The 355,000-nt window shown below is 50.8% G+C and carries 312 protein-coding genes, 17 tRNA genes, 1 rRNA gene, 13 pseudogenes and 3 riboswitches; of the genes and pseudogenes, 89 read left to right on the plus strand and 254 right to left on the minus strand.

The genetic code is table 11. The annotated features are described in order from the left end of the window. Positions 1–697 precede the first annotated feature (697 nt). From ET464_RS09165 to ET464_RS09175, 3 genes are all read right to left on the minus strand, one after another. Positions 698–2,344 carry an SGNH/GDSL hydrolase family protein gene (locus ET464_RS09165; protein ID WP_244226758.1) on the minus strand — a complete coding sequence of 549 codons (1,647 nt, stop codon included), beginning with the start codon at positions 2,342–2,344 and terminating at the stop codon, positions 698–700. A gap of 344 nt (positions 2,345–2,688) precedes the next feature. Then, positions 2,689–3,204, minus strand: coding sequence for a hypothetical protein (locus tag ET464_RS09170; RefSeq protein WP_129440225.1), 516 nt, complete (start codon positions 3,202–3,204; stop codon positions 2,689–2,691). Between the two features lie 30 nt (positions 3,205–3,234). Further along, complete coding sequence (locus tag ET464_RS09175; protein WP_129440227.1) at positions 3,235–3,603, minus strand: LSm family protein; 369 nt, start codon at positions 3,601–3,603, stop codon at positions 3,235–3,237. 175 nt (positions 3,604–3,778) lie between these two features. Here ET464_RS09175 and ET464_RS09180 point away from each other — a divergent pair, with 175 nt between their 5' ends. Beyond that, positions 3,779–4,489: a class I SAM-dependent methyltransferase gene (locus ET464_RS09180; RefSeq protein ID WP_129440229.1), complete on the plus strand. Its 711-nt coding sequence runs from the start codon at positions 3,779–3,781 to the stop codon at positions 4,487–4,489. 152 nt (positions 4,490–4,641) lie between these two features. Here the strand turns inward: ET464_RS09180 and ET464_RS09185 are convergent, their stop codons facing one another. Continuing rightward, a complete protein-coding gene (locus ET464_RS09185) occupies positions 4,642–5,013 on the minus strand; it encodes a winged helix-turn-helix transcriptional regulator (RefSeq protein WP_129440231.1) in 372 nt (123 codons plus the stop codon). 133 nt (positions 5,014–5,146) lie between these two features. On the opposite strand from ET464_RS09185, the gene ET464_RS09190 reads away from it, so the two are divergent. Further along, the gene (locus tag ET464_RS09190; protein ID WP_129440233.1) at positions 5,147–6,319 is read left to right on the plus strand and encodes an MFS transporter; all 1,173 of its coding nucleotides are present in this window, start codon (positions 5,147–5,149) and stop codon (positions 6,317–6,319) included. 92 nt (positions 6,320–6,411) lie between these two features. Here ET464_RS09190 and ET464_RS09195 read toward each other — a convergent pair. The 5 genes from ET464_RS09195 to nrdR all read right to left on the minus strand — a co-directional run bounded on the left by ET464_RS09195 (position 6,412) and on the right by nrdR (position 8,214). Beyond that, positions 6,412–6,482, minus strand: a tRNA-Ala gene (locus ET464_RS09195). Positions 6,483–6,565: 83 nt separating this feature from the next. Beyond that, positions 6,566–6,829 (minus strand): hypothetical protein, encoded by a 264-nt coding sequence (locus tag ET464_RS09200; RefSeq protein WP_129440235.1) that lies wholly within the window; start codon positions 6,827–6,829, stop codon positions 6,566–6,568. A 73-nt stretch (positions 6,830–6,902) separates the two neighbouring features. Continuing rightward, on the minus strand, positions 6,903–7,076 hold the full coding sequence (locus tag ET464_RS19800) for a hypothetical protein (protein WP_165279960.1): 174 nt from the start codon (positions 7,074–7,076) through the stop codon (positions 6,903–6,905). A gap of 129 nt (positions 7,077–7,205) precedes the next feature. Next, positions 7,206–7,640 carry an HIT family protein gene (locus ET464_RS09205; protein WP_129440237.1) on the minus strand — a complete coding sequence of 145 codons (435 nt, stop codon included), beginning with the start codon at positions 7,638–7,640 and terminating at the stop codon, positions 7,206–7,208. A 100-nt stretch (positions 7,641–7,740) separates the two neighbouring features. Next, entirely contained in the window at positions 7,741–8,214 is a 474-nt protein-coding gene (nrdR, locus tag ET464_RS09210; RefSeq protein WP_129440239.1) for a transcriptional regulator NrdR, read from the minus strand. A 167-nt stretch (positions 8,215–8,381) separates the two neighbouring features. Here nrdR and ET464_RS09215 point away from each other — a divergent pair, with 167 nt between their 5' ends. Then, positions 8,382–8,591, plus strand: coding sequence for an alpha/beta-type small acid-soluble spore protein (locus ET464_RS09215; RefSeq protein WP_129440241.1), 210 nt, complete (start codon positions 8,382–8,384; stop codon positions 8,589–8,591). Between the two features lie 90 nt (positions 8,592–8,681). Here ET464_RS09215 and ET464_RS09220 read toward each other — a convergent pair whose 3' ends face one another. From ET464_RS09220 to ET464_RS09250, 7 genes are all read right to left on the minus strand, one after another. Continuing rightward, positions 8,682–9,248 (minus strand): lytic transglycosylase domain-containing protein, encoded by a 567-nt coding sequence (locus tag ET464_RS09220; protein WP_129440243.1) that lies wholly within the window; start codon positions 9,246–9,248, stop codon positions 8,682–8,684. Further along, a complete protein-coding gene (gene coaE / locus ET464_RS09225; RefSeq protein ID WP_129440245.1) occupies positions 9,245–9,841 on the minus strand; it encodes a dephospho-CoA kinase in 597 nt (198 codons plus the stop codon). The genes ET464_RS09220 and coaE overlap by 4 nt, the downstream gene beginning before the upstream one ends. A gap of 12 nt (positions 9,842–9,853) precedes the next feature. Next, positions 9,854–10,540 (minus strand): sporulation membrane protein YtaF, encoded by a 687-nt coding sequence (gene ytaF / locus ET464_RS09230; RefSeq protein ID WP_208543912.1) that lies wholly within the window; start codon positions 10,538–10,540, stop codon positions 9,854–9,856. A gap of 195 nt (positions 10,541–10,735) precedes the next feature. Then, positions 10,736–11,602, minus strand: coding sequence for a DNA-formamidopyrimidine glycosylase (gene mutM, locus ET464_RS09235; protein ID WP_129440249.1), 867 nt, complete (start codon positions 11,600–11,602; stop codon positions 10,736–10,738). Positions 11,603–11,661: 59 nt separating this feature from the next. Next, complete coding sequence (gene polA / locus ET464_RS09240) at positions 11,662–14,337, minus strand: DNA polymerase I (RefSeq protein WP_129440251.1); 2,676 nt, start codon at positions 14,335–14,337, stop codon at positions 11,662–11,664. A gap of 224 nt (positions 14,338–14,561) precedes the next feature. Beyond that, positions 14,562–15,779, minus strand: coding sequence for an EAL domain-containing protein (locus ET464_RS09245; RefSeq protein WP_129440254.1), 1,218 nt, complete (start codon positions 15,777–15,779; stop codon positions 14,562–14,564). A gap of 21 nt (positions 15,780–15,800) precedes the next feature. Then, the gene (locus ET464_RS09250) at positions 15,801–17,279 is read right to left on the minus strand and encodes a GGDEF domain-containing protein (protein ID WP_129440256.1); all 1,479 of its coding nucleotides are present in this window, start codon (positions 17,277–17,279) and stop codon (positions 15,801–15,803) included. 285 nt (positions 17,280–17,564) lie between these two features. Between ET464_RS09250 and ET464_RS09255 the strand changes: the two genes are divergently transcribed. Further along, on the plus strand, positions 17,565–19,790 hold the full coding sequence (locus ET464_RS09255) for an S-layer homology domain-containing protein (RefSeq protein ID WP_129440259.1): 2,226 nt from the start codon (positions 17,565–17,567) through the stop codon (positions 19,788–19,790). Between the two features lie 172 nt (positions 19,791–19,962). Here ET464_RS09255 and ET464_RS09260 read toward each other — a convergent pair whose 3' ends face one another. The 7 genes from ET464_RS09260 to ET464_RS09290 all read right to left on the minus strand — a co-directional run bounded on the left by ET464_RS09260 (position 19,963) and on the right by ET464_RS09290 (position 34,605). Beyond that, a complete protein-coding gene (locus ET464_RS09260) occupies positions 19,963–20,766 on the minus strand; it encodes a (2Fe-2S)-binding protein (protein ID WP_129440261.1) in 804 nt (267 codons plus the stop codon). A gap of 188 nt (positions 20,767–20,954) precedes the next feature. Beyond that, on the minus strand, positions 20,955–21,878 hold the full coding sequence (locus tag ET464_RS09265) for a cupredoxin domain-containing protein (RefSeq protein WP_165279961.1): 924 nt from the start codon (positions 21,876–21,878) through the stop codon (positions 20,955–20,957). Between the two features lie 16 nt (positions 21,879–21,894). Beyond that, positions 21,895–22,827 (minus strand): TIGR03943 family putative permease subunit, encoded by a 933-nt coding sequence (locus tag ET464_RS09270; RefSeq protein ID WP_165279962.1) that lies wholly within the window; start codon positions 22,825–22,827, stop codon positions 21,895–21,897. Between the two features lie 17 nt (positions 22,828–22,844). After that, on the minus strand, positions 22,845–23,963 hold the full coding sequence (locus ET464_RS09275) for a permease (protein ID WP_129440267.1): 1,119 nt from the start codon (positions 23,961–23,963) through the stop codon (positions 22,845–22,847). A gap of 12 nt (positions 23,964–23,975) precedes the next feature. Then, complete coding sequence (locus ET464_RS09280) at positions 23,976–25,208, minus strand: HupE/UreJ family protein (RefSeq protein ID WP_129440269.1); 1,233 nt, start codon at positions 25,206–25,208, stop codon at positions 23,976–23,978. A 94-nt stretch (positions 25,209–25,302) separates the two neighbouring features. Then, positions 25,303–32,793 (minus strand): Ig-like domain-containing protein, encoded by a 7,491-nt coding sequence (locus ET464_RS09285; RefSeq protein WP_129440271.1) that lies wholly within the window; start codon positions 32,791–32,793, stop codon positions 25,303–25,305. Positions 32,794–33,192: 399 nt separating this feature from the next. Further along, positions 33,193–34,605, minus strand: coding sequence for an MFS transporter (locus ET464_RS09290; protein ID WP_129440273.1), 1,413 nt, complete (start codon positions 34,603–34,605; stop codon positions 33,193–33,195). 140 nt (positions 34,606–34,745) lie between these two features. Between ET464_RS09290 and ET464_RS09295 the strand changes: the two genes are divergently transcribed. After that, positions 34,746–35,078 (plus strand): ArsR/SmtB family transcription factor, encoded by a 333-nt coding sequence (locus tag ET464_RS09295; RefSeq protein WP_129440275.1) that lies wholly within the window; start codon positions 34,746–34,748, stop codon positions 35,076–35,078. Positions 35,079–35,196: 118 nt separating this feature from the next. On the opposite strand, the gene ET464_RS09300 is transcribed toward ET464_RS09295, so the two are convergent. After that, complete coding sequence (locus ET464_RS09300) at positions 35,197–35,652, minus strand: VOC family protein (RefSeq protein ID WP_129440277.1); 456 nt, start codon at positions 35,650–35,652, stop codon at positions 35,197–35,199. Positions 35,653–35,857: 205 nt separating this feature from the next. Here ET464_RS09300 and ET464_RS09305 point away from each other — a divergent pair, with 205 nt between their 5' ends. Further along, a complete protein-coding gene (locus ET464_RS09305; RefSeq protein WP_129440279.1) occupies positions 35,858–36,691 on the plus strand; it encodes a sugar phosphate isomerase/epimerase family protein in 834 nt (277 codons plus the stop codon). Between the two features lie 94 nt (positions 36,692–36,785). Here the strand turns inward: ET464_RS09305 and ET464_RS09310 are convergent, their stop codons facing one another. From ET464_RS09310 to ET464_RS09345, 8 genes and pseudogenes are all read right to left on the minus strand, one after another. Continuing rightward, on the minus strand, positions 36,786–37,529 hold the full coding sequence (locus ET464_RS09310) for a sulfite exporter TauE/SafE family protein (RefSeq protein WP_129440281.1): 744 nt from the start codon (positions 37,527–37,529) through the stop codon (positions 36,786–36,788). A gap of 138 nt (positions 37,530–37,667) precedes the next feature. Beyond that, on the minus strand, positions 37,668–38,696 hold the full coding sequence (locus ET464_RS09315) for a hypothetical protein (RefSeq protein WP_129440284.1): 1,029 nt from the start codon (positions 38,694–38,696) through the stop codon (positions 37,668–37,670). Between the two features lie 188 nt (positions 38,697–38,884). Beyond that, entirely contained in the window at positions 38,885–39,544 is a 660-nt protein-coding gene (gene phoU / locus ET464_RS09320) for a phosphate signaling complex protein PhoU (RefSeq protein ID WP_129440286.1), read from the minus strand. A gap of 68 nt (positions 39,545–39,612) precedes the next feature. Next, positions 39,613–40,368, minus strand: a complete 756-nt coding sequence (pstB, locus tag ET464_RS09325) for a phosphate ABC transporter ATP-binding protein PstB (protein ID WP_129440288.1) — start codon at positions 40,366–40,368, stop codon at positions 39,613–39,615. A gap of 20 nt (positions 40,369–40,388) precedes the next feature. Further along, positions 40,389–41,147 carry a phosphate ABC transporter ATP-binding protein PstB gene (gene pstB / locus ET464_RS09330; protein WP_129440290.1) on the minus strand — a complete coding sequence of 253 codons (759 nt, stop codon included), beginning with the start codon at positions 41,145–41,147 and terminating at the stop codon, positions 40,389–40,391. Positions 41,148–41,164: 17 nt separating this feature from the next. Further along, a pseudogene (pstA, locus tag ET464_RS09335) lies at positions 41,165–42,051 on the minus strand (phosphate ABC transporter permease PstA). After that, entirely contained in the window at positions 42,048–42,950 is a 903-nt protein-coding gene (gene pstC, locus ET464_RS09340; protein WP_129440292.1) for a phosphate ABC transporter permease subunit PstC, read from the minus strand. Before pstC ends, pstA begins: the two are co-directional and overlap by 4 nt. Positions 42,951–43,039: 89 nt before the next feature. Continuing rightward, a complete protein-coding gene (locus ET464_RS09345; RefSeq protein ID WP_129440294.1) occupies positions 43,040–44,005 on the minus strand; it encodes a phosphate ABC transporter substrate-binding protein in 966 nt (321 codons plus the stop codon). 184 nt (positions 44,006–44,189) lie between these two features. Between ET464_RS09345 and ET464_RS09350 the strand changes: the two genes are divergently transcribed. Then, positions 44,190–45,068, plus strand: coding sequence for a LysR family transcriptional regulator (locus ET464_RS09350; RefSeq protein WP_129440296.1), 879 nt, complete (start codon positions 44,190–44,192; stop codon positions 45,066–45,068). A 124-nt stretch (positions 45,069–45,192) separates the two neighbouring features. Here the strand turns inward: ET464_RS09350 and ET464_RS09355 are convergent, their stop codons facing one another. The 5 genes from ET464_RS09355 to ET464_RS09375 all read right to left on the minus strand — a co-directional run bounded on the left by ET464_RS09355 (position 45,193) and on the right by ET464_RS09375 (position 50,244). Next, positions 45,193–45,996, minus strand: coding sequence for a methyl-accepting chemotaxis protein (locus ET464_RS09355; protein WP_129440298.1), 804 nt, complete (start codon positions 45,994–45,996; stop codon positions 45,193–45,195). A gap of 11 nt (positions 45,997–46,007) precedes the next feature. Then, entirely contained in the window at positions 46,008–46,370 is a 363-nt protein-coding gene (locus ET464_RS09360; RefSeq protein WP_129440300.1) for a CBS domain-containing protein, read from the minus strand. Positions 46,371–46,512: 142 nt separating this feature from the next. Then, complete coding sequence (locus tag ET464_RS09365) at positions 46,513–46,920, minus strand: CBS domain-containing protein (RefSeq protein WP_129440302.1); 408 nt, start codon at positions 46,918–46,920, stop codon at positions 46,513–46,515. Between the two features lie 112 nt (positions 46,921–47,032). Beyond that, complete coding sequence (locus tag ET464_RS09370) at positions 47,033–48,070, minus strand: alpha/beta hydrolase family protein (protein ID WP_129440304.1); 1,038 nt, start codon at positions 48,068–48,070, stop codon at positions 47,033–47,035. An 86-nt stretch (positions 48,071–48,156) separates the two neighbouring features. Beyond that, positions 48,157–50,244, minus strand: a complete 2,088-nt coding sequence (locus ET464_RS09375; RefSeq protein ID WP_129440306.1) for a beta-galactosidase — start codon at positions 50,242–50,244, stop codon at positions 48,157–48,159. A gap of 151 nt (positions 50,245–50,395) precedes the next feature. Here ET464_RS09375 and ET464_RS09380 point away from each other — a divergent pair, with 151 nt between their 5' ends. The 3 genes from ET464_RS09380 (at position 50,396) to ET464_RS09390 (ending at position 53,537) form a co-directional block, all read left to right on the plus strand. Beyond that, the gene (locus ET464_RS09380) at positions 50,396–51,220 is read left to right on the plus strand and encodes an AraC family transcriptional regulator (RefSeq protein ID WP_129440308.1); all 825 of its coding nucleotides are present in this window, start codon (positions 50,396–50,398) and stop codon (positions 51,218–51,220) included. Between the two features lie 216 nt (positions 51,221–51,436). Next, positions 51,437–52,612 carry a M20 family metallopeptidase gene (locus ET464_RS09385; protein WP_129440310.1) on the plus strand — a complete coding sequence of 392 codons (1,176 nt, stop codon included), beginning with the start codon at positions 51,437–51,439 and terminating at the stop codon, positions 52,610–52,612. Positions 52,613–52,670: 58 nt separating this feature from the next. Beyond that, a complete protein-coding gene (locus ET464_RS09390) occupies positions 52,671–53,537 on the plus strand; it encodes a helix-turn-helix domain-containing protein (RefSeq protein WP_129440312.1) in 867 nt (288 codons plus the stop codon). Positions 53,538–53,605: 68 nt separating this feature from the next. Here ET464_RS09390 and ET464_RS09395 read toward each other — a convergent pair whose 3' ends face one another. The 3 genes from ET464_RS09395 to ET464_RS09405 all read right to left on the minus strand — a co-directional run bounded on the left by ET464_RS09395 (position 53,606) and on the right by ET464_RS09405 (position 57,247). Beyond that, positions 53,606–54,337 carry a response regulator transcription factor gene (locus tag ET464_RS09395; protein ID WP_129440315.1) on the minus strand — a complete coding sequence of 244 codons (732 nt, stop codon included), beginning with the start codon at positions 54,335–54,337 and terminating at the stop codon, positions 53,606–53,608. Between the two features lie 107 nt (positions 54,338–54,444). Then, positions 54,445–56,232: a two-component system histidine kinase PnpS gene (pnpS, locus tag ET464_RS09400; protein WP_129444234.1), complete on the minus strand. Its 1,788-nt coding sequence runs from the start codon at positions 56,230–56,232 to the stop codon at positions 54,445–54,447. Between the two features lie 37 nt (positions 56,233–56,269). Further along, entirely contained in the window at positions 56,270–57,247 is a 978-nt protein-coding gene (locus tag ET464_RS09405; RefSeq protein ID WP_129440317.1) for a bile acid:sodium symporter family protein, read from the minus strand. Positions 57,248–57,364: 117 nt separating this feature from the next. On the opposite strand from ET464_RS09405, the gene ET464_RS09410 reads away from it, so the two are divergent. Continuing rightward, positions 57,365–58,504 (plus strand): YfbR-like 5'-deoxynucleotidase, encoded by a 1,140-nt coding sequence (locus ET464_RS09410; protein WP_129440319.1) that lies wholly within the window; start codon positions 57,365–57,367, stop codon positions 58,502–58,504. A 77-nt stretch (positions 58,505–58,581) separates the two neighbouring features. Here the strand turns inward: ET464_RS09410 and ET464_RS09415 are convergent, their stop codons facing one another. From ET464_RS09415 to ET464_RS09460, 10 genes and pseudogenes are all read right to left on the minus strand, one after another. Beyond that, positions 58,582–59,226: an NAD(P)-dependent oxidoreductase gene (locus ET464_RS09415; protein WP_129444236.1), complete on the minus strand. Its 645-nt coding sequence runs from the start codon at positions 59,224–59,226 to the stop codon at positions 58,582–58,584. A gap of 263 nt (positions 59,227–59,489) precedes the next feature. Continuing rightward, positions 59,490–61,177: pseudogene (locus tag ET464_RS09420) on the minus strand (glycoside hydrolase family 3 protein). Positions 61,178–61,193: 16 nt separating this feature from the next. Beyond that, on the minus strand, positions 61,194–62,804 hold the full coding sequence (locus ET464_RS09425) for a response regulator transcription factor (protein WP_129440321.1): 1,611 nt from the start codon (positions 62,802–62,804) through the stop codon (positions 61,194–61,196). Next, the gene (locus tag ET464_RS09430) at positions 62,801–64,633 is read right to left on the minus strand and encodes a cache domain-containing sensor histidine kinase (RefSeq protein ID WP_129440323.1); all 1,833 of its coding nucleotides are present in this window, start codon (positions 64,631–64,633) and stop codon (positions 62,801–62,803) included. Before ET464_RS09430 ends, ET464_RS09425 begins: the two co-directional genes overlap by 4 nt. Before the next feature lie 27 nt (positions 64,634–64,660). After that, positions 64,661–65,962, minus strand: a complete 1,302-nt coding sequence (locus ET464_RS09435; RefSeq protein ID WP_244226726.1) for an ABC transporter substrate-binding protein — start codon at positions 65,960–65,962, stop codon at positions 64,661–64,663. A gap of 224 nt (positions 65,963–66,186) precedes the next feature. After that, positions 66,187–66,381: a hypothetical protein gene (locus ET464_RS09440; RefSeq protein ID WP_129440327.1), complete on the minus strand. Its 195-nt coding sequence runs from the start codon at positions 66,379–66,381 to the stop codon at positions 66,187–66,189. A gap of 12 nt (positions 66,382–66,393) precedes the next feature. Continuing rightward, a complete protein-coding gene (locus ET464_RS09445) occupies positions 66,394–69,288 on the minus strand; it encodes a DEAD/DEAH box helicase (RefSeq protein WP_129440329.1) in 2,895 nt (964 codons plus the stop codon). After that, positions 69,285–70,880 (minus strand): SWIM zinc finger family protein, encoded by a 1,596-nt coding sequence (locus ET464_RS09450; protein WP_129440331.1) that lies wholly within the window; start codon positions 70,878–70,880, stop codon positions 69,285–69,287. Before ET464_RS09450 ends, ET464_RS09445 begins: the two co-directional genes overlap by 4 nt. A 278-nt stretch (positions 70,881–71,158) precedes the next feature. Next, positions 71,159–72,817, minus strand: a complete 1,659-nt coding sequence (locus ET464_RS20585; RefSeq protein ID WP_279630128.1) for a sensor histidine kinase — start codon at positions 72,815–72,817, stop codon at positions 71,159–71,161. Positions 72,818–72,890: 73 nt separating this feature from the next. After that, positions 72,891–73,571 carry a tetratricopeptide repeat protein gene (locus ET464_RS09460; protein ID WP_129440333.1) on the minus strand — a complete coding sequence of 227 codons (681 nt, stop codon included), beginning with the start codon at positions 73,569–73,571 and terminating at the stop codon, positions 72,891–72,893. 252 nt (positions 73,572–73,823) lie between these two features. On the opposite strand from ET464_RS09460, the pseudogene ET464_RS09465 reads away from it, so the two are divergent. Continuing rightward, positions 73,824–75,380 (plus strand): annotated as a pseudogene (locus ET464_RS09465) (catalase); the annotation flags it as partial. Positions 75,381–75,535: 155 nt separating this feature from the next. Here the strand turns inward: ET464_RS09465 and ET464_RS09470 are convergent. Together ET464_RS09470 and ET464_RS09475 are read right to left on the minus strand one after the other, a co-directional pair. Continuing rightward, complete coding sequence (locus ET464_RS09470; protein WP_006040330.1) at positions 75,536–75,760, minus strand: helix-turn-helix domain-containing protein; 225 nt, start codon at positions 75,758–75,760, stop codon at positions 75,536–75,538. A gap of 199 nt (positions 75,761–75,959) precedes the next feature. Beyond that, positions 75,960–76,823 carry a YhcN/YlaJ family sporulation lipoprotein gene (locus ET464_RS09475; RefSeq protein WP_129440337.1) on the minus strand — a complete coding sequence of 288 codons (864 nt, stop codon included), beginning with the start codon at positions 76,821–76,823 and terminating at the stop codon, positions 75,960–75,962. A gap of 140 nt (positions 76,824–76,963) precedes the next feature. On the opposite strand from ET464_RS09475, the gene ET464_RS09480 reads away from it, so the two are divergent. After that, the gene (locus tag ET464_RS09480) at positions 76,964–77,974 is read left to right on the plus strand and encodes a ketoacyl-ACP synthase III (protein ID WP_129440339.1); all 1,011 of its coding nucleotides are present in this window, start codon (positions 76,964–76,966) and stop codon (positions 77,972–77,974) included. Positions 77,975–78,041: 67 nt separating this feature from the next. Here the strand turns inward: ET464_RS09480 and ET464_RS09485 are convergent, their stop codons facing one another. The 10 genes from ET464_RS09485 to ET464_RS09530 form a co-directional block, all read right to left on the minus strand. Further along, on the minus strand, positions 78,042–78,371 hold the full coding sequence (locus ET464_RS09485) for a hypothetical protein (protein WP_129440341.1): 330 nt from the start codon (positions 78,369–78,371) through the stop codon (positions 78,042–78,044). A 15-nt stretch (positions 78,372–78,386) separates the two neighbouring features. Beyond that, positions 78,387–78,689, minus strand: coding sequence for a hypothetical protein (locus tag ET464_RS09490; protein WP_129440343.1), 303 nt, complete (start codon positions 78,687–78,689; stop codon positions 78,387–78,389). A 5-nt stretch (positions 78,690–78,694) separates the two neighbouring features. Continuing rightward, on the minus strand, positions 78,695–79,015 hold the full coding sequence (locus ET464_RS09495; RefSeq protein WP_129440345.1) for an alpha-helical endospore appendage domain-containing protein: 321 nt from the start codon (positions 79,013–79,015) through the stop codon (positions 78,695–78,697). 24 nt (positions 79,016–79,039) lie between these two features. Next, positions 79,040–79,333, minus strand: a complete 294-nt coding sequence (locus tag ET464_RS09500; RefSeq protein ID WP_129440347.1) for a nucleoside-diphosphate sugar epimerase — start codon at positions 79,331–79,333, stop codon at positions 79,040–79,042. Between the two features lie 71 nt (positions 79,334–79,404). Next, on the minus strand, positions 79,405–80,763 hold the full coding sequence (locus ET464_RS09505) for a glycosyltransferase family 2 protein (RefSeq protein WP_129440349.1): 1,359 nt from the start codon (positions 80,761–80,763) through the stop codon (positions 79,405–79,407). Between the two features lie 278 nt (positions 80,764–81,041). After that, positions 81,042–85,568 (minus strand): WIAG-tail domain, encoded by a 4,527-nt coding sequence (locus ET464_RS09510; protein ID WP_129440351.1) that lies wholly within the window; start codon positions 85,566–85,568, stop codon positions 81,042–81,044. 135 nt (positions 85,569–85,703) lie between these two features. Beyond that, positions 85,704–86,711, minus strand: a complete 1,008-nt coding sequence (locus tag ET464_RS09515; RefSeq protein ID WP_129440353.1) for a FecCD family ABC transporter permease — start codon at positions 86,709–86,711, stop codon at positions 85,704–85,706. Then, positions 86,712–87,752, minus strand: a complete 1,041-nt coding sequence (locus ET464_RS09520; protein WP_129440355.1) for a FecCD family ABC transporter permease — start codon at positions 87,750–87,752, stop codon at positions 86,712–86,714. It abuts the gene before it with no gap. Positions 87,753–87,910: 158 nt separating this feature from the next. Then, positions 87,911–89,059, minus strand: a complete 1,149-nt coding sequence (locus ET464_RS09525; protein ID WP_129440357.1) for a glycosyltransferase family 4 protein — start codon at positions 89,057–89,059, stop codon at positions 87,911–87,913. A gap of 110 nt (positions 89,060–89,169) precedes the next feature. After that, positions 89,170–89,478: a hypothetical protein gene (locus ET464_RS09530; protein ID WP_129440359.1), complete on the minus strand. Its 309-nt coding sequence runs from the start codon at positions 89,476–89,478 to the stop codon at positions 89,170–89,172. Between the two features lie 178 nt (positions 89,479–89,656). On the opposite strand from ET464_RS09530, the gene asd reads away from it, so the two are divergent. Continuing rightward, a complete protein-coding gene (asd, locus tag ET464_RS09535) occupies positions 89,657–90,472 on the plus strand; it encodes an archaetidylserine decarboxylase (protein WP_129440361.1) in 816 nt (271 codons plus the stop codon). Between the two features lie 205 nt (positions 90,473–90,677). On the opposite strand, the gene ET464_RS09540 is transcribed toward asd, so the two are convergent. Continuing rightward, positions 90,678–91,463 (minus strand): helix-turn-helix domain-containing protein, encoded by a 786-nt coding sequence (locus ET464_RS09540; RefSeq protein ID WP_129444238.1) that lies wholly within the window; start codon positions 91,461–91,463, stop codon positions 90,678–90,680. Between the two features lie 267 nt (positions 91,464–91,730). Between ET464_RS09540 and ET464_RS09545 the strand changes: the two genes are divergently transcribed. After that, a complete protein-coding gene (locus ET464_RS09545; protein ID WP_129444240.1) occupies positions 91,731–93,026 on the plus strand; it encodes an aminotransferase class I/II-fold pyridoxal phosphate-dependent enzyme in 1,296 nt (431 codons plus the stop codon). Positions 93,027–93,214: 188 nt separating this feature from the next. On the opposite strand, the gene ET464_RS09550 is transcribed toward ET464_RS09545, so the two are convergent. From ET464_RS09550 to ET464_RS09580, 7 genes are all read right to left on the minus strand, one after another. Further along, a complete protein-coding gene (locus tag ET464_RS09550; RefSeq protein ID WP_129440363.1) occupies positions 93,215–93,553 on the minus strand; it encodes an ABC transporter permease in 339 nt (112 codons plus the stop codon). Next, positions 93,502–94,467, minus strand: coding sequence for an ABC transporter permease (locus ET464_RS09555; protein WP_129440365.1), 966 nt, complete (start codon positions 94,465–94,467; stop codon positions 93,502–93,504). The genes ET464_RS09550 and ET464_RS09555 overlap by 52 nt, the downstream gene beginning before the upstream one ends. Beyond that, complete coding sequence (locus ET464_RS09560) at positions 94,464–95,213, minus strand: ABC transporter ATP-binding protein (RefSeq protein WP_129440367.1); 750 nt, start codon at positions 95,211–95,213, stop codon at positions 94,464–94,466. The genes ET464_RS09555 and ET464_RS09560 overlap by 4 nt, the downstream gene beginning before the upstream one ends. Before the next feature lie 189 nt (positions 95,214–95,402). Next, complete coding sequence (locus ET464_RS09565) at positions 95,403–97,040, minus strand: DEAD/DEAH box helicase (RefSeq protein WP_129440369.1); 1,638 nt, start codon at positions 97,038–97,040, stop codon at positions 95,403–95,405. Positions 97,041–97,071: 31 nt separating this feature from the next. Next, positions 97,072–97,848, minus strand: a complete 777-nt coding sequence (locus ET464_RS09570) for an SDR family NAD(P)-dependent oxidoreductase (protein WP_129444242.1) — start codon at positions 97,846–97,848, stop codon at positions 97,072–97,074. Positions 97,849–97,968: 120 nt separating this feature from the next. After that, on the minus strand, positions 97,969–98,427 hold the full coding sequence (locus tag ET464_RS09575; RefSeq protein WP_129440371.1) for a chemotaxis protein CheX: 459 nt from the start codon (positions 98,425–98,427) through the stop codon (positions 97,969–97,971). A gap of 299 nt (positions 98,428–98,726) precedes the next feature. After that, the gene (locus ET464_RS09580) at positions 98,727–99,713 is read right to left on the minus strand and encodes an HRDC domain-containing protein (protein WP_129440373.1); all 987 of its coding nucleotides are present in this window, start codon (positions 99,711–99,713) and stop codon (positions 98,727–98,729) included. Positions 99,714–99,964: 251 nt separating this feature from the next. Between ET464_RS09580 and ET464_RS09585 the strand changes: the two genes are divergently transcribed. Together ET464_RS09585 and ET464_RS09590 are read left to right on the plus strand one after the other, a co-directional pair. After that, positions 99,965–100,261, plus strand: a complete 297-nt coding sequence (locus ET464_RS09585) for a DUF3055 domain-containing protein (RefSeq protein ID WP_208543913.1) — start codon at positions 99,965–99,967, stop codon at positions 100,259–100,261. Between the two features lie 61 nt (positions 100,262–100,322). After that, positions 100,323–100,607 (plus strand): hypothetical protein, encoded by a 285-nt coding sequence (locus tag ET464_RS09590; RefSeq protein ID WP_129440375.1) that lies wholly within the window; start codon positions 100,323–100,325, stop codon positions 100,605–100,607. 71 nt (positions 100,608–100,678) lie between these two features. Here ET464_RS09590 and ET464_RS09595 read toward each other — a convergent pair whose 3' ends face one another. From ET464_RS09595 to ET464_RS09665, 15 genes are all read right to left on the minus strand, one after another. Next, positions 100,679–101,152, minus strand: coding sequence for a GNAT family N-acetyltransferase (locus ET464_RS09595; protein WP_129440378.1), 474 nt, complete (start codon positions 101,150–101,152; stop codon positions 100,679–100,681). Between the two features lie 15 nt (positions 101,153–101,167). After that, entirely contained in the window at positions 101,168–102,034 is an 867-nt protein-coding gene (locus tag ET464_RS09600; RefSeq protein ID WP_129440380.1) for a 5'-3' exonuclease, read from the minus strand. A gap of 62 nt (positions 102,035–102,096) precedes the next feature. Further along, entirely contained in the window at positions 102,097–103,305 is a 1,209-nt protein-coding gene (locus tag ET464_RS09605) for an aminotransferase class I/II-fold pyridoxal phosphate-dependent enzyme (protein WP_129440382.1), read from the minus strand. Between the two features lie 7 nt (positions 103,306–103,312). After that, on the minus strand, positions 103,313–103,678 hold the full coding sequence (locus ET464_RS09610) for an arsenate reductase family protein (RefSeq protein ID WP_129440384.1): 366 nt from the start codon (positions 103,676–103,678) through the stop codon (positions 103,313–103,315). A gap of 156 nt (positions 103,679–103,834) precedes the next feature. After that, positions 103,835–104,779 (minus strand): RluA family pseudouridine synthase, encoded by a 945-nt coding sequence (locus tag ET464_RS09615; protein WP_208543914.1) that lies wholly within the window; start codon positions 104,777–104,779, stop codon positions 103,835–103,837. Beyond that, entirely contained in the window at positions 104,776–105,348 is a 573-nt protein-coding gene (locus ET464_RS09620; RefSeq protein ID WP_129444248.1) for a cob(I)yrinic acid a,c-diamide adenosyltransferase, read from the minus strand. Before ET464_RS09620 ends, ET464_RS09615 begins: the two co-directional genes overlap by 4 nt. 284 nt (positions 105,349–105,632) lie before the next feature. Beyond that, positions 105,633–106,853: an aminotransferase class I/II-fold pyridoxal phosphate-dependent enzyme gene (locus tag ET464_RS09625; RefSeq protein ID WP_129440386.1), complete on the minus strand. Its 1,221-nt coding sequence runs from the start codon at positions 106,851–106,853 to the stop codon at positions 105,633–105,635. Between the two features lie 13 nt (positions 106,854–106,866). Further along, entirely contained in the window at positions 106,867–107,358 is a 492-nt protein-coding gene (locus tag ET464_RS09630) for an Lrp/AsnC family transcriptional regulator (protein WP_129440388.1), read from the minus strand. Between the two features lie 98 nt (positions 107,359–107,456). Next, on the minus strand, positions 107,457–107,867 hold the full coding sequence (locus ET464_RS09635) for a spore coat protein (RefSeq protein WP_129440390.1): 411 nt from the start codon (positions 107,865–107,867) through the stop codon (positions 107,457–107,459). 24 nt (positions 107,868–107,891) lie between these two features. Further along, positions 107,892–108,113: a hypothetical protein gene (locus ET464_RS09640; RefSeq protein WP_129440392.1), complete on the minus strand. Its 222-nt coding sequence runs from the start codon at positions 108,111–108,113 to the stop codon at positions 107,892–107,894. Positions 108,114–108,179: 66 nt separating this feature from the next. Further along, on the minus strand, positions 108,180–109,355 hold the full coding sequence (locus ET464_RS09645; RefSeq protein WP_129440394.1) for a Ger(x)C family spore germination protein: 1,176 nt from the start codon (positions 109,353–109,355) through the stop codon (positions 108,180–108,182). Positions 109,356–109,358: 3 nt separating this feature from the next. Beyond that, complete coding sequence (locus ET464_RS09650; protein ID WP_129440396.1) at positions 109,359–110,816, minus strand: spore germination protein; 1,458 nt, start codon at positions 110,814–110,816, stop codon at positions 109,359–109,361. Further along, on the minus strand, positions 110,816–111,907 hold the full coding sequence (locus tag ET464_RS09655; RefSeq protein WP_165279963.1) for a GerAB/ArcD/ProY family transporter: 1,092 nt from the start codon (positions 111,905–111,907) through the stop codon (positions 110,816–110,818). Before ET464_RS09655 ends, ET464_RS09650 begins: the two co-directional genes overlap by 1 nt. A gap of 79 nt (positions 111,908–111,986) precedes the next feature. Beyond that, a complete protein-coding gene (locus ET464_RS09660; protein WP_129440400.1) occupies positions 111,987–112,667 on the minus strand; it encodes a DUF2642 domain-containing protein in 681 nt (226 codons plus the stop codon). A 57-nt stretch (positions 112,668–112,724) separates the two neighbouring features. Next, the gene (locus ET464_RS09665) at positions 112,725–113,480 is read right to left on the minus strand and encodes a DUF2642 domain-containing protein (protein ID WP_165279964.1); all 756 of its coding nucleotides are present in this window, start codon (positions 113,478–113,480) and stop codon (positions 112,725–112,727) included. A gap of 210 nt (positions 113,481–113,690) precedes the next feature. Here ET464_RS09665 and ET464_RS20005 point away from each other — a divergent pair, with 210 nt between their 5' ends. Both ET464_RS20005 and ET464_RS09675 read left to right on the plus strand, forming a co-directional pair. Next, the gene (locus ET464_RS20005; RefSeq protein WP_208543915.1) at positions 113,691–114,710 is read left to right on the plus strand and encodes a hypothetical protein; all 1,020 of its coding nucleotides are present in this window, start codon (positions 113,691–113,693) and stop codon (positions 114,708–114,710) included. A gap of 142 nt (positions 114,711–114,852) precedes the next feature. Next, positions 114,853–115,923, plus strand: a complete 1,071-nt coding sequence (locus tag ET464_RS09675) for a CotH kinase family protein (RefSeq protein ID WP_129440404.1) — start codon at positions 114,853–114,855, stop codon at positions 115,921–115,923. A 10-nt stretch (positions 115,924–115,933) separates the two neighbouring features. Here ET464_RS09675 and cysK read toward each other — a convergent pair. The 5 genes and pseudogenes from cysK to ET464_RS09700 form a co-directional block, all read right to left on the minus strand. Next, positions 115,934–116,871: pseudogene (gene cysK, locus ET464_RS09680) on the minus strand (cysteine synthase A). Further along, complete coding sequence (locus ET464_RS09685) at positions 116,871–118,142, minus strand: MFS transporter (RefSeq protein WP_244226727.1); 1,272 nt, start codon at positions 118,140–118,142, stop codon at positions 116,871–116,873. Before ET464_RS09685 ends, cysK begins: the two are co-directional and overlap by 1 nt. 102 nt (positions 118,143–118,244) lie before the next feature. After that, positions 118,245–118,760 (minus strand): hypothetical protein, encoded by a 516-nt coding sequence (locus tag ET464_RS09690; RefSeq protein WP_129440408.1) that lies wholly within the window; start codon positions 118,758–118,760, stop codon positions 118,245–118,247. A gap of 177 nt (positions 118,761–118,937) precedes the next feature. Next, positions 118,938–119,360: a DUF350 domain-containing protein gene (locus tag ET464_RS09695; protein WP_129440410.1), complete on the minus strand. Its 423-nt coding sequence runs from the start codon at positions 119,358–119,360 to the stop codon at positions 118,938–118,940. A 44-nt stretch (positions 119,361–119,404) separates the two neighbouring features. Further along, complete coding sequence (locus tag ET464_RS09700) at positions 119,405–121,765, minus strand: endonuclease MutS2 (protein WP_129440412.1); 2,361 nt, start codon at positions 121,763–121,765, stop codon at positions 119,405–119,407. Positions 121,766–121,967: 202 nt separating this feature from the next. Here ET464_RS09700 and ET464_RS09705 point away from each other — a divergent pair, with 202 nt between their 5' ends. Then, on the plus strand, positions 121,968–122,327 hold the full coding sequence (locus tag ET464_RS09705; RefSeq protein WP_129440414.1) for a phage holin family protein: 360 nt from the start codon (positions 121,968–121,970) through the stop codon (positions 122,325–122,327). Positions 122,328–122,458: 131 nt separating this feature from the next. Beyond that, on the plus strand, positions 122,459–122,860 hold the full coding sequence (locus ET464_RS09710; protein WP_165279965.1) for a cupredoxin domain-containing protein: 402 nt from the start codon (positions 122,459–122,461) through the stop codon (positions 122,858–122,860). A 130-nt stretch (positions 122,861–122,990) separates the two neighbouring features. On the opposite strand, the gene zapA is transcribed toward ET464_RS09710, so the two are convergent. From zapA to ET464_RS09735, 4 genes are all read right to left on the minus strand, one after another. Next, on the minus strand, positions 122,991–126,305 hold the full coding sequence (zapA, locus tag ET464_RS09715) for a cell division protein ZapA (protein WP_129440419.1): 3,315 nt from the start codon (positions 126,303–126,305) through the stop codon (positions 122,991–122,993). A gap of 100 nt (positions 126,306–126,405) precedes the next feature. Continuing rightward, entirely contained in the window at positions 126,406–128,850 is a 2,445-nt protein-coding gene (pheT, locus tag ET464_RS09720; RefSeq protein ID WP_129440421.1) for a phenylalanine--tRNA ligase subunit beta, read from the minus strand. Between the two features lie 22 nt (positions 128,851–128,872). After that, positions 128,873–129,904, minus strand: coding sequence for a phenylalanine--tRNA ligase subunit alpha (gene pheS, locus ET464_RS09725; protein ID WP_129440423.1), 1,032 nt, complete (start codon positions 129,902–129,904; stop codon positions 128,873–128,875). A gap of 1,372 nt (positions 129,905–131,276) precedes the next feature. Beyond that, positions 131,277–132,884 (minus strand): CopD family protein, encoded by a 1,608-nt coding sequence (locus ET464_RS09735; RefSeq protein ID WP_129440426.1) that lies wholly within the window; start codon positions 132,882–132,884, stop codon positions 131,277–131,279. Positions 132,885–133,050: 166 nt separating this feature from the next. Here ET464_RS09735 and ET464_RS19805 point away from each other — a divergent pair, with 166 nt between their 5' ends. Next, complete coding sequence (locus ET464_RS19805; RefSeq protein WP_165279966.1) at positions 133,051–133,197, plus strand: hypothetical protein; 147 nt, start codon at positions 133,051–133,053, stop codon at positions 133,195–133,197. 48 nt (positions 133,198–133,245) lie between these two features. On the opposite strand, the gene ET464_RS09740 is transcribed toward ET464_RS19805, so the two are convergent. The 3 genes from ET464_RS09740 to pxpB form a co-directional block, all read right to left on the minus strand. Continuing rightward, positions 133,246–133,644 (minus strand): gamma-glutamylcyclotransferase family protein, encoded by a 399-nt coding sequence (locus ET464_RS09740; protein ID WP_129440428.1) that lies wholly within the window; start codon positions 133,642–133,644, stop codon positions 133,246–133,248. A 5-nt stretch (positions 133,645–133,649) separates the two neighbouring features. Next, complete coding sequence (locus ET464_RS09745; RefSeq protein ID WP_129440430.1) at positions 133,650–134,450, minus strand: LamB/YcsF family protein; 801 nt, start codon at positions 134,448–134,450, stop codon at positions 133,650–133,652. A gap of 75 nt (positions 134,451–134,525) precedes the next feature. Continuing rightward, positions 134,526–136,379 carry a 5-oxoprolinase subunit PxpB gene (gene pxpB, locus ET464_RS20590; protein ID WP_129440432.1) on the minus strand — a complete coding sequence of 618 codons (1,854 nt, stop codon included), beginning with the start codon at positions 136,377–136,379 and terminating at the stop codon, positions 134,526–134,528. Positions 136,380–136,544: 165 nt separating this feature from the next. Here pxpB and ET464_RS09755 point away from each other — a divergent pair, with 165 nt between their 5' ends. Next, positions 136,545–136,847, plus strand: coding sequence for a hypothetical protein (locus ET464_RS09755; protein WP_129440435.1), 303 nt, complete (start codon positions 136,545–136,547; stop codon positions 136,845–136,847). Positions 136,848–136,930: 83 nt separating this feature from the next. Here the strand turns inward: ET464_RS09755 and ET464_RS09760 are convergent, their stop codons facing one another. From ET464_RS09760 to yicI, 5 genes are all read right to left on the minus strand, one after another. Next, entirely contained in the window at positions 136,931–138,679 is a 1,749-nt protein-coding gene (locus ET464_RS09760; RefSeq protein ID WP_129440437.1) for an ABC transporter substrate-binding protein, read from the minus strand. An 87-nt stretch (positions 138,680–138,766) separates the two neighbouring features. Next, entirely contained in the window at positions 138,767–139,666 is a 900-nt protein-coding gene (locus ET464_RS09765; RefSeq protein ID WP_129440439.1) for a carbohydrate ABC transporter permease, read from the minus strand. Between the two features lie 12 nt (positions 139,667–139,678). After that, on the minus strand, positions 139,679–140,638 hold the full coding sequence (locus tag ET464_RS09770; protein WP_129440441.1) for an ABC transporter permease: 960 nt from the start codon (positions 140,636–140,638) through the stop codon (positions 139,679–139,681). Positions 140,639–140,828: 190 nt separating this feature from the next. Then, positions 140,829–142,616, minus strand: a complete 1,788-nt coding sequence (locus tag ET464_RS09775; protein WP_129440443.1) for a sensor histidine kinase — start codon at positions 142,614–142,616, stop codon at positions 140,829–140,831. A 183-nt stretch (positions 142,617–142,799) separates the two neighbouring features. Next, on the minus strand, positions 142,800–145,118 hold the full coding sequence (yicI, locus tag ET464_RS09780; RefSeq protein ID WP_129440445.1) for an alpha-xylosidase: 2,319 nt from the start codon (positions 145,116–145,118) through the stop codon (positions 142,800–142,802). A 134-nt stretch (positions 145,119–145,252) separates the two neighbouring features. Between yicI and ET464_RS09785 the strand changes: the two genes are divergently transcribed. Then, positions 145,253–146,149 carry an AraC family transcriptional regulator gene (locus tag ET464_RS09785; RefSeq protein ID WP_129440447.1) on the plus strand — a complete coding sequence of 299 codons (897 nt, stop codon included), beginning with the start codon at positions 145,253–145,255 and terminating at the stop codon, positions 146,147–146,149. A 134-nt stretch (positions 146,150–146,283) separates the two neighbouring features. On the opposite strand, the gene ET464_RS09790 is transcribed toward ET464_RS09785, so the two are convergent. From ET464_RS09790 to ET464_RS09810, 5 genes are all read right to left on the minus strand, one after another. After that, positions 146,284–147,858: a response regulator transcription factor gene (locus ET464_RS09790; protein ID WP_129440448.1), complete on the minus strand. Its 1,575-nt coding sequence runs from the start codon at positions 147,856–147,858 to the stop codon at positions 146,284–146,286. Positions 147,859–148,149: 291 nt separating this feature from the next. Further along, positions 148,150–149,112, minus strand: a complete 963-nt coding sequence (locus ET464_RS09795; protein ID WP_129440450.1) for an aldolase catalytic domain-containing protein — start codon at positions 149,110–149,112, stop codon at positions 148,150–148,152. Between the two features lie 136 nt (positions 149,113–149,248). Further along, positions 149,249–150,232: a hypothetical protein gene (locus tag ET464_RS09800; RefSeq protein ID WP_129440452.1), complete on the minus strand. Its 984-nt coding sequence runs from the start codon at positions 150,230–150,232 to the stop codon at positions 149,249–149,251. Positions 150,233–150,348: 116 nt separating this feature from the next. Then, entirely contained in the window at positions 150,349–151,104 is a 756-nt protein-coding gene (locus ET464_RS09805; protein ID WP_129440454.1) for a GTP cyclohydrolase II, read from the minus strand. Between the two features lie 27 nt (positions 151,105–151,131). Continuing rightward, complete coding sequence (locus tag ET464_RS09810; RefSeq protein ID WP_129440456.1) at positions 151,132–151,887, minus strand: DODA-type extradiol aromatic ring-opening family dioxygenase; 756 nt, start codon at positions 151,885–151,887, stop codon at positions 151,132–151,134. A gap of 136 nt (positions 151,888–152,023) precedes the next feature. Here ET464_RS09810 and ET464_RS09815 point away from each other — a divergent pair, with 136 nt between their 5' ends. Beyond that, positions 152,024–152,338 (plus strand): winged helix-turn-helix transcriptional regulator, encoded by a 315-nt coding sequence (locus ET464_RS09815; RefSeq protein WP_129440458.1) that lies wholly within the window; start codon positions 152,024–152,026, stop codon positions 152,336–152,338. Positions 152,339–152,432: 94 nt separating this feature from the next. Here the strand turns inward: ET464_RS09815 and ET464_RS09820 are convergent, their stop codons facing one another. The 5 genes from ET464_RS09820 to kdpF all read right to left on the minus strand — a co-directional run bounded on the left by ET464_RS09820 (position 152,433) and on the right by kdpF (position 159,343). Continuing rightward, positions 152,433–154,760: a histidine kinase gene (locus ET464_RS09820; RefSeq protein WP_129440461.1), complete on the minus strand. Its 2,328-nt coding sequence runs from the start codon at positions 154,758–154,760 to the stop codon at positions 152,433–152,435. A gap of 22 nt (positions 154,761–154,782) precedes the next feature. Further along, complete coding sequence (gene kdpC / locus ET464_RS09825) at positions 154,783–155,385, minus strand: potassium-transporting ATPase subunit KdpC (protein ID WP_129440463.1); 603 nt, start codon at positions 155,383–155,385, stop codon at positions 154,783–154,785. Between the two features lie 118 nt (positions 155,386–155,503). Continuing rightward, entirely contained in the window at positions 155,504–157,537 is a 2,034-nt protein-coding gene (gene kdpB / locus ET464_RS09830) for a potassium-transporting ATPase subunit KdpB (protein ID WP_129440465.1), read from the minus strand. 16 nt (positions 157,538–157,553) lie between these two features. After that, entirely contained in the window at positions 157,554–159,233 is a 1,680-nt protein-coding gene (kdpA, locus tag ET464_RS09835) for a potassium-transporting ATPase subunit KdpA (protein WP_129440467.1), read from the minus strand. A gap of 32 nt (positions 159,234–159,265) precedes the next feature. Then, complete coding sequence (gene kdpF / locus ET464_RS20860; RefSeq protein ID WP_129444250.1) at positions 159,266–159,343, minus strand: K(+)-transporting ATPase subunit F; 78 nt, start codon at positions 159,341–159,343, stop codon at positions 159,266–159,268. A gap of 356 nt (positions 159,344–159,699) precedes the next feature. After that, a riboswitch (cyclic di-AMP (ydaO/yuaA leader) is annotated at positions 159,700–159,901 on the minus strand. Between the two features lie 117 nt (positions 159,902–160,018). Then, positions 160,019–160,256: riboswitch (cyclic di-AMP (ydaO/yuaA leader) on the minus strand. A 381-nt stretch (positions 160,257–160,637) separates the two neighbouring features. Further along, positions 160,638–160,802: riboswitch (cyclic di-AMP (ydaO/yuaA leader) on the plus strand. Between the two features lie 5 nt (positions 160,803–160,807). Between kdpF and ET464_RS09845 the strand changes: the two genes are divergently transcribed. Further along, a complete protein-coding gene (locus tag ET464_RS09845) occupies positions 160,808–161,416 on the plus strand; it encodes a hypothetical protein (protein ID WP_129440469.1) in 609 nt (202 codons plus the stop codon). 160 nt (positions 161,417–161,576) lie between these two features. Beyond that, positions 161,577–161,948, plus strand: coding sequence for a hypothetical protein (locus ET464_RS09850; RefSeq protein WP_129440471.1), 372 nt, complete (start codon positions 161,577–161,579; stop codon positions 161,946–161,948). A gap of 89 nt (positions 161,949–162,037) precedes the next feature. Here ET464_RS09850 and ET464_RS09855 read toward each other — a convergent pair whose 3' ends face one another. Then, positions 162,038–163,270 carry a DUF445 domain-containing protein gene (locus ET464_RS09855; protein WP_165279967.1) on the minus strand — a complete coding sequence of 411 codons (1,233 nt, stop codon included), beginning with the start codon at positions 163,268–163,270 and terminating at the stop codon, positions 162,038–162,040. Positions 163,271–163,510: 240 nt separating this feature from the next. Here ET464_RS09855 and ET464_RS09860 point away from each other — a divergent pair, with 240 nt between their 5' ends. Then, positions 163,511–164,143 carry a TetR/AcrR family transcriptional regulator gene (locus ET464_RS09860; protein ID WP_129440475.1) on the plus strand — a complete coding sequence of 211 codons (633 nt, stop codon included), beginning with the start codon at positions 163,511–163,513 and terminating at the stop codon, positions 164,141–164,143. Positions 164,144–164,362: 219 nt separating this feature from the next. Here the strand turns inward: ET464_RS09860 and kduD are convergent, their stop codons facing one another. The 8 genes and pseudogenes from kduD to ET464_RS09900 all read right to left on the minus strand — a co-directional run bounded on the left by kduD (position 164,363) and on the right by ET464_RS09900 (position 172,809). Next, positions 164,363–165,118 carry a 2-dehydro-3-deoxy-D-gluconate 5-dehydrogenase KduD gene (kduD, locus tag ET464_RS09865; protein ID WP_129440477.1) on the minus strand — a complete coding sequence of 252 codons (756 nt, stop codon included), beginning with the start codon at positions 165,116–165,118 and terminating at the stop codon, positions 164,363–164,365. A 131-nt stretch (positions 165,119–165,249) separates the two neighbouring features. Further along, a complete protein-coding gene (locus tag ET464_RS09870) occupies positions 165,250–165,999 on the minus strand; it encodes a DeoR/GlpR family DNA-binding transcription regulator (protein WP_129440479.1) in 750 nt (249 codons plus the stop codon). A 6-nt stretch (positions 166,000–166,005) separates the two neighbouring features. Then, on the minus strand, positions 166,006–166,839 hold the full coding sequence (kduI, locus tag ET464_RS09875; RefSeq protein ID WP_129440481.1) for a 5-dehydro-4-deoxy-D-glucuronate isomerase: 834 nt from the start codon (positions 166,837–166,839) through the stop codon (positions 166,006–166,008). A 313-nt stretch (positions 166,840–167,152) separates the two neighbouring features. Further along, complete coding sequence (locus tag ET464_RS09880) at positions 167,153–167,983, minus strand: alpha/beta hydrolase (protein ID WP_129440483.1); 831 nt, start codon at positions 167,981–167,983, stop codon at positions 167,153–167,155. A gap of 15 nt (positions 167,984–167,998) precedes the next feature. After that, a pseudogene (locus ET464_RS09885) lies at positions 167,999–169,035 on the minus strand (FecCD family ABC transporter permease). Further along, positions 169,028–170,035, minus strand: a complete 1,008-nt coding sequence (locus tag ET464_RS09890) for a FecCD family ABC transporter permease (RefSeq protein ID WP_129440485.1) — start codon at positions 170,033–170,035, stop codon at positions 169,028–169,030. Before ET464_RS09890 ends, ET464_RS09885 begins: the two are co-directional and overlap by 8 nt. Before the next feature lie 13 nt (positions 170,036–170,048). Beyond that, positions 170,049–171,056 carry an ABC transporter substrate-binding protein gene (locus ET464_RS09895; protein ID WP_129440487.1) on the minus strand — a complete coding sequence of 336 codons (1,008 nt, stop codon included), beginning with the start codon at positions 171,054–171,056 and terminating at the stop codon, positions 170,049–170,051. A 97-nt stretch (positions 171,057–171,153) separates the two neighbouring features. Further along, positions 171,154–172,809 carry a helix-turn-helix domain-containing protein gene (locus tag ET464_RS09900; protein WP_129440489.1) on the minus strand — a complete coding sequence of 552 codons (1,656 nt, stop codon included), beginning with the start codon at positions 172,807–172,809 and terminating at the stop codon, positions 171,154–171,156. A gap of 192 nt (positions 172,810–173,001) precedes the next feature. On the opposite strand from ET464_RS09900, the gene ET464_RS09905 reads away from it, so the two are divergent. Continuing rightward, positions 173,002–173,493, plus strand: a complete 492-nt coding sequence (locus tag ET464_RS09905; protein WP_129440491.1) for a pentapeptide repeat-containing protein — start codon at positions 173,002–173,004, stop codon at positions 173,491–173,493. Positions 173,494–173,738: 245 nt separating this feature from the next. On the opposite strand, the gene ET464_RS09910 is transcribed toward ET464_RS09905, so the two are convergent. Then, positions 173,739–175,706, minus strand: a complete 1,968-nt coding sequence (locus ET464_RS09910; protein ID WP_129440493.1) for a glycoside hydrolase family 127 protein — start codon at positions 175,704–175,706, stop codon at positions 173,739–173,741. A 167-nt stretch (positions 175,707–175,873) separates the two neighbouring features. On the opposite strand from ET464_RS09910, the gene ET464_RS09915 reads away from it, so the two are divergent. Together ET464_RS09915 and ET464_RS09920 are read left to right on the plus strand one after the other, a co-directional pair. After that, positions 175,874–176,749 carry a helix-turn-helix domain-containing protein gene (locus ET464_RS09915; RefSeq protein ID WP_129440495.1) on the plus strand — a complete coding sequence of 292 codons (876 nt, stop codon included), beginning with the start codon at positions 175,874–175,876 and terminating at the stop codon, positions 176,747–176,749. 123 nt (positions 176,750–176,872) lie between these two features. Beyond that, the gene (locus ET464_RS09920; protein ID WP_244226483.1) at positions 176,873–178,042 is read left to right on the plus strand and encodes an aspartate aminotransferase family protein; all 1,170 of its coding nucleotides are present in this window, start codon (positions 176,873–176,875) and stop codon (positions 178,040–178,042) included. A gap of 76 nt (positions 178,043–178,118) precedes the next feature. Here the strand turns inward: ET464_RS09920 and ET464_RS09925 are convergent, their stop codons facing one another. From ET464_RS09925 to ET464_RS09935, 3 genes are all read right to left on the minus strand, one after another. Beyond that, the gene (locus tag ET464_RS09925; protein ID WP_129440497.1) at positions 178,119–178,571 is read right to left on the minus strand and encodes an Rrf2 family transcriptional regulator; all 453 of its coding nucleotides are present in this window, start codon (positions 178,569–178,571) and stop codon (positions 178,119–178,121) included. A gap of 74 nt (positions 178,572–178,645) precedes the next feature. Then, on the minus strand, positions 178,646–180,052 hold the full coding sequence (gene uxaC / locus ET464_RS09930; RefSeq protein WP_129440499.1) for a glucuronate isomerase: 1,407 nt from the start codon (positions 180,050–180,052) through the stop codon (positions 178,646–178,648). Positions 180,053–180,120: 68 nt separating this feature from the next. Continuing rightward, the gene (locus ET464_RS09935; RefSeq protein WP_129440501.1) at positions 180,121–181,413 is read right to left on the minus strand and encodes a Gfo/Idh/MocA family protein; all 1,293 of its coding nucleotides are present in this window, start codon (positions 181,411–181,413) and stop codon (positions 180,121–180,123) included. Between the two features lie 161 nt (positions 181,414–181,574). On the opposite strand from ET464_RS09935, the gene ET464_RS09940 reads away from it, so the two are divergent. After that, the gene (locus ET464_RS09940) at positions 181,575–182,408 is read left to right on the plus strand and encodes an AraC family transcriptional regulator (protein ID WP_129440503.1); all 834 of its coding nucleotides are present in this window, start codon (positions 181,575–181,577) and stop codon (positions 182,406–182,408) included. Between the two features lie 184 nt (positions 182,409–182,592). Here ET464_RS09940 and ET464_RS09945 read toward each other — a convergent pair whose 3' ends face one another. The 3 genes and pseudogenes from ET464_RS09945 to ET464_RS09955 form a co-directional block, all read right to left on the minus strand. After that, positions 182,593–183,198 carry a GNAT family N-acetyltransferase gene (locus tag ET464_RS09945; RefSeq protein WP_244226484.1) on the minus strand — a complete coding sequence of 202 codons (606 nt, stop codon included), beginning with the start codon at positions 183,196–183,198 and terminating at the stop codon, positions 182,593–182,595. 105 nt (positions 183,199–183,303) lie between these two features. Further along, positions 183,304–184,406: pseudogene (locus ET464_RS09950) on the minus strand (rhamnogalacturonan acetylesterase). Between the two features lie 180 nt (positions 184,407–184,586). Then, a complete protein-coding gene (locus tag ET464_RS09955) occupies positions 184,587–185,213 on the minus strand; it encodes an FMN-dependent NADH-azoreductase (RefSeq protein WP_129440505.1) in 627 nt (208 codons plus the stop codon). 509 nt (positions 185,214–185,722) lie between these two features. Here ET464_RS09955 and ET464_RS09960 point away from each other — a divergent pair. Both ET464_RS09960 and ET464_RS09965 read left to right on the plus strand, forming a co-directional pair. Further along, positions 185,723–186,510 (plus strand): annotated as a pseudogene (locus ET464_RS09960) (lipoate--protein ligase family protein). Between the two features lie 171 nt (positions 186,511–186,681). Further along, the gene (locus tag ET464_RS09965) at positions 186,682–187,059 is read left to right on the plus strand and encodes a hypothetical protein (protein WP_129440506.1); all 378 of its coding nucleotides are present in this window, start codon (positions 186,682–186,684) and stop codon (positions 187,057–187,059) included. 142 nt (positions 187,060–187,201) lie between these two features. On the opposite strand, the gene ET464_RS09970 is transcribed toward ET464_RS09965, so the two are convergent. After that, positions 187,202–188,110, minus strand: coding sequence for a LysR family transcriptional regulator (locus tag ET464_RS09970; RefSeq protein ID WP_129440508.1), 909 nt, complete (start codon positions 188,108–188,110; stop codon positions 187,202–187,204). A gap of 112 nt (positions 188,111–188,222) precedes the next feature. Here ET464_RS09970 and ET464_RS09975 point away from each other — a divergent pair, with 112 nt between their 5' ends. After that, on the plus strand, positions 188,223–188,645 hold the full coding sequence (locus ET464_RS09975; RefSeq protein WP_244226485.1) for a CidA/LrgA family protein: 423 nt from the start codon (positions 188,223–188,225) through the stop codon (positions 188,643–188,645). Positions 188,646–188,649: 4 nt separating this feature from the next. After that, positions 188,650–189,330: an LrgB family protein gene (locus ET464_RS09980; RefSeq protein WP_129440510.1), complete on the plus strand. Its 681-nt coding sequence runs from the start codon at positions 188,650–188,652 to the stop codon at positions 189,328–189,330. A gap of 116 nt (positions 189,331–189,446) precedes the next feature. Here the strand turns inward: ET464_RS09980 and odhB are convergent, their stop codons facing one another. From odhB to ilvB, 12 genes are all read right to left on the minus strand, one after another. Beyond that, a complete protein-coding gene (gene odhB / locus ET464_RS09985) occupies positions 189,447–190,682 on the minus strand; it encodes a 2-oxoglutarate dehydrogenase complex dihydrolipoyllysine-residue succinyltransferase (protein ID WP_129440512.1) in 1,236 nt (411 codons plus the stop codon). Continuing rightward, on the minus strand, positions 190,675–193,518 hold the full coding sequence (locus tag ET464_RS09990) for a 2-oxoglutarate dehydrogenase E1 component (RefSeq protein ID WP_129440515.1): 2,844 nt from the start codon (positions 193,516–193,518) through the stop codon (positions 190,675–190,677). The genes odhB and ET464_RS09990 overlap by 8 nt, the downstream gene beginning before the upstream one ends. A 419-nt stretch (positions 193,519–193,937) precedes the next feature. After that, positions 193,938–195,407, minus strand: coding sequence for a leucyl aminopeptidase (locus tag ET464_RS09995; protein WP_244226486.1), 1,470 nt, complete (start codon positions 195,405–195,407; stop codon positions 193,938–193,940). Positions 195,408–195,455: 48 nt separating this feature from the next. Continuing rightward, positions 195,456–196,838: an ATP-binding protein gene (locus ET464_RS10000; protein WP_129444258.1), complete on the minus strand. Its 1,383-nt coding sequence runs from the start codon at positions 196,836–196,838 to the stop codon at positions 195,456–195,458. A gap of 186 nt (positions 196,839–197,024) precedes the next feature. Continuing rightward, a complete protein-coding gene (locus ET464_RS10005) occupies positions 197,025–198,389 on the minus strand; it encodes an anti-sigma factor domain-containing protein (protein ID WP_129440517.1) in 1,365 nt (454 codons plus the stop codon). Positions 198,390–198,403: 14 nt separating this feature from the next. Further along, positions 198,404–199,222: an RNA polymerase sigma factor SigI gene (sigI, locus tag ET464_RS10010; RefSeq protein WP_129440519.1), complete on the minus strand. Its 819-nt coding sequence runs from the start codon at positions 199,220–199,222 to the stop codon at positions 198,404–198,406. Positions 199,223–199,372: 150 nt separating this feature from the next. Continuing rightward, complete coding sequence (locus ET464_RS10015) at positions 199,373–199,789, minus strand: hypothetical protein (RefSeq protein ID WP_129440521.1); 417 nt, start codon at positions 199,787–199,789, stop codon at positions 199,373–199,375. A gap of 273 nt (positions 199,790–200,062) precedes the next feature. Then, positions 200,063–200,611: a peroxiredoxin gene (locus tag ET464_RS10020; protein ID WP_129440523.1), complete on the minus strand. Its 549-nt coding sequence runs from the start codon at positions 200,609–200,611 to the stop codon at positions 200,063–200,065. A gap of 134 nt (positions 200,612–200,745) precedes the next feature. Beyond that, positions 200,746–201,825: a 3-isopropylmalate dehydrogenase gene (leuB, locus tag ET464_RS10025; RefSeq protein WP_129440525.1), complete on the minus strand. Its 1,080-nt coding sequence runs from the start codon at positions 201,823–201,825 to the stop codon at positions 200,746–200,748. A gap of 318 nt (positions 201,826–202,143) precedes the next feature. Continuing rightward, the gene (gene ilvC, locus ET464_RS10030; RefSeq protein WP_129440527.1) at positions 202,144–203,136 is read right to left on the minus strand and encodes a ketol-acid reductoisomerase; all 993 of its coding nucleotides are present in this window, start codon (positions 203,134–203,136) and stop codon (positions 202,144–202,146) included. A 180-nt stretch (positions 203,137–203,316) separates the two neighbouring features. Then, entirely contained in the window at positions 203,317–203,802 is a 486-nt protein-coding gene (gene ilvN / locus ET464_RS10035) for an acetolactate synthase small subunit (RefSeq protein ID WP_129440529.1), read from the minus strand. A 1-nt stretch (position 203,803) separates the two neighbouring features. Further along, entirely contained in the window at positions 203,804–205,546 is a 1,743-nt protein-coding gene (ilvB, locus tag ET464_RS10040; protein ID WP_129440531.1) for a biosynthetic-type acetolactate synthase large subunit, read from the minus strand. Between the two features lie 532 nt (positions 205,547–206,078). Here ilvB and ET464_RS10045 point away from each other — a divergent pair. Next, entirely contained in the window at positions 206,079–206,525 is a 447-nt protein-coding gene (locus ET464_RS10045) for a GNAT family N-acetyltransferase (protein ID WP_129440533.1), read from the plus strand. 101 nt (positions 206,526–206,626) lie between these two features. On the opposite strand, the pseudogene ET464_RS10050 reads toward ET464_RS10045, so the two are convergent. Next, positions 206,627–206,971 (minus strand): annotated as a pseudogene (locus ET464_RS10050) (hypothetical protein); the annotation flags it as partial. Between the two features lie 213 nt (positions 206,972–207,184). Here ET464_RS10050 and ET464_RS10055 point away from each other — a divergent pair. The 4 genes from ET464_RS10055 (at position 207,185) to ET464_RS10070 (ending at position 209,827) form a co-directional block, all read left to right on the plus strand. Continuing rightward, positions 207,185–207,856, plus strand: a complete 672-nt coding sequence (locus ET464_RS10055; RefSeq protein ID WP_129440537.1) for a PspA/IM30 family protein — start codon at positions 207,185–207,187, stop codon at positions 207,854–207,856. A gap of 124 nt (positions 207,857–207,980) precedes the next feature. Next, positions 207,981–208,382, plus strand: coding sequence for a DUF350 domain-containing protein (locus ET464_RS10060; protein ID WP_129440539.1), 402 nt, complete (start codon positions 207,981–207,983; stop codon positions 208,380–208,382). Positions 208,383–208,417: 35 nt separating this feature from the next. Continuing rightward, entirely contained in the window at positions 208,418–208,921 is a 504-nt protein-coding gene (locus tag ET464_RS10065) for a DUF4178 domain-containing protein (protein ID WP_129440541.1), read from the plus strand. A 186-nt stretch (positions 208,922–209,107) separates the two neighbouring features. Next, complete coding sequence (locus tag ET464_RS10070) at positions 209,108–209,827, plus strand: DUF4247 domain-containing protein (RefSeq protein WP_425271763.1); 720 nt, start codon at positions 209,108–209,110, stop codon at positions 209,825–209,827. A gap of 96 nt (positions 209,828–209,923) precedes the next feature. Here ET464_RS10070 and rplT read toward each other — a convergent pair whose 3' ends face one another. The 5 genes from rplT to ET464_RS10100 all read right to left on the minus strand — a co-directional run bounded on the left by rplT (position 209,924) and on the right by ET464_RS10100 (position 214,131). Next, complete coding sequence (gene rplT, locus ET464_RS10075; protein WP_129440545.1) at positions 209,924–210,283, minus strand: 50S ribosomal protein L20; 360 nt, start codon at positions 210,281–210,283, stop codon at positions 209,924–209,926. A 42-nt stretch (positions 210,284–210,325) separates the two neighbouring features. Further along, entirely contained in the window at positions 210,326–210,526 is a 201-nt protein-coding gene (rpmI, locus tag ET464_RS10080) for a 50S ribosomal protein L35 (protein ID WP_129440547.1), read from the minus strand. A gap of 23 nt (positions 210,527–210,549) precedes the next feature. Continuing rightward, entirely contained in the window at positions 210,550–211,098 is a 549-nt protein-coding gene (gene infC, locus ET464_RS10085; RefSeq protein WP_129440549.1) for a translation initiation factor IF-3, read from the minus strand. A 241-nt stretch (positions 211,099–211,339) separates the two neighbouring features. After that, entirely contained in the window at positions 211,340–212,578 is a 1,239-nt protein-coding gene (locus tag ET464_RS10090) for a glycosyltransferase family 2 protein (RefSeq protein ID WP_129440551.1), read from the minus strand. A gap of 353 nt (positions 212,579–212,931) precedes the next feature. Next, positions 212,932–214,131 (minus strand): glycosyltransferase family 4 protein, encoded by a 1,200-nt coding sequence (locus tag ET464_RS10100; RefSeq protein WP_244226488.1) that lies wholly within the window; start codon positions 214,129–214,131, stop codon positions 212,932–212,934. Positions 214,132–214,368: 237 nt separating this feature from the next. Here ET464_RS10100 and ET464_RS10105 point away from each other — a divergent pair, with 237 nt between their 5' ends. After that, a complete protein-coding gene (locus ET464_RS10105) occupies positions 214,369–214,923 on the plus strand; it encodes a phosphatase PAP2 family protein (protein WP_129440555.1) in 555 nt (184 codons plus the stop codon). Between the two features lie 6 nt (positions 214,924–214,929). Here the strand turns inward: ET464_RS10105 and trmB are convergent, their stop codons facing one another. Both trmB and ET464_RS10115 read right to left on the minus strand, forming a co-directional pair. Continuing rightward, the gene (trmB, locus tag ET464_RS10110) at positions 214,930–215,697 is read right to left on the minus strand and encodes a tRNA (guanosine(46)-N7)-methyltransferase TrmB (RefSeq protein ID WP_129440557.1); all 768 of its coding nucleotides are present in this window, start codon (positions 215,695–215,697) and stop codon (positions 214,930–214,932) included. A gap of 237 nt (positions 215,698–215,934) precedes the next feature. Next, positions 215,935–216,144: a hypothetical protein gene (locus ET464_RS10115; protein ID WP_129440559.1), complete on the minus strand. Its 210-nt coding sequence runs from the start codon at positions 216,142–216,144 to the stop codon at positions 215,935–215,937. A gap of 279 nt (positions 216,145–216,423) precedes the next feature. Between ET464_RS10115 and mnmL the strand changes: the two genes are divergently transcribed. The 4 genes and pseudogenes from mnmL to ET464_RS10135 all read left to right on the plus strand — a co-directional run bounded on the left by mnmL (position 216,424) and on the right by ET464_RS10135 (position 219,370). Then, a complete protein-coding gene (mnmL, locus tag ET464_RS10120; protein WP_129440561.1) occupies positions 216,424–217,383 on the plus strand; it encodes a tRNA modification radical SAM protein MnmL/YtqA in 960 nt (319 codons plus the stop codon). Between the two features lie 3 nt (positions 217,384–217,386). Next, positions 217,387–217,955 (plus strand): annotated as a pseudogene (mnmM, locus tag ET464_RS10125) (tRNA 5-(aminomethyl)-2-thiouridylate-methyltransferase MnmM). 17 nt (positions 217,956–217,972) lie between these two features. Next, positions 217,973–218,362 (plus strand): VOC family protein, encoded by a 390-nt coding sequence (locus ET464_RS10130; protein ID WP_129440563.1) that lies wholly within the window; start codon positions 217,973–217,975, stop codon positions 218,360–218,362. Between the two features lie 30 nt (positions 218,363–218,392). Beyond that, positions 218,393–219,370: a type I phosphomannose isomerase catalytic subunit gene (locus ET464_RS10135; protein ID WP_129440565.1), complete on the plus strand. Its 978-nt coding sequence runs from the start codon at positions 218,393–218,395 to the stop codon at positions 219,368–219,370. Positions 219,371–219,736: 366 nt separating this feature from the next. Here the strand turns inward: ET464_RS10135 and ET464_RS10140 are convergent, their stop codons facing one another. From ET464_RS10140 to ET464_RS20320, 4 genes are all read right to left on the minus strand, one after another. Continuing rightward, the gene (locus tag ET464_RS10140; protein WP_129440567.1) at positions 219,737–221,545 is read right to left on the minus strand and encodes a B12-binding domain-containing radical SAM protein; all 1,809 of its coding nucleotides are present in this window, start codon (positions 221,543–221,545) and stop codon (positions 219,737–219,739) included. A 120-nt stretch (positions 221,546–221,665) separates the two neighbouring features. Further along, positions 221,666–223,249 (minus strand): stalk domain-containing protein, encoded by a 1,584-nt coding sequence (locus ET464_RS10145; RefSeq protein WP_129440569.1) that lies wholly within the window; start codon positions 223,247–223,249, stop codon positions 221,666–221,668. A gap of 131 nt (positions 223,250–223,380) precedes the next feature. Next, positions 223,381–223,908, minus strand: a complete 528-nt coding sequence (locus tag ET464_RS10150) for an ATP-binding cassette domain-containing protein (RefSeq protein WP_341869779.1) — start codon at positions 223,906–223,908, stop codon at positions 223,381–223,383. After that, on the minus strand, positions 223,884–224,087 hold the full coding sequence (locus ET464_RS20320; protein ID WP_244226795.1) for a hypothetical protein: 204 nt from the start codon (positions 224,085–224,087) through the stop codon (positions 223,884–223,886). The genes ET464_RS10150 and ET464_RS20320 overlap by 25 nt, the downstream gene beginning before the upstream one ends. Before the next feature lie 287 nt (positions 224,088–224,374). On the opposite strand from ET464_RS20320, the gene ET464_RS10155 reads away from it, so the two are divergent. The 4 genes from ET464_RS10155 (at position 224,375) to ET464_RS10170 (ending at position 227,625) form a co-directional block, all read left to right on the plus strand. Next, positions 224,375–225,052, plus strand: a complete 678-nt coding sequence (locus tag ET464_RS10155) for a GntR family transcriptional regulator (RefSeq protein ID WP_129440572.1) — start codon at positions 224,375–224,377, stop codon at positions 225,050–225,052. Positions 225,053–225,067: 15 nt separating this feature from the next. Then, positions 225,068–226,153: a mannonate dehydratase gene (gene uxuA / locus ET464_RS10160; protein ID WP_129440574.1), complete on the plus strand. Its 1,086-nt coding sequence runs from the start codon at positions 225,068–225,070 to the stop codon at positions 226,151–226,153. Further along, complete coding sequence (locus tag ET464_RS10165; protein WP_129440576.1) at positions 226,150–227,004, plus strand: SDR family oxidoreductase; 855 nt, start codon at positions 226,150–226,152, stop codon at positions 227,002–227,004. The genes uxuA and ET464_RS10165 overlap by 4 nt, the downstream gene beginning before the upstream one ends. 171 nt (positions 227,005–227,175) lie before the next feature. Beyond that, positions 227,176–227,625, plus strand: a complete 450-nt coding sequence (locus ET464_RS10170; RefSeq protein WP_129440578.1) for an Rrf2 family transcriptional regulator — start codon at positions 227,176–227,178, stop codon at positions 227,623–227,625. Positions 227,626–227,787: 162 nt separating this feature from the next. On the opposite strand, the gene ET464_RS10175 is transcribed toward ET464_RS10170, so the two are convergent. The 3 genes from ET464_RS10175 to ET464_RS10185 all read right to left on the minus strand — a co-directional run bounded on the left by ET464_RS10175 (position 227,788) and on the right by ET464_RS10185 (position 230,074). Next, positions 227,788–228,636 (minus strand): 1,4-dihydroxy-6-naphtoate synthase, encoded by an 849-nt coding sequence (locus ET464_RS10175; protein ID WP_129440580.1) that lies wholly within the window; start codon positions 228,634–228,636, stop codon positions 227,788–227,790. Between the two features lie 2 nt (positions 228,637–228,638). Further along, on the minus strand, positions 228,639–229,337 hold the full coding sequence (locus ET464_RS10180; RefSeq protein WP_129440582.1) for a futalosine hydrolase: 699 nt from the start codon (positions 229,335–229,337) through the stop codon (positions 228,639–228,641). 227 nt (positions 229,338–229,564) lie between these two features. Then, entirely contained in the window at positions 229,565–230,074 is a 510-nt protein-coding gene (locus ET464_RS10185; RefSeq protein ID WP_129440584.1) for a DinB family protein, read from the minus strand. Positions 230,075–230,212: 138 nt separating this feature from the next. On the opposite strand from ET464_RS10185, the pseudogene ET464_RS10190 reads away from it, so the two are divergent. After that, positions 230,213–231,099, plus strand: a pseudogene (locus ET464_RS10190) (TIGR01777 family oxidoreductase). A 53-nt stretch (positions 231,100–231,152) separates the two neighbouring features. Here ET464_RS10190 and ET464_RS19810 read toward each other — a convergent pair. Then, positions 231,153–231,311 carry a hypothetical protein gene (locus ET464_RS19810; protein WP_165279968.1) on the minus strand — a complete coding sequence of 53 codons (159 nt, stop codon included), beginning with the start codon at positions 231,309–231,311 and terminating at the stop codon, positions 231,153–231,155. Between the two features lie 174 nt (positions 231,312–231,485). On the opposite strand from ET464_RS19810, the gene ET464_RS10195 reads away from it, so the two are divergent. Next, entirely contained in the window at positions 231,486–231,830 is a 345-nt protein-coding gene (locus ET464_RS10195) for a DUF1904 family protein (RefSeq protein ID WP_129440586.1), read from the plus strand. A gap of 219 nt (positions 231,831–232,049) precedes the next feature. Here ET464_RS10195 and ET464_RS10200 read toward each other — a convergent pair whose 3' ends face one another. Beyond that, a complete protein-coding gene (locus ET464_RS10200) occupies positions 232,050–232,619 on the minus strand; it encodes a GNAT family N-acetyltransferase (RefSeq protein ID WP_129440588.1) in 570 nt (189 codons plus the stop codon). Positions 232,620–232,760: 141 nt separating this feature from the next. On the opposite strand from ET464_RS10200, the gene ET464_RS10205 reads away from it, so the two are divergent. Together ET464_RS10205 and ET464_RS10210 are read left to right on the plus strand one after the other, a co-directional pair. Then, the gene (locus tag ET464_RS10205; protein WP_129440590.1) at positions 232,761–234,815 is read left to right on the plus strand and encodes an ATP-dependent helicase; all 2,055 of its coding nucleotides are present in this window, start codon (positions 232,761–232,763) and stop codon (positions 234,813–234,815) included. 96 nt (positions 234,816–234,911) lie between these two features. Continuing rightward, positions 234,912–235,880 (plus strand): aldo/keto reductase, encoded by a 969-nt coding sequence (locus tag ET464_RS10210; RefSeq protein WP_341869688.1) that lies wholly within the window; start codon positions 234,912–234,914, stop codon positions 235,878–235,880. A 109-nt stretch (positions 235,881–235,989) separates the two neighbouring features. Here ET464_RS10210 and ET464_RS10215 read toward each other — a convergent pair whose 3' ends face one another. Both ET464_RS10215 and ET464_RS10220 read right to left on the minus strand, forming a co-directional pair. Beyond that, on the minus strand, positions 235,990–236,541 hold the full coding sequence (locus tag ET464_RS10215; RefSeq protein ID WP_129440592.1) for a hypothetical protein: 552 nt from the start codon (positions 236,539–236,541) through the stop codon (positions 235,990–235,992). A gap of 238 nt (positions 236,542–236,779) precedes the next feature. Continuing rightward, positions 236,780–238,195 (minus strand): S41 family peptidase, encoded by a 1,416-nt coding sequence (locus tag ET464_RS10220; protein ID WP_129440594.1) that lies wholly within the window; start codon positions 238,193–238,195, stop codon positions 236,780–236,782. A gap of 249 nt (positions 238,196–238,444) precedes the next feature. On the opposite strand from ET464_RS10220, the gene ET464_RS10225 reads away from it, so the two are divergent. Both ET464_RS10225 and ET464_RS10230 read left to right on the plus strand, forming a co-directional pair. Continuing rightward, positions 238,445–239,245: a Cof-type HAD-IIB family hydrolase gene (locus ET464_RS10225; RefSeq protein WP_129440596.1), complete on the plus strand. Its 801-nt coding sequence runs from the start codon at positions 238,445–238,447 to the stop codon at positions 239,243–239,245. A 114-nt stretch (positions 239,246–239,359) separates the two neighbouring features. Then, complete coding sequence (locus tag ET464_RS10230; RefSeq protein WP_129440598.1) at positions 239,360–239,782, plus strand: universal stress protein; 423 nt, start codon at positions 239,360–239,362, stop codon at positions 239,780–239,782. 186 nt (positions 239,783–239,968) lie between these two features. Here ET464_RS10230 and ET464_RS10235 read toward each other — a convergent pair whose 3' ends face one another. The 7 genes and pseudogenes from ET464_RS10235 to ET464_RS10260 form a co-directional block, all read right to left on the minus strand. Beyond that, positions 239,969–241,036, minus strand: a complete 1,068-nt coding sequence (locus ET464_RS10235) for a sulfate ABC transporter substrate-binding protein (RefSeq protein WP_425271764.1) — start codon at positions 241,034–241,036, stop codon at positions 239,969–239,971. An 89-nt stretch (positions 241,037–241,125) separates the two neighbouring features. Then, positions 241,126–241,656, minus strand: coding sequence for a TOBE domain-containing protein (locus ET464_RS20865; protein ID WP_425271765.1), 531 nt, complete (start codon positions 241,654–241,656; stop codon positions 241,126–241,128). 108 nt (positions 241,657–241,764) lie between these two features. Then, positions 241,765–242,219: pseudogene (locus tag ET464_RS20870) on the minus strand (sulfate/molybdate ABC transporter ATP-binding protein); the annotation flags it as partial. Next, a complete protein-coding gene (locus ET464_RS10245) occupies positions 242,189–242,986 on the minus strand; it encodes a sulfate ABC transporter permease subunit (RefSeq protein WP_129440602.1) in 798 nt (265 codons plus the stop codon). The gene ET464_RS10245 and the pseudogene ET464_RS20870, both read right to left, overlap by 31 nt. Beyond that, positions 242,983–243,732 carry a sulfate ABC transporter permease subunit CysT gene (gene cysT, locus ET464_RS10250; protein WP_425271766.1) on the minus strand — a complete coding sequence of 250 codons (750 nt, stop codon included), beginning with the start codon at positions 243,730–243,732 and terminating at the stop codon, positions 242,983–242,985. The genes ET464_RS10245 and cysT overlap by 4 nt, the downstream gene beginning before the upstream one ends. Before the next feature lie 263 nt (positions 243,733–243,995). Beyond that, positions 243,996–244,631, minus strand: a complete 636-nt coding sequence (locus tag ET464_RS10255) for a YigZ family protein (RefSeq protein WP_129440606.1) — start codon at positions 244,629–244,631, stop codon at positions 243,996–243,998. 185 nt (positions 244,632–244,816) lie between these two features. Then, a complete protein-coding gene (locus ET464_RS10260) occupies positions 244,817–246,166 on the minus strand; it encodes a glucose-6-phosphate isomerase (RefSeq protein WP_129440608.1) in 1,350 nt (449 codons plus the stop codon). Positions 246,167–246,462: 296 nt separating this feature from the next. On the opposite strand from ET464_RS10260, the gene ET464_RS10265 reads away from it, so the two are divergent. After that, positions 246,463–247,491, plus strand: coding sequence for an NAD(P)-dependent oxidoreductase (locus tag ET464_RS10265; protein ID WP_341869689.1), 1,029 nt, complete (start codon positions 246,463–246,465; stop codon positions 247,489–247,491). Between the two features lie 113 nt (positions 247,492–247,604). Next, positions 247,605–248,885, plus strand: coding sequence for an ArsB/NhaD family transporter (locus tag ET464_RS10270; RefSeq protein WP_129440610.1), 1,281 nt, complete (start codon positions 247,605–247,607; stop codon positions 248,883–248,885). A 243-nt stretch (positions 248,886–249,128) separates the two neighbouring features. Here ET464_RS10270 and ET464_RS10275 read toward each other — a convergent pair. The 7 genes and pseudogenes from ET464_RS10275 to ET464_RS10300 form a co-directional block, all read right to left on the minus strand. After that, positions 249,129–249,350 (minus strand): annotated as a pseudogene (locus tag ET464_RS10275) (amidase); the annotation flags it as partial. Further along, entirely contained in the window at positions 249,326–249,508 is a 183-nt protein-coding gene (locus ET464_RS19815; RefSeq protein WP_165279849.1) for a hypothetical protein, read from the minus strand. The pseudogene ET464_RS10275 and the gene ET464_RS19815, both read right to left, overlap by 25 nt. Positions 249,509–249,536: 28 nt before the next feature. After that, positions 249,537–250,070 (minus strand): GNAT family N-acetyltransferase, encoded by a 534-nt coding sequence (locus ET464_RS10280; protein ID WP_244226489.1) that lies wholly within the window; start codon positions 250,068–250,070, stop codon positions 249,537–249,539. A gap of 242 nt (positions 250,071–250,312) precedes the next feature. Next, positions 250,313–250,630: a pyrimidine/purine nucleoside phosphorylase gene (gene ppnP, locus ET464_RS10285; protein ID WP_129440614.1), complete on the minus strand. Its 318-nt coding sequence runs from the start codon at positions 250,628–250,630 to the stop codon at positions 250,313–250,315. An 89-nt stretch (positions 250,631–250,719) separates the two neighbouring features. Further along, positions 250,720–252,738, minus strand: a complete 2,019-nt coding sequence (gene tkt, locus ET464_RS10290; protein ID WP_129440616.1) for a transketolase — start codon at positions 252,736–252,738, stop codon at positions 250,720–250,722. A gap of 174 nt (positions 252,739–252,912) precedes the next feature. Further along, positions 252,913–253,809, minus strand: coding sequence for a formyltetrahydrofolate deformylase (purU, locus tag ET464_RS10295; protein WP_129440618.1), 897 nt, complete (start codon positions 253,807–253,809; stop codon positions 252,913–252,915). Positions 253,810–253,908: 99 nt separating this feature from the next. Then, positions 253,909–255,039, minus strand: a complete 1,131-nt coding sequence (locus ET464_RS10300) for a deoxyribonuclease IV (protein WP_129440620.1) — start codon at positions 255,037–255,039, stop codon at positions 253,909–253,911. A gap of 100 nt (positions 255,040–255,139) precedes the next feature. On the opposite strand from ET464_RS10300, the gene ET464_RS10305 reads away from it, so the two are divergent. Next, on the plus strand, positions 255,140–255,577 hold the full coding sequence (locus tag ET464_RS10305) for a DUF2621 domain-containing protein (protein ID WP_129440622.1): 438 nt from the start codon (positions 255,140–255,142) through the stop codon (positions 255,575–255,577). A gap of 189 nt (positions 255,578–255,766) precedes the next feature. After that, entirely contained in the window at positions 255,767–256,273 is a 507-nt protein-coding gene (locus ET464_RS10310; RefSeq protein ID WP_129440624.1) for a hypothetical protein, read from the plus strand. A gap of 104 nt (positions 256,274–256,377) precedes the next feature. On the opposite strand, the gene ET464_RS10315 is transcribed toward ET464_RS10310, so the two are convergent. The 10 genes from ET464_RS10315 to ET464_RS10360 all read right to left on the minus strand — a co-directional run bounded on the left by ET464_RS10315 (position 256,378) and on the right by ET464_RS10360 (position 267,146). Continuing rightward, positions 256,378–258,126, minus strand: a complete 1,749-nt coding sequence (locus ET464_RS10315; protein ID WP_165279969.1) for a DUF6382 domain-containing protein — start codon at positions 258,124–258,126, stop codon at positions 256,378–256,380. 25 nt (positions 258,127–258,151) lie between these two features. Then, on the minus strand, positions 258,152–258,652 hold the full coding sequence (locus ET464_RS10320; protein ID WP_165279970.1) for an A24 family peptidase: 501 nt from the start codon (positions 258,650–258,652) through the stop codon (positions 258,152–258,154). A gap of 40 nt (positions 258,653–258,692) precedes the next feature. After that, a complete protein-coding gene (locus ET464_RS10325; protein ID WP_244226762.1) occupies positions 258,693–259,574 on the minus strand; it encodes a hypothetical protein in 882 nt (293 codons plus the stop codon). 103 nt (positions 259,575–259,677) lie between these two features. Then, complete coding sequence (locus ET464_RS10330; RefSeq protein WP_129440633.1) at positions 259,678–262,050, minus strand: TadE/TadG family type IV pilus assembly protein; 2,373 nt, start codon at positions 262,048–262,050, stop codon at positions 259,678–259,680. Between the two features lie 22 nt (positions 262,051–262,072). Further along, a complete protein-coding gene (locus ET464_RS10335; protein ID WP_129440635.1) occupies positions 262,073–262,804 on the minus strand; it encodes a TadE/TadG family type IV pilus assembly protein in 732 nt (243 codons plus the stop codon). Next, positions 262,776–262,949 (minus strand): Flp1 family type IVb pilin, encoded by a 174-nt coding sequence (locus ET464_RS10340; protein WP_129440637.1) that lies wholly within the window; start codon positions 262,947–262,949, stop codon positions 262,776–262,778. Before ET464_RS10340 ends, ET464_RS10335 begins: the two co-directional genes overlap by 29 nt. A gap of 41 nt (positions 262,950–262,990) precedes the next feature. Then, on the minus strand, positions 262,991–263,878 hold the full coding sequence (locus tag ET464_RS10345) for a type II secretion system F family protein (protein WP_129440639.1): 888 nt from the start codon (positions 263,876–263,878) through the stop codon (positions 262,991–262,993). A gap of 13 nt (positions 263,879–263,891) precedes the next feature. Beyond that, a complete protein-coding gene (locus tag ET464_RS10350) occupies positions 263,892–264,800 on the minus strand; it encodes a type II secretion system F family protein (protein ID WP_208543847.1) in 909 nt (302 codons plus the stop codon). Then, positions 264,797–266,044, minus strand: a complete 1,248-nt coding sequence (locus ET464_RS10355; protein ID WP_244226490.1) for a TadA family conjugal transfer-associated ATPase — start codon at positions 266,042–266,044, stop codon at positions 264,797–264,799. Before ET464_RS10355 ends, ET464_RS10350 begins: the two co-directional genes overlap by 4 nt. Next, positions 266,028–267,146 (minus strand): P-loop NTPase family protein, encoded by a 1,119-nt coding sequence (locus ET464_RS10360; protein WP_129440643.1) that lies wholly within the window; start codon positions 267,144–267,146, stop codon positions 266,028–266,030. Before ET464_RS10360 ends, ET464_RS10355 begins: the two co-directional genes overlap by 17 nt. Positions 267,147–267,540: 394 nt before the next feature. Here ET464_RS10360 and ET464_RS10365 point away from each other — a divergent pair, with 394 nt between their 5' ends. Further along, the gene (locus ET464_RS10365) at positions 267,541–267,738 is read left to right on the plus strand and encodes a paeninodin family lasso peptide (RefSeq protein ID WP_129440645.1); all 198 of its coding nucleotides are present in this window, start codon (positions 267,541–267,543) and stop codon (positions 267,736–267,738) included. 119 nt (positions 267,739–267,857) lie between these two features. Here the strand turns inward: ET464_RS10365 and ET464_RS10370 are convergent, their stop codons facing one another. The 4 genes from ET464_RS10370 to ET464_RS10385 are packed head-to-tail and all read right to left on the minus strand — an operon-like array spanning position 267,858 to position 271,386. Beyond that, positions 267,858–269,654 carry an ABC transporter ATP-binding protein gene (locus ET464_RS10370; protein ID WP_129440647.1) on the minus strand — a complete coding sequence of 599 codons (1,797 nt, stop codon included), beginning with the start codon at positions 269,652–269,654 and terminating at the stop codon, positions 267,858–267,860. Between the two features lie 18 nt (positions 269,655–269,672). Continuing rightward, positions 269,673–270,164 carry a lasso peptide biosynthesis B2 protein gene (locus tag ET464_RS10375; RefSeq protein ID WP_129444266.1) on the minus strand — a complete coding sequence of 164 codons (492 nt, stop codon included), beginning with the start codon at positions 270,162–270,164 and terminating at the stop codon, positions 269,673–269,675. A gap of 5 nt (positions 270,165–270,169) precedes the next feature. Further along, positions 270,170–270,463 carry a lasso peptide biosynthesis PqqD family chaperone gene (locus tag ET464_RS10380; RefSeq protein WP_129440650.1) on the minus strand — a complete coding sequence of 98 codons (294 nt, stop codon included), beginning with the start codon at positions 270,461–270,463 and terminating at the stop codon, positions 270,170–270,172. Next, positions 270,463–271,386, minus strand: coding sequence for an aldolase (locus tag ET464_RS10385; protein ID WP_165279972.1), 924 nt, complete (start codon positions 271,384–271,386; stop codon positions 270,463–270,465). Before ET464_RS10385 ends, ET464_RS10380 begins: the two co-directional genes overlap by 1 nt. A gap of 137 nt (positions 271,387–271,523) precedes the next feature. Here ET464_RS10385 and ET464_RS10390 point away from each other — a divergent pair, with 137 nt between their 5' ends. Together ET464_RS10390 and ET464_RS10395 are read left to right on the plus strand one after the other, a co-directional pair. Further along, entirely contained in the window at positions 271,524–272,663 is a 1,140-nt protein-coding gene (locus tag ET464_RS10390) for a Kelch repeat-containing protein (RefSeq protein WP_129440654.1), read from the plus strand. 782 nt (positions 272,664–273,445) lie between these two features. Further along, on the plus strand, positions 273,446–275,626 hold the full coding sequence (locus tag ET464_RS10395) for a pectate lyase family protein (RefSeq protein ID WP_129440656.1): 2,181 nt from the start codon (positions 273,446–273,448) through the stop codon (positions 275,624–275,626). Positions 275,627–275,744: 118 nt separating this feature from the next. Here ET464_RS10395 and ET464_RS10400 read toward each other — a convergent pair whose 3' ends face one another. The 18 genes from ET464_RS10400 to ET464_RS10485 form a co-directional block, all read right to left on the minus strand. Then, on the minus strand, positions 275,745–276,902 hold the full coding sequence (locus tag ET464_RS10400) for a nucleotidyltransferase domain-containing protein (RefSeq protein WP_129440658.1): 1,158 nt from the start codon (positions 276,900–276,902) through the stop codon (positions 275,745–275,747). A 43-nt stretch (positions 276,903–276,945) separates the two neighbouring features. Further along, positions 276,946–278,280 (minus strand): UDP-glucose dehydrogenase family protein, encoded by a 1,335-nt coding sequence (locus ET464_RS10405; RefSeq protein ID WP_129440660.1) that lies wholly within the window; start codon positions 278,278–278,280, stop codon positions 276,946–276,948. After that, the gene (locus ET464_RS10410) at positions 278,277–279,245 is read right to left on the minus strand and encodes a glycosyltransferase (protein ID WP_244226492.1); all 969 of its coding nucleotides are present in this window, start codon (positions 279,243–279,245) and stop codon (positions 278,277–278,279) included. The genes ET464_RS10405 and ET464_RS10410 overlap by 4 nt, the downstream gene beginning before the upstream one ends. 137 nt (positions 279,246–279,382) lie before the next feature. After that, positions 279,383–280,762, minus strand: coding sequence for a sugar phosphate nucleotidyltransferase (locus tag ET464_RS10415; RefSeq protein WP_129440664.1), 1,380 nt, complete (start codon positions 280,760–280,762; stop codon positions 279,383–279,385). A gap of 12 nt (positions 280,763–280,774) precedes the next feature. After that, a complete protein-coding gene (locus ET464_RS10420) occupies positions 280,775–282,262 on the minus strand; it encodes a lipopolysaccharide biosynthesis protein (protein WP_129440666.1) in 1,488 nt (495 codons plus the stop codon). A 101-nt stretch (positions 282,263–282,363) separates the two neighbouring features. Continuing rightward, entirely contained in the window at positions 282,364–283,563 is a 1,200-nt protein-coding gene (locus ET464_RS10425; RefSeq protein WP_129440668.1) for a glycosyltransferase, read from the minus strand. Further along, positions 283,497–284,678, minus strand: a complete 1,182-nt coding sequence (locus ET464_RS10430; RefSeq protein WP_129440670.1) for a hypothetical protein — start codon at positions 284,676–284,678, stop codon at positions 283,497–283,499. Before ET464_RS10430 ends, ET464_RS10425 begins: the two co-directional genes overlap by 67 nt. 42 nt (positions 284,679–284,720) lie before the next feature. Then, positions 284,721–285,821: a glycosyltransferase family 4 protein gene (locus ET464_RS10435; RefSeq protein WP_129440672.1), complete on the minus strand. Its 1,101-nt coding sequence runs from the start codon at positions 285,819–285,821 to the stop codon at positions 284,721–284,723. 18 nt (positions 285,822–285,839) lie between these two features. Then, positions 285,840–286,985, minus strand: coding sequence for a glycosyltransferase family 4 protein (locus ET464_RS10440; protein ID WP_129440674.1), 1,146 nt, complete (start codon positions 286,983–286,985; stop codon positions 285,840–285,842). Positions 286,986–287,002: 17 nt separating this feature from the next. Further along, positions 287,003–287,932: a glycosyltransferase family 2 protein gene (locus ET464_RS10445; protein WP_208543848.1), complete on the minus strand. Its 930-nt coding sequence runs from the start codon at positions 287,930–287,932 to the stop codon at positions 287,003–287,005. A gap of 28 nt (positions 287,933–287,960) precedes the next feature. Continuing rightward, complete coding sequence (locus ET464_RS10450; protein WP_129440676.1) at positions 287,961–288,512, minus strand: acyltransferase; 552 nt, start codon at positions 288,510–288,512, stop codon at positions 287,961–287,963. Positions 288,513–288,531: 19 nt separating this feature from the next. Continuing rightward, on the minus strand, positions 288,532–289,782 hold the full coding sequence (locus tag ET464_RS10455; protein ID WP_129440678.1) for a glycosyltransferase family 4 protein: 1,251 nt from the start codon (positions 289,780–289,782) through the stop codon (positions 288,532–288,534). Between the two features lie 36 nt (positions 289,783–289,818). Further along, entirely contained in the window at positions 289,819–290,952 is a 1,134-nt protein-coding gene (gene gmd / locus ET464_RS10460) for a GDP-mannose 4,6-dehydratase (RefSeq protein WP_129440680.1), read from the minus strand. 28 nt (positions 290,953–290,980) lie between these two features. Beyond that, positions 290,981–291,919, minus strand: a complete 939-nt coding sequence (locus ET464_RS10465) for a GDP-L-fucose synthase family protein (protein ID WP_129440682.1) — start codon at positions 291,917–291,919, stop codon at positions 290,981–290,983. A 20-nt stretch (positions 291,920–291,939) separates the two neighbouring features. Beyond that, positions 291,940–292,632, minus strand: a complete 693-nt coding sequence (locus tag ET464_RS10470) for a sugar transferase (protein WP_129440684.1) — start codon at positions 292,630–292,632, stop codon at positions 291,940–291,942. Between the two features lie 7 nt (positions 292,633–292,639). Next, positions 292,640–293,539, minus strand: a complete 900-nt coding sequence (galU, locus tag ET464_RS10475; RefSeq protein WP_129440686.1) for a UTP--glucose-1-phosphate uridylyltransferase GalU — start codon at positions 293,537–293,539, stop codon at positions 292,640–292,642. 208 nt (positions 293,540–293,747) lie between these two features. Further along, positions 293,748–294,428, minus strand: coding sequence for a CpsD/CapB family tyrosine-protein kinase (locus ET464_RS10480; protein WP_129440688.1), 681 nt, complete (start codon positions 294,426–294,428; stop codon positions 293,748–293,750). Then, the gene (locus tag ET464_RS10485; protein WP_129440690.1) at positions 294,409–295,167 is read right to left on the minus strand and encodes a YveK family protein; all 759 of its coding nucleotides are present in this window, start codon (positions 295,165–295,167) and stop codon (positions 294,409–294,411) included. The genes ET464_RS10480 and ET464_RS10485 overlap by 20 nt, the downstream gene beginning before the upstream one ends. A 355-nt stretch (positions 295,168–295,522) precedes the next feature. On the opposite strand from ET464_RS10485, the gene ET464_RS10490 reads away from it, so the two are divergent. The 14 genes from ET464_RS10490 (at position 295,523) to ET464_RS10555 (ending at position 310,392) form a co-directional block, all read left to right on the plus strand. Further along, positions 295,523–295,942, plus strand: a complete 420-nt coding sequence (locus ET464_RS10490; protein ID WP_165279973.1) for a VanZ family protein — start codon at positions 295,523–295,525, stop codon at positions 295,940–295,942. Positions 295,943–296,076: 134 nt separating this feature from the next. Next, positions 296,077–296,709, plus strand: a complete 633-nt coding sequence (locus ET464_RS10495; RefSeq protein ID WP_244226493.1) for a helix-turn-helix transcriptional regulator — start codon at positions 296,077–296,079, stop codon at positions 296,707–296,709. Continuing rightward, positions 296,706–297,527 (plus strand): pyruvate, water dikinase regulatory protein, encoded by an 822-nt coding sequence (locus ET464_RS10500; protein ID WP_244226494.1) that lies wholly within the window; start codon positions 296,706–296,708, stop codon positions 297,525–297,527. Before ET464_RS10495 ends, ET464_RS10500 begins: the two co-directional genes overlap by 4 nt. Before the next feature lie 166 nt (positions 297,528–297,693). After that, a complete protein-coding gene (gene glpX / locus ET464_RS10505) occupies positions 297,694–298,662 on the plus strand; it encodes a class II fructose-bisphosphatase (RefSeq protein WP_129440694.1) in 969 nt (322 codons plus the stop codon). Positions 298,663–298,717: 55 nt separating this feature from the next. Next, the gene (ndk, locus tag ET464_RS10510; RefSeq protein ID WP_129440696.1) at positions 298,718–299,116 is read left to right on the plus strand and encodes a nucleoside-diphosphate kinase; all 399 of its coding nucleotides are present in this window, start codon (positions 298,718–298,720) and stop codon (positions 299,114–299,116) included. Positions 299,117–299,267: 151 nt separating this feature from the next. Next, positions 299,268–300,224, plus strand: coding sequence for a carbohydrate ABC transporter permease (locus ET464_RS10515; protein ID WP_208543849.1), 957 nt, complete (start codon positions 299,268–299,270; stop codon positions 300,222–300,224). Between the two features lie 2 nt (positions 300,225–300,226). Next, a complete protein-coding gene (locus ET464_RS10520; RefSeq protein WP_425271768.1) occupies positions 300,227–301,048 on the plus strand; it encodes a carbohydrate ABC transporter permease in 822 nt (273 codons plus the stop codon). Positions 301,049–301,115: 67 nt separating this feature from the next. Further along, complete coding sequence (locus tag ET464_RS10525; protein ID WP_244226495.1) at positions 301,116–302,534, plus strand: ABC transporter substrate-binding protein; 1,419 nt, start codon at positions 301,116–301,118, stop codon at positions 302,532–302,534. Positions 302,535–302,664: 130 nt separating this feature from the next. Beyond that, the gene (locus tag ET464_RS10530; RefSeq protein ID WP_129440702.1) at positions 302,665–303,363 is read left to right on the plus strand and encodes a hypothetical protein; all 699 of its coding nucleotides are present in this window, start codon (positions 302,665–302,667) and stop codon (positions 303,361–303,363) included. 1,257 nt (positions 303,364–304,620) lie between these two features. Then, positions 304,621–306,534, plus strand: coding sequence for an asparagine synthase-related protein (locus ET464_RS10535; protein ID WP_129440704.1), 1,914 nt, complete (start codon positions 304,621–304,623; stop codon positions 306,532–306,534). Between the two features lie 16 nt (positions 306,535–306,550). After that, a complete protein-coding gene (locus tag ET464_RS10540) occupies positions 306,551–306,682 on the plus strand; it encodes a paeninodin family lasso peptide (protein ID WP_129440706.1) in 132 nt (43 codons plus the stop codon). A gap of 83 nt (positions 306,683–306,765) precedes the next feature. Further along, positions 306,766–307,692, plus strand: a complete 927-nt coding sequence (locus tag ET464_RS10545) for a phosphoenolpyruvate carboxykinase (ATP) (protein WP_244226496.1) — start codon at positions 306,766–306,768, stop codon at positions 307,690–307,692. 35 nt (positions 307,693–307,727) lie between these two features. Beyond that, entirely contained in the window at positions 307,728–309,560 is a 1,833-nt protein-coding gene (locus ET464_RS10550) for an ABC transporter ATP-binding protein (protein WP_129440709.1), read from the plus strand. Positions 309,561–309,591: 31 nt separating this feature from the next. Continuing rightward, a complete protein-coding gene (locus ET464_RS10555) occupies positions 309,592–310,392 on the plus strand; it encodes a methyltransferase domain-containing protein (protein WP_129440711.1) in 801 nt (266 codons plus the stop codon). A gap of 134 nt (positions 310,393–310,526) precedes the next feature. Here the strand turns inward: ET464_RS10555 and ET464_RS10560 are convergent, their stop codons facing one another. Further along, positions 310,527–312,308 carry a M3 family oligoendopeptidase gene (locus ET464_RS10560; RefSeq protein ID WP_129440713.1) on the minus strand — a complete coding sequence of 594 codons (1,782 nt, stop codon included), beginning with the start codon at positions 312,306–312,308 and terminating at the stop codon, positions 310,527–310,529. Between the two features lie 185 nt (positions 312,309–312,493). On the opposite strand from ET464_RS10560, the gene ET464_RS10565 reads away from it, so the two are divergent. Both ET464_RS10565 and ET464_RS10570 read left to right on the plus strand, forming a co-directional pair. After that, entirely contained in the window at positions 312,494–312,661 is a 168-nt protein-coding gene (locus ET464_RS10565; RefSeq protein WP_129440715.1) for a YycC family protein, read from the plus strand. Beyond that, positions 312,658–312,897: a hypothetical protein gene (locus ET464_RS10570; protein ID WP_129440717.1), complete on the plus strand. Its 240-nt coding sequence runs from the start codon at positions 312,658–312,660 to the stop codon at positions 312,895–312,897. The genes ET464_RS10565 and ET464_RS10570 overlap by 4 nt, the downstream gene beginning before the upstream one ends. 143 nt (positions 312,898–313,040) lie before the next feature. On the opposite strand, the gene ET464_RS10575 is transcribed toward ET464_RS10570, so the two are convergent. Together ET464_RS10575 and ET464_RS10580 are read right to left on the minus strand one after the other, a co-directional pair. Then, on the minus strand, positions 313,041–313,730 hold the full coding sequence (locus ET464_RS10575; RefSeq protein ID WP_129440719.1) for a DUF2225 domain-containing protein: 690 nt from the start codon (positions 313,728–313,730) through the stop codon (positions 313,041–313,043). Between the two features lie 6 nt (positions 313,731–313,736). Further along, positions 313,737–314,123, minus strand: coding sequence for a globin domain-containing protein (locus ET464_RS10580; RefSeq protein WP_129440721.1), 387 nt, complete (start codon positions 314,121–314,123; stop codon positions 313,737–313,739). Between the two features lie 398 nt (positions 314,124–314,521). On the opposite strand from ET464_RS10580, the gene ylbJ reads away from it, so the two are divergent. Together ylbJ and ET464_RS10590 are read left to right on the plus strand one after the other, a co-directional pair. After that, complete coding sequence (gene ylbJ / locus ET464_RS10585) at positions 314,522–315,601, plus strand: sporulation integral membrane protein YlbJ (protein ID WP_129440723.1); 1,080 nt, start codon at positions 314,522–314,524, stop codon at positions 315,599–315,601. Positions 315,602–315,668: 67 nt separating this feature from the next. Further along, positions 315,669–316,457, plus strand: a complete 789-nt coding sequence (locus tag ET464_RS10590; protein ID WP_129440725.1) for an NAD kinase — start codon at positions 315,669–315,671, stop codon at positions 316,455–316,457. A 113-nt stretch (positions 316,458–316,570) separates the two neighbouring features. Here the strand turns inward: ET464_RS10590 and ET464_RS10595 are convergent, their stop codons facing one another. Then, entirely contained in the window at positions 316,571–317,512 is a 942-nt protein-coding gene (locus ET464_RS10595; protein ID WP_129440727.1) for a YutD-like domain-containing protein, read from the minus strand. 38 nt (positions 317,513–317,550) lie between these two features. Continuing rightward, positions 317,551–318,456: a lipoyl synthase gene (gene lipA / locus ET464_RS10600; protein WP_129440729.1), complete on the minus strand. Its 906-nt coding sequence runs from the start codon at positions 318,454–318,456 to the stop codon at positions 317,551–317,553. Positions 318,457–318,642: 186 nt separating this feature from the next. Between lipA and ET464_RS10605 the strand changes: the two are divergent. Further along, positions 318,643–319,688, plus strand: a pseudogene (locus tag ET464_RS10605) (M23 family metallopeptidase). A gap of 111 nt (positions 319,689–319,799) precedes the next feature. On the opposite strand, the gene yunB reads toward ET464_RS10605, so the two are convergent. Next, positions 319,800–321,149, minus strand: coding sequence for a sporulation protein YunB (gene yunB / locus ET464_RS10610; protein ID WP_244226497.1), 1,350 nt, complete (start codon positions 321,147–321,149; stop codon positions 319,800–319,802). A gap of 179 nt (positions 321,150–321,328) precedes the next feature. On the opposite strand from yunB, the gene ET464_RS10615 reads away from it, so the two are divergent. Continuing rightward, positions 321,329–322,315, plus strand: coding sequence for a Gfo/Idh/MocA family protein (locus ET464_RS10615; RefSeq protein ID WP_129440731.1), 987 nt, complete (start codon positions 321,329–321,331; stop codon positions 322,313–322,315). Between the two features lie 331 nt (positions 322,316–322,646). On the opposite strand, the gene ET464_RS10620 is transcribed toward ET464_RS10615, so the two are convergent. From ET464_RS10620 to ET464_RS10630, 3 genes are all read right to left on the minus strand, one after another. Continuing rightward, complete coding sequence (locus tag ET464_RS10620) at positions 322,647–323,129, minus strand: nucleoside deaminase (protein ID WP_129440733.1); 483 nt, start codon at positions 323,127–323,129, stop codon at positions 322,647–322,649. A 168-nt stretch (positions 323,130–323,297) separates the two neighbouring features. After that, positions 323,298–324,194 (minus strand): fumarylacetoacetate hydrolase family protein, encoded by an 897-nt coding sequence (locus ET464_RS10625; protein ID WP_129440735.1) that lies wholly within the window; start codon positions 324,192–324,194, stop codon positions 323,298–323,300. A 170-nt stretch (positions 324,195–324,364) separates the two neighbouring features. Next, the gene (locus ET464_RS10630) at positions 324,365–325,078 is read right to left on the minus strand and encodes a M23 family metallopeptidase (protein WP_129440737.1); all 714 of its coding nucleotides are present in this window, start codon (positions 325,076–325,078) and stop codon (positions 324,365–324,367) included. A 196-nt stretch (positions 325,079–325,274) separates the two neighbouring features. Between ET464_RS10630 and ET464_RS10635 the strand changes: the two genes are divergently transcribed. Continuing rightward, positions 325,275–325,973 (plus strand): hypothetical protein, encoded by a 699-nt coding sequence (locus ET464_RS10635; protein WP_129440739.1) that lies wholly within the window; start codon positions 325,275–325,277, stop codon positions 325,971–325,973. A gap of 91 nt (positions 325,974–326,064) precedes the next feature. On the opposite strand, the gene ET464_RS10640 is transcribed toward ET464_RS10635, so the two are convergent. Then, on the minus strand, positions 326,065–326,469 hold the full coding sequence (locus tag ET464_RS10640; RefSeq protein WP_129440741.1) for an NUDIX hydrolase: 405 nt from the start codon (positions 326,467–326,469) through the stop codon (positions 326,065–326,067). 130 nt (positions 326,470–326,599) lie between these two features. Between ET464_RS10640 and ET464_RS10645 the strand changes: the two genes are divergently transcribed. Beyond that, on the plus strand, positions 326,600–327,034 hold the full coding sequence (locus tag ET464_RS10645) for a DUF2663 family protein (protein ID WP_129440743.1): 435 nt from the start codon (positions 326,600–326,602) through the stop codon (positions 327,032–327,034). A gap of 132 nt (positions 327,035–327,166) precedes the next feature. On the opposite strand, the gene ET464_RS10650 is transcribed toward ET464_RS10645, so the two are convergent. The 5 genes from ET464_RS10650 to ET464_RS10670 all read right to left on the minus strand — a co-directional run bounded on the left by ET464_RS10650 (position 327,167) and on the right by ET464_RS10670 (position 332,871). After that, the gene (locus ET464_RS10650; protein ID WP_425271722.1) at positions 327,167–328,777 is read right to left on the minus strand and encodes an extracellular solute-binding protein; all 1,611 of its coding nucleotides are present in this window, start codon (positions 328,775–328,777) and stop codon (positions 327,167–327,169) included. A 78-nt stretch (positions 328,778–328,855) separates the two neighbouring features. Beyond that, positions 328,856–329,716: a carbohydrate ABC transporter permease gene (locus tag ET464_RS10655; RefSeq protein ID WP_129440745.1), complete on the minus strand. Its 861-nt coding sequence runs from the start codon at positions 329,714–329,716 to the stop codon at positions 328,856–328,858. Positions 329,717–329,729: 13 nt separating this feature from the next. Then, entirely contained in the window at positions 329,730–330,698 is a 969-nt protein-coding gene (locus tag ET464_RS10660) for an ABC transporter permease (RefSeq protein WP_244226499.1), read from the minus strand. Between the two features lie 703 nt (positions 330,699–331,401). Then, on the minus strand, positions 331,402–332,196 hold the full coding sequence (locus ET464_RS10665) for a TrmH family RNA methyltransferase (protein ID WP_129440747.1): 795 nt from the start codon (positions 332,194–332,196) through the stop codon (positions 331,402–331,404). 9 nt (positions 332,197–332,205) lie between these two features. Next, the gene (locus ET464_RS10670) at positions 332,206–332,871 is read right to left on the minus strand and encodes a potassium channel family protein (protein ID WP_129440750.1); all 666 of its coding nucleotides are present in this window, start codon (positions 332,869–332,871) and stop codon (positions 332,206–332,208) included. A 179-nt stretch (positions 332,872–333,050) separates the two neighbouring features. Between ET464_RS10670 and sspI the strand changes: the two genes are divergently transcribed. After that, positions 333,051–333,266 (plus strand): small acid-soluble spore protein SspI, encoded by a 216-nt coding sequence (gene sspI / locus ET464_RS10675; RefSeq protein ID WP_208543850.1) that lies wholly within the window; start codon positions 333,051–333,053, stop codon positions 333,264–333,266. Positions 333,267–333,365: 99 nt separating this feature from the next. Here the strand turns inward: sspI and ET464_RS10680 are convergent, their stop codons facing one another. From ET464_RS10680 to ET464_RS10700, 5 genes are all read right to left on the minus strand, one after another. Next, positions 333,366–333,746 (minus strand): GNAT family protein, encoded by a 381-nt coding sequence (locus ET464_RS10680; RefSeq protein ID WP_129440752.1) that lies wholly within the window; start codon positions 333,744–333,746, stop codon positions 333,366–333,368. 12 nt (positions 333,747–333,758) lie between these two features. Continuing rightward, complete coding sequence (locus tag ET464_RS10685; RefSeq protein ID WP_129440754.1) at positions 333,759–334,859, minus strand: Gfo/Idh/MocA family protein; 1,101 nt, start codon at positions 334,857–334,859, stop codon at positions 333,759–333,761. A 68-nt stretch (positions 334,860–334,927) separates the two neighbouring features. Then, on the minus strand, positions 334,928–335,656 hold the full coding sequence (locus ET464_RS10690) for a ThuA domain-containing protein (protein ID WP_129440757.1): 729 nt from the start codon (positions 335,654–335,656) through the stop codon (positions 334,928–334,930). A gap of 49 nt (positions 335,657–335,705) precedes the next feature. Continuing rightward, positions 335,706–336,866: a Gfo/Idh/MocA family protein gene (locus ET464_RS10695; RefSeq protein ID WP_129440759.1), complete on the minus strand. Its 1,161-nt coding sequence runs from the start codon at positions 336,864–336,866 to the stop codon at positions 335,706–335,708. A gap of 33 nt (positions 336,867–336,899) precedes the next feature. Continuing rightward, positions 336,900–337,907 (minus strand): LacI family DNA-binding transcriptional regulator, encoded by a 1,008-nt coding sequence (locus ET464_RS10700; RefSeq protein ID WP_129440761.1) that lies wholly within the window; start codon positions 337,905–337,907, stop codon positions 336,900–336,902. A 172-nt stretch (positions 337,908–338,079) separates the two neighbouring features. Here ET464_RS10700 and ET464_RS10705 point away from each other — a divergent pair, with 172 nt between their 5' ends. Then, complete coding sequence (locus ET464_RS10705) at positions 338,080–338,424, plus strand: TM2 domain-containing protein (RefSeq protein WP_129440763.1); 345 nt, start codon at positions 338,080–338,082, stop codon at positions 338,422–338,424. Between the two features lie 158 nt (positions 338,425–338,582). Here ET464_RS10705 and ET464_RS10710 read toward each other — a convergent pair whose 3' ends face one another. The 3 genes from ET464_RS10710 to ET464_RS10720 all read right to left on the minus strand — a co-directional run bounded on the left by ET464_RS10710 (position 338,583) and on the right by ET464_RS10720 (position 342,803). After that, on the minus strand, positions 338,583–340,169 hold the full coding sequence (locus ET464_RS10710) for a peptide chain release factor 3 (RefSeq protein WP_129440765.1): 1,587 nt from the start codon (positions 340,167–340,169) through the stop codon (positions 338,583–338,585). A gap of 139 nt (positions 340,170–340,308) precedes the next feature. Then, a complete protein-coding gene (zwf, locus tag ET464_RS10715) occupies positions 340,309–341,868 on the minus strand; it encodes a glucose-6-phosphate dehydrogenase (RefSeq protein WP_244226500.1) in 1,560 nt (519 codons plus the stop codon). A gap of 128 nt (positions 341,869–341,996) precedes the next feature. Beyond that, complete coding sequence (locus tag ET464_RS10720) at positions 341,997–342,803, minus strand: YwmB family TATA-box binding protein (protein WP_129440767.1); 807 nt, start codon at positions 342,801–342,803, stop codon at positions 341,997–341,999. 116 nt (positions 342,804–342,919) lie between these two features. Here ET464_RS10720 and ET464_RS10725 point away from each other — a divergent pair, with 116 nt between their 5' ends. Further along, positions 342,920–343,561: an LSm family protein gene (locus ET464_RS10725; protein ID WP_129440769.1), complete on the plus strand. Its 642-nt coding sequence runs from the start codon at positions 342,920–342,922 to the stop codon at positions 343,559–343,561. 64 nt (positions 343,562–343,625) lie between these two features. Here the strand turns inward: ET464_RS10725 and ET464_RS10730 are convergent, their stop codons facing one another. The 7 genes from ET464_RS10730 to ET464_RS10760 form a co-directional block, all read right to left on the minus strand. Beyond that, complete coding sequence (locus ET464_RS10730; RefSeq protein ID WP_129444286.1) at positions 343,626–344,234, minus strand: LuxR C-terminal-related transcriptional regulator; 609 nt, start codon at positions 344,232–344,234, stop codon at positions 343,626–343,628. 89 nt (positions 344,235–344,323) lie between these two features. Then, complete coding sequence (locus tag ET464_RS10735; RefSeq protein ID WP_208543851.1) at positions 344,324–345,322, minus strand: sensor histidine kinase; 999 nt, start codon at positions 345,320–345,322, stop codon at positions 344,324–344,326. A 125-nt stretch (positions 345,323–345,447) separates the two neighbouring features. Then, positions 345,448–346,143, minus strand: coding sequence for a PspA/IM30 family protein (locus ET464_RS10740; protein WP_129440773.1), 696 nt, complete (start codon positions 346,141–346,143; stop codon positions 345,448–345,450). A gap of 2 nt (positions 346,144–346,145) precedes the next feature. Then, positions 346,146–346,607: a PspC domain-containing protein gene (locus ET464_RS10745; RefSeq protein WP_244226763.1), complete on the minus strand. Its 462-nt coding sequence runs from the start codon at positions 346,605–346,607 to the stop codon at positions 346,146–346,148. Between the two features lie 29 nt (positions 346,608–346,636). Beyond that, positions 346,637–347,320: a PspA/IM30 family protein gene (locus tag ET464_RS10750; RefSeq protein ID WP_129440777.1), complete on the minus strand. Its 684-nt coding sequence runs from the start codon at positions 347,318–347,320 to the stop codon at positions 346,637–346,639. 35 nt (positions 347,321–347,355) lie between these two features. Then, entirely contained in the window at positions 347,356–347,658 is a 303-nt protein-coding gene (locus ET464_RS10755; RefSeq protein ID WP_129440779.1) for a LiaF transmembrane domain-containing protein, read from the minus strand. A 460-nt stretch (positions 347,659–348,118) separates the two neighbouring features. Continuing rightward, a complete protein-coding gene (locus ET464_RS10760; RefSeq protein WP_129440781.1) occupies positions 348,119–348,562 on the minus strand; it encodes a carboxymuconolactone decarboxylase family protein in 444 nt (147 codons plus the stop codon). Between the two features lie 226 nt (positions 348,563–348,788). On the opposite strand from ET464_RS10760, the gene ET464_RS10765 reads away from it, so the two are divergent. Next, positions 348,789–349,286: an Rrf2 family transcriptional regulator gene (locus ET464_RS10765; protein WP_129440783.1), complete on the plus strand. Its 498-nt coding sequence runs from the start codon at positions 348,789–348,791 to the stop codon at positions 349,284–349,286. Between the two features lie 225 nt (positions 349,287–349,511). Here ET464_RS10765 and ET464_RS10770 read toward each other — a convergent pair whose 3' ends face one another. From ET464_RS10770 to ET464_RS10855, 18 genes are all read right to left on the minus strand, one after another. Next, positions 349,512–350,084, minus strand: coding sequence for a phosphoglycerate mutase family protein (locus ET464_RS10770; RefSeq protein ID WP_129440785.1), 573 nt, complete (start codon positions 350,082–350,084; stop codon positions 349,512–349,514). A 318-nt stretch (positions 350,085–350,402) separates the two neighbouring features. Further along, positions 350,403–350,481: transfer RNA gene (locus ET464_RS10775), tRNA-Leu, on the minus strand. 10 nt (positions 350,482–350,491) lie between these two features. Beyond that, positions 350,492–350,568: transfer RNA gene (locus ET464_RS10780), tRNA-Arg, on the minus strand. A gap of 15 nt (positions 350,569–350,583) precedes the next feature. Beyond that, a tRNA-Cys gene (locus ET464_RS10785) sits at positions 350,584–350,657 on the minus strand. Positions 350,658–350,666: 9 nt separating this feature from the next. Next, positions 350,667–350,741, minus strand: a tRNA-Gly gene (locus ET464_RS10790). Positions 350,742–350,744: 3 nt separating this feature from the next. Beyond that, positions 350,745–350,819 (minus strand) — tRNA-Gln (locus ET464_RS10795). 28 nt (positions 350,820–350,847) lie between these two features. Beyond that, positions 350,848–350,923: transfer RNA gene (locus ET464_RS10800), tRNA-His, on the minus strand. Between the two features lie 29 nt (positions 350,924–350,952). Beyond that, positions 350,953–351,026, minus strand: a tRNA-Trp gene (locus tag ET464_RS10805). A 7-nt stretch (positions 351,027–351,033) separates the two neighbouring features. After that, positions 351,034–351,118 (minus strand) — tRNA-Tyr (locus ET464_RS10810). Between the two features lie 3 nt (positions 351,119–351,121). After that, a tRNA-Thr gene (locus ET464_RS10815) sits at positions 351,122–351,197 on the minus strand. A gap of 17 nt (positions 351,198–351,214) precedes the next feature. Next, a tRNA-Phe gene (locus ET464_RS10820) sits at positions 351,215–351,287 on the minus strand. A 13-nt stretch (positions 351,288–351,300) separates the two neighbouring features. Beyond that, positions 351,301–351,377: transfer RNA gene (locus ET464_RS10825), tRNA-Asp, on the minus strand. A gap of 35 nt (positions 351,378–351,412) precedes the next feature. Beyond that, positions 351,413–351,489: transfer RNA gene (locus tag ET464_RS10830), tRNA-Met, on the minus strand. Positions 351,490–351,498: 9 nt separating this feature from the next. Continuing rightward, a tRNA-Val gene (locus ET464_RS10835) sits at positions 351,499–351,574 on the minus strand. 69 nt (positions 351,575–351,643) lie between these two features. Further along, positions 351,644–351,718: transfer RNA gene (locus ET464_RS10840), tRNA-Glu, on the minus strand. A gap of 3 nt (positions 351,719–351,721) precedes the next feature. Then, a tRNA-Ser gene (locus ET464_RS10845) sits at positions 351,722–351,812 on the minus strand. Between the two features lie 3 nt (positions 351,813–351,815). Next, positions 351,816–351,891: transfer RNA gene (locus tag ET464_RS10850), tRNA-Asn, on the minus strand. Positions 351,892–351,963: 72 nt separating this feature from the next. Beyond that, a 23S ribosomal RNA gene (locus tag ET464_RS10855) occupies positions 351,964–354,896 on the minus strand. Positions 354,897–355,000: the final 104 nt, after the last annotated feature.

Genomic DNA, 355,000 nt, shown 5'->3' on the forward strand with positions numbered 1-355,000 from the left:
GTGTTTGCGACAGGAATTAGAGTATATCATGTTTCATTTTTGAGTGTCAACCATTATTTTTTTCACTCTCGCAAATTACGAGAGGATTTATGAATGATAACTTCTCATAACCGGCTGCCGTTTCAGCAACGGAAATTATCTTATCATCCTGGGATCGGAGAGTCAATAGTTTTTTCAAAAAAATCATAGAAGGCTGAAATCAATGTTCGTTTTGCCCCACTGTTAGCCATGAACTTCGCTGCACAAAACGTATCTATTCATGCTCATTTGCAGAACATTGACGCCGGCCATTCGCCCGCCTCTTATCACATGAATCAGACGGTTTCCTTCTTAAATAAGGCAAGCCTGCCTCTTAGTACTTACTCTCAGCCAATAGACTCTCCTGGTGGGAACCGTTTCAAATCATCCGAAGAGACGCCCTGCATATGAAAGGTATACAGCTCCATTACGAGTTCTGCCAGGCTGCTTTGATTTTGACTTCAAAGCAGCCTGTGAGTACAAATTCCTATTACTTGCTTTTTTTATGCCAACATCCTCAGCAGTACCGTCACTGCCTTTGGTTTTGTCGTTTTATCGGCAGGAACAGATACGTTTAACTGCATACCAACGCCCGCTTGCACACGTGTTGCCTCGTTCTTCAGCCGCCTTCAGCAGGCGATGCGTCGGCTGATTGGTCTATGAGGCAAACAGTCTGATGTTACGACACGTAACCAAATCCCAGAATGGTAAAGTGTTTGTCCTCATGACCGGATGCCATCCTGATTTCCACCGTATGCTCCGTTGCAGCTTGCTCGTTAAACAAAATTACAGCATTGCAGTGCGTCCAGTTATGGATGTGCGGATCCGCCGTCAGCTTTTGCAGTCCATCTACCCAAATATCCGCACTTCCAAATTCGATGTTACCGGAGTCCTTAAAGATCAGGATGAGGCGCTTGCACCGGATTGTCATTTTGAAGCTGCCCCTCCCGGATTCCCCCTTATGCATCCAGTTATTCGGGAATTGCGGCGTTCCATACGGATGATCATCCATTTCAACGCTTTGCAGATCGGCATCCGTTCCATTGAAGCTGCCAGGATCTATGCTGGCAATATCGTCTATCTTGCTGCGATCCAGCAAACACGTATGGATGAAGTCATTGCCGATCATCGCCGGCTTATCTGTTACGATGTCACTCAAATCCGGTGCGGAACGCTCGGTTTCAGCAAACAAGAAGCCAAGACAATCCGCCATAACCTGATGCCCGGCATTGGTTGGATGATATGTATCGTAGAAAAACTGCCTTTTGGAAATAATGTTTCCTTCTGTCTTGGTTAACCGAAACTGCTCTACTACTGCGTCCTTTACACTGACCATCGGAAGATCGTAGTGTTCTCCTACTGGAGCAAGCCGGTCCTGAAGATTCCAGTCATTCAAAAACACGCTGAACAATAATATTACGGCAGGTTTATTGGCAGAGGTGAGCGCTTTTAATGTCAGGCTCTCGTAACAGTTGCCTTTTGTTTCGTCTCCTTCGTCATTGACTGCAAATTCAACAATCACAATATCCGGATTCACATCCCCGTTCCTGAGAATATCCCGATCGTAACGGACGATCCCCAGCTCCGACGGTGTTCCGCCCACTCCTGCTTTAATCAGATGAATATGGCCGCCGTCGTCTTTGCCGAACATTTGCTTAAAGATGGCATACGACCGATAAGCATAACATTCCGTATGGATCGGCTTGGCTCCCGCTCCTTGCGTGATCGAGCCGCCGATGTAGGCGATCGTGACATCCTCACCCCGCTTTGCTTTGTCGATCGCCGCTTTCAATCTCTTGTTGTTGCCTTTGTTTAATAGAGACTTGGCGATCATCTCCCGGTAGGATTCCGATCTGAAATCAACCGGCGGCTCAACCTGAAACTCGGGCACTTGATACCCTTCATTCAGGTAAAAAATAATGCTTACTGTCGCCAGTGTGCCTTCACGCTCGAATTCGAAAGCGAACTTGCCGGGTACATCGTCATCCGGCGACCAATCGTATTCCTCCAACGTCAAAATCGTTTCCGAACCGTCGGTCTCACACGGAATTCTAAGCCGCGTACCTGTTTCGTATTTGCTCGTTACTCCCCAATTTTCAAGCACAAAAAAAACGCCTGCCGATTCTTGTTCATTTGACTTGACGGAAATTCCAATACTGTGAACCAGGCGTCGAAACCCGCTGCAGCTCTTCAGATGTTCAAGAATGGCCTCATCCGTAATACCGCCCGCAAATCTAGCTTTGTCTATGAGCCGCCCTTCCAAATATATCTCTTGCGAGAACTTTCCGTCGGGGCGAGCAGTTGCTTCGATAATCGTATCAAACATAATAAAAAAACCGCTTCGTTTTTCAACCGGATCTTTTGGGGCAACCGGACCTCCGTTGACGAATTCATTCAACTTCAGGTCTGTTGATTTATTGTCAGTCAGTGGGATCAGCCCTCTCATTAGGAATGCTGCAATAATAGCATGCTTTAAAGCTTCTTTCGACTTTTTTTTGCGGGAATCCCGGCTTGATGGTCTGTCTGAAATCGTTCCTTTCCAAGCGAACTTACCCGAGGAGGACTTGTAACGTGAACACCGAAGCTTACGCAAAACATTAACGCCAGGAGACCAGCCCCTGGCGTTAATTGTCGCTACTGTTCTTGTTCAGGCACACCTGATGCCAATCGTCAAATTTTGAACATTCCCATTAAAGGCATAATCGTCTTCACCATGTTCATGCCGACCTGTAAGGTTGGCATGAACTGTTTAAATGATCCGAATCCCCCGCCCGGCTGCCCTCCGCCTGCCGGACCAGAAGCAATGGATGGGCCTTCAGCTGCCGCAGAGTCCCCCGCCCCTCCCGCTCCGGCCGGTTCAGGCTGACCGGAAAACATCGGTTTAAATAAGTTTGTTGCCATGGAACCAAACGAATTGAGCGCTCCGATTCCCCCTATCAAGGAATCCAGTATTCCCGACACTTGAACTTCCGGTGTCTTGGAACGGTTGGACAAACTTATTCTCCCGCAATGTCGGGATTCAGCAAGACTCAGCTTATGATCATGAATCGCTTTAACCGTTCCGACATAGCAGTTCCCATCGCCTAATACCACGCAAACAGGCTGCCCGATCAGACGATTAGCTTCTTTGACCGCATGTAATCTTCCTTTAGGCTCTCTTTTTTTAGGAGCTTTCCTGGATGCCATGGGATCCCTCTTTTCACAGTTTGTACGCACTTAAATGAAGAAGAAAGGCAATATAAACAGTGATGCTATGATTGCAAATGAACAAAAGAAACAACCGCCGCCGTAACCGCCGCCAAAACCTCCATCGTAACCGCCGTAGCCTCTGTAGCCGCCGCCATAATAACCGGACAGTTTGGCTTTATGGCTGGAGCGAGCTTGTTTAGTGGAATACTTACCGTTCCGAACGGACGACAAAGATAAAGGCTTTTTGTCAAAAACACAGTTCTCAAACATTAACTTCCCGTCTCTTACCCCCTTTATTGTTCCGATAAAATGCCTTCCGTCATGCGTGAACGCACTAACCCTCCGTCCGATGTACGGATAAACCGTCTTACGGCAAACCGGATAAACTTCCTGCATACTTCATTCCTCCTAACCTGCTATATGCTAGACTATGAAACTATCGGCGATAAGGTTTGTATGATTGTCTAAGCCATAACATGAAAATAATTGCGGGAGCTCCCAAAAAACAGCGAAGAATGGGTGCAGTCATGAAGGAGGTGGTGCATAACATATCGGAAGAGGTGAGGAAGAGTTGGATTACCATACATTGTTGGCCCGGCTCGGTGAAGGAAGCGCACATCCGGGAGGTTTCCAAGCGACAAAACGATTCATCAGACAAATCGGCTTTCCGCGCGGCACCAAAGTCCTGGAGGCAGGATGCGGAACGGGGCGGACAGCCTGTTATTTAGCCAGCTTAGGCTGCAAGGTGACAGCCATAGACCGGAACGAACATATGATTCAAAAAGCGGTGCATCGTGCGAAGCAAAACGGAGCACGCGTACGTTTCCTGCAAGCGGATGCCGCTTCCATGCCTTTTCCGGATGAGACGTTTGATGTTATTTTTACGGAATCGGTTACGGCCTTTACGCAAGGAAACTCCGCTATACGCGAATACTTGCGAGTGTTGAAGCCAAAGGGCGTCCTGTACGACCGCGAGCTGGCATTTGCCAAACCATTAACCACGGCGCAAAAGAAGGAGCTACAGTCTTTTTACGGGCTACATCATCTGCGAACCGTCCCGGCATGGTTAAGGCTGATGCGAAAATCAGGGTTTCACCAATGCTCCGCGTCCAGATTTTCAAAGCTGAAAAAAACGGCCAATGACAACGATCCATTCCGGGTGATCGACCACGAGCTGTTTGCAAAACCAGATGCAGTAGCCATGATGATGAACAATGAACGCCTGATGAGCAAATACTCCCGTGTGATGGGCAGCGTTGTCATTACGGCTCGGAAAACCTGATCATAATATATAAAGCTGTTATTAAAACAAAAAACACCTTCAAAAGAACTCCCTCTCATTTCACGATGCAGAAGGAGCGTGTTCTTTTGAAGGTGTTTTGATATGCGCTCTCGCGCATTAATTGACTCTATGCCCATAAAGTTATCGGCCTTTTACTCCTCTCGAACGCCATTTCCCCATCGGATCGCCCAATTCTCCATCTCCTTAAGCGCTGCTTGAAAGTCCCTCCCTTTATCCGTCAAGGAATATTCGACGGTCACAGGTACGGTTGGAAACACTTCGCGATGAACGATACCATTGCTTTCCAATTGCCGTAGCACATTCGTCAATGACTGCGTTCGCACGACAGCAACATCCCGCAGCAATTGCTGGAATCTTCGTGGTCCTTTGTGCAGTTCAGCCATAACAAGAAAGGACCATTTTGCACCCAATATTTCCAGGACCGAGCAAATGTGAGAATATCCCGATTCATTAGGGTGCTTTTCCTCAGCCGGGAGCTGCTGTTCATTCGTTAAATTATCCATATAGCCACCTCTACTTACTAATTTGTAAGTTAGTCTGTTTTTTTGGATTACATCCATTTCATTTGCTCTCTTACATAAATAAAGCATCTTAAATATAATGCAATCAATAGACCTGAAGGGATTTGATAATTGGATGAAAACAAATGCATTTGCGATCTATATTCTCGCTATTGGTGTGTTCTTTACCGCTACATCCGAATTAGTGGTATCAGGAATTTTACCTCTAATCGCCAAAGATGTAAATATTACCTTAGCCGTTGCCGGCCAGCTTATTACCGCCTATTCCTTGTCCTTTGCAGTAGCCACTCCGCTACTCATCGTGCTGACAAGCCGCGCAAACCGGAAGCTAGTGCTCGTTGGTTCGCTTGTATTTTTTATCGCTGGAAGTGCATTATCCGCGTATAGCCCAAACCTCGAGACGTTATTGGCTGCGCGTGTAGTGCTTGGAGCAAGCTCAGGCATGTTCCTCGTTGTTTCATTAGGCATTGCCGCAAAACTCGTGCCAGCCGATAAACTTGGCCGTTCTATCGGAACTATTATTTTAGGCTTCAGCAGCTCGATGGTACTGGGCGTGCCGCTTGGCATCGCCATAGCCGACTGGTGGAATTGGCGGGTTATCTTCATCCTGTTAGGTGCACTTAGCGTCCTAGCCGGTGTAGCCATTGTACGCCTCTTGCCTGATGTGGAAGGCGATGATCCGGTTCCAATCTCGCGTCAATTGAAACAAGCGGGCCATGCGGTTATTCTTTTTGCCTTATTCATTTCATTGTTTCGTGAAGGAGGAAACTCTGTTTTTTTAACCTACATCTCGCCTTATATGCAGCAATTGCTAGGCTTCGAAACAGCGGATATTGCTTTCATGATGCTCGCTCTCGGCGTAATTGGCGCTTTTGCCTCCCGGCTAGGAGGCAGCATAGTGGACCGCTGGGGAGCTTCACGCGCGCTGGGCGTTTTCATCTCCATTCATCTGCTGGCTTTAGCCCTTCTGCCTTTCCTATCATTCTCTACCCCGCTCGCGGTCGGGCTGATCGTCATCATGTTTATCGCGTTATTCGCTTCCGGTCCAGCCGTACAGAGCTATATGATTCAGCAGGCGCCTAAATCGGCCAACTTCGTTCTAAGCTTGAACACCTCTGTCATCCATCTGGGCATTGCAGGCGGTGCGGGTGCAGGCGGATATTTGGTGAGCGGAACAGCTACACTGCAGTACCATCCTTGGCTTGCTGCCGGGCTTGTTGCACTCGGTTTAATAGCCGCGCAAATCAGCTTTGCGCTGGGCCGGAAGAACGTCAGAAATACCGAGTAACCGATGCGGGTATGGGCAGCCTTCAGGGATGTTACGTCCTGATTCATACAAAAAAATCCCCGGAACCTTAATCGGTCCCGAGGATTGTTGGATGGAGCTAGGCGGAATCGAACCGCCGACTGATCGCTGCCAGCGACCTGTTTTCCCCCTAAACTATAGCCCCATATCATTATGTAAATAGTAGTGACAAGAATTAATATATAACATTCTTCCAGCAAATTCAAGCCTTTGTTGTGAGATTTACTGCTATGCTACTATCTTGAATGCAGTCAAGATAATCAAGTAAGCGACAGGAGTCATGATTAGGATGAATATCCCAACCCATAAAGGGATTTCTTTGCTTAACATTCTAAACATGGTGAATTTACGACTGAGTGAATATAAGGCTATAAACAAAACAACGAAACCGGCAGCGGTTCTCACCCAAGACTGATCAATAAAGTGATTGAACAAGCCATATGCAAGAAATAAAATAAAGTAAATGGCGAGAAACCTGATCTGCAGCTTCATCTCTATTCTCCTTTATAAGGGAAGAGGCAGCCTGCTGCCGTTCTTCCCTTCCTTTTCATACAGCTGTCGGTGCCTAGTCGTCCCAGCCGCGCGCGACGATCTTCTTTTTCCTGCGGAACAGCCGCCGCAGTTTCGGTTCCTCCTGCTTTTCCTCCAAAATCCGCTTTATTCCATGAATCAGCAGTCTGGATCTCATGTCGTCGTTGTGGCTGATTTTGCGCATTTCGTTGAAAAAGTCTTTGTCCACGGTTGTCTCATCTTCCTTAATTCCATAATGGTTGTTGCCTTATTCTACTACCGAACATACGTTCTTGTCAAAAAAGAAAGAGCCGCAGCCGGCTCTTTCCGCTTTATTGAACTGAACCGGCTTTGCCAGCTAACCTAATGCCATCCTCAGCTTCTCTCTCGTTTGTCTTAACCGGGTTTCAGCGCCGTCCGGATGAAGCGGATCGCTCCAGGAAAAGCCGTCCCCTTCATAACGGGGGATTACGTGCATGTGATAGTGGCCAAGGTCATTGAACTTGCCGCCGTTCTGGCATATGGTGATACCGTCCGGCCGGAAGATCCGTTTTAGCGCAACGGATAACTTTTGAGATGCATTCATGATGGCATTTGCAGCTTCTGCATCGAGGTCTTCCACATCCCAATAATGTTTTTTTGGCAAAATTAATGTGTGGCCATCGTGAAAAGGAGCAGTGTCGAGCACGCAAGCAATCCATTCGTTGTCGAATACGGTATTTACACCAGGCTCAATGCCGTTTGCGATCCGGCACCCCAAGCAATTCAAATGCTCCAAGCTCTCTTCCCCCATACAGCCCCTCCGTTCTTCTTGCCATTGTATTAGTTTCCGTTCAAGCGCCAACGGAAACAAAATCCTTGCCGCACGAAAAAGCAGCAAGGATTCATTCCGTTTACTTATCGCCTCTGGCCGGTTCTTTGGACAAGAGGCTGTTTAATTCCTTCATAAACATATCGATGTCTTTGAATTGGCGGTATACCGAAGCAAATCGCACATAAGCAACTTCGTCCACCGGGTACAGCTGGCTCATCACAATTTCGCCGATGTCGCGGCTTTCCACTTCGGCGAGAGCCGTCGTGCGGAGCTCTTTCTCAACTTCCGATACGATCACTTCCAGCCGCTCAACCGACACCGGCCGTTTCTCGCATGCGCGGATAAGCCCGCGCAATATTTTGTCGCGGCTGAACTCCTCGCGGCTGCCGTCTTTCTTAATGACGATAAGAGGCGTCTCTTCCACCATTTCAAACGTTGTGAAACGCCGGCTGCATTGCTCGCACTCGCGGCGGCGGCGGATCGATTTGTTTTCGTTAGCGGGGCGGGAATCCAGCACCTTCGTTCCGGCATAATCACAATATGGACATTTCATTGTATCATTCGACCCTCCGTTTTCGTTATGCAGGCATGATGGAAGCCAGCGTTATCACCTGTACAAATCCAAAATCAACTGCCCCTATACATTTCCAGTACTAACCTGTAATGATTTAAAAAATATCGAGCATAATACAGTTACCAACCGCAAGGAGGTGAAAAACAATGGCACAAGGCAGCAGCAACCAACTGGTTGTACCACAAGCTACAGCAGCTCTGGACCAACTGAAATTCGAAGTTGCACAAGAGCTTGGTATTGCAATCCCGCAAGATGGTTACTACGGGAACATTACCACTCGTGATGCAGGTTCCATCGGCGGTAACATTACTCGCCGTCTGGTACAAATCGCAGAGCAATCCCTTGCTGGTAAATAACAGTCGCTATGTATAAAGGATACTTTGGCAGGCCCGTCCTGAAGCGGCGGGGCTGCCAAAGCCCGTTGTTCACCATTGCCAATAATAAAATCAAAGATCCGGATATAAATCCTTGTACTTATTATAATAATAAATAACGCGTTGTACATAATGGCGTGTCTCTCCAAACGGAATTTGATCAGCCGTTTCGAGTTTTCCGTCCCATTCCCCCGAATCAATCCACTTCTTCACATTTCCCGGCCCTGCATTATAAGCAGCTACAGCAGCAATCGAATTATCATTAAACTGCTTGTGCAGCGATTGCAAATACCATGTTCCGACTTGAATGCTGACATCCGGCCTTTCCAATAACATTTCATTCGTTACATTCTGAAACCCTGCCTGCTTTGTAATCCATTCCGCCGTATCCGGCATTAATTGCATCAAACCTAAAGCGCCTTTATGCGACACCTTATTAAGCGAATAATTGGTTTCCGTACGGATAATGGCAGCAACGAGATGAGGTTCCATATGATAAGCTCTGGAGCTGGCGCGAATATCGTCTTGGTATTTGATCGGATACATCCAGCGCCCCATTTCGTCCGAGCTGAAAAAAAGAAAAGCAATAAAACTTAAAACAAGCAGCAGAAATACACGTTTGCGCAATAATACTTTCATGACAGCACCTGGCTTGTCCAGAAAAGCTCCAGCTGGCGCCTGGTATCCTCCAGGCTGCCGCTATTGTCAATGACCCAATCGGCACGGCGCTTTTTCTCTTCGATGTCCATCTGCAGACGGATGCGCCGCTGCGCTTCTTCCTTTGGCATCGCGTTGCGCGCCATCAACCGTTCAAGCTGAAGCTGTTCCGGCACATAGGCAACCATAATGCCGTCATACAACGCCTCTTGCCCCGTCTCATAAAGAAGCGGCACATCGGCCACAGCCAGCCCCCCGGGATTTTGCGCCAAATAACTATGTATACGTTCCTGCATCCGTTTCCGGATAGCCGGGTGAGTAATACTTTCCAGCTTGGCAAGCAGCGCGCGGTCTTGAAATACAATAGATCCGAGCGCTTGCCGGTTTAAGGATCCGTCCTCTTGCAGCACAGCTTGTCCGAATAAGGAGGCGATAGCCTCCAATGCCGGTTCGCCGGGAAGAACGACTTCTCTTGCAACCTGGTCAGCGTCCACCAAATAAGCCCCTTGCTCCACCAGCATGCGGGCAATGGTGCTTTTGCCTGTGGCGATTCCGCCGGTAAGTCCGATCTTCATCCGCATTCACCTCTAGTTCAACAGCTTTAACATTCCAATGATGATGAGCATTATTCCCGGCAGCAGAGACAAAGCCTGCATTCCTTTCCATTTGGAAAAATGAAAGCCGAACCCCATGCCCCCCAGCAAAAAAAACGCGCTGGCAGCCGCAATCGCAAGCGCCGTAATAAACGGCGGCAGCCCAAGCATCGCTGCGCCGAATCCGGCGCCAAAGGCGTCCAGCGACAGCGCAAAACCAAGCATCAGCGCTTCCGATGCGGAGATTGTCCCCGACCGGTCTACGTCTGCAGCCTGCGGCGTCCGTAAAATTTGAATCACAAGGCCAAGCCGCTTCAGCTCAACCATCATGACCAAAACAGGATGTGCCGCACGTTCCGCTGCTCTCGTTTCTACAGGAAGGTCATCTTCCGCATCTTTGCCGCTTTGTTTGCGCCGGATCGACTGAATAAGCGCCCAGCCCCCGATCACAAACAACAGGCAGGCACCGATATCCTTGGCCGCAACCGGCGACAAAAAACCGGAAATATAAGTACCGGCCTGCATCGACAGCCAAATAATAATACCGGAGCAGCATGCAATAATAAACACCGATAGCAGCGGAATACGTATCCGCCTTAACCCGTACGTAATTCCAACGCCAAATCCATCGATACTGACGGCAAAAGCAAGCAGCAGCAGCGAGGTTGTATGCGCCAGCACCGCCATCCCTCCCCCAAAAAGCAAACGTCCCCTTGTCTGAACCGGGCACGTGCCTATTTGCTAACAACACATCATATGCGGGGATGGCCGTCCTGTGCACATCAGCCAAGCCTCCTGGAATCCGGAAGCTTGGCTGATGGAACACCGGAAGGCGTCGTTTTGCGCGTTGCGCTGCTGCCTAATCGGTATTTATCGTCACGTTGCACGTTTGCTTTTATTTGCGGCACGCGCCGCCTTCAGCGGCTGGCAATGCGGGCAAGTATGGGTGCCGCGTCCGCCGACAACAGATTTGTGAATCGGCCGTCCGCAGCTTGGGCAAGGCTCGTCTTTTCGTCCGTAAACGAGCAGTTGATGCTGGAACATCCCCATTTCGCCTTGGCCGTTTACGTAAGATTTAACAGAAGAGCCTCCAGCGGCAACCGCCCGCTCCAGCGTGGCGCGAATCGACTCATGCAGCCGCTCCCACTCCGCCTTGGCCAGCGAATCAGCCGTCCGCTCAGGGTGAATGCCGGCTTGGAACAACGCCTCATCCACATAAATATTGCCAAGCCCCACAATGTATTCCTGATTAAGCAGCAGCGGCTTGATTTTGGAGGTGCGGTGCGCCAGCTTCCCGCGCAGCGCCTCCAGCGTAAATTCAGGCTCCAGCGGCTCGATGCCCAGCTTGTTTAACGGAGGAAGCTCCAGCTCCTCGCCCGGCATAAACAAATGCATCGTGCCAAATTGGCGAACGTCTTTATATCGTAATTCGGTATCGTCGTCAAAATGAAAAATGACATGCGTATGCAGCTCCGCCGGCTCATCGGCGGCGTAAACGCCGTACCTGCCCTCCATCCGCAGATGGGATACAAGCACCAGCCCGTCCAGCAGTATACGCAAAAACTTGCCGCGCCGTTCGACCGATTGAATCGTATGGCCGGCTAACGCATCCGCAAATTGCTCCGGCTCAGCCGGACGCTGAATGATGCGGGGAAGCTTCACCGTTACCGAACGGATGCGTTTTCCTGTGATCAGTTCATTTAAAGTTCGTTTAACCGTTTCAACTTCCGGCAATTCGGGCATATTTCTTCACCTCAACCACCATTATACCCGATTTGTGCCCCAAATGCGTTAATTTGGCGTTATTTGGCCTCATACCAATTCACACCGTAATTGACGTCCGCCCGTAACGGCACGTCCAGTTCGATCGCAGACTCCATCACCTGCGGCACAAGCTGCTTCATCAGCTCCAGCTCTTCCTCCGGCACTTCGAATACCAGTTCGTCATGCACCTGAAGCAGCATGCGGCTTTTCAGCTTGCGTTCTTTCAGTGTCTCGTCCATCCGCACCATCGCCAGCTTAATAATGTCCGCGGCCGTCCCTTGAATCGGCGTATTCATCGCCGTACGCTCGGCAAACGAACGAAGGTTAAAGTTGGAAGCTTTAATATCCGGCAAATAACGGCGGCGCTCCAGCAGCGTGGTCACATAACCGTCCCTGCGGGCTTGCATTTTAATATCTTCCATATATTTCTTCACGCCTTGGAATACGTCAAAATATTGTTCGATAAACTGAGCCGCTTCCTTGCGTGTAATGTTCAGGTTTTGTGACAGCCCGAAATCGCTGATGCCGTATACGATGCCGAAGTTGACGGCCTTCGCCGATCTGCGCATATTGGAGTCTACCTCTTCGGCTGAAACGCCAAACACGTCCATTGCGGTTTTCGTATGAATATCCATATCGCGGATAAAAGCTTCCTTCAGCCGTTCGTCGCCTGAAATATGCGCCAGCACACGCAGCTCGATCTGCGAATAGTCCGCCGCCAGAATGTACCAGCCCGGCTCGGACGGCACAAATGCTTTGCGGATTTTGCGTCCTTCCTCCAGCCGGATCGGAATGTTCTGCAGGTTCGGGAACTGGCTGCTCAGCCGCCCGGTAGCCGCGATCGTCTGGCGGAAATAGGTATGCACCTTGCCCGTTTCGGTCCGAATTTCCTTCAGCAGCCCTTCCACATAAGTAGACTGGAGCTTGGCCAGCTGGCGGAAATGCAAAATAAGCGGCACGATCTCATGATACGGCTCTAGCTTCTCCAGCACATCCGCATCGGTGGAATAGCCGGTTTTGGTTTTTTTAATAACCGGCAGCCCCAGCTTATCAAACAAAATTTCACCAAGCTGCTTAGGCGAATTGATGTTGAATTCGGTGCCAGCCAGCTCATAAATGCGGGACACCGCTTCGGATATGCCCCGCTCCAGCTCGCCGCCCAGCGACTGAAGTTCTCCCTTCGCGACCGCGATGCCTTGCAGCTCCATCGCTGCAAGAACACGGGATAGCGGAAGCTCCAGCTCATAGATAAGCTTGTTCATGCCGGTAGCGTCCAGTTCGGCGCGCTGCAGCTGGACGATGCGGCGGACGGCGTCCGCTTTAACCGCCAAATGCCGGAGCAGCGTCTCTTCATCCGGCACTTTAAACTTGGCGCCTTTGCCGTAAACCGCCTCATCCGCCTGCACAGCGGGAAGCCCGTAACGCGCGGCAACGCCGGAAAGCGTCTGGCTTCCGTCTGTCGGGTCCAGCAAATAAGCAGCCAGCTGGACGTCGAACTTGACGCCGCGCAGCGGAATGCCGCGCCATGCGAGAGCCAGATCGGCTTTATGCGTGTCAAAGCCGTATTTGGGCTTGTTTTCGTCGGCCAGCCAGGCGCGCAGCGGCTCCGCGAACGGCGCTTCCAGCGTGCCGGCTGCCAGCGCATAGACGGCGCCGCCTACCGCGGCGGAGATGCCCAGCATATCGGCCGTATGCGGGTTTTCGCCCGCGGCTTCAATGTATAAGCCATGCTCTTCTTCGCTGGCCAGCGCATCAAGAAGCGCCTTCAGCTGACCGGCATCCTGTTCGCCGGCAATCAGCACCGTGTGCAGCTCGGCAGCCGGCTGCGCGCCTTCCGCTTCCCCTGCTCCGGCGCCGCTTAAATCCAGCCGTTCGAGCAGCGATTTGAATTCCAGCTTGCGGAACGCTTCCGACAGCCGGGCAGCATCATAACCGCTGTAGCGGATGTCCTCTGCAGTTTGCGTAAGCGGCACTTCGCGGAAGATCGTCGCCAGCTTTTTGCTCATCACGGCGTCATCCTTATGCTGCTCCACCTTTTCCTTCATTTTGCCTTTCAGCTCATGGGTATGTTCCAGCACCCCCTCCACTGAGCCGTATTCGTGCAGCAGCTTAAGCGCCGTCTTTTCGCCAACGCCCGGAATGCCCGGAATATTATCCGACGCATCGCCCATAAGCCCTTTCAAATCAATAAACTGCTGCGGCGTAAGGCCGTACCGTTCCGTCATCTCGGCCGGGGAATAACGCTCTACTTCACTTACGCCTTTGCGGGTTACCGCAACCGTAACCTTCGGAGATACAAGCTGAAGCATATCCTTGTCGCCGGTTACGACAAGCGCGTCCACGCCCTGCTCGTCGGCCAGACGCGTCAGCGTGCCGATAATATCGTCCGCCTCGTAGCCGGACAGTTCGAACTGCGCAATGCCAAACGATTGCAGCAGCTCCTTCATGACCGGGAACTGCTCCGACAGCTCCGGCGGCGTCTTGGCACGCCCGCCTTTGTATTCGCTGTAGCCTTCATGCCGGAACGTGATTTTGCTTGCATCAAACGCGACAAGCACATGGGTCGGCTTCTCCTCCTCAAGCAGCTTCAGGAGCATCGTTGTGAAGCCGTAAACAGCATTGGTATGTAAACCCGAAGAATTGGTGAGCGGCGGCATCGCATAAAACGCACGGTTGGCGATACTGTTGCCGTCGATCAATATCCATTTATCCATTTATTTGGGGCACCTCGCCTCTTTTGCATACTAACGCTATCATACCATAAAGGAGCATGCCATTTCTTGGCGGGCAGCGGCGATTGGCAGACCGGGATTGCAACGCCATGCAAAGGGCCTCCGTTATCATCCTGCAAGCGCAATAAAATAGCTGCCGAACCCGTTAAGCAGCGGATCGCGGCAGCTGTGTGATTTCATTATAAATAGAAAAGAAGCGGAAAAGGTTACTCCATAGCTGCCGGCCTGCCCAGCAAATAACCTTGGCCAAACGGAATGCCCATCTCCTGTACTTTGCGCAGCTCTTCTTCCCGTTCGATGCCTTCGGCAATGAGCGCGATGCCCATCTTTTTCGCCAGCTCCTGCAGCGTAAACAACGTATGCTCCTTCAGCTCATCCAGATGAATATTGCGGATGATCGAGCGGTCGACCTTAATATAGTCGGGACGAAGCTCTACGATAGACTGCAAAGAAGAATAGCCCGCGCCGACATCGTCGATGGCAATCCGGTAGCCTTGTCTGCGGTAATGGTCGAGCGCTTTTTTGACGGCTGAAAAATCATTTATCGAACTCCGCTCCGTAATTTCGAATACAACGTTGCTGGGGGTAAGCCCATGCTGTTCCAAAATGGCCAGCGTTCTTCCCGGCAGCAGATCGGGCTCCTCCATAATTTGCGCAAGCAGATTAATAAACAGCTTTTGGCCGCCGCCTAACCGGTCTCCCAGCCCAATTGCTTTTTCCCGGGCCAGACGGTCGAGTGCATAACCGATACCCTCTTCCTCAGCAAATGTAAATAAATCAAGCGGACCGTCAAACCACTGGGTATCCGGGCAACGGGTCAACGCCTCGTAACCAAATATGCCGCCTTCTTTCAAGGAGCGGATCGGCTGGTATACCGAGCGGATGGATTGCTCCGCCAGCATTTGATCCAGCGCTTTTCTGCGCAGGCTCCTTTCAAGGGAACCTCGCTTTTGTCCTTGAATGATTGCTTGCTTCAGCGCCATATATACTTGATCTTCTCCGTCGCCCGTTTCATCCAATGTGCCGATAACCGCCGCGCCGCCATGCAATACGAATCCCGCGCCGCCAGCACCGCCCGGCCACTCAGACGCAGGCACAAGATTCGTGAAAGCATGCTGCCATTGATTGCGGAGCTGCAGTGTCAATTCAAACAGACGCCGCTCCGTCTGCTCCAAATCATGATGCGGAAGCGCCACAAACAGAAATAAATCATGATGCAGCCAATATACGCGTACACGAAGCTGCGCAAGTTCCGGGCAGCCGTCAATCGAGTTTTCGGCATAGTTTTGCCAGCTCTCGAATACGTTGGTCCACGCCGGATAATCGCTGCCTTCCGCCTGCTGCCAGGCAAAATACAAAATGCCCAGCCGTTCTCCGGCCGGTCCCTGCTGCTCTCTGTTGATGATTGACCTTAGATGCTCCACCTTCGCTCGACCCTTTCCTTCTTACGTCCCTTGCCTAATATCGCCGGCAATAACAGCGCTGCCTTGGATCGCTTTCGCCTTTTTTTTCAGATCGGCAGACAAGCGGGAAACCTGTTCCATGGTGATTTGTCCGCGTCCGCCGCATTTCAGCAGCGCAAGCGAAATCGACAGCCCGGACTGTCCGGCCGGCCGCCCTTCTCTGTCCGTTACAGCTTGCGCTTCCGCATCTTCATAAAAAAATGGGATCCCGTTGTCAAACTCCCGGATTAACGATTCACAGAAGCTCTCGGCTTCTGCGGTACTTAAAACCGCAATAAAATCGTCGCCGCCGACATGCCCGATAAAATCGCCCGGCATGCCGTAATCCGTGACCGCAGACTGCAGCAGCTCTGCCATGTAACGAATCACTTCGTCTCCCCGGGCAAAGCCATAACAATCGTTGTACCATTTAAAATAATCAATGTCCGCATACACGATCGAAAACGGCTCTCCGCTGCCCAGCTTTTTTTGCAGCTGTGACTGGATGCTCCAGTTACCCGGCAGGCCGGTAAGCGGATTGGCCGTCCGCGCCGCTTCCGTTCGGAGCGCCGTTATGCATTCCAGAATGGAGCGGATGGAAGCCGCACCCAGCAGCGGACCGCCAGCTCCTTGCGTAATGATGACGATGTCGTACATTTTGGCGTCATCCCTCGCCATCGCCAGCTGGGCAGCCTGTTCCACCGGCAGCTCTGCATCCACGATAAGCGGGCTTGCGTCCATCACCCGTGAAATTTCACGATTGGAATAAAGCGGCAGCCCGTACAAGCCGGATAGCAGCTGGTGCAGCTTTTCTTTCATCAAAAGGCCGACCGGCCGCATGCCGCTGACAATGATAGCTCCCTGCTCCGCGTTATGCGCTTGAAAAAAACCGGCCAGCTCATGAACCTTCTGGTTTGCTTGAAAAATCGGATAGGCTGCCGCCAAACGGCCGATGCCAAACGGCGAATCCGGATCCAGCGGAGGCTTACGAAAGGCTAGTCCCGGTTCGGAGCTTGCCGCCGTTTCTGCGTTCCGCCATACTTTGGCTTCTGCTTCGCGAATCCCTTTAAAAACGGCCGTCTCCGCCGATTCATCTCTTTTTGGATGCCGGATGGCAATCACCCCGGAACTAAAGGCTGAATCGAATGGAGAACCGGATTGATCATCCGGTTTGGACTCGCCAGGCCCGTTCCAGTCGCTTTCCGCTGCCTGCTTATAGAACATTTTTGCGCTGGATAACACTTGCTCGAGCTGCTTCTCCGGTTCCTTTGTCCCGCAAGCGAGAAAGAAATAACCGCAATCGTCCAAATGATGGCACCAGAACAGCTGCGGATGCTGCCTCGACCAGCGACGCAAAATCGTCCACCCGCGGGCATAATTGCCGCGCAGCTGAACAAACAGCACGCCGACACAGCGGCCCTGCCGCCATCTGGCTTGAACTTCTCGTATTAATTTTTGATTCAGCAAGCCGAAATTGCTCACAGCAATCGCCTCTGCATAAGGACTTGTACTCCATTAAGGACAATCGTACCTGTTAAATGTGATGGGAGTTTCATAAATAAGTAAAATTCAAGTAAACAATGAGACTAAGGTCATGGGAGGTACAAAAGCTGGCTTTGTCGAAAAACGTTAATTTCATGTAAATATTTCTTACACTTAACTTAAATTTAAGAGCACATATCTACCAAATTGTTTACATCAATCCTACTCTATCATATAGTTAAAAGTGTCAAATGCATTTCCAATATAAGGAGGCGTCAAAAAAAGATGTTACAAGCTTACATGCAGCATACTTTCAAAACCTTCCTGGCATCGGCAGTCATCGTATCCGGACTAATTCCCGCTGTTTATTCCGCGCAAACGGCACATGCCGCAGAAGCGGACGACTTTTCCCTCCGCATTCTTCACACCAACGATACCCACGCTCATCTGGATAATATCGCCCGCCGTATGACCGCCATCGCTGCGGCCAAAAACGACAGTACCCTGCTGCTGGATGCAGGCGACGTATTTTCCGGGACATTGTACTTTAACCAATACAACGGCCTTGCCGACCTTTGGTTTATGAACAAAGCCGGCTACGATGCCATGACGTTCGGCAACCATGAGTTCGACAAAGGCCCTGCTGTGCTTGCCGCTTTTATGAAAGAAGCCAAGTTTCCTTTCGTCAGCGCCAATATTGATTTTTCAAAGGATTCGAGCCTTGGAGGCGCGTACCACACAGCCATTGCCGACAAACCGACAAACGGGCAAATTTATCCTGCAATTATTAAAGAGGTGAATGGAGAGAAGGTTGGCATTTTCGGCCTGACGACGCCGGACACGGCTGTGTTATCCTCGCCTGGCGACAACATTACGTTTAAAGATTATGAAGCAAGCGCGGAAGCGACCGTTAAATCTCTTGAAGAAAAAGGTATCAACAAAATTATTGCGTTATCCCATCTGGGGTACACCGTTGACGAAGAGCTGGCCGATTCCGTACCAGGCATTGATGTTATTGTAGGCGGCCATTCGCATACGAAGCTCGATGCTCCGGAAGTACATAACGCCGACACGGAGCCTACCCTTATTGTGCAGACCGGCGAATACGGGCAATATTTGGGGCAATTGGACGTCAAATTCGACGATAACGGCGTGCTGACAAGCTGGGACGGCAAGCTGACTTCCATCGACGAGACCGATGCGGCAGGCAAATATGTCATTGCCGACAATAAAGAAGCGGCAGACAAGCTGGCTGAGCTGGCCAAACCGCTGGAAACACTGAAACAGACGGTCATCGGGAAGACCACGGTCGTGCTTGACGGGGAACGGGGTTCGGTCCGGAAGCAGGAAACAAATCTCGGTGACTTTACAGCTGACGGCATGCTGGCCAAAGTAAAAAGCATCGTGCATGAAACCGGCGTAAAAGGTTATGTGACCATTCAAAACGGTGGCGGCATCCGCGCTTCGCTGCCAGCCGGCGACATTACGCTTGGAGGCCTGCTGACCGTTATGCCGTTCGGCAACAATTTGACCGCGCTGAAGATGACCGGCGCCGAAATTACAGCAGCCCTTGAGAACGGCGTAAGCGGTGTGGAAACCGGCGAAGGACGGTTCCCGCAAGTTGCAGGCATGCGTTTCGCCTATGACTCCACGAAGCCCGGCGAAAAAATCGATTCCGTCACTGGCACCGTGACGCAAAACGGCAGCCGCATCCAAAAGGTCGAAATCAAAAACGAAGACGGCACTTATTCGCCAATTGATCCACAAGCGTATTACATCGTAGCTACCAACTCGTATATGGCTACAGGCGGCGACTTTTACCGTTCGATGAAGCAGGCCCACGATGACGGGCGTTTCTATGAATTAAATCTGGTTGATTATGAAGTATTCAAAGACTACTTGGCATCGGCCGGCACCGTCAGCCAGCAGATCGAAGGCCGGATTACCGATCTGAAGGGCGCTTCGCTGCCCGGTCAAACGGCGGCATTCTCAGACATCCAAGGACACTGGGCTGCCGATGCAATTACAAAAGCAGCAGCGCTTGGGCTGGTTACCGGCTACACCGACGGCACCTTCAAGCCGGATAACACCATTACACGCGCCGAATTTGCCGTTATTGCAAGCCGCGGCTTGAAGCTTGGCGACACTTCCAGCGGATTCCCGTTCAAGGATGGCGAAGACATTCCAAGCTGGTCGAGAATCGCCGTCGGACAGCTGTTCTTGCTTGGCATCATCCAAGGTTATGAAGACAATACATTCCGTCCGTCCAATCCGGTGACACGGGAAGAGATGACCGTTATGGCCGCCCGCGGTTTGCAGCTTCAGATTGATCCGGCGGCCGTACCGAGCTTTACCGATGCCGGCAGCATTCATCAGTGGGCGAAACCTTACGTAGCCGCCGCTGAAAAAGCCGGTCTTCTTGACGGTATCGCAAACGGCAAGTTCAACGGCTCCGGTTACGCAACACGCGCTGAAGTGGTTACGCTGCTGCTTGCCGGCGCTGGCTTGTAAGCTCGAGCTCGAACGCACCGTTTGGATTCGTGATACACTACAAATCGAATTCCAAACAGCCTATTAAACGTAAAGAAGCTTCCGGCCCGCTTACAGCGCGGATCAGAAGCTTCTTTTTTAGTTGGGCTGCGCTGCAGCAGCCTTTTTGCGCGCCTCCCAAGCAGCGCACACGTTATGGCGCAACAGCAGCAGCGGCAAGCAGCTGCTTGCTTCGCTCTTCCCGTTCGGCCGGCGTCATACGCGGGCACGTATAACATTTGCTCCCGTTCTCCCGGCGGTCATACATACAGCAGGATGACTGCAGCATCCATTTCTCTTCGGGATTCAGCGGGTTCTCCACATACCGCGGAATATGCCGGAACGGGTTGCGCCTGACGTGAAACAGCTCCGGTTCAAGCCGCTCCGACAGTACCCGGCTGTACTGCTCCAGCTTGTGAAGCATAGGCTCGCGCGGCACCAGCTGCTTGGCGAAATTTTTTAAAATCGTCAATTGGCCGCCGAATTGCTGCCAGATCGCTTCCGCCTTAAGGCCGGCGCCTTTTGCGACAGCTTCAACGGCAGGCGTAACCGTCCCGGCGAAATAAGCGCTCCATTTGTCCGCAAGAAACTGCTCCGGATCCCCCGCCGGAATCGGTTCGGTATGCAAAGCTTTTATTTTATAGCCAAGATGGGCATGATCGCCATGAATCTCCACTTGGTAGATTAAATGCTCCAGCGACAAATCGATAAACCGGTCGTATTGGACGGCAAACCAAAGCTGGATCAGGCTGAGCTTGCAAAGCGACGTTCCGATAAATGAAGCCGGGAGCGCATGCGAAAGCGCCTGAACCGCATTGCCGCTTTCTCGCAATGCCGCCTCCAGTGCGGCAGACTCCAGCAGCTGCGCTGCCTCCATTTGAAAGCTCGGGTCATCAGCGCCTTCCGGCGACACATGTAAATACGTTCTAACGATCGTAAAATCAAACGGTGTTTCCATCCCTTTCCCCCGTCCTCCCTGTCCTTGACTGTTATATTTTATGATAACGATTCTCAGTTATGCCGTCAATGAACAAGGAACAGCGGCATTTGAGCTGTTTCAATACATGACAGCAAAACTAAAAAACAGCCCTGGCACATATCCGTGGGCTGTTTTTTAGTTTTGCTGCTGCAAGATAAACAGCATCTTTACAGCTTGGCTGCCGGCTTGACCACGAAGGTGCCCGCCTTGCCTTTACCGTCGATCTCGATCGTATAGTTGCCGGGCTGCGGATTGTTGAGCAGAAAAATATTTTCACCCGGCTTCACATCGGCACTGAAGTTCAAGTCACTGGATACGATCTTCAGTCCATTCCCCGCGCTCCCCTTGACATTAAATACGATTTTGATCATGGCATTCGCTTCAAATTCAGTTACCTTCGGCGCAAAACCTGCCCCGATGACATCAATTGTGGCGACCTGCATGTTGTTCTCGTCATCCATCACCGCAACCTGCATTTGCGGCAGCCCGATTTCACCCAGCTGCAGCTTGTCCTGAAGTACGATGATACTCGTGAATAGCACGACTGCACAAGCGGCCAGAACATAGCTGCTCCGGTATGAAGGTTTGCGAACTTGCAAAACTGCGGTACGGCGGCCGGATGTATTGCTGGCCATGCGGGCGCGCGGCTTGCCAGCCGGTGCGGTGCCGGTTGCAGTAGAAGCCCCGTCCGCTGTTCGTTGAATCAGAAAGGCAAGCATTACGAATAGCAGCGCCGTGATGAGAACAACCGTGCCGGAACTAAAGAACAAGCTGCCAAGCACAGTGCCGATTAATCCGGCGATTAGCCCTGCCAAGCCGCCGTTCACAGATGAATGCTGGCCGTACGCCAAGCCGCCCGAGGCGCCGGCAACCGCTCCGAAAAGAGCAGCGAGCGACAGCAGCCCGATGAACGGCATGTCGAAGGACTGCGCCAGTACAGCGCCGAAGGCAAGCCCGGCTGCGATCGCAGACAGAACAGCGCTTCGCAGGCCAACCCGTTTCAGCCGAACGGATCTTTTTTGAAATCCAATGAAGTTGAAATAGAGCTCTATCAGCCCAATCATCATCAGGCTCCCGGCGTTAAACAGCATGTTATTCATCTCCGTCTCATTTCAATTTCTTGCCAAAGTCCCAATCCGGATAGATGTACGGAATGTCCGGCGAGTCCGCCGGTTCCGCGCTTTGGATCATCAACTTGATGACTTTCTGTCCATGATAGGTCGTGCTTGCAATCGTACCCGTTAAGGTCAACCAAGTGTCGTTAGCGTAACTTGCCGCGTTATCTGCTTCCGCAATAATTCCATAAGGCGATATATCTGCGATACAGTGCGTCATCGCCATCCGGCCGATAATCAGCTGATTAGCCGCCAGTTCGTTTTCCCGATACACAAATCCCCGAATTTGAAGCGTTTTGCCTTGAAAATTGTCAACAAACGTGTTCATCGCCTGCAGTTTCTCGATGAACCACTCGTCGGACATCACAATTTCGTCTTGCTTGTAAAGCAGCATGCCGAGCTTGGCGTAATCCCGGTTATACGTATCCGAGCGGAACAATTCCTTCAAATCGGAATTTTCAGCTGGGTCCACCTGCGCCAAATCAGCCGGCATCCCGCCTCCGGTAAAAACGCCCAGGTTCATGCCTTTGTTGTGAGCCAATGAACCCGCAAACGCTTCGTTTGGCAGCAAAAGGCCGAGCAGCACCGGCAAAATAAACAAGCCGTAGATTAACCCATTCTTGACAGGGCTGCCAGTCGGCTCATGGCTGTGACCATGGCCTTCATCATGTCCATGGTCGTGCTCCGAACGGCATGCGCACGCGGCGGCGGGAACTTTGAACGAACGGAAGAGCAGATACAACTGGCCGAGCATGAACAGCGCCATGCAAACGGCCGCAAGGTCAACGTATTTCACAAGCTGGGGTGCGATAAAAAGCAAAATTTGCCCCGTGGCCGACAAATAAACGATATAAGCTGTCAAACCTAGCAAAATCGCCAATCGTATCAGATTGTGAAGCAATGGAGCGATCCCGCTCTTCTTCATGTCGATTTTTCCTTTCATTACAAAATGAATTGCCCGAGCACCCAAGTACCGGCGTAAACCATTACGATGACTAACGAGCCGTAAAGCAACACGAACCGCGGCTTGAACACCGCCGACATCATTAGCACCCCTTTCAGATTCAGCATCGGACCAAGTACCATAAACGCAATAAGCGCGCCGGACGAGAACGTAGCGGTGAAAGACTGTGCAACAAACGCATCCGATGTGGAACAAAGCGACAGTAGGAAACCTAGCCCCATCATGATGAGGTTTGACCCAGCCGGGCCGTGGCCGAGCGTTTCCAAATTATCGCGAGTGACGAAGGCTTGAAGCACCCCGACCAGCAAAGCGCCGATCAGCAAATATTTCCCCATGGAAAAAAACTCGCCGATGGAATGGCTCATAGCATCTGTCAGCTTGCTTATGCCTCGGACAGCCAACCCGCGGGGAGGAGCTGATTCATTGGAGTGGCTGTCAGCGTCGTTATGGTTATGTGCATGATCATGTGCATGGCTGTGTACGTGGTCATGAGCGTGGTCATGAGCGTGGCCATGGCCTTTCCCTTCGCCTTCAATCGGTTTTAACTGGTCCGTTTTTACGAAACGGTGAATGATTAAGCCTACGGCAATCGCCGTCAAAAACGCCAGTCCCATCCGCGACCAGACAATCTCCGGCTTGTTCCGGAACGCTGTAAGCGTGGACCAGAAAACGATCGGGTTCAATATCGGGCCAACTACGAGGAACGTCGTTGCCGTGTAAAGCGGCATTCCCTTTGAAATAAGCCTGCGGATCGCAGGCACCATGCCACATTCGCAAATCGGAAAGATGATGCCGATAAAGCTGGCTGCAACGATACCGAAAAATGGATTGCGCGGAATAAGACGCCGAATCATCCGTTCCGGAACGAATACCTCGAGTATCGCTGAAACAATGACGCCGATGAGCATGAAAGGCAGCGCTTCGATGACAACGCTAATGAACATCATTTTGGCAATTTGCAGCTTCTGGTTATGCAAAATGACTCCAGGCGACACTTTCGAAAGCAGGTACAGCCCGACAATCATCGCGATAGAAACAGCAGCAAGAAGGTTGCTGCTCCCGCGCCGCTGCTTGGCGGCTGTTGTGGTCGTTTGCATAATTCGATCCCCCTAGGCGAATACGCGTTCCGCAAGCCAGACGGCGCCAAGCGCAAGCGCGGCTGCGGAACCCGTCATAACCGCGCGTCTTGCATACTGCCATTTATGAAGCAGGTACAATACCGGAAGCAAAACGGCGACCAGCAATATTTGGACGGCTTCAATGCCGAGGTTAAAGCTGATCAAATCTCCTGCAAGCTCGGTTTTTGGCAGGTCCATCGCCTTCAGCAAATCTGCGAAGCCCATGCCATGGATCAAGCCAAATAAGAACGTCAGCACCCAACGGTAGCTGACCTCTCTGCGGACCAAATTATCGATGGCCACGTAGCAAATGCTAAGCGCGATGGCAGGCTCGACTAACCGCGGCGAGACGTTGATGATGCCAAGCACTGTCAATGTCAGCGTAATGCTATGTGCAACAGTAAACGCCGTAATCATAGCGGCGTACTGTTTAAATGATTGTCTTGCGATAAGCAGCGAAAACAGGAACAACAGATGGTCATAACCGCCTAAAATATGATGAATGCCAAGCTCGAAAAACGAAAACCAGCCTGACGTTGAATCCCCTTCGCTTTCGCCCGCTCCGGACGCTGTGACAGGCTGGTCTGCAGTGTTCTTTTGCCCGTCCGCGCCTGTATTGGCAGGCTGCTTGTTTTCGGAGGACAGCCCGCTTGCATCAGACGGCAGATCCGCATATTCATTTTCTGTCATCTGCATCGCCCAGAGGCGGTTGTCCCCCGACAACGCCGCGGTGCTCTTCTGCTTCCCATAGTTGATCGTCAGTAAATCCACGTAATTGGACGAGGTCTTGCTTTGCTTGTACAGCTGGTCCGTCATGGCGATAGGCTGTCCCGAACCGACAGGCGGGTACGAAGCTTTCAAGATGACTTTCGTCGCGTCTCCTTGCCGGTCAAGCACGCAGCTAATAACTTTCGTCCATGGCGTCACAGCTCCGCCGATCTTAAGCGCGATGTTTTGCTGCAGCAGTGCGGTCAACGGCTCCTTGATGGCATCAAACTCCTCCTGCTCCAGCATGCCGTTGGAATTGGCGTCCCCGCCAACCAGTTCAATAACCGACAGTTCGTCCAATGAATACGTCATTTCAGTGCTTGAACGGGTCAGGTCGAGCGTTGTATACCCGGCGCTGTAAGCATGGGCGTCCGCTTTCCAAGAGAACGCCTGCACCGTAAAGAAAACCACAATCAAAAAACCGGCCAGAAACCGCATGGCGCCTAAAAATCGCATTCTCTCATTCTCCTCCTTCTAAAAGACAACAGGGATGCCGCTCAAATGAGCGGCATCCTCCCGTTGCCTGATGCTGATCTACGGTGTAATGCAATTAATGGTGAAGCAGGTTGTACACAATTTGAGCCGATTCAGCACGGGTCGTGATGCCTTTCGGATCAAAATTGCCTTCGCCGCGCCCTTGCACGAGATGCAGCTCTGCAGCCGATTTGATAAACGCAATTGCCCATGGCGCGATATTCGCTTCGTCCTTGAACACTGCTTCATCGGAGCCAGCCGAGGTTGCACCGCCGGCATGCGCATAAGCGCGCATCAACATAACAGTCATTTCCTCGCGTGTAATTGACGCGTTCGGATCAAACATCGTACTGGTTTTGCCTTGAACGATGCCAGCCTGAACCGCAATGGCAACGTCCTCCGCAAACCAGTCGTTCGTTTTCACATCTGCGAAGGAGGCTTGGCCTTTCTCCGTCAAATGCAATGCGCGAACCAGTTGCGCAACGAATTCCGCACGCGTGACGTTGCGTTTTGGTTCGAATGTATTTGTGCTCGTACCGTTAACAATATGCTTTGCAGTCAGTTCGCGAATCACGTCCGCCGCCCAGTAATCCGCCGGTACATCCCCAAACCTCTTGTCATATTCGAGAACCGCGTACTGGCTGAAATGGCTGATTTGCGCCGTCATGTAGCCGTCCTTGTATGTGCCGCCAATGTATTCCAATGTGCCGTTATCAGCGATGTAATACACGCCGGAAAGCGCCGGATTCACGCCGGAGCCAACTTTCAGCTTGATCAAGATCGGTTCGCTGAAAGTCGAGAGTTCCGCTGTCTTGCCGCCCGCTGCCGTAATGGACAGACGGAACGAATAGATGTCTCCCGCAGGCTTCAGCTCTGCGCCAGAGAAGGCTTCGCCCTTGGCAATCACCTGCGCCGCCTCTCCGCTTGCCAACGGAATCAACTGCAACGTTATCGTACTCTTCGACTGTGCGTCTGCCGGCAGTTTGCCAATCAGCTGCTGCAGCAGTTCCCCCGGAATCGTAAGCGAGAGATCTCCTGCATTCAGCAGAAGGCTTTCGCCTTTGAACGTGTTCGCGAGATCAGCGGCTAGCTTGACTTCCTGTGTACCAGCCGGAATAGCGGCGGACTTAATGCCGCTTCCGATATCCGTCAGGCTGCCAGTCGTAAGCGTGTAAGTTTTGTCTGGTACTGAAGGCGCCGTACCATGCTGGTTATTATCGCTGCCCGATTTAGCCTGCACCGTTACGGTCGCACTAGCTGTGAAGCCGCCGTCGTCCGTCGTTACGGTAATCTTCGCCGTGCCTGGCGCGACTGCCGTTACATGACCGGAAGCGTCTACCGTAGCAACCGACTCTGCATCCGAGCTCCATGTTACGTTTTTGTTTGTGGCATTTGCAGGCGCTACCGTTGCCGTCAGGACATACGGATCGTCACCCAACGTCATGGTAAATTCCGATTTGTCTAGCCCGACTCCTGTTACCGCTGTCGTCTCTCCCTGATTCACCGACAATTCGTGGGTGTCCCGCACGCGGATCCGGTTGCCGAGCGAATATTTGCCGCTGAGGCCTACAGCCTTCAGCGTGTCCCCGACCTTCATGTCCGGTACCGGTACGCCGCTTTGATTAATGATATAACCATCTACGAACACGGTTACGTCGCCTGATCCGTCGTTGATGATATAAGTGCTGCTATCTTTGATTTCTTTGACGATGCCTTCTACTTGAACCAACTGGCCTTGGTAAGCGTCAGATACCGAGTCAGCCGTGGACACCAGCTTCGGAGCGACAGGAGATCCGGATTTCAGCACGACGATGCTGTTCGCAAACCGGTCGAATACCAGCTCCTTGTCGTTCTCAAATGTACTGATATGGCCATAGACGCGTACCGTATCGCCAAGCTTCAGCGAACCCGCCGGCACTTCACTGAAAGCGACGACGCCGCCGGTTGCATCCTGGATATATGCCGAATCATAAAATGCCGTCGTCGTCACTTGGCCTTCGACCATGACGCTTGTTCCTTCCGGCTGCTGACGTGCCTCATTTATCGGCATAACCTTCGGTTCTAGGTGTGCCAGCCAGTTGACAACGTTGACAGAGAACGGAATGTTGTTCGTCGGTCCATCGTTCTGCGTCATTTGCTTGTCGTTGAAAATGTTCATACCCGACAACACAATACGGCCATTGCCGATCTGTTCGGCCGCAACGAGCGGAATAACTGAACCGCCGGTAACATCCGTCAGCGCCGGACCATCCTTGCCTTTCGACGTTTGCACGTTGTATGCGTACGTATCCGCCTTTACTTGCGGACTGTCCTGGAACGTGGTCTCGTTGCCGCGCGCCAGAATCGTTACGTTATCGCTATCCGTCAACGCCTTCTTGCCGCCGCTGCCGTCATTGGCAGCCAAACTCGAGCCGCTGTAGAAATCGAGCAGCGGAATGAAGTCCGTCAACCCGCCGTTGACAGGCTGATTATGCAGGCGCACAGAGAAATTCGATGTCAGCGGCGTCGACCAGAAATTACCTTCCTTTGTTTCATCAAATACACCATCGTTATTCACGAGCATGCTAGAGCCGATACCGGCAAGCAAGCTGTTCAAATTTTGCGGAGTGCCGTTATAGTTGCTCTTCTCGCTCATCAAGAGCGCTCCTCCGCCATCGACGTAGTTCTTCAGCACGTCGATTTCGCCTGCCGTGTACTGCGTGCTCGGATGTGTGACGACGAGTACGCCTACATCGGCGAGAAGTGAAGCGGTCAAAGCCGTTTTGTTCTCGACGACTGTGTAGCCTTGCTGCTTCAATGTCAGCGTCAGGGACGTCAGGTTATCCTTATACGATCCCGTATCGCTTGAAGTGTTTTCATTGTTGTGCGTCGCATCGATCATAACTTTTATGCCAAGCGGCGCTTTGACGCTGAGCGCTTGCTCGAATTTGTTTTCGCCCAAATCGTTGCCGTCCCCGGCTTCCAGGACGACGATCAGCTTATGGTCGCCCGCGGTCGGGTTCGCCCAGCTAACGCTGGCGGTCGCGCTCTGATTGGATGCAAGAGACTCAATCGTCGCGTCGCCGATCAGATGCTGCGCGTCGATGCTGTCGTAGTAAAAATGCGCCGTCAAATTCGTCAGGCTAATCGTGCCGAGATTGGACAAACCAGCCTTCAACGTCGCCGGCACGCCAGCGATGGCTGCGCCTTCAGCGACAGACAAATCGTTGACCTTCACTGACAACGGATCTTGAGGAGACCAAATCGGCGCAGAATACGTGCGGTCTCCATCCTTCTGTGTCACACGGATAACGAACCATTGTTGGCCGCCGACCACATTGACGACCGGCTTCCAGTTGAACGACGTGCTGTCGCTGGACGGCGTGTATGTGTCGATAACACGGCCGCCGTTCGTAACCAGCTCCACCTTCGCGATGTTGTCGTTCGAAGGCGTAGTAATGAAGCTGTACTCCGGATCGCTTGCACTTTCGGACACTGCATCGCTGCCCGTTACGTCGAAGTTCAGCGTCTTCGAATCGACGGTAGCGCCCATGTAGTAACCGTTAGCCAGGACGTCGAGCTGTGCGTTCGGGTCCTCGCTGAAATACACGTGCATGTTGCGCATCGCGTCAAGGAGTGAATCCTGCGTCAGGTCCTTGGCAACGATGATCGTGCGCTTCTTCGTTTGGCCCCAAGTGCCATCGTGGTTGTCTTCGCCATAGGTTGGCGCAACATGCCATCCAAGGTCCAGCGCGCTGAAAAACTTGTCTTCCGCGTTCACATACGAATAGTTGCCTGAGCCATTGCCGACTTCCAGCATCGTAAACAGCTTGTCGACGTTTTTGTCGTATGGAATAAAGTTGTCGAACGCGTTTGCGCCCATAGCCGGATGGTTAAACTGCGCCACGATATTATCGTAGGTCAACGTCCATGCGTAATAGTTTTGCAAGCTTTGGTACGTACCGCCATTCTGTACGCGGTCAATGAAATTGGTCGTACCGAACACATTTGAATGGCCCCAGGTCGTCGAGGTCATCTCAAAAGCCGGGAAGACGACGAAGCTGCCATCTTTGGTGTATTCGTTGGCCAGATCCTTGGTCAACTGCCAATCCGAGCCGCCCGTCCGTTCCGGCATGCCGTTATGGTCGACAGTGTCCTGACCAACCAAGTTCGAGTCAATGTCATGCGAATGGTCAGAAAACGCGAAGTAATCGTAGCCATGCGCCTTAGCTGCCTTCAGCGCATCTTCCGGCGCTCCTTGCGCGTCATGCGAAATGTTCGTATGGTTATGCGTCGTCCCCCGGTAATGATTGCCTCCGGTGAAACGCTCCAATATTTCAAACGTCCACGTATGCGTTGATGCATTGCCCAGATTGTCCTTGCCGCTCACTTGCACGGTGTGCGTGCCGATCGGCAAATCGTCATCCGCAGTCAGTGCCAGCTTGATTTGTGTCTCGGACAACTCAGCCTTAGCCGTGAAGTCTTTACCGTCAATGCTGATGCCAAGCGTTGTTGCGTCAACGCCGTTCGGATCGTCGACATTAACGGACACGACCGGGTGAAAGCTTTCAACCTGATCGTTCTGTGCCGGCTGCTCGTCCGAGTAAGCTGGTCCGTCCGTATCCGACACGACAGGCACCAGATGCGGGGCTGCGGCACTGCCGGACGACTGGTTCGGCTGGCCGGACGTTTCCGCTTCAATGTAATAATATACATTTGTTGCCGTCACGTTTTCTTTCGGAATCCTGGCATTGTAGTTCAGGTTGTCAGTCGTAACCATCGGAATCGGAGCGAAACTCGCGTCGCCCTCGTTCTTATAGTAAAGCGTCACGGAGTCCGCGTATTTAGCCTTCACGGTGAACGGAATGTCCAATCCGATGTACGCTTTTACCAACGGTGTATGGCTGAACTGCATATCGCCTTTAATATCTGCAGTGTTTCTTGGTACAAGATAGTAGCCGCTCGTATAAGGAGCACCCCATTTTGTCTGTTCGACAACACCTGTGAAGCCAAACGTGTCGCCCAGAGAAACCGCAGTATTGATGTCGATGCCTGAGTTTGCAGCGATCTTCACGATGGCTACATTGCCATCATCGTCAGCTATCGAGATGTTGTAATCCGGACCGTTCTTCGGAATGTTCGTTACTTTGCCGCGAACCGTAACCAAAGTTCCTTCCAGTTGCTCGGCCTTCGCGTAGTCGCCCAGATCGGCAATCGACGTAGTTGCGGCTGCAACCAGAGTATCCATTCCTTCGTCCGTAACCGATGATGGCACGAACTGCATAGAACCTGCCGCGAAGACGGCTTTGCCTTCGAGTTTCACCTTATGGCCGGGTTGAATCGTATCCGCTGGAGCCTGCGCGCTAACGACATGGATGCCGCCTGTGGCATCTTGCACGTAGTAACTCGTGTTCTCCGTACCAATCGCATTGTTAGCGGATGTTACAACGCCTTCGATCGTCGTCGCATAGCCGACGTTCAACGGAACGCCATTCGTATCCGTTCCCTCAATATCTGCAATTGCCGATGTTGCTGCAGGTGCCGCATCGACATGCGCATAGAAACTCTCCGGCTGCGTGCCGTCTTTAAACGTCACATAAACCGCTTGGCTGCCCTGCACATCGTTTAACGTCAGGCTGAAGGAGCCGTCAGCCGATGCTGCCGCTTGGCCGACCTGCTTTACGGTGCCGTCCGCCACAACATATGCGCTCACTGCCGCAGATGCGGGAACGGAGCCGGCTGCGCCCAAGAGAGACGAGCTGCTTGCCGAGAATGTAATTTTCGAGGCATCCGGCGTTGTCATCGTCTTGGAATTATGCAGAACGATTTCTTTTGGATCAGTCTGCACATCTGGCGAATTCAGAACAAAATCATTTGCGGTGTCGCGATTAAAGTAGCCGTTGCCAAGACCAAACGCATGCCGAGGATCTGAGCCGCTGTCCGTCTTGCGCACGATAGCCCCGCCTTTGATAAGGCTATTATAGAAAGGCGCACCCCAATGATCGGTTGGCAGCTTGAACGCAGTGTTCGATCCGTCGCCAAACGCCACGATGTCGATGGCGCGCGGATCGTCTTGTCCGGTTAAGCCTGTCGTGGAGTAAGCGAGGGTGATGATGCCGCCCGCGCTTGCACTCGGGCTAAGCGCCGTACCGGCCGCTTGGTCGGCTGCAATTGGCAGCGGACCGCCCGTCGCGGCTGTGCTGCCGGAGACGAGATAATAACCATGCGCCTTGATCGTGCCGCTCAGCTTGTAGCCCGAGCCAATGCTCGTGCCGGTTTGGGACGTATAAACCAGCGACCATTTATTATTAAATGAAATATCTTCGTTCGTGCGGTTGTACAACTCAAAATATTTCGTGTTGTAAAACGCGCCACCATTACCGCCGTTTGCATACAGCTGGCTGATAACGACATCGCCTGCCGTATAGGTTGCCGGCGTTGACACCGTTACTGATGCGCTTGCCGTATAGCTCCCGTCTGCGGTCGTCGCCGTGATGATTGCCGATCCGGCGGCGACCGCAGTTACGTTGCCAGTCCCGTCAACCGTCGCGACAGCGGTATTGTTGGATGCCCATTGCACCGCCTTATTCGTCGCGTTTGTTGGTTCAACCTTTGCTGTCAACTGGCCTGTCTGGCCGACGTCAAGCGACAGATTGTTATTATCCAGGTTCACGCCCGTTACGGCGATTGGCGTATCGTCAACCGTCAATTGAGCCGTATCCTGGAAGCCGCCGTCAGCTGTCGTGACCGTGATCGTTGCCGTACCAACAGCGTTAGCCGTCACGGTGCCGTTATTGACGCTTGCGACTGTCTCGTCGCTGGAGGTCCAAACTACCGCTTTGTTCGTGGCATTGCTAGGCTGGATGGACGCAGTCAGCTTCTCCGTTCCGCCAGGCTGTAGCGTGAGCTCCGATTCGTTCAGCGATACGCCCGCCACGGCCACCGGCGTTGTTGTGCCGACCGGCGTACCGCTGACCGTAATGTTGCCGATACGGCTTGTCCCGGCCGTTCCAATGGCAGTTCCGTTTACTGCCGTAGAATTGTCGGCGACTCTCCACCGTATGTAGACGTTCGGCGAATCGTTAACGTCCGCAGGCAGCACGTGATTGCTGATGACACCCGTCGTGGGATCATTGGCCACAACGTACGTAGTGCCATCGGATTTCCAAGATTCATTGTCCGTGCTGTATTCCAGTACGAACGTCTGCGGTCCCGTGTTGGAGCTTTGCTGCACGGAAGACAACGTTATATTGTCGTATCCTTCCGTGCTCAATTTAACCAGCCAATACGAGACGCCTTTTACCCAACCCGTCGTCGTAACCGATTTCGGGTTCGTTCCTGCAACCCCGATGGCTCCGGCGCCTATCGGCGCGATTACCGTTGAAGGGTTGTTTTTATTGGCTTCGATACCGTCGTTCGCATAATACGTCGTTGTATCGGAGTCACTAAAATTACTCCATTGCGCCAGCAGCTCCGGCGCCCCGTCTGCGCGTGCTGTCCCCGACTGCGGAATCAATATGCCAGCCAGCAGCACAAAAGTCAGCGCAAGACCAATCCACTTTCGGTTAATTCTTATAAATGACTGCATGTACGAGACTCACTCTCCCTGTTATGTGTAGCTCAATGCTTTCCGACGATCCAACCCTCGACCTAATCTATCAATGATCATTTAGCTAATTTCAGCTAATCCACCCCTCTGCTGGAATCCCGTCCACCCGCCCTTTTGACCGATATGTTCGACAAATTTTGTGAAAAATCGACTTTTGTCGTATAAAGTATAAACCAGCATTTCTGCAGACGCCTCTTAAGAAATTGTAAAGCTCCAGAGCCATACTACTGGATGTCCGGTCTAGCGGGGGATGTATCATCCGAAAAGGCAAAAATAAAAAATGGCGGTTAGCAGAAATCTGCACCGCCATTTTTATGGGCTGTATTTGCTCTATTACCAGTCATCCGCAGAACGTGCGGCGCAAATGTTATAACTTCATTAATCCAAGACGGCAGGTTTAGACTCGGAGCCGCTTTCTCTTTTTTGGCGAAAAGCCTCCATCACCGCATACAACAGCGCGCAAGCAACGGCGATAGCCGCTACCGCTGCCATCCCCCAGAAAATGCCGGCATATACTTTACCCGGGGACACCGTTTGGAACGACGTCAATACACTGCCGGTTACCGCTACGCTGAATGCCCCGCTAAAAAATTGCAGCAGCTGGAACAAGCCCATGCCCGCGCCAACCGACGGCTGCGGCAGGATACGGGAAAGCTCGTTCGAAACGCCGGTCGTCAGCGAGGAGAAGCCGGTGCTAAGCAGCATGTAGGCAACCATGACCGCATACATGGACCAGTCGGCCAGGATGGCGAAGAGCAGTGCGGCAGCAACCAGTATCCAGGGCGCGTAGCGGAAAAGCAGCCGGTTGCCGTGCAAATCAATAATACCGCCGATTTTTCTGGAAATGAGCATCGACACAAGCGCGCCTGGAAAAATGATCAACCCCGCTTCGCCGGGCGTCAAGCCGTATGAACGGGCAAGAAGCTGCGGAAGCAGAAACAGCGAGCAGAAGCTGCACATATAAGCGGCAATGCCTAAAAAGCTTAATGTCATATAACGTTTGTTGCCAAACAGGTCAGGCTGTACGAACGGATTGCCCGCGCTGCGGATGCGCAGCCAAAATAATAGAATCGATATGCCGCCTGCTATAAGCGCCAGCCAGCTGCGGTTCGTCATATAGAGCAGCAGCCCCGTTGTGCCAATACCAAGGCATACCGCTCCCGATATGTCGAAGGACACTGTTTTGGACTTTTCGCGAGGCAGCAGTCTCAGGAAAAACGGGATAACTGCAAGGCTCGCAGCCGACACGATAAACAGTTCATGCCAGCCTAAGTATTCGGTTATCGCCCCGCCGATTACAGGGCCGAGGCCAAGCCCCAGCGAACTTGCCGACATAATGACGGACATCGCTTTGCCTCGCCGCTCCGTCGGTATAAACCGGGTAACCAGCATAATGCCAAGCGCCGGAATGGAAGCCGCGCCGGAAGCTTGAATGAGCCGGGCGACCAGGAGCAGCGCGAAATTCCCGCTAAACAAACCAAGCAGAGAAGCCAGCCCAAACGAAAGCAGACCAGTAATAAGCAGTGTCCGGATGGGCAAATAATCGGACAGCCGGCTGTACGTAATGGATGAGATGGCAAATACGATGGAATAGCCGGTAACGATCCACGAAGCCGTCGTTGTGGATAAACCAAATTGCTCCGTGACTGTCGGCAATGCCAAGTTAAACATCATCGTATTCATGACAACCAGAATAACCGTCACGCCAAGCAGCAGCGTGACGATGTTTTCCTTCATGCGAAACTCCGTTTGCTGCCTATCCGCAGCTTGCGTGGTCCGCTTTTTTTTCATATCGGTTTCCTCCTTCAGCTTTCTCTGTTTTGAACAAGTTCTATTGTTCTATAATCATCGAACAATAGAAATATAGCATGGAATATGATACAATTCAATTAAAACTTTAGCAGCCCGTTTTAACATAAGGAGGGTTTCCTATGAAACCGCTATACCATCCCGCTACCGAAGATATTCAGCTTACTTCGGTTCTATATGCGTTAAGCGATCCTGTCCGGCTTAGTATCGTCAAGCAAGTTATGGCGTTTGGCGAGCAGGCTTGCGGCGATATAAGCATCCCCGTTGCCAAATCAACGATGTCGCATCATTCCAAGACCCTTCGCGAAGCCGGAATTATACAGACCAGAGTAATGGGAACACAGCGCTTGCTGTCCATCCGGCATGAAGACCTGGAAGCCCGCTTTCCGGGATTGCTGGAAGCCGTTATGAGCAATGCCCCTTCCGTTGAAGAGATAAGCTCCGGCAACGACTAAACATACAGCGCCGGATTAACCCAATCCGACAATAAATATAACCAAACAAAGAGGAAGGCCCGCGTTGGCCTTCCTCTTTGTTTGGTTATTCGTCGGCGGCTGAATATTATCCCATCCGTTATTTATCGTTTTCGAGCAGCTCGACCAGCACTTTCAGCTCCTTGAATGTATCCATATAAGCATAACGGCCGCCGGTATACTCCCCTTTTTGCTGCAGAGGGAATCCGTTTGTCTCCAGAAGCGTTACCTTCTCCTTCATGCCTTCAATGAAAAAAGCGATATGATGCGGCCCTTCGCCATGCTCGTCCAAATAATTGCGCCAGGTGCTGGGATGAAGATCCGGCTCTATCAGCTCCAGCTGCAGCGATCCCATATCAATAAATGCGAGCTTCGCCCGCGCTTCGCTAGGCTCTCCGTTGTATTCGGTTTGCGCTTTGTCAGCTGCATCGGTCCACCTCGCTTCAGGTTTCGGAACCCCAAAAAAGTCCGCATACGCCTGGCTCACCTTATCAATATCATGCACCAGTATACCGATTTGCGTAATGACGTTATTGCCCAATAATCCTGCCATAATGGAAAATCATCCTTTCGGCTTCATATAATGGCCAATCTAATCTGTCGTACTGCAGCTTTTTTTATAACTTGACCTCAATTACGATAACGGTTTCATCATACCGATAGAGGAAAATATCGTCAATCGCTTTTTCCGTATGGTATACTCATCGCGTATCCATTTTTTTGCATTCTGAACCTATCGACGATAAAAGGAAGGGATGTATATGCGGCTTGGCGGACAAGTATTTCTAGAGGATAAAAATCCGGACAGCTGGGCGGAAGCGCTGGTCCTGGCAGGCTTTCGGGCTACCACCTGCCCCGTAAACGGGCAAGATGAGCTTGCAGATGCAGACCGCTATATGGCAGCTGCCCGCAAACACGATATTGTCATTGCCGAAGTTGGCGCCTGGAGCAATCCGATCAGCCCCAACGAGGAAGCAAGAAGCAAAGCGGTCGCTTATTGCATCGAGCGGCTGGAGCTGGCCGAACGGCTCAGCGCGCAATGCTGCGTCAACATCGCTGGCTCCCGCAGCGAGCAATGGGACGGCCCGCATCCGGACAATTTCAGCACCGATACGTTTGAGCTGATTGTTGATACGGTAAGGACCATTATTGATGCTGTAAAACCGGAGCGGACCGTATTTGCGCTGGAGATGATGCCGTGGGTATTCCCCGATTCGGCCGACAGCTACCTGGCTTTAATTAAAGCGATTGACCGGAAAGGATTTGGCGTCCATTTTGATCCCGTTAACATCGTAAGCAGCCCAAGGGTGTATTATCGGAACGGGGAGATGATCCGCGACTTTTTTGCCAAGCTGGGACCGTATATCCGCAACTGCCATGCGAAGGACATTTTGCTGCGCGGGCAATTAACCGTTCATTTGGATGAAGTGATTCCGGGTCTTGGCGCGCTGGATTACCGGACGTTCCTGACCGAGCTGAACAAGCTGCATCCGGACACCGCTCTTATTATCGAACATCTGTCGACGAACGAAGATTACACGCAAGCTGCAAGCTACATACGCGGCGTCGCCGCCGAACTGGACATAACCTTATAACCGCATCACTATACAAAGGGACTGCCGAAAGCCGGAGACGGCTTAGGGACAGTCCCTTTGTATTCCGCCTGAGACAATGCGGTCTGCAGGCAAGCTACTCCAAAATTAAATAAATAGCGCCGATTGCCGCAAGCGCAAGCACGATGCGCTGGAACAGCTTTTGCGGAATATGCGGCAGCACTTTAAATCCGGCAAGCGCGCCGATGGCCACGACTGGTATCATCCAGGCGTTTAACGTTAATGAATGCGGCGTAATCAGCCCCAAATAAACGGTAAACGGCACCTTGATCAGATTGATAATAAAAAAGAAATACGCATTCGTGCCCACAAAGGTTGTTTTATTAATCCCCTTCGACAGCAAATAAACCGACATGATGCTGCCCGCCGCATTGCCGATCATCGTTGTAAAACCGGCAAGAATGCCCAAGCTTCCGTTGACAGCCCGCGATTTGGAAAATGAGAAATTCATTGCTTTTTCCAAACGGCCCTGAAACAGGAAAAGAACAATAAGCACCAGCACGAGTGCGCCGATCAGAACAGACAGCTGGCCGTTGCTGATTTCCCCAAGCACAAAATAGCCGGCAACAATACCTGCCAGCACCCACGGCAGGAGAACAACGAGATACTTCCACACGACCGTCTTCCGGTAATACAGAATCGCGATAATATCCCCTGTAATCAAAATCGGCGTCAATAGGCCAACCGATTCGCGGGCGGGAAAAATGCTGGCCAGCATGGCCGCGACAAAAATGCCCAGCGTCGGCATGCCGGTTTTCGAAAATCCGACAAGCAGCGCGCCAATGGCGGTAACGACAATTTGCAGTACGGTATAGTCCATAACTTCACCTTTCAGATGCGAATGTCATAATGGCCCTTTTCACACTGTACGGCAACGCTTCCAATCTGTAAATATAAACCTGCTGTTTTTATGCAATCAAATCCGACATCCGCGCGAAAATCCCCGCACCGCAATCGTTTATAAAATGGCTTTCAGACCAGCCGTTAAAACAGCTGTCAAATGCAGCGCTTTTTTCTTCTCCAGCATACGGTTTATTACCATTTCGCGCTCGGCTTGCTGCTTGAAATCCAAAAACAGCTGCTGTGCCTGCTCCAGCAGCAGCACCGATGAATTGGATTGCTGCAAATAGCGGATATAATTGACCGTTTTGCTTACTTGAAGCCCAATGACTTCAAGCGCGAGGCTGTTCAGCAGGCTGCCGCAAGCTCCGCTCGCCACTGCTTCCTCGATGCCGCTCCCGCCAATCAGCGCGGCCGGCCCTTCCTCCTCGCCCAATCGGCCAACCGCAATCGAACCGCCGGCAAGCATTACAATGCCTGAAGCCGCCGCTGCCGTACCGGATCGTCCAAGCACGCCGCCGATAGCCTGGGCAACTCCCGGCATAGCCAGCGCAGCAGCCGTCTCGCTTTCGCTTATAAAGGCATATATGCCTTTTTCTAGCAAGCTTGAACCGTCCAGCTTCATTTCTTTTAATAAATCGGCTGTTCCTTCAACGATTTTTTTGCCGTGTTTCTCTAGTCCGCATATGCGGGATATTTCCTCCACCGATTCCTTAGGATCTTTCTCCTCGCCGGCTCCTTCAATTTTGTCAAAAGGCTGATAAAGCGGCGTTAGAATTGCCTCCTGCACAATAAGAAACAATTGGGCTTGTTCCTCCGGCGTGCGCAAATATTCCACAATCAGATCTTCAGCCGATTTCGGTTTCAGCGATTCGCTCATCGGCTCCATATACCGGAACGACCAGCTGTCCCGCCATGCTTGTTTGCGGAGCAACCTTTCCTGCACCTTGGAGAATGCCTGATCTTTATGCATTTTGTTCAGCGAGTTAAAAAGCCCGCTTTTTTGCGACAGCTCATTTTGCTTCGCCTGCAGCTGGATCAGCTCTTGATGCTCTGAAGTAATATCCATTTCCATTCTGCGGTAAATCAATTTGAGAAGAAGCGCAAGCCCTTCTTCGTCCAGCAGGAACACATTTGCTGCTCTCATTGTCCGTCTCCTTGTTATCCATTGCCGGCTTGTATCCAGCGGCAGTCTTTGCCTTATCATACCATTTTCTGCATTCCAATGACGAACGGCCAGCAAAAAAATGCCCCTCGCGGACATCGGAAGCAGTTCATTCGCCGATGTGCCGCGAGGGGCGCTTTGTACAGGCAGCGGCCGGAACAGCCGCCGCCTTACAGATTCAAATCCGGGCGTTTGCCGGTCACAAGATAAACAACGCTTTCGCCAATATTGGTCGCATGGTCGGCAATCCGCTCAATAGAGCGGCCAACAAACAGCAGATGGATCGATTGGGAAATGCTTGCAGGCGTTTCCGTCATCAATGCAACAAGCTCGATTAAAATTTGCTTGTAAAGCGCATCAATTGTATCGTCTTCCTTTGCCATTTTGTACGCGAGGCCGATATCTTCGCGGATGTACGACTGAATCGACTCGTATATCATCGTTTGGCAAATTTCCGCCATGCGGGGCAGATCAATCAGCGGTTTGATCAGCCGCTCGCCTTGGATGCGGATAACCGCTTTGGCGATGTCCACGGACAAATCGCCCATCCGCTCAAGATCGCTTGCCATTTTGAACGCTATCAGAATCCGGCGCAAATCTTTGGCTACCGGCTGCTGAGTCGCAATAATTTTAGCGCCAACCTGGGAAATGCGCTCTTCGATCTGATTGAGCTCCATATCTTTTTTAATAATCGTTTCGGCACTGGCCTTATCGAGCATTTGCAGCGCCTTCATCGATTCGCCAAGCACGTTCTCGACGCGCTCGCCCATCTCCACCAGCATCTGCTTCAGCTGCTCCAAGCCTTCGTCCAGTTCTTTTCTAATTACCATGCCCCTTCACTCCCTTTACCCGGTTATGCCGGTATAGATCTGTTGTTTGAGCGTGTTGCCGGTTCTTGTCAGCCAAATCTGCCCGTAATATACTGCTCGGTTCTGGAATCTACCGGATTCGAGAACAGCTCTTCCGTCTGGCCCGCTTCCACAACCTCGCCGTTTAAGAAGAAGACGGTTTGATCGGACACACGAGCCGCCTGGTGCATGTTGTGCGTGACCATCACAATTGTATATTTCTCCTTCAGCTCTTGAACCAGTTCTTCAATCTTCAGGGTGGAGATTGGATCAAGCGCGGAAGTCGATTCGTCCATCAGCAGCACTTCGGGCTGCACGGCAAGCGCTCTTGCAATGCAAAGCCGCTGCTGCTGGCCGCCCGAGAGCCCCATAGCAGACTTATGCAGCAGGTCCTTCACTTCATTCCATAAAGATGCGCCGATCAAGCTTTGTTCGACAAGCTCGTCTAACCTTTTTTTATCTTTGATTTTATGAAGGCGCGGTCCGTAAGCGACATTATCATAGATAGAGCTGAGAAACGGATTAGGCTGCTGGAACACCATGCCTACCCGTTTGCGGAGCGTTTCCACCTGCATTTGAGGCGAATACACATCTTCGCCGGAAATTTGAAGCGAACCTTCGATCCGGACACCTGGAATAAAATCATTCATCCGGTTGATCGTGCGCAGAAACGTTGATTTGCCGCAGCCGGACGGGCCGATAAGCGCCGTGACAGCATGCTCCGGAATTTCGAGATTCAGCTTTTTCAGCGCGTGAAAATCGCTGTAATACAGCTGGAGATCGGTTACGCTAATTTTGGTTGGCATTGTTTGTTGTCCTCCTTTCCTTAGCCGAATCGGCCGGAAATGTAATCATCGGTCGCCTTTTCTTTCGGCTCGGTAAATATTTTTTGCGTATCGTCATGCTCAATCAGCTTGCCCATATAGAAAAAGGCTGTTTTATCCGAAATACGCGCTGCCTGATGCATGTTATGCGTCACGATGACGATGCAGTAATCACGCTTCAGCTCCGAAATCAGTTCCTCAATTTTGGATGTGGATACCGGATCAAGCGCCGAAGCCGGTTCGTCCATCAAAATGATGCGGGGCTGAACGGCAATCGAACGCGCGATGCAAAGCCGCTGCTGCTGACCGCCGGAAAGCGCCAGCGCGGACTGCTTCAGCCGGTCTTTCGTTTCGTCCCACAACGCTGCTTTACGCAGGCTTTGCTCCACAATTTCGTCCAGCTTCTTTTTATTTTTTATGCCATGATAACGCGGTCCAAACGCGATATTTTCATAGATCGATTTGTGGAACGGGTTAGGCCTTTGCCATACCATTCCGATTTGCTGGCGGAGCAGCACAACGTCTACTCCCGGCTCCAGTATATTGCGGTCCCCGATCCAAGCTTCCCCTTGAATCCGGGCGTCGGCAATGAGATCGTTCATCCGGTTCAGGCTGCGCAGAAACGTTGATTTGCCGCAGCCGGACGGGCCGATAAGCGCTGTTACCTGTTTTTCTTCAAAATCAAGCGAAACCGATTTAACGGCTTCTTTTTCGCCATAAAATACACTTAAGTTTTTAACCGATAATGCCAGATCCCCCATGTCGGTCCAGCTCCTTTCTACTTCGACGCCGTCATTTTGCGGTATAACAGGCGGCCTATAAACCGTGCAGCAAGGTTGAACAACAATACAACAATAATCAGCACCGCCGAAGCGCCTGCGGCAATATCTTTCGTATCCGGCGCAATGCCTTCACTGTTTACTTTCCAAATATGGACAGCCAGCGTTTCGGCCGGCCGCATCGGGTTCAGCGGCGAGAACGGGCTGAGCGGGTTCCAGTCATGGAAGTCCAGGCGCGGCGAGCTCATACCCGCCGTAAACAGCAGCGCAGCCGCTTCGCCAAATACGCGGCCCGAAGCCAGGATGGTGCCGGTCAATATATTCGGAATCGCAATCGGCATCATGACCGATGTGATCGTTTTCCAGCGGGATAAACCAAGCGCAAGGCTTGCTTCCTTTTGCTCGCGGGGCACGCCCTTTAACGCCTGCTCGGTAATGCGGACCATCAGCGGCAAATTAAATACCGTCAGCGCCAGCGCGCCGGACAGCAGCGAGAAACCGAAATGGAAATAGTTCACAATGACTAGCAAGCCGAACAAACCGACCACGATCGAAGGAAACGAAGACAACACTTCAACAACGAGACGGACAAAATTCGTGAAACGGCCGGCTTTGGCATATTCACTCATATAAATGCCGGCGCCGATGCCAAGCGGCAGCGTAATAATCAAAGTTAATACAAGCAGGAACACCGAGTTGAACAGCTGCGGCCCAATCCCCCGCCTGCTTTAATCGTTTGCGGCGGAGACGTCAGGAAATGCCAGCTGATATGCCCGACTCCCCGGAATAAAATAAACCCTAAAAGCCCGATCAAAATTAATACGATAAGACCGGTTACGGCAATAATAACGGCAGTTGCAATCCGGTCCGCTAATTTGGCGCTCATACTTTCGCTCTCCTTTCCAGCCATCTTACAATGAATACGAATATAAAGGTCATCGCCATTAAAATAAGAGCAAGCGACCAAAGCGCGTCATTATGCGTCGAGCCGGTAACCGTATTGCCCATGCTGAGTGTAATCGCGCTCGTTAACGTAGACGCCGATTCAAACAGCGAGCTTGGAATATGCGGCGCGTTGCCGATAACCATCTGTACGGCAAGTGCTTCGCCAAACGCGCGTGAAATGCCCAGTACGACACCTGTCATAAGCGAAGGAAGGGTTGTCGGGAGCACAGTGCGCCAAATCGTTTGCCAGCGCGTTGCGCCAAGCGCGTATGAACCTTCTTTTAAACCGCCCGGCAATGCAGCCAGCGCATCGGTAGCGATCGTTGTAATCGTCGGTAAAATCATAATGGCAAGAACAATGGAACCTGCAAGAATGCCAAGCCCTTGTCCAGGAAATACATCGCGAAAGAATGGTACGATAATGGTCAAGCCCACAAAACCATATACGACGGAAGGGATGCCGGCGAGTAGTTCAATAACGGGCTGCAGCCATTTACGGCCAATCTTTGGCGAAATTTCGGTCATAAACAAAGAAGCGCAAATCGCAAGCGGAGCTGCGAATATAGCAGCGAGAATGGAGGTGCTGAACGATCCGAAAATAAACGGCAGCGCTCCAAACAGCGGCGGCTCGCCTTCCGGTCTCCAGTCCAGGCCGCTCAAAAAGGACCACAAATTAATTTTGTCGGATATAAATGTGCTTGCACCGCGGGATGCAACGAAATAAACCATTGAAAAAATGGTTACGATAAGCAGGGCAATGCACAAAAAGGTGTACACCTTGCCCACCCATTCTTCAACGATATGCTGTTTGGCGAATTGCCGTTTATCATCACGCACCATAAGGGAACCTCTCTTTCACATGGGAAAGAGGCGGGTTAATTTCCGCCTCTTTCTCGGATCAATATCTGCTTTCGACTTGATGTTTATTATTATTTGTTCGTTACGTTGCCAGCCGCATCGCGTTGAATTTTCATCGCTGTTGCAGGGATGTAGCCCAGCTCCGTTACGTCGCCGTTTTGTACTTCATCCGATACCATGTAATCAAGGAAGGCTTTAACAACCGGAGTTGGTTCACCTTTCGTGTACATGTGCTCGTAAGCCCATACTGGGTATTTGCCAGTTGTTACGTTGTCAACCGTAGGTTCTACACCTTCGTATTTAACGGTTTTAACTGTGTTGTCCAGGTAAGACAGTGCAAGGTAGCCGATAGCGCCTGGCGTTTCGCTTACAAGTTTCTTAACAGTACCCGAAGCGTCCTCTTGAATCGAACCTTTCAGGTCTTCCGTTTTTTGGCCCAGTGCATAGTTTTCAAACGTTGCACGAGTACCGGAGCTCGAAGGACGGTTTACGATAACGATTGCTTGATCTTTACCGCCAAGGTCTTTCCAGTTCGTGATTTTACCAGTGAAGATATCAATCAGTTGCTGTTTCGTCAGGTTGTCAACGCCTACTTCAGGGTGAACAACTGCAGCCATTGCTACAACGCCTACGATATGGTCAACCAGTTCAGATGCTTTGGAAGCATCGGCATCTTTAAATTTCTCTTCAGCGAAAATATCGGAGTTGCCGATATCGGATTGACCTTCCGAAACTTGCGTCAGGCCTGTGCCGCTGCCGCCGGCTTGTACTTGAACGGAAATTTGTTTATATTCGTCTTTTGCCATAAATTTTTGTGCAACTTGGTCAACAAGCGGTTGAAGTGCAGAAGAACCAGTAGCCAGGACCGAACCGGACAGTGCTTCAGGTGTTGGTGTAGCTTCAGGCGTGCTCGAAGCGGATGCTTCAGGCGTGTTTGCCGCAGCTCCATTGTTTGTGTTGTTGTTACTGTTGTTGCCGCAAGCAGCCAGGATAACAGTAAGAACCAACGTCATAACTAACAACATACTCTTTTTCATTTCTTTGGTTTCCCCTTCCGATAACTCATTGTTTGGTGTTTACATGGACTATTGTAGAAGTCTGTCATTCGAATGATATTTTCCGAGTGTAAACGAAATGATAAAATTTCATAGAATAGTTGTATTGAAATGTATAAAGTCATAGAATAGTTCTATACAATTACGAAAGGAATCTTCATTCGTTATGACGATATTAAAAATAAGGTTAATTGTGCTCATAGAGAGGCTGAAGAAAGTGACTGCAGTCGCGCAGGAATTGGGAATGAAGCAGCCGACCGTAAGCTTTCATATGAAAAAGATGGAGGAAGAATGGGGCGTTCCGCTGTTTGAATCCAAAACGGGCAAGGTGCTGCTGACCGAAGCCGGGCGGATGCTTCATCATTATGCGCAGCAAATTGATAAAATCTATACCGAAGCCGAATCCCGCATGCTTCAGCTGCGGGACGGCGGCAGCCAGACCGTTAAGATTGGCTGTACGGCCCTGACCAGCGCATTAGTTCTAACGTCCCGGTGGTTTAAAGAAAATCAAGCTTTGCAGAAATTTGTAAACCAGTTTGTAACGGACAGCAGCGAGCGGCTTGCAGCGAGGCTCGAAGACGGCGAGCTTGATTTGGTCGTCACCGCGGAACCGCCGGCGGATGCCCGGTTTCAGAAAGAGCTTCTTAAGGAGTCGCCTTTACAGGTTTGGTTAGCGCATGATCATCCTTTTGCCCGGATGAATGAGCTGACTATTATCCAATTAAGAAATATGAAGTATGCAGCTTTGGATGAACCTGCAATTGGCAGACAACTGCTTGCTCGCGATGCTGTCGATTACGCGGAGCTGCCGGCCGGCATCCTAGTAAGCCAGCCTTTTCTTGTCGGTCAGGCTGTCCAGGGAGGCGGCGTCTTCTCCATCATGCCGTCCATGCTTGACAGCCCGTTATCCGGACCGGACAATGAGAAGCTTGCCGGCATCCCGCTTGCAGGCAAGCCGGCTGTGCTGCAAATCTATGCCGTCTGGCCCAAGGCGCACTGGAATCCGAAGCTGTTGATGCAGGTTGCCCAGTCTTTAGCGGTATAGAATAGAACTTCAATAGGGCTTAAGCGGGATCAAAAATCCGATCAAAAGCCCGCTATCAAAAAAGCAGCTGATTCCCGGCAAACCCGAGGGAAACAGCTGCTTATGAATGATTAGTGTTTTTTGCTTACCTATTGCCGTTTGTTTTTCGCACTTGCGACAGCCCTGCGAGCCTGCTTACCTGCTCCGCTGCATTCGCCGTATGGTTATAAGCCCGCTCGGACAAGCTGGCAATGGACTCCACGCTTGCCCGGGTTGCTCCGGCTGCTTCAAACAGCGAGCCAAAGACCGCCTCCGCTTGCTTGACATATTGTCTGCTTGCTTCCGACTCATGGCGTCCTTCCCGTGCCAAATCCGACGTTTGCTCAATTGCTTGCGTGATAGAACCGGTTTGTTTCGTAATTTGCTCGGCAGCCCGCTTCGTCTCCGCCGCCAGCTTCATCACTTCTTCCGCAACAACCGCAAATCCCCGGCCGTATTCGCCTGCCCTTGCCGCTTCAATGGAAGCGTTAATCGCCAGCAGACTGCATTGTTCCGCGAGCTGCTTAATGGCAGCAGACATCGACCGTATGGAACCCGCTTCGCTTTGCAGCGAAACCATCGCCTGCTCTTGCTGCGCTGAAAACACGGATAACCGCTGAAAAGCCTCGGTCACTTTGCCAAGCTCTCCTTTACCTTGCAGTGTGAGCTCGGACATATCGGCCGACACCTTGTTGCCGTGCTGTGCCGAAATTCTTACATCATTAACAGCATCACGAATGTTCTCCAGCTCTTTGGTTACATCCAAAGTTGTCGCAAGCTGCGCTTCAACCGCTTCATTCTGAAGTTCTCGCGACATTTGCAGCAAATCGGCAATGGTAAGCACCCCGTCTGCCCTGCCATCCTTCGTTAAAATGACGCAATCGTACATTTTTCTGCCGCTGCGGTTCATGGCCAGCTCTATCAGCTGGCCGGGGGGACATGGATATCCACAATAAGCGGTGAAGCGTCCATTAACGTACTGGCGGGTTTCTCATAGAACAGCTCAACGCCATAACGCTTACTGATATTCATATAGAAGCGGTTACGCATCAGCAGCCCCTTCGGCTGCATTCCATCGCTGCATACAACGATACACTCGCTGTCTTCATGCTGGCTGAACATTTTTTGAACGTCACCGCATAATTGGTTGGGAGTTGTAAACGGCACCTTTCGGATAAATTGTTCCAGACTTACTTTCTTTTTTCCTTCCGGCATGCTTGTCCGTACTGGGGCTGTCGATTTTTGTTCCCGTAAGTTCTCCCGCTCGCGCTCCAAAACAATCATCGTCTCTACGCCTCCTATCACTCTCTGTACCTATACATTAGGACCTTAGAATTAATTGGAATAACGAAATAGATTAACACAATGTAAAAATAATAAAAAAACTGTCCGAAGACAGTTATTTTTAAACAATGGGGAATTGTTCTTACAAATTAAACAAGGCGGCGAGCTGTTTGGATGGAATGACCCCGGCTACTGCTCCGTTCTGCATAATAATGATGCTGTCGAAACGGTTCATGACCGGCCTCCGGATCGCCTGATCCAGCAGCTCCGGCAGCTGCGTCTCCACATCTACGATTAACGGCTTCAGCATAAAGCTGGTTACGGGCTCTTGGCACAGCCGGTCAAAACCAACAGGATCTCTCAGCAGAGCGGTAAAACGAGTTTTCATCACAACGCCAACCGGAGTTCCGTTGTGGCCCAACACGACGGCGCTGTCCGCGTCCTCATTTTGTTTCATGAGCATATGCAGCGCTTCGCTGCCGGTCGCTGTAGAAACAATCGAAGGCGCCGGCTGCACATAACTATACAGCCCTTGTTCGATAACCATCATCCCACTCACCCTTTCTCCTTAAGCCTGCAAGCCCAGTGTAAAGGCAAACCGTTAACCAAAATAACGCGATTGATTATCGGAATGTAAAAATAATGGAAGCCGGCAGCCCGCTTTAACGGCTTAGACGGAAGCAGGTTTCGGCCAGCCAGTCATAAGACAATGTGCCGTTTACTTCATGGCCGCCGGAGAACAGCTCCGAACGGAACTGCCCGGACGCGCCTTCGCTGCTGTAGATATGCTGCACATGCCGGACAGCCTGCCGGAATCCTTCCTTCGGAAAAATCGGGTCATGCTCGCCGGATTGCAGGAACAACGGCCGGGGAGCAAGGAGGCCCAGCAGCTCCGGCAGTTCCGCGTGAAGCAGTATCCCGGGAATATAGTTATCAATGCAGTGGCGGACAGCCATAATACTGTCTTGGAACGTATTGGGAAACCCGGTTAAAACCGCGGCATGAAGCCGCTCGTCTACAATAGCTGCCGCACTGGCGATAACCGCCCCGCCGGAAAAGCCCATTACACCCGCTCCGCCGGAAGCCGTCTCCGGGCGGGACAGCAAATAATCAAGCGCCTTCCGCGCTTCCCATACACGCAGGCCGGCAAGCGTTTTGCCATACATCAGCATATGTTTGGCCAGCGTATCGCAGGAGTTGTTTGGCCTAACTCCGCTTTCCGCTTGCATATCCGATGCCAGCAGCCGTTCGCCAAACCCGATCACATCCGGCGCAATGACCGCCATGCCGCGCTTGACCAGCTCGATCGCAAAGTTATTGTGCCCTCCCGGATTTTGCACGTTGGAGCTGCCATCCGGCAGCATTCCTGTAATTTGCCTGCTTCCGTAACCATGGCCATGAATGGCGAGCACCCCGGGTGCCGGCCGCTCAAGGCCGTCCGGGATAAGCACATAAGCCGCAAACGCCAACCCCGGCGCAGCGGACAGTTCGACGCGCTCCCTCCGGTATCCGTCACATTGCACTTGTTCCAGCAGCACCGGCTGATGGGAATCATTGGGCTCAAATTCGCCCAGCATGCTGCGGAAAGCCTGCTTTAGCCGCTCTCTCCGGTCGGCATCCGGCAGTTGGCCGTACCGCTGCTTCCGTTCCTGTTCCGCCGCCTCATATAACCGCTGTAAAAATACGTCTCCCTGCCACATCGGCTGCTAAACCTCCCTGTCGGCGCTATAAACAGCAGCGCGCCAAATGCTGAACACATTCGGCGCGCTGTTTGTGGATGCCTTCTTTATTCTTCCGCTGATTTGCGTTTCAAAATCCGGATGCCATACAACGGCAAATGTAATTCCGTGTTCGGGCCCAACGTTTCACCCGTCAGCATATCCGAATAGCTGGCGGTATCCAGCGTAATTTGCTGCCCGCCGCCGCTGAAGTTTTGTACAAATACATAATCGTGCACGCCGTCTGTCCGCAGCTGCGCCGTGACGCCAGACGGCAGATCGGTCTCGATTACGCGTTTAATGCCGGCCTGCCGGATCAGCCTGCTGTAGAAATCATCGTAAAACGGCTCCTTATACCGTGCCGCGATGTAATAAGCCTGCCCGCTGCCAAGCCTGTTGACGGTGAGCGCCGGGCGGCCGGCATAAAAGTCGGAGCCGTATTCAGCCAGCGCTTCCGCGCCTTCCAAATGAATCAAATCGCACAGCTCATGCAGCTCGTAGCAGCCTTCCAGTTGAAGCGCATTGCCTGCCTTCATAACTGCCGTATTCGTTTCATCATCATAAAGGGAGTCAATCTCCTCCGACCAGATGCCCAGCGTTTGGCGCAGCGGACCCGGGAAGCCGTTCAGGAAGCATAAATCATGGTCATCTGCAATTCCGCTCCAATAGGTGCCGACAAAAGTGCCGCCGCCTTTGACGAATGCTTCAATCCGCTCGCCGACGCCCGGCCGCACCATGTACAGCATAGGTGCAATAAGCAGCTTATAGCCGTCAAAGGAACAGTCCGAATCGATCACGTCCACCGGTACGCCTAGTTCCCACAAAGCCCGATAATGTTTGCGGACCGTCTCCTCATAATGAATGCCGGCGTTGCGCGGGCCTTGCGCATCTTTAATTGCCCAGCGGTTCTCCCAGTCATAAATCAGGGCGGTCTCCGGACTTACGCTTGTGCCGGCAACGTCAGCAAGCTTCGCCAGCGACTGGCCGACTTCTGTGACGTCGCGGAATACGCGGGTATGCTCATGCCCGACATGGTCTACAACGGCGCCGTGCAGCTTCTCGCTGGAGCCCCGGCTTTTGCGCCATTGAAAATATTGTACGGTATCCGCGCCGTGGGCAACCGCCTGCAGTGAAGCCAGCATATGCATACCCGGCTTTTTCAACTTGCTGATCGGCTGCCAATTGGTCATGCTTGGCGTACTTTCCATCAGCATGAACGGCTTGCCGCCCTTCAGCGAGCGGAAAACATCATGATTCAGCGCGATAAAAGCCGCAAGCTCCGCATTATCCTTATATTCATGCCAGGAAGGATAAGCGTCCCATGAGACGACATCAAGCTCGTCTTTAAATTTCCAGTAATTTAACGGCTCAAAGTCCAGCATGAAATTGGTTGTAACCGGCAAGCTCGCATCCAACTGACGGATAGCCTTGACTTCATGCTTAAAGAAATCAACCGTTTGATCCGTAACAAAACGTTTCCAGTCCAGGTTCATGCCGTGGACAGCGTTCTCCCCCCGGTAAGTCGGCGGCTCGATCTGGCTCCAATCCGTGTAGGTATGGCTCCAGAATGTCGTCCACCAGGCGTCGTTTAACGCTTCAAGCGTGCCATAGCGGCTGCGCACCCAGCCGCGGAATGCTTCCTGGCAATAATCGCAGTAGCATTCCCCTCCGTATTCGTTGGAAATATGCCAGCCGATGACGGCAGGATGGCTGCTGTAACGCTCAGCGAGCTTGGCGTTAATGAGGGCAACTTTCTCCCGGTACACCGGCGAAGAGAAGCAGTGATTGTGGCGTGCGCCGTGCAAATTGCGGATGCCGTTCGGGCCGACGCGCAGCACCTCCGGATATTTGGCGGACATCCACGCCGGGCGTGCGCCGCTTGGGGTGGCAAGCATTGCGTATATGCCGTTTGCCGCAAAACGGTCCAGCACTTGATCCAGCCAGCCGAACGTAAAGACGCCTTCTTCCGGCTCCAGCGATACCCAGGCAAAAATGCCTACAGACATCAAGTTGCTGCCGGACAGCTTCATTAACCGGATATCTTCCTCCAGCACGTCGGGATATTTCTGCCATTGATCGGGATTATAATCCGCGCCATGCAGCAATTGCGGTATTTTCGGGATGATCGGCGGGAATTTGGTAGTCCTGGTTGTCATTCCGGTAACCTCCAACTTGTTATTAGATATGGGGAAAAGCCATGTACTCTATCACGATATTCAAATTATATAACCGCATAAAAACAATTGAAATAACACAATATTCATGTACGATATAAGAATATGAACATATATTCAGGAGGGAAATGACGTGGATACGATCGCATTCCCCGCCTTAGCGGAAGCCGACCGCCGGCTGCCTCTCTATTTGACCATCTGCGGCCATTGGAATAACCAAGAGGCCATTATACGGGAGCAGGGATTCACCGATTATCAGTGGCTGCAATGCGTCTCCGGAACAGGCGAACTGTTCATCGGCGATGCCAGGCATATCGTTAAAGCCGGACAGGGTTTCTTGCTGCTGCCCGAAGTGCCGCACCGGTACTGGCCTATGGAAGAGCCTTGGGATGTCCATTTTATAAGCTTTAACGGCATGATAGCCGAAACGCTGCTCCGGCAGGCCGGCATGATGGAATCCGGCGTATATACGACGGAAAACAGCGAAACCATCGTTTCGCATATGCGGAATATGTACGCCATGTCCCAATCGGACCGCAGCTATTTGGCTATCGAGTGCTCTAAGCTTGTTTATATGTTTTTGCTGGACTTAATGAAAGCTGCAGAGGCTGGCGCGCAGTCGGAGCTGACTTACTCCAGGCTGCAGCCCGTCTTTGCCTATATCGAAGCCAATATGGATAAGCCCGTTGCCATTAAGGAACTGGCGGCCTGCATCGGCGTGACCCCCCAATATTTATGCCTGCTGTTTAAAAAGTCGGTGAATATGCGGCCTATGGTTTATGTCAACCGGGAACGGATCAACCGCAGCAAAGAGCTGATGTTTTATGAAAGCCGCATCCCTCTGCACGAGATTGCGAGACGGGTCGGCTTCGACAGCGCCAGTTATTTCAGCTCCGTATTCAAAAAACAGGAGGGCATAACGCCGGAGCAATTTAAAAAGCTTCACGGCATGCGCTGACCGCATCGCAGTAAGCTTCCGAGCGGCACGGCATCGCCGCCTGCCAAGAGCGGAACCCGCTGCTGGGCGTAATGCGGCCGCACATCTCAAGATACGAAGCGGACGTTCAGCCATTTCCTGGACAAATGGATGCAAATACAGCTTGCTTCAAGCCGCAACTTGCGCGAATATAAGAGAAGAGCCTAATTAAGGCTGAATTTATGGAGGCTTATTGCAATGTCTTTAAAAGAAAAAGTAAAGGATGCCATTAACGGGCAGTCCGAAACGTTTAAAGCGATTTCCCGTTATATCGGACAGCATCCGGAGTTAGGCCATCAAGAATTTGAAGCGGCGAAAACGCTTACCGCCGAGCTGGAGCGGCAAGGCTTTACCGTAGAACGCGGCACGCTCGGAATGGAAACCGCTTTTATCGGCACTTATACAACAGCCAAACCCGGCCCGGTTGCCGCGTTTCTCTGCGAATACGACGCGCTGCAGGACCTTGGCCACGCTTGCGGCCATCATCTGATCTGCTCGATGAGCCTGGCGGCGGCGGTCGGCCTAAAATCCGTGATCGACGAGCTTGGCGGCACGATCCGCGTATACGGGACACCGGCGGAAGAAACCGCCGGCGCCAAAGTCACAATGGCGGCCGCAGGATTATTTGACGACTGCGACTTTGCCTTAATGGCCCATCCTTATTATACATTTGAACGATCCGGCGAATCGCTTGCCATGGATGCGATACGGTTTGAATTTCACGGCAAAGCGGCGCATGCCGCTGCCAGCCCTTATGAAGGCGCAAACGCGCTGGACGGCGTGCTGCAGCTGTTCAACGCCGTGAATGCGCTGCGCCAGCAGACACGCAGCGATACGCGTATCCACGGCATTATTGATAACGGCGGCAAAGCGCCTAATATTATTCCGGATTATGCATCCGCCAAATTTTATATCCGGTCGGCCAGCCGGGCGTATACAAACGAGCTGACCGCCAAAGTGATCCGCTGCGCGGAAGGGGCTGCGCTTCAGACCGGCACAAGGCTGGAGGCCGCTCCGTATGAATTGTCGTACGATGAGCTGCTGACGAACGAAACATTATCCGGCTTGTTTACAAGCAACTTGCTGACGAATGGAATAGAGCCGTCCGAGATCGAAACCGGAAAGGACCACGGCTCGCTGGATCTTGCCAACGTATCCGTCCGTTGTCCGGCCATTCACCCTTATGTGAAAATCACCCAGGAGCGCTATTTGCTCCATACGCCGGAATTCCGCGACGCCGCCATGACAGAGCAAGCGCTGGACCGGATGATATTCGCCGCCCATATGCTGGCGGCTACCGCCTATGACGTCATAGCCGATCCGGAATTGCTGGCGGCAGTCAAGGCCGAATTTGCGGCAAAAAACAACCGATAAGAACTAAGAACATGCTGGTGGAGCACTTTTTTCACCTCAAGCGGGAGGTATGACCGTCATGGAAGCTGTAAACGAAAAAGTCGCCTACGAAAATCCGCTGTTGTCACTGCGCATTTTCCAGCCAAAACGCGATTCGGCAGGTTTGACCAAATGGCATTATCACCGCCAGCTGGAGCTGCTGTACATCATTGACGGCGAGCTTGATATTGATATCGAAGAAGAAAATCATCATCTGACAGCCGGGGATGTCATTATCGTTGGCGCTTCCCAGCTGCACCGCGACCGGAGTTACGGTTATCTCGATTATATTGTTTTGCAGTTTGACATCGAGCAATTTTTTGACCACAGCACGATCCCGTACATGCGGTATTTTTCCGAAACGAAAAACCCGCTCAGCAAAGCCAACTATATCTTCCGCGAAAATGCACCGGTCAAAAAAGCTGCCGGGGAGTGCATCCGGACGATACTGGAAGAAGCTTCGCGGAAAGATACCGGCTATGAGCTTGCTGTCAGCATGCTCATTAAGCAAATTTTGCTGCTGCTGCTGCGCAACGATTCGCAGAAAATGCTGGTCGAGCAGGACGAATTCGACCGGATCCGGCTAGGTCCCGTGCTTGATTACGTCGAGCAGCATTTGACCGGCCGCATTCAAGTGGAGGAAGTATGCCGGATCGCCAACATGAGTTATTTTTATTTCGTTAAATTTTTTAAAAAAGCGATTGGCTTATCGTTTACCGAATATGTAAACTACCGGAAAATCAAATGGGCGGAGCGGATTTTGCTGACAAAAGATTTAAGCATCTCCGAGGTTGGCGAAAAAATCGGCATGCCGAATATGGCTCATTTTTATAAAATGTTCAAAAAATATAATGATTGCTCTCCTAAACAGTTCCAGCGCAAAATGCTCTCATGGAACCGGCAGTAGCCCAGCAATAAAAAAAGGAACGGACCCTTGCCGGAAGCAAGCTTGTCCATTCCTTTTTTTTCAGAAAATCATTTGCCCATCGGCTGGCCGGAGACCGGTTTCCTTGGCATAATCAGCTTATAGCCGACGCCGCGGATCGATTCAATTTGCACCGACTCCTGGCCAAGCTCAAGCTTCTTGCGCAGCGAACTGACATGCACGTCAACGGTCCGCTGCCCTCCGATATAATCAAATCCCCATACGACATTCATCAGATCATCTCTTGTAATCACCATGCCCGGACGCTGTACCAAATAAAGCAGCACTTCAAATTCCTTTGGACGCAGCGGCACCAGCTCACCGGCAAGAATAACTTCATATTTCTCCGGATAGATGGACAATTCGCCGGCTGTAATGACTTTCTCGTTCGTCTCCACCGGCTTCATATCTTCCTGCTGTGTACGGCGAAGTACCGCAGACACCCGGGCGAGCAGCTCGGCAACGCCAAACGGCTTCGTAATATAATCATCCGCACCATGCTTCAAGCCTTGAACAACTTCTTCTTCCGCATTGCGGGCCGTTAAAATAATGACCGGTGTCCGGTTGCCGCTTTGGCGAAGCCGGTTCAATACCTCAAAGCCGTTCATGCCTGGCAGCATTATGTCAAGGATAATCAGATCAAATGGATGCTGCAGCGCGGACTGCAAACCTTCTCCGCCATGATCGATTACTGTCGTTTCATAACCTTCTTGCGACAAATTATAAGACAAAAGCCGCGCCAACGTTGGTTCGTCCTCAATAACGAGTACTTTATGCGACATGCAGACACTCCCAATTTCGCGAATATCGAATCGAATCGAATCTTCATTCGCTTGGATTCCAAGCCCAAACCTATTTTATCATGTTTTTGTAAACAGATGATACGAAATTAAAAAATTGATTCTTGAAGCACAGGCAGCACAATCGTAAACGTAGATCCTTCTCCAAGCTCGCTTGCAACGGATATTGTTCCTTTATGCAGTTCCACCAGATGCTTGACGATGGAAAGCCCCAGCCCCGTTCCGCCTGAGCTGCGGGAGCGCGCTTTATCAACCCGGTAAAACCGTTCGAAAATGCGCGGCAGGTCTTTTTTCGGAATGCCAATCCCGGTATCGCTGATGGCAATGGAGATGTGGTCTTCATCCAGACTTTCTACGCGGACAAATACTTTGCCGCCTTCCGGCGTATAGCTGATGCCGTTGGCCAGCAGATTCATCAAAATTTGGCGCAGCCTGTCCTCATCCGCTTCCACGTACAGCCCTTCTTCCAGCGATACGTTCAGCTGTATCAATTTTTTGGCAGCTTGCGATTCAATGACTTTGACCGTCTTATTAATAAACGACTCCATCTCAATCGGTGAGAAGACAAGCGGAACACGCCGTGATTCCACTTTGGACAATTCCAGAATGTCGCTAATTAACCGGTTCAGTCGGTCGCTTTCATCAAAAATAATTTGCAGGAAGGAGCGTGCTGTCTCTTCGTCCTTCACCCCGCCGCTCAGCAGCGTTTCCGCAAACCCTTTGACAGCGGCGATTGGCGTCTTCAGCTCGTGGGATACGTTGGCGACAAATTCGCTGCGCACTCTCTCCAGCCTGCGGACAGCCGTTACATCCTGCAGCACGAGCAGCACGCCGGCAAATTCGCTTGTATCCGGATGAACCGGCACCAGATTCAGCTCCAGCAGTCGTTCCTCCGGGAAATAAAAGGTTATTTCATCGCGTACCAGCTTGCCGGTCTGCAGGCATTCCTGAATCATTTGGGCAAGCTCATACTGCTGTTTCGCTTCCGTATAGTGCCTTCCGACAAGCTCTTTGGCGGAAAAACCCAGCACTTCTTCGGCGCGGCGGTTCATCAGCAGGAATCGTCCGGATGTATCAATCATTACAATTCCGTTGATCATATTGTCAAGAACCGTCTCCAGCTGCGTTTCATTGCGCTGGATACGCGACATCTGCACCTGCAGGCTTTCCGCCATCGCATTAATAGCGTGGCCCAGCTCGCCGATTTCATCCTGCTTTTGCACTTTGACGCGGGCACGGTAATCCATTCTCGTAATCCGTTTCGCCACGTTCGTAATTTGCTCAAGCGGGTACGTCAAGCTTTTGGCAATTCGGAAGCTGATCAGCGCGGCGATCACGCAAAGCAGCAGCAGCCAGCCGATCAGAGCCGCCCACAGCTGCGTAATCCCCTGCTCCACATCCTTCAAGCTCATCGAAAGCCGGACGATCATGGAGTCCGGATCGGAAGGGTTCACAGGTACGGCTACATACAAATAATTTTGCCGAAGTGTAGCACTATTCCGGATGGCCCGGCCCGTCCCTTTGCTTCGCGCGTCTATAAATTCTTTGCGGCTGGAGTGGTTCTCCATTGATTTCGGATCGGAGACGGAGTCGCCGAGCACGGTGCCGTCGCCGGCAATAAAGGTTACCCTTGCGCCGGCTTTATCCTGCAGCTGCTTTGCTTCTTGCGTATAGTAATCAAACAGCTCCTCTCTGGAATTGCTTGATGGCCATTCCATACTCGCAATAATCAGCTTCATTTCACGAACCATGCTGTTTTCAAGCGCTTCAATATGGCTGTCCCGGAATGTTTTCACCATAATCAGCCCGGCTGCGCTGACTGAAAGCGCAATAATAACAATCATGATTATTGTGAGCCGATTGCGAAAACTGCTCATCATCCTTTATCCCACTCCTTATCCATGCATGCATTCTTTATCCTACATGGCGGGCGCCCGTTTCGCCAGAACTGGTATTGTTAAGTTTTTGTAAAACGAGATTGAAAACAGTCGCCAGCGGCTGCTGGACAAGGATGGACAAAATGACCGGCACGGCTGCCAGCGGCGGAAAATAACCGATGGCGAGCACAATGCCAAGCGATATGTTGCGCATCCCTGTCGCATAGGAAACCGTTGCCTGCATTTCGCGGCTGCCCAGCCAGTAGGTGCCGATATAACCAAGCGCGTAGCAAAGGGCAACCAGCCCGACGACTACGCTCACAACAAGCGCCATATCCCCTTTCATCTGCTGGACATAGGGCTGGATGGCGGCGGCATTCAGCATGACGACAGCTGCAAAGCAAAGCTTCGAAACCGAAGAGGCATACGGCTGGACCTTAGCCTGTATTCGGCCTCTTGTCAGCTGATGCAGCAGTACGCCGGCAAATGTAGGCAGCACAATAATAAGCAGCAAATCAAGCATAAGCGGCCCTAGACGGACGGCCACTGCCTGATGGAACAGAAGCCGTATGCCGGCCGGCACCACAAGCGGGCTTAAAGCCGAATCGAGGATGACCATCGCCAGCATAAGCGGCACATTGCCGCCGCTAAGCCCTGTCCACATCACTGAAGAAACGCCAAGCGGAATGATCGTAAATAACACCAGCCCGATTACATAAGGCGAATGCTGGCCGAATAAAGCTGCGCCAATCCCGTAAGCGATGGCGGGAGCAACCAGATGCGCAAGCATAATCGTCCACACGATAATGCCCGGTTTCCGGAGTACGGAACCTAAGTGCCCGAAACCGCAGCCCAGCGCCATCGCAAACGTAATATACGCAAATAAATACGATACGGAGGAGGTATAAGGCTGGAGGCCCTTCGCCAGCAAAAATCCGATCACCAGCGCCAGCGGGGTGATGACAATCGTATATCGTTCAAAGCCGGCGTTAAACCGGAGGCATAGCCGCTTCATGTTCACTCCCCCTTCATCTGCTGTATCCCGCAGCTAGGCAGCAGCCTTCTATCCGTTTTATAATAGCATAGAGTTCCCTATCGTCACATATCGACAAAGAAAGGCTGTGACACGCGGATGAAAAACGGCAAGTTTACCAATACCATCATTCGAATGCAATTCGTGCCGAGGTGGAGCGAGCATGCCCCGCGGTTCGAGGATAACGCCGCAAGCCACAGCTTTCGCTGCGCAGCCATTGCCATCTTGGCCGGACTTGCTGAAGAGAAGCTGTTTGGGCGCCCTGTCGACAAGCTGAAGCTGCTGACCCGGTCGCTTTGGGCCGATCTTAGCCATACGATGACAGGTTCCATTAAGCATGTCACCAAGAAAGAAATCCATGTCACCGAACATATTCGCGCGCTGGAGCATGAGCTGAGCAAAGAAATAGTGTCCTGCTTGTCCAAATCGCTCCGGGCTTTTGCTTATGACGCCATCGTGAATGCGCAGGATGATACCGATACCGGAAGGCTTGTGGAAGCGATTGATACGTTTGACGCATTTTTATTTTGCCACCGGGAAGCGTCTTACGGGTCCAACCCTTTTTTCCGCAGCAAAGTACAGGAGTTACGCGACAAAATTGCCGGATACGAACAGCCGTCCATCGGATGGCTGCTTGCCGAATTTGAAAAAGGCGAAGGCGTACGCGATTTTCTCGGCTATATTATGAATCTCGATACGGTGCAGCGCTGGAACGGAAGCTATAACCTCGTTCCCGATAACGACGCCACCCATTCTTTCCGCGTTGCTTCACTGGCATTATTCAACGGCCTTTTGGAACGCGAACGGTTTGGACTCGCCCATATCGATCTGTACCGGCTGGTGAGCAAATCCGTCCTGCACGACCTGCCCGAGATTGTATCCGGCGACGTCGTCTCGCATTTTAAACATCGAAACCCGGTAATGAAACATGCTTTCGAGCAGTATGAACGGGAAACGGCCGAAGCGATGATTGCCAAGCTGCCGGAGCCGTTCGGCGAAGCGCTTGCCGACATGATGGCCAACCCCAAGTCCGCCGATTATGAAGGCGAGATGCTGGACATTGCGGACAAGCTGGACGCGTTAATTAAAGCCGGGCTTGAAATGCGCAACAATCCGCATTACGCCGAAACGTATTACGATCAGCTGACGACCATCCAGCACCGCTTCGAGAATCCTTGCGTCATCTTTTTTCTGGCCTATATTTTGCATGATTTAACGTATTCCAACTTTAACAAATAATAAAAGAGACGGCTTCGCTCCAACTGGACGAATTCCGTCTCTTTCTTTATAGGCTTGTTCAACTTGAGGTGCAGCGTTTATTTCGTTTCCCCGACCACGGTAAACCGTTCGCCGACATGGTTGGCTTGTTCGATTTCATCGACAATAGCGATGGCATAATCGGCATAGCTGATATAGCTTTCGCCTTTGCCGTTGACGATCAGCTGGTCTTTGCCCTTCTGATAAGAGCCCGTTCTGCCTCCCTCTGCATCAAAAAAAGCAGCCGGGCTGACGAATGTCCAGCGGATTCCGGATGATTGCTTCAAATCCTGCAAATTTTGCGCTTGGCTGAGCGCTGTAGCTTTAAACATATCCGGAAATTCCGGCGTATCGACAAGGCGCAATGTTTGCGCTTCGTCCACATACAGGCTGCCGGCGCCGCCAACTACAATCAGTCTAGTATCCGGAGCGCCTTTAAATGCTTGGATCAGCGACAAGCCGGCTTCGATATGCTGTCCTTCTCCTCCGCCAAGCGGGGCGGCAAACGCGTTAACAACAACGTCAAACGGCTTCACATCGTCCGCTTTCAAATCAAAAATACTTTTCTCTACCACTTGAACGCCCGGCTGCTGCACTTTGGCCGCACTTCGCACAATTGCGGTTACTTCATGGCCGCGCTCAAGCGCTTCTTTCACAATAGCTTGTCCTGCTTTACCCGTTGCTCCAATAACTGCTACTTTCATCATATTTTCCTCCTTGTTGTCCTGCCTGAGACAAGCATTCCCTATCTGCTAAGCGCCAAATCACAGCGGGTACGGGCAGATACAGCTGCACGGACATCTGCATCTGTTCCCAGCGTATACGTTGCCTGCAGCTCAACCTGTAATCATTATAGTTACAGGTAAATGAACAGTCAACTATAAAAAAAGATTTGGCGGCAAAAGGAGCCCCGCTGCTGCCTACTTTGGGGGGGTCATCCTTCTACCATGCCAAATCTCATCTGCCATTATGGCGCCGCATTCCAGCCAAGCGGAAACGCCGGCGCCAGCTCCAGCGGCAGGCGGCCGGATGGAGCAAGCTCGCCGGTGAGCACCTTGGCGAGCGACTGTAAAGCAAGCGGCCGGCATTCATAAACAGCCAAATACGCTTGTGCAGCCGGATACAGGTTGAGGTCATGCGGATTGCGGACCGATACTGCAATCGTCCGGTCGCCAGCCGCCGCAATGACCTGCTGCGCTATGCTTCGTTCAGTCTCATGCTTTGCGGCATCATAGGTTGCCACAATAATCTGCTCGAACGAATCCAGCCCTTCAAGCGGGTCCGCTTCGCTCATCGACCGCTCCGTCAACCGTTCCAGCCGGCCGGATAAGCAGCCGCCCAGCGTGCCGTCTCCCGCCAGCATTTCATCCGCTACCGATACCGGCACGATGTCCGGCCATAACACAAGCGTATTCGCATCCTTGCGGAGCGGCAGAAGCCCGCCTTCGTTTTTCACCAGCGTAACGGAAGCTTCGCTCCACTTCGCCGCTATCGCCCGGTTGCCGGGCGTGCCGATCCGCTTCTCCACCTGCTCCCACGGCTTCAGCGGCTTCTCCAGCTCCAGCTTCTGCTTCAGCCGCATCACGCGGTTTAATGCTTCTTCCACCCGCGAGGCCGGCAGCTCTCCGGTTTCCACCGCTTGCGCTACCGCTTCAAGCGCCGCTACCTGCTTCTCGTAGGTATGGCTGACCAGCACCATGTCGGCACCTGCCTGCAGCGCCATGACCGCGCCGCGCCCCGGCCCATACAGCTTGTCGATGGCATCCATCTCCAGGCAGTCCGTTACAACTACGCCGTCATACCCAAGCTCCTCGCGCAGCAAGCCGGTAATGACCGGCTTCGACAGCGTTGAAGGAACCCCGCTTGGATCAAGCGCAGGCAAGCCGACATGCGCCGTCATAATCGCATCGGTCCCCGCCTGAATCGCCGCCCGGAACGGCTTCAGCTCGATCATATCGAGGCGCTTGCGTTCGTGCAGCAGCACCGGCAAGGCATGATGGGAATCCACATCGGTATCGCCATGTCCCGGGAAATGTTTGACCGTTGCCGCCACGCCCGCAGCCTGGTAACCTCGTACAGCAGCCGTGCCCAGCTCAGCGACAACCGCTGCGCTGTCGCTGTACGAACGGACGTTAATGACCGGATTGGCGGGATTGTTGTTCACATCCAGGCATGGCGCATAGTTCATTGTAATGCCAAGCAAACGAAGCTCTTCTCCGCAAATAAGCGCCGTTTCGTAAGCGGCATCCGCCGAGCCCGTTGCGCCAATCGCCATATTGCCGGGCATCAGCGTTACCCCGTCCGTCAGCCTCGCCACCATGCCCCCTCCTGGTCAACCGCAGTCAGAAGAGGCGGCCGTCCGGCTTTTTCGGCAACTGCCTTCAAAGCGCCGGAAAGCTGGTGAACCTGCTCCGCATTACGGATATTTCTTGAGAAATATATCGTTCCGCCAATGCCGTATTGCTCAATCAAAGTACAAATTTCGCTGCTTGCTTCGTGGCCGTGAAACCCAAACACAAATAACTGCCCTATCTTTTCCCTGATCGTCCAGCTGTCCAGGCTTTGGTTATACGCCTTCATCCGCTTTGCTCCTCTTCTCCCTGAAGTGATATTCCCCTCGTTCATGCCGTACCCTGCAGCATCGTGCCTTATCATGCCGTTCTAACGTTCGTCAGGACCCCGACTCCAAATGCTTGCTGCGATAATCGCTTGGATTATCGCCCGTATATTTCATAAACACCTTCGTGAAATACCGCCGTTCGGCATACCCGACCTCTTTGGCAATTTGCGTAATGCTTGTTTGCGTTTCAGCAAGCAGCCTTTTCGCTTTTTCCATACGTTCGCGTGTTACATATTCAATAAATGTAACGCCAAACGTCTGTTTGAACAGCAAGCTGAAGTAGGAAGCGCTGAGCCCGACAAAAGAAGCCGCCTCCTCGACGCTGATGTCCCTGTACAAATTGCGTTCCAAAAAAATGCGCGCCTCGCCCATCACCCGCTCGGACTGCTTCTTTTTATCCTGCGACCGCTCGCCAACCGCCGACTGCAGCTGCCGGATAACGGCCAGCAAATCTTTGACGCCAAAACGGTGGTCCAGCTTCACCCACAAGCTGTCTTCCTGTTCTTTCGGCAGCGCGCCCATCTCTTTCATTTCGCGCACCAGATTTAATACGAAATAGTGAAGCATCGGCATAATCCGGCCTTGCGAAAGCTCGCTCATATTGTTCAGATGGCCCATCAAATGGGTTAACTCCCGGTCAACGCCGGCCGCATCCCCGCGCTTTAAAGCGTCGGTCACAAGCTCCGAAATATCCCATATCGCCTGGCCAGCTCCGGATAGTTTGGACTCGTCGGGCGAGTAGACCGTGACTTGTTCCAGCTTCGGCGACAACATCATGCCAAGCTGAATTTGCTTATAAGCGGCAGCAAGCTGATTGGCTCCAATTTCATCTCGGTAAACGCCCGCATAGAGCGACAGCTTCACATGGGCGCTGACCGCCGCCAGCAGCTGTTCCGCCCATTGTATGGCTCCGCAGCTGCCCAGCCCTTCCTCGCATGCTATAAGGACGCACCACTCTCCATCCCGCATTTGAATGACAGATCCGGTCTCCAGGCCGTTTGACTTCAGCTTGTCGCGCAGCACATTGCAGACGGCAAAATTCCACAGCTTGCGTTCCTTGTCGCCCCAATTGCGCCAGTCTTTCGCCGCTTCCGAGCCAACGTCCACATCCAGCACGATTAACGCATAGGGGCGGAGCAGGCGCTGCTGCTCATCCCCGGCATACAGCCAGCTGCTGGCGGTTAAATCCGAATAATCCATCAAAATGTCGTATAACAGCTTTTCGTTGATCAGATCAAACATTTTGTTCAACTTGTGCTGTTCCTCCTGCTGCTGCTTCAGCAAAGCGCGCCGGGAGGACATAATGCGTGCAATGACCCCGGTCAGCTCATCATACGGTATCGGCTTCAGCATATAATCCTTGACGCCGTATTGGATCGCCTTCCGCGTATAGGCAAAATCCTGATACCCCGACAGCATAATGACTTCGCAGCCGATTTCCTGCTCCCGGATGCGGCGGACAAGCTCCAGTCCATCCATCATCGGCATCCGGATATCGCACAACACAAGGTCGATCGGCTCCGCTTCCAACTTCTCGAGCGCCTCCAGCCCGTTTTTGGCCGTTCCCGCCACCGTCAGGCCAAGCAAATCCCAAGGAACCACCTTTTCCAGGTTGCGGGTAATATGCGGCTCATCGTCTACCAGCAGCACCTTTCCGTTCATGACTGATCACCTCTGTTTTTCGGAATGATACAACGAATAGTCGTCCCCCAGCCTTCCTGGCTGCAAATCATCATGCCGTATGCTGCGCCGTAATGAATACGCAGCCGGTCTGCGACGTTGCGCAAGCCAAGCCCTCTTCGTTCGCCCAGCTCAGCTGCATCCATCTGCCTGCTGCTGCGGATGCCGCTTCCCGGCGCAACGCTTTGGCTTAATTTCAGAAGCGCGGCTTCGCTCATGCCCGTGCCGTTATCCGTAACTGTAAACACAAGATGGCTCGCTGCCGCCTCCACCTTAATATGAATAATTCCCGTCCCGTATTCGATCCCTTCAAAGCCGTGCTGAATGCTGTTCTCGACAAGCGGCTGCAGCGTCAGCTTCAATATCGTATATTCAAGCGCTTCTTCCGGCACATCCAGTTCGTATACAAACAAATCTTCAAACCGGTATTTCTGAATTTCCAGGTAGCTGCGGACATGCTCGATTTCCTGCTGCACCGACAGCTCCTCGGACTGATGCAGGCTCATGCGCAGCAAATTGCTGAGCCGCCGCACCATCAGCATAATTTTGGCGCCGTCGTTTTGCGCGGCAAGCGCATTGATCGACTCCAGCGTATTAAACAGAAAATGCGGCTTGATCTGCGCCTGCATCAACATCATTTCCGCGTGCTGCTTGCGCGCCTGCTCGCTCCGCACCTCCGTCAGCAGCGAGCCGATCCGCTCGACCATGCTGTTGAAGCTGCTGGCCAGCAGCACCGTCTCATCTTTGCCTTGCGCGCTTACCCGGATGTCGAGCAGGCCCTGCTCGACAAGCTTCATTTTGCGGACGACACGGATGATCGACCTGGCTACCCGGTTTACAAAAAAGACGTTGAACAATATAGCGGACAACACGCAAAGCAGCGTAATCATGCCGATCCACTGCATAAACCGTTCGCTTTCGTTCGTTAAGGAATCCCACGATTTCACCGACACCAATATCCAGCCGTTCAAGTTCAGCTTATAAGCGGAAACCAGGCTGTCTTCCCCCCTGAACCGCATGCGCGCGCTCGAATAACTGCCGGTCTCCTCCAGCGTTGCGCTAGTAATGTCGCTAATGCTGCGCCCTTCCAGCTCGCGGTTACTGTCCAGCAGAATGAGCCCCTGCTGATTCAAAATAAAATATTGATCCTGCGGCAAATGCTGTACGGACGGATTTAAAAAGGTTTTCAGCATGGAATACACCTCTTCCGTCTTGTACTGCGTAATCATAACGCCCAAATCATTAAACGTTGTCATATCTTTAACGAGGCGCATCTGCGTAAACAAAGGCGGCTCCACCCCTGTCAGCTCCTGCTGCTCGTAAGGGCCGATCCACAGCGGCCGGCCGCCAAGCTTCATCATGTCCGCATAAGAGGACTGCTTTTGCAGCAGATCAAACGAGATGGGCCGGAACGTCGTCGGGTCGTTCCGGAACGCTTGGAACATTGTGCCGTCCATCGCGTACAACACCACATAGCTGACTGCAGGATGCTGGAACAGTATCCTCTTCATTTCTTTTTCCGCCTGGTTGATTGCAATGAGCGCGCTTGCGTCATCCTTCGATACCGCTGCGCTGTACTTCAGCGTATCCTGCACCTCGGAGCTCGTCAGGTTGCCGTCCGAAAGCTGATCCAGCTCTTTGAAAAAATAACCGATATTGCCGGCTACCGCCTTAAGCGATATTTCCGTTTGTTCACTATATTTTTTCTCCATCAGCTTCTCGGAATTTAAAAAAGAAACGATGCCTAACCCAAACATCGGGATGACGACCAGGCCAATAAAAGCGAGCATAAGCTTTGGTCTTAAGTTCATCCGGTATGCTCCCTTCCTGCCTGCCCGTTAATGGCTTGCATTCGCTTTGTCCTGCGACTTCTGGATTTCCTGCGCCACCGCCTCCGGCGTGTTTACTTTGCCGATCAGTTCCTGCAGGCCGATGTTGATATCGGAACCGACAGCCGGCGTGACAATAGAGTCATACGCTTTCCAGGACGAAGTAGCCGAGCTCATCACCTGCAAAATTTCCGCTGTCAGCGGGTCAATGCCGCTTAAATCGGAAAGCTTCATCGAAGGCAGCACCTGCGCCTTCACGAGTGTTTCCTTCTGCACAGCCTCCGTGTAAAAGTTGGCGATAAATGTTTTGGCCGCTTCAATCTGGTCGGGGTCCATATTGGCGGAAAACCCGAATCCGTTGGAATAAGAAGCGTTTATCGACGTTTGGTCGCCTTTGCCGCCGGGAATGGAAGGAAATGCAAAATAACCGATTTTCCCCTGCATGCTGCCCGCCTCTTCGCCGGTGAACCGGCTGGCGTCCCAGGTCCCGGTAAAGACCATAGCCGCTTTGCCGGAAAGCAGCTGCGCCCCTTGATCCGTATAAGGCAGCCCGAGGGCGCCTTTCGTAAAATAATCGTTATTGACCAGCTCGGCATAATTTTTAAAGCCTCGGATAAAATCCGGGTCCGTCCATTTCGTCTCGCCGGTCACCACTTTATTAAGTGCATCAATGCCAACATTCCGCTCCATAATCGTATTCCACAACATGCCGTTAACCCAGCCGTCTTTGGCTGCAAGGCCAAACGGCGTATACCCGGCTGCTTTGATCCGGTCCGCCGCCGCAAGCAGCTCGTTCCATGTTTTTGGAATCGCAATCTGCAGTTCATTAAATATATCTTTATTGTAAAAAATCGCTTCGCTGTATCCGCCGTACGGCAAGCCGTACACTTTGCCGTCAATGGTGAATTCATCCAAGCTCGCAAATTTGTCCCGGATGCCGAGCTCGTCAATAATAGGCGTTAAATCAAGCATACGCCCGGCCTTTACATACAGGTTTAAATCGGACCCGCCAAACACTTCGAATATATCGGGCGGATTGCCCGCGATCATTTCCGCCTTCAGCTTCTGGTCGCGGTTGACGATTTCATCAATGCCCTCCAGCTGGAACGTTAAGCCCGGGTTTTCATCCTCCGTTTTTTTAACGACATTCTCTAATATTTGCAGCCTTGTTTTTGTCGTTTCTTTAATTTGCGTATGCCGCAGCGACAAGGTAACTTGTTTGTTCATGCCTGCCTTCCGGGTGTTGTCCGGCGCCTGCTCGTTCATGCAGGCCGTTAACGGAATCATCATGGCTAAGAGTACCGCAGCCAAACCTAAAGCTCCCTTTTGCATCATACGCCCCCTTTGTCCAACCTTAATAACCTCCGAGCACTCGCTATATTTCTTCTATTATAGTATCGGATAAGACGGAAGTGGAGGTTAAAATTACGTTCACAGAGGGGGATTATTCTCTTGGAGCATCTGAATAAAAAAAAGCAGACTGCCTGGCCGTCATGGGCCAAGCAGTCTGCTTTCTTCATATTTCTTCGCTCCTCTTAGCGAGGCATGCTGCGGATATGCTCGCGGATCGCTTCATAGAACTGCAACCATTCCCGGCTTTCCTGCCCGGTGGAACCTATGCCGGACGGGCTGGGACCGGGCGTCGTTTCCCCGTTTGTCCCGGTCTCCTCCTGTGCCGGCCGCTGCTGGCCGTCAGGCAGCCCGTTACGCTGCCAGCGCAATCGTTCCATAATGCTCAACACCTATCCTTTCAGCCAGTCTTTGCGCAGCGAGAACAGCTCCTTCAGCTCATCAGTCGACAGTTCGGTTATCCACTGCTCCGATTGGCTGACGATCTGTTCGTTTAGCGACTGCTTCCGGTCTATCATTTCATCAATTTTTTCTTCCAGCGTGCCAAGCGTAATAAACTTGTGCACCTGCACCTTTTTCGTCTGCCCGATCCGGAACGCCCGGTCGGTCGCCTGATTTTCCACGGCAGGATTCCACCACCGGTCGAAATGGAACACATGGTTCGCGGCCGTTAAGTTCAGGCCGGTTCCGCCCGCCTTCAGCGATAGCACAAAAGCCGGGCAGACGATGCCGGAATCCTGAAAGCCTTCGATCATTTCATCCCGTTTCTGCTTCGGCACGCCGCCGTGCAAATAAGGAATCGGCGAGCCAAGCTTCTGCTCCAGCAGGCGCTGAATTTGGCTGCCCATTTCTACAAATTGGGTAAAGATGAGGCACCGTTCCCCTTCAGCTGCAATTTCCTCGACCATTTCCACAAGCCGGGTCATTTTGCCGGAACGTTCTTCTTCCCAAAGCTTCTCCCCTTCCTGGGAAGCAAGCAGCGCCGGATGGTCGCACAGCTGCTTCAGCCGCGTCAGCGATGCAAGAATCAGTCCCCGGCGCTGCATGGCGCCTAACGTATCAAGCTTCTCCAGCAGGTCGGATACAATATTCTCGTAAATAGCGCCTTGCTCGGCCGTCAGCGAAATAAACGTTTTGGACTCGTATTTGTCAGGCAGTGACAGCTGGATAGCCGGGTCCTTTTTCACCCGACGCAGCATAAACGGCCGCACCCAGCGCTGGAGCGACTTGATCTGCTCCTCGTCACGCGATTTTTCGATCGGATTCACAACAGCTTTGCGGAATTCATTCATGCTGCCCAAATAGCCGGGATTAATAAAATCATAAATGGACCACAGCTCGGTAAGCCGGTTTTCCATCGGGGTGCCGGTTAAAGCGATCCGATGGTAGGCAGGCATCGAACGGATTGCCGCCGACTGCTTCGTATATACGTTTTTAATATTTTGCGCTTCATCCAGGCATAACGCATTCCACTCCACAGCCGATAAATCATCTTCATCGAGCTGCGCCAGCGAATACGACGTAATGACCAGATCCTTATCTCCGATTTCTTGGCGGAAATCCGGCCCTTTGCTTCTTTTAGGCCCATAATGAACATGAACATTCAAGAACGGTGCAAACCGCTCCAGCTCCTTTTGCCAGTTGCCGATGACCGAGGTCGGGCATATAAGGAGCGACGGCCCGTGCCGCTGATTTTCCTGTTCCTTCACATAAGCCAAATAGGTTATGAACTGAATGGTTTTGCCAAGGCCCATATCATCGGCCAAAACGCCGCCAAGCCCAAACCGGCGCAAAAACAAAAGCCAGCTGACACCCTGGAGCTGGTACGGCCGCAATTCGCCGTGCAGATGCTCCGGCTTGTCGATGAGCGGAATTTCCGACGATTGCTGAAGCTGCGACAGCCACGCTGTCAAATGCTCGTTCAGCTCAACTTCCGCCCGCACGATCCTCTCATCCGGCTCGTCTTCATCCAGCGAAAAACCTCCGTGCAAATGCATCTCCAGCACATCGCGGAAGGTCAGTCCCTTTTTTTTGCCGACCCGCTTCATCAGCAGCTTGATCTGCTCGATATCCTGCGGGTCCAAATGAACCCACTCGCCGCCAATGTTGGCCAGCCGCCGGTTCTCCTCTGCAAGCCGCATAAAGTCCGCCTCCGTCAAATCGACGTTGCCGACCGCAAGCTTCCAGTCGAATTGGACAATTTGATTTAAGCCAAACATCGGTTCCGCCGCTGAACCAACCGACGATTTCATCTTGGCCTTCAGCCTCAGCTTGCGTGAACGGACCGCTTCCCACCAGCCGGGCAGCAATACGGGGCTCCCGCCTTCAAGCAGCTTGATGCTGAAAGTCTCCATGAACTGCCATGCTTCATGATCCGATAAAATCAGCTTTAAATGAGCCGGGTCCAGTTTATCCTCCCATTCCGGCAGCGCAGCAAGCCATTTGGCCTGCTCCTTGGCCATCTTGGCGGGCAGCAGCGGCAGCCATTCCTCCGGAATAGCGCCCGCTTCCGCATATCGCCAGCCGGCTGCTTCCTGCGCGTCCCTGCGCAGCGGCAGCCATTCGCCGCCTTCACGGCTTTGCAAGGCTGGGCGAAGCCGCCAGCCCCGCTCCTCATTAGGCTCAACAAGCTGGAGCGCTACCCGGAAAGGCAAATTATCTTTGCGGATGCCGATCGCAACAAGCCAATCTTCCTCATCGGCGGACTTATGCCGGACAACCGATTCGCCTTGGGCGGCTTCGATCTGCCGGTAGGCGTCCTGCGCCGGGCGGCTTTCATGGATCGCCGCTTCGACCGCATAAGTCAGCCACTCATTGATCGCCGCCGCTTCCGAACGTGAAGCTTGCAGCATATTTTGCCACACCTGCTGCAGCCTGATCTCCTGTTCGGGAAACGCCAGCTTCCATGCTCTCGCCGAGTCCGACCAGCGCCCCCAATCCGGTATATACCAGCCGTTCAGCAGCGCATGCCTAATCATGCTTGCCGCCGCCTGCAGCCGTTTAGCCTCCTCCGTCCATTCCAGCCGAAGCAGCCGGACCGGCTTAGGGGCAGCCAAATAATCGAGCGCCAGCAGCGGAGGGACCAGAAGCCCGTTTCGCCCGTCAATCGCGGTCTCCTCTACATCCGCTCCGTACCATGACGGCTTATGCCAAGCAAATAGTACCTGCTTCAGCCTTGCCGCCGCTTCCGGCCTTCGTGCTTCCTGCAGCACGATGCTTTGCTTGCCGCTGTGCCAATAACCGTCTATGACCGGCGGTTCAGCTCCAGCACCGATAAATGCTCTCATGGTATAAATTTTCCTTTCCTCAGTTCTTCCTGCAGCGCGCGCAGCCGTCCAAACCTGTGAATAAGGTTATCTAAATATCGCTGCCAGACATCGGACAGCTTCTCCGCTTTATATAATCGCTCCAGCTTTTTCAGCTGCTTCACCGCCAGCTTGTAGCCTTGCCTGTTCCGGGCGGCGATCCAGTCTTCCGCCGCTTGATGGTACAGCGGAATCATAATCGCAGGAGCTGCTTTCATCACATCTTTGACATCCTGGGCGTCCATATCGTCCGGGTGGATGCCCATAAGCAGCTGAAGATCCGCCCATTCCTCGTACTTATGCACCGACAGCCAATGCTCGGAAAGCTCTATATACGAATACGGCAGCAGATCGGTCATATAGCGCGTCCAGACCGGGTTCGAAGGCTGATCCACATCCGCCGCCCGGCATAACGTGACGAAGGATGCTATCGTACGCGAGTTGCGGGAGCTGCGGATGCGCTCGTAAATAAACGCCATCCATTGCCCGAACAATTCCCAATCTTGTTCATCCAGCCGTTGTGAAGCGCATGGATATACAATAGATTGGATTTTGTCAAATTCCGTCTGATCCAAATAAGCGAGCGCCTTGCTGTCTTCCTTCACGAAAAAAGACATCATCGCGAGCGCTGTCCGGATAAACGACAGATTGACTTCCGCTGCTCCCAGCGCAGCCGTCTGCTCCAGCGCATGCTGCTCCCTGTCGCGCCAGCCCGGCTGCTGCGACATTTTTTCGCATATCGCCATATATAAATAAGTCCACTCGAATAACGTCCGTTCCGTGCCCAGCGCGCGTTTCTTCACATATTCCTTCAAAAATTGAATCCATTCCAGCTCGTCGTGCCCCATACTTTCAGGAGACAGCTCAAGAGCCAGGGCATAATAATGTTCCACCCACGGCTCAGCCATTCTTGCAAACGACATTTCATGGTAATAACGGCTGAACGAATCCACCGAGTTAATGGCCCGTTCCGCCTGATCTAGCACAAAGGCGACCGCAAGCATCCAGTGAATCCGCTGCAGCGGCCGTTCCCAATCTCTGGCGCTTCCTTTCAGCGATTGAAGCACGGGCTGAAGCGCATGTAAGGAATGATGGCATTTGCGCCATTCCTCCCCATGCTCCTGCTTCATCCATTCCAGCCACTGATCCGGATGGGCTTCTTGCGGCCTGCCGGCCGGACTTAATCCGCTCCGCTGCGGCTGAGCCTTATGCCGTCCGGCTGCCTCAGCCCCGCCGTTTCTCAGCCGGCTGTATGCATGCTTCGCTTCGTCCTCTCCAAACGCGTTCCGCGTATAAGCAAAATAAACCGCCGCCATATGTTCACAAGGATTGTCCTGGGGGCAGGTGCAAGTACTGTATTTGAACTGGCCGGCATCAAGCCCCACCATATACATTTCGCCTGCGCCATGGACGCTTGCAAATAAAGTATCTCCATCGATAAGCTTCAAGCTCAGCACACGATCATTCATGAAATAATCCCAGCCGCGGATGACAATCTCATCGCTTATTTGTTCTCCGATCGAAGCTTCCAGCCGCCCCTGCAACGATTCATCAAGTCTGAGCAAGATGTTCACCTACCGTTCTTCCAGCATTCCAATTATTATAACACAAATTATTTCGCGGAAGATGACACGAACAGCCTCTGCTGCACAATAATGGCCGTGCGCTTTACTTCCCGGAACTAGCGGCAGGCTGTTCAGCAACAACGAAAAAGCGGCGCCAGGATTCCCTCCTGAGCGCCGCTGCGGCTGAACCTGTAATTATGATTGCGGAATACGGACGATAAATTGCAGCGTATCCGGCGAACTTGCCTCCACCTGGATTTGCCCTTTATATTTGTGCGCAATGGATTTCACGATAGACAGCCCCAAACCTTGGTGCCCCCTTGCTTGGTCGAATACCCGGGATTAAAGATCGGCTGGCCGGCCACTTGATCCGCCTGCATGCAGATGTTGCTGATCCGGATTTCCAGCCAGCCGTCCTCCTGATTGCTGGCAAGCGTAATCAGCCGCTGCTCCTCCGGAAACTTCAGCACCTCGTCAAAAGCATTGTCGATCAGGTTGCCGATCATCCGGTTCAAATCCAGCGTGCGTATCCCCATGCCAAGCTTCGTCAGCCCTCCGAGCTTGCAATCAAGCTGAATATGGAACGCTTCCGCCTGCGATAATTTGGATCGGATAAGCGCGGCGATAGCCGGGTTGCCGATATTGATAATATCGTTCATCGCCCTGATTTCGCCCGTAAGCTCTTTTGCATAAGCAAGCAGTTCTTCCGACTTGCGCAATTCCGCAAGCGCGTAGATCGTTTGTACATGATTCAGAAAATCATGCCGCTGTCCCCGTATCGCCTGGAACATTTGATTAATTTCATCCGCATACGTCATTTGCGTCACTTGTACGGCTTTATCCTGCGACAGGCGGTAATAACGCATAAAAAACACCGCTATTACAATACTCAAGCCGGTTACGGCAATAATGATGAGGCCCAAGCTCATAAACTGCTTGTCCAGCTTATTTTGAATGACATGCTTGTCGGAGACAAGCGACAGCACATATCCATCCAGCTGCTGGCCTTGATCATCGACCATATTCAGCTGCTTCCCGTCAATCGACACGGGGATAAACATTTTGAACAGCTGCTCGCCGTCTTTCTTTTTATCGACGCGCACCGTTTGACCGGTATGGTACGCCTTCAGGATGTTCTGGGCGTCATCGTCAAACCTGTAGTTATACGAGCCGTATACGATCGGCTTTTGCACGATATGCTCCAGCGTTTTGCCGTCAGAAGTGATCGTATCGAAGCTTCCTTTGTCAAACGTTTTGGGATTAATAACCGACACTTCCAGCAGCGAGTCATTTTGCTCAATGGTTTGTTCGATAATCCGGCTGACGCCTGTTTTATCTTCGTAATCTTTAAGCCTTTTGTAGCCGACATAAGGATCGATTATATAGTTGGTTGTACCGTCGTAATAGTATCCCCACTTATAAATATGGTCGATATCGGTCGTAGCCGTTTCATAAGGGCCAGTCCAGAAAAAAGGCAGCGTCTGGCCCAGCCAGTTGACCGAAACCGCCTTCTCGTCGAACAGCTGGTTAAATATCGTAAACCATGGCGCCATGCTTTTGGTGCCGTGGCCGATTTCATTCGGATCAGATGATTTGTAGAAAATAATATCGTCGCCGGTCCGCTTCATTAATGTTATATGGTCGATGCCCAGCTTGCTGCTAAGCTCGCTGAGCTGTTTGTTGGTTACTTTTTCCACATCGGGATCAAGCGCATATTGCGCCGCAATTGAATCCGCCCGAAGTTCCCGGCCGATCTGGTCTTCATACTCCGCCGAACCCAACCGGGACAGCTCAAGCGAAATCTCGATCTGCTTTGCAACGGAAGTCATTTCTTGCTCCAGCGACTCTTCGAGAGAATGTTTGGTCAGAAAATAATAGGCGATATTATTTAATAAAATAACGATAACAATAACACTGATCGCCACGAGCCAACTATTGCGCTGCATGATGTACATCTTGCTCCTCTAGACATGTAATGGATTTATGGTGTAAGCGGGTTGGCCCTTGCCATGATTTCCGTCAAGAACGGAACGTTTTACGCAGCCACAGCCGGAGAAACCAGGCGCGCTCCGTTCTTCTTTTGTATCGCGGCAACAAACTGTACGTCCGCAAGCCTTCATCGACAGCAGCTTTCGCGTCGCCTTCTTGGCCCAGGCTGCGGTACAGATCAGCCAGCCTCAAATAAGATTCGCATGAGGAAGACTGAATCTCCTGAAACCGGCGCAAATCTTGCAAAGCTTTGGACGTATCGCTTTTGGCATTAAAGGAAGCTAACCGCAAATAGGGCGCTCCGTATTTGACGCGGGGATTAATCTGCAGAGCAGCGCGGATAGCGGCTTCTCCTTTGTCCGGCGCTCCGGTTTCCAAATAACAATAACCCAAGTCGTCCAGGTATTCGGCAGATTCGCTCATCGTTTCCTGCAGCGGCACAAGCAGTTCTCCCGCCGCCTTGAATTGTTTCCGTTCCATGAGCAATCTGGCCAGCTCCAGCTTGGAGGATACATCGCTTGGCGACAATTGAATCCGTTTCTTCAGATTGCTGATCCGCTGCAAACGGCGGACAGGTTTGACAATGCTGGGCGTCAAGCCGACGAATCGGCGGTCGAGCAAATAAAGAATAACAAGGATAATGATAATTGCAATTACCGGGCTGCCAGTCAGCCAGGAAAGCAGCACAAACCCAAGAAACAGCTTGCCCATCGTCTACCCCTTTCTGTCTCCGTCCGCTTTTCGTTCATCATACCATAGACTCATGTTTAGCTCTATAAACGAGCGGATAAAAAAATAAAAGGAAATAGTTGTATAAACAAAACGGTTCTCAGCAAATAATAACAGCAGAAAATATGTACACTCCAATAATAGGAATGGACTGAACAAAAGAAAAAGGAGAGAAACAGCATGACAAATTCAAAAGATTTGCCAACTGGTGCAAAAGGCCCGCTTGCACCCGGCGAAACGGAGCTTTCGCTTACGAACCGCCAGGGGCATCCGATTACCGATAACCAAAACCTGCGCACTGTCGGCAACCGCGGACCGGCCACACTGGAAAATTACCATTTTATCGAAAAAATATCCCATTTTGACCGGGAAAGGGTTCCCGAGCGTGTCGTGCATGGGCGCGGCGCAGGCGCCCACGGCTACTTTGAAGCGTACGGCAAGGTCGGCAACGAGCCGATCGCGAAATATACGCGGGCGAAGCTGTTTCAGGAAGCCGGCAAACAAACGCCTGTATTTGTACGTTTTTCTACCGTTATTCACGGCGGCCATTCGCCGGAAACGCTGCGCGACCCGCGCGGATTCGCCACTAAATTTTATACGGAAGACGGCAACTGGGATCTGGTCGGCAACAACTTAAAAATATTCTTTATCCGCGATGCGATGAAATTCCCGGACATGGTGCATGCCTTTAAGCCGGATCCGGTGACCAATATTCAGGATATGGAACGTTTTTTGGATTTTATCGCCAATACGCCTGAATCGACCCATATGATCACATTCCTGTTCTCGCCGTGGGGCATTCCAGCCAACTACCGGCAGATGCAAGGCTCCGGCGTCAATACATACAAATGGGTGAACGCGGAAGGCAAAGCGGTGCTTGTCAAATATCACTGGGAACCGCTGCAGGGCATTCGCAATTTGACCCAGCAGGAAGCCGAAGAAATTTGCGGCAAAAACTTCAACCATGCTACACAGGACTTATACGAAGCGATCGAACGCGGAGACTATCCGGCTTGGGAACTGAATGTGCAAATCATGAGCGATGACGATCATCCGGAGCTCGATTTCGACCCGCTGGACGATACGAAGCTGTGGCCGGAAGATCAATTCCCGTTTCTGCCGGTCGGCAAAATGGTGCTGAACAAAAATCCGGAAAATTATTTTGCAGAAGTGGAACAAGCCGCATTCGGCACCGGGGTGCTCGTAGACGGGCTGGACTTCTCCGACGATAAAATGCTGCAAGGCCGCACGTTCTCCTATTCGGATACCCAACGTTACCGGGTAGGAAGCAACTACTTGCAGCTGCCGATCAATGCGCCGAAGAAGCACACTGCAACGAATCAGCGCGACGGGCAAATGGCGTTTTATGTAGATATCGCGCCCGGGCAAAATCCGCATATCAACTATGAACCGTCATCGCTTGGCGGCCTGCAGGAAACGAAGCGGGACGGAGCGCCTTATGAGCCGTCTTATAACGACAAGCTGGTACGAGCCAAAATCGACCGGACAAACGATTTCAAACAAGCCGGGGAAACATTCCGCAAGTTCAGTGAAGCGGAACGCGAGGAGCTGGTCCGCAATCTCGGGGATAACCTCGCGATTTGCAGCCAGGTCATCCGCGACAAGCTGCTTGATCATTTGACGCAAGCCGATCCGGAGTATGGACGGCGGGTAGCGGAAGCGATCAAAACAGCCGAAGCCGCCAAAAAATCCGCGCATCTCGGAACACCTGCCGCGAGAGAAGGCATGGAAGCAGCAGAAGAGCTTGGACAGCGGACAGACGGCTATTGATCTGATCCGTAACCGCCCAAAAAACAGAGGCAGCATCCGCGGGATGCTGCCTTATTGTGCTCTATGGGTAATATCCATCTAGACGGATTGCGTCACCCTTATCTGACCGGAAGGCAAACGTGCAAGAGAGCCTAAGAAGGCGCGAGGCGTATCTGTTAGATTTGTAATTCCCCAAGCTTAATCAGTTCAACAACCGCTTGTGAACGACCCTTAACATTCAATTTCTGCATAACGTTGGAAATATGATTACGTACGGTCTTCTCGCTGATAAACAATTGCTGCGCAATATCTCTAGTTGTTTTGTCCTGCACTAAGAGCTCGAATACCTCACGTTCACGATGCGTCAATAAAAATTTGCTCTTATGGTCGCTGCCTTTCAATGCGTCACCCCTCCTTGCCCGGGTTTTTATAGTTATACAAGGTCAAGGGATACAGTCAAAATATAGTATGAGCGGAGAAACGGAGAGGTGCTGTCACATAGCAAAATGGGCGCGGTTTCATCATTTTTCATTTCGAAAGCAGGCATAATAAAAAACCGGCCAGCATATGCGAATGCGCATAGCAGCCGGTTAAGCTGTCTTAATCGTATATAAGCGGCGTCTTTCCTTGTACGGAACGGTTGTTAACGACGCCTTGCCTCGTCGGTACCGGAAAAACCCGTTCGGCCATTGCGTTAAATTCGGCGATATAGCCTTGAATCGATTGGCCGGAACGCTGATCTTCCGCATAGGCAGCCAGCCGGTGCACGAAATCTGCTTTGGAAGAAATATACACTTGGTTTACGCTGGGCTTCATCCGTTTCACCTCTGCGGCGATGCCGCTTTTTTGCTGCTCCGTTAAACCTTGCTCCCCGATTGCCGTCTGTCCGGCGGCATCAGGCGAAGAAGCGGGACGCGGGTCGTAAATGCCGTTGTTGCGGGCATCATACATACCGTTCGTACGGAGGCGGTAATTGCTCGAATCCTGTGCCCCGGGCAAGCTCAGCATACGGTCCGGGTTCATGTAGCTCGCCTTCGTTCTGCCTGCCGGCGCCGATTGGGATTTATAAGCACCCTTTGGCGATACGGCAACGTATGCGTGATTGTCCGTCAAAAGCACGTTTACCATGCTGAAGCCAAATTTATTTTCGATTGCTTTCGCCATTACATCGTTCATTTCAATCCGGTAATTGTCATGTTTGCCAACAATATTATTGTTATTCAAACGGCGCCCGCCGACGCGGTTTTGCTCATTCAGCTGATCATTGGCGAACCGCTTCGCCCATATCGTATTGCCGTTAGCGTCATAGCGGACGCTGTTGGGGCGGACATCTTCCAGCTCCCGGTTGCCCAGATGGCCTTGATTGGAGGCGCAGCCGGACAGCATGCCGCCAAGTAAAAGAAAAGCGGAAAAGAATGCAATCGTTTTTTTCATGAGGCCTTTTTCACGCTCCTTTATCATCATTCAGGCTTTCGCCCGATATTAGCGTGAACAGAAGAAGGCGGTTCTATTCGGCACTTGACAAGATGAAGCCGGCGTTTTAAATTAATATCAAGTAATAGTACCTGGTACTAATTTTAAATGACGAAAGGCGAGTGAACAGGATGACAACAACAGTTCCCGGTTCCGCTTTCCGCTCCAATGCCATCATCAGCGCCATTGGCAGCTATACGCCAAGCCGCGTCCTGACAAACCGCGATTTGGAGTCGATCGTAGACACAAGCGATGAATGGATCGTACGCGTAACCGGCATGAGAGAAAGACATATCGCCGCGGATAATGAATATACAAGCGACATGATATTTGCCGCCGTTCGCAACATGATAAGCCGTTACCCGGTCAAACTGGACGATGTGGATTATATACTGGTTGCAACGTCAACCCCCGATACCTTTTTCCCGAGCATGGCCGCCCGGGTGCAGGCCGAGTTCCAGATCGGCCCATGCGGCAGTGCCGACATTCAAGCCGCGTGCGCCGGGCTGACAACCGCTATGCAGCTTGCCAACGGGCTGCTGCTGTCCGGCATTTTCCGGAAAATTCTTGTTATAGGCGCCGACGCATTGTCCAAAATAACCGATTATACGGACCGTACGACTTGCGTGCTGTTTGGCGACGGAGCCGGCGCGCTGTTAATGGAAGCTTCGCCGGACGGGCAAGGGGATGTGCTTGCCGCATACGCCGAAACGGACGGAACAGGCGGCAAACATTTGTACCGCAGCAGCTTGACCGATCAAATTGGCGGACATCCGATTACGGCAAACGGCAAAATCGTGCAAAACGGCCGCGAGGTTTACCGCTGGGCAACCGGCAAAGTTTCGGAAAGCATCCAGCGCTTTATGGCGGATAACGGATTCGCAAGCGAACATATTGACTGGTTTATTCCGCATAGCGCCAACATGCGCATTATCGACCTGCTTTGCGAAAAAACCGGCATTCCAAAAGAGCGGACCTTATCCAGCGTGGAATTTAACGGCAATACTTCCGCCGCCTCGATTATGCTGGCGCTTGACGAAGGCGTACGGAACGGGAGCGTCAAAGCCGGCCAGAAGCTGCTGCTTTACGGATTTGGCGGCGGCTTAACCCAAGCGGGCGTTATCGTAAACTGGTCGATTTAAGATAGCCATACACAGCAAAAAAAACGGGCAGCGGTCACAGGGGCTGTCGCAGCGGCCCCTAATCCGATTACAGCTGCTCGTTTTTATACCCTTCCAGATGGCCTTGCTCAAAACCGGCTGCAAAGCCGGCATTGTACCCTTTATTGTAATGAGGAGTTCCATTCTCTGACTTTGTTTTCGTTCCCTTCCGTTTTTCCGTATCCGGCACTCCGGAAGTCTCCTGATCGAAATCGGCTTCCGTATGAACTATCCGTTCCCTTGCTTTTGTGCGGGGCCGTTTCTTTAATTTGAATCTGTTCCGTTTGGATAAACGTTTCGATATCCGTTTGGAACGGCCGGATGACCGTTTCCTCTGCCGTTTCGGCTTTTTCTTTTTCGTTTTGCTTCCGCTTTTCATCGACAAGACCTCCATTTAAGAAAGCTTGCGAGGTTGAGCCCGGACAAGCGGATTCAGCCAAGGCTTGCCGGGGTTACCGGACATTCGTACGCTGCGTCGCAGCCTGGCGCCTGTTACGGCTTCAGCGATCGTCTGCTGCAGTCCCGTCAGCAAATCAATATTCGCTCCGATATGCCGGGCTGTTTCACCCGAATATTGCGCTACATCGGCTACACTGTCCAGGATGCGGGCCAGGGCATGCTGGCTTTTGGCAAGCGATGCAAGAAGTTCGGCTTTGGCTTGCCGTTCATCCAACAACAACTCATTGCGGCCGCCCATCTTGGTTAACCTCTTCTGCCGCCGCCGTAGTAGCCGGAACTTTCATTCTCGTCGTCGTCCGATTGCATCACAGCCCGCAGCATCGCCACCATACCTTGGCTGTATTTCGTAACGCCTTCTATTAACTCTACGATCTGGTCATGCACCTGCAAAGACTGTTTCAGCTGCTGCTCCTCATCTTCAAATGAGTCCGGAGAGTAATGCCCGCAAATCCAGTTTCTCGCTTTTTCCGATTCATAAGCTTTGGCTTCCAATATAATTGCCATATTGCGCTGCATGCTTACAGAAGCTTTCAGCATCTGCATATAAGCTGTTTCACGGCTCACCGGGCAACCTCCTTTCGTACGCTGCTATTCTTCGTCGTCTTCGCCAGCCGGCTTCATCTCTTTCATTAAATATTGCATATGGACAGCTAATGTTTCCTGCAGTTCAGCCATGCTCGCCAAATAAGAGACAACGCTTTGCGTCAGCATCTGCGCAGAATCCATCAGCCCGTCTTCGCCAAGATCCGGTCCTTCGTCGGGCAAATCCAGCACAATTTCCGCCATTCTGATTACAACATCCCGTTCAGCTTCAAGCATGCGAGCCAGTTGAAGGTGGCTGTGCGACATATGCTCAATCAGTTCGGTTACTTGCTGCTGCATGGGTTCACCCCCTTCATGCTGTTAGTAGCATATGCGCCGTTATTCAGCCTGATACTTGTATGAATATTCGGTTATAACGATTGGCGCAGTGACGCCGGCGCAATAATCGGATAGCCGTCCGGCAGCGTCTCCATCGTTTGCGGCACCCAGGACACATGCGTTCTCCCATACAAGAGCCAGGCTTCCGATGCTGCCCGCGACAGCACTTTTCTTTTTTGGCCGTCCTCGAAATAATAACAGCTGCCGTCCGGGCTGTAACTGACCGTTCCCGGCTGCGGGCAGGCGGCGTTCCCCTCCATTTGGCTCCGCGGATCCCGCATGATGGAGGCGTTGATGGAAGGGCCGCGCTGCCAGCGTTTAATCTCTATGTTCGAAAGCTGTACCACCGGATACGGCCAGTTACCTTCGATGAGATGCCGTTTGCCGCCCTCAATCCAGTAGATGGAAGAACCGGTTCCTTTTACAGCAATGCCTTGCGGATAAAAAACCGTTTCTCCGGCCGGTTTGCCCTCCAGCGCCGCATTGGCAGCTTCAGCATCGCTTCGGAGAGCCGGACCGTTCCCGCTCCACTTGTCCTGGAACCAAAGCCGGTTTACCTGCTCCGTTTGATCGGATTCCAGGCTATCAGCGCCATCGCCCCCGTCCCCGTTGTACACAACGTAAGCATCCTCGGCGATAAGCAGGCGCCAGCCCTGCAAAACAACACGGTAACAATAATCTTCCATCGCGAACCGGCCAGCTGTAAATCTCTCATCCCAATATCCCGTATTTTCCCAAAGCGCTCTATGAAAAAGAATGCAAAAGCTGTCCAAACTGTCTGTTTCCGCCCATTTATTGCTTGGAACAAACAGGTTTGGCGTAGAGTAGGTGGTTTCATCCGGCGCTTCAACAGCAAGAAGTTTCCGCTGCCGCCCGCTGCCTCCGTTCGACATAGGCCCAACTATGCCCGCCTGCCCGCAGCCGCTTAATCCGTAAAGCAGCTGGTCCAGCCAATACTCCGTTGCTTGCGCACAGCTGTCCATAATAAGCAGCGTTGTGCCTTTGGCCATCATTAGTCCTCTATTAATAGCTGCCGCGCGGCTGTTATCCCCATGCTCCATGATGAAATAACGGATTTGCCCGGTCATTTGCTTGAGCAGTTTATCCGTATCGTCGGTAGAACCGCGGTCCACTACGATAATCTCATAGGGCAGATCGGTATGTTCAGCTATACTTTGCATGCAAGCTTTTAATTTCTCCGCCTGGTTGAGAGAAGGAATGATGATGCTCGTGCCGTCAAAATAAATAGAATAGCTGCCGGCACCCGCTTCTTGCCCCTGCCTGTAGCCGTCCTCATAGCCCATTTGATAGTCTAATGCTTTTTGTTGATTAGTCCGGGGCGCTTTCCGCCTCTTCCTGAGACGCCGGACTGGCCGTTTTTTACGCCTCATCCAACTCTCTCCTATCACCTGTCATTTGAAGTAGCAGTACAGTATATGTAAGCCGCCCGCCGCCCGCAAAGGACAGTTGTACAGGGGGAAGAAACGCCCCTCCGGGAGGAAGCGGCATAACGCATGATCCGTATAGGCGGATATAAGGCTGCTTTTCGGCATCCATGTTTCACGCGGCACGCGCCTGCTTCTCTGCTGCGTCACGGCAAAAAGCCGCTGCTGCTGAAATGGAACTTCCAGCAAAGCAGCGGCTTCGGGAACGAACAACCGGGGCCTTGTTAAACCCCCAGCGCAATCCAGTTCAAATAACCTTGCAGATGATAGCTGTGGTTCAAGTTGGTTTTGACTACAAAAAGCACAGCTTTATCCGATTGCTTCGACTTGATGGTCACATAACAAAACGGATGGTCGGATACGGCGGTAAGCACATATTTATTGCTGTTGAATGGCCTTTGGAAGGAAATAACCACTTCCAGGAATTCATCATGCTCGGTAAAATGATACGGCGCCAGCCCGAATTGCTGGAATACGGCATCCCCTTGCGCCGTTGATACGACCGGCGTAAACGCAAGTTTGCCGTACGTGATGCTGCCTTCCGAAATATGGCTGCTTTGCACCGATTCATCCGTCAGATGAATGCTGTCGACGGAGGATGCGGCAAGATGGATGCCCAGAACCGCGCCTGCTTGAATGTGGCCGCTTGCTACAGACGCCTCCGACAAGTGCTCCGGCCTGACGGCCCCTCCTTGCAGCTGCTCGCTCGCTACGCTGGCAGGAGCCAGTTTGCCGGCTGTTACGCAGCCATCGGCCAGATGGGCTGCGGCGACACTGCCGCCGGCCAGCTTATCGCCCGTAACAGCGCCATTCGCCAGCTTATCGCCTTCAACCGCTCCATCCGCCAGCTTCCCGGCGGTGACGGCTGCATCCGCCAGCGCGTATTCGGTTACGCTGCTTTCGGCCAGCTTCGCTGCCGTGACGCTGGCATCGCCCAGCTGGTCAGCCGTTACCGTTCCATCGGCCAAATGCAGCGTGTATACGCTGCCGGCTGACAGCTTCCCGCCCGTTACCGCTCCGTCCGCAAGCGCCGCTTCCGTTACGGCTCCTGCCGCCAGCGCTTCTTCCGTTACGCTCGACGCCGTCAAATGACGGGAGCTTACGCTGCCGGTTGACAGCTTCCCGCCCGTTACCGCCCCGTCCGCAAGCGCCGCTTCCGTTACGGCTCCTGCCGCCAGCGCTTCTTCCGTTACGCTCGATGCCGTCAAATGGCGGGAGCTTACGCTGCCGGTTGACAGCTTCCCGCCCGTTACCGCCCCGTCCGCAAGCGCCGCTTCTGTTACGGCTCCTGCCGCCAGCGCTTCTTCCGTTACGCTCGACGCCGTCAAATGGCGGGAGCTTACGCTGCCGAATGACAATTTCTCGCCCGTTACCGCTCCGTCCGCCAGCTTCTCGGCATTCACCGAACGATAAGCCAATGCGGCTTCTACTACGCTGGAATCCGCCAAATGATAAAAGTCGATGCTGCCGTGCCCCAACTTGGCGCTTGTGACCGCCCCGTCCGCCAGCGCCGCTTCCGTCACGCTTCCTTCCGCTAGTTTGGCCGCCGTAATGCTGGCGTCGTCCAGCTTGTCGGCTGTTACAGCCGCGGTGCCCAAATGCTCTGTTTGCACGCTGCCGTAAGCCAGTTTATCGCCTGTCACCGCTCCATCGGACAACTTCTCCGTGACCACGGCGTTTGCCGCGAGCGCGGCTTCCGTTACACTGGAATTCGCCAAGTGGCGGGAGTTTATGCTGCCTGCCGCAAGCTTGCCGCCCGTTACCGCTTCATCGGACAGCTTCTCCGTAACCACGGCGTTTGCTGCGAGTGCGGCTGCCGCCACGCTGGAATCCGCCAAATGATAAAAGTCGATGCTGCCGTGCGCTACCTTGGCGCTTGTGACCGCCCCATCCGACAGCGCCGCTTCCGTCACGCTTCCTTCCGCTAGTTTGGCCGCCGTCACGCTTCCTTCCGCAAGCTTGGGCTCCGTAACAGCTTCATCCGACAGCTGGCTGCTGCTGACGCTTTGGTCCGCCAGCTGGCTGTTCACAATGCTTTGCTCCGCCAGCTTGCTGCCCGGTATGCCGCCATCGGGTATCCGGTCTACTAGCCGGGTATCTTCTGCAAAATGGTTTAACGTAAGCGTTCCTTTCCGGATATGGTAACCCTGCACCGAATCCGGCTTCAAATGTTTGGCCGCTATCGTTTCCAGCTGCATATGCTCGCCTTTCACGCTGTCCGGCGCCAGCTTGGCGGCCGTTACAGCGCCGGCTTGCAGATGCGCTTCGCCAATGGCGCCGCCCGCTACTGCTTCGGAGCCCACTGCGCCGGCTTTGAGGTGGCCGGCCGCAACGCTGCGAAGCGACAATTTCTCATCCGTAATTGAACCGGCGGCGATATGCCTCTCTTGCACAGCATATTCACCCAGATGGACGCCTAATACGGATTGCTGCGCCAAATGACGGCCGCTTACCGCTTCATTGCCGATATGCTTCGGCTGTACCGCATCCGGGGCCAGCTTGACAGATGTAATCGCCTCGTCCTGCACAGCCGCGGAATCAACCGCAGACGGCTTCAGATGACGGCTTTCAACCGCTCCATCCTGCAGATGGCTTTGCCCGATCGCCTGCGGCTGGATATGGCCGCCTGCTACTGCAGCCGAGGCCAGCTGTCCGGATCCGACTGCTCCCGGCGCTATTTTATCGCTTGTTACGCTGCCTTTCCCCATCTTGGCAGCCGTTACGCTCAGATCGGACAGTTTATCCGTCGAGACCGATTCCGGCGAAAGCTTCAGCGATGTAACTGCGTAATCAGCCAAATGATGCGATAAAATATTACCCGCTGCAATATGACGGTCCCATACCGCACCGAATGCAAGCTTCTGGCTGCTGACGGCGCCGTCTTGAACTTTGCTTGCACTTACGCTGCTATCCTCCAGATGGCCTTCGCCTATCGATTTCGGCGCAATATGGCCGCCGGCAACCGATTCCGGCGCAATGGCTGCTCCCGTTACCGCTTTAGGCGATATATGATGGCTGCGTACCGCTTCGGGAGCGATATGGCGAAACATCACCGCTTCGTCCTGCACATGCCTCGCTCCAACCGCTCCGTCCGCCAGCTTGCTGTCCGTTACAGCCCCGTTCGCCAGCTTGACTTCCGTTACGGACGTATCCGCCAGTTGCTCCGTATCGACCGAAAGGGCAGCCAAATGTTCATGCTGCACGGCGTTAGGCGCAAGCTTCTCATAGGTAACAATTGCCGCCTTCAAATGCGCTTCGTCAACCGCGCCAGACTGCAGCTGGTTACCGGATATGGCTTGAGGCGCAATATGCCGGTTATGCACTTGGCTGTCGCCAAGCTTATCGGAGCTAATGCTTCCGCTGCCCAGATGGCGGTTTTGTACCGCTCCGTCGGACAACTTTGCCGCCGTTACGCTTTGGTCGGCTATTTTCGACGAGGTTACGGCTTGATCGACCAGCTTGATCGTAGAGATGGATTGGTCGGACAGCTTCGTTCCCGTAATAGACTGAGGAGAGAGATGGCTGCTTATAATTTGCTCGTCTGCGATATGCCAGCTCCGAATCGCTCCGCCTTGAATATGTTCGGCCGAAATCACTTCTTTTTCCAGATGAGACCCGCCGACCGATTCCTGCTGAAGCTCCCTTGCCCCGATGGATTCCGCTGCCAGATGGCTGCCCGTCAGTTCGCCCGGGGCCAAATGCTTTCCCGTCAGCACACCTTCGCCAATATGCTCTGCCTGCAGCAAACCCGGTTTTAAATGAGCGGAATCAATGGCTTCAAAAGCGATTTTATGTTCATCTACAGCGCCGTCCCGCAGCTTGTCGTTCGTAACGGAACCGTCGGCCAGTTTTAGAGCGCTAATGCTCTCATTGGCCAAATTTTCCGTCCGGATCGCGCCGATACGGATTTTATCCGATGTGACCGCCTGATCGGCCAGCAGCTCCGTCGCAATTAAAAACGGTTTTAAATGGCGGGTTTCAATACTGCCGTCAGCAATTTTATGCGGCCCAATCGTCCGGTCCGCCAGTTTCTCCGACGTAATGCTGTTATCCTGAAGCTTATGGCTGCCGATCGAATAATCCAAAATTTTGGCGCCGGTAATGGAGTTGTTGGTCAAATGTTCCGATTTGATGGTTTCTTCTGCAATTTTGGAAGCGGTGACCGCTCCGTCCGCCAAGTGGATGTTTTGCACCGCCGCATCAGCCAGCGCTTCTGCGCCCACCGCGCCGGGCGACAGCTTGTCGCCCGTTACAGCAAAAGGCGCGAATTTGCTCGTTGTAATCGAGCCGTCCACGATATCATCGGCGTAAATAAAAGGCGCCGGGCCTGCTTCTTCGCGGCGTTCCTCCGCCAGCTGCACCCTGTCATCGTAAGATTCCACAATCTCCTCTTCAGCCGGCAATTCAAATTGATCCAAGATCTCCTCTTGCTCGTCATACGCCAATAATGACTGCAGCGCATCCTCCGGCAACGTTTCGCCGTCATAGGCTGCTGCATCAGAAACTTCGATTGCTTCTTCCTCCAAATCATTTACGCTTGCCGTGCTGCTTACCGTCACCTTTGTTTCCTCGTATGGTGCAGACTGCTGCTGGCGGAAAGCCGACGGCGCCGCAGACGGGGTTACCGTTTTGTGGACCGATTTTTTCCGGGACAGCTCATCAATCCAGTTTAACTCGGAAGTATTCGGATTATCGACGTAAAAAAGCGGTCTTCGAGCTTTTGAGCCTCTTGCCTTTTTGCTCTTTGCCATAGCCCTCTCCTTCTTCCCTCATGGAATGTCTTAGGCAATATATGCAATGACCTATGGGCTGGCTACTCGATTGGCATGCATGCAAAAAGACTTCCGCAGGTGCCCGGTAATGGGCTCGGAAGTCTCTGTGCCATATTATTTAGCTTTGGAAAGCAGATATAAGAAATAAGGAGCGCCGATTACCGCTACAATAATGCCGGTAGGAATTTCCGATATCGTGCGGGACACCGTATCGGCAACCATCACAATGAGTCCGCCGCATAAAGCCGAAGCCGGAAGCAGCTGCTGATGGTTGGGGCCGACGAGGCGGCGCGCCAGATGGGGGCCGATCAAGCCGATAAAGCTGATCCCGCCGCCAACGGCGGTACAAGCCCCGGCAAGCCCCACAGCTGCGCCAAGCAGCAGCAAGCGGTCCCGTCCGACCGGCGAACCAAGGCCGGTTGCCAGCTGATCGCCTAAATGAAGCACATTTAGCGCGCGGGATTTATAAACGGTGTACGGGATCAGAATTACGATCCATGGCAGCAGCGCCGCCACATACGTCCAGCTCGTTCCGTTAATGCTCCCTGCAATCCATATTTGAATTTTTTGATATTGATCCGGATTAATCCGCAGCGTCAGCACCAGTATAGCCGCATTAATGGCTTGGGCAATCGCCACGCCGGCCAGTATCATCCGTGTCGGAATAACGCCTTGGTGGCGCTTGTAGGAGAAAGCGTAAATAATAACCGCTGCCGCCATTGAACCAAGAAATGCAAAAATCGGCATAATCAGAACGGAACCTGACCGATCCATCTGAATGAAGCTGATGTATAAAACAACCATCAGGCTTGCGCCGGAGTTAATGCCCAGCAAACCCGGATCAGCCAGCGGGTTGCGCGACAAGCTTTGCAGAATGCAGCCCGAGATGGCGAATCCCATGCCGATCAGTACGGAAGTGACGATACGAGGCAGGCGAAAGTCAAACAATATCATGGATTGTTTGTCGGTTCCCATGCCAAACAGCGTTTGCAGCACATCGAGCGGCGAAAGCCGTATATAACCGGTGTTCATGCTGACCAAAAAAGTAATGATGATAAGAACAGCCAGGACGGTTATGACAAAAGCTGCCCGTCTGCGTCTTAAGGCTTCAATCGCTGCCATTTATGCTTCCCCCTTTTGCTTGCGCGCGATATAAAGGAGGAACGGCACGCCGATAATGGCGATTAAAGCGCCTACCGGCGATTCGGACGGAGGATTGACCAGCCTTGCGGCAATATCGGCCAACATCATAAACACGCCGCCCACTATAGCCGAGCATGGAATAATCCATCTGTAATCCACCCCGACCCAAAAACGGGACAGGTGGGGAATAAGCAGCCCGACAAAAGCGATCGGTCCCGCGATGGATACGCCTGCTCCTGCCAGTATAAGCACAAACAGCAGCCCAACCGCTTTAACCCACCCTGTTTTTTGTCCGAGGGACACTGCAACTTCTTCGCCAAGGCTGAGCAGCGTTATCGAACGTGAAATAATAATCGACCCGACTATTGCGGCAATCATCCAGGGGCCAACCGCGGCAAGCTGCTTCCAGTTCGTTCCGGCTACGCCGCCGGCCTGCCAGAAGGCTACGTCCTGGCCGATTTTGTATGCAATTTGAATCCCTTCGCTGACAGCCATAAACAATGCGCTTACAGCCGCGCCGGCCAGCGTCAGCCGGATTGGCGTCAAACCGCCTTTCGCCAGCGAACCGATCCCGTACACAATTCCGGCGCCAGCGGCGGCACCGACAAAACACATGGCCATAATAAACATATAGGACATGCCCGGCGCCATCGCGATGCAAATGGCGAGAGCCAGCCCCGCTCCCGCGTTAAGCCCAAGCAAACCGGAATCGGCAAGCGGGTTGCGCGTCATGCCCTGCATGATGGCGCCCGCTACGGCAAGACCCGCGCCGACAAGGGCGGCCGCAGCGGAGCGGGGAATGCGAAGCTCCTGTATAATGACGTGCTGCGTATTGTTTGTGTCGTAATGGAAGATGGCCTGCCATACGGTCGAAAGCTTAATATCAGCCGCGCCGACAGATACGGACAGCCCAAAGATAAGGATTAGAGCGGCAGCGCCCAGCAGTAAAACCAAAGAGGCTGTAACCGGCCGCGTCTTCCCCTTCATCTCCTTGCGAATTTGACGTTCTGAGGTCACCATGTATGTACTACCTTTCCGCATGCATCTTATTTTATGATAACGATTCTCATTACCGATATTATCATTTAGAAGCTTTTTGTTCAACGCTTTTTTACCCTATAAAAAAAACCGTCCCTTTCAGAACGGCTGTTGCTGGCCGAAAGACAGGTGCTGCGCCATTATTCATGCAGCACATTCAGCCACTGCTCAGCAGTATGGCGCCATGTAAATTTCTGCTCTACAAGCTGGCGGCTGTTGCGGCCCATATCTTCACGTAACGCAGTATCTCTTAACAGCATGTCGAGCCGCTCCAGCAATTCCATTTCGAGCAGATCCGGGTTAATGAGAAAGCCTGTATGCCCGTCTACAATAATTTCCTTCATGCCCCCGGCCGATGTCGCCACAACCGGAATGCCGCATGCCATCGCCTCGACATTGACAAGCCCAAACGCTTCACGCTGGCCGGACGGTACAACCGCGATATCGGAGGACAGAAACCAATCCGCTACTTCCGGATGCGGCACATAGGGGACAAACCGGACCGTGCCGTGGCATCTGCGTGCCAGACGCTCCAGCGACAGCGAATACTCGGTTTTCCGGAACGAGCCGTAAAACGGGCTGCCCACAATGACCACCAGCAGCTCGGGATGCCGCATCGCCAGCTGCGGAACGATATGGAGCAAATGATGAACCCCTTTTAACGGAATGAGCCGCCCGATAAAAATAACGACTTTCCGCCCGTACAGCCCTTTAAGCAGGCGCTGCTCCTCCCTCCGCCATGCGCCCTCCGGCGAGAAACGGGAAATAAACCGTCCCGTATCCACGCCCGGGTATACGACACGCAGGCGCCGCGCCGCTTCCGGCACCCTTTTCTCAACTTCGCCGCGTATAAATTCGCTGTTGACGATAATTTTGTCCGAAGCGAGCAAGCTTTTCCGTAACGCCTTCCGGGAAATATACCTCGGCCCGATAAACGTCGTGGAATGCAAATTAAGCCATAGCCTTTTGCCGGGATGAGCCGCCTTCAGCCTCGTCACCATAACCGGCCTGTTCTCCACCTGAATAATTTGCGGCGCGAATCTGCGGATCGCTTGGCCGACAAGCCTTGTGTAAACCGCTTTATTGCTGGCGGGATAACGCTCGCAAATAACGTTTGCCACTTTCCCTTTTTTGGAGAGATTCCGGCTTGCCCTGCCGTAGATGCGCGGTTCGATTACCGGGGATAGAAGCGGCACAAATTTCTCTACCACTCTTTCAACCGAGCTGCTTTTTGAAGAAGGAATCGGGAATGAACCGGGTGTAACAAACGCCACTTTTGTGGGAGACATGCTTTATCCCCTTCCGACATGTTATGCTCAGGCGACTTCAATAAACCGTATTGCAGTAACATACGCAAGGAGAGGGCTGCTTGAACCCGGCACATGCCGCATAGCGGCGTTTAACTTACTCCGGTCCGGCTTCTGGAGCCGGCAGCATAAATAAATGCGGCAGCAATCGAATACAATGCAAGATATGCCCCGCTTGCCATAAATAACGGATTAAGCAACACGATATGAACTTCGGTTAAAAAAACAGTGCCGTGCAGCAATGTACGCGCAACCGAACCGGATACGGACATGATAAACAGAAACAGGGCCGCGGCTGCGGCATAATCGCACCACTCTTTTGCCCGGGCATCGCGAAGCCACCACATGACCATCGCTCCGGACCCGGCTGCAAGCACAATGGCGGTTACTAACGTAATCATTTATCTATCACCTCATTTGTCAGTGTAGGTTAATTTGTTTCAGGCTAAACTTGGTTCCGTCCGCCCTGCTGGAAGCCGGTCCTATTGATTTGGCAGGCAGGATGTGGCACACTGACTTGAGGTGCGCTCGAGCAAGCAGCGCAGGGCAACATGCAGGAAAGGACGTGGCGATGCGGGCATGAACCGTTGGATATTCCGCTCAATGACGGAGCTTAGCTCACGCAAATGGATTTCGAGGCTTACCGGCCGTTTCGCACAGTCGAAGCAAAGCCGTGCTTTCTTGCCCCGTTTCGTCAAAATCTATGGCATTAACGTGGAAGAGGCCGAAAAGCCGCTGGAACAATATGAAACGCTCAACGAATTTTTTACCCGGCGCTTAAAAGATGGCGCGCGTCCCGTCGCCGGTTTGCCCGATGCGGTAGCCAGCCCGGTGGACGCTCTTGTGACCGGCATCGGCCCGATTCATAACGGCTCGTTATTAAATATTAAAGGACAAGACTATACGATTGATGAACTGCTGAAATATTCTCCCCGCGCCGAAAACTACCGGAACGGCTATTATATCGTCTTGTATTTAAGCCCGACGGATTATCACCGTATCCATTCTCCGGTTGACGGACGGATCGTCGAGAACGAGCGCATCCCCGGCAAGGTATATCCGGTGAACGATTCCGGGATGCGCCATATGAAGCAGGTTTTATGCCGCAACGAAAGGCTGATCACTTATATCCGCCATCGCAGCGGAGAGCTTGCCGTTGTCAAGGTCGGCGCGATGAATGTGAGCAGCATCAAATACGCCGAACCGGTCAGGGAGCAGGTGCGCAAAGGGGATGAGCTTGCCTATTTCGAATTTGGCTCAACCGTTGTGCTGCTTGCCGAACAAGGCACGTTTACGCCAAGAGCGGATCTGAAGCACGGGACCAAGGTCAAAATGGGGGAGCTGCTGGGCATGCTTACAGCCCCTTCCGTTTCCTCCTTGGCCTCGGCGGATTAGACGGCAGAGCAGTTATACTGCTTTGCTTTGAGGTCGCCTTGAACAGGATGCGGCAAAAAGAAATAGAGGTGCAGGAAGCTGATCCTGCACCTCTATTTCTTTTGTTTCCATGAGGCAACCAACTGCATGAGCCAAACAGAGCAAGGAATGTTATGGAGAAGCGGTGATCGGAACCATATTTTTTGCTCCGAGCGAGCCATTTCCATTAACGTGTTTCCGAAGGGCTTTTTCCCGTGTATTGCTTGAACTGGCGGCTGAAAAAAAAGATATCCCGGTAGCCCAGCGCATCGGCGACTTCCGTCACATTCATCCCGCCATACGTGAGCAAATGCTGCGCTCTGTCAATTCTGGTCCGGATCATATAAGATTGAACCGACATGCCGATGATCTCTTTAAACTTCATGGAAAAATACCGCGGCGACAGCTGCGCCCGCGCTGCCAAATCTTCAACCCGATGCGCCTTGCCGGGATTTTGCTTAATATAATTGGCGATTTCGTGTATAGCCTCCGACAGCTGATTACTGCCTTTTTTCTCCACCGGCGTCTGCCGGTCCTCCCGCAGCAAATGAATCATCAGCTGCTTCAGTACAAGCTGCGCTTCTTCATCGGCGGCGAAAGTCGGCACCAGAAACAATCGGACGTAGCGGGCCAGCATAGATTCAAAATCAATCGTATCCTGCAAAATCCGGTACCGGTTCGGAATATCTGCCGCTTCCTGTTTCGTATCAAAATGGATATAAGTCAGCACAAGAGGCCGCTGCGGATTATGGGTGGCAGTAGGGTGATCTCCCGGACGGAACAGGAAGCAGCTCCCTTTGCCAATCGCATAAGTTTGCCCGTTTAACTCAACCTCGCCTTCCCCGCTCCATACATAAAACAAATCATAGTTAACAAGCGGCTTGTCCCGCTTCGCCCATTTCCACATTGGTTCACATACGATTTTTGCCGAAAAGGGCAGCAGTACATAGTCATCCGGCTGTAAATGAAGCATGGCGAACCAACCTTTCTGAACAAATTGTTTGCGGTCCATGCCGCGCCGCTCGCTTCGGCATGGACATTCCTGTGTGGCAATCATACAATAGCATGAATCGCCAAGCAATGAAGCATTGTACAATTCTCGGAAAATTTTAATCGGCATGGTGTATGGCTTATAAAAAATGTTATAATAGCACCCGATAAGCCGAATCGGAATCGTAAATATCGTTTTCGGTCCCCATTGTAAGCAGTCATGACTTTTTTGGAAGGATGGAACATGTCCATGAACCCACTTGCCCAGCAGTTGAACGAGACACTTAAACAAGAAAATCCGCATGTGCACGAAATGCTTTCCGGACTAGGCAAACAAATCTATTTTCCTAAAGAAGGCATCTTGAGCCAATCGGCTGAAGCAAAAACAAAAGCAAAAAAGTTTAATGCCACAATCGGTATCGCAACCGAAGGCGGACAGCCGATGCACCTGAAAGTCATCCAGGACAACCTGAACGCCTACAACCCTAAAGACTTGTACGAGTATGCCCCGCCGGCAGGCAAGCCGGAGTTGCGCACGGTTTGGCGCGCAAAAATGATTAAAGAAAACCCTGAGCTTGAAGGCAAAAGCTTCGGGAACCCTATTGTCACGAACGCCTTGACACACGGCCTCAGCATCGTTGCCGATTTATTCGCAGATGCCGGAGACGCGGTTGTCATTCCAAATAAAAACTGGGAAAACTATGAGCTTACGTTCGGCATCCGCCGCGGCGCACAAATCGTAGAATACCCTCTCTATAATGAACAAATGCAGTTTAACAGCGAAGGGCTGCGCCAGGCGCTGCTTGCGCAAAAAGAAAAAGGCAAAGCGATCGTTGTCCTGAATTTCCCGAACAACCCGACCGGATATACGCCAGGACCGCAGGAAGGCAACCAGATTGTCGCGGCAATCCGTGAAGCAGCGGAAGCCGGCATCAATGTGGTGGCCGTTACCGATGATGCTTATTTCGGATTGTTTTTCGAAGATTCGCTGCACGAGTCGCTGTTCGGCAAGCTTTCCGACATCCATCCTCGCGTCCTTGCCGTTAAAGTGGACGGCGCTACAAAAGAAGAATATGTATGGGGCTTCCGCGTAGGCTTCCTCACTTACGCATCGGACTCGGATAAAGTATTAAACGTGCTGGAGCAAAAAACAATGGGCATTATCCGCGCCACCATTTCGAGCGGTCCGCATCCGTCCCAGACGTTTGTGCTCGAAGCGCTGAAATCGCCGGAATTCGAAGCTCAGAAAGCAGAGAAGTTCGACATTATGAAACGCCGTGCCAATCGCGTGAAGCAGCTGCTCGACAGCGGCAAATACGGTGATTCGCTTCCGTATTATCCGTTTAACTCCGGTTACTTCATGTGCCTCAAACTGTCCGGCGTAACGGCTGAACAGGTCCGCAACCATCTGCTGGATGAATACGGCATCGGTACAATCGCGCTTGGCGAAACGGACCTCCGTGTCGCGTTCTCCTGCATTGAAGAAGAACATCTGGAAGAATTGTACGACAGCATTTATAAAGCGGTTCAAACGCTGTCGAAATAAGATTAAACAAGCCGCCTTGTCCAGCTGGACAGGGCGGCTTGTTTGTTTGCCCGCCGCTCACTGCTCACTGCTCACTGCTCACTGCTCACTGCTCACTGCTCACTGCTCACTGCTCACTGCTCACTGCAAAAGCAGCCTTTGCAATGAGCGGCGGGCAGCGAACCGTCTCCGGCGCTTATTCAAAACGCTTATTCGTCTTCTTCGGCTTCACGCTTCAGCTTCCGTTGGACATTGCCCGGCCGGAGCAGCCCGATATAAGCAGCTGCCGCAATAAACGCAGCTGCCGCCGGAACGGCAAGCCCGTGTACTAGCAAAGGAATGCCAGCCGGCAGCCAGAGCAAACATGCACAGATGAAAAAAACAGCCCGGTCAACCCGAATAAGGCTGATTTGCCGCTTCGAGTCGGGCAGCGGATACACATGCCGCCAGACGGAATGGCGGTGGACGCTGCGAATAGAACCAAGCTGCAAGCCGATTAGCAGCACAAACAGGACATAAAACGCCATTGCCCCCAGCCGTCCAGCCATGCGGCGTCCGCCAGCCAATAGACAACAAGCCCAAACAGCACCAGCATCCGCATCAATATTCCGGTCGTCTCCGTACGGATGGCCGACAGCGCGTACAAGTAAACAAAAGTATTGTCATGCCGGTATCGGATCGTCCGGATGATCCATGCCAAATAAGGCCGGGAATAAGCTTTGGACGGCATCGTCGGCACATCGGCAAACAAGCTGAAGAAACGATAATACCGGCTTCGTGTTGCCGATTCTTCGGCAATCAGCCTTTCCCACGGCATTTGGTGGCGTTCCGGCAGCTTGTACAGCAGCGCAAACAACGCCAGCACCAGCAGTGTAAACAAGACGGATTGCCAAGCCGGGCAACTCAGAAGCACAGCAATGACAACGGCGGCAGCAGCCCAGCGGCCTAAACGGAGCGCATGCCGCATGCCCGGCCATGTTAGCTGCCTTTCGCGCCAGGCTCCGAATGTATTCGCCGCACGCAAAACGGCTGCCAGCGCAATGACTTCCCAGATTGCCGCTTTCCCCGGCCCTTGCCGGTAAATCGGCATATAAATCAGCAGAACAGCGGCGGCAAGCAACCCCGTCATCCATATCGAACGACGGAACGAACGGGCCAAATAAAGTTTCATATGCCCTTCGCGCGGCAGCAGGAATACAACGTCCGCACCGGCCAGCCATGTCCGCAGCGGACTCCAGGCAAGCACAAGCGTAAGCGCCGCTGTGCCGGCGGCAGTGACCGGAAAGCTGTCCGGCACATCGCGGATCAGCTTGAAATAGCTGATGGCTGAGCTAATGACAATTAAGGATAAAAACAATAAAAAGCCGCTTTGTCCAACATACCGGATATAAGGTGAAATTTCTTCCCGGAAGGCAGTTGCCCGTTTGGACCATAACTGCTCCAGCGAATCGCCGCCCTTCATCGGTGATCCCCCATGACAAGCTGATAGAACGCATCCTCCAGCGTCCCCCTCTGATCGTCCATGCCCGCGGCTTGCCGGATATGTTCCAGCGTGCCTTGCGCAACGATGCGGCCTTGATGCAATACGATATACCTGTCGCAATACGCCTCTACAGTCGCCAATATATGCGAACTCATCAGGATAGCCGACCCCCGCTCCTTCACTTCGACAAGCCGCTCCAGCAGCGAGCGGATGCCCAGCGGATCCAGGCCAAGAAACGGCTCGTCAATAATATAAAGCGGCGGTTCAGCCAAAAGGGCGTTCATAATCATCACTTTTTGCTTCATCCCTTTGGATAGATGGGAAGCAAACGCTTTGCGTTTCGGCGCCATTTGGAACTCCTGAAGCAGTCGTTCTTTCCTTGCCTTGTAAACTTCGCCGGCAACGTTATATGCCTGTCCGGTCAGGTGCAAATGCTCCTCCACCGTCAGCTCATCAAACAGCACCGGCGATTCCGGCACATAAGCAAATGCCGAGCGGTATCGTTCGGCATCCTGCTCCAGCTGGACGCCCGACACTTTCACTTCGCCTTGCTGCGGCTTCATCAAGCCCAGCACATGCTTAATGGTTGTGCTTTTACCTGCGCCGTTCAGACCGATCAGCCCGATCATTTCACCCGCATTCACTTCAAACGTTATATCGTGCAGCACAGGGCGTTTAGGGCTGTATCCTCCTTGCAAACCCGTTACCTGCAATATCGGTTCCATCGCATTCACCTACAATTTCCATAATAATCCGCACTATTCTAGCATACCGAAACTAGCCGCCAATTTCAAAACAATAAGAAGAGTAAAGACGACGGCTGAAGCAAAAAAAAGCGGCGGAGCAGGCCAGCTGCTGCCTGTTCCGCCGCTTCTTGCCGCCGGCGCTCTTGCAAGCCGGCGGTGCACATTCCGTTATAGTTTTGAATCGCCGCTTTCCCGCTTCGCCTTCAGCCATTTTGGCGCGCCTTTGTCCTTACGGTTTTTATGGCGCTCTGCTTTCGCTTTAGCCGGCTGCGCCTGGCTTCGTGATTGGGAAGCTGCTCCCGGTTTCGGCTGGGAGCGTACGCCCGCAATCGCCGCCGTCTCGCCGGTTTCGGCCGGCCGCTGGCGGCGATGCGCTTCGCCGGCTGCGCTTCTCTCCCGCGGAGCTGTTCCGGCTGCCTTCCAATCGGCCTCTTTACGCACGCGTCCGACGCGGCTGTCCCGTGCATCAGCAGTTTCAAACCTGCCTTCACGGCTGGCGGCGGCTGGTTCCCGCCTTTGGCCGGCGGCATTTGCACCGCCGCTCCGCCCTTCGCGGTTTTCGCCGCCGGCGTAGTTACCGCCGCGCCGGCTGTCACGTTCCGCCTGTGTCCGCGGCGCATTCGCGCTATGGACACCGCCTTTCGCCGGCGATCCCCCGCTGCGCGCCGCTTCCGGGCTCGTCAGTTTACCTTTGTACATCGTTTTTTCCGGCAGTTCAATCTTTAACGCTTTGCTGAATTTGTCCATAATAAACCGTTCCTGGAACGTCACGATCGAAACGACCGTCCCCGGTTTGCCCATCCGGCCTGTCCGGCCAGCGCGATGCACGTAATGGTCGGCGTCCGCCGCCGGATCAATTTGAATAACGAGCGGCAAATTGTCAATGTCGATGCCGCGTGCCGCAACGTCGGTTGCGAGCAGAAGCTGGCATCTGCCGTCGCGGAACCGCGCCAGCGTAGCCGCACGCCGCTGCTTATCCGCATCGCCGTATAACGTCTCAACCGTAAAGCCTTCATAGCTGAGCTTGGATTCCCAGTTGGATATATTATTCGTATCGTTCAAGAACAACAGCGCCGACTTCGGCTCCAGCATCCGGACGAGCCTGCGGACGATGTCTGTTTTGTCCCTGCGGTCGCTGATCAAATAATAATGCTCGATTGTTGGGGAAACAAGATGCTGCGGTTCAATATGAATCCGTACTGCATCTTTCATCCATCTGCCTTCGATCCCCACCATCTGCGGCGGGTACGTTGCGCTGAAAAACGCAAGCTGGCGGTTTGGAGCGGTCGCCCACAAAATTTGTTCAACCTCTTTGACCGAACCAAGCGAAAACACCTGGTCCGCTTCATCAATAATTACGACGCTGGCCTGCGAAAGCTTCAGCTTCCGCATCTGAATCAGCTCATGGATGCGTCCCGGCGTGCCGACCACTAGCTGCGGATGTTTTTTCAGCCGTTCCACCTGCCGTTTCAGGGCAGCCCCGCCAATTAGGCCTTGCGACCGCACGCCCAGCGGCTCGCCGTACGCTTCGGCCACACGTACGATTTGCATCGCCAGCTCTTGCGTTGGCGACAGCACAACCGCCTGCACGGCGGCAGAAGCGGCATTTATTTTTTGCAGCAGCGGCAGCAAATAGGCAAGCGTTTTGCCTGTACCGGTCTGGGACCGCGCCGACAAGCTTTTACCTTCCAATAATAACGGGATTGCTTCAGCCTGAACCTGCGTCGGCTCTTCGATCCCGTTCTCCTTCAGCTTCGCAAGCAGCGAATCCGCTACGCCTAGCTGTTTCCATACTGATGATGTCATTTTTACGTTTCCATTCCTTCCAAAAAATCATCTATTTCCGGTTAAACAGTCCGCCAAGCAGCCTGTCCGCCGTCCGGGGCATCAGCTGGTACAGCTTCATGCCCGCCGCGGCTGCTTTGGGCAGGTTAACCTCGTCCCGGTGGCGCTCCATAACGCGGACAATCGCGTCTGCGACAACCTCGGGCTTCATGATGAACCAGCTAATATTTTTAACATACGTCCCTTCCGGGTCGGCTTGTTCAAAAAAAGGCGTGTCAATCGGGCCGGGATTAACGGATGCCACTTTCACGCCGCTTCCTTTCAGCTCCATCCGCAGCGCATTCGTAAAACCAAGCACCGCATGCTTAGAGGCCGAATAGGCGGTCGATTTGGGCGTCGCCAGCTTTCCCGCCATAGATGCCACATTCACGATCTGGCCGCCCTTCTGCTCCAGCATATAAGGGAGCACCAGCTTGGTCAGCCGGACCATGCCCATATAGTTTGTATTCATCATATCTTCAAAGCTTTGGGTCGAAGCTTCCATAAAAGATTCAAAATATCCAAATCCGGCATTGTTCAGCAAAATATCGATACGCCCGTACCGGGCTGCAACCGCCTGAACCGTCTGCTCGACCTGTGCCATATCGGTTACATCCATCGTATATACAGCTTTTTCCCCCGTAATTGCAGCAGCAGCCTGCTCCAGCTTTTGTTTGCTGCGGCCGGTCAGCACCGGTACCGCGCCGCGGGCAGCCAGGCGCTGGGCCGTCAAGGCGCCGATTCCGCTTGATGCGCCGGAGATTAGAACAATTTTATTTTTTACCAACAGCTCATCACCTCGCTTAAGTTTACTTGATCGGGACGGAAGAAGCAAAGTGCAAATCACTGCCTTACGATGCGTTCGGCGGGCTAAAAAAAAGAAGCCCCCGGAGGAGCTTCGCCTTAAGCCTTATGCGATGATGACCTGAATATCCAAATTACCGATGCCGTCGATAATAAGCGGCACGGTCAGCGCCTGCTTCGCTTCAAAGCCGGCGGACTGGGCGGAATGGATGACCTTAGGCGGCGTTATATCGACGCGAATTCCCTGGTTGAACAAAATGGTGCTGGCATTGCCGCTAATCATATTGCCAAGTTCCGATATGGCGCTTTTGCTCATCTCATCGATCTCCGAAATGGCGAACCCGCCCATCATGGCTGACACCATCTTGAGCGCTACCTCCTCGCTAAGTCCGAATACGATATCCCCGTTCATTTGTCCGTTCATTCCAATTTGAATCCAGATATAGTTCTCTACGAACTTGACATCCTTTAATGACAACTGCCCGGTCAGCGGCCGTACCTGTACGAGCTGCTCGATGACAATTTTTGCGGACTCTAGAAACGGATTAATATATTCTGCCTTCATAAAGTAGGAAACGCTCCTTTTCGACAAAATTCGCCTCGCCCTATATTTGGTATTCATTATACTAGAATGATTAGGACAAGTATATCATTTTCATCCGGTTTGAATCTTTAGTCCTATTCTTTTTAGATTATAAATCCGATATTTTTGTGTAAATTTCAAGCAGATCCTGTATAATTTTCGGAACATAAAATTGTCAACCAGTCCTTGCGGCTTATTTAATCTGCTCGTTATGCATAACAACATTCGACAAAAAGAGCGCCTGCCGCCATTTCGGGCTGCAAACGCTCCTCCCATTACCGTTATACGGCAACGCTGCTGCTGTTTTTGCGGAACTTCATCCGAAGCAGCCTAAGCTTCTCGTAAAGCAGATCAACCGATTTTTCCTGCTCCAGCCTTTCCCCGTATACTTCGTGAAGGACCGGCTTCAAGTAACGGTCGCCCAGTTTTTCGAAAGCATCCCATATGAGCTGCTGCTCCACCTCTGGCATGTCGGCAAGCTCCTCTTCGATCAGTCCGGCAAAATCATACCCTTCCGCATCCAGCTGTTCAAGCCGGTCGACAATTTGCCGCCTCGTCAGCTCCAGCTCGGTCTGGAATGCATCCAGTCTGCCCCCCTGCTGCGCCAGCTGCAGCATCTTTTTTTTCTCATGCTGGCGTTCAAGCTCCTGCTTGTACTTCATTTCCTTCTGCTTGTACATCCACTGCATATACAGCTGCTGATCCAGCCTGTCCGATACCCAGTCCAGCGGAAAATCCGTCTCTCTTCTTGCTTCTCCTGTTATCGCCAGCACTTCATCGCCATATTCGGAATGCTTGCTGTCTCCCCAGCCCGGTATTTGCAGCAGCTCCTCTTTCGTCTGCGGAACATATGCGCTGATCATCCACAACATCCGGTTTGAGGCGATCAAATACGCCGATTTCTTCAAGGCGGCCGATTTGGCCCTCCGCCAGTCGCGCAGCTGCTCGAACAGCTCTTTATCGGCGTGCAGCTCGCCATAGCATTGCAGCATCCCTGCGAAGCTGGCTCCTGCCGGTTTGGCTTCGAGCATCCCATCGATTACCGGGACATAGCCTTCTCTCATCCGGCCGGCAACGCCGTAACGGAACGCGGCCAGCATTTCTTCCCAGGATGGTCCTTCAAACCACGTATCCGGATTTCCTTCAGCGCCTTCCCCCATCCATAGGACTGCCCATACTCCCTCTTTCGCACAGATGGACAACTGGGCTGATGCAACTCCCCCTGCAGCTGTTTTTTTCTCAAACGTATTCAGAAAAACAATTTGCATGTACTGTCGCTCCTCCTTATTCAATCGAAATGCCGGACACAAAAAAAAGGAAGCACCTCTCCTGCTATGCAAGAGAGGTGCTTCCTCTACGTCCGGAATATTTTACCTAATTCTACCATGAGCCGCACTTTTGTACAAGCCGTTAATTCGATATAATAGGGGAGCTTCAAGCATGGCTCCACTAAAACTAAGCTTATGCTTCCGATGTGGTTTTATCGGAGCGTAGCTCCAATAAAACTTAGGAGGAATTTATGATGCTGCCTGAATACGATTTTATGTCCGATAGTACCGAGGAAACCTCTACCCGGTTTACCACTTTTATTACGCCGGGGCTTAAACGTTTTGATCTGGCGATTACATCAACGGAACGGTTTTACGGCAAAAAGCTGGTCACTGACCTGCAGTCCGGCAAAACGGCCATTATCGGTCCTGACGATTTAGAACAGGAAGGTTATCTGGAACATACCTTCAAACTGACAGAGGAGGAAGCCGGCGAGCTGGCAGGATTTTTATATTTGGTTGTCGGAACGGTGAATTTTACCGATTAATTGGAAATACTACTTGGGTAAATCCGCATCAAACATACCCCAAGGAGGAATTTAACAAGCGATGAACCGTTTTGATGATGACAAAAAGCCCGGTTATTCCGATTTTTCTGATGTTGAATCCCAGCGCCATGACCTCATCCCCGAAGAGTTTCCGGAGGGCTCATACGGCTCGGCTATGACCAGCAGCTCATTAGGAAAAAGCACGCCATGGCAGGCTGGTCAGCATCGGGTCAGCGCTTACGGCTATGAGAATAAACGCCAACACAACGATCAAAACCGAAGCCGGCATTATCCCGGCGACGATGAGTATACAAACGGCATTCCCGAAGTGCTGGACGAGCCCTAACCAGACCCTCAGCCCAATAAAAAAGAGACCCGCTGCCGCTTTTTAAAGCGTGTAAGCAGGCCTCTTTTTTTTCAAGTGAATGAAATAGGCTTCTCAAAGCATAAGCTGGATTCGCTGTCCGCATACGGGCCGAACCGCGGAATCGGCTTATAGCCGTATTTGGCATACAGCTGAATGGATTCCGGCTGCGGCGCTCCTGTTTCGAGGCGCATAACCGTAAAGCCAAGCCGGAGCGCCTCGCCTTCCAGAAACGCCAATATACGCGAAGCGACGCCGCGGTTGCGGCATGCCGGGTCCACGTATAGCCGCTTTAATTCCGCATAGCCTTGCTTCCGGTACGGGCGAATACCGCCGCAGCCAACCGCCCGCCCCTCCGCATACGCCACAACAAACACCATTTGCTTCACGTCCGGATCGTTAAAATCAACGCCAAATATTTCATCTGCATCGCCATAACGCGCAAGCAGATCCGCGTCCAACTTCTCGATCAGCGCGTGCAAATCCGGATGCTCGGTCTCTACAACAAGCAGTTCCACAGGCTTCATCCTTGCCCCGCCTCTCTAACCGATCAGCTTCGCCAGGCTTCCAAACTCGAGCTCTTCGAATTTGCTCAGCACATTGCCCATATTGTACGACCACGGGCAGCCGGCCAGCTCCATTTCGACCGGCGCATCGCAGCGGATACGGGCCAAGTCGCGGGAGAGGTGAAGCATATCCAGGTCGGCTTCGATTTTGGCGCGGACGCTTTTGGACAGCTTGTCCAGATTGTCCAGCAAACCTTCGATCGAACCATGCTCCTGAATAAGCTTATGGGCTGTTTTTTCACCGATGCCCTTAACGCCTGGATAATTGTCGCTTGTGTCGCCCATCAGCCCTTTGACGTCTATAATTTGCGGCGGCGTAAGCTGGCGTTCCTCCAGCAGGCTGGCCGGCGTATAGACCATATAATTGCCAATGCCTTTTTTCATAATGGCGACGGACACTTGGTCGTCCACGAGCTGCAGCATATCATGATCGCCGGTCACAATAAACACTTCCGCATTGGGCTTATGAGCTGCCGCCAAAGTGCCGATGCAATCGTCCGCTTCATAACCTGCATAACCGACGTTAGGCACATTAAAGCTTTCGACTACTTCCTTCACCAGATCAAACTGCGGTATCAAATCATCAGGCGCGTCCGGCCGGTTGGATTTGTATAACGTGTATTGCTCCGTGCGGAACGTCTTGCTCCCCATATCCCAGCAGCAAATGACATGCGTGGGCTTAAACGTATTGACCGCATCCATAAAATATCGGACAAAGCCGTGTACCGCGTTAACCGGCAGTCCGCTGCTCGTCCGGCGGATGCTGCCGCCGTATGCGGTAGCGTAATAAGCGCGGAACAGAATCGCCATTCCGTCCACCAGCAGTAATCGATTGTCTTTCATTGCATTCTCTCCCCTATAACGGCAAACTTGCGTTTCTCCCCGCTGTTCAATGAATCTATTGTTTACCTTCTGCTGCGTATAAAAGCGCCGATCCGCTGTGCCGCCTCAAGCAGCCTTGCTTCCTCTTCAACCAGCGCAATCCGCACAAACCCTTCGCCTTCCCGGCCAAATGCTTCGCCCGGCACGACCGCGACGCCCGCTTGCTGCAGCAGCTCCTGCGCAAACCGGCGCGACGTCCACGCGCCTCCGCCGTCCGCCGCTAGCTCTGGCAGCGCCGCCCATGCAAACATCGTCGCATTCGGCAGCGCCATGCTCCAGCCTTCCTGGCGCAATGCACCGATGAGCCGGTTGCGCCGCTGTTCATACAGTTCTCCCGCCTTCGGCAGCGTGCCGGACATCGCCTCGTCCAAAGCGGCAATGCCCGCTTCTTGAACCGGCAGAAAGACGCCGTAGTCGATATGGCCTTTCAGCTCCCGCAGCGCGCCAACCGCATCCCGGTTGCCCCCCAGAAAGCCGATCCGGCAGCCGGCCATATTGAAGCTTTTGGACAAGGAGTGAAACTCCACCGCATAATCTATCGCTCCGGGAATCGCAAGCAGGCTCGGCGGCTCGAAGCCGTCGAACGCCATCTCGGAGTAAGCCAAATCATGAACAATAAGCACCTGATGCTGTTTAGCTTTATGCAGTACCCGTTCATAAAAGTCCAGGTCCGCAACGGCGGACAACGGATTGTTCGGGTAATTGAGCACAATAAATGCCGCGCGTTCCCATACATCGTCACATATGCCGTCCAAATCCGGCAAATAGCCGTTTTCCGCACGAAGCGGCATCAGCACCGGCTCCACGCCCGCAAGCGCCAGCGAACCGGCATAGATCGGATACCCCGGGTCCGGCAGGAGCGCCGTGTCGCCCGGATTGCATAACGCCATCGCCAAATGCGCAAGTCCGTCTTGAGAACCCATCAGCGTTACCAGCTCCGCATCCGGATCTAGGCTAACACCAAAACGGTACGCCATCCATTCCGCCGCTTTCACGCGGAACGCTTCCGTCCCGTGCGAACCGGGATACCGGTAAGCGCCGGCCTGCAGCGCGGCTTCGCTTAACGCTTGCCTGACGGCCGGCGTTGGCGGCCGGTCCGGGCTGCCAATGCCCAAGTCGATGACATCGCTGCCGGCGAACGCGGCAGCGCGCTTCCATTCCGCCAGCTCGGCAAAAATCGGCGAACCGAGCTGTCCCAAACGGTCCGCTCTCCATTTGCGCGCAGCAACCATCCTCCGCTCACCCTCTCCAAGCTTGTTCGTATTGCTCTTCCTTGTAGCCTACCGTTACGTTCTTCCCGTCGGTGACGATCGGGCGTTTAATAAGCATGCCGTTCGAAGCAAGCAAAGCGTATTGCTCGTCTTCGCTCATCGAAGCCAGCTTGTCCTTCAGCCCAAGCTCTTTATATTTCTCTCCTGATGTGTTGAAAAACTTTTTCAACGGCAAGCCGCTGTTCGCCACGATCGCCTTCAGTTCCTCCGCCGTTGGCGTATCCTCCACGATGTGGCGAAGCTGAAGCGTACGGCCTTTCGCCTCCAGCGATTTAACGGCCGTACGGCAAGTGCCGCATTTTGGATATTGAATTACGGTTAACGTTTCGCTCATGATGAATTGTTCCTCCAATTGGATATACAGTGAAAAGCCAAAATTGTTGTATGCAAAAAAATTTCGCGCCGCTTTGTGACGGGGGCAGCCGATCCTGGCCCCCGCTTCGGCTTGCCGGCTGCACCGCTATTGTCCGTCCAACTATTGTTCGGCCGCTTATTGGCCGGCCAGCATTTGCTCCAGCCGGACAAGCTCCGGCGGCAGCGGCGCCGTCCATTCCATCCACTTGCCGGTCATCGGATGCGTAAGCCCCAGCTTCTCGGCGTGAAGCGCCTGCCGGCCTGCTGCTGCTTCCCACTCGGCCTCGCCATCTTCGCCCGGTCCATACATTTTATCGCCGATAAGCGGGCAGCCGATATGCCGCATATGAACGCGGATTTGATGCGTGCGGCCTGTCTCCAGGCGCAGCCGCACCATCGAAGCAGCTCCGCCCCGGTAAACGGCTTCCGTCTCGTAATGGGTAACGGACGGGTAGCCGTCCGGCTTCACAATGCGGATATGCGGGGAATCCGGATTGCGGTCAATTGGCGCATCCACCGTTCCCGCCGCAGGAGACGGCGCTCCGTACACCAAAGCGAGATAACGCTTCTGGATTTGATCCGCCTGCAGCTGCTCCGACAGCTGCTGATGGATGTAAGGATTTTTGGCGATGGCGACCAGCCCTGACGTTTCTTCATCCAGCCGGTGTACCGGACGGAACCGGACCTGCTCCCCTTTCATCTGCCAATGGTAAACAACCCCGTTAGCCAGCGTCCCTGTATAATGGCCATGCGTCGGATGCACAATCAGTCCGGCAGGCTTGTTGGCGATTAACAAATATTCGTCTTCGAATATAATATCGACCGGGATCGGCTCAGCCAAAATATCGGCGGAGGTCTCCTTCTCCATCCGTACCGCCAGCACATCGCCCGATTGCACTTTGTCATTCGTATACACGCGGCGCCCGTTCAGCGTAATGCCATGTTCCGTCAGCTTAACGCGGCTCAGCAGCTTGCGCGAGACGCCAAGCCTTCGCTCCAGCACCGTACGGACCATCATGCCCTGTTCCCGCTCCGTAATGTGTACCGTTAATGGTTCATAATAGCGGTTCAGTTCTGTCATTGTTTCTTTTTGCCGAATACTTCGGCACTCCGTTCATATTCAATATCGGTTACGCCAAGCCGTGTGTTGGCAAGTCTGGCCGCCGCAAAAAAGAAATCCGACAGCCGGTTCAAGTAAGCCATCACTTCGCCGCTCACTTCATGCTCGGCAGCCAGCGTCACCACGCGCCGTTCCGCCCGTCTGCACACGGTGCGGCATACATGCAGCAAAGCGGCGGGCGCGCTTCCGCCCGGCAGTATAAAACGGGTAATTTCCGGCGCTTCCTCCGTATATTGATCCATCAGCTGCTCCAGCCGCTCAGCCGGCTCGCCCGTCATTTTGAGCGGTGCGCCGGGAGCTGCATAAGCCAGATCGGAGCCGCAGTCAAACAGCTCATGCATAATGGCATGCAGAACAGCCGTAAGTTCCGCCAGCTCGGCATATTTGCCCGTTTCAGCCGCCGCCTGCCCTACGAAGCTGTTCAGCTCATCAATGGTGCCGTAAGCTTCTATGCGCAAATCGTCTTTACGCACTCTCCCTCCGATCAGGGAAGTCTGCCCTTTATCACCGGATCTTGTATACAGCTTCATCTTCCGCTCCATTCCTTTCCGTTCATGCTCCGTCTCATTTACCGTTTCGGCCGTTCATTCCAGCCTCCACTCACTCTTTTCACTATACCATAAATACATCTGACGGACCGTTGGGAGATTATACGTGTTATCCTCCGGTCCGCCGGCAACCGGTGCGAACAATCCGCTGGGAAACCCGATCATCAAGCGGATGATCCCGCGAAACCCACAAGAAATTTATTGATGGCGCCGTACAAAAAAAGGCTGCTCCTCCCGGCTTTACCAAGGGGAAACAGCCTAACTGCTTACATTTGTTTCATGCTTTGAACGAACCGTCCGATTCTCTCCAGCGCTTCCGTCAGCTGCGGTACCGACGTTGCGTAGGAGCAGCGCAGATGCCCTTCGCCGCCTAAACCAAACACATCGCCCGGCACAGCGGCTACAGCCGCTTCCTCCAGCAGCCGCTGGGCAAACTGTTCGGATGTAAGTCCGGTCGAATGAATGGATGGGAACGCATAAAACGCCCCTTGCGGCTCGTGGCATTCCAGCCCGATATCGCGGAATCCTTTGACAACCAGCCTACGCCGCTGATTGTACGATTCGATCATCCGGTCCTTCTCCTCCAGCCCATGCTCGGACAATGCTTCAAGTCCGGCATATTGCGCCATAATCGGTGCGCACATCACCGTATATTGATGCACCTTCAGCATGGCGCCAATCAGGTCCGGATGGCCGCATGCATAACCAAGCCGCCAGCCGGTCATCGCAAACGCTTTGGAGAAGCCGCTTACTACGATCGTACGGTCTCTCATGCCCGGCATCGATGCGAAGCTGACATGCTTGGTGCCGTACGTCAATTCAGCGTAGATTTCGTCGGATATGACAATCAGATCGTTTTCCTCTACGATCTTCGTGATCGGAAGCCAGTCTTCATAGGTCATAATGCCGCCGGTCGGGTTGCTTGGATAACATAAAATAAGTACTTTGGAGCGAGGCGTAATCGAAGCGCGAAGCTCGTCGGCGCAAAGCTTGAACTGATCTTTCGCAAACGTCTCGATGCCAACCGCTTTTCCGCCGCTTAACGTCGTAATCGGCGAATAAGATATATAGCAGGGTTCAGGGATGAGAATTTCGTCTCCCGGCGATATAAGCACCCGCAGCGCCAAATCGATCGCTTCGCTTCCGCCGACAGTGACGAGCACTTCCTTCGCTGGATCATACTTCAGCTGGAAGGAATCGTCCAAATAACGGGTGATCGCTTCCCGCAGTTCAGGCATGCCGGCATTGGATGTGTATTGCGTTTTGCCCGATTCCAGCGAATAAACCGCCGCTTCGCGCACATGCCAAGGCGTTACAAAGTCAGGTTCCCCCACACCAAGCGTGATGACATCCTTACGGGAGCTTACCAAATCGAAAAAGCGCCGGATTCCCGACGGTTTAATGCCGTTTGCCAGCGGCGATAAATAGGCAGACATCGAGTCTCGCCGGGCAGGGACGGCTTCATGCATTTCCTCGTTTTTAATCATTGCCCTCACCTTTTTACGGCGATATCATCAATCGATGGTCGCCTTCGTTCTCCTCGAATATAATTCCGTCTTGCTTGTATTTTTTTAGAATAAAGAAGGTTTTGGTCGACAGCACCGCATCAATCGGAGACAATTTGTTAGATACAAATGCGGCTACTTCTTTCAAATTTTTCCCTTCCACTTCTACCAGCAGATCATAGTCGCCCGACATCAAATAAACGGACTTCACTTCGGGATACAGGTAAATGCGTTCCGCGATTCCTTCAAACCCGCGCCCGCGTTCCGGCGTAATTTGCACTTCGATCAGCGCGGTTACTTTCTCATCGTCCACTTTGCTCCAATTAACAACGGTGGCGTATTTGACGATGATATGGTCGTTCTCCAAATCGTGGATGGCCTGCTTAACCGCTTCAACCGGCTCGCCAAGCATCGTAGCAATTAATTCAGCGTCTCTTCTTGCATCTTCTTTAAGCAGATCCAACACTTTCAGCTGCAGTTCGTTCATCGCCTAACTCCTCTCAGCTTGCTGCGATTATAAAATTTATATTACAACGAATGTACGTTTCCTGCAAAGGAAATTGAAAAAAGACCCCGGGCGGGGTCTTACATATAATACGGCTGGTTTGGCTGAGCGTGCGCATTCGTCTGGCCGTTATAAAATGCCTGGTTCGGCAGGTTCGCCTGGTTTTGCTGGCCAGCCGTTGTCGCCTGCTGCAAAAACTGGTTCGTTTGCTGCAAATCCTGCTGATATTGTTTATATTGCTTGTCCAGTTCCTGTCTGAGCGCAGGCGACGAAGTGCTGTACATATTTTGCTGCTGCATCGCCTGGTACAAGTCGCCTTGCATCTTCAGCGTGCTGTTCAGCAAATTCGTAAACATGGAGCGAACCTGCTGACAAGAAGCTTCCGTTGCCGCTGTCGCATATTCGCGGACAACCCTCTTCAAATCGGACAAAACCGCGTAAGCCATGTCCTTCTCCGGCATATTAGGCTGCGCATGCTGTTGTTGATACATCAAGATCTCTCCTTTATCGCGGAATTATTGCGGCTGGGTAGGCGCTATCGACTGGTGCTGCTGGATCGACGACATCAGCGTTTGATAATGCTGCTGATGGGTATGAATCATTTGCGTATGAAGCTGTTTCAACGCCTGATTGGACGATGTGGAAACAAATGCTGCACATTGCTTCATGAGCAAATCCTCGTTGGACATCGAGTCCGCGATATACTCCAGCTCTTTGGCGGTTAGCGGCTGTAACATAGGAAGTTCCTCCTTGGACCAAAATTATAATTTTTCACACCAGCGTTATCATTCGCTTTAATGGCTTTATTTATGTGCAAGCAGTTCATATTTGCCGGGGCTCGACAGCAATACATCCACCTCTACGCGCAGCTCGTCCGCTGGCGGAAGCCAGTTGTCCTGCCGGTTCATCGCTTTCCACTTCCGGTTATGAAACCGGTATAAGTGCAGCTCCAGCAAAAAGGGATCCGCTTTACGTTGTTTGGCAAACGTGTATGTTTTTAAAATTTCCTCTTTAATTTTTTGCTCGGCGCCATGAACAATTTCGTTTTTGGTCATGTTTTTTTCCATTTCAACCACATGGCTTTTGGCGTGCAGCTTGATTGTAAATACAGGTTTATCCCCATGCCACTCTGCACTCAGGCCGGGTTTGGTGGAATCGATAACGATCGTAACGCCTTTCGTTTTGCCGCCGCCGCCCTCCGTATCGCTCACCTTCAAGAAATCTTTCTTAAAATCCGGCTGCATCCAGTGCAGCCCTTGAATTTGCTCGTTGCTCATGTAAGTAATATTTTGTTCATCCTTAAACACAAATACGCCGTCAACTTCCGGCATCGCAACCTTCTTTTTGTTTTCCGTCCAATACTTTGTAGTTAAAGACAAGCTGGGCATCAGATTGGTCATCGCTTGTTCCTTATAGGCTTGCAGGAAAGTGTGCATTCGAACCGGTTCAAAAAAACTGTCCTGCTTGTATACCTGAATAGGGGAATATAAAATGCTGTCCAGCGGCGAAACATTCCGCATCAAATCCGCTTGAAACAGCTCTATCATATTGTCCTTTGTCCCATAAATCCATGTCGTTCCGCGTGTCGCCCGCTGCCGGTTGATGCCGTCAAAAATCGAGGACAAGTAAGGAAGCGCTCTTTCATGAATGACAATGGATTTAAGATGTTCGAGGCTTACAATATATTGTGATACTTTGGACAAATTCGCGATGGCAAGCAACACCGATTCGCCGTGTGCCTCTCCCACGCGGGAAGTGCTTGACGGCCCTTCATCGGTTTGGGCAGAGCTGTCTTGTTTCGCTACAGCTGCCGGAGAAATGATATTGGCGTAAAGCCGGTATTCGCCGTCCTTATAATCAATGCCGAGGCTGGATATATAGGTCATATCCTGCAGGTCGACCTGATTCCAGCAGCCGGCCATAACGAGAAGCAAACTTGCCGCCGCTGACTTTAAGGCTGCAACCCATTTTTTGCCCATACTTTATCTCCTTCGCAACCGTTTATACCACGGATTCTGTAACAGCCCAGGCACAAGCTTCTTGAACGAAAAAGGCGCCAGCGGGCTCATATAGGAGTAGCCAAACGATTTCAGCGAACATAAATAAACAAGAGTCGCTAAGCTTCCGACAAAAAAGCCAAACAATCCTAACACCGAAGACAACAGCAAGATGAGCAGGCGAACAATCGAAACGCTGCCGTTTATCGTCTGATTAACTAAAGTAAACGAAGATACCGCTGTAATTGCAGCAACTACCAGCATGGTAGGTGAAGTTAAGCCGGCCCGGATGGCGGCATCGCCCACAATTAAGCCGCCTACAACCGTAACGGTCTGCCCGACAGCTCTCGGCAGCCGGACGCCCGCTTCGCGAAACAGCTCAAACATGAATAACATCATAAACATTTCCGCCGATGCGGACAAAGGCAGCCCTTGTCTGGAAAGAGCGACGGTCGACAGCAGCGTAAACGGCAGCTGATCCGTATTATAGGCTGATAAGCTGACCCAAAAGCCGGGCAGGCACATCGAGACCCCCACCCCGATCAGCCGCAGGAAGCGTTCCAGCGATACATAATAAAACGGCAAATGCGCATCCTCGGGCGATTTGATTACGCGGAACAAACTTGTCGGCGCCATAATAACGCTTGGAGAGCCATCCACAACAATGGCGATCCTCCCGTTCAGCAGCGATTGCACCGTGTAATCCGGCCTGCCCGTATAGTCCATTAACGGGAACAGACTGTTTTTCCGGTCCGATAACAGTTCCTCCAGCTCGCTTGAATTTTGCAAGGCATTAATGTTTAACCGGTCAAGCCGGTTTTTCGCAAGTTGAATCAGTCCGGGATCCGCTTTGCCGCTCAAATACAATAACGCCACCCGAGTCATTGATTCATAGCCGATTGTGCGAAATTCGCAGTGCAAATCCGTCGATTTCAGCCTGCCCCGGATTAACGCTAAATTAATTGAAATTTTCTCAACGAAACCGTCCCTCGGCCCCCGAAGAGAAAGCTCCATTGTAGATTCTTCCGGCTGGCGGCTGGGCTGGTCGGCAGCGTCAAACATAAACAGCAGATCTTCTTCCAGCACAATCAGAACATTGCCTGAAAAAATAGAAGCAAACATTTGCTTCTCTTCTTCGTAGCTGGTCGGATCGATCTGCGTAATCAGCTTCGATTCGAACCGTTCCTCCACTTTATGGCTTGGAGCCAGCTCCTTGCGGCTTCGCTTCGACCACCATTCCGCCAGCTTTTCCATTTGGGGCAGCAAAAAATCTTGCACGGATCGCGGATCGACCATGCCCATGCAAAAAATAAGTTCATACGTCATCGGTTTTGCATCGCCGGCCATCATCGACTGAATAATGATGTCGTCACTTTCCGACAACATCGTTTTAATCGACTTGACGCGCGCCGCGCCACGCGGATAGAACATGGGACCGCCCATTACACCCCGGCTCCTTTCTTTTGTTTAATGAAAGTAAACGCCCACAATAGAAAAACGATCGCAATAACCAGAATCCAAATATACGCGAAATATTGATCTAACAGCCGTTTAAAAGCAAACATGTGCCGAAAGGTAAAATAGGCAGATACCGACAGCCCCGCGCATATGACCGTAAGCGTTGCTGTTTTGTACCGAGAAGCCCGGAACGGAGCAAATTCGGACAGCAGGTAAAGAGGGATCGAAATGCGGATAAGCGCTCCGGACATCCACTGGAATACGGCGAAGAAATCGACATGCTCCAAATATTTGCCGATCACGACAAGCCGCCACTGCGAAAATGCCGGAAACCTGAGCTTGTCCGCTTCGACGGGGCCAAACTCCGCAATCGTTCCCGTCGTTGGACCAAATGTTAAAATCGCGAGAAAAAAAGAAAGCAGCAGCAGCTGCCATCTGCGGATCGGCTTCGACAAGTGCTGCTGAATGAGCAGCAGCGAATAAATTTCCGCAAAGCTGCTTACGCTGTAGGCCGTACCGCGTATAACCGGCCAATAGCCGTGTTCCATAATCGGCAGCAGAAATAAATAATCCTTTTGCGGCATATTAACCGACATAACAAAATCACCGAGCACAAATACAATCGGCAGTAAAATACATGCCGTGTAGGCGATCGCCTGAATGCCGTTCCAGGCGGCAAAGCCGCATAACGCAACCATTACAACCGATACGACTATAACCGGCGTATCCGGCAAATAAGTGGATGCCGTCCACTCTGCAGTTTCAACAAGCGTGGTGTAAGCGATAAAGAGCTGGATGCCGAGCAGCAGCCAAACCATGCCGTATGCCAAGCCGGATGGAATCCGCTGCTTCAGCCAAACATCGATGCGGATCCCCGCCATGCTCCGGGTCACTTTGTAAAAAAGCAGCACGGACCAAATCATCATGATCACCATGGCAATCGGGACGCTTAGCCAAGCATCCCGTTTAGCCGCATCCAGCAGCAGCGGAAGCACGATTACATGATTCGCAAGGCCAACCGACAACAACATGATCATATAAAAAGATAAAATGCCGAATTTGTTTGTTGTATTCATCGCTGTCCACCTTCCTTTTTCCAGTTTTCCCCGCGGCATGAAAACTAATGCAACAAAAAAAAGCGATGGCTATCGCTTTTTAAGGAATATGAAGCGTCTGGATATGGTCGATGTGGACAAATATCGAAGCGCCGTTGGCATTCACCAGCTCCGCCATGTTGTCCTGCACGTTTTTCAGCAAGCCGATTTTGTTCGGATTGACGCCGAGATCCAATATAACGAATTCGCCGACCAGCTTGCGAAGCTGGCCTTCAAATGTGCGCGCAAGCGTAATCGTCGACGGCCTGAGCGGAAATTGCTCCGGAGACAGCTGGTAAGGGGTAATGTTGGGATGATAGGGAACCAAATATTTTAAATGCTGAAGCGATATGATCACCGTATGATACACAGGAGAGTAAAAAACAAAAAAGTCATTCATGACTGATGTCAAGTAACCATGGATGCTCTGGCTGCCCGTAACGTATATTTCCGAAAACATCCCTTTAGCGCTTAACAATATTTTGCGGTAGGATACCGGGTCCTGAAGCTGCTCTAACGGCCTTCCTTTCAACTCCTCCGGAATAGGGAACAGCTCGCGCGGCTCCTCCTGCAAGAAACGGAGCTGCTGTAGATGAATAATGGGCACATAAACATATTTCACGCCATCTTGGATAACAAAAATATCTTGGCCGATATCGATCAGCTTGCCTTGAACGGGGGCTGCATGGTCCGAAATGAGCAGTTCTACCCATTTGTCCTGCAGCGGGTGTTTTTTTTCCATGTCGATCGCAACTCCTTCCGTTTGGAAGCATGGTGCATGGCTAACGATAGCTGGCCGTTATTTCTTTTTTAATTTGCGGGCGGACGGTTTCTTCTTAGCTCCGTTCAGCAAAAGCGATTCCGGAACGCCGTAACGGTTCGGGCGAAACTCCGGTTCAGGAATCGTGCCCAATGCCCATTCCAGCTCGTTATTCGATCCGATTGTTTCGCCGCGGCTTCTGCCGGATCTGCCCGCATTGCCGGCAGCAACCGGAGCAATTTCAGCCGGAACAATGTTTGCAGGGTTTGAACGGTTTCCATTGGAGCCGCTGCCAAGACGGTCACGGTCATTTAACGGCCTGATCGTTTTTATTTTATCAATATATACGGACACCAATTTATGGCAGTCAACAACGGTAGCGGTATTATCGCATACATCGGTTATATATCCTTTTACTTTGTCATTTCGGCCAAACGTAATTTTGACGAATTCATTCTCCAGCTGCCTGACCAGATCATGAAAGTTTGCAGCACGAATGAATCGTGGTGTCCGGCTTCCTCTGCTCCGGTTTGCCCCGTTTTCTGCTACGCTTTCGACTTGATTGGCATTCACATATACGATTCCGTCTCTTGTCCGCAATACGATATAATCGCGGCAAACAGCGATCAGCCTGCCTTCGACCTTCTCATCGCCGACCAGATTAATACATACGAAATTCCCGATCATACGCTTCAAGCCGTTTCGGCGGTTTCTTGACGGATTTTGACGCGTTGGATCAATTGGCCCTCTTCCTGCAAACGGTCCGGCAAACGGCCCCGGAAAACATCTACTCATTCCTGTTCCCTCCATGATCATTTGAATTTACAGGTTCTAATCGCCTTAACCGGCAGCCGCCCCGGCGAGTTATCTGTTCTATATTTATATGAACCTCTATGAAACTTGTACTAGATTATTAACTATTTATCGGAGAATGAGCAGCTAACCCGTTTCCATTAATAGAGTCTCCTCATACGCTGTATTAAATCTATTAAAGGAGGAGATATAATGTCTCTTACTAGAAAAACTAGAATCAAGAGCTGGTTCGAAGAAGATTCGAAGAGCGGCTGGAAAAAAGACGGCGGCAAAGATGGTGGCAAAGATGGTGGCAAGGACGGCGGTAAAGACGGCGGTAAGGATGGCGGTAAGGATGGCGGCAAAAACGAGCATAAATCGTTTTCGCATAAATCGTTTACAAACAAGTCATCTACCCACAAGTCGGCAACGCATAAATCGGCAGTCCATAAGTCGAAAAAGAACAAAGAAGTAGATTTCAAAGAGCAGGAATTTAAGAAAGAAAACAAAAAGAAGGAAGACTTCAAAAAAGAATTCTACAAAAAAGAGTATTTTAAAGAAGAATACTGCAAAGTAGAAGATCATGAAAAAGAAGATTCCAAAAAAGAAAAAAGCGAGAAAAAGGAACACAAAAGCTTTAGCAACAAAAGCTTCAGCAACAAGAGCTTTGATAACAAAAGCTTCGACCACAAAAGCTTTACGCACAAAAGCGTAACGAAAAAATCCAAAGGCAAAGAAGACCATGGCAAAGATCACGAAAAAGATCATGGCAAAGACCATGAAAAAGACCATGGCAAAAAAGATTCCTACGGCGGCGGATATGATTCGAAGAGCTACGGCAGCGGTTATGACTCCAAAAGCTACGGCGGCGGCAAAGATTCCAAGAGCTATGGCGGCGGCAAAGATTCCAGAAGCTATGGCCGCGCGGAATACAGCGGTTACGACGGCAGCAGCCGCAGCTATGGCAACAGCTACGGCGTAAAGGACGATAACAGCTGGGAGAAAAAAGAAGAAAAATCTTACGGCAAGAAAGAGCCTAAGAGCTGCGGCAAGAAGGAAGAAAAATCTTGCGGCTGTAAAAAGGAAAAATCTTGCGGTAAAAAAGAACACAAATCTTGCGGCTGCAAGAAAGAAGAAAAAAAATCTTGCGGCAAAAAAGAGCACAAATCCTACGGCAAGAAACAGCACTGCTGTGAGGTCCGTTTTGACTGCTGCCATCGCTGGCTGTACTAACCGGAGCCGATAACGGGATTGAATGCCGGTTCATCCCGGCTTTCGCCGTGTCAAACAGCCCCTTAACCGAATACGGTAAATAAGCATAAAAGCCTATCGTCCCATAACGATAGGCTTGAATTCTGTTAAGGGGATGGTCACATTGTCCACAGAGGGCCTGCCGATACGCAGCATCCAAATCCATTCCTCTGATTTACACGAAGTTCAGCAGGATACATGGAATAACATATTCAAACCGGCAAAGCTTATTTATGGCGGAAAAGTTTATCCCGTTAAAATTGGTATCCGTGGCGGGCATACCCGTAATTATGAAAAAAAATCGTATGATATTAAAATGGAAGGCGGCCGGACGCTGCATTGGAACGCGGAATACGACGACCCGTCCATGATCCGCAACGCCCTCTCCTTCCATTTCTTTAACCAGATCGGTGTACCTTCGCCGCGCACGAACCATATATGGCTTATCATTAACGGCGAACCGCAAGGCGTATATTTGGAAATCGAATCGGTGGATCGTTATTTTTTTGCCAAACGGGGAATCGGCTATACCTCTCTGCTTTACGCAGTGAATGACAGTGCGGATTTCGGCGTCATTGATCCTGAAACGAAAGCAAAAAAACGCTCTCTGCTGGATGGCTATGAAGTCATTCGCGGGCCAAAAGGAACAAGAACCAGATTAGCCAGCTTCGTCAAAAATTTAAACCGGCTGTCGGGCAAGGACCTTGCTGTCCATACCGCGCGCCGGCTTGATGTCGATCAATATTTATTATGGCTGGCCGGTGCCGTATTAACCGGCAATTATGACGGTTTCGACCAGAACTACGCCATATATGAACACAAGGATACCGGCAAATACCGCATTATCCCTTGGGATTATGAAGGAACCTGGGGACGTAACTGCTATGGCAAACCTTGCGGGAGCGACCTTGTTCAAGTGCAAGGCTACAACCGCTTGACCGCCAAGCTGTTCTCCTTTCCTTCCATCCGCAAAAAATATAGCGAATTACTGCAAAAACTGCTTGAGAAATCGTTTACGATCGACCGGATCGATCCGATTATAAGCGCTTTGTACAAAAAACTTTCTCCTGCCATCCATGCTGACCATACACGCAAGCACAGCTATGAGACGTTTCAATCCGAACCTTCTTTTATCCGCAATTACATTCGGGAGCGGAGAGCCATCGTGCGGAGAGAGCTGCGCAAATGGTCTTAACGGCACGGGGCTAATCGAATATCCCCATGCTCAAATAACGTTCGCCGCTGTCCGGCGCAATGCAAACGACGCGTTTGCCTTCTCCCAGTCTGCGCGCCACCTGCATGGCAGCCCATACGGAAGCACCCGCGGACGGACCTAACAGCAGTCCTTCAAGGCGGGCTAGCAGCCGGACCGTTTCAAGCGCATCTTCGTCGGCTACTTGAATAATTTCATCATACACCGATGTATTTAATATTTCGGGAACAAAACCCGGGCTGGTACCTACGAGCTTATGCGGTCCGGGTTTTCCCCCGATAATACAGGAGAGCCTTTAGGCTCTACTACGGCAATGTACAAGCCCGGCAGCTTCGCTTTTAACGTTTCGCCCGTACCGGTAATGGTGCCGCCTGTTCCTGAAGAAGCCACAAAAGCATCGAGTCTGCCGTCCATTTGCGCCATAATTTCCAGTGCAGTGGAGTGACGGTGCGCGTCCGGATTTGCCGGATTCTCAAATTGGTTTGGGATAAAGCTGCCCGGAATCGCTTCCTGCAGCTCTTTGGCTTTGCGGATCGCACCCGGCATCCGCTCGGCTGCCGGCGTAAGGACTACTTCCGCACCATATGCTTTCATAATTTTGATCCGTTCGATGGACATATTGTCCGGCATTACAATAATAAGCCGATACCCTTTGGCCGCTGCGTTCATGGCAAGGCCGATGCCGGTATTGCCGCTTGTCGGCTCGATGATGGCGGCGCCGGGCTGAATCAATCCTTTTTTCTCCGCATCGGCAAACATCGAATACGCAGCCCGGTCTTTCACGCTGCCGCTTGGGTTAAACCGCTCCACCTTCACATATACATCGGCGCTGTTTTCGCCGATAATCCGGTTCAGCTTTACAACAGGGGTATCGCCAATTAATTCCGTTATATTCGATACAATACGAGGCAACGTCAGCTCACTCTCCATTACTGTAAAATGCGGGGATGCTCGGGCAGCAGCGGCCTCATCAGCCACCAGGCAAGCACAGGCACAGTGCCAACCCCAAATAAAAGCCACACCATCGTTTGCGGCGTATGATAAACCGATAATACAATCAAATAGACAATGACCCCAATCGAGCGGCCAACCGTTAACGCCAGTTCGCGAAGAACAATATATTCCTCACGCTGCTTTGCGCTTTCTTCGGACAAGCCAATCATGTCGAAAACCCGTGTTGTCATCGGAATCATATACAGCGGCAAAAACAGCGCAGTCCCTATGCCAAACAAAAGCATAATGCCGTAATTCACTTTCCAGAACAGCGGCAATATAAAAGCCGAGACCATCACAGTGCCGATCAGCATGCCGATCCCCCGGTTCGCAGGCTTCAACGCTCGGCCGGCAATCCAGTTGCTGAGCAATGCAACAAGCGATGTGATAAGCGCGAAGCTGCCCAGCTTGCTTTCATTTTGCGTAGCGGTATAGACGGTCAAGCCGATCAAAAACATAAATACGCCTTCGCGCACACCTTGCGCGGTAATGGCAAAAAACAGCCTGCGCCAAAGCGGCGATTGCAGCAGCATCGTATAGGTGTGCTTCCAGTCGTATCGGCCTGCCGATTCTCTTTTTTTCAGCCAAAAGCTAAAGACAGCCCCGATCGCAAAAATAACAAGCGAAATGGTGAAAATAAGCGTATAGCCCCGCTCGCCGCCAAATGATGTAATCAGCAAGCCGGAAATCCAAGGCGCCAGCATGCCGGCGGCAGCCCCCATTAATCCGGCGTAACCGTTATAACGGTCGCGATTGCTTGGCTCTGTAATTTCAAAATAAACGACATTATAGGCAATCCAATAAAATCCGAGCCCTACGCCGTTTAATACGCCAAGAGGCAAAGCATACTGCTTTGCCTCTTGGCCAAACAACAGCACTAAAAAATAAAATGCCCCCGACAACACGATCCCGAGCCGGAGGCTGTTCATCTTGTTATGCTCCTTCACCCATTTGCCGGCCAGCCAAAATGTAAGCCCGCTTGTCACATAGCCGGTAATGGCAAAAAGGCCGATAAGGGAATAGGACTGGCTCGCTTTCCATAAGTACACCGGGACGAAGGTTCCGGATAAGGCCGTGCCGATTCCGAACAAAGCTTGTACCACGAGTAATAGTACGGCTTGGGAATCTAACCCGCCGCTTGCGTTTCGGATCTGTACAGATGACCGAAAGGTACGCCCGCCGGCTGCGGAAGCTTTCTGACCATTCAAAACGATTCCTCCTGTCAGTAGCGAATTCGTTCTGTTAGGCTACCCAGCGCCAAAAAGGATTACACTTCCAAATGAAGGTGAAGTTCCCGCTTCCCGCCGCCCTTATTCTGCAGCAGAAGACAATCTTCTCACCATTTCATCGCGGTCGGCTTGGCTTAACACCGAGGTTGTCCGATAACAAGCCGGGCAGACGTACCATACGGTTTCAAATGCAGCTTTCACCAGCGAATTACCGATAGACGAGTGTTTTGTCGGCACAAATCCGGCCGGCATCGCCTGAACGCCAAGCTCTGCCATATATTCTTTGCATTCCGGACATTCCGGCGCTTCTTCCTGGCTGTCCACAATCACTTTCAGTGCTTGATCCACTTTATACCAAACGCTGTTTGTGTCCACTTCGTCCAGCTCCGCAAAATCAACCGGCTCCTCCGGTCCGCCTTCCCAATCGGAATCGTCCTGATCGTCCTCTTCATCTTCGCGTTCAATTCCGATTTGAACCGTACGGTAACCGCTTAGTTCATTGTCGCAATGCGGACAATATGGTTCCGGTCCCAATTCTTCATCCCATACAATTTCGGTTTGGCACCATGGGCATATCGTTGTTTCGTTGCCGCTCATCTGTTCATCCTCCTAACAGCTGCCGGCTGTTGCTATGGCAGCAGCCGCGCATCATGTTGTTTGTACAATGTAAATGCAGCCCGCCGCGATAAAAAGCACCGCTACGGCGAGCAATATTCCCCACAAATATTTCATCGCATAGTCTCCCTTATGAAACGTTACGGAAATCAGCCGGTTCTATAAAATGACGGTTGATCCGATGACATAAGATAATGAGATGGAAATCATCATCGCAATAAAGCCGACAGCGCGATTATCCGCCGCGATTTCATCGTCAATGCGAAAAACAGGCGTTAAAAACTCAAACAAAAAATAAGCCGCCAGTAAAAGGGCAAACCCGTAGCCGCCCCATACAAGGCTTTCATAGACCGAATCTTTAGCCGTCACCGAAAAATGGAAGATGTTGCATATACCGAATATTTTACCGGAAGTTGCCATCGCAACCGAGAGGTTGCCTTTTTTTATTTCCGACCAGGTTTTATAGCGGGTAACAAGCTCAAACAAAGATAAAAACACAATAAGTGAAAGCACGGCAACGGATACATAAACAAGGGACGCTGCATACGGCTTATTCAACAGCAGATCCACTTCTTTTCCCATGCGTATTCTCCCCTTAAGCGTTAGTTGTCATCGTATGGCACGCTTTATTTGAGCTCCACGACGGTAACGCCGGCCCCGCCTTCCCCGTATGCGCCTAACCGGTATTTTTTAATATGGCTGTGACGGCGCAAGTATTCCTGTACGCCGCTCCGCAGCACGCCGGTTCCGATCCCATGAATAATATATACCTGGCCCATACCGGCCAGAAAGGATTCATCCAGGAAACGGTCGACTTCAATCAGCGCTTCTTCCAAATTCGCTCCCCGCAAATCCAGCTCCATCCGGACTTGGTCGTCACGGGTACGTTTAACGCTGGCCGCCTGCTTCAGCGGTTTGGCAACAATCGACGCCGCCGCTTTAACAAGCTCCAGATCATCCACCGAAACTTTCATCTTCATAATGCCAAGCTGAACTGTCGCTTCTTTGCCCGAAATATCGACCACATGGCCTTTTTGGTTCAAGCTGTATACCATCACTTCATCGCCGGGGCCAATCGTTTCCCGCTTCGCTTTGGCAGCAGGTTTTTTGGCTTTTTTCTGCTCCGGAACGGCTTCCTCCAGCCTCCGTTTCGCTTCGATCAGCTTATGCTCCTTGACGGAAGCCCCTTCCTCCAGCGCAAGCTTTCGCAAGTCGGCAATAATCGTCTCGGCTTCTTTTTTCGCTTTGGCTACCGCTTCGCGGGCTTCCTCGCGGGCTTTCTCCAGCAGCTTGTCGCGCTGCTCTTCGAATTTTTGCAGCTCGGCTTCATGCTGCTGCTGCTTCGCTTGCAGCTCCCGGCGGAGCTGTTCTGCCGTTCTCCGCTCCGATTCCGCGCTGATGCGGTCTTCTTCGAGGGAAGCGATCATGCTCTCCACGCGCTGATCCTCTTCGCTGACCTCGCCGCGCGCGTGGTCGATAATGCTGCGCGATAGGCCCAGCCGTTCCGCAATCGCAAAGGCGTTGCTTCGGCCGGGAACGCCAACCAGCAAACGGTACGTAGGGCTCAGCGTAGCAATGTCAAACTCCATGCTGGCGTTTATAATGCCTTTGCGGTCATATGCATAAGCTTTCAGTTCGCTGTAGTGGGTCGTCGCAATGATACGGCAGCCCAGCTTATGAATATGCTCCAGAATGGCAATCGCCAGCGCCGAGCCTTCAGCCGGGTCGGTGCCGGCGCCAAGCTCGTCAAGCAGCACAAGGCTTTTGGCCGTCATCGCATTCAGTATGCGGATAATGTTCGTCATATGGCTCGAGAATGTACTTAAGCTTTGCTCAATGCTTTGCTCATCGCCGATATCGGCGTATATCGCGTCAAACACGCATAGCTGACTGCCTTCTTCGGCAGGTACAAAAAGCCCGGACATCGCCATCAGGCTGAGCAAGCCGATCGTTTTTAACGATACCGTTTTGCCGCCCGTATTCGGGCCGGTTACGATAATAGCCGTAAAGTCGTTGCCAAGCTCTACGTCAATCGGCACAACCTTCTCCGCTGCTATCAGCGGATGGCGGCCGCGCTTCAGCTTCAGGAATCCGCGGTCGTTCATCCGCGGCATCGAAGCTTTCATTTCATGGCCAAGCCTTGCTTTGGCGTATGCAAAATCAAGCCGGGCAAGAAGGTCCAGATTATAGCCCAAGTCCTCGGTATAATCCGCCACTTTCGCCGTCAGCATTTGCAATATTTTTTCGATTTCCCGCAGTTCAGCCGCTTTCAGCTCCCGGAGCTTGTTATTCATGGCTACGATCGCTTCCGGCTCGATAAACAGCGTAGCGCCGGAACCGGACTGATCATGCACAATCCCGCCAAAATTCGAGCGGTATTCCTGCTTGACCGGAATGACATAACGATCACCGCGGAGCGTAATGATTGCATCTTGCAGCATCTTTTGCACGGAAGAGGAACGAATCATCTGCTCCAGCTTCTCGCGGATCCGCGACTCGCCGCTGCGCAGCTCGTGGCGGATCGAGGCCAGCTCGGCGCTCGCGCTGTCCATCACTTCCGCCTGTTCGTCGATGCAGGCAAAAATATCATCCTCCAGCGCTTTATGCTCGGCCAGCTGCTCGGCGATTCCGTTCAATAAGGGAATCGACTCATCTTCATGAATAACCGCGATATGCCGCTTCACGCGGCGCGAAGCGCGGGAGGTCAGTGCAATATCGAGCAGCTCTTCCGGATTCAGCGTGCCTCCGATTCTTGCCCGCTGCAAAGCGGGAGCAATATCCGCCACACCGCCAAACGGAGCGCTCCCTTTTAGACGGTCCGCTGTATAAGCTTCGTCGGTTGCTTGCAGCATCAGCTTAACCGTCTCCAGATCGGATACAGGCGCCAGCTTGGCCGCTTCCCGTTTGCCTAAATCGGTTGAAGCGCGTTCCGTCAATTTATGTATAATTTTGTGAAATTCAAGTGTCGCTAAAATTTTGCCATCCAAAACGTGAACACCCCTCTCGCCCTATTATTATAGCCGAACCGTGCCGTTCATGCACGCTGCCGCCGTCTCTCGGACACATGTTTTTCAACAAGTTGGTGACAATAATTCCGAATCCACTGCAGCACTATTGCGAGCCGGCGATAGCTGCGGTTTTTCATTGCCGGATCAAAATGGTACCCATTAAGACAGGAGGTTTATGAATATGAGGTTTTTAGGTCATGTTGTCCGGTTTATCGTTGCTGCGATCGTATTGATGATCGTCGGGTTTATCGTTCCGCAATTCAGTGTCGGCGGCTTCTGGAGCGCTTTGCTCTTAGCCCTTGTCATTGCAGCGTTTGGATGGATTATCGAAGGTATATTCGGTAAAAAAGTTACGCCCTTTGGCCGCGGCATCGTTGGTTTTATCGCCAGCGCCATCGTCATCTGGGTAGCCCAGTTTATTGTATCCGGAGTAACGGTTACATGGCTTGGCGCCATTCTGGCCGCCCTCGTGATCGGGATTATCGACTTGTTTATCCCGGTCAGCACGCCGTTTGAAGCAGGACGGAGCAGCGAAAGATAAAAGCGGCTTACATGTTTCAACAAATTGCAACAGTTGCTGTGTTATTTTTCCAAGCACAAGAGGTAAAATAATGAAGGATAAGCTTGCCAATGGATTTGGGGGACAAGCTTGGAAAGGAGATGATAATCAACATGAAAAAATGGTTTTTATTTGGCGCTATTTTTGCGCTTGTGCTTGTACTTGCTGCTTGCGGCGGCAATAAAAGCAACAACGAAGCAAACAACGGCGCGGCAAATAACGGCGCCTCCAATAATGCAGGTTCCGGAGCAGCTTCAACCAACGTCGCAGTCAAAGCTAAAAACTGGCAGTTTGATCAGAAGGAATATCATATTCCAAAAGGCACGGATGTGGCGATTTCGCTGGAATCTACAGAAGGTGTACACGGTATCGAAATTAAAGGCACCGATTACACCGTCAAAAACGGATCGACAACAACCGTCAACATCGCCGATGCAGGCGAATACGAAATGGCTTGCAATGTGCCTTGCGGCACCGGCCATTCGCAAATGAAAACGAAGCTGATCGTGAAGTAGCCCGGCAAATGCCGGCTGCCCCATCGGGAAAGCCTGTGAAAACAGGAGCTGCCGGCAAGCCGGCTGCCCTTTTATACACAAATAACAAAAAGGGGACCGGCTGGTCCCCTTTCTGTTATTTTGCTGCTGTTCAGCTCTGTTCAATCAGTTCGATCCATTCGTTAAATTCGGTTTGCAGCTTGGCGTATTCCTGCTCAAGCTTCTGATGAATACGCACAAGCTGGCTATGTTCGGCACGCAGCTCTTCCAGGCGCCGCATCACTTCTTCCCTCTCGGATTGAAGTTCTTCGGTGCGCTCATCCAGCCGTTCCGTCTGCTGCGCCGCAGCCGCCGCTTCAGCCAGCGCTTTCTCCAGCTCGCTTTGCAGCATAATCTCCGCTTCGATACGCTGCTGTTCCTGCGCGGCCGAGGCTGCTTTCATCTCCTGCTCAAGCCGCTCGGCAAGCTGGTGAGCCTGCTGCAGCTTTTCGCTCAAATCGCTTTCCCTTGCCGCAGCCGCTTCAAGCTGCTGCAGCGCGATTCGTTCCCTCGCAGCGGTCAGCTCCAGCTGTTCGGTCAACATGCTTTCCCGCTCCTTGAACCGTTCAAGCTCGCTTTCCGTTCCGGCAAGCCGGCTGCTCCATTCCGCCAGGCTAGCGCGAAGGCTTGAAATCTCGCCCTCCAGCGTCCGGCGATCCGCTTCGAATTGGCGGCGGTCTGCCTCAAATTGCTGCTGCAGTTTACGCTGCTGTTCCTCATATTCCTGGAACATCAGCTGCTGCAATTCATCTTGTTCCCGGTGCAAAGCCGCCAGCCTCGCGTCATGCTCCTGCAGAAGCTGATCATACCGCTGCTGCAGTTCGCTGCAGCGGTTCGACCATTGCTGCACCAGCTCGTGTTCCTGCTCTTCATATTGCTTCTCAAGCAAAGCGCGCTGCTCGGCATGCCGCTGCACAAGGGCCGCCTGGCGTTCGGCATGCTCGCGAACAAGCTGTTCTTTATGGCCGCCAAACGACTCCGCCAGCTTGTCCAGCTCCGCCTGAAGGTTCGCTTCATGCTGTTTATCGCGAAGCGCCAGTTCAGCCTCGTACTGCTGCTGCAGTTTAGCCGCTACTTCCTCATGCTCCTGCATCAATTCTCCTACAAACAGCTCATGCTCCGCTTTTAAAGCAAACAGCTCCGATTCATAACCGGCTTTCAGCTGAGCGGTTTGCTGCTCCGCTGCCTCGGTCAGCTGCTGCTCGCGCCGTTTCGCCTCTGCGGCAAGCTCAGCTATGTATGCCGCATGTTCTTCCTGCAGTGCCGCAAGCTTCGCTTCATGCGACTGCACGAGGTTGTCCATACGCGTCTCATATTCAAAAGCCAGCTGCTCGGATGCCGCTTCCTGCGCTTCCTTCAGCTCGTCAACGGCCTGCTTATGTCCCGCCGTCAATGCAGCGATCGAGGCGCGGAGAGAATGCTCCTGCTCCGCCGCTGCCGCCAGCTGCTCATCGGCCAAAGCAATCCGGCCTTCCAGCGCAAGCTTTTGCTGCTCAAACTGTTGATTCAGGTTCGCAAGCTCCGCCTGATGCGTCTCGGCTTGCGAAGCGGCAAACCGGCTGTGCTCCGCTTTCACTCGTGCCAGCTGTTCTTCAAACTTGGCTTGCTGCAGCTTGCTGCGCTCCAGCCATTTGAGCTGCTCGCTCTCCTGCTCCTGCATCAGAGCAAGCTGCTCCTCCTCATGTTTGCCGTTCAGCTCCGCTACCTGAGCGGCATGCTTCTGCACAAGCTCCGCTTCCCGTTCCGCCTGATCAAGCCGCAGCCTGTCCAGCGCTTCGTTATGTTCCGTATCCAGCACCGCAAGATGCGCTTCCTGTTCGGCTGCCAGCAGCTCCAGCTGCTCCTTATGCCGCTTGACGGCTTCTTCCAATTGGAGCTGCAGCTCCAGCAGCTGCTCTTCATATTGCTGAACCGTATCTGCCAGCTTACGCCGGGCAGCTGCAAGCTGCTCCTTATTTTGTTGCGCGGCTTCGTCAAACGCTTGTTGAAGCGCAAGAAGCCGTACCTCGTATTGTTCGGCCGATTCATCAAGCTGAAGCTTCAGCGCTGCGAGCTGCGCTTCGTGCTCCCGGGCTACAACCGCAGCCTGTTCTTCATGCTCCAGCTTCATGAACGCAACCCGGTCTTCGTATTGCTGTGCAGCCGCAGCAAGCTTCGCTTCTTCCTCTTGAGCAATAGCGGCAAGCTTCGCTTCCTGTTCCTGCCGGGCAGCTGCAAGCTGCTCCTCATGCTCCCGCGTAAGCTTCGCCGTATGGGCATTATGCTCCAGCTCCAGCTGGCGCAGCCGCTCCTCGTAACCCGTGCGAAGCTTCGCTTTCTCTTCTTCCAAAATCCGGCGCTGTTCCTCTGCCGTATGCCCAAGCGCTTCCAGTTCAAGCTCTATCTCCAGCCGCTTCTCTTCAGCCGCTTCCATTGCCTGCTTCATCGCTTCTTCGAAACGTTCGCGTTCGCCCGACAGCTGCAGCTCCAGCAGCTCCACATGCCGCTTCGCCTCCGCGTTTGCTTCTTGCAGCCGGGCCAGTTCATCCCTGGCTTCCGCCAGCATGCCGGCATGCGCTTCGCCGTCCTGCTCCAACTGCGCAATGGCCGAACGCAGCGACTCTTCCTGTTCGGCCGCCGCAATCAGCTGCTCGTCTGCCATGGCGATGCGGCCCTCAAGCGCAAGCTTCTCCTGCTCGAATTCGCTTTGCAGCTTGGCCAGCTTCACTTCAATATGGCGCTTCTCTTCCAGCCATTCGCTGCGCCGCTCATCAAATTCGGACAGCATGTGCTGTTCGACCTGCGCTTTCTCCGCCTGCCAGGCGAGTTCACGCTCCGCCGCCTGCTGCCGGAACGCCTGCTCGGCTGCTTCCGCTTGCGCCTGCCAAGCCTGCTCGCGCTGCTCCAGCTCGCTGTTCCAGGCGAGACGCTGCTCTTCCGCTTTCGCCGCATGTTCCTGCTCCGCTTGCGCCAGCAGCTCCGAATACGCTTCCTGCTCGGCAGACAACGCTTCCGCAGCCGCAGCCGCCTGTTCTGCCAGCTTGCGTTCGGCATCGGTCTGCGCGGCTTTCAGCTGTTCCTCCGCTTCCGCCTGCAGCCGCCTCAGTTCCTGAAGCGATTGCTCGCGCAGCTGCTCCAGCTCGTTCAGCAGCCGCTCATTGCTTTGTTTCTCATGATCCAGCTCATGAGACAACGCAATCCGCTTTGCTTCCTCTTCCTGCAGCGTATCGTTTTCCCGGCGCAGCCGGTACATCTCTTCCGCCAGCTGGACAGCGGCAAGCACCGCCAGCTTCGGCATATCAAGTCTCGGGTAGCTCTTTGCCAGCTTCTGCATGCTGTCGTCAACCGCCGAAGCAACCCGCTTCATATAATCTGCGTTATTATGGCCTTTTAACTTATATTGCCCGCCGTATATATCAACCGTAACAACAACTTGATCAGCATCCATAAAGGGCTATCCTCCTCTAATCTAGTCGCGTTTCTAAGGTGTAAAAAGCCGCATCGACGCTCACTGGGAACTATTCGATGCGGCTTTGGAGGTTTCCTGCCTATTTACGCAATTCGGCTGCAAAAGATTGTTCCAGTGCAGCAACGACCTTGCCGTGAAGCTCCGTTACTTCTTCGTCTGTCAATGTACGTTCCGCATGGCGGTATACAAGCGAAATCGCCACGCTTTTTTTGCCTGCACCAAGCTTCTCGCCGGTATAAACGTCGAACACCTGCGCCTGTTCCAGCAGCTCGCCTGCCACGTTCCAGGCGGTTTCCGTCAAGCTAGCTGCCGGAACGCCGTTATCCAATACAACGGCAATGTCGCGCTGGGACGCCGGGAAGCGTGGGAGCTCCTTGTACACGATCGTGGATTCCGCCGCTTCATATACGGCATCCAGCGTAATTTCAAACACATACGTATCGGCCAAATCCGCGCTGCGCTGCAGCTCCGGATGCAGTTGTCCGATATAGCCGATGGTGCGCGGGCTTTCGCCATCCGCTAAAATAACTGCTGCCGTGCGGCCCGGATGGAATCCTTCCGGCTGTGCAGCTTCATAGCTGATTTTGCCGCTTAGTCCAAGCGCCTCGAATACCGTTTCCAGCACGCCTTTGGCGTCGTAGAAATTGACAGGCGCCGCTTTGCGGTTCCACTGCGCTTCCACGCGGTTACCGGCCAGCAGGCCGGCGAGGCGGTGAAGCTCCTTCGGCTGGCGGGTCAGCTGCTCTTCGTCACTGTGGAACACGCTGCCGATTTCAAAAATCGACACCGATTCGATTTTACGGTTGCGGTTGTACGCCGCCGTCTCCAGCATTTGTGCCGCCAGGGATGTGCGGAGCACGCTGCGGTCTTCGCTCATCGGCATAGCGAGCTTGACCGGTTTGCTGCCTTCGCCAGCTAATACCGGGAACAAAGCCGCTTTATCCGGCGATGTAAACGAGTAACCAACAATCTCGTGCAAGCCTGCGTCCGTCAGCCGTTTGCGAAGCTCGCGGCGGATCGCCTGCGGTTTCGTAAGCGCTCCGGGAACGATGTCGCCGTGGATCGCCGTTGCCTTGATGTTGTCGTAGCCGTACAGGCGCGCAACCTCTTCGATCAGATCCACATCAAGCGTAATGTCGCCGCGGCGGGTTGGCACTTCAACCGTAAATTCGCCTTCCGCATTCGCTGCGCAATCAAAGCTTAACCGTTCAAAAATCGTACGGACTTCAAGAGCGGACAGCTCCGTGCCGAGGTAGCGGTTGATTTTGTCCAGCGTTACGCGCACTTGCTTCGCTTTGCCTTCTTCATATACGGCGCTGACGATGCCTTCCGTTACAAGGCCGCCGGCCAGCTCGGCGATAAGCGCCGCAGCGCGGTCGAGTGCCGGAATGACGCGGCCCGGGTCAACCTCTTTCTCGAAGCGGATGCTTGCTTCCGAACGAAGGCCCAGCTGGCGCGACGTTTTGCGGACAGTGCCGCCGTCGAACTTAGCCGATTCCAAAATAATATTAACGGTGCCGTCCGTCACTTCGGAGTTAGCTCCGCCCATAACGCCTGCAAGCGCAATCGGCTTGCTGCCGTCCGTAATGACCAGCATATGCGGCTCCAGCTTACGCTCCTGGCCGTCCAGCGTCTCCAGTATCTCGCCCGCTTCCGCAAGGCGAACTTCAATGCGGCCGTCCTTGATCAGATCGGCGTCAAAAGCATGCAGCGGCTGGCCGTATTCATGCAATACAAAGTTCGTCACGTCCACCACGTTGTTGATCGGACGGATTCCTGCCGCGATCAGGCGGTTTTGCAGCCAAAGCGGCGAACGGCCGATTGTGACGTCCTTGATGTAGCGCGCGTGGTATTGCGGTGCAAGCTCCGGCACGCGGACTTTTACTGTAACATGGCTGTCTGCACGGTCGGACGCATGGTTAACCCCTGCTTCCGGCAAACGGACTTGACGGCCGATCAAGGCGCCAACCTCGTACGCAACGCCAAGCATGCTAAGCGCATCGGAACGGTTTGGCGTCAGGTCCAGCTCCAGCACCTCGTCGTTCAGGCCAAGCACTTCAACGATCGGCGTGCCAAGCGGCAGCGTTTCCGGCAGCACGAGAATACCTTCCTGCTGCTCCTTCGGCAGCAGCTTGTCGTTAATGCCAAGCTCCTTCGCCGAGCAGATCATGCCTTGCGACTCCACGCCGCGCAGCTTGGCGCGTTTAATGTGCAGACCGCCCGGCAGCTTGGCGCCAACGGTAGCAACCGGCACCTTCTGGCCGGCATCGACGTTTTTGGCGCCGCAAACGATTTGCAGCTCCTCGCCTGTGCCGACGTCTACTTTGCAGACGTTCAGCTTGTCGGCGTCCGGATGTTTTTCGCGGGATTTGACATAACCGACTACAACGCCGGTAACCCCTTTGTCGCGGGGCTCTACGCCGTCAACCTCGATGCCTCCGCGCGTAATTTTTTCCGCCAGCTCTTCAGCCGCAAAACCGGACAAATCGATATATTCATTTAACCATTGATAGGATACTTTCATGGAATTATGCTCCCCTTCCCCGTTACATTCTCGCGAATTGGTTCAAAAACCGGATATCGTTCGTATAGAAATGGCGGATGTCGTCGATGCCGTATTTCAGCAAAGCGATCCGGTCAATCCCCATCCCAAACGCAAAGCCGCTCACTTCGTTTGGATCGTAGCCGCCCATCTCCAGCACGCGCGGATGCACCATGCCGCAGCCGAGAATTTCGAGCCAGCCGGTCTGCTTGCACATGCGGCAGCCGTGGCCGCTGCATTTTACGCAAGTAACGTCAACCTCGGCGCTAGGCTCCGTGAACGGGAAAAAGCTTGGGCGAAGGCGGATTTCCGTCTGTGCGCCAAACATTTGCTTCGCGAATTGGAGCAGCGTGCCTTTCAAATCGCTCATGCGGATGTTTTTATCAATGACAAGCCCTTCCACCTGCACGAATTGGAACGAGTGAGTCGCATCGTCGTCGTCGCGGCGGTATACTTTGCCCGGGCAAATAACTTTGACCGGCTTGCCGTTCATTTGCTTCATCGTCCGGACCTGAACCGGGGACGTATGGGTACGCATCAGAATGTCATCCGTTACGTAAAAGGAATCCTGCATGTCGCGGGCCGGATGGTTTTTCGGCAGATTAAGCGCTTCGAAGTTATAGAAGTCGGTTTCCACTTCCGGGCCTTCGGCAATCGTATAACCCATGCCTGTAAAAATGTCTTCAATCTCCTGCGCAACCTTGTTCAGCGGATGAATCGCCCCCGCCGTCTGGCGTACGCCCGGCAGCGTCACGTCAATCGTCTCCTCGCGCAGACGGCCTTCCGTCTCCGCTTGCTGGAACGCTTCCTGCTTGGCGTCGATAACGCCTTCGATTGCGGCACGCACATCGTTGGCCACTTGCCCGATAATCGGGCGTTCTTCGGCGCTTAAGCCGCCCATGCCGCGCAAAATTTCAGTTAATGCGCCTTTTTTACCCAAATATTTGACTCGCAAATCCCCAAGCTGCTGCGGGCTTTGCACGTTTTCCAGCTCCTGCAGCGCTTCCGTGCGCAAAGCTTCCAAACGTTCCTTCATTGTTCTTCGCCTCCGGCAATTAATGTTGTAGACATACAAAAAAGGCCTTTTCTCCCCGAAAGGGACGAAAAGACCGTGGTACCACCCTTGTTCGAATTGCCTGTCCGGCATCAGCTGCATGCTGGACGATGCTTTGGCCATGCTGAGCAAGTGAATGCCACACACCATGGTCATGCTGGTCATGTGAATCCCAGACCTACAATACCAGGCATGCGATGCTACACATGTAATGCCGGGCTTGCGAATGCTAGGCACATGGCCATGCCGTTCAAGGACGGCAAGCTGCAATTCCTCTAATCCCGTTAACGGCGGGAAACCGGATCATCCCTACTGCCGGCCGCGAGGCTCGGTTCAGGCGTCTGCTCCGGAGTGAATTTCGGCAAGCGTTGTTCCCCGCGGACCCGCTCTCAATCAACGGCGGTTCCTCCCTGTGCGCAAGCGCTCCCTACTTGTCTCCATCTTCGCTTTATAAGCAGTATAACCAAACAAACACTATTGCTTATTATATGCGTTTGCGCTTGCTGTTGCAACCGTAGGCTGGCGCGGGCTGCGCCGCAGGTGGCGCGGTGCGCTGGGCGCGGCGGCTGGGCCGCACGTAGCGCGGTGCGCTGGGCGCGGCGGCTGGGCCGCACGTAGCGCGGTGCGCTGGGCGCGGCGGCTGTGCCGCAGGTGGCGCGCGGTGCGCTGGGCGCGGCGGCTGTGCCGCAGGTGGTGCGCGGTGCGCTGGGCGCGGCGGCTGCGCCGCAGGTGGCGCGCGGTGCGCTGGGCGCGGCGGCTGTGCTGCACGTAGCGCGGTGCGCTGGGCGCGGCGGCTGTGCACGAACGAGCTGCTGCCCCGAGGGTGAGCAACTTTGTTGCTTTTTGCGTCACCAGACAGCCGCTGGCCCTCAACTGCATATTTGCAGTTGTTTTTTTCAAAATGAGGGCATTAGCAGGCAACAAATGCATATTTGCAGTTAATTTCTCGAATATAGGCCAAATATGGCAAAAACGAGCCTAAACAAATGCATATTTGCAGTTAATCCTTAAAATCAGCCTTTTTCGCGCAAAATTAACTGCATATTTGCAGTTTGCGTTACAAAGTGCAACCGATCGAGCGCTCAGCAACTACTATAATCTAGTAAAAAATTAGAGCAGCTACGACTCCGCCTAGTGTTGCTGAACCAGATGTTTTCTCACTAGTTGTTACGATACCGAATGTTTAGCTATGAACTCACTTGTAGTTACTGTGTGAATGTTCAACTGCCAACCTTACTAGTTGTTTCTGTGCGTATGTTCAACTGCGAAGCTTACTAGTTATTTCTGTGCGAATGTTCTACTTCGAACCTTCCCTAGTTGTTACTGAACCGTATTAGCAGCCCCCTAAAGGATTCTAATAGTTGCGGAATGGAATATCTTTCACCGTTACCTCGCCCGCCGGACTGGTAATTTCGATCTCCGCCACCCAGTTGCCGGGATCGGCTATCGAAAAGCGCTCCGACTCGTACGATGTCCGCGTAAAACCTTCAAACGACTCGTAGCTTTTGTCGTCGAACGGAGCCAGCGGTATATTCATCGTTTTGCCAGGCTTGCTGTCAGCCGAACGGATAATCAACTTGACGGACGCAGGAGCGCCCAGCGCTTCCGGAAGCCATACTTTTAATGTAGCTTTATTATCGCCCACCGTATTAGGCGTCAGGTTAAACGTATAATGCATCGTTTCGCCCATCTGGTGAAACGCCACCGCTTCGCCGGTCGGAACCGGCGTCATATACGTAAACAAGCCTACAATAATAATAATTGCGCCCATCAGCGACGTATCTGCCGCAAGAAGCGCCTTCCTCGGCATTTGCCGCTTGCGCGCTCTGCTGCGCAGCAAAGCCCCGACCACAAGCACCGCCAGCACCAGCACAGTTTTAGCCGTCAGCAGCCTGCCCCAATTCGTATAGAACAAAGAGGACCATCCAGGCAGCAAAATAATTGAAATGCCAACTCCCGTTACGACAAGCGCTGCCATAGCGGCAGTCGCCGTACCGGTAAAGGTTTCGGCAAACCGCCCGGCTTCCTTTCGCTCCTTGGCCCACAAACCAGCAAGCAGCAGCAAGCCGCCTACCCATAAAGCAGCGCAGATCAAATGGACAAAATCAAGCACGACGGCTAACGTCTGCGGCGATGCAGCAAGCGCGTGGCCGTTCCAGCTCTCGGCCCCTGTGAGCAGAAGCCCCCACACCGCCTTGACCGGGTCCGGCAGCTTAAACGCAGCAAAACCAAGCAGCGCCAGCACCAGTACTGCAAGCCAGGACTGGCCGACTTTCGTCTCCGTAAACAGCCGGAGCCATTCGGCCCCGCCGCCTTCCTGCCCTTCCATCAGCTTGGCCGAATTGATAAATACAAACATAAGCGCCGCCAGCACAAAGGACTGCAGGCTTGTATACGCCCATCTGCCCAGCACATCGCGCTGCACCTTATTATCCTTTTTGATGCCTGAAAACCAGAACATCAAACCGGCTGCCGTCAATAAAGCGGCATAATATATAATCCGGATTGCATAAAACAGCAGATCGCCAAAGTTCCACTGGGCGGAGTCGGCCGCTTCGTGATGCTCATGGCCCACCTGCTTATGAGGATCATAATCTTCATTGTCTGCAAGCAGTACACCCTCTTGCGCCCGAACGGCCTCCTGTCCGCCAAGCAGCACGCCCTCTTGCGCTAGAGCGGTCTCCTGTCCGCCAAGCAGTACACCCTCTTGCGCCCGAACGGCCTCCTGTCCGCCAAGCAGTACACCCTCTTGCGCCCGAACGGCCTCCTGTCCGGCAAGACGGCTGCCGTCAGCCGTAGGCGCAGCCGGCACACCCGAAGAAGACACTGACAATACTGACGGTACGGATGATGCGGATGAATAAACCGGAAACATAAAGGCGCTGACGCCGAGTATTAACAATAAAACAAGCGCGGCAGCAGCTTTACCGCGTATAAACGATCGCTGCCCGTATAATTTCATTCCTCTCACTTCCTGTCTCTTGAAGTCCTATACAAGTGTACAAGAGTTGAAAGAAAAGGACAAACTAGCGGACGGACGGCCTGGGAGAGCGTATATCGGGTACCTTTCCTGCCGAAGCTGACAGTAGCCTGCTTTACATTTTTCCGAATACGAAGGAGAAGTAGCCATGTTTAACGATCAGTATAAATTTGCGGAGCTCGAAAATGACCCGGAAGTGGTCGAATCCATTCGGGAGCTGGAGGATAAGTTGTCCGCCCGGCACGGAACCCCGATTACGCTCATTGCTTTCGAAAAAGATACCGGAACCGAATAAAGCTTGCGGACCGGCGCCGGCCGGCAAAGAAAAGGAAAAAGCCGATAGTTAATCGGCTTTTTCCATCTTGCGTTTATAGTGATCCGGCCAGTATCCGGTCCGGATTGTCGGGCATCCCCGGTCGGATTCCCAAATGTACACCCATCCGCCGATATGCTTCCTGACGGCATCTCTTACCCATACGCGCAAATAATCGTTAGATTCCTCGTAGCCGTAAAACTCCTCCAGCTTATCCATTGCCGCAAGTCCTGCTCTGCCGACCTTGATCCACTGCCCTTTCACAAGCGTTGTTGTGCCGTCCCGCACAACTGCCGGATAGCCGCCAAAGTCGACAAGCCGGCCTTCAATTGCCCCGATTTCCGCTTCAATGACATGCGGTTTTACAATATGATGGTTGGATTGCCCCGGCAGCAGCGTGCCGTACAAAAACACCCTTGCTTCGTTCACGGCTTCTATTCCCCCTTCGATTGCAAAAATTGAGGCGGAGCTAACAGGATGCCTTCAGCTTCAAGCGCCAGTTTAATATGCCGGGCAAAAACCGCCGCATGCGGGCCGTCTCCGTGCAGGCAGATCGTATCGGCTTGCACCGCTGCACGCCCGCCGCCGGCCGTATACGCAAAACCGTCGGCGGCAAGCGATACAGCCTGTTTGGCAGCCTGCTCCGGATCTGTGAGCGTTGCCCCCGGCTTCGACCGCGGCGCCAGGCTGCCGTCCGCTTCGTACGCCCGGTCGGCAAACACCTCGGATACGGCCGCCATGCCAAGCCTGCTTGCTGCGTCAAGGAGCAGGCTGCCGGATTGCCCGTACATCATCAGCTGAGCGTCAATCGCGAGCGACGCTTTCACAACAGCCTCTGCAATGGCTTCATCGGCACCAGCCATATGATACAAAGCGCCATGCGGCTTTACATGCCGCAGCCGTCCTCCTTCCGCCTTCACAATAGCTTGCAGGGCGCCGAGCTGATAAAGCGTAAAGTCGTACACTTCCTGCGGCGTAACCGCCATAGCCCGGCGGCCGAAGCCAAGCCGGTCCGGCAATCCCGGGTGAGCGCCGATCGCTGCGCCTGCGGCTGCCGCTTTGGCGGCTGTTTCCCGCATCGTATGAGGATCGCCGGCATGAAAACCGCAGGCGATATTGACGCTGGTCACCACAGCCAGCAGCTCATCTTCCTGCCCAAACCGGTACAAACTGTAGCCTTCTCCGAAATCGCAGTTCAAATCAACGGTTAACGCGTTTGATGGAATCTTCCTCATCGTAATCGCAATCTCCTAAACAGCTTGTTTTAGTAAGCTTATTAATAAATTCCATTCCTCATGCTATTTACGCCGTCAATACGCAGCAGTCGTCCGCAGAAGCTTGCTCCGCACCGCCAGCTCCAGCGCCCGCAGCTGCCGTTCATGCTGCAGGTCCAGCTGCTGCGCTTCCTCCGCCGAAATTTCTTTCAGCCGTACCGTATCCCCCGGTTTCACCTGAGCGAGCAGGGGCATATCGGCGGAAGCGATATGCGCAATGACCGGATAGCCGCCGGTTGTTTGGCAGTCGGCGGCCAGCACAATCGGCCGGCCGCCGGGCGGAAGCTGCACGGCGCCGGGAATAACCCCGCGCGACAGCGGCTCCGCTCCCGGCGCGTCTGCTATCGGGAGGCCAGCGAGGCGGACCCCCATCCGGTCCGATGCGGGAGCGGCGATGTACCGCTCCCGGAACAAGGCGGCGGCTTCGCTGAGCCGCCCCTCTGCCGGCATCGCGCGCAACTCGATGCCGTCTTCGCCGCTGCCGCCGGCATACGCTCCCGGCGGCGCATACCAAGGCGCGGCCGCCCAGCCATGCGGGCGGCCGGCCGGTGTAGCGCTGGCGGCGCGCCGCTGCTCCAGCGCAGCCACCATGGCGGTTGCCCGGGACGACAGGGCAACCCCGCCTCCGGCGGCGCCGCAAGGCAAAACGTCGCCAGCCGCAAGCCGCCGGCCGGCCAAACCGCCGAAGCCGGCGCGCGTATCGGTGCTGCGGCTGCCCATAACCGCAGGCACGCCAAAACCGCCGGCTGCCGCAAGATATGCGCGGCAGCCGCTTACGGCGGAGCCGAAACGCAGCGTGACGCCGCGCTTTAGCAGCACAGGGCGCCACATCGGCAGCTCCTCGCCGTCTGCCTGCGGTTCCATATCCGCCCCGCATATCGCCACAAGCAAATCTTGCCGGACTGCCAGCTCAGGGCCAACAAGCTCCATCTCCAGCACGGCGGCTCCGCGGCTGTTGCCGACCAGACTGTTCGCTATGCGCATTGCATAGGAATCCATAGCCCCACCGCCTGTTACGCCGATATGCCGGAAGCCAGCCCTGCCCTGATCTTGTATAGCTGCGGACAATCCCGGCCTAATAACTTCAAGCCCGATCCGGCCGTCATGCTGATCGGAATCCGCCGCAGAAGCAGCCAATCCGGCTGTGCGGCGCTGCAAAGCTTCCCGCTCCTCTTGCTGCAGCAAGAGGCCGTATTCCTGCCTGGAAACCGGCACGAACTTCACATGATCCCCTATCCGAATGAAGGCCGGTTCTTCACGGTTCGCATCAAACAGCTGAAGCGGCGTTCTTCCGATCAACTGCCAGCCGCCCGGCGATTGCAGCGGATAAATGCAGCTTTGCCCGGCCGCAACAGCGACGGAGCCTGCCGGCACCGCCATGCGAGGCTCCTGCTTGCGCGGCAGGTCCAGTTCCGCAGGAAGTCCGGCCAAATAAGGAAATCCCGGCATAAATCCGATCATAGCCGCTGTAAATTCAGCTTGTGCATGGGCTGCGGCATATTGCTGTTCGGTCAAGCCTGCCTGCTCGGCAGCAACCGCCAAATCCGGCCCGTATTCCCCGCCATAACAAACCGGGATATGGACTGTACGGTTTTCTGCGGCCTGATATTCGGCAGTATCCGAAGCAGCCAGACAGGCCAGCAGCTTCTCCGATACATAGCGGAAAGCAGACTGCCGGCTGCTGGCTTCCGCCGCTCCTCGCGCCAGCTCGGGCAGCATCGCAGGGCAGTAGACGGCGGTTATCGTCTCATAGGCAGGAATAATGTCCGTCAGCCACGGCTCGTTCAGCCGGCTCAGCAGCCGGGCAGCAGCCGCTATCGCCGTACGACTGTCCGTACCCGCTGCTGTTATCGTTACCGCCCTGTCCCCAAACGGCGTAATCCGATACATAAGCCGCTCTCCTTCCTTACATTTTGTTCCAATAGCTTTATATTAGTAGATATTCGTTCCTCTTCCAAGGCAGCCGTCATTTTTGATACAATCGTACAATGATCCATCGTGTTAATCCGCTTATTGCGGCAAACATCGGAAGCAGGCAGGAGGCAGGCATAAACAATGGAAACCTTCATCATTACAGCAATTGAAATTCAGTTTGCCGGCCAAACAAGGCGGCTCGCTTTTACATCAGCCGAGCTGGTTATCGTAACAGATTACGGATCGGCGTTATGGTATTTGGATGTAAATCATATAGAGGATACGGAGCTGCTTCAATGGTTTGCCGACAGCGAGAACATTCTTGTTCATGTCACAGCAGGGTCCGGCAGCGGAGCTATATTTGAAGGAACGGGATATTTTCATCCCAACGTAAAGCATCAAGGCGCAGCCATCCGCGGCGAAGGCGAGCTGTTAAGCCGCTAATTTGTTCCCGCAGCAGCTTCAGCTGCCCAAAGCGAAACAAGGCATCCGTCCTTTCGGGAACGGCTGCCTTGTTTCGCTTTTTATTATTGAATGTCTTTGCCTGTAAACAGCGACACTCTGTTTTTAACCAGCTGCGTATACTCCGCTTCCATCTTCGCCGCGCCGGCTTTATCCAGCTCGGCCAGGAAGCTGTCATACACTTTGTCGAAGTCGCCCGGTTTCGCAAGCACCGCTTCCGGAATACGTTTGCGGACGATGTCCTGCGTTTTCTGATAAATTACTTGATAATCGCCGTCGGTTGGAACCTGCATGTTGTACAGCGCGCCCCACTCTTTGACCGGCAGATCGGTTTCGCTAGGGAACAAATCTTTCCACGTTGTCGCATTGTAGCCTTTCAGCGCTTCTTTCTCTGCATCCGAGTAGCTGGCTTGAATTTGCTCAGGGAAGTTCGTCGTGTAATAGTTGCCGCTTGGATCTTTGACACCGTCGCCGTAATGAGCGGTGAATACGCCGTACAGGCCGATGCCGGTCGACTTGGTGAAGTTGGCGTTGTCGTTTGTTTTTTTGTCTTGAATATCCGCCGGAATTACGCGTTTGCCGTCTTGTACGTTGTACTGTTTGCCTTCGATCCCCCAGTTGATGAGCACTTGGCCTTCGTCCGATGCAAGCCAGTCGAGGAATTTGATGGCGCGGACCGGATCTTTTGTGTTTTTCGTAATGCTGATGCCGTAGCCGTCTACGCCAACCGACTGCATTTCATGGTCTTGGTACTGGTCATTAAGCGTCACCGGGAAATGGCCGTACGTGTAATCGTTTTTGCCGGCCGCTTTCAGCGCGTTCTCGGCATTGCCGTATTCCCATTCCTGCGAGATCAAGCCAAGCACGCGGCCGCTGGCGATTTTCGCCTGGTATTGGTCATCCTTTTGCACGAACGTATCTTTGTCCAGCAGTCCTTCGTTGTACATTTTGTTCAGCCAGCGGAAATAATCCTTTTCTTCCGGGCGCTTGTAGTGCAGCTTCGCTTCGTAAGTAGACGGGTCTACATAATATTCGCCGTCGTCCGGCGCGCCTGTCGACAGAAACGCCGGGTTTGTCACCGTAATCATAATTTTCCAGTCATCCGCATTCAGCGTCAGCGGAATGGTCGGCTGGCCGTCTGTCGTCGGATGCTTGGCTACATATTCCTTCAGCACATTTTCGTAATCATCCAACGTTTTAATTTGCGGATACCCCAGTTCTTTCAATACGCGCAGTTGGACTTCAAAGCCGCCGCCCGCATCGAATACTTGCTGGTTAACGCCGACGTTGGTCGGAATGGAATAGATTGCCGGGTTATCTTTGCTGTATTTCAGGCGGTTCATATTGTCGCCGAAAATCTTTTTAATGTTTGGCGCGTATTTATCAATAAGATCGGTCAAATCAATAATGGCATCGGCATCGACCAGCTTGCCGAGCTCGCCTTTTGCATAAATCAGGTCCGGATATTGGCCGCTTGCCGCCATCAGCGCGATTTTGCTTTGACCGCCGCCGCTGCCTACGTCAAACTCGGCATTAAGCGTTACGCCGGTTTTTTCAGTAATCATTTTGCCTACTTCATCCTGCATATTGTTCCAGTTCGGGCTGGTGTCAGCGCCAAAAAACGAGAACGTAACCGGCGATGTATCGGCGGCGGTATTAGCCGGATCCGTGCTTGCGCTGCCTCCGTTATTGCTGGGAGCCGTATTGCTGCTGTTATTTTTATTCTCATTGTTATTGCCGCCGCTGCATGCGCTGAGCAGCAGCATCCCGGTCAACGTGAGTACGGCAAACGGCTGGAATTTCCCCCATCTCATGTTCTCATCCCCTTTAACAATATATAAAAAGCTGTATTGTACAACAGGCAGTCTGCCTGGTTATACCAATGCTATCGTGCTGTACCATTAAGCTTTAACGGCTCCGAGCGTCATGCCCCCTACAAAATACCGCTGCAGAAACGGATAGACGACAAGGATCGGAACGGTAACGACGATCGTAATCGCCATCTTGATCGACTCCGGCGAAACTTGCGCCATCTGGTTGGCCAAATCGTTGGCGTTCGCCATGGCGCTGCCCTGCTGCGTGCTGTCCAATATTTTCATCAGCTCGTATTGGAGCGTCGTCAAATCGGGTTTATTGCCATTGTACAAATACGTATCAAACCAGGAGTTCCACTGCCCAACCGCCAGGAACAAGGCGATGGTCGCCAGCACCGGCTTGCAGAGCGGCAGGATAACGCGGTAATACACTTGAAAATCGTTGGCGCCGTCCAGCTTGGCCGATTCCTGCAGCGCGTACGGCAAGCCGTCGATAAATGAACGGATGACAAATACGTTAAAGGCGCTTACAATACCCGGCAGCACATAGATGCCAAACGTGCCGATCAGATGCAGGTCGCGCATCAGAATATAGACCGGAACCATGCCGCCGGAGAAATACATCGTTAACGCCAGAAAAGTGGAAATAAATTTGCGGCTTCTAAAATCCGGGCGGCTTAACGTATACGCCAGCATCGAGGAGCTGATCAGACCAAGCACGGTGCCGATTAGCGTCCGGTAAACGGATATTTTAAACCCTTGAATCAAGGAGGTGTAACCAAATATCGTATTGTAGTTGTCCAGCGTAAACTGCCTTGGCCATATATAAATGCCGCCGCGTACCGTATCCGTAGAATCGTTAAGCGATATGGCCAGCACGTTCAGAAACGGATAAAGCGTCACGACGAGCACAAGGCCGAGCAGCGTATAATTGACAATGTTGAAAACCCGCTCGCTTCTGGTAAGGTTAAAAGCTTTGCCTGCCATATGTCCTCCCCCTTACATGATGCTTTCTTTCGCGAATTTTTTGAACAAGCCGTTCGCTGTAAACAGCAGGATAATACTGATGACGGAGTTGAACATGCTGATAGCCGTCCCGTAAGAGAAATGGGCGATTTTAATGCCGTAGTTTAAGGCGTATAGGTCAAGCACCTGCGAGTAGTCGGACACGAGGCTGTTGCCGAGCAGCATTTGCTTCTCGAACCCGATGCTGAGCAGATGGCCGATGGACATAATGAACAACACCATGATAGTGGAACGGATGCCCGGCATCGTAATGTTCCACATTTGCCGGAAACGCCCGGCGCCGTCTACCCGCGCCGCTTCATACAGCTCCTTGTCGATGCCGGTGATCGCCGCCAAATAGATGATGGCGTTCCAGCCGGTTTCCTTCCACACATCCGAGCCGGTGACAATTCCCCAGAACCATTTGCCTTTGGCCATAAACTGGACAGGCTCATCCAGAATGTGCAGCCAGACAAGCAGCTGATTGACGATTCCGTCCAACGAAAGCATGCTGCTAATAATGCCGGCTACAACAACCCACGATACGAAGTGGGGCAAATACGAAACCGTCTGGGTAATCCGTTTGAAGCCCATATTTTTTACTTCATTCAGCAATATCGCAAACACAATCGGAAACAAAAATCCGACAACCAGGCCCATCAGGCTCATCGCCAGCGTATTGCGCAATACAAGATAAAACTGGTCGTCCTGGAACAGCCTGCTGAATTGGTCAAGCCCTACCCATTCCTGCTCGCCAAACGATCTGGACGGCTTATAGTTCTGAAATGCCATCGTCCAGCCCCATAACGGCAAGTAGTTAAAAACAAACAGCCAAATGACAAAAGGAATGGACATCAAATACAAATATTTTTGCCGGATAACACTGCGCCAGAAGCCCGTTTTTTTACGCGGTTTAACGGTAACGCTTTCATTATTCGTTGTCAGCGCTTCCATAGGGACGATCCCCCTTTCTGCTATACCTTTATGATAGCTTGTCGTCCGCTCTGCGAACTACCCGACTTATTGGATATAAAACCATGTAAAAATTAGAGATGAACAGCAAAAAAAGCGCACTCCGGATGCCTCTTAAGCACCTGTTGTGCGCCTTTAGACCTGATTTCAAATTACGGTTCATGCCGCATGTTCAAATAGCCGTTAACAATTCCAGCGGAACATAGAACCGCATCGTTGTGCCTTCGCCGTACACACTTTCAATCTGAAGCCCGCTGGCTTCGCCATACGTCAGCACAAGCCTTTGATGCACGTTGCGCAGCCCGATCCGGTTGTTGTCCTCTTCCGGGCCGGAAATGAACAACAGCACTTCCTGCAGCTTCTCTTCGGACATGCCGGAGCCGTTATCCTCTACGCAGACATGCAGGCTGCCGTCCGCCACAATCAGCTTCACTTGAATCGTGACAACGCCGTCTTTGTTTTCCAGCCCGTGAACGACGGCGTTCTCCACAAGCGGCTGAATAATGAGAGGCGGAATATGAAGGCTGCCCAGTCCCGGATCGATCTGAAGTTCAAATTCCAGCCGGTCCTCATAACGGAAACGCTGGATTTCCAAATATGAAGAAACCATCTCCATCTCATTTTTAATGGTGACGTGTTCCCTGCCGATCTCCAAATTTTTGCGCATCAGCTTGCCGAGCAGCCGGACAATGTTGGCCAGCTCCTTCTCGCCTTTCAAATACGCATTCATCCGAATCGACTCCAGCGCATTAAACAAAAAATGCGGGTTAATTTGGCTTGCCATCATTTTCAGCTTAATTTCCCTTTGCGCGATTTCCATCCGGTTGTTTTGCTCCGTCGCTTCCACTACCTGCTTCATCAGCATGCTGATGCTTTCAACCATATAGTTGAACTGCCTGGACAGCTGGCCGATTTCATCGCTTCCGTCAATTTGGGAGACGACATTCAAGTTGCCAAGCGCAAGCTTATTGAATTTGCGGCTGAGCAGCAGCAGCCGTTTGCTGGTCATAAAGGAGACGGTATAGACGAATATAAGCGCGATGAGCAGTACAAGCAGTATGATTCCCATCCCGAGCAGCCCGACCTTATTGGCATCGCTTACGATGCTTTTCGTATTAAACAAGGAAATGACGTTCAGCTCATCCAAACTTGACTCTGTCTGCACCGAATCCACAACGACGTAGGATTCCTTCCCGTTAATGACCTTTTTGTACGTCCCTTTCTCCAGCTTGCCGAAGCTGTTGCCCAGTCCAAGCTGCTGCATCGTTTGACCGACCATATCCGCGTTTTTGGCCGCTACTACATAACCGTTCTGATCCGTAATCATCGTTTCGAACGGCTCCTGTGTCAGCATCCGGTTCAGCTCGTCCTGATTCATCATAACGAGCAGCACTCCGCTTGTATGATAGTCACTGAATAAAACTTGCCGCACAAGCGACAGCCGCTTCACCGGCGCATCCGGCTCCCCTTCGACATACATCCATTTGACGCTCCGGGTGCCCATTGCCTCCTGATACCAAGAAGACGCTTTCACATCAGGCGTTGCCGGAATAATTTCCAAATTATTCACTAAGGTCGGGTTATCGAAATAAATGCGGACCCCGGAAATTTCTTTGTACTGCACCTTGTATGTCCGGAAATCGGTGAAGCTGAGGTAGGACTTCGTCAGCTCCAGCGCGTCCGGATACGACGTGTTGACAGTCTGCGCCATCTTCTCGTTCAGCAGCAGCGAATCGGATATTTTGAGCGGCACCTTCAGCATTGTCTCTGTCTGGATTCTCAGCTTCTCGACGTTATTGCTCGCCTGCTCGACCGCCCGCTCCAGCGTCTGCTGCCGAAAATAATACGTAATGATGCTGCCTACGATCATAATAGGGATCAGAACAATCAATATATAAGATACAATCAGCTTATGCTTTAGCTTTAAATTGTTCGTTTTTTTCAGCAGTCTGTTCAGCAAGCGTTGACGCCCCTTTCGCCCGATCAAGCGCTTTCTTCTCTACTTATCTATCATACCTTATATTTGCGCTAGAGTGCTGAAACTTCTGCTCATGCCTAAAACCCTGATTTTCCCAAGCAAGCGGAAAATCAGGGTTTGGGTTCATCATGGCGGAGCTGGGGCTGGAGCTGCAAAAGTTCACCGTTATTTCAGCTTGATTACAATGGTGCGCGTTCCTTCAAAAGCATCCGCCCGGATCGTTCCGCCGTCAAGCGCCGCGCCTTCGGCGGAGGCGATTTCGCCCATGCTGTGCAGCGTAATGCTGAACGGCTTGCCTTCGCCGGCGGCGGTCACCACAATTACGGAACCTTCGCGGGACGCTTGAACCGTTAATGCGGTGCCGCCTTTCACAGTCGGCACAGAGCGTGCAGCCGAAGCGCCGTCCTCCAGCGCGTAAATGGCAAGCTGCACGCCGTCCGCGTAATCGTAGTCCGGACGGTTCTCATTGGCGCCAAGCGGAACGATCGTATTGGGACGGACAAACAGCGGCAAGTTCAAATAACCGTACGTTTCTTTGCGCCATTTGCCGCCTTCCGCCGTTTCGCCGGTGAGCAGATGCGTCCAGCGGCCTTCCGGCAAGTAGTATGAGACTTCCCCGGACTCGCTGAATACCGGTGCGACAAGCAAGCCGTCGCCCAGCATATATTGGCGGTCCAGCAGCTCGCAAGCCGGATCCTGCGGAAACTCCAGCAGCATGGCGCGCATAACCGGAACGCCAAGCCGTGCCGCCTCTACCGCCGCGCCAAACAGATACGGCATCAGGCGCGCCTTCAGCTTCGTAAATGTGCGTGTCACTTCGACAGACTCCTCGTCATACGCCCACGGAACGCGGTACGAAGTGCTGCCGTGCAGCCGGCTGTGGCTGGACAACAAGCCGAATTGCAGCCAGCGTTTAAAGACATGGGCCGGAGCCGTATTTTCGAACCCGCCGATATCGTGGCTCCAGAAGCCGAATCCGCCAAGGCCCAGCGACAAGCCGCCGCGCAAGCTTTCGGCCATCGAGCCGTAGTCCGCATAGCAGTCACCGCCCCAATGGACGGGGAACTGCTGGCCGCCAGTTGTTGCGGAGCGAGCGAACACGGCCGCTTCGCCTTCGCCAAGCTTTTCTTTTAATGTATCAAACACAACCTTGTTATATAGGAAGGCGTAATAATTGTGCATTTTCGCCGGGTCGGAGCCGTCATGGTAAACGACATCGACCGGAATCCGCTCGCCGAAGTCGGTTTTGAAGCTGTCGACACCCATATCGACAAGCTCCTTCAAGTAACCGGCATACCATTCGCAGGCGGCCGGGTTCGTAAAGTCCACAAGCGCCATGCCCGGCTGCCACAAATTCCATTGCCATACGCCGCCGTCACGCTTCTTGACGAGGTATCCCCGCTCCTTGCCTTCCGCAAACAAACGGGAGCGCTGCCCGATATACGGGTTAATCCATACGCAAATTTTAAGCCCTTTCTCCTTCAGGCGTTTCAGCATGCCGACCGGGTCCGGGAAAACCCGCTCATCCCACTTGAAGTCGGTCCAATGAAATTCCTTCATCCAGAAACAGTCAAAATGGAACACATGCAGCGGCAAATCCCGTTCCGCCATGCCGTCAACAAAGGAGTTCACCGTCGCCTCATCATAGTTGGTCGTAAACGATGTGGACAGCCACAAGCCAAACGACCATGCCGGCGGAAGGGCAGGCTTGCCGGTCAAATTCGTATATTTGTTCAGCACTTCTTTAGGTTCGGGGCCGTCGATGACAAAATATTCGACAGATTGTCCCGGCACGCTGAACTGAATTTTTTTCACTTTCTCGGACGCGACTTCAAAGGATACGCCGCCCGGATCGTTAACGAATACGCCGTACCCTTTGTTTGTTACATAAAACGGAATGTTTTTGTACGCCTGCTCCGAGCTTGTGCCGCCATCCTGATTCCAAATATCCACCACCTGACCGTTTTTGGCAAAAGCGGTGAACCGTTCGCCAAGCCCGTACACCCATTCGCCTACGCCAAGATCAAGCTCTTCCCGCATATAATCGCTGCCGCCCGTATCCGTAATATGAGCCGGCGATCGAAAGCCGCTGCCCGTCAGGCGCTCATCGCCCCTGTAGAAAGCAAATGACCACGCGTTTCCTTTGCTAATGCGGACAGACAAGCTGCCGCTTGTCAGAACCGCTTCCTCCTCCGTCTCCGTTATGGAGACGTAACTTCCGTCACCCGCACGAAGCTCAAAACCCGGTCCGTTGTCCGTTAATCCGTCAAAATGTATCAGCTTGACGCCAATCACGCCGGGAGCCGGCGAATGAAACATAAACGTAAGCAGCGTTGTATTAATCATGGCACCGCGCCCCGGCAGCGGTGTCGTTGAGACGTAGGCGGTTAACGTATCATTTGCCCGCTTTATTTCATGCGCCTGGACCGCCGGATTTATCGTAAAACCTTCGCGGATAAGCCAATTGCCGTCCGTAAATTTCATCGTGAGCACTCTCCCTTGTTCCGTATACTTCCATCTGTAAGCGGTTACCGTTATAATGACATGATAATGACGTATAACATTCAAATCTAACAGAATCGAACAAATTTATAGCACAATATTGACGGAGGCATCCTATGGATTCCATCTCTAAGCAAATGCTGAAGGAAAACCGCATTCATGGCGAGCAGCTGCAGCCCTTCGGCACCTACTGGTTCGATTACGGACCAGGCGAACATGTTGTCGACTGCCACTGGCATGAAGAAGCCGAATTTTTTTGTGTGCTCGATGGCAGCGTCCTGTTTCAGGTGGACGAGCAATTTTTTGAAGTGAAAGCCGGCGAAGCTGTCTTTATCGACGGCGGCGATATCCATGCCGGGCATGCCTTGGGCAGTGAAGGCTGCCGTTTTTTCGCGTTTGTATTTGGCACGCATCTGCTGGCCAGCGCCCATTACGATGCGATTCAGGAGCAGACTGTGCTGCCCTTTCAGGAACGGAAAGCGTCGTTCCCGAGGCTGATCCGTCCCGGCAGCGCTGCGGAAGACAGCCTGCTTGCCCATCTGCAGGCCATAATGGACAGCTGTGCCCGGCGGCAGCCGGGTTATGAAGCCGCAGCAAAAGGCCATCTGCTGCTGATGCTGCACGAGCTTGCCGCCAGCGGTCTTGCCCAGGACCGCCGTGTCAGCAGCGGCTCCGCCTCCCGCATGGAGCGGCTTAAAAAAGTGCTGCTGTATATTCAGCAGCATTACGACAAGCCCATCCGGCTGCACGAGCTGGCCGGGCAAATCCCGATGAGCGAAGGGCAGTTTTGCCGCTTTTTCAAATCCATGACCGGCCAGACTCCCGTCGACTACATGAACAGCTACCGCATCCGCCAAGCGGCAAACCTGCTGCTGCAGACCGACCGCAAAATATCCGACATCGCGTTAGAGGTTGGATTCGACAACATCAGCTATTTCATTCGCGTATTCCGCAAAATGATGAAATGCCCGCCATCCGCTTTCCGGCGCGGAGCGGAGCCGGCCGCGGACTAGAATGCCTGCTTCCGCAGCAGGCTGTTACAGGGCTGCAGCCTCCCGCTTTCCCCGTTATCGCCATCATACCTTGCCTGAACACGATGATATACCCAAACAATTAGCGCTTTTTTCATACATGAATTCGATGGCAGCTACTCATTTGATTTCGGCTGGCGCTGTTCTCCCTTCCGGTAGGAGGACGGCGAAATACCGACATATTTTTTAAACTTCCCGTGAAAATAGTCCACATGGGTATACCCGACTTTCTCCGCCACTTGATACACCTTCATGCCTTGCTGCAAATACTGCTTGGCATGCTCGATGCGGACTTTATCCAAATACGTATTGAAGTACTCGCCGGTCGTATTTTTAAACATTTTGCCAAGATAAGCCGGATTGTAGTTAAAAACAGCCGCCAGCGTTTCCAGCTTTACATTGTCGCTGAAATTGCGATGGATGATATCGAGAATTGCTTTCATATCATGCTCCTGCGTACGTTCAGCCAGCGGCTCTGATACGGACGCCAGCAGGCCGATAACATGCCGGCACAAAAGGCGCATTGTCTGCTGCTGGTAAATAAGCGCAATCGAATCGGTGCTGCTCTTCAAGCAGCCGTTTAGTTCCCCATGATGTGCCGCCAGCCTGCTGAGCAGGCTGGCCGTCAGCTCGGCAAAAAAACGTTTTACATCCTGCTCCGGCGCCCTTGAGGCTGCAAAGAACTCTCCCGCCTGCAGAACCAGCTCTTCAAGCATCGGCCGGTTAGCCATCTCTAACGCATAATATAAACGATCCTCCATTCGTTCCGGGTGTTCTGCTATGCCTTGCTGCGCATATACGGCCTGCTTATCCGTCTCCTCGCTTAAAATGTCGTCCTCTCCGGCAAAAAACCGCTGCTGCAGCAGCTCGCCTGCTCGTTCCCCCGAACGCCAAATCGCAGACGGCTTGCGGACAAGCGGACCGGCCGCCGCCATAAGGCTCAAGCCGGTTCCCGCAAGCAGCTTGTTAAGCTCCAGCCCAAGTTCCTTGCGCATTTGTTCGCCTACGACCGTTTTTTTCAGCAAAATGCCGGTGTCGCCCTGCTGATTAAAGCTAATCCCGAGCTCATTCCGCTCAACATAATGGTCGATCCGTTTGACGGCTTCCGTTATGTCAGTCGCTTCAGTCTTATAGCCGTCCGCCCGGTACAGCTCATAACGCAGCACCTGATATTCCTGCCAATCCAGCCCCAGCTGTTTGGCTTTTGCTGCAAGCTGTCCGGCTTCATCTTCAGTAGACTGCTCTAATAGGGATAACACAAGCTGATCCCGTGTCCATCTCCCGGCAACGGTGCTCCAACTGGCAATATCGCGTTCCTTCGCGCATTCTTTTTTTATATGTTTCAAATAGCCGATCATCTCATCTTCATCAACCGGTTTAAGCAAGTAGCCGTCTGCCCGGCTGGCAATCGCCTTTTTGGCATATTCAAAATCAGCGTAACCGCTAAGAATAAGAACATGAAGCCTCTCATCCAGCTGCCTCAGCTGTTGGATCAGCGTCAGCCCATCCATGCCGGGCATACGGATATCAGCCACAACCAGGTCGGGTTTTACCTCGTGATACAGCTGGAGGGCTTCATAACCGTTTGAGGCCGTTGCCAAAACAGCGTACCCGCATTCTTCCCAGGGAATTAACGCTTTTAATCCTTCACGTACTTTAGGCTCATCGTCAACAATCATCACGTTAATCATAGGTTGCACGCCTCCTCTGCGAATGTAAGCGTTCTCTTTTTTGAATATGCTGATTGGCCAGAATCCGCTTCGAACATCGCTTGCTTTATTCGAATTATACCGGATTGGGTCAGCAGAAGCTTATATAATCTCATTTCGATATAACACGATTTTAACCTGCAAACCTTTATTAACCAAACCGATTACGCAGCTCCCTGCCAGCCGGTTCACGCAAAAAAAGCAAGCCGGAGCCAATAACCTGCCTGCGCCAGCTTGCTTTTGTTTAATATAAGGATATATCCGGCAAAAAAATTATTTGCCGTGTGCAATTTCCGGCGTGGTCAGACGGTCGTAGAAGTCGACCGCTTTATCTTTGTCCGGCGTATTGCGGAGCGCCATCGCCGAGCGCGGATGCTCGTCGAACATGCCCGTAATCATATAAGGAATAATGTAACCCCACTCTTCTTTTTCACGAAGCGGAATCATATAGTTTTCGATCATTTCGAGTACAGGGCGAACGCTGTATTTGCTGTTCGGCAGGTGTGCGACAAGCAGCTCCGTATTGCAATTGCCTGCTGCGCGTCCCATGCCGTAAACAGAGGCATCAAGCAGTTCTACGCCTTTTTCCGCTGCAATGAGCGTGTTGGCGAATGCCAGCTGCATGTTGTTATGCGTATGAACGCCAAGTCGTTTGTTCGGGAGATGTTCTTTGAACTTGTCCACCAAATAACTCATATCCGACGGCTTCAGGCTGCCGTAAGAGTCCACAATGTAGACTACATCCACAGCGCTTTCGCGAATCAGCTCAAAAGCTTCGATCAGCTGGTTTTCCATTACGTTGGACAAAGCCATAATATTCAATGTCGTTTCATAACCGCGGTCATGGAACAGCTGGATCAGCTCCAGCGCTTTATCTACGTCCTGAATATAGCAGGCAACGCGAATGAGATCCAGCATGCTTTCGCTGCGCGGCAAAATATCATTTTCGTCCACGCGGCCGATATCTACTAATGCGGAAAGTTTCGTTTTGCCTTTGTTTGGAATGATTTTGCGGAGAAAATCATCGTTCAAGAAACGCCAAGGGCCGGCACTGTCGGCGCCTTTCAGCAATTTCGGAGAGTTTTTGTAGCCGATTTCCATATAATCAACGCCGGCTTCATTCAGTCTATCATACAAAGACTGTACAAATTCGACACTAAAGTCCCAATTATTCACAAGTCCGCCGTCACGGATCGTGCAGTCAACAATTTTGCAATGGCTCGTTTTTGAATTCATCACTCTGCTCCTTTAAATCGCGATAGTGTGCTCCTTCTATCATACTTGAAAAAAGAAAGGAACGCAAAGCCTTTTGAACCAAAAAAAAGCGCCGGCTCTTTTGCATAAAAAGAGCGGCGCCTTTGTTGCCGGCTATTCAGAATGAAGGGAGCATCGAGTCGATTTCCGCCAAAAAACTGTCGCGAAAACTTTTAACCTGCGGAATGTCCGTCTGCTCACCGTTCCTTTGATCGTATACTTTCCAGTCGGAAGACTCCAGCACTTTGACAAATTGCGATGCGATGTGCGCTGTCAACGTACCTTTGTACCGGCTTTCCGTCCGCTCATAACTTGCTTTCACTTCGCTGGTCAATTGGAAGGTATCGGGATTAAATACCGGTGTATTAGTTAAGCCTAAAATATACATAGACATGTCGTTTTTATACAGCTGCTGAACCGAAGCGCGCTCTGGCGACACCGGAAATTGTTTAATAAAATGCTCGGCTTCGACCGCACGGTCCGCCAGCTCATCCCATGGAATCACAAGCCCGGCATCCATCGCAGCCGGCTCATTTGATTCCTGTGCCTGAATCGCGATAAAAGCGTTTAAATCATCGGACAGCTTTTTGCGGTACGTTTTTTGCATTTCATAATCGACAATCGGGTAGATCATGCCTTCCACCATTACAAGCCGGTAGCCTCCGGACAGCTTGGTCGCTACAAGCTGCTTCACCTTGTCATCCGGTATTGTTGCAATATTGGCTGAAGTAATCGGCCATTCCGCTTTCATGAGTACATCCTGTATTTTATCGTTCAAAAAAGCTTCTTGGCTTTTTTGCAAATCCTTTTCATAATAAGCGTTTAGCTCGCGGAGCATCGTATCGGCCGTCTGCCGGTTTGCCTGAACCATATTTTCGTTTAAAAAAGATACGATGCTGGCCGCTTCTTTCGCATTTTTTACGATCAGTTCATATTTAGCAAGCAGGTCCTGCTGCTGCTTTTGCGCCGGATCCGCGCTCTCCAGCGCAGCTTTCGCATGGCGGCGCTCGCCGCTTTCTTTGCTGCAGCCTATCGTCAAAGCCAGCATGCATAAAACAAGCACTAACAAAGCTGCTTTCGTATGGCTTGTCAGTACTGACATTTGGTTCCGCATGTCCGAAGTGTTCACCGTCCTGCCCGAATGGTTCATCGTTCCAACGTCTTATTCCATTAGACGCAGGCTCCATTTAATTAGTTGCGGGCTATTTGGATTAGCTTTTACTGCAGCGCGGTTTGATATTCCGATCTGAAGTGACCCGATTTGTTTACCTTTGTCGACAAATATTTTTCATTATGAACGGATGCTTCTCCCCAAAGCGGTATGCGCTTGTTGATGTCCATGCCCGCTTTTTTGAGAGCTTCGACTTTACGCGGATTGTTCGTAATGATGGACACCGGCTTGCCGCGCAATTCCTTCAGCACAACAATCGCATCTGCATAGCTGCGGGTATCATCCTGGAACCCAAGCGCCAAATTAGCGTCAACGGTATCCATGCCGTCCTCCTGCAAAAGGTAAGCCATTGCTTTGCTGAACAAGCCGATCCCCCGGCCTTCATGGTTCGCCAAATAAAACAGCGCTCCCGTGCCGTTTGCTTTAATCATCCGCATCGACTGCTTCAGCTGAAATCCGCAGTCGCATCGTTTGCTGCCAAAAATATCGCCGGTATGGCATATGCTGTGCATCCGGATCATCGCATCTTCCGCATGCTGAAAATCGCCGTAAACGAGCACACTCGACTGCTGCTGATCCGCATATTTTGATGCCGGCAAATGGTTCAGCAGCTGCTCGACCGTTGGCGTTTCCTTCTTATCGGTCCGAATCCAGCTGTACCAGTTAAAAAATACCGTTTCTCCGTCCAAATCAACCGGGAGGCGGATTGGCCCTACAAGAAACAGATGGCTGCCGTCCTCTCCGCCTTCTTGTATAAGCTTGATCCGTTCGCCAAGCCGATTCATGATTTCATTATTTATCATATCGCAAGCACCTTCTTCATTTGATGATCAAAATCTGAGGCATAAATAGCTGAGAGAGCCAAACTGATACCCTCTGAAGATAACTTCCGGCTTCTGCCCGCTTCCAAGCGCCACATAAAGCGGCACAAAATGCTCTGCACGCGGGACGGCCCGTTGTGCATTTGGCGCCAAGCTATCGTATGCGAAAAGGGATTCGAGATCGCCTTGCTGCAGCTTTTCAATAAGCCAGTCGTCGAATTGGACAGCCCACGGCTCGGCTTCGGACGCGTTCCAGTTCACGGCGCGCAAGTTATGCACCGTCACGCCGCTCCCGATAACAAGAACATTAAGGTCGGACAAGCTGCGAAGCGCTTTGCCGATTTCATAATGGTCTTTGGCGCTGCGGTACGGATTAACGGAAACTTGAACGACAGGAATGTCCGCTTGAGGAAACAAATGCTTCAGCAGGGTCCATGACCCGTGGTCAAGTCCGCGATTCTCATCGAATTGATACGGAATGCCTTGCTCTTTAAGCAGGCTTCCAACCTTTTCGGCATAGGATTTGGAACCTCGTGCCGGATATTTTACTTGAAACAGCTCATCCGGGAAACCATAGAAATCATAAATGGTTTCATATACTCCGTCGGTATGCGTAATGGTCACATCATCCGTTTCCCAATGCGCCGTAAAAATGACAATCGCATCGGGCTTCAGCGAAGCGCCCGTTTGCTGTAAAAAACGGCTGTAATCATTTTCTTCTATGGCAAGCATTGGCGATCCATGAGCTAAAAATAAAGGAGACATCCGCTCCACCTCTCTATACTTACTTTTAGTAACTAATTATAGTATCACAATATACATACGTCAAGTTACGACCATACATAAAGTGTGATTGTATAATTTCGATATTATTTATATAATACAGAAAGAGGTGAGGAGAATGGATCAACTATGCCCGCGGTTTCAGAAAGGGATGGACCTTATTAGCAAACGTTGGACCGGACTGATCATTCACCAGCTGTTAAACGGCCCTCAACGTTTCTGCACAGTGCAATCGGCTTTGCCGATAAGCGGCAGATTGCTGTCGGAACGATTCAAGGAGCTTGAGCTGGAAGGGATTGTCCACCGGCATGTTTACCCCGAGGTGCCCGTCCGCATCGAATATTCGCTGACAGAAAAAGGCCTCGCGCTGGAACCGGTCATTCGGGAGATCGAGCAATGGTCGAAAGATTGGATTTCTGCCGTACAAATATAACGAAACCGGGTTCTCTATCCAATGAGAAGCCCGGTTTTTATTTTACCACATTGTTCCGTATAAAAACGGCAATGCGCCTTAACGCCGCAGCTAATTATTTATCGCCGCAGCGGCTGCCGGGCACATCGGTCGTCCAAGCCGAGGCGATCAGCACATCCATATGCCTTGCCAGCCGCAGCAGGTCTTGCGCAACATTCCGCTTCCAGGGCGGAAATTTTCCGCGTCCAGCAGCCGATCTTCCTACAATTAATTGTGTCGCCTGAACCTGATCGGCCACCCGGACAAGCTGCCCGGCAAGCGGAACAGCCGGACTTGCGGCTACCGTCTTGTATATGCCGCCTAAACGATGAGTGAGGCTTGCCATAGACTTGGCGCGAATTCTCGCTTCCTCGCTCCGCAGATTATGATCTTCAATATGCACCACATGCCATTCCGCTTTTAACCGATGGGCGATACGAAATCCGCGCCGGATAAGTTTATCTCCGCCGGGATGCAGGCTGACGCCAACTACAATAACCTCCCGCCTCCTCAGCGGGCCGCGCAGCGAGCTGCTCCGGTCCCACGCTTCCAGCCGCTCGTCGACCTCATCCGCCAGTTCACGCAGCGCCAATTCACGAAGTCCAATTAGATTCGTTGTTGTAAAAAAAGCGGATAACGCCTGTTCGATTTTGTCCTTTGCATAAACTTTTCCTTCTTTCAGCCGCTGACGCAGCATTTGCGGCGAGACATCAATCAGCTCTACCTCGTCTGCAAGCTCCAATAGAAAGTCAGGCACCGTCTCCCGCACACGTACGCCTGTCAGCCGCTCGACCGAATCGTTTAAGCTTTCCAAATGCTGCACGTTCATTGTTGCGACAACGGAAATTCCGTTATCGAGCAGTCTGATCACATCTTCGTACCGTTTGCGGAAACGGCTTCCCGGCACATTCGTATGGGCAAGCTCATCCACCAGCACTAGCTCGGGGCTGCGCGCAAGGATAGCGTCCGTATCCATTTCGGACAGCTCGATCCCCCGGTAAATATGCACCTTGCGCGGAATTGTTTCCAGCGCGCCGATTTGCGCTTCCGTCTCTTGACGCCCATGCGTCTCCAGCAGGCCGATGACCACCTCTTCCCCTTTGCGCAGCATCCCATTGCCTTCCCGCAGCATCGTATACGTTTTGCCGACGCCCGGCGCTGCGCCAATATACACTTTCAGGCTGCCGCGGTTTACCCGGCTCAGCCGCTCGGCCATCACTTCCGGCGTCGTCCGGCGAAACACTTCCTGCACCGGCTTATGCTGCTTCGCCGGCAGTATACGTTCCCCTTCCTGCTCCGCACGGTCCGCCATCAAAAACAAATCCATATCGGGCGCGCGGCTAAGCAAGCTGCCAGCCAAATCTCCTTTCAGGAGCTGCTTTATACGCGGCTCCTTGGAGTGGCCCATGACGATGCGGCTTATATGATGCGCCGCCGCATACCGGAGAAGCGCCGCCGGTATCGAACGTTTGCTGCGAACCGGCATCTCTTCGAATGCAGCGCCAACCTTTTCAGTCAGCTTTATAATAGAACGCTTGAAAGCAAGCTGCTCCTTGCGAAGCGGCTTGCGGGGATAAACGAAGGCAAGCACGGCCAAATCCCCGTTTAAGCGGCGGGCAATCTGCTGCCCTCTTCGAATATATATGGAGCCGTTCCAATCATATTGGGCGCATACGGCAATTCGTTCCGCTGTGCCTGCTGACGGGGCAAGTCCAAGCTGTTCCCGATGTTTGGCCAGCTCCTCCGCGACTCCTTCCGCTACAAGCCTTAAAGCGAGCTCGCGCAGCACGTTCAGTCCGCCTGCAGATATCGCCGGAGGCTGGCTGCCTGTACCGCCTTCTTCCAGCCGCTTCAAAATCGTCTCCGGCGAAACATCTATAAGACGAACTTCATCCGCCAGCTCCAGCGTGCCCAAAGGCACCGTGACTTCCGGCCGGACTCCCGTCCGGTGAAAAGCAGCCTCCGCAACGCCTTCCAGCTCGTAGGCGTTTAAGGTTGTCATAATGCTGATCCCCTGCTGCAGAAGCGCTTCTACCTCTTCGAACCGGGTGCGCTGCACCGCCCCCGGCCGATTGCGATGGGCCAGGCCGTCCACCAGCACAACCTCGGCATTACGATGCAGCAGCGCATCGACATCCATATCGCATTCGAGTTCCTCATTCGGCCATCGGATGCCGGGCACGATCTCCAGTCCTTCCAGTTGCTGCTGCAATTGCGGCTTGCTCAGCGCAGCTATGGAGCCAACTACAACGTCAACACCTTGCTCCATCAGCTGCTTGCCTTCCAGCAGCAGATGGAACGTTTTGCCGGAGCCGCTGGCGGCGCCAACGATAATTTTCAGCCTTCCCCGCTGGAGCCGGGCAATGGAATCGAGTATTTGCTCGGGCGTTTTTCTCCGGTTCATAGATTTGGCGCCTCCTTGTCCGTTACCCTCCCATACGTTCTTTAAGCGCAATATTAAGCTCCAACACGTTAACTCTCGGTTCGCCAAACAATCCCAAATCCCGGCCTTCGGTATGCGCGTCAACCATTGCGCCCAGCTCTCCTTCCGCGATACCGGTCTGTTTGCTGATCCGCGGAATTTGCACCATGGCCGCTTCCGGTGAAATATGCGGATCAAGCCCGGAGCCGGAGTTTGTTATAAGCAGCAGCGGCACTTCGGATACCGGTACTTCGGGGTTATTCTCCTTCCAATCCTCGATGGATGCTTTCAAACGGTCTGCCAGCGCCGGGTTGGACGGCCCGTAGTTGTTGGATCCGGACGCTTCCGCTTGATAGCCGATGCTGCTTACCCGGCCGTGGAAATACTGCTGCCCGGCGAAATTTTGCCCGATCAGCTCCGAACCGATCGTCTCGCCGGCGCTGTTCTTAATAAGGCTGCCGTTTGCCTGGTGAGGGAACAGCAGCTGCGCCGCTCCCGTGCTTACAAGCGGATAAATGATTCCGCATAAGACTATGAAAACAAAGCTGATGCGTATGGTCACTTGGACCCAGCCCCAAACCGAATACCTTTCACTAGCAGATTTCATTGCTTAACGCTTCCTTTCCGCTTTCCGTATTTACAAATCCATCATCCAATCATCATCCCCGTAAGGATGCCGCCCTCAAACCGCTTGCGGCCCATTCGTCCGTCGTTCAATGCATTCGTCATATCCATACATGAACAACCAAGTCGATCAGCTTAATTCCGATAAACGGAGCGGCCAGCCCGCCGAGGCCATAAATAAGCAGGTTGCGGCTGAGCAGCTTGTTGCCGCTCATCGGCTTGTAGGCAACACCTTTCATCGCCAGCGGAATCAGCAGCGGAATAATAATCGCATTAAACACAAGCGCCGATAAAACAGCCGACAGCGGCGAGCCGAGCTTCATGACGTTCAGCGTATCCATCTGCGGAATCGCGGCCATAAACATCGCCGGGATGATGGCAAAATATTTGGCCACATCGTTAGCAATGCTGAACGTCGTGAGCGCGCCGCGGGTCATTAGCAGCTGTTTGCCGATGGCGACAACTTCGATGATTTTGGACGGATCGGAGTCCAGATCAATCATGTTGGCCGCTTCTTTGGCCGCCGCCGTGCCGCTGTTCATCGCAAGTCCCACGTCGGCTTGCGCCAGCGCCGGAGCGTCGTTTGTGCCGTCGCCGGTCATCGCGACCAGCTTGCCTGCCGCCTGTTCCCTGCGGATGACGGCGATTTTGTCCTCCGGCTTGCTTTCGGCGATATAATCGTCGACCCCCGCTTCTCTGGCAATGGTCGCCGCCGTAAGCGGATTGTCGCCCGTACACATGATTGTGCGGATACCCATCCGGCGAAGCTGATCGAACCGTTCCTTCATGCCCGGCTTAACCGTATCCTTCAAATAAATGAGGCCATAAATTTTTTTGTCGACCGCCACGGCCAGCGGAGTTCCGCCTTCCGCCGCAATTGCGCTGGCATTCGCGTCCAAACCCTCAGGCACGTCCCCGCCTTGCGCCTGCACCCATTGGCGCACCGCATCGACGGCGCCTTTGCGCACCTTCCGCCCGTCCGTCAGATCAATGCCGCTCATTCGGGTTTCAGCTTGAAACGGAATAAACTCCCCGCCCTCTGCAATCGCCGCATCATAAGAAATGCCGTGTTTCTTCATGTAGTCCAGCACGGAACGCCCTTCCGGCGTATCGTCTTTCACCGAGCCGATTGCCGCCCAGACGGGCAGCAGCTCCCTGCTGCAAGAACCAACCGGAATAAAATCGCTTGCCATCCGGTTGCCAAACGTAATCGTGCCCGTTTTATCCAAAATCATCGTGTTAATGTCGCCGGCCGCTTCCACTGCTTTCCCCGACATCGCCAGTACGTTGAAACGGGTCACCCGATCCATGCCCGCAATGCCGATGGCGGACAGCAGCCCGCCGATGGTCGTCGGAATAAGGCAGACCAGAAGGGAGATCAATACGGGAATTTCCAGATCAATGTCCAAATAACCGGCGATTGGTCCAAGCGTGACGACCACGATCAGGAAAATAAGCGTCAAGCTCGTCAGCAGCGTATTCAGCGCGATTTCGTTCGGGGTCTTCTGCCGTTTCGCCCCTTCCACCAGCGATATCATCCGGTCGATAAACGATTCGCCCGGATCCGCCGTTATCCGCACCTTGATCCGGTCGCTGACAACTCGTGTTCCGCCGGTTACAGAGCTGAAATCGCCGCCCGCTTCTTTCATGACCGGAGCCGATTCCCCGGTAATCGCCGATTCGTCCACCGAAGCGACGCCTTCGACGACTTCGCCGTCGCCGGGGATCATCTCGCCTTGCTCTACGACAATCAAATCGCCTTTCCTCAGCTCGGTGGACAGGACTGTCTTGATGCCCGTCTCCGTCACTTTATTTGCCTTCATTTCGGTTTTCGTCCGTTTCAGCGTATCCGCCTGCGCTTTGCCCCTGCCTTCGGCCAGCGCTTCCGCGAAGTTCGCGAACAGCACGGTGAAGAGCAGGATGAAAAATACCGCTGCATTAAATCCCCTGCTTCCCGGCGCGTCAAACGCGGCCGGGAACAAAACCATCAGCAGCACCAGTACGGTGCCGATCTCTACGACAAACATGACGGGATTTTTCATCATCGCAACCGGGTTCAGCTTAATCAAGCTATCCTTTAAGGCTGCTCCGACCAGTTCGGGCGTAAGCAGCTTCTTTTTTCGTGAATCGTTCATCTTCTATCACCATCCGTTATCGCATTGTCAAATGTTCGGCAACAGGCCCAAGCGCAATCGCCGGCAAAAAGGTCAAAGCCCCAATCAGGATAACCGTGCCGGCCAGCAGTCCGGTAAACAGCGCGTTATTGGTCCGGAATGTCCCAAGCGTTTCCGGTACCGGCTGCTTGCGCACAAGCGAACCTGCGACGGCGAGCATCGCAATCATGGAAATGTATCTGCCGAACAGCATGACAAGGCCGGTGCTGACGTTCCAGAAGGCCGTATTGTCAGCCAACCCTTCGAAACCCGAGCCGTTGTTGGCGGCCGACGACGTATATTCGTACAGCACCTGGCTAATGCCGTGGAAGCCCGGGTTCGTAATCGCCGAACTGCCGGCGTCTATCGCCATGGCTAGCGCCGTCGGCACCAGAATAATAAACGGATGCGCTAGTATCGCGACGGCGATCAGCTTCATTTCCTTTGGCTCGATTTTGCGCCCGAGAAATTCCGGCGTGCGCCCGACCATGAGGCCGCAAATAAATACGGCCAGTATGGCGTACATCAGCATGTTGACCAGGCCAACCCCTTTGCCGCCAAACACGACGTTCAGCATCATTTCGGCCATCGGCACCATGCCGCCAAGCGGCGTCAGCGTATCGTGCATATTATCGACCGATCCGGTCGTCGCCGCCGTCGTCACAGCCGTAAACAAAGCGGACTGCGCAATGCCGAACCGCGTCTCCTTGCCTTCCATGCTACCTTGGGAGGCATCTGCGCCAAGCGAATGAATAAGCGGTGTTCCGGCTTTTTCCGAAGCATAGGCAGTTGCCAAGAACACTAAGAACAAGCACATCATCGCCGAGAAAATGACCCAGCCCTGCTTTTTGTTTTTGGCGAACAAGCCAAACGTATAAGGAAGAGCAGCCGGCAGCGCCCACATCGACACAATCTCGATGACATTCGTCAGCGGATTCGGGTTCTCGAACGGATGGGCGGAGTTCGCTCCCATAAAACCGCCGCCGTTTGTGCCTAGATGCTTGATCGATTCCAGCGAAGCGACCGGACCGATCGCGATATGCTGCACGGCGCCTTCCAGCGTCGTCACCGATAACGTCGGGTCAAGCGTCTGCGGCACTTGCAGCGCCACAAGCACAAGCGTAATGACGAACGCAAACGGCAGGAAAATGCGGGTGTGCGCTTTGACAAAATCCTCGAAAAAGTTGCCGATCGTTTGTCCTTTGCTCGTAAGGCCGCGCACGAAAGCGATCGCTACCGAAAAGCCGGTTGCGGCGGACGTAAACATCATCATCATGATGACCGCCATCTGCGAGAAATAGGTAAGCCCCGTTTCGCCGCTGTAATGCTGCAGGTTCGTATTCGTAATAAAGCTGATGACCGTATTAAACGCCAGCGACTGCTCCATATTGCCGATTCCGTTCGGATTAAACGGAAGCCCGGTCTGCACCCGCAGGATGATATAGCTGACCGCGACAAGCACCACGTTCGTGAGCAGGAAACTAAGCGTGTAGGTTTTCCAGGTCATGCCGTTCCTTTTTTTCAGCCCGATCCATTTATAGAGCAGCCTCTCTACAGGTCCGAATATCCGGTCCGTCCAGTTCGGCTCGTTCGAGAACACATGGTACACATAGGTGCCAAGCGGTTTAACGAGCAGGATCACAACCGCCACAACAACCGCCATCTGCAAAATTTCCATTCCATAACCCCCTAAGGAATAACTGCGCCCGATCAGAATTTATCCGGATGGAGCAGCGCGTACACCAAATACAAAAATACAAATACCGTAACAACCGCTGCCAGAATCACGTTTCATCCCCGCTTTCCTGATCGTCTATCGTCTTGCCGCACCAGACTGCAAACAAAACGTACAGCCCAAAGCATAAGGCCAGCGTCAAAACCATACATAAGTCCGTCATGTTCAACCTCCAAATAAACCTGCGTAATGGCACAATAAACCGCGGTCCATTGCGCTGAATGGTAAATCCGTTCCAATAAAATGTGCTTATAAGCCCCATTTTCCTGAAAAAAGGCAACAAAAAAGAAGCCTTAGGAGCAGAGAAGCAGCTCCCTCGGCTTCGGCTTTACGGCAGCGCAAGCGAAGCTTCGCCTATGCGGCAAAAGCTTGGCTGCGCCGCTATATCAAGCAGCAGCACGATATCGAGTGTCTCTCCCGGACACGCTTACGAGGTTAGCTGTCGGATTCGGGCGCGGAAGTCGCCCTACGCGCTGCTTCATTGAAGCCGCGCGACTCACCCCATGGGCGGATTGGCTGCGCCGGCTCTTGAATAGCCAGCCGGCAGCCTGTTCCCGCCCGTTTGGTTCCCCCGCTTTTGCCATTCCGGCAAAATTCAGCGACTGGGTACTGCGAATAGCACCCATATGGTTTTAAACCGTCATGCACAATAGCATAGCGCCATGCCGGCGCAAAAAAGCCGCAGAGGCACAGTGACCTCTGCGGCCAAAATAAGCCACAGCTCATCATCCCTCTCTCGAACAACGCTTACGAGGTTAGCTGTCGGATTCGGGCGGTGAGAGTCGCCCTACTTCAAGCATGCTCCATGGTGCCTGCTTGAAGATTCACCCCTTGCCGCGCGCCAAACCGACTCTCACATCGGATTGCCTGCACAGCGGACCGCAGCAGGGCAAATTGCGGCTTGCCCCGTCATGCGGATGGTTCCCCCGTTTTCCGTTTGCGACGGAAACTCAGCGATTGGAAATCATTTGAACTTGCATGAACTGAATCTTACTCCCGGCACAAGCTGCTGTAAAGAGAATAGAGAGGCGATTTAGGCAGAAATTGGTGAGGTTTGAGTATATGTAAACCGCTTTCTTTTTTAAAAATCTTTAAAATGCTCAAAATATCTCGCGGATACTTCATTTCCCGAAAATTGCACATAGATTCTTTTCGTTGCCGCAGCCCATTTTCCCCTATAACAGTCATAGCTGCGGGCAAAAACGAGTATTTATAAAAGATAAAGGAAAATGCTGCGGCCATTCAGGGAAAAAGGACAAAATCGTGTAAAGGATATGCCGCATCGGCCAGCGAAATATTTACAAAGCGGGTTTTCAGGTTTACTATAAACCTCATACCCAGTTACGGTACATTTTTGCGCTGAATTTTTTGGAGACAAAAAAGCGGGGGACCCAATCGGCATGCGGAAATGAAGTATGCCATCCGGGGTGAATCGTTGGCCGCGCGCCATCGTAGGGCTTCTCTCTAGCCCGAATCCGACAGCTAACCTCGTAAGCGAACGAAGGAGAGAATGCTCTATGTTTCAATCTGCGGAAATGTTAACAGACCGCCTCGCCAATCATTTGGCGATCGAAGTCCCTCACGCGTCCGAAATCCAAATCAAGCGGATCGAACTGTTCGTCATCCCGGCCATCAGTATTGATGCGCCCGGATACCGCGTCTGTATGCGGATCACTGCCGCTTTGGGTTACGGATGGAGCGAAACGTTTATCGAAAAGAAAGAAAAGCCATCCGATTGGGTGCATTGGAGCAGCTGCCTCGTCCACTATATTAACACGGGGAACGATTATAACCGTGAAGACAACACGCTCGACAGCCGCCTCCGGCATATGTTTGTTACTGCAGTAGATCAGATCAGCAGCCACCGGCTGCAGACAGCTGCTGCAGATAGCGCCGAAAGCGTAGAGAGGGCGGTCGGCGCCGGGAGCACAGCCAGCTTGGCGGAAGAGCAGCTAGAGCAGGGGCAAAATACCGGACAGGCGGCAGAGATAAGCTCCGCAGCCGCTGCGGAACGTGAAGCGGATGCGGAGAACCAGGCGGCTGCAGCCGTTGAAAGCGGAAGCGAGCCTTTTACGGAAGATGTGACGCTTTTAGCGCGCTCGGAATGCTATATTTCGCTGTTTTAGATGCGGGGCATCTGCTGCCCGGCAATCAATCGCTGTTTCATTGGCTTCATGCCTCTTAAACAGCGATTTTTGCATGCTCCGGCACATAACTTTGGCATCCGGCGGGAAAAATGGATTCAGCATGACTATGCCGGATTCGAGGGAATGGAGGACATTCAAAGTGGCGGAAAAAAACATCCTCGCTTTTTTTAAAAGCCCCGAGCAAGCGGAACTTGCCCATGCCGAGCTTAAAAAACTGAAGCTGGTGGACAGCTCGATCGACCGGATCGACGGTTATTCCGGCGGAATCGACCGGATTGAAAATCCGTTAACCGGCGATTTTCCAGGCTTGGCGAATATTACGCTGGGCAATCAATACCCGCAAATCGACGCAGCCGTGCTGGAAGCTTCCGATGTGAGCGCAAGCGGGCTCAGCTCTTCTTCTCCGCTGGGCGATACGACAGGCCGGGATATTGTGCTGACCGCCGTTATAGAAGAGGAAGATTTCGAGCAGGCGGTGCGAGTCGTAGAAGATTACGGGGCGCTGATTTAATGCCTCCCGGCAGCCGCGCTGCAAAACCAAACAAGCCTCCTTTTGCCCTTACGGGTGTAGGAGGCTTGTTTGGTTTTGCAGTTAACCCGTTAAATAAACGACAATACGATCCCGACCAAAAATCCGCAAATCGCTCCGTTCACCCGGATCCACTGCAGATCGCCGCCGATTTTTTCCTCCAGCATATTCACCAGCGACTGATCGTCCAGCTTGTCGAGGTTTTCACGGACAAGCAGCCCAAGCCTGTAGTGGTTAACTTCAATCTGATGCGCGGCAAATTCAAGAATATGATGCTCCCAGCGGACGACTGCCTCGTGATGCGCCTTCGCAAGCTCTACGGCATAACGCAAGCCCTGCACAACAATACGCCCGCCATTGGACCGCTGCTCGTCCAGCTTGGCCAGCAGCATCGCTTTGCCATCCGCTGCCCGTTCCTCCAAAAAACGCAGCATTGCCGGGCTTTCCGCTTTGCTGCGCAGCCATTCCTGCAGACGCACGATCAGTTCATCGTTACCGGCGAGCTTTTGCAGTTCACCGCGGACCGATGCCAGCAGCTTCGTACGCATCGCACTTCCTTCACGGCTTAAATCGCGTATCGTGGAGAGCAGGATGCCTTGCAGCATGGAGCCCAGCTTCTCTTCGCTCATAAAACCGATAAAAGCCTGCAGGGCAAAACCCATGAAACCGCCGACGCGCAGCTCGTCCAGCTTTTGCATCGCCAGCTTGCCCATCATATCTTCCGTTTCGCGCTTTAACGCCCAAGCCTTCAGCCGGCCCAGCGCATGATCAAGAGCTTTTTCATCCCAGCCTTCGTCGGCTGCGGACTGCACCAGCTTCGCTGCCAAAGGCTGCAGCTCCATGCGCCCGGCGTAATGGGCGGCCGCCTGCTGCAGCCAGACAGCGGCTTTATCCTCGGGTATACGGCGGACCGCCTGCTCCGCAGCTTCAATGACAGCAAGCCGAACGGAACGTTGTTTCGCGAAACGGACCGCCCCGGAACCAAGCCAGTCGGTCAGGCGAAGCTTTTTCAGCTTTTCGGTAATGCTTTTTTTGTTCAGCAGCTCGTTTTCCATTGCCGATATAAGCGAATTGACGATTTTGTTCCGGTTTTTAAGCAGCAGCGACGTATGCGGAATCGGGATGCCCATCGGATGCCGGAACAGCGCCGTTACCGCAAACCAGTCTGCCAGTCCGCCGACAAGGCCGGCCTCAAAGCCGGTATGGAGCATATTCACCCACCAGCTGTCCGTCAGCCACCTTGTTGCGAGAAAACCGGCAGCCATCACGATGAGCGAAATTATCGCAATTTTTTTTGATTTCAATGGTTTTCCTCCAAGCGATGCATTCGATTTCGGTTGATATGCCATAATTATACCAAAATTTTCAGCTGTAATTCGTAAATAACCGAAATCGGCAGCTTTTCCATGATAGGGGGCCAGCATTCCGGTGCAGAAGGCGGCTTCATTCCGTTATAATGGAAAAAAACGCTGCAAGCCGGGCGAGGGGCTAAACCGACGTCCGGTTCACTCGTAAATGAAACAAATGAGGTGGAAACAACAGTTATGGCATTAATCGGAGTGAGGGAAAAGAAAAAAAATGCGCGGTACAAAAGCATCGTGCTGCAAGCCGAGCGGCTATTTCTCGAAAACGGGCTGGACCATGTCCAGATGCAGGATATCGCTGATGCCGAAAGAATCGGCATTGCCACCCTGTTCCGCTATTTTCCGAAAAAAGACAAGCTGATTGTAGCGGTAGCCGTTGCCAATCTGGAGCGGCATATCGGCAAATACAAGGAGCTTGCCGGCGCAAGCAAACCCGCCTATGAGCGGCTGGAGAACGTACTGGATTATTTGACGCGGGAAGACCATCTGCAAAGCGGGGTAAAATTCCGCGAAGCTTTCGAAAGCTACGCTTCTTTCGCCAAAAATCCGCTGACGGATATCCAGGATTACATCGAAACCCAAAAAGAAATTACGGGCATCTTCATGGAGATTGTGGAAGCCGGAATAACCGACGGCTCGATCCGGGCGGACATTCCGGTCAAAGAAACGGTCATTACGATCATTAATGCCTACGGCACCTTCTGCAACAACATCGCCCTCAAGTCGCCGATTTCCTATTTGGAAGAAGATATCGCAACCCCCAACCAACAGCGCATTTTGAAACAAATGCTGTTATCCTATATCCGGCCCTAATCCAGATGTCGATTTTGACCGGTCCGTATAGCCGCTGCCGCTGCTTTTCTTAAACAAAGGATGACGAATTTCCAATTTCCGCAAGGCACGTGCAACATAAGGGTTCCAGCCTATGCAATGCAAAAAAAACACCTGCGTTTTGCACGCAGGTGTTTTACACATATTCTCGCAGACGTTTCACGAATGCCTCTGCTCGAAAGTTTCACTAAGCCAAATCATCTAACGGTTCATCCAGCCGCCGTCCACGCATAATACGTGGCCGCTCATGTAGTCGGATGCCGAAGAGGCAAGGAATACTGCCGCGCCCGCAAGGTCTTGGCCGGTTCCCCAGCGTCCCGCTGGGATACGGTCCAAAATTTGCTGGCTGCGGACCGGATCGTCACGCAGCGCTTCCGTGTTGTCCGTCGCCATATAACCCGGAGCGATAGCGTTCACCTGGACGCCCTTGGACGCCCATTCATTGCCCATTTCCTTGGTCAGGCCGGCTACCGCATGTTTGCTTGCCGTATAACCCGGCACATTAATGCCGCCCTGGAACGACAGCATGGAGGCGATGTTGATGATTTTGCCCGAGCCTTGAGCAATCATCCGTTTGCCTGCTTCCTGGCTCAATACAAAAACGGAATTGAGGTTGACGTTCAGCACATCCTCCCAATCCTTGTAGCTGTGCTCGGCAGCCGGCGTGCGGCGGATAATTCCCGCATTGTTCACAAGGATGTCGATGCGGCCAAAAGCCTCCACCGCCTGCTCAATAATGCCAGGCAGCTTGTTCAGCTCGGCTACGTTCGCTTGAATCGTAATCGCTTTCCGGCCTAACTCCCGCACTTTGGCGGCTGTCGAATCCGCCGGTGTACTGTTCGTTACGAGCACCAGGTCCGCCCCCGCTTCCGCCAGGCCAACTGCTATTGCTTCGCCAAGGCCCCGGCCTGCGCCGGTTACAACGGCTACTTTACCCGTCAAGTCAAAATACCCCACTGCCGTTCCTCCCTTATCCTATTCAATCCTTCATCGCCGCTGCCGGTGTAAATGGATGCTAATCGCCGCTTCACGCGCCGATTATCGCCAGCTGCCGCTTATTGCTCCCGTGATGGCGATCTGCCGCAACGCTAAGCCCGCAAAATACGAACGCCGGCGCTTTCATATTTGTCCACAACCGCCTGGTCGATCGCTTGGTCCGTAATAATGCAGTCTACATCTTCAAGGCTGGCGAACGTAATAAGCGCCCCGCGGTCAAACTTGCTGTGATCGGCAAGGCAATAAACTTCCTTGGCGCATTCCAGGTAAACCCTTTTTAAAGCTGCCAGCTCTTCGGTAAAAATCGTCAGCCCGTATTCCGGGTGAATGCCGGTCGCCGACAAAAACAGCTTATGGACGTTCAGCTTCCGGATCCAGTCATGCGAATCCGTTCCGATCAGCAGATTATGATGGCGGTAACCGCCCGGCACAACAAGCCGGATCTGCTCCTTCGCCGTCAGCTCCCGGATAATAAGCAAATCGTTCGTCAGCACGGTCAGCGGCATGTTGCGCAGCCGGCGGGCGATTTCGAGCGTCGTGCTGCCGGCATCAAGCGCAATAATATCGTTGGGCTCGATGTGGGCGAGCGCCATTTCGGCAATCGCCGCTTTCTCCTTCTGGTGCTTGACGTTGGGCAGCTGGAGCGGAAGCAGCTCGCCCTCCGACTCCAGAACCGCCCCGCCGTGTATACGGCGAAGCAGCCCTTTTTCCTCCAGCTTCTCCAGATCCTCGCGCACCGTCTTTTCCGTTACTTTAAACCGCTCGCTGAGCTCGGACACCTTCACGCTGCCCTTCCGCTCCAGCTCTTCTACAATATGGCGATGGCGATCCGCTGCAAGCATTCGTCTTTATTTCACATCTTTCATCGGAATAAAGTCTTGATCGGCAAACGTATAGTTTTCGCCTGCCATCGCCCAGCAGAACGTATAGTTGCTTGTGCCCGCGCCCGAATGAATCGACCATGGCGGGGAAATAATCGCTTCCTCGTTAGCCACAACGAGATGGCGTGTTTCCGAAGGTTCGCCCATCATGTGGAACACGCGTGCGTCATCGTTCAAATCAAAATACAGATAAGCTTCCATGCGGCGGTCATGCACGTGGGTAGGCATTGTATTCCAGATGCTGCCCGGCTTCAGGCTTGTAACGCCCAGCATCAGCTGGCAGCTTTGGATGCCGCCTTCATGGATATATTTGTTCAGGACGCGTTCGTTTGATGTTTCAAGCGAGCCAAGATGCGTCGGATTGGCTTCCTGCTCCGTCATTTTGCGGGTCGGATATTCAGCGTGCGCCAGCGCGGAAACCAAATAAATTTTCGCAGGATTGTCGTTGTTTTTGCTGGCGATTTGTACATTTTGCTTGCCTTTGCCGACATACAGCACTTCCAGTTTGCTCAGCTCGTACACTTCGCCGTCAACCGTAATGACCGCTTCTCCGCCGCCGATATGCAGCAGGCCAACTTCACGGCGCTCCAGAAAATATTCCGTTTTGAGCGTATCTTTATCTTCCAGCGTAAGCGTCTCGCCAGCCGGGAAAGCGCCGCCGATAACCAGCCGGTCGTAATGGGTGTATACCATATTGATCTGGTTAGGAACAAACAAATGTTGTACGAGAAACTCTTTGCGCAGGCGCGCCGTATCGTATTGCTTAATATCCGTTGGATTTGTCGTATGACGTACTTCCATGAAGAAAGCCTCCTTATAATCGCACCGTGATTTTGTTTGTTTTTGTTCGTTTTCATAATATCACACTTTTTCGAACATAAAAAGAGTTTTTTTAAACAATAAAAAAGCTGGCCGGACACGATCGTCCGGCCAGCGTAACTGGCAGAGCAAAACAAACCAAAATGAACGTTCTGCGCAGCAGTCGGCTATGGGAGCGTTCATAGGCTTAAACGCTCCCCGTGCACGATGCGCCGCGTGCAGCCCCGGCGCGCATCGCACAGGCTAGTCCGCATGCAGCCCGTCGCACGGCGGGTTGCATGCAGCCGCTCCCGCCTTAGGCGTTCGCCTGGAGCGGAAACACAAACCGCAGCATACGGCTGATAAGCGGATGAATGACGGAAACATGCGTCTCCCCTTCAAACAGATGATAGTCCACTTCAAGCTCTCCGCCGGCTTCTCCGGCCAGCAGCTCATTCGCGCGGAACGCTCCTTCGAGTATCGCCGCCTTCTCCCCGGCGCCCGCTGCGATCATCAGCTTCGCCTGCAAGCCTTGTTCCCGCAAGCTTCGGCGCAAGTCCGGCATCCGCTGCAGCAGCTCGTAATCGTTCCACCAGACGGAAGGGCTGCCCGCAACATAATGGCTGAACGACTGCGGCTTCTCCGCCAGTGCGTACAGCGTAAACAAGCCGCCTAGCGAATGGCCGAACAAAGCCTGCCTGCGGAAGTCCATCGGGTAACGGCGCGCCAGCTCCGGCTTCAGCTCGCACTCGATAAAAGCCAGGAACGCTTCCGCTCCTCCCCCTTCCGGCCAAGGCGTGCCGTCCGGGCGCAGCCCGGCCTGCCGGCCTTTTAACGTATAGTCATAGAAACGCCGGTTCACGACAAACGGCTCATCGGATTCATAACCGATTCCCACAATCATGCCGGGAACAAGCCCTTGCTGCGGATGGCGCGACTGCAGCCGCATCGCTTCGGCCAGCGAGCCGAAGCAGGAGTTGCCGTCCAATGCAAATAACGCCGGATACCCGGCTTCCGGCGCGGCCGTCTGCGGTTTATATACGAGAATGCGGTAGCTTAAGCCGGACTGCGCATGCAGCATAAACGTTTCGGTCAGCGGAACGCCGTACCGGCTGGAAACTTCAATGTCGCGTATTGGATGGTCCATACATGCCGCCTCCTGTTAACGTGATTTTCTGAGCAAAAAAATAAAATAAGGGACGCCGATAATCGAAACCACGATGCCCGCGGCAAGCTGTACCGGCGCAAATACCGTCTTGCCGATAAAATCGCCGGATACTACCATTGCCGAGCCAATGATGCCGCTGACGGGAAGCACATGCCGGTGCTTGAACCCGGCCAGCCTTTTCGCCATATGCGGCGCTATAAGCCCAACAAACCCCATGCTGCCGGCTACGGCTACACTGGCAGCAACCAGGCCGACGCTGCATACGAGCAGCACTTTCTTTTCCTTCTCAACCGCCGCGCCAAGGCTTTGCGCGCTGTCCTCCCCAGCTGCATCACATCGAGCACGGAGGAGCGCAGCCAAATCAGCACAGGCAGCACAACCACCCAGGGCAGCATCGAAGCGACAAACGCCCAGTTCGCGCCATAGATGCTGCCTGCCAGCCATACCGCCGCCGCTTCATAATCCTTTGGATTCATCTTCAGCGAAAGGTACAGCGTAAGCGCGCCGAAGCCCGAGGCCGTCGCAATTCCGACCAGAATAAGCCGCTGCGGGTCAAGCTTTCCTTGTTCGCGGGCAAAATAATAAATACACGCTACGGCAACTATGCCGCCGGCGACGCCAAACATCGGCCTTGCCATCACAGCCGTAAAGCCGGTCCCTGCCAACTGATCCTGGAACAAAAACATAAACAGCACAACGGCAAGGCCTGCTCCCGCATGGATGCCCAGAATGCCGGGATCGGCGAGCCCGTTGCGGGTAACGCCTTGCACAACCGCTCCGGCAATGCCAAGCGCATAGCCGACCAGCAAGCCAAGCACGATTCGCGGCAGCCGGAAATCAAACACGACCAGATCATAATCCGGATTCGGATCGATCCGGAGAAGCGTCTTGGCGATATCCGCCACCGACATGTCGAACGCGCCGTTCGTCAGGCTGATGTAAAAGGCAGCCAGCAAAAATACGCCACCAGCCGCATAAATGACCCACAGCCTGCGCGGGGAACGGGTGGAATGCGAGGAATGGTCAGCCATGTTTGCCGCCTCCTCTCGTCTTGATTAAATACAGGAAAAAAGGCACTCCAAACATAGCCGTTACGACGCCGACCGGCGTTTCAAACGGGCTGTTAATGAACCGGGCGAGCAAATCGCATAAAGCAAGGAACAAGCCGCCCATGACGGCCGATAAAGGAATAATGATACGATAATCGACTCCGGCCGCCATTCTGGCGATATGCGGAATAATAAGCCCGATAAACGCGATTTTGCCGGCAAGCGCCACCGATACCCCCGTCAAAATGACAACTGCAAGCATAACCAGCGCTTTGACGACGGCTGTCCGCTGTCCAAGCCCGGACGAAATATCATCGCCCAGCGACAGCACCGTTACCGATTTGGACAAATAAAAAGCGAGCCCGAGCCCTACGGCCGCAAACGGCAGCGACAGCTTCAGCAGCTCCGGATCCATCTGGTGCAGCCTGGCGTTATACCAGAAGCTGATGGATTGCGACATCTGAAAATAAGCGGCGATGGCCGCCGATGTACCGCTCAGGAAGGTGCCGATCACCGTCCCCAAAATGGCTAGCTTAACAGGCGACAGCCCTTGCGGAATGAGGCTGGCAATGCCAAACACAAGCGCCGTCCCGATGGCAGAGCCGATCATGGATACGGCAATAAGACTGACGGAATGGGTGCCAGGGAATAAAGCGACTGCCGTCGTCACCGCAAACACCGATCCGTCGGACACTCCCATAATGGAAGGGGACGCCAAATAGTTCCGCGTCATGCCCTGCATCAGCGCTCCCGACACCGCCAGAAAAGCGCCGATCAGCATAGCTCCGACAACACGCGGCAGCCGCGAAGAGCGGATAATTTGATGATCCACGCTGCCGGGATCGAAATGAAACACGGCGTCCCATACCGTCCCGGCTGTAATTGATTTTGCGCCGTACATGACGGACAGGATCACAAGCAATACAGCCAAAACCGGCGCCATCACGAAGATGACAGCCGGTATGAAACGTTTGCGGCGCATAATCAACAACACCTTACTTGGCAATATGTTCGGCAAAAGCCTGCAGGAACGCTACTTTGCTGTAAGCCGTGCCGCCTTGTGCAAGCGGGTCGACCAGGTTAACCAGCATCTGTCCGTTTTTCACAGCATTCGTTGCTTTCAGAATCGGATTACGTTCCAGCTCCTTCTCCGCGTTAGGAGCATCCTTGTTCTCATCCGGCGAGAATTGGACAATAAGCACATCCGGGTTCAGCTCCGCCAGCTTCTCCACCGAAATGGCCTCTTGCGCTTTAGCCGCTTTCACCGGTTCCGGAACAGCCAGCCCCAAGTCCTGGTACAGGAGCGGGTTAAAGAAAGTGGATGCCGAATATACGAACACTTGGCCTTGGCGAATACGGACGGCGAGGACGGATTTTCCGCTCATATCGCCCAGCTGACCTTTGACTTCATCCAGCTTCGTTTTATAATCAGCAATTTGTTTAGCTGCTTCATCCTGCTTGCCGCTCAGCTCGCCAAGCAGCGTCAGATTGGCTTCCCAATCGGTCGATACGTGGGAATACGGAAGGGTTGGCGCGATTTTTTCCAGCTTCTCGAGCACTTCCGCCGGGAACTTCGTCGACGCTAAAATTACATCCGGCTTCAACTGCAAAATTTTCTCGAAATCCGGTTCGGTTTTTTCGCCAACCGATTCCGCTTTGTCCACGATGCTGCTGAACATAGCCGGGAATTCGCCGCCGACGGAAATTGCGCCAACCGGGTGGACATTAAGCAAAATGGAATCTTCCATCGCTTCCAGCGCGCCGGTAATGACGATGCGGTCCGTTTGGGACGGTACTACATACGATTTGCCTAAGTATTGGATCGTTTTGGTTTCACCTTCGGTCTGCCCGGCCGCATCTGCGCTTGCTGTCGGCGTTGCTTCCGGGGCTGCCGTTTCAGCTGCCGCCGTTTGCTGCGGCGCTTCGTTTTGGTTATTGGATCCGCATGCCGCCAGTACAAGCACTAGCAGCGCAAGCCCTAATCCTAAAGCGATTTTTTTCATAAACTGTGTTTCTCCCCTTGTTTTTATTTGATAACGATTCTCATTATTGATGATAATCGTGAATCGAAAGCTTCGCCATAGATAAAAACCGGATCGTTCATGGACAATTTCCGGAAAAAAGCTGCACCGCTTCGCCAAGCATCCGCTCCAGGGCGATCGGGGAGTATTCCCGCCAAGGGCTGGATGACACCTGCATCAGCTTCCCGTTGCGCACAACATCCAGCGACAGCCAGCCGGGCGACATGCGCAGCTTCCGCCAGTATTCAAGCGACTCCGTGTCCTGACGGACAAGCAAAATGATCCGGTCGGCGCCGGTCAGGGACAGCTGGTCGACGGTAAGCGGCGTATGGTATAAGCCGGAAAAAGCGGCGCCGCATGGCCTGCGGATGCCCAGGCCGTTATAGAGAATGTCCTCCACCCCCTGGCTGCAGGACGCGTACAATTGATCGCCGACAATACAAACAAACAACACGGACTCATCCTTCAGCTCGCCGGCCGTTTGGTCCTTGGCCAAAGCCAGTCCCCGTTCGAAAGCGGTGATCCACCGTTCCGCTTCCGGCCGCTCATCCAGCCAGTCCGCCGCGGAGCGCAGCGTATTTTTCCAGCAGCCCCGGTGCACCTCCGGCAATTCAAAATAAGGCGCAATCGCCTGCAGCCGCTCCTTCTCCCAATCTTCCAGTCCCGGCGGGCACATGATCAGCTCTGGTTTCGCTTCCTCCAGCATGTCCATATTGGCCGCTTTGCGGTAATTTTGGCGGAAGCCGTCAAGATGAAACGGAATGTCCGCAGCAAAATGATCGTAATAATAGTCGGCCCATTTCGGATGCAGAGGCGCGGCATAAGGGATAACATGCAGCGGCAGCAAGTAGCCGATCAGGACGGATGGGCCGTACACGGCGATTTTCCGCTTGCGCCTGTTCATGAATTGGGTAGGCGACAAGCCGTGTTCTTTTTTAAACTTGCGGCTGAAATAAAATTCATCCTCATACCCGACCTCATGCGCAATATCGCGCAGCTTCCGCCCGGAATGGAGCATCAGCCGTTTCGCTTTCGCCATCCGGATTTGCGCCATATGCTCATGGGCGCTGACACCGTACGTTTTTTTGAACAGCTCGGCAAAATATTTGGGGCTTACCGCCGCAATCGCGGCCAGCCGTTCCATCGTCAGCGCTTCGGAACTGTGCTGCTCCATATACGCCTTCGCTTGCTCCAGCCCCTCCCGCGTATCCGCCGCTCCGCCGGATGCGGCGAGCAGCTCAAGCAGCAGCTGCTGCAGCCCGATCTGCGCCTGCATCCGCTTCAGCGGCTGGCCGCTGCCCCAGCCGGCGTGCATGGAACGGCACGCGTCGGCCAGCCTGCTCCCGGAATCAAACGATTTAGCCCCTTCCTTGAGTAGTCCTTCCTGCCCGGAATCGCCATCCAGCTGAGTGAATGCGCCGGATTGCTCCCGGTACAAATCAAAGCGGATAATTGCAGCGGACATGTCTGCGGACACCACGCCAAACGTATGGCCGGGCCAGCAGATATATGCGGTTCCCGGCAGCATCGGATAGTTTTTTTTGCCGATTTTCAGCTGCCCTTCCCCGCTTAACAGTGCAATAAGCGTAAAATGATAGGTCAGCTGCTGCCCTTGCTGCAAACTTCCGCCGCCTGCAGCCAGCATTTCGACATCGCGCAGCCGGACGATCCATTCCTCCGGCCGGCTTTTATATTCAATGCCGCTATTCGGCATGTATGGAGCATGGTCATCCATTATGGCACCTCCCAAATATGATAATGGTTATCATTATCATATTTAGTATACCAAAAATGAAGCAGCCCCGGAACCGGATTTTTTACGGCATATCTGTTTTTTGATGAGAAGCGGACGAATTGTAAAAAGGATGCCGCCTCTATATATCGAAGTTAATGAGGGAAGTCAATTTTTCTCAAAGGAGATCGTGGAATGAACTTGGAGGCGCGCCCGTTGAATTTGCACATGGCAGATATATCAGGCTCTAAATGGCAGGATGTGAAAGCGGAGGAACTCGCTATTGATAATGTCAGCTTGGCCAATACCAAAGTCAATAACGTCAACATGAGCGGAATGGTTATGGATGATATTCATATGGGCGGTGTCAAAATCTCGAACGCCAATCTGTCGGGATTAAAGATTCAGCACGCCAATTTAAGCCATGCCGTCTTTGATCACATCCATCTGTTCGGAACAGCCTTTCATCATATCGTTCTTCCTAAAGAAGGAGACGCCGGCTATAATCCGGAAGGGCAATACAAACCGGTCAGCTTCCAGAACAGCCATCTTTCCCATGCGCAGTTCAACCATTGTGATCTATCCCATGCTGAAATAACGGATTGCGACATTACCGGTTTAAAAATAAACGGTTTCCTGGTTTCGGATCTAATCCAAATTGCTAAGAAGCGAGACGCCGTTGAATAATGGAGCCGGGAAATTGGCATCGGCCAAAATGCCGATGATGAACAATCCCTCCGTCATGGATAATGGCGGAGGGATTGCCGAATCGCCATGCGCACTCGCGGGCGCGAAGTCCCAGAGGACGTATTGTATTCCATCTCCCGCGCTTGTACAGCACGGCCAGCGCATATCCGCGCCTGCCGCTTTCAGGCAAGGCAGCCCTTTGCCTCGCCGTGAGGCGCAAAGGCCGCTAAGCCTAAACGGGCATGTTAGCTTTCCCGCACCCAAACTGCCATTTCTCCTTCTCCCCTGTTCGCCCATGCGAAATAAGGTATAAACAGGAGCGGCTGAAGTCTGGTTCCCGGAGCCGCTGAAGCGCTGTACAGCGCTGTGCCCCAATCCTCCGCCTTCAGCCTTTCGCCTTCGGCTTCGATGACCACTACACCGTCCAGCAGATCCTCCGCTTTACGCCACGACAGCTCCGCTTCCTTCGGCAGCGATAGTTCATGCAGATGCTCGCCGTTGTCGGCTTGCTCGAGACAGTACACAAGCGGTCCGCGCTGCAGCGCTGTTTTGCCCGCATTGCTCCGCACCAGCGGATGGCTGTGCATGCGCATCACCGGCATTTCCAGCGCCAGCTCTACCGTATCGCCGGCTTGCCATGTGCGCTCCAATACCGCGTAGCCGTTTACGGTTCCCGCCTTGTATGTCTGGCCGTTGACGGTAATCGACGCAGACGGGCTCCATACCGGCAGCCTGAAGGCCAGCTTGAATACCGCTGTTTGCTCCGGCTGCACTTCAAACCGGACATACCCGCTCCACGGCAGCTCCGATTGCTGCTTCAGCACAACCGTTGTGCCGCCAAGCTCCACTTCCGCTTCGCCGCCGATGTACAGATGGGCGTACACCGTATCGTTGTCCGCCGTATACAAATAGCTGCCGAGCGAAGCAAGCAGCCTTGCCACATTAGGCGGGCAGCAGGCGCAGCCGAACCATTCCTGACGGACCGGCTTCACATGGCCGTAGTTTTTGTTGCCGCCGTTGCATGCTTTTGGATCTGCCTCAAGCGGATTAACATAAAAGAAATGTTTGCCGTCGCGGGCCATGCCGCCGACCACCGTGTTATATAACGCCCGCTCCAGCACATCCGCGTATTTGGCATGAGGCTCCAGCCGCAGCATTCGCTGCGCGGCAAACACAAGGCCGATCGATGCGCAAGTTTCCGCATAGACGGTATCGTTCGGCAAATCATAATCGAAGGAAAATGCTTCGCCATGCGCCATCGAGCCGATTCCGCCCGTTATGTACATTTGGCGTTCCGTCATGTTGTCCCACAGCCTGCGGCATGCCGCAAACAATCCGGTATCGCCGGTCTCGGCCGCAACGTCAATCATGCCCGACAGCATGTAGACGAAGCGGACCGCATGCCCGATTGCATGCTCCTGCTCGCGGACCGGCTGATGCGCCTGGAAATAAGCCGTGTCGATTTTTTTCGGATGGACAAAACCCCAATGACTTTCATAGTTGCGGCTTTGCGTCTCCTGAACAAGGAAATTCGGCTCCGTCCCGCGTGCGTGAATAAAAAATTGGCTTAAATTCAAATAGTTCCGGCTGCCGGTCGTTTCGTACAGCTTCACCAGCGCCAGCTCGATTTCCTGATGTCCGTCATAACCTTGCAGCTTGCCCGGCTCATTACCAAATACCTCATTGATATAATCTGCAAAACGGATTACAACGTCCAGCAGCTTCCGCTTGCCCGTAGCTTTATAATAAGCTACGCCGGCTTCAATCATATGCCCTGCACAATAAAGCTCGTGGCAGTCCATCAGGTTCGTCCACTGCTCGCCCGGTTTTTTTATTGTAAAATAGGTGTTCAAATAGCCGTTTGCATGCTGCGCCCGCGCGATAATATCAATCATTTCATCGGCAACGGCTTCCAGCTCCGGATCGGGGCTGGTAGCAAGCAAATAGCCGGTTGCTTCCAGCCATTTGGCCAAATCGCTGTCCTGGAACACAAAGCCGTAAAATTCCCCTTGCTCGAGACCGGCGGCAATTTTAAAGTTGCGTACCGCTCCGCTTGGCTCCGCGCCTTCCACCCGGTCGTTAAGCGCCTCCCACTGATAAGGAACAACGGTATGCCGCACCAGATTGCAATAATAATTCCAGAATGGATCGTTTACGTTTACTTTTGTCAAAGGAAGTATTCTTGACCGTTCCATCGATGCTGCCTCCGCCATTGCCAAACACCTCTTTAATTATTGGATTTCACCTTAGCTCCTTATTGTATGGTATATTTTTCTTATGAAAAATAAGTAAACCAAACCTAAAAATTATAATATTTCACACTCCGAGTGATGATCGGATGCGTACTTCACTATCCGTTGGCAGGAGGTGTTAGTCCCGGGTGAACAAACCTGAAACGATTCTTGCTTTTGCCGCTCCGCCGGTCCCTTATTTTATCGAATGCGGCATAGCGGTCTACGATCCGGGCGATCAGCATCCAAGCCGGAAGCAGCTTGGCTTGTTTGATTTTATTGTGATCGAGCGCGGCTCCTTGCATATTGGGGAAGAAAATAAACAGTGGACGTTACAAGCCGGCCAGTCGCTTGTGCTTCGCCCCGATTTGTACCATTATTCGGTGAAGCCGTGCGAAGAGGCATGCAGCTTTTATTGGGTGCATTTTCACACAGCCGGCAAGTGGCAGGAAGGGAGCGGCGAAAGCTTTTGCTGGAACCAGGACGAGCATCTGCGCAAGTTTATGTCGCCGCCGTATTATCTTCACCTGCCCAAATATTGGAGCATGCCTTATCCGAATGAAACGTACCGGCTGATGGAACGACTGGTCAGAGCTTCCGGCGAACGGCAGTCCAGCGCCTTTTGGAGCCGTCAGCAGACGTTCGAGGAACTGCTCCGCATGATGGACCTGCGCCAGTTGGAGCAATACGCGCCTCCCGCCATCGTAGTGGCGGAAAAAACGGAAGCGTATTTAAGAAACCATTATCAATCCGGGGTGACAAGCCAGTCGTTATCGGAGGCGCTGCATTATCATTACAATTACATTACCCGATGCATGAAGCAGGTGTACGGCATGACGCCGGGCGAATATTTGACGCATTACCGGCTGGAGCAGGCGAAGCTGCTGCTGCTCAAAACCGAATGGCCGATTGCGGAGATCGGCCGGTTCGTAGGCTTCGAGAACATTCCTTATTTTACAAATAGCTTTACAGCCAAAAACGGCATGTCGCCCCGCCAGTTTCGCCAGTCTTACTCCATGCAATAATAAAACAAGCCTCAGCCAAAATAAGCTGAGGTTTTTTATGCAAGGTATTGTATTTTTATTTGTATTTATGTATATTTATTCACATGTACTTGAATCAATCCTTTTGAGGAGGCTGATGGGGCATTGAACTCGATTTTATTTACGGCGAATCGTCCGGATATCGTGATGGAGCGGGGCGAAGGCATGTATCTATGGGATACGGAGGGCAAACGTTATCTGGATTTTGTCGGCGGGTGGGCCGTCAACAGCCTGGGGCACTCTCCCGCTGTGCTGCACGAAGCGCTTAGCCGCCAGTCCTCGCTGCTCGTTCATGCGAGTCCTTCATTTTATAATAAACCGATGCTGGAATTCAGCCGGCTGCTTACCGATATATCCTGCTTCGACAAAGTATTTTTTACCAGCACCGGCTCGGAAGCGAACGAAAGCGCCGTGAAGCTGGCGCGCAAATACGGCGCGCTGAAGCTGGACGGCGCTTACGAAATTATTACGATGACAGGCAGCTTTCACGGGCGCACGCTGGCGATGATGTCCGCAACGGGAAAGCCGCATTGGAAACAGCTGTTTGAGCCTAAGGTGCCCGGCTTCCGCCATGTGCCGCTTAACGACATTGATGCGCTGTTTGCAGCCATTCATTCCGGCACCTGCGCAATCATGCTTGAACTGGTGCAAGGCGAAGGAGGCGTGCATGAAGCAAACGAAAGCTACCTGTACGCCATCCGCAAAGCATGCGATATGTACGGGTTGCTGCTCATTGCCGACGAGGTGCAGACCGGCCTTGGCCGTACCGGCTCCATGTTTGCCTACGAGCGCTATGGGATCGAGCCGGATATTATGACACTGGGCAAAGGCATCGGCGGCGGATTCCCATTATCCGCAATGCTGGCCAAACAAGAGCTGGATTTATTCGATGCCGGCGATCAAGGCGGCACCTATACCGGACAGCCGCTTGGCATGGCAGCAGGCCTTGCCGTCGTGCAGGAGATCATCACACGCAACCTGCCTGAACATGCCGCCAAACAAGGCGAATACTTGACCGGACAGCTCCGTTCCCTTGCGGTGAAGCACCAGCTGCACCACATCCGGGGCAAGGGACTGCTCCTAGCATTCGACTTGCCTTCCGGGCTGAGCAGCGACAAGCTGGTTGCGTTATGCCGGGATAACGGCCTGCTTATTAATGCGCCGCAGCCGTCTTCGATCCGGCTAATGCCGCCGCTTGTCGTAACCGCAGCCGAAATCGACGAGATGATCGGTATGCTGGATCATGCTTTAACCGCGTTAAGCGTACACGCCTGAAAATTGGCCGCACTGCCATTTTACCGGAAACAAGCAAAAAAGCCGTGCCGGACATTTGAGTCCAAGCGCGGCTTTTCTACTTTACAGATGCGTCAAAAACTAGCTTATTCATAATATCCGACAATTTAAATTGCTTAAGCAAGTCATAAGTACGCTGCTCGGTCAGAGCAATAATGGCTTCCAGCTGCTGATCAATCTGATGTGACGCCGATGCGCACTGAGCCGACTGCTCCGTGCCAGGGCATTCCTCGGTGCATTCCTGCCGGACTGCCATATAAATATCGGCAAGAGTAAGCCGGTCGGGATCAGCTTTCAAAAAATAGCCGCCATCTCTGCCTTCGCGTGCTTCAACGATCCCTTCTCCTGCAAGCTGCGCGAGTACTCTGCGCAAAAAGGTCGGGTGCGAATTCACCTGTTTGGCAATCGCGCCGCTCGTCATCAAGCAGCCGCAATGCGCAAGCAAAATAAGCGTATGCACGGCTATCGCAAAGCGAGGCGGGCCTATCGGATTATTGCGGTTCGAACCCATATGCTAATCCCTCCTGCCTAAAGTTTAGCCAAAATTGCTTATTGAAGCAAGGAGGGGAAGCTCTTTCCTTTTCATTAAAATCCAAAATATTCCTTTGCATTGCGATATGAAATGTTCTGCACGAGGCCGCCCAGCCATTCCAGATCGTCCGGCAGCTCGCCTTTCTCCACCCATTCGCCTAGCATATTGCATAAGATCCGGCGGAAATATTCATGCCGCGTATACGACAGGAAGCTGCGCGAATCGGTCAGCATGCCGACAAAACGGCTCAACAGCCCGATATTGGCCAGCGACTTCAGCTGTTTTTCCATGCCGTCTTTCGTATCGTTAAACCACCAAGCCGACCCAAGCTGCATTTTGCCCGGAATGCCGCCGCCCTGGAAACTGCCGATAATAGAAGCCAGAATGTCGTTATCGTTTGGATTCAGCGAATATAAAATCGTACGCGGCAGCCCACCCTCCGTCTCCAGCGCATCCAGCAGCTTCACAAGAGGAAAAGCTACCGGGCTGTCGCCGATCGAATCATAACCGGTGTCCGGCCCTAGCTTGCCGAACATTCGGGAATTGTTGTTGCGCGAAGCGTTAATATGGAACTGCATCGTCCAGCCGCGTTCGGCATACCGTTTGCCCAGATAGATCAGCGTATATGTTTTATGCTGTTTTTCCTCCTCCGGTGTCACCGCCTCACCGGCCAGTGCCTTGGCGAATACGGCTGCCGCCTGCTCTATTGTCACATCAGCATAAGGCACGTAATCCAGCGCATGATCGGATACTCTGCATCCCGCTTCGTGGAAGAAAGCGATCCGCTTTTCCAAGGCGGCCAGGAAGCCGTCATAATTGCCGATCCGGCTGCCTGCAGCTTCGCCCAGCTTGCCGACCCATTCCAGGAAACCGGGGCGGCTGATCTCCAGCCCTTTGTCGGGACGGAAGGACGGCAGCACCTTAACCTTAAAATCCGGCAGTTCTTTTATCTTCAAATGGTATTCCAGCGAATCCGCCGGATCATCCGTTGTGCAAATGACTTCGACGTTGGATTTCACTATCAAATCACGCGCTTTAAAAGCTCCCGTCTGCAGCTGCCCGTTTACTTTCTCCCAAATAACCGGGGCATTGGATTCATTAATAATCTCATCCACGCCAAAAAAACGCTTCAGCTCCAGATGCGACCAATGGTACAGCGGGTTGCCCGCCGTTTGCGGAACGGTCCGCGCCCAGGCTGTAAACCGGTCATAATCGGTTACGCCTTCGCCGCCGGTTACATATTTCTCTTCAACGCCGTTTGCCCGAAGGGCACGCCATTTGTAATGGTCGCCATACAGCCAGGCAGCGGTCAAATTGGCAAAACCCGTATTCTCATAAATTTGCTGCGGGCTCAAGTGGCAGTGGTAATCAATTATGGGCATATCCTTGGCGTATTGCTCGTACAGCTTGACAGCGGTTTCATTCGTAAGCAAAAAAAACTCATCCAAAAACGGTTTCATGAAAGGCACGCTCCTTCATCCGAAAAAAGCTGGCTGTGGGCGCTTGGAGCGGTCCGCAGCCGCGATAGTTAATGGAATCGGACCAGATCGGCGATTTGGACCTGCTGCCCGGTTCTGATCGAACGGTTAGCGGCAATGCCGGTCAGAATGGATCTGGCGCCGTCGATATGATTCGCCGCCCGGTTAAACGGATCTTCCACAGGCGTGCCGAACAAATCGTTTAACAGCACGGGATCGCCGCCGCCATGGCCGCCTTCGCCTTCTTCTACTTCTGCTTCATACGGCTCGCCAAACATCGGGAATACTGTAATCGTTTTGGCTTTTAACGCCCCTTCTTCCGCTTTGCTGCCGCCGGAATTGACATAGGACTGCTCGATAATCGTCATTTCGATGCGGCCTTTTGTGCCGTTAAATGCAATCCGGTAGCCTTCCCATGGCAAATAGGCGTTTAACGAGTAGGTCAAAATCGCATTGTTTTTGTAGCGGACAAGCACGCCCATCGTATCTTCGATGCTGATGCCGTCGCCGAATACGCTTTGATCGCGGCGGTAACCGTCAGCCGGTTCCGCATCCAAGTACATCGCCTTCAGATGCGGGTTGCTGTCGAGCGGCAGCGCAAACGGGTCGCCTTCGGCATTCGGGTTGCCGGTCGCACGGTCGTAGAATGAAGTAATCCCGCGCTGTTCCGCATTCTCGCGGCCGTAAAACAGCAGATCGCCGTAAGCAAACACGGATTCCGGCTGAGACCCGATCCAGAAGTTGACCAGATCAAAATGATGCGTAGATTTATGGACGAGCAGACCGCCGCTGTTCCGCTTGTCACGATGCCATCGGCGGAAATAGTCGGCGCCGTGCTGCGTATTAAGCAGCCATTCAAAGTGAACCGAGGTCACTTTGCCGATGACGCCGCTTGCGATCAGCTCTCTTGCTTTCGTATGATGCGGCGCGTAGCGGTAGTTGAATGTGACGCGGACATTTTTGCCGGTGCGCTCTACAGTGTCGAGAATATCCTGGCATTTTTTCTCGTCGATCGTCATCGGTTTCTCGGTAATCACGTCGCAGCCAAGCTCCATGGCGCGGATGATATACGTATGATGCGTGCGGTCTACGCTGGTGACGATGACGACATCCGGCTTTTCCGTTTCGATCATCGTGTCGAACTGGTCGGATTTATACGTGCGAACAGCAGGATAGTTGTATTTGTCCGTCAACAGCTTGTTGGCGTATTCCATCCGGATTTCGTTCATATCGCAAAAGGCAAGAAGCTCGGACGTTTCTTTGAAATCGGTTGCAATTGCGGAATAAAAAAACTCCGCCCTCCCGCCTGTACCTACAAGAACATACTTTTTCTTAGCGCTCATCGTATCCATCCTTTATCGTTTGCTAGATTGATCTTGGCTTCATCTTAACGCATTTTAATGCTATAATTCTCGTCAAATCATGCTTTTCTCGCCTGAAATGCCGCATATCTTGCGCAAATAAAGCAACTTGCAAAAGGGAGAAACGATATGGATAATCCACCTTGCTGTACCGGTTCGGCGATATTGACAAGCTGTACGTCGAATATGTAAAAAGAGCTTCTCCGTATACGATGGAAGCCGATCATTACCATCCGTATTATGAGATGTATTACATGCTGTCGGGGCAGCGCATTTATTTTGTAGGCGACCGTTCATATCCGGTGGAGCAAGGAGATCTGGTGTTTATAGCGCCTGATGAGCTGCACCAGACGATGCATGCCGGCGAACCGGAGCACGATCGGCTTATTATGCATTTCGGGCCGTGGTATTTAAGCCGGTTTGCTCCAGCCGAGCAGGAGCTCCTGCTCAGTCCGTTTCGGCAGGCCAGCAAAGTGATCCGGCTGCCGCGGCAGGAACATTGGCAGATCGACCAGCTGCTGCGCCGGCTGCTTGCGGAAATCCGCGACAAACCGCCGGGCTACGAGCTTACGCCCGGACTGGCCGTTACCGAACTGCTTCTTGGGGTAGCGCGTTATTTGCAGCAGCACGAGCCGGTACCGATCTACCATGACACGCCGCTCCATGCCAAAATATCGGAAATCGTCCGGCATATTAACGCCCATTTTGCCGAGCCGATTACGCTGGCCGCCTTGTCGGAGCAGTTCTACATCAGCCCGTATTACTTAAGCCGCAAATTCAAAGAAATAACCGGCTTCCCGTTTACGGACTATATCCTATTGACGCGAGTCAAGGAGGCGCAGCGGCTGCTGCGGGAAACGGACCGTAACATTTCGGACATCGCTGCCGAAGTCGGCTTCGACAACTTTTCCCATTTCGGCAAAACCTTTAAGCGGATCGCCAAGCTGTCGCCGCGCGACTACCGCAAACGGACGTAAAGGAAAGAGGCCGCACCTGCATGAAGACATGCGGGCGCGGCCTCTCGTGGTGTTGTAAGCTGCTGGATGCACGCCGGCGCGGCCGCCTTAGCCGATTGAGCTGCCGTTGCGATGCGCGCCTCTGCCAGATGTGCTTGTGCTGACGCACGCAGACGGGGCCTCAATTCACTGCGGCTTGCAGCCGCTAGTTGTAGGTTTTGTCGAGCAGCGCCAGCAGGCGTTCCTTTACATCCGGCCATTCCTGATCCAGGATGCTGTAGATTACAACATCATGCACCGAGCCGTCCGGCTTGTTCCGCGCCCTGCGCAGGACGCCTTCCCGAACACCGCCAATCCGCTCAACCGCACGCATCGAACGTTCGTTGAAATGGCTGACCGAAAACTGTACGCGCTGTACACGAAGCTGTTCGAAGCAGTACTGCAGCAGCAGCCATTTGCATTCGGTATTCACAGAAGTACGCCATACCTTCGGAGACAGCCAGGAGTAACCGATCTCCGCATGGTTATGATATAAATCGATAGCGGCAATGCGGGTTGTGCCCACAACTTGTCCGGTAGATTTGCTTACAACGGCAAACGGCAGCTGCGTACCGGCCGCCTGGCTTGCCAGCGCCTCGTCAACAAGCTTCGCCGCCTGCTCCTCGGACGTTATTTTGCGCCATGTATACTGCCATATCGCCTCATTGCGAAGCACTTCCATCAAAGCCGGCTTATGTTCCGTCTCAAGCGGCACCAGGTCGATGGTCCTGCCGGATAATACTTGCTGTGCTGTTTCAATTGCGCCCATCATCCTATCACGCCGCCTTTTTATTAATAATGAATTCTCCTCTATCATAGCTGATTTCGGCGGCAGGAATCATAGATTTTGTGTAAACGAATTTGGATTATCCTCAGGTCAGATCCGGACAGACAGATAAAGCGGCTCCAGCGGCAGTTCCCGTATCCCCTCCGCAACCAGCTGGGCGATCCGGATCGCCCCAAGTTCCTGGAAATGCGTATCGTCCTGAGCTCCTTCCGGAAAATGGACAAATTCGCCCGGATACGCCCACATGAACAGCGACTTGGATGTCTCATCCCCAGCTGTTCGTACAGTTCTGCACTTTTGCCTGCCAGATCAATGAGCGGCACGTCCTTCTCCAGCGCCAGCTCCTTCATCGCAATACTATAATCGCCATGCGTATCCATCACATGGCCTTGGTCGTTAAACTTGCGCCGCTGCACAGGCGTAAGGAGGACGGGGATTGCTCCTCTCGCCCGCGCTTCTTCGATATATCTATTTAGATGCTCCTTATATGTCGTAAATGGAAGCGTAGCGCGTTCTTCGTCCTTCTTTTCGTCGTTATGCCCAAACTGGATAAACAAATAGTCGCCGGGTTTCATCCGCTCCAGAATCGGCTGCAGCCGGCCTTCGCCGATAAAGCTTTTGGAGCTGCGGCCGGATTTTGCCTCATTGGCGACAGCAACGTCGGCATTCAAGTAGAGCGGCAGCATTTGACCCCAGCCGGCATAAGGGAATACGTCCTGATCGCAGACGGTCGAATCGCCGGCCAAAAATAAGGTGGAAGCTTGCGGCGCTTCCTTTATTTCAATCGCATTTACACGGGGAGCCTTGCCGGAAAATGTTAACCGCAGCTTGCCGTCATTTACATGAACCGCAAAGCTGCGGACGATGTATTGTCCTGCCGGCGCTTCCGCTTCATAAACCGCCAACCGGCCCGGGCCGGTTCGAATCGTGGTGGAAGCCGGCGCGATCGCATCTCCCATCGTTACCGCCGCCGTATAGTTGCCATTAGGAACGTTAACGATAAACGATGCATGAACCGGAATGCAAAACGATCGGCGCAGCTTGTCCGCATGCTGGCGCTCACGGGCATTAACCGTCCCGCTGCCGTCAAAGCCGTATCCTGTCTGTTCCGTATAATAGGTATCCGGCTGTACCTTTACAAAGCCCTGTTCGGGTTCCCCTAATCCAAAATCAAATTTCAAAGGGCTGTTCATCACAGCTTGCCGCCTCCTTCTGGACATCTGTTCGCGTTATATCCAAATGCTTATTCTCATTGTGAGACGCAATCAGCCGCCTGCCTATTCAAAAATACGGGGATGTTGTTTAAAAAACAGACAAAAAAAGCTCCGCCGTTTGTTTTAAACGGCGGAGCTTTTATCAGTAGAAGAAATGGATTAGAACTTGGAAGCAACTTCAGCAGCGCGTTTCAGGCCGTCTGCAATAATTTGTTGCGAACGGGATTGATCCGCGTTGTGTCCTTCAATAACAACTTCTTCGGTTTGGGTAATGCCCCAGAAGCCGATTGTTGCTTGAACCAGTTTGAGGGCGTGTTCGATCGAATCCATAGGAGGAACCGAATATACGCCGCCGCGTGCAGTAAGCAATGCGACTTTTTTGTTGCCGGCAAGACCAACTGGGCCTTCAGCCGTGTATTTGAACGTTTTGCCTGCTTGGGACAGATAAGACAAGTAAGTGATCAGCGGAGCAGGAACAGTGAAGTTCCAGAGCGGGAACGCCAGAACAACTTTTTCTGCTGCCAGGAATTGATCCAGGTACCCGTTCGCAAGATCAGCTGCTTGTTTCTCTTCCGCTGTCAGATCCCAGCCTTGGCTTTGTTTGTACAAAGCTGTAATCGTTGTGTTGCCGTAGTAAGGAAGGTTCAGTGCGAACAAATCCAATTCCGTTACTTCGTCTTGAGGATGAGCTTCTTTGTACGTTTTCAGGAACTCTTCGTACAATTTTACGCTGACCGCTTGATCAGCAGGACGGTCGTTTGCTTTAACGAATAATACTTTTGCCACAATTATTCCCTCCGCTAACTATATGATGGTTTGAGCTGAATTTAACTGAGTAACATAATTCACAGTTAATCCCAAAAAAAGTTACAGTGTTAACTGCAATTGCTCTTGTCACATTATAGACTGGCATTCGCCTAAAATGCAAGTCTATTTTTTCAAATGACAACATACGTTTTGGCGGCTGGACGATGAAACAGGGCGGGATACCGGTTATCATTGTTGCTCATACCAATGCGCACAATTATCCTCGAGCTTATTGTGCGACCTTGCCGGGGACATTAAACAGCAGGAGTGTCGTTAAATGTTGTTAGATAAGCTGCTATTGCCCGGGCAATGAAAATGATGAGAAAAACACGAAAACGATTGGCCATGCGATGAAGCGCCGGCCTAGTTCATAACAACGTTCAGATGTTATAATGGGAAAGATAACCGTATGTTAACACGGCCACAAGGAAAGGATATATCCGAATATGAACAGGAATGAATCGGCGGCAGCTGTTTATTTTCCCGAAATGCTGCTCCTTGACCGGACCGAATCGCCTTACCAGGGAGATCCGCTTGAGCCGTTTGCGCTTGACGAGCTGTTATGCCGTGAAACCGGCCAAGGCGGCCCGGCTATATGCCATTTATGGCGACATCCCGCTGCATTTATTATGGGGCTTCGCGACAGCAGGCTTCCTTTTGCGGCAGAAAGCGCGCAGCGGCTTGAAGCTGCAGGCTGGCATACAGCTGTTCGCAATTCGGGGGAGCGGCGGTGCCGCTGGACCCGGGAGTCGTCAATATTTCACTTATTATGCCCAAACAGGATAAAACCGATTACCGCAACGATTTTGAGCGGATGTACCAGTTAATCAACGAATCGCTGGCACAGACGAAGAAAACCGTTCTGAAAGGTGAAGTAACCGGATCTTATTGTCCCGGTGATTATGATTTAAGCATAAGCGGATATAAGTTTTGCGGCATCGCGCAAAGAAGGCAAACCAATGCTTTCATCATTCAAGCATTTATTATTGCAGAAGGCTCCGGCAGCCAGCGCGCCAAGCTTGTCCGTTCTTTCTATGATGAAGCGGCCGTTGGAGCCGAAAGCGGCGCTTACCCGCTTGTGGAGACGGACAGCATGGCCAGTCTGGAGGAGCTTGCAGGAATAGGCTGGCCTGATTTGGTCCAAGCCGTTCGGGAAACAGTACGCGCAGGGCAGACGCCGGAAGGGATGGCGCAGGCGGCAAGCCGGCTTGTTATGCCCGATGAACAAGCTGTACGGCAAATGATTGCGGAGTTGCGTAAAAGATATACATTTTGACTATAATAGAGCTGGAGAACCAGTTGACACCGTTAACTGTATCCATTAATATTACAGTACATAACGAATGACCCCATTCGTTCTTCTTTTCAATCAAATGTATAGATTTTTGTTACAGTTCAACTGCACTGTGGAATAATCGATACGAATACAGTAAGGCGGTGGATGAATATGAACAGCTACGAAATCGGCGATTGGGTACATGGAAGATCGGCAGAAGGAGAATGGATATCCGGTTTTTTGGAAGCATCGGATGCCGGGCAGCATATCGCTAAAGTGCGGGTCGTGCAATCGGATAATGAACGAGCGGTCGGCAAGCTGGCTGCTGTACGCTACAACTGGATTAAAGCGTTGCCTGTGTATGAGGATTTAAACGCAGTTCAGCTGCACAGCCTGATTGACATCGCTTTGGCTGCCAAAGACGAAGCTTGGTTTTATGAGCTGGCGGGCCGTTTAGAAAACACGTCCGGCCAGTCCGGCGAACGCCGCAGCACAGAACCTGCCCCTTTTATCCTTAACCGGCTTGGCACTTATCGCAGCCAGATGTAAGCCTCACAACTCCGATTTTATATTTCTATAATGTTGTACTAAGCTTCCATTAAGGTTTGGCCCCTATAATCAGATTCAACCCCAATGTTATATATAGCAATGCCTTGGACCCGCAGAGATGCGGGTCACTTTTTTTATGGCATTATAAATCGCCCGTCTCCCCGCTGCTGCGGCTGAATTTCTGCTCAATAAATGCAATCCAAGCCCGCGAAGCATGCGACAAATAACCTTCTTTGCGCCAAGCCATTGCCGGCTGCCACGGAATAACCGGCCTTGCAAGCGGCACGGCCTTCACCTTCCCCGGATCAAAAGAACGGCATATCGTCTCCGGCAGCATTGTAATGCCCAGATTAGCCGCAGCCATCTCGCGTAGAAAATCCCACTGCGAGCTTTCATAAACAATACGCGGCATAAAACCTGCTTGCTCACAAGCAGCAATAATCCGGTCATGCAGCGCAAATCCGCTTGCAAACAGCAGAAATGGCTCCTCTGCAAGCTCCTCCAATGCAAGTTGTTCTTTGGCAGCCAGCCGATGGCCGGGGTGCATAGCCACCATCACTTGTTCCTGCACAAGCGGAATAACATGATAACTGTCCGGGTCAACCGGAAGAAGCACCACGCCAACATCAAGGCTTCCTTCACCAAGCCATTCCTCAATTTTTTTGGCGCCTTCCTCCACCATTTGAACGGCAATGCCGGGATAACGTTCCTGGAACTGCTTCATGACGACGGGAAAAAAGTTCGCTCCGGTCATCGGCGGCAAGCCGATGCGAATGCTTCCTTTGCGCAAAGAGCTTAAATCATGCAGCTCTGTCATCAGATCGTCAAACAGCTGTAAAATCGGCTGGGCATACCGGACAATCGTTTCGCCGGTATCCGTAAGTTTGACTTGTTTGCTGTCGCGGTTGAATACTTCCAGGCTCAGTTCGTTTTCAAGCCCTTTAATCATTTTGCTGATGGACGGCTGCGTAATGTGCAGCGCCTGCGCTGCCTTCGTAAAGCTATTATGCCGCATAATTTCCGTTATATATTGCAAATGACGTATCTCCACAAACAGACCTCCATCTATAACCGAACGGAATGTAAACCATACTGTAAATTCATTTTACCTATGAAAAAGAATGCTGTACACTTGAATTCGAAAAGAAAGGAGCCGTCCGCTCATGAAATCAGTCATCCTGCCTTGGCCCATTAGGCAATTGCGTCTGCTTACGCTAACCGTTCTGCAAGTTGCCGCGATTTTTATTCTTTCAAAAATCGCGGACGCCATTGTGTTATGGCTCCATTTGCCCGTCCCGGGAAGCATCGTCGGAATCGGACTATTGTTTGCTCTGCTAAAGCTTCGGATTATCCGCTTATCCTGGATTGATCTGGGGGCCAAATGGTTAATTGCCGAAATGCTGCTTTTTTTTATTCCGTCCACGGTTGGCATCGTTAATTATGAAAGCTTAATTCAAACCAGCGGCCTGCGGCTTGCTTTTATTATTGTAGCAAGTACGATGGCTGTCATGTTATGTACCGGCTTTGCTGCCCAATGGATCAGCCGCAAACGGCCGGTTACGGATCCTGAAGGAAAGAAGGCTTAACCCGATGTTTGCATCTGTATTTTGGCTATTGTTTACGATCATCGTGTACGGGGCAGCGAAGAAGATATACCGCAAATATCCGAAAATATACTTAACTCCGCTGCTGATCACACCCATTATCGTTATTGCCTCCATCAAAAGCTGCGGCGTATCGTTTGCAACGTATAACAGCGGTTCGCATCTGCTCACCGATATGGTTGAACCGGCAACCATCGCGCTTGCGGTGACTTTATACAAACACCTCGATATTTTGCGCAAATACGCGCTGGTCATTAGCGTCAGCGTCACATGCGGCGCATTGGCTGCATTCATAACGTCAGCCGGCTTTACCGAGCTGCTGGGTCTTAACAGCGAGCTTGTAGAAAGCCTCGCTCCGCGTTCGGCCACAACGCCAATTGCGCTTTCCATCTCCCATATGATTGGCGGTCTGCCGACGATTACAGCCGTTTCAACGCTTGTAACCGGCATTACCGGCATGATCATCGGCCCGCTGGTAATCAAATGGTGCCGGTTCCGCAGCCCGGTAGCCCGCGGCGTTTTATTCGGAACAAGCGCGCATTCGGCCGGCATCAGCAAAGCGTTTGAGTACAGTCAGGCTACAGGCTCCGTTGCCGGCATCGCCATGATGCTTACCGCATTCGTAACGTTATGTGCAGCTCCGCTCCTTATCAGCCTGTTTACCTGAACGGATACCGTTTCTTCTGAACGCTGGCCATGCTGCCAGCTCACCGCCAAACAATAAAGGCTCGTGAAAGGATATGTCCCCTTTCACGAGCCTTATTTAATGCAAGATATCAACAATTAGCCTTCAAGCAGCAGCGATTCCGGATCTTCCAGCATTTCCTTTACGGTTACGAGGAAACGAACCGCTTCTGCGCCGTCGACGATTCGGTGATCATACGACAAGGCGATGTACATCATCGGACGGTTTTCCATCCGTTCTTGGTCGATGGCAACCGGACGCCACTGAATTTTGTGCATGCCCAAAATACCAACCTGAGGCGCATTCAAAATCGGCGTCGACAGAAGCGAACCAAATGTACCGCCGTTCGTAATCGTAAAGCTGCCGCCGCTCAAGTCGGACAAAGCAAGCGAGTTCGAACGCGCTTTTTTCGCCAGATCGCTGATCGAACGCTCGATCTCCGCAAAGCTTAAGCGGTCTGCGTCACGAACGACCGGTACTACAAGGCCTTCTTTGGCGGATACGGCAATACCGATATCATAAAATTTCTTAACGAGCAAATCTTCGCCGTCAATTTCTGCATTCAGCAGCGGGAACTGCTTCAAAGCGCCAACGACAGCTTTCGTGAAGAAGGACATAAAACCTAGTCCTACTTCATGTTTTTCCGTAAATGATTGTTTGCGGCGTTTGCGGATATCCATAATCGCTGTCATGTCCACTTCGTTAAACGTCGTCAGCATCGCAGCTGTATGCTGTGCTTCTACGAGGCGTTTCGCGATGGTTGCACGGCGGCGGGACATTTTTTGGCGGTCAACCGGCTTGCCTCCCGTGGGTGCCGGCGCTGCTGGAGCAGGGGCCGGAGCTTTAGGCGCTGCAGGAGCTGGTGCTTGTCCAGCTGCACGTACGTCGCTTGCCAGCACAGTGCCGGCTGTGTTTTTGAGCTGCGCCAGATCGATGCCTTGCTCGCGTGCCGCTTTGCGGGCAGCCGGAGAAGCAATCACATCGGGGCTGCTTGCAGCCGGTACGGACGGCGCAGGAGCAGCTGCCGGCGCAGACGGCTGAGCCGCCGCCGGTACGGCAGGCGTTTCTGCAGGAGCGGCTGCCGGAGCCGCTCCGCCTGCAGATGCACCGATCGTGCCGATGACTTCGCCAACATTAACGTTGTCGCCTTCTTGTTTTAAAATGCTGGCGATTACGCCGCTTTCTTCCGAGCTGATTTCAATATTGACTTTATCCGTTTCCAGTTCCAGCAGAACGTCGCCTTGGTTTACCGAGTCACCCGGTTTAACAAGCCATTTGGAAATCGAACCTTCTGTAATCGACTCTCCCAGGCTTGGTACGATAATATCAGACATTTGCTTTAACCCCCTTGACGTATGCTTCACCGTTTAATGCTGTGTTAATGATCCATTTTTGTTCAACGCTATGCTCGTCAGCCGAACCTACTGCCGGACTGGAACGATCCGGACGGCCGATATAACGGACAGCCGCTTTTTTAGGCGCAAGCTCGCGCAGGCGCGGTTCCATATACGTCCAGGCGCCCATATTTTTAGGCTCTTCTTGTACCCATACAATTTCTTCCACATTTTTGTAACGGTCGAATACCGCTTTTATTTCATTTTGCGGCAGCGGATAAAGCTGTTCGACGCGGATGATGTGCAGCCATTCCGTTCCTTCTGCCGGCAGCGCTTCTTCCAGATCAAGCGCAATCCGTCCTGAGCACAAAACGATACGTTTCACTTCTTTTTCCTCTGCGCCGAGTCCAGGCTGAGCCACGATCGGCTGGAATGACGAGCCTTCGCCAAACGCCGCTGCCGGCGAAGCCGCACGCGGGTTGCGGAGCAAGCTTTTTGGCGTCATCAGAATAAGCGGACGAGCGTGTTCGGTGCCTAGCTGAGCCGCCTGTCTTCTGAGCAGGTGGAAATATTGCGCTGAGCTCGACAGGTTAGCGACAGTCCAGTTATTCTCTGCGCACATTTGCAAATACCGTTCCAGACGAGCGCTGGAGTGCTCCGGCCCTTGGCCTTCAAACCCATGCGGCAGCAATACGACAAGGTTCGATTTTTGTCCCCATTTCGATTCGCCTGCAGCAATAAACTGGTCGAAAATGCTTTGCGCCATGTTGGCAAAGTCGCCGAACTGCGCTTCCCACATCACAAGTGTTTCAGGCGAAAATACGTTATAGCCGTATTCAAATCCCAAAACGGCCGTTTCCGTGAGCGGGCTGTTATGGATCGCAAACGAAGCTTTCGCTTGCGGAATAGCATGCAGCGGCGAAAATTTCTCGCCAGTAATTTGATCGTTCAAGATCACATGGCGGTGAGAGAATGTGCCGCGTTCCGAATCTTGGCCGGTTAAGCGGATTGGCGTGCCGTCTGCCAGAATCGTTGCAAAAGCAAGCGTCTCGCCAAGGCCCCAGTCAACCTTCTCGCCTTCGTTCAGCATCGTGCCGCGGCGCTGCAAAATACGGGCCAGCTTCGGATATTCCGTAAATCCTTCCGGACGGTTCAGCAGCGCCTGATTGATTTCATTCAGGCGTTCAAGCGGTACGCCTGTGACAGCCTGCAGCTCCGAAATCATGCGCGGAACATGCGTGTGATGCCCTTGCGCCGCTTCTTCGCGCATTTGCTCGTAAGCCTGCTGAAGCTGATTTGCCGATTGCCGTTTCATTTCGGCTACCTGCTGTTCCGTAACCGCCTTTTGGCTAACCAGCGTGTTGGCATAAAGAGCCGCAACGGTAGGATGCTTGCGGACTTTGCTGTAAACAAGCGGCTGCGTGCCTTCAGGGTCATCCCCTTCGTTATGGCCGTGACGACGGTAGCCGATCATGTCGATGACAAAATCTTTTTTGAATTGCTTCCGGTATTCATAGGCAATCCGAATAGCTTGGATGCACGCATCCGGGTCATCCGCGTTAACGTGGATAATCGGAATATCGAAACCTTTTGCCACATCGCTGGAATACATGGTGGAACGGGAATCCTCGGAATTGGTCGTAAAGCCGATCCGGTTATTCGTAATAATATGAATCGTCCCGCCGTTCGTATAGCCGCGCAGATTGTTGAAGTTGAGCGTTTCCGTTACAACGCCTTCGCCAGGGAAAGCTGCGTCGCCGTGGACGGTAATCGCAATCGCTTTGCTGACATCCTGCTTTGGAAAACCAGGCTGCGAGCGGTCTTCCTGCGCTGCGCGCGTAAAGCCCTCTACAACCGGATCCACCACTTCCAGGTGGCTTGGGTTGTTGGCGAGCGTGATGGTTGCTTTGGTCTCGCCGCTATCCGTTATGTTATACACTGCGCCTTGATGGTATTTCACGTCGCCGGACATCCCGAAGTTGGCGTCCAGTTCGCTTGGATCTGTTATATCAAGAGGCGGATGATAAAATTCGCCTAGTATTTTGGCGTATGGCTTTTTCAGCACATGCGCAAGCACGCTGAGCCGCCCGCGGTGAGCCATGCCGACCAGTATGTTTTCGGCCCCGTCCTGAATGGATAAACGGATAATCTCGTCCATGGCCGGAACGAGCATATCCACGCCTTCGATAGAGAAGCGTTTTTGGCCGGCAAACGTTTTATGCAAGTAGTTCTCAAACTGCTCGACTTGAATAAGGCGGTCCAGCACTTCAGTCCGTTCTGCCGCAGTTAACACTTGAGATTCGGCGGAAGTTTCAGCATGTTGATTAAGCCAATGAAGCTCCGATTCATCTTGAATATGTGAAAATTCATATGCAGTCTTGTTCGTATAAATTTCCGTAAGCCGCTCGACGGCTTGCAGGCCGTTCGTAATGTTAAGCGGCGCATTCTCCCAAATAAGCGATGCAGGCATAGCCGCCAGATCCTGTTTGGTTAAGCCGTAAGTAGCCGGATCGATTTTGGCAGTCGTGCGCTTCTCATCCAAAGGATAAATATCCGCCGCCAAATGTCCGTATCTGCGAATATTTAATACCAAATGATGCGCTTCCATTACTTTTTTCAGCGCTGCCGGATCATTTGGCACGGAAGGCGCTTTGGAGCCTGCTGCAGCATTCGCAAAATCTGCCGGAGGAGCGCCCCATGTCGCAAAAAGCTCACGGAATGTCGAATTGACTGAATCCGGATCTGCTAGATATTGTTCATATTGCTCTTGCACATAGCCAAGATTGGGACCATAATAGCTGCTCCAAGGGGAATCGTGCCAATCATCGGTGTTCATTGCTGAAGACCTCCACTCTCATCTTGAGAAACTTGTTAGACCATCTTTATTGTAATGAAAACGTTACCTTGCTTCAACTTCCATTATTCTTGTTCTTCAGTTGTAGTAACTTCTTCTGCTAATTCACTAAGGGTAAACATTCGTTTTGCTCTCGTTTCTTTGCGTTTTCTCCGTTTCTAACCCTTTTAAGGAAAAAAATAATCTCAATTTGAGAATGAAACTATCTGAAGGCAGCATAATAGCTATTTCGCTCTTGAATTACTCATTTAATCAATATCAATTTCAGATTGAATGTATATCGACTCAGCATCAAATGAAAACCCCTTCACAGATAGTATATCCATGAAAGGGTTATTGGTTATCATAATCATAGAATAGTTTTTAATTTTTCAGCAGCAGCTCAGCGAGGGTGCGAACCATCACGCCGGTAGCCCTTTTGGCTCCCAGCCGCGTCCTTTTTCGACAAAAGCCGTACCTGCAATATCAAGGTGAACCCACGGCAGCCCTTCGGCAAATTCTCCGATAAATAAACCGCCCATAATCGCTCCTGCATAACGCCAGCCGCTGTTGCGCAGATCAGCCGCCGAGCTCTTCAGCTCTTTGCGGTATTCCGGATACGCCGGAAATGCCCAAATGCGCTCACCGGCTGCTTGGCCTGCTTCGATCACCGCCTGCTGCAGCTTCTCATCATTCGCGACGGTGCCGGAAACATGATCCCCTAGTGTGCTTACAACCGCGCCGGTTAACGTTGCAACATCCACGATGCGGTTAGCTCCCCGGCGGATTGCGGTCGTCAGACCGTCTGCCAGCACAATGCGCCCTTCTGCGTCGGTGTTCGTTACCTCAACCGTCAAGCCGTTCATCATGCGAATAATATCGCCCGGCTTGTACGCACGGTGGGAAGGCATATTCTCAGCCGCCGGAATAACGGCGATGACGTTAATCTCCGGCTTCAGCTCTCCGATAATTTGCATGGCTCCCAGTACCGCAGCAGCGCCGCCCATATCGGAAATCATTTCTTCCATACCCGGTCCCCGCTTCAGGGAGATTCCCCCGGTATCAAACGTAACCCCTTTACCGACCAATCCCCATACGTCGCTTCTGTCCGGCGCGCCTTCGTAATGAATGACGATCATCCGCGGTTCGTTCACGCTGCCGCGGCCGACGGCCAGCAAGCCGCCCATCCCCTGATCAGCCGCGCTCCATTCATCAACAACTTCGATATCAAAATCATAATCGCGTGCCAAATCTTCGGCATAAGATGCCAGCCTCTCCGGTGTCAGCTCATTGCCCGGCATATTGGTCAAGTCACGGGCGTAGCATACCCCTTGCGCGAATATACCGCCGCGCTGCAAGCCAGAGGTCCACGCCCGGACAGTCTCCTCGTCCGCTTCAGGCAACAGGAACAGCTGCACAGAGGCAAGCTCATGCCGGAACGCTTCTTCCCGCTTCAACGGCAGCCAGTCGTGCAGCGCAAGCGTCAGCCCTTCCGCCAAAGCTTGGCCAGCCGCCCTTCCGTCAAACTGCGCTGCCAATTCGCGGCTAAGCTCTACTTTTGCTGTGCGCGCTTTGATCCGCTTTAACGCCTTCGCAGCGGCTGCAGCCGCCAGGCGGAGCTGGCCGGCATCGCCTTGGCCCGAGAGGCCGGCAAATAAAATATAGCTTGCGGGCATAAGCCCGTAAGTCGGATATACTTCCGTCTGCCCCGTTTCGCCTTTAAACAGCTCGCCCGCCGCTGCCAGCTGAAGCGCTTGAGCGATCTGCGCCGGAAGGCCTGCTCCCGCAGGCTGCTGCAGCTCTTGCGCGCTCACAAAGCGGACAACTGCGTCGCTTTGCTGATTGCCCGTTTGTGCAGCGCCATATGTAAATTGAATAGTCAATTGTTCCATCCTCTCTCTTTGCAAACATCAAAATCAACACTTCAAAATATTACGCTTTTACTCGGCCAAAGGCAAATAAATGATAAATGAAGTGCCTGCATCGATTTCGCTGTTTACGCGCACGGTGCCGTTATGGTTGCGGATAATCCGGTAGCTGACGGACAACCCGAGCCCCGTGCCGGACTGCTTCGTTGTAAAAAAAGGATCAAACAGCCGGTTAAGCGTCGAGCGGTCCATCCCCTTCCCGTTATCCCTGATCGTCAATTCCACATAACGGCCGTCTTCCCGGGTAATCAAATCAATAAGCCCCCGCCGCTCGCCGCGCACTTCCTCAATGGCATCAAGCGCGTTTTTGACAATGTTCAGGATGACCTGTTTCATTTGTTTCACATCGACGGAAACTTTAAGCTCCTTCTCGGAACTGTACGACTCCAGATTGATTTGGCAATTGCGCATTAAAGCTTCGCTTTCAGTCAGCAAAGCAACTTCCTTAATCAGCTCGTTGATCGGGATAATTTGTTTCATTGGAGCCGAAGGTTTGGAGGAGTTGAGAAATTCGTAGATGATGTCGTTTGCGCGGTCAATTTCCGCCAGGATGATACGGAAATATTCCTCTTTGCCCACTTGAAATAAATAAGGCTTCAACAGCTGAATAAATCCCCGTATGGAGGTGAGAGGGTTGCGGATTTCATGGGCAATACCTGCTGATATGCGTCCCAATATCGCCAGTTTGTCATTTTGAAGCGCGGTTTGCTCGATCTTTTTATATTCCGATACATCTTTGACGCTAATGAGCAGGTCGCCTTCGAGTTCATCCCCGTACGTCACGGTAACCAGCAGATGGCGCCCTTCCCTGTCCTGGATCTCATAATAAGTGTTGTGCCTTTGATGAATTTCTTTGTACAGCTTTAATATAAGCCGCCGTTTCGAACGATCCAGCTTCTTATGGGATAATATTTCGGTAAAATTGCAGCCGATTAGCGTCCGTCGCGGCACATCAAGCAGCCTGGCCATCTGCAAATTGACAAAAGACAATATACCGTCGCTGTCAAACAGCGCGATGCCGCTGTCCATATGCTGCAGTATATTTTCATATTTGCTTTTGACCATTTCAAAAGACCGGTTGGAACGGTACAGCATTTCCCTCATTTCGGAAAACTTCTGGTCCATCTGCTCGCCCGGCTCCCGGTGAAGGCGGTGCGCAACCATAACTTCAATTAAAAAATAAACGGAACGGTTATACAGCTTCAGCGCTTCTTCCGTTTCCACATTGGCAATAAGCGTCCGCATACACTCTTCATGCAGCGCAATCAGATCCTCCGGATCAGCACCTTGCAATTGTTTGCCAATCATTCTGGCCTGCTGTAAGGAGGATTCCTTGCCGTGTCGGATATAACCGGCAAGCGCAGGAAAATAATAATTCTTTTGAATCGCCTGCATCATTTAGACCTCCGGTAAGCATTATAAATATTTCCAATGATTTACTTAATCATAGTAATAATATTTAACAAGTGTCAACCAGAGATAATGTCGAATTACTATGTTTTTATTCCTATTTTGACATATTTCTAAAAGGGCTTTAAGACTAAACCCCTACTTTTCATATATTGCACTAGACCATATTTATTACGAGGCATGCGAAAATAATGGATTCGTTCTCCAGATTTTACTTGTCTCATTCCATTTCGATCCGATTTGATTTTTTTCGCCAGCAGGTTTTTCGCTATAAGGACGCTGCTGACTTTGAACCGTATTTTTGCCGGCTTGCTTTCCTCTTTGGCCAAATTTGCCGGATTCCGTATTGGGCTTCAGCTTCTTGATGCCCGGCCTTAAGTGTTCCGTTTCGTTCCGGCCTTTCTTAGGTTTGTCTTCTTTCTGGCTCCGGTCCGGCTTTACAGGGGCCGTAACTTTTATCCTTCCCGGGCTGTCCGGCTTAACCGATTCGCTCCATTGCCAAGAATGCGAAGATTGCGCCTTGTCTGAGTATCCTTTATCCGTATAAGCCGGTGCTGGCTCCGCCGGGCTTGCCGGCTTGCGCGGCACTGCAAGTACCGGGGCTGAAGCCTGCGGCATGGAAGGTCGAGAATGCGCTGCGGGCTTTTGCGTCATCGCAGGCTTTTGCGAAGGAGCGGGTGCAGCGGAAGGTTTGGGATCGGCGTTATCGCCGGATGCTTGCGCCGTCTTCGCCTTTCTTTCCTTTTCAACCAGCTGTTTAAGCCCGTTTTTGCTCGCTTGCGACGAATCTTTGGCCACGATAGCGGGAACGCCCCCGATTTCTTTCGTAACCTGATCAATCGATTCGTGCTTCAGCTGCTCCATGCCGATATCGTATCCTTCTTCTTTCGCCATCAAATAAACGGCCATTTTCCCTGAGGAAATGCCATTCTGTGCGGCTTCTTCCCGCAGCTCCTTCGGCGCGCTGAGCAACGTTACATCGGCGGAAGCATTCGCCGGCAGCTTGGCAAGCGAATCGGAAACCATCCGGTTAACGATAGAGGTAATGTCATTCTCCAGCTTATCGGATCGGTTGTCGCCGTCACGCAGCAACACACTTGTAATGACAATATCTTTTCGTTCAGTTTTAATATAATTTAAGGCAACAATATGATTCATCAAATCGGATACAACCTGGCCGACAGGGTCCCCTTCAAACGAAATGCCTTCAATCACTTTTTGGCCGTCATCGTTAAACGCTTTTAGTTCTCTTACCTTTTGCTGGTCATCTACGCCAAGCTCAATGCTCGGGTTCACATCGACGCTCAAATAAGCGACTACCGGATGCGGGCGCTGTACAAACAAGATCAAAGGGATTAAAAACAGCAGCACTGCTGCCGCTGCGCCGGTATACCAATACCGGTAGCGTACCGCCGTGTTTGCCGCCGCAGGGATGAATGCCACCTCTTCGCCAATCTGAGGCAAGCCTTCACGAACGGCCTTGATGAACTGGCCATCGGCAGTCATGATAACCATATGCCGTTTTCCGATTTCCATTACGACTCCCCGACTCAACCTTCCAACCCCTCTCTCCGGTCTTGCTGCTTACCGCCACCAGCCTGTAAATAATCCTGTAAAAAAGGATACGTTCCTGTCAAAGCGCAAACAACAGCTATAATATATTTCCGGTTCCGTTCAATGGTTTTGCGGGATACCCCGCTTAGCTCCGTAAGCTCCTTGACCGGAAGCTTCCGGGTTGCCTGCAGCTGTTCCAGCAGCCTGTTATTTCGGATAAGCGTCTTCGATATCCCGATCAGCATTTGCCGCGAATCGGCGTGCTTGGGCGAGTTTTCAGCAAGCTCCAAAAATGTAATGCCGTATTGCTGAAGCACTTCATTGTACTCCGCAATTTCCAGCCGTCTCGCATGCGAAACCTGGGCTTTCTCATAATGCTGCAGCGCCCGCCTTGTTTCAAGCGGATTGTAGAGCTGCTGCTCCTCATCCTCTTGCTCGTAAGCGCTGTATGCAACTACAGACGAATGTTTTTGCTCCTTGCGGACATAGTCAATCAGCCTTCTGCGGATAACCGTTTCCGCGAATCCTAAAAAAGACTTGCCGGCATGGGGCGAGTACTGGTTAATTGCCTCATTAAATGCGACCAGCGCAATGCTGAATTCATCATCGGTTTGCGGATTGACATAACGTTTGCAGAACCGGCTTGTTGCTTTTAATATAAAAGGCTTATAGTCTTCGATAAACCGTTCCCGAAGAAGCTCATCGCCTTGTAAAATGCTATGTACTTGTTGCTCAGGAGCTGCATTATGTTCCGTTTCGGGCTTTTTTTCAGCCGTTGCCTTCTGAAAAAGCCGCTTGAACAATACCAGCAACAATCGCTCCACCTCTTTTTCATACATTTCGGTCTATGAAAAAGGCTTATGGGGGTATAGTGAACCTCAACAAAAAAGAAAACGCCCCCCTTCCGGAGGCGTTAAAAAGCTCCAATCACACACGCAACAACAGACCGCTGTCTGCAGGCAACGTTACACTTTCGTTCGTTTCTGCCTTAACTTGTTGCGCCTGCTGTTGAGCATCCCCAGCCTTTTTTTCAGATCTTGTTCCCACTCGGTATCTTGTATTTGTTTGGCAAATGTAAGCAGGTCAAGCGATATATCAATCTGGCTTTCAACCACGTCCATCGGGTCTTCGTCTTCATGATTTACGCAGTTTTCAAATAACGTCAAATACTCTTTTTCTACATAATCCTGGAAATCCACTTCGGAAGCGCCATCGCCATTTGCGTATTCTGCTAATATTTCATATTCGGTCTCAATCAGGTAATGAACTTCAACACGATGGCAAACCGGACAAAACATAATCGGAACATTGTGAATGTGTGTCCGAATGTGCTTCAAAGTCCCTTTTGTTCCAATCATACTGGCTCCACAGCAAAAACTCATCGGGCGATCCCTCCCCAAGTTAAGCTAATGCCAATCATAACCTGCTCTTGTTTCAACATGATCTTTTACATTTTATTCGTCTTCAGCGAGCGCAATTCCTTCAAGAAAAATCATCCAATTTATAAAAAGTGTCTTATGAACCGTTTCTATGGTCCTACTATGAGCGACTCATTGCCCTACATTCAGACAAAAAACGAAAGGCGGCAGCAAAAAAACGGCTGTTCCGCAAGGTCGCTTGACCTGCGGAACAGCCGTTTTTCAAAAATCGTATGTTTATTTCGCAACCAGATGTTGTTGACCTGGTTTCCAGTTCATTGGGCACAGACCGCCGGATTGCAGAGCTTGCAATACGCGGAGCGTTTCGTCAACGCTGCGGCCTACGTCGTTATGGTTAACGACTTGGTATTTGATTTCGCCTTCTGGATCGATGATGAACAGGCCGCGCAGTGCAACGCCTTCTTCTTCGATCAGAACGCCGTAATCGCTAGCGACTTTTTTAGTCAAGTCAGAAGCAAGCGGGAAGTTCAGTTGGCCAAGGCCGTTGTCGTTCACCGGCGTGTTGATCCATGCGCGGTGGCTATGTTTGCTATCTACGCTGACACCCAAAATTTCAGTGTTGAGTTTTTTGAACTCGTCAGCTGCAAGGCTAAGAGCCGTAATTTCCGTCGGGCACACGAAAGTGAAATCGAGCGGGTAGAAGAACAGAACCAGCCATTTACCTTTGTAATCCGAGAGAGATGCTGTACCAAAATCTTGACCGTTACCCGTTGCTGTTTCCATTGTGAAATCTGGAGCCGGGCGGCCTACCAAACGTTCTGCCATATTCGAATGTCCTCCTTGACGCTTTCGCGATAATGATAATGATTGTCAACTAATGACCTCGAAAATAAATGTACCATTATGCGATAATAAAGTCAATATTGCATTGAATATCTTTTTATAATAATTATAAATAATTATTTTTTCATTGCCGCAACGATCAGATCGCCCATTGCTGCCGTTCCCACTGCTTTGGATTTATCTACGGCAATGTCGCCCGTGCGGTGTCCGGCATCCAATACATGCTTCACGGCATCTTCAATGGCTTGCGCCGCCTCATGGTAACCAAACGTCAGACGGAACATAAGCGCTACGGACAAAATCGTAGCGATCGGGTTCGCGATGCCTTGGCCGGCAATGTCCGGCGCAGAGCCGTGTACCGGCTCGTACAGGCCAAAGCTGCCTTCACCCAGCGATGCGGACGACAACATGCCGATCGAACCGGTCAGCATAGCTGCTTCATCACTCAGAATGTCGCCGAACATATTTTCCGTTACGATAACGTCAAAGCTGGACGGACGGCGGAGCAGCTGCATTGCGCAGTTGTCTACGAGCACATGCTCGACTTCCACTTCCGGATACTCCGGCGCAATCCGGTTTACCACTTCACGCCACAGGCGGGATGTTTCCAGCACGTTGGCTTTATCTACAGAAGCGAGCTTCTTGCGGCGCGTGCCGGCGATTTCGAACGCTTGGCGGACGATGCGCTCCACTTCCTGTACATTATATACGCAAGTGTCTACGGCCTCCTGGCCGTTAGCGCCTTCGCGGCGGAACTTCTCGCCGAAATAGATGCCGCCTGTCAGTTCACGGACTACGATCAGATCCGTGCCTTCCAGCACTTCAGGCTTCAGCGTCGAAGCTTCCTTCAAGCAGTCGAATACCGTCGCAGGGCGGATATTCGAGAACAAGCCCAGCGCTTTGCGAATGCCAAGCAGGCCGGTTTCCGGACGAAGCTCCTTCGGATTGCTGTCCCATTTTGGACCGCCTACGGCACCAAGCAGCACAGCGTCGGCTTTTTGGCACAATTCAAGCGTTTCCTGCGGAAGCGGCGTGCCTTTCTCGTCGATGGCAATACCGCCAAACAAACCTTGCTCCGTTTCAAATTGGTAGCCAAACAGCTCTTCCGTTTTTTTCAGCACTTTAAGGGCTTCACCTACGACTTCGGGACCGATGCCGTCGCCCGGGATAACTGCGATTTTTTTCACTTCTGCCATTGTATACACTCCTCAACGTTAATGGGGGTAGCCCATTCTATTATTCTCAATCTATTATCATTTGTATCATACTTCGGCCGTTTAAACAAAGATATGAAAGCTATCGACTCTATAGGCACAGCCTATCATCAGGGCAATAAAAGAAACAGGCCACTTCGCCGGACGGCGCGCCTGCCAATCGGTTTACCGCAGGTTCGGCCGCTTAAATAAAAACATCCCGGACTGCAGCCCCTCTTCCCTTCCCTCACGGGATCGGTAAGGAGGACCTGCAGACCGGGATGATCTCAGGGCTAACGCCTTATTTTTTACAGACAGCTATTACTTCTTGATCCAGTGCATCAGCTCGCGCAGCTGTTTGCCCACTTGCTCGATTGGATGAGCAGCTTCGTTGCGGCGGGTAGCCGTCAGCATAGCGCGGTTCGATTGGTTTTCAAGGATGAAGTCGCGTGCGAAACGGCCGGATTGGATGTCTTCCAGAACGCGTTTCATTTCTTTTTTCGTTTCGTCCGTTACAACGCGAGGACCGGTTACATAGTCGCCGTATTCCGCTGTGTTGGAGATGGAGTCGCGCATTGTAGCGAGACCGCCTTCGTACATCAGGTCAACGATCAGTTTCAGCTCGTGCAAGCACTCGAAGTAAGCCATTTCAGGCGCATAGCCTGCTTCAACCAGCGTTTCGAAGCCCGCTTTAACGAGAGCCGTCGTACCGCCGCAAAGAACAGCTTGTTCGCCGAACAAGTCGGTTTCGGTTTCTTCTTTAAATGTCGTTTCGATAACCCCTGCACGCGTACAGCCGATACCTTTTGCATACGCAAGGCCGATTGCTTTTGCATTGCCGGTAGCGTCCTGCTCGATGGCGATCAGGCCTGGCACGCCAAAGCCTTCTTCGTACGTACGACGAACCATGTGGCCCGGCGATTTAGGCGCAACGAGGAATACGTCCGTATCTTTGTTCGGCACGATTTGGCCGTAGTGAATGTTGAAACCGTGGGAGAACATGAGAGCCGCGCCTTTTTTCAGGTTTGGTTCGATTTCTTCGCTGTAAACTTTGGCTTGTGTTTCATCTGGCATCAAAATTTGTACAACGTCAGCGATTTTAGTCGCTTCTGCAACGGACAGTACTTCGAAGCCGTCTTGTTTTGCTTTGTCAGCGGATTTGCCGGCACGGATACCAATTACGACTTTCAGGCCGCTGTCGCGAAGGTTTTGCGCTTGGGCATGGCCTTGGCTGCCATAACCGATTACTGCGATGGTTTTGCCTTGAAGAACGTTCAACTCTGCATCTTTTTCGTAGTACAACGTAACTGCCATGATATGATTGCCTCCTTTTAATTAACCCTTTTGAGCGGGTGTTTAAGTGGAGAACGTAGCCTAAAGAAACTTTTGGGCGGTCCCCTCTTAAACTCCCGCTCAAAGCGGGCGTACAGCCAAATTGGTTAGTTTGTTCTAATTTAGTTATGTTTGGAATAAAAGCAGCAAAGCCTTAACGCATTAACGCGCATTGCCGCGGGTAAGCGCCGTTACGCCGGTTCTCGACAATTCTTTAATGCCGTATGGTTTCATCAGCTCGATCATCGCGTCAATTTTGTCCGTATCGCCAACGACTTGAACCATCAGCGAATGCGTACCGATATCAACTACCGATGCGCGGAACGTTTCGACCACGCCAAAAATTTCAGGGCGGACATTCGGCTCCGCGCTTACTTTCAAAAGAGCCAGCTCGCGCGCAACCATCGGGCTTGCGCTCAAGTCTACTACTTTAATTACATCAATCAGCTTGTACAGCTGCTTCGTAATTTGTTCCAGCATTTGATCGGTACCCGTCGTGACGATAACCATCCGGGACAGGCCCTGCTCTTCGCTTGCGCCTACCGTAATGCTTTCGATATTAAAGCCGCGGCGTCCGAACAAGCCGGAAACGCGCTGCAGAACGCCGGGCTGGTCATTAACCAGAACTGCAATCGTATGTTTTTTCATATTACGCATCCCCCATGATCATTTCATCCAGCGTGCTGCCTTGAGCCACCATTGGATAAACGTTCTCGTGCTTGCGTACGACAAACTCTACGACAACAGGACCGTCATGGTCGAGCGCTTCTTTCCACACTTTGCGTGCTTCTTCTTTATTCGATGCACGCAAACCCTTTACGCCGTACGCTTCCGCTAGCTTAACGAAGTCCGGGCTGCCGGAAAGATCGATATGGCTGTAGCGGTTATCATAAATCAATTCCTGCCACTGGCGAACCATACCCAATACTTGGTTGTTGATTATTACAACTTTGACTGGTATTTTGTTTATTGCGCAAATGGCGAGTTCTTGCGCGCACATTTGCATGCCGCCGTCGCCGTTAATGGATACGACCGTCCGGCCCGGGTTGGCCATTTGAGCGCCGATCGACGATGGGAAGCCGAAGCCCATTGTTCCAAGACCGCCCGAAGTGACCCACGAGCGCGGCTTGTTGAAGTTGTAATATTGCGCCGCCCACATTTGATGCTGGCCTACGTCCGTTGTCACGATGGCATCGCCGCCAGTCGTTTCATGGATGTGCTGGATGACCCACTGCGGTTTCAGCTCCGTTTCGGAATCTTCGTACGTGAACGGATATTGTGCTTTGGACACTTGCAGCTCCGCACGCCACTCATCCGCATTTGCCGCCCATGCAGCCGATTGGTTCGCCGCTTCAAGCACCGTCTTCACGTCTCCGACAATCGGAATGTCGGTTGGGACGTTTTTGCCGATTTCAGCAGGGTCGATATCGATATGGACGATTTTGGCGTTTGGCGCAAAGCCGTCAAGCTTGCCGGTTACGCGGTCATCAAAGCGTGCGCCGATACAAATGAGCAGATCGGATGCTTGAATCGCTTTGTTCGCCGTGTACGTGCCGTGCATGCCCGGCATGCCCAGCCACAGCTCGTGGCCGCTTGGGAAACCGCCAAGGCCCAGCAGGGTTGTCGTAATCGGAATGCCCGTTGTCGTTACGAATTTGAACAGTTCTTCGTGTCCGCCGGAATAAACCACGCCGCCGCCTGCCAGAATGAGAGGGCGTTTCGCCTCTGCAATCGCTTTTTGCATTTTGTCGATCTGCAGTTTGTTAGGCGCAACCGTCGGATTATAACCGCGCAGGTTCACTTCCGTTACCGGTTTGAACAGCGTCTTGGCCGCCGATACGTCTTTCGGAATATCAATCAGAACCGGGCCTTTGCGTCCCGTATTGGCGATATGGAATGCTTCATGGATGACACGAGGCAAATCCTCAACGTCGCGAACCAGGTAGCTGTGTTTCGTAATCGGCATCGTAATGCCGGTAATGTCCGCTTCCTGGAAAGCATCGCTGCCGATCAGGCTGGATACGACGTTGCCTGTAATGACAACAAGCGGAACGGAATCCATATAAGCTGTTGCAATGCCTGTCACGAGATTCGTCGCTCCCGGACCGGAAGTTGCGATACATACGCCAACTTTGCCGCTGGAACGGGCATAGCCGTCAGCTGCGTGAATGGCGCCTTGTTCATGCCTTGTGAGTATATGATGGAAATCGGAGAAACCGTGCATCGCGTCGTAAATGTACAACACTGCGCCGCCCGGGTAACCGAATACGCACTCCACATCTTCCAGCACCAAACTACGGAGCAAAATTTCAGAACCCGTAATAACTTCGGGTTTCATCATTTTTTCTCTTAACTCTTCTTTTGACTTCAGTGTTGCACCTTGCGTGACCATCAGTCATCCTCCTTTCGTATAAACCAAAAAAACCTTCCGCCCGTCGATGCCTGAAGCATCGAGGGACGAAAGGTTTATCTTCCGTGGTACCACCCAACTTTGCTGCACATCTTGCGATGTACAACCTCCGCAGGTAAAAACGTGTGCGCACAACCGTTTCTACCTTTAGCACAATAACGCGTGCCCTGCGATTTCCCCTAATACGCGCAAATATGCGCTTTTCAGGAAAACAGCTCCGAGGTGAGCTCGTAGAAAAGGGATAATGGCGACGGTCTCAGCAAATCCGTCCGCTCTCTGAGCAAAAGAGCCCTTAACACTTCGTCCTCATCATAGCCGATGAAAGTATGGATAAGATTTTTTATTATTATATGCCCCAGCAGACGGTTAGTCAAGGACTTATACAAGCCAATCTTGCGAAATCCGGCGTACATCTTTTACCAGCAGGTCATAAGCTATTGTAGCCATTTTGCGCGAGCTCTTATTCACGCTTCCATCAACATTCGGGAAATATCCCAAAAGGAGCGCCTGCCAGATGATACGAATCCGGAATGCCAAGCTGGATGACCGAAGCTTGTTCAAGCTGATCCGGACAGAGCTTATTCCTCTGTCCTATACGGTAACCGACAGCGCCGAAGCCATTCGCGAGCTGCCGAAAAGGTTCCAAAGCGGCGTCACTTACGTGGCCTCTGCCGGAACTATGTCCCCTGCGTTTGGCTTTGTCCATTTTGAAGTGATGGACCACATTTTGTTTGTCGATATGCTGGCCGTAGCTCCGGAATACCGCAGCTATGGCTGGGGCCGGCGCCTGATGGCGGCCTGTGAAGCGCATGGGCTGTCACATGGCTGCAAGACAGCGCGGCTGTTCGTCGATGACATTAACAACAAAGCGCAGCAATTTTATGCCCGTCTTGGCTATGCACGGAGCCACTACTACCCCGATCTGCATTGTTATGAAATGATCAAGCCGCTTCCTCGTTAATAGAAGCCGCCGTTTGGATATCCTTTGCCAAAGCCGTTTCCATAGCCGTTGCTGTAGCCTTTCGGGCTGTAGCCGTAACCGCCGCCATAACCTTTGGGTCCGTAGCCGCCGCCTGGGCCATACCCACCTCCATAGCCTCCGCCATACCCGCTCGGGCCGTACCCGCCACCGCCGCAGCCTCCTCCGCAGCCGCCGCCAAATCCACCTCCGAAACCTCCAAAGAAAAATGGCAGCGTGCCGATGGCAAGCAAATCAAATAAGACAAGCGGCAGCAAAAACGCCCGTGTCTGCACCGTTTTGCCGTCTCTCGGAGGAAGCGGTGAAATATACAAATGGTCGCCCCGTATTTCTACAAGCTTGCCCGTTACAACCGACCGGTCTTTGCGGACTGCATATATTTCTTTACCAACCAGCTTTATTGCCTGCTCTCTAGAAACCTTGCTCATGAGAACTCCTCCTTTCCCGTTGTTCTTCAGTTTATTCCCATCTACAATCTTTGGACTGTTCGTTCGTCCACGCAGGAAAAATTGGATGGGGCAATGAATAGATATAGAGCGATGTGTGCCGCAGCCGGCATAAAATTTATTGAAACGGGATGCGCCTTTTGTCGTATATCATCTCATCGGTGCCAAAATTAAAAACCTCGGGAGGATAACCATATGTCCATATTCAAACGTTTACGCGACCTCACTTTATCCAACGTGTATGCCCTGATCGAAAAAGCGGAAGACCCCATCAAGCTGACGGACCAGTATATCCGCGACATGCAAGAAGATTTGGAGGATGCGGAGAAAGCAGTAGCAGCTCAAATCGCGCTTGAGAAAAAATTCAAACAGCTGTATGAGGAACAAACACAGCTGGTCGAAAAACGCACGGAGCAGGCGCATATCGCAGCGCAGGCGCAAAACATCGACTTGGCGCGCAGAGCGCTGGAAGAAAAAAATGCTGCCGAAAGCAAAGCGGCCGAATATAAAGCAAGCTTTGACCAAAACAAAGCGCTTGCCGATAATCTTCGCGAAAAGCTGGATGAAATGCGCAAGCAGCTGACCGAAATGAAAAACAAACGCGAAACGATTGCCGCCCGCTACAATGCAGCGAAAGCGCAGGAGCAAATTAACAAGTCGATGGCCGGCTTCAGCACCGACAGCGCGGCATCCGGCTTGAAGCGCATGGAAGAAAAAATGCTGCAAATGGAAGCTCGCGCCGAGGCCAGCAACGAGCTGAATGCTTCCAAGGGCAAATCGCTGGATGAAGAATTTGCGAACTTGAACAAAAACAAAGCCGTTGAAGATGAGCTTGCGGCTCTTTTGAAGCAATACGAGCAAAAATAACGGCTTACGCTGCGCTGTATACAGCGTGATGGTCCGCCGGAGCGCAGATCGGCCAGATCGTGCACCGGCGGATTTGCTTTGAGAAGCAGTAACGGCTCCATTATAAACATGCAGGAGGGTTCCTATGGATTGGATCGAAATTGCACGCATTCCGGTATGGGCCGTGTTCGGATCAGTGCTTCTGCTCGTACTGATGCTGCTGGATTCATTAACTACCAAATACAAGGATTTACAGGAAATACGCGACGGCAATACGGCGGTCACGGTACGGTTTGTCATGAAGCTTGCGGCGCAAGCGTATATTTTAGGACAATCCATTCATAAGTCGGGAGATATCGGGGAAGCGCTTATTATTTCCGTCGTGTCATTTGTTATCCTGATGCTGATGGAATGGCTGTTCCGTTTCGGGCTGTCTGCAGCCAGCCGGATCAAGCTGGAGGATGGCATCCATGAAGGCAAAATCAACTACGCTTTGTTCGCCGGCTCCATCCATCTGGCGGGTGCGCTGATCATCGGCGCGGTATAACCCGGAGCAGAAGCTGAAATAAGGAGATTACGCTTATGAGCTTATTTAAACGTGTAAAAAACTTGATCGCCAAACCCGAACCGATCAAAGAGGAAAAAAGCATTTTGTCATTAACGGCAGGCGACGTATGCGAAGTATCGCTTGTGACGTACCAGGTAACCGGCAGAACGCAAAACCGGAGCCGCAATGCCGTGCTGCTTACGCTGCAGGACGGCACGGACATTAAATATTTGGCGGTGGAGGAACGCGAGCGCACCGTCTACGAGCTATACGAACCCATCGACGGCCGGCTCGACTCGGTGGAGGAAGTGCCAACCATCCTGGAACTGGATGACAGAAGTTACCACTTGGAAGAACAGTATTCCGGTTTTATTGTATGTACAGGCAAAACCCCGTTTAAGCAGGGCGGCGAGCAGTATGTCTGGTCTTATCAGTCCGATGACATGAAGCTGGTCCGCATCGAATGGCAGGACGGCCGGTTTATGCTGTATGCGGGCGAGAAGGTGCTGCCGGCCGACGTCCGCGTGCTGCGCGGCTGATGCCATTGCGCTGCTGACGTCCGCATGCTCTGCGCGGCTGATGCCAATGCGCTGCCGGGCCGGTACACGGCGTCTACCGCTGTCATAGCAGCTTTTTAACGAACTCCGCACCAAGGAGGGATCGATTTGAACAATCGCTGGCTACATGCCATTAAAATTGTTATTATACTCAGCTTTATCGTACCGATGCTGGCGGCATGCGGAATCGGCGATTCCATCAAGGAAAACTATCCGCTTGTATCCGCAAGCGGCTCCGGCAGCCAGACCTCTTATGTGTACCGTGCAGCCGGAGAGACCGTGCCGCAGGTCGCTGCCAAGCTTGCCGATCAGAAGCATCCCGAGCAGCAGTCGGAACAAAGCGGCGACCGGATGTTTCTCGTCTACCCGGACGAAATCATTAACCTGCAAAAATCGCCCGATAACCCGGCAGACACGCTAATTGAGGTTGATTCCAAGTCATACGTTCAGCATAATTATAATCCGTCTTTCCTGGAAGGTTATTTGCTGGCCAGCGTAATCGGCAGCTTGTTCGACCACGGCAAGTACAGCGGCGGCGATTACCGCGGCTACTCCAGCAAAGATACTTATCAGCCGCAGACGAAATACCGGACGCCTACCGAACAGGATAAAAAAGCCGCACCGCCGGTTACAGTAAACAAAACAGGCTCCATCTTCAAGCGGTCCAAAACGGCGGATTCCACAGCCGTCGGAAGCGGCTCTTCCGACTCCGGATCTACATCATCAAAAGTCGGCAAAATATTGCGTAACGACAAAAGCAGCTCCAGCCTCGGATCGGGATCAAGCAGCAAGTCCAGCAGCAAATCAAGCGGCGGCGTGCTCAAAAAGAAAAGCTATTCGGCGCCCAAAGTAAAAATGGGCCGAAGCAAAATAACAAGACGACGGTGATGTCAGCATCCACCGTCGTCTTTCTTTTTCCCCCGCAGCGGACATAAAAAAGAAGGTTGTCCGGCTCTTGTCGAGCAGACAACCTTCCGTCACGCACTAGGCGTTGATGTTTTGTTTTGCTACGCCAGCCAGGGAGTTGAACGCGCCAATGTCGTTCACTGCCAGGTCAGCCAGCATTTTGCGGTTTACTTGTACGCCAGCCAGTTTCAGGCCGTACATGAATTTGCTGTAGGACAGGCCGTTTTGGCGAGCTGCAGCGTTGATACGAACGATCCACAGTTTGCGGAAGTCGCGTTTAACTTGGCGACGGTCGCGGTATGCGTACAGAAGCGATTTGTTAACTTGCTCTTTTGCTGTTTTAAATAAACGGTGTTTGGAACCGAAATAACCTTTTGCGAGCTTCAGAATTCTTTTGCGACGACGAGTGCGGACAAAACCGCCTTTAACTCTTGCCATGAGTGGAAACCTCCTGTGGGTTGAATTTATTCGATATTGCTATTATTTCAGGTTGGAAAGGCCTTGTTTCAGACGACGTACGTCGCCTGGTGCCATGAGCGGATGCTCAGCCAGACCGCGTTTTTGACGTCCGGATTTGTGGGAAAGCAAGTGGTTTCTGAACGCTTTGTAGCGTTTCACTTTACCCGTACCAGTAATTTTGAAACGGTCTTTCAAACTGCTGTGTGTTTTCATCTTAGGCATGTGAATTATCCTCCTTAAGGGTTTTAGCTGCTGCTCTTCGGTGCCAGAATCATGATCATTGCGCGGCCTTCCAGCTTTGGAGCACGCTCAATGACGCACAAATCGGCAACTTCTTGAGAAAGGCGTTCCAGCACGCGCTGACCGATCGCTGCATGCGCAATTTCACGGCCGCGGAAGCGGACAGAAGCTTTCACTTTGTCGCCTTCGCCAAGAAACTTCACGACGTTGCGATATTTCGTTTGATAATCGTGTTCGTCGATATTGGCGCGGAACCAAACTTCCTTCACGTCAACAACTTTCTGATTCTTGCGTGCTTCCTTCTCTTTCTTCTGCTGCTCGTAACGGAATTTTCCATAGTCCATTATCCGACATACAGGCGGTTTGGCCGCAGGAGCGACGTTCACCAGATCCAGATTCAAGTCCGCAGCGAGCTGCAAAGCTTCTCGAACCGGTTTGATGCCGATCTGTTCGCCGTCCGCTCCAACTACACGTACTTCTCTAGCCCGAATCTCATCGTTAATTTGATGTTCTCTGCTAATGATTTGCCACCTCCATATTAAATGCCTGACCATACACTGAAAAATAAAAAAATGCGGACTCAGCGAGCCCGCATCTCATAACCGTTCATTAGCGCCGCTCTCCAGTCCGTTTCATGCCGGAGGAAGAACAGCATCATCGATTAATGTCGCAAAACCAGCCGGTTGCTCCGGAAGGTGAGAAGCGGGCGCTTCTTCTTGCAGCGTCAGTTGTCATTTGGAATACTCAGTGAATATATCATAGCCAAGTATGCCGTGTCAAACTCTTTTTGCAGGATTACAGCTGCTTGCTTTGCACATCCTCCAGGCGAATGACGCGCGTATGCTGCGTATGGCTCCATGTTTTGTTGTTTTGCGTAAAAAACGCATGGACCGTAACCGGCCACCACGACAGCAGGAACAGCGGGAACGTAATGAGCCGGAAGTATTGCTTCCACTCGACGCGCTCCAGCATCATCGCAAGCGGCGTCTGCATCAGCACGTATGCCATATACGGAATGGTCAGCCAGATCGGCAGCAAGCCGTATACCGAAGTCAGATGCGGTTCGCCCGGCAAAATCATATCGCCGTAATAAACAACGCCGATAAAGAAGCCGGCCAGGAAGTTGTAGCCGTTGAAGATATACAGGGCGGCATCGATTTTCACCATGCTCCGCTCTTTAATCCCCTGCCACAGCACCGGCAGCAAATATTTGCGCGTCACGTCAAAATGCCCCTGCATCCAGCGAAGGCGCTGCCTTGCGGACGCGCGGAACGTAATCGGCTTCTCGTCGTACACTTTGGCATCGAAATTGAATTTCGGGTAAATGCCGCGCTGAATGCAGCGGACCGTAAATTCCAAGTCCTCGACGAGGCTTGTAGCGCCCCAGCCCATTTCTTTCAGCAAAGCGGCGTCAAAGCACATGCCGGTGCCGCCCAAAAAGTTGGAGAGGCCCAAATTGTAGCGCGGCAGCTGCCACAGCCGGTTGCAGAACCAGTAGTTGATGGCGTTGGCCGAGCTGACCCACGAGTCGTTTGGATTTTTTGTATCCAAATAACCTTGGATCACTTTCGCTCCGTTGCACAAGTCATTGTTCATGTAATCGAGGAAGTCTGTCGCCACCAAGTTGTCCGCGTCGAAAATAACAACGCCGTCATAGCTGCGTTTCATCTTCCAAAGTTCCTTCAGCATCCATTCCACCGCGTAACCTTTACCGCGCAGATTCGGATTGGTGCGTTCGCAGGCGTATACGCCCTCGTAGCTCTTCACTACGCTGACGGTGCCGTCTGTGCAGTTGTCGCAAATGACAAAGATGTCGAACAGCTCGCGCGGGTATTTCAGCTTCAGCAGGTTTTCGATCAATGCGCCGACAACCTGCTCCTCATTATGTGCCGCAATGAGCAGCGCAAACGATTTTTTAGGCGCGTGCGTAATGGTTTCCTTTTTGCGGCGCCAGCCGAAAAAGGACAGAAACAGCTGGTACAAGCCCAGTAAAGCAAAAGCGATTTGAAGCACTAGCATAATGGTGTTAAACATGGTTTGGTGTTGCCCCCTTGAGACCCCTTTTTTAATGTTGCCGATTCTGGTCCCGCTCCATGAAAAGCGGGCCGTCCGGCTTTCTCTTTGTTATCTCTTTTTTTATTTTTGGCATCTCTGCCCCACAGAGTGCCGAGATATTTACTGATTTTCCATTTGTTCTGCTTTTTTGTCAAAAGCGAAATCCAGTCCCTAACGGCTCAAACCATCCGGAAACCGGCAAAGAGCTGCAACAAAAAAGCGCATTGCCTCCATTTCCACCGCCTTTCCCTTATTTTCATTGGATTACAGCTCTTTTAGAACTTATGTCCTTACCAAACGACAAAACCGCCCAAAAGGTTTCTTAAATTATTCTAATTTGCGATATGTCCAAGCGGCGGACGGCTGGTTTCGGACAATTCTATACAGTATTCGAACAATTGCGCAAATATGGCGTCCCAGGACTGATTAACGCTGTATGTTTTTCCTTCTTTGGCAAAAGAATCTGCCAGTTCTCTGTCCGCATACAGCCGTTCGAGAGCATCGGCAAAATCAGAAGAATGGCCGGCCTCACATAAAAAACCAGTTTTTCCGTGCTGCACCGTATCTGTGACGCCGCCTTTATTGGCGCAAATAACAGGCGTGCCGCAAGCCATTGCCTCCAGCACAACGTTGCCGAATGTTTCCGTCGGCGAAGGAAACAGCAGCACATCCGCCGCTGCATAATACTGCTGCAGCGCCTCCTGCTGCTGAAAGCCGGCAAAACGGGCTTCGATCCCTTCCTTCCGGGCCAGTTCCTTGATAGCCGGAGCAGACGGGCCGTCACCGGCCAGCACAAGCACGGCCTTGCCTGTTATGCGCTGACGGAACTGATTAAACGCCTGAACGGCTACATCCACTTGTTTTTCAGGCGCCATACGTCCTGCATATAAAACGACGTAGGCGTCTTTGTCGATGCCAAGCTGCTCCTTCCATTGTCCGACATCTGCCTGGTCATGAAAACGGCTTGTATCAATGCCTCTGCTCCAGATCGACAATCGGTCCGCCTGCCAGCCGCGCTCAATCAGCTCGTTTCTGACCGAATGCGTCGGCACGAAGATTTGGCTGCAATCTTGATGGAACCAGTTCATATACCTCCATAATAGTTTTTCCATCCATTGCAAATTGTAAAACGGCAAATATCGGTCGAAATTGGTATGATAAGAAGCCATAAGGGGAAGATTCAGCTTTTTGGCATAATGGATGCCGCATAAGCCAAGATTGAAAGGAGTGGCTACATGAACCATCGTAGGCTGAAAGTCTTGCAGCGCTTTGCGGATATACCGCGGATTCGGCAAAGCCATGCGGCATTCCGGATACATAAAAAAAGGAAGGCTGGCAAAGCGGGAAACCGAATTGGAGTTTTTGTAAGGCAAAGCGCCGGGCTGGGGACGGACGGCAATTTCGGTTGAAGGGGCAAACACTTTGCAGGCGACGCCTTGTTTTTCGAGGTACGCAATCCATCTTGCCAACGTGCGGGCCACACCATTGATCTCGGGTTCATAAGTATCCGTAAACAACGCAAGTCGCATCATCGTACCGCCTCCGTATTAGGATTCCGGAGCAAGCCCCTTACCGGGTATAACGAATCCATATCGGGACCTGAAACGGATAAACCTTGATTTCAGGTTATTGTATCCCCTCATTGTTAATGTCAAATAAATATAAAGTGGAGATATTGTTAATTTGCGGCACTAACGCTTCCCTTAACATCCGGAGAACAAAAGCATGGTAGAATCCTATTGTAGAAATCAATAAGAGGGGGCAGCTGAGTGAGGAAGACAATCGGGTGGCTGAGAACGAGAGAACAGCAATTGCTTCTTTGGGCCAATCGAAGGCCTGCGTATAAGCGCAATGAATGGGTTGGCAGATGGCTTAGTCTAATTACGCATACCGGCGGCGCTACCTTTACGCTTGCAACCGCATTGCTTGCGGCATGGCTAGCTCCTTCGCCATGGAACATAACCGGCTGGAAATGCCTGCTGGCCGTAATCATCAGCCACATTCCCGTCGCCATCGTCAAACGAAAATTCCGGCGGCTCCGCCCTTATCAAGCATTGCCCGAAGTAAACACAGGCAAAAAACCGCTGAAGGACTCCTCTTTCCCTTCCGGGCATACTACAGCTATTTTTGCCTGGCTTATTCCGATTGTATTCATGAATATGTTCCTGGTCGTTATTGTACCGCTTGCGCTGCTGGTCGGCGTTTCCGTAGGCTGGTCCCGCATGTATTTGGGACTGCATTATCCTTCCGACGTTGCCGCAGGGGCCATGCTGGGCGCCACAACGGCCATCGCCGTCGAATACTTGTGGATGCCGTTTATTTAAAGCGCCTTAATCATCAAGGCCGGCTTCTTCCCCTTCACGGCTTGCTTCTTCCGCAGCTTTGCTGGCAGCGGCAGCCGCATGTTTTGCTTCACGGTAACGGGCAAGCGCCTTCTCGCCGATAATGACTTCGCAGCGATGAATATTTTGCCCTTTTTCCATAAACTTGCCTTCGTATTCTGTAAACACGAGATCTTCGCGCGGCCCGTCCTTGTGCAAATTCAGCGAAATATTGGCCATTTGCAGTTCCAGCTCGGCAAAGCTGTTAAGCGAAAACTCAAACAGCGACTGCGAATCGGTCTTAAAGTGAATTTCACCGTTTTCGTTCAAAATTTCGATATATTTTTTCAAAAAACGGGGATGCGTCAGCCGTCTTCTCGCGTGTTTGCTTTTAGGCCACGGATCGCTGAAGTTCAAATGAATCCGTTCCAGCTCTCCCGGCGCAAACATTTCTTCGATTTTCTCAATATTAGCACGCAGCAGCGCAAGGTTAGGCGGCGATTCTACGCCTTTGCCGCTCCACGCGTTTCTTGCTTTTTCGCTGGCGCGCCGGATCAGCTCGTCGTACATGTCGACGCCGATAAAATTAATGTGCGGATTGCGCACGCTCATTTCACTGATAAAGCGGCCTTTGCCCATGCCAAGCTCCACATAGATCGGATGGTTGTTGCCGAAAAATTGATGCCACTTCCCCCGGTGCGGCGCAGCATCCAGCACAACCAGCTCGGGCTGCTGCTCCAAGCTTTCCAATATTCCTTTTCTGCCTCTTAAACGCATAACGGATAATCCTCCACCTATTCAATTGCAAGACGCCCTATTCGAGGAAGCAGGTTCGCCTTGCACAAACTAGTCCTATTTTGCCCAAGATTACGCCCGTTGTAAAGACGGCGGGAACGCGGGCCTGCTCCCTTCTTCATGATGAAGCAGGCCCGCCGCGCGTTTCTGCCGGCAAAAAATAAAGGAGGCCGCCGAATGGCGCCTCCTGACGTTGCGGTTTAAAGCTCTCGGGTATGTTTATACCAGCTGCTGGTAAGCAATCGGCGCTTCATCCGCGCGCTCGATGTCGAATTTCTCTTCAATCGCTTCATTCAGCTTTTTGCGGGCCGAAACTTCAATGGTATGGTTCCCATGGAAACGTATTCCTGCAAGCGCCATTAATTCCTTTACCGTAAGCTCAACTGTAACCGTTTCTTCACCATGCGGAATTTTAGCCGTTAAACTCATCTTCATCACCTCATCGATTTATTAACATTATTTCCAGTTAATCGACGTTCTATGACGGGAAGTTCGAAGTAGACATGTAAGGTTTTTTTATTGATTTGTCGCACTTTTAATTTAACACATCATGTAAGGTTTAGCAAGCCTAAATTACCAGAAAAATAAACTTTTTCCCAGTTGTATAAGTTGGTATAAATTCAAATGAGATGCAACTCATCATGGCAATTCCGGTTCCTTTTCGCTAAAATAGGGTTGTTAAAGGCGACGATTCAGAAGGAGAACAAGATGCAAGAAACACCCGTTACCGGCTCTGAGCCGATGCTTTGGATGGACAAGCGGTTCCATACCTGGAATTACGAAATGCGGCAGCAATTCGGGGAAAAGGTGTTCAAAGTCACCCTCGATGCCGGCTTTACCTGCCCGAATCGCGACAATACGATCGCGAAAGGCGGCTGCACGTTTTGCAGTGCAAGAGGATCGGGCGACTTTGCCGGAAGCCGGCGCGACGATCTTGTCACCCAGTTTGCGAAAATACGCGACCGGCAGCATCTCAAATGGCCGGATGCCAAATATATCGGTTACTTTCAAGCGTATACCAATACGTATGCGCCTCTCGAAACGCTCCGCGAATATTATGAGGTTATTTTGCAGCAGCCGGGGGTTGTCGGGCTTTCCATTGCGACCAGGCCGGACTGCTTGCCGGATGATGTCGTGGATTATTTAGCGGAGCTGAACGAACGGACGTATTTATGGGTGGAGATGGGTTTGCAGTCTGTTCACGAATCCACCTCGCTGCTGATCAACCGGGCGCATGATACAGCCTGCTATGAGGATGCGGTCCGCCGGCTGCGCGAACGCGGAATCCGGGTATGCGCGCATATTATTTACGGCCTGCCGCAGGAAACCCACGGCATGATGCTGGCAACCGGGCGGGCAGTTGCACGGATGGATGTGCAGGGCATTAAAATCCATTTGCTCCATCTGATGCGCAAAACGCCGATGGTCAAGCAATACGAAGCCGGCTTGCTGCGATTTCTGGAGCAGGATGAATATATCAAGCTTGTTGCCGATACGCTTGAATTTCTACCGCCGGAAATGATTGTGCACCGGCTGACGGGAGACGCTCCGCGCGATCTGCTGATCGGCCCGATGTGGAGCACAAACAAATGGGCGGTCCTGAACGGTATCGACGCCGAGCTGAAACGGCGCGGCACGTGGCAGGGCAAGCTTTGGACACAGGAGTAGAATATGGGATTTATATCCGTTATAAGCATGGCCCACCGCTGGATTGCGGAAAGGGCAACTACAGGAGATAGAGTGATTGACGCTACTGCAGGAGGCGGTGTAGATACGTGCGAGCTGGCCAGGCTGGTAGGCGCCAAAGGCACGGTCTACGCTTTCGATATTCAGCAGGAAGCTTTGAATAAAACCGCCGCCAGGCTGACTGTGCTGGAAGCGCAGCCTCGTGTAAAGCTGGTGCTGGGCAGCCATGAAGAGATGGCGGCCCAAATAGATGAAGCCGACCGCGGCAAAATCGCAGCGGTTATGTTCAATCTCGGCTATTTTCCGGGGGCGACACTTCGATCATAACCAGGCCGGATTCCACTACAGCAGCATTGAACGCCGCATTGTCCGTACTTCGGCCGGGCGGCATTATAACATGCGTGGTGTATCCCGGCCATCCCGGCGGCGAAGCAGAGGCCGCCGCCGTAGAAGCATGGGCCGCTGGCTTGCCTGTGGATCTGGCGCAGGCCGTCATCTACCGTCAGCTTCAGCGTACGGCATCTCCTTATTTGGTTGCCGTTACGAAAAAATAAAAGAGGAGTGAAAGCAAATGGCAGTGAAAAAAATCGAGCATCTTGGCATTATGGTATCCGATATTGAACGTTCCGTCGCTTTTTATACGGAGGTGCTTGGCTTAAAGCATGTAAAGACGATGCTGCATAACGACGGAGTCATTCGTCTGGCGTTCCTCGCCTTTCCTGAAGCGGGAGAGACCATTCTGGAGCTGGTAGAAGGCTACAACGGGCCGGTCGCCGCAGAAGGACGGGTTCACCATGCCGCTTTTACGGTCGACGATCTGGATGCCGAGCTGGCGCGGATCAAATCATTAGATGTCAATCTGCGGGATACCGAAATTACGACACTGCCGGATGGAGCGCGTTACTTTTTCTTTTACGGTCCTGACGGTGAACTGTTGGAATTGTTTGAGCCAGTCGTTTAACCAATTTGCATCCATGGGAGAGATGAAATCATGACTGTACAACCTTATCCGCTGCAATTCAAACCGGAAATGAAAGAACGTGTATGGGGCGGCCGCGCGCTGGAAAAGTTTGACCTTGAGCTGCCGGAAGGGGCCATCGGCGAAGGCTGGATGATCGGCGACCACCCGAACGGCACGACGAAAGTAACGAACGGCGAACTGGCCGGAAAAGGGCTGGATTACATCCGTGAACAATATGGGCGCGAATGGTTCGGCAGCAATGGCTTCTCCGAGAAAAACGGGCGTTTCCCGCTGCTTATCAAGCTGCTCGACTGCAACGATGATCTGTCGATTCAAGTTCACCCGACGGACGATTATGACCGGCTCCCTGCCGGCGAGCTCGGCAAAACCGAAATGTGGTACATCTTGGATGCCAAGCCGGACGCCAAAATCATTTACGGTTTGCGCGATAAGGTCGACCGGTCGGCGATGGAGACGGCCATCCGGGAAGGCCGCATCATGGATACGCTGCAAGAAGTGCCGGTCAAAGCCGGCGATGCCTTCTATATCCCCGCAGGAACCGTTCATGCGCTTTGCGCAGGCGTGGTCGTTGCAGAAATTCAGCAAAACTCGGATACGACTTACCGGCTGTACGACTACAACCGCCCGGGTCTGGACGGCAAGCTGCGAGAGCTGCACATCGAGGATTCGCTGAATGTGATTGCTTACGATGGTGCCGGCGCAACCCGCATGACATCGACGGAGACGGCTCCGGGCGAATGGCTTACCATCGCCTCCTCGCCGTATTTTGTTGTGGAAAAAGGCGTTGTAGCCGCGCCTTGGAAGCTGGAGACTTCGCCGGAAAGCTTCGCTATTCTGGTCATCGCCGAAGGAAGCGGCACCATCGCTTGGGAAGGCGGCGAAAAACCGGTGAAAAACGGCGAATGCTACTTGCTGCCGGCTAACCTTGGCGCTTATAAGCTGGACGGCCAAATGACCGTGCTTCGCAGCGTAGTGCCCGGCCGCTAAATCTCCTGAGAGACGGGTTAGCCAGCTTCGCGATGCCGGGTTCGCAGCATGCGCGAGATTAGCTGAGCATAGCGGCGCTGGCCTATGCGGGATAGGCATGATTAGCCAGCTTGGCAATACACAGAATGCCGGAACAAACAAAAAAAACCATCGCAGCTGGAAAAGGTGTGGCGCGGGGATTGCCCCGCTCCCTCTTCATCCAGCTTCGGTGGTTTTTTTTCGCTGCGCTGTATCGGTTGCGCTTGCGCTCCACTATAGCGTCCTCGTGCTGCGCTGTGGCGTCCTTACGCTGCGCTGTGGCGTCCTTACGCTGCTGCGCGCTATATCATTCCCGCTTGCACGTACAGCGCGGGCAAAAAGAGCTGTTTACAGCGAGGCCGCCTGGCGGTCCAGCTGCAATGTAAACATTTTAGGCGCAGGCCGTTTGTTGCCTGCTCCCTCAAGCGCGTACAGCGTAAGCAGCAGCGTTCCGTTCGTTTTATCAATAGTCCCGCTGTCCAAGTACCGCTTCAAATCAAACGGCAGCTTTTCCAGAACGGCGTGTTTCTGCAGCTCCCGCTCCGCAAGGCCAAGCCCGGCAAATTCCGCCGATATGTCCTCCGGCCGTTCGGCAAGGCGCTTCAGCCAGCTGTTCCAGTCGCTTTTGTCCATGACGGCGTCCCACCATGTTTTCCGCGGCTTGTAGTGATGCCCGCTGTAATAGTCGAGCTTCATTAAACCAAACGCAATGTCCGGATCAAGCCGGCCTTCGGACAGCCGGGCTCCTTCCTCCGTCAAAAACGACCATAAGCGTGTATACAAGTCTTCAAGCTGATGGCCGATTTTTTGCCAGCCGCGCCGTTCCCAGAAGTCGCCAAACGCCTGGAAGAAATCAAACGGCGATGCAAATACGCGGTCAACCAAATAGAGCAGCGTATGATCCATCCGGTGCGCGTTCCAATACTTCTCCAGCACATCCTCGACCCGCTTAATCCTCACGATGTCAGCGAACGGCATCAAGTCGTTGCCCAGCATTTCATACGGAGCGCGGTCCATATACACGTAGCCGAATTTGTCCGCGTCGTTCCGCAGCCCGGTACCGCGCAGCATCTTCAGGAAGCCAAGCTGCAGCTCTTCCGGACGGAGGGCGAACACATCGTTAAACGTTTTGCGGAACGTGTCATAGTCTTCATGCGGAAGGCCGGCAATGAGGTCCAAATGCTGGTCGATTTTGCCGGAGTCCTTCACCTTGGTTACGGTACGGACAAGCTTCGTCCAGTTCTGGCGGCGCTGCACGGCCAGGTTCGTAATATCATTCGTCGACTGAACGCCGATCTCAAAGCGGAAAATGCCCGCCGGCGCGTGCTCAGCCAAATAATCAAGCACCTCAGGCCGCATAATGTCCGCTGTAATTTCAAACTGGAATACGCAGCCGTTATGATTTTCGATCAGAAACTTAAACATTTCGAGCGCATAATCCCGTTTAATGTTGAACGTCCGGTCTACAAATTTGATCAGCTTGGCGCCTTGCTCAATCAGGTACAAAATGTCCGCTTTCGTCCGCTCCATATCGAAGTAGCGTACGCCAACTTCAATGCTGGAGAGGCAAAACTGGCAGCTGAACGGACAGCCGCGGCTCGTCTCGAAATAGACGATGCGGTTCCCCAGATTAGGCAAATCCTCATCAAACCGGTGCGGTGACGGCAGCGTGGCGAGGTCCAGCTTCGGGCGTCCGGGATTCAGCAATATTTCCTTGTATCCTTCACGCTGCTTCCGGTAGGCGATGCCAAATACCATATGGTATTTGCGGGTGCCTTCGATCTCTTTCAGCAGATGGTTAAACGTCTCTTCCCCTTCGCCCACCACGATAAAATCAACCTCGGGTATCCGTTCCATCCAATGTTCGGTGTCATAGCTGACTTCAGGACCGCCCAAAATAATATGCACCTCAGGCATAATTTTGCGAAGCATATTAATGACGGTTATCGTCTCTTCGATGTTCCAAATATAACAGGAGAAGCCAATTACGTCGGGTTTCCGCTCAAACAGATCCGAAACGATGTTCATCGCCGGGTCTTTAATCGTATACTCGGCAATATCAATATCAAATTCGTGAGCGCTGTACGCCTTCAAGCAGCGGAGCGCAAGCGATGTATGAATATATTTGGCATTCAGTGTGGAAAGAACAACTTTCATTTCAATTAACCCTCTCATTGGTACAGGATGTTACTTATTTTAGCGGACTTGAATGAAAAAAAGAAGAGGAAGCGGCCGGCGGCATCCCGCGCAGTCGTTCCTCTTCATCCTGCATCTCTGTTAGTCTTTTAACTGGATCAGCATTTGATCCTTCAGCTGCATATCCAAGATCGGCAACCGGACGCGCCATTTGCCGTCCCCGGTTTTGGTTACGTCCGAAGCGTCAAACCCGCGCGGCTCAAAGCCGAAAGTGCGGTCATAATACAGCTGGAACTGTATCGTTTCATTCGGAAGCAGCTTGTGCAGGTCGTATCCCATTGTAACCGCCCACAACCTCAAATCCGGCTTGATGGAATCAAAATAATACGAATAGTAGAGCGGGTCGATATTCGCATTAATGACAATCCAGTTTTTCGAGTCCCGTTTGACGCTCCAGTCTGTCATCTGAATAACCTGATTCATCGAAGTCAGCGCACTGTAGTTATCTTTCATATACTTCTGGATCGTGTCCATCGAAGCGCCTGTTAACGTGCCCGGACCGGAATCCGGCAAGAATCCGACATCCGCCGCAGGGCTAGCCGGCAGCTCCTGCATCAGCAGCGCGGCATGTATCGCCGATACGGCATAATTCAAATTCGCCTGCGATTCCAGGCCGGAAGATGTAATGCCGATAAGCTGGCCGTATTCGTTAAACAAAGCGCCGCCGGAGCTGCCATGATCGATAGGCGCATTCGTCTGGATCATGCTGACCATTCCGTCTCTTGTAACGTTGCTGATTAATCCTTCGCTAACCGTATTTTGAACGCCAAGCGGGCTGCCGATAGCGTATACTTTTCCGCCCTTCACCGCCTGGAAGCTCGTTGTAACCGGAACAGGATCAATATAATAATTGCTGAGCGATTCTTTCGTTTGAATGATTGCCAAGTCGGTGTTGTCGTCATAAGCCGCCACGCCTTGCACCGTCAGCGTGTCCCCATAAATCGTATCAATTGTCGCCGAAGTAGCGCCGTTCACAACATGATAATTCGTCAGGATGTAATGGTCGCCAACAACAATGCCGCTGCCGATGCCCGTGCCGTCGCTATACACCGTATTGACCATTACGATACTGCCGTCATATTGATCCACGATTTGTTCAGCCGTCATTTTGGCGGAGTCGGATACGGCTTGATTCTGATCATTTTGCCATTCTGCATATTCCTTTTCCCAAATGGCCGATTCGCTTGTAATTTGTACGGTTTGAGTCTGGTTCACCCATTTCACTTCTGCATGAAGAGACTCCGCGATGAAACGCGCCGGCACAAAAGCGGTGCCGTTTTTTTCAATTGGCGCTGCGCTCAGGTTTACCGTTTTGCCATTCACAACCGCCTTGTTGACGCCGATGGACAAGGTGATGGTCGTATCGTAGTTGTTGCCGATAATCGTTTTCGTCGTCGGCTCCCATGTGACCGAGGCGCCAAGCGCTTCAAAAATAGCCCGCATCGGCACATAAGTAACGCCATTTTGCGTAAATGCCCCCGGATTTAAAGAAAGCGCCTTTCCATCTACTTCGACCTTTACGTTAGCTGCTGCTGCGGAGGCGGATAAGGTGATTTGCGGTGAAACCGCTGCTGCGGAGGCCGCCCCCTGCCCAACCGGAGTAAGAAGCAAAGCTGCTGCAATTGCAGGAGCCAGCAAGGCTGGCGCTATCATTTTATTTTTCACAAAGCAACCTCCAGAATATGGATATCAGTAGTTTAATAGTATCGTAGCATTGCATGGGTGGGATTGTCTATGAAATTTGGTTACCTCATTTGAATAGTAGAATAGACTCTATAATAATCGAGCCAAGCGCTTTAAAACTTTACTAGAGTATAAGCTTCTATTATGAATAAGGCATGAATAAAAAAAGGCCTGCCAACGGAAAGCAGCTTGGGATTGCAGGCAAGCGCCATTGCAATGACAACGCGCTGACGCATCCCTCCGGACAATGAATGGGGATACTGCTTCATGACCGCTTCGGCACGGGCGATGCCGGCTTTTCTCAGCATTTCGGCCGCTTGGGCTTTTGCCGATTTGCCTTTTAATCCCGTATGCAGCTTAATGGCTTCCACCAGCTGGCTGCCGATCGTAAATACCGGATTAAGCGAAGTCATCGGTTCCTGAAATACCATAGATATATCTTTGCCGCGTATTTTCCTCATCTCGGATTCCGGTTTTTGCAGCAGGTTTTCCCCATTAAATCGAATGCTGCCCTGTTTGATGACGCCGCTGGCGCCAAGCAGCCGCATAATGGAAAGCGAGGTTACGCTTTTGCCGCTGCCCGATTCACCAACTAAACAAACTACTTCACTTGGTTTTATAGCAAAACGAATGCTTTCAATTGCCGTTGCCTCGCTTCGTCCGTAACGCGGAAGCCGGCGCTGCGCAGCAACGCGATTTGCGACTGTGCGGCAAAATGCTCCTGGAAAGCAAGCTCTGGCTTCTCCCAAATGCTTTTGGCAAGCGCTTCATAGACCGGCTTCTGCTCATCCAGCCAGTGAACAAGCCATCTTTTGCTCATAGTGCTCCCCCGTCCCTGTACAGTTGTACCAATTAACCGCAGTCTATTTCATATAATTCTCATCTATTTAATTGGTATTAGACCAAACAAATCTACCATCTAAGCCTATTTGCAGTAAATATTATCCATAAAAGAAAAATTCAATATCGCGATGGATAAATTCAATCCGACATTCGCAAAAGAACTACCATACTACCATACAAGTGTGGTAGTATGAAAACGATCGCAATCGTTATACAGCATCATATCCGTCATCATGTCATATTCCGCTGCAAGGAGGTGGATCAATGGATTTAACCAAGAAGATACAGCCGGTTTCAACCCGGGACGTTGTTTATCATTCGATTCGGGAGCAGATCCTTCGGCTGGAGCTTCTTCCCGGAACGGGACTGTCGGAGAAGGAAATATCGGTCCAGTTTAATGTAAGCCGGACGCCGGTCAGAGAAAGCTTCGTCCGTTTGTCTCAGGAAGGGCTGCTTGAAGTATATCCGCAGCGCGGCACGTTTGTTTCGCTTATTGATACCGAGCTTGTTGAAGAAGCCCGGTTCATGCGCGAGCAGCTGGAGCGTGCGGTTATCCGCTTGGCATGCGCCAGCTTCCCCGCTTCGCGGCTGGCTGATTTGAAAGCGAATCTGCTGCTGCAGAAGGCCGGAATTGAGGAATTGGACCATAACCGCATGTTTGAGCTGGATGAAGCGTATCACCGCACTCTTTTTGAAGGGTGCAATAAAAGCAATACATGGGCGGTACTGGGGCAAATTAACGCTCATTTGAACCGCAGCCGGATGCTCCGCCTTACGACGGATCATCATTGGGAGCATCTGTACGAGCAGCATACCCAAATGGTTCAAGCAATTGAAAACCAGGATGCCGCCCGCGCGGATCAGCTGATGAGCGAGCATATGAGCCTTAGCATCCATGACCAGCAGCTGCTCAAGGAGAAATACCCAGCTTATTTCAAATAACGGAGGGATTTCAGCATGAAAATGGTATTCCGTTGGTTTGGCGAAGGGAACGATACCGTCTCCCTGGATCAAATCAGGCAAATTCCCGGGGTGGAAGGCATCGTCTGGTCGCTTCATGACGTTCCTGCCGGCGAAGAATGGCCGATGGACAAAATTATTCAGGTCAAAGAACAGGCCGACAAAGCCGGCTTGCATCTGAAGGTTGTCGAAAGCGTAAACATTCACGAGGACATCAAGCTTGGCCTGCCAAGCCGCGACCTGTATATCGACAACTACAAAAAAACGATCGCCAAGCTGGCGCAGGTTGGCGTCAAGGTGATCTGCTACAACTTTATGCCGGTGTTCGACTGGCTGCGCACCGATCTGCACAAAGAGCTGGAAGACGGCTCCACGGCGTTATTTTATGAAAGCAGCCGGATCGAGAACATCGACCCGCTTGAGCTGGTAAACAAAATCAACGAAAACTCCAGCTTGACGATGCCGGGCTGGGAACCGGAAAGACTCCAGCATCTGACCAAGCTGTTCGAGCAATATAAAGGCGTAACCGAAGAAAATCTGTGGGATAATGTGACCTACTTCCTGAACGAAATTATTCCGGTTGCAGCCGAACATGATATCAAAATGGCCATCCACCCGGATGATCCGCCTTGGCCGATCTTTGGCCTGCCGCGCATTATGACGAGCCAGGACAACATCCGCCGCTTCCTGAACATCGTGGACAGCCCGTACAACGGCATCACGCTGTGCAGCGGCTCGCTTGGCGCAAATCCGGCTAACGATATCGTCGGCATGATCCACGAATTCGCAGATAAAATTCCGTTTGCGCATATCCGCAACGTACGCCGGTACGAGAACGGCGATTTTATCGAAACGTCGCACCGCACGCAGGACGGCAGCGTCGATATTACCGGCATCGTCCAGGCTTACCACGAAGAAGGTTTCGACGGGTTCGCCCGTCCGGACCACGGGCGCCATCTGTGGGGAGAGCAATGCCGTCCGGGCTACGGCCTGTACGACCGCGCTCTCGGCATTATGTACTTGTGGGGATTATGGGACGCATTCCAGCGTCAGGCTGAAGGCAAGGAGGCCGCAAAAGCATGAAACCAAGCACTCTTCATTCATCCCTTAAAGGCAAAGTAGCGGTTGTAACCGGCGGCGCCGGCGTATTGTGCCGGGAAATGGCTATTGAACTGGCCCGCCAAGGCGCACGCGTAGCAGTGCTGAACCGCACTGCTGCACGCGGCCAGGAAGTTGCGGCTGAAATTGTGGCCGCCGGCGGCGAAGCGATTGCTGTAGGCTGCGATGTGACTTCCGTTGAAAGCGTAAAAGCGGCTGCCGCAGAAGTGGCAAGCAAGCTTGGCCCTTGCGATATTCTGATCAACGGCGCCGGCGGCAACCATCCGAGCGCCATTACGACGAACGAAACGTACAAGGCGGAAGATGTTGCAAACCCGGATGTCGTATCCTTTTTTGACTTGGAAGTATCCGGCTTCCGCAACGTGTTTGACCTGAACATGGTCGGAACGCTTATCCCGACGCAGGAGTTTGCGAAGCAAATGGTCGGCCGCGAAGGGACAACGATCATTAATATCTCGTCCATGAGCGCGCCGTCGCCGATGACCAAAGTGCCTGCTTACAGCGCGGCTAAAGCGGCAATCGTCAACTTCACGCAGTGGATGGCCGTTCATATGGCCGATGCAGGCATCCGCGTAAATGCGATTGCTCCGGGCTTTTTCCTGACGAAGCAAAACGAACGGCTGCTGACGAACGAAGACGGCTCGCTGACCCCGCGTTCGCAGAAGATTATGACCCATACGCCGATGCGCCGCTTCGGCAAGCCGGAAGATTTGCTCGGCACGCTGCTCTGGCTGGCCGATGAAGAAATGTCCGGTTTCGTCACCGGCACGACCGTTCCGGTGGACGGCGGATTTATGGCTTACTCCGGCGTGTAAACGTACAGGCGGAATAAACGAGAGCACTAAACACCAGGCTGCCGGCACATCGCGGGCAGCCTGGTGTTTTTTTGGATACGCTGCTCCGCTCGAATACCCACTTGTCCGTTTATTTGCTACAATAGCAGTAATAACAAGCAAAGCAAACGCAATTGGATGGTGGGAATAGCCATGAGCATTAATACCAAGCTTTCGGTTGGCATTCATATATTAGCTTTATTGGATACGAATAAGGAAAACGTCAATACGTCGGAATATATGGCGAGCAGCATCAATACGAACCCGGCTGTTGTCCGCAAAATTACCGGCCTGCTCCGCAATGCCGGAATGGTCGAAGCGCGTCCGGGGGTAGCCGGCGCCAAGCTCGCGAAGCCGATTGCCGGCATTACGCTGCTCGATGTATACCGGGCGGTCAATCCCGAACACGGTACGGATCTGTTCTCCATGCATAACAATCCGAATCCTGACTGCCTGATCGGCCGCCATGTCCAAACCTCTCTTGAATCCCATTTTGCCGCCGCTCAGCGTGCGCTGGAACTTGAACTGGAGAAGGTGACGGTCGGCGATATCGTCCATGACATAATGGCGATGGAACATGACGGAAGCTTGTCTGGAAGTTGAGTCGGAGTTATATCAAAATAAAAAAAAGGCAGCCGGTTGCTGAACGCCGCCCCTCCCCAATCACCAACGATGGGGGCGCTTCGTTCAGCCGCCGGCTGCCTTTTTTTGCAATACATGCCCTTTCATAACGGGCTGCGGCACTATACAGGCTGGCGGTTCCTTCTAGCTTCTCAGCGCAGCCAGATCAAAGGACGGCACAAGCCCTTCCGCCGCAGCGCGTCCAAGCAGCGCTTCAATGGCCGCATAGCCGTCTTTGCCCAAATCGGCAGAAAAGTCGTTGACGTACAGATTAATATGCGCCTGAGCTACCTCAGGAGACATTTCCTGCGCATGGCTCAGCACATACTCGCGGGAGGCTTCCGGATGTTTCCACGCATATTCCACCGAATTGCGGATCCATCCCGTCAGCGCCTCGCGGTCAATATCCGCCGTTCGCCGCACAATGATCGCGCCCAGCGGGATCGGCAGCCCAGTGTCGGATTCCCACCAGTTGCCCATATCGGCCATCAGAGCAAGGCCGTAGTTCTGGTACGTAAACCGCGCTTCGTGGATAACAAGCCCGGCATCCATCCGGCCGTCGCGGACCGCCGGCATAATTTCATCAAAAGGCATAACGACAATTTCGCCTGCGCCGCCGGGAATGTTTTGCGCCGCCCATAACCGGAACAGCAAATAAGCGGTTGAGCGCTCGCTTGGAACGGCAATCCGCTTGCCGGCCAGCGATGCCGGATCGCCTTGCCCTTCGATGCCGCTTCGGGTGAGCACAAGCGGGCCGCAGCCCCGGCCTAAAGCGCCGCCGCATGGAAGCAAAGCGTAATCGTCCAGCACCCATGGCAGCGCAGCGTACGAAATTTTCATCACTTCCGGCCCTTCTTTGGCTGCCGCAAGATGGTTGGTAATGTCGATATCGGCAAACGTAACGTCAAACTCCGGCGCACCGGGCACAAGCCCATGCGTCAAGGCATGGAAAATAAAAGTGTCGTTTGGACACGGGGAAAAGGCAATATTCATCGTTAAAGCACCTCCGTTAAAATGGCAAAAGCTTGTTCAAGCGCGTTCAGCGCATCTTTTATGCGCCACGCGGCTTTATCGCGCGGGCCAACGGCGTTGGAAACGGCCCGCACCTCCATGGCCGGCAGCCCGGCTTGCTGTGCTGCCGCCGCAACGCCGTAGCCTTCCATGCCTTCGGCAGCAGCGCCGGGAACAAGCGCCGCATGCCGAAGGGCTGTCTCGGCCGTGCCGGTCGCCGTCGCGACCGTAAGCACCGGACCGGCCTTCGCCGGCATACCAGCCGCCTGCAAAGCAGCTGCGGCACGGGCGGCAAGCGCCGCGGGAACCGGCACGCGGCAGCTGCCGAAGCCCAGCTCGTCCAGCGGCAAAAAGCCGTCCGGCGACTCTGCGCCAAGATCGGCCGCGACGATGTCTGTCGCCACTACAATGTCGCCGATGGCGGCTTGTCCGGCAAAACCGCCGGCAATGCCTGCAGAGATGACCAGGCCGCAGTTGTCCGCAGCGGCAAGCGCAAATGCGGTATTGGCCGCCGCCAGCGCCATGCCGACGCCGGCCAGCCGCACCTCGAAGCGGCTGTTGCCCTGCAGGCCGCGCAGCACGGCCTCGCGTTCCGCTTCGACGGAAACCATAACAAGCACGTTGCCGTTTAGTTCCGAATAACTTTCCGATTGGCTGATCAGCCCATGTGGTTTCAAGTCCATTAGCCTCTGTCTCCTATCCTGACCGCATATCCGGCAGCGGGCCGTTTATGCCTTGCCTAAAAAAACCTCAAATAATAGAGTACCGCTATGCTGCCGCCGTGTAAAGCGAAGCGGCTCCCGCTTCACGCTTGCTGCCGGGCGGCCGAATGAATAGAAGCGCCTTGCGGAACCTGTTCAACCAGCGTTCCGCAAGGCGCTTCTATTCATTCGCAAGAAACTTTTTCCATCTATTGCTCGTATATATAAAAAACATAGTCCGTCGATACGCCGGCATGACCTTGCTGCCGGATCATTGCCGCAACGTTGCCCCGGTGGTAAGTGCCATGGTTCACGACATGCTGGACAAGCTCCGACAGCCTCGTCTCCAAAGCCCCGTATTGCGGATGCGTAACCGTAATGGGCTTGTCCAAATCGCTGCCGCCCAAAAAATCTTCGTACAATCCGGCACCATGTTTGAAACGTTCTTCCATCTCCTCAAAACCGGCAGAAACCGCCTCTTCCCTCAGCCTCTGCACATAGGCGACCACTTCCGGGAACGGTGTATTTTTCATTACTTCCAGCCACATCAAATCGGTTGTATACATATGCTTCATCACCGTTTCAATCGTCGGAAAAATGCTGGTAAGCTCCTGCGTGTACACCTCATGCGGCAGCTCGCGCAGCCTTCCGAACAACTTGTCGTTCGCCCATACATGATAGCTGTACAGTTTAAGGGCAGGGTGCTGTGCTTTGTCCATATTCCAGCCTCCATTCGAATAAAATGCTATTTTATACCATTTTACCACAATTATAGAGATGCTGCTCCTCTATGATTGCATAGTACTGCCGCAAATATTTTAACTGGAGGTTCAAATGAATAGAAAGAGGGAGCAAACATGAAAAATGGAAAAATCGTTTTAGCCGGCGGAACCGGATTTGTTGGTGTTTATTTGCAGGAGAAGTTCAGGGCGCATGGCTATGAGGTTGTGCTAATATCCAGGCAGCCCGGACATATCAATTGGGACCAAAAAGACGGAATGATCAAAGCGGTGAACGGCGCGGATATGCTGATCAATCTGGCCGGCAAATCTGTAAACTGCCGTTATTCGGCGGCAAACAAGCAAGAAATTATGGATTCGCGCACATGGACTACTACGGCGCTAGGCGAAGCGGCTGCCGCCTGCGATAATCCGCCTCCGCTATGGCTGAATGCAAGCACGGCGACCATATACCGGCATGCCGAAGACCGGCCGATGACGGAAAAAGACGGCGAGATAGGCACTGGTTTTTCGGTTGATGTCGCCAAAGCATGGGAGCAGTCGTTTTTTGATTTTGATTTGCCTCATACAAGGCAAGTGTCGCTGCGTATTGCGATTGTGCTCGGGAGGGCGGCGTTCTGACGCCATACCGCCGTCTGGTGAAGGCGGGGCTTGGCGGGCCGCAAGGAAGCGGCAAGCAAATGTTCAGCTGGATCCATATCGAGGATGTATACCGGATCATCCGGTTTATTCAACAAAATGACTCTTTAAGCGGCGCAATTAACTGCGCGGCGCCCAATCCCGTTCCAAACCGGGAGCTGATGCGGCTGCTGCGGAAACATTTGAACCGGCGCTGGGGGCTGCCGGCAGCAGCATGGATGCTGGAAGCAGGCGCCTGGGCGATTGGGACCGAAACCGAGCTTATTTTGAAAAGCAGATGGGTACTGCCGGATAAACTGCTGCAGGAGCAGTTTGAATTTCAATATGGGCAGCTGGATGACGCACTGAAACAGCTGCTGCGTTAACCGGGCTTAACCGATAGCCGGTTATAGGCCTTGGCGGCACTCCTGCCGGGCAGCTAATGCCTGCCGTTCACCAGCTCGTTACGGATCATTTGCTCCAGCTTATCCACCAGCCTGTCATGTTCCGGCGGCAAGGTTTTAGCTCCAAACATTGAACGGCGCTGGTTTTTTTTGAGCAGCTCAAGCATATATTGCTTTTCCTTCAACGTAAACATGAAGTGGTCGCCTCCGCTTTCCGTTATAGGTTACAGGAGATATGCTTATAGCATACCACTTGACAGGTGCCAGCGGCAGCCTGTTTGCAAAAAAACAGCAAAGCGAAACTTTTGAACCTGGTTATAGTATTAAAGTGAAGCAGATTAGATCAGCTCAAAAAGGAGACAACGTTAATGCCTCACCTATTGTTTAAAGGAATTGCCGCCGACAAGCTGCACGCCGTATGCGAACCGATGGCGGAAGAGCTTGCCGCTCTGTGCCAATGCGGCACAGATAATTTTACGATGGAAATTGCCAATTGTACGGTCGTGTTTGGCGCACCGGAACAAGAAACCGCCTATTTGTTTGTTGAAGTGGCCTGGTTTGAACGGGGGAGCGATACCAGGAACGCCTTTGCTGAAACGGTAACCCGCCATTTGCTGAAGCTGGGCGAAGCCGATATTGAGGTGGCGTTCCGCACGTACCGGGAAGACAGCTATTATATAAACGGCTTGCCGTATGGCGACCCGGAAGCTTAAGCTTGCAGCAGCCGCTTATAATGAACAAAATGCAGCCAGATTCGCCTGAATCGCTTGACGCGATTAGGAGTGGAATCTGCTGCATTTTTCATTAGGAGAGACCGCCGGAGCAACATTCGTTCGATTTTATCCAGTCTTATCCGGAACCTTCTTCTCCATTGCCGCTTCAATCTTCTTCAGTCTTCAATCTCTAAAGCATGCCTGCGCATCCCATGCGCATCAAGCCGGCAGCACGAACTTGACCATGCGGCCGAAACGCTTGCCGCTGACCACAATCTCGCCTTCCGGCTTATAGCCTAGCCGCGTGTATAACGCTCGCGCTTTGGCATTATCCGGCTCTACGATAAGCGTCGCGCGCGAGTAACCAAGCAGGGCGGCTTTATTCTCAAACGCCGCTATAAGCGCCGATGCGATGCCCTGGCCCCGGTATGCGGCATCTACTGCAATAGCGTCCAAATAATAATCGCCTTCCGCCGCTTCCTGCGTGATGGCGTATTCCTTGGCTCCCGTCCGCCGCATCGCCCGCTCTGCCAGCGGCTTGTCCAGCTCGGCTGCTTCGTCGCCGGAATAGCTGAGCAGCATGCCTGCGATCTGCCCTTCCCGTTTATCAACCAGCACATGCCGGTAGCTGATCCGGTTTCCTTCCTCGGCAAACAGCTGCTCCAGCGCAGCAAGCGCTTCGTCATCGTGTTCAGCGCCGGTCAAAGACCGGGCAATTGCGCTGCCGATCGCCTCATACATTAAGGCGATAACGGCTTTGGCATCTTTCTTTTCCGCTTGTACAATCATGGTGAAACCCCTCCGTTTACGGCAGAAACCTTTATTTCCTTTTATTTTATTCAAGACGTTTCTATTTATCATGGTATAATGATTGTTGGTCTTTTTCCAGCACATATACCCATACTAGCGATTTCAAACAGGTGATAGTTAATGAAACATTATTATAGAACGCCGATTGGCGTGCGCAAGGAACCGCTGCTGGCGGCTCCCAGGGCTTCAGCCCAAACAAGCGTGGAGCTTGTGAGCAGCCGTGAGCGGGACGCCGATTTTTTCCGTGCTTTGGAAGCCGGCGGCATGAAACTGAATAAAAGCCAGATCGAAGCGGTACGCCACTTGGACGGGCCGCTTCTTACGCTCGCTGGCGCAGGCTCCGGCAAAACATCCGTCCTTGCAAGCCGGACCGCCTACTTGCTCGCCCATGCCAAGGTTGATCCGGAGCGGCTGCTGCTTGTCACTTTCTCGAAAAAAGCCGCCGACGAAATGCAGGCGAGAATCGGCCGCATGCCGATGATCGGCCCTTCCGCGGCCAAACGGATCGAAGCCCGTACGTTCCATTCGTTTTGCCTGCTGCTCCTTCGCCGGAGCGGCTTTAAACAGGCTATTCTGGGCGACGATGCCCGTAAGCTGTTTATATTTAAGCGGCTGCTCCGCGAGCGGGGGCTGGAAGAGAAATTCCAGCCGGAAACCTTAATTGCGCTGCTTTCGTCTTATAAAATGCAATTGGCGGATCTTGAAGCTTTGCCGGATAAATCCAGCGATGACTACAACGTCAAGGCGATATTGCTGAAATACGAGGAATGGAAATCGGAGCAGCAGCTGATGGATTACGATGACATGCTGCTGGAAGCATACCGGCTGTTACAGCGCGAGGACAAACTGCTGCAATCGCTGCAAAACCGGTACCGCTATATTATGGTGGACGAATTTCAGGATACTAACCGGGTGCAATACGAGCTCATTACGATGCTGGCAGAGCGCCACCGCAACTTCATGGCTGTAGGCGACGACGACCAGACGATCTATTCGTTTAACGGTGCAAGAGGCGAATATATATTAAATTTCGAGCACCGCTACCCGGAAGCCAAACAGGTCGTGCTGGATGTCAATTACCGCTCGGGCGGCGGCATTATTGCGCTTGGCAACGCTGTGATCAAGCTGAACCGGAAGCGGAGGGAAAAGACGCTGCTGGCAGCCAAGACAGCCGGGCCGCTGCCGCTGTTTGCCCGGCCTAAGTCTGCTGATGATGAAGCGGAGCTGATCGTGAATGAAATCGTCAGGCTGCAGCAGGAAGGCAAACGCGCATACGGCGATTTCGCCGTATTGTACCGCTGTGCCAGCGGGAGCCGCGCGCTGTTCGATCAGCTGGTCATCCGGCAGGTGCCGTTTATCGACTATGGCAGCCGCGATTCGTTTTACGAATACGGCGTTATTAAACCGCTGATCGCCCACTTGCGGCTGTCAGTGAACCGCCGCGATTTTGACGCCATGGCCGAGATGGCTCCGACGCTGTATGTCAACCGCGACCAGGCGATGGCTTTTATCCGGGAGCAGGAGAAACTTAAAGCCAAAAAATATCCGCTTATTCATCTGACGCGTTATCCGCTTTTGAAATCGTTCCATCAGGACAAAATCAAAGAACGGATCAAGCTGATCCGCTCTTTGGAAACGATGAAGCCTAAGGAAGCGGTACGCCTGCTGCGGAGCGGTTTCTACGATCAGTATTTGGATATGGGCAAATCGATAGCGCAGCAGACCGAGCATAAAGAAACATTAAAAGAAATGCTTGATGAGCTGGAAGCGGCGGCGGCCCGCTTCGAACGGGTGGACGCTTTTCTTGCCTTTATCGACGAAATCGGCGAGCGGCATGAGCAGATGAAAACCCGCTTGAAGCAAGGCGGCTCACATCATGCCGTATCGCTCATGACCATTCATAAAGCGAAAGGGCTGGAATTTCCGGTAGTATTTCTAGCCGGTGCATCAGAAGGCATTTTACCGCACAGCTCGGCATTATCCGCCGCCAAAAACCGTGACCGCGCCGTCCACCAGGAGGCGAATGACGCGGTTGAAGAAGAGCGGCGCCTTGCCTATGTCGCCGTCACCCGTGCCATGGAGGAGCTGTACATCAGCTCGCCCGCCTATTACCGCGGCAAAACGGCGGAGGTCTCTTCCTTTTTCACAGCTGCTTTTACAGGAAACAATAGGTAATTGCGATGCAAAATCTGTTACAATAGTCGTACGCCGATATTGATAAATATAGACAAGCCTCTTCGTATCATGATTCGATTAAAGGAGGAATATTAGTTGGTAACACGTCCATTTGGACCTACAAATATGCTGCTGTCTCCTCTTGGCCTTGGGACTTGGCAGTTTAGCAGCGGCAAAGGGCTGATCGGCAAATATTGGTCGCCGCTGGAAGAAGAGCTTGTGCAGCAAATCATCAAGCTGAGCCTTGAAGGCGGCGTCAACTGGTTTGATACTGCCGAAGCTTACGGAGGCGGCGAATCCGAGCGGGTGCTTGCAGCCGCTTTAAACAAGCTGGAGCCGCTAAGCGCCGGAGCCAGCATTGCAACCAAATGGTGGCCGCTCCTGCGCAGCGCATCCCATATACCGAAAACCATCGACATCCGCCTGCAAAAGCTGCAGGGGCGTCCAATCGACTTGTACCAGATCCATCAGCCGTTCTCCTTCTCGAAAGTATCCAGCGAGATGAAGCAGATGGCGAAGCTGGCGGAAGCAGGTAAAATAAGCCACATCGGCGTAAGCAATTTTTCCGCAAAGCAAATGTACGAGGCGGACCGCACGCTGCGCCAATTCGGGCTCCGGCTCGCTTCCAATCAGGTGAAATATAACCTGCTGGACCGGCGGATTGAACGGAACGGTGTGCTGCAGGCAGCCCGGGAACTTGGCTGCGCCATCATTGCCTACAGTCCGCTTGAACAAGGGCTGCTGACCGGCAAGTTTCATAAAAACGCCGAGCTGCTGTCCGAGCTGTCCCCGCTGCGGAAACGGGCAGGCGGCATCAAGCCGTCTGTGCTGAAAAGAACGCAGCCGCTCATCGACCAGCTGGAACAGCTGGCTGATTTGTATGATGTATCGCCAACGCAAATCGCGCTGAACTGGCTTATCCATTCGCAAGGCGATACGGTGTTTGCTATCCCTGGCGCCTCCAAGCCCCATCATGCCCGCGAAATCGCCGAGGCGATGAACTTCCGGCTGACCGAAGACGAGCTGCTGGAGTTAAGCGATATTTCCGCACTGCTGGCCAAATAAGAAATCCGTATCCTATCGTTGATTATGAGTAACGCAAAGAAGCTTCTAAACGCCTTGTGCGGTTTAGAAGCTTCTTTATTAAATTTCCCGTTCCGTATTGCTTTTGTCCTTATGACGTCAAGCCGTCCGATTCCTTCACTTCAAAATAAGCTTGATCACCTTTCAGATGGAAGTCTAATCCAAGGCTGTCTATCCGGATGTAAGCCTGATCCTGATAACCAAACAACTCCACTCCCGCATGGTAAGCAAAAGCGCATTCCTTCGTAAATGGCTTCATTCCCGGAAAAGAAAAGGTGTATTCCCGCCCGTCCTGCTTTACATATTGGACAAACGGGCGCACCCGAATGTAGTTTTCATTATTCAGCCGGACGATAGAATATTCGCCGGCGCCGAAACCGCGGGCGGACTGCAGCGTCAAGCTATTCGAATAAAGGCTGAATTTGGGCGCCCGGGAAATCAGCATCTGCACCTGGTTCATCTTCAGCGGCATGCCGGACTGGTGCACATACAGCCATTGCGCTGATTCCGCTATCGAACCAAGGGATACGAGAACAAATCCGGCGAGGCTTAGCAGCAAGTAAGTCAAATTCCCCGAAAAACTTAATAAAACGCCTAATGCGATACAAGCATAACCCACGTAACGCTGCACAACAAAAAACATAATGACAACCCCTATCCAAGTAAAATATTGGGTATTCGTTAATTATATCCCATCCGGATAGATGTGCCTATTGTTTTCTGAAGCGGCTGCGCGCAGCCGGCTTGGCCATCAAATAAAGCGTTCCGCCGCGAAATGCGAAGGAACGCCTTATTTTAAACTTATAGCCGGGCTGCAGCTTGGATCCGGCAGCGCAGCCCAGCCATACCCGCATACGTTGCGGATCTGCTGTATACGACCGCTACTTCTCCAGCTCTTTTAGGCCTTGCTGCAGCTGGGTGTCTTCCTGTTTAAGCTTCTGCTGCATCGTATCCATTAACGTATGAGCAGTGGCGCTGTCATAGACGCCGGTTCGGTCAAGGCCTTCCGCCGCCTGGAACGCACGAAGCGCATCCGCCGTCTGTCCGCTGAAATAACCGGCATCGCCAACCGGCGAATAACCTAGCAAGCTGAGCAGCGTCTGGATGGTTTTCACATCATCGCCGTACGCCCCCTGCTTCAAGTCCGTACCCGAAATATACGGCAAATAAGCGTAATCCGGCAGCTTCACCGTTTCATCCGGCTCAATGCCCTTTTTATGAATCCATTCGCCGTTAGGCGATTTCCACTGTGCTTCCGTCAAACTGAGCACCGATCCGTCCTTGAATTGGCGGAATTGCTGCACGATGCCTTTGCCAAATGTCTTCTCGCCGATCACTTTTGCTCCGGCAGATTCCTTTAGCGCCGCCGTCAGCACTTCGCTGGCGCTGGCCGACTGTCCGTTCACAAGCACTACAATCGGAACCGTCCACGGCTGTTTTTGATTCGACTTGTACGTATAAACCTTCTTCTCGTCCTTGTAGACAACTTGAACAATTTCTTTGCCCTTCGGCACCAGCTTGTTCGCAATATCAATTGTCGGAGTAAGCAAGCCGCCCGGATTCGAGCGCAGATCCAGCAGCAGACCTTTCAGCGGCTGGTCCTTTTGCAGCTCATCAATAGCTTGATTAAATTCATCAGCGGTTTTATCGGCAAATTTGGAAATCGTCACATGCCCGATGCCGCCCGGCAGCATCTCGGAGGTGACCGTCACAACAGGAATCGTATCCCGGGTAAGCTCGATTTCGACCGGCTTCTCCGCCTTCGGCCGTTGAAGCGTCAGCTTCACCTTAGTCCCTTTTTCGCCGCGCAGCATGTCGGTCAGCTGCTGCAGCGTTTTGCCTTCCACCGGGGTGTTGTCTACGGCGGTGATGACATCGTACGGCAGCACGCCGCCCTTCTCCGCCGGTGTATCTTTCACTACCTTTTGAATAACAAACTTCGTTCCTTCTTGACTTACCTCGGCGCCAACGCCGCTAAAATCCGGCTTATAACCTTGCGTATAAGCTTCTCCAAGCTCTCCGGACATATATTTGGAATAAGGATCGCCCAGCGAAGCCAGCATCCCTTCGGAAGCGCCGTTAATTAAATCTTCCGCTTTAGCCCCGTCCAAATAATCGTTCATCACCTGATGATAGGAAGCCGTGAAATTTTGAAAAGCGGGCTCCTTCAGCATGGGATACTTATACGTCATTAACAGCCAGCACAAAATAAACCCGATGATCACGCAAACAGCCGCACCGATAACGGCAAGCGCGGTCCGGTTTTGCCTGGCTTTTTCTTTTATCATACCGTTCATGGTTTCATCTCCCATATGTAATAAATGCAATAAATGACGAGCCCTATGCGTTATTATAGCTCAAATGCGTGTTCAGCCGCTAATTTTGGGAAGATGCCTGTATGCAGCCCGCGCTCCGCTCTCCACGCTGCGAATGGCGCTTCCTAACAGCGCACGATATATGCCAATGATTTCCTCCTTCAGCTTGAACGGGCTTATGAATTCCGCTACAATTGGCCTAGCTGAACGATGAGGGAGAGGACAACAAGCATGTACAAACTGATCGCCATTGATGTAGATGATACGCTGCTTCGCGATGACTTATCCGTATCTGAGCAGCAAAAGCAGGCGCTCGCGGGTGCCATTCAACGAGGCGTCACCGTTACGCTTGCAACCGGGCGCATGTTTGCATCCGCACAAAAAATTGCGCGGCAAATCGAACTGAACGTCCCGATCATTACGTACCAGGGAGCGCTTGTGAAAACGCTGCTCGACGGCAAAGTGCTTTATGAACGTTACGTGCCGCAGGATGCGGCGAAGGAGCTGTTTGCATTTACCGAGCAGCGCGGGCTTCATTTGCAACTGTATACGGATGATATTTTGTATGCCAAAGAACACAATGACAAAATCAAAAAATATTCCACATTAACGAATATCCCTTATGTGGTAGAACCGGATTACAATAAGCTGATCGAGCTGCCGACACCTAAAATGCTCATAATCGATGAGCCTTCCTATTTGGATGAGCTTGCGGTAGAGCTGAAGGCACTGATCGGCGACCGGACGCATATTACGAAATCCAAGCCGCACTATCTCGAGATTATGCACAAGGAAGGCACTAAAGGGCATGCCCTTCGTTTTCTGGCGGCGCATATCGGCTGTACCTTGGAGGAAACTATCGCAATCGGCGACGCCTGGAACGACCATGAAATGATTGAAGCGGCAGGGCTTGGCGTCGCCATGGGCAATGCCATTCCCGCGCTGAAAGAAATCGCGGATTATGTGACCTTAACCAACAACGAAGACGGCGTCCGCCATGTCATTGAAAAGTTTGTGCTTAACCAGAAATAACACCTACAGGAACCGGGAGCCGCGTTAACCAATTTATGAAGGCGGTTCGGTTTCCGTCCAAAATGTTGTATAATACATATATGTACAACATTCCATGTACAGGAGGACGACCTGATGAACAAATTTTTGCTGGCAACAGACGGCTCTGACGATTCCAAAAAAGCGGTGGTATCCGCTCGCAAGATGCTGGAAGCGTTCCCGAAAGCTACACTGACTGCCGTTTATGTAACCGATAACTTAACTACGCTGCCTCCCGGCATGATTATTCCGCAAGAAATGGACGAAGCTGAAAAAAACTATGTCTCCGAACTGGAGAAAAAGCTGTTTGCTGAATTAAAAGGTTTGGAAGACCGCGTTACCTTCCTGAACGCGAAAGGCAATCCTGTGCAAACGATATGCCGCATCGCGGATAAGGAAAAAGCCGACCTGATCATTATCGGTTCCCATGGCCGCGGCGCCATTAACCGTCTGCTTATTGGCAGCGTAAGCCATGGCGTGCTGCATCATACGGCTATTCCTGTCCTGGTTGCCCGTTAATATTCGTTAAGAGCGTAATCAGTATGCAGTGAAATAAAAAAAGCTGTTCCGGCATTGAATGGCCGTGCAGAGCATAAAGCTCTCGCCATTCGAGCTGGAACAGCTTTTTTCCTTCACCGTTTTCAGTCAAAGCTTCAGCCAAAGCCTATGCTCTCCGCATCGCCGGCGGACTGTGTGTGACAGCCTTCAAATGCCGGCCAGCACCTGGTACCAAACGCCTTTTTTGCTATAGAGCAAATCTCTGACAGCCGGCCAGCCACCAAGATACGAAATATCGTACAGATCGGCCGGATCTTTGAACTTGCCGGCGGTTTCCTTCGCCACCTGTTCGTTGACCGGGCGGAAGCCGTAGTCGGCCAGCACGCGCTGCGCTTCTTCGCTTTGCAAGTAGGCGAGAAACGCTTCAGCCACTTTGCGTGTGCCATGCTTGTCGACATTGGCGTCAATGACAGCAGCCGGATTTTCGATCAGCATCGAGGAGCTTGGCACAACAATGTCGTAACTCACGCCTTGCTTAATCCGGGCAAGCAGCTCATTCTCGTAAGTGACGATAACGTCTCCCACGCCGTATTCGAAGGCCGCCATCGAAGCTCTTCCGCTTTTGTCCATCGACTCGACGTTGGCGTTAACGGATTTCAGGAATGCTTTCGCATACGCCGTGTCTTTACGGCCGGTTTCCGCTTCGGACTGCTTCAGTCCCGCGCCGTATATCGCATTAATGTCCCATTGCGCGCCGCCTGAGGTTTGCGGGTTCGGATACAGCACTTTGACGCCTTTGCGCGCCAGGTCGTTCCAGTCGCGGATATGAAGCGGATTGCCGGGACGGGTACCTAATACAACAATGGAGCGGGTAATCATCCCGTTATAAGGCCCTACTTTCCAGTCATGCGTAATTAAACCGGCATCGCTTATTTTATCCAAATCGCCTTCCATCGCCAGCATCGTAACATCCGCTTCAAAACCGCCTACAATCGCTCTGGCCTGAGTAGTTGACGCATCATAGGACTGCTGAAACTCCACCTTCTGTCCGGTCTCCTGCAGCCATTTGCGCTGAAAAGCCGGCAACAATACGCCAAATGCATCCTTCATAACCGAATACGCTCCGATTACAAGCTTCACATCGCCGCTTTGCGCGGTAGATCCGGTTCCGGCGCTCCCGTTCTGCTGCTTGTCCCCGGAACAGCCTGCTGCTGCAAACAGCAGAACCGCGGAAAGCAGGAGGACCGCTGTTCTCCGGCTTGTAAACCGATTCAATTTCAACTATGTGCACCTCCGGATATACGCCCGTTGGCAAGCAGACTCGGCCTGCTTGCCAACGGGCGCCATAAACAGCACTGCAGCTGTTAAATATAAATAGGCATCGGATCTTCTTTCAGCCGATTTTCTTCCACCCAGCTTTTATGATCATTAAACAGATAAGCGCGATGCAGCAAAATGCTGACCGGTTCGTTCGGATGCAGCACTTCGCTTTCCAGCGAACGATATGTCATCAGCTTGACACCGTTTGCCTCCAGTTCCACCAGCCACTCGCTGCCGCGGAAGTGGACATGCTTCACAATGCCGTCCATGGCTGCGGAAGCCAGCCGGATTTCGCCCGGTTTGCCGACCTCGATATATTCCGGGCGGACAAGTGCTTTAATGCCGTCGCCGGCCGTGTGCTCGAAACCTCTCAGCTTCGCAACGTCCTCCACGATGGCGGATTCGCCGATAAAGCTCGCCACAAAAGGCGTCTCCGGGTTTTTGTAAATATCCCACGGCGTCCCCTTTTGCTCCAACTGGCCTTTGCTGATAATCATAATTTCATCTGCTACTTCAATTGCTTCGTCCTGGTCATGTGTGACGAAGATCGACGTAATGCCAACCCGTTCAATCATTTCCTTAAGCCAGGTCCGCAGCTCGGTGCGGATTTTGGCGTCAATCGCCGCAAACGGCTCGTCGAGCAGCAGCAGCTGCGGCTCCGGCGCAAGCGCCCTGGCGAAAGCGACACGCTGCCGCTGGCCGCCGGACAGCTGATGGGCATAACGGTGCTCGAAACCTTTGAGGCCCGTTAATTCCACAAGCGACATGACCCGCTCGCGGATTTGCTCTTTCGATTTCTTCTTCACCTTCAGCCCGAAAGCGATATTATCGTAAACGGTCATATGCTTGAACAACGCGTAGTTTTGAAACACAAACCCGATTCCCCGCTCCTGCGGGGCAAGTCGTTCACGCGCCGCCCGTGAAACAATATATCGCCGGATGTAGGCGTCTCCAGCCCTGCGAGCATACGCAGTATGGACGTTTTGCCGCCTCCGCTTGGGCCAAGCAGGCCAATCAGATGGCCTTTTTCAATTTGAAAGCTGACGTCACGCACCGCGTGAAAGTCGCCGAAGCTTTTGTTCAAATTCCGGACCTCAATATGCATGGCTAGTGCACTTCCTTTCGTTTTTTTGCCCATTCCATGACGAGCAGCAGTCCTACGGAAAATGCCGCAAGCACTAACGCCACTACGTTGGCGGCCACGACATTAAAGTTCTCTACATCCTGATAAACCAGCGTCGTAGCAGTTTGCGTTTTGTTGATAATATTGCCGGATACGACCAGCACGGCGCCAAATTCGCCAAGCGTCCGGGCCACTGTAAGCACAACGCCGTAAATGACGCCCCAGCGGATCGACGGCCAGGTCACTTTCCAGAACGTATACCACGGATAAGCTCCCAGCATCGTAGACGCTTCCTCCTGCTGGGACCCGATTTCTTGCAATACCGGCATCACCTCGCGCACCATGAGCGGGAAGGTTACGAACAAGGTCGCGATGACCATGCCGGGAAGCGCATAAACAATCGGGATGCCCGCTTGGTTCAGAAGCGAACCGGCTGCAGTGTCCGGACCAAGCAGCAGCACAATCATCAAACCGCCGATCACCGGCGAGACCGCATAGGGCAAATCGACGATACTGTTAAGCAGTCTTTTCCAACGGGAGGAGAGCCAGGCGGCGCGGACGAGATAAACAGCCAGCATCACGCCGAACAATGTATTAATAACGGTTACGATCACCACAATAATGCCGGTCATCATTAAAGCATGCAGCGCTTCCGGGCGCGCCAGCCCGTTTATAAAACCATCCCAGCCTTCCGACCAGGAGCTTGTGAATATTTTAAGGAGAGGAATAATAAGAAGCAGCAAAAAGACGATATACGTTAAGGCAATCCACAGCTTTCTCATTGGCCGCTCCTCCTTGCCTGCAGAAGGTTAACGGTCCATAAAATAAGAAATGAAAACGTCAGCAGCAATACGGATACGGCTGCCGCGCCTTGCGGATTGTCGCTTTCAATCTGGCCATAAATATAAACGGAAGCGATAAGGGTTTTGCCGGGGATATTGCCGGCTACAAGCACCACCGCGCCAAATTCGGCAAGCGCCCGGGAAAAAGCAAGCATAGCGCCGCTTATAATACCCGGCAGCATGGAAGGCAGTACAATGCGGACAAACGTAAGCGCTTTGGTTGCGCCCATCGTGTAGGCCGCTTCCTCCTCCGAACGGTCAAGCTCCTCCAGCAGCGGCTGGACGCCGCGAATGACAAACGGGAAAGTGACAAACACCATCGCAATCACAATAGCCGGTTCATGAAATACAATCTCCAGCCCCATCTTGCCAAACCAGCTGCGCGGACCAAGCAGAAGAAGAATCATTAAGCCGCCGACGGCTGTCGGCAAAGCAAACGGCAAATCAACGAGGCTGTTCAGCAGGCTTCTGCCGGGAAAACGGTAGCGGATAAGCACCCAGCCAATCATCGTGCCAAGCAGGATGTTAACGACCGTTGAAATAACCGCCAGTTTAACTGTGAGCAGAACGGATTTCCAAGCAAGAGGGTCGGCAATGCTTTCCCAGAAAGGGTTCCAGCCTGCCGAGAAAGATTGTGTATAAATGCCAATAATAGGACAAACGATAAGGATGATAAAATACAGCATGACTGCGCCGCGGAACCCAAAATGCCATTTGCGGCTGCGAAACAATGCGTTCACTTGTGACTTAACCTCCAGACCGTCGGCTCGAGCCGTGGGGCAAACCGTATCAACTGTATAATTCCTATTATATTACTAGGTATTTTTAATTTAACAGATGCATGGTGCACCCGTCAATCCTAAAATTAGTAACGTATGGAAGCCTTATTTCCACATATTGGAATGCGAAAAAACGCCCGCAGGCTGTATGGCCTGCGGGCGTTCCCCTGCTATTCCCCTTCAATATAATAGACGCTATCGCCTTTGCTCAGAACAGCTTGGCCTTGCGTCAGATCGGTCATCCACGCGATAAAAGCATCCGCTTCCGGCTCTTCAGGCAGGCACCGGACGATAACCCTGTCGGTAAAATCCGTTCCGCCTACCCGTACGGCACGGCCGTGCAGCTCATTTTCCAGCTTGCCGTACCACGTATAATCGACGTCCACGTACACCTCTCGGTGCAGCACACGCACAATTTCGCCAGCCGCTTCAATGCCGGCTACCGCACCGTCCGTATACGCGCGCACTAAGCCGCCTGCGCCAAGCATAATGCCGCCGAAATAACGGGTAACGACAACGGCGACGTTCTTAAGCCCTTTGTTTTTGATCACTTCCAGGATCGGTTTGCCCGCCGTGCCGCTTGGCTCGCCGTCGTCGGACGCTTTCTGGAACTGGTCGCGCTCGCCAACAAGATAAGCCGAGCAGTTATGGGTGGCGCTCCGGTGCTGCCGTTTGATTTCCTCGATAAAAGCGATCGCTTCCTCTTCGGTTTCAACCGGCTTCGCATGCCCGATAAAACGGGATTTTTTAATAACAACTTCTTCCGTTCCCTCTTGCCTGATCGTGCGGTAGCGGACCAGATTCATCAGCTTTCCTCTCCCATAAGTTCATACTTATGCCACAATCCAAACTTTCTGCCGTGACCGGCCTTTGGCAATGATAGCGTGTGGCATAGGTGTCATTATTATAAAAAAAGCGGCGCTCGGCGGGAAGCCGGCCGATGGACCGTTCCTGCCAAAGCGCCGCTGCTTATGCATAAGCTGTCGGCTTATTACAGACGAGCTTCCAGCTCGGCTTTTTCTTTCTCGAAGCCTGGTTTGCCCAGAAGCGCAAACATGTTCGTTTTGTATGCTTCAACGCCCGGTTGGTCGAACGGATTCACGCCCGACAGGTAACCGCTGATGCCGCAAGCTTTCTCGAAGAAGTATACAAGGTAGCCGAACGTGTAAGGCGTCATGTCGGCAATGTTTACGATAAAGTTAGGTACTTGACCGTCCGTATGCGCAAGCAATGTGCCTTGGAACGCTTTTTTGTTGACGAAGTCCATCGTTTTGCCAGTCAGGAAGTTCAAGCCGTCCAGGTTGTCTTCGTCATGGCCAATCGTAATATGCTCGGCAACCTCACCCACTTGGATAACCGTTTCGAAGATGTTGCGGTTGCCCTCTTGGATGAATTGGCCCATCGAGTGAAGGTCAGTCGAGAAATCGACGGAAGCCGGATAGATGCCTTTATAGTCTTTGCCTTCGCTTTCGCCAAACAGCTGTTTCCACCATTCGGACACGAAGTGCAGGTTTGGTTCGTAGTTCACGAGAATTTCCGTTACTTTACCTTTGCGGTACAGCGCGTTGCGGGCTGCAGCGTATTGGTAAGCTTCGTTCTCGGCAACGTTAGGGTTGCTGTAAGCATCACGAGCGTCAGCAGCGCCTTTCATCATTGCTTCGATGTCGATGCCAGCCGTTGCGATAGGCAGAAGGCCTACAGCTGTCAGCACCGAGTAGCGGCCGCCTACGTCATCCGGAATGACGAAGGACTCGTAGCCTTCTTCCGTTGCAAGCTTTTTCAAAGCGCCTTTTGCTTTGTCTGTCGTTGCGTAGATGCGTTTGCGTGCTTCTTCTTTGCCGTATTTTTGCTCCAGCGCTTCGCGGAACACGCGGAATGCGATAGCAGGCTCCGTCGTTGTGCCGGATTTGGAGATAACGTTGATCGACCAGTCGCGGCCTTCCAGCACTTGCAGCAGGTGCGTTACGTACGTGGAGCTGATGTTGTTGCCTGCGAAAAATACTTGAGGCGTTTTGCGTTCTTCTTTTGGCAAAACGTTGTAGAACGAATGCGACAGCATTTCGATAGCAGCGCGCGCGCCAAGGTAAGAGCCGCCGATGCCGATTACAACCAGCACTTCGGAGTCGCCTTGGATTTTGGCAGCAGCCTTCTGAATGCGTGCGAATTCTTCTTTATCGTAGTTAACCGGAAGGTCGATCCAGCCGAGGTAGTCGGATCCTGCTCCCGTTCCTTTATGTAACATTTCATGCGCAGCCTTGATTGGTTCAGCGAAATAGTCGATTTCATGCTGGCCAACAAAAGAGAGCGCTTTGCTGTAGTCGAATTGAACTGTTTTGCTCATTGGGTAATTAACCTCCATTTGGCATATATTGTAGTATGGGCACCTATCCTCTGTTTTAGCGCTTCAATAAGAATATCGAATTTGAACATTAAAAACAAGTTTTTACACGATGAAATATCGATGAAGAAACTTTATAATAAAGATAAACATCCTTTATGGCATTAAAGCACGTAAAGCTTTTTGCGAATGGCTGCTATTGCCCCGCAGGGAGACTGCACAGTTACCTGCATCTTGATCGGGGAATACATAGAACTTGTACAGGCATGTTTGGGATGAATAAGGGAGGCAAATTTGCGATGAAAAAAATCGGATTTATCGGGCTTGGCGTTATGGGTTACGGCATGGCGGCCAATCTGATTCAAAAACAATTTGACGTTACCGTCTATAACCGCACCGCAGGCAAAGCGGACGAGCTGGTGAAGCTTGGCGCCAAAGAAGCGGCTTCCGCGGCCGATGCCGGGCGCGATGCGGATGTAATTATTACGATGATCAGCAACGACGATGCGATCCGTGAAGTCTATTACGGCGGCAAAGGCGTACTGGAAGCGGTGCGGCCCGGCGTGATCGTCATCGACAGCAGCACGATTTCGCCGTCTCTGGCGCGCGAGCTCGCGAACAGCGTCGAACAGCGCGGCGGGAAGTTTCTGGACGCACCGGTTACGGGCAGCAAGCCGGCAGCCGATGCCGGTACGCTCGTGTTTATGGTTGGCGGCGATTCGGATACGCTGGGCGGCGCCATGGATGTGCTGAACGCGATGGGCACCAAAATCATTCCGATGGGCCTGAACGGTACCGGAGCTGTAGCGAAGCTGGCACATAATACGATCGTGGGCATCAACATTGCAGCCTTGTCCGAAGGCCTCGCCATCGCAACAAGCGGCGGCCTGGACGGGCAGGCGTTCCTCGAGCTGGTCAAAGCAGGCAGCGCCGGCAGCAAGCAGGCGGAGCTGAAGGGCGACAAGCTGCTTACGGGCAACTACGATGTCCAGTTCTCGCTGGCGCTTATGCTGAAGGACCTGAAGCTGTCTTCCGTGCTGTCGGACAACATGAACGTACCTACGCCAATGCTGGAAGCGGCCAAAAGCTTGTTTGTCATCGGCGAAACGATGGGCTCTCCGGCCTTGATATGTGCAGCGTCGGCCAAACGTACGAGCAGTGGACCGGCCGCAAGTTCAGCGAAAGCACGCAAGCGGCGAAAAAATAGCCGCCGTGCCGGCGTACAGCCGGCTGCAGCGCAAGCCCGGAGGCAGTTGGTTGCCGACGAGCTGCAGTCTTGCAGCGAGGCCCCGCCGCAACTTTACAACACCGCCTGCGGACGATTATAATAGCTATAACTTTATACGCACGTTTCATTGGAGGAGCCTGTCATCGACGGGCTCCTTCTCTTTTTTTTCGGCTATACTTTACAATTGGGAACGTTCAGGAGGGAACAAGGCTAATGGAACAGCAGGCTTATTATGCCATCGCTATATTTCTGGTTGTATACGCGCTGATCATCTCTGAGAAAATTCACCGCACGATTGTGGCTATGCTAGGCGGCACACTCGTTATCGCACTTGGCATCGTGGATCAGGCCGAAGCCATCCGCCATATTGATTTTAATACGTTGGGGCTTCTTATCGGCATGATGATAATCGTGAATATTACAGCGGATACCGGCGTATTTGCTTACGCGGCGTTATGGGCCGCCAAAAAAGCAAAAGGCGATCCTGTCCGCATCCTGATTGCGCTCATGCTGATAACAGCTGTCGCTTCCGCATTTCTGGACAATGTCACGACCGTCCTGCTAATTGTCCCTGTTACATTCAGCATTGCCAGGCAGCTAAACGTCAGTCCTGTGCCCTATTTGTTTACGCAAATTATGGCGTCCAATATCGGCGGCACGGCTACGCTGATCGGCGACCCGCCCAACATTATGATCGGCAGCGCCGTCAAAGAGCTGACGTTTATGGCGTTCATTAACAATTTGGCGCCGATTGCGACAGTTATTTTGCTCGTGCATATCCCGCTGTTTTTGCTGCTGTTCCGCAAGCAGCTGCGAACAGCACCGGAGCATAAGGAAAAGTTAATGCAGCTTGAACTGACGGGAATGATCACGGACCGGAAACGGCTGGCTCTATCGGGTTCTATCCTGCTGTTCACAATGGCTGGTTTTGTGCTGCATTCGTTTTTGCATCTCGAGTCCGCCACCGTAGCGCTTGCAGGCGCCTTTATCCTGCTTCTGCTGACTGGCGAACGCACCATGGAGCATGCCCTTACCCGTGTGGAATGGGGGACGATCTTTTTTTTCACCGGGCTGTTTGTACTGGTGTCCAGCTTGGAGCAGACAGGTGTAATTGAGCGTCTCGCCTCCGAGGCGATCGGCTGGACCGGCGGCGATCCGGTTGCAACTTCGATGCTTATTTTGTGGATGAGCGCTATCGCCTCCGCATTTCTGGACAACATCCCTTTTGTCGCGACGATGATTCCGATGATTCAGGAAATGGGCCAAATGGGGGTAATTCATCTGGAGCCGCTGTGGTGGTCGCTGTCGCTTGGCGCTTGCCTCGGCGGCAACGGCACCTTGATTGGCGCCAGCGCCAATCTGATTACGGCGGGGCTGGCCGCGAAGGAAGGTCACCCGATCAAATTCGCCGCCTATATAAAAATTGCCTTTCCGCTTATGCTGCTGTCTATCGCCATTTGCAGCATTTATATTTATTTGCGTTATTTGATGTAAAAGAAACAAGGGTGATTTGCTGCGGCAGCCGGCATCGCCGGATAGCAGACGCGAAAGAAAGGTGCAGCGCAATCATCTGCAGGCTTACGCACAAGAGGGCTGTCCGATTGAATCGGACAGCCCTCTTGTGCTGCTGGTGCTGCTAAAGCCTCTGCTGCTCTGTTGTCTGCTGCTGCATGCCGCTGCGGATGGTTGCCAGTGCCTGTTCAAAGTCAAAGTCAGGCGCCAGGCGAAGCTTGGTCGCTTGGTCGCCTGCTCGTAGCCGCAAGCCAGCTTCAGCAGCACCGGCTCGCTGAATGCCGAGCCAATAAACGTAATGCCCTGCGGTCCTTTCATCGCATAACCGCCAGGCGCAATGACGCCTTCCTCGGCGTAACCGCCGGGGACCGTAATGGACGGGTAGCCGGCACGCGCCGCAACATCGTTCAAATTCTCATCACCTAAGCGGAGCAGCGCATCCAGCCGGTAACGAGAAATCGCTGCGCTTCCGCGATCGCTAGCGTATCCGGGTTTAATTCGATGACAGAGCGGATCAGGTTGTCGTATTGGCCGACGCGCTCCAAATTCCAAGCTGTCAGCTGCTCCGACGACAATATCCGCTTCTCCATCGCATCCTGCGGCACTTATCTAATCCCTTCACCGCTTCGGCTATCAGCCTTTATCTTCCTTCAAAAGGCCGTAATACGCTACGTCCTCGTACACGCCCCATTTCTTAATATGCTGCCGGAATGTGCCTTCATGCCGCATCCCGATTTTGGCCATTACATGTGTGGAAGCCGGATTTTTGGTCATGGCTGCCGCCCAAACGCGGTTCAGCTTCAGCTCGTCAAACGCATAACGGACAACCCGTTCCGCCGCCTCTGTCATATAGCCTTTATTCCAATACGGCTTGCCAAGCCAATAAGCAAGCTCTGCACGGTTATGCGTCTTGTCGATATGCAAACCGACTAAGCCCATAAACGACCCGGAGCTTTTGTCCAATATGCCAAAGGAATATCCGCCGCCCTTGCGCGCAACCTCCATCCGGTACTGGATAAAAGAATCCGCCGCCCCTTTCGGGTATGGATGAGGAATCGTAAGCGTTGTGCTCGCGATATCGTGATCATTAATAAGCACCTCCATCTGTTCCCCGTCGCCCGGCTGCAATAGACGGAGCAGCAGTCTGCTTGTCTCGAGCTTAATCACACGCATCCCTCCGCAATCCCATTTTTCCCCTCTACAAAAACTACTCCATCCCCGTTCCATTTCCTGCTTTTAACATAGCTGAAGACTCCTCGGTCTTTCCCGGGGACCGGCTAACATCCCGGCACGCAGGTTCTCCGCTGCAAACCAAATACGCGGAATCAAAATTCCCAAAAATAAAAAAAGCCTTTGGCTTACCGGGCTATACAGCCGGTCTGGCCAAAGGCTTTCGCCTTGCGGAATTCTTATTCGTAAATATAAGAGCAGCAGTAATCGGTTACTTCCGCTACTTGCAGTTTAAATTTCGTGTTAGCCGGAACCGTAAACTCGCCTTCGCCTTGGATATGGCGCCATTCCGTTTCATCTGGCAGCAGCACTTTCAGATCGCCGGCCAAAATTTCCATAATTTCAATCGAGTCCGTACCAAACTCATAGTCGCCAGGCAGCATAATGCCAAGCGTTTTTTTCGTGCCGTCCGGGAAAATAATAACGCGGCTCGTAACTTTGCCGTCAAAATAAACATTTGCTTTTTTTACTGCCGTAACATTTTCGAATTGGGACATGATCGGATAGCTCCTCGTGTATGAAGTATGATGGGATATATGCAGCGGAACGCCGCTGCCGTAACGCGGCGCTCCGGTTGATGCTAAAGCTACAGCAAAGCTTTCACTTTGCTTACAACATTGTCTACCGTAAAACCGTATTCTTTTATGACGCGGTCGCCGGGAGCCGAAGCGCCAAACGTTTCGATGCCAAGAACGTCGCCTTGGTCGCCGACAAAACGGTGCCAGCCGAACGGATGCGCCATTTCGACTGCAAGGCGGGCTTTAACCTCAGGCAGCAGGACGGAATCTTTATACGCTTTATCCTGCTTGTCGAATAAATCCCAGCTCGGCATGCTGATGACACGAACCTGAATACCTTCTTCAGCAAGCGCTTTTTGAGCGGCTACCGCCAGTTGAACTTCGGAGCCGGTTGCCAGGATTTGCGCCTGCGGCTTGCCGCCGGCAGCGTCCGATACGACATAAGCGCCGCGGCGAACGCCTTCCCGCGCGCCGCTCACCGTGCCTTCCAGAATCGGCAGGTTTTGGCGAGTCAGCACAAGCGCAACCGGATTTTTTTTATTTTCCACGGCATAAGCCATAGCAGCGGACGTCTCATTGCCGTCAGCCGGACGAATAACCGTAAGTCCTGGAATGATGCGGATCGAAGCAAGCTGTTCGATCGGCTCGTGCGTCGGGCCGTCTTCGCCAACCGCAATGCTGTCATGGGTCAGCACATAAACGACGGGCAGCTTCTGAATAGCTGCAAGGCGAACAGCCGGACGCAGGTAGTCGGTGAATACAAAAAACGTTCCGCCGAATACTTTAATGCCGCTGTGCAGCGCAATGCCGTTCATAGCGGCAGCCATGCCGAATTCCCGTACGCCGAAATAAATGTTGCGGCCAGCGTAGCTGCCCGGCTTGAATTGCGCTTCCCCTTTCAAATGCGTCATGGTCGAGCTTTCCAAGTCGGCAGAGCCGCCCGCCAGCTGAGGCACGTTTTTCACAAGGCCGTTCAGCGCGTTGCCCGACGCAACGCGGGTCGATACCGCCTTGTCGCCAACTGCGTATTTCGGCAAATCTGCATCCCAGCCTTCCGGCAGGTCGCCGGCAATAGCCAGCTCAAACTGCTTGGCCAGCTCAGGGTTCGCTTGTTTATACTCAGCAAACAGCCGGTTCCACGCTTCATTGGCTTGCTCGCCTGCTTTTTTCACTTCGGCAAAATGCGCGCGCACTTCATCCGGCACGTAGAAAGGCTGATCAACCGGCCAGCCGTAAAATTGTTTGGTCAGCTTCGCTTCATCAGCGCCAAGCGGCGATCCGTGCGGGCCAGCATGGCCGCCTTTGCCGCCTTTATTCGGGCTGCCATAGCCGATAACCGTTTTTACTTCGATCAGCGTCGGCTTGTTTTTTTCCGCTTGCGCGTCAGCAACCGCCTTGGCGATCGCATCCAGATCGTTGCCGTCCTGAACGCGAAGCACTTGCCAGCCGTAACCTTCAAAACGGCGTTGTACGGTCTCGGAGAACGAAAGGTTTAATTCGCCGTCCAGGGAAATATCGTTGGAATCGTACAGCACAACCAGCTTGCCGAGCTGCAAGTGGCCGGCGAGCGAAGCAGACTCGTGGGAAATGCCTTCCATCAGGTCGCCGTCGCCGCAAATCGCGTACGTGTAATGGTCAATCAGATTTAAGCCGTTTTGGTTATATGTAGCGGAAAGATGCGCTTCCGCCATTGCCATGCCGACCGCCATGCCGATGCCTTGTCCAAGCGGTCCGGTTGTTGCGTCTACGCCGGCGGTATGGCCAAACTCCGGGTGTCCCGGCGTCAAAGAGCCCCATTGGCGGAAGTTTTGCAGTTCTTCAAGCGGCAGATCATAACCGGACAGATGCAGCAGGCTGTACAGCAGCATTGAACCGTGGCCGGCCGACAATACGAACCGGTCGCGGTTAATCCAGGTCGGATTAGACGGGTTATGCCTCATGTTTTTCGCAAAAAGCTGGTAGCCCATTGGCGCAGAGCCCATAGGCATGCCTGGGTGGCCCGAGTTTGCTTTTTCAATTGCGTCGATTGCGAGAGTACGGATTGTGTCAATCGACAACTGGTCGATTGATTTTTGAGTCACTGTCATTTGCCATTTCCTCCTAAATAATCCAATTAGTTAATCTCTCTTATCTTTTTAAAAACGCGCAAAGTTCTAAGCACATGGCTTTTTGTATTGTACCATTGTCCCTTTTTATTTTCCAATCCTAGGAAAAACGCCAGCCCCGCGTTGTTCTCCCCGCCTTATTCTGCCGCTTTTGGCCTAATTAAACACAACTGTTTTGTTCTGATGCACAATGATCCGGTCTTCAATATGCCATTTCACGGCACGGGCCAATACGACACGCTCAATTGTACGGCCAATCCGCTTCAGTTCGGTCACATTGTCGCGATGAGTTACCCGCTGCACGTCCTGCTCGATAATCGGTCCGCCGTCAAGCTCCTCCGTTACATAATGGGCGGTCGCCCCGATAATTTTCACGCCGCGCTGGTATGCCTGCTTATAAGGGTTGCCACCGATAAATGCCGGAAGGAAAGAATGGTGGATGTTGATGATGCGGTTCGGAAACTGCTCAATAAACTTCGGCGAAATGATTTGCATATAGCGCGCCAGCACGATCAGGTCTGCTTTGCCCATAACAATCTCCAACTGCTTGCGCTCTGCTTCGCCTTTCGTCTCAGCCGTTACCGGGATGTGGTGATACGGAATGCCAAACGATTCCACCTGCCCGCGCATATCCTCATGGTTGCTGACCACCATGGCGATTTCCGCGTCCAGATCTCCCGCTTTCCACTGCCACAGCAGCTCGGACAAACAATGATCCTCTTTGGATACAAAAATCGCAATGCGTTTTTTGCGGCTTGCGCGGAATATATTCCATTTCATCTCGAAACGGTCCGCCACTCTGGCGAAATCCTCCACAAGCACCGGAAGCTCCTGCTCCAGGTCGGTCAAATCAAATTCAAAGCGGATAAAAAACATTCCGCCCTCCGGGTCCATCGTATATTGATCGGACTGGACGATGTTAGCGCCGTGCTCATACAAAAACTGCGACACTGCAGCCACAATGCCCGGACGGTCCGGGCAGGAGATGAGCATGCGGGCGCGGCCGGCCTTGTCCAAAGCCGGCTGGGTTGTCATATCGGATGAAGATGGCATGTTCGTTTAACTTCCTTCCTTCTATATAAATGCGTACCTAAAATCCCGATAAAAGAAATGATGCAAAAAGAAAGCAAGCATACCGCTTGCAAACGCCCGTTAGGCGTTCACAAGCAGTTCCTTGCCGGCAAACCACGCGGTAATCCGATGGTTCAGCTGCTCTTCGGTCATATCCGATGGAAGCGCGCCGCTGCCCTCCAGCAAATCGTACAATCGTTCCATCGGCTCGCGAGGGTCGGCTTTTTTCGCTTTGGCGTCATTTTTCAGCAGCTCCCAGGTGGAGAGCACAAACATGCGCGGATCAATATCCTGCTTGCCGAAGAAATGATGCAGCCGCTCTACATGGTCAAAGAAATCGCCGCCGAAACGCTCCATAGCGTCACCGCGCAAAAGCGCAATTTCAGCTTCGTACATCGGGCGTTCTTTTTTGTCCACTTTGCCGATCCAAGGCGTTTCGAGAATAAAAGGTCGGCCTTTCAGCGCGTCATGGTGAACGATATTGCGCACCGTTTCAAAGCCTAGATAACCTGCCCCAATCGGAGCATGGCGGTCCTTGCCGGCGCCTTGCGGATTTTTGGAATCGTTAATATGGACAACAGCGACGCGGTCCAGACCGACAATGCGGTCGAATTGCTCCAGCACTCCGTCCAGATCGCCGGTCAGATTGTAACCCGCATCATGCATATGGCAGGTGTCCATACATACCGTCAAACGCTCATTATATTTAACCTTGTCAATAATGGAAGCCAGTTCTTCGAAGCTGCGTCCAATTTCCGTGCCTTTGCCAGCCATCGTCTCCAGCGCAATGTTCACGTTCGTATCTTTGGTGCCTTCCAGCACCTCATTTAAGCCTTCCGCGATTCGGCCGATGCCATATTCCGCATCTTTGTCGGTATAAGCGCCCGGATGGAGGACAATATTGTTAACGCCGATATAATCCGTGCGGCGGATTTCCTCCTGAAGAAACCGGACGGCCAGTTCAAACGTATCGTCCTTATACGAACCGAGATTAATAATGTAAGGAGCATGCACGACAATTTCACCGATGCCTGCTGCTTCCATCGCTGCTTTGCCTTCTTCAATATATAACGTTTCAATCGGCTTGCGTCTCGTATTTTGCGGCGCGCCGGTATAGATCATAAAACTGCTTGAGCCGTAAGACACAGCTTCCTTGGTTGCCGTCAGCAACCCCTTGTCCGAAAATGATACATGGGAACCGATTTTTATCATGCGTTAAACGCCCCTTTCGGTTAATCAAACCTTATTTTACAAGGAATGTCGAAATAAATCTAGGAATACGGTATAATTCATGTCGAGGTGAATGAAGACGATGAAATCAGCTCCTGACTGGTTTATGTTTTTCATTATTTTTTGGGCGATCGTAATGGTTGGCGCTATGGCAATCGGCGGATTTTTTATGTTCCGCAAGTTTCTGAAAGTGCTCCCGAAGCAGGACGGCAAGTCCAAGCTCGACTGGCAAAATTACTGGGTAGAGCGCAGCCGCAGTTTATGGACGGAGGAATCCAAGCAATTTCTGGACATGCTGGTATCCCCTGTGCCCGGCCCTTTCCGCGACATCGCCAAACATTCCATCGCAGCCAAAATCGGCGAGGTTGCCATCGAATCCGGGGCAAACGAAGTGACCGAGTCGCATTGCATCGAAGGATACATCCGTGCAACCCCTGCGCGCGATTATAAAAGTCTCGTAAGCTTTCTTAACCGCAACGGCATCGACTACACGCCCTATAAACATCTGCTGAACAAATAGTTTTGATCTCCGATTCTCTTACACCAAGACTCCCGCATCATAGATTCTATTTTCCTGTTTATATCAAAGGGTTGACCTACATATAACTTCTCATACGTACCGAGTTTCAAATCTTGCAACGAAAGGTATATAAGAAAAACTGAAACTTTTAACAGTCGTTTGCGTTAAAAACAGCAGGAGGGGACGAAAATGAACATACTGAAACAAAACAAAAAAGCCCGCACGATTGGTGCAAGCGCCATCCTTATAACAGTGATGCTTGTATCAGCGGCCTGCAGCGATGGCAGCAGCAATAACAACAACGCACAAGGTTCGCCAAGCGCCGAACCAACGCCGGTTGTAAGCGTGGAGCCAACCGCAACGGACTCGGGCAACGGAATTAGCGACCCCGAACCGGCTTCGCCTGACAATGGAACTGCAACTAATACCGAGACGAGTGCACCCGCAACGGATGTAGGCAAAGCGCCGGCAGACGCAACGCCCATTCAGGCTGAAGGCACATTCGTAGGTCTGGCAGATACGCATACCGTTGAAATTGATTCCGCACAGGGTGCACAATCCTATCAATTCGAAGATTCCCTGTCGGATCAAGTGAATGCAATTGATGATGATGCAAAAGTGAAATTTGAATATGTCGAGAAAAAAACCGATAACGTCGTTCAGCTGTGGCTGACGAAAATTGAAGCCAGCAAATAACAAGGCAGCAGCCTCAGCATAACGCCCGGCTCCATCATCTTAAACGATCATGGAGCCGGGCGTTTTCTATTTTTCCAGCCAGCGATGCCGACTCATTCCTGCCATCACTTCATAAAGTATTTAGGGCCGTTAAGTCCTGCCGGCTGAATGATGTCCCCTCTTGCAAACGGATACTGTTTATACGGAATCATCACTTCGCCGTTCAGCCAGGTGCCGTTCCTGGAACCAAGGTCCTTTGCCGAATAGGTGAATGGCTCATCCCCGGGTTCGATTTCAAAATGGAGCCGGGAGATGCCGCTTGCGGTATCCGTGTAATGAACCTGCTTGTCCGACCTGCCGACCATAAACAGCTCGCCGTCCCAAGCCAGCTTTTGCTCGCTGCCGTTCCATTCCCGGTATAGGGCGAATCCCGAATCGGTCTGTTTACCCGTGCCATTCTCCTGTTTAGCTGCTCCCAAATATTCCGTTGCATCATGCCATTTTAATCCGCTTGTCCCCGGCTCGGCCGCCGCAGCAGCTTCCTCAGCCGCGATACGGAACGGGTCTTCATATTGATGCCAAGCCTGCGAGACGTCTCCTGAACGAAGCGGCATGTCAGTTATGGGCTGATCATTACTCCTGGCTGCAGCCCCGCTTGCAGATAACCCGGCCAAAGCAGATTTTTCTGCGGATTGGCCGTAGGTCCAGCGGGGAGCCTGGCCGGGAGTGTAGGACATTTCAGAGGAAGCGGATGAAAGAAACGGTTCCTCATCCGGCAAAAGCAGCCGCGGCTTGATTTCATCATGATCATGGGCCGCGTACAGCTCCCGGTGCGCTGCGGAATCCCCCTCGTTTGGCTTTCGCCAAATAAAGAGCAATCCCGCTGCTGCCAGCAGCGTCAGCCCGCAGCAGATGAATAACCCGCTTTGGCTTTGTGACCCGAGGTACATATACCTCCAAATTAGCGCATCCGTTAAAACAACAGCCGCCGAAAGCATCCATTTAATGCGGTTAGGATTGGCCGGCTTCGCTTCGTCATTCATTTCCCAGCCCATCGGTTCATCTTCCAAAACGTCTTCATGCGGACTATCCGCATCGCCATATTCCAAAAGTGATAAAGGTTCCTGCACCTGCACCACGTCGTGCTCTTTGAACGAAACGTCCTGCACCGGCGCGCCTTTGGCGCTCGCAATATGGATCTTATCCGTATCGTTCCAGGCATCTTGCGCCGCCCGGCTCGCAGCAGATGCCGCCGCCCGGCCGGAGGCATTACGCAGCTGCCTTACATTCATCCGGACCGGCAAGCTTTCCCCGATAAGCTCGAGCAGAGCTGCTCGCAGCTCTTGGCAGGACAAACTGCGGGTATTCAAATGCTGCAGCAGCTTCTGAAAGCCGGCTCCGTCCATTTCGTCGATATAAGCGCTCCAGCCTACAAGCAATGACATTAAATCCCCGTAACCTTCCGTTCCGGCAGTGGCCTTCAAGGGCAAATAAGCAAGCTTGATGTCAGTCAGCTGCTCGCCTGCAAATAAATAGGCGTGCGACAGCAAGCAGCCTTCCGGACGCAGCATATAGTGCCTGCATTCATCGAGCGCTTCCACAACCGCCAGCAGCAGCTCATAAAACTGCTGCATCGTAATCGGCTGCAGCTGAAGCTTATGACGAAGCAGCTTGCGGCCTTCCAGGTTATAACGAAACGTAAAAATACCGTTCACCTCAAGCCAGTCTACGTCCAGCAAACGCGGCATTTTATATTGCTGCAGCATATGCAGCTCCACTTCTTCCAGATGCTCGCGCCGGAAGCCCCCTTCCCGCTCTATGAGCATCTCATGCCCGCGGGCCATTGAAAAATCAACAACCAGTTTGTTCAACATCAGCCCCTCCTTTCTATCGTATGGATTAAACATATAGCCATGCCGTTAAAGCACCCGGCAGAACGGCGAGCATAAATGGAAATGTCCGTCCTCCGCTTGCCCAGGCCATCCAGCCTTGGCGGCTCATATTCATGCCGGGGACAACAAGCGCTATCGCTCCTGTAACCATCCGCTTTGCTAACGGCTTATTTACTATAACGAATACAATTCCGATAAGCCCCGCATACAAAATCGAATATAACAACACCTGAAGGACTGGAATAACGCCAACCCATACACCCAGCGCTCCAAATAGTTTTACATCCCCTGCCCCTATCCCCCGGAACAAATATAACAGCAGCAGCGGACCTGCTCCGCTTGCCATCCCTTCAAACGCCGACAGGCCGCCTGCCCATCCGCCTGCAGCGAGATGATATAGTAAACCTGCCCCGCTAAAAAACAAATTAAGCCAGTTAGGAATAATCTGTTTCCGCAGATCCGTGATGAATGCGGCAGCCAGCAATATCGCTGCGGCAACTGTCGCCATTCGCAATCCTCTCCTTTGCTCCGGTATGATGGAGCCTGCTTTAATCATTCTTTTTTTTGTCTACAACGAAATTCATCGAAGCCTCTATTCCTGAAGCTGATTCGGCAGTCATTTCCCACACTCCCGCCGTAGTGTTGCCGCCTACAAGCCATGTCCAGCTTACGTAGCCGTCATGGTCAGCCGCTGCTTGTCCTAAATGCTTGGCTATGCTATTTCCGCTTTTATAAGTCACAGTTAAAGAAGCTGAAGCCCCCGGATTCGTGAGCGCAACGACGGTAGCCCGCTGTCCCGGATATACCGGTGATGGCTGTATTGATATAATGCGGATCGGCACAGCCTCCCCATCCGCCGGATCAACCCGTTTGGCAGGCAGCGCATCGCTTACCCATACCCGCTCCGCAGCTTGTTCACGAAAAATCAGCGGCGTGTTCATAAACGGAAACCGGAAGGGTAACACATACTCGGCCGTTATGGACACATAAGGCTGCTGTTTGTTCTTCAGATCGGGAAGCGTAAGGCGATACAGTTTCATACGGGCGGGGTCAAGGACCGTCGAATTCGCATACTTGCGAAGCAACGGCTCAACAATGGTGCGTCCGAGCTCCGTTGCCGCCAGATCTTCTACGGGCGACCAATCCCCCTGGACAACCGCCGAAGCGATCGTTCCAGCCGGATCCGGCAGCCATTCCGCCGCTTGACCGGCAATCGAACTCCATCCGGAAAGTTTGCCATCCGGCAGCGCCGTTGACCCTATCCCGGAAGGAAGCTTGCCGCTGATCTGCTGAAATGCCAAATCCGCCGGATGAATATAAGCTGCGATTTGCCGGGCGGTCTGTGACGCAGCCGATTGAACTCCAAGCTGTACAGCGCATACCCGAATCAGCACGATAAAAAAGACCATAACCAGCAGCAGCAGAGGCATCACCAAAGCCGCCTCCACAACAATGCTGCCTCGTTCATTCGGCCGGCGGTTTATGCCGCCATGGCTTAGCTTACGGCAAGAGCAACTGCCCGCTGATTGCCGATTACTCATAAGACCATCCAATCGTTTTGGTTGTTTCATAGCGGTTATCGTTCACCTTCCCGTCCAGCAGGCCGGCTGTACCCAGCAGCCGCATAACGCCGGGCAAAAACCATAGTGAAACCGATGCGGTTGTCTCTCCGGTAAGCGCAGCCGGCACGGAGGCCAGTTCCGCTCCGGTATTATGCTCAATAACCGCCGACATCCGGGACACTTGCTTGTCTCCACCCGCTCCATGAAGCATTAAAAACAATCGTAAATAATCCAAATAAGACACCTGTGCTTGCACATACTTCGATAACGGGGCTGAACCATGCTCCACAAAGGAATGAATATCCTCTGCTGTTTTTTCCACTCCGTAAAGCAAAGAACAGGATAAAATGAGAAGCGGATGGCCTGCGGTTTTGCATACCGACAGCCCCTCCATCGTCCGGACTGCATAACGGACAGCAAACAGCTCGCTGTAAGCGGCAGCGATATTGGCAGCCGGGTTCACCATGCCATAAATGATGTATTCCAGCTCCTGATTGCTTAAAGTGACGCCCTGCGCAAGCTCTGCCGTATCCCCGTTTGCAACAGCTGCTTTTATATTTTGCGGACTAAAAGAAGTAAAGCGGCCGGCTGCATACTCACTGAAATAGACGGTATCCCTCGCCTTCACAAGCATGTCGCCCACCCCGCCAAATATGCCATTCATAAGCGAAAAAGACGCATCGGCCTCTTCGTCCGCGCTTTGCGTGTTATCCGCGTGCTGTCTGTTATCCGTATCCGATGTTTCTGCAGCCGGCGGGCTTTCGTTTAACCCGGCAGCTGCGGCGGATTGTTCTTCAGCTTTCTGATTGGAATCCGCATCGCCGGATGGAAGACTTGCACGAAGCATCTCGTTAAACCGCAGATTACTTTGATATAATGCCTGAACCTCCTGAAACGTCCGTACATTTTCGTCATTTTGCGGAAGTACGGTTAACGTATGAAGGAAAGCACGGGACTGCTTCCATAATGAGGAGAGCTGCGCTTGCTGCTGCTTCAGCTGTTCAGATACGCCTTGATCCGAAAGTTTGCTTTTGCGTTGATCAAGCTTGGAACCCGCTTTAACATATTGAACGTCATATTGTTCATAAGCGACTCGCATATTTAAGGCGCCTTCCAGCAATAGATCGTTTGGGACAGCGGGATGCGCCAGCCCGTCGGACAAATTGGCGCTGAAGCCGCCGATCTCCATATCCAATGAAGCATAGGCTGCCGCCTGCTCCGACAGTTCATTGCGGTATTCCTCGAACCAGCTCGCAGGCAAAATAACCTCGTCCCCCATGCTGCGAATTTCCTGCATATCGGATAGCTGCCCGGAAGGAACTGCAGAACCCGCTAACTGAGAGGAAGAACCATCAGCAGCGGCTGCCTGCTTATAGCCTGAAATGTCGGCTGATTGCTCCGCCTGATCGTAAATCTGCTGCATCTGCCCGTTTAGACGCTCCGCGTCCGCTAATGCTTGAACCGCTTCAACCTGCAATTCCGCATGCTGCTTCATAACCGCATCGCTTTCCGGCTTCAGCCGGGAAAGCAGCTTGTCCGCTTGTTTGCGGTAAGATGCCAGATTGTCCGAGACGACAGTATCCGGCGCATCCTTCTGCGATTCAAGCGCTAGCGCTTGTTCTGCAAAACCTTTATAGTTTCGGGCAATCCCAATGGCTGTATCCGGAGCGCCATCCTGCAGCTTGCCTATATCGGCCGGCACAAGTTTGCCAAGCTTGCTGTCCGAAAATGCTTTTGCTGCCGCCTGCTGTAATCCGAGCACCCGGTCCAGCTTCTCTTGCCTTGCTTCATAAAGCTTTTTCAGCTGCTCCAGCATCCCTACGGTAACGGTTGCTTCTTTCATCGCATCCGACAAAGGCATAAAGGTTTTTGCCAGCTCCAGCGTAAAATCTACCGGGGCTTTATATTTCATTTCTTCCAGCACTTGCCGCCGGAATACCGTATGATCACCCAGAGTAGAAGCCGGGTTCATTTGTGTGCGCTCCAAGACAGGCCGCACCATCCGAAGGACCGGCGACCTGCTTGCATACGAGCCGGATGCCAGATTATTGTCTACCGTCTGCCTGTAAATCGCATCACTGCTTGTACCCCCGCGGCCAAACAAGCCATATCTCTCATATAGTGCCTCGTCATAAGCGGATAAGACCGAACGGACGCCTGCGCGGGCGGCGTTCTCCGTCATTGTATTCAGAAGCGCAATCCGGGCGTAATCTATAAACACGGAAACAAAAAGCAACAAAGCGGACAAAACAACCACAGCAAATATCGTGACAACCCCGTTCCGTTGAAACAAAAGCTCCTTTATTGCCTTTCCTTTTGCGCTCAGGAAGCTTGAATCTATCAACTTATCCCCTCCTACAAGCCAATCAGGAAGCCGGAGCCTCTTGCCTCTTGCCGGTATAGGCTGCCAACACTGCGCCTGCATCCTTTTTGGTAAATAAACCTTTGCTCCACTTTGTCCCGTAATAACGGGCTATATCTACACTGCGAATAAATTCTACCGGATCTACGACATTGGCAGAGGCTGCCGCCTCTGGCTCCTGCTTGCCGAGCATAGTTTCAAGGATGGGCATCGTCACCGGCAGCAAAAGCTTCACCTGCACTTCCCGATGCATGATGCCCCGGTTGTAAAATGCTTGTCCCTGAAACAGGGGCTGCATATCCTCCAGCCATTGGGATGCCTGGCCAAGCTTCCGCAGCGCAAGCGAAGCGTTGTCCTCCGGCTGCGCTTTATTGGCGTCAGAAGACGGAATCGTCAGCGAGTACGGCGCGCTTTCGGATTTCAATCCAAATACGGATTCAAGCATGCCGTCATCACCAACGCGCCAATAAAGGCTGTCATAACTCCCCGCAGGGGCGATCCCGGTAGCCGCCTCGCGATGGCTGTTATCCCAGCCGAATGCGGCGCGTTCCGCCGTCATGGCAGCCGTATCGTACAAAATGATTTTCTGGTAGGCGTATACGCCCAGCAATATAAAACTTAAGACAAGCAGCAGCAAAAGCGGCATTACAACCGCTGATTCGAGCGTAAAGCTTCCCCGTTCGCTGCCTGCCAGATGTTTCAGCCGGTTAATCAAAGATACTGTCCGCTTGATCATCCGCTTTCCCCATCAGTTTTTTGACCAGCTTAATAATCCAATCCTTAAATAATAAGGCGATAATAATGACCACCGCGATAATTAGAATCACTTCCAGCGTCCCTAGCCCGGACTCCGACCGCCAAAACTTCCCCAGCTTTTTCATGATCTTCTCTCCCCGCTACTCAATAATAAAAATGTAAAAGTTCACATCATCATGACCGCCGGAGCAGCCACCAGCACCATTAATGAAAGTAAAATGCCAACCAGCGGAAAAACAAGCTTCGAAGAGGCTTCTTCGCCGCGCGAACGGGCAACAGCCTTCCTCTTCTCCCACAGGCCGTATGATAATTCGCGCAGCGCAAGCGTAAAATGTTCGCCGCCCCTGCGGTAATTCAGCAGCAGCACCGTTGTAAATACCGAAACTTCCTGTACAGCGCAGCTGCGGTTGAAACGTTCAATCGCCGTGCTAAAGGAATCCCCGTTCTGAAGCGCCAACACGACGGTGCGCCATTCCCGGTACAGCGGATGCTGTTCCGCATCTTTGCCATCAAGACAGCGTGCCATAGCCCGCAGCGTCGTTTCCCCTGCGCTGACGAGCAGCAGCAGCTTGCTGATCGTCTCCGGCAGCTCCAGCAATATTTCCTGCTTGCGCCGCTCGACTAGCCGCCCCGCCTCCATAAAAGGCCGAACCGCCAGCAGCAATCCTGCGATAAACCCAATCAATATCAGCAGCAGCTCACTTGTAATAACACTTAAAAACGTGCAGGCTGTAACAGCCGCATAAGCGTAAGCAACTGCTTCCGCAACCTGAAGTTTGGTCCGTTCAAGCGTCCAGCTTCTGCCTTTTAGCACCAGCAGCTTCGTATGGCAGCTTCCAAGCTGAAGCTGGAAGCGATCATAAAGCGCCCATCTTTCCATCGCTTCATGAAACGGCTGAACGAGCAGCAGCTCTTTAAAAGCGTGCCTGCTTCCCGAACGGCCAGCAGCCTTGTTCCGCGCGGCACTGTTTAATTGGCGGATAGCAGCCTGTAAAGCACGCCGGCCGCACAAGACCAGCCATAACACCGTCAGCAATAGCGGGAATACAATCATTCGCGACAGCCCTTTACACCCGAATGTTCATCATTTTGCCGATTAACCAAAACAGAAACAGAAGAAACGCAAGTATAAGCGTCAGCAGCAAATACCCCGCGCCGCTGTAGAGCGGAGCCATATAGTCCGGAGCAGCGACTCCCAAAAAACCAAGAAAGACAAAAGGAACCGCCATCATAATGCGGGCTTCCAGCCTTTTTTGCGCAACCATAACCGCAATCTCCTGCAGGACGTCCAGTTTTTCGCCTATCGTTTGCGAGGTTCTTTTCATAACTTCAATCAGATCGCCGCCAGAGCGCTTACACGCTGCAAACACATCGGCAAATTGCTTCAAATCATCAATTCCGGCCCGTCCGGCCAGACTTTGCAAAGCCTGCTCCAGCGGCTCCGCATTGTCCAGCCGGTTGCGAATCACTTGAAATTCCACAATCAGCTCCGTACGGGGATCCGGATACAACAGCTTTAAATCTTGCAGGGCGGCCACAAAAGCGTTCTCAACGGATCTCCCCGCAGCAAGCGAAGAGGTGATCGAATACAATGCCTCCTTGAATTGCAGCTGAAGCCGGTTTTTCCGTTTTTTTAGAAGCGACTGCCTGTACAGCCTTGGCGCTGCAAAGCCGGCCACACTCAGTACAAGCGCAATCAGCACATTATGATAAAACAAATATGCCGCCGCAGCCGCTATTCCGCAGCCGGCCAGCAACGACTGAGCCATCTGCCTGCGTGTCAAGCGGTATTGGTTATAATCAACCAGCTCCCGGTGCCGGTCTTGGCCTGTTTGCTGCTCTAAAACTTCGCCGAACCAATACAGCTTTAATTGGGATAGGCGGCTGGTACACTGAGTATTGGATGGAGGACGGCCACTGCCCCCGCCGCGGATCGCCCGAAGCTTCCCCGAAACCGGCTGTTCCCCGCGGCTCATGACGCTGTACTTCCTTTCATGCTGCGGTAAAGACCCGCCATCTGAAGTTTCTCTGTATGCTGCAGCCCATCGCCGATCGGCTGCAGACTGCCGATAAGACGCCCGTCCCGTTCCCCTTCCTCCTCGAAACGATAGAGCGTGTTTAATTGGATTTCCCCCTGAACTACGCCCAGCACTTCACATATTTCCGTAACCCGCCTGGAACCGTCGCGCAGCCTGCTCAAATGAACCAAAATATCCAAAGCGGATGCGATCTGCTGGCGTATAACCGGAATCGGCATGTCCGCCGCGCTCAGCGTCATGGTCTCCAGCCTTGCGAGCATATCCTTGGCGCCATTCGCATGCCCTGTGGACATACTGCCGCTATGGCCGGTATTCATAGCCTGCAGCATATCGAGCGCCTCTCCTCCCCGCACTTCGCCAACAATAATGCGGCTTGGGCGCATCCGGAGCGAAGCTCGAATCAATTCACGAATCGTAATTTCTCCTTTCCCTTCCGTGTTGGCATTCCTTGTCTCCAGCGAAACCAGGTTTGGTACCGTTCGAATCTGCAGCTCGGCCGAATCCTCGATCGTAATGATGCGCTCGTCCGAAGGAATATACTGCGAAAGCGCATTAAGGAAAGTCGTTTTGCCCGTACCTGTCCCGCCGCTAATAAACAGGTTATATTGGGCTGCTATAAGACTGCACAGAAGCTCGGCCGCTTCCTCTGTCAGTGTCCCGAGCTCTACAAGCTGATGAACCGTAAGCGGTTTGTCCGGGAATTTACGGATCGTAACTGCCGGCCCTCTTAACGCAATCGGAGGCAAAACGACATGTACACGTGAACCATCCTTCAGCCTGGCGTCCACAATAGGAGCCGATTCATTCACTGCGCGGTTTACGCCCGCCACAATCGTCTGGATCAAATCCTCCAGCCGCTCCTTGCTTTCGAACACCATCGGCAGCTTGGACAGCTTCCCGTTGCGTTCAATAAATATTTCCTCATGATGATTAATCATAATTTCCGTGACGGTAGCGTCCTCCATAAGCGGCTGCAAAATATCGAGTCCCCGGAACGAATGATACAAACGTTTTACAAGCTTGACCTTATCGCCTGCCGTTATCGGATTGCGTTCAGACCATTGAAATACATTTTTTTCAACAAGCCGGATCAAACCATCGTCGGATAATGCACCGCTGAAATCAATCTGCTGCCGGATGCGCTCCCTCAGCTCCAGCACCGTCTCATCGCTGAGCAGCAACCTCCATCCCTCCTTTCGCCCATGCTGTAAACAGCTTCTCCACCGCTGCCCGGTACAGCGGGCTTTCCAGCGATTGCGCCGCACAAGCATGCCGCCACTGCCGGATATCCGGCAGCTCGGCAGACAGTCTGCAGGATGGGGGCAAAACAAGCGGATGCCTGACATCCGCCTGGCTGTTCACCCATTCGATTTTGGGCTTTATCCGCTGAAACCGTTCGGGCCATTGCTGCTCTGCGTAGTGAAGCGCCAGTTCATTTTTGCTATGTGTAATTCCGTCTGTATTCGTAAGCCATGCGACCCGGCTGCTCAACTCCAAAAGCGCCAGCTTGCTATCGTCCATACGTTCATCCGCTTCAATGACAATATAGTCATAACCGGCTTTCGCAATGGTTTCGACCAGAGACGAAATATGGGAAGCGCCAAGCGTCGTCCGGTCCTCCTGATTGCTCCAAGAGTCCATGTAGGCTGTTCTCCAGTAAGGATGGCGTACCGCATGTTTTACCAGCCATTCCGCAGCTTTCTCCGCATTCGCCTGCACTTCATACAGCAACTGTGACAGTCCTCCCGCGGCTTCCCCGCCTCCGGAAACAGGCTGCAGCTGAACAGCGGAACCGTTCCACTGCTCCAAATTCAAATAAAAAGGCTGCCGGTTATGAACAGCTGCTGCTTGCGCCAAATGAAGGGCAAACGTCGTTTTCCCCGTCCGTCCGGCTGCAGAGCATACTGTTACAACCGTCTGGCCGCCCGCTGAATCCGTTCGTGCCAGCCCCTCCGATTCCAGCATGGCGGCAAAACCTCTGAGCAAATCAGGGAGCGGCTGATACTGCAGCAGCTGCGGCATCCGCTCTTCCGTGCGTAGATTCGCAACTAAAGACGCTGACGGAACATTTGCCGGCAAATAAGGTTTTGCAGCTTCCAGCAGCGGCGGCTGTGCAGCCAATAAATCAAGCGGATAACCGCTTTGCAGATGTCGGATAAGGGCGTCCGGCTGCGTAAATACAAGCAGCTGCCATTTCTCGGCAAACGGGCTTAAGCGCACATACTCGACAAGCCGGCGTGCATATTCCGCTTCTCTGACCGCAACCGCAATTTGATAGCGCATTAGTCAACTGGCACCTCCTCTGGTCATATACGAACACACAAACGCAAAAAAAGCACCGCCAAGGATACAGCTTTAAGCTGCATGCCTTAACGGTGCTTCCGTTCGTGGTAAGATTTGAGACAAATTTACCATGTGTTGGATGGGATTGTCAATAGATTTACAGAAGACACGACGAATCGTCAACGGGGTGCCAGAATTTGTTCAACTTTTTGAATTTTTCATGAAGCAGCATAGTTACATTTTGTATCATCTGTGATAATATGATTATAGCAACTCCAATAGATTCCTGCCTTAGAACTAATATCTTCCCTCCTGTATAGACATAAGTACTATTTTTCCCCTGAGGTAGTTTCTATTTTGGAAGCGCTTCATCCACTATTAAGGAGATGGGAACATGCACAAAAAGGAATGGCTGTCACCCGAACTGGAAGTCCTTGATGTAAGATCCACTATGTTTGGATTTGGCGGATTTGATCCCTTTGGCAAAGGACATGGTAATGATCACGGCGGCGGTAAAGGCCATGACAAACCCGGTCATAAACCTGGAAAACATCCTGGTGGAAATCCATGGAATACGGATGATCCATCTTAATTTATCCCGAAAAAGAAAGCGCTTCCGTTCATTGGGAAGCGCTTTCTTTATTTCTAAAAATTAGAAACGGTCAAACGAAGGAAGTCCTGGACCCTCTTCGTTTGACCGCCTTTTTGTCTCTAAGCCCCCGTTTGATAATTAAGCAGCTGCTTGAAAACTCCTTTACTTTCTTGGGCAAGCTGCTCATACCCGCCTTGCTGAATAATTTCGCCCTTCTCCAAAACAATAACTTGATCAGCGTGGCGAATCGTAGAAAGCCGGTGAGCAATTACGATAATCGTCATTTGACCTTTAAGGCCGTCTAAAGCCGCTTGAATCCGGCGTTCATTTTCGCTGTCCAATGCGCTGGTTGCTTCATCCAGTACCAGAATAGCCGGCTTCTTCAAGATTGCTCTTGCCAGCACGATACGTTGGCGTTCCCCGCCCGACAAGCGGATGCCGCGATCCCCAATTACCGTATCCAGCCCATCCGGAAGATTGCGGACAAACTCCTCGGAAGCCGAAAACCGCAGCGCCTCCCACAACTCGCGGTCAGTGGCGTATGGGTCAACCAGCTTTAAATTTTCTCTGATGCTGTCATGAAATAGAAACGGATCTTGCGGGACATAACCAATTGCGCTGCGTAAAGCAAGCAGCTGCTGTTCTTCTAGCAGTGAACCTCCGGCATAATAAACCTGGCCGCTTTCGGGATGAATAAGCCCCATTAGAAGATCAACCAGCGTGCTTTTGCCAGCTCCCGATTTTCCAACGATGGCGGTCATCTTTTTAGCAGGTATATAAAGATTGATAGCTTTCAGCGCATAATGGGAATCGTTCGAATTATACCGGTAGTACACATTCGTGCATTGAATTGCTCCCGGTTCTGGGCGGCCGGAACTTCCCCCGTGTGAATGACCCGGTTCTTTCTGCTCTGCATAATCAGCTTGAAGTTCTCTGACGGTGCGGAATGCAGAGAAGCTGGCATATAATTGTTCAAAATTGTTTTGAATGCCAACGAATCTTGGCCATAAGCGGGAAAGGATTAATACGGTAACAATTAATTGTTCCGGAGAAGTATAAAAAACATTTAAAGCTAAATAAACAAAACCGGCAATCAATACTAATGACGCTAATTTATAAATAAGCTGTGATGTCGTGTTCATCTTGATCATCTGAATTGCATTATTTTCCATATTGCGACTAATTTGGTTAAACCAATAAATATGCGGCTGTTCTAATTGATTGCTTTTAATATCCTTTATACCGCTGAAATGATCATAAATTCCGGCATAATATTTTTGCGAAAGTTCTGTTGTTTTTTCACCAAGCCGCTTGGATTGATGCATAAATTTTCTTGAAAATAAGGCAAGCAAACCGCCAAACAGAAGGACAACAGCTGTTAGCAAAGGGGAAATCCAGCATGCCAGCCCAATCTGAATCGCTGTAAACGCAAAGGATAAGACCATTTGAATCGATAAACCAACGGCATACGTCACACGTTCCATTTCATCTGCAAGCACTTGATTAAAATCCGATTTTCGTCTTGACAGATAAAATTCCCATTTGGCAGAAAGCAGCCCCCGGTAAAGCTCATTGCGAAGCGTTCGAATATAAGCCTGCATCATGCTTGCATTCATTACGGTCTGCTGTTTCTGCAGGATCGCTTGTCCTCCCACCACAACGACGTAGATAGCAAGAATGACAGGCAAGTGAACGGGAAAATGCAAAGACTGCATATATGCCAGCATGGATGATACGACCGGTATCTGGTTAACGCTCTGCATCCCAATAACTTGAATTGAACCTAATAGTGGAATAATGAAATAAATGCCAATTCCATCCAAACAGCTGATTATAAACGTCATTACCAGCGTAAAAAACAGCTTAAATCCGGAAACTTGGTAAAATCGCCGGACGAAATAAAGTAGATCCTTCATGGGATCGCTTCTCCTTCATCATTCTGAAGCACGCTGCATGTTTCTGGAAGCCGCCTTCTTCCCGCCGGCCGCCTTGCCGAAACAAGCGACTACTGCATACCGTTCCAATTGCTCGTTGCCTGTTACATAATAGCTCCCGCTTCTAAGCCAAGCATGTGCAATCATAGTTCCCTTGTCGTCGCGACCGCTTCCCATATAAAGCGTAGAGGAAATTCCTCTTCGCTCCAGCATCTTTTGAGCTGCAACCGCTTTCACCATACATTGGCTTTCCCACCACGTATAACGGCTCATCGTATACAAAACCTTGGTTATCTTCCTGAGCACTATTTCCTGTTCCGCTCCTGCGCGGTCAAATGAGGTCTCTGTCATACGTTCTCCCAGTGAGGAAGAAGCTTTAGCAAAAGGAACCATTTTAAATACCCGGCCCCAAGCCAAGTAGAAAAAAGCCTCTATAAACAGCAGCTTCAGATCAAAAGGATAGCGGTTGAATCTGCGCAATCTTCGCAACATCTTGCTCATCCTGCTTGAACTTGAACAAGCCCTTCTCCAAGAAGCTGCTGTAAAAATACCGATACTTGCTGCCTGCATTCTTCAAATCCAATCTCATATTCGGCAACCAGATGAGTGACTATCGTCTCTATCGTACTTGGGACCGCAACAAGCTCCCATATCCGTCCACCGACCGCTCCCAAGTTATAATACTTGCCGTTATCTATGCTAAGCATCACTTTCTCTCCGTTCATATCACTGGCAAGAAACCCTTGGGATTGTACAATAATTTCTTGTTCTGAAAACGATAATGTGCTCATTACAAAATAACCTCCTCTTTTTGGATTTCGTTTACGATTTGTTGAACCAATTCAAACGCTGTAAAACCTTCGGCCGGGCGTATCAGCCGATAAACGGGTACTGCAGCCGCAAGGCGAGCGATTTGTCCGAAATGCCATTGCTGCAGCTGCAGCATATGGATAAGCTGAATGCGGTAAGTATGCACATTTAAAATATGCAGCCCTTCCATCTGGCTATAAGCAAGCAGCGCAGGCTGCGAATCCTCTGTTTTGGATAACTCGAATATTCCTGCTAAAGGAAGCGGACTCGAGCAAAAATTGTCTCTGATTGGAATAGCAAACTTATTCGCTCTCTGGTAGATCGAGCTATAGCCGTTAGCCTCTCGTCCAAAATGATCAAGACTTGCTTGCCACAGCTTCTGCTGCGGATAGGACGGATGTACGACCGGAACGTCATCGGCAGCGTCCATACGGACGGCAATTACATCGTCCGTCAATAATGGGTAACCCCTAGCAATAAAAGCAGCCGCTAATGTCGACTTTCCTGCCCCAGATTCGCCAACGACGGCATAGGCTTTCCCGTTTATTGTGACAACGCTGCCATGCAGCGGAATAATCCTCCTCTGCATAAGGAGAATTCCTATACAGGTACCCAGCAGGAACAAGCGAATTTTGGCTTCATCTGCTCCGATAACCGGAGAAACCGTAATTCGGCTTCCCGATGAGATGCAATAAACTGCCGCTTCCGGCACATAGAAGTAGAAGTCCGTATCTTCAAGTGAATAGTAACCGCCTGCAAATCGGTCGAGTGAAACTTCCTTGCCGTATTGAATTATTACATCGAATTTTTCGATGCCAGTCTGCTCTTCCGCTTCCTGCAGTTTGATATCGCTTGTTACAAGCAAACCAAACAATTTATATGTAAATGCCGCTATGTTTGTCACCCCTTTTTATTTATGATACAATATGTAACAATAATAACATATTCGACACGTTTTGTATACAAAACGTTGCAGCATTTTTTCTAATTCAGGCTCCTGTTCGATGGTCGTTTTCATCCTAAATTGGAGGGATACCAGGTATGCTTGTTAACAAATCGCTTATTGTTTTGTCTGGGATCACACTCTTGTTATCGGCTTGCTCACAGCCGTCCCAAATTTCTCCCGTGTATGATACAGCAGCAGCCGTAACTGAAGTTTCCCCTTTACCAACCAGCCTCGTCCCTGTAAAATCTAAGCCTTTGCCGTCTGCTTCTTCCTCCCTAAAAGACGTAACGAATCATGTCGAAATGCTAGGTAGCCCCTTCAGCAACAAACCTTTATATGCAAGAAACGTATGGGACATGCAGTTATTTGATCATCAGATCTATTTCGGGTATGGCAACAGCAGCAACAGTGATCCCGCTCCGAATGCCGGCCCAATCCCTATCGTTTATTACGATTTGGAACACCGCACCTTTAATGCCAATTCCGGCATTATAAGCACAAGTACAAACGCGACTAACGGCAAAAAAACAATCAAAAAAGCAGCGGATGAAGAGCAAATTGATACATTCAAAATATTGAATGGCACGCTTTATTTTCCGGGGAACGATGCAAGAGGAGAAGGATGGGATTACGGAAATTTCTATCGCTTAGAGAAAGACGGCTGGCATAAGTACCGAAACCTTCCCGGGGCTGTCCACGTTTTCGACATGGCTTATTACGAAGGGAGCCTCTTTGCCGCAATTGGTTCCGATAAAGCGGAAGTTCTGCGATCGGATGATCAAGGCTTAACCTGGAAAAGTGCTGGGAGTATTCCTCATATGGCTAGAGCTTTTACATTGATACCGTTTCAGGGAAAACTGTATGCTTCTGGGGGGATACCCGTTTCGTCCCGTTCTTCCGCTGATATTACCTTGCTCTCGATAAATGAGCACAAACAAGTATCCTTTATCACAGTACCATTGTCCACATTAATGCCTCAGATCCAGCCTGCAAATGTACAAGGCAATTTAAGAATAGCAAAGCCTGTGGAATGGAAAGGCAAGCTGCTTTATATTTACGGAGAAGTTCAAAACGATATTCAACTGAAACCAAGAGGACTAGCTTTGGCAACAGAAGCTTTTAAGAATGTAAAGCCAATCAAACTGCCGGATCCCGATACTGTTCCGAGAGATATTGTGGCCCGCGATCAGCTAATTTACCTACTAGCTTCCAATAAGCAAAAGGATGGTTCCTAGAACCCGAACTGACCCTCGTAATTTCATTGACCATCATATGATTAAAGTCCGATTTACGCCTGCTTAGGAAAAATCTCCAATTGGAGTTTAGCAATCCGGAATACGTCTCGATACGGAGTGACCGGACATATTGCTGCAAGATCTTCGTATTCATAACAGTCTGGCTGCGCTGCATGAATGCCTGGCCGCCAACGATAAGAACATATATAGTCAGCACCAAAGGGAGATTTAATGTAATACCATGCGATTCCAAGTAAGAAGTAGCTGAGGCAATCTGCGGTACACTGCTTATGTTCATTTGGAATATGCCAATAACACTCAGCAGCGGAACGATTAAATAAATGCCGATCCCGTCCAATAAGCTTATGAAAAAAGATTGGAGCATGTTGAAATAAAGCTTAACCCCGTTACCCGCCTCATTTTGGAAATAAAAAAAAGGATGTCTATCATGGTAATGGCTCCTTTATATAATTGCTTTGAATTGATACATTTAGTAACAATATTATCACCAAAGATACAAAAAGTATAGCAATAGTTACTATTGTTGTTAAAAGAAGAGTCAAATCCGAAATACTTTATTTATTCGCAACCATTAAAATGAATAAAAAGAAGACAATTTTAAATTTAATAAATTCTAAGTTATTTTAATTAACTATTAAGTTAATGACTATAATCCCACTTAAAAATATTTTCTATAATAAAATACGCTTTTTGGATTTAGTCTTATTTTTGGTAACACTCATTGTGTTCATAGAATATAGTAAGAAATAGGAGGTGGGAAAATGGATAAAACTCAAGCAATGGGGCTATCAGCACTGGGAAAATCAAACGAATTAAATGTACAAGAGATTACTGAGTCACTGAGAAAAGTCGATGATGAAATGATACAGAGAGGTTTTAATATTAGATGGTTCGGCGCTGACCCAACTGGTGCACAAAGTTCCGTAAAAGCGGTCACTGATGCACAAAATGGAACTACAGATACAATCTATGTTCCTAAAGGTGTGTATTTAATTGATCAAGATTTTATTTTTTTAAGTTCCAAAAGATATGTATTTGACCGTGATTCACGTTTTAAAATTGCTAATGGTAAAACGCTAACAGTTAATAGTGCAATAAGTGCCTATGAAAGTGATTGGATATTTGATATCACGCTAGGTGGAACAATCACAGGTACTCCTCAAGTAAGAGAAATATATCCTCAATGGTTTGGTGCAAAAGGGAATTGGAACGGAACTACTGGTGCGGACGACACTAGTGCAATCCAAGCAGCTTTGGACTTAGCAAACTCAATGAAAGCATTTGTTCATTTTCCTGTTGGGATATATCAAATTTCCAGAACATTATATCTCGGAGCAAATGTATATATTTCAGGGTATATATCAGGTTTTTCCACGAATGGCTCATGGGACACCATTTCATTTGCCTCACTCATATTTACTAACTCTGATCCCAACTCTTATCTATTCACTGGTAAAAATGGTATTACTGGGGGTCAGATGATAGTTAGGAATATTGGAATTTTCACAGGTTTATCATACAATACCGGAAATAAAAAAAACATCTTACTCTATAAATACGATTGCCAAAGACACTCATTGTTCGAGGGTGTACAAATTGGTTTATTTGACTATGTGTTTTACCAAGGGTCATTTAGCATGGCATCAAGAATTCAGTACTGTGAGATTAGAAATATTGGCCGTGCTATATTCAACGGCGGCAACATTGTTGATGCGTATTTTTATAATAATTACTTTCACGGACACGGTACAACCTACACTGATACGAGTGGAAAAGAACAAACTGTATCCTGTGACTTTATTCAAAATCCTTCAACATTGGCTATGTGTCAATTTTTGAATAACTGGTTTGAGTTTTTTGACTACGGGTTTAAGGTTAATTCTATGGAACAGTGTACTTTTGTCGGTAATATTTTTGACTATATATATAGAGCATTTGATAAAGTAGGAATCGCTTGCACTTTATCAGGAAATGTCTTCAACCACTGTAACAAAGAGTCTATGGTAAATCATAATTGGTGGAAAAGTACCAATGGATTAACTGATAATGATTGGCGAACTATTATTGTAGGAGGTCATTCTGGCATATCGATTGTTGGAAATGTTGCTGGTGCTGTTGATACATTTATTGATATTATTGGTGGTAATGGTGCTATTAAAGATATGTACTCTTCTGGAAATATGATCAGAACTGATAATACACTTAGTGCTATAGATCCAAATCGGATTATTAGAGTTAGTGTAGGAATCACCAGTTGGCTTCAAGAGGGCCATATGACAAATATGAAATTAGAAGAATTAAATGACACTTTTCATTCTGTGCCACCACAAACAGGATTGTTTCCAGGCAGGCGTGTAATTGTTAATGGCAAATCATTGACTATGAATACAAGTTTTAAATGGGTAGATAAAGATGGAAATCAATATGGATATAATACAAAAAATTTAATTCCTAAATTTAATGATCCTGCTTGGAATATAACTGATCACAGATGGGTAATAGTAGATACGAATGGTTATAAACTGAAAGTTAATGGATATACAACTAGTGGATGGCCAGAGATCATACTTACAATTCCGACTGCTGAGGGGAAGAAGTATCGGTTTAATACAAAAACATCTTATTTCGCAAGTGATAATTCCCACAGAAATATAATTGAAATTTACTTGTGCAGAGATAATAATAGAGTTATAACTTATTATTATAATCAAAATAATGGAAGTTATGAATTCTCAATCCCAAATGGAATTAATAAAATACAAATCGCGTTAAGGTGCAATACAACTACTGAATCCTCACTTACTTTTTTCTTTGACACATTGTTTTTGAGTGAATATTCTAATCTTAATTACGGGACTATTCTAATATCTGAAAAAGGGGACAAATTTCTAAAGTATATTGATGCTTTAACTAACACTGAAATTACTGAACCATATGTATAAAGCTTCTTTAACAAATTGTAAGATTATGACCAAATATATACTCTTTTTTATAAATTACTAACAAAAAACTAATGAGCTGGTTTCTCTTAACCAGCTCTTATTACATTTTAATTTTTGGTTAAATTACTTCACGTTTCATTCGTCTCCAAAACCATAAAAGCGGCCTTAACGGATAATAAAGAAAATGAAGTTTTTGGGGCAGTGGGAGCATTAAATAGTCTTTATAACTGGGATAGATGCTATCAAGTGCAAACCAAATTTTTTGTTTAACCGATAACAATATGCAATTATATTTCTTGTGTGCGTCCAGTATATTTTTATCTGATATTGTTGATATATCTATCTTTTTATTGATAAAGAAAAGGGAACTATTAGCCAATTTGTATGATCGGTGGTCGTTAATCAGAAAAAATAATTGTTGAGGGACTTTTGTTGAATATAATTCAGAACACAAGAGAAGAGCCTGCCCTCCTAAATACTCACTTCCATATTCTAGATAAACTAACTTTAATTTTTCTGCATCTACCATTTCATTACTAATCATTTGATCTATATCTTGTAGCCATCTTAGCCGAAACCAACCATGTCTGGCTCCGTGTATTATTAGATATATAAATAAATCTTCTTGACTTAAGTAATTGATGGGATTTCCAGATAAAGAAAATGTTATACGGCGCTTCCACAGTAGTTTAAAACTAATACCTCGCACTCGAGAACTCATCTGCCAATGTAGTTCAATCCGAGTCTGAGTTAAAGGGTGATAATAAGAAATGTGATGTTTTTTTCTCAACATCCATCTCTTCGTTATTCTCTCATCATTGGATACATACCCTAAGCTCAATAAAACCTCTTCCGCTTCAAACAAATGCTCGGGATTAACAAGTATATCCAAATCTTTCGAGGTACGAAGCGATATATCTCCATATAACATAGACGCTAGAATAGGTCCTTTTAACAAAATGGAATCTATTTGATGATCAGAAAAAGACCGATTTATTTTCTCTAAATCGGAACTTAATTTCAGCATATTGAACCCATTCTCAAAATATGACGCTTGAAGTTTTGCCATAACTGCAGGAGGAACAGCAGGATTGTCAAGCTCTTTTAGTTTCACATATAGAACCGGGTATACTCGGTGATGAAATGCCAAGTTTATAAACTCATCCCAATCAATATTAAAAAATTGATTATGGTCAACTAATTTTGAACTAATAATCTTCAATAGGAGAGATAATTCTTTCGTTATATTTTGAGTCTCAGTTAAATTGTTTGCCATTCGATATCCTCCATTGCTTTTCTGTACGTCTAGACATTTAGGATCAAGCTATTATTGGACTTTGAGCTTTAGTCCCCTGGCTCATGCTTGGACGACCAACCGAATAATAAACAAACGGAGTTCCATTTAATTCTTCTTCCTGAAAAATATTACGTCCATCTATTAGATTGGGGGACTTAAGCCAAGTCTGAATATCAGGTAATGGTGTTGATTTAAATTCCTCCCACTCAGTAAGAATACATAATGCATCAGCATCGTGAGCGGCTTCCATGCTACTGCTGCAATACTGAATGCGCGGATCGTCAAGTCGGTTACGGAAGTTATCCGCAGCTATGGGATCATATGCTTTCACATTTGCCCCCAGCTCTAAAATGGCCGAGATAATTTCAAATGCCGGAGCATCACGAACATCATCCGTCTCTGGCTTAAATGCTAGCCCCCATATACCAATCGTACATCCTTCCAAATCCCCAAGTATCTCCTTAAGCTTACGAATTACGTTAAAACGCTGATCATTATTAACATCAACAACTGACTTAAGCAATTTAAAATCATAGTCCATTTGACCAGCAATTTGAATTAACGCCTGCGTATCCTTTGGAAAACAAGATCCACCATACCCAATACCGGCTTTTAGGAATGCTGAACCGATACGGTGATCCATTCCCATACCAAGCGCTACTTTCTCGACATTTGCGCCCACCTTTTCACAAATATTAGCGATCTCATTAATAAAAGAAATTTTGGTGGCAAGGAATGCATTCGATGCATACTTAATCATTTCCGAGCTGCGGATATCTGTAATAATGATTTGGTCCGTTAATGGGCTGTGCAAATCCCATAAAACTGCAGCAGCTCTCTCGCTTTCGGTTCCTATAATAATACGGTCCGGATTTAACGTATCTATTACAGCCGACCCTTCCCTTAGAAACTCAGGAACGGAAGCAATATCAAAAGAATACGTTGAATATTGGGAGATTATTGAGCCTACTTTTTCATTTGTTCCAACAGGAACCGTACTTTTGGTGACGATTACTTTATAGCCGTTTATTGCTTCCCCGATCTGCCTTGCTGCTTTCTGAATATATGAAAGGTTAGCTTCACCATTCGGCATCGAAGGAGTACCGACTGCTATTATAACGACATCTGTCTGCTTTACAGCCTCATTCAAATCTGTTGTAAAGGTAAGACGATTTAATTCTTTATTACGGTCAATTAACTCTTTTAGCCCTGGTTCATAAATTGGCACAATGCCATCATTCAGCAAATTGATCTTTTCTCTTGATATATCCACACAGGTAACCTCGTTACCCAGTTCCGCAAAACATACGCCAGAGACAAGCCCTACATATCCCGTGCCGATTACGGAGAGTTTCATTCCACCCACTCCTTAATGATTTTCTCTATGTAAGCAGATATACCGCTTAAATTCATTTCATTATCCAGTTGCATAGTTGTACCTGGATTCACCTGAATATCATTCAGTCTGCTTATTCCTTTTAATGAAAACCAATCTATTCGGCAAAACGGATACTCTCTTCTGTATAATGCATCTACTGTATTGTAATCTTCCGAAAATTGTTTTCTATCCACCAGCACCAGTGGTTTGCTTGCTACTACCGCTTCGCTTACTGTACCCCAGCCAGGTTTACTAATAACCAAATCAGAAGCTGCAACATAATTTTGGGTTTCCAAATATGTATTAGGTATTCTTATTACATTTGAGCCTTCTATGTTCATATTCGAAGAAACAACAAATAGACATGAGGAGTCATTCCAAATCATCATGTCTTTAAAGTCTGTAATGGTAACCCCCAAACCAACTGCAAATAAGATAATCGTTTTATAACTTGTAGGATCCAACTCTGCCCTTAATCGATCAACCTCTGCCCAGTTTGGCTTACGGCTAAAAAAATTAGCTCGTAATTGGCCAAATCGCCCCCAGTTAGGCTCGTTTACTCCAACACCTTCGTACTGTATGAAGTAGTCCATTTTTTCGTAAGCATCATACAACGGCTGCAGCATTTCATTCGAAAAAAGTTCTGCATAAGCGGAATACCATGTGAAGTTTGATAACCCAATAGTTGGAATCCCTAGTTCGTGAGCTGCTGCAATAGGAATGGCAGAAATATCTGACATCACTGCTGCTGGTCTGACAGAGGACAAGTATCTCATTTCTTCTGAAACTTGTAGAGGTAACTCATCAAGTGTAGTTCGCAGTGTATGATTCATTGTTTCTAAATCAAGTTCAAACGTTACCGTATTTACGATGTAACCAAATTCCAACACACAATTTCGAAATATAATTCGTTCGTTACCATACTCCAATAACGATTCCCTCAAAAAAGGCAGCACCTTATTGGAGCAAACGATCATTTGATAAGAGGTATTCCGATTTAATAGCTCGCGGATAACGGATATGCTTCTGGATGCATGACCATACCCATAGTCCGAGATATAGAAACAAATTGTTGTATACATTATCCATTGCCTTTAGTGACTTTCATACAGCGTTCGGACACGTCATGCCATGATGTGAACAATTCCATAACCTGTCCCGTATCCTTTCCGCTTTGAACAATGATCATTTCGAGATCACTCACTGCTCGAATTGTGTGCAACGTCTTTGTTGGGATGTGCAGCACATTACCTTCCCCTACGACCATATAGTTGCCATTTTGTATAAATTCACCCTGGCCTCTTACAATCGTCCATACCTCTTCATGGTCCAAATGCATTCGATAACTCAGGTTGTGGCCTTCTTTAACAGCCACTCTTTTTGTTATAACAGTTCTCTCATCATTGTATTTTTGATTATCTAATATTCTGATCGTTCCCCATTCTTTTTCTTCATACATTGGGCCTTGATCATAATTGATATAATCTTTTATTCGAGGACTTGTGCTTTTATCCGTAACAAGAATACCATCTGGACTCACCGCTACCACTACATTGGATAACCCAAGGATGGTAACTGGAAGCTCAAGTTCATTTATTAGATGAGTATTAATGCAATCATCACTAATAATCCCTTTTCCGATTTGCTTCTGCTTCATTTCTTCCGTCAACGTATTCCAAGTACCAAGATCCTTCCAATAGCCATCATAAGGGACAACAACAATATTATCCGTCTTCTCTACGACTTCATAATCAAAGCTTATTTTAGGTAGTGTATGGTACTGCTCAGATAACTGTTCATATTGAATAGGGAATCCATTCTTCAGCAAAATTTCAATAAGGTATCCTAATTTAAAAGAGAATACGCCACAGTTCCAAAAAGCATTCTGTTCGATTAAGCCAACAGCTGCTTCTTCGGAGGGCTTCTCCTGAAAGTGACTGACTTTTAGCGCTCCATTATTTTCGAAATAACGCTGATCCGGAATGATGTAGCCATACTTGCCGGAAGGATATGTTGGTTTAACACCAATAAGGGCTAAGTCCGCACCAGTAGTCTGTATGATCTTTTCTAAGCTTTTTACGGTATAAAAAAAGTGGCCCTCTACATAAGGGTCCACTGGTAATATAGCTATGACTTCTTCCAAACTCACTTTGGCAACAGAATATAAATATGCAGCCGTTAACGCTATTGCAGGAAACGTATCTCTACGATCCGGTTCAATGATAAGAGGTACTGTAGATCCAATTTGGCTGTGCATCATCTCAATTTGTGATTTCCCGGTAGCTATATAACTGGATTCGGCTAACCCAAATTTGTCGATTTGCCCCCAAACTCGCTGTACCATTGAAACGAGCTCCCGGTCATCGTTTTCGAGTACTTTCAAAAATTGCTTTGACCTCGCATCATTTGATAATGGCCAGAGACGCTTTCCTGAACCGCCTGATAACAGAACTAGTTTCATCCATACCTACCCCTATAAATAATTTTTTTGACTTTTTCTCAACCGGAAATTGGCGTATTTATTTCGATAACGGTTTGGAACCATTGGCATAAGAAACTTTAACTGTTTCGTCATTACCAAGCCAACAATAAAGGTAACTAAACAAGCAAAGAACTTATAGCCCAACGAAGCAAATACATTATTTTCGGGGATATTTTTAATTAGTAACATAACAACACACATCAGCAAAACTATAAATACTTCTGGGGTATTTTTCTGTAGAAATCCTATTACAGATTTATTGAAGCCCTTCCCTACTAAATAATAATATTCTATAAAGTATTTAATAATAAAACTAATGCTCACACACCAGGACAATGTCATAATGTCTTTACTTAATACCCCGATAAAAATCATTACAAGTTGAATAGGTACAAAGCGCGTGACGCTCTTAAACATTAAACTTGTCATCCCTAAACTCCTGTAGATACTGCCGCAACTTGAAGAGGTCATCTGAAACCAAATTGAAACCCCAAGTGCGGCCATACATGGTACTGTTGATTCCCAATTGGGACCATATATTATATTGATCAATTCATGAGCTGAGAAATAACAAAACACCGAAATAAAGATCCCCATTAAAGATAACAATTTATATACCTTTAAATACTTATCAAATATGTATTCTTTATTATCTTGATGGTCTGACAATATTGGATGCAAAATTGGTGAAATAACATGAGTTAAGTTCATAACAGGATAGAGCATCAGGTTGTATGCTCTACTGTAAAATCCTAATGCTGCACTGCTCATAAATTTTCCTGTTAGAAGACTATCTGTATTTCGAGCAAAGTAGTTTATGATATTGAAGCCAAAATCATAAGCAGAAAAACCAAGTATTTTTTTTACACTTGAGAATTTAAACTTCAATTTGAATTTTAGTTTCGTGCTCCAGATATTTAAGAGGTATGTTACGGAGGATAATACCAAAGATTGAACAACTAAGGCATAATATTTATAACCATAATAAGCTAAAATTATCGCTACTACATAGCTTAGAACCGAAATAACAATCGTTCTGATCCCGGCAAGCTTAAATCGTTTTTGTTTCATTAATATCGCATTAGGTATGATATTAATCGTGGAAAATAGTACTGATATAGATAACAAACTACCGACAGGTATAAACACATCATTGTTATAAAACCAAGAAATCGGATATGACAATAAAATAAATATTCCCATTAAAGCAATACCTGCATAAATGGTCATTGAATAAATATTATCGATGTCATCAGACTTCAATTGTTTATTTTGTATAACTCCCGCCCCTAAACCCATATCTGAGAGCAAGACAAAAAAACTCGTAAATACAAGTATAATGGCAATAATGCCGTAGTCATTTGCAGTAAGAAGACGTGCCAGAATAGCATTAGCAATGATTTGCAAAATGATATTTGTATATCTGGCAGTTATATTGATGAAAGCAGCAGCCTTTAATGAAATCTCATTTTCTTTCATGAATTCACCTTTGAATTTTATTTATTAACTTTCATCACTATTCTCTTTATTAGAAAAAAGAAATTAAAAACATCATATTTCATAAATACAATTCCAATTACTTACTCTAAAATAAATTTCATCTTCATTTCCCATGAAAGATTATTGCAAGCAAATAGGCGCATTACATTAGAATAATCTTGTGACTGGTTTAACTTATCATAAAATTCAATAATGCTTACAATATCAATGGCAGATTCATCAGCAGGTACTTTTTTTCTATAAATGAATTCGCTTGGAAAATCACTATCTTTTAGAGCAGTTACAAAAGGAATTCCTCTCGCACAATATTCACGGATTTTTATAGAAGTGTCAGCATAAACACCTACTCTATGGAATCCAAGGTTTCCAACAGCAATGTCCATTTGATCAAACAAATCGTCTAATTTTTCTCCTACTAATACCCCGTGAAATGTAACATACTTACCTAAATTATGTTTTTCAACTAAGTCTTTCAACGGTTGCAGGTTACCATTACCTACCATATGAAGACTTACTGTTCTATAATTATTATTATTTTTATAGTAATTATTCAATCCTTCAATAAGTCGATCATAGCCATGCCAATAATCAAATGTAGCAACGCAAACCAAATTAAAATTCTGATGATCTGCATTTCGTTTCATCCTTATATTCTTGCTGTTCACACCATTTGTTGTAAATATATATCCTTTTTTATTTAATCCTTCTTCAGCAGCTATGGCAACATTTCCTGTTAAATAAGTGCTTATATATTTATGCATAAAATTATTAAAGCTTAGTTCTTTTTCTTTATTTTTTGAATATGTAGGTATCTCCCAATATATTTTATGATTTGATTTAGAAATAAATTTTATGAATTTAACAACATCCAATGTTATTGGTTGTATATTTCTAATGTAAACTGAATCAGCTGACCTATAAATAATTTGTTTTTGAGCAAAGTTTAAAAACTCTTTTAATCTGATAAAACTGGAGATTTTCTTAAAAATTCTTTTGTGATTTTCATTATACAAAGCAAATTTTGTATACTTTTGTGATATGATCTCTACCAGAACTTCATTAATTACTTCATATAATACAACTGAATCGTTTCTTGAAATTACCAAGAATGATTTAATTCCTATATTATCAATGGCAATGCACTGTTGTTTTATTTTATTTAATATTCCAATAATATCTGATTCTTCTCTCAGAAAACAAATATAAATATTTTTCATACTAAGACCTCTTTTTCCATCCTTATTTTTATACTTGTTAATATTAAGGTCCACACTACCCATGAAATTAGTACTCCTGGAATAAACATTACATTCTCGGCCCCTGAATAAAATAATAAAACCCACAACAATATCATAGATCCAGTAATTTTTTGTTTCATTAAAAAAACAAAAATAATAAAAATATTACAAATAAATATTATAATTCCTATTAATCCAAATTGTATAACGTTAGTGACATACCAATTATCTGAAAACGTAAGACCATCAATAACATATCTTAATTTGGATACATTTATTGGAGCTATCCCAAAAATCAATCCATTATTCTGAGATAATATATCGATGTTTTGAACTATACTCGAGCTTCTTCCGCTGGTACTATTAAAAAAATCATTATAATTGAATTGCAATAAATATATAAAAATTATTGGAGATATAATTGAAAAGAGGATAGCTACACGCAATCTAATATTTACATATGATATTATTCGTGAATATAAAGCCAATATAAAGAAAAGAAGAGTACTCAATACAGCAGTTCTGGATCCAGTTGCTAAAAGAAAAACTAGCATAATTATAATTATTGCCGGATACACAGCTTTAAACTTTAAGTTCAATTTATAACCAAATGAGAGTAAAATTATTTCTAAAAACAAATACATACCTGCGGTATTGGGATGGGAGTAACCAAAACTAGGTCTATTTTCTCTTATACGATTAAGAATCCAGAGATAGTCTTCAACTTGAATCTCAAAAATATGAGTTGCCAAATTATATAACAGCAAAATACTATTCCCTATTAAGATCATATTAAAAACATTCTTAAAGTTATACATATTAACATAAGAAACTAAAATATATATAGCAGCTATAAAAATCAAAAACAATATTATATAAAAAAGATTACCTATGGGGTCGTATTTAAAAATTGTTAACCCCAATATAGGGGATATCGTAAAAGCACTAGCAAATAAAAAGAATATTATTTTCAGATTCATATTAGAGTATATTTTTTTCTTACTTAAAAGAAAAATAAATATAATAATAATAAATGGTAAGTATTGAAAAAATGTTAAAATGCCTCTCATGTTAACAAACTGATTGCTAAAGGGGATTAAAGCGATAGAAAACAATAACAAGTTATCAGTTGTTAATACATTTTTATTGTTTTTCATAGTTTTCTCCATAGTATTTCTAAATATTAAAATATTTATAAATTAGTAATTAATCCTGTAACTCTCAAATATCTTGTAATGTGATTCAGCCATTTTTTCAATAGTATATTTATTAGCTATTTCAATACATTTTGAACTATCTGTATAATTTTCATCACTCAGAACCTTAATAATTCCTTTGCTTAGTCCTTGTACATCATTAACTTCAATTATTTCACCAACAAGTTCTTTAATTAATTCAGTTCCAGCAACACACCTATTTGTAGTTATTACTGGAAGTCCGTATGCTAAAGCTTCGTTAACTACTAAACCCCAAATATCTTCTCTAGTAGGTAACACAAAAACATCCGCTGCCTTGTAATAATCGGATAGTTCTAACTTATTTAAAAAATCAATGAAATAAACATTCGTAAGCTTCATATCAGTTCGCATTTGAATGTATTCAGATGTTGGCTTACCACCAACAATGTAAACACCAACATTTTTTTCAAAGTCCTTACTAGCATTTAATAAAACATCATAGCCTTTACGATAAATAAATTGTCCAACTGAAAGGACCATTTTTTCTTCTTTTATTCCTAGTTTTTTTCTAATTTCAGTTTTTTCCTCAATTGAAACTGGTTTTTTTAGAACATTGGATTCTTTAATTGATGTGAAAGGGTAGACATAGATCTTTTCAGAACATGCTCCGTAATACTTCAGATAATCATTAGTAAGTTTCCCTGTACTAAGCCATCCTTCAGCAGAACTTATAAAATACTGCTTTATCTTATGTTTGATTTTCGATTCTTCTTGTTTTATTCCACCATCAATGTTTAAGAGAAATGGAATATTTCTAAGTTTCATATATTGAATGGCCAACATCCCAGATGGAGTATGGTATGCTCCTATTACAATTAGATCATACTTTTTTAATGATAAATATTTTATTACTTGCAAACTCAGTGCGTCGGCATCTCCAACCTTGATCCCTTTCATAAAGATACCTTTAAAGTTGGTGAATTCATCTGAATACCATTTTTTATCTCTACTTTTATCTTCATTACTTTCAAACAGAACTGTCAATTCACATTTTTTCCCTAATTCATTAAAAAAATCAACTCTGTATGGCGAAGGAATATTTGTAGTAAATAATACTTTCATAGTTTCACCTTTTATATTTTAATGAAAAACATTAAATATTTTTCTATATCCAGTATTATTTGATGCTTTAATACTTTTATCTTTTACATAATTAAATGCTTTAAATGAAACAATTTGATATTGCATTTGTTCCATTTCCGCATAATTTTCTATTACTTCAATAAATTTAGTTACTTCATTTACCGAAAATATATGGCCAAAGCCGTTTTCTTCAAAACATTCCCAGGGTGTTTGATCAGAAATAACTGCTGCACACCCCGCAGAGAGAGCTTCCTGTATAACATGTCCGTAGTTTTCTCCTAAAGTCGGAAATAAAAAAACGTGATGTTTTTTCAAGGAGGCTACAACTAGCTCCGATTCAACATCACCTTCGTATCGCCATTCAATATTTGCTGGTAGCTTATTTAGTTCTTCCAGACACATATTCCAATATTCCGGAACATGTACGGGTCCATAAATAGTAAATTCAATTTGACTTTTCACATGTTGTAAAATTTTAATTGCACCTAATAAATTTTTCTTAGGTGCAATTCTTGAAATCCAAACTACTTTTAATTTTCCAACTTCTTTGGGTTTAATAATGATTTCATTGTCAACTTTTCTCGGGAGATCCTCTGCTATAAAATAATTATTTCTTATTTTTATTTGTTGGTTAATTTCTTGAACTTCCATTTGTGTTGTTGCTGACCAGTATATATTTTTAAACATTCCTGTTAGATTAAAAATGGTAGTAAATAGCTTTTTTTTTCTGTATTTTAATTTGAACTCCATTGGAGAGAACAATCCCATTGCTGCCACTACTACTGGCTTTTTAATCATACCTAAACGTTTTAACAGTAATGTGTTAATTGCATAGTCATTAAAGCATCCGCAAACATAAACAAGATCCGCTTGATTGGTCAATGTCCTTATTATCTTGTAACCAAATCCTTTGGGTGGAACATAATAAACTTGGGCATTCCCTATATGATTCCAATCATTAACTTTAATATTGGGATATGCTTGTGTATCTCCATGATCTCTGTCGCAAGTTAGAATTCTAAAGTTATACTCTTCACCAAGATAATCAACAAGGTTCTGAATAGACCGGACAGGTCCGCCATCTTTATAGCCTGGTAAGTACCTGCCCATAATAATCAAGATATCTTTCTTGCCGTTTGTCATTGTTTTTCTCCTGCCTTTTATTCACTTGCTATACTTTTCAGTTCACCTTGAGGGTTCATCTTGCGGTCAAACTTTTCACATTCATACATTTTGGCATCGACCAAGAATCTGTACCAATAGGCTTGTAAGAAATGAAATATACGACCTTCTGGTCCATCCAGAAACCCTAGCTTAATATAGTATCTGTAAAAAAAATACAAATGCGCTCTAAAAAATTTGGGCAATCTATAGTATCCCTTATTTTTTACTTTACGTTTCCTCTTGGCTTGTTTTGTGGATTGTCCGTTTTCGATTAAATTTTCTTTCGTAGAGAAGTAGTTATCGACTGTCGTTTGGTAATCCAGGACTTCACGATTGCTATACCAATTATGCTTGTTAGTCCACCACTCTAAATTTTTCGTATTATTATCAATCAAATCACACTTAAAATTTATGAGCTTGCCTTCCGACAAAATCATATGCTCATCCATAATCTTTTGTTCACACATTGCCTTGCCGGTACGGAATATCCGAAGAAGCAATTCAGGATATCGACCTCCGTGCTTAATCCAACGTCCCATAAAATAGACCCTTCTACGAAGGACGACACCATTAATATCTTGCTTTAAACCAGGCAGCTCCATATTAATTTCTTCAACGAGGTCTTCCATCAATTCTTCGTCCGCATCCATTCGCATAGCCCATTCTGTTGTGATATTCGTGTTGGCTAAACCCCAATTTAGCTGAGTTGCATAATCAACCCATTTATTCTCATAAAAGTCAAGTCTACTGCCACTAGCCTGTAGTTCAGAATCAAGAATTCTACATAGCTGTTCGGTTCCATCTGTACTGTAGCTATCAATAATTACAAACCGTTTCGCAATTCCACGGAAGGATTCAATACATTTTCTTAAATTTTTTTCCTCATTTTTCGTAAGAATTACTACAGTAAGATCTACCATGGTCATTTCCTTTCCATAACGAAACAAAATGTGATTATAATCTTTTTATGACTTTTGCCGGGTTTCCAGCAATAACACAATTATCCTCGAAGACTCCACTTACAACTGCCCCTGCCCCAACTACACAACCTTCTCCCAAAATTGTTCCCTTCAATATTAAAGAATTGCAACCAATGAAGCAGTTCTTCCCTATAACGATCGGCCTTGCAGCAATTTTTTCTTTAATATCTGTATTTCTTGCTTCAACTTCTATTGGATGAAAATCATTATCCATTATTTTGGAATTACCGCCTATTAGCGTATTCTCCCCAATAGTTATAGAAGTTCTGGCATAAATGGTTGCACCCGAGATACCTACATTATTCCCTATTGCAATCTTCGAATCATGTGTTCTAGTCACGATAATCGTTCGCTGATACAGGCCAACTAAATTCGACAGAAATGAGGAATTAATGGTTACATTATCCCCAATTAACAGTTCCGCACCTTGCTTATTAAAGACGACTGGCACACCATTTAATTTTAAGTTTTCACCATATTGCACTCTCGTTGCTTTCATTAAAAGTTTAAACCAATTGCTATTCATAGTAATGACCTCTACTTTGTTAAATACTAATCTCTTGTATATATTTATTAATGGATACATCTTTAGTTAAGTTGTCAACCAAAAAGGATCTGGCTCGTCTACTCATTTCAGTTCGAATATCAGTGTCTTTTTCATACAAGAATCGTTCGATAATAGCTTCAACTGCCTTATAATTTCCTGGTTCAGTTACATAGCCGGAATTTGTTTCTTCAATTATTATTCTCGCTTCCGAGCCTTCCTCTAGTACCCCCAATATTGGTTTTCCTGCAGCCAGAATGCCATATAATTTACTTGGAACTGACACTCCTTTAATCCCTTTTGCATTAATACACCAGTGAACGTCCCCGGCATTTAAGCTGTAGTTTAACTCTGTTTTTTTTTGGTATGGAATAAATCTCACATTTGTAAGGTTGAAATCGCTTTTGTATTTAATCAAATTGTTCAAGACTGATCCTTCTCCAACAAAAGCAAAAACGACATCCTCTCTATCTTTGAATTTCTGAATAACATGCATTAAGTTCTCAAGATCGTAGTAGAGACCGATATTACCGGAATACATAAAGATAAATTTATCTTCCAGGTCATAGTTTTTCTTAAAAGCTCGTACTTCTTCATGATCAGACGGCAAAGGATAAATCTCCTTCTCATCAATCCAGTTATTAATAAAGGAATGATTAGGAACTGCTAATCCTTTAAAGCGTTCCTTTATCGTCTCAACCATATCACGCCCAACCACGATGACCTTATCTGCATTTTTGCAACTGAATTTGTCAAACCACATCATTGCATTTAGTATTAACTTGTTATTGCTATAACCAATGGCCATTGTCTGCTCGGGATTGAAGTCTTGAATATTGTAAATATATTTTGCCCTCTTCATCCATTTGCCCCAAACTCCAAGTAGACCACCTAGAACCGGCGGTTGTGAAATGGAATAGACATAATCCATATTTTTAACCTTAAATGTTGCGAGCATTGCACCAGCAAAATAAGCTGTAATATTTTTAATTCTGCTTATTTTATTGCTTTTAGTGAATTCAGGGACACGAACTCGAATAATGTTGACACCATTTATTTGTTCTTTGAAGAATAACCGTTTTTTATATTCAGCAGGAATCGTTCCGGTGTAAGATGGCACCACACAGATCACAGTAATTTCAAATGAGCCAACCATGCCTTCAGCTAATTCTTTTAATATTTGGCCAGTAGAAGCAACATCCGGATGATAATAATGTGCATAAATTAATAACTTTTGTTTTCGAAAACTCATCACCAAACCCCATCCTTCAGATCAAACAAATTTAGCTTAAGCTAATACACGACTGTTGTTTGCATTCAAATGATTCATTCCTACTGCCCCATCAAACATTTTTTTACTTACTGTTTCTTGACTAACCTTATTCATGTCATAATTCACCATGACACTTACTAGTTGTTCAAAAGAAGTCTTGGTAGGATTCCATCCAAGCAACGTTTTGGCTTTTGTCGGATTGCCTAACAGTTGTTCTACTTCAGCCGGTCTAAATAACTGCGGGTCAATCTCAACAATTACTTCACCTGTTTTTACGCTTATTCCCTTTTCGTTGATTCCTTCGCCCACCCACTTCAAATCGATATTAACTTGTTTGAATGCTAGTTCTACAAATTCACGTACAGAGTGCATTTCTCCCGTTGCAATAACGAAATCTTCCGGTTCTTCATGTTGAAGAATAAGCCACATGCACTCGACATAATCCTTGGCATACCCCCAGTCACGTAAAGAATCAAGATTTCCTAATTTCAATTTGTTTTGTTTGCCTTGTGCAATTCTTGCAGCAGCAAGTGTAATCTTACGCGTGACAAATGTTTCGCCGCGGCGCTCAGACTCGTGGTTAAACAAGATTCCGTTAACTGCAAACATGTTATAAGATTCACGATAGTTTTTAGTGATCCAATACCCATAAATTTTCGCGGCACCATAAGGGGAACGAGGATAAAATGGTGTATTCTCTGTTTGTGGAACTTCTTGAACTTTGCCATATAGCTCGGACGTAGAAGCCTGATATACACGAGTTTTGTCTGAAAGCCCTAATATTCTTACAGCTTCAAGAATATTTAAAGTACCTTTTCCGTCTACGTCTAATGTGTATCCAGGCATATCAAACGAAACTCGCACATGAGACTGCGCTGCCAAGTTATAGATTTCATCCGGTTGGATTTCGCTAATCAAGCGAGTAATATTCTGAGCATCAGTTACATCTCCATAATGCAAATGAAAATTGCGATTGTTTTCTAATGCATTTGATTCTTCTTCAGTGAGCAGATCCTCAAGACGCTCCTGATTGTAGGAAGAACTTCGACGTATTATCCCGTGTACCTCATACCCTTTTTCTAGTAGAAATTCTGCCAAGTAAGATCCATCTTGTCCCGTTACACCAGTAACAATTGCACGTTTCGTCATTAGATCGCTTCCTCCACACTCAAAATTGTTATTGTCTGACTAAATAATCCTTTTGAAACGTATCGTATACGGCTCTTATTCCCTCTTCGAGCGGAATTGAAGCTTTCCAGCCGAGTTCATTAATCCTTGTCACATCAACAAGTTTTCGCGGCGTGCCATCTGGTATAGAAGAATTGAATACGACTTCTCCCTCATAACCAACAACATCTTTGATTAGGTAAGCCAGTTCTTTAATTGAGATATCTTCACCAACACCAATATTTACAATTTCGTTTCCCTCAAAATTGTTCATTAAAAATAAGCAAGCGTCTGCCAAGTCATCAGCATGAAGAAACTCCCGACGCGGTAAGCCTGTTCCCCATACCTCAACTTGAATTGCGTGATTAACTTTCGCTTCATGAAATTTACGAATAAGAGCAGGAAGAACATGTGAAGTTTTAAGATCAAAGTTATCATTTGGGCCATACATATTCGTTGGCATTACTGAGATATAGTTAGTTCCATACTGTCTGTTATAAGATTGGCACATAGTTATTCCTGCAATTTTTGCAATTGCATAGGGCTGATTCGTAGGCTCAAGCTCCCCAGTCAATAGGTACTCTTCTTTCATTGGCTGAGGTGCAAATTTTGGATAAATACAGGTTGATCCTAAGAATAGAAGCTTTTTTACTCCAAAACGGTAAGCTGCATCTATTACATTCGTTTGAATAAGCAAATTATCCCTTATAAAATCAGCCGGATATTCACTGTTTGCAACAATCCCCCCAACCTTTGCAGCAGCAAGAAATACGTAATCGATTTTTTCTTGTTCAAAAAAATGAAAAACTGAATTGCGATCTTGAAGATCCAATTCAGTTCTTGAACGCAAAACCGTATTCGAGTAACCATTTTTATGTAATGCTCTCGTTATCGCAGAGCCAACCAACCCTCGATGACCAGCCACATAGATCGTGGAATTAATATCCATATTTATTCAACTCCTCATAACTAGTATGCATCTTGGGACCCTCTTAAAGCCCTCGCAGTCTTTATCAAGATCTTTATATCCATCCCAATATTGCGTTTATGAATATATTCCAAATCAAGTTCAACCATCTCTTTAAAGCCCAGACGATTTCGACCGCTGACTTGCCAGAGACCGGTGCAACCAGGCAAAATACTTAAACGTTTTTTATCATATGCTGTATATTCTTCTACTTCACGCGGCAGAGGGGGACGTGGTCCTACTAACGACATGTCCCCACGAATTACATTCCAAAGCTGAGGCAGCTCATCGATGCTGGTACGCCGTATGAATCCTCCTATTCGAGTTATTCGAGGATCGTCTTTGATTTTAAACATAGCCCCTTTAATCTCGTTTCTATCCAGCAAATTTTCCAGTAATTCTTCTGCGTTCGTTACCATGGATCGGAATTTGTACATTCGAAAAGGTTTTTCGTCCTTACCTACACGAGTCTGATAAAAGAATACAGAACCTTTCGGATCCTCTAACTTAATCAAAATAGAGACAATAATAAATAGAGGTGACAAAAAAGCTAAACCAATAAAAGCTAGTGTAAAATCCATCATTCGTTTCACCACTAAATATTTTTCTGTAGTTCTAGTTTTTCCATCAGCAAAAGTGGTATAATTCCCCTCTATAACGGCTTCAGTATCATTTCGCTGCGGCGTAGGAGACATGTACTATTCACCTCATTAAGGTATTTATTTTACCTAGGTGTTCACGCTCTACAATTGTTTCCAATTTAGCTAATAGAGGTACACTAAGTTCTGGGTTTTGAAGAGCGAATTCAAGTGTTGTCATAATAAATCCAAGTTTTTCTCCCACATCATAACGAGTACCCTGGAAGTCGAATGCATAAACTCCTTGAATTTCATTCAATTTCTGAATTGCATCGGTAAGCTGAATTTCTCCTCCAGCACCAGCTTCTTGTTGTTCAAGGAATGTAAATATATCAGGCGTCAAAATATATCTGCCCATAATGGCAAGATTAGATGGAGATTGCCCTGGTGCAGGTTTTTCAACAAAAGTTTCAACTTCGTATAATCGACCAAGTTTTTTTACCGGAGCAACAATTCCGTACCGATGTGTTTCATTATCAAGTACAGTCTGTACGCCTATTACCGACTTCTGCACTTGCTCATATTGTTCTGCCAATTGCCGAATGCACGGTGTATCTGCTTGAACAATGTCATCTCCGAGCAAAACAGCAAATGGCTCATTTCCAATAAAGTTTCTGGCGCACCAGACAGCATGACCGAGTCCTTTAGCTTCTTTTTGTCTAATGTAGTGAATATCAACGTTTGAAGAACGTTGTACTTCATCAAGCAGATCAAATTTTCCTTTGCTGAACAAATTATTTTCAAGCTCAAAAGCATGATCAAAATGATCTTCAATGGCACGCTTACCCTTACCGGTAACAATAATAATGTCTTCTATTCCTGATTCTATTGCTTCTTCAACAATATATTGAATTGTTGGTTTATCTACGATAGGGAGCATTTCTTTGGGCATCGCCTTCGTAGCGGGCAAAAACCTTGTGCCAAGACCAGCTGCAGGAATGATCGCTTTTTTTACTTTTTTCATTTTTACAACCCCTACCCTTCGATTTTTTTTTAAAAATTCCAGCTATATTCATTTGTATAAAACGAATATAGCTGGAATTTTTAAATGGGGCATTTAACCCCGCCTCTCGTCACGCCTTCGACAATTATGTCTAAGGTTTGTTTAACCCACAGCGTGACCGAGTGCCTCCAATGATAAAGGTTTAGTAGGCATTACCTTTGAAGCAGTTTTATCCGTAATATTTCATATAGAATATATCTTGATCATCCTTACTTGTTTGATTAAGTACAAAGCCAATCATAGATGCGTTCACGTGTTCTAATTGTTTGATTGCTTTGTTCAGATGCTGTTTCTTCACTCTGCCCGCACCAGCAACTAGGATGACACCGTCGCATAAAGTACTAATGATTGACCCATCAATCACAGCCAATATTGGGGGCGTATCAATTAATACAATTTCGTATTTATCTCGCAGTTGAGTTAAGAATTCTCGCATATTCTCAGAAGACAATAATTCAGAAGGGTTCTCAGGGATAGGTCCGGAAGGAAGAATAGACAAGTTGTCTATGATAGTATCTTGGATTGCTGATTCAATTGAAGATGGATGGGATAATATTGTGCTCAACCCAAGTCGGTTAGTTTTTTCAAAAACTTGATGAAGAGAGGGCTTTCTCATGTCGGCATCGATTAACAAAACCTTTTTTCCCTCTTGAGCATAAGTAACTGCAAGGTTGCTGACTGTTGTGGTTTTGCCTTCACCGGCCACTGATGACGTAACCATTATGATTTGTAACGAATGCTCTAATGAACTGTATTGAATATTTGTTCTTAAAGTTCTATACACTTCGGAAATCGGTGATTTGGGATTAACAGTTACAATTAAACTGCTGTCATTGATTGAGCGTCGCATATGAAGTGTCACCTACTTGTTTGTTGTTATTTACAACCATTTTGCGCGAGGCTTTTAAATCATCTTTAGAAATCTTCCCTACAACAGCTAGAACCGGGAGCTGGAGCAGCTCTCCAACTTCGTTCTCCGTCTTCAAAGTATCGTCCAGATAATCAATGAAAAAAACAATTCCGATTGCAATCATAAGTGAGATAATAAAACTGATTATAATATTCATAATTGGATTAAAATTAATTGGTGAAGGATTTGCCTCAGGATCCGCCTTTGTTAATATCGTTATGTTGTCAATACTCATAATATTTGGAATTTGATCTTTAAACACTTCAGCTACTGCGTTCACAATATCAGCTGCTTTTTTATAAGAATAATCCTGATAAGATAAATTCATAACCTGAGAGTTACTAGCTGCAGTCACCGATATTTTAGCTGCAATTTCCCCAGGGCTAGCATTTAAATCAGGATACTTCTCCACTACTTTGTCCATAATAGCCTCTGACTTAATAATTTCTTTGTAAGAATTAATTAAATAAAAACTAGTCTGAATGTTGCCTACATTAACAGAAGTCACTTGATCATTAGTCCCATTGGATTGATTGACAATAATTTTTGAGTTAGCAAAATATATAGGTGTTGTTAAAACAGTGCTTTTAATTGCTGCAGCAGTAACCCCTGCAAAGACAATCAATGCGATAAGCCACCACTTCTTAGCCATAATCTTAAAATATTGTTTCAGTTCCATAGCCCTAAAAACCCCCGCTCAATTCTAATATGATAGGTAGTTAAACCTATATTCCAATATAACGTCCGACAAAAATAAACAAGATTACAGGATATGTCACAATCAAATGATACAATATGTATTGTTTACATCCACTACTTTAAGATACAGAATGTAACATGTCAACCCTTATTTCAATTGTTTTCAATTGTTTGACACAAAATGTATCAATTCATTCAATGGTAACGTTTGCAATAGATCAACAGCTCGCCATCCATTCCCCTTTCGTCTATACCCTTAACTTGCATATATTTGGTTTCAGGGGTTATAGTTTTCTACTATATAATAGAAGCGTTTTCACAAAAGGAGGATCCACGTGCGCATCACACTTACAATCATCTGGGCAATCGCCCTGTTCATCTTCACTTGCTCCTTCAATTTCCACCAACTAATCACGGAGCACTACATTCATTTCGTCCACAACTCTCATCCCGATTGGTCGGAACTGTTCAAGCTGGACTTTGAGTTTGACGATTCGGAATGGGTTACGCGCAAAATCGGCCATTTTGTCGGATTCGGATTGCTTGGGGTACTGGCGTCGAACTTTGGCAAATATAAGTCTGCTTTCTTGTATTCTGTAATGTACGCAGCTTTAACGGAGGTGCTGCAGTTGTTTTTCTTCCGTGGCGGACGGATATATGACATCATAAATGATTCCGCAGGCATCCTGTTTGCTTATGTAGTGTGTCGTATTGTTTTCGGGACAAGCCAGAGACATAAAAGAAAGGTCAAATAATACGGTTTTTTCTATATATTGTGTACTATTTTTCAATATGCTATATTATTAATCGGAATCGATAGACAATATGATATTCATGTCATTCTATTGGCGCTTAGGAGGAGTAGCTTATCCAACTTACGACAAGGCAATTGGAACTGCTTGATCTGGTTAAAAAGCATGCGCCGGTTACCGGCGATCAATTGGCTGAGCATCTAGGCGTTAGCCGCCCGACACTCAGGTCTGATTTGTCACTGCTTGTCATGCTGGGCATGCTGGATGCTAAGCCGAAGGTTGGTTATTTCCTCGGAAATGTACTGGATACGGGGAACAGGTCCGCGCGGCTTTTTCAATCGATTACGGTTCGAGAAGTGATGGGGATTCCTGTAAATATTCCAGATAAGCTGTCCGTTCATGACGCGGTTATTACATTGTTTACCGAAAATGCCGACACGCTCCTCATTGTGAATGATCACAAACGGTTTGTGGGTATCGTTACACCTAAGGATTTGCTGAAAATCACTCTCGGCAATTCATCTGCCGCTGCGATTCCGATCAGCCTGGTAATGACCCGTTATCCCAATATTGTAACGGTTCTGCCGGATGACTCTGTATTAAGCGCTATACATAAAATGCTCCTTCACCAGGTGGATTGTTTGCCGGTTATTAACCCGAATCCAGATGTTATGCAGCTGCCGGAAGTTGCCGGTTGGCTGTCCAAATCCAACATCGTCCGCTTGATGTCTGACGCATCGGCAGCGGAACAGGGGGAAGCTTGCCTATGATGCCACTACAGGATCAGGAGCAGCAGTACATCTATGTATGCTCTGATGCGGTTGGGGAAACCGCTGAAGCTGTCGCCAAAGCAACGCTTCGGCAATTCTCATCCTCAACATCGGTAAAGGTGAAGCGGTACGGCCATATTAAGACCGAAGATGAAATTGCGGAAATTGTGAAAGAAGCAGCCGCTCATGGCGGTTTCATCAGCTACACGCTTGTCCTGCCTGAACTTCGTGAAGCGATGCGGCTGGAAGCTGTGCGGCAGGGCGTTCCTGCTGTAGATGTCATGGGGCCGATGATGGAAGCTTTCATTGATACGTTCGGCAGCTTCCCGAAACGGACGCCCGGCTTGCTGCATTCCATCGATGCCGATTACATCCGCCGGATGGAGGCCATTGAGTTCGCTGTCCGTTATGATGACGGTAAAGATGCGCGGGGCTTCACGCAAGCGGAAGTTGTGCTGATTGGCGTATCCCGCACATCGAAAACGCCGTTAAGCATCTTCTTGTCCCATAAAGGCATACGGACCGCTAATCTTCCGCTGATGCCGGAGGTGAAAGTTCCACCGGAGCTGACAACCGGTCCGGGAAGGCTTATCGTTGGTCTGACGATGAATCCCGAACAGCTTCTCGGCATTCGAACGGAGCGGTTAAAAGCGCTTGGCCTTCCGGCTCCAAGCCATTATGCGTCGCTCGAACGCATTATGGAGGAAATGAACTATGCATCCGAAATCATGGAATCGCTTGGCTGTCCTGTTATTGATGTAACGAACCGGGCTATTGAGGAAACGGCCGGTATTATAATGAATTGGCTTTATCGCTAGTGGACAGGTATGGAATTTGTTCAAATGGCAACAACGAAAGTAGATGCCCGTTTATAAGCAGCACTGATAATGCGAGCGAAGCTTTCGACTATAGCTTGCTGAGGCAGGCCTAGGGCTCAGAAAGCCCGGTCAAGCCGACGCTTTTATATGAGAGGGTGTATAGCAAATGGAACGCGAACTTTCACTTGAGCTTATTCGGGTAACCGAGCTGGCCGCTTTGGCTTCTGCCCCATGGATGGGACGCGGCGACAAGAACGCCGCCGATGGTGCGGCTACAGAGGCCATGCGCCGAATGTTCGACACCGTATCGATTCAAGGAACGGTAGTCATTGGCGAAGGGGAAATGGATGAAGCGCCTATGCTCTACATCGGTGAGCAGGTTGGCAGCATGAATGGACCTGAAGTAGATGTAGCCGTAGATCCGCTGGAAGGCACAGAACTTGTAACTAAAGGCTTGAACAACGCGCTTGCTGTACTGGCCGTTGCACCAAAAGGACAGCTTCTCCATGCTCCCGATATGTATATGGAAAAGCTGGCGGTTGGCCCGGCTCTGGCAGGCAAATTAAGCCTTGATGACCCCATCCACACAACAGTGGAGAAAGCCGCTCTTGCGCTTGGCAAACCGGTTTCGGATTTGACCGTTATGCTTCTGGACCGCGAACGGCATGAACAGATGATTACGGAACTCCGCAGAATGGGTGTGCGCATCAAGTTCCTGTCCAATGGTGATGTAGCCGGAGCGATGGCGCCGGCATTCCCGGAAACCGGCATCGATCTGTATGTCGGATCGGGCGGCGCTCCTGAAGGCGTGCTTGCTGCAGCTGCTCTTAAATGTTTAGGCGGTGAACTTCAAGGCCGCTTGCTGCCAGAAAATGAAGAACAATATGAACGGTGCTTGTCGATGGGCCTTACCGACCCAAGGAAACTGCTTCATGTGGATGACATGGTTGGCACCAGCGACGTCATGTTTGCCGCAACAGGTGTAACACCTGGGGAATTCCTTGGCGGCGTCCGTTATTTCCCGGATCAGCGTGCAGAAACTCATTCCATGGTTATGCGTGCTCAAACCCGGACCGTTCGCTACATTAGAACATTGCACTATTTGCCTAACAAACCGCTGCTTCGCGATAAATAAAAGGAAACCGAAGCGCGGAAATTTACATTCACCTATTTAGGAGGACACAGTATACATGTCACGTACGTTTGTTATGGTTAAACCGGATGGAGTAGAACGCGGCCTGATTGGAGAAATCGTTGCCCGTTTTGAATGCAAAGGATTCAAAATTAAAGAAGCTAAGCTGATGCAAATTGAGCGTTCCTTGGCTGAAACGCACTATGGCGAGCATAAAGAGCGCCCTTTCTTCGGTGATTTGGTCGACTTCATTACTTCCGGTCCGGTATTTGCCATGGTACTGGAAGGGAAGGACGCAGTGAAGAATGCCCGCTCCCTGATCGGCAAAACCAATCCGGCAGATGCCGAGCCAGGAACGATTCGCGGCGATCTTGCGATGGACGTGTCCTCCAACATTATTCACGGATCGGATTCCGATGAAAGCGCAGAGCGTGAAATCAAATTGTTTTTCCAGTAAAAGCAGCATCCTTCAGCAGGCCGTTCCCGGCCTGCTTTTTATTTTGCCCCGAATTTTCTCTTTTTTACAGTTTCTTCAATTCCCACTGACATGCCTCTAACATTCTATCTTTACCCTAACAATAGATTTTCGTTAAGAGAGGATGGAAGCTATGGCTATAACCAGGCAAGAGGTTAACTTGCAATCCGCGCCGCAAAGACCCGCAATCAAAGAGCATATTCCTGCCTCCTTTCGCCGCCGGTGGAAGGATCACGTGCTGGGTTACTTTTTTTTAGCCCCTTCGCTTGTGTTGTTTGGCATCTTTTTATTTTATCCGCTTGTGCAGTCGGTTTACTTAAGCTTTCACTTAACCGATCCGAGAGGAAGAATCGCAGCTTTTGTCGGTCTGGACAACTACTCCCACTTATTGTCGTCTTCCGTATTCTGGAACAGCCTTAAGGTTACGGTCTATTACGCTTTATATACGGTTCCGGCCGGCATAATGATCGGTATCGTAACGGCCGGGCTTGTCCATACAAAACTTCGCGGCATGCGGCTGTTCCAGTTTCTGTTTTCGGTACCGGTCGCCATGTCGGTGAGCACCTCGTCTGTGATATGGATGATCTTGTTCCATCCTACAATGGGCATGCTGAATTACTTCCTGAACAAGCTAGGCTTCTCTTCGGTCCAGTGGCTGACGGACGATGCTTGGGCGCTTGTTTCTATCGCAATTATGACCGTCTGGATGAACTCCGGCCTTCATTTCATCATTTTGCTGAGCGGATTGCAGAGCATTCCGGAAGACATCATAGAAAGCGCTAAAATCGACGGCTCAGGCCCAGTTCGCACGTTCATTCGCATAGTGCTTCCGCTGCTGTCGCCTACGATTTTTTTTCTGATCGTACTTTCGGTTATGAGCGCATTCCAGTCATTTGGACAAATTCATATTTTGACCAAAGGCGGGCCGGCGGGAGCTACAGACGTATTCGTATATTCCATCTACCGCGAAGCGTTTATGAATTACCAGTTCGGTACCGGCAGTGCGCTTTCGCTCGTGCTGTTCGCCATTATTTTGCTGCTGACCGCCATTCAATTCCTGTTTCTTGAAAAGAAGGTGCATTATCAATGATCATTCAGCGTCTGATTCGTCCTGCTGTTGTTTATGTGCTGCTGACTGCAGCAGCCATCCTGGTCGTTTACCCGGTGCTGTACGCTATTCTTCAAACGTTTATGACAACGGAAGAAGCAAGCGCTTATCCGCCTAAGCTGTTTCCATCCAGCCTCTATCTGGGAGGAGTCCGCAAAGTAATGGAACTTGTTCCGATCGGTTCCTTTATCGGGAACAGTTTTGTTGTCTCGGCCGCTATTATGACCGGACAAGTGATCATTGCAAGCCTTGCAGCTTATGCGTTTGTATACATCCGGTTTATCGGCAGCAAATTCTGGTTTGCCTTGTTTTTATCCACGATGATGGTTCCGTGGGAAGTGACAATCATCCCTAACTATTTAACGGTCAAAGCTTGGGGATGGCTTGACACCTATAGCGCGCTTATCGTCCCGTTTCTCGCATCGGCTTTTGGCGTCTTTTTGCTCCGCCAATACTTTTTGCAGCTGCCGCGCGAGCTGTATGAGGCCGCCCGAATGGACGGCTGCTCGCACGGAAGGCATTTTGCCGGGATTGTATTGCCCTTGTCCCGCCCGATTATCGCTACGCTCGCTGTTTATTCTTTCCTGCAAGCCTGGAACACGTATTTATGGCCGCTGCTGGTAACTAACAGCGATGGCATGCGAACGGTGCAAATTGGCGTCAGCATGCTGCAATTCGAGGAAGTAACCGCATGGAACCTCGTTTTGTGCGGCATCACGCTCATGCTGCTGCCCTCTCTGCTCATTCTTGTTTTTGGCTTAAAACAGCTTGTTCGAGGGATTGCCGCAGGCGCTGTCAAAGGCTGATGCCTGCTTCATTCATGTGGACTTGCGCCAACAGGCGCTTCCAAATATAAATAAGGGAGAGAACACAATGGGTAACAAAAAAGTGCTGATTCCGCTCGCAACGGCAGCCATTATGGTCGTTTTGGCAGCTTGCAGCAATTCGGCGAATACAACAACGGGAAGCGGCTCTACGAATACGAAGGATGCTGCGACAACCGAGCCGACAGCACAAACCGCAGCAGGCGGCAGTACATCTGCAACTGGCACCAACACGCCAATTAAAGTCACCTGGTGGCATTCCATGGGAGGCGAAGTCGGCAAAGCGGCGACGGAACTCGTCAAGCAATTTAACGAAACGCATCCTGATATTCAAGTGGAAGAAGTGTATCAAGGGGCTTATGACGAAAGCTTAAACAAAATGAAAGCGTCCATGGATTCCAAAAGCGGTCCGTCGCTTATTCAGGTTTACGAGATTGGTTCCCGTTATATGATCGACTCCGGGGCCATTACGCCGGTACAAAATTTTATTGATGCGGAAGGTTACGACCTGTCGCAAATCGAAAAAAACATTGCCGGCTACTATACGTTTGACGGCAAGCTGTATTCGATGCCTTTTAACACGTCCAATCCGATCCTCTATTACAATAAAAACCTGTTCAAAGAAGCGGGTCTTGATCCGGAGAAACCGCCGGCTACATTCGATGAAGTAAAGCAGGACGCTTTGGCTATTACGAACAAAACCGGCAAATCCGGCGCATCCTTTGCGATCTACGGCTGGTTCATGGAGCAGCTGCTGGCGAACCAAGGCAAAGAATTCGTGAACAATGGCAACGGCCGCACCGGTACTGCTACGGAATCGCTGGTTAACAGCGATGCGGCAGTAAATACGCTGAAATGGTGGAAGGACCTGATCGACAGCAAAGCCGCCATCAACCTCGGACGCAAAACCGATGATACGAAAAAAGCTTTCCTTGCCGGACAAATCGGCATGACGCTGGATTCCACCGCATCCCTGCGCGGTATTGTGGACGGAGCCGGCAGCAACTTCGAAGTCGGAACCGCCTTCCTGCCGAAGGCTTCCGCATCGGATCAAGGCGGCGTTGTCGTTGGCGGCGCCAGCTTGTGGATCTTGAACAATAAGCCGGAAGCCGAGCAAAAAGCGGCATGGGAGTTCATCAAATTCCTGGCGCAGCCGGAATCGCAAGCTTACTGGCACATCAGCACAGGTTACTTCCCGATTACAACCAAAGCCTATGAACAGCAAAGCGTCATCGACAATATGGCCAAATACCCTCAATTCAAAACAGCGGTTGACCAGCTCCATGCTACTAATCTGACGACCGCAACCCAAGGCGCCGTAATCGGTGTCTTCCCTGAAGCCCGCCAGCTCGTCGAAAGCGCAGTAGAAGAAACGTTTAACGGCAAAGACGCTAAAGCTGCTCTAGACTCGGCAGCAAAAGCGATCACGGAGAAGATCGGGAACTATAACAAGACGGTTAAGAAGTAATTAAGATTTGAAGGTTTAAGTTGCTAAAAGAAGCCTGTCCTAAAGGACAGGCTTCTTTTAATGCTGTGAACTTATCTCTGATGGGTTGAATTTTTATGCTAGTGTAGACTACGGCAAAACAATAAAACATATGGAATCCACTTTTAGCTTTAGTGAAATGGAAGGTATCACCTCTGGAATAAATGATAATATTGTAATGATACTCCAAGGTGGTGCATTTGATTTAGGCACAATGCTGCATTTACTAATAAGCAGAAATAGTCTCACACTATCTAAAAGATTAAATAATAGTGATTTTATAATAATTCCTATAGCAAAAGTATCAAAAGAAGTTTATAATTTAAAGGCGGATGGTTCACCATACAGTACATTAATGGAATTAAACGGCAACAAGTTGATCATAATAGATGCAACTGGAGATATTCATACTGTTATAGATGATGATATCCTAACAATAAATCCATCTAGGGCTACTTTTCAAATTGGCCCTCTTTCCAATGCTCAGTATATAGGAAAATTCCATAATGTGGCAGTAGGAGAAAAAGGAATCGATTATGATATGACAACAAAAAATGGAGTAACTAAGACAGATTTAATCCCCCTTATAAATAATGTTGCTAATAACATTAACCAAATTGATATAATAAGTACTCAGGCAATACATGCTCCGAATTGGATCAACATTTCTCAACCTCCATACAATTCCTCTCCTAATTCAGATATTACCACTATTCTACAGAACGCAATAAATAGTTTAACCAGAGGTACGGTTTTTGTGCCTGATGGAGATTATTTAATTAACCAGACTATAAAACTAAAACTAAAATAAGTATAGTTTGTGGCAGTAATACGGTTTTTAAACCAACAGAAATAGCCAATAATTTCAATATGTTTGAATTCCCCACCTATCAAGTTCGTAACGATAAAACTACATTTAAAGGCATAAGAGTTAATGGATTGAATAAAAATGTAGTAGGAATGAAGATTTTCAATGCGATCAATTTATATTTTTACGATTGTACAGTAGAAAATTGTCAAGATACAGGAATTGAACTTGAATCAGTCGCAGTTTAATCAGTTCTATAATTTGATATTATTCAATAACAACATTGGAATATATATAAATGCAGGTACAAGTGAACAATCCTTCACAGGCGGCAATTCAAATACATTTTACAGTTTAACAATGGCAAGTAATGTTGTTGGGGCACTATTACATCATGTATCAGGAAATTATTTTTTTCTTCTATACCATTAGCCAACAAAGTATGTTCTTTTTCCTTTTTCGACTGTTTAACGAACTACATTATTGGAGGCTGCCCAGAGTCAATCGGCACAGAATACCCGAATCCTTCCATTTTTTTAAAAGAAAAAACAATAAAAAAATCTACGATATATAGGGTTTAGTACAAGCTATTAAATTCAATACTTCTCTGACTGTTGGTACAGATAAAGCTGCAATTTACGCAGCCAATGTTTTTCCTAATGGCATTGCTAAAATTTTTACAGGTGTTGCAGTAAATTTAAAATCTAATATTGACACATCCGTAAGAGTAGAATTGGGTGAACCTTCTGCTTCTGCAATGGAGGTAGAACTTAAAGCCGGTGAATGGAAACGAGTATGTTTAATGTCTAAAAAAACAACTAACTATAATGTATTTTTCTGTCCCCTTGATAATGTCGGGGCTGAATTGATGGTATGTAGATTCTGTTCCATTAACACTAATAATGACCATTTGCTCTTGAAATTACTGGACGGTTATTTCAGCGATGAAGGATCATGAAAATTGTTAGTGTGCATCATTAGTGCCAGAAACAGTCTGAACGATTCACTCGTAGAAACCTTCTTCTGTCTTCTGGCGTTACTTATTTTAGTATTTGTTACCTTTAAGTATCGTTTTTTCTAAACTCTTATTTGTGTTTCTTATTTTTCGACACAAATCTCTTAAAATAGTGGATTTTCAGCAATATAATACGACAGAAATAATCAAATCATTTATGTATAATGAGGATGAAATAGATACGAAATGTAGCAAGTATGTACTACAACTTCTTTCCATCTAATGATAAGCGAGGGAGCCAAACGTTGAGTGCTATATCAGGTATACTTTGCAAGAACGGTGCGGATGTCCCAGAAGAAAATGTCGCCTTAATAATGAATGCAATGAGAATTATCCCAGCCGATAACACCGCCAAATGGCATAATAACCCTATATTTCTAGGCTGCCACACTCAATGGATTACCCTTCAATCTATTCATGAAATCTTGCCCTATTATGATAATGTCCGCAGGCTTGCCATTACCTCTGATGCCATTATTGATAATCGAAGCGAACTTTTTGAGAAGCTCCAAGTGCCTCTTTTTATAAGAGATACTATGACAGACAGTGAACTACTGCTGCTAGCTTACGAGCACTGGGGAAGTATGATGGTGCCTCATTTAGTCGGTGATTTTGCCTTTATGATTTGGGATGAAAACAGGCAACACCTATTCGGTGCCAGAGACTTCAGCGGTGCAAGAACACTTTATTACCATCAAGATCATAATTTTTTTTCCTTTTGCACCCTCATAAAACCTTTACTTGAGCTTCCATATGTTGAAAAAAAGTTGAATGAGCAATGGTTGGCAGAATATCTTTCTGTAAAAAGTTGGATAGATCAGCCAAATCAGTCCAATTCAGTATATCAAAACATTATGCAACTTCCTCCATCCCATACCATTACGGTATCTTTTGATCAAATACATATCCAGAAGTATGACAGTTTGGCAAATATTAAACCTTTAAAGTTAAGCTCATCTGAGGAATATGAAGAAGCTTTTCGAGAAGTTTTTCAAAATGCTGTAACTGCAAGGTTTAGAACAAATCGTGCTATAGGCTCTCATTTAAGCGGAGGCCTCGATTCAGGTTCAGTTGCAAGCTTTGCAGCTCACGCATTACAAAAGGAACAGCGTCAGTTGCACACCTTCAGTTATGTGCCTACTGACTCATTCGTTGACTGGACCGCCAAACACCGAATTGCTGACGAAAGACCACTCATCCTTGAAACTATACGTTATGCAGGAAATATGAACGCTCATTTTCTTGACTTCAGTGACTCCAACCCCTATTCAGAAATCGACGTACTTCTTAATGTATTGGAAAGTCCATATAAATTTTTTGAAAACTCATTTTGGCTTAAGGGAATATATGAAGAAGCAAATAAGCTTAATATAGGTGTTCTTCTAAATGGGTTCAGAGGAAACCACAGTATCTCCTGGGGATCGGCTCGGCCTTATTACGCTAAACTTTTACGCCATCTCAAATGGTACAAATTCGCTAAAGAAGTGAAATTTTATAGTCATAATACAGGCATTTCACGCACTCGCTTATACAAAGCAATAGGAAAACAAGCATTTCCATTCTTTCATTTCAATACATCGGCCAGTCCCGAGTTTCCTCCGCTAATAAATGAAGAATTCGCTAAGTCAAAAGGACTGTCTGCAGTAGATTCTTTAGAGATAGCTTGGCCAAATGACATGGAAAAAGCAAGGCATCAACACTTCAAACATGTTCATACATGGAGTTCTACTGGCATGAGTTCTTGTAAACTGTCATTGCAATATTCATTGCGCACACATGATCCAACAAATGATTTGAGAGTCATTCGCTTTTGCCTCTCGTTGCCTATGGAGCAATACATTCAACAAGGAATGGATCGTGCACTTGTCAGACGCTCGACAAAAAATGTACTACCCGATTCTATACGCTTAAATCAACGCACAAGAGGAATCCAGGCAGCTGATTCCTTACACCGCATGACAAAAGAATGGAAAACGTTTATTTCAGAACTTGATCAGATGAGCTTGGATCCACGAATGAATCAATATTTAAATATGGCTGTCATCAAAAATGAAATTAACAAAGCCAGGAACGGTTTATCTTCTGATCAGGCTTACAGCATTACAATCAAACTTCTGATGAGAAGTTTGATTGTCTACCGATTTGCAAATCAATTTTGAAGGGAGGTGAAAAAATATGAAAAAAACATGGGATGTTCCAGTGTTAGAAATCCTTGATGTTCGTAAAACTTTGTCCGGCAAAGGCCATGAAATTCCGGATGCAGTGCAACCGGATGATGATGACACTATCTTTCACACACCAAGCTGATGCACTTTATACTTACCAAGGAGCCCTTATACGCTAATTATGGTATAAGGCTCCTATTTTTATGACGGAACGGAGGATCTTCATTGTCCCAATCAATATCTCAAACTCTGTTTTATCAAGCATTTGGCCAAACCATTCAAAGTGATATTTTGCTACCGGAGTTAATAATGGCAGATAGCCCTATTAGTGATATCGATGTGACCATCAGATATGAAAATCTTTCCAGAAAGCTTAATGAATTTATTCAAAATCGTACCAGCTATCAGATCAAAAAAGGATACTTTGCATTTTATGTTCCTGAAGTAGCTTGTTTTGTTATTGAAAATGGCGATATGATCTCCGTTTATCCTGACAAACAAGAGAACCTGGATCGAATCAGACTATACGTTTTGGGAACTTGCATGGGGGCTATCTTGCACCAAAAACAAATAGTAGCTCTTCACGGAAGCGCCATCGTGATACAAGACAAAGCCTACGCCTTCGTTGGTGATTCAGGTCAAGGGAAATCAACGCTTGCATCTGCATTCATTCAACAAGGCTACAAGCTGCTCACAGATGATGTCATTGCCATTAAAATGATCAATGACAACCCGATGGTCATGCCTGCCTATCCCCAACAAAAATTGTGGCAGGAAAGCCTTGCTGCTTTCGGAATGAATCCCGAAAGGTATTCACCGTTATTTGATAGAGAAACCAAGTATGCGGTCCCTGTATCATCCAATTTTATAAACACTCCTGTTCCATTAGCTGGTGTATTCGAACTAACAAAACTGGATTGTGAACTTCCCAAGCTCATATCTTATTCAACACTTGAAGGAATGCATCTCTTGTACCGCCATACCTTCCGTAATTTGTTATTATCAGCTGAAGATTTAAAAGACTGGCATTTCGATGCATCTGTTCATATGGTTAGCCACCTTGGCCTGTATCGGCTGGAGCGGCCAATACATACGTTTACCGCCAATCAGCTAGCTTCGCTTGTAAAGTCAGTTGCCGTTGCCTACCGTTAACTCAATTAGAGATCTCTATGGGGGAAAGTTAAGTTATGAAATTCATCCTGCATTACGTGAGACAGTTTTCGGCATTTACTGGTTATAGATTATACCTCAATCTTTTAGCTATGGTTGCAATCAGCCTGCTCGACGGCATTGGCTCTTTAATGCTCATTCCAATGCTTAGCGTAAGCGGGCTTATTGGTGTCGACATCTCCGTTAATCAGATGACCCGCCTCTTATCTTTCCTGAATCGTTTCCCTGTCACTATCAGTTTAGTTATCCTATTGGGAATCTATATTACCGTTTCACTTGGACAAAATGTTCTGCAGCGCTTATCTTCCCTGCAAAACGTTCATATCCATCAAAAATTCATCACCCATTTGCGATTTAGGATACACCGGGCATTGATTCTTGCAAATTGGAGATTTTACTTGCAACGCCGAAACTCTGATATTATCAATACATTAACAAACGAGCTGCCGCGGGTCAGCAGCGGCGTCTATTTATTTTTCCAGACTATTACAACACTTTTATTCACATTAGTCCAAATTGGATTGGCTTTTTGGCTGCAACCTTTCATTACTTTAATTGTTTTGATCTGCGGAGTTGCACTTGCCATGTTCGCCAGAAGGTACTCCAGAAAAGCTTATTCATTAGGTAAAGAAACCGTTAACACTTACGAAGCGTATCAAGCGGGGATTACAGATATATTTAATGGAATTAAGGAAATAAAAACCAATAACCTTGGACATTCACGTTTGCAGCGAGTTCATGATCTCTCTCAAAAGCAACAAAGAGAACAGGAATCTTTTAATAACGTCCGTACCAAATCGCAGCTTGTTTACAAGATGTCATCCGTTCTTCTTATCGCAGGGTTGTTGTACCTTTCGGTTGTGTTATTCCATGCTCAACCTGGTCAATTGTTGCTTATTATCGTCATATTCTCAAGACTTTGGCCCCGCTTTATAACTATGCAAAATAATATGGAACAAATTTTTTCTAATATTCCTGCTTTCCAGAAAACCATAGAGCTTGAGAAAGAAGCTTTAAAGGAATCGAAAGCGAATACTTTCTCGACAGAATTAACGAATAATACGGATCCGCTCGAACTGCATCACGGCATTACCTGCCAGGATGTAAGTTTCCGTTATGATCAAGCCAATTCAGCGTACGCTTTAAAAAATATGAACCTCGAAATTCCAGCCAATCGGATGACAGCGATTGTCGGCCGGTCAGGGGCAGGCAAAAGCACTTTAATTGATCTTATTATGGGGTTGATTGAACCATCGGAAGGAAGCATACGGGTGGATGGAAAACCGCTTCAGAACGAAACGTTGGAACGCTTCCGCCACTCCATCAGCTATGTCCCGCAAGACCCTTATTTGTTCCATGGAACGATCCGGGACAACATGCTTTTATTTGTCCCCGAAGCGACAGATGAGCAAATTTGGGAGTCTTTAGAGTTATCATACGGAGCAGCATTTGTACGCAAGCTCCCTTCCGGTTTGGATACGGTTATTGGAGACAGGGGCATTAAGTTGTCCGGCGGAGAAAGGCAGCGGATCGTTTTAGGCCGAGCTTTGCTCCGAAAACCGTCCATTCTCATATTGGATGAAGCTACCAGCGCATTGGATAATGAAAATGAAGCCAATATTCAAGAGGTTCTTCACCAGCTCAAAGGGCGTGTTACCATTCTGGTTATTGCCCACCGCTTCACTACAATACGCAATGCGGATCAAGTTATCGTTCTAGAACAAGGACAAATTGCTCAAGCCGGAGAATACCAACAGCTGGCAAAAGACACAAAAGGAATTTTTAAAGTATTGCTAGGAGAAGACCATGCAAGCCGTGAACGGCTTCAGCCATCCGCATTCCAGATGTAGCCCGATTATCCGATGAAAGGGAGGATTAACGATGAGCGGGAGGACAGCATCGCATTGGTTCGATAACATCAAGGAAGAGATCAAGGATCAGCGCACATCCAGGCAAAATAACCTCCGGTTTGCGGCCGCCATTTTGCCGGCAGCTTGGAACGCTGTCCGATTGGCACGCCGCGTAATGCTAGACCATAATTATCGATCCATCCTCCGGCTTCAGCTATTTAATCACGAGGAGGTTCATCAGACTTCTTCCACTACCTTCATGAACCGTTACCCTGCTATATTTACCGCAGCCAAAAATTATTTTGCAGGCAAACCAAACTTAAATCTGCTGTCGTATGGCTGTTCTACCGGAGAAGAGGTGCTGACGCTGCGCCAATACTTTCCGAATGCACGCATTATAGGTGCTGAAATCAATAAACGAAGCCTTCATATATGCCGTTCACTGCCAGTGGATGACCAAATCGCCTTTATAAAATCTACTTCAGAAGAGCTGGCGAAACACGGTCCCTATGATGCGATATTCTGCATGGCTGTTTTACAAAGAAAGCCTCACGATATAACGGACAAAGGGATAACGGATTTGAGCGGTATTTATCCATTTGAGAAATTTGAGCGGCAGGTGAACGAACTAAACCAGCTTGTAATGCCCAGCGGGCTGCTTATCATCCATTTTACGCAGTATTCCTTTTTGGACACGGCAGCTGCTTCCTATTATAAAGTGATGGAAGGCTACTCCCAGCATAAATACCCTTCACATGTGTTTGACAAAAACAGCAAGCTTGCTCTTAATAAGCTCCCTTATCCTTCGATTTTCATAAAAACAAATACATAATCATCCGAATTCTATGGATGTAAGCAGCATATGCTCAATAGAAATAATGAAACGCCTAACAACAAGACAAAACCAGCCCTGCGCGCATAGACGCACAGGGCTGGTTTTGTTTCGCTACTACTTGTTGGTCACTCTTATTGCTCCGTCAGCTCCAGAAACAGCTTCACGTCGGACACGGCAAGCTGAACCGCTTCACGCCAGAAGTCCGGCTCTTCGAGGTTGACGCCAAGATGCTTCTTCGCCAGTTCCTCTACCGTCATGCTGCCCGTATCCCGCAGCAGCGCCACATATTTCTCCGCGAAGGAAGGGCCTTCCTGCTGCGCTCTTGCATAAATGCCTGTGCTGAACAGGTAGCCGAACGTGTATGGGAAGTTGTAGAACGGCACATCCGTCAAGTAGAAGTGCAGCTTCGACGCCCAGAAATGCGGGTGCGTGCTGCCGAGCGAGCCGGCGTATGCTTCACGCTGCGCCTCTTCCATCAGTTCGTTCAGCTCTTCCGCCGTTACCATGCCCTGCTTCCGTTTTGCATAAAACGCTTTTTCAAAAATAAAGCGGGCATGGATGTTCAGGAAAAACGCTACCGCATTCTGCAGCTTCGTTTCAAGCAAACCAAGCTTCTCTTCATCCGACTTCGCCGCTTTCATCGCCGAATCGGTTACGATGAGCTCCGCCAGCGTCGATGCAGTCTCCGCCACGTTCATCGCGTACTCCTGCGACAGCGCAGGCATATCGTTCATGACATGCTGGTGGTAGCCATGGCCCAGCTCATGGGCAAGCGTCGAGACGTTATCCATCGTTCCGGAATACGTCATAAAAATACGCGTCTGCCCGCTCAGCGGCAGCGATGTGCAGAAGCCTCCGGGGCGTTTGCCGGGACGGTCTTCCGCTTCAATCCAGCCTTCCTTCAGCGCCATATCCGCAAAATCCGCCATATCCGGGCTGAACGAGCGGAACTGCTCCACGATAAACTCGCAAGCTTCCTCGTACGGAATTGTACGAGCATCCGCGCCAAGCGGCGCCGTTACATCATGCCATTCCAGCTTCTCGACGCCAAGCAGCTTCGCTTTGCGCTCCAGATAGCGGACGACCTCCGGCTTGCCTTCCGTAATCGCGTCCCACATCGCGTTCAGCGTCGCTTCGCTCATCCGGTTGATGTGCAGCGGCTCCTTCAGGATTTCCTCCCAGCCGCGGTTCTCATATACGCCAAGGCGGAAGCCTGCGAGACGGTTCAGCGTATCCGAGCACAGGTCAGCCTGCTCGCCCCATACGCGTTCCCATTCCGCAAAAGCCGTCTCGCGGACCGCACGATCGCCGTCTGACAGGCGGTTGAACATTTGGCCGGCGGAGAGTGTTTTTTCCGTGCCGTCTGTGCCTTTGTCTGTGAATTTGGCACGGGAAACGATTGTATTGTACATTTCGCCCCAGCCGTGATAGCCGTTAACGGCTAGGTCGCCGATCAGCGCTTCCTGTTCCGGAGCGAGCTTTTCCTTCGCCAGCTCGCGACGCTCGCGCAGGTTGAAAGCGACTTGCGCAGCCGCTCCGCTGGACAGCCACGCTTCGAACGCGCTGTCATCCATGCTGCGCAGGATGCTGTCAAAGCGGGTAAGCACGCCGTCAAACTTGGCAGATGCTGTTTTGACACGATCGCTTAAGGCTGCGGCTTTGGCGTCTTTCATGTTTTGCGCAAGCAGGCACGATACAAACGAGTCCGACTCGCGAATGCGCAGCAGAATGGACTGCATCAGCTCGGCGATAGCCGTCAGCTGCTCCGGCTGGCCGCCTTCACCGGCTGCGACAAGCTGATCCAGTTTGACAACGTCTTGTTCGATGCCTTGCAGCTCAGCTGCAAATGCAGGCGACGAAGATCCGCCTTCATAAATAACGTCCAGATTCCAAGTTAATGGATATGTACTCATGACTACATCTTCCTTTCGAAAAATCGGATTGGGGTTAATCGTCAGCCTTCCTTTGTCCGCTGCTTTAACGCGGCAGACGGCTAATCAGCCTTCTAAATAAAGAGAACCGATCAGGGAATTTGCAGTTTGCGCGTTTCCTGTCGGCGGTGTATAACTTAAGTATACCAGATTGGAGGAAGATCGACATGTCCATGCCTTTGCAAATATCGCCCGAGACGGCCATTAAGCTTTCCAAAGAGCTTAACGTGCCGATTGAGCATCTCATGCATATGCCTAAACACATCCTGCTTCAAAAACTTGCCGAACTTGCGAAAAAAGATCAGCCGCCCGCGGACGGAGCGACAGAGTCATGATCCCTTTCGAGCGGACTTGGCCGTACGATATCATCATGAATGATATTTACGCCCCAAGCTGCCCTTTTTGCGGACAAGACAATGTGCTTCTCCCGATCCGCCCGGAAGAAATCGAAGACATTCATCACGGCAAAAAAAAGCTGCTCGTCTTTCCGTGCTGCCACAGCCGGATCACCGTAGTTGATATGGACAGCGACTACATCTTGGCCGCACAGCGGCTGCGGGCCAAAGTGTAAAATCAGCTTGTAACAATGAAGCGCACCTCCTGGCATAGACACTGGAAATATCCGATGCCGTTTCCAGGAGGTGCGCTTCGTTATGCCGAACAAGTCTTAGGCTTGCAATTCTCCGCATGGGTAAGCTTATCCGCGCCCCGGCATCAGCCGTTCGATAAAGCGCCTTCTTCATGCATCTCCTCGCGGATAAGCTGCCACTGCTCGCGGCAAGCCCGAATCATCGCTGAATCCACAATCCGCTCGTCATGAATGACGCGGGTAAACCACCTTACCGCTTCGTTCCGCTCGCCGACCCGGCGGTTCAATTCCCCGATCAAATACATCAGGCGTGCATCGCTTGACGTATGCTCCCCTTCTTCGTAGACCTGAACGTAAGCGTCCAGCGCAAAACGCAAAAACTTCCGTTCCTGCTCCTCTTGCCCCGTCTCGCGGTAAAGCCAGGCCAAATGATGCAGGATGCCCGCAATAAGCCGGTCGCTTTCCCCGACCGCTTGGCAGGTCATCAGCGCCAGCTTGTAGCTGTCAAGCGCTTGAGCGTTATTGCGCTCCCCGCCGTAATCGCGGCTTGTCCATCGTTTGCCGACCTCGTTGTAGTAAGCTTCTTTCTGCCTGTTCGACAGCTGCGCCATGCTATTCTCCGTTGAGGCGTAACCGCAGATTGGACAAACACGCACCACATAATAATCCGGATTAGCCCCTTCCCGGTAATGCCCGCAAAAATCCGTGTCGGTACGGAGCGCACGCTTAAAGCTTTGTCTTACTCGTGATGTTGAAAAGGTTGACCCACAGCAGGGACAATTTACTTGAATGCGATACAGCGGTTCGAGCTCCATATACGACTACTCCTCGTCTGGTGTATTGACGAAATGGTGCGCCGGCCCTGACAGCCTGTGCAGCACGATTTCCCGCAGCTCCTCGCTCATTCCGATGTCCTGCAGCGCCTGATCCATACAGCTCAGCCATGCTTCTGCCCGCTCCACCGTGATAGGAAAAGGCAAATGCCGGCCGCGCATCATCGGATGGCCGTACTGATCGGAATAAAGCGAAGGGCCGCCAAAAAACTGTGACAAAAACAAATATTGCTTCTCCATGACCGGTGTAATATCAGCCGGAAATAACGGTCCAAGCAGCGGGTGAGCTTGTACATGCGGATAAAAAGCTTCCACCATCCGGCGCACGGTCGCCCCGCCGCCAATGGCTTCATAAAGCGTTATATGATTATTCATCGGTCAAATCCTCTCCAGTATTTAAGGCTTAGGCAAATAGAATGAAAAATAAAGCCGGCATTTACTCAAATTATACGAAAAAAAGCCCGCCTCCGAAAGCGGAGCGGGCAATTGGAACGATATATCGGGTCAACAATCATAATCCTCTTCTCCAGGCGCAGCAATAGCTTCCCGAATGACAAAGACGAATGCACAGACAAGAACCCCTGTAATTATACCCATCACATTCATCACCCCGAGCTTTCCGATAAGGTAATTCCATTGTACCATACATTTCACAGCAATCCAGCTATTTTTGCAAGCGTTTTCTTCTTTTTTTGAGCAGCTGGTCCGGTGATGTTTGTCCTATCTCAAGCATATATAAGTAGAAACCATGATGATAGGGAGACGCCTGTTCCATGATCAAAAAAAACGCCAGCTTCCAAGCTTACGCCGCAATCGCTGCGGCAGGCATGTTTATCGTCGTCTTAATGTTCCTATTTCCGAATGATACGTTGGAATCCGCCTTGCGCGGGCTTGATATTTGGTGGAAGGTGCTGTTTCCCGCTTTGTTTCCTTTTTTTGTCATATCTGAATTTATGCTTGGATTTGGCGTTGTGCATTTTTTCGGCAAGCTGCTGGATCCGCTCATGCGCCCGCTGTTTCGTCTGCCCGGCATCGGCGGTTTTGTCGTTGCGATGGGATATGTATCGGGTTATCCGGTTGGCGCCAAGCTGACCGCGCAGCTATGGGAGCAAAAGCTCGTGAACCGTGCGGAAGGCGAACGGCTTGTCGCTTTTACGACTACCTCCGATCCGATCTTTCTGATCGGGGCTGTCTCGGTCGGCTTTTTTCATAATGCGGCACTGGCGCCGGTACTTGCTGCGGCGCATTACGGCGGCGCATTAATCATCGGTCTGTTCATGCGGTTTCATGACCGGAAAGCCCCGCTTACCCCGGATTCCTCGCTGGATGCGCGCCATCGCAGCCGCGGCTACCGGCCGTCCCGCCTGCGTGAAGCGTTCCGTGCGATGCATGCGGCCAGGCTTGCCGACGGCCGTTTCTTCGGCAAACTGCTGCAGGACGCCATTCAATCCGCGCTGCGGCTGATGATCGTTGTAGGCGGGCTTGTTGTTTTTTTCTCCGCGTTAATGGAGCTGCTCACCCATGCCGGCATTATCGCAGCGCTTGCCGACGGGCTGCGCAATCTGTTCCGAGCAATCGGGCTTCCGGGCGCCTTATCCGACGCGATGATTTACGGCGGCTTTGAAGTGACGCTTGGCGCACGGGCAGCCGGTACAGCCGGCACGGGACTGATGCATCAAGCCGCTATAGCGGCCTGGGTGCTGTCATGGGCCGGACTGTCCGTTCACGCCCAGGTGGCGAGCTTGCTCAGCCGTACCGATATACGATACAAACCGCTTTTCATAGCGCGTCTGCTGCACTCGTTTATCGCGATGGCGCTTGTCTATGCGCTATGGGGCTGGCTCGCTCCGTAACCATTGAATTTGGCTCCTTCTTTCGATATGATTAAGCTATCCACGAAAGACCGGAAGGAGCTTGTTCTTGAAATATACTGTTATTGACCGCGGAGATTCCCTCTCCAAGGAGCTTGCCGGGCGTTTCCATGCCCTTGCCGCCGAGCGGAAATTTATCCGCAGCGACAAAGAACCGGAAATCGTTATTTCTATCGGCGGAGACGGCACTCTGCTGCAAGCTTTCCACAAACATATCGACCGGCATGAGCAGGTTGCTTTTGTTGGTATCCATACAGGCCATCTTGGTTTTTTTGCAGACTGGAAAAAAGACGAGCTTGATACGCTTGTGCAAATTATGGCCGAAGAAAAGCCAAACATCGTCCGTTACCCGCTCGCGGAAATCGAAGTGGAAACATCCACCGGCATTACCAAATATATTGCCGTGAATGAAGCCACCATCAAAGGCGTAGACGGAACGGTCGTTTCCCAGATCAACATTAATGACGAGCTGTTCGAGATGTTTCGGGGCGACGGCATTGTCATTTCCACGCCTTCCGGCAGCACGGCGTACAATAAATCGGTAGGCGGGGCAATTGTCCACCCTTATATCGAAGCTTTGCAAATTGCCGAGATCGCGTCGATTAACAACCGGGTGTTCCGGACGCTGGGCTCATCGGTGCTGCTTCCTAAGCATCATCACTGTGAAATTTTTTCCAGAAAAGAACAACGTCTTGTATTAACCATCGATCACCTGAACATTCTGATCAAAGACTTGCGCTCCGTTCGCTGCCGGGTATCCAACCAAAAAATCAGCTTCGCCCGCTACCGTCCGTTTCCGTTCTGGAACCGTGTGCGCGAAGCGTTCCTTGATGTATAACACCCGCGGCCGCATCATTAGGTGCGGCGCGGCATACAAAACAGGCCGTTCCAGGTGACATATCACCTGAAACGGCCTGTTTTGTTGTTCATGCATCAGAGGCACTGAGCGCCCTATTCGGTTTTTACCGGATTGCGGTTATGTTCGCTTGCAGCTGCAACATCATTTTTGGCTGCCAGCCTGACCGGCTTTTTATGGCGATGGTTAGGCTTAAATTTGCGCTGCGAATGTTCACCGGCCTGTTCGCCATCCTGCACATGGCGCGGACTGCGGTCGCGGTCTCGTCCGCCTCCTTGCTGGCGTCCCTGGCGATTACGTTCAGCCTGCTGCTCCGTTTTGTCGCTGCGCTGGCGCTCCGGCTTGTCTTTCCGGTCCGTACGCTGCTGCCGGTCCGGCTTGTTCGGCCGCTCACCCGGCTTGTAGCCGCGGTCGGATTTGTCCGTCCGCTGCGATTTATCCGGATGGCGTTCTCCTCGGTCCGGACGGTCCCCTCTGGCAGGCTTTCCGGATTTGTCCGGACGTTCAGCCCGCTCCGGCTCCGGCTTCTCTTCAATTCCAGCCCGGTTATACCTTGTCGGAATAGGCCGTTCCGGCGTAACGGCATCCATAACCGGCCTGTCCGGAACCTTTGCCGGCTCCGCCGCTGCGGCGGCGGACTCGTCCTTGTACGCATCCAGCACTTCCGTGCTTGCCCGGCCGGCTTGCTCGTCGGAAACAAGCGTAAGCTCCTTCGGCGCTGCAGAAGCGGCAATTTCTTCCGTCTCCTCTTCAGGGAGCCGGCTTGCAGCCACTTTCTCCAGCACAAAATAAGCGCAGCCAAAATTGCAATATTCATTGATGTAGTCTGTCATAAATGAATACGCGCAGTCTTTGGTTGCTTTCGCATGCCCGTCTTTCAAAAAACCTTTCAGCCGCAGCTGATTGTAGCCCCAGTCGCCGACGATATAGTCGTACCGGTCCAGCACATCGCTGTAGCGGTCGCGGAACGCGTCGGGATTCCAGCCGTTTTTATGTTCATGAATGATCTCATATACTTTGCCACCAATATGAATCAACGATCGATTCCTCCACTTCTGGGAGCTGCCGTGTGCAGTTAAGCGCGGCTTTCATCCAGCTCGCGTTCGCTTGCGGCTGCAGCCGAATCCGTCTGCTCATGAGCATGATAGGAGCTGCGGACGAGAGGGCCGGATTCCACATGGCGGAAACCGCGGCGCAGTCCTTCTTCCTTGAGCTTGGCGAATTCATCCGGATGCACGTAACGTACAAGCGGAAGATGGTTCGCAGATGGCTGCAAATATTGTCCCAATGTTAGTATATTGCAATCAACAGCGCGCAAATCGTCCATTGCCTGCAAAATTTCGTCCCATTCCTCGCCTACGCCAAGCATAATGCTTGATTTGGTCGGAATTTTCGGAGCCAGTTCTTTTGCTTTCTTCAGCAGCTCCAGGGAACGGCTGTATTTGGCTTTGGCGCGAACGCGGTCAGACAAACGTTCTACTGTCTCTATATTATGGTTTAAAATATCCGGCTTGGCGTCCATGACCACCTTCAAGGCGTCCCAGTTGCCCATAAAATCCGGAATCAGCACTTCCACGCGGCAGAATGGCATCCGCTTGCGTATCGCATGGATCGTCGCGGCAAAAATCGAAGCTCCGCCGTCGGCGAGATCATCGCGCGCAACCGATGTAACCACGCAGTGGCGCAATCCCATCTGCTCGGCTGCTTCCGCTACACGTTCCGGCTCCTGCAAATCGAGTTCGGTCGGGAGCCCGGTTTTGACCGCACAAAACCGGCATGCACGCGTACAAATATCGCCAAGAATCATAAACGTTGCCGTACGGTTCGCCCAGCATTCGTATATGTTCGGGCAGCGCGCTTCTTCGCAAACGCTGTGGAGCGTCTTGGAGCGCATCATATCTTTTATTTCAGCATAATTGCCGCCTGTCGTTAGTTTAATTCGAAGCCAGTCCGGCTTTTGCACTTTTTCACGTTGTTTCATGAGGGCAAAACCTTCTTTCAGCTATATGTAACCCCTATCTTTGAGCCATTATATCACGTTTCCATAAAAAAAGGGGAATGATGCGAAATATGGAGACGCCGCTGGTGAAATTCCCATTTTCGGATAAAATCGAATCATTTGCAGAACCTACCTAAAAACGATGAGCAATCGAAAGGGTGACAACGATTGAAACGATTGTTAAGCATAGCTGTTGCTGCGTCACTTTTGGCCGCATGTCTCCCTGCTCCGGCCAGAGCAGCTTACGAGGAGCCGGCTCAAGCCAAACAAGCTGTCCGCAAAGGCGCGGCTTCGGCAGGCGACAGCATGCGGGAGCGGATGGCGTTATATGAAAAAATAAGCGTCATTACCGGCGTCCCTTGGCAGCGGCTGGCCGCGATTGATCAATATGAACGGTCCATCTCCAAAGCAAGGCCTGGCGACAGGCCGCCGCTGGGCGAATATGTAGGCGTATTCGTGGAGGAAGAGCAATGGGTCGGCGCTTTGAACCCGAACACGACCGACCAGTCGCCGCTGTCGATCCAATGGTTTAACGGCATTGGCAAAGACGGGGACGGCAACGGCCTGGTCGAACGGACAAGCGATGCCGACCTGTTGTATTCCATCGTCAGCAAAATTACGCAATACGGCGTATCGGATGATGATTTTGCCATCGGTTTATGGGAATATTACCACAATGGGCGGGCTGTGAAACGCATTACGCAATTTACTCAAATTTATTCGGCGTTCAATCAGCTGGACTTGTTCGAGCATGCGTTTCCCGTTCCGGTTGGCAGCGACTACTCCTACCGGAGCACATGGGGAACGGGGCGCAGCTGGGAGGCTACCGGATCCATGAGGGCACGGATATATTCGCCAACTACGGCGTACCGGTCCGCAGCACGAGCTACGGCATTATTGAAGTAAAAGGATGGAACCCGTATGGCGGATGGCGGCTCGGCATCCGTGACTTGAATAACTATTATCATTATTACGCCCATCTGCAAGGGTATGATAAATCAATCCGAATCGGCGATGTCGTAAAGCCGGGCCAAGTCGTCGGCTGGGTAGGCAGCTCCGGCTACGGCAAGCCGGGCACGCAGGGCAAATTCCCCCCGCATCTCCACTATGGCGTATACCGCGACCGCGGACTGGTGGAATGGTCGTTTGACCCTTATCCGTTGCTGCGGTCCTGGGAAGTAGCGGAGCGGAAACGGCAGCGCGCCAAAAAATAAACAACAAGGCAGCGGGAGCACCGCTGCCTTGTTTGCTGCCGCCCGTTGCCGCGCCTGACGCCTATTCGCCGGGCTTGCGAAGCAGCTTCTCTCGCTTGTCGCTACCGCGGGTCATGGTTCGACCGGCACGTGCAGCGCAGCAACGCACAGGTGCAGCGAACGCTGCGAAAATTTCACGCTTCGGTATTCGCCTGCCCGGCTTACATTAATGTCCGCCTTCAAGTCCCGGATCTCCAATAATATTGCCCCCGTAAATCCTTGAACCGAACTGCCCGCCTGCCCGGCCGGCGAAGATCCGCTTCCCGCTCCATTGCCGGCTGGCGGACTGCCCGTTCCGCCGGCGGAATTGGATGTTCCGCTTGTTTTGCCGCTGCCCGCAGCTCCTTGCCCGCTCCCTGATTTGGGTGTAATCGTAATGCTGTTCTCCGATTCGGAAGTCATCGGCAGCGAAATATTCGGCGCTTGCGGCGCATTATCGCCAACCGGATTTCCTTTATTGTCATAATAATACATCGGCACATCCCCAACAACGAGCAAATAAGACACCGGAATGTCCGTTTCAATCGTCTGCGGCTCTGTATCAAACGGGATAATGATCGAAATTTCCGTCTTGACCTTAATGTACACTTCAACAAGCGTATTGTTGATGCCGATGCTGCTTTCCCTGGTGTTCAGCTCCACCTGCGTGGCGCCAACCGGCTCGATTTTGACCGGGATGCGCGGGCCGTACGAGGCCAGCATTGCGCTTCCAAGCGCCAGGCCTACAGGTACGGATTCTTTGATTTCTCCGATATGGTACAGCGTGGAGGACACGGTAGAGATCGTCTCTGCCGTTATTTTCATATGCTCGCTGTAATTAAGCATAAAGCCGGACACTTTGCCGTCATTGCTTGTTTTCCAGTCGATAAGCTTATCCAGCGTGGCATGGGAGGCTACCTGTTCGGTAATCGCCTGATTGATCGCTTGTGTAGCTACTTGATTCATCCGCACCTTGGCTACGTTCATAATCGGCCCGCGCAAATGCCGGTCTACGTAAATAAACGATTGGACCGCAAGCAGCAGCACTAGTAACAAAGAGATCATCCATAAGATCCCTCTTCGTTTCTTCGGCGGCAAGGAACGTGTTCCCCAGCTGCCTCTGCGCCCTCCGCTGCCCCACGGTTTGGAGCGGTTTGCAGCCGGAGCGGCACGAAAGCCGGAAGAAAAAAGCGGCTTGCCCCCGCCCAGTTTCATGGCCGGTTTGCGCGGCCATAAATGAACTTGGACGGGACGGGCGCTTTTAAACCCGCTCCGGCTGCCGCGCGGCCCGAGCTTCATCCCGCTTTTCCGGGGCAGCAGCTTCCCGCTCCAGGAAGGAAGCGGATGGCTTCCGCCTGTCCGGGTTCCCCACTGCATCGTTTTTGTTTTTTGGAAAGGCCATTCAAATCCGCGCCAGTACCTTCTTTTTCCCCATCTCGCCATTATGAATAGTCCCCCTTCTCGTCCGGGCGTTAATACATGCTTATGCAATCGTCCATCGAAAAAGAAGGCGCGGCCTGCCAGCTTGGTCCGCCGATAAAACCATCCAAATGTGGTATAGTTAGAAGAGAACAACAATAGAATTGCTGCCGGAGAGGCTTAGCATAAAGGAGAGAATCTGCTTGGTTAGATTTGGCGTTATCGGAACAAACAAAATTACAGAGCAGCTGCTCGAAGCAGCGAAGCACAACAAACAGTTTAAGCTGACGGCCGTTTTCTCGCGTACGGAGGAACGGGCAAAAGCTTTTGCCGATACATATGGGGCGGAGCATACCTTTACCGATGTGAAGGAGATGGCGGAAAGCGATGTAATAGATGCCGTATATATCGCCAGCCCGACCTCGCTGCATAAGGAATATGCCGTTATTTGCATGAATGGCGGCAAACATGTGTTATGCGAAAAACCGATCGCATCCAACACGCGGGAGCTTCAAGATATGATCGACGCTGCACAGCGGAACAACGTCCTGCTGATGGAAGCGATGAAATCGACGCTGACGCCCGCTTTTGAAATCATCCGCGCTAATTTGGACAAGCTGGGCGTCATCCGCCGCTATACAGGCAGCTACTGCCAATATTCGTCGCGTTATGACGCGTACAAGCAAGGAACGGTGCTGAATGCGTTTAATCCGGCGTTTTCGAACGGGGCGCTGATGGATCTCGGCGTATATTGCATTTACCCGCTGATCGCTTGCTTCGGCGAGCCAAACACGGTAAAAGCGTCCGCTGTCATGCTGGAGTCGGGCGTGGACGGGGAAGGAAGCATTCTGCTCGGCTACAATCAGATGGAGGCAGTCATTGCCTATTCCAAAATAACATCGTCGAAGCTGCCGTCTGAAATTCAAGGCGAAAACGGCACCATGCTCATCGACAGCATCAGCGAGCCGGGACACATCCGGATCGAATACCGCGACGGGCGGACCGAAATATTGTCCGAACCGGACAGCCGGCCCGTTATGCTGCATGAGCTGAGCCATTTTGTCGAGCTGGTACAATCGGGGAAAACCGAATCGCCCGTGAACAGCTTCACGCATTCCATGGCGACGCTTGCGGTAATGGACGCCGCCCGCAAACAAATCGGGCTTGTCTACCCGGCAGACCGGGCGTAACCGAGCTAGACCGGGCGGATGACAGCCCGTTAACGCCCGGAGTGCCCGTGAAGCTTCCACGGGCACAGCACCGGATGCCGCGTTTGCTGCGGTGTAACAACAAAAAGAGGCCAACGCCGGTTGTGTACAAGCGTTGGCCTCTTTTTGTTGTCTGCAGCGCCATTTCGCGGCGCCGTGTCTTCCGCCCAGCGCGCAGCGCAGGCTGCCCAGCCTGGGCGCGGCAGGGGCGCTGAGCCTGGCAGGGGCGCAGCAGCCTGGAGCCGCAGCAAGCCTTGTGCAGGCGATACTGGCCGGCTTTACCGCTTTCGCGCCCCCGCAGCGCCTGTTCATGTCACCGCCAATAGCCGTCATGGACGCTGACGGCCTCCGCCTCCAGCTCCGGAAACGGGCCAAGCACCTCGATCGGCTTTTGTCCGCGGGCGAAAATTTCCCGGCATGGCAAATCAAAGGTCGGGTTTTGCGGATGGTCTCCGGTTAAGCGAAGCAGCGCATGCTCCGAAGCCGCATAGACAACCCGGCCGACATTGCCCCAATAAATAGCGCCCGAGCACATGGCGCAAGGTTCAAACGTCGTATACAGCGTACATTCCCACAGCTCCGCCGGCGTAAACAGGCGTGATGCCTTCTCCATCAAAGCGGTCTCGGCATGGCCGGTACACCGGTGCTCGGTCAATTCGACATTGCCTTGTTCCAGCACAATTAAGCCTTCGGCGTTTACAAGCACTGCACCAAACGGCGTATTGCCGCTTTCCCTCGCCAAACGCGATACTTCAATGCTTCTTCTTAAATAATAGAGATGATCCCGCTTCTCCATTCCCGTTCCTCCCATCGCCAGTCCCGTTCAGAGCGCATCCGCACTCCGCTTACCGTTACCATCTAACCGCCGATCCGGGCAAGCCGCAAGATAGGAGGAGGAAATTTTGTTACCGCCGACAAAGAGAATGCGCAGGATTGGCGGCTGTGCATAAACCTGACTTGAAACTTACCGTTCGCTGCTTTCGGCAACTATCCGGTTCGTCAGAGCGCCCAGCTTCTCAATCTCCACCGTCACCACATCGCCCGGCTGCAAATATACCTGCTGCTCTTTCGGATACCCCAGCACGACACCTTCCGGCGTACCGGTCAAAATAATATCTCCCGGCGACAATGTCATACATTGCGAAATGTAGCTGATGATTTGCTTGCAGTCAAAAATCATATCGCTAGTGTTGGACTGCTGGCGCACCTCGCCGTTCACCGTGCACGAAATGGCAAGTTTGTTCGGATCTCCTACTTCATCTTTCGTCACAACGTAAGGGCCAACGGGTGCAAATCCGTCACATGACTTGCCGGCCAGCCATTGCACGGACCGGCCTTGCAAATCACGCGCCGACAGGTCGTTGGAAGCGCAATAGCCGAAAACATAATCAAGCGCATCGTCTTCGCTTACATATTTGGCCGTACGGCCGATAATAATGGCAAGCTCCGCTTCATAGTCGACTTTGCGGCTGCTGCGCGGCAGCGCAACATCTTCCCCGTGAGCAGCCAGCGCATTGTTAAATTTGTTGAACAGGATCGGATATTTAGGGATCGGTGAATGGGTTTCTTCCGCATGCTTCAAGTAGTTGAGCCCGATGCATATAATTTTGCCCGGATCGGGAATAACCGGAGCCAGCGCTGCCTGCTCCTCGCCGATAACAAACTGCGGATTGCCGCCGTATTCCGCTTGAAGCCGGCGCAGCATGTCAACCGCCTGCTCTCCGCCTTCCGCTGCTTCACGCACCGACAAAGGTGCATGAACGCCTGCAGCCGCTGCAGCCGCTCCTACATCAAGCAGCCCATGCTCCATATGTATGCCAAGATGATATTCGCTTCCTTGTTTAAATGTAGCCAGCTTCATCCTTGATCTCTCCCTTTTTTGTCCAAATCGGTCCATTTCAGTATATACGAATTATGCGGCGGTCAACAATTCCGGCGCTTCCGGACACAGCAAGCGGCTGCAAGGGAGCGGGAACATCCCTTGCAGCCGCTGTGGACATGCCTCGGTTGACGGTAATCCCGGATCAGCGCTTAGAACAGCCCTGCCCGGTGCATCACCGTAATGAGCCGGTAGAAGTCCTCTGATCCGCCTTCCGGCGTATCGACGATTCCGGCTTGCGCCGCGGCATTCACCGCATCAGCTGCCCAAGCGGGAATTGCCGCCAGCTTATGTTTCGCCTCGATTGCTGCAAGCCGCTGCTCCAATTGCTCTGCTTTGGCCTGAAGCGCCTGCATCAGCTGTTTGTCCTCCGCTGCCATTGCCTTCTCCTCCTCCGGGTTTAACAAGCCGTGCCGCGCATTATAACGGTTCAAATAGTCGGTTGGGTTAACGACGCCCGCTTCGGTTGCGGTATACCCGAACAAAGGCGCAGACGCCTTGCGGACCTCATAATGAAGATGTGGCCCCGTGCTTTGCCCTGTGCTGCCCTGCCGCCCGATCAATTGCCCGCGTGCAACCGTCTGGCCGACAGTTACGGAAGTAGCGGACAGATGAGCATAACAATGTAAATAACCGTCTATATCCTTAATCGCTACGGTAATCCCGTAACCGCCCAAACCGCTGCCCGCTGCGCCTTCCTTTGCATGCAAAACCGTGCCGTCTGTAAACGCATACAGCGGGCTGTCGGCAGGGCTTGCTTCAAGATCGATGCCGCGGTGGAAACTTAAGCCGCCCGCAATCGGATGGATGCGCATGCCGAAAGGGCTTGTTACTTTAAAATGGCTGTCGTACGGCCATGTTGCCATTTCAACACCTCTTCCCGTTGAATCTAGTTCTATCTAGCCGTTCTATTGCTACTCTATTCAAAGAAAAGAAAAATGGATTGGATGGCTGACGGGCTGCCCTCTTTTAAAAAAACGCCAAACAAGCCGCTGCCTATACTGTGCGGAATCCAATATACGGTATAAAATAGAAACGATTCTATCAGATTGGGAGATGGCCATGAGGAAACTCGCTTCATCCGTTATTGCGCTGCTGCTCGGCATTCTGTTTTACCGGGTCGCAAACTTCCGCTTCTCCGAAGAAGAAGTGCGGCTGTATGAGCAGCTGTATGCACAAGCTTTACATAGCAAAGAGGGCATCCAGATGCCCGCATCGGTTTCAAAAGCCCGCTTCCTGCAGTACATCGCCTATACGAAGCCGGTTGTGCTGCACGGCACGAACCGCCCGGATATCGCAACGTTTGAGCCGCGCCGGCAAACGCTTTATAACGGTACCTATACGGAAGCGGTATTTGCCGCCAAAGACGGCATCTTTGTGTTATTTTACGCCGTATTGGACCGCAGCAAGGTTTTGTACAACATGCGGAACGCTTGTTTCCATACCGGAACCCGCCGCTATTATTATTTTTCGTTAACCTTGGAGACGGTACGGAACTATCCATGGACAAACGGAACGGTTTATGTGCTGCCGCAGGAGCCGTTTACATTCGCAGCCGCCGGTAAGCTGGCAGCTTTTGAGGAATGGGTGAGTTCGTCCCCCGTGGAGCCGCTCGCCAAAATAAACGTCGAGCCCGCCGATTTTGTATTCCGGAACCGGGTGGCAGCTCATCCGCATGCCGAGCATCCTGTTGTCAGTTGGCTGCTGTACAAGCGCAGAGTGAAACGAATGAAGCTGCCCGTCGGGGACGATCTGGTCTAACCGGATGGACCGGCCTTCGTGCAGGGCAACAGAACGGTTCGGCTTCCATGTACGGACGATGCCTCTTGGCAGTGCCAAAAGGCATCGTTCATTATCGCTGCAGCCGCTGCTGCTCGTGCAGCTTATCCATCACGATCCGGCCTGCTTCGGACATCCGCTCCCGGCCGCTGTAACCAAGCCAGCCCAGTTCCTCGATTTCCGCCGCAGCGGTTAACGTCCCTTCAAAGTCTGCTGAATAACAGGTCATCTTCACCATAACACCTTCCGGTTTCCCGTGAGCTTGCGCTTCAATTGTAATCTCCTGCTTGATCGTCTCCGGTATAATGCGCACCGTCAGTTCTTCCTCTACTTCGCGGGCAAGCGCTTCTTCATCCGTTTCCCCTTGTTCCCTTTTGCCGCCAGGAATATAAAACAGTTCCTTTCCTTTGGAACGAACCGCCAATATTTTGCCGTCCTTCACATAAATCCATGCGAGCTTATCAATGGCTGCATTCATTTGGCATCCCCTTGTTTGTATTGGAGTGGAATTAAATATAAATTGACGAATGGCCTATTCCTTAGGTATGTCCATAGGTTCTATCACATAACATGGAATTGGATATTTAGTTTCTAAGGAGTGATCATACATGTCTTGGCGTGACCACGTTTCCGACGATGCGAAATTCATGATAGACGCACTTGTTGAACGAAAAACGAAACTTGACCGTTTAAGAGCGATTGCAACGATAACGGTCATCCTATTTTCGGTTTCTTTTTTTCCGTTGGCAACTTCATTTTATAAACATACGAAAACAAGCAAGGAGGATATCCTCAACTTATTTGAAGGCTTATTCAGCCATTTTTTTAATTTTATTCTGATTCTCGCTTCGATTACAAGCTTGCTCTGCCTTCATTATTTATCACAAGAAATAAGCACGGCCAAAAAGAAATACGATACCCTCCGGTTTGAAGCCATCGACCGGTTTTACACCTCATGGCATAAAACGAACGGTTCGGCTTTGAGGGATGAAATCTCCTTGTATTTAAAAGAAAAAGGAATTAATTTCGTGCATAAAGCCTGATCCTCTCTCCCGTTAAGGGCAACCGTACGGCGGTATGCTTTCGATGGGGTGAAAGGATTCCCGTAAAAACAAAACGGCCGTTGTCCGGTGGAATACCGGACAACGGCCGCCGCATTAATAGGCAACTCTTCCTTATTGGCCATTTTGAGTTTTGTAATTTTTAATATACTCGTCCTCAACCGCCTGGCCGCCCTGAACCATATACTGTTGAACCAGTGATTTGTACAAGCTGTCCACCTCGGCCGGCTTGGCAACAATTAGTTTTGCGAGCATTTGGGCCGATAGATTTTTAAGCTCTGCATTGCTTTTGGCGTCAGCTGCATTCGGGATGGAATAGAAATAAGTTGCATAATAGTCCGTCATGCCCACCTTCAAAGCATTTTCCGCATCCTTTTCGTAACCTGGATATCCCGCAGAGATCGCTTCGCTATTTTTCTGCTGGTCGCCCAATTCAATCCCGTTGGATAAAATATCATAGTCAAGGTTGTTCGCAACCGTCATCATCTTATCGCCTTCATTCGTTGTTCCTGTCTGTTTAGGAATACCATTAACCATGTTGTAATCCACGCCTTCTTCACCATTTTGGAGGAAGAGGGTTACCTTCGGGTCTGCCATCCAGTTGAGGTATTGGATAGCAAGGTCAACATTTTTGCTTGATTTAGGTATAATGATGTACATCCCATTTGGGCTGTACCCGTTTTTAGGATGCTTCCCTGCATCATTTTGCCATGGATCAATCGGAATAAGCTCCGCGCCTGGAACGTTCTTCACAAGGTTGGCATATGTGCCTGGCGCCGTTCTGTACGGGCCGTCCCAGTTCGTCTGGAATGCTCCGACTTTCCCGTTGGAAATATCCGCATCCAGCATTTTTCCATCTTTATCCGTTGCAAAGTTCGGGCTGATCAAATCTGCATTATACATCTTGTTCATATATGCAACCGCCTTATCAAACCCCGGCAAACTCCAGTTCGTCAGCCAGATCGCCTGCGGCTGGAGGGTAGCAAACTGCTCTTCCGTAAGGTTAGACGGTTTAAAAGCTTCCGGTATATAGCTTAAGCCCGGGTTTAATGGCTGCAAGGAATAACCGTAAGGAATAACCCCGCTTACATTGCCTGGATTTTTCTCTTTGAATGCCACCATGGTGTTATAAAATTCATCCGGCGTCGTAGGAACGGGAAGCCCCAGCTTATCCAGCCAGTCTTTACGGATAAACGTATTGGAACCAGCGAGAACAGTCCGCTTGCCCGGCACAGCATATTGCTTGCCATTAAATTTGCCGTACTTTAACACATCATCGCCAAGATATTGGGTCAACACGGGACCATACTGCTTGAGAGCTGAATCAAGATCCGCCAAACCGCCTTGCTGTACATAATTGTAAACAACGCCTTGATTGTAGGTGAAAGAAATGTCAGGTGCCTGACCGGCTGCCATCAATACATTCAATTTGTCTACTTCCTCGGCTCTAGGCACAGATACATATTTTACAGTTACATTAAACTGCTTGCCGAAATTATCGTTGACATATTTCGTCCAGAAGTTATTGTTCAAATCCGGCTGTCCGGGCTTGCCTCTGTCGAATACTTCAACCGTTAATGTCCGATGTTCTTTTGGAGTGCCTGCTGTACCGTTTTGTGTACTGCTTGATGAATTACTCTGACAGGCGGCCAGTGCAGACGCAAATGTTAGCGCTACCAAAGAAACAAAGATAGACCTCTGTATCTTTACCTTCAAAGAAATCACTCCTTTTTAATAGGTGCCTATTTATTTATATAAATTCGCAAAGCAGATGAATGAAATCATCCCTTTTACGTATCTATATCAACCTTTAACGGCGCCGATCATAATGCCGGATACAAAATATTTCTGAAGCCACGGATACACGAGAAGAATGGGGACCGTACCGAACATGATACTAGCCGCTTTCAACGCCTCTGAAGGCAGATTGACATTGACATTCTCGCCAGACAGCTGCTGCGAAATATTGATGACGTTATACAATTTGAGCTGGATTGTATACAGGTTCTGGTCTGTAATGTAGAACAGGGCATCCTGAAAATAATTCCATCTGAATACGGCGTACAATAAGCTGACTGTGGCAAGCGCCGGCTTGGAGAGGGGCAGCACAATTTTGAGCAAAATTTGAAGTTCGTTGCACCCGTCCAAATGCGCGGCTTCTTCCAGGCTGTCAGGCAAGCTCTGAAAAAACGATTTCAATATGATCATATAATACACGCTCATCATACCCGGCAAAATCAGTGCAAATGGCGTGTTCAATAAATTCAGATTTTTAATATTCAAATAATCCGGAATTAATCCGCCGCTAAAATACATGGTAAACAGCATGATGAGCAATATCGCATTCCGGCCTTTAAGCCTTTTTTTCGTCAGCGGGTATGCCGCCAAAATGGTAACGATCAAAGCCAGGAGCACAAAGCCAGCCGTCAGAATCACTGTATAAAACAAGGAATACAGCATACTGGCATCCCCGAATACCACCTTATACGCTTCGATATTAAAGTCGATCGGATAGACGGTTACCGCCTGGGATATAATCGCCCTATTCGAGCTTAGTGATTGTGAAAGAATATAGAGAAAAGGGACCAGGCATACTATAACCGAAATTAAAACAATAAACGCTGCTATATAATCTGTAATTTTATTTTTTATCTCATATGACATTGCCGGTTCCTCCCTACCATATTCCATTTTCGCCTAATTTTCGGCTTATAAAATTGGAACCTACCAGGAATATCAAGCAAATAACAGACTGGAACAAGCCGACGGCTGCAGCAACGGAAAAGTTGGCCGATTGAATACCTACGCGATATACATAGGTACTGATAACGTCGCCAAAATCCATAACCAGGTTATTTTGAATATTAAACGGACGGTCGAAGTTAATCGCCATTATGTTCCCGATCTGCAGGATCAGCAAAATGACAATCGTTGGCCGTATGCCCGGCAGCGTAACATGCCATATTTTCGCGAATCTTCCTGCGCCATCCGCGTCCGCGGCCTCATACAGCTGCTTATCAATCCCCGTCATCGCTGCCAGATACAGAATCGTCCCCCAACCAGCATTTTGCCATACCCCGATTAAAGAATAAGTGGCAACCCATGCATATTTGTTCGTAAGGAACGGTAACGGCTCGCCACCCAAATGGCTGATGACGGAATTTAACATGCCTGTTGGAGAAAGCAGCTGGGCCACAATTCCGCCGATAATAACCCAGGAAAGGAAATGGGGCAAATACAGGATGGTTTGACTTATTTTTTTAAACTTATTCCATACCAGTTCATTGATCAAAACCGCTAATAGAATCGGGGCTGGAAAGCCCACAATCAAATCCAAACCGTTAAGCATTAACGTGTTGCGGACAACCTGAAAAAACTGCGGCGATGAAAAAATTTGCTTAAAGGTAGCAAAGTCATTCCATGGGCTCATGTTGGCGCCTTGAAAAATGTTATAGTCCTTAAAAGCAATTTGAATGCCATACATAGGCGCATATTTAAATGTCAATATGTAGATAATCGGGATAACCAGCATGAGATAAAGGATATAATCATGCTTGATATAGTAGAATAAACTTTTTTTCTTCTTCAGCAGCTTGCCGACGCTTTCCTTATTATCCAGAACAACACTGCCATCCATTGCTTTCATAAACTACAACCTCCATTTCTGCGGCTCTTCGCTAAGGACAAGTTGTTGTTGGTCAATGAAGTTTGCAACGATTGAAATATCGCCTGATTGTATGCGCTTTCATAATTGAAGTAATCCCTCGCTTTGCAGCGGAGCTCTCGGGTCGTATTCAGAATTAAGAATTTGGGTGCGGATTTTTTAAAAAAAAGATGGAAAAATTCGAAGTAACGGTGCTCTCGATGCAGCGTTATGGTTCGTAAGAGGATTCATGCAGCACGGTGTTTTCATGAAGGATCAAATTGGGAGTCGAATTGGAAGCTGTTCAAGCGGATTGGGGCGCGCCACTCGCCGCCGACCGTAATGTAGGTAACGAAATCATTACAGCTGTTATGCCAGGCCTCGGCATGCACATAGACATCACCCTCTCGTATTACGATTAGTTAATCCACTGAATAAACTAAATTGCCGTGACTACGGTCGATTTTAGGAAAGCGGGTCGTTTCAACATATATTGTAGTCTAGATTCCAACAAATGTAAACCCTTTCATAGACCTAATTATGCTGAAATCGGGGCGTTTTATGGTTACAAAAGACTAGCCTGCTATCCCGCATTTGCGGCTTAGGCAAAAAAAGAACGGATACCGGTTTCGTTCTCACCGGATATCCGTTTCGATTTTTGCAGCATCTCGTTCATCTATGCTGCCGCGTTGATGGCGCCTGCTGTTTAGCGATAATGCCGCTGCCGCAGCGCTTCATACAACAGGACGCTGGCTGCCATCGCAACATTAAGCGATTCGGCTTTGCCTTTCATCGGGATAATAACCGTCTCATTGACCATAGCAAGAACAGCCGGGGACAACCCGTCCGCTTCGCTGCCAAACAGCATCCACGAAGGCTGTCTCCAGTCGTAGGAGTAACAAGTATGCTGCGCCTGCAGGCTGGTGCCGACCAGCCTCATGCCGCGTTCCTGCGCTTCCGGTAGCAGCTTGGATAGATCCGCCTCGATGATCGGCAAATGAAATAAAGACCCCATCGTTGATCGTACCGTTTTCGGATTATATAAATCTACACAGCCTTTGCCCAGCACAACTGCATCTGCGCCAGCCGCATCCGCCGCTCTGATAATAGTTCCTGCGTTGCCCGGGTCCCGCACGCCGTCGAGCACCACAACCAGGCTGTCCTGCCGGAACAGCGCCGACGTGTCATTGTTTCGTTTGCCGACAACCGCAAATACCGGCGGAGCCGAGTCCGTCCCCGTACATTTGGCCATGACGGCCGTAGATGCCGCCGCCCATTCTTGCGCGCCGGCGCCGTCCATATACGGCTCCAGCTCCGAAGGAACTCCCCGCTCCATGTCGTACACGACGACATGGACAGCCGCGCCGGCGTCAAACGCTTCTTTAATCAGATGGATGCCTTCAATAATAAACCGTCCCGACCGGTCACGGTGTTTTTTGTCCAGCAAAGCCGCCCATTGCTTAACCCGCTCGTTATGGACGGATGTAATTGTTATATTCATTGTTATCCGTTAACCTTCCGCATATGCAATTTCTAATTGGGATAAGTCCTTATTTCTTCCGACGATGACAAGCACATTATTTTCTGCAATCAAATCATCGGCGTTAGGGGCAATATTCATGGACGAGCCTGTTTTGATCGCCATCACATTGCATTTGTATACAGCCCGCACATCAAGCTGCTTCAGGCTTTTTCCGATCATTTGCGCCGGTGCCTTCAATTCTATAATGCTGTATTCGTCGGACAGCTCAATGTAATCCATAATATTGGGGGATACTAAATTGTGGGCCACACGAGACCCCATATCCCGCTCCGGATGAATGACTTTGTCGGCGCCGATTTTGCCCAGCACCTTGCCGTGCAGCTCGTTTTGCGCTTTCGCAATAATAACAGGCACGCCCAAATCCTTCATAATCAGCGTAGTCAGAATGCTTGCTTGAATGTCTTGGCCGATGGCAACTACCACAACATCGAAGTTCCGGATGCCAAGCGAACGCATCGCATCCTCATCTGTAGAATCAGCTGTTACGGCATGGGTGACAAAATCCGCCACTTCCCGGACCCGGTCTTCGTCAGCATCAATCGCCAGCACTTCATAATCCATCTCTGCCAAAACTTTTGCGACACTGGAGCCAAAACGGCCAATCCCGATTACCGCAAATTGTTTTTTCGCCACGTTTGCTGCTCCTCTCCAACTTCACCGTTTTTTACGTATTCCCCATTATATCATACCCGCTTATCCGGCATGAAACACGATGGCAGCGGGCATAGTAAGTCACAGCGGCGCCGGTTGCCGCGGTTCAGTTTCGTTTGGCCTTAAACTTCAAAACTTGCCATCATGACACAGGAGGTCCGATGATGCAGCTCGATTTGCGGCAAGCCATTACGAAGATTGTCCAAGACAAATCCAGCGATGAGCTGAACGACATGATTACTCAATCGATCAACAGCGATGAGCACGCATTGCCCGGTCTAGGCGTATTGTTCGAAATGATCTGGCAGGAATCGTCCCATCCGGAAAAAGACAGTTTGGTGCAGGCATTGTATTCGCATCTTCATGCCGGCAGCTGACAGCTTCAAAAAAAAACCGAGGCTCCATCAGAGCCTCGGTTTTCCTTTATGCCTTTTTCCTCAATGTCAGCAAATGGATGCCGCCATCGGAGATCGTTTTCACTTCGGCCGGCTTAAATCCAAACCGTTTGTACAGCCGGACGGCCGGCTCATTCGCTTGGCCGGTGGATACTGCAAAGCTTGCGGAAGCCGCATACATATCCAATACAAAAGCAAGCAGCTTCGAACCGGGTGGACGACAAGCCGGCATATTTCCGTAACACCGTCATGTTGCAGAACCGCGATTACACCGGCTAAACGCCCTTGCTCCCAATATCCCCAGAACAGTTCCTCGCTTGCCTGAAGGTGCTCGATCGTTTCATGCAAGGCGGGAATGCCATAGAAGCCAATCCGCTCAGCTTCTGTACGATAAGCCGGGATTTGCACCTCCATAACTTTCTCCGCCGTGTCCAGCCGTTGAATGTCCAGCTGCGTCAGCATTCCGCGCTGCCCTTAGTCAAGGCCAAACGGAGCAAGGCCAAGCGGCAGCGAAGCCGGTCTTTCGCAGCTGCTTGTCATCTTGTAATGCTCGCCTTTTTCAGCGGCAACATGAATGCCAACCATTGCTTCCAGCACATGATAGCCAAGCTCGCCGCTTGCGCGGTGCTTGCGGCCGGTTTGAATCGCTTTGGCCATATCGGCTGCGCCCATGCCGCGTCCGTTCTCCGTATTCGGGAACGCCAGCGGAATGTCCGACCATTCCTGCGAGCCGGCTCTTCTTACTTTTACCGTGCCGCCGAAATTGTTAGGATCCGGAACCATCATCGAGCCTTGGCTGCCGTACACTTCAATCCAAGGAAGCTGGGAGCCGCCCTTGACGTCAAAGCTTGTTACAATCGTGCCGATTGGCCCGTTTGCAAATTCAAGCACGCCGGCCACGTGGGTTGGCACTTCCACTTCGATTTTTTGGCCGGCTTTTGGTTTGCTTGTAATGGTGCGCTCAGGGTAGGAGATGCGCGTCGAACCTGTCACGCGGGCAATCGGCCCAAGCATTGCAACAAGCGCCGTAATATAATAAGGTCCCATATCAAACATTGGGCCGCCGCCGTGCTGATAATAAAATTCCGGAGACGGATGCCACGACTCATGGCCGCCCGACATCATAAATGCCGTTGCCCCGATTGGCGTGCCAATCCAGCCGTCTTCAATAACTTTAATAGCCGTCTGCAAACCGCCGCCGAGGAACGTGTCCGGCGCGCTGCCGACAAGCAGCCCTTTTTTCGCAGCCAGTTCCATCACTTTACGGCCGTCTTCCAGCGTAACCGAAAACGGCTTCTCCACGTATACATGTTTGCCAGCTTCCAGTGCCTGCAAGCATACTGCAGCATGGGCTTGCGGGATGGTCAAGTTAATGACCATATCAATAGCCGGGTCCGCAAGCATCTCTTCAACCGAACAGCCGCGAATGCCGAATTCTTCCCCTTTCGCCTTAGCGCGCTCTACATCCAAATCCGCACAAGCCACTACTTCGGCCGCTTCAAAAGACGAACCATTTTTCAAATAAACGGTGCTAATATTCCCTGTCCCAATAATGCCGATTTTAATTTTTTCCATTTGGCTTAAACGCTCCCCTCGTCTGCCTTGCCCCATTAAATGTAGTAAATGATGCGATGGATTAAACTTTACAGCTGATTGTCCTGCATGCTGGTATAGGCAGGCTGTTTATTGGCTTTTCCTGCTTGCTCCGCTTTGGTTTTGCCTTCCGCGCACCAGAGGAAACCGCGGCGCATCAGCTCCGTAACGGATGGAATTTCGATGATGTCCGCATGATGGCCAAGCGAGTTGTAGTACACGCGGCCTTGTCCCCATCGTTTTGTCCATACAACCGGCATATCAACGGCTTTGTTCGTGGAATGCGGCCCGTCTACGACCGGGAACCGGGTTGTTGCCAACACTTCGATAGCCGGGTCGACATGCAAGTAATATTGCTCGGATTTCACTGTAAAATCTTCAATATCTTCCGTAAGCGTGCTGGAGCTGTGTTTAATATTCACGACATATTCCACGCCGTCGTTGCCCGGGTGCGCAACCCATTGGCCGCCCGTCATAAACTGCCAGTCCACATTCTCGCGGAACGAATCACACATGCCGCCGTGGCAGCCTGCAAGACCAACGCCGCTTTGAACCGCTTCGCTGATATTGTTGACATATTGGCCTTCAATGCGGCCCATCGTCCATACCGGAACGATCAGGTCAAGCTGCTTCAGCTTCTCCACATCGGCGAAAGAATCCAGCGTATCGGATACTTCCACCTCGAAACCTTCCTTCACCAACGTTTGGCGGAACAGCTCGCTTACCTCTTTCGGCTCATGCCCGTCCCAGCCGCCTTGTACGATTAACGCTTTTTTCATGTTGAAGTCTCCTTTATTTGATGTCGTCGATATAATTTTCAGCTTGCCGTTACAGCTCAGAGATCGAAACCCAGCGGCGCTCGGCAATTGACTGATCCACCGCTTCCAGCACTTCCTGGCATTTCACGCCGTCATGGAAGTTTGGAGAAGGCTGGCGGTCTTCCTCAAACGCTTTCATCAGCTCAAGCACTTCATGCGTGAACGTATGCTCATAGCCAATCGTATGGCCGGCCGGCCACCAGGCATCCATATACGCATGGGCTGCATCTGTCGCGAGTACACGGCGGAACCCTTGCACATCCTCTGCATCATCCGCAAAATAAACTTCCAGCTCGTTCATGCGCTCAAAATCAAATTTGATGCTGCCTTTGCTGCCGTTAATTTCAAAAGCGTTCGTACAGCGGTGTCCGCCGGCAAACCGGGTAGCTTCAAATGTACCGATTGCGCCGTTTGCGAATTTAGCAAGGAACAACGTCGCATCATCTACCGTAACCGGGCCGCGTTCGCCGGACGAACCGCCTTTCGCGCTGAGGCCTGTCATCGCGCTTGGCAGCGGGCGTTCCTTCACGAACGTTTCGCTCATGCCGATCACTTCGGCAAACTCGCCAACGAGGAAACGCGCAAGGTCAATCGAATGCGCCCCAAGGTCGCCGAGTGAACCGGAGCCGGCGATTTCTTTTTGCAGGCGCCATACAAGCGGGAATTCGGGATCCATAATCCAATCTTGCAGGAACACCGCACGGATATGATGGATTTTGCCGATGCGTCCATCCGCAATCAGCTTTTTGGCCAGCTGAACAGCCGGTGCAAAACGGTAATTGAAGCCAACCATATGTTTAACGCCTGCCTGTTCAGCGGCATCCAGCATTTCGCGGGCATCGGCCAGCGACAATGCAAGCGGCTTCTCGCAAAACAAATGCTTGCCCGCCTCAGCTGCGGCAATGGCGATATTTTTATGAGCATCGCTTGGCGCGTTAATATCAATCAGATCAATGTCGTCTCGGGCAATCAGCTGCTTCCAGTCCGTTTCGGCTGTTTCCCAGCCGAATTGGGCACGGGCCGCTTCCAGCGCTTCCGGATCGCGTCCGCAGATTGCTTTCATTACCGGCTTTACAGATGCCGGAAAAAACATCGGCAATGCCCGGTATGCGTTGCTGTGCGCTTTACCCATAAATTTGTAGCCTACCATGCCAACTCGAATATTGCTCATTTGTCCATTACCGCCTCTCTTATCCTTTATTTATTAAAATAGGGAAGACGCCCGCTTCACCAAACGTACCGGGAGCACTTCGCTTTGCGGCTGAACGATGGATTCATTCAGCAGCAACTCGGCGGCCCGTTGTCCCATTTCATAGAAGGGAACCGCTACGGTTGATAGCTGAGGGTGAACAATACGGGATCCGTCCGAATCGTCGTATCCGATGATCGCGATTTGTTTCCCTGTTTCAATCCCACATGCACGCAATCCATTCATGAGGCCGATACCCATCCGGTCATTAGCCGTAAACACAGCATCGACCTCACCTTGCTTGTATCGTTCCGCTATAGCTGCAGCGGCAGCGTAACCGCTTCTGCTGCTGTAATTGCCGGTAAACAGAAGCTCTGGCGACAGTTCCAATCCTGCTTCCGCAAGCGCTTTCTTGTATCCTTCAAACCGGTCCAGGCTGTTCGTATACAGCTCCGGCCCGTTAATGAAAGCAATTTGCTTGCAGCCGTTTTCGATCAGATGGCGGACTGCTTCATAGCTGCCTGTTTTATGGTCGGCGTCTACCGACAAATACCCTTCCTCGTCAAAACGCTGGTTGACCAGGCAAAACGGGTACTTCTCCCGGGCAAGCTCCGCAAGGGAGTTCCGTTCCTCCTCCGTAGACTGGGAGCCCAGCACAATGCAGGCGTCAATCTTGCGCATCCGGAACAGCTGGGCATAATCCAGCCCCTCATCCCGGAAAATAAGCAAAAGATCGTATCCAAGCCGCTTGGCTGCCTCGCCGATTCCGCTTAAAATCTCGGAAAAATAATAGGTCGAGAACAAATGCACCTTGGGTACAAAAGGCAAAATGACGCCAATGTTGCCGCTTTTGCGTCTGGCGAACTGCCTTGCAATCGCGCTTGGCACATAACCAAGCTGCTCGGCCGCGGCCAGCACCTTACGGCGTGTTTCCTCTTTCATCGGGCCTACGCCGTTTAATACGCGGGACACCGTCGCTTCCGAGACGCCCGCAAGCTCCGCTACTTCTTTTCTGCTGCTCATATCGGGTGTCTCCTTACTTCAAAATCATTTAATTGCACCTAATGTACACGCGTACATTATTGCATGTAAGCACTTTCTCTGTCAATGTACTTTTTTTGATGCAACTTGATATTGTGATTTTTTCCTGGCCTCGGTAGAATAACAGGATATACTAGAAAAGGAGCTTTTATGCATGAGTTATAACTTGGGGATTAAAAGCCAGCTGGACGCAAGAGAATTGCTGCTGCTGGAGCAAGAAGTGAAATCGCGCGGCAAAAATATGATACTCGCTTATGTGCTTTGGTATTTCCTGGGTATGATTGGCGGGCATCGCTTTTATTTGGGCAAGATCGGCACTGCTGTCGCACAGCTGATTTTGACGCTTACCGTTGCAGGAATTATTGTTACGGCTATATGGTGGATTGTGGACGCCTTTCTCGTTTTCCAAATCGTGCGCGACAAAAACAATGAAGTAGAAACGGAAGTGCTGGATGAAATAGTAGCCCATCGCAAGCCGTTTCCTCCGGGAACCTTTTAATCCCCGGGGCGAATACCAAATTTGCTTGAGCAAGCACTCGAAGCTATCAATCCCCGCCTCAGTAAAGCGGAAACAATAAAACCGGGCCTCCGTCATGACTGCCCCTGTCGCATGGACAGGAACCGTCTGTTCTCGGAGAACCCGGTTTTTGTATTCCATTACGGCTGCGTCTCTAGGAATTTGGCCGTCGGATTTTTTTCCATTGCAGTGCGCATCGCATATTCGTTCTCGAAGAGCGCCACATAATTGCCTTTTTTATCTTTGACAAGCGTAGAGTTAATACGGAATTTGGTCGGATCCAGGTTCTCGTCTACAATCCATCTTGCAGCTTGGAACGTCATCCGGTGAAGCTGGATTTCGACGCCGTATTCGGCGCGCATCCGGTGTTCGAATACTTCGAATTGCAGATGGCCCACGACGCCAAGGATCGTCTCGTCAAAGTTGCCGATGGAATGGAAAATTTGAATGGTGCCTTCTTCCGTCAGCTGATCGAGCCCTTTTTGATATTGCTTATGCTTCAGCGCGTTTTTAACGGTTACCTTTGCAAAAATTTCCGGCGGGAACGTTGGCAGTTCATCAAATACGACCTCGCCGCCTTGCGAAAGCGAATCGCCAATCCGGAAAATGCCCGGGTCGAACAATCCGATAATATCGCCCGGATAAGCCGTCTCTACAATATCGCGGTCCTGTGCCAGAAACTGCTGCGGCTGCGACAGCTTGATGTCTTTGCCGGCGCGAACGTGGCGGACGCTCATGCCCCGTTCGAAACGTCCCGAGCAAATGCGCAGGAAAGCGATGCGGTCGCGGTGGGCCGGGTTCATATTTGCTTGAATTTTGAACACGTAGCCCGTAAACTTCTCATTCGTTGGCTCTACCGGACCTTCCGTGCTGTTGCGCGGCCCTGGTTTCGGCGCAAGCTGCAGGAAGTTTTCCAGGAACGTCTGTACGCCGAAGTTATTGACCGCACTGCCAAAAAAGACAGGCGTCAGCTCGCCGGAACGAACTTTGTCAAAATCAAACGGGTCGCCGGCGACATCCAGCAGCTCCAGGTCTTGAACGAGCTGATCATGCAAATACTCGCCTGCCATGTCGCGGATAACCGTGTCATTATAATCGTCTACCGGACGCACTTGAATGGTAGAGTGGTCGTCGCCCTGGAACAACTCTACCTGGTTTTTCATCCGGTCATAGACGCCGCACAGATCGCGGCCCATGCCGATCGGCCAGTTCATCGGCACCGAACGGATGCCCAGCACCTGCTCCAGCTCTTCCATCAGCTCAAACGGGTTTTTCCCTTCACGGTCAAGCTTATTAATGAACGTAAAAATCGGAATGCCGCGTTTGCGGCAAACCTGGAACAGCTTGATCGTTTGGGCTTCGACGCCTTTCGCCACGTCAATCAGCATGACGGCGCTGTCCGCCGCTGTAAGCGTACGGTACGTATCTTCACTGAAGTCTTGGTGACCGGGCGTATCCAGAATGTTGACGCGGTGGCCATTGTAATCAAACTGCATAACACTGGACGTAACGGAGATGCCGCGCTGCTTTTCGATCTCCATCCAGTCCGATGTGGCATGGCGGCTTGCTTTTCTAGCTTTTACGCTGCCCGCCAGACGAATCGCTCCCCCAAACAAAAGCAGTTTTTCCGTCAATGTCGTTTTCCCTGCGTCAGGGTGGGAAATAATCGCAAACGTGCGCCGTTTGTCGACTTCCTTTTGAATCTCATTGTGTAATGTTTGGCTCATACTTGCCTTCCCTTCATTGCCCGCTCCAGCAGTTTCCCCATGCGGACATGCTTACTCTTATTTACAACAGCGTGCCGGCCCCACCTGTTGGCGGGCCGGCTCGTGGAATGCCGCGCTAAAGTCACGCGGCCGTATATCCTTACTTAGCGCTGCTTGTTACCCATATCACCTTATCTTCTTCTTGGCCATTGACCGGCCACCAGTGGAAGCCGTCACGCGCCAGCAATTCATCTGCCGCTTCCGGTCCCCACGAGCCTGCCGGATATAATTTCAAATCATCGGTATTTTCTTTCCAAGCCGCTGCAATGCGGTCTACGAACTCCCATGCCTGGGCAACCTCGTCCCAACGGGTAAAATACGTCGAATCGCCGCGTGCCGCGTCATGGATAAGGCGTTCGTACGCTTCCGGCGTATTCAGCCCGATTTGGCAGCTTTGGCAAAATTCCATCGCCACCGGCTGGACCGAATTGTCCGCTCCCGGCGTTTTGGCATTTATTTTAATATAAATGCCTTCCATCGGGTTGACCCGGATGACAAGCAGGTTTGGCGCAAGATCGTGGCGCTGCGCGAACAGCACGTTTTGCGGCATCGACTTGAATTCGATGACGACCTCCGTTGTTTTGACAGGGAGGCGTTTGCCCGTCCGGATATAAAAAGGCACGCCCGCCCAGCGGAAATTATCGACAGCGACTTTAGCCGCTAAATAAGTTTCGGTCGCGGATTCCGGATTAACGGAATCCTCTGCGCGATAAGCCGGCAGCTCTTCATTCTGCTGCTTGCCGGCCGCATATTGGCCGCGGATAACGTTCTTTTTTACTTCTTCGCTTGTCGCATAAGGGCGGAGCGAACGAAGCACCTTCACTTTCTCGTCGCGGATATGCTCGCCGATCAAGCTGCTTGGCGGCTCCATCGCGATCATCGTCAGCATTTGCAGCATATGGTTCTGCGTCATGTCGCGCAAAGCGCCCGACTTGTCATAATAACCGCCGCGCTCCTCTACACCAACCGTTTCCGACAGTGTAATTTGCACGTTAGCGATATAGTTGTTATTCCAAAGCGGTTCAAAAAAAGCATTGGCGAAACGAATCACCTGAATATTTTGAACCATTTCTTTGCCCAAGTAATGGTCAATCCGGTAAATCTCTTCTTCCTTAAACACTTGGCTAAGCTGGTTGTTCAGCTCTTGTGCGGAAGGCAGATCGTAGCCAAACGGCTTCTCGATAATGACGCGCCTCCAGCCCGTTGATTCCAGGAGGCCGCCGTCGCGCAAATTAAACGACACCGGGCCAAACAAGGATGGCGCAAGCGCCAAATAGAACAAGCGGTTGCCCGGAATATTGAACCTTGCGTCAAGCTCGCTCGTCAGCCGGTTTAAATCCCGGAAGGCTTCCACGTTATTAATATCAAGCGGCATATATTCAAAGTGCTCGGCAAATCGGTTCCATAACTCTACATCGTCAACTTTATAGCGGCAAAATTCAGTAATCGACTCGTATACATCTTCGCGAAATTGCTCTTTTGTACGAGATCTTCTTGCAAGCCCGATAACGGCAAAATTGTCCGAAAGCTTGCCTTCCTTATATAAACTGAATAGGGCGGGAAACAGTTTGCGTTTCGCCAAATCGCCCGTCGCTCCAAACAAATAGTAGACAGCCCCTTGCGCAGGTAACATTTCCGAATTATTGATGGTATGGTTCATCCTCATTCGTCCCCTATTTATTAATGGTTTTTTGTTGAACGATATCTTATGTAGTGTAGCATAATCACCCTTATTTCGCCATTGTTCCCATCATAAAAAAACGTAATGGATAGCGAAACAAAATGTGATTATAAAGGGCCGGTCAAGCTGTAGTCACCCGTAATCAACGGACTGCCCGCGGTTAAAAACCAGTCTTTGCTGTCGGTCTGCTGATGAATGGCAAGCTGCAGATTGGCGTCCTTTCCTTTGCCCACTTTTACAGAAGAATGCAGTTTGGGCGACCAGTAGGATACACTGGACGTCCCGTCGTCCTCATAACGTTCGACCGGCTTTGCTCCAGCCGCTTTTGCCAGTTTTTCCGCACTTTCCCGGCCTGCGGCAACCCCTTTCGCCGAAAGGGAAGCTTTATAAGATGCTCCCTCTTCCTTCAGCCAAGCCTTTATTTTTTGCTCGATTGCAAGGATGCTGCTGACAGCGGCTTTTCCTTCGTCGGGCTGAAACAACAGCAGGAACCGGCTTCCAGCCGGCTGCTGCTCTTGCTTAGGAAGCTCATGCATCGTAAGCGTACCGCCAAACTCGTCAATGCTGATGGTAATGTAATCACCTTCATCGGCAATTAGCTTTCCCTGATTTTGTTCATTATTAGCCGTAAATTGTTTTACTGTTTCTTCCAGAGTAAGCTGCCCCGCCGGGTTGCCTATATCCCAGCGAATGGTCCACTCCGCAGCTGCTGACCCGCCTTTATAACTGCTGTCCGCCCATCGCCACAGCTGGTTCGTATCATTAGCCAAATCATCCTGGTGAAAAGACGCACTCCGGCCGCTCTCGGCGTCACTTTGCGAAACCGCCCATATTCCGCCTAAAAGTAGTGCAAAAAAAGCGATCACAATCGCCAACCGCCCGCTTTTTCCTGCGGCTTGTACTTGCTCTTTCATAAGTATTCGCTCCTTTACGTTTCTTTCCTATTCCCTCTAGGTGTATAACCATACGCAGCAGCCTGTAGGTGAATACACTATCGGAGGTTAAAGAGACAGGGAGGTGTGTGATCCATATGCTTGAGCAACTATTTCCATTAGATGAGCACTATATACAACGATTTATCGGCTTGCCGGTTCATGTGACCATGATGGACGGTTCGCGTTATCGGGGAATTTTAACATCATGCTGGGACGGAATCGTCGGCTTAAACGGGGGTACTGCACAAAATTCGGGGCGTGACGCTTATCTCCTTCATGTTCAGCCTAAAAAATTGAAAAAAAAGAAAACCGCCGTACAGCATAAAAAACGCGGCAAAAATAAGCCGCTTGTGGCAACGCAGGCTTTCCCGTTTGATCCTGCCGATTATGAACCTTTGTATTCCGATTCCGGCAGAAGAGAACGTACAGGCGCAAACAGCGGCAGAACCGGTTCCATTCTGGACCGGACGGGCGCCAATAATGACAGAACCGGTGCAGCCAGCGGCAGGTCCAGATTTTCCGGCGGGGCTTACAACCGGACATCCAATGATTACAGCAGTCACCGAAGCTTCAGCCGCGGATTGAGCAGAGGCACTAGCGGGAACTTTAACGGCAGCTTCACCCGGAACCGCGGATCGTTTACAAGAGGGGCTGACTTTAACAGAAGGCGGCCGTTTTTCCCTGAGCCTGTTGCGCTCGAAATGGAAGATATCGGGTTCCTGCTCGTTATCATCTGACGTTCCGGGCAGAGAAAAAGCTCCTTCTTTTTTTGCGTGTTTGCAAAATAGCAGGAGCTTATTTTTATTCCGCCAATCCATGTTTATGAGCATAGATCGCTGCTTGGGTACGGTCCTCGACCCGCAGCTTATTGAAAATATTGGTCACATGGAACTTGACCGTCTTGACGCCAATGTACAAGCCGTCCGCAATTTCCTGATTCGACATCCCTTGTGCAAGCAGCTTAAGAACATCCATTTCGCGTTCTGTCAGCTCATCATGCAATGAAGCTTGTTCAGCCGCTTTCGGCTGTCTCAGCCGGCTCATCATTTTAGCTGCAACCTGCGACTCCAGCACCGACTGCCCGCGAGCCGCCGCGCGGATCGCTTGCGCAATTTCAGCCGCTCGGGATGTTTTTAACAGGTAGCTGAACGCCCCGGCCTCAATGACCGGATACATCTTGCTGTCATCCAAAAAGCTCGTTAACACAATTACCTTGCAGTCCGGCAGCAGCTCCAGCAGCTTGGCCGTTGTTTCGACGCCATCCATTCCTTCCATGACGAGATCCATCAGCACCACATCGGGCTTATAAGCTTGTGCAAGCCGGATGCCTTCATAACCGTTGCTCGCCTCGCCTACAACTTCAATGCCATCTTCCGTATCCAATACAGCCGCTAGCCCGATACGAACCATCTCATGGTCGTCAACTAACAGCACTTTAATAAGCTGATCGGAATATCCGTTTTCCTTCCGGTCACTCACGTACTAACCTCCCCCTGTCCCTATGAATGATCGCTGCCTTCCAGCGGCAAACGAATATCAATCGTTGTTCCTTCACCCGGATTGGTGGACAGCTTCATGCTGCCTCCAAGTTCGATTACGCGCTCTTCCATCGTTAATAAGCCATATGAAGTTTGTTTTTTGTCTTCTACATCAAAACCAACGCCATTATCCCGAAGAATCATATGAAGGTCATGTCCGGCACGCTTCAAATCAATATCCATCCGGTCCGCTTTAGCATGGCGAAGCGTATTTGACAAGGCCTCCTGGACAATGCGGAACAAATGATCCTCCGCTTCCGGATGCAGAACAATCGTATCATCCACCTGCAAGGCGATATCCATATTGATTTTTTGCTTCAGTTCTTCCACTAATGCAGTAAGCGCCTGCGATAAGTTTTTGCCGTCCAAATGAACAGGCCGCAAATGGAGCAAAAGCGCCCGCATTTCAGATTGCGCCACCGCTGCCATCTCCTCAATCAAATGCACCTGGCGGCGTGCGCGCTCCCAGTCCTTCTCAATTGTTCTGCTAACTGCCGTTGCGGTCATGGAAATGGCAAATAGCTGCTGGCTTACCGCATCGTGAAGCTCCCGGGCAAGCCTTTGCCGCTCTTCAATAACAGCGGAGAACTTCACCTTCTCCTTCCAAATCTCATCCACCGGCTCTTCTTCAAAAGCCGTCTCTTCCGCCGGCTCAGCCGTTTCATCAAGCGTTACACGATATATCCGCTTGCGCTGCTGCTCCGTAAGCCGCTTCAGCGACTCCCGCAGCTTGGAATTTTGCAGCCGGCTGAATACTGCTGTTAATGCAAGCCCCGCTCCGATCACCGTTAGAACAACAATACCGGCTTTCCCTTGCAGCGTGCCAAGGCTTATGTACCCAATCGCCTGCAGAACGATGATCACTAACCCTACAATGATCAGCAGCCATATTACCGTTTCGGTTATATTAGGGCGCCGCGCTTCCTTATTCTGCCCGTTTGGCTGGCTGTTGTTCGCCACCTCGCCCAACTCCCTTTTAATTCCATATTAACATGGAATATGGAATATCTGCACCTAGTAATTAGGCCGCAAAAGAGCAGACCGGGTTCTCCGGTCCGCTCCATTGCTGCTATTATTCTAGGCTATTACTCAGCCGTTACATTGCTGTTCAGCTTGTTTTTGAGCGCTTGCAGCTGCTCATCCACTTGCAATTGCTTTTGAACATCCGCTTGGCTGTAACCGCCGCTTACAGGTGCACCTTTGTACTGGTAAGGGGTGCGAAGAACATCGGCTTCCGCTTCAAGCTGAATAATTTTTTCTTCCATACGGCTGAAGCCCCGTGCAGCCGAGCTGCTATCAATCGTATGGTTTGAAGTGAGCGACGACATTTGTTTTTGCGCTTTAGCAATTTGAGCCCGTGAAGCCAGCTCATTACGCTTATTGCGCAGCTGATAAAACTCATCCTTCATCGCATGCAGCTGCTGCATCAAATCTTCCGCTTGCGCTTGCGCGCTTGCATGGAACTCCGTATACTCCGCCAATTTTTGGTCGAAATAAAGTTTCTCCTCCAGCAATTTGCGGGCCAGCTCTTCCTGCCCGGAGCGAAGCGCTGTTTCCGCCTTGGATTCACGGTCGGCTGCACTGCGGACTGCTTCCTCCAGACGTTGTTTCAGACGGCGTTCATTTGCCATTTGCTTCGCAACCGTTACCTCAGCCTGGTGGATTTCCAATTCCATATCACGCAAATATTGATTCAGCATCATTACCGGATCTTCGATTTTATCCAACAATTCATTAACGCTTGCCTTTGTCATATCTTTCATTCTTTTGAAAATACCCATTTTTAAAACTCTCCCTTCTCGTATTTAGCCAATTTTGCTTTTAACTCTTCAATTTCTCTGCGGAGCGCCTTCTTCTCCAAATCGTCCATCATGTTGTCGAACTGATCGGAGCTGAATTGGCCCGCATCCTGCGGAGGGTTTTTATACGCGCCGCCGTAGCTGCGATGAGAACCGCTGCCGGAACCGCCGCCAAAGCTGCCGTTTCCGCCAAAGCCGCCGCCAAAGTTTTGCGGTCCGCCTTTACGAAAACCGCCATGTTGATGGCCGTAGCCGTCATAATAGTCATCGTAACCGCCTGGCCCAAAACCTGAATAAGGATCTTTTGGAATCACGATTCCGGCCAAGATATATACCAAAATGAGAGCCCCGCTGCTAATCAAAGCCAGGACGATCATCAGAAGCCGCACCAGCGTAACATCTACATTCAACATATCCGATAAGCCGCCGCATATCCCGAAAAACATCTTTTTTCGGCGAGAACGATACAGTTTCCTCAAGATTTCCAACCTTCCTTCTCAAGCCTGCGCTTAAGCTGCTCCATTTCCCGCTCAATTGCCGATTGCACGGTATTGCCGAGCTCGGATATAAACTCCTGGCCCATTCGCCGTACATCACGCAAGCTTCTTGCTTCATGCTCCATATCGGTAATACGGTCATCAATTTTTCTAAACATGGAGTTTGGCGCAGAGCCAAATTCGCCTTGATTGCCGTAGCGGGAGTTCAGACGCTGCTGAAGTCTGAGAGATTCCATGCGCGCTGCGTAAAATTCCCTTTTGTCATACACCATCTGGTATTCGCTGCGCATCTCGCGAAGCTGTTCCTCCAGCTCCAGCGTATCCTGCCTGCTTTGATCGTACAGCTCGCGGTATTGATTTGCGCGTTCCTCGCTGCTTACTTTCTCTTGCAGCGCGATTCGAGCCATTTGCTCTTCACCGGCTTTTAGGGCTGTTACCGCTTGCTGCTCTCTTTTTTCCCGCTGCTGCTCCGCCTGCAGCCATTGCGCTTTCAGATACTGGCTATGTGTTGTGTATTGCTGGTACAGGCGTTCTGCTTGAATAATTTCTTCCCTGGTCGACCATAAAAACTGATCAATCAGTTTTACCGGATCCTCTGCTTTTTCCAAACGTTCATTTAATGTGGCGACTGTTATATCGCGTACACGCCGCATAATACTCATATACTGGCATCCTCCTATCCTATATAGTGGTCAGATTAGCGCCCGCGCTTACCTCTAAACATCGATAAGCCCCAAACAATCAGCCCGATGGCAACAAGCAGTGTAATAAGGCCCGACAGCTTTCCTAACAGAATAAAAGCGCCGATGACGACTAACACAACTGCAAGGCCTCTTCTGTTATAGCGCCATGCGACAACCCCAAATGCGATAAATATAAATGGTACGAGGAACCCGATGATGCCGCGGATTATCCCACCAAGATGTATTCCTACAAAGTCCAAAAGGATAATGGCACCGATGATTACGAGTACTGTGCTAAGTAACTTTTTACTATTCATTCTCAATGTTCACCGCCTTTCGTATTTAGAGATACTTATGTGCACCAGATTTCGGTTATTGCTAACCTTTTGCTTATGTTCTTATTTTAGTGCGAATACCGTTTTTTCAAAACGGACCTACGGCGGTTTCTGAACTAGACCTAAGTCGGGGCACCTCCGGACTTCAAGATGGAGCGGCAAAAGCATGCTTCGGTACCCTCGCTGCATCAGCCGGCTCTTCGAGAGGCTTGTGTTCCCTGGCCTGTAAAAAACAAATAAGACTTTTACCTAATTTGCATTAAGTAAAAGTCTTATTTAAGCCATATGCCGATGGGGCGTCCTGAACCCCAAACCTTCCTTCACGATTGTGAGGTACGCACATCCGCTATCTGCTATCCGTTATCCGGGAGTATGCAGGATCTCAATGAAAACTGTCAATGAAAGCTGTCAATAAAAATGGTCATCGCTTAATCTTGTTGCGTTACTTCTGTCCAGGAAACATTCCCGTTGAGATAGCAATTCGATTCCACGCATTGATAGTATTGATCGCCATAATGATCGCCATATATTCCGCTTCATCCACATGAGCCCGAACCCGTTCGTAAAGTTCTTGCGGGACGCCTTGCTCGGAAATCCGGGTCACTGCTTCCGTAAGCTCGAGTACCGCTCGTTCTTTGTCGGAATAGAAAGGCGCTTCGCGCCAGGCATTCAACAAATAAATCCGCTGTTCCGTCTCGCCCATTTCACGCGCTGCTTGCGTGTGCATATTGATGCAAAACGCACATCCGTTAATTTGTGAGGCTCTGATCTTAATGAGTTCATTGAGCTTTGCGTCCAATCCGCTCGTCTGGATAAAACCTTCCAGCTTCAGCATCGTTTGCAGAGCGCCAGGACTTGCCTCAACATAATTGAATCTTGTTTCCATCGTAATCTCCTCCGTAAATAGATAATTTGCCTTGCGAATATAATTGTAGACAATGTTTATCGACGATTTGTGTTGTCTACAATATAAACCTTTCATTCGAGGTTGTCAACCGACAATCCAGCGCAATTTTGCTTGATAAATCCTCCAATCCCCTCGTTTGACAAGGATTATAAATCCACCTAAGATGTTTAATATCAGCCTCTACGGCTAGAAAGCAGGTGTTTGCATGCAGTATAGTATCGGTGTTGAATATGCACTGCATTGCTTAGTATATTTGATCGATATTCCGCCCGATGCTGCCATCGGTATCAAAGAGCTTTCCACCTTTCAAGGCATTTCGGAAACCTATCTGTCGAAGGTTTTTGGCAAATTGACAAAAGCCGGTATCGTCAGTTCTGTCCCAGGAGTTAAAGGCGGTTATAAACTGGCCAAGCCTCCTGCGGATATTTCCTTCTGGGATGTCGTGGAAGCCGTTGAAGGTGTGGCTCCTATCTTCCAATGTAAAAATATTAAAAATAACAGCTGTCTCTGCCAGGACGAACAGTTCGCGGCAACCACCCGAGCTACACCATGCGTCATCAACCTGGCAATGCTTGAGGCGGAGGAAAGCATGCGTAATACGTTGCGCAGCAAGTCCTTGAATTGGTTGAACGAAGAGCTCAATCGCGTATTACCACCCAAAGCGCGCCAAGAAACACGCGAATTTTTCGCCGGCGGCAATTAAAGACGGTTTTAGACCATAATCTCTGAACTCCTCAGCCAACTGCAGCCTAAGCCTATGTATCTGGTGGGATCGCTTTATGATCCAAAAGCAACTTAAACAGCCTTAGCTCGATATTTCATGAGAGCTAAGGCTGTTTAAGTTGCTCTTCTTCAGTTACATTCTTAAGCTATTTCGTAAATATTGCTGCTATCAACTATAAAGAAAATAACCGTCTTGTGGAAACGGTTAATTGTGCTTGTTATTTGTAGTTAGCTTATATACCCCTGCTTCGCCAAGGAAATCTTCTCTTGTCAAACCCTTTTCTCCCAGCAAAATACGATAATTCGTTATCGTACCGTCATGTGAGATAATAAACACTTTTTTATATTTATCGCCTATCCAATCCAATAACTTTTTAGCGTACTCTTCAAACAGACTCTGCTCAATCCTGTTAATTCCTTCACTCCAACAATCCAACTCCAGTTCGAGCGTTTCTAAGTTCTTATAAAAATTTGCAAGCTCAGTCTTTGAATAGATATTGTCACATAGCAAACCGGGGAGTTCGGGATTTTGAGGGAACATTCTCGGACCGACAAGCGGCGTAACGATAAAGTTCAAATCATCCTTCAACATGATTGCGGTCTCAATTGTCCGCTTCGTTGGACTAACCAGCACCAAGTCGTCTGAAGACAGTTGGTCTCGCAAACGAGTAACCTGAATTTTCCCGTATTCCGTCAGTCCAGGGTGTATGGTATTTAAGCGATTTGGATAATCGTTGAGAAGTTCTCCATGACCGTGCCGAATAAAAATGATTTCCATCGCAATAACTCCTTAAAATCAAGATAAAAACAAAATTCCACAGAAATATTACATTATCCTCCATTTATCTTATCAACATGCAGTTGGCTATATACTTCCTAGCTAAGCCGCGGAAGCTGCCCATCCGCTTTAGAATTTTGAACCCTGTACAAAAGAACGGAATAAAGAGGAGCAAAGGTTTGCACCTGCATAAAGCCGGCCTATCCAACAGCAGGCTGACGGCAATCGAGGAAGAAACGAATTCAGAGGAGATGGATAAAAATAAAAAACAGATTGGCAAAGTTACTTTCAAGTAACTTTGCCAATCTGTTTTTTTGATGCCGGTGAGAGGACTCGAACCTCCACGGTTTCCCTCACGATTTTGAGTCGCGCGCGTCTGCCATTCCGCCACACCGGCTTATGAAACATGGCGTGCCCTAAGAGATTCGAACTCCTGACCTTTTGATTCGTAGTCAAACGCTCTATCCAGCTGAGCTAAGGGCACATATAAAGATTGTAATGGAGGCGCCACCCAGATTCGAACTGGGGGTAAAGCTTTTGCAGAGCTTTGCCTTACCGCTTGGCTATGGCGCCAGATTAAGATGGAGCGGACGACGAGATTCGAACTCGCGACCCTCGCCTTGGCAAGGCGATGCTCTACCACTGAGCCACGTCCGCAAATGGCTGGGGATCAAGGATTCGAACCTTGGAGTGACGGAGTCAAAGTCCGTTGCCTTACCGCTTGGCTAATCCCCAACGTCGTTGAATGGTTTTAGAGTATTAATGGGGCGATCGATGGGACTTGAACCCACGAATGCCGGAGCCACAATCCGGTGCGTTAACCCCTTCGCCACGACCGCCATGTTACTCAAAGCTATTCAATATTTTCTGGCAGGGGCAGCAGGAATTGAACCCACACCAACGGTTTTGGAGACCGTTGTTCTACCTTTAAACTATGCCCCTATATAACTGGTGGAGGATGATGGATTCGAACCACCGAACTCAGAGAGAGCAGATTTACAGTCTGCCGTGTTTAGCCACTTCACTAATCCTCCACGTGGTGCCGTCGAGAGGACTTGAACCCCCAACCTACTGATTACAAGTCAGTTGCTCTACCAATTGAGCTACAACGGCATATTTATTTATAAAAGTGGCTCGGGACGGAATCGAACCGCCGACACGAGGATTTTCAGTCCTCTGCTCTACCGACTGAGCTACCGAGCCTTATGTGTTATAATGGCGGAGCTGACGGGATTCGAACCCGCGGTCTCCTGCGTGACAGGCAGGCATGTTAGGCCTCTACACCACAGCTCCACATCATATTCTCGGATCATTCCGAAGGTAAAGTTTGGTTGCGGGGGCAGGATTTGAACCTGCGGCCTTCGGGTTATGAGCCCGACGAGCTACCGGGCTGCTCCACCCCGCGTCAGTTAAATGGTGGAGGGTGAGGGGATCGAACCCCCGACCCTCTGCTTGTAAGGCAGATGCTCTCCCAGCTGAGCTAACCCTCCACGTCATAGGCGACTTTCATAATATATCATATATCTGGTCGCTTTGCAACACTTTTTTTAAAAAACCTTTGGTGACCCGTAGGGGATTCGAACCCCTGTTACCTCCGTGAAAGGGAGGTGTCTTAACCCCTTGACCAACGGGCCTTATGGCAGAGAGGAAGGGATTCGAACCCTCGAGACCCGGTTAGAGCCTACACGATTTCCAATCGTGCTCCTTCGACCACTCGGACACCTCTCTATATGGCTCCCCGAACAGGACTCGAACCTGTGACAACTCGATTAACAGTCGAGTGCTCTACCAACTGAGCTATCAGGGAACATTTCAAACCAAGGTTTTGCGCCTTGAAAACTGGATGCGAAAGGTGATGCAATGAATCTTTAGCTTGATTTAGGATAAGCCCTCGACCGATTAGTATTCGTCAGCTGCACGCATTGCTGCGCTTCCACCCCGAACCTATCCACCTCGTCGTCTACAAGGGGTCTTACATACTGGGAAATCTCATCTTGAGGGGGCTTCACGCTTAGATGCTTTCAGCGCTTATCCCGTCCGTACATAGCTACCCAGCGGTGCTCCTGGCGGAACAACTGGTACACCAGCGGTACGTCCATCCCGGTCCTCTCGTACTAAGGACAGCTCCTCTCAAATTTCCTACGCCCACGACAGATAGGGACCGAACTGTCTCACGACGTTCTGAACCCAGCTCGCGTACCGCTTTAATGGGCGAACAGCCCAACCCTTGGGACCTACTTCAGCCCCAGGATGCGATGAGCCGACATCGAGGTGCCAAACCTCCCCGTCGATGTGGACTCTTGGGGGAGATAAGCCTGTTATCCCCAGGGTAGCTTTTATCCGTTGAGCGATGGCCCTTCCATGCGGTACCACCGGATCACTAAGCCCGACTTTCGTCCCTGCTCGACTTGTTGGTCTCGCAGTCAAGCTCCCTTATGCCTTTGCACTCTCCGAATGATTTCCAACCATTCTGAGGGAACCTTTGGGCGCCTCCGTTACTTTTTAGGAGGCGACCGCCCCAGTCAAACTGCCCGCCTGACACGGTCCCCCTACCGGATTCACGGTAGCGGGTTAGAACTCCGATACGATCAGGGTGGTATCCCAACGTCGCCTCCACACAAGCTGGCGCTCATGCTTCCCAGGCTCCCACCTATCCTGTACAGATCGTACCAAAGTCCAATATCAAGCTGCAGTAAAGCTCCATGGGGTCTTTCCGTCTTGTCGCGGGTAACCTGCATCTTCACAGGTATTAAAATTTCACCGGATCTCTCGTTGAGACAGCGCCCAAGTCGTTACGCCATTCGTGCGGGTCAGAATTTACCTGACAAGGAATTTCGCTACCTTAGGACCGTTATAGTTACGGCCGCCGTTTACTGGGGCTTCGGTTCACAGCTTCGGGTTACCCCTAACCGCTCCCCTTAACCTTCCAGCACCGGGCAGGCGTCAGCCCGTATACTTCGCCTTGCGGCTTCGCACAGACCTGTGTTTTTGCTAAACAGTCGCTTGGGCCTTTTCACTGCGGCCCCTCGGGCTATTCACCCTACCGAGGCACCCCTTCTCCCGAAGTTACGGGGTCATTTTGCCGAGTTCCTTAACGAGAGTTACTCCGCGCGCCTTAGCATGCTCTGCTCGCCTACCTGTGTCGGTTTGCGGTACGGGCACCTTCACCTGGCTAGAGGCTTTTCTCGGCAGCCGGAGATCATGACCTTCGGTACTCTAAATTTCCCTCCCCATCACAGCCTAGCCTTTCGATGTGCGGATTTGCCTACACATCAGCCTCACTGCTTGGACGGACTATTCCATCAGTCCGCGTCACTACCCTTCTGCGTCACCCCATTGCTCATAACGGTTTACGGTGGTACAGGAATTTCAACCTGTTGTCCTTCCACTACGCCTTTCGGCCTCGCGTTAGGTCCCGACTTACCCTGAGCGGACGAGCCTTCCTCAGGAAACCTTAGGCTTTCGGCGGACAAGATTCTCACTTGTCTTTTCGTTACTCATACCGGCATTCTCACTTGTATACTGTCCACCAGTCCTTACGGTCTGACTTCAACCTATATACAACGCTCCCCTACCCCTAACACTTCTTAAAAGTGTAAGCCATAGCTTCGGTGGTGTGTTTAGCCCCGTTACATTTTCGGCGCAGAGTCACTCGACCAGTGAGCTATTACGCACTCTTTAAATGATGGCTGCTTCTAAGCCAACATCCTGGTTGTCTTTGCAACTCCACATCCTTTCCCACTTAACACACACTTGGGGACCTTAGCTGATGATCTGGGCTGTTTCCCTTTTGACAATGGATCTTAGCACTCACTGTCTGACTCCCGGTAAACATATCTATGGCATTCGGAGTTTGACTAGACTTGGTAACCCTTGGCGGGCCCCGCATCCAATCAGTGCTCTACCTCCATGATACTCTATACCGAGGCTAGCCCTAAAGCTATTTCGGGGAGAACCAGCTATCTCCGAGTTCGATTGGAATTTCTCCGCTACCCCACCTCATCCCCGAATTTTTCAACATTCGTGGGTTCGGGCCTCCAGTGCGTGTTACCGCACCTTCACCCTGGACAGGGGTAGATCACACGGTTTCGGGTCTACGACCACATACTCATTCGCCCTATTCAGACTCGCTTTCGCTGCGGCTCCACCTCTTCGGCTTAACCTTGCATGGGATCGTAACTCGCCGGTTCATTCTACAAAAGGCACGCCATCACCCCTTAAACGGGCTCTGACTTCTTGTAAGCGCACGGTTTCAGGTTCTTTTTCACTCCGCTCCCGCGGTGCTTTTCACCTTTCCCTCACGGTACTGCTTCACTATCGGTCACTAGGGAGTATTTAGCCTTGGCAGATGGTCCTGCCGGATTCCCACGGGGTTCCTCGTGTCCCGCGGTACTCAGGATCCGTCTCGGAGGGTGCTGACTTTCGGTTACAGGGCTTTTACCTCATCTTGCGGGCCTTTCCAGACCTCTTCGCCTACCCAACACCTTTGTAACTCCATGTGAGACGTCCTACAACCCCAAGAAGCAAGCTCCTTGGTTTGGGCTGTTCCGCTTTCGCTCGCCGCTACTGACGGAATCACTTTTGTTTTCTCTTCCTCAGGGTACTTAGATGTTTCAGTTCCCCTGGTTTGCCTCCCTCTGACCTATGTATTCAGTCAGCGGTGACTGCCCATTACGACAGCCGGGTTTCCCCATTCGGACACCCCCGGATCAAAGCTTGCTTACAGCTCCCCGAGGCAGTTTCGTTGTTCGCCACGTCCTTCTTCGGCTCCTAGTGCCTAGGCATCCTCCGTGCGCTCTTATTAGCTTAACCTTGCATTTTTCCGAAGGAAAAGTGCATTGTTTGCGTTTTTCGTTCGAAAAGACGCTTCCGAAGAAGTTCTTCATCTATGAAAGACGCGATTTATTACAGCTAAA

Origin of the sequence: Paenibacillus protaetiae (genome assembly GCF_004135365.1) — a bacterium.
GTDB lineage: Bacteria > Bacillota > Bacilli > Paenibacillales > Paenibacillaceae > Paenibacillus_AP > Paenibacillus_AP protaetiae.

Excerpts from the sequence above, each read along its gene's own strand:
- lipA (WP_129440729.1), bottom strand. The coding sequence starts at position 318,456 with ATGAAACAACGTGAAAAAGTGCAAAAGCCGGACTGGCTTCGAATTAAA.
- ET464_RS09870 (WP_129440479.1), bottom strand. The coding sequence starts at position 165,999 with ATGCTTGCAGCGGATCGCCATCGCCATATTGTAGAAGAGCTGGAGCGG.
- ET464_RS10530 (WP_129440702.1), top strand. The coding sequence starts at position 302,665 with ATGGAATCCACTTTTAGCTTTAGTGAAATGGAAGGTATCACCTCTGGA.
- rplT (WP_129440545.1), bottom strand. The coding sequence starts at position 210,283 with ATGGCAAGAGTTAAAGGCGGTTTTGTCCGCACTCGTCGTCGCAAAAGA.
- ET464_RS20865 (WP_425271765.1), bottom strand. The coding sequence starts at position 241,656 with ATGATTGAACGGGTTGGCATTACGTCGATCTTCGTCACACATGACCAG.
- ET464_RS09755 (WP_129440435.1), top strand. The coding sequence starts at position 136,545 with ATGGAAACCTTCATCATTACAGCAATTGAAATTCAGTTTGCCGGCCAA.
- ylbJ (WP_129440723.1), top strand. The coding sequence starts at position 314,522 with ATGATCAAAAAAAACGCCAGCTTCCAAGCTTACGCCGCAATCGCTGCG.
- ET464_RS10300 (WP_129440620.1), bottom strand. The coding sequence starts at position 255,039 with ATGATAAAAATCGGTTCCCATGTATCATTTTCGGACAAGGGGTTGCTG.
- ET464_RS10770 (WP_129440785.1), bottom strand. The coding sequence starts at position 350,084 with ATGGAAATCATTTTTATTCGGCACGGTCATGGAGAACTTCTCAACGAT.
- ET464_RS09795 (WP_129440450.1), bottom strand. The coding sequence starts at position 149,112 with ATGAATTCAAAAACGAGCCATTGCAAAATTGTTGACTGCACGATCCGT.
- ET464_RS10200 (WP_129440588.1), bottom strand. The coding sequence starts at position 232,619 with ATGATTGTACAAGCGGAAAAGAAAGATGCCAAAGCCGTTATCGCCTTA.
- ET464_RS10695 (WP_129440759.1), bottom strand. The coding sequence starts at position 336,866 with ATGAGCAATATTCGAGTTGGCATGGTAGGCTACAAATTTATGGGTAAA.
- ET464_RS09405 (WP_129440317.1), bottom strand. The coding sequence starts at position 57,247 with ATGAAGCGGCTATGCCTCCGGTTTAACGCCGGCTTTGAACGATATACG.
- ET464_RS10560 (WP_129440713.1), bottom strand. The coding sequence starts at position 312,308 with ATGAGTACATATCCATTAACTTGGAATCTGGACGTTATTTATGAAGGC.
- ET464_RS09440 (WP_129440327.1), bottom strand. The coding sequence starts at position 66,381 with ATGGAACGATTGCGCTGGCAGCGTAACGGGCTGCCTGACGGCCAGCAG.
- ET464_RS10645 (WP_129440743.1), top strand. The coding sequence starts at position 326,600 with ATGTCTTGGCGTGACCACGTTTCCGACGATGCGAAATTCATGATAGAC.
- ET464_RS10020 (WP_129440523.1), bottom strand. The coding sequence starts at position 200,611 with ATGGCAGAACGTTTGGTAGGCCGCCCGGCTCCAGATTTCACAATGGAA.
- pheS (WP_129440423.1), bottom strand. The coding sequence starts at position 129,904 with ATGAAGGAACGTTTGGAAGCTTTGCGCACGGAAGCGCTGCAGGAGCTG.
- ET464_RS19810 (WP_165279968.1), bottom strand. The coding sequence starts at position 231,311 with ATGTTTACGTTGAAGGAAAAGCAATATATGCTTGAGCTGCTCAAAAAA.
- ET464_RS09445 (WP_129440329.1), bottom strand. The coding sequence starts at position 69,288 with ATGAGAGCATTTATCGGTGCTGGAGCTGAACCGCCGGTCATAGACGGT.
- kdpA (WP_129440467.1), bottom strand. The coding sequence starts at position 159,233 with ATGGAAATTTTGCAGATGGCGGTTGTTGTGGCGGTTGTGATCCTGCTC.
- ilvB (WP_129440531.1), bottom strand. The coding sequence starts at position 205,546 with ATGGTCACGCAAGGTGCAACACTGAAGTCAAAAGAAGAGTTAAGAGAA.
- ET464_RS10345 (WP_129440639.1), bottom strand. The coding sequence starts at position 263,878 with ATGATTGTATTCCCGCTATTGCTGACGGTGTTATGGCTGGTCTTGTGC.
- ET464_RS10750 (WP_129440777.1), bottom strand. The coding sequence starts at position 347,320 with ATGAGTATTATGCGGCGTGTACGCGATATAACAGTCGCCACATTAAAT.
- ET464_RS10185 (WP_129440584.1), bottom strand. The coding sequence starts at position 230,074 with ATGGACAAAGCACAGCACCCTGCCCTTAAACTGTACAGCTATCATGTA.
- ET464_RS09790 (WP_129440448.1), bottom strand. The coding sequence starts at position 147,858 with ATGATTAACGTGATGATTGTTGACGATGAGCCTAAAGTACGTGAAGGA.
- ET464_RS09305 (WP_129440279.1), top strand. The coding sequence starts at position 35,858 with ATGCGGCTTGGCGGACAAGTATTTCTAGAGGATAAAAATCCGGACAGC.
- ET464_RS10575 (WP_129440719.1), bottom strand. The coding sequence starts at position 313,730 with ATGGAGCTCGAACCGCTGTATCGCATTCAAGTAAATTGTCCCTGCTGT.
- ET464_RS09560 (WP_129440367.1), bottom strand. The coding sequence starts at position 95,213 with ATGGAACCGATATTGCAGGTAACGGGTTTGCAAGGAGGATACAGCCCT.
- ET464_RS10470 (WP_129440684.1), bottom strand. The coding sequence starts at position 292,632 with ATGTCTCCTACGCCGCAGCGAAATGATACTGAAGCCGTTATAGAGGGG.
- ET464_RS09430 (WP_129440323.1), bottom strand. The coding sequence starts at position 64,633 with ATGAACTTAAGACCAAAGCTTATGCTCGCTTTTATTGGCCTGGTCGTC.
- ET464_RS09785 (WP_129440447.1), top strand. The coding sequence starts at position 145,253 with ATGGATTCCATCTCTAAGCAAATGCTGAAGGAAAACCGCATTCATGGC.
- ET464_RS10205 (WP_129440590.1), top strand. The coding sequence starts at position 232,761 with ATGAAACATTATTATAGAACGCCGATTGGCGTGCGCAAGGAACCGCTG.
- ET464_RS10170 (WP_129440578.1), top strand. The coding sequence starts at position 227,176 with ATGAGCATTAATACCAAGCTTTCGGTTGGCATTCATATATTAGCTTTA.
- ET464_RS09905 (WP_129440491.1), top strand. The coding sequence starts at position 173,002 with ATGAACTTGGAGGCGCGCCCGTTGAATTTGCACATGGCAGATATATCA.
- ET464_RS10630 (WP_129440737.1), bottom strand. The coding sequence starts at position 325,078 with ATGGCAACATGGCCGTACGACAGCCATTTTAAAGTAACAAGCCCTTTC.
- nrdR (WP_129440239.1), bottom strand. The coding sequence starts at position 8,214 with ATGAAATGTCCATATTGTGATTATGCCGGAACGAAGGTGCTGGATTCC.
- ET464_RS09270 (WP_165279962.1), bottom strand. The coding sequence starts at position 22,827 with ATGAAGAAGAGCGGGATCGCTCCATTGCTTCACAATCTGATACGATTG.
- ET464_RS10555 (WP_129440711.1), top strand. The coding sequence starts at position 309,592 with ATGAGCGGGAGGACAGCATCGCATTGGTTCGATAACATCAAGGAAGAG.
- ET464_RS09605 (WP_129440382.1), bottom strand. The coding sequence starts at position 103,305 with ATGGTTGCTGCGCGCAAATGGAGAGCGGACCGTTTGGGACAGCTCGGT.
- ET464_RS10705 (WP_129440763.1), top strand. The coding sequence starts at position 338,080 with ATGAGTTATAACTTGGGGATTAAAAGCCAGCTGGACGCAAGAGAATTG.
- ET464_RS09880 (WP_129440483.1), bottom strand. The coding sequence starts at position 167,983 with ATGGACCATCCAATACGCGACATTGAAGTTTCCAGCCGGTACGGCGTT.
- ET464_RS10215 (WP_129440592.1), bottom strand. The coding sequence starts at position 236,541 with ATGTTTTTTGTTGTGCAGCGTTACGTGGGTTATGCTTGTATCGCATTA.
- ET464_RS09665 (WP_165279964.1), bottom strand. The coding sequence starts at position 113,480 with ATGAGTAGATGTTTTCCGGGGCCGTTTGCCGGACCGTTTGCAGGAAGA.
- ET464_RS09760 (WP_129440437.1), bottom strand. The coding sequence starts at position 138,679 with ATGAGATGGGGGAAATTCCAGCCGTTTGCCGTACTCACGTTGACCGGG.
- ET464_RS09650 (WP_129440396.1), bottom strand. The coding sequence starts at position 110,816 with ATGGGCGGTCCCATGTTCTATCCGCGTGGCGCGGCGCGCGTCAAGTCG.
- ET464_RS10060 (WP_129440539.1), top strand. The coding sequence starts at position 207,981 with ATGGATTGGATCGAAATTGCACGCATTCCGGTATGGGCCGTGTTCGGA.
- sspI (WP_208543850.1), top strand. The coding sequence starts at position 333,051 with ATGATGCAGCTCGATTTGCGGCAAGCCATTACGAAGATTGTCCAAGAC.
- ET464_RS10230 (WP_129440598.1), top strand. The coding sequence starts at position 239,360 with ATGAACAAATTTTTGCTGGCAACAGACGGCTCTGACGATTCCAAAAAA.
- ET464_RS10015 (WP_129440521.1), bottom strand. The coding sequence starts at position 199,789 with ATGAGTTTTTGCTGTGGAGCCAGTATGATTGGAACAAAAGGGACTTTG.
- ET464_RS10380 (WP_129440650.1), bottom strand. The coding sequence starts at position 270,463 with ATGAGCACATTATCGTTTTCAGAACAAGAAATTATTGTACAATCCCAA.
- pstB (WP_129440288.1), bottom strand. The coding sequence starts at position 40,368 with ATGCCAACCAAAATTAGCGTAACCGATCTCCAGCTGTATTACAGCGAT.
- ET464_RS10255 (WP_129440606.1), bottom strand. The coding sequence starts at position 244,631 with ATGAATCTGGTCCGCTACCGCACGATCAGGCAAGAGGGAACGGAAGAA.
- ET464_RS10480 (WP_129440688.1), bottom strand. The coding sequence starts at position 294,428 with ATGCGACGCTCAATCAATGACAGCAGTTTAATTGTAACTGTTAATCCC.
- ET464_RS10140 (WP_129440567.1), bottom strand. The coding sequence starts at position 221,545 with ATGAAAGTTGTTCTTTCCACACTGAATGCCAAATATATTCATACATCG.
- ET464_RS10310 (WP_129440624.1), top strand. The coding sequence starts at position 255,767 with ATGAACATACTGAAACAAAACAAAAAAGCCCGCACGATTGGTGCAAGC.
- ET464_RS10245 (WP_129440602.1), bottom strand. The coding sequence starts at position 242,986 with ATGAGAAAGCTGTGGATTGCCTTAACGTATATCGTCTTTTTGCTGCTT.
- ET464_RS10700 (WP_129440761.1), bottom strand. The coding sequence starts at position 337,907 with ATGAGCAGCAGAAAAGAAGTAGCGGAGCTTGCGGGCGTCTCGGAAGCG.
- ET464_RS09980 (WP_129440510.1), top strand. The coding sequence starts at position 188,650 with ATGTTTGCATCTGTATTTTGGCTATTGTTTACGATCATCGTGTACGGG.
- ET464_RS09315 (WP_129440284.1), bottom strand. The coding sequence starts at position 38,696 with ATGAGAGCAGCAAATGTGTTCCTGCTGGACGAAGAAGGGCTTGCGCTT.
- ET464_RS09360 (WP_129440300.1), bottom strand. The coding sequence starts at position 46,370 with ATGATTGTTTTGGAGCGCGAGCGGGAGAACTTACGGGAACAAAAATCG.
- ET464_RS09390 (WP_129440312.1), top strand. The coding sequence starts at position 52,671 with ATGGAAGCTGTAAACGAAAAAGTCGCCTACGAAAATCCGCTGTTGTCA.
- ET464_RS10270 (WP_129440610.1), top strand. The coding sequence starts at position 247,605 with ATGGAACAGCAGGCTTATTATGCCATCGCTATATTTCTGGTTGTATAC.
- mutM (WP_129440249.1), bottom strand. The coding sequence starts at position 11,602 with ATGCCCGAATTGCCGGAAGTTGAAACGGTTAAACGAACTTTAAATGAA.
- ET464_RS09395 (WP_129440315.1), bottom strand. The coding sequence starts at position 54,337 with ATGTCGCATAAAGTACTCGTTATTGAGGACGAACCAACGTTGGCGCGG.
- ET464_RS10415 (WP_129440664.1), bottom strand. The coding sequence starts at position 280,762 with ATGAAACTAGTTCTGTTATCAGGCGGTTCAGGAAAGCGTCTCTGGCCA.
- trmB (WP_129440557.1), bottom strand. The coding sequence starts at position 215,697 with ATGCGTTTAAGAGGCAGAAAAGGAATATTGGAAAGCTTGGAGCAGCAG.
- ET464_RS10515 (WP_208543849.1), top strand. The coding sequence starts at position 299,268 with ATGGCTATAACCAGGCAAGAGGTTAACTTGCAATCCGCGCCGCAAAGA.
- pxpB (WP_129440432.1), bottom strand. The coding sequence starts at position 136,379 with ATGTATCGGATTACGCCGTTTGGGGACAGGGCGGTAACGATAACAGCA.
- ET464_RS09520 (WP_129440355.1), bottom strand. The coding sequence starts at position 87,752 with ATGGTGACCTCAGAACGTCAAATTCGCAAGGAGATGAAGGGGAAGACG.
- ET464_RS10620 (WP_129440733.1), bottom strand. The coding sequence starts at position 323,129 with ATGGAGAAGCGGGATCATCTCTATTATTTAAGAAGAAGCATTGAAGTA.
- ET464_RS09190 (WP_129440233.1), top strand. The coding sequence starts at position 5,147 with ATGAAAACAAATGCATTTGCGATCTATATTCTCGCTATTGGTGTGTTC.
- yicI (WP_129440445.1), bottom strand. The coding sequence starts at position 145,118 with ATGAAATTTACGGACGGCAATTGGCTTATCCGCGAAGGTTTTACGATA.
- ET464_RS10465 (WP_129440682.1), bottom strand. The coding sequence starts at position 291,919 with ATGGATATTAATTCCACGATCTATGTGGCTGGTCATCGAGGGTTGGTT.
- ET464_RS09485 (WP_129440341.1), bottom strand. The coding sequence starts at position 78,371 with ATGAAAAGCGGAAGCAAAACGAAAAAGAAAAAGCCGAAACGGCAGAGG.
- ET464_RS10395 (WP_129440656.1), top strand. The coding sequence starts at position 273,446 with ATGGATAAAACTCAAGCAATGGGGCTATCAGCACTGGGAAAATCAAAC.
- ET464_RS10350 (WP_208543847.1), bottom strand. The coding sequence starts at position 264,800 with ATGAGCCGCGGGGAACAGCCGGTTTCGGGGAAGCTTCGGGCGATCCGC.
- ET464_RS10135 (WP_129440565.1), top strand. The coding sequence starts at position 218,393 with ATGACTGTACAACCTTATCCGCTGCAATTCAAACCGGAAATGAAAGAA.
- ET464_RS09845 (WP_129440469.1), top strand. The coding sequence starts at position 160,808 with ATGTTTCAATCTGCGGAAATGTTAACAGACCGCCTCGCCAATCATTTG.
- pstB (WP_129440290.1), bottom strand. The coding sequence starts at position 41,147 with ATGGGGGATCTGGCATTATCGGTTAAAAACTTAAGTGTATTTTATGGC.
- ET464_RS09640 (WP_129440392.1), bottom strand. The coding sequence starts at position 108,113 with ATGTTACAGCCGCTAACCGCCAAAGAGCTGGAGTATATCGCGGACTCG.
- ET464_RS10370 (WP_129440647.1), bottom strand. The coding sequence starts at position 269,654 with ATGAAGGATCTACTTTATTTCGTCCGGCGATTTTACCAAGTTTCCGGA.
- ET464_RS09375 (WP_129440306.1), bottom strand. The coding sequence starts at position 50,244 with ATGACAACCAGGACTACCAAATTCCCGCCGATCATCCCGAAAATACCG.
- ET464_RS10635 (WP_129440739.1), top strand. The coding sequence starts at position 325,275 with ATGAGGAAACTCGCTTCATCCGTTATTGCGCTGCTGCTCGGCATTCTG.
- ET464_RS09765 (WP_129440439.1), bottom strand. The coding sequence starts at position 139,666 with ATGGCAGGCAAAGCTTTTAACCTTACCAGAAGCGAGCGGGTTTTCAAC.
- ET464_RS09460 (WP_129440333.1), bottom strand. The coding sequence starts at position 73,571 with ATGGGCAAGCTGTTTCTTGGGTTTGTGCTGCTTTCCTGGCTGACTGGC.
- pnpS (WP_129444234.1), bottom strand. The coding sequence starts at position 56,232 with ATGAGCAGTTTTCGCAATCGGCTCACAATAATCATGATTGTTATTATT.
- ET464_RS10685 (WP_129440754.1), bottom strand. The coding sequence starts at position 334,859 with ATGGAAAAAATTAAAATCGGCATTATTGGGACAGGGAATATTAGCACC.
- ET464_RS09415 (WP_129444236.1), bottom strand. The coding sequence starts at position 59,226 with ATGAAAGTAGCAGTTATTGGAGCAACGGGTAAAGCAGGACAAGCTATT.
- ET464_RS09385 (WP_129440310.1), top strand. The coding sequence starts at position 51,437 with ATGTCTTTAAAAGAAAAAGTAAAGGATGCCATTAACGGGCAGTCCGAA.
- ET464_RS09175 (WP_129440227.1), bottom strand. The coding sequence starts at position 3,603 with ATGCAGGAAGTTTATCCGGTTTGCCGTAAGACGGTTTATCCGTACATC.
- ET464_RS09290 (WP_129440273.1), bottom strand. The coding sequence starts at position 34,605 with ATGAAAAAAAAGCGGACCACGCAAGCTGCGGATAGGCAGCAAACGGAG.
- ET464_RS10525 (WP_244226495.1), top strand. The coding sequence starts at position 301,116 with ATGGGTAACAAAAAAGTGCTGATTCCGCTCGCAACGGCAGCCATTATG.
- ET464_RS09200 (WP_129440235.1), bottom strand. The coding sequence starts at position 6,829 with ATGAAGCTGCAGATCAGGTTTCTCGCCATTTACTTTATTTTATTTCTT.
- ET464_RS09705 (WP_129440414.1), top strand. The coding sequence starts at position 121,968 with ATGAGGTTTTTAGGTCATGTTGTCCGGTTTATCGTTGCTGCGATCGTA.
- mnmL (WP_129440561.1), top strand. The coding sequence starts at position 216,424 with ATGCAAGAAACACCCGTTACCGGCTCTGAGCCGATGCTTTGGATGGAC.
- ET464_RS09800 (WP_129440452.1), bottom strand. The coding sequence starts at position 150,232 with ATGTCAGTACTGACAAGCCATACGAAAGCAGCTTTGTTAGTGCTTGTT.
- phoU (WP_129440286.1), bottom strand. The coding sequence starts at position 39,544 with ATGGTAATTAGAAAAGAACTGGACGAAGGCTTGGAGCAGCTGAAGCAG.
- ET464_RS09275 (WP_129440267.1), bottom strand. The coding sequence starts at position 23,963 with ATGCAAACGACCACAACAGCCGCCAAGCAGCGGCGCGGGAGCAGCAAC.
- ET464_RS10450 (WP_129440676.1), bottom strand. The coding sequence starts at position 288,512 with ATGAATAGCAATTGGTTTAAACTTTTAATGAAAGCAACGAGAGTGCAA.
- ET464_RS10540 (WP_129440706.1), top strand. The coding sequence starts at position 306,551 with ATGAAAAAAACATGGGATGTTCCAGTGTTAGAAATCCTTGATGTTCGT.
- ET464_RS09220 (WP_129440243.1), bottom strand. The coding sequence starts at position 9,248 with ATGAAAGTATTATTGCGCAAACGTGTATTTCTGCTGCTTGTTTTAAGT.
- ET464_RS10045 (WP_129440533.1), top strand. The coding sequence starts at position 206,079 with ATGATACGAATCCGGAATGCCAAGCTGGATGACCGAAGCTTGTTCAAG.
- ET464_RS10740 (WP_129440773.1), bottom strand. The coding sequence starts at position 346,143 with ATGGGTATTTTCAAAAGAATGAAAGATATGACAAAGGCAAGCGTTAAT.
- ET464_RS10710 (WP_129440765.1), bottom strand. The coding sequence starts at position 340,169 with ATGAGCCAAACATTACACAATGAGATTCAAAAGGAAGTCGACAAACGG.
- ET464_RS10455 (WP_129440678.1), bottom strand. The coding sequence starts at position 289,782 with ATGAGTTTTCGAAAACAAAAGTTATTAATTTATGCACATTATTATCAT.
- ET464_RS10070 (WP_425271763.1), top strand. The coding sequence starts at position 209,108 with ATGCTGGCGGCATGCGGAATCGGCGATTCCATCAAGGAAAACTATCCG.
- ET464_RS10625 (WP_129440735.1), bottom strand. The coding sequence starts at position 324,194 with ATGAAGCTGGCTACATTTAAACAAGGAAGCGAATATCATCTTGGCATA.
- ET464_RS09565 (WP_129440369.1), bottom strand. The coding sequence starts at position 97,040 with ATGACATCATCAGTATGGAAACAGCTAGGCGTAGCGGATTCGCTGCTT.
- ET464_RS09185 (WP_129440231.1), bottom strand. The coding sequence starts at position 5,013 with ATGGATAATTTAACGAATGAACAGCAGCTCCCGGCTGAGGAAAAGCAC.
- ET464_RS09925 (WP_129440497.1), bottom strand. The coding sequence starts at position 178,571 with ATGGGTTCGAACCGCAATAATCCGATAGGCCCGCCTCGCTTTGCGATA.
- ET464_RS09770 (WP_129440441.1), bottom strand. The coding sequence starts at position 140,638 with ATGGAAGCGCTGACAACGAATAATGAAAGCGTTACCGTTAAACCGCGT.
- ET464_RS09620 (WP_129444248.1), bottom strand. The coding sequence starts at position 105,348 with ATGAAGCTGTATACAAGATCCGGTGATAAAGGGCAGACTTCCCTGATC.
- ET464_RS09995 (WP_244226486.1), bottom strand. The coding sequence starts at position 195,407 with ATGGAACAATTGACTATTCAATTTACATATGGCGCTGCACAAACGGGC.
- ET464_RS10220 (WP_129440594.1), bottom strand. The coding sequence starts at position 238,195 with ATGAACGGTATGATAAAAGAAAAAGCCAGGCAAAACCGGACCGCGCTT.
- ET464_RS09660 (WP_129440400.1), bottom strand. The coding sequence starts at position 112,667 with ATGGAAAAAAAACACCCGCTGCAGGACAAATGGGTAGAACTGCTCATT.
- ET464_RS10315 (WP_165279969.1), bottom strand. The coding sequence starts at position 258,126 with ATGTTGAACAAACTGGTTGTTGATTTTTCAATGGCCCGCGGGCATGAG.
- ET464_RS09425 (WP_129440321.1), bottom strand. The coding sequence starts at position 62,804 with ATGAACGGAAAGGTGCTGCTGGTAGACGATGAGCCGCATATTACCCGC.
- ET464_RS10365 (WP_129440645.1), top strand. The coding sequence starts at position 267,541 with ATGCACAAAAAGGAATGGCTGTCACCCGAACTGGAAGTCCTTGATGTA.
- ET464_RS09645 (WP_129440394.1), bottom strand. The coding sequence starts at position 109,355 with ATGGGCAAAAAATGGGTTGCAGCCTTAAAGTCAGCGGCGGCAAGTTTG.
- ET464_RS09555 (WP_129440365.1), bottom strand. The coding sequence starts at position 94,467 with ATGAAGGGCGGCGATTCGCTGGAGCAGTTATGGTCCAAACGGGCAACT.
- ET464_RS10055 (WP_129440537.1), top strand. The coding sequence starts at position 207,185 with ATGTCCATATTCAAACGTTTACGCGACCTCACTTTATCCAACGTGTAT.
- kdpB (WP_129440465.1), bottom strand. The coding sequence starts at position 157,537 with ATGAACGATTCACGAAAAAAGAAGCTGCTTACGCCCGAACTGGTCGGA.
- ET464_RS10760 (WP_129440781.1), bottom strand. The coding sequence starts at position 348,562 with ATGGAAACAAGATTCAATTATGTTGAGGCAAGTCCTGGCGCTCTGCAA.
- ET464_RS09965 (WP_129440506.1), top strand. The coding sequence starts at position 186,682 with ATGAACAGCTACGAAATCGGCGATTGGGTACATGGAAGATCGGCAGAA.
- ET464_RS10665 (WP_129440747.1), bottom strand. The coding sequence starts at position 332,196 with ATGAATATAACAATTACATCCGTCCATAACGAGCGGGTTAAGCAATGG.
- ET464_RS10155 (WP_129440572.1), top strand. The coding sequence starts at position 224,375 with ATGGATTTAACCAAGAAGATACAGCCGGTTTCAACCCGGGACGTTGTT.
- ET464_RS10360 (WP_129440643.1), bottom strand. The coding sequence starts at position 267,146 with ATGCGCTATCAAATTGCGGTTGCGGTCAGAGAAGCGGAATATGCACGC.
- ET464_RS09215 (WP_129440241.1), top strand. The coding sequence starts at position 8,382 with ATGGCACAAGGCAGCAGCAACCAACTGGTTGTACCACAAGCTACAGCA.
- pheT (WP_129440421.1), bottom strand. The coding sequence starts at position 128,850 with ATGAAAGTATCCTATCAATGGTTAAATGAATATATCGATTTGTCCGGT.
- ET464_RS10485 (WP_129440690.1), bottom strand. The coding sequence starts at position 295,167 with ATGGAACTGAAACAATATTTTAAGATTATGGCTAAGAAGTGGTGGCTT.
- ET464_RS09910 (WP_129440493.1), bottom strand. The coding sequence starts at position 175,706 with ATGGCGGAGGCAGCATCGATGGAACGGTCAAGAATACTTCCTTTGACA.
- ET464_RS09745 (WP_129440430.1), bottom strand. The coding sequence starts at position 134,450 with ATGAGGAAGATTCCATCAAACGCGTTAACCGTTGATTTGAACTGCGAT.
- ET464_RS10660 (WP_244226499.1), bottom strand. The coding sequence starts at position 330,698 with ATGAAAGCAATGGATGGCAGTGTTGTTCTGGATAATAAGGAAAGCGTC.
- ET464_RS09860 (WP_129440475.1), top strand. The coding sequence starts at position 163,511 with ATGGCATTAATCGGAGTGAGGGAAAAGAAAAAAAATGCGCGGTACAAA.
- ppnP (WP_129440614.1), bottom strand. The coding sequence starts at position 250,630 with ATGTCCCAATTCGAAAATGTTACGGCAGTAAAAAAAGCAAATGTTTAT.
- polA (WP_129440251.1), bottom strand. The coding sequence starts at position 14,337 with ATGGATAAATGGATATTGATCGACGGCAACAGTATCGCCAACCGTGCG.
- ET464_RS09615 (WP_208543914.1), bottom strand. The coding sequence starts at position 104,779 with ATGACAGAACTGAACCGCTATTATGAACCATTAACGGTACACATTACG.
- ET464_RS10320 (WP_165279970.1), bottom strand. The coding sequence starts at position 258,652 with ATGGCGACAGTTGCCGCAGCGATATTGCTGGCTGCCGCATTCATCACG.
- ET464_RS10730 (WP_129444286.1), bottom strand. The coding sequence starts at position 344,234 with ATGGTTCGTATCGGGCTAGCGGCTGTATTGGATACGGAAGATGGCATT.
- ET464_RS09585 (WP_208543913.1), top strand. The coding sequence starts at position 99,965 with ATGATGCTGCCTGAATACGATTTTATGTCCGATAGTACCGAGGAAACC.
- galU (WP_129440686.1), bottom strand. The coding sequence starts at position 293,539 with ATGAAAAAAGTAAAAAAAGCGATCATTCCTGCAGCTGGTCTTGGCACA.
- ET464_RS10550 (WP_129440709.1), top strand. The coding sequence starts at position 307,728 with ATGAAATTCATCCTGCATTACGTGAGACAGTTTTCGGCATTTACTGGT.
- ET464_RS09625 (WP_129440386.1), bottom strand. The coding sequence starts at position 106,853 with ATGATTAAAAACGAGGAAATGCATGAAGCCGTCCCTGCCCGGCGAGAC.
- ET464_RS09600 (WP_129440380.1), bottom strand. The coding sequence starts at position 102,034 with ATGAAAGACAATCGATTACTGCTGGTGGACGGAATGGCGATTCTGTTC.
- ET464_RS09280 (WP_129440269.1), bottom strand. The coding sequence starts at position 25,208 with ATGCGATTTTTAGGCGCCATGCGGTTTCTGGCCGGTTTTTTGATTGTG.
- ET464_RS10655 (WP_129440745.1), bottom strand. The coding sequence starts at position 329,716 with ATGTCATATGAGATAAAAAATAAAATTACAGATTATATAGCAGCGTTT.
- asd (WP_129440361.1), top strand. The coding sequence starts at position 89,657 with ATGAACCGTTGGATATTCCGCTCAATGACGGAGCTTAGCTCACGCAAA.
- ET464_RS09630 (WP_129440388.1), bottom strand. The coding sequence starts at position 107,358 with ATGAACGAACTGCAGCTGAAAGTGTTGGATCTGCTTAAAGAAGATGCA.
- ET464_RS10335 (WP_129440635.1), bottom strand. The coding sequence starts at position 262,804 with ATGATCAAGCGGACAGTATCTTTGATTAACCGGCTGAAACATCTGGCA.
- ET464_RS10165 (WP_129440576.1), top strand. The coding sequence starts at position 226,150 with ATGAAACCAAGCACTCTTCATTCATCCCTTAAAGGCAAAGTAGCGGTT.
- ET464_RS10765 (WP_129440783.1), top strand. The coding sequence starts at position 348,789 with ATGCAGTATAGTATCGGTGTTGAATATGCACTGCATTGCTTAGTATAT.
- ET464_RS10755 (WP_129440779.1), bottom strand. The coding sequence starts at position 347,658 with ATGAATAGTAAAAAGTTACTTAGCACAGTACTCGTAATCATCGGTGCC.
- yunB (WP_244226497.1), bottom strand. The coding sequence starts at position 321,149 with ATGGCGAGATGGGGAAAAAGAAGGTACTGGCGCGGATTTGAATGGCCT.
- ET464_RS09310 (WP_129440281.1), bottom strand. The coding sequence starts at position 37,529 with ATGGACTATACCGTACTGCAAATTGTCGTTACCGCCATTGGCGCGCTG.
- ET464_RS09890 (WP_129440485.1), bottom strand. The coding sequence starts at position 170,035 with ATGCGCCGCAAACGTTTCATACCGGCTGTCATCTTCGTGATGGCGCCG.
- ET464_RS09530 (WP_129440359.1), bottom strand. The coding sequence starts at position 89,478 with ATGATTACGTTAGTAACCGCCATTGTGCTTGCAGCCGGGTCCGGAGCG.
- ET464_RS09945 (WP_244226484.1), bottom strand. The coding sequence starts at position 183,198 with ATGATGGGCGCAATTGAAACAGCACAGCAAGTATTATCCGGCAGGACC.
- ET464_RS10445 (WP_208543848.1), bottom strand. The coding sequence starts at position 287,932 with ATGACCATGGTAGATCTTACTGTAGTAATTCTTACGAAAAATGAGGAA.
- ET464_RS10640 (WP_129440741.1), bottom strand. The coding sequence starts at position 326,469 with ATGAATGCAGCCATTGATAAGCTCGCATGGATTTATGTGAAGGACGGC.
- ET464_RS10440 (WP_129440674.1), bottom strand. The coding sequence starts at position 286,985 with ATGACAAACGGCAAGAAAGATATCTTGATTATTATGGGCAGGTACTTA.
- ET464_RS10400 (WP_129440658.1), bottom strand. The coding sequence starts at position 276,902 with ATGGCAAACAATTTAACTGAGACTCAAAATATAACGAAAGAATTATCT.
- ET464_RS09935 (WP_129440501.1), bottom strand. The coding sequence starts at position 181,413 with ATGAGCGCTAAGAAAAAGTATGTTCTTGTAGGTACAGGCGGGAGGGCG.
- ET464_RS09590 (WP_129440375.1), top strand. The coding sequence starts at position 100,323 with ATGAACCGTTTTGATGATGACAAAAAGCCCGGTTATTCCGATTTTTCT.
- ET464_RS10375 (WP_129444266.1), bottom strand. The coding sequence starts at position 270,164 with ATGTTGCGAAGATTGCGCAGATTCAACCGCTATCCTTTTGATCTGAAG.
- zwf (WP_244226500.1), bottom strand. The coding sequence starts at position 341,868 with ATGAACCATACCATCAATAATTCGGAAATGTTACCTGCGCAAGGGGCT.
- ET464_RS09355 (WP_129440298.1), bottom strand. The coding sequence starts at position 45,996 with ATGAACCGCAGCGGCAGAAAAATGTACGATTGCGTCATTTTAACGAAG.
- ET464_RS09480 (WP_129440339.1), top strand. The coding sequence starts at position 76,964 with ATGACAACAACAGTTCCCGGTTCCGCTTTCCGCTCCAATGCCATCATC.
- ET464_RS10720 (WP_129440767.1), bottom strand. The coding sequence starts at position 342,803 with ATGAAAGAGCAAGTACAAGCCGCAGGAAAAAGCGGGCGGTTGGCGATT.
- ET464_RS09595 (WP_129440378.1), bottom strand. The coding sequence starts at position 101,152 with ATGAAGCCTGTGGAACTGCTTGTTGTAGAGACCGAGCATCCGGATTTG.
- ET464_RS10065 (WP_129440541.1), top strand. The coding sequence starts at position 208,418 with ATGAGCTTATTTAAACGTGTAAAAAACTTGATCGCCAAACCCGAACCG.
- ET464_RS09820 (WP_129440461.1), bottom strand. The coding sequence starts at position 154,760 with ATGAACCGGAGAAAAACGCCCGAGCAAATACTCGATTCCATTGCCCGG.
- ET464_RS09895 (WP_129440487.1), bottom strand. The coding sequence starts at position 171,056 with ATGAAAAAAATCGCTTTAGGATTAGGGCTTGCGCTGCTAGTGCTTGTA.
- ET464_RS10405 (WP_129440660.1), bottom strand. The coding sequence starts at position 278,280 with ATGAAACTCTCCGTAATCGGCACGGGATATGTAGGGCTTGTCTCTGGC.
- ET464_RS10565 (WP_129440715.1), top strand. The coding sequence starts at position 312,494 with ATGTCCATGCCTTTGCAAATATCGCCCGAGACGGCCATTAAGCTTTCC.
- odhB (WP_129440512.1), bottom strand. The coding sequence starts at position 190,682 with ATGTCTGATATTATCGTACCAAGCCTGGGAGAGTCGATTACAGAAGGT.
- ET464_RS09170 (WP_129440225.1), bottom strand. The coding sequence starts at position 3,204 with ATGGCATCCAGGAAAGCTCCTAAAAAAAGAGAGCCTAAAGGAAGATTA.
- ET464_RS09690 (WP_129440408.1), bottom strand. The coding sequence starts at position 118,760 with ATGAGCGGCAACGAAACAACGATATGCCCATGGTGCCAAACCGAAATT.
- ET464_RS10115 (WP_129440559.1), bottom strand. The coding sequence starts at position 216,144 with ATGAGTTTAACGGCTAAAATTCCGCATGGTGAAGAAACGGTTACAGTT.
- ET464_RS10195 (WP_129440586.1), top strand. The coding sequence starts at position 231,486 with ATGCCTCACCTATTGTTTAAAGGAATTGCCGCCGACAAGCTGCACGCC.
- ET464_RS09345 (WP_129440294.1), bottom strand. The coding sequence starts at position 44,005 with ATGAAAAAGAGTATGTTGTTAGTTATGACGTTGGTTCTTACTGTTATC.
- ET464_RS09265 (WP_165279961.1), bottom strand. The coding sequence starts at position 21,878 with ATGCTGTTTAACGCCGGGAGCCTGATGATGATTGGGCTGATAGAGCTC.
- kdpC (WP_129440463.1), bottom strand. The coding sequence starts at position 155,385 with ATGAAATCTGCTAGTGAAAGGTATTCGGTTTGGGGCTGGGTCCAAGTG.
- ET464_RS09575 (WP_129440371.1), bottom strand. The coding sequence starts at position 98,427 with ATGAAGGCAGAATATATTAATCCGTTTCTAGAGTCCGCAAAAATTGTC.
- ET464_RS20005 (WP_208543915.1), top strand. The coding sequence starts at position 113,691 with ATGTCTCTTACTAGAAAAACTAGAATCAAGAGCTGGTTCGAAGAAGAT.
- ET464_RS09475 (WP_129440337.1), bottom strand. The coding sequence starts at position 76,823 with ATGATGATAAAGGAGCGTGAAAAAGGCCTCATGAAAAAAACGATTGCA.
- ET464_RS09900 (WP_129440489.1), bottom strand. The coding sequence starts at position 172,809 with ATGGATGACCATGCTCCATACATGCCGAATAGCGGCATTGAATATAAA.
- ET464_RS09510 (WP_129440351.1), bottom strand. The coding sequence starts at position 85,568 with ATGGCAAAGAGCAAAAAGGCAAGAGGCTCAAAAGCTCGAAGACCGCTT.
- ET464_RS10435 (WP_129440672.1), bottom strand. The coding sequence starts at position 285,821 with ATGAAAGTATTATTTACTACAAATATTCCTTCGCCATACAGAGTTGAT.
- ET464_RS10225 (WP_129440596.1), top strand. The coding sequence starts at position 238,445 with ATGTACAAACTGATCGCCATTGATGTAGATGATACGCTGCTTCGCGAT.
- ET464_RS09805 (WP_129440454.1), bottom strand. The coding sequence starts at position 151,104 with ATGATAAATAATGAAATCATGAATCGGCTTGGCGAACGGATCAAGCTT.
- uxaC (WP_129440499.1), bottom strand. The coding sequence starts at position 180,052 with ATGAAACCGTTTTTGGATGAGTTTTTTTTGCTTACGAATGAAACCGCT.
- ET464_RS09635 (WP_129440390.1), bottom strand. The coding sequence starts at position 107,867 with ATGTATCAACAACAGCATGCGCAGCCTAATATGCCGGAGAAGGACATG.
- ET464_RS10430 (WP_129440670.1), bottom strand. The coding sequence starts at position 284,678 with ATGAAAAACAATAAAAATGTATTAACAACTGATAACTTGTTATTGTTT.
- ET464_RS10180 (WP_129440582.1), bottom strand. The coding sequence starts at position 229,337 with ATGGACTTGAAACCACATGGGCTGATCAGCCAATCGGAAAGTTATTCG.
- ET464_RS10420 (WP_129440666.1), bottom strand. The coding sequence starts at position 282,262 with ATGAAAGAAAATGAGATTTCATTAAAGGCTGCTGCTTTCATCAATATA.
- ET464_RS10500 (WP_244226494.1), top strand. The coding sequence starts at position 296,706 with ATGATGCCACTACAGGATCAGGAGCAGCAGTACATCTATGTATGCTCT.
- ET464_RS10175 (WP_129440580.1), bottom strand. The coding sequence starts at position 228,636 with ATGAATATTGCCTTTTCCCCGTGTCCAAACGACACTTTTATTTTCCAT.
- ET464_RS09505 (WP_129440349.1), bottom strand. The coding sequence starts at position 80,763 with ATGAGGCGTAAAAAACGGCCAGTCCGGCGTCTCAGGAAGAGGCGGAAA.
- ilvN (WP_129440529.1), bottom strand. The coding sequence starts at position 203,802 with ATGAAAAAACATACGATTGCAGTTCTGGTTAATGACCAGCCCGGCGTT.
- ET464_RS10090 (WP_129440551.1), bottom strand. The coding sequence starts at position 212,578 with ATGTTTAACACCATTATGCTAGTGCTTCAAATCGCTTTTGCTTTACTG.
- ET464_RS10725 (WP_129440769.1), top strand. The coding sequence starts at position 342,920 with ATGCTTGAGCAACTATTTCCATTAGATGAGCACTATATACAACGATTT.
- rpmI (WP_129440547.1), bottom strand. The coding sequence starts at position 210,526 with ATGCCTAAGATGAAAACACACAGCAGTTTGAAAGACCGTTTCAAAATT.
- ET464_RS09260 (WP_129440261.1), bottom strand. The coding sequence starts at position 20,766 with ATGGAAACACCGTTTGATTTTACGATCGTTAGAACGTATTTACATGTG.
- ET464_RS09205 (WP_129440237.1), bottom strand. The coding sequence starts at position 7,640 with ATGGGGGAAGAGAGCTTGGAGCATTTGAATTGCTTGGGGTGCCGGATC.
- coaE (WP_129440245.1), bottom strand. The coding sequence starts at position 9,841 with ATGAAGATCGGACTTACCGGCGGAATCGCCACAGGCAAAAGCACCATT.
- zapA (WP_129440419.1), bottom strand. The coding sequence starts at position 126,305 with ATGGATGCTGATCAAGTTGTTGTTACGGTTGATATATACGGCGGGCAA.
- leuB (WP_129440525.1), bottom strand. The coding sequence starts at position 201,825 with ATGGCAGAAGTGAAAAAAATCGCAGTTATCCCGGGCGACGGCATCGGT.
- ET464_RS09580 (WP_129440373.1), bottom strand. The coding sequence starts at position 99,713 with ATGCAAATTGTTTTTCTGAATACGTTTGAGAAAAAAACAGCTGCAGGG.
- ET464_RS10580 (WP_129440721.1), bottom strand. The coding sequence starts at position 314,123 with ATGAATAATCATATAACGCTTTATGAAGCCATTGGCGGCGGGGCGACC.
- ET464_RS10005 (WP_129440517.1), bottom strand. The coding sequence starts at position 198,389 with ATGGAAATCGGAAAACGGCATATGGTTATCATGACTGCCGATGGCCAG.
- ET464_RS09695 (WP_129440410.1), bottom strand. The coding sequence starts at position 119,360 with ATGGGAAAAGAAGTGGATCTGCTGTTGAATAAGCCGTATGCAGCGTCC.
- ET464_RS09255 (WP_129440259.1), top strand. The coding sequence starts at position 17,565 with ATGTTACAAGCTTACATGCAGCATACTTTCAAAACCTTCCTGGCATCG.
- ET464_RS20585 (WP_279630128.1), bottom strand. The coding sequence starts at position 72,817 with ATGCAGCGCAATAGTTGGCTCGTGGCGATCAGTGTTATTGTTATCGTT.
- ET464_RS09165 (WP_244226758.1), bottom strand. The coding sequence starts at position 2,344 with ATGTTTGATACGATTATCGAAGCAACTGCTCGCCCCGACGGAAAGTTC.
- ET464_RS09990 (WP_129440515.1), bottom strand. The coding sequence starts at position 193,518 with ATGAACACCGATGATTGGCACGATTCCCCTTGGAGCAGCTATTATGGT.
- ET464_RS09490 (WP_129440343.1), bottom strand. The coding sequence starts at position 78,689 with ATGGGCGGCCGCAATGAGTTGTTGTTGGATGAACGGCAAGCCAAAGCC.
- purU (WP_129440618.1), bottom strand. The coding sequence starts at position 253,809 with ATGCCATCTTCATCCGATATGACAACCCAGCCGGCTTTGGACAAGGCC.
- ET464_RS09540 (WP_129444238.1), bottom strand. The coding sequence starts at position 91,463 with ATGCTTCATTTACAGCCGGATGACTATGTACTGCTGCCCTTTTCGGCA.
- ET464_RS19805 (WP_165279966.1), top strand. The coding sequence starts at position 133,051 with ATGTTTAACGATCAGTATAAATTTGCGGAGCTCGAAAATGACCCGGAA.
- ET464_RS09815 (WP_129440458.1), top strand. The coding sequence starts at position 152,024 with ATGGATCAACTATGCCCGCGGTTTCAGAAAGGGATGGACCTTATTAGC.
- ET464_RS09710 (WP_165279965.1), top strand. The coding sequence starts at position 122,459 with ATGAAAAAATGGTTTTTATTTGGCGCTATTTTTGCGCTTGTGCTTGTA.
- ET464_RS10265 (WP_341869689.1), top strand. The coding sequence starts at position 246,463 with ATGAAAAAAATCGGATTTATCGGGCTTGGCGTTATGGGTTACGGCATG.
- pstC (WP_129440292.1), bottom strand. The coding sequence starts at position 42,950 with ATGGTGCGTGATGATAAACGGCAATTCGCCAAACAGCATATCGTTGAA.
- cysT (WP_425271766.1), bottom strand. The coding sequence starts at position 243,732 with ATGCTGTATTTTATCATCCTTATCGTTTGTCCTATTATTGGCATTTAT.
- ET464_RS10000 (WP_129444258.1), bottom strand. The coding sequence starts at position 196,838 with ATGCAGGCGATTCAAAAGAATTATTATTTTCCTGCGCTTGCCGGTTAT.
- ET464_RS09975 (WP_244226485.1), top strand. The coding sequence starts at position 188,223 with ATGAAATCAGTCATCCTGCCTTGGCCCATTAGGCAATTGCGTCTGCTT.
- ET464_RS10690 (WP_129440757.1), bottom strand. The coding sequence starts at position 335,656 with ATGAAAAAAGCGTTAATCGTACAAGGCGGCTGGGACGGGCATGAGCCG.
- ET464_RS09610 (WP_129440384.1), bottom strand. The coding sequence starts at position 103,678 with ATGAGCGAAACGTTAACCGTAATTCAATATCCAAAATGCGGCACTTGC.
- ET464_RS10570 (WP_129440717.1), top strand. The coding sequence starts at position 312,658 with ATGATCCCTTTCGAGCGGACTTGGCCGTACGATATCATCATGAATGAT.
- gmd (WP_129440680.1), bottom strand. The coding sequence starts at position 290,952 with ATGACGAAACGTGCAATTGTTACTGGTGTAACGGGACAAGATGGATCT.
- ET464_RS09295 (WP_129440275.1), top strand. The coding sequence starts at position 34,746 with ATGAAACCGCTATACCATCCCGCTACCGAAGATATTCAGCTTACTTCG.
- ndk (WP_129440696.1), top strand. The coding sequence starts at position 298,718 with ATGTCACGTACGTTTGTTATGGTTAAACCGGATGGAGTAGAACGCGGC.
- ET464_RS20320 (WP_244226795.1), bottom strand. The coding sequence starts at position 224,087 with ATGAGCAAAAGATGGCTTGTTCACTGGCTGGATGAGCAGAAGCCGGTC.
- ET464_RS09410 (WP_129440319.1), top strand. The coding sequence starts at position 57,365 with ATGAAAAACGGCAAGTTTACCAATACCATCATTCGAATGCAATTCGTG.
- glpX (WP_129440694.1), top strand. The coding sequence starts at position 297,694 with ATGGAACGCGAACTTTCACTTGAGCTTATTCGGGTAACCGAGCTGGCC.
- ET464_RS09550 (WP_129440363.1), bottom strand. The coding sequence starts at position 93,553 with ATGGCTGGACGGCTGGGGGCAATGGCGTTTTATGTCCTGTTTGTGCTG.
- ET464_RS09545 (WP_129444240.1), top strand. The coding sequence starts at position 91,731 with ATGAACCCACTTGCCCAGCAGTTGAACGAGACACTTAAACAAGAAAAT.
- ET464_RS10390 (WP_129440654.1), top strand. The coding sequence starts at position 271,524 with ATGCTTGTTAACAAATCGCTTATTGTTTTGTCTGGGATCACACTCTTG.
- ET464_RS10340 (WP_129440637.1), bottom strand. The coding sequence starts at position 262,949 with ATGAAAAAGCTGGGGAAGTTTTGGCGGTCGGAGTCCGGGCTAGGGACG.
- ET464_RS09370 (WP_129440304.1), bottom strand. The coding sequence starts at position 48,070 with ATGTGGCAGGGAGACGTATTTTTACAGCGGTTATATGAGGCGGCGGAA.
- ET464_RS09500 (WP_129440347.1), bottom strand. The coding sequence starts at position 79,333 with ATGCAGCAGCAAGTAACCGAACTGATTGAGCATATGTCGCACAGCCAC.
- ET464_RS10745 (WP_244226763.1), bottom strand. The coding sequence starts at position 346,607 with ATGTTTTTCGGGATATGCGGCGGCTTATCGGATATGTTGAATGTAGAT.
- ET464_RS09735 (WP_129440426.1), bottom strand. The coding sequence starts at position 132,884 with ATGAAATTATACGGGCAGCGATCGTTTATACGCGGTAAAGCTGCTGCC.
- kduI (WP_129440481.1), bottom strand. The coding sequence starts at position 166,839 with ATGGAAGTACGTCATACGACAAATCCAACGGATATTAAGCAATACGAT.
- ET464_RS09810 (WP_129440456.1), bottom strand. The coding sequence starts at position 151,887 with ATGTCTCCTTTATTTTTAGCTCATGGATCGCCAATGCTTGCCATAGAA.
- ET464_RS10100 (WP_244226488.1), bottom strand. The coding sequence starts at position 214,131 with ATGATGCGACTTGCGTTGTTTACGGATACTTATGAACCCGAGATCAAT.
- ET464_RS10325 (WP_244226762.1), bottom strand. The coding sequence starts at position 259,574 with ATGCCTCTGCTGCTGCTGGTTATGGTCTTTTTTATCGTGCTGATTCGG.
- ET464_RS10305 (WP_129440622.1), top strand. The coding sequence starts at position 255,140 with ATGAAATCAGCTCCTGACTGGTTTATGTTTTTCATTATTTTTTGGGCG.
- ET464_RS09285 (WP_129440271.1), bottom strand. The coding sequence starts at position 32,793 with ATGCAGTCATTTATAAGAATTAACCGAAAGTGGATTGGTCTTGCGCTG.
- ET464_RS09515 (WP_129440353.1), bottom strand. The coding sequence starts at position 86,711 with ATGGCAGCGATTGAAGCCTTAAGACGCAGACGGGCAGCTTTTGTCATA.
- ET464_RS10680 (WP_129440752.1), bottom strand. The coding sequence starts at position 333,746 with ATGCTGACGCAGCTGGACATTCAACGGCTGGACACGGCGGAGAAAGTT.
- ET464_RS09525 (WP_129440357.1), bottom strand. The coding sequence starts at position 89,059 with ATGTCTCCCACAAAAGTGGCGTTTGTTACACCCGGTTCATTCCCGATT.
- ET464_RS09655 (WP_165279963.1), bottom strand. The coding sequence starts at position 111,907 with ATGAATACAACAAACAAATTCGGCATTTTATCTTTTTATATGATCATG.
- uxuA (WP_129440574.1), top strand. The coding sequence starts at position 225,068 with ATGAAAATGGTATTCCGTTGGTTTGGCGAAGGGAACGATACCGTCTCC.
- ET464_RS09365 (WP_129440302.1), bottom strand. The coding sequence starts at position 46,920 with ATGATGGTTATCGAACAAGGGCTGTATAGTTATGTGCAGCCGGCGCCT.
- tkt (WP_129440616.1), bottom strand. The coding sequence starts at position 252,738 with ATGACAGTGACTCAAAAATCAATCGACCAGTTGTCGATTGACACAATC.
- ET464_RS09350 (WP_129440296.1), top strand. The coding sequence starts at position 44,190 with ATGACGATATTAAAAATAAGGTTAATTGTGCTCATAGAGAGGCTGAAG.
- ET464_RS10130 (WP_129440563.1), top strand. The coding sequence starts at position 217,973 with ATGGCAGTGAAAAAAATCGAGCATCTTGGCATTATGGTATCCGATATT.
- ilvC (WP_129440527.1), bottom strand. The coding sequence starts at position 203,136 with ATGGCAGTTACGTTGTACTACGAAAAAGATGCAGAGTTGAACGTTCTT.
- ET464_RS10260 (WP_129440608.1), bottom strand. The coding sequence starts at position 246,166 with ATGAGCAAAACAGTTCAATTCGACTACAGCAAAGCGCTCTCTTTTGTT.
- infC (WP_129440549.1), bottom strand. The coding sequence starts at position 211,098 with ATGGTCAGGCATTTAATATGGAGGTGGCAAATCATTAGCAGAGAACAT.
- ET464_RS10425 (WP_129440668.1), bottom strand. The coding sequence starts at position 283,563 with ATGGGTAGTGTGGACCTTAATATTAACAAGTATAAAAATAAGGATGGA.